At 60.0% G+C, this 461,373-nt stretch carries 387 protein-coding genes and 54 pseudogenes (1 of these 441 only partly in view); 218 read left to right on the top strand and 223 right to left on the bottom strand.

The window, feature by feature from the left end:
- The first annotated feature begins 199 nt into the window (after positions 1-199).
- Positions 200-805, top strand: coding sequence for a type IV toxin-antitoxin system AbiEi family antitoxin domain-containing protein (locus BA011_RS26040; RefSeq protein ID WP_186806594.1), 606 nt, complete (start codon positions 200-202; stop codon positions 803-805).
- Positions 798-1,666: pseudogene (locus BA011_RS26045) on the top strand (nucleotidyl transferase AbiEii/AbiGii toxin family protein). Before BA011_RS26040 ends, BA011_RS26045 begins: the two are co-directional and overlap by 8 nt.
- 125 nt (positions 1,667-1,791) lie before the next feature.
- Here BA011_RS26045 and BA011_RS26050 read toward each other — a convergent pair.
- Positions 1,792-2,699, bottom strand: a pseudogene (locus BA011_RS26050) (nucleotidyltransferase and HEPN domain-containing protein).
- A 372-nt stretch (positions 2,700-3,071) separates the two neighbouring features.
- Here BA011_RS26050 and BA011_RS26055 point away from each other — a divergent pair.
- A complete protein-coding gene (locus tag BA011_RS26055) occupies positions 3,072-3,488 on the top strand; it encodes a UPF0158 family protein (protein WP_065282907.1) in 417 nt (138 codons plus the stop codon).
- Positions 3,489-3,842: 354 nt separating this feature from the next.
- On the opposite strand, the gene BA011_RS26060 is transcribed toward BA011_RS26055, so the two are convergent.
- Positions 3,843-5,021 (bottom strand): site-specific integrase, encoded by a 1,179-nt coding sequence (locus BA011_RS26060; protein ID WP_065282908.1) that lies wholly within the window; start codon positions 5,019-5,021, stop codon positions 3,843-3,845.
- Between the two features lie 124 nt (positions 5,022-5,145).
- Here BA011_RS26060 and BA011_RS26065 point away from each other — a divergent pair, with 124 nt between their 5' ends.
- Together BA011_RS26065 and scpB are read left to right on the top strand one after the other, a co-directional pair.
- On the top strand, positions 5,146-6,099 hold the full coding sequence (locus BA011_RS26065; RefSeq protein ID WP_065282909.1) for a DUF1403 family protein: 954 nt from the start codon (positions 5,146-5,148) through the stop codon (positions 6,097-6,099).
- Between the two features lie 2 nt (positions 6,100-6,101).
- Positions 6,102-6,797 carry an SMC-Scp complex subunit ScpB gene (gene scpB / locus BA011_RS26070; protein WP_065282910.1) on the top strand — a complete coding sequence of 232 codons (696 nt, stop codon included), beginning with the start codon at positions 6,102-6,104 and terminating at the stop codon, positions 6,795-6,797.
- Between the two features lie 4 nt (positions 6,798-6,801).
- Here the strand turns inward: scpB and BA011_RS26075 are convergent, their stop codons facing one another.
- From BA011_RS26075 to BA011_RS26085, 3 genes are read right to left on the bottom strand one after another with little or no spacing between them, the layout of a single operon-like run.
- Positions 6,802-7,857: a TniQ family protein gene (locus BA011_RS26075; protein WP_065282911.1), complete on the bottom strand. Its 1,056-nt coding sequence runs from the start codon at positions 7,855-7,857 to the stop codon at positions 6,802-6,804.
- A complete protein-coding gene (locus BA011_RS26080; RefSeq protein WP_065283526.1) occupies positions 7,854-8,732 on the bottom strand; it encodes a TniB family NTP-binding protein in 879 nt (292 codons plus the stop codon). Before BA011_RS26080 ends, BA011_RS26075 begins: the two co-directional genes overlap by 4 nt.
- Positions 8,733-8,737: 5 nt before the next feature.
- Positions 8,738-10,384 carry a Mu transposase C-terminal domain-containing protein gene (locus BA011_RS26085; RefSeq protein WP_065283527.1) on the bottom strand — a complete coding sequence of 549 codons (1,647 nt, stop codon included), beginning with the start codon at positions 10,382-10,384 and terminating at the stop codon, positions 8,738-8,740.
- A 121-nt stretch (positions 10,385-10,505) separates the two neighbouring features.
- Between BA011_RS26085 and BA011_RS26090 the strand changes: the two genes are divergently transcribed.
- The 4 genes from BA011_RS26090 to BA011_RS26105 all read left to right on the top strand — a co-directional run bounded on the left by BA011_RS26090 (position 10,506) and on the right by BA011_RS26105 (position 15,944).
- Entirely contained in the window at positions 10,506-11,609 is a 1,104-nt protein-coding gene (locus BA011_RS26090; RefSeq protein ID WP_065282912.1) for an RHE_PE00001 family protein, read from the top strand.
- Positions 11,610-11,719: 110 nt separating this feature from the next.
- Positions 11,720-13,159, top strand: coding sequence for a hypothetical protein (locus BA011_RS26095; protein WP_065282913.1), 1,440 nt, complete (start codon positions 11,720-11,722; stop codon positions 13,157-13,159).
- Between the two features lie 9 nt (positions 13,160-13,168).
- Positions 13,169-14,227, top strand: coding sequence for a caspase family protein (locus tag BA011_RS26100; protein ID WP_065282914.1), 1,059 nt, complete (start codon positions 13,169-13,171; stop codon positions 14,225-14,227).
- Positions 14,214-15,944, top strand: coding sequence for a hypothetical protein (locus BA011_RS26105; protein ID WP_065282915.1), 1,731 nt, complete (start codon positions 14,214-14,216; stop codon positions 15,942-15,944). Before BA011_RS26100 ends, BA011_RS26105 begins: the two co-directional genes overlap by 14 nt.
- A gap of 85 nt (positions 15,945-16,029) precedes the next feature.
- Here BA011_RS26105 and BA011_RS26110 read toward each other — a convergent pair whose 3' ends face one another.
- Complete coding sequence (locus tag BA011_RS26110) at positions 16,030-17,499, bottom strand: hypothetical protein (RefSeq protein WP_065282916.1); 1,470 nt, start codon at positions 17,497-17,499, stop codon at positions 16,030-16,032.
- 148 nt (positions 17,500-17,647) lie between these two features.
- Between BA011_RS26110 and BA011_RS26115 the strand changes: the two genes are divergently transcribed.
- From BA011_RS26115 to istA, 9 genes and pseudogenes are all read left to right on the top strand, one after another.
- Positions 17,648-18,673, top strand: a complete 1,026-nt coding sequence (locus BA011_RS26115; protein WP_065282917.1) for a ParB N-terminal domain-containing protein — start codon at positions 17,648-17,650, stop codon at positions 18,671-18,673.
- Between the two features lie 136 nt (positions 18,674-18,809).
- The gene (locus tag BA011_RS42170; RefSeq protein ID WP_151343568.1) at positions 18,810-19,064 is read left to right on the top strand and encodes a hypothetical protein; all 255 of its coding nucleotides are present in this window, start codon (positions 18,810-18,812) and stop codon (positions 19,062-19,064) included.
- Positions 19,054-20,544, top strand: a complete 1,491-nt coding sequence (locus tag BA011_RS26125; RefSeq protein WP_065282919.1) for a DEAD/DEAH box helicase — start codon at positions 19,054-19,056, stop codon at positions 20,542-20,544. Before BA011_RS42170 ends, BA011_RS26125 begins: the two co-directional genes overlap by 11 nt.
- 24 nt (positions 20,545-20,568) lie before the next feature.
- The gene (locus BA011_RS26130; protein ID WP_065282920.1) at positions 20,569-21,591 is read left to right on the top strand and encodes a ParB N-terminal domain-containing protein; all 1,023 of its coding nucleotides are present in this window, start codon (positions 20,569-20,571) and stop codon (positions 21,589-21,591) included.
- 178 nt (positions 21,592-21,769) lie between these two features.
- Complete coding sequence (locus tag BA011_RS26135; RefSeq protein ID WP_151343569.1) at positions 21,770-22,795, top strand: DGQHR domain-containing protein; 1,026 nt, start codon at positions 21,770-21,772, stop codon at positions 22,793-22,795.
- On the top strand, positions 22,788-24,419 hold the full coding sequence (locus BA011_RS26140) for a radical SAM protein (RefSeq protein WP_065282922.1): 1,632 nt from the start codon (positions 22,788-22,790) through the stop codon (positions 24,417-24,419). Before BA011_RS26135 ends, BA011_RS26140 begins: the two co-directional genes overlap by 8 nt.
- Entirely contained in the window at positions 24,416-25,999 is a 1,584-nt protein-coding gene (locus BA011_RS26145; protein ID WP_065282923.1) for an ATP-binding protein, read from the top strand. The genes BA011_RS26140 and BA011_RS26145 overlap by 4 nt, the downstream gene beginning before the upstream one ends.
- 134 nt (positions 26,000-26,133) lie before the next feature.
- Entirely contained in the window at positions 26,134-26,814 is a 681-nt protein-coding gene (locus tag BA011_RS26150; RefSeq protein WP_151343570.1) for a PIN-like domain-containing protein, read from the top strand.
- Between the two features lie 5 nt (positions 26,815-26,819).
- Positions 26,820-27,590 (top strand): annotated as a pseudogene (gene istA / locus BA011_RS26155) (IS21 family transposase); the annotation flags it as partial.
- On the opposite strand, the pseudogene BA011_RS26160 reads toward istA, so the two are convergent.
- Positions 27,586-28,142: pseudogene (locus BA011_RS26160) on the bottom strand (transposase); the annotation flags it as partial. The pseudogenes istA and BA011_RS26160 sit on opposite strands and share 5 nt — an antisense overlap.
- 367 nt (positions 28,143-28,509) lie before the next feature.
- On the opposite strand from BA011_RS26160, the gene BA011_RS42180 reads away from it, so the two are divergent.
- A complete protein-coding gene (locus BA011_RS42180; protein WP_237352733.1) occupies positions 28,510-28,701 on the top strand; it encodes a hypothetical protein in 192 nt (63 codons plus the stop codon).
- A gap of 12 nt (positions 28,702-28,713) precedes the next feature.
- On the opposite strand, the pseudogene BA011_RS26165 reads toward BA011_RS42180, so the two are convergent.
- Positions 28,714-28,990 (bottom strand): annotated as a pseudogene (locus BA011_RS26165) (transposase); the annotation flags it as partial.
- 170 nt (positions 28,991-29,160) lie between these two features.
- Here BA011_RS26165 and BA011_RS26170 point away from each other — a divergent pair.
- A complete protein-coding gene (locus BA011_RS26170; protein ID WP_065282926.1) occupies positions 29,161-30,258 on the top strand; it encodes an IS1595 family transposase in 1,098 nt (365 codons plus the stop codon).
- A gap of 216 nt (positions 30,259-30,474) precedes the next feature.
- On the opposite strand, the gene BA011_RS26175 is transcribed toward BA011_RS26170, so the two are convergent.
- The 4 genes from BA011_RS26175 to BA011_RS26190 all read right to left on the bottom strand — a co-directional run bounded on the left by BA011_RS26175 (position 30,475) and on the right by BA011_RS26190 (position 35,952).
- The gene (locus BA011_RS26175; RefSeq protein WP_065282927.1) at positions 30,475-32,202 is read right to left on the bottom strand and encodes a UvrD-helicase domain-containing protein; all 1,728 of its coding nucleotides are present in this window, start codon (positions 32,200-32,202) and stop codon (positions 30,475-30,477) included.
- Positions 32,199-33,449 (bottom strand): ATP-dependent nuclease, encoded by a 1,251-nt coding sequence (locus BA011_RS26180; protein ID WP_065282928.1) that lies wholly within the window; start codon positions 33,447-33,449, stop codon positions 32,199-32,201. The genes BA011_RS26175 and BA011_RS26180 overlap by 4 nt, the downstream gene beginning before the upstream one ends.
- 83 nt (positions 33,450-33,532) lie before the next feature.
- On the bottom strand, positions 33,533-35,356 hold the full coding sequence (ltrA, locus tag BA011_RS26185; protein WP_151343572.1) for a group II intron reverse transcriptase/maturase: 1,824 nt from the start codon (positions 35,354-35,356) through the stop codon (positions 33,533-33,535).
- On the bottom strand, positions 35,356-35,952 hold the full coding sequence (locus BA011_RS26190; RefSeq protein WP_065282929.1) for an AAA family ATPase: 597 nt from the start codon (positions 35,950-35,952) through the stop codon (positions 35,356-35,358). Before BA011_RS26190 ends, ltrA begins: the two co-directional genes overlap by 1 nt.
- Before the next feature lie 132 nt (positions 35,953-36,084).
- Between BA011_RS26190 and BA011_RS42185 the strand changes: the two are divergent.
- Positions 36,085-36,309, top strand: a pseudogene (locus BA011_RS42185) (transposase); the annotation flags it as partial.
- A gap of 264 nt (positions 36,310-36,573) precedes the next feature.
- Here the strand turns inward: BA011_RS42185 and BA011_RS26195 are convergent.
- From BA011_RS26195 to BA011_RS45255, 4 genes and pseudogenes are all read right to left on the bottom strand, one after another.
- The gene (locus BA011_RS26195; protein ID WP_065282930.1) at positions 36,574-36,870 is read right to left on the bottom strand and encodes a hypothetical protein; all 297 of its coding nucleotides are present in this window, start codon (positions 36,868-36,870) and stop codon (positions 36,574-36,576) included.
- A gap of 49 nt (positions 36,871-36,919) precedes the next feature.
- Positions 36,920-37,186, bottom strand: coding sequence for a hypothetical protein (locus BA011_RS26200; protein WP_065282931.1), 267 nt, complete (start codon positions 37,184-37,186; stop codon positions 36,920-36,922).
- A 405-nt stretch (positions 37,187-37,591) separates the two neighbouring features.
- Entirely contained in the window at positions 37,592-38,269 is a 678-nt protein-coding gene (locus tag BA011_RS26205) for a hypothetical protein (RefSeq protein ID WP_065282932.1), read from the bottom strand.
- 191 nt (positions 38,270-38,460) lie between these two features.
- Positions 38,461-38,657: pseudogene (locus BA011_RS45255) on the bottom strand (DAK2 domain-containing protein); the annotation flags it as partial.
- A gap of 369 nt (positions 38,658-39,026) precedes the next feature.
- On the opposite strand from BA011_RS45255, the gene BA011_RS26215 reads away from it, so the two are divergent.
- The 4 genes and pseudogenes from BA011_RS26215 (at position 39,027) to BA011_RS44450 (ending at position 41,152) form a co-directional block, all read left to right on the top strand.
- A complete protein-coding gene (locus tag BA011_RS26215; RefSeq protein ID WP_151343573.1) occupies positions 39,027-40,013 on the top strand; it encodes an IS5 family transposase in 987 nt (328 codons plus the stop codon).
- A 50-nt stretch (positions 40,014-40,063) separates the two neighbouring features.
- Positions 40,064-40,240: pseudogene (locus BA011_RS42195) on the top strand (IS6 family transposase); the annotation flags it as partial.
- A gap of 509 nt (positions 40,241-40,749) precedes the next feature.
- The gene (locus BA011_RS26220) at positions 40,750-40,947 is read left to right on the top strand and encodes a hypothetical protein (protein ID WP_065282934.1); all 198 of its coding nucleotides are present in this window, start codon (positions 40,750-40,752) and stop codon (positions 40,945-40,947) included.
- A gap of 13 nt (positions 40,948-40,960) precedes the next feature.
- Positions 40,961-41,152 (top strand): hypothetical protein, encoded by a 192-nt coding sequence (locus tag BA011_RS44450; protein ID WP_065282935.1) that lies wholly within the window; start codon positions 40,961-40,963, stop codon positions 41,150-41,152.
- 95 nt (positions 41,153-41,247) lie between these two features.
- Here the strand turns inward: BA011_RS44450 and BA011_RS26230 are convergent, their stop codons facing one another.
- Together BA011_RS26230 and BA011_RS26235 are read right to left on the bottom strand one after the other, a co-directional pair.
- Positions 41,248-42,234 (bottom strand): IS5 family transposase, encoded by a 987-nt coding sequence (locus BA011_RS26230; protein WP_151343573.1) that lies wholly within the window; start codon positions 42,232-42,234, stop codon positions 41,248-41,250.
- 74 nt (positions 42,235-42,308) lie between these two features.
- Positions 42,309-42,809, bottom strand: a pseudogene (locus BA011_RS26235) (IS6 family transposase); the annotation flags it as partial.
- A 158-nt stretch (positions 42,810-42,967) separates the two neighbouring features.
- On the opposite strand from BA011_RS26235, the pseudogene BA011_RS26240 reads away from it, so the two are divergent.
- Positions 42,968-43,429, top strand: a pseudogene (locus tag BA011_RS26240) (IS6 family transposase); the annotation flags it as partial.
- Between the two features lie 472 nt (positions 43,430-43,901).
- Here BA011_RS26240 and BA011_RS44455 read toward each other — a convergent pair.
- Positions 43,902-44,123, bottom strand: coding sequence for a hypothetical protein (locus BA011_RS44455; RefSeq protein ID WP_065282936.1), 222 nt, complete (start codon positions 44,121-44,123; stop codon positions 43,902-43,904).
- 2 nt (positions 44,124-44,125) lie between these two features.
- On the opposite strand from BA011_RS44455, the pseudogene BA011_RS45260 reads away from it, so the two are divergent.
- Positions 44,126-44,201: pseudogene (locus tag BA011_RS45260) on the top strand (CopG family transcriptional regulator); the annotation flags it as partial.
- 325 nt (positions 44,202-44,526) lie between these two features.
- Here BA011_RS45260 and BA011_RS26250 read toward each other — a convergent pair.
- Complete coding sequence (locus BA011_RS26250) at positions 44,527-45,237, bottom strand: NPP1 family protein (protein WP_065283530.1); 711 nt, start codon at positions 45,235-45,237, stop codon at positions 44,527-44,529.
- 177 nt (positions 45,238-45,414) lie between these two features.
- Positions 45,415-45,912: a hypothetical protein gene (locus tag BA011_RS26255; protein ID WP_065282937.1), complete on the bottom strand. Its 498-nt coding sequence runs from the start codon at positions 45,910-45,912 to the stop codon at positions 45,415-45,417.
- A 300-nt stretch (positions 45,913-46,212) separates the two neighbouring features.
- Here BA011_RS26255 and BA011_RS26260 point away from each other — a divergent pair.
- Both BA011_RS26260 and BA011_RS26265 read left to right on the top strand, forming a co-directional pair.
- Positions 46,213-47,013: pseudogene (locus BA011_RS26260) on the top strand (IS5 family transposase); the annotation flags it as partial.
- Position 47,014: 1 nt separating this feature from the next.
- A pseudogene (locus BA011_RS26265) lies at positions 47,015-47,685 on the top strand (IS630 family transposase); the annotation flags it as partial.
- 73 nt (positions 47,686-47,758) lie between these two features.
- On the opposite strand, the gene BA011_RS45265 reads toward BA011_RS26265, so the two are convergent.
- Positions 47,759-48,490 carry a S1 family peptidase gene (locus tag BA011_RS45265; RefSeq protein WP_237352752.1) on the bottom strand — a complete coding sequence of 244 codons (732 nt, stop codon included), beginning with the start codon at positions 48,488-48,490 and terminating at the stop codon, positions 47,759-47,761.
- 48 nt (positions 48,491-48,538) lie between these two features.
- Positions 48,539-49,299 (bottom strand): annotated as a pseudogene (locus BA011_RS42225) (IS630 family transposase); the annotation flags it as partial.
- Here BA011_RS42225 and BA011_RS26285 point away from each other — a divergent pair.
- Together BA011_RS26285 and BA011_RS26290 are read left to right on the top strand one after the other, a co-directional pair.
- Complete coding sequence (locus BA011_RS26285; protein WP_151343577.1) at positions 49,187-50,650, top strand: phospholipase D-like domain-containing protein; 1,464 nt, start codon at positions 49,187-49,189, stop codon at positions 50,648-50,650. The pseudogene BA011_RS42225 and the gene BA011_RS26285 sit on opposite strands and share 113 nt — an antisense overlap.
- Positions 50,634-51,152: a hypothetical protein gene (locus tag BA011_RS26290; RefSeq protein WP_065282941.1), complete on the top strand. Its 519-nt coding sequence runs from the start codon at positions 50,634-50,636 to the stop codon at positions 51,150-51,152. Before BA011_RS26285 ends, BA011_RS26290 begins: the two co-directional genes overlap by 17 nt.
- A gap of 649 nt (positions 51,153-51,801) precedes the next feature.
- Here the strand turns inward: BA011_RS26290 and BA011_RS26295 are convergent.
- From BA011_RS26295 to BA011_RS42235, 8 genes and pseudogenes are all read right to left on the bottom strand, one after another.
- On the bottom strand, positions 51,802-52,926 hold the full coding sequence (locus BA011_RS26295; RefSeq protein WP_065282942.1) for a glycosyltransferase family 2 protein: 1,125 nt from the start codon (positions 52,924-52,926) through the stop codon (positions 51,802-51,804).
- A 20-nt stretch (positions 52,927-52,946) separates the two neighbouring features.
- Entirely contained in the window at positions 52,947-53,438 is a 492-nt protein-coding gene (locus BA011_RS26300; RefSeq protein WP_065282943.1) for a GNAT family N-acetyltransferase, read from the bottom strand.
- Positions 53,431-56,571 (bottom strand): cyclophane-forming radical SAM/SPASM peptide maturase YhhB, encoded by a 3,141-nt coding sequence (gene yhhB / locus BA011_RS45270; RefSeq protein ID WP_335727687.1) that lies wholly within the window; start codon positions 56,569-56,571, stop codon positions 53,431-53,433. The genes BA011_RS26300 and yhhB overlap by 8 nt, the downstream gene beginning before the upstream one ends.
- Positions 56,572-56,586: 15 nt before the next feature.
- On the bottom strand, positions 56,587-56,766 hold the full coding sequence (gene yhhA / locus BA011_RS42230; protein ID WP_151343578.1) for a YhhA family cyclophane-containing RiPP: 180 nt from the start codon (positions 56,764-56,766) through the stop codon (positions 56,587-56,589).
- Positions 56,767-57,069: 303 nt separating this feature from the next.
- On the bottom strand, positions 57,070-58,497 hold the full coding sequence (locus tag BA011_RS26315) for an ISNCY family transposase (protein ID WP_065279332.1): 1,428 nt from the start codon (positions 58,495-58,497) through the stop codon (positions 57,070-57,072).
- Positions 58,498-58,865: 368 nt separating this feature from the next.
- A complete protein-coding gene (locus BA011_RS26320; RefSeq protein WP_065282944.1) occupies positions 58,866-59,915 on the bottom strand; it encodes a hypothetical protein in 1,050 nt (349 codons plus the stop codon).
- Positions 59,915-60,922, bottom strand: coding sequence for a hypothetical protein (locus tag BA011_RS26325; RefSeq protein ID WP_210191785.1), 1,008 nt, complete (start codon positions 60,920-60,922; stop codon positions 59,915-59,917). The genes BA011_RS26320 and BA011_RS26325 overlap by 1 nt, the downstream gene beginning before the upstream one ends.
- A gap of 296 nt (positions 60,923-61,218) precedes the next feature.
- Positions 61,219-61,398 (bottom strand): annotated as a pseudogene (locus BA011_RS42235) (IS3 family transposase); the annotation flags it as partial.
- A 342-nt stretch (positions 61,399-61,740) separates the two neighbouring features.
- Between BA011_RS42235 and BA011_RS26330 the strand changes: the two are divergent.
- Together BA011_RS26330 and BA011_RS26335 are read left to right on the top strand one after the other, a co-directional pair.
- Positions 61,741-61,938, top strand: coding sequence for a hypothetical protein (locus BA011_RS26330; RefSeq protein WP_065283532.1), 198 nt, complete (start codon positions 61,741-61,743; stop codon positions 61,936-61,938).
- Positions 61,928-63,993, top strand: a pseudogene (locus BA011_RS26335) (recombinase family protein). The gene BA011_RS26330 and the pseudogene BA011_RS26335 overlap by 11 nt, the downstream one beginning before the upstream one ends.
- Positions 63,994-64,016: 23 nt before the next feature.
- Here BA011_RS26335 and BA011_RS26340 read toward each other — a convergent pair.
- Positions 64,017-65,030, bottom strand: a pseudogene (locus BA011_RS26340) (IS3 family transposase); the annotation flags it as partial.
- 26 nt (positions 65,031-65,056) lie between these two features.
- Positions 65,057-65,784, bottom strand: a pseudogene (locus BA011_RS26350) (IS6 family transposase).
- 1 nt (position 65,785) lies between these two features.
- On the opposite strand from BA011_RS26350, the pseudogene BA011_RS42245 reads away from it, so the two are divergent.
- The 3 genes and pseudogenes from BA011_RS42245 to BA011_RS26365 all read left to right on the top strand — a co-directional run.
- A pseudogene (locus tag BA011_RS42245) lies at positions 65,786-66,269 on the top strand (transposase); the annotation flags it as partial.
- Between the two features lie 374 nt (positions 66,270-66,643).
- Positions 66,644-67,213 (top strand): hypothetical protein, encoded by a 570-nt coding sequence (locus BA011_RS26360; RefSeq protein ID WP_065282949.1) that lies wholly within the window; start codon positions 66,644-66,646, stop codon positions 67,211-67,213.
- A gap of 52 nt (positions 67,214-67,265) precedes the next feature.
- Positions 67,266-67,735: pseudogene (locus BA011_RS26365) on the top strand (helix-turn-helix domain-containing protein); the annotation flags it as partial.
- A 54-nt stretch (positions 67,736-67,789) separates the two neighbouring features.
- On the opposite strand, the pseudogene BA011_RS42250 reads toward BA011_RS26365, so the two are convergent.
- Positions 67,790-68,107, bottom strand: a pseudogene (locus BA011_RS42250) (transposase); the annotation flags it as partial.
- Positions 68,108-68,355: 248 nt separating this feature from the next.
- Between BA011_RS42250 and BA011_RS26375 the strand changes: the two are divergent.
- The 4 genes from BA011_RS26375 to BA011_RS26390 all read left to right on the top strand — a co-directional run bounded on the left by BA011_RS26375 (position 68,356) and on the right by BA011_RS26390 (position 73,082).
- On the top strand, positions 68,356-68,781 hold the full coding sequence (locus BA011_RS26375) for a hypothetical protein (RefSeq protein ID WP_065283533.1): 426 nt from the start codon (positions 68,356-68,358) through the stop codon (positions 68,779-68,781).
- A 654-nt stretch (positions 68,782-69,435) separates the two neighbouring features.
- Entirely contained in the window at positions 69,436-71,025 is a 1,590-nt protein-coding gene (locus BA011_RS26380) for a multicopper oxidase family protein (RefSeq protein WP_335727688.1), read from the top strand.
- Positions 71,026-71,064: 39 nt separating this feature from the next.
- Entirely contained in the window at positions 71,065-72,591 is a 1,527-nt protein-coding gene (locus BA011_RS26385; RefSeq protein WP_065282953.1) for a tyrosinase family protein, read from the top strand.
- 32 nt (positions 72,592-72,623) lie between these two features.
- Positions 72,624-73,082 carry a hypothetical protein gene (locus BA011_RS26390; protein WP_065282954.1) on the top strand — a complete coding sequence of 153 codons (459 nt, stop codon included), beginning with the start codon at positions 72,624-72,626 and terminating at the stop codon, positions 73,080-73,082.
- A gap of 171 nt (positions 73,083-73,253) precedes the next feature.
- Here BA011_RS26390 and BA011_RS45275 read toward each other — a convergent pair.
- The 3 genes and pseudogenes from BA011_RS45275 to BA011_RS26395 form a co-directional block, all read right to left on the bottom strand.
- A pseudogene (locus BA011_RS45275) lies at positions 73,254-73,403 on the bottom strand (IS630 family transposase); the annotation flags it as partial.
- A 21-nt stretch (positions 73,404-73,424) separates the two neighbouring features.
- Positions 73,425-73,532: pseudogene (locus tag BA011_RS42255) on the bottom strand (transposase domain-containing protein); the annotation flags it as partial.
- 50 nt (positions 73,533-73,582) lie between these two features.
- Positions 73,583-74,566 (bottom strand): IS5 family transposase, encoded by a 984-nt coding sequence (locus tag BA011_RS26395; protein ID WP_065282955.1) that lies wholly within the window; start codon positions 74,564-74,566, stop codon positions 73,583-73,585.
- 78 nt (positions 74,567-74,644) lie between these two features.
- Between BA011_RS26395 and BA011_RS26400 the strand changes: the two are divergent.
- Both BA011_RS26400 and traG read left to right on the top strand, forming a co-directional pair.
- A pseudogene (locus BA011_RS26400) lies at positions 74,645-75,192 on the top strand (nitrilase-related carbon-nitrogen hydrolase); the annotation flags it as partial.
- A 16-nt stretch (positions 75,193-75,208) separates the two neighbouring features.
- Complete coding sequence (gene traG, locus BA011_RS26405; protein WP_151343583.1) at positions 75,209-77,146, top strand: Ti-type conjugative transfer system protein TraG; 1,938 nt, start codon at positions 75,209-75,211, stop codon at positions 77,144-77,146.
- 175 nt (positions 77,147-77,321) lie between these two features.
- On the opposite strand, the gene BA011_RS26410 is transcribed toward traG, so the two are convergent.
- Positions 77,322-77,900 (bottom strand): SdpI family protein, encoded by a 579-nt coding sequence (locus BA011_RS26410; RefSeq protein WP_065282956.1) that lies wholly within the window; start codon positions 77,898-77,900, stop codon positions 77,322-77,324.
- 594 nt (positions 77,901-78,494) lie between these two features.
- Between BA011_RS26410 and BA011_RS26415 the strand changes: the two genes are divergently transcribed.
- The 9 genes from BA011_RS26415 to BA011_RS26460 all read left to right on the top strand — a co-directional run bounded on the left by BA011_RS26415 (position 78,495) and on the right by BA011_RS26460 (position 89,119).
- Positions 78,495-79,154 carry a DUF5969 family protein gene (locus BA011_RS26415; RefSeq protein WP_065282957.1) on the top strand — a complete coding sequence of 220 codons (660 nt, stop codon included), beginning with the start codon at positions 78,495-78,497 and terminating at the stop codon, positions 79,152-79,154.
- Between the two features lie 81 nt (positions 79,155-79,235).
- On the top strand, positions 79,236-80,894 hold the full coding sequence (locus BA011_RS26420) for a RiPP maturation radical SAM C-methyltransferase (RefSeq protein WP_065282958.1): 1,659 nt from the start codon (positions 79,236-79,238) through the stop codon (positions 80,892-80,894).
- Complete coding sequence (locus tag BA011_RS26425) at positions 80,816-81,766, top strand: IS481 family transposase (protein ID WP_072640442.1); 951 nt, start codon at positions 80,816-80,818, stop codon at positions 81,764-81,766. The genes BA011_RS26420 and BA011_RS26425 overlap by 79 nt, the downstream gene beginning before the upstream one ends.
- Positions 81,767-81,791: 25 nt before the next feature.
- Complete coding sequence (locus BA011_RS26430) at positions 81,792-82,160, top strand: hypothetical protein (RefSeq protein WP_065282959.1); 369 nt, start codon at positions 81,792-81,794, stop codon at positions 82,158-82,160.
- Between the two features lie 3 nt (positions 82,161-82,163).
- A complete protein-coding gene (locus BA011_RS26435; protein WP_065282960.1) occupies positions 82,164-83,240 on the top strand; it encodes a radical SAM protein in 1,077 nt (358 codons plus the stop codon).
- Positions 83,234-84,343 carry a methyltransferase gene (locus BA011_RS26440; protein WP_065282961.1) on the top strand — a complete coding sequence of 370 codons (1,110 nt, stop codon included), beginning with the start codon at positions 83,234-83,236 and terminating at the stop codon, positions 84,341-84,343. Before BA011_RS26435 ends, BA011_RS26440 begins: the two co-directional genes overlap by 7 nt.
- Positions 84,300-85,931 carry an alpha/beta hydrolase gene (locus BA011_RS26445; RefSeq protein ID WP_151343585.1) on the top strand — a complete coding sequence of 544 codons (1,632 nt, stop codon included), beginning with the start codon at positions 84,300-84,302 and terminating at the stop codon, positions 85,929-85,931. Before BA011_RS26440 ends, BA011_RS26445 begins: the two co-directional genes overlap by 44 nt.
- 839 nt (positions 85,932-86,770) lie before the next feature.
- Positions 86,771-87,960, top strand: a protein-coding gene (locus BA011_RS26455) for an IS3 family transposase (RefSeq protein WP_151343586.1) whose coding sequence is annotated in 2 segments (ribosomal slippage) — positions 86,771-87,023 and positions 87,023-87,960 — 1,191 coding nt in all. Because the reading frame shifts where the segments join, the coding sequence is not laid out codon by codon here.
- Between the two features lie 160 nt (positions 87,961-88,120).
- Positions 88,121-89,119, top strand: coding sequence for an IS5 family transposase (locus BA011_RS26460; protein WP_065282964.1), 999 nt, complete (start codon positions 88,121-88,123; stop codon positions 89,117-89,119).
- An 849-nt stretch (positions 89,120-89,968) separates the two neighbouring features.
- On the opposite strand, the gene BA011_RS26470 is transcribed toward BA011_RS26460, so the two are convergent.
- Positions 89,969-90,967: an AAA family ATPase gene (locus BA011_RS26470; protein WP_065282966.1), complete on the bottom strand. Its 999-nt coding sequence runs from the start codon at positions 90,965-90,967 to the stop codon at positions 89,969-89,971.
- Between the two features lie 422 nt (positions 90,968-91,389).
- On the opposite strand from BA011_RS26470, the gene BA011_RS26475 reads away from it, so the two are divergent.
- Entirely contained in the window at positions 91,390-91,644 is a 255-nt protein-coding gene (locus tag BA011_RS26475; RefSeq protein WP_065282967.1) for a hypothetical protein, read from the top strand.
- A gap of 266 nt (positions 91,645-91,910) precedes the next feature.
- On the opposite strand, the gene BA011_RS26480 is transcribed toward BA011_RS26475, so the two are convergent.
- Positions 91,911-92,375, bottom strand: a complete 465-nt coding sequence (locus tag BA011_RS26480) for a hypothetical protein (RefSeq protein ID WP_151343587.1) — start codon at positions 92,373-92,375, stop codon at positions 91,911-91,913.
- Between the two features lie 98 nt (positions 92,376-92,473).
- On the opposite strand from BA011_RS26480, the gene BA011_RS26485 reads away from it, so the two are divergent.
- Positions 92,474-93,997 (top strand): ISNCY family transposase, encoded by a 1,524-nt coding sequence (locus BA011_RS26485; protein WP_065279116.1) that lies wholly within the window; start codon positions 92,474-92,476, stop codon positions 93,995-93,997.
- A gap of 237 nt (positions 93,998-94,234) precedes the next feature.
- Here BA011_RS26485 and BA011_RS26490 read toward each other — a convergent pair whose 3' ends face one another.
- Positions 94,235-97,366 carry an AAA family ATPase gene (locus BA011_RS26490; protein WP_065282969.1) on the bottom strand — a complete coding sequence of 1,044 codons (3,132 nt, stop codon included), beginning with the start codon at positions 97,364-97,366 and terminating at the stop codon, positions 94,235-94,237.
- 401 nt (positions 97,367-97,767) lie between these two features.
- Between BA011_RS26490 and BA011_RS44460 the strand changes: the two genes are divergently transcribed.
- Together BA011_RS44460 and BA011_RS26500 are read left to right on the top strand one after the other, a co-directional pair.
- Positions 97,768-97,953: a hypothetical protein gene (locus BA011_RS44460; RefSeq protein WP_065282970.1), complete on the top strand. Its 186-nt coding sequence runs from the start codon at positions 97,768-97,770 to the stop codon at positions 97,951-97,953.
- A gap of 35 nt (positions 97,954-97,988) precedes the next feature.
- Positions 97,989-98,822 carry an IS5-like element ISRl2 family transposase gene (locus BA011_RS26500; protein WP_065280995.1) on the top strand — a complete coding sequence of 278 codons (834 nt, stop codon included), beginning with the start codon at positions 97,989-97,991 and terminating at the stop codon, positions 98,820-98,822.
- Between the two features lie 12 nt (positions 98,823-98,834).
- Here the strand turns inward: BA011_RS26500 and BA011_RS26505 are convergent, their stop codons facing one another.
- Positions 98,835-99,068, bottom strand: a complete 234-nt coding sequence (locus BA011_RS26505; protein ID WP_065282971.1) for a hypothetical protein — start codon at positions 99,066-99,068, stop codon at positions 98,835-98,837.
- 119 nt (positions 99,069-99,187) lie between these two features.
- Between BA011_RS26505 and BA011_RS26510 the strand changes: the two genes are divergently transcribed.
- From BA011_RS26510 to BA011_RS26540, 7 genes and pseudogenes are all read left to right on the top strand, one after another.
- Positions 99,188-100,573: an NADH:flavin oxidoreductase gene (locus BA011_RS26510; RefSeq protein WP_065282972.1), complete on the top strand. Its 1,386-nt coding sequence runs from the start codon at positions 99,188-99,190 to the stop codon at positions 100,571-100,573.
- 34 nt (positions 100,574-100,607) lie between these two features.
- The gene (locus BA011_RS26515; protein ID WP_065282973.1) at positions 100,608-102,128 is read left to right on the top strand and encodes a hypothetical protein; all 1,521 of its coding nucleotides are present in this window, start codon (positions 100,608-100,610) and stop codon (positions 102,126-102,128) included.
- Complete coding sequence (locus tag BA011_RS26520) at positions 102,125-102,556, top strand: hypothetical protein (protein WP_065282974.1); 432 nt, start codon at positions 102,125-102,127, stop codon at positions 102,554-102,556. The genes BA011_RS26515 and BA011_RS26520 overlap by 4 nt, the downstream gene beginning before the upstream one ends.
- Positions 102,553-104,027 (top strand): annotated as a pseudogene (locus tag BA011_RS26525) (cytochrome c). The gene BA011_RS26520 and the pseudogene BA011_RS26525 overlap by 4 nt, the downstream one beginning before the upstream one ends.
- A 16-nt stretch (positions 104,028-104,043) precedes the next feature.
- Complete coding sequence (locus BA011_RS26530; protein WP_065282975.1) at positions 104,044-106,833, top strand: hypothetical protein; 2,790 nt, start codon at positions 104,044-104,046, stop codon at positions 106,831-106,833.
- Between the two features lie 2 nt (positions 106,834-106,835).
- Complete coding sequence (locus BA011_RS26535; RefSeq protein WP_065282976.1) at positions 106,836-108,629, top strand: GMC family oxidoreductase; 1,794 nt, start codon at positions 106,836-106,838, stop codon at positions 108,627-108,629.
- A gap of 14 nt (positions 108,630-108,643) precedes the next feature.
- Positions 108,644-111,514 carry a patatin-like phospholipase family protein gene (locus BA011_RS26540; protein WP_065282977.1) on the top strand — a complete coding sequence of 957 codons (2,871 nt, stop codon included), beginning with the start codon at positions 108,644-108,646 and terminating at the stop codon, positions 111,512-111,514.
- Between the two features lie 563 nt (positions 111,515-112,077).
- Here BA011_RS26540 and BA011_RS26545 read toward each other — a convergent pair.
- Positions 112,078-112,290, bottom strand: a complete 213-nt coding sequence (locus tag BA011_RS26545; RefSeq protein WP_065282978.1) for a cold-shock protein — start codon at positions 112,288-112,290, stop codon at positions 112,078-112,080.
- Between the two features lie 42 nt (positions 112,291-112,332).
- Positions 112,333-113,085, bottom strand: a complete 753-nt coding sequence (locus BA011_RS26550) for an IS6-like element ISRle6 family transposase (protein ID WP_065282979.1) — start codon at positions 113,083-113,085, stop codon at positions 112,333-112,335.
- 903 nt (positions 113,086-113,988) lie between these two features.
- Here BA011_RS26550 and BA011_RS26555 point away from each other — a divergent pair.
- Both BA011_RS26555 and BA011_RS26560 read left to right on the top strand, forming a co-directional pair.
- A complete protein-coding gene (locus BA011_RS26555) occupies positions 113,989-114,618 on the top strand; it encodes a DUF433 domain-containing protein (RefSeq protein WP_063474878.1) in 630 nt (209 codons plus the stop codon).
- Entirely contained in the window at positions 114,615-114,989 is a 375-nt protein-coding gene (locus tag BA011_RS26560) for a DUF5615 family PIN-like protein (RefSeq protein ID WP_065282980.1), read from the top strand. Before BA011_RS26555 ends, BA011_RS26560 begins: the two co-directional genes overlap by 4 nt.
- Before the next feature lie 3 nt (positions 114,990-114,992).
- Here BA011_RS26560 and BA011_RS26565 read toward each other — a convergent pair.
- Positions 114,993-115,458: pseudogene (locus tag BA011_RS26565) on the bottom strand (conjugal transfer protein TraH); the annotation flags it as partial.
- Between the two features lie 29 nt (positions 115,459-115,487).
- Between BA011_RS26565 and BA011_RS26570 the strand changes: the two are divergent.
- From BA011_RS26570 to BA011_RS45285, 4 genes and pseudogenes are all read left to right on the top strand, one after another.
- A complete protein-coding gene (locus tag BA011_RS26570; RefSeq protein WP_065282981.1) occupies positions 115,488-115,823 on the top strand; it encodes a nitrilase-related carbon-nitrogen hydrolase in 336 nt (111 codons plus the stop codon).
- Positions 115,820-116,179, top strand: a pseudogene (locus BA011_RS26575) (IS6 family transposase); the annotation flags it as partial. The gene BA011_RS26570 and the pseudogene BA011_RS26575, both read left to right, overlap by 4 nt.
- Before the next feature lie 60 nt (positions 116,180-116,239).
- Positions 116,240-116,653, top strand: a complete 414-nt coding sequence (locus BA011_RS45280) for a transposase (protein WP_237352735.1) — start codon at positions 116,240-116,242, stop codon at positions 116,651-116,653.
- Positions 116,629-117,216, top strand: coding sequence for a transposase (locus BA011_RS45285; RefSeq protein ID WP_237352754.1), 588 nt, complete (start codon positions 116,629-116,631; stop codon positions 117,214-117,216). Before BA011_RS45280 ends, BA011_RS45285 begins: the two co-directional genes overlap by 25 nt.
- A 187-nt stretch (positions 117,217-117,403) precedes the next feature.
- Here BA011_RS45285 and BA011_RS26590 read toward each other — a convergent pair whose 3' ends face one another.
- The 3 genes and pseudogenes from BA011_RS26590 to BA011_RS42260 form a co-directional block, all read right to left on the bottom strand.
- Positions 117,404-118,852 (bottom strand): Fic family protein, encoded by a 1,449-nt coding sequence (locus BA011_RS26590; RefSeq protein ID WP_237352736.1) that lies wholly within the window; start codon positions 118,850-118,852, stop codon positions 117,404-117,406.
- Between the two features lie 417 nt (positions 118,853-119,269).
- Positions 119,270-119,887 carry a TraH family protein gene (locus BA011_RS26595; protein ID WP_065282983.1) on the bottom strand — a complete coding sequence of 206 codons (618 nt, stop codon included), beginning with the start codon at positions 119,885-119,887 and terminating at the stop codon, positions 119,270-119,272.
- A gap of 15 nt (positions 119,888-119,902) precedes the next feature.
- Positions 119,903-120,348: pseudogene (locus BA011_RS42260) on the bottom strand (nitrilase-related carbon-nitrogen hydrolase); the annotation flags it as partial.
- Between BA011_RS42260 and BA011_RS26600 the strand changes: the two are divergent.
- Positions 120,321-120,700 (top strand): annotated as a pseudogene (locus BA011_RS26600) (IS5/IS1182 family transposase); the annotation flags it as partial. The pseudogenes BA011_RS42260 and BA011_RS26600 sit on opposite strands and share 28 nt — an antisense overlap.
- Positions 120,701-120,834: 134 nt before the next feature.
- Here the strand turns inward: BA011_RS26600 and BA011_RS46570 are convergent.
- Positions 120,835-121,560 (bottom strand): annotated as a pseudogene (locus BA011_RS46570) (IS5 family transposase).
- Positions 121,553-121,870, bottom strand: coding sequence for a thioredoxin (gene trxA / locus BA011_RS26610; protein ID WP_065282984.1), 318 nt, complete (start codon positions 121,868-121,870; stop codon positions 121,553-121,555). The pseudogene BA011_RS46570 and the gene trxA overlap by 8 nt, the downstream one beginning before the upstream one ends.
- 328 nt (positions 121,871-122,198) lie before the next feature.
- Here trxA and BA011_RS26615 point away from each other — a divergent pair.
- The 5 genes and pseudogenes from BA011_RS26615 (at position 122,199) to BA011_RS26630 (ending at position 125,570) form a co-directional block, all read left to right on the top strand.
- Positions 122,199-122,903, top strand: a pseudogene (locus BA011_RS26615) (IS6 family transposase).
- A gap of 305 nt (positions 122,904-123,208) precedes the next feature.
- Entirely contained in the window at positions 123,209-123,469 is a 261-nt protein-coding gene (locus BA011_RS26620; protein WP_237352755.1) for a BON domain-containing protein, read from the top strand.
- 44 nt (positions 123,470-123,513) lie between these two features.
- Positions 123,514-123,960, top strand: a pseudogene (locus BA011_RS46575) (IS6 family transposase); the annotation flags it as partial.
- Positions 123,961-124,003: 43 nt separating this feature from the next.
- On the top strand, positions 124,004-124,267 hold the full coding sequence (locus tag BA011_RS46580; protein WP_420493446.1) for a DDE-type integrase/transposase/recombinase: 264 nt from the start codon (positions 124,004-124,006) through the stop codon (positions 124,265-124,267).
- Positions 124,268-124,436: 169 nt separating this feature from the next.
- Positions 124,437-125,570, top strand: a complete 1,134-nt coding sequence (locus BA011_RS26630; RefSeq protein WP_237352739.1) for an omptin family outer membrane protease — start codon at positions 124,437-124,439, stop codon at positions 125,568-125,570.
- A 57-nt stretch (positions 125,571-125,627) separates the two neighbouring features.
- Here the strand turns inward: BA011_RS26630 and BA011_RS42265 are convergent.
- Positions 125,628-125,729 (bottom strand): annotated as a pseudogene (locus BA011_RS42265) (DDE-type integrase/transposase/recombinase); the annotation flags it as partial.
- Between the two features lie 298 nt (positions 125,730-126,027).
- Between BA011_RS42265 and BA011_RS26635 the strand changes: the two are divergent.
- Together BA011_RS26635 and BA011_RS42270 are read left to right on the top strand one after the other, a co-directional pair.
- Positions 126,028-127,009: pseudogene (locus BA011_RS26635) on the top strand (IS110 family transposase); the annotation flags it as partial.
- A pseudogene (locus BA011_RS42270) lies at positions 126,989-127,259 on the top strand (DUF2794 domain-containing protein); the annotation flags it as partial. The pseudogenes BA011_RS26635 and BA011_RS42270, both read left to right, overlap by 21 nt.
- 17 nt (positions 127,260-127,276) lie before the next feature.
- Here BA011_RS42270 and BA011_RS26645 read toward each other — a convergent pair.
- Both BA011_RS26645 and BA011_RS26650 read right to left on the bottom strand, forming a co-directional pair.
- The gene (locus BA011_RS26645) at positions 127,277-128,851 is read right to left on the bottom strand and encodes a glycerophosphodiester phosphodiesterase family protein (protein ID WP_151343588.1); all 1,575 of its coding nucleotides are present in this window, start codon (positions 128,849-128,851) and stop codon (positions 127,277-127,279) included.
- Between the two features lie 147 nt (positions 128,852-128,998).
- Complete coding sequence (locus BA011_RS26650; RefSeq protein WP_065282990.1) at positions 128,999-129,292, bottom strand: hypothetical protein; 294 nt, start codon at positions 129,290-129,292, stop codon at positions 128,999-129,001.
- A 1,006-nt stretch (positions 129,293-130,298) separates the two neighbouring features.
- On the opposite strand from BA011_RS26650, the gene BA011_RS26660 reads away from it, so the two are divergent.
- Complete coding sequence (locus BA011_RS26660; protein ID WP_065282992.1) at positions 130,299-130,613, top strand: hypothetical protein; 315 nt, start codon at positions 130,299-130,301, stop codon at positions 130,611-130,613.
- A gap of 353 nt (positions 130,614-130,966) precedes the next feature.
- Here the strand turns inward: BA011_RS26660 and BA011_RS26670 are convergent, their stop codons facing one another.
- From BA011_RS26670 to BA011_RS26680, 3 genes are all read right to left on the bottom strand, one after another.
- Positions 130,967-131,512 (bottom strand): GNAT family N-acetyltransferase, encoded by a 546-nt coding sequence (locus tag BA011_RS26670; RefSeq protein ID WP_065282994.1) that lies wholly within the window; start codon positions 131,510-131,512, stop codon positions 130,967-130,969.
- Between the two features lie 4 nt (positions 131,513-131,516).
- Positions 131,517-132,581 (bottom strand): arginase family protein, encoded by a 1,065-nt coding sequence (locus tag BA011_RS26675; RefSeq protein ID WP_065282995.1) that lies wholly within the window; start codon positions 132,579-132,581, stop codon positions 131,517-131,519.
- Between the two features lie 127 nt (positions 132,582-132,708).
- Positions 132,709-133,898, bottom strand: a protein-coding gene (locus tag BA011_RS26680) for an IS3-like element ISRle4 family transposase (RefSeq protein WP_151343511.1) whose coding sequence is annotated in 2 segments (ribosomal slippage) — positions 132,709-133,649 and positions 133,649-133,898 — 1,191 coding nt in all. Because the reading frame shifts where the segments join, the coding sequence is not laid out codon by codon here.
- A gap of 291 nt (positions 133,899-134,189) precedes the next feature.
- On the opposite strand from BA011_RS26680, the pseudogene BA011_RS26690 reads away from it, so the two are divergent.
- The 8 genes and pseudogenes from BA011_RS26690 to repA (BA011_RS26720) all read left to right on the top strand — a co-directional run.
- Positions 134,190-134,731 (top strand): annotated as a pseudogene (locus tag BA011_RS26690) (thiamine pyrophosphate-binding protein); the annotation flags it as partial.
- A gap of 249 nt (positions 134,732-134,980) precedes the next feature.
- Positions 134,981-136,075, top strand: a pseudogene (locus BA011_RS26695) (thiamine pyrophosphate-dependent enzyme); the annotation flags it as partial.
- 133 nt (positions 136,076-136,208) lie between these two features.
- Complete coding sequence (locus BA011_RS26700; RefSeq protein ID WP_065282998.1) at positions 136,209-137,384, top strand: iron-containing alcohol dehydrogenase; 1,176 nt, start codon at positions 136,209-136,211, stop codon at positions 137,382-137,384.
- A gap of 35 nt (positions 137,385-137,419) precedes the next feature.
- The gene (locus tag BA011_RS26705; protein ID WP_237352740.1) at positions 137,420-138,082 is read left to right on the top strand and encodes a poly(R)-hydroxyalkanoic acid synthase subunit PhaE; all 663 of its coding nucleotides are present in this window, start codon (positions 137,420-137,422) and stop codon (positions 138,080-138,082) included.
- A gap of 3 nt (positions 138,083-138,085) precedes the next feature.
- The gene (locus tag BA011_RS26710) at positions 138,086-139,195 is read left to right on the top strand and encodes an alpha/beta fold hydrolase (protein WP_065283000.1); all 1,110 of its coding nucleotides are present in this window, start codon (positions 138,086-138,088) and stop codon (positions 139,193-139,195) included.
- Between the two features lie 163 nt (positions 139,196-139,358).
- A complete protein-coding gene (locus BA011_RS42290) occupies positions 139,359-139,607 on the top strand; it encodes a hypothetical protein (RefSeq protein WP_151343591.1) in 249 nt (82 codons plus the stop codon).
- 61 nt (positions 139,608-139,668) lie between these two features.
- On the top strand, positions 139,669-140,520 hold the full coding sequence (locus tag BA011_RS26715) for a hypothetical protein (protein WP_237352741.1): 852 nt from the start codon (positions 139,669-139,671) through the stop codon (positions 140,518-140,520).
- Between the two features lie 679 nt (positions 140,521-141,199).
- Positions 141,200-142,453 carry a plasmid partitioning protein RepA gene (gene repA, locus BA011_RS26720; protein ID WP_065283001.1) on the top strand — a complete coding sequence of 418 codons (1,254 nt, stop codon included), beginning with the start codon at positions 141,200-141,202 and terminating at the stop codon, positions 142,451-142,453.
- A 758-nt stretch (positions 142,454-143,211) separates the two neighbouring features.
- On the opposite strand, the pseudogene BA011_RS45305 reads toward repA (BA011_RS26720), so the two are convergent.
- Together BA011_RS45305 and BA011_RS26730 are read right to left on the bottom strand one after the other, a co-directional pair.
- Positions 143,212-144,150: pseudogene (locus BA011_RS45305) on the bottom strand (phosphoribosyltransferase family protein).
- Entirely contained in the window at positions 144,038-144,919 is an 882-nt protein-coding gene (locus tag BA011_RS26730; RefSeq protein WP_065283003.1) for an HAD family hydrolase, read from the bottom strand. The pseudogene BA011_RS45305 and the gene BA011_RS26730 overlap by 113 nt, the downstream one beginning before the upstream one ends.
- Before the next feature lie 114 nt (positions 144,920-145,033).
- Here BA011_RS26730 and BA011_RS45310 point away from each other — a divergent pair.
- The 5 genes and pseudogenes from BA011_RS45310 to BA011_RS26755 form a co-directional block, all read left to right on the top strand.
- Positions 145,034-145,562: pseudogene (locus BA011_RS45310) on the top strand (coproporphyrinogen III oxidase); the annotation flags it as partial.
- 365 nt (positions 145,563-145,927) lie between these two features.
- Positions 145,928-147,591 (top strand): annotated as a pseudogene (locus BA011_RS26740) (acetolactate synthase large subunit).
- A gap of 128 nt (positions 147,592-147,719) precedes the next feature.
- Positions 147,720-148,895, top strand: coding sequence for an iron-containing alcohol dehydrogenase (locus tag BA011_RS26745; RefSeq protein ID WP_065283005.1), 1,176 nt, complete (start codon positions 147,720-147,722; stop codon positions 148,893-148,895).
- 263 nt (positions 148,896-149,158) lie between these two features.
- Positions 149,159-150,799: pseudogene (locus BA011_RS26750) on the top strand (acyl CoA:acetate/3-ketoacid CoA transferase); the annotation flags it as partial.
- 68 nt (positions 150,800-150,867) lie between these two features.
- A complete protein-coding gene (locus BA011_RS26755) occupies positions 150,868-151,293 on the top strand; it encodes a hypothetical protein (protein WP_065283007.1) in 426 nt (141 codons plus the stop codon).
- Between the two features lie 118 nt (positions 151,294-151,411).
- Here the strand turns inward: BA011_RS26755 and BA011_RS26760 are convergent, their stop codons facing one another.
- Entirely contained in the window at positions 151,412-151,696 is a 285-nt protein-coding gene (locus tag BA011_RS26760; protein ID WP_420493416.1) for a LexA family protein, read from the bottom strand.
- A gap of 28 nt (positions 151,697-151,724) precedes the next feature.
- Here BA011_RS26760 and BA011_RS26765 point away from each other — a divergent pair.
- From BA011_RS26765 to BA011_RS26790, 6 genes are all read left to right on the top strand, one after another.
- Positions 151,725-152,839, top strand: a protein-coding gene (locus tag BA011_RS26765; RefSeq protein WP_420493420.1) for an IS630 family transposase whose coding sequence is annotated in 2 segments (ribosomal slippage) — positions 151,725-151,785 and positions 151,785-152,839 — 1,116 coding nt in all. Because the reading frame shifts where the segments join, the coding sequence is not laid out codon by codon here.
- Positions 152,840-152,873: 34 nt separating this feature from the next.
- The gene (gene acs, locus BA011_RS26770) at positions 152,874-154,841 is read left to right on the top strand and encodes an acetate--CoA ligase (RefSeq protein ID WP_065283008.1); all 1,968 of its coding nucleotides are present in this window, start codon (positions 152,874-152,876) and stop codon (positions 154,839-154,841) included.
- Between the two features lie 106 nt (positions 154,842-154,947).
- Positions 154,948-155,562 (top strand): adenylate kinase, encoded by a 615-nt coding sequence (locus BA011_RS26775; RefSeq protein ID WP_065283009.1) that lies wholly within the window; start codon positions 154,948-154,950, stop codon positions 155,560-155,562.
- A gap of 730 nt (positions 155,563-156,292) precedes the next feature.
- A complete protein-coding gene (locus BA011_RS42300; protein ID WP_186806596.1) occupies positions 156,293-156,916 on the top strand; it encodes a hypothetical protein in 624 nt (207 codons plus the stop codon).
- 467 nt (positions 156,917-157,383) lie between these two features.
- A complete protein-coding gene (locus BA011_RS26785) occupies positions 157,384-158,811 on the top strand; it encodes an ISNCY family transposase (RefSeq protein WP_065279332.1) in 1,428 nt (475 codons plus the stop codon).
- 252 nt (positions 158,812-159,063) lie between these two features.
- A complete protein-coding gene (locus tag BA011_RS26790) occupies positions 159,064-160,437 on the top strand; it encodes an ISNCY family transposase (RefSeq protein ID WP_065283011.1) in 1,374 nt (457 codons plus the stop codon).
- Between the two features lie 455 nt (positions 160,438-160,892).
- On the opposite strand, the gene BA011_RS26800 is transcribed toward BA011_RS26790, so the two are convergent.
- From BA011_RS26800 to BA011_RS26820, 5 genes are read right to left on the bottom strand one after another with little or no spacing between them, the layout of a single operon-like run.
- Positions 160,893-162,050 carry a glutathionylspermidine synthase family protein gene (locus BA011_RS26800; RefSeq protein WP_065283013.1) on the bottom strand — a complete coding sequence of 386 codons (1,158 nt, stop codon included), beginning with the start codon at positions 162,048-162,050 and terminating at the stop codon, positions 160,893-160,895.
- A 1-nt stretch (position 162,051) separates the two neighbouring features.
- The gene (locus BA011_RS26805) at positions 162,052-162,645 is read right to left on the bottom strand and encodes a DUF1190 domain-containing protein (protein ID WP_029871133.1); all 594 of its coding nucleotides are present in this window, start codon (positions 162,643-162,645) and stop codon (positions 162,052-162,054) included.
- A gap of 12 nt (positions 162,646-162,657) precedes the next feature.
- On the bottom strand, positions 162,658-163,014 hold the full coding sequence (locus BA011_RS26810) for a DUF350 domain-containing protein (RefSeq protein ID WP_065283014.1): 357 nt from the start codon (positions 163,012-163,014) through the stop codon (positions 162,658-162,660).
- A 35-nt stretch (positions 163,015-163,049) separates the two neighbouring features.
- Positions 163,050-163,706 (bottom strand): YjfK family protein, encoded by a 657-nt coding sequence (locus tag BA011_RS26815; protein ID WP_065283015.1) that lies wholly within the window; start codon positions 163,704-163,706, stop codon positions 163,050-163,052.
- Entirely contained in the window at positions 163,703-164,758 is a 1,056-nt protein-coding gene (locus BA011_RS26820; protein ID WP_065283016.1) for an ion channel, read from the bottom strand. The genes BA011_RS26815 and BA011_RS26820 overlap by 4 nt, the downstream gene beginning before the upstream one ends.
- A 103-nt stretch (positions 164,759-164,861) precedes the next feature.
- Here BA011_RS26820 and BA011_RS26825 point away from each other — a divergent pair, with 103 nt between their 5' ends.
- From BA011_RS26825 to BA011_RS26840, 4 genes are all read left to right on the top strand, one after another.
- Positions 164,862-165,308, top strand: a complete 447-nt coding sequence (locus BA011_RS26825; RefSeq protein WP_029871137.1) for a YjfI family protein — start codon at positions 164,862-164,864, stop codon at positions 165,306-165,308.
- The gene (locus BA011_RS26830; protein ID WP_065283017.1) at positions 165,305-166,039 is read left to right on the top strand and encodes a PspA/IM30 family protein; all 735 of its coding nucleotides are present in this window, start codon (positions 165,305-165,307) and stop codon (positions 166,037-166,039) included. Before BA011_RS26825 ends, BA011_RS26830 begins: the two co-directional genes overlap by 4 nt.
- A 276-nt stretch (positions 166,040-166,315) precedes the next feature.
- Positions 166,316-166,801, top strand: coding sequence for an antitoxin Xre/MbcA/ParS toxin-binding domain-containing protein (parS, locus tag BA011_RS26835; RefSeq protein WP_065283018.1), 486 nt, complete (start codon positions 166,316-166,318; stop codon positions 166,799-166,801).
- Entirely contained in the window at positions 166,798-167,304 is a 507-nt protein-coding gene (locus BA011_RS26840) for an RES family NAD+ phosphorylase (protein ID WP_065283019.1), read from the top strand. The genes parS and BA011_RS26840 overlap by 4 nt, the downstream gene beginning before the upstream one ends.
- 80 nt (positions 167,305-167,384) lie before the next feature.
- On the opposite strand, the gene BA011_RS26845 is transcribed toward BA011_RS26840, so the two are convergent.
- The 5 genes from BA011_RS26845 to BA011_RS26865 all read right to left on the bottom strand — a co-directional run bounded on the left by BA011_RS26845 (position 167,385) and on the right by BA011_RS26865 (position 171,036).
- Positions 167,385-168,110 (bottom strand): amino acid ABC transporter ATP-binding protein, encoded by a 726-nt coding sequence (locus BA011_RS26845; protein ID WP_012755581.1) that lies wholly within the window; start codon positions 168,108-168,110, stop codon positions 167,385-167,387.
- Complete coding sequence (locus BA011_RS26850; RefSeq protein ID WP_027664862.1) at positions 168,088-168,747, bottom strand: amino acid ABC transporter permease; 660 nt, start codon at positions 168,745-168,747, stop codon at positions 168,088-168,090. The genes BA011_RS26845 and BA011_RS26850 overlap by 23 nt, the downstream gene beginning before the upstream one ends.
- Positions 168,744-169,415 carry an amino acid ABC transporter permease gene (locus BA011_RS26855; protein WP_065283020.1) on the bottom strand — a complete coding sequence of 224 codons (672 nt, stop codon included), beginning with the start codon at positions 169,413-169,415 and terminating at the stop codon, positions 168,744-168,746. The genes BA011_RS26850 and BA011_RS26855 overlap by 4 nt, the downstream gene beginning before the upstream one ends.
- Before the next feature lie 80 nt (positions 169,416-169,495).
- Positions 169,496-170,281: a transporter substrate-binding domain-containing protein gene (locus BA011_RS26860; protein WP_027664860.1), complete on the bottom strand. Its 786-nt coding sequence runs from the start codon at positions 170,279-170,281 to the stop codon at positions 169,496-169,498.
- Positions 170,275-171,036, bottom strand: a complete 762-nt coding sequence (locus BA011_RS26865) for a GntR family transcriptional regulator (protein WP_065283021.1) — start codon at positions 171,034-171,036, stop codon at positions 170,275-170,277. Before BA011_RS26865 ends, BA011_RS26860 begins: the two co-directional genes overlap by 7 nt.
- A gap of 256 nt (positions 171,037-171,292) precedes the next feature.
- On the opposite strand from BA011_RS26865, the gene BA011_RS26870 reads away from it, so the two are divergent.
- Both BA011_RS26870 and BA011_RS26875 read left to right on the top strand, forming a co-directional pair.
- The gene (locus tag BA011_RS26870) at positions 171,293-171,559 is read left to right on the top strand and encodes a type II toxin-antitoxin system Phd/YefM family antitoxin (protein ID WP_065283022.1); all 267 of its coding nucleotides are present in this window, start codon (positions 171,293-171,295) and stop codon (positions 171,557-171,559) included.
- Complete coding sequence (locus BA011_RS26875; protein WP_065283023.1) at positions 171,556-171,984, top strand: type II toxin-antitoxin system VapC family toxin; 429 nt, start codon at positions 171,556-171,558, stop codon at positions 171,982-171,984. Before BA011_RS26870 ends, BA011_RS26875 begins: the two co-directional genes overlap by 4 nt.
- Positions 171,985-172,024: 40 nt before the next feature.
- Here the strand turns inward: BA011_RS26875 and BA011_RS26880 are convergent, their stop codons facing one another.
- From BA011_RS26880 to BA011_RS42315, 8 genes and pseudogenes are all read right to left on the bottom strand, one after another.
- Positions 172,025-172,795 (bottom strand): amino acid ABC transporter ATP-binding protein, encoded by a 771-nt coding sequence (locus BA011_RS26880; protein WP_065283024.1) that lies wholly within the window; start codon positions 172,793-172,795, stop codon positions 172,025-172,027.
- A 12-nt stretch (positions 172,796-172,807) separates the two neighbouring features.
- Entirely contained in the window at positions 172,808-173,467 is a 660-nt protein-coding gene (locus BA011_RS26885; RefSeq protein WP_065283025.1) for an amino acid ABC transporter permease, read from the bottom strand.
- Positions 173,468-173,471: 4 nt separating this feature from the next.
- Positions 173,472-174,134: an amino acid ABC transporter permease gene (locus BA011_RS26890; RefSeq protein ID WP_026264480.1), complete on the bottom strand. Its 663-nt coding sequence runs from the start codon at positions 174,132-174,134 to the stop codon at positions 173,472-173,474.
- A 119-nt stretch (positions 174,135-174,253) separates the two neighbouring features.
- On the bottom strand, positions 174,254-175,093 hold the full coding sequence (locus BA011_RS26895; RefSeq protein WP_027664853.1) for a transporter substrate-binding domain-containing protein: 840 nt from the start codon (positions 175,091-175,093) through the stop codon (positions 174,254-174,256).
- A 115-nt stretch (positions 175,094-175,208) separates the two neighbouring features.
- A pseudogene (locus BA011_RS42305) lies at positions 175,209-175,445 on the bottom strand (PAS domain S-box protein); the annotation flags it as partial.
- A gap of 13 nt (positions 175,446-175,458) precedes the next feature.
- Positions 175,459-175,812: pseudogene (locus BA011_RS26905) on the bottom strand (DUF1217 domain-containing protein); the annotation flags it as partial.
- 5 nt (positions 175,813-175,817) lie between these two features.
- On the bottom strand, positions 175,818-176,465 hold the full coding sequence (locus BA011_RS26910) for a TetR/AcrR family transcriptional regulator (protein WP_065283028.1): 648 nt from the start codon (positions 176,463-176,465) through the stop codon (positions 175,818-175,820).
- Positions 176,466-176,838: 373 nt separating this feature from the next.
- A pseudogene (locus tag BA011_RS42315) lies at positions 176,839-176,940 on the bottom strand (plasmid stabilization protein); the annotation flags it as partial.
- A 201-nt stretch (positions 176,941-177,141) separates the two neighbouring features.
- Here BA011_RS42315 and BA011_RS26915 point away from each other — a divergent pair.
- Complete coding sequence (locus BA011_RS26915; RefSeq protein ID WP_065283029.1) at positions 177,142-178,959, top strand: methyl-accepting chemotaxis protein; 1,818 nt, start codon at positions 177,142-177,144, stop codon at positions 178,957-178,959.
- A 48-nt stretch (positions 178,960-179,007) separates the two neighbouring features.
- Here the strand turns inward: BA011_RS26915 and doeB are convergent, their stop codons facing one another.
- The 10 genes from doeB to BA011_RS26965 form a co-directional block, all read right to left on the bottom strand.
- Positions 179,008-180,015 carry a N(2)-acetyl-L-2,4-diaminobutanoate deacetylase DoeB gene (doeB, locus tag BA011_RS26920; protein WP_065283030.1) on the bottom strand — a complete coding sequence of 336 codons (1,008 nt, stop codon included), beginning with the start codon at positions 180,013-180,015 and terminating at the stop codon, positions 179,008-179,010.
- Positions 180,016-180,022: 7 nt separating this feature from the next.
- Positions 180,023-181,204, bottom strand: coding sequence for an ectoine hydrolase DoeA (gene doeA, locus BA011_RS26925; RefSeq protein WP_065283031.1), 1,182 nt, complete (start codon positions 181,202-181,204; stop codon positions 180,023-180,025).
- Positions 181,205-181,236: 32 nt separating this feature from the next.
- Positions 181,237-182,229 carry an ectoine utilization protein EutC gene (eutC, locus tag BA011_RS26930; RefSeq protein ID WP_065283032.1) on the bottom strand — a complete coding sequence of 331 codons (993 nt, stop codon included), beginning with the start codon at positions 182,227-182,229 and terminating at the stop codon, positions 181,237-181,239.
- The gene (gene eutB / locus BA011_RS26935) at positions 182,217-183,227 is read right to left on the bottom strand and encodes a hydroxyectoine utilization dehydratase EutB (protein WP_065283033.1); all 1,011 of its coding nucleotides are present in this window, start codon (positions 183,225-183,227) and stop codon (positions 182,217-182,219) included. Before eutB ends, eutC begins: the two co-directional genes overlap by 13 nt.
- 4 nt (positions 183,228-183,231) lie before the next feature.
- Positions 183,232-184,011 (bottom strand): ectoine utilization protein EutA, encoded by a 780-nt coding sequence (eutA, locus tag BA011_RS26940; RefSeq protein ID WP_065283034.1) that lies wholly within the window; start codon positions 184,009-184,011, stop codon positions 183,232-183,234.
- Between the two features lie 2 nt (positions 184,012-184,013).
- Complete coding sequence (gene ehuD / locus BA011_RS26945) at positions 184,014-184,673, bottom strand: ectoine/hydroxyectoine ABC transporter permease subunit EhuD (RefSeq protein WP_003550192.1); 660 nt, start codon at positions 184,671-184,673, stop codon at positions 184,014-184,016.
- Positions 184,674-184,677: 4 nt separating this feature from the next.
- Positions 184,678-185,337: an ectoine/hydroxyectoine ABC transporter permease subunit EhuC gene (gene ehuC / locus BA011_RS26950; RefSeq protein ID WP_065283035.1), complete on the bottom strand. Its 660-nt coding sequence runs from the start codon at positions 185,335-185,337 to the stop codon at positions 184,678-184,680.
- 180 nt (positions 185,338-185,517) lie between these two features.
- Positions 185,518-186,366: an ectoine/hydroxyectoine ABC transporter substrate-binding protein EhuB gene (gene ehuB / locus BA011_RS26955; RefSeq protein WP_065283036.1), complete on the bottom strand. Its 849-nt coding sequence runs from the start codon at positions 186,364-186,366 to the stop codon at positions 185,518-185,520.
- Between the two features lie 56 nt (positions 186,367-186,422).
- Entirely contained in the window at positions 186,423-187,208 is a 786-nt protein-coding gene (ehuA, locus tag BA011_RS26960; protein WP_065283037.1) for an ectoine/hydroxyectoine ABC transporter ATP-binding protein EhuA, read from the bottom strand.
- A gap of 122 nt (positions 187,209-187,330) precedes the next feature.
- Entirely contained in the window at positions 187,331-188,716 is a 1,386-nt protein-coding gene (locus tag BA011_RS26965) for a PLP-dependent aminotransferase family protein (RefSeq protein WP_065283536.1), read from the bottom strand.
- 101 nt (positions 188,717-188,817) lie between these two features.
- Between BA011_RS26965 and BA011_RS26970 the strand changes: the two genes are divergently transcribed.
- The 5 genes from BA011_RS26970 to BA011_RS26990 all read left to right on the top strand — a co-directional run bounded on the left by BA011_RS26970 (position 188,818) and on the right by BA011_RS26990 (position 194,023).
- Positions 188,818-189,309: an Lrp/AsnC family transcriptional regulator gene (locus tag BA011_RS26970; RefSeq protein ID WP_065283038.1), complete on the top strand. Its 492-nt coding sequence runs from the start codon at positions 188,818-188,820 to the stop codon at positions 189,307-189,309.
- A 139-nt stretch (positions 189,310-189,448) separates the two neighbouring features.
- Positions 189,449-190,945, top strand: coding sequence for an NAD-dependent succinate-semialdehyde dehydrogenase (locus tag BA011_RS26975; RefSeq protein WP_065283039.1), 1,497 nt, complete (start codon positions 189,449-189,451; stop codon positions 190,943-190,945).
- Positions 190,946-190,989: 44 nt separating this feature from the next.
- Positions 190,990-192,369 (top strand): aspartate aminotransferase family protein, encoded by a 1,380-nt coding sequence (locus tag BA011_RS26980; protein ID WP_065283040.1) that lies wholly within the window; start codon positions 190,990-190,992, stop codon positions 192,367-192,369.
- A 14-nt stretch (positions 192,370-192,383) separates the two neighbouring features.
- Complete coding sequence (locus BA011_RS26985) at positions 192,384-193,457, top strand: alcohol dehydrogenase family protein (RefSeq protein ID WP_065283041.1); 1,074 nt, start codon at positions 192,384-192,386, stop codon at positions 193,455-193,457.
- A gap of 170 nt (positions 193,458-193,627) precedes the next feature.
- Complete coding sequence (locus tag BA011_RS26990) at positions 193,628-194,023, top strand: DUF4112 domain-containing protein (protein ID WP_011648837.1); 396 nt, start codon at positions 193,628-193,630, stop codon at positions 194,021-194,023.
- Between the two features lie 145 nt (positions 194,024-194,168).
- On the opposite strand, the gene BA011_RS26995 is transcribed toward BA011_RS26990, so the two are convergent.
- The 6 genes from BA011_RS26995 to BA011_RS27020 form a co-directional block, all read right to left on the bottom strand.
- On the bottom strand, positions 194,169-195,206 hold the full coding sequence (locus BA011_RS26995; protein WP_065283042.1) for a Gfo/Idh/MocA family protein: 1,038 nt from the start codon (positions 195,204-195,206) through the stop codon (positions 194,169-194,171).
- A 127-nt stretch (positions 195,207-195,333) separates the two neighbouring features.
- Positions 195,334-196,119: a ThuA domain-containing protein gene (locus BA011_RS27000; RefSeq protein ID WP_065283043.1), complete on the bottom strand. Its 786-nt coding sequence runs from the start codon at positions 196,117-196,119 to the stop codon at positions 195,334-195,336.
- A gap of 63 nt (positions 196,120-196,182) precedes the next feature.
- Positions 196,183-197,208, bottom strand: coding sequence for an ABC transporter ATP-binding protein (locus tag BA011_RS27005; RefSeq protein ID WP_065283044.1), 1,026 nt, complete (start codon positions 197,206-197,208; stop codon positions 196,183-196,185).
- Positions 197,209-197,219: 11 nt separating this feature from the next.
- Positions 197,220-198,050, bottom strand: coding sequence for a carbohydrate ABC transporter permease (locus BA011_RS27010; RefSeq protein ID WP_065283045.1), 831 nt, complete (start codon positions 198,048-198,050; stop codon positions 197,220-197,222).
- Positions 198,050-199,036 carry a carbohydrate ABC transporter permease gene (locus tag BA011_RS27015; RefSeq protein ID WP_065283046.1) on the bottom strand — a complete coding sequence of 329 codons (987 nt, stop codon included), beginning with the start codon at positions 199,034-199,036 and terminating at the stop codon, positions 198,050-198,052. Before BA011_RS27015 ends, BA011_RS27010 begins: the two co-directional genes overlap by 1 nt.
- Before the next feature lie 69 nt (positions 199,037-199,105).
- Positions 199,106-200,371, bottom strand: coding sequence for an ABC transporter substrate-binding protein (locus tag BA011_RS27020; protein ID WP_065283047.1), 1,266 nt, complete (start codon positions 200,369-200,371; stop codon positions 199,106-199,108).
- A 268-nt stretch (positions 200,372-200,639) separates the two neighbouring features.
- Here BA011_RS27020 and BA011_RS27025 point away from each other — a divergent pair, with 268 nt between their 5' ends.
- Positions 200,640-201,653 (top strand): substrate-binding domain-containing protein, encoded by a 1,014-nt coding sequence (locus BA011_RS27025; protein ID WP_065283048.1) that lies wholly within the window; start codon positions 200,640-200,642, stop codon positions 201,651-201,653.
- A 57-nt stretch (positions 201,654-201,710) separates the two neighbouring features.
- Here BA011_RS27025 and BA011_RS27030 read toward each other — a convergent pair whose 3' ends face one another.
- The 8 genes from BA011_RS27030 to BA011_RS27065 form a co-directional block, all read right to left on the bottom strand.
- Entirely contained in the window at positions 201,711-202,676 is a 966-nt protein-coding gene (locus tag BA011_RS27030) for an ROK family protein (protein ID WP_065283049.1), read from the bottom strand.
- A 14-nt stretch (positions 202,677-202,690) separates the two neighbouring features.
- Positions 202,691-203,392 (bottom strand): ribulose-phosphate 3-epimerase, encoded by a 702-nt coding sequence (locus tag BA011_RS27035; RefSeq protein ID WP_065283050.1) that lies wholly within the window; start codon positions 203,390-203,392, stop codon positions 202,691-202,693.
- A 4-nt stretch (positions 203,393-203,396) separates the two neighbouring features.
- Entirely contained in the window at positions 203,397-204,206 is an 810-nt protein-coding gene (locus BA011_RS27040) for an alpha/beta fold hydrolase (RefSeq protein WP_065283051.1), read from the bottom strand.
- A complete protein-coding gene (locus BA011_RS27045; protein WP_065283052.1) occupies positions 204,203-205,048 on the bottom strand; it encodes a sugar phosphate isomerase/epimerase family protein in 846 nt (281 codons plus the stop codon). The genes BA011_RS27040 and BA011_RS27045 overlap by 4 nt, the downstream gene beginning before the upstream one ends.
- Positions 205,048-206,124, bottom strand: a complete 1,077-nt coding sequence (locus tag BA011_RS27050) for a Gfo/Idh/MocA family protein (protein ID WP_065283053.1) — start codon at positions 206,122-206,124, stop codon at positions 205,048-205,050. The genes BA011_RS27045 and BA011_RS27050 overlap by 1 nt, the downstream gene beginning before the upstream one ends.
- A 133-nt stretch (positions 206,125-206,257) precedes the next feature.
- Complete coding sequence (locus tag BA011_RS27055) at positions 206,258-207,403, bottom strand: ABC transporter ATP-binding protein (RefSeq protein ID WP_065283054.1); 1,146 nt, start codon at positions 207,401-207,403, stop codon at positions 206,258-206,260.
- Positions 207,404-207,740: 337 nt separating this feature from the next.
- On the bottom strand, positions 207,741-208,682 hold the full coding sequence (locus BA011_RS27060) for a PfkB family carbohydrate kinase (protein ID WP_065283055.1): 942 nt from the start codon (positions 208,680-208,682) through the stop codon (positions 207,741-207,743).
- 3 nt (positions 208,683-208,685) lie between these two features.
- Positions 208,686-209,486 (bottom strand): class I fructose-bisphosphate aldolase, encoded by an 801-nt coding sequence (locus BA011_RS27065; RefSeq protein WP_003562561.1) that lies wholly within the window; start codon positions 209,484-209,486, stop codon positions 208,686-208,688.
- A 273-nt stretch (positions 209,487-209,759) separates the two neighbouring features.
- Between BA011_RS27065 and BA011_RS27070 the strand changes: the two genes are divergently transcribed.
- Positions 209,760-210,521: a DeoR/GlpR family DNA-binding transcription regulator gene (locus BA011_RS27070; protein ID WP_065283056.1), complete on the top strand. Its 762-nt coding sequence runs from the start codon at positions 209,760-209,762 to the stop codon at positions 210,519-210,521.
- A gap of 92 nt (positions 210,522-210,613) precedes the next feature.
- On the opposite strand, the gene BA011_RS27075 is transcribed toward BA011_RS27070, so the two are convergent.
- On the bottom strand, positions 210,614-211,432 hold the full coding sequence (locus tag BA011_RS27075) for a sugar phosphate isomerase/epimerase family protein (protein WP_065283057.1): 819 nt from the start codon (positions 211,430-211,432) through the stop codon (positions 210,614-210,616).
- 281 nt (positions 211,433-211,713) lie between these two features.
- Here BA011_RS27075 and BA011_RS27080 point away from each other — a divergent pair, with 281 nt between their 5' ends.
- A complete protein-coding gene (locus BA011_RS27080) occupies positions 211,714-212,862 on the top strand; it encodes a Gfo/Idh/MocA family protein (protein WP_065283058.1) in 1,149 nt (382 codons plus the stop codon).
- Entirely contained in the window at positions 212,859-213,794 is a 936-nt protein-coding gene (locus BA011_RS27085; RefSeq protein WP_065283059.1) for an alpha/beta hydrolase, read from the top strand. The genes BA011_RS27080 and BA011_RS27085 overlap by 4 nt, the downstream gene beginning before the upstream one ends.
- Before the next feature lie 20 nt (positions 213,795-213,814).
- Here the strand turns inward: BA011_RS27085 and BA011_RS27090 are convergent, their stop codons facing one another.
- Positions 213,815-214,849: a LacI family DNA-binding transcriptional regulator gene (locus BA011_RS27090; RefSeq protein ID WP_065283060.1), complete on the bottom strand. Its 1,035-nt coding sequence runs from the start codon at positions 214,847-214,849 to the stop codon at positions 213,815-213,817.
- 572 nt (positions 214,850-215,421) lie between these two features.
- Here BA011_RS27090 and BA011_RS27095 point away from each other — a divergent pair.
- From BA011_RS27095 to BA011_RS27105, 3 genes are all read left to right on the top strand, one after another.
- On the top strand, positions 215,422-216,669 hold the full coding sequence (locus BA011_RS27095; protein ID WP_065283061.1) for an ABC transporter substrate-binding protein: 1,248 nt from the start codon (positions 215,422-215,424) through the stop codon (positions 216,667-216,669).
- An 88-nt stretch (positions 216,670-216,757) separates the two neighbouring features.
- A complete protein-coding gene (locus BA011_RS27100) occupies positions 216,758-217,696 on the top strand; it encodes a carbohydrate ABC transporter permease (protein ID WP_065283062.1) in 939 nt (312 codons plus the stop codon).
- A 3-nt stretch (positions 217,697-217,699) separates the two neighbouring features.
- Positions 217,700-218,545 carry a carbohydrate ABC transporter permease gene (locus tag BA011_RS27105; RefSeq protein ID WP_065283063.1) on the top strand — a complete coding sequence of 282 codons (846 nt, stop codon included), beginning with the start codon at positions 217,700-217,702 and terminating at the stop codon, positions 218,543-218,545.
- 25 nt (positions 218,546-218,570) lie between these two features.
- Here BA011_RS27105 and BA011_RS27110 read toward each other — a convergent pair whose 3' ends face one another.
- The 11 genes from BA011_RS27110 to BA011_RS27160 form a co-directional block, all read right to left on the bottom strand.
- The gene (locus tag BA011_RS27110; protein WP_065283064.1) at positions 218,571-219,551 is read right to left on the bottom strand and encodes a sugar kinase; all 981 of its coding nucleotides are present in this window, start codon (positions 219,549-219,551) and stop codon (positions 218,571-218,573) included.
- Positions 219,552-219,569: 18 nt separating this feature from the next.
- Positions 219,570-220,385 (bottom strand): carbohydrate ABC transporter permease, encoded by an 816-nt coding sequence (locus BA011_RS27115; RefSeq protein ID WP_017956614.1) that lies wholly within the window; start codon positions 220,383-220,385, stop codon positions 219,570-219,572.
- Entirely contained in the window at positions 220,385-221,323 is a 939-nt protein-coding gene (locus BA011_RS27120) for a carbohydrate ABC transporter permease (protein ID WP_011648808.1), read from the bottom strand. Before BA011_RS27120 ends, BA011_RS27115 begins: the two co-directional genes overlap by 1 nt.
- The gene (locus tag BA011_RS27125) at positions 221,323-222,651 is read right to left on the bottom strand and encodes an ABC transporter substrate-binding protein (protein ID WP_065283065.1); all 1,329 of its coding nucleotides are present in this window, start codon (positions 222,649-222,651) and stop codon (positions 221,323-221,325) included. Before BA011_RS27125 ends, BA011_RS27120 begins: the two co-directional genes overlap by 1 nt.
- Positions 222,652-222,706: 55 nt before the next feature.
- A complete protein-coding gene (locus BA011_RS27130; protein WP_186806597.1) occupies positions 222,707-223,384 on the bottom strand; it encodes a GntR family transcriptional regulator in 678 nt (225 codons plus the stop codon).
- Positions 223,385-223,391: 7 nt separating this feature from the next.
- Positions 223,392-224,276 carry a dihydrodipicolinate synthase family protein gene (locus BA011_RS27135; RefSeq protein ID WP_065283067.1) on the bottom strand — a complete coding sequence of 295 codons (885 nt, stop codon included), beginning with the start codon at positions 224,274-224,276 and terminating at the stop codon, positions 223,392-223,394.
- A 113-nt stretch (positions 224,277-224,389) separates the two neighbouring features.
- Positions 224,390-225,694 carry a plasmid replication protein RepC gene (gene repC / locus BA011_RS27140; protein ID WP_065283068.1) on the bottom strand — a complete coding sequence of 435 codons (1,305 nt, stop codon included), beginning with the start codon at positions 225,692-225,694 and terminating at the stop codon, positions 224,390-224,392.
- A gap of 154 nt (positions 225,695-225,848) precedes the next feature.
- Complete coding sequence (repB, locus tag BA011_RS27145; RefSeq protein ID WP_065283069.1) at positions 225,849-226,850, bottom strand: plasmid partitioning protein RepB; 1,002 nt, start codon at positions 226,848-226,850, stop codon at positions 225,849-225,851.
- 4 nt (positions 226,851-226,854) lie between these two features.
- Positions 226,855-228,048, bottom strand: coding sequence for a plasmid partitioning protein RepA (repA, locus tag BA011_RS27150; protein WP_017991335.1), 1,194 nt, complete (start codon positions 228,046-228,048; stop codon positions 226,855-226,857).
- A 273-nt stretch (positions 228,049-228,321) separates the two neighbouring features.
- Complete coding sequence (locus BA011_RS27155; protein ID WP_065283070.1) at positions 228,322-229,635, bottom strand: hypothetical protein; 1,314 nt, start codon at positions 229,633-229,635, stop codon at positions 228,322-228,324.
- A 740-nt stretch (positions 229,636-230,375) separates the two neighbouring features.
- Positions 230,376-231,128: an SDR family oxidoreductase gene (locus BA011_RS27160; RefSeq protein WP_065283071.1), complete on the bottom strand. Its 753-nt coding sequence runs from the start codon at positions 231,126-231,128 to the stop codon at positions 230,376-230,378.
- A gap of 351 nt (positions 231,129-231,479) precedes the next feature.
- Here BA011_RS27160 and BA011_RS27165 point away from each other — a divergent pair, with 351 nt between their 5' ends.
- From BA011_RS27165 to BA011_RS42330, 7 genes and pseudogenes are all read left to right on the top strand, one after another.
- Complete coding sequence (locus BA011_RS27165; RefSeq protein WP_065283072.1) at positions 231,480-235,115, top strand: PAS domain-containing protein; 3,636 nt, start codon at positions 231,480-231,482, stop codon at positions 235,113-235,115.
- Complete coding sequence (locus BA011_RS27170; protein ID WP_065283073.1) at positions 235,112-235,753, top strand: response regulator transcription factor; 642 nt, start codon at positions 235,112-235,114, stop codon at positions 235,751-235,753. The genes BA011_RS27165 and BA011_RS27170 overlap by 4 nt, the downstream gene beginning before the upstream one ends.
- 2 nt (positions 235,754-235,755) lie before the next feature.
- Positions 235,756-236,133, top strand: coding sequence for a response regulator (locus BA011_RS27175; RefSeq protein ID WP_003550117.1), 378 nt, complete (start codon positions 235,756-235,758; stop codon positions 236,131-236,133).
- A 1-nt stretch (position 236,134) separates the two neighbouring features.
- Positions 236,135-236,827, top strand: a complete 693-nt coding sequence (locus tag BA011_RS27180) for a response regulator transcription factor (protein WP_065283074.1) — start codon at positions 236,135-236,137, stop codon at positions 236,825-236,827.
- A 202-nt stretch (positions 236,828-237,029) separates the two neighbouring features.
- Entirely contained in the window at positions 237,030-237,383 is a 354-nt protein-coding gene (locus tag BA011_RS27185; RefSeq protein ID WP_065283075.1) for an ArsR/SmtB family transcription factor, read from the top strand.
- Positions 237,384-237,771: 388 nt separating this feature from the next.
- A pseudogene (locus BA011_RS27190) lies at positions 237,772-238,424 on the top strand (nitroreductase).
- Positions 238,425-238,508: 84 nt separating this feature from the next.
- Positions 238,509-238,619, top strand: a pseudogene (locus BA011_RS42330) (ACP phosphodiesterase); the annotation flags it as partial.
- A 2-nt stretch (positions 238,620-238,621) separates the two neighbouring features.
- Here the strand turns inward: BA011_RS42330 and BA011_RS42335 are convergent.
- Together BA011_RS42335 and BA011_RS27200 are read right to left on the bottom strand one after the other, a co-directional pair.
- Positions 238,622-238,932: pseudogene (locus tag BA011_RS42335) on the bottom strand (Tn3 family transposase); the annotation flags it as partial.
- A gap of 16 nt (positions 238,933-238,948) precedes the next feature.
- On the bottom strand, positions 238,949-239,845 hold the full coding sequence (locus BA011_RS27200; protein ID WP_065283077.1) for a LysR substrate-binding domain-containing protein: 897 nt from the start codon (positions 239,843-239,845) through the stop codon (positions 238,949-238,951).
- Between the two features lie 134 nt (positions 239,846-239,979).
- Between BA011_RS27200 and BA011_RS27205 the strand changes: the two genes are divergently transcribed.
- Both BA011_RS27205 and BA011_RS27210 read left to right on the top strand, forming a co-directional pair.
- A complete protein-coding gene (locus BA011_RS27205; protein ID WP_065283078.1) occupies positions 239,980-241,119 on the top strand; it encodes a TauD/TfdA family dioxygenase in 1,140 nt (379 codons plus the stop codon).
- Entirely contained in the window at positions 241,116-241,877 is a 762-nt protein-coding gene (locus tag BA011_RS27210; protein ID WP_065283079.1) for a class II aldolase and adducin N-terminal domain-containing protein, read from the top strand. The genes BA011_RS27205 and BA011_RS27210 overlap by 4 nt, the downstream gene beginning before the upstream one ends.
- A gap of 192 nt (positions 241,878-242,069) precedes the next feature.
- Here the strand turns inward: BA011_RS27210 and BA011_RS27215 are convergent, their stop codons facing one another.
- A complete protein-coding gene (locus tag BA011_RS27215; protein ID WP_065283080.1) occupies positions 242,070-242,348 on the bottom strand; it encodes a hypothetical protein in 279 nt (92 codons plus the stop codon).
- A gap of 11 nt (positions 242,349-242,359) precedes the next feature.
- A pseudogene (locus tag BA011_RS27220) lies at positions 242,360-242,788 on the bottom strand (recombinase family protein); the annotation flags it as partial.
- 256 nt (positions 242,789-243,044) lie between these two features.
- On the opposite strand from BA011_RS27220, the pseudogene BA011_RS27225 reads away from it, so the two are divergent.
- A pseudogene (locus tag BA011_RS27225) lies at positions 243,045-244,176 on the top strand (IS5 family transposase).
- Positions 244,177-244,365: 189 nt separating this feature from the next.
- On the opposite strand, the gene BA011_RS27230 reads toward BA011_RS27225, so the two are convergent.
- The 6 genes from BA011_RS27230 to BA011_RS27255 all read right to left on the bottom strand — a co-directional run bounded on the left by BA011_RS27230 (position 244,366) and on the right by BA011_RS27255 (position 252,680).
- A complete protein-coding gene (locus BA011_RS27230; RefSeq protein WP_065283082.1) occupies positions 244,366-245,553 on the bottom strand; it encodes a galactarate dehydratase in 1,188 nt (395 codons plus the stop codon).
- 12 nt (positions 245,554-245,565) lie between these two features.
- Complete coding sequence (locus tag BA011_RS27235) at positions 245,566-246,777, bottom strand: mandelate racemase/muconate lactonizing enzyme family protein (RefSeq protein WP_065283083.1); 1,212 nt, start codon at positions 246,775-246,777, stop codon at positions 245,566-245,568.
- Positions 246,774-248,495 (bottom strand): ABC transporter ATP-binding protein, encoded by a 1,722-nt coding sequence (locus BA011_RS27240; RefSeq protein ID WP_065283084.1) that lies wholly within the window; start codon positions 248,493-248,495, stop codon positions 246,774-246,776. The genes BA011_RS27235 and BA011_RS27240 overlap by 4 nt, the downstream gene beginning before the upstream one ends.
- 7 nt (positions 248,496-248,502) lie before the next feature.
- On the bottom strand, positions 248,503-249,624 hold the full coding sequence (locus BA011_RS27245; protein WP_065283085.1) for an ABC transporter permease: 1,122 nt from the start codon (positions 249,622-249,624) through the stop codon (positions 248,503-248,505).
- Between the two features lie 9 nt (positions 249,625-249,633).
- Positions 249,634-250,620 carry an ABC transporter permease gene (locus tag BA011_RS27250; protein WP_065283086.1) on the bottom strand — a complete coding sequence of 329 codons (987 nt, stop codon included), beginning with the start codon at positions 250,618-250,620 and terminating at the stop codon, positions 249,634-249,636.
- 122 nt (positions 250,621-250,742) lie between these two features.
- Positions 250,743-252,680, bottom strand: a complete 1,938-nt coding sequence (locus BA011_RS27255; protein WP_065283087.1) for an ABC transporter substrate-binding protein — start codon at positions 252,678-252,680, stop codon at positions 250,743-250,745.
- A 315-nt stretch (positions 252,681-252,995) separates the two neighbouring features.
- On the opposite strand from BA011_RS27255, the gene BA011_RS27260 reads away from it, so the two are divergent.
- From BA011_RS27260 to BA011_RS27300, 9 genes and pseudogenes are all read left to right on the top strand, one after another.
- Positions 252,996-253,709 carry a FadR/GntR family transcriptional regulator gene (locus tag BA011_RS27260; protein WP_026160238.1) on the top strand — a complete coding sequence of 238 codons (714 nt, stop codon included), beginning with the start codon at positions 252,996-252,998 and terminating at the stop codon, positions 253,707-253,709.
- 20 nt (positions 253,710-253,729) lie between these two features.
- Positions 253,730-254,560: an NAD-dependent epimerase/dehydratase family protein gene (locus BA011_RS27265; protein ID WP_065283088.1), complete on the top strand. Its 831-nt coding sequence runs from the start codon at positions 253,730-253,732 to the stop codon at positions 254,558-254,560.
- Positions 254,557-255,462, top strand: coding sequence for an SMP-30/gluconolactonase/LRE family protein (locus BA011_RS27270; protein ID WP_065283089.1), 906 nt, complete (start codon positions 254,557-254,559; stop codon positions 255,460-255,462). The genes BA011_RS27265 and BA011_RS27270 overlap by 4 nt, the downstream gene beginning before the upstream one ends.
- Positions 255,463-255,482: 20 nt before the next feature.
- Complete coding sequence (locus BA011_RS27275; protein WP_065283090.1) at positions 255,483-256,433, top strand: dihydrodipicolinate synthase family protein; 951 nt, start codon at positions 255,483-255,485, stop codon at positions 256,431-256,433.
- 42 nt (positions 256,434-256,475) lie between these two features.
- A complete protein-coding gene (locus tag BA011_RS27280; RefSeq protein WP_065283091.1) occupies positions 256,476-258,062 on the top strand; it encodes an ABC transporter substrate-binding protein in 1,587 nt (528 codons plus the stop codon).
- A 6-nt stretch (positions 258,063-258,068) separates the two neighbouring features.
- Positions 258,069-259,165, top strand: a pseudogene (locus BA011_RS27285) (ABC transporter permease).
- Positions 259,166-259,169: 4 nt separating this feature from the next.
- Positions 259,170-260,105: an ABC transporter permease gene (locus BA011_RS27290; protein ID WP_020047134.1), complete on the top strand. Its 936-nt coding sequence runs from the start codon at positions 259,170-259,172 to the stop codon at positions 260,103-260,105.
- On the top strand, positions 260,102-260,956 hold the full coding sequence (locus tag BA011_RS27295) for an ABC transporter ATP-binding protein (RefSeq protein ID WP_065283093.1): 855 nt from the start codon (positions 260,102-260,104) through the stop codon (positions 260,954-260,956). The genes BA011_RS27290 and BA011_RS27295 overlap by 4 nt, the downstream gene beginning before the upstream one ends.
- Positions 260,953-261,696 (top strand): ABC transporter ATP-binding protein, encoded by a 744-nt coding sequence (locus BA011_RS27300; RefSeq protein WP_065283094.1) that lies wholly within the window; start codon positions 260,953-260,955, stop codon positions 261,694-261,696. Before BA011_RS27295 ends, BA011_RS27300 begins: the two co-directional genes overlap by 4 nt.
- A 199-nt stretch (positions 261,697-261,895) precedes the next feature.
- On the opposite strand, the gene BA011_RS27305 is transcribed toward BA011_RS27300, so the two are convergent.
- Positions 261,896-262,342 (bottom strand): GNAT family N-acetyltransferase, encoded by a 447-nt coding sequence (locus BA011_RS27305; RefSeq protein ID WP_065283095.1) that lies wholly within the window; start codon positions 262,340-262,342, stop codon positions 261,896-261,898.
- A gap of 322 nt (positions 262,343-262,664) precedes the next feature.
- Between BA011_RS27305 and BA011_RS27310 the strand changes: the two genes are divergently transcribed.
- Both BA011_RS27310 and BA011_RS27315 read left to right on the top strand, forming a co-directional pair.
- Positions 262,665-263,177: a hypothetical protein gene (locus BA011_RS27310; RefSeq protein ID WP_065283537.1), complete on the top strand. Its 513-nt coding sequence runs from the start codon at positions 262,665-262,667 to the stop codon at positions 263,175-263,177.
- A gap of 112 nt (positions 263,178-263,289) precedes the next feature.
- Positions 263,290-263,493, top strand: a complete 204-nt coding sequence (locus BA011_RS27315) for a cold-shock protein (protein ID WP_003550088.1) — start codon at positions 263,290-263,292, stop codon at positions 263,491-263,493.
- 336 nt (positions 263,494-263,829) lie between these two features.
- Here BA011_RS27315 and BA011_RS27320 read toward each other — a convergent pair whose 3' ends face one another.
- The 9 genes from BA011_RS27320 to BA011_RS27360 all read right to left on the bottom strand — a co-directional run bounded on the left by BA011_RS27320 (position 263,830) and on the right by BA011_RS27360 (position 275,241).
- Entirely contained in the window at positions 263,830-265,449 is a 1,620-nt protein-coding gene (locus BA011_RS27320) for a GMC family oxidoreductase (RefSeq protein ID WP_420493447.1), read from the bottom strand.
- 2 nt (positions 265,450-265,451) lie between these two features.
- Positions 265,452-266,981: an FGGY-family carbohydrate kinase gene (locus BA011_RS27325; RefSeq protein WP_065283096.1), complete on the bottom strand. Its 1,530-nt coding sequence runs from the start codon at positions 266,979-266,981 to the stop codon at positions 265,452-265,454.
- A 32-nt stretch (positions 266,982-267,013) separates the two neighbouring features.
- Positions 267,014-267,856 carry a class I fructose-bisphosphate aldolase gene (locus BA011_RS27330; protein WP_065283097.1) on the bottom strand — a complete coding sequence of 281 codons (843 nt, stop codon included), beginning with the start codon at positions 267,854-267,856 and terminating at the stop codon, positions 267,014-267,016.
- Positions 267,829-269,577 (bottom strand): glycerol-3-phosphate dehydrogenase/oxidase, encoded by a 1,749-nt coding sequence (locus tag BA011_RS27335; RefSeq protein ID WP_065283098.1) that lies wholly within the window; start codon positions 269,575-269,577, stop codon positions 267,829-267,831. The genes BA011_RS27330 and BA011_RS27335 overlap by 28 nt, the downstream gene beginning before the upstream one ends.
- Positions 269,578-269,589: 12 nt before the next feature.
- A complete protein-coding gene (locus tag BA011_RS27340; protein WP_065283099.1) occupies positions 269,590-270,585 on the bottom strand; it encodes an aldo/keto reductase in 996 nt (331 codons plus the stop codon).
- Positions 270,582-271,586: a sugar-binding transcriptional regulator gene (locus tag BA011_RS27345; protein ID WP_065283100.1), complete on the bottom strand. Its 1,005-nt coding sequence runs from the start codon at positions 271,584-271,586 to the stop codon at positions 270,582-270,584. The genes BA011_RS27340 and BA011_RS27345 overlap by 4 nt, the downstream gene beginning before the upstream one ends.
- Before the next feature lies 1 nt (position 271,587).
- Complete coding sequence (locus BA011_RS27350) at positions 271,588-272,580, bottom strand: ABC transporter permease (protein WP_151343596.1); 993 nt, start codon at positions 272,578-272,580, stop codon at positions 271,588-271,590.
- Positions 272,581-272,608: 28 nt separating this feature from the next.
- Positions 272,609-274,147, bottom strand: coding sequence for a sugar ABC transporter ATP-binding protein (locus BA011_RS27355; RefSeq protein ID WP_065283539.1), 1,539 nt, complete (start codon positions 274,145-274,147; stop codon positions 272,609-272,611).
- Between the two features lie 65 nt (positions 274,148-274,212).
- The gene (locus BA011_RS27360) at positions 274,213-275,241 is read right to left on the bottom strand and encodes a substrate-binding domain-containing protein (RefSeq protein WP_065283102.1); all 1,029 of its coding nucleotides are present in this window, start codon (positions 275,239-275,241) and stop codon (positions 274,213-274,215) included.
- Positions 275,242-275,620: 379 nt separating this feature from the next.
- Here BA011_RS27360 and BA011_RS27365 point away from each other — a divergent pair, with 379 nt between their 5' ends.
- Entirely contained in the window at positions 275,621-276,055 is a 435-nt protein-coding gene (locus tag BA011_RS27365) for a DUF2231 domain-containing protein (RefSeq protein WP_065283103.1), read from the top strand.
- Complete coding sequence (locus tag BA011_RS27370; RefSeq protein ID WP_065283104.1) at positions 276,055-277,632, top strand: PQQ-dependent sugar dehydrogenase; 1,578 nt, start codon at positions 276,055-276,057, stop codon at positions 277,630-277,632. The genes BA011_RS27365 and BA011_RS27370 overlap by 1 nt, the downstream gene beginning before the upstream one ends.
- 82 nt (positions 277,633-277,714) lie before the next feature.
- Here BA011_RS27370 and BA011_RS27375 read toward each other — a convergent pair whose 3' ends face one another.
- The 12 genes from BA011_RS27375 to BA011_RS27430 all read right to left on the bottom strand — a co-directional run bounded on the left by BA011_RS27375 (position 277,715) and on the right by BA011_RS27430 (position 289,561).
- Complete coding sequence (locus tag BA011_RS27375; protein ID WP_065283105.1) at positions 277,715-278,656, bottom strand: ABC transporter ATP-binding protein; 942 nt, start codon at positions 278,654-278,656, stop codon at positions 277,715-277,717.
- A 22-nt stretch (positions 278,657-278,678) separates the two neighbouring features.
- Positions 278,679-279,314, bottom strand: coding sequence for an ABC transporter permease (locus tag BA011_RS27380; protein WP_065283106.1), 636 nt, complete (start codon positions 279,312-279,314; stop codon positions 278,679-278,681).
- Positions 279,311-279,943, bottom strand: a complete 633-nt coding sequence (locus BA011_RS27385; RefSeq protein ID WP_065283107.1) for an ABC transporter permease — start codon at positions 279,941-279,943, stop codon at positions 279,311-279,313. The genes BA011_RS27380 and BA011_RS27385 overlap by 4 nt, the downstream gene beginning before the upstream one ends.
- Before the next feature lie 37 nt (positions 279,944-279,980).
- Complete coding sequence (locus BA011_RS27390) at positions 279,981-280,799, bottom strand: phosphate/phosphite/phosphonate ABC transporter substrate-binding protein (RefSeq protein ID WP_065283108.1); 819 nt, start codon at positions 280,797-280,799, stop codon at positions 279,981-279,983.
- Between the two features lie 6 nt (positions 280,800-280,805).
- Positions 280,806-281,810: an ornithine cyclodeaminase family protein gene (locus BA011_RS27395; RefSeq protein WP_065283109.1), complete on the bottom strand. Its 1,005-nt coding sequence runs from the start codon at positions 281,808-281,810 to the stop codon at positions 280,806-280,808.
- A gap of 118 nt (positions 281,811-281,928) precedes the next feature.
- Entirely contained in the window at positions 281,929-282,816 is an 888-nt protein-coding gene (locus BA011_RS27400) for a glycine betaine ABC transporter substrate-binding protein (protein ID WP_003550056.1), read from the bottom strand.
- 115 nt (positions 282,817-282,931) lie between these two features.
- Positions 282,932-284,437 carry an HAL/PAL/TAL family ammonia-lyase gene (locus tag BA011_RS27405; RefSeq protein WP_065283110.1) on the bottom strand — a complete coding sequence of 502 codons (1,506 nt, stop codon included), beginning with the start codon at positions 284,435-284,437 and terminating at the stop codon, positions 282,932-282,934.
- Positions 284,434-285,201 (bottom strand): histidine utilization repressor, encoded by a 768-nt coding sequence (hutC, locus tag BA011_RS27410; RefSeq protein WP_065283111.1) that lies wholly within the window; start codon positions 285,199-285,201, stop codon positions 284,434-284,436. The genes BA011_RS27405 and hutC overlap by 4 nt, the downstream gene beginning before the upstream one ends.
- Positions 285,198-286,049 (bottom strand): MaoC family dehydratase, encoded by an 852-nt coding sequence (locus BA011_RS27415; protein ID WP_065283112.1) that lies wholly within the window; start codon positions 286,047-286,049, stop codon positions 285,198-285,200. Before BA011_RS27415 ends, hutC begins: the two co-directional genes overlap by 4 nt.
- Positions 286,046-286,852, bottom strand: coding sequence for an SDR family NAD(P)-dependent oxidoreductase (locus tag BA011_RS27420; RefSeq protein WP_065283113.1), 807 nt, complete (start codon positions 286,850-286,852; stop codon positions 286,046-286,048). The genes BA011_RS27415 and BA011_RS27420 overlap by 4 nt, the downstream gene beginning before the upstream one ends.
- Positions 286,849-288,399: an acyl CoA:acetate/3-ketoacid CoA transferase gene (locus tag BA011_RS27425; protein WP_065283114.1), complete on the bottom strand. Its 1,551-nt coding sequence runs from the start codon at positions 288,397-288,399 to the stop codon at positions 286,849-286,851. The genes BA011_RS27420 and BA011_RS27425 overlap by 4 nt, the downstream gene beginning before the upstream one ends.
- A gap of 100 nt (positions 288,400-288,499) precedes the next feature.
- Positions 288,500-289,561: a YeiH family protein gene (locus BA011_RS27430; RefSeq protein WP_151343597.1), complete on the bottom strand. Its 1,062-nt coding sequence runs from the start codon at positions 289,559-289,561 to the stop codon at positions 288,500-288,502.
- Between the two features lie 65 nt (positions 289,562-289,626).
- On the opposite strand from BA011_RS27430, the gene BA011_RS27435 reads away from it, so the two are divergent.
- The gene (locus BA011_RS27435) at positions 289,627-290,550 is read left to right on the top strand and encodes a LysR family transcriptional regulator (protein ID WP_065283115.1); all 924 of its coding nucleotides are present in this window, start codon (positions 289,627-289,629) and stop codon (positions 290,548-290,550) included.
- 211 nt (positions 290,551-290,761) lie between these two features.
- Complete coding sequence (locus BA011_RS27440) at positions 290,762-291,679, top strand: DMT family transporter (RefSeq protein WP_065283116.1); 918 nt, start codon at positions 290,762-290,764, stop codon at positions 291,677-291,679.
- A gap of 3 nt (positions 291,680-291,682) precedes the next feature.
- Here BA011_RS27440 and BA011_RS27445 read toward each other — a convergent pair whose 3' ends face one another.
- Positions 291,683-292,933: a DUF763 domain-containing protein gene (locus tag BA011_RS27445; protein ID WP_065283117.1), complete on the bottom strand. Its 1,251-nt coding sequence runs from the start codon at positions 292,931-292,933 to the stop codon at positions 291,683-291,685.
- A 104-nt stretch (positions 292,934-293,037) separates the two neighbouring features.
- On the opposite strand from BA011_RS27445, the gene BA011_RS27450 reads away from it, so the two are divergent.
- The gene (locus tag BA011_RS27450; RefSeq protein ID WP_065283118.1) at positions 293,038-294,561 is read left to right on the top strand and encodes a phospholipase D-like domain-containing protein; all 1,524 of its coding nucleotides are present in this window, start codon (positions 293,038-293,040) and stop codon (positions 294,559-294,561) included.
- On the opposite strand, the gene BA011_RS27455 is transcribed toward BA011_RS27450, so the two are convergent.
- A complete protein-coding gene (locus tag BA011_RS27455) occupies positions 294,508-295,470 on the bottom strand; it encodes a lysylphosphatidylglycerol synthase domain-containing protein (RefSeq protein WP_065283119.1) in 963 nt (320 codons plus the stop codon). The genes BA011_RS27450 and BA011_RS27455 overlap by 54 nt on opposite strands.
- Positions 295,471-295,631: 161 nt before the next feature.
- Between BA011_RS27455 and BA011_RS27460 the strand changes: the two genes are divergently transcribed.
- Positions 295,632-296,360 (top strand): endonuclease/exonuclease/phosphatase family protein, encoded by a 729-nt coding sequence (locus BA011_RS27460; RefSeq protein ID WP_065283120.1) that lies wholly within the window; start codon positions 295,632-295,634, stop codon positions 296,358-296,360.
- A 16-nt stretch (positions 296,361-296,376) separates the two neighbouring features.
- Here the strand turns inward: BA011_RS27460 and BA011_RS27465 are convergent, their stop codons facing one another.
- From BA011_RS27465 to BA011_RS27480, 4 genes are all read right to left on the bottom strand, one after another.
- On the bottom strand, positions 296,377-296,883 hold the full coding sequence (locus BA011_RS27465) for a hypothetical protein (RefSeq protein WP_065283121.1): 507 nt from the start codon (positions 296,881-296,883) through the stop codon (positions 296,377-296,379).
- A gap of 74 nt (positions 296,884-296,957) precedes the next feature.
- Positions 296,958-298,094, bottom strand: a complete 1,137-nt coding sequence (locus BA011_RS27470; RefSeq protein ID WP_065283122.1) for an NAD(P)/FAD-dependent oxidoreductase — start codon at positions 298,092-298,094, stop codon at positions 296,958-296,960.
- 86 nt (positions 298,095-298,180) lie between these two features.
- Complete coding sequence (locus BA011_RS46265) at positions 298,181-299,716, bottom strand: amino acid ABC transporter permease/ATP-binding protein (RefSeq protein ID WP_065283123.1); 1,536 nt, start codon at positions 299,714-299,716, stop codon at positions 298,181-298,183.
- A gap of 162 nt (positions 299,717-299,878) precedes the next feature.
- Positions 299,879-300,706, bottom strand: coding sequence for an ABC transporter substrate-binding protein (locus BA011_RS27480; protein WP_065283124.1), 828 nt, complete (start codon positions 300,704-300,706; stop codon positions 299,879-299,881).
- A 201-nt stretch (positions 300,707-300,907) separates the two neighbouring features.
- Here BA011_RS27480 and BA011_RS27485 point away from each other — a divergent pair, with 201 nt between their 5' ends.
- The gene (locus BA011_RS27485) at positions 300,908-301,978 is read left to right on the top strand and encodes a LacI family DNA-binding transcriptional regulator (protein ID WP_065283125.1); all 1,071 of its coding nucleotides are present in this window, start codon (positions 300,908-300,910) and stop codon (positions 301,976-301,978) included.
- A 117-nt stretch (positions 301,979-302,095) separates the two neighbouring features.
- Here BA011_RS27485 and BA011_RS27490 read toward each other — a convergent pair whose 3' ends face one another.
- The 5 genes from BA011_RS27490 to BA011_RS27510 all read right to left on the bottom strand — a co-directional run bounded on the left by BA011_RS27490 (position 302,096) and on the right by BA011_RS27510 (position 303,961).
- Positions 302,096-302,356, bottom strand: a complete 261-nt coding sequence (locus BA011_RS27490) for a hypothetical protein (protein WP_065283126.1) — start codon at positions 302,354-302,356, stop codon at positions 302,096-302,098.
- 134 nt (positions 302,357-302,490) lie between these two features.
- Positions 302,491-302,721: a hypothetical protein gene (locus BA011_RS27495; RefSeq protein ID WP_065283127.1), complete on the bottom strand. Its 231-nt coding sequence runs from the start codon at positions 302,719-302,721 to the stop codon at positions 302,491-302,493.
- Positions 302,722-302,900: 179 nt separating this feature from the next.
- Entirely contained in the window at positions 302,901-303,149 is a 249-nt protein-coding gene (locus tag BA011_RS27500) for a hypothetical protein (RefSeq protein ID WP_065283128.1), read from the bottom strand.
- A gap of 63 nt (positions 303,150-303,212) precedes the next feature.
- Complete coding sequence (locus BA011_RS27505) at positions 303,213-303,629, bottom strand: hypothetical protein (RefSeq protein WP_065283541.1); 417 nt, start codon at positions 303,627-303,629, stop codon at positions 303,213-303,215.
- Positions 303,630-303,670: 41 nt separating this feature from the next.
- Positions 303,671-303,961 (bottom strand): hypothetical protein, encoded by a 291-nt coding sequence (locus tag BA011_RS27510; protein ID WP_065283129.1) that lies wholly within the window; start codon positions 303,959-303,961, stop codon positions 303,671-303,673.
- Positions 303,962-304,109: 148 nt separating this feature from the next.
- Between BA011_RS27510 and BA011_RS27515 the strand changes: the two are divergent.
- Positions 304,110-304,478 (top strand): annotated as a pseudogene (locus BA011_RS27515) (hypothetical protein); the annotation flags it as partial.
- Positions 304,479-304,642: 164 nt separating this feature from the next.
- Here BA011_RS27515 and BA011_RS44470 read toward each other — a convergent pair.
- The 7 genes from BA011_RS44470 to BA011_RS27550 form a co-directional block, all read right to left on the bottom strand.
- Complete coding sequence (locus BA011_RS44470; RefSeq protein WP_012755472.1) at positions 304,643-304,804, bottom strand: hypothetical protein; 162 nt, start codon at positions 304,802-304,804, stop codon at positions 304,643-304,645.
- Between the two features lie 195 nt (positions 304,805-304,999).
- On the bottom strand, positions 305,000-306,865 hold the full coding sequence (gene malQ, locus BA011_RS27525) for a 4-alpha-glucanotransferase (protein ID WP_065283131.1): 1,866 nt from the start codon (positions 306,863-306,865) through the stop codon (positions 305,000-305,002).
- Between the two features lie 29 nt (positions 306,866-306,894).
- Positions 306,895-308,664: a malto-oligosyltrehalose trehalohydrolase gene (treZ, locus tag BA011_RS27530; protein WP_065283542.1), complete on the bottom strand. Its 1,770-nt coding sequence runs from the start codon at positions 308,662-308,664 to the stop codon at positions 306,895-306,897.
- A gap of 134 nt (positions 308,665-308,798) precedes the next feature.
- On the bottom strand, positions 308,799-309,089 hold the full coding sequence (locus tag BA011_RS27535) for a type II toxin-antitoxin system RelE/ParE family toxin (protein ID WP_065283132.1): 291 nt from the start codon (positions 309,087-309,089) through the stop codon (positions 308,799-308,801).
- A complete protein-coding gene (locus BA011_RS27540; protein ID WP_003549968.1) occupies positions 309,082-309,339 on the bottom strand; it encodes a type II toxin-antitoxin system ParD family antitoxin in 258 nt (85 codons plus the stop codon). Before BA011_RS27540 ends, BA011_RS27535 begins: the two co-directional genes overlap by 8 nt.
- Positions 309,340-309,447: 108 nt before the next feature.
- A complete protein-coding gene (locus tag BA011_RS27545; RefSeq protein ID WP_065283133.1) occupies positions 309,448-311,124 on the bottom strand; it encodes a response regulator in 1,677 nt (558 codons plus the stop codon).
- A gap of 10 nt (positions 311,125-311,134) precedes the next feature.
- Positions 311,135-317,434: a HAMP domain-containing protein gene (locus BA011_RS27550; protein ID WP_065283134.1), complete on the bottom strand. Its 6,300-nt coding sequence runs from the start codon at positions 317,432-317,434 to the stop codon at positions 311,135-311,137.
- A 210-nt stretch (positions 317,435-317,644) separates the two neighbouring features.
- On the opposite strand from BA011_RS27550, the gene BA011_RS27555 reads away from it, so the two are divergent.
- The 6 genes from BA011_RS27555 (at position 317,645) to BA011_RS27580 (ending at position 322,259) form a co-directional block, all read left to right on the top strand.
- On the top strand, positions 317,645-318,109 hold the full coding sequence (locus BA011_RS27555; protein WP_186806599.1) for a hypothetical protein: 465 nt from the start codon (positions 317,645-317,647) through the stop codon (positions 318,107-318,109).
- A 27-nt stretch (positions 318,110-318,136) separates the two neighbouring features.
- Positions 318,137-318,418: a hypothetical protein gene (locus BA011_RS27560; protein WP_065283136.1), complete on the top strand. Its 282-nt coding sequence runs from the start codon at positions 318,137-318,139 to the stop codon at positions 318,416-318,418.
- Positions 318,419-318,420: 2 nt separating this feature from the next.
- Positions 318,421-319,284, top strand: a complete 864-nt coding sequence (locus BA011_RS27565) for an alpha/beta fold hydrolase (RefSeq protein WP_065283137.1) — start codon at positions 318,421-318,423, stop codon at positions 319,282-319,284.
- A gap of 154 nt (positions 319,285-319,438) precedes the next feature.
- The gene (locus BA011_RS27570) at positions 319,439-320,464 is read left to right on the top strand and encodes an ABC transporter substrate-binding protein (protein ID WP_065283138.1); all 1,026 of its coding nucleotides are present in this window, start codon (positions 319,439-319,441) and stop codon (positions 320,462-320,464) included.
- Positions 320,461-321,501 (top strand): FecCD family ABC transporter permease, encoded by a 1,041-nt coding sequence (locus BA011_RS27575; RefSeq protein WP_065283139.1) that lies wholly within the window; start codon positions 320,461-320,463, stop codon positions 321,499-321,501. The genes BA011_RS27570 and BA011_RS27575 overlap by 4 nt, the downstream gene beginning before the upstream one ends.
- Entirely contained in the window at positions 321,498-322,259 is a 762-nt protein-coding gene (locus BA011_RS27580) for an ABC transporter ATP-binding protein (RefSeq protein WP_065283140.1), read from the top strand. Before BA011_RS27575 ends, BA011_RS27580 begins: the two co-directional genes overlap by 4 nt.
- A 9-nt stretch (positions 322,260-322,268) precedes the next feature.
- On the opposite strand, the gene BA011_RS27585 is transcribed toward BA011_RS27580, so the two are convergent.
- Complete coding sequence (locus BA011_RS27585) at positions 322,269-322,736, bottom strand: Lrp/AsnC family transcriptional regulator (protein WP_065283141.1); 468 nt, start codon at positions 322,734-322,736, stop codon at positions 322,269-322,271.
- A gap of 153 nt (positions 322,737-322,889) precedes the next feature.
- On the opposite strand from BA011_RS27585, the gene BA011_RS27590 reads away from it, so the two are divergent.
- Both BA011_RS27590 and BA011_RS27595 read left to right on the top strand, forming a co-directional pair.
- Positions 322,890-324,080: an amino acid aminotransferase gene (locus tag BA011_RS27590; RefSeq protein ID WP_065283142.1), complete on the top strand. Its 1,191-nt coding sequence runs from the start codon at positions 322,890-322,892 to the stop codon at positions 324,078-324,080.
- A 27-nt stretch (positions 324,081-324,107) separates the two neighbouring features.
- A complete protein-coding gene (locus BA011_RS27595) occupies positions 324,108-325,736 on the top strand; it encodes a thiamine pyrophosphate-dependent enzyme (protein WP_065283143.1) in 1,629 nt (542 codons plus the stop codon).
- Between the two features lie 7 nt (positions 325,737-325,743).
- On the opposite strand, the gene glgB is transcribed toward BA011_RS27595, so the two are convergent.
- From glgB to BA011_RS27610, 3 genes are read right to left on the bottom strand one after another with little or no spacing between them, the layout of a single operon-like run.
- Positions 325,744-327,954, bottom strand: coding sequence for a 1,4-alpha-glucan branching protein GlgB (gene glgB / locus BA011_RS27600; RefSeq protein ID WP_065283144.1), 2,211 nt, complete (start codon positions 327,952-327,954; stop codon positions 325,744-325,746).
- On the bottom strand, positions 327,951-331,232 hold the full coding sequence (gene treS, locus BA011_RS27605; protein ID WP_065283145.1) for a maltose alpha-D-glucosyltransferase: 3,282 nt from the start codon (positions 331,230-331,232) through the stop codon (positions 327,951-327,953). The genes glgB and treS overlap by 4 nt, the downstream gene beginning before the upstream one ends.
- A complete protein-coding gene (locus tag BA011_RS27610; RefSeq protein ID WP_065283146.1) occupies positions 331,233-334,457 on the bottom strand; it encodes an alpha-1,4-glucan--maltose-1-phosphate maltosyltransferase in 3,225 nt (1,074 codons plus the stop codon).
- On the opposite strand from BA011_RS27610, the gene BA011_RS27615 reads away from it, so the two are divergent.
- The 3 genes from BA011_RS27615 (at position 334,451) to BA011_RS27625 (ending at position 336,465) form a co-directional block, all read left to right on the top strand.
- Positions 334,451-334,648 carry a hypothetical protein gene (locus BA011_RS27615; RefSeq protein ID WP_065283147.1) on the top strand — a complete coding sequence of 66 codons (198 nt, stop codon included), beginning with the start codon at positions 334,451-334,453 and terminating at the stop codon, positions 334,646-334,648. The two genes, BA011_RS27610 and BA011_RS27615, sit on opposite strands and share 7 nt — an antisense overlap.
- Before the next feature lie 144 nt (positions 334,649-334,792).
- A complete protein-coding gene (locus tag BA011_RS27620) occupies positions 334,793-335,698 on the top strand; it encodes an MBL fold metallo-hydrolase (RefSeq protein ID WP_065283148.1) in 906 nt (301 codons plus the stop codon).
- Positions 335,695-336,465 (top strand): aminoglycoside phosphotransferase family protein, encoded by a 771-nt coding sequence (locus tag BA011_RS27625; protein WP_065283149.1) that lies wholly within the window; start codon positions 335,695-335,697, stop codon positions 336,463-336,465. The genes BA011_RS27620 and BA011_RS27625 overlap by 4 nt, the downstream gene beginning before the upstream one ends.
- A gap of 48 nt (positions 336,466-336,513) precedes the next feature.
- On the opposite strand, the gene corA is transcribed toward BA011_RS27625, so the two are convergent.
- The 5 genes from corA to BA011_RS27650 form a co-directional block, all read right to left on the bottom strand.
- Entirely contained in the window at positions 336,514-337,557 is a 1,044-nt protein-coding gene (gene corA, locus BA011_RS27630; RefSeq protein WP_065283150.1) for a magnesium/cobalt transporter CorA, read from the bottom strand.
- A 415-nt stretch (positions 337,558-337,972) separates the two neighbouring features.
- Positions 337,973-339,058: an alpha/beta hydrolase gene (locus BA011_RS27635; RefSeq protein ID WP_237352758.1), complete on the bottom strand. Its 1,086-nt coding sequence runs from the start codon at positions 339,056-339,058 to the stop codon at positions 337,973-337,975.
- A gap of 263 nt (positions 339,059-339,321) precedes the next feature.
- Complete coding sequence (locus tag BA011_RS27640; RefSeq protein ID WP_065283152.1) at positions 339,322-342,396, bottom strand: efflux RND transporter permease subunit; 3,075 nt, start codon at positions 342,394-342,396, stop codon at positions 339,322-339,324.
- Positions 342,393-343,478 carry an efflux RND transporter periplasmic adaptor subunit gene (locus BA011_RS27645; RefSeq protein WP_065283153.1) on the bottom strand — a complete coding sequence of 362 codons (1,086 nt, stop codon included), beginning with the start codon at positions 343,476-343,478 and terminating at the stop codon, positions 342,393-342,395. The genes BA011_RS27640 and BA011_RS27645 overlap by 4 nt, the downstream gene beginning before the upstream one ends.
- The gene (locus BA011_RS27650) at positions 343,475-344,548 is read right to left on the bottom strand and encodes an efflux RND transporter periplasmic adaptor subunit (protein ID WP_065283154.1); all 1,074 of its coding nucleotides are present in this window, start codon (positions 344,546-344,548) and stop codon (positions 343,475-343,477) included. The genes BA011_RS27645 and BA011_RS27650 overlap by 4 nt, the downstream gene beginning before the upstream one ends.
- 110 nt (positions 344,549-344,658) lie before the next feature.
- On the opposite strand from BA011_RS27650, the gene BA011_RS27655 reads away from it, so the two are divergent.
- Both BA011_RS27655 and BA011_RS27660 read left to right on the top strand, forming a co-directional pair.
- The gene (locus BA011_RS27655; protein ID WP_065283155.1) at positions 344,659-345,291 is read left to right on the top strand and encodes a TetR/AcrR family transcriptional regulator; all 633 of its coding nucleotides are present in this window, start codon (positions 344,659-344,661) and stop codon (positions 345,289-345,291) included.
- A 75-nt stretch (positions 345,292-345,366) separates the two neighbouring features.
- Entirely contained in the window at positions 345,367-346,443 is a 1,077-nt protein-coding gene (locus BA011_RS27660; protein WP_186806565.1) for a LacI family DNA-binding transcriptional regulator, read from the top strand.
- A 252-nt stretch (positions 346,444-346,695) separates the two neighbouring features.
- On the opposite strand, the gene BA011_RS27665 is transcribed toward BA011_RS27660, so the two are convergent.
- The 6 genes from BA011_RS27665 to BA011_RS27690 are packed head-to-tail and all read right to left on the bottom strand — an operon-like array spanning position 346,696 to position 354,830.
- Entirely contained in the window at positions 346,696-347,742 is a 1,047-nt protein-coding gene (locus tag BA011_RS27665) for a carbohydrate ABC transporter permease (protein ID WP_020047217.1), read from the bottom strand.
- A gap of 1 nt (position 347,743) precedes the next feature.
- Entirely contained in the window at positions 347,744-348,739 is a 996-nt protein-coding gene (locus BA011_RS27670; RefSeq protein ID WP_065283156.1) for a carbohydrate ABC transporter permease, read from the bottom strand.
- A 2-nt stretch (positions 348,740-348,741) separates the two neighbouring features.
- Positions 348,742-349,848, bottom strand: a complete 1,107-nt coding sequence (locus tag BA011_RS27675; protein ID WP_065283157.1) for an ABC transporter ATP-binding protein — start codon at positions 349,846-349,848, stop codon at positions 348,742-348,744.
- On the bottom strand, positions 349,836-351,200 hold the full coding sequence (locus BA011_RS27680) for a glycoside hydrolase family 28 protein (RefSeq protein WP_065283158.1): 1,365 nt from the start codon (positions 351,198-351,200) through the stop codon (positions 349,836-349,838). Before BA011_RS27680 ends, BA011_RS27675 begins: the two co-directional genes overlap by 13 nt.
- Positions 351,197-352,291: a glycoside hydrolase family 88/105 protein gene (locus tag BA011_RS27685; RefSeq protein ID WP_065283159.1), complete on the bottom strand. Its 1,095-nt coding sequence runs from the start codon at positions 352,289-352,291 to the stop codon at positions 351,197-351,199. The genes BA011_RS27680 and BA011_RS27685 overlap by 4 nt, the downstream gene beginning before the upstream one ends.
- Positions 352,292-352,307: 16 nt before the next feature.
- A complete protein-coding gene (locus tag BA011_RS27690; protein WP_065283160.1) occupies positions 352,308-354,830 on the bottom strand; it encodes a hypothetical protein in 2,523 nt (840 codons plus the stop codon).
- Between the two features lie 190 nt (positions 354,831-355,020).
- Between BA011_RS27690 and BA011_RS27695 the strand changes: the two genes are divergently transcribed.
- Both BA011_RS27695 and BA011_RS27700 read left to right on the top strand, forming a co-directional pair.
- On the top strand, positions 355,021-356,307 hold the full coding sequence (locus tag BA011_RS27695; protein ID WP_065283161.1) for an ABC transporter substrate-binding protein: 1,287 nt from the start codon (positions 355,021-355,023) through the stop codon (positions 356,305-356,307).
- A gap of 358 nt (positions 356,308-356,665) precedes the next feature.
- On the top strand, positions 356,666-357,928 hold the full coding sequence (locus tag BA011_RS27700; protein ID WP_065283162.1) for a DUF3422 domain-containing protein: 1,263 nt from the start codon (positions 356,666-356,668) through the stop codon (positions 357,926-357,928).
- Between the two features lie 263 nt (positions 357,929-358,191).
- On the opposite strand, the gene BA011_RS27710 is transcribed toward BA011_RS27700, so the two are convergent.
- From BA011_RS27710 to BA011_RS27730, 6 genes are all read right to left on the bottom strand, one after another.
- Positions 358,192-359,070: an SDR family NAD(P)-dependent oxidoreductase gene (locus tag BA011_RS27710; protein ID WP_065283164.1), complete on the bottom strand. Its 879-nt coding sequence runs from the start codon at positions 359,068-359,070 to the stop codon at positions 358,192-358,194.
- A complete protein-coding gene (locus tag BA011_RS27715; protein WP_065283165.1) occupies positions 359,067-359,852 on the bottom strand; it encodes a hypothetical protein in 786 nt (261 codons plus the stop codon). Before BA011_RS27715 ends, BA011_RS27710 begins: the two co-directional genes overlap by 4 nt.
- 10 nt (positions 359,853-359,862) lie before the next feature.
- Complete coding sequence (locus tag BA011_RS27720) at positions 359,863-360,456, bottom strand: protein-S-isoprenylcysteine O-methyltransferase (RefSeq protein ID WP_237352708.1); 594 nt, start codon at positions 360,454-360,456, stop codon at positions 359,863-359,865.
- Between the two features lie 60 nt (positions 360,457-360,516).
- On the bottom strand, positions 360,517-361,101 hold the full coding sequence (locus tag BA011_RS27725; RefSeq protein WP_065283166.1) for a hypothetical protein: 585 nt from the start codon (positions 361,099-361,101) through the stop codon (positions 360,517-360,519).
- A 161-nt stretch (positions 361,102-361,262) separates the two neighbouring features.
- The gene (locus tag BA011_RS45325; RefSeq protein ID WP_018243378.1) at positions 361,263-361,382 is read right to left on the bottom strand and encodes a hypothetical protein; all 120 of its coding nucleotides are present in this window, start codon (positions 361,380-361,382) and stop codon (positions 361,263-361,265) included.
- Positions 361,383-361,549: 167 nt separating this feature from the next.
- Positions 361,550-362,137: a L,D-transpeptidase gene (locus BA011_RS27730; RefSeq protein WP_065283545.1), complete on the bottom strand. Its 588-nt coding sequence runs from the start codon at positions 362,135-362,137 to the stop codon at positions 361,550-361,552.
- Positions 362,138-362,348: 211 nt separating this feature from the next.
- On the opposite strand from BA011_RS27730, the gene BA011_RS27735 reads away from it, so the two are divergent.
- Positions 362,349-363,104 (top strand): SDR family NAD(P)-dependent oxidoreductase, encoded by a 756-nt coding sequence (locus BA011_RS27735; protein WP_065283167.1) that lies wholly within the window; start codon positions 362,349-362,351, stop codon positions 363,102-363,104.
- Positions 363,105-363,887: 783 nt separating this feature from the next.
- Here the strand turns inward: BA011_RS27735 and BA011_RS27745 are convergent.
- The 4 genes from BA011_RS27745 to BA011_RS27760 form a co-directional block, all read right to left on the bottom strand.
- Positions 363,888-364,772: a carbohydrate ABC transporter permease gene (locus BA011_RS27745; protein WP_027686551.1), complete on the bottom strand. Its 885-nt coding sequence runs from the start codon at positions 364,770-364,772 to the stop codon at positions 363,888-363,890.
- A complete protein-coding gene (locus tag BA011_RS27750; RefSeq protein ID WP_065283169.1) occupies positions 364,762-365,688 on the bottom strand; it encodes a carbohydrate ABC transporter permease in 927 nt (308 codons plus the stop codon). Before BA011_RS27750 ends, BA011_RS27745 begins: the two co-directional genes overlap by 11 nt.
- Positions 365,689-365,756: 68 nt before the next feature.
- On the bottom strand, positions 365,757-366,980 hold the full coding sequence (locus tag BA011_RS27755) for an ABC transporter substrate-binding protein (protein WP_065283170.1): 1,224 nt from the start codon (positions 366,978-366,980) through the stop codon (positions 365,757-365,759).
- A 50-nt stretch (positions 366,981-367,030) separates the two neighbouring features.
- Entirely contained in the window at positions 367,031-368,353 is a 1,323-nt protein-coding gene (locus BA011_RS27760) for an alpha-L-fucosidase (RefSeq protein WP_065283171.1), read from the bottom strand.
- 207 nt (positions 368,354-368,560) lie between these two features.
- Between BA011_RS27760 and BA011_RS27765 the strand changes: the two genes are divergently transcribed.
- On the top strand, positions 368,561-369,568 hold the full coding sequence (locus BA011_RS27765; protein WP_065283172.1) for a LacI family DNA-binding transcriptional regulator: 1,008 nt from the start codon (positions 368,561-368,563) through the stop codon (positions 369,566-369,568).
- An 18-nt stretch (positions 369,569-369,586) separates the two neighbouring features.
- Here BA011_RS27765 and BA011_RS44475 read toward each other — a convergent pair whose 3' ends face one another.
- Entirely contained in the window at positions 369,587-369,763 is a 177-nt protein-coding gene (locus BA011_RS44475) for a CopG family transcriptional regulator (protein ID WP_186806566.1), read from the bottom strand.
- A gap of 198 nt (positions 369,764-369,961) precedes the next feature.
- Here BA011_RS44475 and BA011_RS27770 point away from each other — a divergent pair, with 198 nt between their 5' ends.
- The 3 genes and pseudogenes from BA011_RS27770 to BA011_RS27780 all read left to right on the top strand — a co-directional run bounded on the left by BA011_RS27770 (position 369,962) and on the right by BA011_RS27780 (position 372,469).
- Positions 369,962-370,690, top strand: a complete 729-nt coding sequence (locus BA011_RS27770) for a FadR/GntR family transcriptional regulator (RefSeq protein WP_065283173.1) — start codon at positions 369,962-369,964, stop codon at positions 370,688-370,690.
- Positions 370,691-370,883: 193 nt separating this feature from the next.
- A complete protein-coding gene (locus BA011_RS27775) occupies positions 370,884-371,462 on the top strand; it encodes an isochorismatase family protein (RefSeq protein ID WP_186806567.1) in 579 nt (192 codons plus the stop codon).
- Positions 371,459-372,469 (top strand): annotated as a pseudogene (locus BA011_RS27780) (GlxA family transcriptional regulator). The gene BA011_RS27775 and the pseudogene BA011_RS27780 overlap by 4 nt, the downstream one beginning before the upstream one ends.
- On the opposite strand, the gene BA011_RS27785 reads toward BA011_RS27780, so the two are convergent.
- Together BA011_RS27785 and BA011_RS27790 are read right to left on the bottom strand one after the other, a co-directional pair.
- On the bottom strand, positions 372,464-373,291 hold the full coding sequence (locus BA011_RS27785; protein WP_065283175.1) for a carbohydrate-binding protein: 828 nt from the start codon (positions 373,289-373,291) through the stop codon (positions 372,464-372,466). The pseudogene BA011_RS27780 and the gene BA011_RS27785 sit on opposite strands and share 6 nt — an antisense overlap.
- Positions 373,292-373,389: 98 nt before the next feature.
- On the bottom strand, positions 373,390-375,186 hold the full coding sequence (locus BA011_RS27790) for a heparinase II/III domain-containing protein (RefSeq protein WP_065283176.1): 1,797 nt from the start codon (positions 375,184-375,186) through the stop codon (positions 373,390-373,392).
- Positions 375,187-375,318: 132 nt separating this feature from the next.
- On the opposite strand from BA011_RS27790, the gene BA011_RS27795 reads away from it, so the two are divergent.
- From BA011_RS27795 to BA011_RS27845, 11 genes are all read left to right on the top strand, one after another.
- Entirely contained in the window at positions 375,319-376,305 is a 987-nt protein-coding gene (locus tag BA011_RS27795) for a carbohydrate ABC transporter permease (RefSeq protein WP_186806568.1), read from the top strand.
- A complete protein-coding gene (locus tag BA011_RS27800) occupies positions 376,302-377,138 on the top strand; it encodes a carbohydrate ABC transporter permease (RefSeq protein WP_011649417.1) in 837 nt (278 codons plus the stop codon). Before BA011_RS27795 ends, BA011_RS27800 begins: the two co-directional genes overlap by 4 nt.
- Positions 377,139-377,142: 4 nt before the next feature.
- A complete protein-coding gene (locus tag BA011_RS27805; RefSeq protein ID WP_065283177.1) occupies positions 377,143-378,315 on the top strand; it encodes a glycoside hydrolase family 88 protein in 1,173 nt (390 codons plus the stop codon).
- 15 nt (positions 378,316-378,330) lie between these two features.
- Complete coding sequence (locus tag BA011_RS27810) at positions 378,331-379,440, top strand: ABC transporter ATP-binding protein (protein WP_065283178.1); 1,110 nt, start codon at positions 378,331-378,333, stop codon at positions 379,438-379,440.
- Between the two features lie 20 nt (positions 379,441-379,460).
- Positions 379,461-380,186, top strand: coding sequence for a YesL family protein (locus tag BA011_RS27815; protein WP_065283179.1), 726 nt, complete (start codon positions 379,461-379,463; stop codon positions 380,184-380,186).
- A gap of 40 nt (positions 380,187-380,226) precedes the next feature.
- A complete protein-coding gene (locus BA011_RS27820; protein WP_065283180.1) occupies positions 380,227-381,501 on the top strand; it encodes an ABC transporter substrate-binding protein in 1,275 nt (424 codons plus the stop codon).
- 76 nt (positions 381,502-381,577) lie between these two features.
- Entirely contained in the window at positions 381,578-383,428 is a 1,851-nt protein-coding gene (locus tag BA011_RS27825) for a DUF2264 domain-containing protein (RefSeq protein WP_065283181.1), read from the top strand.
- A 91-nt stretch (positions 383,429-383,519) separates the two neighbouring features.
- Positions 383,520-384,347, top strand: a complete 828-nt coding sequence (locus tag BA011_RS27830; RefSeq protein WP_065283182.1) for a hypothetical protein — start codon at positions 383,520-383,522, stop codon at positions 384,345-384,347.
- Positions 384,344-384,988 (top strand): RES family NAD+ phosphorylase, encoded by a 645-nt coding sequence (locus BA011_RS27835; RefSeq protein WP_065283183.1) that lies wholly within the window; start codon positions 384,344-384,346, stop codon positions 384,986-384,988. Before BA011_RS27830 ends, BA011_RS27835 begins: the two co-directional genes overlap by 4 nt.
- A 230-nt stretch (positions 384,989-385,218) precedes the next feature.
- Positions 385,219-385,482 (top strand): hypothetical protein, encoded by a 264-nt coding sequence (locus BA011_RS27840; protein ID WP_065283184.1) that lies wholly within the window; start codon positions 385,219-385,221, stop codon positions 385,480-385,482.
- A gap of 44 nt (positions 385,483-385,526) precedes the next feature.
- Entirely contained in the window at positions 385,527-385,796 is a 270-nt protein-coding gene (locus BA011_RS27845) for a cyclase (protein ID WP_065283185.1), read from the top strand.
- Between the two features lie 149 nt (positions 385,797-385,945).
- On the opposite strand, the gene BA011_RS27850 is transcribed toward BA011_RS27845, so the two are convergent.
- The 4 genes from BA011_RS27850 to BA011_RS27865 form a co-directional block, all read right to left on the bottom strand.
- A complete protein-coding gene (locus BA011_RS27850) occupies positions 385,946-386,365 on the bottom strand; it encodes an HD domain-containing protein (RefSeq protein ID WP_065283547.1) in 420 nt (139 codons plus the stop codon).
- A gap of 5 nt (positions 386,366-386,370) precedes the next feature.
- On the bottom strand, positions 386,371-386,697 hold the full coding sequence (locus tag BA011_RS27855) for a DUF2934 domain-containing protein (RefSeq protein WP_065283186.1): 327 nt from the start codon (positions 386,695-386,697) through the stop codon (positions 386,371-386,373).
- A gap of 56 nt (positions 386,698-386,753) precedes the next feature.
- Positions 386,754-387,110, bottom strand: coding sequence for a hypothetical protein (locus BA011_RS27860; protein ID WP_065283187.1), 357 nt, complete (start codon positions 387,108-387,110; stop codon positions 386,754-386,756).
- Between the two features lie 106 nt (positions 387,111-387,216).
- Positions 387,217-387,507 (bottom strand): hypothetical protein, encoded by a 291-nt coding sequence (locus BA011_RS27865; RefSeq protein WP_020047251.1) that lies wholly within the window; start codon positions 387,505-387,507, stop codon positions 387,217-387,219.
- Between the two features lie 437 nt (positions 387,508-387,944).
- On the opposite strand from BA011_RS27865, the gene BA011_RS27870 reads away from it, so the two are divergent.
- From BA011_RS27870 to BA011_RS27880, 3 genes are all read left to right on the top strand, one after another.
- Positions 387,945-388,259, top strand: a complete 315-nt coding sequence (locus BA011_RS27870) for a co-chaperone GroES (RefSeq protein WP_065283188.1) — start codon at positions 387,945-387,947, stop codon at positions 388,257-388,259.
- Between the two features lie 154 nt (positions 388,260-388,413).
- On the top strand, positions 388,414-390,042 hold the full coding sequence (gene groL, locus BA011_RS27875; RefSeq protein ID WP_065283189.1) for a chaperonin GroEL: 1,629 nt from the start codon (positions 388,414-388,416) through the stop codon (positions 390,040-390,042).
- Between the two features lie 50 nt (positions 390,043-390,092).
- The gene (locus tag BA011_RS27880; protein WP_065283548.1) at positions 390,093-390,329 is read left to right on the top strand and encodes a hypothetical protein; all 237 of its coding nucleotides are present in this window, start codon (positions 390,093-390,095) and stop codon (positions 390,327-390,329) included.
- Between the two features lie 56 nt (positions 390,330-390,385).
- Here BA011_RS27880 and BA011_RS27885 read toward each other — a convergent pair whose 3' ends face one another.
- The 3 genes from BA011_RS27885 to BA011_RS27895 are packed head-to-tail and all read right to left on the bottom strand — an operon-like array spanning position 390,386 to position 392,789.
- Positions 390,386-390,664, bottom strand: a complete 279-nt coding sequence (locus BA011_RS27885) for a DUF6522 family protein (RefSeq protein WP_065283190.1) — start codon at positions 390,662-390,664, stop codon at positions 390,386-390,388.
- A 35-nt stretch (positions 390,665-390,699) separates the two neighbouring features.
- Positions 390,700-391,830 carry an HPP family protein gene (locus BA011_RS27890; protein ID WP_065283191.1) on the bottom strand — a complete coding sequence of 377 codons (1,131 nt, stop codon included), beginning with the start codon at positions 391,828-391,830 and terminating at the stop codon, positions 390,700-390,702.
- Between the two features lie 53 nt (positions 391,831-391,883).
- On the bottom strand, positions 391,884-392,789 hold the full coding sequence (locus tag BA011_RS27895) for a LysR substrate-binding domain-containing protein (RefSeq protein WP_065283192.1): 906 nt from the start codon (positions 392,787-392,789) through the stop codon (positions 391,884-391,886).
- 267 nt (positions 392,790-393,056) lie between these two features.
- Here BA011_RS27895 and BA011_RS27900 point away from each other — a divergent pair, with 267 nt between their 5' ends.
- Both BA011_RS27900 and BA011_RS27905 read left to right on the top strand, forming a co-directional pair.
- Complete coding sequence (locus tag BA011_RS27900; protein ID WP_065283549.1) at positions 393,057-393,368, top strand: hypothetical protein; 312 nt, start codon at positions 393,057-393,059, stop codon at positions 393,366-393,368.
- Between the two features lie 240 nt (positions 393,369-393,608).
- Complete coding sequence (locus BA011_RS27905; protein ID WP_065283550.1) at positions 393,609-393,833, top strand: hypothetical protein; 225 nt, start codon at positions 393,609-393,611, stop codon at positions 393,831-393,833.
- Between the two features lie 30 nt (positions 393,834-393,863).
- On the opposite strand, the gene BA011_RS27910 is transcribed toward BA011_RS27905, so the two are convergent.
- Positions 393,864-394,784 carry a GNAT family N-acetyltransferase gene (locus BA011_RS27910; protein WP_065283193.1) on the bottom strand — a complete coding sequence of 307 codons (921 nt, stop codon included), beginning with the start codon at positions 394,782-394,784 and terminating at the stop codon, positions 393,864-393,866.
- A gap of 318 nt (positions 394,785-395,102) precedes the next feature.
- On the opposite strand from BA011_RS27910, the gene argE reads away from it, so the two are divergent.
- The 13 genes from argE (at position 395,103) to BA011_RS27970 (ending at position 409,924) form a co-directional block, all read left to right on the top strand.
- On the top strand, positions 395,103-396,224 hold the full coding sequence (gene argE / locus BA011_RS27915) for an acetylornithine deacetylase (RefSeq protein ID WP_065283194.1): 1,122 nt from the start codon (positions 395,103-395,105) through the stop codon (positions 396,222-396,224).
- Positions 396,225-396,250: 26 nt separating this feature from the next.
- Positions 396,251-397,174 (top strand): 2-hydroxyacid dehydrogenase, encoded by a 924-nt coding sequence (locus BA011_RS27920; RefSeq protein WP_065283551.1) that lies wholly within the window; start codon positions 396,251-396,253, stop codon positions 397,172-397,174.
- A gap of 25 nt (positions 397,175-397,199) precedes the next feature.
- Positions 397,200-397,553: a cupin domain-containing protein gene (locus BA011_RS27925; RefSeq protein ID WP_065283195.1), complete on the top strand. Its 354-nt coding sequence runs from the start codon at positions 397,200-397,202 to the stop codon at positions 397,551-397,553.
- Positions 397,554-397,683: 130 nt separating this feature from the next.
- Positions 397,684-399,147, top strand: coding sequence for an aldehyde dehydrogenase family protein (locus BA011_RS27930; protein WP_065283196.1), 1,464 nt, complete (start codon positions 397,684-397,686; stop codon positions 399,145-399,147).
- Positions 399,148-399,156: 9 nt separating this feature from the next.
- A complete protein-coding gene (locus tag BA011_RS27935) occupies positions 399,157-400,200 on the top strand; it encodes a tartrate dehydrogenase (protein WP_065283197.1) in 1,044 nt (347 codons plus the stop codon).
- Between the two features lie 15 nt (positions 400,201-400,215).
- Complete coding sequence (locus BA011_RS27940; protein ID WP_065283198.1) at positions 400,216-401,673, top strand: NAD-dependent succinate-semialdehyde dehydrogenase; 1,458 nt, start codon at positions 400,216-400,218, stop codon at positions 401,671-401,673.
- A 227-nt stretch (positions 401,674-401,900) separates the two neighbouring features.
- Positions 401,901-403,856 (top strand): SARP family transcriptional regulator, encoded by a 1,956-nt coding sequence (locus BA011_RS27945; RefSeq protein ID WP_065283199.1) that lies wholly within the window; start codon positions 401,901-401,903, stop codon positions 403,854-403,856.
- A gap of 41 nt (positions 403,857-403,897) precedes the next feature.
- The gene (locus BA011_RS27950; protein ID WP_065283200.1) at positions 403,898-404,926 is read left to right on the top strand and encodes a phosphatase PAP2 family protein; all 1,029 of its coding nucleotides are present in this window, start codon (positions 403,898-403,900) and stop codon (positions 404,924-404,926) included.
- 33 nt (positions 404,927-404,959) lie between these two features.
- Complete coding sequence (locus BA011_RS27955; RefSeq protein ID WP_065283201.1) at positions 404,960-406,654, top strand: S8 family serine peptidase; 1,695 nt, start codon at positions 404,960-404,962, stop codon at positions 406,652-406,654.
- A 238-nt stretch (positions 406,655-406,892) separates the two neighbouring features.
- Complete coding sequence (locus BA011_RS27960; protein ID WP_237352709.1) at positions 406,893-408,335, top strand: aKG-HExxH-type peptide beta-hydroxylase; 1,443 nt, start codon at positions 406,893-406,895, stop codon at positions 408,333-408,335.
- A complete protein-coding gene (locus BA011_RS27965) occupies positions 408,332-409,276 on the top strand; it encodes a ThiF family adenylyltransferase (RefSeq protein ID WP_065283203.1) in 945 nt (314 codons plus the stop codon). Before BA011_RS27960 ends, BA011_RS27965 begins: the two co-directional genes overlap by 4 nt.
- A gap of 9 nt (positions 409,277-409,285) precedes the next feature.
- Entirely contained in the window at positions 409,286-409,507 is a 222-nt protein-coding gene (locus BA011_RS46350) for a hypothetical protein (protein WP_003549783.1), read from the top strand.
- A gap of 111 nt (positions 409,508-409,618) precedes the next feature.
- A complete protein-coding gene (locus BA011_RS27970; RefSeq protein WP_003549782.1) occupies positions 409,619-409,924 on the top strand; it encodes a DUF982 domain-containing protein in 306 nt (101 codons plus the stop codon).
- A gap of 77 nt (positions 409,925-410,001) precedes the next feature.
- On the opposite strand, the gene BA011_RS27975 is transcribed toward BA011_RS27970, so the two are convergent.
- From BA011_RS27975 to BA011_RS27990, 4 genes are all read right to left on the bottom strand, one after another.
- Positions 410,002-411,276, bottom strand: coding sequence for an NAD(P)/FAD-dependent oxidoreductase (locus tag BA011_RS27975; protein ID WP_065283204.1), 1,275 nt, complete (start codon positions 411,274-411,276; stop codon positions 410,002-410,004).
- A gap of 13 nt (positions 411,277-411,289) precedes the next feature.
- Complete coding sequence (locus BA011_RS27980) at positions 411,290-411,958, bottom strand: haloacid dehalogenase type II (protein ID WP_003562909.1); 669 nt, start codon at positions 411,956-411,958, stop codon at positions 411,290-411,292.
- A 171-nt stretch (positions 411,959-412,129) separates the two neighbouring features.
- Complete coding sequence (locus tag BA011_RS27985; RefSeq protein ID WP_017956779.1) at positions 412,130-412,804, bottom strand: aldolase; 675 nt, start codon at positions 412,802-412,804, stop codon at positions 412,130-412,132.
- Positions 412,805-412,820: 16 nt separating this feature from the next.
- Positions 412,821-413,819 carry a LacI family DNA-binding transcriptional regulator gene (locus BA011_RS27990; RefSeq protein WP_065283205.1) on the bottom strand — a complete coding sequence of 333 codons (999 nt, stop codon included), beginning with the start codon at positions 413,817-413,819 and terminating at the stop codon, positions 412,821-412,823.
- 240 nt (positions 413,820-414,059) lie between these two features.
- Between BA011_RS27990 and BA011_RS27995 the strand changes: the two genes are divergently transcribed.
- From BA011_RS27995 to BA011_RS28045, 11 genes are all read left to right on the top strand, one after another.
- Positions 414,060-415,376 carry an MFS transporter gene (locus BA011_RS27995; RefSeq protein WP_065283206.1) on the top strand — a complete coding sequence of 439 codons (1,317 nt, stop codon included), beginning with the start codon at positions 414,060-414,062 and terminating at the stop codon, positions 415,374-415,376.
- A gap of 68 nt (positions 415,377-415,444) precedes the next feature.
- On the top strand, positions 415,445-416,389 hold the full coding sequence (ltnD, locus tag BA011_RS28000; protein WP_065283207.1) for an L-threonate dehydrogenase: 945 nt from the start codon (positions 415,445-415,447) through the stop codon (positions 416,387-416,389).
- Between the two features lie 14 nt (positions 416,390-416,403).
- Positions 416,404-417,180 carry a 2-oxo-tetronate isomerase gene (otnI, locus tag BA011_RS28005; protein WP_065283208.1) on the top strand — a complete coding sequence of 259 codons (777 nt, stop codon included), beginning with the start codon at positions 416,404-416,406 and terminating at the stop codon, positions 417,178-417,180.
- A gap of 3 nt (positions 417,181-417,183) precedes the next feature.
- On the top strand, positions 417,184-418,464 hold the full coding sequence (gene otnK / locus BA011_RS28010; protein ID WP_065283209.1) for a 3-oxo-tetronate kinase: 1,281 nt from the start codon (positions 417,184-417,186) through the stop codon (positions 418,462-418,464).
- A 155-nt stretch (positions 418,465-418,619) separates the two neighbouring features.
- Positions 418,620-419,456: a GNAT family N-acetyltransferase gene (locus tag BA011_RS28015; protein WP_065283552.1), complete on the top strand. Its 837-nt coding sequence runs from the start codon at positions 418,620-418,622 to the stop codon at positions 419,454-419,456.
- 13 nt (positions 419,457-419,469) lie between these two features.
- Positions 419,470-420,846 (top strand): aspartate aminotransferase family protein, encoded by a 1,377-nt coding sequence (locus BA011_RS28020; protein ID WP_065283210.1) that lies wholly within the window; start codon positions 419,470-419,472, stop codon positions 420,844-420,846.
- A gap of 223 nt (positions 420,847-421,069) precedes the next feature.
- Positions 421,070-421,783 (top strand): HAD-IA family hydrolase, encoded by a 714-nt coding sequence (locus tag BA011_RS28025; protein ID WP_065283211.1) that lies wholly within the window; start codon positions 421,070-421,072, stop codon positions 421,781-421,783.
- A 63-nt stretch (positions 421,784-421,846) separates the two neighbouring features.
- The gene (locus BA011_RS28030; RefSeq protein ID WP_065283212.1) at positions 421,847-423,457 is read left to right on the top strand and encodes an ABC transporter substrate-binding protein; all 1,611 of its coding nucleotides are present in this window, start codon (positions 421,847-421,849) and stop codon (positions 423,455-423,457) included.
- 87 nt (positions 423,458-423,544) lie between these two features.
- Positions 423,545-424,495 (top strand): ABC transporter permease, encoded by a 951-nt coding sequence (locus BA011_RS28035; RefSeq protein ID WP_065283213.1) that lies wholly within the window; start codon positions 423,545-423,547, stop codon positions 424,493-424,495.
- Positions 424,492-425,358, top strand: coding sequence for an ABC transporter permease (locus BA011_RS28040; protein ID WP_065283214.1), 867 nt, complete (start codon positions 424,492-424,494; stop codon positions 425,356-425,358). Before BA011_RS28035 ends, BA011_RS28040 begins: the two co-directional genes overlap by 4 nt.
- Positions 425,355-427,010, top strand: coding sequence for an ABC transporter ATP-binding protein (locus BA011_RS28045; protein ID WP_065283215.1), 1,656 nt, complete (start codon positions 425,355-425,357; stop codon positions 427,008-427,010). The genes BA011_RS28040 and BA011_RS28045 overlap by 4 nt, the downstream gene beginning before the upstream one ends.
- A gap of 303 nt (positions 427,011-427,313) precedes the next feature.
- Here the strand turns inward: BA011_RS28045 and BA011_RS28050 are convergent, their stop codons facing one another.
- Positions 427,314-427,790, bottom strand: coding sequence for an Lrp/AsnC family transcriptional regulator (locus BA011_RS28050; RefSeq protein WP_003549758.1), 477 nt, complete (start codon positions 427,788-427,790; stop codon positions 427,314-427,316).
- Positions 427,791-428,023: 233 nt separating this feature from the next.
- Here BA011_RS28050 and BA011_RS28055 point away from each other — a divergent pair, with 233 nt between their 5' ends.
- A complete protein-coding gene (locus BA011_RS28055) occupies positions 428,024-429,349 on the top strand; it encodes an NAD(P)/FAD-dependent oxidoreductase (RefSeq protein ID WP_065283216.1) in 1,326 nt (441 codons plus the stop codon).
- Positions 429,350-429,429: 80 nt separating this feature from the next.
- Here BA011_RS28055 and BA011_RS28060 read toward each other — a convergent pair whose 3' ends face one another.
- Genes BA011_RS28060 through BA011_RS28075 form a run of 4 tightly spaced genes read right to left on the bottom strand, consistent with a single transcriptional unit; the run spans position 429,430 to position 434,054 of the window.
- Positions 429,430-430,281, bottom strand: a complete 852-nt coding sequence (locus BA011_RS28060) for an alpha/beta hydrolase (RefSeq protein WP_065283217.1) — start codon at positions 430,279-430,281, stop codon at positions 429,430-429,432.
- Positions 430,282-430,292: 11 nt separating this feature from the next.
- Positions 430,293-431,780 carry an NAD-dependent succinate-semialdehyde dehydrogenase gene (locus BA011_RS28065; RefSeq protein ID WP_065283553.1) on the bottom strand — a complete coding sequence of 496 codons (1,488 nt, stop codon included), beginning with the start codon at positions 431,778-431,780 and terminating at the stop codon, positions 430,293-430,295.
- Positions 431,781-431,793: 13 nt separating this feature from the next.
- Positions 431,794-433,023, bottom strand: coding sequence for an iron-containing alcohol dehydrogenase (locus tag BA011_RS28070; protein WP_065283218.1), 1,230 nt, complete (start codon positions 433,021-433,023; stop codon positions 431,794-431,796).
- Positions 433,020-434,054 carry an Ldh family oxidoreductase gene (locus tag BA011_RS28075; protein ID WP_065283219.1) on the bottom strand — a complete coding sequence of 345 codons (1,035 nt, stop codon included), beginning with the start codon at positions 434,052-434,054 and terminating at the stop codon, positions 433,020-433,022. The genes BA011_RS28070 and BA011_RS28075 overlap by 4 nt, the downstream gene beginning before the upstream one ends.
- 96 nt (positions 434,055-434,150) lie before the next feature.
- Here BA011_RS28075 and BA011_RS28080 point away from each other — a divergent pair, with 96 nt between their 5' ends.
- Positions 434,151-434,849, top strand: coding sequence for a GntR family transcriptional regulator (locus BA011_RS28080; RefSeq protein WP_065283220.1), 699 nt, complete (start codon positions 434,151-434,153; stop codon positions 434,847-434,849).
- Positions 434,850-434,904: 55 nt separating this feature from the next.
- A complete protein-coding gene (locus BA011_RS28085; RefSeq protein ID WP_027664639.1) occupies positions 434,905-435,498 on the top strand; it encodes a DJ-1/PfpI family protein in 594 nt (197 codons plus the stop codon).
- A gap of 70 nt (positions 435,499-435,568) precedes the next feature.
- Here the strand turns inward: BA011_RS28085 and BA011_RS28090 are convergent, their stop codons facing one another.
- Genes BA011_RS28090 through BA011_RS28105 form a run of 4 tightly spaced genes read right to left on the bottom strand, consistent with a single transcriptional unit; the run spans position 435,569 to position 439,278 of the window.
- Entirely contained in the window at positions 435,569-436,759 is a 1,191-nt protein-coding gene (locus tag BA011_RS28090; RefSeq protein ID WP_065283221.1) for a M24 family metallopeptidase, read from the bottom strand.
- A 32-nt stretch (positions 436,760-436,791) separates the two neighbouring features.
- Positions 436,792-437,205 (bottom strand): cupin domain-containing protein, encoded by a 414-nt coding sequence (locus tag BA011_RS28095; protein WP_065283222.1) that lies wholly within the window; start codon positions 437,203-437,205, stop codon positions 436,792-436,794.
- 22 nt (positions 437,206-437,227) lie between these two features.
- Positions 437,228-438,070, bottom strand: a complete 843-nt coding sequence (locus BA011_RS28100) for a phosphoenolpyruvate hydrolase family protein (RefSeq protein ID WP_065283223.1) — start codon at positions 438,068-438,070, stop codon at positions 437,228-437,230.
- A gap of 11 nt (positions 438,071-438,081) precedes the next feature.
- The gene (locus tag BA011_RS28105; protein ID WP_065283224.1) at positions 438,082-439,278 is read right to left on the bottom strand and encodes a Tm-1-like ATP-binding domain-containing protein; all 1,197 of its coding nucleotides are present in this window, start codon (positions 439,276-439,278) and stop codon (positions 438,082-438,084) included.
- Between the two features lie 99 nt (positions 439,279-439,377).
- On the opposite strand from BA011_RS28105, the gene BA011_RS28110 reads away from it, so the two are divergent.
- From BA011_RS28110 to BA011_RS28140, 8 genes are all read left to right on the top strand, one after another.
- Positions 439,378-440,016: a TetR/AcrR family transcriptional regulator gene (locus BA011_RS28110; protein WP_065283225.1), complete on the top strand. Its 639-nt coding sequence runs from the start codon at positions 439,378-439,380 to the stop codon at positions 440,014-440,016.
- On the top strand, positions 440,013-440,177 hold the full coding sequence (locus tag BA011_RS44480) for a hypothetical protein (RefSeq protein WP_186806569.1): 165 nt from the start codon (positions 440,013-440,015) through the stop codon (positions 440,175-440,177). The genes BA011_RS28110 and BA011_RS44480 overlap by 4 nt, the downstream gene beginning before the upstream one ends.
- A 194-nt stretch (positions 440,178-440,371) precedes the next feature.
- Positions 440,372-441,682, top strand: coding sequence for an ABC transporter substrate-binding protein (locus tag BA011_RS28115; protein ID WP_065283226.1), 1,311 nt, complete (start codon positions 440,372-440,374; stop codon positions 441,680-441,682).
- Positions 441,683-441,839: 157 nt separating this feature from the next.
- Positions 441,840-442,745, top strand: coding sequence for a carbohydrate ABC transporter permease (locus tag BA011_RS28120; protein ID WP_065283227.1), 906 nt, complete (start codon positions 441,840-441,842; stop codon positions 442,743-442,745).
- 1 nt (position 442,746) lies between these two features.
- Complete coding sequence (locus BA011_RS28125) at positions 442,747-443,706, top strand: carbohydrate ABC transporter permease (RefSeq protein WP_065283228.1); 960 nt, start codon at positions 442,747-442,749, stop codon at positions 443,704-443,706.
- Positions 443,703-443,906, top strand: coding sequence for a hypothetical protein (locus BA011_RS28130; protein ID WP_065283229.1), 204 nt, complete (start codon positions 443,703-443,705; stop codon positions 443,904-443,906). The genes BA011_RS28125 and BA011_RS28130 overlap by 4 nt, the downstream gene beginning before the upstream one ends.
- The gene (locus BA011_RS28135) at positions 443,903-445,012 is read left to right on the top strand and encodes an ABC transporter ATP-binding protein (RefSeq protein WP_065283230.1); all 1,110 of its coding nucleotides are present in this window, start codon (positions 443,903-443,905) and stop codon (positions 445,010-445,012) included. Before BA011_RS28130 ends, BA011_RS28135 begins: the two co-directional genes overlap by 4 nt.
- The gene (locus tag BA011_RS28140; protein ID WP_062942813.1) at positions 445,012-446,088 is read left to right on the top strand and encodes an ABC transporter ATP-binding protein; all 1,077 of its coding nucleotides are present in this window, start codon (positions 445,012-445,014) and stop codon (positions 446,086-446,088) included. The genes BA011_RS28135 and BA011_RS28140 overlap by 1 nt, the downstream gene beginning before the upstream one ends.
- A gap of 79 nt (positions 446,089-446,167) precedes the next feature.
- Here BA011_RS28140 and BA011_RS28145 read toward each other — a convergent pair whose 3' ends face one another.
- The 4 genes from BA011_RS28145 to BA011_RS28160 are packed head-to-tail and all read right to left on the bottom strand — an operon-like array spanning position 446,168 to position 449,975.
- Complete coding sequence (locus tag BA011_RS28145) at positions 446,168-447,142, bottom strand: NAD(P)-dependent oxidoreductase (protein WP_065283231.1); 975 nt, start codon at positions 447,140-447,142, stop codon at positions 446,168-446,170.
- 21 nt (positions 447,143-447,163) lie between these two features.
- Positions 447,164-447,856 carry a FadR/GntR family transcriptional regulator gene (locus BA011_RS28150; RefSeq protein ID WP_151343601.1) on the bottom strand — a complete coding sequence of 231 codons (693 nt, stop codon included), beginning with the start codon at positions 447,854-447,856 and terminating at the stop codon, positions 447,164-447,166.
- A 2-nt stretch (positions 447,857-447,858) separates the two neighbouring features.
- Positions 447,859-449,028: a mandelate racemase/muconate lactonizing enzyme family protein gene (locus BA011_RS28155; RefSeq protein ID WP_065283555.1), complete on the bottom strand. Its 1,170-nt coding sequence runs from the start codon at positions 449,026-449,028 to the stop codon at positions 447,859-447,861.
- 59 nt (positions 449,029-449,087) lie between these two features.
- On the bottom strand, positions 449,088-449,975 hold the full coding sequence (locus tag BA011_RS28160; RefSeq protein ID WP_065283554.1) for a sugar phosphate isomerase/epimerase family protein: 888 nt from the start codon (positions 449,973-449,975) through the stop codon (positions 449,088-449,090).
- A gap of 344 nt (positions 449,976-450,319) precedes the next feature.
- Here BA011_RS28160 and BA011_RS28165 point away from each other — a divergent pair, with 344 nt between their 5' ends.
- From BA011_RS28165 to BA011_RS28175, 3 genes are all read left to right on the top strand, one after another.
- A complete protein-coding gene (locus tag BA011_RS28165) occupies positions 450,320-451,171 on the top strand; it encodes a sugar phosphate isomerase/epimerase family protein (protein WP_065283233.1) in 852 nt (283 codons plus the stop codon).
- A gap of 598 nt (positions 451,172-451,769) precedes the next feature.
- Positions 451,770-453,170, top strand: coding sequence for a selenium-binding protein SBP56-related protein (locus BA011_RS28170; protein WP_065283234.1), 1,401 nt, complete (start codon positions 451,770-451,772; stop codon positions 453,168-453,170).
- A gap of 24 nt (positions 453,171-453,194) precedes the next feature.
- A complete protein-coding gene (locus BA011_RS28175; protein ID WP_065283235.1) occupies positions 453,195-453,863 on the top strand; it encodes a hypothetical protein in 669 nt (222 codons plus the stop codon).
- Between the two features lie 772 nt (positions 453,864-454,635).
- On the opposite strand, the pseudogene BA011_RS28180 reads toward BA011_RS28175, so the two are convergent.
- The 6 genes and pseudogenes from BA011_RS28180 to BA011_RS28205 all read right to left on the bottom strand — a co-directional run.
- A pseudogene (locus BA011_RS28180) lies at positions 454,636-456,343 on the bottom strand (adenylate/guanylate cyclase domain-containing protein).
- Between the two features lie 314 nt (positions 456,344-456,657).
- Positions 456,658-456,789, bottom strand: a pseudogene (locus BA011_RS45330) (transcriptional regulator); the annotation flags it as partial.
- 145 nt (positions 456,790-456,934) lie between these two features.
- The gene (locus BA011_RS28190) at positions 456,935-457,981 is read right to left on the bottom strand and encodes an ABC transporter ATP-binding protein (protein WP_065283236.1); all 1,047 of its coding nucleotides are present in this window, start codon (positions 457,979-457,981) and stop codon (positions 456,935-456,937) included.
- 13 nt (positions 457,982-457,994) lie between these two features.
- Positions 457,995-459,695 carry a beta-fructofuranosidase gene (locus BA011_RS28195; protein ID WP_065283237.1) on the bottom strand — a complete coding sequence of 567 codons (1,701 nt, stop codon included), beginning with the start codon at positions 459,693-459,695 and terminating at the stop codon, positions 457,995-457,997.
- 2 nt (positions 459,696-459,697) lie between these two features.
- Positions 459,698-460,591 (bottom strand): carbohydrate ABC transporter permease, encoded by an 894-nt coding sequence (locus tag BA011_RS28200; RefSeq protein ID WP_065283238.1) that lies wholly within the window; start codon positions 460,589-460,591, stop codon positions 459,698-459,700.
- On the bottom strand, positions 460,584-461,373 hold the 3' portion of the coding sequence (locus BA011_RS28205) for a carbohydrate ABC transporter permease (RefSeq protein ID WP_065283239.1). 143 nt of this gene lie beyond the right edge of the window; 790 of the gene's 933 nt are visible here — the last part of the coding sequence; the start codon falls outside the window, past its right edge; its stop codon occupies positions 460,584-460,586. Before BA011_RS28205 ends, BA011_RS28200 begins: the two co-directional genes overlap by 8 nt.

A 461,373-nucleotide genomic window follows, 5' to 3' on the forward strand; every position in this document is an offset into this window, starting at 1 on the left:
AGACCTGTCCGCCATGGGGCTTCGGTCGACCACGCTGCCCACGCTGACATAACACGTGATCGATTCCTCTCTCCCTGCTTTGAGCCTCGACCAGGCGGCAGCCTATTCGATCGGACACCTTTCCTCGCCATACCAACAATGATACAAAACCTCGGATAATAGGTCCTGTGTTCCGAGTTTTCGTATCGTGCCACCATCCATGTCCCAACGCCAGATTGCCCATACCGTGCTGACCGCGCGCGGAATTTCGCGCCTGGCAGAGCTGCGCGAGGCGGGCGTAACAGCCGCAACCATCAGCCGCATGGAACGCGACGGCGAGGTGCTTCGGCTCGCGCGAGGACTTTATCAACTTTCCGATGCGCCCCTCGACGTTCACCACAGTCTCGCAGAGGCCGCCAAACGGGTTCCCAAAGGCGTTGTTTGCCTCGTTTCGGCCCTGGCTTTCCATGGTCTGACTGATCAGCTCCCGAGGCAGGTTTGGCTCGCCGTGGGTCAGAAGGACTGGTCCCCGAAACCAGAAGGCACGCCCATTCGGCTGGTTCGTTTCACCGATCGTCTGCTGACGGAGGGTGTTGAAACCCACGCTGTCGAGGGGGTGACTGTGAAGGTCTTCGGCGTCGCAAAGACGATCGCCGATTGCTTCCGATATCGGAACAAGATTGGCCTGTCCGTGGCGATAGAAGGCCTTCAGGAAGCGCTGCGCCAGCGCAAAACGACGCCGGGCGAGATTGCTAGGCAGGCTGAGCGAGGAACGGTCGCCACGGTCGTTCGGCCCTATCTCGAGGCACTGACCGCCAATGGCTAAGGAGATCAAGAACATCGGCGCCTCGGTTCGCGCCCGCCTGTTGCAGGTCTCCAAGACGAGCGGCCAGACCTTCGACCTTGTCCTGACCCGCTTCGCCATGGAGCGGCTCCTCTTCCGGCTCAGCCAGTCACCCCACGCCGACCGCTTCGTGCTGAAGGGCGCGATGCTGATGATGAGTTGGTTTGATGACCCCCACCGCGGCACGCGCGACCTTGATCTGCTAGGCTTCGGCGATCCGAGCGGGGAGCCGATGCTGGCGACGTTTCGGGAGATCCTGGCGCAGGGTGCTGCCGACGGCGTGGAGTTCGACGACGATGGGCTTCGTGTCGATCGAATCCGCGAGGAACTCGAGTATGGCGGCCTGCGACTGCGGACCACAGCATCGATCGGCGGCGCCCGGATCAGTCTGACGATCGACATCGGCTTTGGCGATGCGGTGGAGCCTGACGCCGAAGAGCTGGACTATCCTTCCATGCTGGATTTTCCGATGCCCCGGCTGCGGGGCTATGCCCGGGAGACCGTCATTGCCGAGAAATTCCAGGCGATGGTGGCACTGGGCGAGCCAACAGCCGGATGAAGGATTTCTACGACATCTGGATTCTCAGCCGGTCGCTCAGCTTCGACGGCGACAGGTTGCCCCGGGCGATTGCCGCCACCTTCGCGCGGCGTGGGACAATGATACCTCAGGACTTGCCCGATGCACTGACGCCGGCCTTTGCCGAGGATGCGCAAAAGCAGCGACAGTGGCGCGCGTTTGTCGGAGACGTTACCCATGATCCGGGTGATCTCGCGAATGTAATTGCAGATATAGCCGAATTCCTCATGCCGCGCGCCGCAGCAGCAGCGAGCTTGGGCCAATGAGTGGCTTGATTTCCACTGTGGCGTTGTGGAGGGTGTTTCTCGCTATGCCGGGGAAGGTTGAGTTGATGCTGTCTGGCGGGCAGGAGTGGTGGGTTAGAGTTGCGTGAGCCGTGCCGTCTGGCTCCCTAGTGGCTGTCGTGTTTGAGCCTTTCGAGATGCTCGGAGCAAACGGCCTTCACTAAGTCGACCAGCACGGTGGTCCGCTCTCCAAGCCACGTCAACGCTTCATCAGTGATCGCGTAATGCTCGGAATAGCGTGCCTTCACATAAGCCTCGTTCAGTGTGTTGAACCAAGCTCGCTCGCGATGCTGGTCCCGGGGAAAGGCATCGGCCAGCCGTCTGTCTTGCTCTTCCGCGAGAGAGCGCAGAAACTTGATGTTGTGGGATGGTGGGCCGTAGTTCGTAAGCGTCAGCAGTACGCACGCATATGCCTGTTCTACCGTCTGATGCAAATCAAACGCCGCGACGTCAAAGTTGCCTCTACTGATATGGAAGGCGGCACCTTCCGCAAACTGCATCAGCAGCTTCGTGCGATTATGAAAATGTGCTTGGGCAATTCGCAGCCGATCCTCCGACGAAAGCGGTTCGGGCTCGCCAATGGCTCATCGTCCAGTTCGTAGAGAACGATGCCTTCCTTGCGGATGTCGGAGAAGAAATATTGCCCTTCCTTGAGGTAGGTATTCACCTCACGTCTGGAATGGACGATGAAGCTCACTGGCGTTTCGATCGAGTGCTCGCGGATCAGCCGGTCAGCGGCCTTGTGCCAGTACTCGGCGAACTCGCAGAGCTTGCGGTTGTTGACGATGATCAGCAGATCGAAGTCGGAGCGATACCCCTTCATGGTGAAGGGCTCATCGACCCATCCGCCCTTGGCGTAGGAGCCGAACAGGATGATCTTCAGGATTCTGCCGCGCTTCTTGAAATCAGCCGTGCCTTCTTTCAGCGCGTCCTCGAATTCCTCGTGGAGGATTTCGAGCACCCGGCCGAGTTCTCGCTGCTTGCGAAGCGGCATATATTCAAGCGACGATTTCATAAGCAATCGATAGGCGAAAGACTTTGAATCGTCTACTCGCAGTTTTGAGAGGGAATCTGTAGGAATTAATCACATCTGAGTTCACGTTCTTTCGAGGGATCGCGTGGATCGAAGACGGCCGTGAATGCCGTCTCTCGGCAGGTCGACGCAAACACCCGTCACCCGAGGGGACCCTGGCGGACGGCGGCGTCGGCGTGGCTTTACCTCCCGGTTTCAATTTCGTCGCTCGTTTTCGATCTAACGGCTTCACGCGGGCAGGCGGAGCGCAAGCAGCCTCCCATTGCAAGTGCAGGAGACGCCCACATTTATTTGCGCCCGATTTGGGACCGAGTTATATCTTGCAACGACAGGCTGGTGAGCGGCAGGACCGGAATGACTGTGGACTTCAGCGAGCTTCTGGACGCGTTCGAATTCGTGAGCTCCGTCGGAATCGGCGAAAACACGGCTTTTCTGTGCAAGGAGACAGGCAAGATCTTCTGGCATTCGGACTGGGCGGACGATGTTGAAGAAATACCTGACATCGAGGACAGCGAAGAATACATCCGCATTCCGGAGAAGAAAGAACTCGATCTTGGCAAGCCGCTGGTGCTGAAGTTCGCTCGCCACCACCTGCCCGACGATAGCGATAAAGTTCTGGAGATCTTCAGTCGGGAGGGTGCCTATGCCCGCTTCAAAGACCTGTTGGAGCACAGGCACGCCATCGATCGGTGGTACGCATTCGAGAGAAAGGCCACGGAAGACGCTTTAAGGACTTGGTGCGACGATAACGACATCGAAGTCAGTGGTTGACGTTGGCTCAGGATCTGACTGGCCCCCAAGGGAATAGTAGCCTGAAAGAGCAAATACAAATTGCTGAATTTACCAGTATAACCATCGATAACCAGTACTTATCGATGGTTAGAACGCCAACCAGCAATCATACCATGTGAGGAACCGCAATATTGTAATAGAGTTCTTTTAGCAAATCATTTACCATAATTTCAATGACTTATGATCTCGCGAAAATCAGCATGACAGCCCTGATGCGACCGGCTTTCGACGCCAGCTGTGGCTTTTACTTCCCGATTTCAATTGAAGCGCTAAGCTAAAAATCCAGCCCACGATTTTGACCTAACGATTTCATCATCGGGGCAGGGGAGGGAGTCAAAGCCCGGACGCCTTGGTGAGGTTCACCCGAAACCGGTCCCGCCGCCGCTGATATTTTCGGGTCATCTCGGCGGACGCGTGCCCGAGCTGGTTCTGCACGTAGCGCTCATCGACCTCGGCCGAAGAGGCCAAGCCGGCGCGCAGTGAGTGGCCAGAAAACTTTTCCGCGCGCTCTGCCTCGGTGAGGTCGGGGCGCACGCCCGCAGCCAATGCCACCTTCTTGACGAGCCGTGCCACTTCCTGATCGAGCAACCGGTCCGATCCGACATCCTTGCCTTGACCGGTGACCCGCCGGAAGAGCGGGCCGTGCGCGATCCTTGCAAGGTTCAGCCAGGTCCGCAGCGCAACGACAGGGCAGGTCGCGTCCGACGAACCACGGCCGATTTCCACTTCGCGCCAACCTCGTTTTCCCCGGACCGTGACCACCATGCCCTTGTCGAGGATCTCGACCCAGCCGCGGCTGTCCTTCGTCTGGTCACGGCCGACGTCGAGCCCGACAATCTCGGAGCGCCGCAGCCCACCGGCAAAGCCGATCAGCAGCATGGCGCGGTCGCGAAGGCCTCGCAAGGTACCGCGGGGAAGCGTCTCCAGCATGGCGATCAGGTGTTCGGGCAGCACCGCTTCCTTCTGCCGGGGAGGGGCAGCATGGGTGTTGCGAATGCCGGCAAGAACCGTCGCGATATGGCGGTCCCTGCGGTCGAGCGGCGTGCCACGTTGGGCATAGTTCCAGGTGATGGCAGACAGCCGCCGTTCGATCGTCGTCACCGAATTCGGCTTGCGGCCGGCGATTGCCGCACCCGAGGCGGTGACCGCGTCACTGCCACCGGCGCAGGCGGTGATGTAGAGGCCGACGGTGTGCGGGTTGGGTGGCAGGATCTCCAGCCCTTGCCGGCGGCACCATCCGGAAAAATGCTTCCAGTCCGAGGCATAGGCCTTGCGGGTGTTGGCGGAACTGGAGGCCTCGACATAACCGCGCGCTCGATCGGCAAGCTGCTCCAGGTGGGCGGGCAAGGCAGTGCTTGCTTCCGGAAGAGGGGAGGGGAGGGTGGCGTTGTGCATCGGGATGCCGGCCGACGGCTGCGACGCGGAAATATCGTCCGGAACCGGCGTGCCGAGAGACGGAGCAGAGCTCGCCTCGCCATGATTTTCGCTGTTTTGCTCGATGATTTGGCTCATTTCCTTATAATGACAGAAATGAACGATAATGGAAGTTTATCGTTCGTTTTATATGATCGACGGCACGTGCGGTTTGATACAATGTTGCTGGCCAAAACTGCGCACTTGATTTATGCTCTCGTGCATGGATTCGCCCGCATCAGCCCCACCACCTGCCCCGATCTGGTCGCAGGCCCGGCCAACCTGGGCACTGCCGCGCGGCCACGAAACGAACGAGGCCGACGCGGCCTTTGCCGCCGGTATCGCTCTGAAATCCCTTGACGATCTGATCCGCGCCGACCCTCAGTGGCTCGGCTGCTGGCGTGATCGCCTCGCCCTGAAGTCCGCCGCGATCGCTGCCAGAATGCTTGGCCGCAACGAAGAAGAAGGCGCGCTCCGTGACGCGCTTTTGCTGACGGCACCCGGGGACGATCCGGGGCCGGCCGGAAAGCTGTTTCTGGCCACACGATCGCTGACCCGCCGATCCGGCACGCCGGGGTCGCCCTTCGTCAAGGAGCTCGCCGATTTAATGGACCTGCGTTGGGACGATGGTCTTGCCTCGATCCTGGATACGGTCGATTCTGCGATCCAGTCCGGGCGAGCAGCACCTTTCGCAGTGGCGGACCTGATAACGGCGATCTTTGCCGTTCGCCCGGATGCCGAGGTGCTTGCCCTGGGCCTGGCCGATGTCGTGCTCTCCCAAAAGCTGAAATGGCCAAGACCCGTGCCGCTGCTGCTGTCCGAGCGCTACGGCGCCGCCTTCCGTACGAACGGCGGACGCGGGCGTGTGCGACCAGGCGATCCGGCTTATCCGCGCGCGGTCTGCCTGGCGTTGGTCGAGGGTGTCGAGGCGGCGCTTCGCTCTGCTGCCGATATCGATCGGCGGGCCAGCCGGCTGCTGGCTGTCGCGCCGAAGCTGCGCACCAAGGGTGCCGGATCGGTGATCCGCAGGCTGTTGAACGAGGATGCAGTGCCAGCCTCGGCGCCCGGCAGCAACCTGTCGCGCTGGGCGGCCACGCGGCTGTTCGAGCGGCTCGAGAGTTTCGACGCGGTGCGCGAACAGTCCGGCCGGTCATCGTTCCGGATTTTTGGGTTGTGATGATGGGTGCAACGAGCGCAGCGAAAACCAGCGGCCGGCGTCAGGCGAAAGATCGACAGCAGGAGGTCTTGTTCGACCGCGAACTCGAAGACCTGCCGGCCGAACTGCGCTGGCGGGAATGGATGCTGCGCGTCGAGGCGGTGATCTTTGCTTCCGCCGAGCCGGTCAGCCGCGAGACGCTGGCGCGGGTGATCGGCAAGGATTGCAGTATTGACCTGCTGATCGACGATCTGAGCGAGGAACTCAGTTCCCGGCCCTATGAGCTCGTATCGGTCGCCGGCGGCTGGCAGCATCGAACGCGTTCGCGTTACGCGGACGCGATACGATCTTCGTCGGCGCCGACAAGGAGCGGGGCGGCGGCGCTGTCGGAGTTCGAGGCGATGGTGCTGATGGCGGTGGGATATTATCAGCCAGTCACCCGTGGCGAGCTTTCAAAGATCTTCGGCAAGGAAGTCAGTCGCGATACGATCGCCGCGCTCCGTAGTGCTGGCTTCCTCGCCTCTGGACCACGCAGTCCGACGCCCGGCGCACCCTATACCTACGTCACGACCCGACATTTTCTATCGGCCTTCGGCATGGAGACATTGCGCGACCTCCCGAACATCGAGGCGCTGGAGGATGCGGGGCTGCTCAGCCGGCAGGTATTGCAGCAAGCCGCGGCAACTGATCTTGAGAATGAGGCGTCGGAAGACGAGTGAGCTTTTAGCACTGGCAGCGACCGGCTGGAACTGAGCGTCTTGCGCGCTGGTCGGCCATAGTTGAGATATTACGCATCTGTTCATAGGCGCTGAGCACACCCGAAAGATCGATCATTGGTCGGTCAATGTCCGCCGCGGGAGGCCGACCTAACTTACAGGCGAGCGCTTCCGCAAACTGTCCGATCAGCACACCAGGGCCACCATCCGGCGGAAGCACGAATCGGGCCTCAGCACCGGCCAGGGCATCCTGCTCTTCGATACCCTCGTCGCCTGGGTGACCGACAAGGCGTTCGAAGCAGCGTGTGCGCGCTGATGCGGATAGGCCAGTCAGGATCGTCCGTGGATAAATTCCGGCAGGCCGAGGTATGTTCAGAAGACGCCGAATGAGCACGCCGCCTGCGGACGAACTGCTGGTCGATCCATAGCTGCAGAGTTCATCAATGCACCGGTCTAGTCTTCTCGCCACCGGGCATAGGTCGATGGCCGATGCGCGGCGCAAGTCGTAACCACACAGGGCACAATAATGTTGCGGCACGAGCTCGCTCTGGTCAAAGGCGGCAACGTGGCTGCGGCAGGAAGGGCATCGGTCACGCAATCTGCTGCCATGCGTGTCGCATGCAACACGGGTTGCCAACCGCCATCGCCGCCGAAAATACGGATGTGCGTCGTCGGCGAGGCATTGCGAGCAGAACTGAAGCCAGGTCGAACGATCCCGCCGCCGGCTGTTGCGAAGCGGTAGCAAGAGTTGATTCGGCAGAGTGTGTGACAGTGTCATTGTAGTCAGCTGATGGAGCGAAACACCGGCGTATGTTTGAAGCTGGTTCGCCACATCGATCGGGAGCCTGAGATCCAATGCGGCTGACCACATTCCCGAATTGAGCCCCAGCACCCGGGCGAAAGCGCGCGCGGGCACGCCATTGGAATAGGCAAGCCTGTGAAGCCAGCTCGACAGCAACTCGTCCGGCTGTGGTGTGGTGATTATCGGCCATCGCTCCGAAACGATATCTCGATATCGCTCGCGAATGCTGATGACCGGCGCCTGGCCGTCGATCGCCGTCATACAAGGCTTTCGCGTAGCGCGGCATTGCGCCGATGCGAGATCGGCATGTGACGCAGTTCTTCTATACCAGCCTTGGTGATGCGTTCCACGCCGGATCTGATTGCCAGGACGGCTGCCTTTGTGACGATGGTGACGACCTCGCCGATCAACCCTTCTGACAGACTGAATATCCGGCGCGCCAACGGTTCGTTCGACAGGTCGGAGGCTTTGGCTATGGGCAAGGCCGCTTCGAGACTGTCGAGAAGCATGAGATAGCTTTCGTCGTATTGCCACCGAGGGACCGCCATCAGGTCGAACCGGCTCGCCATCTCGCTGGTGGCGTTGACGAAATCGTAGATGGCCACCTCACCGATCAAAACTGGTGAGATGTCGTATTGCCGGCCGATCCGCCGCAAGAAAGCAAAGACCGCCTCTACATCGCGGGGGCGGCCCCGCAGCGCATTGTGAAATTCGTCGAAAATCAGCACCCTCGGTTTGAGGTTCGCCAGCAAATGATCCAACTGCTCGGCCTTCCGGCCGACGTCCCACATCTCGCCGCCAGGCGCGCGGAGGCCTTGGAGAATGCTGGCATAGAAGTGGCCGAGTCCGGCCCCTTCGCGTGTCTGGACTATCCATATCCTTTGCTCAGGCGATGTCCGAAGGTGTTCGACGGCAAACCGCTCTGCGATCATCGTCTTGCCATTTGCATAGGGGCCGACCAGCATCAGTCCCTGGGTTCGCAATGACGCAGGTCGTGACAGCAGCTCGGCCAGGCGCTGATGGCTGTCCTTTGCAACCTGGTGCCCAATCCACCGCGGCGCACGAACATAGGCGACCCGTTCCTCATTGCTACGATCGAGAAGAGGTCGGACATGGTCAAATAGATGATCCGACATGCCGGTCACCAGTCTTCCACGGGTAGCCGGTTCTTCTGTCGCATTGGATGTGCTTTGTGATCCGGTGCTTGCGCCTCGGTGGCAGCGTAAGGTTTCTGTGCTGCGGCAGCATGTGCTCTGCGCACCGCATCGCGCAGCTCGCGTTTAGAAGGCTTTGCAGCAGCGGCGATGGCTGCGATCTCACGACGAAACGCCACCTTGTCGACGCTCGAGCGCAGGTTGATCGCGCGTCGGCGCCCGCGCTCCGCATCATGTTCCCACAGGGTCAGCGGCACGAAGTGGCCGTCACGTCGCTCGACCGGGCGAAACAATCGGGTTTCCGGGTCACGGACGTAGACATGGCTGATGTCACGGGGATCGTATCGCACCTCCAACTTTCCAAGCCGATCTCGCTCTGGAACGAGGGAACCGAGCCATGGCGAATAATAGTGCAAGGCGAACATGCTGATCCCTTGGGCCGACAATTGCCGTTCGGTCCCGGGCAAAAACGACAACAGCACCTGCTGCGGCTCATCGTTGCAATCAGGCAGGGCCATATTGTCGCGCTGCCATTCGATAATCGGCACCTTCAGCGTCTTGGGATTTTCCTGGAGGTTGTGATCGATGATTGCCAGCGCTACGCAGCGCTCCAGATCGGCGAAACTCAGGCAAGCGCGTCGTTCTGACGGGTATTCGTCGCGATCGGCCACCGAGCGGCCTGAGGAGCCGGGATATGTGCCAAGAACTCCGTTGAGTTTGCCCAGCAGTCGCTCGACAACGCCCCCTTGATGGACCCGGCCACGATCGCGATAGCGGATACGGATGCCGTAATCGTCGCAGCCGCGTTGGAAGGCGTGTCCCTTGAACTCCTTGGCCGAGTCGGTAACGAGCAGCTTCGGCCGACCGAACATTGGCCAGGCATAGTTGAGATTGCGCGTGGCGAGCCACGTATCTTTCCGGCATATCGCCTGCGCGAGACAAAGCGCGACGGACAGGACTGACGGCTTTTCCAGGGTGAGACAGAAACCAAGAATGGCACGTGTCGCTACATCGGTGACGATTGTGAGGTACGGGCGGCCGACGAAAACTCCGGCCCCGTCGACAACCTCCACGAAATTTATGTCGGTCGGCGTATGGTCGATCTGGCAGACGTCGAGCGGGTTTGGTGCATGGATATAGCCCGGTCGCGGCTTGAGCCGCAGCACGTGCTTCGGGTTGGCCGAGCGCTTCTTCGCAATCTCTTCAACCGAGAACAACGACGGGATACGCCGTGCGACTGATACATAGGACGGCAATGGATGGCCGGCTTCCTCACATCGAGCGCGGATCTCGGCGACGACAGGTGCGAGAGGCGGCGCCTCGAGCGTAAGCCACTGCTCGCGCAGCGTCGCGCTGATGACTTCTTCGACCGCTTCCGGCAGTCGTTTGCGCCGATCGGAGCCAGTGCGAGGCAGCAGTGCAGTTACTTTCCGCTCTGCGCGATAACGGGCCAGGAGGTTATAGACTTGTCGCGATGTCAGCCGGAGTTCGGCTGCCGCTCGAGCTATAGCGTCCTTTCGCGATCCGCCCGCTTCCAAAATACGGTCCAGCTCGCGAGCGGTCCGGCGTGCAGTAAGCCATTGGACATCAGAAGAGTCATGGCCTGGTCCACGATCTTGAAATGGCTTTGGCATGCTCAGCCCCATCGAAATCGTTAGCGAAAACCTGCCCTATTTTTGCCGCCTAAGCTTAACAAGCGCATGACATTTGGCCGATTGAAATTGCAAACTAAAAGCCACACTCGCGAAAATCAGCATGACTGCCTTGCTGGAGCCGGCATTCCGCGCCGGTGTCCAACTGACGCGTCTCGACGAGCGCATCGCTCGCTCGTCGGTCGGCCAGGGATGGATCGAACGCGCCCATTTCGCCGATGCCTGCGCCTCGCTGTGGATCGACGGCGAACTCGTGCATCTCGAAGACCTAGTCCTTCATGATGCCACGCGGGATATTCGCACGCCAACCCATGAACTCACCATCGCCCGCGACGTCCTGCGCACGCGTCGGCGGATCGCCGGCCAGTCCCCGGATTGGGCGCTCTCTGCCGACGGCATTCGCTCGCTGCGGAAAACCTCGGAGATCGGGTTGGGCGGCGGGGACGAGGCGACGACGGCCGGAGTTGTTCGGCCTGCGGTCGCGAACGATCCGGAAGGGGAGGAGGAAGACGCCGACAATGTCGAAAATCTCCCCGGCGTCGACTATGCCGCCATCGATGCGGTGCTCGCCCGATCGGAGGCCGCGATCGAGAACGCAACACGTCGCGGTCGTGGCGGCGGCCAAGAGAAAGATCCGATGATCTACGATCTCGATTGGGACGAGGATTCCAGGTTCGACGAATGGCGCCGCGTGCTGCGGCAGACGGAAAATTTGCCCGCGGTGCTGCAGGGCATCGTCGCGCTCGATTCCTGGAATGAGCTTTCGGTCCTGCAGCACGCGCCCTGGCTCGGCCGACTGTTGTGCGCGTCGATCATGCGTCAGTCGGGCATCACCACCGGCGCCCATCTCGCCGCCATCAACCTCGGTCTCAAAACCATTCCGGTCGATCGACGCCGGAACCGCGATCGCGAGACCCGGCTGCTGACGATTGCCCACGGTCTTTTGGCGGCCGCCGAGATCGGGCTGAAGGAGCATGACCGGCTGGCGCTCGCCAAGACTATGATGGATAGAAAACTGGAGGGACGTCGGGCGTCGTCAAAGCTTCCAAAACTGGTCGAGCTGGTGATGGCGAAACCACTGGTCTCGGCTGGGATGGTGGCCAAGACGCTGGACGTGACGCCGCAGGCGGCGCGGCGGATTGTTTTGGAGCTGGGCTTGCGCGAGATGACGGGGAGGGGGAGGTTTCGGGCGTGGGGTGTCCTCTAGCTGCAAAGTTTGTAACACGGGGAGCGAACAATTTCAGGTAGTCGTATTCTTGTGAAACAATGCCGAAATACAGTATTCTCGCGACGGGCAGAAATCGTAGGGGATGGGGTATGGCGGGGCTAAGCGCATTAAATTTCGTGAATGTTGGACCAAAGGGAACGTTTCGGGAAAGCGGCGCTCTGAAAACCCGCCCCGGCGATATCGATGCCATATTTTTTCATCTGTCGACGTCCAGGACCAAAAAGCTGGTGATCCACTTTCACGGCGGTCTTGTTCCTGAGGCAGCAGGAGCCGCCACGGCCCTCAAGATGGCGAAGGTCTATTCCGAGGCAGGGGCGCATCCGGTCACTTTTATCTGGGAAACCGGATTGGTCGAGACGATTACGCGCAATGTGACCCACATAGGGGACACGCAACTTTTTCAGACCCTGTTGAAGTATTTGCTGAAGCAACTGGCCAAGCGCCTTGGCGTCGATCTTGGCGGCAGGGGCGCACCTGGGGAAATCAGCGATCAGGACATCGAACGTCGGTTGCGCAATGACGATCCCTTCGGCGAAGACGAGGCCACCGTTCGCACCAGATCCGAGGCGTTAAGCGAGGCAGAACTGCAGCATCTTCAAACGGACATGGAGTTTGATCTCCAGCTGGAACTCGAGGCTGACAATGTTTTGGCGGACACCGCAGCCGCGCCCGAAACTGAAAAGCAGGTGATGAAGCCTGAACTGCGCGACAACCTTGCCGAGGACGGCGGCAGGGGTTTCTCCATTGCAGCGATTGCAGCGCTCCTGGCAAAGGTTGCTGTACAGGTCATCCGGCGGTTCATGAAGGGGAGGGATCACGGTCTTTACACGACGGTCGTCGAGGAGATCCTGCGTGCGCTTTATCTGGCAGATTTCGGCGCCTGGACGTGGAGTGGCATGAAAAACGTGTCAGCCGCGATGTGGCTGCCGAACGCGGGACCTCTGGGAGACGACTCCTATCCCGGCAGCTATTTCATACAGAAGCTATCCGCCTATCAGCAGGCCAATCCCGATCTCGTCGTTGACGTTGTGGGCCATAGCGCCGGCTCAATCGCCATATGCAATCTGTTTGCCGCCCTTCATCGCCAGAAGATTGCATTGCGTATCCGCAATGTTGTTTTTCTGGCACCGGCCTGCCTGACGCGATTGATGCATTCTGAGATCGTCAGTCAGCCAACGCGCTTTGAAAACTTCCGTGTCTTCACAATGACAGATCCCAATGAGCAGGCCGATCAACTGGTTCCGAAGTTCTACAACAAGTCGCTCCTTTACTTCATCTCGGGTGTGCTTGAAGACGAGCCCGACGCACCCATTGCCGGCATGCAGCGTTTCTGGAGCGGGAAGACACCCTTCATCGATGACTATCTGCTGGACTCCACCACCTGGCTCTCGGAGAAGGCTGCCCGCCGGACGGTGCTTTCGATCAATGCGGAGGGAGATGACGGTTTTCTGAGTTCGGCCGTGCACCATGGAGATTTTGACGACGATCTCCTGACGCAAGCAAGCCTACGCGCCATCGTGGGTGCTTGAGGGGTCGAGATGGCAGTTCACGCCCAAGATTTCGCCCTGGTGGTCGGCCTCAATCACTACCCGTACTACAGCGACGGGAAGGACCTGAAAGGGGCTATTGACGATGCTTCGAAGTTCGCGGACTGGCTGAAGGATCAGCACAGCGGCGGCGGTCTTCCTCCAGCCAACTGCAAGCTCGTCGTCTCGACGAACAACCCGCTTACCCCCGACGTCGGGCAGATCGAACAGGCTCTCCTCGAAATCTGGCGCGACGCGACCGCGATTGGCGGTGGGCGACGTTTCTATCTGTTTTTTAGTGGCCATGGCCACTCGTTCGATCCTGCCGAAGAGCAACTGCCAGACGTTGCGCTTTGCCTACCACTCTGGTCGCGCGAGCTTCCCAACAAGTCGATCAGCGCAAACCATCTGCGCGGGTGGGTCCAGCGCTGCATGCCGTTCGGAGAAATTGTCATGTTTTTCGACTGCTGCCGTTCCCGGATGCTGAAATCGCGCGCTCAAAACACGGCGGGAGGATGTGCTGTAGCGCGGCCGGGTTTCGACAACATCAAGATACTCAGCATCTTCGCCGCGGAGCATGAGCAAAAAGCCTTCGAAAGCCCGCAAAGCGATGATGTGGACGCTCGCGGCTACTTCACCACCGCGCTTCTGGCCGGATTGAAAGGTGCGGCTGCGCCGACCGGTGGAGACATAACCCACCTAGCTCTTTGGGACTATCTGAAGGCCGAGGTCCCAAGGCTTGCGAAACAAGATGGGCGTCAGCAGGAACCAAGGCTTGGATTGCAGTTGCCAGCCGACGAACTGCTTTTCGGTACTCACCTCCCGTCAGTTCCGGTTGGCGGCGAAGTTGCCGCACCTGCAAATTTCGAAATCAGGTTCAATGAGTGGAGGGCCGGCACTGTTCGGTTGCTCGACACCGACGGCAATGTCGTTCGCCAGGACGTGGTATCAAGCGGGCCTTGGCCGGTGACAGTCAGGTACGAGCTTCATCTCCTCGAGGACATTCAAACCGGCGAAACGATGTCGTTCAATTTCCGGCCTGGAATGGAGGGAAAGCATGTCACCTTCTGAGCAGGCAGAATACCCGTTTGCCATAACGGCAATGCGGCCCGATGAGAGCCATTGGGATCTCGACTGCGAGATCACGATCTTCGACGGCCGCAACAGGATACAGGCGACTGGAAACGGGTACGTAGAGCGTGATCTGCCACGCGGCCTTTATGTTGTCCGGTTGGCGACAGCCGGCGCAATGACCGAAACGGTGATTTCCCATGACGGGCCCACGGAGCGAAAAATAGAGGGCCCAAAACGAAGTTCGGCACTGCCGGCCACGGACGCAAAGGATAATCACGAATATTATAGCGGTCCAGCGACGCATTTCAGCCTGGTATCGACGGCCCACGCACCACAATCGACGGCCGGTACCTGCCGAATGATGATCATGTTCCGCGCGCGTGAGGAAAGCGAGCGCATCGCTTTGGGGAGCATTCACCTCGGGTCTCTTCAGACAGCTGACGGAGAGACGATCACCAGTTTCGGCGATGCCGATTTGGCAAAAGATGAAGCCGCTGGCTGGGCGATCTTTTCAACCTGTCTCAAGCCCGGAGCCTATCTTCTCACCAACGAGGAGGAGAATGACCAGATCGTAATGCCCATTCATCTTTTCGAGGGTTGGGATAGCTTGGTTTTCCTTCCTGTCGACAAGCGCGTGCATTTGGCGCGGGCCAGTCTTGATATCGTGGCTCATGGTTCGGGATTTGATCCTGCCGATGGATTCAGTCAGAAAATTGATGCCGCCGTTAAGATGCTTGGCAAGCGGTTTGGTGACATCCCGCAGGAGGTAAGGGCTGCCGCAATCCACGGCAAATTCCAGCATCCGCTGGCGGGTATCATCGGCGCCTGTGCACATTTTCTCAGCAAAGATCGGGACGCGCACCTGGAGGCGACGATGATACGCAACCTGTGGGCACTCATGCCGGGATCGCCCGACGTTATAGCCCTGCTATTTCTTTCTTGGCGGGGAAGAGAGGTGGAGCAACCCAGGGACTTCAATGCATTGTTGAAAAAAGCCGAGACAGCGTTTGGACAAAGCATTGCAGGCTTTTTACCGCTCTCCACACCGCCGATATTGCGGCCGTCTTTGGATGCAATCATTGCCCAAAGCCAAGTCGTTCCCTATCTGATCGCCGCAAACTCCTGGCTTGAAACGGCTTCCATCAGCGACTATGCGGCAGGCCCGTGGGCGATATTCGACGGAAGCCCGATGGTCTCGCTGATCATGTCGATGCAACCGGGAACGCGTAACCCGCTCAGTCACCAAAAGCTCTATCCGATTGTCAAAGGCGTGTTCTCCCAGACACTGGAGCTTGCCCGTCGAGCGGACTGGGAAATCAGCAAGAACGCCACCATCAAGTCAATTGCGAACACCCCGCTAGCACGCGAACTCGGCCGCACCGAATTGGGGGCAAAGTTGCAAGAATTGCAGATCCAGTTCTTCCCGGATCTCATAGCTGCCGACGATACGGTCGCGGACGTCGTCTCCAAGATCAGAGACCAGAGCGAAACGATAATGCGCATTGGCGTAAGCTCGAGCGTTCCCCGATGGCTGCTGGATATGGCGAGGGATATTCTCAGCGAAGATGATATCGACACAATGGCGCGAGATCTTGCAAGCCGCGCTCAAGTTCCGCTGCGCGTCGCAGCTGCGGCCCTGCAACTTGCTCAGGCGTCTGATAAACGCGCGCCGAACACGGATCCGCCGACGTTGCCACGCCTACCTGTGCCGTGACCAAGCCCGTTTGCCTTTCTTCGGTCCTCTACCGAGTCAGAAAGGTAAGCTGCCTGGCCTTCAATCGAAAGCGTGGCGGTCTCGTTCAGACCGGTTCGCCTGTGTCCTGGGGGAGGGGGTCCCCCGGCTTAAGCGTCCATACCATGTGCGTTTTGTCTCCAACCTCTGCCAACACCTTTTCTACATCGACTGGAGATAGGTGCTGGGTCACTGAGGAGGTGGGATGAAATTCCGGCGTAAAGCTCCTGACAAGTCGGGATTCCTCGAAGAAGTGATGGGCGGCACCCGGTAGCATCTCCATCGGCATTGGAATTTCGGCACTTGGATTGTGGTAGACGTTGAGCCCTTCGATCCAGGTTTCCTCATAACCGTCCGCATTCACAATGACCCGGAATATTTTTGGCAGGGTTGCGTTGGGGTTATGGTCGACCATACGGCCCTCTCGGATCGCAAGCACCTGTCCGGAACCGAATTTTCCCAGGATTCCGAGACGGTTAAATTTTGCGATCGTGCCCGCGTTGGTCGAGATGACCGCACTGACGTGCCGGGAGTCAGGCAGTCGAAAAAAGCCGGAGGGGACCGGAGTCTTGTCTCCCCACTGGTGTGTTTCGACCCGCACCGGCGAGATGATCAATTTGCCCTCGCTGTCGAGAGCGGCGGGGTATTCATAACCCCACAGATACCGTTCCAATGCAGATTGTGACCGCACCATCGACATGGAGGAGGAGAAATCGGCAATGGCAAGGACGAATGGCTTGCCGTTGACATGGGAGTGTTCCCAGTATTTCTTTTTAAGCTTCGAATACAACGCGCTGCCGAACTTGATCGGCATGTAGTCCTTCAAAAACCGGTTCAATTCTTCGGGCGTATCGGTGGGCGGTGGAGGTACGATGGTCCCATTCCTGGTGGTGGGACCAACCGTTACCGCTTCGACATACAGTTCACCGAACAAGCCGGCAGCGCAAAAATCGGGGACGTTCTTCTCGCGGCTTAGCACGAATCCCGCCTCGATCAGCATGGCATAGAGATAGAGCTCCCAGATGCGCTGGTCGAAACCCGTCGTCTGAAACTGTTCGATGAAATTGCCATCTGCATCCTCATACCAGCGCATCATCGGCTCGATAATATTCCGCGCGGGCGAGTATCCCTCGTTGGTTGAGAGCTGAACGAACGATGGATGCAGCCTTCCTTCGTCGTGGAGACGGCTGAAGAAATCGACTGGCTGACCTTTTTCATCGCCTTGATAGTGGTCTTCCGCCAGCGCCTGCGCGGCGCTGCGCATAGCGGCGAAAAGTTCTTCCCTCGCCGCTTCAGGGGTGGGAGAAAAATCCGTTACGTGGACCCCGCGGAAGCACAGTTTCCGGTCCCTCGCCATCACGATACCGCCGAAATCCTGATCCTCGAGGTCCTGGGTCGCGATGCCGATGACATTGCCGCCCTCTGCTTCGAAAAATTCCAGCTCCTCCAACATAAGCGGTGTCCGAGGGTGGCGGGCATAGCCTCCCAAGGCATTGAAGCGTGTGATGGAGATAGGTTTGATTTGCAGCTCGCTCATGATCTATCCTTGCACAGAATTCCTGACTGGGTCCGCGCAACCCCGAGCAGCGAAACCGCCAGCAAAATCAATCGGGACAGTAGAAAAATGAGGAATCTTTAAATTGCTGATGCTACTGCTGATGGCAACGGCAGCATAGGAGGTAGGCGTGGTCGGTGTGCAGCAACATTTGCCAATTTTTGATGTCGAACTCGACCGCAACAATCCTCGCATCCGTCGGTTTGTTGAGGGCTTCGAAGGCGAGCTGACCGACGACAATATTCAGCTGGCCCTCGATATCGGGGGAGACGACGGGGACAGTGGCAAAGGTGTCACGAGTGCCGACAAGCTGCGGAATTCAATTCTCGCGAATCGCGGGATAATGCAGCCGATCATCGTCTGTCGCAACGAAGCGGGCCGATATCTTTGTATCGAAGGAAATACGCGCCTGTTCATATATCGCCAGTTCCACGAAAATGGAGTTGCCGGGGACTGGTCGACTATACCCGCAATCGTTCACGAGACACTCGCCGGCGACGGCATTGATGCGATCAGGCTTCAGGCACATCTGGTAGGGCCACGCGCGTGGGACGCCTATTCGAAGGCCAAATATCAGTGGGAGCTTCACTTCAAGCACCTGATGCCCCTGGATCGGTTGGTCGACTTGTGTGGCGGGGACCGGCGCGATGTTCAGAAGTCGATCAACGCATATGCGGACATGGAAAATCACTTTCGCAAGCTTCACCAACCGGGCGAATTCTATAACACTCAACGATACTCCGGTTTTGTTGAACTTCAGAACACGAAGGTGAAAACGGCCATTTTTCGGGCGGGCTTTTCGCTCGACGACTTCGCCTCCTGGCTGAAGGAGAAGAAGATCGATGGTCTGATCGCCATTCGCCAGCTTCCGCTCGTCCTCGGAGACAAGAATGCCCGGGCGATATTCCTGAAGAAGGATATCAAGGCGGCTCTCGACGCCATCGAACGACCCGACATCGGTGCCGACCTACGCGCGGCCAGTCTTAGCCAGTTGGCACGAGCAATTACCGAGAAAGCAGAAAAGATCCCGTTCATCGAGATCCAGCGTCTGCGCCAGAATCCAGATGACGATGTCGTGCGGTACGTGCTGGATGCCCTGGACGCGCTGCAGAATCTGGCTGGAGAGTTCCAGCAGCGGAGGGATGATGTCGGGTGAGACGAGCGCGCATACGCTCCTCGTTGAGCGGCTAATATCCTACGTCCGCGCACGGCATTGCCCGCCGCGCGGCCTGCTTGTCCTCGCCGACCATCATACTTTCGGCAACAATCGTCCTCCGCAGATAGCGGGATACATGCCAGATCTGTTCGCCAGCGACTTGCCAGCGACTTTCGAAGTTATTGGCGAAGCGAAAACGATGGCCGACCTCGAGACCGGTCGCTCTCATCGCCAGATATCAGCGTTCCTCGACTATCTGTCGGTTCGCCAGGGCTCGAGCTTCTATCTGGTTGTTCCACCGTTTCAGCGACGCCGTTCAGCCGCGATTGTTGATGGATTGCGCACGCCCGCTCACAGCGGCATAGCCGTTGAGGTGATCGATGGTCTCTGAAATCTCCACGCGTCTGAAACGGAACCCGTCGCTGAACCTTGGTTTGCGTCACGCAGGCTTTCTATACCAGCTTGAGGCGGTTGAAGCCGTGAAGGACCTACCTTATGCCGCGCTTTTTCACGAGCAGGGTCTCGGCAAGACAAAGATTGCCATCGACCTTGCGCTTGAGTGGCTGAAAACGGATGCTGTCGACACGGTCGTGTTCGTCACCAAACGTGGGCTTATTCAAAACTGGCAAGACGAGATCAAGGCCCATTCGTATCTCTATCCGACGATCCTCGACCAAAATCATGCCGGAAATTTCTTTGCCCTGAACTCCCCGAGCCCGGTTTTCCTTGTTCACTACGAGGTTTTTCGCACCGAACAGCGTCGTCTGGGGCTTTTCGCAAAAACTCGGCGCATCGGCATTATCCTCGACGAAGCACAGAAAATCAAAAATCCGGAATCGGACCTCGCCCGGGCTTTTCATGCGATTGCTCCGGTCATGAAGCGCCGCATCATCATGACCGGTACGCCTGTGGCGAACAGGCCCTACGACATCTGGTCACTCATCTACTTCCTCGATCAGGGTGAATCTCTCGGCACGGATTTCGAAGCTTTCAAGAGTGGCCTGGATCTCAGCAACGACCTTTGGGTGAACCAGACTCGACGGGACGCCTTTGAGGACGAGTTAGGTGACCTTTTTGATCGCATCCGCTCATTTACCGTTCGGGAAACGAAATTGACGGCTGGGATCCAGCTTCCGGAGAAGCGAATTCAAAATGTTCCGGTCGACATGAGCCCACGCCAGAAAGCTCTCTACGACGAGTACCGAACAGACCTTGGTGCATCGATTGTCGTCAATGAGCGACAGACGCTCGACGACGCTGAAGAAAGTCTCAAGCGGCTACTTCGACTGGTACAGGTCGCGTCCAATCCTAAACTCGTCGATGACTCTTATACCGAAACTCCCGGAAAATACGCCAAGCTGCATGAGCTTGTGACCACGGCGACCATTTCAGGTTCGAAAATCATCGTCTGGACCAGTTTCGTTAAAAATGCTGACTGGCTGCAATCTCGTCTCGCAGAGTTTGGAGCCGTTAAAGTGCACGGGGGCGTGGAGCTCGCCGATCGCAACGACGCAATTGCCAGGTTCAAAGCTGATCCATCCGTAAAGGTTCTCGTTGCAACGCCGGGTGCGGCGAAGGAGGGTCTCACGCTGACGATTGCCAACCATGCTGTCTTCTATGATCGTTCCTTCAGCCTTGACGATTATCTTCAAGCGCAAGACCGGATTCACAGGATTTCGCAAACCGACACCTGCTTCATTTGGAACCTGATCGCCATAGAATCGATCGACGAATGGGTGGATTCCCTGCTTGCTGCGAAAAGACTGTCTGCCCAGCTTGGGCAAGCCGACATCAGCAAAGAAGAATACCGCCGCCTGGCAAACTACGATTTCGGCAAGATGATAAAAGAAATTCTCGGTCTGGAGGTTTAATTGGGAAGTTCAGGAGAGAACGCGATGTTTAACAGGGTTAGCGAGCAGGGCTCGGTGATCCTACGCGGTGTGGAGATTGTCACGCGTACCCTTGACATCGATGTCAGGGCTTTGAAGTTCTATGTCGATAATCCTCGAATTTATTCCTTTATGCGCGCGGACGGCGTACAGCCGACACAGGCCGATATTCTGGCAAAGCTGCAGACCCTCGAGCACGTCAGGGAGCTGGTGCAGGACATCCGTGCCAACGGCGGTCTGATCGACCCTCTAATAGTGCGAGACGGTGATTTCGTTGTCCTCGAAGGCAATAGTCGGCTTGCAGCCTATCATCACCTTGTCGCTGAAAATCCTGTTTCGTGGGGTAAGGTAAGGTGCACCCTTTTGCCGGCCGACATCGACGAAAAATCGGTGTTTGCTTTGCTCGCGCAGTATCATGTCAAGGGCAAGAAGGATTGGGCCCCTTATGAGAAAGCTGGCTTTGTTTATCGGCGCTTCAAAAATCAGATGGTCGATATCCCGGCTATCGCCAAGGAAATCGGCCTCACCAAGGACGAAGCAAAGCACCTTGTCGCTGTCTACGAGTTCATGATCGAGCATGGCGACGGCGACCGCGAACGCTGGAGCTACTACGACGAGTTTCTGAAGTCACGGAAGATTAGGAAGGTCCGTGAAGAAGTGGCTGGTTTCGACGACTTCATCGTCAGCGAAATCCAATCCGGTCATTTTGGCAAGGCAATGGAGTTACGAGACAAGCTTCCGGTTATCTGTACAGCGAGCAGCAAGATCGTCCGACGTTACATGGATGGCACCTACGACTTCGCCGAAGCGCATGAGGCAGCCGTCACTGCGGGGGGCGAAAGCCATGTGCTCAACAAGCTGATCCGTTTCAAAAAATGGTTGGTCGAAACATCGACTGAGGATGATATCCTCGATGCGCCGAAGCAGGTTCGTGATCGCATTCAGTACGAGCTGAAGGAAATCGAGAAAAAATCTCGCAAATACAAAGAGCTCGTTGAAGCCAAAAAAAATGAGATTGATGTTCATTGATCGATCGGAACCCGGGGGCATGACTAAAAACGGCGCGATCGACCTCCTAGAAAGCGCTTTTGCACCCTCATATTAAAGCAGCAAAAGTGGTCTGAAACACTTCGAGAGTGCTTGACTTGCACGCCGATAACCGCAAAATTGCACTGAGGGAATGCAATATTGTGTTGCAGGTAATGCCATGTCTGACGCTTTTTCAATTTTTTGCTCAATCGGAAGCTCTGCTGGAAGGATGGTGCTCCTCGGTTTTGCGCCCGCTAAAGTGTTGCACGCTTTGAGTTTTCCCGACGTCTTGAATGAGGACACGGGTGCCGGCTATCAGCGGCGCTTCAATTCGCAGCACAGTCAGGATTTTCGGCGCTATATTCGCCAACCCGGCGCTTCGACCATCCCACTGACCCTCAACCTCCGGCCATCGGCTGGAGCATGGTCGGTTTGCGACAAAGGCAACGGACAAGCCGAACTCAAGATCAGTGCTGATGCCGGGAAAATCATGGCGCAGGTCGATTGCCAGCACCGGCTAGGCTTTCTGGGGGAGGTGGATCTGTCGCTTCCTTTCATGTGCTATATCGGCCTGAGCGTTGAGGAGGAGATGGAGGTATTCCGCACCATCAACAGCAAGGCGAAGGGTCTTAGTACCAGTCTGCTGGATTTTCATGATGCGCACTTGGCGGGCGATCTTGCCAACGACCGGCCCGAATTGTTCATTGCCTTGCATCTCAACAATGACCCCGAATCACCATGGTATCGACAGCTGGACCTCGGTGGTACCAGCACATCCGGCATGACGCGACGGGCCTCACTTCGGACAATGCAAAAGGCGATCAAGCGCTTTTTGACGGCTACAAAAATCTTGAAAACGAAGTCAACCGAGCGGGCCGCCCAAATCGTGCTTGCCTTCTGGAAAGCCGTCTCCGAGGTGCTCCCCGAAGAATGGGCAAACACCCGCAAGCATATTTTGAACAAGGGGTTGGGCGTCTACGCGATGATGGATATCGCCGCAGACCTCTACCGCGAAGCGCCCGATGACAGCGGCCTTGACCGAATATCGTTTGTGAACGCGCTTACGGACTTCGCTCACCAGGTCGATTGGACGACCAAGGGAAAACTGTACGGATTAGGCGGTGAGGGCGGCGTTCGCCCTGCCGTGGATTACATTCGCGACGTTCGCAAGCGCGCGCATTTGAAAGTCGTCAGCAATGGCTAACAAGAATATCCTGCTTATCGAGCCAGGCTACAAGAACAAGTATCCGCCATTGGGTCTGATGAAAATTGCCCAATATCATGGTCCTCGTGGCAAGCGTGACCGCGTCCGTTTCATCAAGGGCGAGGATCGCTCGGTGATGAATGAAGCGTGGGACCGGATTTATGTCACCACGCTGTTTTCCTTTGAATATCCGAAGATTTCGCAGTCGATCGATTTTGCACTGGAAGTGGCTAACGGCCAGGCAGACAAGGTTTTCGTCGGGGGGATTGCCGCTTCCCTCATGCATGAGCGGTTTCTCGATGAGCGTCGCTGGCATGGGATCCGGTTCATCAAAGGGCTTCTATCAGAGGCTCCCGCCGTCTCTCTGCAACTCGATGAGTTCGCCGAAGAGCTCTATTCCAGCGACACAGTGGGGAGACCGATTGAAGACCTTGTGCCCGACTATGATATTCTGACACAGATCGATTATCGGTATCCTGTGCGAGATGCCTATTTCGCCTACACGTCCCGTGGCTGCATTCGCAAATGCCATTTCTGCGGTGTGCCAAAACTGGAGGGGATGCAGCGCGACACCGAGTCATTGACCGACCTGGTTCGCGCCATCGATGAGCATTACGGTCCGAAGAAAGACCTGATCCTCATGGACAACAACGTCGTCGCGTCCGCCAGGTTCAAGGAAATCATCGCAGAAATTCGAGACCTTGGCTTTGTGCCTGGGGCAAAGCTCATGAGGCCCGGCGCTAAAGTCGCGGTTCAGCGGCGGGTCGACTTCAACCAGGGCGTTGACGCGCGGATCTTATGCAAGGATCCAATGTATCTGCGGGAATTGGCGACGATCTGCCTCAAACCACTGCGCATTGCATTTGATCATCTGGGTGTCAAAAAACCGTATGAACAGGCTGTGCGCTATGCGGCGGAATATGGGCTGACGGAATTATCGAATTACATGCTCTATAATTTCCATGACGGCCCAGAAGATCTTTTCGAGCGCATGCGCTTGAACGTGACCCTCAACGAGGAACTCGGCATCCGTATCTGGTCATTCCCGATGCGCTACCAGCCGACCAACCGCCCCAACCGCGGGCATATCGGTGAGAAGTGGTCCCGCTACCAACTGCGCTCGATGCAGATAGTGCTGCAGGCAACCCATGGCATCGTCAGTGGTGCGCCGGAGTTCTTCAAGCACGCATTCGGGGACACCTTCGAAGATTATGCGCGGATCTTGATGATGCCGCACGATTTCATATTCAATCGGACTTGGTACGAGCGATATGATCAGGATCAGAAACTATACGAATTTCAGACGGAGTTTGCCTCGTTGGATAACTACGAGCGGGCAGAGCTCATGGAGTTACTGTCGTCGCGGGATCCCCGTGAGTTCGTGATGCTGAGCGACTTTGCGGCCAACGATAAGGTCCGGCGCATTCTGCGGTTTTACATTCCGGTGTCCAAGGATGAACTGACCACGATCTGGGCGACGCAAAAAGAACTGGTCCGCCTGGAATCTATGTCTGACCTCGGGCTCGCGGAGGACGAGCGCGTTGAAGACGCTGGTTTGGACTATGACGAGGAGAGCATCGCCATCGCTGCAGAGCTCGCACCAAAGCAAAGGGCTGTTGCATGACGACCGAAGCCACTACACGGATGAATCGCTCCGCGCTTCTTGCTGCAAAAGCGGAAGGCCGGAGTGAGCCTCTCGAAGAGATCACGGTCGGCCGGGATGTCTTGGAACTGGTTTCCAGCGCGATGTACATCGATCCGATGACGATCTACCGCGAATATGTGCAAAATTCCGCTGATGCCATCGACGACGCGCGCAACAACGGCCTGATTTCTGCCGATGAAGCCGGGAAGGTTTTAATCACCATCGATCCCGCGGCGAGAAGCATACGGATCCGCGACAATGGAACCGGATTGTCGAATGCTGAGTTTTCTCGCAAGATGGCGGCGCTCGGCGCCAGCGGCAAACGTGGGACAAAGGCCCGAGGGTTTAGGGGCGTTGGTCGTCTCGCAGGACTCGGCTATGCGCAAGAATTGATCTTCCGCTCGCGTACAGCAGTTGATGCGACCGTGGCTGAATTAACATGGGATTGCCGGCGGCTGAAGTCGGCTTTGCGCGAAAGCGACGGCGACATCCAAAGCCTGATACGATCCGTTGCGACGTTGAGAAAGAAGCCGACCGAGGATTATCCAGAACGATTTTTCGAAGTCGAATTGCGCGGAGTTGTGCGACTGCGCAGTGACAAGTTGATGAGTCCGGCGGCCGTTGACGAGTACCTGGGTCAAGTCGCACCCGTTCCGTTCGCACCAGAATTTCGCTTTGCCGCCGAGATCCGTGACGCACTTGCGCCGGTTGTGGCGCTCGGAGATTTGGACATTCGCATTGAGGGGAACGAACGGCCGGTCTTCCGGCCGCACCGTGACATTCTCACGCCGATTGGCCACCCTGCAATTCGATTCAATCGACTTTCCGTCAGCGAAATCTCAGCAATCGACGGCGAACTTGCAGCGATTGTCTGGGTTCTTCACCATGACTACGAGGGCGCGCTGCCGAATGCTGCTGGCGTGAAGGGCTTGAGGCTCCGCTCTGGAAATGTTCAGATTGGTGAGCATAACCTCCTTGAGGAATTGTTCCCCGAAATACGGTTTAATGCGTGGGCTGTGGGTGAAATCCACGTTGTCGATCAAAAGATCGTTCCGAACGGGCGCCGTGATCACTTCGAGCAGAACGCTCATTATCACAATCTCACCAATCAGCTTGCTCCGCTTGCCCGAGATATCGCTCACCTGTGCAGGACGAGTTCGATTAAACGAAACTGGCTACGCGAAACCGAGCTTCAGCTGAGAGTAGCAAACGAGACGCTCGATATCCTTTCACAAGGGGTTCTCAGTGAGCCGGAGTATTTAAATTGGTGGGCCAAAGGCAACGATGCCTGCCAGAGGGCGAAGAAAGCACTTTCCCAGAAGGTGCTCCAGGATGAAGACCTTTCCGGGTACGCGAAGAAGGTTACACAGGTTGAAAATTCCCTTGAACTGTCAACGCGGCCACGATTAGCAGCAGTCAAGGGCGTCGCGGATAATGAAAGGGCGGCTTTTGCGCGCTTTTGCGAAGTGCTTTATCAGGTTTCATCCAGCCAGAGCGCTGCAAAGGCATTGGTCGATAAGGTCATGGCGAAGCTCGGCGATGGTGAGCCTATTCCGTGACGTTGTCCTTCCGAGCTGCAGCTTTCGATTGACGACAACTTCCGCCTGCATGAATATCGGCGCATAATAGAATCCTCGGGGCCACTATCCAGTTGAAAAACCGTTCATCTCCTGTTCGCGCTCGGGGTGCCAGCGTGACACGCGGCCAACCGCCTGCATATGAAAAATTAGCGCAGTTTTTCCTTCCGCTCACCGGGGTGCATGCCAATGACCTTGCAGCCGAAGGAGCCGACCTCCTGCAGGCGCCGCGGACGCTTGTCTACGTCGATACATCTTTCCTGATGTGGATGACCAGGATCGGAACCAAGTCGCGTAGCGAGCTTATCGCGTGGCTTACCGACTGGTGCGGCGCGCGCCTAGCAGTCCCGGCATGGTCTGCCCACGAATATTACCGTCATTTAAAAGACCGCACCATACTTGAGGAGCTTGCTACGCATCTGACAGGTATGCGGAACATCGCCGAGCACAGCTTTGACTTTCTCTACCCATTCCTCGATGAGCCACTCGGAGGTGCCTCAGACAACACGAGGCAGCTCGTTCGCACGCGCGAGGTGCTGAGTTCACTGGGCGGGCTTACCGAAATGTTGAGTGGTTGCAGTGAGCAATTTCACGCGAACGCGCGCGAAGTGACAATGTTTGCAAATGCTCACGCCCTCCGGGAAAGCGAACTCTTTGATTATTTTGATAACCTCGATGCGGTGGCATCTGCACGTTACGAAGGCAGGATACCCCCCGGTTACAAAGATCGAAAAAAGAAACCTCTCAAGGTCGAGGTCGAAGGGGAAATGGCCGAAGAGGGCCGGAACCGGGAGTGATCGACATGGCGTTATTGAGCGTGATCCGACGCTGGCATTTTAGAGAGCATTTATCGATCCGGGAGATTTGCCTCAGGACCGGCCTGTCCCGGAATACCATCCGCAAATATCTCCGTCTTGATGGCGTGGAGCCGAAGTTCAAGGTCCCGGACCGACCGAGCAAGCTTGACCCCTTTGCCGATAGACTATCGGCCTGGCTGAAGACGGAAGCGAACAAATCCCGCAAACAGAAGCGGACTCTCAAGCAGCTCCATGCCGACCTGCTGAGCTTGGGCTACGAGGGTTCCTATTGCCGTGTCGCCGCTTTTGCTCGGGATTGGAGAGCCGACCGGCAGAGAGAACTTCAGAGGTCGGGACGCGGAACATTCGTGCCTTTGGCATTCGAACCCGGTGAAGCGTTCCAGTTCGATTGGTCGGAAGATTGGGCCATTATCGGCAATGAGCGCACCAAGCTGCAGGTGGCCCATACGAAGCTGAGCTACTCCAGGGCCTTTATCGTCCGGGCCTATCTCCTGCAGACGCACGAGATGCTGTTCGACGCCCACAATCACGCATTTCGCGTCTTCGGTGGCATCCCCCGGCGCGGCATCTACGACAACATGAAGACGGCGATTGACAAGGTCGGCCGCGGCAAGGAGCGCGACGTCAACGGCCGCTTCCTGGCGATGGCCAGCCACTATCTGTTCGAACCGGAGTTCTGCAATCCGGCGTCCGGCTGGGAAAAGGGGCAGGTCGAGAAGAACGTCCAGGACGCTCGTCATCGCCTTTGGCAACCCGCCGATATCCGTAGGTCGGCATGTCGTCGATGATCGTCTTGATCTCATCCAGCAGTTCCTGATCGGCGAGCGGCGGCCGCCCTCGGGCTTTGGAAGGGCGTTGCTTCACACGTTCGGCGATGTTGGATCGGGCGACATCCAGGGTCTCGCACACCGCAGTCATCGCGAACCGTCCTTCGGCAACGAGAGCGAGCGCAACAGGTGTTTTTTTGACCCTGATGCTATCTCAAGCGCTTCCTTGAGGATTTCGCCTTCCATCGTCTTTTTGCCGAGGAGGCGCTGCAGCTCTTTCACCTGGTTCTGAAGTGCCCTGTATTCGGATGCCGGGACGACCTCTTCCTGTGATGCCGTCGCCGTCAGCGCACCCTGCGCCGCTAGTTTGCGCCAGGCGAACAGCTGGTTCGGCTGAATGCCATGCCGTCGGGCAACGATGCTGACCGTGACGTCAGGCTCGTAGGTCTCCTGGACTATCGCGAGCTTTTCCGCTGTCGACCAGCGACGGCGGCGCTCCGGGCCGGACAGCACTTCTATCTTAGGTATGTGACCGGTCATAATGGGCACATTACTCCTAACGCTTAACAAGTGGGAGATCGTGTCCGGGGATTTAGGGGGCCACTACACCACGTTGACGCAGGCTTTCATTATATGCCGGCCAATTCGTCACTTGATATTTCTGCTTGGCAATCTTGTCCCGCCGATCGGCATTGAACTTGTGCGGCATCGCCGAAATCCGGATCAAGAGACTGAAAACCACCGCTCAATATCGGTCGCCGGGTGATCCACGCAACAACGCCCTCGAAGGGCGCCCCAGTCCAAACCGGTACTACCTCCCATTGAAGGGAGGTCTTGATTGACCGCTCTTCCGACATCTAAGTTTTACAATCATACAGTAGACTCCTCTAATAAATCGGGGGCTACTATGGAAGAACTGACGATGTCTGAGGTCTTGACGGATCCGCTGATCCGCCAGATGCTTCGCGCCGACGGAGTTACCCTCGGATACTTCGCCAAACTGTTGGAAGAAGCGGCATCGAGGCGCAGCAGGAGCTTCTCCGTCGCCGGAGGGGACCCACCTCACGGAGACAAGGTTTCAGGCGGCATGCAGGGCTAGAGCAGATCCTGTTTAATCTGGGTCATATCCTGCGGCCTTGAAGTAGTTGGCGCATTCTGCCGGCGTGAAGCGGGGCATCAAGGCGCCCACCGCATCCCACAAAGCGTCGATCTTTCGCTCTGCCCGAGCCCGCAACATGGCTTTCAATTTCGAGAATGCGTTCTCAATGGGATTTGAAGTCAGGACTGTAGGGCGGCAGGAACATGAATTGGGCGCCCGCGCGCTCGATGGCATCGCGTACACCGGCTGTTTTGTGCGCAGGCAGATTATCCATCACGACGACGTCCCCGGTCTAGAGCACGTCCATTTTAATCGGGGTCATATCCGGCTGCTGCGAAGTAGGGGTCAGAACAAGAGCAGTTCGAAATCGTACGCGGCTTTTATCAACCAAAGACAGCAAACACCTTGTAATATAGGGTCTTGCATGCGATTCTTCGATCAGTCTCGAAGGAGATAAGTATGTCTGAAATGATGCTAGCAACGCTTTCCAATATTCGGACAGTTGAAGACATGGTTGCCGCGTTTAGGGATGAGGAGCATTGCCGTCGCTTGCTGGAAGGCATGGTATGGCCGAATGGCAGGGTCTGCCCCGCCTGTGGGTACAAACGCTCAATCGCGATAGCTGGCCGCGACGTGGGCAAGCGGCGTGCGCGGCCGGGTCTCTTTCAATGCTCCAGCGGTGATTGCCGGTTCCAGTTCACGGTGACAACACACACGCCCCTGCACGCCACGAAACTTCCCTTGAGCGTGTGGCTCAAGGCGATGTGGCTGTTGCTGCAGTCGGACAAGGGCTTGTCCTCGGTCCGTCTCGCCGAGACACTTGGGGTGAGCCAACCCACAGCCTGGCGGATCGGTCATGCGCTGCGTCTCATGGTCGCGCGCGAGAACATGCTCGACGGCACGGTAGAGATTGACCATTTCTATCTCGGTGGCGGGCCACGAAAGCATCCCGATGATCCATCGCTCGGAAGAGGCCGCAAGGGGCAAGCGAAAACGCTGAAGACGCCGGTCTTGGCGATTGTTCAGCGACCTGCAGACGTCTCCCCGGGTTCCGCTGCGGGCGACGCTCGCGCCGCCGTCGTTACCGGTCTTTCATTGCGTGCTGCCGTAGGTGCGATTGCGCCACAAGTTAAGCTTCAGGCACATTTGATGAGTGACGAAGCAAAGGCATTCATGGCTATTGGCGAGAGCTTTGCTGCACACGAGACGGTCAACCACACCAGCCGCGAATATGTCCGTGATACCGTCCACGTCAATTCGGTTGAAGGATTCAATGCTCGGGTCCGCCGAACCATCGCAGGCGTTTTTCATCACATCAGCCCGGCACTCGCCGACCTATATTTCCATGAAATGGGCTTCCGCTGGTCCCAGCGCATTGTCACCGGCCAAGCTGTGCGAAAAAGCCGAAATGGCAGGGAAAGCATGAAAACCCTTTGGAAGCGGGTGCCGCCGTCGCTGCAATTGCTGCAAGTGTTCCGCGCTGCTACCGGCCGTCAGATGCGCAGAAGCCCGCATGGCGGCATCATCATCAAATCGGCCGTAGCTGTCTTTGGTTGATAAAAGCCGCGTACGATTTCGCACTCCTCTTGTTCCGACCCCGAATCGTCTGACTTTATCGGCTGTTTCTTTTGCGATTATAGCATCGCCGATGAGTGTGCCCGATGCAGAACACCTCTATCGGTCGCAAACCAGTCGGTGAACAATTCCAGTCTCTGCGATTATTGTGATCATGTGGCCAATCGCCTGACTGAAGGGAACCGCCGGAAGATATCGTCAGATCGAGTGTGACTCTGCTTCTACGGAGGGCAGCAAAGCCCGCAGAGTGGCCTCGTCGTCGCGATGTATAGCGAGCACCGCCAACTTGCGCGCCCGCGTCAATCCGACATACAGAACCCGTAGCGCTTCTGACGTAGCGGATGAACGCAGCGCCCAGTCGGAAAGAACGCCGCTCTCGTTGTCGATCGCCAGACATACAGCGTCGTACGCCCGCCCTTTTGCCTCGTGAACTGTCGCAAAGGAAAGGGTTTCCTGGGCCTTTGGCATTTGCAGCTTTGCAGCCCAATCAGCCTTTGCGGGAAGCAGCTTTGTGCCCGACCCGCCTTTTATTATGCGAGATAAAGTCCCACGCGCGACCTCCAGCCACGTGTCCCACCCTGTCTCCCCGGCGGGCAGGGCTGCTGAGAGCGCATCGAGGGTCTCAACACTCCGCCGATATAGCGATCTTCTCAGGACTATATCGTTAGACAGCGGACGCAAGCTGGCGATATCGTCGGATGAAAAACCTTGAAACTCCATCAACAGCTGTATGCATGCGTTCACGGCCGCCTGTTGCTGCCTTGGTGCAGTTGACGTCGAATATTGGAATGCCGCATCGTAGAGCCGAAGAACCCTGCTTCCGCTGCGGAAGGCTTTGTCACTCAGATTGCCGGAAATGCGGAAGGCTAGGTTTCTCTTATGCGCTAGCACTATCGCATCATCGGGGTCAACGCCGTCTGCTGCGCGCACCAACGACATGAATGTCGACGAAACGGCTGTCTTCGAGCTTACCGAGTTATTGAAGGTGAGTATCTGAATTTTGTGCGGGCTCTCTCTGTGGGCCCCCACCACCAGGTCTACCGCGCTTCGTTGACGCATCGACGCCGCAGCCTCACATATGACGCGGGAGCTCCTGAAATTTCCTTCCAAAGCTAACTTGGGGAAATTCTCCGTAAACGCTCTAAAAGATTTGGCTGCCCCATTGCGGAATTCGTAAATCGCCTGGTCGGGGTCGCAGACGAGGACCAGCTGAGCGCCATGCGATCTAAGCCACTCGAGGATCCTAACATCGTCATCGTTGCAGTCTTGTGCTTCATCGACGATGATCTCAGAAAACCTCGCGGTTATGGCGGCGCCCAACGCGCTAGCCTTCACCTTATTCGCCAATAGGTCGAGAACGATCGTCCTTGCCACGGCGGACGCGATCATGCCTTTCCGACGAAGAGCGTCTGATATCCGACGGGCGTTGGCCTCGTAACGCGTCAGGTGTTCGCGTTGTTCGCTCGACAGCCGCTTCGTCCGGCTCGGGTAGGTCGTAAAATCGATGGGATGGAAGTCTTTCATCGACATCGGCGCCGCCCTCACACCCGCTTTCCCCAGACGCACCTCTAAATCCCAGGCGTCGACGATCGTCGGTCGATGACCGCACCCGGGGATCCCGAAGGGCTGCACAACAAATTGGTTGAGGAATGCGTCAAAGGTTCCGACGAAACTAGGGTAAGAAAGGGCGTTGACCCCGCTCTGCAACGCGTAGCGCTCAGTAAATTCATCGACGGCGCTATTGGTAAAGGACAAGACGGCAATGCCGTGCCTGGGCGCAAGCTCACTGAGGCGTTTCGAGACCCGACGAACGAGCGTCTGGGTCTTGCCGGCCCCAGGGCAGGCTTCGACGAAACATTCGCTGGAATGGCCGACCAAAAGGTCCTGGAGCTCTTGTGCTTTCTTCAGGTCATCGACGTGACTCATTGTACAATGTCATCGATGGCTTCGGCGAGATATGCTGGTACCTGGAATTCGGCAAGGCTGGCCTTGTAAGCTGAACGCGCGGCGTCCTCATCGTCAGCGTTTGCGGCCAAGAAGTCGTTCGGGACGAAGTTCGCGTCCTTTGGAGATAGCACGTACGACAGCGCCTGCGCGTAATCACCCTTACGAACCGGGTTTGTTTTATCTGAGAACAATCCCAGGAAAGCCGCCGGCCGCGCTTCCGGGCTAACGTCCTCAATCCTTGTCGCCCACTTTTTTACCGAGCTGGGATGGATGTCGAGGAAAGCCGACCTCAGCAAGGCAGCATTTGCCTCGCAATATAGTGATTCTTCAAGCGTAACCTCATTGACCCGGACACTGAGGCGATTTCCCGCGCCGTAGGATGCAGCCAGTGTCTTGAGGGCTTCGACCCTGTCACCGGGGGAGTTGGGATCACGGTCCGTGACGACAACGAGCCTATCCGCGATCCGCGCGTCATCAATGCCGGCCAACAGCAAAGAGGCGTAAGGCGTAAAGTCAACGCCATCGATTGAAACGAGTGACGCAGCTTGAAACTTTTTCCATTTGGTTCGATCGGGATGTTCAGCAACGCCTCGGTTCGGGAAACGACGTTCCGCGAACACCGGAAGTAGCAGTGCCTCGGCCATTCCTTCGATCAGCATAACCCGCCCGCCAAACAGCATTGCTGATCGAGTGACGTCGAGGTACCGACTGATTTTGGCGAGATCGCGCTTCTTTATGTTGAGATCGTCGATGGCCAGCGCGACTGAGTATGAGCGATGATCGTTCGTCTCCTGCGAACGCATGATCACAAGGTTTTCAGGTGCGACCCAAGCCGTCAGATTAGGCGAGTGTGTCGTGATGATGACCTGTATTTTGCCTTCGGGTTGTCCCTTTTCGATCGATGCACCAGCGCTCAGCCTGGCCTTCTCTTGGAGAAAGTCGAGAACCAGCATCTGGAGTTGTGGATGAAGGTGGGCTTCCGGCTCTTCGACCAAGAACAGGGTCAGGTCGGCCTCCTTGGACTTTTGAAGCTCAACCATAACCGTCGCCATGAAAAGGAGATTTGCGTAGCCGAGACCCGAGTGACGAAGCTCGTGTAGGTCTCCAACGCCACCGTCAGCCAGCTTGAAGCGAAGATCGCGGGCGATGTCGTAAAGGTCTTCGCTATCGGCAAACCCAAGCCCCGCCCGCTGAGTGCGGCTTCCCGTCGTTAGATCGGTAAGCAAGGTTCCGATTTCACCTTCGATTGATGGTCCCGGTAGGGACGATGGTTACCCATCGCCCCCCGGCCAGATCCGTACGTGCGGCACTACCGCATACGGCTCCTATCGGATGTTGTGACGGTGAACCGAGCATCTGGATGCGGGTGCAACAAGCGACATGGCGGCAGGTATTTGCGAAGCAGCCTTTGGAAACGATCCCAAGACAGCCGGTTTCGTTGGCTTCGACGCATCAAAGCGTGTCGCCAAGCTCGACCAACTTCCCAGCGGAACCCTCCCAATCGTCTTAGATTGTCTGGCACCGCATGGTAGTTCAAATACCCCTTTAACACTTGCCGTAGCCATCGACCTACTACTGCGATCGGTTCATGGCGTCTTCGCATTAGCGTTTCCCGAATGGCCATCAGCGTCGTGCGCATTCGCTTCTTGATTGTCAGACGGACAATCTTGAAGCCCCCATCATTGCGCCGCCTACCACAGCAGTGTGTGAATCCCAGAAAGTCGAAGGTCTCAGGCTTGCGGATCCCACGCTCCCGGCAGTTTCGCGCCGCATACCGCCCAAAGCGTATTAGCCGCGTCTTTTCCGGGTGTAGTTGCAAGCCAAACTGAGCGAGACGCTCCCGCAATGCTTGCAGGAAGCGCTGCGCCTCTCCTTCGTACTGGAACCCAATCACGCTGTCGTCGGCATAACGTACAATGATCACGTCGCCTTTAGCGTTTCGGATACGCCATTGCTGGACCCATAAATCCAATGCGTAATGCAGATAGATATTCGATAGCACGGGGCTAATTACAGAGCCTTGAGGAGTTCCTCGCGTCGATGCGACGCGGCGGCCATCCTCAATCGTGCCCGCTTTCAACCATTTGTAGATCAGACGTATCAGCCGGCGGTCACCCACTCGATGCGACAGGAAACGAACCATCCACCCGTGATCGATTTCATCGTAAAACGAGCGAATATCCGCGTCCAGTATCCAGTTGATCTTCCGCTTGTCGATCCCAACCCACAAGGCGTCCAGCGCGTCATGCTGTCCCCTTCCTTGTCGGAACCCGTATGAGAAGCCCAGGAAGTCTTGCTCATAGATCGCGTTCAGAACCGTGGACACGGCCGTCTGCACGACTTTTTCTTCCAGTGCTGCAATACCGAGAGGACGGAGTCTTCCGTCATTCTTCGGAATGTAGACCCGTCGGGACGGTTGTGCACGATACGCACCGGACTGAATCTCCCGATGTAATTCGTGCACGCGCCCTTCGAGGGTCTTCTCATAATCGTACCACGTCACGCCGTCCACTCCACTCGCCGCCTGCTTGCGAAGCGCATGGAAGCTCTTCACCAACAGCGTCGGAGTGATGTGGTGCATCAGCGCCGTGAAACGCATCTTCGGGTTCCGCTTGGCGGCTTCCCGTACACCTTCAATCCCCATCGAAGCGTGTCTTATCCGGCTCTGTGTCCGGCACGCTGGAGTTTCGAAGGCGTTCCCTCCGATTACACCCCTTCCCTCCATCGCCTCCGCAGGATCATCTCCCTTGTTCGGCAACTTCTGCAGTACTATGGGCGTATCCGACTTCTCATCAGCGTTGACGACTGGATTGTGATCAACGATCTTCCCAGTCCCGTCCAGTCCATTTGCACTGGACACTGATGAGATCTCGCTGCTTCCGTATGAAAGACTTCCCGGCATGCACAGGGTCTCCGACCGCGCGGGATCGGGGCATGGCTTGCGATTGACGCCATGCACCGTGTTGCCTTCCGCTTCGCTTAACAGCGTCGGCATCCCGAACTGATCATTTCGCGGCTCTATGGCCGGCCTGCCGGTTTCCCCTGTCAACGCTTCGACGCACACCTCGCGATGTGCCCCGCATGACTCGGGGTCAGAGTGATTCGCCACTTCTTCTCCGTATTGAACTTTCATCAACTATCTTTCATCGGCTTTGCAGCCGCACTAAGCGCCGATGACGATGGCTTCCGCTTCAAATCCTCCTTGAAAGCGGCCTCTCCGTCCTTGTCGAGAAAATATCGTAGAAGCTGAGCGATGCGCGTCGGGTTACCTGAAGCCAATGCGCGCTGAGCGTCCCGCAACGGCGGAAGGTAGACGTGCCGAACAAGCTCATTTGTGCCCGGCTCGGGCTGATTTTCGAATTTTCCCGCCCAGTATTTGGCTTTATACCGCTTGCCGTCGGTTATCGAAAAATCGAGTCCAAATATCGCTTCGTTTCTAACCGGATCGGGTACGGCTGAGATTAAAAGGCCTTTTTGTGCCGGGTTCAAATCCGCAATCTGGGCCTTGAGGCGAAAGGATCTATCTGACAGACCGCGGCGAATATCCGGTTCTTCGCAGTAAATGTCGCGACGCCCGTTTGTTGGTAGAAAGAGCAAGCGCAAAGCGTCGACGAGGTTCGACTTGCCTCCGTTATTTTCGCCCACGACTGCGGTGAGATGTGGTCTAAATTTGATCAGTCCGTTCTCAAAGGAACGGAAGCGTTCCAATCGAAGCTTTTCGAGGTGCAAGGTATGCTCCACAGGCTGAAGCTATTCGGCGGCCAATATACATTAATGATTCGATACTACCTCGAATAGAAGATTCCGTTCAAAATTCTAAGGCGTGGACCCTTGGCTTCGGCAAAAATTATCGGAAAGGCGCGGTCACTGAGCGCGGTGATCCAGGAAGCCTATATCCAGGGCGTCTCGACCAGCTCTGTCGATGATCTGGTCAAGGCGATGGGGATGAGTGGCATCTCCAAAAGCCAGGTCTCCAGGCTTTGCGCCCCTTTCGGCAAATGCGAACATTTGCCTGCCGGGCAATGAGAGATCGACGACAAGGTGAAGGTCTTTCTTTCCCGGCCCATCGAAGGCGACTGGCCGTATCCCATTCTTCCATAGACGGGGAAACGCACCCTTCCTCAGAGCCGGCAGGAAGTCCTTAACTCCAGCCAGGCGGGCGATGGCGCGGCTGGTTATCTCCGTGGCCGACGCGCAAACGTGGGGGAAAGCGAGATTTGCGAAGGTCGAGGAATACCCCCGGCAAGACCGCCGCGACGCGTCAGCATCTTCACCAACACCGTTCTTGCCCAGTGTTGAGGGAGCGATGCGGGTAGGCCAAGGAGCCATTGAGGCCCCTTGGCCAGCAGCTTACAGGTGGCTGAAGAAATTATGGACCGCATTGCCAATCTGTTTGGCAACGGACTTGTCGCTCTGACCGATGGGATATTTCAGGAAGTGGTCGAGTTCCTTGCCGCTGACGCTGCCGCCGACGGAGGCCGAATGGTCGTCATAGCAGACCTTGACGCCGTTGCGGTTCTGACCGGTGTCAGCGTCCTGCGTCGTGTCGACCGGGCAGGTCGGCGGCGAGGAGGGCTGCTCCTCGGCTCGCACGTTCCCGTCGAACATGGCGATGGCGGCGAGGGCAGAGATGATGGAAAGCTTCATTATCGTTTCTCCTATAAGATAGTGAGGGGAGGCTTGTAGGCCAGCAGGCCTACTGGCAACGAACGCCCGTGCAGGTAGTGTCACCGCACTGATAGGTGACCTGCACGCAACGCTGCTTCTCAGGGAGAGGCGGCAGCGGAGTCGGCAGAACGAGAGGCTTGCTCTCGGACCGGCGGGAGCTGTCATTTGTGCCCGAACCGTCGGTCGGGCGCATTTCCATGGGCTGCCCCGCGGATGCATGCACCGCCGAAAAGGCAGTGATGACGACGCTGGCGACCAGCAGCGACGTGCGGAGATCTTTGCGGAAAAGGATCATTGTCTTTCCTTCCAAGTCTGAATTCCCGGTCTTCTCGGCGGGACGTCTTGTTGACGTGGAAAGAGTTTCGATCTAACGAACCGTCTTTTGGAGATACGAAACGTGGGCTTTGTTTTGATACCCCAAGGGTCGAAAGGAACGCAAAACGCCGCCCTGTTTAGAGGCGGCGTTTGATAATGAAGTGTGGTTTTAAGACGCTTTCGGCTTCGCTTCGTTCATGGCTCTCTCCTAGCTGACGACGATTTGGCCAACTCCAGCGTGGGCTGCGGTCACCAAAGGAAGGAGCCACGCCGTTGCAAACATTATACGCGAGACCAGTTTCACCATCAATGTCCTCCATTAACCGTTGTTCATGGAGAAAGCCTATCTCGAAAGCAGGTGCGTGGGGAGCGCAGTTTTGATACCCTACTTCGGCGAAACCACGCTGTCCGGATCGAAGGTACCGGAACTCGGATCGAACGCGGCTTTGATTGGATGGAAGGCGTTTCTGTGGAACTCCTCAGCTAGGATTCCTATAGAGATTTGGTAACCCGCCTCAGTTGCCCGGCATTTCCACATGCCGAGCTGGGACATAGGGATGACGCGCCGATCTCTCAAGTAGGCCTTGTTGCTTACGTCGTATCTCTTCACAAGATCCGTCAGCTTGATTGACGTGCCTTTGTTTGATGCAACGTAACCCATCAACTCATGGTGCAGACCCATGGTTCTGTAGTCGACGGCAAATTTAATCTCTCTCTTGATGCCGCCGTCGACTCGAAGCACGTCCTTGCTTTTGAGCAGGTTGACCATATGCCGGATGCCGTTGTCGAAAAGGTGACACCTGAAGAAAAAGTCCCGGAGGTCCGTCAAAATCGGATCTTCCGTGTCACTGACCTTTTCCCACCAAGGTTCTGTCGAGAGAGATCCATCTGCTTGATAGAATTCTTTGTTAGTCTTCAGCCATGTCAATGTTGTTCGAGATGCCGATTGCACGTCCTTTCGTCGATCGGCCAATCGCCTGGCGGCCTCGGACGTTTTCTCTTTTATTTTCTCGAACTGCTCATTCTCGTCATCCAACTCGACTGGTGGCTCGTCTGGTGGCATGGGTCCTCCCTGTGGCGTAGCGTTGCGCGACCGATGTAATGAGGTCGCAACACCACGGCGAAATCAAGACCCAGCCAACGCATTCATTGCATCACGGTAGTCCCCGAAAAAGCGGCCGCCCCGAACGGGAACCGATCGCCTCCACCTTGGGAGGTTAACCGAGATGGCTTGACTGCAAATGCCATTTCCGACGACAGATCACGCAAAATCAGAGCGCATGAGGTTGCTCCAGCATTGAGGACGCTTTTTGAATGCTCGCCGAGCCGACGGGCGCGGCCGATTTTCGCAACCAGATCCAGTGTCGAGTCCCTTCCGGTTTCGGCAGCAGCTATCAGCGCGCTCGACCGTCGGTGACCGACTTGCCGTTAGCGACGCCGTCATCGAATGCTAGCTTCTAATAGAGCTCGCGAGGAAAGCTCTAAGCTCGACGACGGCGATCGCGCTCGGGAACGCTTTGTATCCACGTCGCTGTAGTGTGCACGCCGGTAACTCCATAAATTGGAAGTGGGTCGCGATCGAAATCGAATTCCGTTCTCGGTCAAGAGGCTCCCAAGGCGGTTCCAAAACGGCAATTTTCGTCCAGGGAATCTTGACAAATGCTCTATGTTCTTTATTTGTTCTTATGTGGCGATATCGATAGCGTGTCGACCGCGATGAAGGGGGGCGTGTTCTGAGCAGCTTGGCTTTGGTGCATGAATAGTTTCTGAACGGTTCGGCGATAGGCAAACAGGATCGCAATCAGCTTGATCCGAGTGCCATGCCGTACAAACACAACGCCGATTGTCGTCATCACATCGCAAAGATGAACTTCAGGGTGACGAATTGGCCGGAGTACGAGGCAGGCCTGCGTCGGCGTGGCAGTCTTACACTGTGGATGACGCCGGAAGCATTGGCCAGATGGCATGCACCACGGCGAAAAACGCGAGGTGGTCAACCCCGCTATTCCGATCTTGCCATCGAAACGGCCCTGACCCTGGGCTGTGTGTTCGGAATGCGGCTGCGCCAGACCGAAGGGCTCATGAATTCGGTGTTCGATCTTATGGGACTTGAGATACCCGTCCCCGATCATACGACGCTGAGCCGTCGGGCACAAACGTGGAAGCTGCCGGCCCAACGAAACCCGCCTCTGCCGGACGGCCCGCTGCATGTGCTGGTCGACAGCACGGGGTTAAAGGTGTACGGCGCCGGGCAATGGCTTGAGGAGAAACATGGCGCCAGATCACGCCGCAACTGGCGCAAATTCCATCTGGCAGTGGATGCCAATAGTGGCGAGATCATTGCCCATAGGCTGACCGATCAGGGCACGGATGATCCTTCCCAGGTGGAGCCGTTGCTCAGCCAGATCGACGGCGAGATTGACCAGTTCACAGCCGACGGAGCCTATGATGGCAAGCCAACCTATCAGACGGTCCTGCAGCACAGCGCAACCGCGAACGTCGTCATTCCACCGCGTTCGACGGCGGTGGAAAGCAATGGTGATACAGGGCCACCTGATCAAAGAGACAAGCACATAGCGGCGATCGCAAAAGACGGTCGGCTGCAATGGCAGGCGGCCACCGGCTACGGCAAGCGTGCACGGATCGAAACCGCCATCGGGCGATACAAGGGGCTGATCGGGCGACGTGTGCGGGCTCGTTCGTTCGCCACCCAGCAGACAGAGGTCGCCATCGGTTGCATCGTTCTCAACCGCATGCTGGCATGTGGACGCCCGGAGTCTGTCCGGCGTCAAGTCAGGCAGGCATAACCGACAACATCAAAGGCCGAAATGCGTTCGGTTTCATATCCGCGCACCAACGCCTCATGAAACGCTTCAAGTCGGCACGCCAGCTTCAGCGGTTCGTTTCCATCCATGATCCGATTGTCAACCTGTTCCACTTTCCCCGCAATACGCTGTCATCGGCTCAACATCGAGACCTGCGTAACGCCGCCATGCAAATCTGGAACAAAATCGCGTGTGTCGCCGCAGCCTGACAGCCGTCCCGGCTAGCTATCGCCGCATCAATCCGCTGATGACTTTGCAGTGCCGCGCAGCGTACCCGGCACGGGTTGGTCGGTGAGAACAGCTCCGACGGCGGCGGCAGCATGCGACTGAGGCAGGAAGCCCGATTCCGAAATCAACGTGAGATGGGAAATCTTCGCGTCCGCCAGCAGTCCCAGCGCCCTGTCGAATCTCCCGGCCAACCAAGACGCGCCCGCGCGGACCCGGGACTGACACTCAGGTCGCCGGGACGGAGGCTTTCGGCTGCGCGATGACGAAGACGCTGAGCGCAACCTTGCCGATCCCGTAGGAAGACGTCGACGCGGGATGCGGTCGCCCTGCGTGTATATTAGAATTATTTTCTCCAATTGCGGGGTTCATTTAGCATCGATCGGAATGGTCCTCCCCATCGCTCATAGATATAGTCTATTAAGTTGATAGACTATATCTATGCCCTGGCCGAGTGCGCTTCGCAAAAAGGCCGATTTGTCGGATGGTTGCAATGGTCAAACAGGTGATCGAATACGCCGGCGTTCCCGTCGGCATCGTCGTTCCGGACAAGGACTTGCTGAAGTTCATCGCCGTGAAGTTTCATGTTCACGATCTCGACGGCCAGCACTTTGCCTCGCCCTCTGACGTGCTGCGGGCAATCCATAAACTCATGTCGGCATCCCGCACCAACGTCCCTCGCGCGGCGTGATTGAAGAGACCTCATGGGCAGACTGCGCCAATTTTTCCGCCTCTCGGCGCTGCGCGATGATCTGGAAACGAGGTTGCTTGCTCAAGAGTATCGCTCCCTGCTCCTCGATGACCATTTCGAAGACGGCACGGACAAGGAACTTCAATCGAAATGCGCGGAGCTCACAATCGAAATCTCGTCGCACCACTACAGGCACCGCCATTGAAAGAGGACGCCGAGGTGGCGTCCGCAAGTCCTCCTGTCCGTGGCGTTGGTGCGCGGATATGAAACCGAACGCATTTCGGCCTTTGATGTTGTCGGTTATGCCTGCCTGACTTGACGCCGGACAGACTCCGGGCGTCCACATGCCAGCATGCGGTTGAGAACGATGCAACCGATGGCGACCTCTGTCTGCTGGGTGGCGAACGAACGAGCCCGCACACGTCGCCCGATCAGCCCCTTGTATCGCCCGATGGCGGTTTCGATCCGTGCACGCTTGCCGTAGCCGGTGGCCGCCTGCCATTGCAGCCGACCGTCTTTTGCGATCGCCGCTATGTGCTTGTCTCTTTGATCAGGTGGCCCTGTATCACCATTGCTTTCCACCGCCGTCGAACGCGGTGGAATGACGACGTTCGCGGTTGCGCTGTGCTGCAGGACCGTCTGATAGGTTGGCTTGCCATCATAGGCTCCGTCGGCTGTGAACTGGTCAATCTCGCCGTCGATCTGGCTGAGCAACGGCTCCACCTGGGAAGGATCATCCGTGCCCTGATCGGTCAGCCTATGGGCAATGATCTCGCCACTATTGGCATCCACTGCCAGATGGAATTTGCGCCAGTTGCGGCGTGATCTGGCGCCATGTTTCTCCTCAAGCCATTGCCCGGCGCCGTACACCTTTAACCCCGTGCTGTCGACCAGCACATGCAGCGGGCCGTCCGGCAGAGGCGGGTTTCGTTGGGCCGGCAGCTTCCACGTTTGTGCCCGACGGCTCAGCGTCGTATGATCGGGGACGGGTATCTCAAGTCCCATAAGATCGAACACCGAATTCATGAGCCCTTCGGTCTGGCGCAGCCGCATTCCGAACACACAGCCCAGGGTCAGGGCCGTTTCGATGGCAAGATCGGAATAGCGGGGTTGACCACCTCGCGTTTTTCGCCGTGGTGCATGCCATCTGGCCAATGCTTCCGGCGTCATCCACAGTGTAAGACTGCCACGCCGACGCAGGCCTGCCTCGTACTCCGGCCAATTCGTCACCCTGAAGTTCATCTTTGCGATGTGATGACGACAATCGGCGTTGTGTTTGTACGGCATGGCACTCGGATCAAGCTGATTGCGATCCTGTTTGCCTATCGCCGAACCGTTCAGAAACTATTCATGCACCAAAGCCGTTTCATGATCCTTTCGCGTCGTCGGGTCGGCTGGTGCGAATTTTCCGCTCGATTATTGAGGCCTTTGTGCGACCGGTGTTCGACACCGGGCATGCGGTCGCGCCTGGCGGCATCATAGGACCGGAGTTTGTCGGTGATCATGACCCGTGGTGTCTGCCCTTGAGCCTTCAGCAACTTACGCATCAGACGCTTTGCCGCCTTGGCATTTCGGCGGCTTTGCACCAGCACTTCGAGGACGAAGCCGTCCTGATCGACCGCACGCCAGAGCCACTGCTTCTTGCCATTGATGGCCACCACACATTCGTCGAGATGCCATTTGTCGCCCAGGTAGCCGGCTGACCGTCGCTTGATCTCCCGGGCAAAATGCCGTCCGAATTTCTCCGCCCAGCTTCGAATGGTCTGATGCGTGACGATGATGCCGCGGGCCGCCAGCATGTCCTCAACCATGCGCAGGCTGAGCGGAAAGCGAAAGTAGAACCATACCGCGTGCGCAATGATCTCAGCGGGATACGGGAAGCTGCAAGCACTCGCGGTGCTGTGAAGCTGCCGAAGAGCGTAGTGCGGGAAATCCGCACGCTACGTTCTGTGGGAACCGGAGGCGGGTGACTGCCTCCGGTGACCCGGTCGTGGGGGTGAAACTCCCCCGCGCCACTCGCCTGGTCGTGACGATCGGCGGACGCAAACACTGGCTCTGGCGCGCCGTCGATCAGGACGGCTACGTTCTCGACGAGATCGTCCAGACCCGCCGCAACACCAAGGCTGCCAAGCGTCTGCTAACGCGGTTGATGAAGAAGCAGGGATGTCTGCCGAAGCGGATCATCACCGACAAGCTTCGCTCTTATGGCGCAGCACGGCGGCATGTGATGCCCACCGTCGAGCATCGATCACACAAGGGGCTGAACAACCGCGCCGAAAACTCGCATCTTCCTCTGCGGAAACGGGAGCGGATCATGCAGTGATTTCGCTCGCCGGGTTCGCTGCAACGTTTCGTCAGTGTGTTCTCCGCAATCCGAAATCTCTTCGTCCCCGCACGCTCCAACCACTCTGCCACCGCTGTTCATCTGCATCGCCTCACGGCGATGGCACATTGGAAGGCGGTCACCGCGACAGCGGCCTGATCCAACCAGCATGCCGAAAGCTTACTTGATCGAGTTAACCTGACATCACCCTCTGATCGTCAGGCGCCTTCGTTAATCGTGGGTGATCGCCGAGGCTAGCCACCTTCCATCGGAAATGATGCGCGCTATCTTCGGCAGGCGCCGGGCGGGTCGCAGCCAGCCTCCACCATCACACAATCTATCGAAGTCCACAAAACGTGTTCTGCACACGGTCGACGCAACTGCCTCATCTGGCTAAAACGTCAGCATGAGCGATTCTACAGACCAGAAAAAAGAAGACGAATGGCCGGCGAAACCGCCGCTTCCAAAGGGCGAGAAATTTTTCGACCCATGGGAGGAGGAATTTCGCCGCGCTTACAGGCCGGAGACGTTCGAGTTCTAGAGTTGCAGGCGGCCCGAATGCGTCAGCTTGCTGGCGCGCATCAAGAAATGGCGCTCACTTGCGCCATGAAAGCCGCTGGTGATTCACGGATCACGCTATCAGATGTACGCCGAACGAGAGGGCAAATCGATGATCGAGATACCGCGTTTCGGCGCTCGCAAAGAGCCAGACCAGACATGGACAATATTCGACGGACGCACCGGCCAGGTAGCTGAGCGGTCCGGCCTCATCATGGCTCGCCTGAGCAGCAATGTTGTTCTGGGGCTGATCCAGATCCTCGAGCAGATTGAGGATGCGCCGAAGCGCATCCATTGATGACCACTCCCGACACAGCCACCCTACTTGAGGACGCCGCCGATCGGATCGCAGATATCTCTCGTGCTGCCCACTCCATCAGCTTCCGGGCTAGCTCGACCTTGTCACGGACTGCAGCTGAGCTTTCCCCAGGTGGTGCGGCCGCGAGGGCAGCGACCACTCGGTGGGTTGTCACGATCGATCCTCGCATTGCGCAACCAGTGAACGGTACGGAGGGTCGTCCCCGACGGGTAAGCGACCCCATCGTCTCAATTCCAGAGACAAGGGGTCTGGCACTCGATCACGAGCTCTCCGCCGTCCAATCGCAAGGTCGGTTGGAAGTGCAGGTCTTTCGCAGGTATTGGTCGTTCGGCTCTTTCTACGAAAGACAGAGACGGAGAAGCCGCTGCGTTCCGCCTACCTACAGCCGGGCCTTGGATAGATTGAAGAGGTAGTTATACTCGTTGAACGGCACCCCCTTACCAAAGTCATAGGTCTCAAGGGTGCTCCGCGCTTCGGGCGTCAGGTCGAGCCAGGAGATTGCAGGCTGCATCGCGCCTTTATATTTAGTATCCATCAACGACGGGTTGAGCGGGAAGGGCCGCTCATAGGCGACCAGGGGATGCGTTCCTTCCAGCTGCGGACTATTCTCCCGGTCGTAATACCCACGGTCCGAGTAGCTGACTGAGATGATCCGTGACTGGCTGTCACAAGCCTCGGTCCAGACGATGATATTCTGCCAACCATGCCGGTGCCCCAGGTTACCAGGTCCGTCGACGTTCTGCTCCTTAGGAAAGTACCAAGCGTACATATTTGCGCACTGGCCCCTGAACATTTGCGCTCTGCCGTAGACCTGTCCGGTGCTTTTTGAGCAATGGCCATCCATCGCACCCGAGGGTCTTAGACCGCCGCTTACGTTTCCGGCGGCATCAACGGCCGGGAAAGGGACACAGCCGGTAAAGACTTTGAGGAAGGGCTGGAAAGTCTTGAGCAAGCTGTCGGCGGAGCTGTCGGGAAACCCTTGCACCTTATCGTGATCAAGCACATCAGCCGCGGCCGCCTTCGACAGTTCGCAAAGGATGATTACCGTGGTTAGCAGCGTTCGCAGGCTGCGTGGGAAGTTGAACACTATTTGCTTCCTTCTAGTTGTCTTGTAAGCGCCAATTGGCGTCATACGGGAGCTGGAGATCAGCAGTGTGGTAATGACTACCTAATTCGCATCTATTCGTTCGAAGCCGCGATTGGGTACGCCTTTTGGAATCCCCCGCATCATATCGAGCAGCTCTTCCATCGCGCCGCACGCTGAGTCTCATTCTGATTGATCCTCATCCGGATTGAGCTTGCACTGCTGGATGTAGATATATGCGGTTCGCGCGTTGATTTTGTTAATGAAGAACGCGTCTTGGAAGCTGTCCTCGCACCCTATGATTTCAGGCTGCGCATTTAACCTGTCCACGTAATCTTTGATTTCAACGGTGCACACTGTTTCAGGCTGATCGGCGGCGATCTTAAGGTTGTAAGGCCATTCGCCGTCCAAGACCGAGTTTCCTTCACAGGTCGGCGTCCTCACCTCAATGTGCAATGGCGCGGCATCGTTGAAAGCTAAGGATACATCGGGAATGTCGGACAACTGGCAGACCATTTGTCTGTTGATGCCCAGATGTCTGCATAGCCCGCTCAGCGTGGCGTTTCCATAAAGGGTGAGAGCCTGGTGCGTTGCAACGTCAGCCAAAGTTTCACTGGCATAGCTGCAGGAGAAAGCGGAGAAGAGTAAAACAAATCCGCTGATCTTTTTCATGCGCGACATTAAAACTCCATCGTAAGAAGAGCCACTGCGGTCGCAGTGTGGATGCGGCGGCCGTTCCGCCGTCTCGCAATAGCTCTCAAGATTTGTGCCAAGCCGGTCGATTGGCTGTCGAACATTTATTTGCTGCTATTCCAATGGTGTAGGCGGAAAATGCGGACTTGGGGGAAGAAGAATGCGTGTCGCGGAACCGACAACGGTGACCACGATGTCGTAAGTTGATTGTCAGCGTTGGTGCATGGATCCTTTGTCAAAGGTTTGGCGATAGGCAGGCAGGATCGAAATCAGTTTGATCCGAGTGCCATGCCGTACAAACACAACGCCGATCGTCGTCATCACGTCGGAAAGATGAAATTCAGGGTGACGAATTGGCGTGACTACGAAGCAGGTCTGCGCCGGCGTGGTAGCCTGACCTTATGGGTAACGCCGGAGGCACTGGCAGGATGGCGCTCTCCGCGACGCAAGACCCGCGGCGGCCAAGCCCAGTATTCCGATCTCGCCATTGAGACTGCGCTGACGCTGGGTTGCGTCTTCGCAATGCGGCTGCGCCAGACCGAGGGATTGCTCCACTCGCTGCTGGATCTCATGGGGCTGAAAGTCCCAGTTCCAGATCATACGACGCTGAGCCGTCGGACACAGAAGTGGGAGCCATCAGCCCGACGAAACCCGCCGCTGCCGGACGGCCCGCTGCATGTGCTTGTCGATAGCACGGGATTGAAAGTCTACGGCGCCGGGCAGTGGCTGGAGCAAAAACATGGCGCCAGATCACGTCGCAACTGGCGCAAGCTGCATCTGGCAGTGGATGCCAAAAGTGGCGCGATCATTGCCCATGGGCTGACAGACCAGAAAACGGATGATCCTTCCCAGGTGGCACCGCTGCTCGATCAGATCGACGGCGAGATCGACCAGTTCACGGCCGACGGAGCCTATGACGGCAAACCAACCTATCGGTCTATCCTGCAGCACAGCGCAACCGCGAACATCGTCATTCCACCGCGTTCCACGGCGGTGGAAAGCGGTGATACCGGACCGCCTGGTCAAAGGGACAAGCACATTGCCGCAATCGCAAGCGACGGTCGGCTGAAATGGCAGGCAGCCGCCGGCTAAATCCGTATCGATCGGCCGTAGTGCTCTTGACGTGTGGCTCCGCAAGCGGGGCTGGACCTTTAAAAAAAGACCGCACATGCACTGGAGCAGGAGCGAGACGACCTTTTGAGCCGGCGTCAGGAATGGTTTGATGGCCAGCTCGATCTCGATCCCGCCAAACTGGTTTTTATCGATGAGACCGGTCTTTCCACGAAGATGGCTCGACTGCGCGGGCGATCCCTATGCGGACAACGCTGCCGGTCGGCCGTTCCCCACGGACACTGGAAAACCACGACCTTTACAGGCGCGCTCAGGCTTTCCGGCATGACGGCACCGATGGTTCTCGACGGCCCGATGAACGGTGCGGCATTCTTGGCCTACGTCGAACAGGTTCTCGTGCCGACGCTCAGTTCGGGTGATACTGTCATCATGGATAACCTGCCGGCTCACAAAGCCGATGGTATCCGCCAGGCCATCGAAGCTGCTGGCGGCAGGCTGCTCTATCTCCCGCCCTACAGTCCCGACTTTAACCCCATTGAAATGGCCTTTTCCAAACTTAAAGCGCTTCTGTGCGCAAGAGCCGAGCGCTCCGTTGACGCCTTGTGGGATACCGTCGGCAAAATCGTCACGCTCTTCAAACCGCAGGAATGTGCAAACTACTTCGCAGCAGCCGGATATGACCCCGATTAAAATGGACGTGCTCTAGGACCGGCCAAGCCTTGGTCGGAGGCAGGCGTACTGCTTGCTCACCAGCGTGAGAAACTCACGGATCCGGAAGAAGTTGGGACAAGAACGGCTCAGTTGCTGTTGTCCCCAACTCAGTCGTATCGTTAGTTTCGAAGGTGAAAATGCATGCTAATTTCTCGATCTCCCCAGCCCTCGTGGACCAGAAGTTTTGAACTTCTTGCCGTGACTTGAACACGTACGGCGAGGAATCCTGGTATAGAAAGGTGAGAGCCCCGATATCCGAGGGAGCCACTTTCATCGGACTCGACGCCTTGAAACTTATACCGATGGGTTCGAGCGTTGTGTCGCTCCTGTCAGACCCACGGCACCGCAGGGATGTACCGACAATAATCGGTGCAGCGGATCCGTTCTGAATGACGAGGTTGATCGAGAATGATGGTTGCGAATTATCCATTCCGAAGACCGGCATTGTTACTCGGCCATTCACTTCAGAGTCTTTCGAGCATCCGTCTACACTCGACTGATCAGTCTGATCAAGAAGCGGCTTCGCGCGCTGTATGGGAACGATGAAATAGAGATCACTTCCCGCGCCTGCTGTTGTCCGTTCTCCGCGAAAGATGCCGGTCAGTTTCCCGTTGGCGTCAAAGACTGGAGAGCCGCTATCTCCCACGGTGAAGTTCATATCACTGGTCTGAACCCGATTCGGCTGGACATCGCTTGCGGTGCCGGATCGAATGCTGATGTTCTCGCCGAAGGGGAATCCGAGACTGTAGATCCGGTCTCCGCCTTTTAGGGGTGCTTCGCGCACGCAGGTCGTGTCGGCGACCCGGACGGCATCTGACTTGAATGCGAGCAGTAGCAGATGCAGCCTGCCGCCAGCAGCTTCGATGGCCTGGCGGATACCATCGGCTTTGTGAGCCGGCAGGTTATCCATGATGACAGTATCACCCGAACTGAGCGTCGGCACGAGAACCTGTTCGACGTAGGCCAAGAATGCCGCACCGTTCATCGGGCCGTCGAGAACCATCGGTGCCGTCATGCCGGAAAGCCTGAGCGCGCCTGTAAAGGTCGTGGTTTTCCAGTGTCCGTGGGGAACGGCCGACCGGCAGCGTTGTCCGCATAGGGATCGCCCGCGCAGTCGAGCCATCTTCGTGGAAAGACCGGTCTCATCGATAAAAACCAGTTTGGCGGGATCGAGATCGAGCTGGCCATCAAACCATTCCTGACGCCGGCTCAAAAGGTCGTCTCGCTCCTGCTCCAGTGCATGTGCGGTCTTTTTTTAAAGGTCCAGCCCCGCTTGCGGAGCCACACGTCAAGAGCACTACGGCCGATCGATACGGATTTATCCGTGCTCAGGCGCAGGACCATCTCGTTGAGCGTGATGTCCTTCTCCACATCGATCAAGCCGATGATAAATGCCTCATGCGCATCCAGCCTGGAGCCAGAACGTCGGCCTTGTTTGCCTGCGGTCAATTGACCCTGTCGCGCATTGGCGATCCAGGCAATGGCCGTCGAAATCCCAATCCCAAACCGCGCCGCCGCCGAGCGTGCAGACATCCCGTCTGCAGAAGCCGCCAGAACACGGCTGCGAAGATCATCGCTTAATGCACGTGACATCCCTATCTCCCTGACTCGAAGGCAACGAATCACGGCAAACAGCGACTGTCATCTCAATTCCGATTCCGCGTTCAACGGACGCGCTCTAGCGGCAGCCGGCGATCTGGTTCACCTGAATTCCTTCACAGGCAACATCCCGAAATGCGGCGCTCTTTCGAGTGGGCGAATTGCCAACAACCTGCCGGACGATTTCCGTCAACAGCCTCCCGCTTCGATATTTTGCGACGAGGTTGACCTCCTGAGAAGACAGGGCCCTCTCGTCGATCTCCTCAAGGTGCACGAGCCGGTCGATCGCATCGACGGCATGTATTTTGCGCTCAGCGACTCCGATTTCATTCGAGCGCTTTGCGGGGTCGCGTCTGGAAGATTACATCACCTGCGTCTTCTCGGGGGAGGGGAGGAGGGCGCCGACTGGGTGGACCGTCTGAAGACGTGTATTGGCCGAAAACTCCCGGGAGTAAAAGTTGCGGCACAGACAACAGGCCAGATTCTCGGCATCAGTTCGTTTCATCCAAAATTCCTGCTGTTGAGCGGCGACGGCAATCCTCGTGCAGATCTCATCATCAGCAGTGGCAATCCGACCCGCCGATCACCAAACAACCTCGATGATTATCTGTCGCTATCGATATCAAAGCAGGGCCGTCTTTTCCTCTGGCACCAATGCGTTTCCGAAGCATTAACCGTGGAGGGTTCAAGAGCCGACGCGGCAACGATGGAGGACGCCTACCGCCGATGTTCGCTCGCCCATCTTTCCTCTGCGGACGAAGAAACGCTTCCATATCTTCTGCCGTTCGATCGCCAAGCCTTCCTCTCTCAATTTGCCTTTTGGGCTGGAAGGGCAGACCATATCGATGTCATCTCACAAGGCTATAATTCACTCGATCTAGCTAATATCCTGAAGACCGCGGCCGAGTCCGGCACCAAAGTTCGTATGGTCCGCGACGATGACCTTCTTATATCCGGCAGCCCGGCCGTCGAGGGTGAGGTCTTGAATTCAATCGAGGAGTACTATGCCTGGGATCGCCGCGTCTGTGGGCCTAACGTTTCCACCAAATTCCTGCTTACAAATAGTTCTGTGAACTATCTGCATTCGAAATTCGCCGTATTCTCGGCTCAATTCGGCAAGGTTGCTTTATTCGGATCGGCAAATTTAACCCACGCTGCGCTGCATTCAAATATCGAGAATGTCTATTTCAGCCGTAATCCGGAGGTGGCTTCGAAATTTCAAGAATATTACAACCATCTGTGGGACAACTTTGCGTTGACTGCTCCAGAAACAAATAGCATTCTCGGGAAGATTGGACCTTTCGTTTCTGCAAGGAGGATAGACTACGATGAGTGTAACAACTGATGTCCAGGCCTCGCTCGTCCGGCTCAATGACGATCTGTCGGAAAACCTCGCAAAAGCTTCTTCCGACGCAGAGTGTACGACAGCGCTTCTGTCAAACGCGGTCGGATTGCATGGGCTTTTCCTGAAAGTAAAGCCGTTTCAGCAGGAGCTGACGACGTCGGGCGCCTGGAAGGTCATCAGCGGTGGTGAGATTTTCGCTCAATCTGCCGTGCCGTCATTCCTAAAGCTGATCGCCGCGCAGGTGAAGGCGGACGCAATCGGCAGCTCGAATGCCTCCGTCCTCACGTCGTCGGGCGACGAAGGCCCATGGGCAAAAACTGAAGAATACCTGAAGGAGCTGGGGAAAAACCTCGAGGAAAATTGGGACAAAGCCGGCGCGATGATTGAGCAATATGAGAAAGATGCGAGAGATTGGTATAATAGCCAGCTGGATTGGCTGGAGAAAGAAATAAGGGACTTTGGAAAAGACGACCCAGGTAATCAGGGCGGTGGCAAACCGTAGGGCAATGGTCAGCTGTGGGAAGTCTGCGGGTATGCCAATAGCGCCAAAATTCCATCTAATTCCTCTGGCACGGCGCTTCAGCGCTTCCGTTTCAATTTGGAACTCTGTTGCAGCCGCTTTGCTTAACGACTTTATTCAAATACGACCCGCGCTTTAGACAAAGCAAATCAAGGAGCAGGGGACTGAATGAGTATCGAACCAGAAACGACCGTCGCGGTCGTTGGGTTTGTTGAAAAGATGGCTCCGGACAGCATGCGACAGGTCGATAGTTCGGCGTGATCTCCTGAGGAAGATCCGTCGTCTTCTCACGGCGCCTGTGCAATTCACCGCGGCCTACCAGGATCGCCTTAAGGCTTACATTGAAGGGCGATCCATAAGGTGCCGGAATCGCGACTGGTAAAGCCAGTCGACTCACTTGCTTCTCCAATAGCTGAAAAACTTCGTTTTTAGTCTGAAGGGATCCGATAACCGATCTCATCATCAACCTCCTGTCCCGGGCGCTTGATGGTCTGACGGACTCCATGAGCGCTGCGGGAGGCTTTCGCAACAACAGGGTCGCCGGTTCAAATCCTTTCAACTGCCCGACTGCGGAATAGCTGGCCGATGATTCTTTTCCCATTTAAGGGCGCCCTGCCAGACAGGCCGCGGGTCATGCTCTTTCAACCGCAGTGAAATAGAGACGATCCCTTTCCCGAGGTCCAAGTTCGGTCGGTGAAAAATATACATCCGTCGCCCATTCGTCGACTCTGTGCAGAACCTGGTCGACGAGGGCGCCGGGCTGGTTCAATGTCTCGTTGAAGATTGGACTGGCTGCATCAGAGGTGCCAGGACACCTTTTGAAATTACCTCCGCTAGGGGCGCACATCTGCTGTACAAGCAACGGCAGAAGCCAAAACAGTCCGACAACATGAGCCTGCCGCGTTCGCACAGCGGCTTTTAACGCGAGTTTTGAGTCCGATGCCTCGAATGTCGCGAGATCCCGGGCGCCAGGATTGCGGCTGTTCCACTCGCGCCACCAGGCGTTGTTGCGGGGGAAGCCGGCCGTTGCGAAATGTCTGACGGGGTTGCGCAGGATCTTTCGTCGAGACGGCGCTGCCGATGCGGTACCCACTCGAACATGTTGCGCGCCCGTGCGCTTGCCACGAAGAAAAAGCCGGGATGTTTCGGCAAAGATCTCGTGACCGTTGCGATCATAGTCCCGTTGGTGACCACCCCAATTCAAATAAGCGGAGTAGAAGAAACCCGAAACCTTATCGTCGATGACGACGTCTGCGCTGTCATCGACTATCCAATCCCTCAATGCGGCGTCCGTTTCATTGGCGAGGTCCACAAAGCCCGGATGCCCTTTGAGAAACCGATGCGGTGAGTGGGTGGTGCCCTCCAACATCACGTCATTCGATTGCGTCGAGGCGACGGCCTGCATGGCCACGACATAGCCCGGATCATAAAGAGTGTCTGCGTCAACTTGGAGGATCAAAAGCTTGTCGGCCGAGACGTCCTGCCGGCGCGCTATGTCCGCGGCAGCCACGATCCCGCGGGATCGTGCAGGCACATAGCCTCTCACTGGCTCTTCGGAGATGATGATTTCACCCGGTGCTGAGCGTTCCTTGATGGCACGCATCACCTCCAATGTACCATCGGTCGAGCCGTTGTCGACCAGAATGAAGACCGCGTTCCCGCTGCCTGACTCTCCAGAAGCCGATCTGAGCGAGTCTAGCGAGGCCTCAAGTGTTCCTCGCTCGTTGAGACAGGGCATGACCACTGCAGTTAGCATCAGCGCTCCTCCCAGACAGTTCAAGTTTCTTCCACCGGACCTCCCTGGCTGTCGGATCCCCGATGCCAGACCATCACTTTCTGGCGCTCCTCCGGCGGTGTCGTATCGACGAATCCTGCTTGCTCCGCGGCTCGGGCCGAAGCGATGTTCGCCTTTTGCATATGGGCGTAAATCGTGTCGTAGCGACTGGCGCGTGCAGCCTTGGCATAGGCAATCTGTCCTATGTGCCGGCCCTGACTCGCCAAATTAAGGTAGATCTGTATCGAGGCATGCAGTCCAAGCGGCGGCGCATTGATCAAATTGATGAACACGGTCCCGCAGCGTTTGCCGTTGACCTCGATGCGCCAAGCTTCCCCGTCATGTCCACCGCCTCGTCCTTTGGTTCCCGGCGTTCGTACGAGGACGACCTGATCAGAAGCGACCGGCTCTCGGTGAGCCGCCCGTGGTGAGGGGGAGCGCGGCTTGGCGCGCCGCTTGCCCGGCTTCTGTCGTTGGCCGATGGTCCTAACCATCACTCAGTCCCAGCCCATCGACAAGGCGTCGATCGGCCTCTTGCCAGAACTCGGCCGGGAAGAAGCCAGGTGAAAAGGCGATGACAACGTCGTCGATGCGCGCTGAAATATCGGACAGGCTCAACACGCTCACCAGCTCGTCGATTCGTGCCATGATGACGTCTCGTGGAGGATCAAGCGGCGACTCATGCTGCGACCAGTCGCTATCCCCATCATAACGGTTGTTGAAGTAGTCCAGGTCGATATGAAGAAGAAAGCGCCGATTCCACGTGCCCGCGAGCCAATCTTCGATGCTTGGGGTCAACAGATATGTCGACGGCCCGGTATGCGGCTCCAAAGCCCGGAGGGCCACGGACGGACGGGACGCCGACGGGTCAAGCAGGCTGTCGGAAACTAGGCCTGGCTCAATTCGGAAGATCCTGGTGGACCGAGCCTTCGGCGGCTGGCAGAGATGCCGAACCTCGCATCGGGGAAAGCGATGCAGGAAGGGCGTCATAAAGCTTCCCATGCCGATAGCGCCGCTGGCGATGGCGTTTATCACGGAAACGGGGTCCGACAGGGTAACCGCGCTGCCGCTGATCATATCGGACCAACCATTTGCTTCGACACGCAGGCGTGGGGATCCGAGGTCCCGATGATCGTCGACATGGAGGATGATCGGCTGCCTTTCGGGGTCGGACTGGCGCGTCATCCATTCGCTCCAACTCGCCAGTGTCCAGCTGTCATAGAGGCAACGTAGGAGCTTGCCGCTTCTGCGTTGAGCGGCGAACATGGTCTCATACCACACACCGCCACCCCACCACGCAAGTCCGGCGGCGAGAGCGGGATCGACATGACGCTCCGGATCGGCCGGCCACGCAAGGCTCAGCTCCCATGCGTCGCCGCAATTAATAGCGCTTGCATCAATATCGCAGAAGTAATCGCGAAGGGCGGTATGGCGCTCGCCAGGCTCGGAGGGAAGGGAGCCCAGCGCGATTCGCATGGTTAGGCAGCAACCCGGCGCCTGGTGGCTCGCCGCCTCCAGCACGTCAGTCAAGGCGACGCCCAGTTCCGTCAGCTCGCATTGACGCAACGTCGCGATTCCGAGCTCAAGGTTCCGCTCAGTATCGCGCAGCTGTTTTGCTGCGCGGTCCTTCATGCGGACAGGCCCGTGGAAGAGGATGTGCCGCCACAGGCGTTGCAACTCGACGAAGACAAAGACGGCGTGAAGTAATCCCGAGGGCGGTCGAAGATCTGCCCGCCATGGAGAGACTACCCGCGGCGCAAAGCGGCTAACGGTAGGGGCGAAGCGTTCGAGCAGATAGAGCTTCTGATGGCGATGCTCGTGGACTAGCGAGTCGGCGAGATCGAAAGGATCGATCAGCTTTCCGTCCTGTATGACCGAGACGAAGAGGGTTCCAGGCACGGAATCGTCGCTGAAGGAGACGATCTTCTCCGGATCCGCTGTCGGATCCCGGACAAACTGGACCGCCTGGCATGCCAGCAGCATTTCGTCGGCAAGAGCCGGACGCCAGCTGCGGACGATTTCGAAGGCTTCTTCGACCACTTTACGAGCAACCCCTGCAACATCTTCACGCTCGAAAATGATCTGGTCTCCAAACGGCAGCTGGAGCCAGGCATCGTTCTGTGCGACATCCCACTTGATGGCCGCGTCCGCGGATTGAGACCTCAACACATCGACGAGATAGGCGATATCGGCAAATATCGGCTTTCCGTCTACGTCGTGTATCTGGCGCCCGTGTGCCTGCGCCAGAAACGCGTGGGTCCAGGCGACCATTCCCGGTCGTCTCGCAAGGCGAGCAAAGGCGTCGACGTCAAGCCCGGCGAGCTCGCGAGCAATCTCCGTTGCCTCAGGTCCAGTCTTTTCCAGCTCAACCAACACCTCGCGCAGACGTTCAGAATAGGTGAGGTCGGCATCTGCCCGAAGGAGCGTCACGGCCGCGCCGGCGGTCTCCGCCCGCTCAAATTCACTGAGATTGAAGGTTTCAGGAAGGCGGTTCGACAGATCCTCTTCCTCGGCGGTTAGATCCTGTAAGAGGCGCGCTTTGACATGTGAGATCAGCGCAAAGAGTTCGCCGCAGTAAACCGAAGGGTTGTTGAATCCGTCGGCGCCGAAGCGGTGAGGTACCGATCCACCTCCGCAGATGTCGACGACCTGACAACTGAGACAGTTTTCGCTGAGGCCATCCTTGCTGAGGAGAGTTCGATGCCGCTCGATTACCGGGGAGGCGGCTGCTGCGCTAATTGCCATATCCCGAACAGTGCCATGCAGATCGGAAATGCGATCGCCGACGATCTTCAAAACGTCCAGATCATGATAGCCGCCGTCGGTTTCAATCGACAGCAGATTGACGTCACCGAAGCCAAATGCATCGGTCGCCGAGGGTAGTCCCACCGCAACATCAAGGAGAGCCTCGAAGGTTCGAAGTGAGATGTGAGGATAGCGGTCGAACCAGCAGTCAAACGCGCGGAGGAGCCAGTCTTTATAAATGTCGGGCTCCGCCTCACGACTAGGTGGCGGACGCATATGATGAGCATCCGGCAGCAGCAAATCGAGCTTCGGCGGGTTGATGTCGTTGAAAAACGCGAGGAGATCCTCAGGATCAGCCTTGGCATCGATCACCGCGATGACACCTGCAAAAATCTTCGGACGGGCCTGTAGTTGGCGATAGGCTTCCATTACCCTATCAAAGCTTGATCGCCCTTTGCGTGTGGTGCGATGCCGATCATTGTCAACCTTTGAGCCGTCGAGACTCAATGATACCGAAATGTCGGCTGCCTCGAGTGCTGTAAGAACCGCTTCGGTGACGAGCAGACCGTTCGTCTGCATTGCGAAATCCAGTTTTACATCTTGGCCAACGGCATGACGCAATTTTTCAGCAAAGTCGGTGATGCTTTCAACCCCGGCCAAGAGAGGTTCGCCTCCATGAAAAATGACGACGGCTCGTCGCAGCCCTTCACTTTTCACATACTCGGCCAGCCGTTCGGCAAAGGCCTGCTTTATATCAGGAGACATAATTTTGGGCATGGATCTCCAGCTCTGATCGGCATGGTGATACACGTAACAATAATCACAATCGAGATTGCAGCGTGAGGCTATCTTGACCAGGAACGACGTAATGCGCGCCGTCACGGCACAACCGTTTCGTTAAGAGCGATTATGCCGATGATGCATGCGGTCGTAGCTGGTAATTACTTCACTGGCCTCTGCATTGGCAAGGACGCGGCTACGCAGACGCTGAAGGGCTGGGTTTCCGGATTGACTGCGTAGAACCGAGGCCTTCACGGGCTCGTCAGCGACTTTTTCTTCCTGCAAAATATCAGACATTTTGAATCTCCAATTTGCACAAGATGCAACTTATACGGTTCGCGCAAAGTTGCAATACTTTCCAAGCACAATCGCGGTCTAAAATTGGTTGGCGCATTTCGCTGGAAGTCTTGCGAAAGCGCGGATCCGAAACTGGGGTGTCAAAGCTGATTAGATGCGCGACGCTGTCAGCCGGTTAGAAACGCGACACTTGCGCTTCGGATTAGCCGCCGATCCGACCGGCTGGACCGGGTTGCAAGGGAGGAGCGGGGGCGGGTGAGGAACACCCTTCGGCTTTAGCTTTGAGACTATGAGTGCAGGCGATCATTCCGCGGCCTCCATGCGCGCCAGCGCCTTCTGCCTTTTTGCGATGACCTCCGGATCATTCATGAAGTCCGTCCGCCGGCCAGGCTTGCGGCCACGCTTCTGATAACCATTGCCCTGGCTGCCATCGGGAATACCGAACATATGATCCGTCTGGCCGGTGCGGCGAGGGCCGCTCTTACTGCGCTGCTGTTCCCGCCCAGCCTGCAGCTCGGCGACGACGGAAAGCATGTCGTCGAGACGCTTGTTCTCGACAACCTCTGCCCGGTGGACCGACCGCAATGTATCGAAGGTTCTGTAGGGCAGGGTGAAGCTCTCGTGCATGATCTCGAGGCGGCCGTCCGGGTAGTCGCAGACAACGACCTTCTTTCCCGCCAGCCCTCTGGCCCGCTCCGTCGGATCGAGAATGAACAAGACCTTGTCGTAACGGAGCGTCAGGGACTGCGACAGTGTGCGGACTTCCTTGCGGCACATGGCGCCATCGAGATTCTCATGCGCGGCAAGCGGCCGGTGCATGTCCTTCGGATTGCGTGGCGGTTTGCCAAAACGGGAATTGAAATCCGCAATGAATTCTGATGCATAGCCGTTGGCCGCCTCGATCGTATCGATGCCGCGAAGCCGCATCTCCTTGACCAGCCGGTCCTGCAGCGTCTGGTTGGCGCGTTCCACACGGCCCTTTGCCTGCGGAGTATTGGCGCAGATGATGTCGATGTTCAGCTCATAAAGCGCACGACCAAACTGCGTCAGGCCGCTCGTGCGGTCTTTCTCCGACGCATGGGTCGAACGAAAGACACCATGCTTGTCGCTGTAGAAGGCCAGAGGTTTACCCCATTGCTGCAGATAAGCCTTTGTCGCATGCAGGTAGTCGAACGTGTTCTCTGACCCAGCGAACCGCAGATGCAGCAACTTGCCGGTGGCGTCATCGATATAGACAAGCAGGGCGCATTTGGGACCACGGTTCTCAAACCACCAGTGATGCGATCCATCGATCTGCACGAGTTCGCCGAAACAGTCGCGCCGGCCGCGCGGCTGGAAAACCCGCTGCTTACGCTCACGCCGCGAGATCCAGATGCCGGCCTCGGTCATCCATTGCCGCAGCGTCTCCTTGGCGACCGAGATCTGATGCAGTTCCATCAGCTTCTCGCGCGCCAGCGTCGGACCGAAATCCAGATAGCGCTCCCGGATCAGATCCAGCGCCGCATTGCGAAACTCCTCGCTGTGGCGCCGGTTGCTCGGCTGTGATCGCTTCTTGGAAACAAGGCCGGCTGGACCATTCCGGTCATAAGCCTGCAGCAGCCGATGGACCTGACTTCGACTGAGGTCGAGCAGTTCGGCGGCCTGGACGACGCTCAGGCGCTCGTCACGAATCTTCTGGATAACTTCGAGGCGATGCAATTCTTTCTGCGACATGGTGATCATAAAGGACATGACGACTCCGACCGCTCATGGTCTCGACCAGGCTGAAGATCGTCATCCTTGCTCCCGACGTTGGCATTGACCAGTGCGTAGAGAGGCGAGACTGTCGCATCTCTAACTGGCCCAACTGTCGCATTACTAAATAGCCGCTACATGGGGTATGAAAGTTCTTATTCAGATATTCTACACCGATCGTGAATTCAGACGTTGCACCGCTTCCATAGGCATAGTAGCCATCTTTACGATATTGCTGAGTTTTGCGCGGATCGCTTAGGGGTATTCAGTTCGATTCCTTTTCAAAGGTCCCGGCAGCGGTTGGAGACTTGGCAGGCAGTCCATCATTTGTTCTCCAAGAGACTGCCATTCTCTAAATCTGAAGCCTACTTCATCCTTATGGAAACGGCTCTTCGGGCGATATTATCTGCGATATCATGATCAAGAATGGAGTTGGGAAGCTCCTCAATCGGCTGTCGTAAAATTTTCAAATTGTTGAGCATTCGAACGATCTCGTTGCATATTGCGTCTTCGTGCGGGTCGTTGTAGCGCGGCAGGCCTCGTTCGGTTTCAGACGAGAAAATCCTATTTGCAATAGTCAGGTAAATTGCCTCTGATCCACTCAAACTCATATAGTTCTTCGTATTTCGAGCGTTCATCATCATGTGATAAAAGGTCACCGGGTAGTTCTGCCACTTCTTATTATGAAGCTCGATCTTCGAGAAATCGGAAGATTGTATCGCCGTTATTAGGCTGGATAGATAGTATCTAGAAAGATTTTTCCGTTTTGCGTTGGCCCGCAATGCTGCTTCAAGTAAGCAGTCCATAAAGGCGAGATTGACTTCACTATCGTCGATTGCGCTATCTGAATCTACGACGCCGCCAATTTCTACTTCAAGATACTTTATATCAAAATATTGAACCCATTTTCCTTTTTCGGGGCCAACGGGAAAAGAGCTCCTGCAGATAAAAGGTTCAATTTTTTCTGTTATAGAAGCTCGATCAACCGAGAATCCTATTCCCTTGAAGTTCTCCTGTGAGTAATAAACTGCCACAGCTGCCGGTCCAAATGATGCTCCAGAAATGTCGATGACGTGGGAGTCAGACGCAGTTTCCTCTCGGCTATTAGACACTTCCTCTAATCGTCCTTCACAAAGGGCAGATTTGAAGAATATTTCCGATGAGAAGAGAATCCATCGCAGACGTGTGGCGAATTTTAAAAGTTCAATTGCGTCATCGCATTCAATATAAACGCTGTCGGAAAAGTATCGAACCTTAGTGTTCGCCTTTATATGTTGCGCCTGCTCCTGAAGTGTCCGGCTGAATGTCCTGATCTTGTCTGGATATTCATTTTTTTTGATTTTGGCGCTGTCCTTCGTTCCGAGCAGATCAATGAAAGCAATCCAGGGGCGATCGGAGTTTGCTGTGCCTTGCATCATTTCTTCCCCACGTAAATTCGTGACAAATAGATTGCCTCGGCTCCAACTGCGTCCCGAATATTAGTGGGAATGGTGTCCCCCGACTTAAAACCAAAACGCTTCCTACCTTTTCCTCGAACGTCCAGCACAGTGAAAATAGGTAGTATCTTGTTGCGAAGTTTCGGATTTGTTCGGGCTTCTAGTGAGCGACGTTGGACAACTAGGTGATGAATTCCGGCAGGAAGGTTTGCTAGCGCTTCCTTTAAACGAAAAGGCGAGATCTGATTTTTAAATGTAGGATAGGACAACAATATTGTCAGTAATTTTTCGCGGGTGAAATCAATCTCATTGAGCAAATCAAGAAAAAACGCATCCCAGAGCCGACAGAAATCCGAGAGGTGAGTCGCGCTGCCGAATGCGCGGCCGTTTCGGGCGAGGGATGAAAAAGAGACATAAGGGATAGCAGCGTCCTGCACTAAGCCCATTTTAAACGCGAATTCAACTTTTCGCTGGAATAGCAACGGCATAGATCGAGTTTCAAGGAAAGAGGCCAGAATCTTACTTGGTAAGAATCCGGAGCAAAAACTGAAATCGAGCAAAAAATCGGCAACGTCGTCTGCAAGCTTTCTATTGCTTGAAAAAGTAAGCAGGTGGCTACTGTCAATAGGATGCGCGCTCGGTTGCTCCACGCTCTCCTGTAGCTGGATTGCTATCAACAACGGAGTTGTCGTCGAAAGCGAGGGAAGTCTATCCCAGTTGCTGTCCGAAACTACAAAGCGAAACTGCGATCCACAGGGTACGGCGAAGCCTCTATTTGCGGCGTATCTACTAAAATCTCTGTGCGTTGGCGATCCAACGACAGCAATTAGATGCAGTCCAAACAGCCGCACGCCGTGGTTGTTGGCCATATGTATTTTTGCTGGGAGAAGCTTTCTTTCCCAAATCTTATTCAATAGTGGGCTAGGAAATAGTGAAACATTTTCTGGTCCAATCGCAGCTAATAATACTCTTTCGCCAACTCCCACCCTAGTCCCCATTACTCTGAAACAAGAATTATAGGCTATTATTTATTTCGAGCCTTTGCAAGTATCGGTTGCTGTCAGTGTCGAGATTAAATTCCGGTGCGGCTGAAGCATTCTTCGCTGTTTAAAATGCTGGCGTCCTACCGCCGCAGGCGATGCCTGCATTATGTTTTCACCGTCAAGTTGACCGATGTCGACAACCACGCATCTGGCAGCCACCGGATCTGGGAAAGCCTTCAAAAACAGACAGTTGATCAGAGCGTAGCGAGGGTCGTGGGTTCTGACCTGCCACGGAAGTTTCATCCGGCTGCGATTAGAGCCTCGGCGGCTTTGAATACGCCAACTGGCGCGGTGGGAGCAACCGGCGGAAACGCGAAGCTTTCATCTTGCGCAGCGTTGGAGCCGGTTGCGGCGATGCTCCCGGCGTAGCCTGCCGGGGTCTGGTATCCGAGCGACGAGTGTGGCCGGAAATGGTTATACAACACGACGACAGAACACCCACGGGACCGAGGTTCGCGAGCTTATGTATCCGTGGCATCCCTGGTCCGGACGGCTCGTTCACGTGCATGATGCGGTGTCCAAAGGGACGCATATTTTCCGCTGCAGCCTTTCTGGTTCTTCTTCTGGTCGACTTCTTGAGGTCCCGTCGTGGATGTTCGACCGATCAGTGAGTGGTTGTTGGCGCAGCTTGGCGGTCCCGCACGTCGATCTCGCAAGCCTGCATACTTTGGCAAGATTGCTGAAGGACGCTGATGCGTCATCGCAATCTTCGGTAATGGGCGCAGCATTGGTCTCTCACGAAACGAGTCGGAGAGATGTTCATGCCTCGCCAGCCCATGACATGCCAGTTCGATCTGTTCTCGGCCCCGCAGCGGGGGAAGACGGCAGGGACGCCGCAATGGTCGGAGTTGCCGGAGGAGACTCGCCAAGCGTTGACGGTGCTCATCGTGCGGCTGTTCGTCGATCACGCAAAGTGCGGACATGCCTCCCAACAGAAGGAGGCCGGTCATGATGCATGAGAAGATCGGGCCGCATCATCTGGAGCGGAAGGCCATCCTCTATGTTCGGCAGTCCTCGGCTCACCAGGTTCTGCACAATCGAGAGAGCAGCGCCCTCCAGTACGCCATGCGCGACCGTCTGGCAGCGCTTGGATGGTCACAGATAGAGACGGTGGATGACGACCTTGGTCGTTCGGCCGCCGGCGGCGTGACCCGCGCTGGATTTGATCGGATGGTGGCGGAAGTCTGCCTTGGCAAGGTTGGCGCCGTGGCCGCGCGTGAGGTATCGCGCTTCGCCCGGAACAGCCGCGATTGGCAGCAACTCATCGAGATGTGCCGCGTTGTCGATACCGTCCTGGTCGACCAGGAAGCAGTTTATGCGCCCCGCCAGGGCAACGACCGCCTGCTCCTGGGTTTGAAGGGCAGCCTCAACGAGTGTGAACTCGATCTCTTGCGTCAGCGTTCCCTTTCCGCCCGCTATGAGAAGGCTCGCCGCGGTGAACTCGTCGTCACTGTTCCGGCCGGCTTCGTAAAGGCCGGTGATAGGATCGAGAAGGATCCAGACCGACGCATCCAGGAAGCCATCGCACTCGTCTTCAACAAGGTCACCGAACTCGGGAGTGCCCGGCAGGCCTTGCTATGGTTCCTTGAGCAGGGGTTGGACCTGCCCGTCAGGTGCGCCAACGGTGACGTCATCTGGCGCAGGCCAAATTATGCCACCATCCACCGGATGATTGCGAACCCGATCTACGGCGGCGCTTATGCTTATGGTAAGAGTCGTTCCGTACCGGGATACGATGGCCGATCTGGAATTCGCCGCAAGGCGCGTGATGAATGGGTTGCCCTGATCCCGGACGCGCACGAAGGTTACATCAGTTGGGAACGGGCGGAGGAGATCCGCAAGATGGTCAGCGACAATGTACCGTCCAGTCGCCATCATGGAGCGCCGAAGCATGGCGACGCTCTGCTTGCCGGCCTGTTCCGCTGCAAAAGGTGCGGCCGGAAGCTGACGGTTCGTTACACAGGAGCCAACCATAACATCCCGCGCTATTCCTGTTGGCGTGGTCTACTCGATAATGGCGAACCACGTTGCATCGCCTTCGGCGGTCTGCGGGTCGATGATGCGATCGAGGAGGCGCTGCTCTGCGTGGTCGAACCGGGAGCCATCGCGGCCGCCGTTGAGGCGGAACGCAATATGGCCAGCCAACGCGATCAGGTTCAGGATGCCCTGCTGCGCGACCTCGAGGCAGCACGCTATGTAGCCGACCGGGCATTCCGGCAATATGACGCGGCCGATCCGGAAAACAGACTTGTAACGTCGGAGCTGGAGGCGCGCTGGAACAAGGCGCACTGACTGGCGTCGGCGAGATCGAGGCCAAGATTGCCAAACATCGGACAGTTACGCCGCAGCCGTTCCCTATGTCCGCATCACAGGTAACCGCACTTGCGGGAAACCTTCGCACCGTCTGGACGGCGCCGACAACCGATGCAAGACTGAAGAAGCGCATCGTGCGCACGCTCATCAATGAAGTGGTCGCCGATCTCGATGATGGAACCTCTGAGATCGTCCTCGTCATTCATTGGGTTGGAGGCGTCCACACCGAGCTGCGCCTGCCGAAGCGACGCCGTGGCCAAAGAAACGCGACCCCTGACGACATTGTCGACGCTGTGAGACAGCTCATCTTGATCCCCAATGACGACGTGATTGCCGGTGTCCTCAATCGCAACGGATTGACGACCGGCAATGGCAATCGCTGGACACGGGAGCGGGTCACCGCGCTGAGGTCATATCGCAAGATTCCGGTCTTCCGTCCGCAGATCGACGGGGTCGAGCCATGGCTTAATCTGGGCGGTGCGGCGAAGTTACTCGGGATAACGCCAAAGACGCTGCGTCTGGCGGCCGAGGCTGGCGATATTGAGGGGGTTCATCCGCTACCCGATGGCCCATGGATCTTCAGCCGTTCCAAACTCGCGACCCCACAAGCACGTCAGATCCTCGATCGTGCCCGGAAGAACCCTCGCCACCCCGCGGGATCGCCTCGAGATCAGGAAAGCCTATTCCCTTCAATGACATAGAAAGATGGGTGTTATGAAACAGGATTGTAGTCGTCAGCCCATTCAGCAATGGCGCTGCGGGCATGATCGAGGCCGAAGAAGAGGCTCTCGTTGAGCAACTCGTCGCGCATCCGACCGTTGAAACTCTCGACATAGCCGTTCTGCATCGGCTTCCCCCGCGATGTAGTGCCACTCCACCTTGTGATCCCTCGACCAGGCGAGAATGGCATTCGACGTTAGTTCGGTGCCGTTGTCGGAGACAATCATTCCGGGCTTGCCGCGTCGTTCGATCAGCGTCGTCAGTTCTCGAGCAACACGTCGACCAGAGATAGACGTGTCCGGGATCGCTGCCAGGCATTCGCGCGTCACGTCATCAACGACATTCAAGACCCGGAATCGTCTGCCGCAGGCAAACTGGTCGTGGACGAAATCCAGCGACCAGCGGGCATTGGCTTTCGCCTCGACCAGGATCGGTGCACGCGTGCCGACAGCACGCCGCCGGGCCTTTCGCTTGCGAACGGAAAGCCCTTCCTCGCGATAAAGACGGTATATGCGATTGACGCCGGACGGCTCTCCATCTCGCCGAAGCAGGATGAACAGCCGACGATAGCCGAAACGCCGCCGCTCGTTGGCGAGGTCGCGCAGCTTCGCTCGCAGATCGACCTCCGGCGGTCGACTTGACCGATAACGGATCGTCTTGCGGTCGGCAGATATGATCTGGCAGGCCCGACGCTCCGAAAGACCCATGACGGCCTTCAGATGCGTGACGGCTTCACGCTTGGCGGCAGGCCCTACCATTTTTTTGCAAGAAGCTCGCGGAGTGCGGCTGCATCCAGCATCTGCTCGGCCAGCAACTTCTTTAGCCTGGCATTCTCGTCCTCGAGCGCCTTCAGACGCTTCGCCTCGGAGACGTCCATGCCGCCAAATTTGGCTTTCCAGTTATAAAACGTCGCTTCTGAAATCCCGTGCTTGCGGCAGAGGTCGGCTGCCTTCGCGCCAGCCTCCTGCTCCTTCAGCACCGCAATAATCTGCTCTTCCGTAAATCGCTGCTTCTTCATTCGTCCGTCCTTTAACAGGCCGGACTCTAATCCATTCTGGAGGAAATTCTCAGTGGCAGGTCAGTGGCTAGGGCTGAGTGTCTCTGGTGCGGCGCGACGAAAAGATTTCGGACTGCTGAAAAGACCGAGATGAAACGTTGCAAACCTCCGACGGATCGAAAGCCCTGCATCATCCGCTCTCGTTTTCGAAGCGGCACGTGAGAATTCTCTGCGCGATTGTTAAGGCCCTTGTGCGATCGATGTTCGACAGCGGGCATCACGTCCCGTTTTGCCGCGCCGTATGAGCGCAGTTTGTCGGTGATGATGCGCTTCGGTGACAGGCCCTGCTTCTTCAGCAGCCTGACCAGCAATCTCTTGGCAGCCTTGGTATCGCGGCGGGTCTGGACGATCTCATCGAGAACGTAGCCGTCCTGGTCAACGGCGCGCCAAAGCCAATGTTTTTGACCGCCGATGGAAATCACGACCTCGTCCAGATGCCAGATATCCTTCCGCGACGGCTTCTTTCTATGCAACTGCTTGGCGTAGGCCGCCCCGAATTTGCGGCACCACCGCCGTATCGTTTCGTAAGAAACGACGATGCCGCGCTCCAGCAACATTTCCTCGACCAGCCGCAGGCTCAACGGGAATCGGAAATACAGCCAGACCGCACGGGCGATGATCTGCGGTGGAAAGCGGTGGTTCTTGTAGCTGATGGTCGATGAGGTCATCTCAACCGTATTATCCGCCACCCGTTAAGTTGCCGACAACGTGACATCGCCCTTGATCTTGCTAGTGGTGAGATTGTTTGTCCGATCTGACCGTGGATGATGTTGGCGATCCGACCGCTTTGCCAGGTCTTCTGGATCAGATTGATGGCCCAGTTGCCAAGTTTATCGCTGATGGCGCCTATGACGGAGCGCCGACCCGTGATCTTCTGGAGACACGCTTCGGCGAGATCGTGGAGATCATTATCCCGCCTCCCAAGACAGCAGTTGAAAGTCCGCAATCGGCGTTCAATCCAACGGTACGGGACCGCCATATCGCCGAAATCGAAAACAAGGGCCGGATGGCTTGCAGAAATCCACCGGCAATAACCAGCGCAGCCGGGTGGAGACCCAGATGGGTAGATGGAAGACGGTCATTGGGCCAAAACTCAAAGCGAGGAACTTCGACAATCAGAAAACAGAAGCCAAGATCGGCATCCACGTTCTCAACCGGATGACTGAACTTGGCCGTCCAGAATTCCGGCGTGTTGTATGAAAAATCCCAAGGGTGGGGTTATCTCGTACAGAATCTGATCCCTGCAACACGTCCTCGGCGATCAGCCTCCCCCTCTACCAAATTTGAGGACAATGCGATCTCCGCTTAATTTCTTCCTGCACGGGTCGTAAGTCGCAGTTCCAGATGGCCCGATTAACCGAAATTCTCGACATCCAACTTACGTCATCGTCGTCACTATTGTCGGCTTCGCGACAAGCATTCTTCCTCGCTCAATCGCGTATTTTCCGCCCACGTAACTGAAATAGCAGCAAATAATTGTTTGTCAGCCCAATCGGGCGGCTTGGCACGAATCTTGAGAGCTATTGCAAGGCAGCGGAACGGCCTCCGCATCCGCACATGAAGGAACGCCAAGCATGCCCAACCTAAAGGTAGGTGACACAGCTCCCTCAATGGACTCCGCTGAACAATCCTTGATCGATCGCATCTGGACGGCGATAGAGGCGAAGGATTGGAAGACGGCACTTTCGTTACTTGAAGATGGCATCAGTGTTATGCCGGACAGCCTCTCCCTAGTCCAGTTATATATAGACACGCTGATTGACGAATGGGGAGACATGGAGGAAGGCTGCCTATTGCTACACAAATTTGTCCGCCTTGCAATTGAGAAGGACGCAAAAGACTGGCTTCTTGGAGCGATGTATCAACTCTTTAACTCATCGCATGACTACTCGCGATTTCCATTTGGTGAACGCTTATCGATGGGCAAGGCGCTCTCCAAGCACATCCTGACACTGTGCCAGTGGGAAAATGCCAGTTCAAGGGCGGATTACTATCAGGCCATGGCCTACTTCTTCCATGAGATCGACAACAACGACGTGGCAGTGGAGTTGTTCGAGATGGCTCTGAGTTTGGCAAAGGGGCTGCCCATCCAAGACGAAGTGAAGCAGCTAGAGCAGATCCTGCGATCGATGAATCGATTGTGAGGTGACGTGGCGCCGCGAAGTTGATTCAACATCCACAGCGAAGAGGTGGATGATGGCACGAGCACTGAGCGATGATCTTCGGTTACGCGTATTGAAAGCGTCTGCGGCGGGCATGTCTGCACGGCAGGCTGCCGCCCGGTTTGGGGTTGGGATTTCGACGGCAATCCGTTGGATCGCAAGGGCCAGCGATGGTGAACCGACATCACGGCCGCAAGGTTGGCGACGGTCCTCGAGCTTGGATGCCCACGAGGCGTTCGTTGTCGAGATGATCGACGATCGCAAGGACGTGACGCTCGACGAAATGGTCGAGCGTCTGTGCGTTGAGCGGCAGGTCGGCATCAGCCGGAGTGCGCTCGGTGCTTGGCTGCGACGCCGCGGGTGGACGTTTAAAAAAAGTCCGCACATGCATTGGAGCAGGATCGACTGGATGTCCTGAAGCGCCGGCGAGCCTGGTTTGATGACCAGCTCGATCTCGCTCCGGAAAAGCTGATCTTTATAGACGAGACCGGACTGTCGAGGCGTTGGTGCATGGGTCCGGACTTGTACGGATGTCGATCTTTGAAGCGGCAGACTATGCCGTGGCCGCCTTGCGGCGGGCGGATTTCGGGCGTGCGCAGGCAGCACCGATTCCAGCAAGCCTTCTGCCTGGCGCAGCCGCAGGCCAAACACAAGGCCCAGCGTCAAGGTGGTCTCGATCGCCAGATCAGAATAGCGGTGCTGGCCGCCACGTGTCTTGCGTCTTGGCGCTTGCCACCTGGACAGGGCTTCCGGCGTCACCCACAGGGTCAAACTGCCGCGATGACGAAGTCCTGCCTCATATTCTGGCCAGTTCGTCACCCTGAACTTCATCTTCTCAATATGATGGCGGCGGCTGGTATTGTGTTTGAAAGGCATGGCTACGCTACAAAGGCTATTGCGGTTACCGCTTGCCTAACCCACACCAATAAAAGATCCGTGCACCAACGCCCAACGCAACCACACATTATATTCGAATATTTGAATATGCTCTTGATGGTTTAATTGCTCTGAGATACATTCTCTAATTGTAATGGCACACGGTGTTCTTCTCGTTGCCGATTTTGAATCTGAACATCTCACGCCGCCGCATGGTTGCGGTTTGCAGTAGAATTGGGGGATTTTACATGTCATTTCAGTTGCAGGGACGCTGGACCTATAGAAGCTATCGAAACGACGCCGCGCTTGTTGCGGGTAATGAGCAGAAGGCACTCCAAGACATCTTTGGCGAGGGTATCTTCACGCTTGCCGTGTCGAACGGGAAAGTGACCGGAGCACTTGATATGGGGTCCGGCTACGTTCTCGACCTCAGCGGCCCGGTGGTGCCAGTCAGCGGCGGAGAGGTTCAAATTGCCTTCACGATAATCGGCACGGGCCGATCGGGAACGCCAACCGCTGGTTGGGAATACGATTACCATGGCACTGACGCCTTTACCTGGCCGAAGGGTATCGACCAGGTCCCGGCTATTGTTGGCTCGGTACTTCGCGCGAAGCCGCATAACGGCTCTCCAGCCGGGTATGTCGCTTCGTTCATCGCCATCAAGCGGGCGTGACCGCACGGACGCATTTCATCTCAGCGCAGATACCAGCCGCTTGTTCGTAAACAACGAGGCAGGCGAGCGCGAACAAGACACAATCGCGGCGGCCCTAATCCTTGAATTTCAGGCACTTTTAACCGCAAGGGGAGACAGATGATGTCGGTGAGCAAGATAGCGTTTGGGACTGTCTGGGGGTATGGTCTAGTAGTTTCAGTTATGCTCGGAGCGAGCATCCTGCCAGTGCCGGCTTCCGCCCAGCAGGCAGAGCCACGTTTCTCCAATCCTCCTGTCCTGGAGGAAACGCGGCCCGGTCAGGCACCGATGAGCCGATTCAGGAAGGCGCAGGCACCGGTCGCCTCGTCGGGCCGGCGGCAACTCGACCTAACCGTCAAATTCATCGAGAACGGCATCTACAATCCCGCGAGCGGCCGTGTCGACAAGGTCAGGCTTCGCGGTTACACGGGCGCCGGTGTCGATCCTAAGGCGCCCTATGTGGCACCCGTCATTGAGGCAGCGCCGGGAGAGAGGATCACGGTTGCGCTCCACAACGACCTTCCCGAGGACGCCAGCTGCGCCGGACACGGCGACATGAATCAGCCGCATTGCTTCAACGGGACGAACCTGCACTCGCATGGCCTTTGGGTCAGTCCGACGGGCAACAGCGACAATGTGCTGATCTCGATCAATCCCGGCAAGAGCTTCACCTATTTCTACGACTTGCCGGATGAGCATCCCGCGGGCACATTCTGGTATCATTCGCATCGGCATGGATCGACCGCGCTTCAGGTGTCCAGCGGCATGGCTGGTGCATTGGTCGTGCGTGGCAATCGGCCGCCGACGCAGACTGCCAATGGCGATCTCGATACTTTGCTGAAAGAGGCCGACGGCCAGCCGATGCAGGAGCAGCTGCTGGTGTTTCAGCAGATCCAGTATGCCTGCTTCGATACGGACGGGAAGATCAAGACGAGAGTCGTCGATGGGAAGGTCGTCGCCTGGATTTGCGATCCGGGTGACACAGGCGAGATTCGCAATTACGACCAGTTCGGTCCCCCGACATGGGGGCAGTCTGGGCGCTATACGACCATCAACGGGCTAGTTCAGCCTCGTTTTGAGTCAAAGGTGGGTCAAGTCGAGCGCTGGCGGATGATCCATGGCGGTGTGCGCGAGACGCTTACCGTCGCCTTTCGCCCACGCCGGACGGGCGCTCCAGTATATAAGGCGACCACGGCCGAAGCAGCAGCCGATTATATAAGGCAGAACTGCGTCGGAGAGCCAATCCCTTACCATCTTGTGGCGGCGGACGGGCTCACCACCGCCACGGCCCGGTCGACCGTCAATGCGACGCTGCAGCCGGGCTATCGTTTCGATGCGCTTGTGATGTTCCCGACGGCCGGTGACTACTGCGTCGTCAACGAGCCGCTTCCCGGCACAGCAAGCGTTACGCGCGCGGATCAAGAACGCCAACTGCTCGCCACCGTGTCGGTCGCGGCCGGGTCTCCGGTCAGCAATATTGACTCGGCTTTGACTGACGCACTCGTGGCGGCCGCGGAGCGGACGATGCCCACGGATGTCAGGGCCGCGGTCGTTGCCGATCTCAAAGACGGCCTCAAACTGACCCGGTTCGTACCTCATCCGGATGTTAGCGACGACGAAATCACCGGAACGCAGGAACTGGTCTTTTTCATCGATCTCAATGGTGACGTTGCGAAGTTCGAGGTGGGCAACAAATCGTTCGATCCGAAGAACTTCGATCCTACAACATTCAAGCCGCGCTCATACGACCCCAACTATGTCGACCGTGCTCTGCCACTGGGTGGTGTCGAAGAGTGGACCTTGCAATCGGCATTCGTCGGCCATCCGTTTCACATTCACGTCAACCCTTTCCAGATCGTGGAGATCCTCGATCCGAACGGCATCGACGTCAGCGCCCCGGGAGCCGTTGACAAAGGCGGCGGTATTATCGACCCGCAATATCCCGGCTTGAAGGGTGTCTGGAAGGACACCCTCTGGGTCAAGAGCCTCATCACCAATCCGGCTGACTTCCCGGCTAAGCTCGCCTCATCGACATACAAGATCAAGATTCGCACCAGATATGAGCGCTTCATCGGCCAATATGTCCTGCATTGCCATATCCTCGACCATGAAGATCAGGGGATGATGCAAAATATCTGTATCGAATTGCCTGATGGCGGCGGGGCGAATTGCGTACGGCTGCTGCGGCCGGCCGACGGTCAGCAATCAACGGCTACACATCACTGACTTTGAGTAGAAACGGTCTTTGAACCAAGGGAGAGCGATATGAGCATCACACGTAGATCTGTCATCGTCCAGGGCGGGGTTATCGGCGCTGGAGTGCTGGCCAGCGGATTGCCGGGAATAAAGGCGTTTGCGCAGATATCGCCACTCCCTTGGCGACGCTCCCTTCAAGGATTGGCCTGGAACGATCCGATTGTCGCAACCTATCGCGATGCGGTGCGTATCCTCAAGGCCATGCCCGCCAGCGAGAAATTCAACTGGGTCAAGCTCTCGGAAATTCATGGCAGCCCGAGCGGTTTCAAATATTGCCCACACGGCAACTGGTATTTCCTGCCATGGCATAGGGCGTTTACGGCGATGTACGAGCGCATCGTCCGGCAGGTGACCAAGAACAATGATTTCGCTATGCCCTTCTGGGATTGGACCGCAAATCCTTACTTGCCTGATATTTTCACGATGCAAAAAACACCTGATCACAAGGAGAACCCTCTTTATGTGGCAACCCGCACCTGGCGGCCCACCCAGCCGATGCCGAACAACATCGTAGGGCAAGGAGTACTCAACAGCATATTGGCGTCAACGCCATACGAAATCTTCGGCACCAGCCGTCCCCGCGGTCAGAATTCGCTCGATCCATCATGGATCACCGGCGGTGGCGGCACGCAAGGCATATTGGAGGCTACTCCGCACAATCAGGTGCACAACAATATCGGCGGGTATATGCCCACCGCGTCGTCTCCGCGCGATCCGATATTTTTCATGCATCACGCCAATATCGACCGCATCTGGGCGACGTGGAATCTCCGCAATTCCAACAGCGCCGACCCGCTCTGGACCAACATGCCGTTCAACGAGAACTTCTACAATGTCGACGGCAGTTTCTGGTCCCCCAAGGTCTCCGATCTCTATATTCCGGAAGAGCTCGGATACACCTATGGCTTCAGGAATTACTTCAAGGTTGCGACCGCGAGCGCCAAGACACTTGCTCTCGATAACAAGCTTTCATCCGTCATCGCAGAAACGACGTCTGATGCCGCTGTTGCGGGGTTGACGACTGCCTTTGTAGAAAACAGCAAGGCAGCAACGCGAAATGCACCGCTTTCCTTGCCGGTCAAGATCCCCGCCGGTGCATTGCAGGGCATCTTCAGTCAACCTCCCTTGCCCTCCGGCATGGAGACGATGGACTTTGGCGCCGCGCGGGAGCAGGCGGCTTCCGCTCCACGCGTCTTGGCGTTCCTGCGCGATGTCGAAATTACCGATCCCAAGACAACGAGCGTTCGTGTCTTCCTCGGCAAGCATGATCTCAAGGCGGATACACCCGTTACCGATCCCCACTATGTCGGCTCCTTCGCCGTCCTCGACCACAGTGGCGATCATCACGGCGCCCATGGTCATCGACCGCCGCCATCCTTCGTCCTTGATCTCACGGACGCGATCCAGCGGGTTTATGGCGGCGGGCATGCGGACGGCGAAGATATCAATCTGCAGTTGGTTCCGGTCGGAGCGGGAGCGGGCAAGCCAGGCTCTGCGAAACCAGCAAGGCTAGAAATAGCCATAGTATCCGCCTAGGATCTGGACCGGGCTGAGAGGTGGAGAGGTCGATGCGCTATCATCTTATGGTACTCATCGCGATCTGCGCGGCGGCAACAGTCTTAATGTTGCGTGTCATCAGCCCGGTCCACGCCAATGAGGGTGACATGCAGGCGACAGTCGGCGAGCCGGCAACGATAGCTATCTCCGGTGCAACAGAAGCTGCGCCGGCTGATGTCGGCACGCGGATCGTCGTCACCATCAACGGTTACGAACCTTCGAAAACGGGGCCTGTAACAACAGTCGTTTCGGTGCACTGCGGCGACAATACGCAGGAAATCGGCCGGTTCGGCATTTTCCCGGACGAGGCGTTTTCAGCATCAGCAGGAGCCCAACCCCAGCGGTTCAGCTTTCCCCTGCCCGACGATCCGGCCTGCCGCCAGCCGCGTGCCGTCACTATCCATCTTGAACCGCAAACGGGCAATGGCGCAGGTGCCAGCCTCAATATCGGTGATGTAAGCCGCGAATAACCTAGGCCGGATCGGCTTCTCCACTTGCAGGGTAACATCCGCGATGTCGTTCCCTGGCACCTTAATGTTTGGATGACACCAGTTTGGCAACGTGATTTTAGTCGCTGTCTGGGGACCGTGGGTCGGGTGCGGCCATGTCCCGACACAATGCGTCATACCAACGTGCATTGATCAAAACCGATGCGCCCACTCGCGCAGTCCAATGGACATTATCTTCCAGGGTTGGGCGACCAGTTTGTTCCAGGCTGCACAGCGGTGAGCGACGCTGTCCTCGTAGTCTGTGAAGATGCGGTTCGACAGCCAGTTGTCCCTCATAAACTGTAAGCGACAAGCCGGGGCCGTTCAGGCGGCGTAGTTCCATGGCATGAGCTCGTCGATTTCACTGCTGGGCCATCCATTCGCAAGGCGCTCAAGCGTCTGGGTCAACCAAGCTTGCGGATCGACTGGGCGTTGGTGCGCGGATATGAAATCGAGGGCATTTCGATCTTTGATGTAGTTGGTTATGCCTGCGTGACTTGACGCCGGATAGACTCCGGGCCTCCACATGCCAGCATGCGGTTGAGAACGATGCAACCGATGGCAACCTCGGTCTGTTGAGCCGGAAAGGAGCGGGCCCGCAGGCGCAATCCGATCAGCCTCTTGTATCGTCCGATGGCGGTTTCGATCAGCGCACGCTTGCCGTAGCCGGCGGCTGCCTGCCATTTCAGCCGACCGTCGCTTGCGATTGCGGCAATGTGCTTGTCCCTTTGACCAGGCGGTCCGGTATCACCGCTTTCCACCGCCGTGGAACGCGGTGGAATGACGATGTTCGCGGTTGCGCTGTGCTGCAGGATAGACCGATAGGTTGGTTTGCCGTCATAGGCTCCGTCGGCCGTGAACTGGTCGATCTCGCCGTCGATCTGATCGAGCAGCGGTGCCACCTGGGAAGGATCATCCGTTTTCTGGTCTGTCAGCCCATGGGCAATGATCGCGCCACTTTTGGCATCCACTGCCAGATGCAGCTTGCGCCAGGTGCGACGTGATCTGGCGCCATGTTTTTGCTCCAGCCACTGCCCGGCGCCGTAGACTTTCAATCCCGTGCTATCGACAAGCACATGCAGCGGGCCGTCCGGCAGCGGCGGGTTTCGTCGGGCTGATGGCTCCCACTTCTGTGTCCGACGGCTCAGCGTCGTATGATCTGGAACTGGGACTTTCAGCCCCATGAGATCCAGCAGCGAGTGGAGCAATCCCTCGGTCTGGCGCAGCCGCATTGCGAAGACGCAACCCAGCGTCAGCGCAGTCTCAATGGCGAGATCGGAATACTGGGCTTGGCCGCCGCGGGTCTTGCGTCGCGGAGAGCGCCATCCTGCCAGTGCCTCCGGCGTTACCCATAAGGTCAGGCTACCACGCCGGCGCAGACCTGCTTCGTAGTCACGCCAATTCGTCACCCTGAATTTCATCTTTCCGACGTGATGACGACGATCGGCGTTGTGTTTGTACGGCATGGCACTCGGATCAAACTGATTTCGATCCTGCCTGCCTATCGCCAAACCGTTGACAAAGGATCCATGCACCAACGCTGTCAGCGTGACCTGATCGCAACGGTGCGGAATGCAGCCCGCGATGGCGCCCGCTTTGTGGTGTTGCCGGAAACTGCGCTCGGTTTCTGGACACCGACCGTGGCGCGGCTTTGGACGAGTGCGTCCGCCGATACCGATGCCACGGTCATCGCCGGCGCCACAGTGCTCGATGCCACCGGCTACGACAATGTCCTTGTCGCGATCGACAGGAAGGGCGGAAGAGTATCCTCTATCGCGAACGCATGCCGGTTCCTGGCTCGATGTGGCAGCCGTGGCGATCCTGGTTTGGGGGGAGTGGCGGCGCCAGGGCGGATTTTTTTGCGAACCCGATCGTCGCTGTCGGGGGCAGCCGGGCGGCACCACTGATTTGCTATGAGCAACTGATCGTCTGGCCCGTCCTCCAATCGATGCTGCACGATCCTGACTTCATCATTGCCGTCGGAAACGGCTGGTGGACCGAAGGGACATCGATTGTCTCCATCCAACGCGCCACCACCACCGCATGGGCAAAGCTCTTCGCAAAACCGTTCGTTATTGCCTTCAACACTTGAGTGCCAACGAGACTCCATGCTCGACGCCGCCCTGATAAAAGAATGCGCAGACCCTTCCCTCAAGCCCGCAATCGTGGAGCAGTTCGTGATGGCAGCGGGCTCGGATGATCCCCTCGCCGTTACGGTCAAATCGGGCGGCCGATTGATACTCGTTCCGAAAGCCAGAACGGCGGACGAGGCAATGGCGATCGTGCGGCAATATGCTGGTCAGGCCGTCGTCCGCGTCGGCCTCACGCAGTTTCCCGCAGGCGTAGGAGTCAAGGAAGCGACCGATTTGAAGCCCGATCTGGTCGACCCCTGCCAGAACCTTCGCAGAGGCACGGCGATGTTCGCCAAGGTCCTCAGGATCGTTGCGAAATGGTATGGCAACCCCACGAGCAAAGACGTCTTCCCGCAGATTTTCGAGGATGCGATTTACGCATGGAAGACTGGTGAGTTCGAGGGCGTGAGCGTGTTTCAGGCGAAGGATCCGGGCGGGGCACCAGCCAACCAAAAGGAACCGCGCGCCGATAAATCGGAGGCGGAAGCGGCGAAGCTGTTTCCCGATGCTGGTGGCATCGTCATCGGCGAGCGCTATCGGGTCGACAAAGACAATGTCGGGAGCCAAGCGTTTCGCGCCGACAGCGCCGAGACCTGGGGCGCCGGTGGCAAGTCGCCGTTGCTGTGCTTCGATGGCTCGTTCGGCTCGTCGCACGGGATTGTCTTTGCCGGTTCCGGCGGCTTCAAGACGACGTCGGTGACGATCCCGACGGCACTCAAATGGGGCAGCACGCTGATCGTGCTCGATCCATCGAACGAGGTCGCACCCATGGTCTCCGCACATCGCGGCGGAGCGGGGAGAGACGTGTTCGTCCTCGATCCAAGGAAGCCGGAGCTCGGCTTCAACGTGCTCGACTGGATCGGACGTTTCGGCGGAACGAAGGAGGAGGATATCGCCTCGGTCGCATCATGGATCATGAGCGATAGCGGCGGCGAGCGCGGTGTCCGTGACGACTTCTTTCGAGCGTCAGCACTGCAGTTGCTGACGGCGCTCATTGCCGATGTCTGCTTATCCGGTCACACGGACGAGAAGGATCAAACGCTTCGGCAGGTCCGCATGAATCTTTCGGAGCCGGAGCCGACATTGCGCAAACGGCTGCAGGACATCTACGACAATTCGGGCTCGGATTTCGTCAAGGAGAACGTCGCTGCCTTCGTCAACATGACGCCGGAAACCTTCTCCGGCGTCTATGCCAATGCGGTCAAGGAAACGCACTGGCTTTCCTATCCGAATTATGCCGCCCTCGTGTCTGGAAAGAAATTCTCGACCAGCGAAATCGCCGCGGGAAACACCGACGTCTTCATCAACATCGACCTCAAGACACTGGAGACCCATGCGGGTCTTGCGCGCGTCATCATCGGCTCGTTTCTCAACGCGATCTACAATCGCGACGGACAGATCAAAGGACGCGCGCTGTTTCTACTCGATGAGGTCGCGCGCCTCGGCTACATGCGGATCATCGAGACCGCGCGCGACGCCGGCCGCAAATACGGCATCACGCTCACAATGATCTATCAGTCGATCGGCCAGATGCGCGAGACCTATGGCGGCCGCGACGCGGCAAGTAAGTGGTTCGAGAGTGCCAGCTGGATTTCGTTTGCCGCGATCAACGATCCCGAAACCGCGGCCTACATCTCCCGACGCTGCGGCATGACAACGGTCGAGATCGACCAAGTGAGCCGCAGCTTCCAATCAAAGGGATCGTCGCGAACACGCTCGAAGCAGCTTGCGGCTCGACCACTCATCCAGCCTCATGAAGTCCTGCGCATGCGCGCCGACGAACAGATCGTCTTCACGGCCGGCAACGCACCGCTCCGCTGCGGCCGCGCCATCTGGTTCAGGCGCGACGATATGAGAGCCTGCGCCGGAAAAAACCGATTCCATCAGACTGCGAGCCACGAGGCGGAAAGCTAGGCTTCAACTGATCGGGACAAGCCGATTGAAAGCAGAGCGGAAATACTATCAATGGCAGATGCAGGAGGAGAGTTTAGCCCCGAAGGCCAAGAACCAATTCCGAACGAGCCAGAAGTTGAGCAGCCATCTGCGTGAAGGAAATACTCGCCGCGCGCGATCAAGATTCCCACCACATCTACCGCTGCCGGCCCTTGCGCCAATCATCCACCAGGAACGCGATTCCGATCATCATCGCGACGCCCACCGCCAGCATCACACCCCAAGATCCGGTAAGCGCTGCAAGGAAGACCAGCAACGAAGCTAGGGCCAAACGACGCCCCCAGACGCTGTTTTCGGCTCGCCATATCTCGTCGCTTGCTAGCGTGCGGCGCGTGCGGAAGCCGATCACGCTATTGCGAGGCGCGACCATCGATGCGAGTCCACCAGCCAGCAACAGCAATCCGAGCTCGGCTGTGAGAACCCCGTAATTCCAGAATCGTAGAGTCGGGCCTATAAACAGGAGCATGCTGGCGGCGGTGGCGAGCAATGCCACAATCGAGAGCTGGAGCAGCCGACAACGCCACCCCAGCGCCTGAAAAACAGCTGTGCCAGTCGTGCTGTTCAGCCAACGCTCCATCAGGCCGAGAATGATGAGGGCAAGGACGGTCAAAATGATCGCCCCTTCCACGTCGGAGTGCTGAGCGAGCGCGTTGGGTACGAAGATTGCAGCAAGCAGCGGCGCTACAGCAAAAAGCGCGAGACCGATCATCACCATGGCCATTTCCTCCTCGCTGTACAGAGTTGAATGCCAGCATGCGCATTACCGAGCGTGACCGTTACATCGCTCTTTGTCGATCGGATACAATAAAATCCGACAACTACCTTGCGTCGCATGGAATACTCTGTTACACCCTATTGTACGCATCAAGTGGTGGCTAACATAACCTTTTATGGCGATAGGGGGTCAAGTATTTTCAAATACATGAGCTATTGCGCAAACCAAGGTCTCCCCGCAAACGCCTGATAGCGATCGAGGCAGATAGACCCGAAACTCATAGGGTGTTGGTTCTCTGCATATCACCCTTTCGAGCGCGGTGACCAATCTGTCGGGAGCCATCCTGGATGTTCCGGGAGCGCGTTCAGCGATCTTGGTCGCTGATATACGTGGAAGGTTCGCGGGCTGCATTTGTGTAGCCTAAGCATGACCGCCCTCGGGGCTTGAGCTTATGAGAGCGCGGCAGGAAAGCAATCGCGGAGCGAGCGTTCACATAGCGCCGACCTAGGCCAGACTAAGATCAGTTGTTGGCGGCCGCCAGATAGCGGATTTCTCTTGTTGTATTTTTCCCTTGACCAAGAAGGAGAATGCCACATGCCCGACGAAGAAAAACTATGGTCGTCGCTGAGCGTAATTACCGCGAAGCTTCATGACGATGCCGACTTCGAAGCCGCCTTCACAAAAGATCCGGTGGCGGCGATCACCGCGGCCGGTCTCGATGCAGAGGTGCCGGCGACGACGATCAGCGAGAAGGTAAAGCTGTCCTCATTGCTGGGAAATATGAGCGATATTGAACGGCGTGCTACTCTTGAGGCAGTGCTCGGTAGCCGCTTTGACTCTGGCCGCGTTGCGGCAGTTACCCCGATCGCGAACGTCAATGCCGGTGCGAATGCCAATGCCGGCGCGAATGCCAACGCGCTTGCAAACGCGAATGCTAACGCGAATGCCAACGCTAACACCAACGGTTTCGCAGCCGCTGGCTTGCGAGGCGACCTCATCCATGTTGAACTCGGGCAAAAATTCCGCACTTCGGATTTCGGAACGCAGCTGACGAAAATGAAGTTGAGCCCCGCGCGTCAGGGTGCATTAATCAAGTCAGTATTCAGCGACACCAACGCGATCACAAAGCGGGCTGCTTCCGGGAAGGGCGAACTTGTCACAGCCGTAGGTTCGTTCCGCGGCGTCGTCTTCGAAGTCGAAGCACTAGTTCAAGCCGGCGAGATCGCAGTGCAGGGGGCTAAGGTCGTTCAGTAGCCGGAAACTGCCGGTACAAATCTAACGCTATTGCTCGTTTGTCGCGGGCCTTAAACCGGTAGGCAGTTGGAGGCTCCAACCATGAAAGCTCAGCGCTGTGTGCCGGCAAGCTCACGGGTGCTACTCGTGCACATGCCGATGGCTGACCCGATTATGCCCAATCTCGGGATCGAAATCTTAGCCTCGCGGCTGCGGGCAGACGGACTTGCCTGCGACACGTTCTATGGCTCGTTGCTGTTGCCGCCGGTTTGCTCAAACGAGCTGCTGCACGGCATGGCCGGCTATATGATGTTCTCCCCCTTCTATTTCAATCTCGACATCGACCGCTTCGTGGGAGAAGGGGCCGCCATAATCGCCAGGACCGGTTCTGGCCCCTATCAGGCCACGTTGCAGAGTGTTGCCGAGGAACTCCATGCAGGGATTGCTGCGGCCGAGTTTTGTCTGGAGCGCTCCCTTGAGAAGATACCGGTAGGGACCTACGATGTCGTCGGGTTCTCTGTTATCTTCGACACACAAAAGATTCCCTCTCTCGCTCTCGCTCGGGCGCTCAAAGAGCGCGAGCCCAGCCTGAAGTTCATCTTCGGCGGAACGGGCTGCGATGGGGAGATGGCATCCGCCATACTAGAGCATTTTCCTGAACCTGACGCGGTCGTCCGCGGAGATGCTGAACACACAATAGTCGCGACGATCCGCGCCCTACGTGATGGCACGATGGACGTTCACAACTTCCCTGCCAATGTCGAGCTGCGCGACAATGGCAGGCGTGAGCCCAGGGCCGACGGGAAGGTCGCTTCGCTACGAGACCGCACCGTGCCCGAATACGAAAGCTTCATTGCGCAACGTTTCGCATCGCCTTATCGAGAGAGGCAGTTTACTCTTCTCTTCGAGGCGTCGCGCGGATGCTGGTGGGGCGACAAGCATCATTGCCGCTTCTGCGGCATTCGAACCGTCCGTGAAGGCTATCGGGAACGGGAACCCGATGCAGTGTTCGATGAAATTCTGGCGCTCCATCGGGCCCATCGCCCTCACTTGCTGTACGCGACTGACGCCATACTGAGCTACGAGCATATCCGCTCGCTGCTTCCGAAGCTTGCGCGCCATCGCCGGACGAGCGGTGAGGACATTAAGCTATTCTTCGAGATTAAGTCGACTGTCGGACGGCGCGAAGCCGCGCTCCTGGCGGCCGCCAATGTCGTCGCCGTCCAGCCAGGTATTGAATCATTTAGCACGGCGATGCTACGCAACGCTGACAAGGGGGCGACAGGCATCCGGCAGATCGCAGCGCTCAAATGGCTCTGTGCCTTTAGTATTGACACGATCTATGGCCTGCTCGTCGGCTCACCAGGCGAGACGTCGGATGACGTCCGGGCCATGATTGACGTAATCGGCGCGCTGCATCATCTGCAGCCTCCGTTGGGCGTCAATCCACTGGCGCTCCATCGCTTCAGTCCGTACTGGGACGCTCCAGGACGTTGGGGGATCAGCAACATTCGTCCCTACGACTTGCAGAGGTTGGCGTTCCAGGTACCCGATGCTGCACTTAGTCGGATCTGTTACGAGCTGAACTACGACTCCGAACAGCGCCTCGACCCTCTGCTCACTAACTGTTTAGTCCCGGCATTTGATGGTGCATTATTTTCCTTAGAATGGAGGGAGGCACTATGGGCCAGGTTCTACACGGGAGCGCCACAACGACAGAGGCAATCCGTCGAGCAATACAAAATAGTGAAGAGAGCCTGAGAGCGCTTTCAAAGCGGTATGGGGTCAATCAGAAGACAATAGCCAAATGGAAGAGACGGACATCATTGGCCGATCTTCCGACAGGCCCGAAGGACCCGCATTCGACAATCCTCTCCCTTGAAGAAGAAGCCGTCATCGTCGCCTTTCGCAGGCATACATTGCTGCCTCTTGATGACTGCCTCTATGCCCTTCAACCGACGATCCCGCATCTGACACGTTCGTCCCTGCACAGGTGTCTGCAGCGCCACGGCATTTCACGCCTGCCGGAAGTGAAAGGCGACAAAGAACCGAAGAAAAAGTTCAAAAGCTACCCGATCGGCTACTTCCACGTCGATATTGCCGAGGTGCAGACGGCTGAGGGCAAGCTCTATCTCTTCGTGGCGATTGATCGCACGTCCAAGTTCGCCTTCGCTGAGCTCTATGCCAAAGCTGGCAAGATGAATGCCGCCCAGTTCCTGCGCAACCTGATCGCGGCGGTGCCCTACACCATCCATACTATCCTGACCGATAATGGCATCCAGTTCACCAACCGGGCCTGTGACCAAAATGCCTTCCAGCACATCTTCGACCGAGTCTGTGAGGAATACGAGATCGAGCATCGCCTGACAAAGGTTAAGCACCCATGGACCAATGGGCAGGTCGAGCGGATGAACCGGACGATCAAGGAAGCGACTGTCAAGCGCTTCCACTACGACGATCACGCACAACTGAAAAAGCATCTCGCCGACTTCATCGACGCCTACAATTTTGGGCGCAGGCTCAAGACACTAAAGGGCCTCACCCCCTACGAGTTCATCTGCAAAAGGTGGACTTCCGAGCCAGATCGATTCATCATCGATCCTATCCATCAAATGCCGGGACTAAACAACTAACCTCTATGCCGAATTGCGCCGAGCAGTGGTCGAATGGCAGATCTCGTTCACTTCCGAGGCGCGGCTCATCTTCGTAGCCTCCGATGCCGTGCCCCTTATCGTGAAGCGGAGCGCTGACAAGATCAGGACGCGGCACCTCTCCCCAAAGGAGTACGCTATCTACCAAGCCATCGCGCATCCTATCCACGCGGGCCGGGTCGCGGAGAAATGCGGCATCGAGTTGGAGGAGGTGGAAGTGATCCTGCACACCTTTGCAACTGAGCGATTCGCGATCTTCATGGATGGTCTTTGGCTTGGGCTTGCGCAGGAGGCGGGCCTCAATCCATGGACCGATTCCGACCTCGCCACAGAGCAAACGCTAGAGCATGTCGTTTCCCTTGCGACGACGGAGTAGGCCATGACTGTTCTGCAACCGCGACAACTTACCGTCCTAACAACGAGCCAGTGCACCGCGTCCTGCGGCCACTGCTCGATGAATTCCTCGCCCGAGCGGCGTGACCGGCTCACTTTCGAAACCATCAGAACGACGATCGACGAACTACATGCGAAATCCCCGCTTGCGGTCGTGATCTTCGCAGGGGGAGAGCCGACGTTGATGGGCGAAACCCTTCTCAATGCAATCGCTCATGCCGACGACCTCGGGATCATTACTCGCATCGTCACCAATGCATCCTGGGCGATCAGCGACGCGAAAGCCGAGGCGAAGATTCGTGAGTTGCGGCAGGCGGGTCTCGGCGAACTGAACATCAGCGCCGACGATTTTCACCTCCCTTGGATACCATTCGAAAACGTTGCGCGCGCGTGGTGCGCCGCCAAGTCTCGGGGATTCTCGTCAGTCGTGATCGCGAATTGCTACGGACCAAACAGCATTGTGACACCGGAGTACATCATGGAGAGGCTGTGTGAGCGGTTGCCCACGCGGTTCGACGATCAAGGAAAGTCTGAAGCCTTACCCGACCCCGCTGCTGACGGGACGGTCTACATGCTGTCAAACTCATTCCTGCAGCGTCTGGGCCGCGCGCACACGACCATCTCCGATCCGGACATTATCTTCCCGGAACACGATGGCACTCTCGCCGGCGCTTGTCCGTGGGCAGTGCGTAGCGCTGCTTTGTCGCCGCAGGGAAGACTCGTAGCCTGCTGCGGGATGGAAGCAGAACACAATCGTGTGCTTGATTTTGGTGTCGTTAGGCCGGGCGAAGTCCAAGGGCTGATCGAGCAGGCGAATCGAAGCGTACTGGTCAATGCGATCGCCTTGCTTGGACCCTACTTCGTGCAGCAGTTCATAAGGGCGCGACGCGAAGACATACCGTTTCGTGCGCGCTACGCGACCGTATGCGAGATCTGTGAGGACCTTGTTTCACGCAAAGCCGCTACTGATGCAATCAATGAACATATCGCCGAACTCGCGGTGGCCGTCAGTCTGGCTCGCGTCAATCTCGAAACATCTAGAATGGAGGTCGTCATATGTTGAGAAGGCTTACATCCGCGTCTCTTGGCGATGCGCTACGTGAAGTCTGCGAGCTTCTCGAGTTCGCGGGCATACGTGACATTCTCGCATGTTTCGATCCGCTGCATCCGCGGCACGCCCATTGGGTGGCGGCGCGGGCTGCTGCGCCTCTGGAGTTCCAGCCGCTCATTGATCTGTTCCAACTCGGTGGCTCTGCCACTGATAGAGACCTCGCCGTGATTCCACAAAATACCCTCGAAACACTCCGGATGGAGGGCCTCCTGAAGCGGACCGGAGGCACAAACAGTTGGTGGCTCGGCGGGCTCGTGCTAATGCCAGTGCAAGGGCTTTGGCTGCTCTGCCACATGAATAAACCTAATCCAACACTATATTTCGGTGACGATTCTATCGGGCTTGCCCTCAGGCTGTCGGCAACGCCGGGGCAAACAGTCCTTGACTTGTGCGCAGGCCCCGGCATCCAATCGCTACGGTCAGCGCAGATGGGCGCGTGGGTGACCTCGGTTGAGGTCAATCCCGTGGCTGCAGCCCTGGCTCGCCTAAACGCCGCAGCGAACGGTCTTAGCGATCTCATCGAGGTACGCGTTGGCAATCTTTATGACGTGCTTTCGAACGAACGGTTCGACAGGATTGTCGCCAACCCGCCGCTGCTGCCCATCCCCGACGACCTTCCATATCCATTCGTAGGGCATGGCGGGCCGGACGGTCTTAGAATTACCCGCCGTATCATTGAGGGGTTGCCGGAGCGCCTGAACCCGCGCGGCAACGCGCGCCTCATTGGCACGACGCTGAGTGACGGCTACCTGCCCCTCTGTCTCGGCGACCTCGAACAGATGGCGCAGCGCCTGCATCTCAATGTCCAGATGTACATCACGGCACACCATGTTCTAAATGACGGCGCGGTCTACTTCGAGGGGCTGGCTGCGACGTGTGCCAGTACCGGCGATATCTCTGGTGAGGCAGCGCGCGCTACCTATCGCGCATTCCTAGATGAACGCGGCGCCACGCATTTGTGCGCGTATTTTCTCCATATAGTAATCGGGGAAGGTCGACTCGAACTGATCGATGTGGCAGAAGAACCTTCCAATGACCTCTGGTTCACGCTCTGATGATCGGCTGCTTTGGAACGACATCCCTATTGGCACGACTTGCGCCTACGAAACATGCATTGCCGGCCGGCCGGCAATCCGGTCATGGGCCCGACGTGAGGAAGATCCCGCACCAAGGCTGCGCCGCATCGTGGTCTGGCAAGAGGTCGATCTCGGCAAGCTGAACAGGCCAGGTGGGTTGGTGCGCGCGGTGACCACCATCGATGCGGAGCCGAATCTTTCGCCGCGGCGCATAGCGGTGATCAGCGCGGCTGGCGAAGCCGTCTTCCGGTTCACACCGGGCAGAGTCATAGTTCGATTTGTCGATGGCACGCGCAACGACACGCAAGTCCGCTCGATCGACTTCGCGCTGCTCGACAATGCCCCCGCGCTGATCGCGATCTACACCCGCGTTCTGAACATCTCTAATCGCTTGCCCGGCACGTTCGAGGTCTATCTGCCCGGTACGCTCACCACGATCCCCTATTCGCTTCAGCGAGAGGGGGATGGCTTGCTTTCGTCGCTTGGGGAACTCATGACCTTCAATAGCGCCGGATGGTTGTCCGGGGTCGCTGTTGGTGACTCGGTTGAAATCCGAGGAATGAGTGCAGTGGTACCCCGTTGGCACAGCTTCGCTAGGTCAACTCGCGCCCTGACAAAAAAGTCTGAGACCAAGCAGCCGCGGTTTGGGCAGGATATCGAAATCCGCCGAAACGGGCATCGCCTGTACGGGCGCCTCTCTCAGCCGAAGGATCCGCGCGCATTCGTCCTTATCATTGGCGGCTCCGGCTTGCATGATCGTTTCGGCCAAAGCGGCGCGGTTGATCTCGGTTATAGCGACCTGACCGCGCAGCTTGCGTCCCACGGTGTTGGAAGCGTTCTGTTCGACAAGCCAGGAGCTGGTAGAACAAAACTCACCTCCGACATGGTGCGTCCGAGTTTTGCCGCGGCAATTGACGTCGCGCAATCCTGGCTGGACGAACTGGTACGGCGCGCGCCGAAGGGCGTTCCGGTGATCGTTGCTGGACACAGCGAGGGTGGGCAGATCGCTGCGTTCCTGGCTGCCCACAATTCGGATGTTGCCGGACTATGCCTCCTTGCAACCGCCTGCAGTCCGATCGACAAAATCCTCGCAGAGCAAATAAGTCTCCAAGCTCAGGATCTATCGCTCAGTGAGAGCGCCCGTCAACAGCGTCTTTCGGAACTGCAGAGTTTGTTCGAGTGGTTGAGATCAGGCGACCGTAGTGCACCGCCCTCGGCCAGGCTCGCTCCGTTCGCGCACCTGTCCGAATGGTATGGAGGGCTTATCGACACGCAGCCAGCGACCACCCTGCCGCGTGTCCGGGTTCCAGTTGCGATACTCCATGGAGACCGGGACATTCAAGTGCCCTCGCAGGAGGCCCGCGCGTTGGCAGGACTTCTGCCACAAGACCTTGCGAGTGTAAAAATCTTTGAGGGACTCGACCATCTGTTCAAACGAAGTGGAGAGGCCAGTAATATCAGGCAATATGGTGATCGCCGACGAAAGATATCGCGCGACGTAGCAGACTGGATAGCTGACTGGATCGCGAAGGCCGTCCTACCTCAAGGCAGCGGACAATGTGACTAGGAGACCTGTGCGCAGAGGCTTATATCATTGATTTTATTTTATTCTCCTGATCCCCCGATGGGAATCCATCAGTTCCAACGTCGCCCACTCTGTTCTGTCACGCTCTTGTGCGAGCGTCAGTAGATTATACAGCCACTGCGATGATCTTCAAACGGTGCTTCATATTGTAGGCGAAGGGATGCGGCTGAAAGTGTGCGCAATGATCGGTCTGTCGGCGACATTGTGGTTGCCGAAAGGCTTGCGCGGTCATTGGATGGTGCACGCCGCAGCTGGTGTGATCGGTCCGATTGATCTCTTTCAAATACATCGCTCGCACTGGAGAGGAGATAGGGGTTCCTTACGCGGCTCGATGGCTGGCCTGTGCTTTCTTCCACCGACGCTTCACCAATACCTCGTGGACCCTGGCGCACGGCTCGGAGCCAATGTGGATCGCCAATCCTTCACTAAAATGGACTTTCACCATTCTATTCCTTGCCGGTTTTCCGGCGCTTGAGGAGGGAACCGTTCCCTTTCCCCATGGGAGGAAGTTTGAAGGAGGGGCGGAGCCCTTCCCTCATGGGTAAGGGTTGAGAGGGGCGGCAGAGCCCCTTCCTTAGCCGTTCCGGCCGGTCGATCCGGCTGGAGCGGCTCACCTGAAAAGGCAAAGACCAGAGGTGGCAAGTCGCCTCTGGTCTGAACCTCAATAGTCTTCGTCAGGTTCGAAGAACGGCTCTTTGTCCTCGAGGCCGATGTGCCATCGTTTGTCAGACCACCGCGACGGGAGGTAGATCTCATCACTGACCTGCCACTGAGAATTTCCTCCAGAATGGATTAGAGTCCGGACCATTGAGGACGGACATATGAAGAAGCAGAGATTTACGGAAGAGCAGATTATTGCGGTGCTGAAGGAACAGGAGGCGGGTGCGAAGGCAGCCGATCTCTGCCGCAAGCACGGGATTTCAGAAGCAACGTTTTATAATTGGAAAGCCAAATACGGCGGCATGGAAGTCTCCGAAGCGAAGCGTCTGAAGGCGCTTGAGGACGAGAATGCGAGGCTAAAGAAGTTGCTGGCCGAGCAGATGCTTGATGCAGCCGCGCTCCGCGAGCTTCTTGCAAAAAAATGGTAGGGCCTGCCGCCCAGCGTGACGCCGTCACGCATCTGAAGGCCGTCATGGGTCTTTCGGAGCGGCGGGCCTGCCAGATTATATCCGCCGACCGCAAGATGATCCGTTACCGGTCAAGCCGACCGCCGGAGGTTGAACTGCGGACGAAGCTGCGCGACCTCGCCAATGAGCGGCGTCGTTTCGGCTACCGTCGGCTGTTTGTCCTGCTTCGGCGGGACGGAGAGCCGTCCGGGGTCAATCGCATCTACCGGCTCTATCGCGAGGAAGGTCTTTCCGTTCGCAAGCGGAAAGCCAGGCGGCGTGCGGTCGGCACACGTGCGCCGATCCTGGTTGAAGCGAAGGCCAATGCCCGCTGGTCGCTGGACTTCGTGCATGACCAGTTCGCCTGCGGCAGACGCTTCCGCGTGCTCAACATTGTCGATGACGTGACGCGCGAATGCCTGGCAGCGGTCCCGGACACGTCGATCTCTGGTCGACGTGTCGCCCGAGAACTGACGACGCTGATCGAACGACGCGGCAAGCCCGGAATGATTGTCTCCGACAACGGCACCGAACTAACGTCGAATGCCATCCTCGCCTGGTCGAGGGATCACAAGGTCGAGTGGCACTATATCGCGCCGGGGAAGCCAATGCAGAACGGCTATGTCGAGAGTTTCAACGGCCGGATGCGCGACGAGTTGCTCAACGAGAGCCTCTTCTTCGGCCTCGATCATGCCCGCAGCGCCATTGCTGAATGGGCTGACGACTATAACCATTTCCGGCCACACTCGTCGCTCGGATACCAGACCCCGGCAGGCTACGCCGGGATCATCGCCGCAACCGGCTCCAACGCTGCGCAAGATGAAAGCTTCGCGTTTCCGCCGGTTGCTCCCACCGCGCCATTTGGCGTATTCAAACCCGCCGAGGCTCTAATCGCAGCCGGATGAAACTTCAGTGGCAGGTCATCACCGCCAAAATGCGTAATGATGATCTCGTTGGCCTCGTGGAACAATCCGAAATCGACCTTTTTGTGGAATTGGTGCAGGGATCAAATTTCAACATTTTTCATCTATGCGGCCGGATCGAAAATAGGTTGATTGATCCAGCATGCCGCACAAACATAACGCCGCCCGCCGCCATCACATCGGTAAAATGAAGTTCAAAGTGACGAACTGGGCGGAGTATGAGGCGGCGCTTCGCCGCCGTGGCAGTTTGACCGTTTGGATGACGCCGGAAGCTTTGATCGGTTGGGCTGCCCCACGTCGCAGGACGCGTGGTGGCCAGCCTCTCTATTCGGATCTGGCGATCGAAACTACTCTGATGCTGGGCATGGTGTTTGGGCTGCGTTTGCGCCAGAGCAAAGGGCTTTTGAGTTCGGTGCTTGACATGATGGGATTGGATCTGCCTGTGCCCGATCACACCACGTTGAGCCGGAGGGCCAGAACCTGGAAGCCATTGAGCAAAAGCAATGACCGCCAACCTGTGGCGGACGGGCCGGTTCACGTCTTGATCGATAGCACGGGATTGAAGGTCTATGGCGCGGGCCAATGGCTGGAAGAAAAACACGGCGTAAAGTCCCGGCGCAGCTGGCGAAAGCTGCATCTGGCTGTTGATGCCGACAGTGGCGAGATCATTGCTCATCGTCTGACAGATCAGGAAACCGGCGATGCCTCGCAGCTGGAGCCGTTGCTAGATCAGATCGACGATGAGATTGATCAGTTCACTGCCGATGGAGCCTATGATGGCGATCCATCCTACGACGCTGTCCTGCGTCACAGCCCAGGCGCAAGGGTCGTCATTCCACCGCGCTCGAACGCCGTTGAACGGCCCAACGCCCCGGCGTCCTGCCAGAGAGACGATCACATAGCATTCATGCAGATCGATGGTCGGCTGAAATGGCAGACGTCCACCGGCTATGGCAAACGGGCGCTGATCGAAACGGCGATGGGCAGATACAAGGGCATCATCGGGCCGCGTTTGCACGCTCGTTCATTCCGGTCGCAGCAGACAGAGGCTGCGATCGGGGTCACCATACTGAACCGAATGCTCGCCTGCGGACGCCCGAAATCCGTTCGTTGCGAGGCACCGACGGCAGCAACGAAATAAGTACACATCAAAGACCGAATGATGACCCGTCGCTGAGCGGTGCACCAACGCAGCTCAATGGTGCCTTCGGCTATGCGTACCTCCCATACGGCTCCTGGAACACGGGCGAGGAATCCCGCTAGAACTGCCACTGCTCCATGAACGAACAGGACCTCGGCGTCGGGAAATGAAAGCCGTTCATTGTGGACATCGAGGCCGGCGGCTCCAGCTGCTGCGATGAGCGCGTTCGTCCGAGCTCCTGGTTTCTGTTCGGCCGGTTCCCTCACCCAGAGTTCCCACCACCGGCTTTCCGGAGCATCAAAGTCAATGCTGCCAGAGAACAGGGTGCGTGCTCCCGCTGCGCGAATGACTTCAATAGGTTCGAACTTTGGAACATCGGGCCGTTTGCGATTGCCGATGTTCTCAGCGCCATACGCATTGATACGGGCAACGAGATAATCCCTGGCATCATCAGGAATGAAAAGAACTGACTTCTCGGTCCGATCCTCTAGGCGTTCCGATCTAAGGACCACAATGTCCTGTGTCGGGTAGTCCAAAGCGGGGGTTTTGGTCGCTCCCTGTCGGTTGGTTGTTGGCACCATCGTCTCAAGTTCGACGATCGAGCCACGTTTCTGATCTGCGATCGCGAGCCTAGTGTCGTTTCCGGCTGCGGGCAGGGCGCCGAGCGCCGCTGCCAGTTGCTGGGTGAGCGATTGCGCATGCGTATGATAGTCATCGCGGCGCGGCTTGCGGTCTTGTGGTCGATTGGGGAACTCGTATTGCGCCTCGACACGGAATGGATCGAACCGAATGTGCGCCAAATCGTGCGCTGAAAAGTCGTCACCGTCAGCCATCAACCCCCCAAAATCATCAGCGCTGAGCGTGCAATCGCCCTTTAAATGCCTGACGATCTTCGAGCGCCGCACGCAGGGCCATCGCCGACAGGGCTTTTGCGCCCTCTAAAATCGTGTCTTTGACCACGGTGTCTGCTGCACGAACGAGCTCGGCCTGGCTAAGGCCCTTTGTTGCCTCTTCCACATCCGCCCACGCTTTGGCAGTCAGTTTCAGTCGTCCAAGCCGGCGGGTTAATATCGCCCGAGCGGCGTCTCCGCTGGGGACGTCATATTCGACGATCTCGTCAAAACGGCGCGCAAGAGCACGATCAAGGATTTCAGGATGATTCGTCGCGGCAACAACGACGCTGTCGGTCGCGTTCGGTTCCTCCATGAACGTCAGGATTGAGTTCAGCACACGGCGGATTTCGCCAACGTCGTTGGTGTCACCGCGGTGCGAACCAACAGCGTCGAACTCGTCCAACAGATACACGCCGCGTGTCTTTGCGACCTGGTCGAACAGCAATCTGAGTTTGCTCGCCGTTTCGCCGAAGAACCGGCTGAAGAGCGAGTCTAAACGAACTGTAAAGAGTGGGAGATGAAGATCGCCGGCTAGAGCAGACGCCGTCATCGTCTTGCCGGTACCAGGCGGTCCAACGAGCAGAATATGCGTCGCGGGCACCTGCCCATGGTCACGCAGCGTTGCACGCTCGGACTGCTGCCGCACAACACGTTCCAGCCGCTTGCGGACCACGTCGGCCAACACCATGCTATCGAGGCCTATCTTTGGGTACGAACTCTGAACCAATTCCAGCAGCTCGCCGCGTGGGCGCGCCATTGGAATGACGGATTGAGCTTTTGGCGCGTCGTTGACGCGCTCCCTCAGCCGCTGAACAATACGCTTCAGCTTCTCCGCCTCGGCGGTGTTCCCAGACCGCGCCTCTTGCGCCGCGACCTGGAGCGCGATCGATAGAAATTGGTCTTCATCGCCGGCCACGTGAGAGTTGAGAAGCGCGATAAACTGCTTTGCCGACATTCTGCACCTCCCTCGATTGTTGCTTGACGAACCGCCCCGCAAATCAGTGCACGTTCTCGCTGTCAATGACTATACCCGAGATAAGCTTTCCAAGCCATTTTGCTTATAAGATCGAATCAGCATCTTGCGAGATGTCGATGCGCGCTGGATCGGTGAACCACGGCGCGGCAGTCGTCCTTCGGCTTATGTGACAGAGCACTGGAGCAACATTGCACGTACGAGCGATGAACTGACCGAAAATTACTTAACCGACCGCGAATACGGCGCCCGCGCCCTACGCCTTTCCTCCTCGGGCAGTACCTCGAGGAGGAACTCGATCGCCAATACGACAAGGGCATTATTTCCTTCGCGGTGAGAGCCACTTGTCCTCTGATGTGGAGCCACTATGGCGAGCAGCACAACGGCATCTGCTCGGGTACTCGATGCCCGCCAAGGTCGCCAGCGACATCAAGCGGGTCGAATATGACGGCAGCAGGCTCGTCGACGCCAGTGATGTCGCCAGGATGCTCGGTGGCGATGAGACCGCGCGCAAGAAGGTGGATAGCGCCTTATTGCTGAGAAAGGCCGGCGATTGGCGCTATGAGCGCGAATGGCGCCTGACCGGTCCGCGCGGGCTGCAAGATTCGCCGCTCGAGCTTGAAGAAGTCATTTTCGGCATGCGATGCAATCGCCGGTGATGTATGCGGTTGCAAGGGCCCTTGAGAACCGCGGTAGGGCAGTGAAGTTGTACGAAATCCGGGAAGTCGCCAACACTTTCAAGCTCAAAAAGGTCCCTCTCGATCTCGACGAGTTGGCGGAGTCCCTGCCAAGATGGTCGTGCGCGATCCATCATGCGTTTGATCAGGTGCTCTAAGGCCACAACTCGATTGGGAGCACGATCGATGGGCGCCACAATTTCCCGGAGGTCGTATGACTTCCGCCCGCATTGCCTCCACAACCGCGCTCAAGGTGCACCGTTCAAAATGATTGTTGCGAGGCGCTCGATCGCCAGCATATCGAGACCGGAGCCCTGAATCTCGCGCGTTGTGATCAGGATGCGGTCCGCATTTCCCCGATCTTCAATAGTTCGAACGCCGGCATCGAAATATGCTTGGCGCTTGATCTCCCATCGGCGGGCATAGTCTGGATCAACTAGAAGGCCCAGATGCTCCCAATAATAGGTGATGCCGGCATCGTCGTCTTCTATCGTGAAATCTGGATAGCGCGTCTTTTCACCAAGCTTGAAGGGCTGCTCATAGACGTAGGGAACACCCATAGCGTTCAGCTTCTCTGCAATGGCGAGTTCCGCCTTCGACCGCACGAGTTCATTGCGGCTGGTGCGATGGATTAGACCCTGCTCAAGGAACACCGGTCCGCGCTCAGAAACCACTTCAATCGGCTCTGGATCTGTAAAGATGCGTAGCGGCAAACAAGGTGAGATTCGTATTGCCTCGCCTGAACTGCTCCCTGAGAATGGGTTATTGCCTCATCTAAATTGCTCCCGACGAATCAACCTCGGGAGCTTTGATGAGGAAGGTAAGCATGGCGACACGTGTGGAATTGGTGGCGGCGATCAGTTGTCGCTATGTGTTAGGCGGGCGGGCCGAGAAGGCGAGGATGTTGGACGAGTTCGTGGCGCTCACGGGCTTTCATCGCAAGCATGCGATGCGACTGCTGCGAGGAGAACGCGAACCGGCGAAGGGTGGTCCTCGGCCAGGGCGCCGGGTTTACGGCGATGACGTGCGGGCGGCGCTCGTCGTTGTTTGGGAGGCGTCGGATCGAATTTGCGGCAAGCGACTACACCCCCTGTTGCCAACACTGATCGAAGCGATGGAACGTCATGGACATGGCGATATGAATAGCGAGACGCGCCGGCAACTCTTGACGATGAGCCCAGCGACGATTGATCGAGTCCTCAAGGAGATTAAAGCGAGCGCCACGGGTCCGCGGCGCCGGAAAGGATCAACGGCGATTCGGCGTAGTGTTCCCGTTCGAACGTTCTCGGATTGGGATGACCCCGCACCCGGCTTTGTCGAGGCTGATCTCGTTTCTCATTCCGGCCCGTACGCGAGAGGTGCCTTCTCGCAAACGCTGGTGTTGACCGATATAGCCACGGGCTGGACGGAATGCGCGCCGCTGCTGGTTCGCGAGCAAACGGTACTGATCACTGCGTTGACCGAACTGCGCAAGTTGCTGCCGTTCCCGCTGCTGGGCTTCGACACCGACAACGACAGTGTGTTCATGAACGAGAGCGTTCATGAGTATTGCTTGCGAGATAATATCGAACTCACCCGTTGCCGCCCCTACCGAAAGAACGACCAGGCATTTGTCGAGCAGAAGAATGGCGCGATCGTGCGCAAGATCGTTGGATACCGACGCTTCGAGGGGCTGCGAGCCACCCGGGAGCTGGCCAAGCTTTATTCCTCAATGCGGTTGTTCGTGAATTTCTTTCAGCCATCATTCAAGCTGAAAGAAAAGCACCGTGACGGAGCCAAGGTGATCAAGCGCTATCATCGTCCCGCCACGCCTTATCAGCGGCTGCTTGACGACGCACGCACGCCGGAGGATACATGCCTTCGGCTCAAGGCGATGTACCTGACGCTCGATCCGGTTCGGCTGCTCCGCGACATACGGCTGGCACAAGAGAGATTGGTCGAAATTGCTGACAAGCCTGATGGTCCGCCTGCCACCGACGGCGAGGCATTACCGCTCGAAGACTTTCTGTCTGGCTTACGGATTGCTTGGCGTGGTGGTGAAGTGAAACCGACTGCCCGCTCCAAGCCAGCGGCCAAGCGAGAGCGGCGGAGGCCCGATCCTCTACTCGCCGTCACTGCCGAACTCGAGGATTGGTTCGAGGCGGAGCCTTGGCGAACTTCGCGAGAGTTGCTTGAACGCTTGCAGGTCAAATACCCCGGCGTGTATCCCGACGGCCTCATTCGGACCGTGCAGCGTCGAATGAAGATCTGGCGCAGTACACAGGCCAATGCGCTGGTGTTCGGGCCATTCGCCGATGCCGCGCGGCAGACGCAAAACGTAGAGGTCGTGCAGTGAGGCTCTTACCGCCAGGTTGGCCTTCGACAACCCGCGGAAAACATGATGAACGCCCGCGAAGCCGCCCGCTCGCTACAGCGCTATTGAGGGCGCGCTCGCGAGCGGCTTCGCTACCTCCGTCACCTTGCACCAGGTGCGGGGACAAGATCGTAACAACCCGTGAGGCATTCGAGAACATCCGAGTGAGGCAACGGCATTATTCTCCGGGAACACTCTTGGGTGAGGCAATACGGCGTCTCATCCTGATCGTCGCGCTATAGTAAAGAGATCAGTCATGCGCCGGGCGATTTCGGACGTCGAGGGATGCGTGTAACGCTGGAGCGCGCCAATCTCGTCTTCATGCAGGAGCACGATATGATCTTGCTGCCGTGTGAGCGCCGTATAGAGCATTTCGCGTGATAGCGGGCGACAGTTGCGCGGCAAGACGAGCAAGGTTCGGCCGAACTGGCTGCCCTGCGTCTTGTGAACGGTGAGCGCATAGGCAAGTTCAAGCTCCGGAGATCCATCATCGCCGCGAAATTCCCAGGCTGCGTAGGTAAATTTTATTCCCGTTTGGCTTTGGAACTCGACATCGAGATCACGCGGCCGTCGCTTCATCGTCTTTGTTTTATAGCCTCCGACGATCACACCTATATCACCGTTGGCGACGTAGGCTTTGTCTTGAAGGGGATAGGTGCGTCGCCGGCCGTTGTTCCGGACATTGATGACCTTGTCTCCCCAAAGAAGTGCTTGTGGTCCGGCGGGTTTGGGAATCTTCGTCCACCAAAGGGTGGATTCAGCCATCGCTCGAACACGAGTCCGGAAGCGGTGTTGTATAGAGAGATTTAAGGCGTCGACGCCGGCGAGGCCCGCCCGCACCGGGGATAGAACCTGCCAGTCATGCGATTTCGAGGCGGCTCCATCCTTGCCGCGAACTTCGCGCGCCGACCAAAAATACATCTGGGGCGGCGTTCCAAACGGCGCTGCGCCGAGACTCGCTTCGAAGCCGGCTTCATCTGCGGCGTCGGCCAGAGCGAGTTCCGTCACGAGTTCAGCGTTGAGCGTGTCGCGAACGACGGCTGGACCGGACCAATGCACGGCCCGGACATGGTCAAGATGCCCTTCGCGCAGCCGGTCCCAGACTTCGTCAGCACCCGCGTCAAGCGGTTCGCCGCTGAACTGGCGAGCAAGGAGAACGTCCCCTCGGCCAGCGCCTCTCTGGCGGCCCATAATAGTGAGTTCGGCGTAGCCGCGCGCGAGACGGGGAAAGATCGCCGGGAGGGGTGGTGGCGCCAGGTGCCGACAGATATCAACGAATGGCCGGCCAGCTCCGATCGGAGGCAATTGCCGGGGATCGCCTACGAGGACGATCCGCTCGACCCCCTCGACGGCGTCAAAAAGCGCTGCAAGTTGGTCCTCGGTAAGCATTGAGCACTCATCAACGATGATCGTTCGATAGCTCTTCTCTCGCGGAGCTTCAGGATTCCAAAAGTATCGGCCGCTATCGCCGTCATAGCGTTTCAGGCGTTGAAGAAACTGCGCCAAGGTCTGCCCCTGGCCAAGGCGCTGGGTCGCTTCCTCCAGTCGAACTCTTGCTTTACCGGTCGGGGCGAGGAGCAACACGCTGGAACGGATTTCGGGGAGGTCGCAGAGAATATTGAGCAGCGTGGTCTTGCCCGATCCCGCTGGTCCGATGAGAACGGAAAACCGCGCGCACGCAATCTGCTCAAGCGCGGCGGTTTTCTCATGGCGCGCCAACACCTCGTCCTCTGTGAGGGTCTTGTCCTTGGGGCCGGATCGGTCAAATTCGGCATCCACCAGTTTGCGCCAGGGATGTGAGAGTTCATGCACTCGCCCCCCCACGCGCTTGCGAACCGCAGCTGCAATCATGGTTTTCGCGGTTGTATAGCGCTTGAGTTTGAAGGTCGGTTCGCCCGCGATTGTCTGACCTGGAGAGACAATGGCATCGATAAAGCCCTGTCCCATCGCCAAGACGTCATCGTCGGCCGCGCACTTGGGCTCCAGTGGCGCATCCAATGCCCGCCGGACGACCCAAGATCGTGGTAGCAGCGTATGTCCCTCGTGGGCGATAGCTTCCTCCAGCAACTCCACGACAAGTCCACGAACGCGGCGTCGGTCAATGGCGTCGGTCATCGCGATCGGCGGCGTCAATGGTGCGTTGGCGCGCACGGCGTCGATGGGAAAGACGCCACGATCGAGGACCGAAAATGGAATCCGATCTGCGGCTGCCTCATCCTTCTCGAACAACACGTAGGGGTTTGCCAGGATGTCCGCGTCGGCGACATCCAATCCCGCTGCCTTTCGGCTGCTGGGTTGATACGCGCGGTCGGCTTGGTCAGGTGTCAACTCACAGCGCGCGATCAGATCGAAAAGTGATCGCCGGTCGCTCGGCAGCTTACGCCATTTCTCCCGAAAGCTCGCACCGAAGCCGAAAGCCTCCGCTCGGGGAAAGCGCTTCGGGTCCACGGCAAAAGTATCGATGAAGGCAAGGGCGTTGAACACCTCGCCGTCCCGCGACCCCGCCCGCTCGATCTCGTGGGCGAGCAGAGCTCCGTGTTGGAGTCCGAAGGCGGTAAGCGCAGATCCTAGTCCTGGGTGGACACCCCGGGCCTTCCAGAGACGGCCAAGCTCTTGATCCAGCCAAGCAAGCTGCGCCTGCACTGGGATGCCCACATTTTCGGCCGTGACCTTGAGAGCTTTGACGCAGGCCAGGAGGGAAGCGATAGCGCCGTCATGGGTTAGGTGCTCCGAGGCATATGAAAATGATTCGAACTGATCGTCCGGCGCAAACGCGATGCAATCATCGAGTGGAAAGCTTGAGTTAGCCTCTGCTGCGGCCAAGACAGCGGTGTAAGGCATGAGGAAGCCATCGGACTGATCCGGGCGAATAGAGTGGCGGATGTTGCGTTCCCAGAGAACGCCTTTTAGGTCTCCATCGCGGTCGTAGAGATAGTCGGTCGGTTGGCCGATCCCTTTCAGCCGACCGACCCCAACGATTACGCGTCGAGAATTTTCCGATAGTGGTGTCCGCTTGGCGTAGAAGAAGCACAAGGATGATTCAGGTTTGAGAGCGCCGAAGAATGTGTCCAGCATGATGAGCTGGTTGTGTCGGTCCTGGATCCAGCTTGTGTCGAAGGAGAGCTCCGGTTCACGCGCAGGCTCGTAGCCCAGCTTGAGCGCTTGGGCCTTTCCGACTTCGCCCATGCGTTGATCGCCCTCGACCTGGCGGCGCAGCATCCAGCCGAATGGAATGCAAGCCGCGGCATAAGCCTCTAGCCGGAGAGGAGTTTGTCCGAAGTGTCCGTGTGTGTCGGGGCTCGAAAGCTTGTAAGGATGGCTCTTAAGGAGCGTCAGGTCATGGTCGTACATGAAGCCACCGCGCTCTTCGACGCAGGGCGGAAGGTCGGTGCGATCTAGGCTCTCGAAAGAGCGACCGGCAAATTCGTCGCGGTTCTCTCGAATGCCGCTGGCGATGCGCGCAAGTACGAGACATGACGTGTTCGACGATGGCGATTTACAGACATGCCCATTCCAAGCGGAGTCGTGCCAGGGTACCCTGATTGTGATGTGTCGTTGCGATAGCCGCCGTGAACCCTCGATCATCGTTCCCCCAATGCTGTGAAGTTCGTTTTTTTGCTGTCGCGAATCTAAAAAAAGCGGATCGATGTAAACTATAGCGCGTGTTGTTTGGTGCCATAAATCCCCCTCGATGGATTTATGATTAGGCCTCAGCGAACTGCTTTTTGTTATCAGTGACGATAACGCGCTCATTGCTCTCCGCGTTCGCGGTGATTGCCGCTCAGCTGTCATTCGCACTCTCAATGGGCGAAAATGCGGAGCCTGGCGTTGGCCCGCCCGCAAGCTGTGGTAAGGCTGTCGATATACATCAAAAGCTGACGCGTGCGATTGCTGAGAGCCTGACCGAAAAAGAGTTGAGTGAAATCAGCCAGTTGTGATTCTGTTTGTTTGCTTAGGACGAACGGAGACCACAATGGGCTGGACAGATTTCACCCGTCGGCAATATGCCCGACGCACAGTGCGGTATGCAAGCGATCTGACGGACCGGGAGTGGGGATTGATCTCGTCTTGCCTGCCTGGACCGAGGCGGTTGGGCAGGCCGCGCAGTACCGATCTTCGCGAGGTCGTGAATGCGTTGCTTTACATCGCCACGACGGGGTGCCAGTGGCGGATGATGCCCAGAGATTTTCCACCTTTTACAACTGTGCAGTCCTATTTCTATGAATGGCGAGCGACAGGGTTATGGGGTCGGATCAACCATCATCTTGTGATGGAGGCGCGTGACTTGGAAGGTCGGGAAGCCTCGCCGTCTGCGGGCGTGATCGACAGTCAAAGCGTGAAAACCACGGAAAGCGGCGGAATTTCGGGCTATGACGCGGGCAAGAAGATAAAGGGACGCAAGCGTCATATCGTCGTCGACACGCTCGGACTGATGGTCGGCCTCATGGTTCACAGCGCCGATATTCAGGATCGCGATGGTGCATCTGCCGTTCTCAAAACCATTCTCAAGCGCTGGCCGTGGCTGAGACATATCTTCGCCGATGGTGGTTATGCCGGACCGAAGCTGAAGGGCGCACTGCAAAAGATCGCTGCGTTCACTCTCCAGATCGTCAAGCGGACCGACAAGGCCAAGGGCTTCGAGGTTCTGCCGCGTCGCTGGGTAGTGGAGCGCACCTTCGCATGGCTTGGCAGATGCCGACGATTGGCGAAGGATTGGGAAAAGTCCGTCGCCTCAGCCGAGGCCTGGATCACTATCGCCCACATCCGGGTCCTGACACGACGCTTGGCAAGGTACGGATATCGTTGAAACCTTTTCGAGTCAGACTCTGAGATCTCCCTTCAGAGCTCGATCGCGCGCAACGTCGATATCGATCAAGCGACCAGCGACCAACCAGACCTCCTTGTTGATACGACGATCGCGAAGAGCGGCACGAACGTTGGCTGCGATACCATCGGCCGGAATGTTTTGTTGATTGCGAAAGATACGCAGGGGAGCAGTAACGGTGTCTGTCCGCATGGTGGGCATCAGCAGAGTCCCGCTCAAGAAATTCATTTGCAATCTACATTAAATTGCATTATCACCAGACACACCAGATAGTTATAACTCAGCATTGCATCTCGGCTTCTTCTTTCCTCTTCCGTTGCTTCGGCACGTCATCCGGATAGGCCTACATGCATCCGAACAGTCAATATATCCACGCCGATAATACGGCGCTCATTTTCGAAGAGTTGAAGTTTCGATCGCTGACGGTGAAGAACCGTCTTTTTCGATCCAATATATCCGGTCAGTTCGATGATTATAATGGTCACGGCGGCAACGCCCGGCTGAACTGGGAGGAAAAATTCGCACGCGGCGGCATTGGCTGCATCATTTCCTCCTTCACGCCGGTCTCAGTGCGCGGCCGGATCCTCGTGCGTTACGCGATGATCGACGATGACGACAAAATCCCCTTTTGGCGGGAAGTAGGCCGCCGCGTCCATGCCCACGACTGTCGGTTCATCATGCAGCTCAGCCATTCCGGCCGCCAGCAGGACATGGGTGGCGTCGAGAACCTGTTCAGCAAGGGCCTGAGTTCGACCAGCAAAAGCGATTACTTCCACGGGCTGCTCGCCCAGGCGATGACGAAACCCGAAATCACCGAAGTGGTGGAACAGTTCGCACAAGGGGCGCGGCGCGCGCGGGAGGCGGGGCTCGACGGTGTCGAGCTTCACGGCGCCAACGGCTATCTGCTGACACAGTTCCTGAGCTCCGGCATCAACGACCGGACCGACGAATATGGCGGCGGCTGGGAGGGCAGGGCGCGTTTCGTGCTCGAGATCGTCAGGGCGATCCGCCGCGAGGTCGGGCACGACTTTCACCTGCAGATGAAGATCAACGGCCTCGACCACAATGATTGGCTCTATCCCTGGCTCAGGAAAGGCAACACGCTCGACGAAACCGTCAAGATCTGCACGATGCTGCTCGATGGCGGCAAGGGTGTCGATTCCTTTCATGTTTCAAGCGGATCGACCTTTCCGCATCCACGCAATCCGGCCGGCGACCTTCCGCTGAACGACCTTCACCGCTGGTATGACGGCATGCTCTCGCAGGGTACGCGGGCGCCGATGAACTATGCGATCTTTTCCAATCCTTTGCTGGCGCGCGCCTTCCAGGCGCTCTGGCGCTGGCGCAGGGGCAAGGTCATCGAGGGCATCAATCTCGATTATGCACGCGCCGTTTCCGAAGCGATCGGCAAGATCGACCCCGATATCAAGGTGCTCTGTACCGGCGGCTTCCAGCATGCCGACAGGATCGCCGAGGCCATCCGTTCGAAAGCCTGCGATGGCGTCACCATGGCCCGCCCGCTGATCGCCAACAACGATCTGCCGGAGATCCTCGCCAAGGCAAACGGCCCGGAAAAGGAATGCACCTACTGCAACAAGTGTCTGCTCAACGATCTCGAAAACCCGCTCGGCTGTTATGACCTCAGCCGATTTGACGGAACGAGCTTCGAGGATCGCTACGACAAGATGATCAAGCAGGTCATGTCGGTTTTCGAGCCGCCGACCTTCCATTGAGACGCGCCATCGCCCGCGCATTCGGAGTGGACTCATGAGCAGCGACAACGACCGCAAAACGCCCGTCGAGATCGCAGTCGCCCGCCACCGCCGCTGGTGGCTGGCGATCGTCGTGCTGCTGTTGCTCGCAGTCGTCTACTATCTGGTTTTCGTCAACCAGTATGTCGTCGCTTTCAAAAGCCAGAACGAGCATTTCATGCACGGCTCTATCGGCAGCGAGACGGCGACGGGACCGCCCTACTGGGTCTTCAAGGCCTTGCCGGTCATGTATGCCGACAAGCTCGGGCCGGAAGGCTGGAGCCGTTTCGGCTTCCTCTACGAAAAGCCCGGCGACGACCTTCCGATCGGGGTGTCGCGCCGCGTGGTCTCAGGCGTCGAGCGGGTCTGGCTCAACTGTTCCGTCTGCCATGTCGGCACATATCATCTTCCCGGCGATCCGGTTCGCCATCTCATCCCCGGCGCACCTTCCAATAATCTGCGCCTGCAGGAATTCATTCGCTTCTTCATCGATGTCGGCCGCGATCCCGGCTTTACCGCGGATGCGCTGATTGCGACGATCGACAGCCCCAAGGTCGGCGGCGATCTCAATGTCTTCGAGCGGCTGGTCTACCGCTACGCGGTCTTTCCCAGGGTCAAGAACGCCTTCCTCGATCTCGGCACCCAACTCGATTTCGTCAAGCGGCAGGAGGAATGGGGGCCGGGCCGCGTGGACACGTTCAATCCCTATAAGGCGCTGCAATTCAACTTTCCGATGGACGAGGCGCATATCAGCGGCGCGGCGCTGAACGGCTCTTCCGACTATCCCGCCATCTGGCGCCAGCGCCCGCGCGAGGGCATGAACCTCCATTGGGACGGCAACAATGATTCCGTGGCCGAACGAAACCTGAGCGCCGCACTCGGCGCCGGCGTCACGCCCGTAACGGTCGACCGGGCATCGATCGCGCGTATCGAGGACTGGATGTGGGATCTGCCTTCGCCGCCGTTCCCCGTCGCCGCCAAGATCGATCAGGCGAAGGCGGCAGAGGGCAAGACGCTGTTCCTGCACTATTGCGCCGATTGCCACGGCTTCAAGGATGCGAACGGCTACAGCTACGACAGGCAGCGGTTCACGCGGCTCGGCAAGACGGTTCCACTCGCCGATATCGGCACTGATGCGGGACGCTGGACCTCTTATACGGAAAATTTCGCCGCCGAGCAGAACCTGCTCTATGCCGGCTATCCCTGGCGCTTCAGCCGCTTCCACAAGACCGACGGCTATGCCAATCACCCGCTCGACGGCATCTGGGCGCGCTCGCCCTATCTGCACAACGGCTCGGTGCCGACCCTGCGCGATCTGCTCGAGCCGAGCGCCAAGCGGCCGCCTGTCTGGTTCCGCGGCAGCGACGAGTTCGATCTCGCCAAGGTGGGCTATCGGCAGTCTGCCGGCGCCGATGCCTTTCGCTACGACACGGCGCGGCCCGGCAACGGCAATGCCGGCCACGAAGGATATCGCTACGGCACGGAGCTGCCGGACGCGGCAAAAGACGCCCTCGTCGAATATATGAAGACGCTATGACCCAGTCGCGATCGCTCAGCAAATGGAAGGCACGGCATGCAGTCCTCGTCTGGATCGGCATCCTTCTGAACTTCGCCTTCGTCCTGCCGCTCATCTTCTGTCCGGAATGGATCCTCGGCCTCTTCGGCATTAGCGTGAACCAGCTGATCTGGCCGAGATTTGCAGGCCTGCTGCTCGGGATCCTGTCGATCTTCTACATTCCGGCGACGCTCGATATCGACCGTTACCGCGTTTTCGCCTGGCTTGCGGTCTTCCCCTCCCGCACGCTCGGCACGGTTTTCTTCTTTCTCGCCGTCTTCGTCTTCGACCAGCCGCTCGGCTACCTCGCCGGTGTCTTCCTCGACGGGTCGGTCGGCATTGCGACGCTTTTCTGTCTCCTGCGCATCCTGCGGCTCGAACAGAATATCGCCGAAGGGAGACAGGCATGAGGCGCGTCTTCTGGAAATGGCTTTTGGCCGTTCTGGTCCTGCTCGTCGCCGGCGCTTTCGCGCTGTTCTTCCTGCTTTTCCGGCCGGTCGCCCAGCCGAAGACGAACGATCTGGCTGAAGTGTTCAACCACCGTTCGATCGGCAATGAAGAGGCGCAGGGAATTCCCTACTGGATCTGGCGGGTCCTGCCGCAGCTCTTTCCCGAACATCTGCCGGCAAACGCGGACGGCTACGGCGCCTTCGGCCTCTACTGGCGCGCCGGCGACGAGGTTCCTGTCGGCCTCTCGGTCAAGACGCTCGGCGTCATAGGGCGCGTCGCGCCGAACTGCGCCTTCTGCCACCAGGGCAGCTACCGGCTGCGTGCCGACGAGCCGGCGCGGCTGGTCGAAGCAGGCCCGGGAACGAGGGGCAATCCGCAGGCCTATATCCGTTTCCTCATCGATGTCGGCGCCGATCCGCGGTTTACCGCCGACCGGGTGATGGCGGAGATCGGCAAGGTCTACGACATGCCGGTCTGGGAATGGGCGCTCTATCGCTTCGTGCTGGTGCCGGCGACCCGGGCGGCCCTCCAGGAGCAGGGGGGCGCTTCGCCTGGATGAAGGACCGGCCGGATTGGGGCCCGGGCCGGATCGATCCCTTCAACCCGGTCAAGTTCCAGAACCTCCGTCTTGCCGACGACCACACGATCGGCAATTCCGACATGATGCCCCTGTGGTCGCTTGCCGGTCTCGCCACCACCAATACGCGCCGCTTCTCGCTCCACTGGGACGGATTGCAAACCGATCTCTACGAGACGGTGGTCTCGGGTGCGATCGGCGACGGGATGACCTACAAATCTTATGGGGGAAGCGAAGAGGGCCTTCGCCGCGTTATGGATTTCATCCGCCTGCAGGGGCCGCCGCCCTCGCCGTTTTCTCCTCTCAGGCCGGCAGGCGATCCCTATCATGTCGATGCGGCGGCGGTCGACGCCGGCCGTGGGATCTATATCGCGCAATGCGCCGTCTGCCATGACGCCAAAGGGCCCCGTTACCGGACGCCGATCTCGATCGTCGAGCTCGGCACCGACCGCCATCGCCTCGACATGTGGACGCCCGCGGCCCGCGACCGCTACGCCGCCTACGAGCCGAGTTACGCTTGGAGTTTTACCAACTTCCAGAAGACCGACGGCTATGTCGCGACAGGCCTCGGGGGCCTGTGGCTGCGCGGTCCTTACCTGCATAACGGCAGCGTCCCGACATTGCGGGCCTTGCTTCTTCCGCCAGCCGAGCGGCCGGGGCAGTTCTACCGCGGCTACGATCTCGTGGATGCCGAGAATGCAGGCTTCGTAAGCATGCCGGATACGCCGGGGGAACGGTACGGCACGCTTTACGACACAAGCCGGCCGGGCAACGGCAATGGCGGTCATCTCTGGGGCACGGATTTGCCGCCGGAGGCGAAGGAGCAGCTGCTTTCGTATCTCAAGACACTTTGACCATCAGGAGGGATCGATGGCAAACATCAGACAGCGCATCATGCGGTTTATCGCCTGGATCGTGGCGACCGTCGTCACCCTCGCCGTTATCGCCGTTGCTGCGGTTGCGCTCATCGTCTGGTGGCTGATCGAGCCGGATGCGGGCCAGTTCGGCCATGTCGAGGATGAGGCGAAGCAAGCCCATCGCAAGGTCGAGGAATTTCCCGGGGCGGGAGAGCCTTACTTCGCGGCAATGGACAAGGGCCTGCTGCTGCCGCCGACAGCCGGCGCCGATTATCCCGACGAGATCAAGGAGGTCGCAACCGCCACCGGGCTCGATCCGGAGGCCGTCCGCAAGGCGGCGATCCGCGGACAGAACACCTGGACCGTCTGGACTGGCGGCAACGACCGTTTCTGGGACTTCGCCGCCCGCGCGACAATCGGCTCCTTCGACCTCCTGAAGACCATCTCGTCCCATCCGACGATGGCCTATGGCCGCGACAACCGCTTCCGCTATCTCGGCCTCGTCAACGAACCCTGCTTCACAACCCCGAAGAGCGCCGATCCCGATCATTGGGGGTTGTGGATCGATCAGCGCAAGACGGAGTGCCCGGCCGACAGCTTCGGCGGCAATACCGAGGCGGACGCACGCTATCCCGGCGTGCGGATCGGCTCGCGCGGCACCACGGTCAAGGTAAGGGGCGAGGAGAAGAAAGTCCCGGTCGGCTCCTACTACGGCGAGCCAACGGGCGTAATGGGCCTGCGTCTCTTCCCCAATCCCGCCTTCGACAGCAAGGCCGCCGAACATTGGGATGCGGTGCGCTATTATACCGATCCTTCCTACTACAACGACAAGGATCTCGTGCGTCCCTATCGCGTCGGCATGTCCTGCGCCTTCTGCCATGTCGGCCCCAGTCCGATCAATCCGCCGAAGAACGTCGAGAGCCCGGAATTCCCTGAAATCTCCTCCAATCCCGGCGCCCAGTATTTCTGGGTCGACCGCATTTTCTTCTGGAACACCAAACCGCGCGCGACGCCCGTGGAACCGGCCCCTAACGAAGGGAACTTCCTTTTCCAGCTGTTCCATACGAACCCGCCCGGTTCGCTCGATACCTCGCTGGTTTCGAGCGATTACATGAATAACCCCCGTACGATGAACGCCGTCTACAACGTCCTGGAGCGGTTGCGCATCGGGGCAAAGACGGGCAAGGAAACCATCAAGGGAGACGAGAAAGACAACAAGCAGGCGCAGGACTATCCGCAGACCGCAGCCTTCGGTTCCCTCTACGACAAGGCGACCGGCACGGTCGCCTCGATGCGCGTCCTGAAGGACGGAGCCGATTCCGTCGGCACGCTCGGCGCGCTCAATCGCGTCTATCTCAATATCGGCCTGTTCAGCGAAGAATGGCTGCTTCATTTCCGCCCCTTCCTCGGCGGGCAGAAGATCTCGCCGATCCGCATCGCCGACGCCCAGAAGAACTCGATCTACTGGCAGGCCACCGAGACGATGACGCCCGACATGGCGATATTCTTCCTGGTCGCGGCCCGCGCCGATCATCTGAAGGATACGCCAGTCGGAGAGCAGGTGCTCCAAGCGCGCGATCCGGCCGAGGTCGAGCGCGGAAAGATCGTTTTTGCCGAAAACTGCGCCGCCTGTCATTCGAGCAAGCAGCCGGTGCCGGCGCCGGACCTCGGTGTCGATCAGGGCATCTGCGCAGGCGGCGGAGCCGGCCCGCATTATCGCGAATGCTGGGATCGCTATTGGGCCTGGGCCCAGTCGGATGCCTTCAAGCGCGGCATGGTCAAACTCGTCACCGAAAAGGATGAGGACGGAAAGGATTTCCTCGACAGCAATTACCTCTCCACGGAACGGCGCGTGCCGATGGATATCGTGCGCACCAATGCCTGCAGCGCGATCGCCACCAACGGGCTTTCGGGCGACGTCTGGGACAATTTCACCTCTTCCACCTACAAAGCGCTGCCGCCTCCGCATGAGGTGACGGTCAATCATCCGGTTTCGGGGGCGGCAACGCCACTGCAGGCGGCCGGCAACGGGCGCGGCTATCTGAGGCCGCCTTCACTCGTCAGCCTCTGGTCGACTGCGCCTTTCCTGCTCAACAATTCGGTCGGCCACGAGGAGAGCTATCACGGAACCGACTACTACAATCAGGACAATGCCGGCGGCTACGGCGCTGGGCGCGGCACCGCCTGCCCCGCGGCGGATGCCGGCGATCCCTATCTGCCCTGCGTCGAAAACAGGCTTACAGTCTTCGATCGGTCGATCCGCCAGATGCTCTCACCGCAGACGCGCCGCATGGATAAGATGACCGAGGCGCCGGTGCCGGGCTATATCTACCGGACGAGCGCGCCCTCCTGCCTCATCGTACCGCCGGGCTTCGTGCCCGACAAGGTGAAGCCCTTCACCGGCATGCTGAACAAGGTCGCCGGCTGGGCCTTCAAAAAGGACGGCTCGATCACCGTCGGCCCGTTCCCGGCCGGTTTCCCGATCAACGCGCTGACCAACACCGAGCTGCTGCCCGACAATGACGAGGAGAACAAGTTCGCCAATTACAAGCGCCTGATTGCCGCCGGCCCGGCGCTGATCGGAGCCTTTTCCGAGCTCGGCGGGCAATGTACGCCGGGGGAACTCGCAGATCCCGCCGTGCTCGCCAAAGCCGAGAAGGTAGTGCGCGACGCGAAACTCGTCGACCGCCTGGTGGGCTTGAGCAAATGCCCGGATTACGTGGTCAATGGCGGGCACACATTCGGCGCCGATCTCTCGCAATCGGACAAGAATGCCCTGATTTCCTATCTGAAGCAGTTCTGACGATGTCCGACGGGCCGACCCACGATTATATCGTCATCGGCAGCGGCGCCGGTGGCGCCGTCGTCGCCGCGCGGCTCGCCGAAGAGGGCCGGACGGTGCTCGTCATCGAAGCCGGCGGCGATCCGCTGGCCAAAGCCGACGACGGCACCGACATTCCGCTTGCCGATGCCTCTCGCGTACCGGCCTTTCACGCCTTTGCCTCGGAACATCCCGGCATGGCCGAGAACCATTGGGTGCGCCACTATGAAAATCAGGAGATGCAGGAGCGCGACTGGCGCTACAGCAAGGAAAAGGACGGCGTGCTGTATCCGCGCGTGCGCGGGCTCGGCGGCTGCACCGCTCATCATGCGATGATCGTCGTGAGGCCCAATCATTGCGACTGGAACCACATCTTTGCGGTCACCGGCGACGAAAGCTGGAAGGCCCCGCACATGCAGGGCTATTTCGAGCGCATCGAGCGCTGCCGCTACCGCTTCTTCTTGTGGCGCTGGCTTGCCGCCGCAACGGGCCTCAATCCGACGGGCCATGGATGGTGGGGGTGGATGACCACGGAGCGCGCCGTGCCGCTGCGGGCCTTGCGCGACTGGCCGCTGTGGCGGGCGCTGCTGCGCTGCGTCGGCGCGGCGGCCGACGCCTTCGGCAAGCGGGGCTCCGACTGGGAGACGACCGAGATCGACCCGAACGACCACCGCAACTGGAACGTCGGCGCCTGCGGCGTGCGCGTCACACCGCTTTCGACGCGCCGCCACACCAGGCACGGGCCGCGCGAGCGGCTGCTCGACGTGATCAAGCGGCACCCCGACCGCCTGACGCTTCGCCTCAACACCACCGTCACGCGGATCGAATTCGACGGCAAGCGGGCGGTGGCGGTTCGCTGCATCGACGGGGAGGGGCGCGAGGAGATCATTCGGGCCGGCCGCGAGATCATCCTTGCCGGCGGCGCCTTCGCCTCGCCGCAGCTTCTGATGCTCTCCGGCATCGGCGATCCCGGCCATCTCGACGAGCACGGGATTCCCGTCGTCGAGGCTCTTCCTGGTATCGGACGGAACCTGCAGGACCGCTACGAGGTCGGCGTCGTCAGCCGGATGAAAGAACCCTGGTCGGCCCTCAAGGGCGTGACCTATACGACCCGCGATGTCCATTACCGGCGGTGGCGCAGATTCCGCATCGGCAACTATACGAGCAACGGCGTCATGTTTTCCCTGACGCTCAAATCCCGCAACACGCTGCCGGAACCGGACCTGCATTGCTTTTCGCTGCTGGCCGATTTCCGCGGCTATTTTCCTCGTTATTCCGCGCGCATCCGCAAGCCGGATTACATGACATGGGCGATCCTCAAGGCCTATACCGAAAACCAGGGTGGAACGGTGCGGCTGAGAAGTGCCGATCCCGCGGCCCTGCCTGCCGTCGTGTTTCATTCCTTCTTCGAAGGAACCGGCGATTACGACCTCGATCTCGATGCCGTCGTCCATGCCATCCGCTTCGTCAGGAAGGTCAACGATGCGATGGACGATCTCATCGCAAGCGAAGAGGAGCCCGGCCGGCAGAACGAGAGCGACGAGGCGCTTCGCCGCTATGTCGCGGAAAACGCCTGGGGCCATCATGCCTGCGGCACCTGCGCCATCGGCCCCCGCGAGGATGGCGGCGTGCTCGACAGCCGCTTCAGGGTGCACGGCATCGAAGGCCTGCGCGTCGTCGATGCTTCCGTTTTCCCCCGCATTCCCGGCTACTTCCTTGCCACCGCCGTCTACATGATCGCGGAGAAGGCGGCAGACGTCATTCTCGCCGACAGCTGACTGGAAACACGCTGATGAACGAACACCCTACCCATCGGGAAGCCAGCATCTACAATTGGCTCGGCGAACACGTCCGGAGTTTCGTTCGATGGTGGCGGGAATTCGATGCCTGGCTGAACCAGCCGCTGCCGAAGGGGCGGCACATCGCCTGGCGATGGCTCGCCCCCGACGGTTACGCCTGGTTCGTGCCGGTGCTCGCGGCTATTCTGACCCTTGCCATGGCGCTCGGCCCGACCGTCGAGATGCGCTGGGGCAATCTCGGCTTGCTCGCGATCGGTTTTGCGCTTCTCTTCCTGCTGCATGCGGCCGCTGGCCGCCAGGCGCTCTTTAACCAGTATCTGCTGGGAGTACAGCTCGTCATCCTTGCGGCCCTTGCCCTGCTTCTCCTCGTCAATTCGCGCCCGGAAGCCTACGGCATGATGACGGCGCGGCCCCGCCTGCATGTCGGCGTCGCGATCGTCTGCGCACTTGTCCTTGCGCTCCCGGCGGCCTGGCTGCTCGCATCGAGCCTGTTCCGCTCCAATGCAGGCGGCGGACTTGCCGACAGCCTGCCGAAAGTAGAGCTCTTCCTGCCCAAGAACCGATACGATTTCATGGGTCGCGGACCGATCGCCGCGCTGGTGTCGGCCCTTGTCATCGCCCCGATCCGCTATCCGGTCGAGTTGCTTCTGCCCGGATCGCTGCTTACCCTGTTCGTGCCGGACCATTATCTCTGGTACGCATTCGGCGTGACCGCCCTTGTCGCATGGATTGTCCTTTTCCTCGGCATCCTGTTCGACCGGTTGATGGAAATCCTGAAGACGGTCGGGCGCCTCTTCTTCATCGGCCCGCAGCGGGTCATCAGCATTCTCGTCATCGTCGTTGCGGTGCTGCGCCTCGCCGACGTCCATTACATCACCTATCTCTTCAACGCCGGCTCTAGAGGCTACGGCAACACGACGATCATGCGCTATATCGTATTCGCCTATGCCGTCGCCTGGTACTACGGCTTCTGGTGCGATCACTTCGTCGCGCGCCGGCTGATGCGCCTCATCGACAAGCAGCACCTATCGATCACGCCGGTCGAAATCGCTTACGACTATGAAGGCAGCGAGACCTTGAGCACCGTCCGCAACCGGGGCCGGACGATCGCGCTGCATGGCGCGGGGCGTTTGAAGATCGAGGGCCGCTACGAGGATCAGTATCAGCGGCAGACCAAAGCCGCATCGAACAGGGCGATCCAGTTCATGACGCCGGCGGAAGTGCTCGCGCAGTTTCGTACGCAGCTGGAGCGCCTGCCCGCCGGACAGGCTCCAACGGGAGACCTGCTTGCAAGCCTGCGCAACTTCCAGCGTTCGACGCTCGTCTATCCCGCCCTCGTCGGCGCCCTGGCCTATGGCCTGATCGGCGGTCCCGCCGTCTTCAGCTTCCTGCGGGCGATCCAGCCGCCGGAACTTGCTATCCGCTCCGAGCGGCACGTGAACAAGCAGCCTTCAACGCTATTGTTCGAAAGCAACCAACCCAACGGCGGCTGCGGGCCGCTGCAGCCCACCACGCCGAGAATTGCCGTCGTCGCCTCCGGCGGCGGCACGCGTGCGGCGATCTATACCGCCTCGCTGCTGCGGGGGCTGGCCGAACACGACCAGATCTGCAACGTCGTCCTCGTCAGCGGTGTGTCAGGTGGCAGCGCCGCGCTCGGCTATTTTGCGCTTCACGAGAAAGAGCTTCGCCGGCCGCGCGACACTATGGACGTCAAGGCATGGGACGATTTCTCGCAAGCCATGGCGCTGCCCTTCATCGAACAGGTGATTGATGGAGCAAGCGACATGCGCTTCGCTTTCGGGCGCTGGCGCTGGGCGTCCTCAGCCTGCCATGAAGCTCAAAGGCCGGATGAAAACGTAACGGGCTGGATCCCCGCACGGTCGAGACTGGGCGCGATTCTCGCCGAATCCTTCGTCTGCCACATGGGCACCGGGACAATGGAAGCGCCGTCCTTCGGCCTCATGCTCAACACCGCGATCGTTGGGTCTTTTTCCAATAACGGTCAGCCCTGCCAAGCCATTCACAACCTTTCGCTACCCGAGAGGGCTACGCGCTGCCGCCAGTTCCTGGATGCCGGCCAGGCGGGCGGGCGGTTGGTGTTGACCAATCTTGCCGCGCCGGCGTCTCCACCGGACGACGGATCGCTGCATATGCAGCTCGTAACGCTCGACAACGCGGATATATCGATCGCGCGTGCTGCAGCATTGAGCGCAAATTTTCCGCCCGTCTTTCCCGATGCCGCAATCGACATCGAAGCATCAGGAGAAGCAAGGATGCGATACTGGGTGACTGATGGCGGAGCGGTCGAAAACCGTGGCGCCATGACGCTCTACTATTCCATCCGCGACGCGTTCCGATCGGCTCCGCAAGCACCGCAGGCCCTGCCGCCGCTGCACGTCGTCATCGCCGATGTTTCGGCTTCGGCCGGCCGCTATAGCGAGAGCTTCGGTTTCGGCTCAGTGCTCGGCGCCGGAGGCCAGCTAGGCCTGGGACTGGAGACGGAACTTCGCGCGGCAATTGAGAAGCTTTACTGCGATCATAGTTCCGAGTTCAGCATACACGAGATCGCCATGCCGCGCGTTTTCAGGGACGGCGGGATTGGCACACATTGGCTGCTTCCCAACTCGTTGTCGTTCGCAAATCCGGCAAAACCATCGGAGACCGAAATCCTCTCCGTCCATGACGTCGAAACGCTCGTTCTGGCATTGCATAACGATATATCGGAAACATACCACGATGAGGCCGCAGCCAAGAAAGTCAAGCTGTGGGCGCAAGATGACGCCGCCGCGAAGCATGACGCGAACTGGAATGAATTTTTGGCGAGCCTAACCGCAACTCAAAGCGAGCACGAGTGTCAGGGCTAGAGAGGAATTAAGGACCAATTGAAGGGGTAAGCCGGCTTCGAACAACTTGAACCCTGGCTGGGTCTCCCCGATTCCTGAGAACTGAAGGGTTCGCTGTGTCCTCGTAGCGGCCTGTCAACATTGACACGCGTTCCGCTGCACAAGTATGCATGACGCAACGGTAATGAATTTCTCGACCGTCCGTACAGCTCGGCAAATATATTGCGGGCGATAGCCAGCGCGTTGCATCCCGGCAATGTACCGATCAATGTGGTCTCGAAAAATCCACCCATTAAACCGCTGCCATAGCTGGCTGCTAAACAGATCAAAGGCGACTGTCATCTTGCGCTCCTCTGATTTGTTGCAAGAGTGCACAATACTATGCCGAGCGCGGACGGCCGTTTTTACCTGAAATTCCGTGGCTTAGGCAGCTTCATCGGCATAGTCTCCGGCTCGGGATAAACCCCCGACCTGCATATCGATACGCTCAAGGTGAAGAGCCGGAATTTTCACTGAGCTCGCAAATCTCGGACGCGACTAGCCTGCCCGAATTTCTTGGTCAGGCTGTCACGCGGCACCCGCGGTCAGAGCACGCTGACGTTCTCGGCCTTCGACTTCCCGGTCTTGCGGTCCTGGCCTACCTCGAAGCTGACCTTGTCACCTTCTCTGAGCGAGCCGCCTCGCTGCAAAGCAGACACGTGAACGAATACGTCCGCTCCTCCATTTTCTGGCGTGATGAAGCCAAACCCCTTATCATCGTTGAAAAATTTAATAGTACCGGTCGGGGCTTGTCGCAAACTTCCACAGAGGCCGCGGCTATCCCCTGAACGATGCTATTTTCATGTTTTGTTAACCTTTGTAAGTCCGAAGAGGCGCGCAACCAAATCGTTTTGATCGTTGATCGTCCAGGCGCCGGAAAAGCCGAAGCCTTTTCTCAACCACAGCATCGCCTCGAAACCGGCAATCGTTCGCCGCGCCGTGTTGAAGGATTGGAAGCCGCCGATCTTCGGCATGTTCTTTTTCACACGGAAATGATTGCTCTCAATGCCTTGTTGCAGGTGCTTGGTCACATAGTGCACGGGGTCGGGCTGTAGAAGCCCGTCTTCAACCGAAGCTTTGATCGCCGACGGGAAGGTATTGGCACCATCTGTGCAGATCTTGTTCGGCGACAGTAAGGGTTGATCTTTCAGCGTCTTGCGGAAGAACCGCTTGGCGGCTTCGAGATCTCGCTTTGCAGAAAGCAGGAAATCCACCGGGTTGCCATGCTTATCGATGGCTCGGTACAGATAGCGCCATTTGCCGCGGATCTTAACGTAGGTCTCGTCAATCCGAACCGATCCGCAATGAGGCCGGCGAAACTGGCGAAGACGCTTCTCGATCATCGGCGCATAGCTCAATACCCAGCGGTTGATCGTGCTATGATCGACCTCGAAACCGCGCTCTTCGAACATTTCTTCCAGATCTCGATAGCTCAGGGGATATCTCAAATACCAGGTGACCGCCTGTACGATCAGCCATGCCTCGAAATGCCTGCCTTTGAAATCATCCTTCGACTGCCGCTTCAGCTTTTCGGCAATAGCATTCAGAATCATCCGTACGCTCCACAACATTTGGAGCGAAATTTCTCCTCCGACGGTCAACATACCGTTAAGCGCAAAAATTTGCGACAGGCCCCGGCGGACAATCTCCATGCCTAATTTGCTCCACGGAAAAGCAATATTGAGAGCGACCGGTTTAGATCGGCCTTTCTCAGCTTCGGCGGCGCGCGGAAAGCTCGCGCTCTCGCGGCGCTGCTAGGCACTGAAAGTGCTGCGATGCAACATCAGGAATGTTGACATTGGTGCAATGCAACATTACCCTCCTGATATCGACGCGGTTCACCTCCTCCCGAGCCGCGACGATCAGACGGGCAGCGCTCCTCCTCCCAGCTGTCGGTCACAATCAAGAGCCCGGTGCACCTCCTCCCGCACCGGGTTTTTTCGTTTGAGTACGTCCGTCTCCCGTGCTCCAGGCGATGTAATCGACCTCCCGGCCTTCGCGGCGGCGCCTATTCGGATCTTCCAAAGGAGACACGAATTGTTAACTCCAATCGGCTGATAAGATCTGCGCGCGACTTGTAATGCGTTCGTGCGCCTTGATTCTCACTGTTCGGCCGGGAGAAGAACCCCGCGTTCGGCGTCGGGCCTAGCTTCACGACAGCCCACTGTGCGGATATCAGCTTCAGAATTACTATCTCCGATCGATGATGAGGCGACGCACCTCATAAAGATTGGAAGCGGCGCCAACACAAAGCTTAAGAATCTCTTCCGTGCGCACCGTAAAGTTAACCGACGGCTGATGAAGATGTGGGTACATGGGCCATGTCAGAAGTTGCTCGTGATCCGCTTTGTCCGCTGAGATCATTGCGCACGCGGTATGGCCAACCCCAAAATTGAGTGGTTGATCTTTACGGTGAGCGGCATTCACTATATATATTCTCCACAAGGAGAATGATTATGGCCACCGCAGCACGCGCCTACACGCCCGCCGAAGCCGCAGCTCTGAGTGAGATCGCTCTGAAGTCGGTACACAATGCAATCGACAAGCGGATCATCGAGGCACATTTCGGGCGTGAGGGTCGAGAACTTTTCGATGAAGATCTACTGCGTCTGAAGCTCTGGTACGGCGTAGGATCAATACTATCTGCCGAGCGTCGCAAACGTTTGTTCGACACAATCGACCAGAATCCCGACGCGGATACGGTGAGAGCAGATGACTATCTGATTGTGGACGTAGCGAGGGCTAGGGAGCAACTGGCAGCCCGCGCAGAGGCGCTTCGAGAAGCCGAGCAAAAGATCCAGGCGGTGAAGGGCGTCGCAGGCGGCGAGCCGGTCTTCAACGGAACTCGAGTTCCCGTGCGAATGATCGCTGCGATGAAACAGCAAGGCGCCAGCATCGAGGAAATCGTCGGGGGCTATCCTTCCGTCACAGCGCGCATGGTTGAACTCGCCGACATCTGGACGGCAGCTCATCCCGCCCGAGGACGGCCGAAAAGGCTGTCGGAACAGGGACTGAAGGTGAAGTCGGTGAAGCGGCTGCAGCTCACCACCGCCAGCTCCGGGAAACCCTCGGGCACGGCTTCGTGAAACTCCTCATCGATGAATGCCTGCACACATCGCTCGTGGCCGTGGCGCAAGATCACGGCTACGATTGTTTTCACGTCAATCGGCTGGGCCTCAGCGGCGAGACCGATTGGGATTTGATGCCCAGGATCGTCGCGGAGGATTTCACCTTCGTGACGAACAATGCCCGTGACTTCAGGAAGCTCTATGCAAAAGAGGAGCTGCACGCCGGTCTTGTTATCATCGTTTCCCAGGTTTCACCGGCACTGCAGCGCGAACTGTTCTCGGCTGTTCTGCTAGAACTCGCCGCCTCCCAAGGCATCGTGAATGAAGTGGTCGAGATTGCCATCGAAGACGGTGAAGCCATCCTGACCCGCTATGCCCTGCCGGAATGAATATCAATTTCCGCCGATGCGGGACAGATCAATGCGAATTCCCGCACGCTCAACATCGTCGTTCGCCTCCGTCTGTTTCTCGGTTGTCGTCACCGCGGCTTCATCTTCTTTGACCGAGTGCACTTCATATGGGTGCGGCAGTTCGATGGGGTCTCCTGGCTCCTCCGCCTGAAACACGCTCACGCCCTCGAACTCACCGGTCTTCCATGCCTAAACCCGATCCTCGAAAATCTGCGGGAAGACGTCTTTGCTCTTGGGGTTGCCATACCATTTTCGCAACAATCCTGAGGACCTTGGCGAACATCGCCGTGCCTCTGCGAAGGTTTTGGCAGGCATCGACAAGGTCGGGTTTCAGATCGGTCGGTTCCTTCACTCCCACGCCAGCGGGAAATTGGGTCAGGCCGACGCGAACGACCGCCTGACCAGCATATTGCCGCACGATCGCCATCGCCTCGTCCGCCGTTCTGGCGGCCTTTTAAAAAGTTTGCGACAAAACCCATGATCGCAACGGTGCGTGGCGCTGCCAGTGATGGCGCCGCGCTGCATATCCTCTATCGCGAACGCATGCCAGTTCCCGTTCGATGTGGCGACCGTGGCGATGGTTCGCGGAGAGCGGTGGCGCCCCCGGGGGACTTCTTTGCAAATCCGGTCGTTTCCAGCAGTACCAGCCGGGCAGCACCGCTGATCTGCTACGAGCAACTGATCGTTTGGCCTGTCCTGCAATCTATGCTGCACGACCCGGATTTCATCATTGCCATCGGAAACGGCTGGCGGACCGAAGGGGGTATTGCCAAATTGTTTGACCGCCGCTTTTCGGGTATCGAGAGGGGATGAAATTACCGAGCACTTTTCCCCGTCTGAAGGGGTTTCGTTTTCCGCGTGAGGTTATCGCCCATGCGGTTTTGGTCTATCACCGATTTGCGTTAAGCACGGCCGATGTTGAAGACCTCCTTGCTGAACGCGGTGTTTTCGTCAGCCGGGATACTGTTCGTCTCTGGATCAAGCGCTTTGGCCGCCATTTTGCCGACTGCATTCGAACGGACCGACCGAATCCAAACGACAAGTGGCACATCGATGAGGCTGTCATCACGATCGGCGGAAAGAAATTCTGGCTCTGGCGGGCAATTGACGCCGACGGCGATGTTCTCGACATTCCGGTTCAGACTCGCCGTAACACGGCGTTGTTGCGTGGATCACCCGGCGACTGATATTGAGCGGTGGTTTTCAGTCTCCTGATGCGGATTTCGACGATGCCGCACAAGTTCAATGCCGATCGGCGGGACAAGATTGCCAAGCAGAAATATCAGGTGACGAATTGGCCGGCATATAATGAAAGCCTGCGTCAACGTGGTGATTTGACCATCTGGGTGAAGGATGAGGCCCTGTCTTTATGGACGGCGCGGAGGCGGACATCGCGGGGTGGTCAGCCGAAATACTCGGATCTGGCGATTACGTTGTGCTTGACCCTGCGCGTCGTCTACGGGCTGGCGCTACGCCAGACCCAAGGCTTGATGCGCAGTGTCGCGGCGCTGATGGGGTTCGATATTGCCGTGCCTGACTTCTCCACCCTGTCTCGCCGGAGCAAAGGGCTGGCGTTGCCGTCGACAAAGTCCGAGCCACAACATCAGGTCCGGTCCATCTGGTTGTCGACAGCACCGGCTTGAAGGTCTTCGGCGAGGGCGAGTGGCTGGAAAACAAGCACAAAACCAAGACCAAACGCAAAGATGGCGCAAACTGCACCTTGGTCTCAATCTTGTCAGTGGTGAGATTGTTTGTCCGATCTGACGTGGATGATGTCGGCGATCCGACAGCGTTACCAGGACTTCTGGACCAGATCGGTGGCCCCGTCGAGAAGTTCATTGCCGACGGCGCCTATGATGGAACGCCAACCCGAGATCTTCTGGCGACACGCTTTGGTGAGATCGTGGAGGTCATTATCCCACCTCCCAAGACTGCCGTTGCCAGCCCTCAATCGGTGCTGGTTCCATCTGTCCGCGATCGCCATATTGCAGAAATCCAGACCAAAGGGCGGATGGCATGGCAGAAATCCGCCGGCTACAACAAGCGCAGTCGCGCTGAGACCCAGATGGGTCGATGGAAGGCTGTGATCGGGCCCAAACTCAAGGCCCGACATTTTGACAATCAGAAGACTGAAGCGAAGATTGGCGTCCGTGTTCTTAACCGGATGACAGAACTTGGCCGGCCCAAGTTCGAGCGCGTTGCATGAAAAATGCAGTGGATAAAGTTGCCTCGTCCAAAGTCTGATCCATGCAACAGTGCTATCCGCAAGCGCCAATTTTCAACCAGTGGCCAATCGGCATTCAGCAATTCGCCGCACTCGCTGCATAACTGTGTCCAGCGATGGCCGCTTCTGCGGCCTTTTAAAAAGTTTGCGACAAAACCGTGCAATCGTCCTACGACGCTTTTCGTGCAATCTTCGCCTCTCTCTCCGGAGGGGGCGCATTGACGAGCTCGGATACGAACGTCGTCAGCGGTACGATGTTTTCGAGTTGGCTCGCCTGTTCCAGGGCGTCCATGTACTCGTCCCGGCGCGCGACCGGTATGACGGTCCAGGGGACTCTGCACTCTGCCAGCAGAGCATTCATGATGAAGCGTGCCGTTCGGCCGTTTCCGTCGGGGAAAGGATGGATGTAGGTGAACAGGAACGGAGCGACGACGGCTTTCGCGCGCGGATCGGGTTCCTCTTCGATGGATTCGAACAACGCGTCCATTGCATCGGCAATGGCATGCGGTGGCAGGGGGACATGCGAAGAGCCGCGCAGGTAGACGTTGTGCGAACGATAGCCGGCGAGTTGATGCGCCTTGATGATACCCGCGGTGACCGAAGGACTGAACATCGCGCGAAACCAGTCTTGATGCCTTTCTTCAAGCAGTTTGCCGGTCGGCGCGCCATCAAGGATTTTCTTGATATCGTCGCGCACTTCCTCGAAAGCCAGTCGATAACCCTTGGCGGCCAATGCGTTTTTGGTCTCGTAGTCCTGTGCGTCCTCGTCCGGCTTCCACGCTCCGTCCTGGACCCTCTGAATGAGATCTTCGGACACTTCATATCCCTCGATCGAAAGCGAGTTCAGCGCGTCCGCCACATAGCGCTCGTCGATCTGGGCGATGTATCCGTCGCGGTCATTGATGCGCAGTTGCTCGAATCCAATGTTGTCGAGCGCATCTTTCCTCATCCTCGCCCAGAGGTTCTTGATGCGCGTGGCGGAGGGAGCCTGAGCACGCCGCACATCGAGTTTGACCAGCTCGGTCGCAGGATCGAAGGGGTTCTCTTCGTGGGGATTGTAACCGGCCGCGTCCAGGGCTTTCATGATCGTGTCGGCGTCGCGCTCCCTGCCTAGATGGCGCAGAGCTCCCGCGACACGGCCACCCACATGGCTGCGTCCGCCATCAAGAAGATATTGCAGCAGCGAGCTGGTTCCACGGATCGAGCCGATAACGGCAATGACGTCGGTTGCTGATGTTTTCCAGGACTCCGGCGACAGGTTGCAGACCGCCTCTTCCATCGGCATCAATCGCAACCGCTCTTTCGTCTCCGCCGGTTCATTGTCTTTCGAACGCAGCAAATAGAGCGATGTGTCGCTTGGCAGTTTCACGAGCTGGTTGTTCGCCTTTGGGCTTCTGACGATGGCCTGCGACGGAATGGAGTGATTTTCTGACCAGAGAGCAACCGATGCTTCCGCGGAGAGGCGCCATTCATTGGGGAAGCGGTCATCCAGATATCGGGTTACAAATTCCCAGTACACGGTACTCCACGCGGCATCGATTCTATTCTTGGCGGAAGGCCTCGAATTGACTGCCAGCCAGCCTTTCATGATCTCTTCGAGAAAGCCGTTGTCCTGCAAGCGCTCTCTATGGACGCGGCTGAGCTCGTCCGACTTCACGACCGACCTGGTGCCATTCTGGGTGACACCCCTCAGCTCCGAGAGCGATGTTGCGAGCAGTTCGTTGGGTTTCGCCATGCCATCCTCCTGTGATCGCTCCACCTTTATGCACATCGGTAGCACAAAACCTGTCGATGGCTGCTGGATGGCGATGCACTAATTTACCGCATAAGGATTACACTACTTTTCTGCGTATTACTCACACTAATTTTGTGTATTTGAATCGCACTAGTTTTCGGTATGTCATTCACACTAATTTCCCACATCCGAATCACACTAAAATTGCGTATCTGGTTCGCACTAGTTTTTGTATATTGGTGGGTCGGGGCCGATACCGTGCGGCGCTCACAAGCCAGTTCACCGCGGGGGAAACCGCTCTCACTTTTGCCCACCAATGCGTGAGAGGTCGAACCTGATACCAGTTGACTGGGCATCACGGCTTTCCTCGGCATCTGGCGATACGGCAGGCTCGTCTCGAGCCTCATTGGCCACGGGTGTTCTCTCAACGGGCGCAACTCTATCCATTTTCATCGCGCCGTCCGGATCAGGCGCCAGAAAAACCTGTACGCCCTCAAATTCGCCGGTCTTCCACGAATAGACAGCATCCTCGAATATTTGCGGCAGAACATCCTTTGCTGTCGGATTGCCGTACCACTTCGCGACGATACGCATGACCTTGGCGAACAGCTTCGTTCCCATGCGCAGGTTCTCGCAAGCGTCAACGAGATCAGGCTTCAGTTCCGAAGCGTCCTTCACGCCGATGCCGACCGGGATCTGTGTCAGCCCGGCGCGAACGACCGCCTGGCCGACATTCTGGCGGATGATCTCCATCGCCTCGTCCGCGGTCGTCGGCTTCGGCACCAGGATCAGCCGGCCGCCCGACTTGACAGAAATTGCTAGCGGATCCGGGGAACCGGCCGCTTCCACAAACTGCTCGGCGATAGCCGAGGTGAGGGAAGGATCAGTACATTTCGAAATGAGGGCGGCGTCGAGCATCTTGAGGCTCCGAACTTACGTATTAAAGGAAAGGATAAACGGTTTGGAAAACAGCCGAGCCCAGGCGCTGGCGCTGGATCGCGACGATCTTGGTGTCGGCCGTCCACCAGCCGTTGCCAACGGCAACGATCATCTCGGGGTACGGAGAGCATGGATTGCAGGACCGGCCAGACGATGAGCTGCTCGTAGCAGATCAACGGGGTAAGTCTGACCGGTCCGATCCCGACAACGGGATTGGCGAAGAAATAGGCACTGGCGCCGCCGCTCTGCCCGAGCCAGGACCGCCACGGCTGCCACATCGAGCCAGGCATACGCTCACGGTAGAGGATATGGCCGCCGTCCCGGTCGATCGCGATGAGGACATTGTCATATCCGTCACCGCCGATAACTGTCGCGCCGGCGACAACCGCCACTTCACTTTCAAAGAGGTTTTGCCTCCAAAGTTGCTCGACGGTCGGCGTTCGATGTCTCTCAAGTTGCGCCACTCCTCGACCAGATTGGCGGTCCGATCGGACAGTTCACAGCCGACGGTGCCTATGATGGAAAACCTACATACGACGCAGTCATCGATCATAGCGCGGCGGCGGCTATCGTCATTCCGCCTCGCGCCAACGCGGTCGAGCCAAGCGACGATAGGCCTCCCGGCCAACGGAACCGGCATATCGCCGCAATCAACAGTGACGGCCCGATGAAATGCGGGCCAGGTCGCTGCCTGGTCAGCAGACCGAAGTCGCCATCGGCTGCGCCGTCCTCAACCGCATGCTTGCTTGCGCACGCCCGAAAGCTGTCCGCCGCAAGGCAGCCACGCCATAGTCAGCCGTTTCAAAGATCCACATCCGTTCAGTTCCACATCCGTGCACCAACGCCCAACAGTGCGCGCTTGGCATCGAACATATCCCATGCACCTGACGTTAACCCGACCTGGGTCAACCTGAAGTCGCATCGCCTCAGCACCGTTGGGTCTCACCGCGACTGCGCTTGTTGTAGCCGGTGGATTTCTGCCATGCCATCCGCCCTTTGGTCTGGATTTCTGCAATATGGCGATCGCGGACAGATGGAACCAGCACCGATTGAGGGCTGGCAACGGCAGTCTTGGGAGGTGGGATAATGACCTCCACGATCTCACCAAAGCGTGTCGCCAGAAGATCTCGGGTTGGCGTTCCATCATAGGCGCCGTCGGCAATGAACTTCTCGACGGGGCCACCAATCTGGTCCAGAAGTCCTGGTAACGCTGTCGGATCGCCGACATCATCCACGGTCAGATCGGACAAACAATCTCACCACTGACAAGATTGAGACCAAGGTGCAGTTTGCGCCATCTTTGCGTTTGGCCTTGGTTTTGTGCTTGTTTTCCAGCCACTCGCCCTCGCCGAAGACCTTCAAGCCGGTGCTGTCGACAACCAGATGGACCGGACCTGATGTTGTGGCTCGGACTTTGTCGACGGCAACGCCAGCCCTTTGCTCCGGCGAGACAGGGTGGAGAAGTCAGGCACGGCAATATCGAACCCCATCAGCGCCGCGACACTGCGCATCAAGCCTTGGGTCTGGCGTAGCGCCAGCCCGTAGACGACGCGCAGGGTCAAGCACAACGTAATCGCCAGATCCGAGTATTTCGGCTGACCACCCCGCGATGTCCGCCTCCGCGCCGTCCATAAAGACAGGGCCTCAGGCAGCGTTCGAAATCCAGTTCGAAAGAACCGTCTTCGGCTTTGCGCCGAAGGAGATATCGGCGACTTCGCCGCCCTTGAAGATCGCAAGCGTCGGAATGGAGAGCACACCGAACTGTGCGGCGAGTTCCGGATTCTCATCGATATTCAGCTTGACCTTGACCTTGCCTTCCATCTCGACGGCGATTTCTTCGAGGCTCGGCGCAATCATCTTGCACGGGCCGCACCATTCAGCCCAGAAATCGACGACGACGGGTTGTGCGGATTCCAGAACTTCCGACTGGAAATTATTAATATCGACTTTCACGGTAGCCATGGGCTGCTCCTTTAACGGAATTGGGTGTTGAACCAGATGTGATGGTGCGGTGCGGGATTTTCAGTTACCGACCCGACGCTATTTTGGACATAGGGGGCGTTGCCCCTGTGATGCCGGAGTTTGCCGAGACAAGGCGGTCGGACCCCTTGACCATGCGCGGATTCTCAAAATGTGCTATAATTGCCTCCTGACGGTTTTGTACATGCCAGACGTATTGCGTCCGTCACGTCGTATATAATCGTTATTCACGACAGTCAACAGTCAATAAGCTGCCGCGCTGGTACTGTCACATTGATTGCGGTAAGGAAATTGAGGTAGCAGCGCGCCCATGACCGTGAGTGCACCGACCTACAAGAACCACCGCTATCCGATCGAAATCGTAGCCCGTGCTGTCTGGCTCTACTTTCGCTTTAATCTGAGCCTGCGCGATGTCGAGGAAATGCTGCTCGATTTCGGGATCGTCGTTTCCTGCGAGACCATCCGCCGATGGTGCCGAAAACATGGCCTTGATTATGCGCGCCGCATACGCCGCAAGGCGCCGACGAAAGGCGATGTCTGGCACCTCGATGAAGTCGTGGTGCGCATCAACGGTCAGAAATGCTGGTTGTGGAGAGCGGATGATCAGGACGAATATGTGCTCGACGAGATCGTCCAGACGCGCCGTAACACCAAGGCGGCCAAGCGCCTGCTGACGCGACTTCTGAAGAAGCAGGGCATGCCGCCAAAGCGTAATGATCACCGACAAATTGCGCTCCTACGGGGCGGCCAAACGCCAGGTCATGCCGAACGTGGAACACCGCTCGCATAAAGGCTTGAACAACCGGGCCGAGAATTCTCACCTGCCGTTGAGAAAACGGAGCGAACGCGACAGGGTTTCCGGTCGGTTGGCTCATTGCAACATTTCGTGTCGATCTTCTCCGCCGTGCGAAACCTCTTCGTCCCATCCCAGACCAACCGCTCCGCAGCACAAATTCGAACCCATCGACGCCAGGCAATGGCCGCGTGGGAAGCCGTGAGTGCACGGCCTGCCTGAAAAGCGCAGGCTCGGCCTCACCTGGCCACATTCAAACAACGTGACAACGCCGTCCGCACGGGCCTTGACTCGCCTGCCATTCAAACAACGTGACAGCGCCGGCACCGCACCTCGCCCGCCGCTCAATCACCTTCGACCGTGGGACCGTCGCGGAGATTGGCTTGCGGCGTGGCCGCCAGTTGATCTGCATCAACGCCGCAAAGGCAAATCAGACATAGGATCTCGCCGTCGCAACGGAGGAAGAGTCTATGCCCGCAAACACCGTCATTCCTATCGGCGACGACGCCCTTTCCACTGCAATTAGAATGCGCTTGGAACTGGAACTCGGACTGACGTACGATGTCGTGAAGGTGACGGTTCTCAATGGTGAGGTGACCTTGCGCGGAAGGATGGCGTGTCCGTCGAAAAGGGAAGCAGCGAAGGTCACCGCGGAGAGCGTGCGCAGAGTGCGCAGAGTGATCAGCGACATTTCGACGGCATATTACATGGCCGGGAGCCCAGCCGATCGTTGGCATGAAGGCTGCGCATGGGCCTGTCGCAAATTTTGGCGCTTAACGGTATGTTGACCATGGGAAGAGAGATGCCGCTCCGAAAGTTGTGGAGCGAGCCTATGATTCTAAATGCTATTGCCGAAAAGCTGAAGCGGCAATCGAAAGATGATTTCAATGGCCGGCATTTCGAAGCATGGCCGATCGTGCAGGCGGTTGCCTGGTATTTGGGTTATCCACTCAGCTATCGGGATCTTGAGGAGATGTTCCGGGAATGTGGCTTCGAGGTCGATCATAGCACCGTCAACCGTTGGGTTCTGGCCTACGCGCCGATGGTCGAAACGCGGCTTCGCCAGTTCCGGCGGCCGCATTTCGGCTCTGTCCGGATTGACGAGACCTACGTCAAGATCCGCGGCAACTGGCGATATTTGTATCGGGCCGTCGACAAACACGGAAATCCGGTAGATTGCCTGCTGACAGTGAAGCGGGATCTCGATGCCGCCAAGCGGTTCTTCCGCAAGATGCTGAAAGATGAGCCCTTGCTGGCACCGACAAAGATCGGCACTGACGGTGCCGATGCCTTCCCATCGACGATCAAAACGTCGGTTGACGATGGGCTTCTCCATCCGGACCCGGGTGCATTATGTCACCAAGCATCTTCCAGCAGGGCATCGAGAGCGACCATTTCCGGGGAAAAAGAACATGCCCAAAATCGGTGGCTTCCAATCCTTCGAAACCGCGCGGCGAACCATCGCTGGTTTCGAGGCGATGCTGTGGTTGAGGAAAGGCTTCGGTTTTACCGGTGGCTGGACTGTCAACCACCAGAACGATCTACTTGCGCGCCTCTTCGAACTCCAAAAGGTTAACAAAGCGTGAAATCCACGTCGTTCGGGGATAATTGCGACTTGCAAATATCTTTGCGACAAGCCCCCGGTCAGGTTCTAAACTCGCCCGGCAGTTTCCAGACCAAATGGCAGATCGTTAGGCTTATCCGCGCCGCGCTCCGGGCCAGTCGGCAAATTGACTCTTCAGCAAAGGACAACGAATGTTCTGCGATTACTTCCATTCCCTGAAGGGGTCGACGCAGCCAGCCTCGCAACGGCACGGCGACACCGGTCCATCAACACCAGTGGCTTGCGCAGCGGACAACTCTGACGCAACAAAAAGGCGATATGAGGCGAAAAAGGTCAGGCCCAAGACGGAGGCGCTAGACGAAACACGCGGTCAGTTGATGAAGCGCGTCATTACCGGATCCGCAGTCACTTCCTGTTTACTGGTGGCCACCCCATCACTGGCCGCCGCAAACAACGCTCTGTTTTCCTCCGACGACGGCAATATCGTCGTTTTCGGCGGACTCGGCCTCGCCAACATCAAGGCCCAGGAATTTGGCTATGAAGGCGACCGCAAGCTCAGCCAGCTGAACTGGGAAAGCAAGGGGATGACCCTTTTCACTGTTGGTGTGGACGCGCACATTGACAACGACTGGAGCTTGAAGGGCAACGTCGAAATCGGCACCGGCGGCAACGGTCACATGGTTGACTACGACTGGGACAGTGGCGAGCATGATGACTGGAGCGACCGCTCAATCCATCCCCTTACCGAACTCGATCACTATGTCGCCGGAGCGATCCAGTTGAACCGGATCATCTACGGAAACGAGACCAGCAGTATCGCGGTCGGCGCCGGTGTCCAATATACCGACGTCAAGTGGACCGCCTATGGCGGGTCCGGCATCTATTCGTCCAAGGGTGGCTTCCGAAACGACCCCTGGAAGGATCCAGACTGGGAAAGAGGCATCAGCTATCAGCAACGGATTCCGATTGGCTTCCTCAGCCTGAGCGGCGAATACAACTTTGGCGATCTTACCATCAGCGGCGGCCTTCAGACCGGCTTGAGCTTCGGCATCAAGGACATCGACGACCATTGGCTGAGGGATCTCCGGTTTCATGATGACATTGACCCTGCGCCGACAATCGGCGCAACTGTTGCCCTTGACTACGCGATGACGCCAGCTGCTTCGCTCTATCTGTCCGGTTCGTTCGAGCAGGTGTTTAACAGCCGCGGGGAAACGCAAGAAGAGGACACCGAGGAGGGCACACGCTCCGCCTGGCAAAAGGCCGCGGCCGGGGCAAACTTTCAGTCGATGTCAATCTCGTTCGGGCTAAAAGCCACGTTTTAAGTGGTAGCATCAGAAGACCTTCGCCGCGCGCCAGTCTGACTGTCCCGGGACAAATAGCCGCTTGGCGGCTTTGGCGTTGCGGCGACTCTGATTCAGAATATCGAGCACGATCCCGTGCTGGTCCACCGCCCGCCACAGCCAGTGCTTCTGGCCGGCTATGCACGTAAAGCTTTAGCCAATTCGGCTTTTGTAAGATGGCTGCGCGGTTCAGCCGCGAAAACGATTGTTTGCTTCAGTTTCAGCAGCCCAGATCGGCCTATGCGCTGGAGGAATTGGATGGTTACGGAGTCTGGAGATGACCCCGCTGCGGGACAGGAATGGCCGGCGCACCTGGAGCGGCGGCGCTGGTGCCCTTGCGATTTTCGACGCATGACCTGATGTGGTGGACGGCCTCTGCTCCCGGCATCGCAATGTGCCAAAGTGTGGCTGTCGAAAGTCACATAAGGGAGAGCCGTCCATGGAGAAGATTCCCACAATTGGTCTGGATATCGCCAAGCATGTATTTCAAGTTCACGGAGTCAATGATGCTGGCGCGATCGTGTGCCGCCGCAGGCTTCGCCGCGACGATGTCGTTGGATTCTCTAGGGCATTGCCGCCGTGCCTGATCGGAATCGAGGTTTGCGCTACCGGACACCACTGGGCTCGGGTTCTCATGGCACTGGGTCACAAGGCTCGGTTGATACCGGCGTCTTACGTCAAGCCTTACGTGAAGCGGCAGAAGAACGATGCGACCGACGCCGAGGCCATCTGCGAGGCGGTGACGCGGCCGACGATGCGCTTCGTTCCGGTGAAGAGCGAAGAGCAACAGAGTGTGCTGATGCTGCATCGGGTCCGCGAGCTTTTGATCCGGCAGCGGACAATGCTGGTGAACGCCTTGCGCGGCCACTTGGCGGAGTTCGGCATCGTGACGCAACAGGGGATTGCCGGCGTCGGAATGCTGATCGCGTTGATCGAAGACGGGGATCATGATCTCATCCCGTCGCTTGCGCGGTCCGCGCTTCTGTTGCTGATCGGGCAGTTACGGGAGGTGCACGAGAAAGTCAGCGAGATGGATCGCCAGATCCATGCCTGGCATCGCTCGAACGAACTGAGCCGTCGGCTTGAGACGATCCCTGGATTTGGCCCGATCACTGCCAGCGCAATTGCCGCGACAGTGACAGACGCCTCGCTCTTCAAATCCGGGCCGACAATTGGCCGCGTGGATAGGCCTCGTACCGCGGCAGAACTCATCGGGTGGCAAAGACCGTCTCGGAAGGATCAGCAAACAAGGCGATCCCTATCTCCGCCGGCTTCTCGTCGTTGGGGCGCATGCGGTACTTCGTTTCAGCCGCAAGGCTAAAACTGCACCGACGCGTTGGGCCGCCGAGCTTCTGGTGAAGAAGTCGTACAATGTCGTCGCTGTTGCTTTGGCGAACAAGATGGCGCGGATCGTCTGGGCATCGGCAATATTGATCCCGCTGCACGAGGCAAGACGCAAAGGCCTCGACCGGCCTGTCCGCTTCAACCGGCGCGATATGCTATCGGCCATCTTGCCGATCGCGCGCTGCCTTTTCCTTCTTCCGCCGCGCCAGCGAAGTGCCGCTGTTCCATATCGTCAAGAATCCGAAGCTGGTGCATAGGCAAGGCGCCTTCGCTGTCATCGCCGCTGGCCGTCGCATCCCAAGGCGCGGCCAGGAACTCGGCCACATCCAGTTCAGTTGGTGTGGTTATCGACCAGACGCCGGCGTGGACTTTCTCATCCAGCTTGGCTTGCCAATGATAACCTTCGGTGCGTCGATTATGGATGCCGGGTTGTAGTGGGCATCGATCGGAAAAGAGTAGTCCGCATGATTGCCTTCGGTGATAAAGCCAGCGGCATAGAGCGTCTCCAGATAAGGATTGTCGGCCACCAGCACGTCGGCGTAGGGCTCAAGCGCGCCGAAAGTGGCACGGAAATCCATGTCGGGACGTCCGGGCAGGGTGATCGGCACGCCCTGATGGCTGTAGTAAAACTTCTGACCGTTCACGGAGAAGGCTTCGGAGATATAGGACATCGTGAGAGGCGTGTTGGCGAATGTTTCACCCGTTGCCTGGAATGTCTTGGTCACCTGGTTCATCTCGTCGAAGGTAGCGGTTCCCTTGAGGCGGGAGATTTGCACCATGGTCAGGTCGCCCAGCTTGTCGAAGGAGGTCAGCCAATCGGCAGCCTGGGTCACTGAATCGTCTTCGATGTGAGAAGACTGGACCTCTTCGGCCGTGACGAGGACCGGGATCAGGTTGAGCTTGTTGTCCGGCTGGACGGCGACATTGGCCTGCTTCAGCGCATCAAGTACATTGGTGGTCTTCTTGTCCCATTTGGCAATGACGCGATCGGTAGTGGGCACATAGGTCGAATAGATCTTGATGCCGAGGCGGCTCCGTACGTCAGCATTCTCAGGCGCCGAGAGCATCTTGATTACTGCGATCGTCGATCCCTCGTCCTTGGGGTCAATGAGGACGTTGAACTCGTCGCCGTTTCTTTTTTTCTCACGAATGTAATCGATGATGCTCTGCAGGTCCTCCGTTTTTTGCGGATTGCCGTTGCGGTCAAGTGCCAGCGTGCGGTTACTAGTGATGGGATTCCATATCGAGAGGTTCATGTTCTTGATTTCCTCGGTAGAGATATCCGAAATCAGGCAATTGTTCGGATCGCCGGTAACCCGCCCGAGTGTCGTGTCGTGGATCATCCAGGCATGGCCGTTCTTATCAGCGCGAAGATCGAGTTCGACACCATGGAAACCGTACTTGAGCGCGTTGGCGGCGGCTGAAATGGTGTTTTCGAGAATGCCCTCGGAATTATCGAACATGCCGCGGTGGGGTAGTATTTGCTTTCGATGTGGATCGATGCCGCGGGTCTTGGTCTCGATTCCGGTCAGGAAGAGATCCTTCCCGTAGCCGGCGCTTTCAATTTCGTCTTCTGCGTCGCCGAGAGCGGGGCCGTCCAGACCGAAGTCGGATTTCCAATCGGCCTTGTTGCCGGCCGCCAACCACTCGGTGATGGTCTGGTTGACGGTGCCGTCGACTGGATCATCCGGATCATTGGAGCTAAATTTTGCCGTCGTCTCGCAGCGGGTGGAAATCGATAATGCGACGGGTTCGTCACCCGGCTGCACCGGGCCGTTTTGGGTTTGCAGGCCAGCCTTCGCCCCGTCCCATGCGATGGCATTGGTGGCACTGTCGACAATGATTGAACTCTCGCTATGCGCGCCAACCAACGTTGAGGCGAGAACTATGCTCATAATGGACGCTATTAGATCTGTCATGTTGTCTGCTTTCCTTCATTTCATCCGTTGCGTTTCGTGCCACAGGAAGCCGGAGGTGCTGTCGGGGAAATCCCTGCACCTTATCGTGATCAGTGACATCAGCCGCGCGCGCCGGCCCCGATAGTGCGCAAAGGGAGATTAACGCGGTTAGAAGCGTTCGCCGATTGTGTGGAAGGGTGAGTGCCATCTTGTGTCCTTCGCTGTTTGAACGATTCGGTCCGCAACATGAATGCCGGGCGCTAAATCGTGCGAGGTTATTGCTAGGTCGCAGGGGTGAGCTCCTGTCTGATGGACGCCGTTCTTTTTATGCTTAGGCTTTTTGGGCTTCCGCTTGCCGATATCCTCGATGGCGACCTCCCTCTTGCCGTAATCCGCCTTGGCGAACCCCTTCTTGCCATCCCTGACCCGCTTGACAAAGAACGCCCTCTCCCGCTTTGTCATCTTGATTCCTCATCGATTGAACCGTTTCGACCTCGTGGGCATTCTTCGGAAGCGATATCTTCCGGAAGCTCCAGAAGCACTGGCCCCGGTCTTTCCTCCTGGGCGATGCGGAATGCCTCCCTGACCGCCGTCGGGGTCATCTGCATTGCTGCTGTGAATTCCTTGGTCGTCGCGCATGCCATAGCTTGTATTCCTTCACGTGTTCGGTGCGGTTATGCCGCACAGTGGATGGCGCCGGTCGCTCCCGCTGCCTCGCAATAGCTCTCAAGATTCGTGCCAAGCCGGCCGATTGAGCTGACGACAATTATTTGCTGCTATTTCAGCGACGTGGGCGGAAAATACGGGATTGGGGGAGGAAGAATTCGTGTCGCGAAGCCGAAAAAGGTGACGACGATGTCGTAAGTTGATTGTCATCAACAACTGACCCCACCCGAAACACTGGTAGGCCAGTGCTATCCCGCTAAACCATTCCTTGGGATAGGATCCCACTTGTCCACACGCTGTCTCCGGTGAGATCATCGACGGCGATCAAGCGCCGCGGCGAGCGATCCTATTCAGCAGGACGAGGTAACCTCGTGCCGCATCTGGTGCGCTGCATAACGCTGCCGTCCTGCTCCGCCGTCGGCTAAAAAATGTTTGGGCGGCCTCACCCATGCAAAGGACCGCGGCGTCGCAAATGCGCTTGCCGTTTCATAAATGTATCCGGCCCTGCGCGCGTGGAGTGCTGTTGCAGCAGGTCATGATGACAGATCCGCACACGCCGTTCCCAATAGATAGTTCGGGCACGAAGCCGTTTTTTCACAGGACTTACGGCATGTTGAGCCATTTTACGCCGCGCCGCTACGTGGGGTCGCCTGCGCGCTTACCTTCGAACGGGAGAAGGATGCCGTGGTTCTCTTCCTCGAACTGCTTCGTCAAAAGCGGTGTCGCGGATACGGCACCGTCTTGCAAAACAAACGGCTGAATGGGTAAGCCCACAACCACGATTCGAGATCGAGGACGCATATTGATCGAGACCTACGACAAGGCCCATGGCGAAAAGCTGCGCCTCTGGTTCCCATTCGCCGTCTCAGCTACCATCACCATCACGACGATTATCGCCAGGCCATACACGGCTGCCGCTGCCGAGCGCATAAAGCTTCCGACCGCCATCGAAAAATGTGAAGATGCCAACCGAACCACCTGTGTCGTCGATGGCGATACGCAGCACATTTTGCTGCCGAGAACCAGCCCGCCGTTCCAATGCCCCCGAGAGCTGAGGAAGGGCTTGCAGCGGAAGAGGTTATCGACGGAAACAGTTATGTCGTTGCCAAGACATTAGGTTTGCCGGGTGCCACGAGGGGCACCAACAATCTGACCTCCGTTATATCGGAATGGCAAGGTGAAGCGACTGAACGTGAAGCCATAAGGATAGCGGCGCGATTAAAGCCTACTGCAGAACACTTGCGCGACACGATTGATGCAAAGCTATCGCCCGCCGAAAGCGCGTCTGCGCGAAGCAGGATGAGTATCGCAGAGATCTTGAAGCAGACAGTCCAGGATCCGACCAAGGTGGGCTTAGTATAAGGGTTGCACAAGCAGTGTCGAGTTCCGCATAACTCGGAAATGGCACCTTGAACCAGAGTTTACTGCACTTTTTCAGCCCACAAACACACACGATCAGTTGATGAGCAGTCAGAACAAATATCCCAACATATCGATTTGACCGATGTTCCAATTTTCGCCTCGCATCGGTTTGACAAGGAAGCACTGCGAAAGGTCGCGCTCGATGACAGCCACACTCTCGACGTCCTCGACGGCGAGCCATTTCGTCATCGCCGGATCAACGTGCCGAAAACCGTTCGCGATGTAGAGCGAGTCAACGTCTCCCATCAAGACTAGGAAATCGACATTGGATGCAGCCGCCAGACGTTCGACATGCTTTAATAGGTTTCCCGCGACACCGGCGCCGCGATGTGCCGGCGTAACGCAAAGATCAATGACTCCGAAGATCCTGACGATCTTTCCACCCGCCCTAATGACACGGTGATCGACACCTACTTGGCCAATGACGGTCTCGCCTTCAAACACCAGATAGCGAAAGTGCGGCAGTTGCTTGAAATAAGTCCTGCCCTCGAAGGTGTCGGGAAAACTCTCGTCCAGGAGAGCCGTAACCTGCGCCGTCGTTTGCGCGTCCATCTCGTATTCCGGCACAAATTTCACACCATAATCGTTTGCCATTAGCCTACCCGCTCAAAGCTCCAAGAATGTCATTCGCTATCGCAGCCGAGGATGCACTCGTCCCTGGTTCAACAAGCGAGACACTGTCGATAGTCTCGCTTATCAGGATTTCCCTGATTGTTGTCATTAAGGTATCAACCGACCATCCCCCCGCAAGAGGACTGGATACGTCGGGAACTGCAGAAGGATCTAGAATGTCGAGGTCTACCGACAGATGGGTGTAACCTTTCGCTCTTGCGCCTTTTTCAACCGACGAATAGTCGCCAACCGAAGCCACGCGGAACCCTCGTCCCACTGCCTGCTTGACGGGCGCCGGGTTATCTCGGCATCCTATCAAAATCGCCTCATCAATAGTGCCGCCGGCGAGAAGCCTCAGCAGAAAGTTTGAATGAGCGACATCGTCGGATAAAGCGTGGTCAATCGAACCATACAGGTCATGGTGTGCGTCGATATGAATATACCTTACTTGCAGGCCGGTCGGTGTCGAGCGCCGCACAGCTTTCAAAAGTGCCCACGCGACCCGGTGATCGCCCCCCAGTATTCCCAAGCGCTTGCCCGCATCGAACGAAAGTGTGTGAACTCGATGTAGATATTGAAGGCACTTTTCGGTGGGATTCATAAACGGGAGAACCCCAAGAACTGGAACGCCGGTTCCGGTCAATCCATCCAGCACGCGCGCAAGCCCGATCGCTGTCGAATGACGCATATTCGTCAAATGGCAGAGGGGAAGTCCGATCCAAACGGTGTCGATCGGCAATGGCCGGTCCAGCCAATCTAGCAAGGGGAACGCTGCAGCGTGGACCGGAAACTGCGCCTCATAAAACGTCCTGGCTACTAGCGGGAAAGATTCTCGCCCAAGTCCGAACGAAAGCACTCCCGCTCTGATCAACGCTTCGATTTTGTCCGGGGTTATGCCTGCCTCCCGCAGATCTCCGGTCGAGCACCATTCGCGCGAGAGACAGGCGAGCGGTTTCAATGCGTCCGGAAGTGGCTTTGACGGGACTCCCACGAGTTTAATTCTCTCAGTGGTCAGCCGTTCGACACGATCGTCCAATCGCAACTTGAACATGCGGTTACGCTCCTTGCGAGGAGATGATTGAACGATACAGGCTGGACTCCGCTTCCAGAACCGAATGGCTTCCGCGCTCAGCGATGACGCCATCTGACAGGAGAAACACTGACCTTGCCCCCAAGTTTTATCCAGTTTTGAGTTCGCTCCAGCGGTTTTTGGTTGCTGTTGTTGGTTCGGTAGCGGCGGGTTGCGGTGCGGAGCCATTTCGGCTGCGCAGCACCGCATCACGTCGCGGGTTGAGTGTCTGAGCGAATTCGGCCGGTGTCAGCCAGCCAAGGCCTGAATGCGGGCGTTTATCGTTGTAATCGCTACGCCAGTTTGAAAGCGCAGACCGGGCGTGAGCAAGCGACGAGAACAGAGTTTCATTCAAGAACTCGTCTCGCAGCCGCCCGTTGAAGCTTTCGATAAAAGCGTTCTGGATCGGCTTGCCAGGTGCAATGTAATGCCAGTCAACCTTGGTCCGGTCCGCCCATTGCAGGATCGCGTTGCTGGTGAACTCGCTGCCGTTGTCGCTGACGATCATCCTCGGCTTGCCGCGCTCCTCGATAATCCGGTCAAGCTCCCGTGCGACGCGAAGACCGGAAAGCGATGTATCGGCGACGAGCGCCAGGCACTCCCTCGTGCAATCATCGACGACGGTCAGAATCCGCAACCTGCGCCCATCGGTGAACTGATCCGACACGAAGTCTAGCGACCAGCGATCATTGGCCACCATCGGCACCAGCATCGGCGCTCGCGTGCCTATCGCTCGCTTGCGACCGCCGCGCTTGCGCACCGTCAGTTTCTCCTCCCGATAGAGCCGGAAGAGCCTCTTGTGGTTCACGAGGTGACCCTCCCGCCGGAGCAGCACATGAATGCGTCGATATCCGAAGCGGCGACGTTCATGCGCCAACGCCTTCATTCGCTCGCGAAGCTCATGATCATCGTCGCGCCTGGTCTCGTAACGGACCGTCATTCGGCAAAAACCAATGGCTTTACACGCCCGCCGTTCGCTCATCTCATGATGGCTCATCAGATGCGCAACAGCTTTCCGCTTGGCCGCGGGCGTCACCACTTCTTTCCCAAAAGGTCTTTCAAGGCAGCATTGTCGAGCATCGCATCCGCCAGAAGCCGCTTCAGCTTCGTGTTCTCGTCCTCAAGCGTCTTCAGCCGCTTGGCCTCGGACACCTCCATGCCGCCGTACTTGGCCTTCCATTTATAGATGCTGGCATCGCTGACGCCATGCTTGCGGCAAAGCTCCGAGACCGGCGTGCCTGCCTCGTGCTCCTTCAATATGCCGATGATCTGTTCGTCTGTGAAACGATTGCGCTTCATCCTCTGGTCCTCTCAATGGGCCAGAGCTTACTTCAAAATGGATTATTTCAACGGGGCAAGGTCAATGACAATCAACTTACGACATCGTCGTCACCTTTGTCGGCTTCACGACACGCATTCGTCTTCGCCTCTTCCGCCCGCGTCGCTGAAATCGCAACAAATAAATTGTTCCTCAGCGCAATCGGCCGGATTGGCACGAATCTTGAGAGCTATTGCGAGGCAGCGGAACGGCCGCGGCATCCGCGTTGCGGGATAACCGCATTGGACCGAACGCGTGAAGGAGTACAGGCTATGGCAGCACTACGTCGGAAGCGCAAGGGGTCCGACCTCCTTGTCCGGGGGCTTGAGGAGCACGGGGTCAAAGATATCTTCAGCATCCCCGGCGAGGAAACCCTCGACCTCCTCGAGTCGCTGCGCAACTCGAGGATCAAGTTCGTGACGACCCGCACCGAGTGGGGCGGGTCCCTCATGGCTGCGAACTATGGCCGCCTGACTGGCAGGCCCGGCGTCTCCTTGGCGACGGTGGGTCCAGGCGTACTCAACTTCAGCAACGGCGCTGGCTATGCCCTTGTCTGCGGGATGCCGCTGCTGATGATCGCCGGCCAGAAGGCGATCAAGAGCCGCGGCCAGGCGGGTTTTCAAAGGGTCGATGCCGTCGCGATGATGAAGCCCCTGACCAAGCTCGCAATACAAATCACAGCGACGGAGATGATCGTGCCGACGCTCAGGGAGGCAATCCGCGTCACCCAGGAGGGAAAGCCTGGGCCAGTCTTTCTTGAGCTTCCGGAAGATATCGCGGCCGAAAAATGCGAGGAGGAGGTCTGATGATTGCGCCGCACCGGTTCGCACTACCGACAGCAAGCGATGCGGCCCTTGATCACGCCGCCGCCCTCATCACCGCAGCCAAACGTCCGCTTCTGACATTCGGGGCAGCCGCCTCGCGTCCCCGCCCTACAACGAATATCGCGCGGTTTGCAGTTCGCAGCAGCAGCAATTGAAAGGTGACTGACATGGCAAAAATGCCGCGAAAGAACACACACAACCCTGAGGGAGAAAAGCGAATGGTCAAGTGGTCCGACCTCCCGCACCAGTTGGAACTGCCGATAGCAATCGATGCGGCCCTCGATCGCGCCGCCGGCCTCATCATCGCAGCCAAACGTCCGCTTGTGATGTTCGGGGCCGCCGCCTCGCGGGCAGCCGCCTCGCATCCCGGCTTGACAACGGATATGGAGCAGTTTGTGAACCGCACCGGCATTCCGTTCTTTACCACTCAAATGGGCAAGGGCACCGTACCCGAGAGCTCCCACCTCTATATGGGCACGGCGGCGGTTTCCGAAGGCGACAATGTGCACGATGCCGTCGACAAGGCCGACCTGATCATCGCGATCGGTCACGACACGTGCGAAAAGCCACCGTTCATCATGTCTGAGGACGGCCCGAAGGTCATTCACATCGGAGATCAGTCGCCACCAGTCGAGGAGGTCTACTTCCCGCAATTCGAGCTCATCGGCGAGATCGGCCATTCGCTGAAGGCGCTGGCCGATCGCCTCGAGGGCAAGCTGCCAAATGCAGGCGCATTGCTGCCGCTCCGCAAGAATACCCTCACCCGGATTTCCGACGGCGCCGATGAAAAATGCTCGTCGTTCACGCTGGAACAGGTAGTCCAAGTCGTGCGCATGGTCATGCCGAAAGACGGCATCGTTGCGCTCGACAACGGCTTCTACAAGCTCTCGTTCGCCCGCTACTACCGGACCTATGCCCCCAATACGCTGCTGCTCGACAACATGCTGGCGACCATGGGCGCGGGCCTGCCGTCGGCGATTGTTGCCTCGATGCTCTATCCCGGGCGCCGCGTCATGGCGGTCTGCGGCGACGGCGGCTTTCAGATGACCGGCCAGGAACTGATGACGGCCGTCGAACAAAAGCTCAACCTCGTCGTCCTCATCTTGGACAACGGCGGCTGGGGCATGATCGAAGCGAAGCAAACCGCCAGAGGTTTCCCGAAATTCGGCGTCGACTTCCGCAATCCGGATTTCGTGAAATGGGCCGAAGCCTGTGGCGCCAACGGCACGCGGGTCGAAACGCTGGACGATCTGGCGCGGGCGCTGGAAGCCGCTTTCGAAGGCGGCGGCGTCCATGTTGTCGAAGTGCGGATCGATTATGCGGAGAACAAGTGAGTGTTCATCGACGAGCTGCGCTCGCGCAAGGCGTAACCGGGATAAACCGCCCAGGAGGTCGACAGCAATGAGTCAACTTTTCGGAGCGTGCGGCAAACCCTGCCGTCCGAAAACGCCAACAGAGGATCAGAACATGAAGTCCTTTACTTTCCAGACTCCGTCCAACATCATTATCGAGGCAGGCGCGTCCAGCAAGATCGGCGGGCTCCTCAAGGGCTACAAGGCCACCCATGTGCTGCTCGTCACCGACGAGGGCGTACGGGCGGCCGGGCTGACGCGCAATGCGGAAGCGGCGATTGCCGAAGCCGGCATCGCGCTCACCGTGTTCGACGGCGTGGTCGTCGACGCGCCGTCGGATGTCATCGAAGCGGCAGCAGAAATCTGCCGCGAGTGCGGCGTCGACGCTGTCGTGGCGATCGGCGGCGGCAGCGCGCTGGATACGGCAAAGCTCGTCGCCTATCTCGCCAAAACCCCGGACAAGCTTGATGCTATCTATGGTGTCGACCTTGCCACCGGCGACCGACTGCCGCTGCTGCTGGTGCCGACCACGGCGGGCACCGGATCGGAAGTGACGCCGATCTCCATCGTTAAGACGCCGAACAACGAGAAGAAGGCGGTTATCTCGCCGCGCCTCCTCCCGGACTGGGCGATCCTCGATCCCGAACTGACGCTCGGTCTGCCGCCGCACCTCACCGCTCAGACGGGCATCGACGCCATGGCGCACGCGATCGAGGCCTATACCGGCAAGATCAAGAAGAACCCGATCTCCGACCAGTTCGCGCTGAAGGCGCTGGCGCTGCTGTCGGCTAATCTCAGGAAAGTGTGCGCGGACGGCTCTGACCTCGAAGCGCGCTCGGAAATGCTGCTCGGCTCCATGCTGGCCGGCATGGCGTTTGCCAACTCGCCGGTTGCCGCGGTGCATGCGCTCGCCTATCCGATCGGCGAGATCTTCGATGTCGGGCACGGCCACTCCGTTGCGCTGGTCCTGCCCTACGTGTTGGAATTCAACCGCCCGGCAGCCGAAGCGCTCTATGCCGAGCTCTCCAACGTTATCCAGCCCGGCTATCGCCACCAGTCCGATGCGGTGGACGCTGCGGCCTTCATCGCCGAGATCGAGGCGATCTGCCGAGACTGCGGGGTGCCCGGCTCGCTTTCGGCGGTTGGAATCGGCGAAGGCGATCTTTCCAAGCTGGCGGAGGGTGCGATGAAGCACGAGGAGCGCCTACTGGTCAACAATCCGCGCGAGCTCGACTACGACCAGGTTCGGGAGATCTATGCCAAAGCGCTTGCGGGAGTGAGCAGGCTATGACCCCGAGCTCGGACGACCAACCGGTATTCTCGCAGATGCTGCTGCGCATGTCGGAAATGTGGCGGAGCAACATGGAGCAGTCAGGGGAGGTTGGAAAATTGTGGTTCAACTCGATGATGCCCTTTTTCACCATGCGCGCGGCTGACAGCAGCCTGTTTGCCGCCGCACAGGGCGGCGAGATCTTGAAAACTATCAAGCGCATGGTGGAAGGCCCGCACCTTGCCGACATGTGCAACCTCGACCGGCAGGTCTACGCGCTGATGGCTGCCTGGATGGACGTGGGCCAGCGCATGGCGGCCTATCACGCCATAGCCTCCGTGCCGTGGAGCAAGGCCTATGAACGCTACAGCGCAACGCTCGCCGGCACGAAGGAAGGAGACGCCAAGGATTTCGGCTGGCGCAAGGCTTTCGACAAGTGGAGGGACATTGCGAACAAGGAACTGATCAGCAACCTGCGCTCTAAGGATTTCCTCGCCGCGCAGCGCGAATTGCTGCTCGCCGCGCTGGACCTGCGCACCTGCCAGCAGCAAATGACCGACAGCGTCGCGAAGCTGTTAGGCGTTCCGAGCCAACACGACTTCGACGAGCTGACGCGGCAGTTCACGGAACTCAGGCGGGAGGTGCGCGCCAGCATAAGGGCACAGCGCGATGAAGTCGAAGGTGCACGCGGTGTCGCCACACAACCAGGAAAGGGATAAGCGATGACCGAACCCCGCAAAACCGCCTTCAACAGCATCCTGAAGGATTTCGCCGAGAATGTCGGCAAGTTTTACAAGGGCGCGGACGTGCTCGCCGGCATCCGCGACGAGGATGTCGATGTCGGAACAACCCCGAAGACGCTCGTCATGCGCCGCGACAAGGTGAAGCTGTTTCGCTACGAGCCGACGGTCAAGCGCACCGTTGAGACGCCGGTCCTCATCGTCTATAGCCTGGTCGGCCGCTACACTATCGCGGACCTCCAGCCCGACCGCTCGCTGGTGCGTAGCCTGCTCGCCGAGGGCGTCAACCTTTGGCTGATCGAATGGGGCAAGCTCGGCCGCGCCGAGCGCTGGCTGACTATGGACGACTATGTCGACGACTATATCCACGAGGCGGTGCACCGGATCTGCCGCGAGACGGGCCATGACAAGGTGACGCTGCTCGGCATCTGCGAGGGTGGTGTCTTCACCACCTGCTATGCGGCGCTCCACCCGGAGAAGGTCAAGAACCTGGTCCTGACCATGACGCCGATCGACTTCCACGCCGATATCGACGACCCGGAGCCCAGTCACGGCCTCCTCAACATCTGGACGCGCGCGCTTGCGCCCGAGGATATCGACCGCATGGTCGATGCGCTGGGCGTCATCCCCGGCGAACTTATGAGCTTGATCTTCTCGCTCATGACGCCAATGCAAGCGCTGACTAAGTACAATGTCGAACTCTTCGACATCGCCGGTGACAAGGACCGGCTGATGAACTTCCTGCGCATGGAGAAATGGCTGGCCGATCGACAGGAACACCCAGGCGCAGCCGGCCGGCAATGGCTGAAGGAGCTCTATCACGAGAACCGCCTGGTCGAGGGCAGGTTCGAGCTGTTGGGCCGCATCGTCGACCTCCGCGCGATCGACGTGCCCGTGCTCAACATCTTCGGCCTGGACGACCATATCATTCCGGCGACCTGTTCCAAGGCGCTCGGCGGTCAGATCGGCGGCACAGACTATACGGAGGTTCCGTTCCAGGGCATGGGGCATGTCGGCGTGCTCGTTTCGAGCAAGTCGCAGGGCAAGCTCGCCAAAAGCATAGTTGAATGGCTCCAGCCACGGGACGGGTAGGGGATAGCGATAGCAAACAAGATTTGCTCCCCGCCGAAGCCGTCACGATCATCCGTTCGGGCGATACAGTCGCCTTTTCCGCTTCGAGGCGGGATGTCTCCAATAGAACACAAAATCTCCTCCGAATAAGCTCGGAGACTGATGAAACTGCTTGGAGGACAAGATGCACTGGATTTCCAGATTATTTGCAACGGGTGCCGCTTTTACGTTGGCGTCCATAGCCCTCGACGGCTTCGCCCAGTCGGTCGATGCCAACCTGGCAAATCAACAGGCCGGACGAGGCGTCTTGGCGTTTCCTCGCTTATGTCGCTGGTCCGGTTGCGGCGACGCCTGGCAAGGTTTTGTTCGAAACATGGGCTTCGAACGAAGATACATTCACCCCGCACCCGGTTTTTCCGGGCGCCAAAGGTGACCCGTCCTGTGGACAGTCGGGTGCAGCGGCGGAAATCGCCACTCCCCTGGCCAGCCCAAAAATGCTGAGTCTTCCAGCCCTCCAGCAGTTGGCTCCGATGGGCCTCCCGCATGGGTCGCCCGACGGGAGCGAAGAAGTTCGCCGCAACCAGGCGACTTTCGATTACATCGTTTGCAACCAGCTCTTTACCAAGGCCGGTCTGCGATCCTTCTATAATGCCGGCCGGCCGATCTCAGCTCCTGTCGGCGCCATGGAAGTCAAGGCAAATTGGGTACCCGCCGATGAGGTCGATAGCGCCGATTATTATGTCAGCGAGGCACCTGACGGGAAGAAATACGCGCTAGTCGCCATGCATATCATCAGTAAGGTGCTGCCCAACTGGACCTGGGCAACGTTCGAGCACCAGAACAATCCAGGCCGTTGCGATTATACCGGATGCCATGATGCCTATGGTGCGGTTGTCGCCGACGTGGACGCGAATGAGGTCCTTGATCGGCCCTACAGCGCCTGTGCAAAGAACGACGCACTGAAAGCGGTGCTGGGCTCTGCAGGCCTTTCACCCGTGTGGGAACATTACTGCCTGAAGGGCAGCCAGACCGACTTCGTCTCGGCGACCGGCGTGCCTACGCAACTTGGCAATTCGGTAACGGAGGCCGGATTCGCGGACACTTCGTCCTGCATCACCTGCCATGCGCGTGCCGCCGTCAACGCGAAGGGAATAAAGACGACGCCAGCAGGATTCGTCGACCCGCCGATCCCGGCGCTCTGCCCCAATCCATCCGGTTCCTGCAGCCCGAATGGCGCGCCGGATCCGAATTGGTTCTGGACCAACCCCGGCAAGCTCGACCAGGCAGCCGTTGCTATGCCGACGGATTTCATCTGGTCAATTGCCCGCCATGCAATTGGGCACTAACACCGGCCCTGCCATGACGCTGCCCAAGAAAGCGACCGACGAAAGCTGGCCGGCGATGAAGATCTGGGCATGACCGCTATGTTCGCCATCGGCGCCCGGTCCGGCATCGTCCCGGCAGCGGCACGGACCTAGCCGCGCCGGTTTCGCGGAGGACGAGACCTGGATCTTGCGCGCGAGCGGCGCAATGTGCTGTCCCAGCCCTTTTCCGGATTCAGGCGGCTGGCGCGGATGTCGAAGGCACGGGTTGTGCGCTTCGAGATCGTCCGCCGCACTGCAACGATCGTCATGTTGTGACAAGAATCTGGATCGTTTCAATTCGCGAGTCCACGTCTTAGGCTAATTAGGGACAAGCGGGGCCGCACGATCCGTGGCCAGAAGGGCCATACGGGGTACATCGAAGGTCGTGGCACGCTGGGTCGAGTGGTCCCTGTGCGGAGGCCCCGCCGGCATGGAGGATTGTTCGTCCCGCCGAACACGAGCCCAAGCCGGACCCCGGAGCAGATCGCCCAAAAAAATCTTGTTCCGCCCTAAGAGGAATTGAGAACAAGAATTCCCTGACGAAAGTATGCAGCCGTAAGTTTCCTGGCGCGGCAAAGTGCTTGTTGACGGCACAGGACATATGCTAAATCGTGACAGCCTAAACACATCGTATACGAGAGAAACCTCCACCGGGAAACTTATGCCGCATTCTGAGAATCCAACCTTTCAGACGGAGAAAGCGTCGGAGCGCATTTCGCGCCATGCCAATGAAATTGCGGCTCGCCTAACCAAGCGGGGGGCAGTTCCTAATTTCGGAGAACCCGACGACAGGACCCTTCGCTCGTTCTCCTTGGGCGAGGTTGCCGAGATTCTCGGCGTGTCGGGCAGTTATTTGCGCCAGTTGTCAATTGATGGGCTGGGGCCAACACCGGAACTAGGGACCGCAGGACGGCGCTCCTATACGCTTCGACAGATCAACGAACTCCGTGCCTATCTCGCTTCGGCCCGTCAGAAAGAGGCTTTGAAGTTTTGCCCGCGCAGGCGCGAGGGTGAGAAACTCCAGATCATCTCAGTAGCCGGCTCCGCAAGCACCACCACATCGCTCTATCTGGCTCAGGGCCTTGCACTTCAAGGATACCGCGTTCTCGCCATAGACCTCGATCCGAATGGCTCATTGTCGAAAATGTTCGGTTATTATTTTCCGGATATCGGTTTTCCCGACCACTACGTGAGCATGTATGGCGCTTTAAGCTATGATGACGATCGGTCCAGTATGAGCTCTGTAATCCGACCCACCCATTTTGATGGTCTTGATCTTGTGCCGGGTACTTGCGAGCTCGAAATATTCGAACGGGAAAGTACGAAGCGCTTCCATAGTGAGGACTTGAGAATCGCAGACGTTAGCACCAAAATGGTGTCTGCGCTCAAAGAAGTCGAGGCGAATTACGACGTCGTCGTTATCCGCTGTGGAGGTGGAAGCTTTCTGACCGCAGGTGCGTATGAAGCAGCGACCGGCGTGCTGTTGACGGTCCGCCCTGAATGGCCTGAGATCACGTCAATGACCATGTCCCTCAGCGTTTTATCGCATTTCGTCTCCTTGATCGAAGAGGCTGGAAGGTCGGTAAATCATGATTTCACCAAATTCTTGGTGACAAGGCACAGCCCGCGTGACGTCTCGCAGCAGGAGGCAGTCGCACTACTGCGGGACTCCCTGGGGCATGATCTGTTGACTGCGACCGTCTGGGAATCGGACGCGATCCGAGACGCGGGGGTCAAAAAGCGATCGTTGTATGAGTTGGTAGCCGGGGCGGTAGGCCGATCGGCGTACGAGCAAGCGATGGAAACACTGAATTCCACGAATGCGGAGGTAATGGACATCATATCCGAGGTTTGGGGCCGTCCCCCGATGTATGTGATGAGGGCTTCGCGCACTGCAGGTAAGGCGAGTTCCTAATCGAGAGGACTTAATGGTTGTATCATCAATGCCGGCCACGCCGCGTGCGTCTGGTGATTGCCGCCTGTCTCGAAGGAAATCGAGATCCCTGGTCGCAGAATCCACCGACCAGAATGGCGCCAGGCGTCCCATCGTCGAAAACAGCCTTCGTGAGCCGCTCGGCCCGGCTATGATCGATATGATTGGGATTAGGATAATCAGGGGCGTGCAACGAGCTCAAAGCTCGTAAATTCGATCTAGACCTAATCCGCGTAACGTCATACAGGCCCGCAGTGCATATGATGCCGCAACGATGGGGCCTGACACATGACCGCGCCCGTTCACATGCTCAAGAAAGCTCGACGCCTACTTGCATGGCCCTGAGCATTTATAGGAAGGCCGCCCCAAACACCCCTACCGCCGAACCAATGTTGTTTCCGACATACCCGATCGCGTGGATCGGGTCGACTGTGCCTAACCCGACCGCTCCCGTGACAATCTCAACTCCGCCGGCCTGATATTTGTTCTGCAGCTGTAAGGTCGGGCACCGCCGATGGTCCGCCACAGGTGGCTCAAAATTCGGCGGTGCACACTTCGTCCGGCTGGAAATTCGCGGGGCACGCCACGCTACTGGTTCTGCACTTCAATTACAGGAAGCCTCTCCAAAATAATCTATCATGCAGATACCGTCCAAAAACGCATCGAGCAGTCGCCGCCGCCCAAGCACGTATTGTGGGCAGCTAGCGAGCGCGATGGAATAAAGCCAGGCCGCCTAACTCTTAGCACTTAGGGATTTGCTGTTCCGCTAATTTAACAACATTGCGAATGAGATCTATATTTGCCTGATATTTTTGTATTTTGTAATACCCTTCATTTAAGCAATTGAAATAAAGAGCCTTAAGGTACCGGTGGCTTCTGAACCTTAGAAAATGGTTATAGAGGTCATCTGGATCTGCCGAGAGGATGTATTTTATTGTCCGAGCGGTCATGTGATGACTAGGCTCCACCACGATCCGGTTTAGATCCTTGATTGACTTAACGGCGGCAAAATTTAGCTCGGATTCTATGTTAGGACGATCGCCCGTGTATCGAGCAAAATACAGGAAAAATGTTTATTCTCTAACTGCTGCTCGTGCATGAGGCTCGACCAACTTGTTTTGGTGAGTGCCAGTGATCTTCACGTCGTCGATAAACAGAAGACAACGACCTTCGAAATGTTGCGAGTTGAAGTAGAACCTATCACCAGCAATCAATGATTTGCGATCCTCTCCTGAAAGAAATCCATAATCGTCCATGTAACTGATCTTTCGCGGGACAGTCGCATATTCCACATGGTTGCCTTTCGCATCAACGATGTGGTTGTTGAGGCGATCTAGCAAATGCATAGTCATTACATTTGCTGCATTCGGAACGCAATTGAATGGCGACGGAATCATCAGGCAGCGACCGTTCAGTATTGTGGATGCGTTTTTTTCGAAGAACGCGTCTGCCATCTGGTGGCCCATCTCGCGAGCGGCCTCGTCGCAACCGAACTTCAGACGCGAATATTGTTCCGGTCGAAAGGGTGCATCTTCGATTGACTGAAATTCATAAAGCGCAAACTCCTCAAACTGCGTCATAAACAGCCTCTTGAATGTCCTCAGATCTTCCCACCAGGGCACCGCGCATTCCAGCGCTGCGCGCACCTTGCAGATCGCAGATGGCGTCATCGCCCACATGCAGGATGTTGTCGGCCGCAACGCCGCACGACTTGATGATTTTGTTGAAAAATGCCTCGTTTGGCTTTGCATATCCAAGCAGGTCGGAATAGATTCCGAACCGAAATACGCATCCAAAGGTGCTCTCAAGAAAGTTGTGCATCGTAGTGCCGCTAATAAAACTCGAGTTGCTACCAATTGATAGCGTAAACCCGTCGTCTGCCAACGAATGGATTAACCTCACCGTGGTGTCCAAAACAACTGGTTTGCAATTCTCAAAAACGTGCTCAAACGCCTTTGCGATCAAACCTGGATCTTTTTGAACATTACAACGCATCATAAGCAGACGAATATTTTCGGACAGGGATGGGGCGTACCCCGTTTCGATCGCGTGTTGGTTAACCCACTTCTTGACCTCCGCGTATGCATTCCTCACAGCTGCTTCTTCCTTATCAAAACAGGTGGCGAGAAACTTGGTCCTCCTCGTCGCATGACTTGGGTTCGCTGTTACGAGAGTATTCCAGACGTCAAAAGAAATGTGACTGATCAACGTGGCTCCACGGGATCTGCGATCCCTCAAGCGATGTGTAACTGTGATTGGTCGTCCCGCAGCCGTTTCGGCTGCGGCGTGTGGGCGGGTCCGAAACGGATCGTCGGGATGCGCCACTTCCAACTGGGCGGGCAGCCCAATCCGATCCGCCGTACAAGCCGTTCCCTGGATCGGCAACATTGCGACGAATGCACTCCGACGCCGACTTCCTTTCAGGGCGCGCTTTTTCATTTTCGGCATAAAATCTCCATGACGTAGTTTGGGCCAAATGACGCTTTAAATCCGTCGCGGAAACTCAAACCGGTCGCCTGGGTCAGTCAACAGTCTGCGTATAATGCCGCGGCAACAATTCAACTCGCTACTAGCGGCCGGGGTGAACCGAGCATCGGCGTACAGAGCTTCGAACCGGATGTTCAAGAAGAAACCAATCGAATCCAAGGCGAGGAGTTGACGGCGAGTGTGGCCAATCCACTGCGCCGCCACGAGGTAAACCGCATCAATTTTGACTTGATCAACGGCCTTCCAAATCAGACGGTGCAGTCCTGCGTCAACGCCGCGGGAGCTGCCGCCGCCATGCACCCCAGTCGATTTGCCGTGTTCGGCTACGCACATGTTCCAGCCTTAGAATAAACCAACGTCTGATCGAGGAGGAGGCGCTTCGCTGCCGGACCTGTCAGCTCGCGGCCGTGGCCAACGCGCTGATTGCGGAAAGGCTAACTCCCGATCGGCCTCGATCATTTCGCTTTACGGGACGATGAGCTTGCGTTGGCGCAGGAGGCCGGCCGGCTGCGGCGTAACTCTTTGCGGGTATTCGGCACACTCCTGCGCAACGGTGATCGGCTGCGGCGCGTCAGCTATTCATGGTGTAGGCGACGGCTATGTCGTCGATCTCTCCGGTCAAGGCCGGGAGCAGGTTAACTTGCGGCAGGCAAGTTGATGGGGCTGTCACAGATTCCGTCAGCCGCAGTTTGAGTCGTTTCATTGCTAACCTTTTGCAGTCCGAAAGGCGTCCCGGTCGGAGGCTAGTCCACGCCTGCCCGCAGAGCCGAGGAAGTTTGCTTCGATGCGCCCCACTGAGATGAGCAACAAAAAACTCGATGCGGCTGGCGAAAGGCCTGCTCGATGGACCGGTGGGTCTGTCGGCGCGAAAAACGGCGTTTGGCCATTGACCAACAAAGCCGCCTTGGCTATAGACGCTTTTATAACGTCAGGTGGTATTAATTCCGTCAGAGAGGCTCCATCTTGTCCATTAGTAATTCATCTTACGCGAAGAGCGAACAGCGCAAGGTCAAGGGTTCCGACCGAGTTGTCGCGGTCCTTGAGAAAGTGGGCGTCGAGCGCATTTACGGCGTCCCCGGCGAGGAAATCCTCGACATCATGGAGTCGCTGCGCAAGTCGAAGAAGATCAAGTTCGTGCCGACCCGTACCGAGTGGGGTGCGGCCCTCATGGCCGCCACCGAGGGCCGGCTCACCGGCCGCGCAGGCGTCAGCCTCGCCACCTGCGGCCCGGGCGCACTTAACTTCCCCAACGGCGCTGAGTATGCGCATCTCGGCGGATTTCCGCTGGTGATGATCGCCGGCCAGAAGCCGATCAACAGCAGCCTCCATGGGCACTTTCAGGTCAGCCCCCTCGTCTCCGTGATGGAGGGGCTCACCAAGTCCGCAGTGCAGCTCGGGTCGGTGCAAATGATCCGGCCAGTCCTCACTGAGGCGTTCCGCATCGCTCAAGAGGAAAAGCAAGGCCCAGTGTCTGTTGTAATACCGGAAGACATTGCGGCCGAAGATGGTGAGGAGGATGCACTATGACTACGAAGACCCTCGATCGCGCGGTTGAAATGATCCTTGCGGCCCAGTGTCCGCTGATCATGGTGGGCGGGGCGGCAAGCCGCCTCGACCAGCACTCGATCGCCCAAATCCGCGACTTCGTGCAACGCACCCGCATTCCCTTCTTCGACACGCAAATGGGCAAGGGCGTCGTGGCGGAGGACTCCGACCTCTATATGGGCACGGCGGCGCTTTCTAAAGGCGACCATGTCCACGCGGTCATCGAGGAGGCCGACCTGATCATTCCGATCGGCCACGACACGTGCGAAAAGCCTCCGTTCATCATGTCTGAGGGCGGCCCGAAGGTCATTCACATCGCACATCAGACTGCGACCTTCACGCAGGCCTATTGGCCGCAGCTCGAGGTCATCGGCGAGATCGGCGCTTCAGTCGCGGCGCTGGCGGATCGCCTCGACGGCAAGCTGCCCAATGCCGGCGGATTGCTGCCGCTGCGCGAGAGGAGCCTCGCCCTGATTGGCGAGGGTGCCGATGATAAAAGTTGGCCGGTCACGCTGGATCGCATAGTGCACGTTGTTCGCAAGGTCATGCCTGAAGGCAGCATTGTTACGCTCGACAATGGCCTTTACAAGATCCCGTTCGCCCGGAATTATCGGACCAATCACCCCAATACGCTACTGCTCGACAACACGCTCGCGACCATGGGCGCCGGCGTGCCCTCAGCGATCGTGGCGGCGATGCTGAATCCCGGGCTCTGTGTGATGGCGGTCTGCGGCGACGGCGGCTTTCAGATGACCGGCCAGGAACTGATGACGGCCGTCGAACAAAAGCTCAACCTCGTCGTCCTGATCTTGGACAACGGCGGCTGGGGCATGATCGAAGCGAAGCAAACCGCCAAAGGTTTCCCGAAATTCGGCGTCGACTTCCGCAATCCGGATTTCGTGAAACTGGCCGAAGCCTGTGGCGCCAAGGGCACACGGGTTGAAACGCTGGACGATCTGATGCCTGCGCTTGAAGCCGCTCTCAAAGGCGGCGGGGTGCGTGTGGTCGCAGTGCCGGTCGATGATTCAAAGTACAAGCGACTGCTCGGCGGACTTCGCTCGCCCAAGGCGAAACCGCCGAGCGCCTGAGCAGGCCCGGAATGAACCGCCTCGGGGAGTGCCGGGGCGGTCGACAGCAAGGATCGGCTTTTCAGAGGGGGCGGGCAGGCGGCAGGCCGCCCTGCCTCCCGAGAGAGCCAAACAAAGGGACCAACCACATGAAAGCCTTTACTTTCCAGACCCCGTCAAACATCTTTTTCGGGGCAGGCGCGTCCAGCAAGATCGGCGAGCTCCTCAAGGGCTACAAGGCCGCCCATGTGCTGCTCGTCACCGACGAGAAGGTGCGGGCGGCCGGGCTGACGCGCAATGCGGAAGCGGCGATTGCCGAAGCCGGCATCGCGCTCACCGTGTTCGACGGCGTGGTCGTCGACGCACCGTCGCATGTCATCGAAGCGGCGGCAGAAATCTGCCGCGAGTGCGGCGTCGACGCTGTCGCGGCGATCGGCGGCGGCAGCGTACTGGATACGGCAAAGCTCGTCGCCTATCTCGCCAAAACCCCAGACAAGCTTGATGTTATCTATGGCGTCGGCCGTGCCACCGGCGACCGCCTGCCGCTGCTGCTGGTGCCGACCACGGCGGGCACCGGATCGGAAGTGACGTTGACCTCCATCGTTAAGACGCCGAACAACGAGAAGAAGGCGGTGATCTCGCCGCGCCTCCTCCCGGACTGGGCGATCCTCGATCCCCAACTGACGCTCGGCCTGCCGCCGCACCTCACCGCCCAGACGGGCATTGACGCCATGGCGCACGCGATCGAGGCCTATACCGGTAAGATCAAGAAGAACCCGATCTCCGACCAGTTCGCGCTGAAGGCGCTGGCGCTGCTGTCGGCCAATCTCAGGAAAGTGTACACGGACGGCTCGGACCTCGAAGCGCGCTCGGACATGCTGTTCGGCTCCATGCTGGCCGGCATGGCGTTTGCCAACTCGCCGGTTGCCGCGGTGCATGCGCTCGCCTATCCGATCGGCGAGATCTTCGATGTCGGGCACGGCCACTCCGTTGCGCTGGTCCTGCCCTACGTGTTGGAATTCAACCGCCCGGCAGCCGAAGCGCTCTATGCCGAGCTCTCCAACGTTATCCAGCCCGGCTATCGCCACCAGTCCGATGCGGTGGACGCTGCGGCCTTCATCGCCGAGATCGAGGCGATCTGCCGAGACTGCGGGGTGCCCGGCTCGCTTTCGGCGGTTGGAATCGGCGAAGGCGATCTTTCCAAGCTGGCGGAGGGTGCGATGAAGCACGAGGAGCGCCTACTGGTCAACAATCCGCGCGAGCTCGACTACGACCAGGTTCGGGAGATCTATGCCAAAGCGCTTGCGGGAGTGAGCCGGCCATGACCCCAAGCTCGGACGACCAACTGGAATCTCCACATTCAACTTACGACATCGTCGTGACCTTTGTCGGCTTCGCGACACCCATTCCTCTTCGCCTAATCCCGTATTTCCGCCCACGTAGCAGAAATAGCAGCAAATAATTGTTCGTCAGCTCAATCCGCCGGCCTGGCACGAATCTTGAGAGCTATTGGGAGGCAGCGGAACGGCCGCCGCATCCACATTGCGGGTTAACCGCATTGCTTCGAACACATGAAGGAACGCCAAGCATGGTAGCACCGCGTCAGATCGCATCCTATGGAAAGGGTCGAATTGACAAATCCACCAAGATTGTCTCCGCCGCCGAAGCCGTCGCGACCATCTGTCCGGGCGATACAGTTGCTTTTTCCGGCTTCGTCGGCATCGGCACGCCGGAGGCGGTGATCTGCGCCCTTGAGAAGCGTTTCCTGGAAACGGGCGAGTCGAGCAATCTCACTCTCGTCTTTGCCGCCGCCCCGGGCAACGGCAAAGACAAGGGCCTCAACCGACTGGCGCATGACGGGCTCGTGAAACGCCTCATCGGCGGGCATTTCAAGCTGGTGCCGAAGCTGGCGCAACTGGCGGTTAGCGGCAAGTGCGAGGCCTACAATCTGCCGCTCGGGATCATTTCCCATCTCTTCCGCGAGATCGCCGGGGGAAAGCCCGGGCTGATCTCGAAAGTCGGACTTCGGACCTTCATCGACCCGCGCATCGACGGCGGCAAGATCAATTCCAAAACGATAGAAAACCTCGTCAAGCTCACGGAAATCAACGGCAAGGAGTGGCTCTTCTACAAGACCTTCCCCATCCACGTCGCCATCCTGCGCGGCACGACGGCCGATCCATCCGGCAATGTCACGATGGAGAAGGAGGCGCTGACGCTCGACAACCTGACGATCGCCACCGCCGCCAAGAACAGCGGGGGTATTGTCATCGCGCAGGTCGAGCGGATCGCCGCCGCCGGCTCGCTGAACCCTCGCGACATTAAAATCCCCGGCCACCTGGTCGACTGGGTCGTCGTCGCCGAGCCGGAACATCACATGCAGACCTATGCGACCCCATACAACGGCGCCTTCTCCGGCGAATTCCGTGCGCCACCGGACAGCGCCGCCTCCATGGAACTGAACGAACGCAAGATCATCGCGCGGCGCGGCGCCTTAGAACTGCGGATGGGCGATGTCGTCAATCTCGGCATCGGCGTGCCGGAAGGGGTTGCGGCGGTCGCGACGGAAGAGGGGATCATCGACAAGATCACGCTCACTACCGAATCCGGCACCATCGGCGGCACCCCACAGAGCGGGCTGGACTTCGGCGCGGCCAAAAACCCCGAATCGATCATCGACCAGAACCAGATGTTCGATCTCATCGATGGCGGCGGGCTGGACATCGCCGTTCTCGGCTTCGCGCAGGTCGATGCGCAAGCCAATGTCAATGTCAGTCGGTTCGGTGATGTCCTCGCCGGGGCCGGCGGCTTCATCAACATTTCGCAGAACACCCGCCGGCTCGTCTTCTGCGGCACGTTTACCAAGGACCTGCGCACCGAGATCCGGGACGGCAAGCTCGTCATCCTGCAGGAAGGGCAGGCGAAGTTTATCGAAAAGGTCGAGCAGATCACCTTCTCGGGCGAATATGCCCGCGAGACCCACCAGACCGTGCTCATCGTCACCGAGCGCTGCGTCTTTTCGCTAACCCCCGACGGGCTGGAACTGATCGAAGTCGCGCCGGGTATCGATATCGAGCGCGACATCGTCGCCCATATGAACTTCTCGCCGATCATCCGCGAACCGCGCGAGATGGCGGCGGAGATCTTCACCGACGGTCCGATGAATCTCGACCAGCTGCTGCTCGAACGCCTGCTTTCAGAGCGCTTAGAATTCGATGCAGAGCGCAGCACGAGGCCGCCAGCTATGGGCTAGACGCCCGCAACCTTGTAACCCCATCGTTTGAGGAGAAGCCCACCATGCCTACATCGCAGACCCCGGATATCCAAACGTTGACCAACCAGATCAACGAGATGCTCGCCAAGTTCAACATGCCGGGCGTCGATCCGGCAGCACTTGTTAGGGAGCAGGCCAGGAATATCGAGGCCGTCGCGCAGGCCACGCAGGTTGCCAACAAAGGCGCCTACGGCGTCGTCGAAAAGCAGCTGGAATTGTTCCGCACGGCTTCCTCACAGCTCCTGATGATGTTTGAGGATGCGGCCCTTGCCCCCAAGGAGCGCGGCGAACTGGCGAAACAGGCTTACGAGGTGGCGCTGAACGGCTCGCGCGAGATCACCAGCATGGCGGTCAAGGCCAGCGAGAACGCTTTCGCCATCACCCGCAAGCGGATGACCGAGATTTTCGAGCAGTTCCGCAAGGCCGCGACAATCGGAAAGGATACGTGAGGCCGGACCTGCCGAACGGAAAGCATAATTCGTGCATGACAATCCTCCACCCGTCGACGTGATGGGGAGCTGCGAAGAGCGTCCTAGTACCACGCCACAGAGATTATGACGGTTTGTCTTATCGTAGAATTGGCAGGGCTTCTGGTGGGATGAGAAGTTGGATGCTGCGTGCGGCGCCTGGCACGCGAGATATAAAACCCGCCTTCTCGAGGGTCAGCACCATCTGGTGAACAGACGGAGCCGTAACGCCGAAGTGGCGACGCATGTCGGCTTCGGCCGGAGGCTGTTTGAAGATGCGGCTGTAGGCGTAGATGAAGGCCAGGTACTGGCCTTGGATCTGCGTAAGGCCCCGTCTTGCCGTTGCGGCTTGCGGGTCAAGTGAGGGACTCATTTTGGGATTCATCTGCGTCTCCACGCTGAAGGAGGTGTCGATGAATATAAAGTTTCACATAGAGCTTAGCCAATCGGAACGTGACCAACTGGCCGCTTTGTTGAGCGGGGGTGCCACAGGTCGCGCAAGATCAAGCGCGCCCAGATCCTGGTCGCAGCGAACGAAGGCTTCAGCGACGAGGTGATCGCGGCAACCTTGAACGTCAGCGGATCGACGATTTACCGGACCAAACGCCGGTTTGTGGAAGCCAATCTGGAAGGGGCGCTCAGCGAAGAACCGCGCCCGGGTGTTGAGCGCAAGCTATCGAGCAAGGAGGAGGCGCTGTTGGTAGCGACCGCCTGCTCAAAGCCGCCGCCCGGGCGAGCCCGCTGGACCCTGGAGCTTCTGGCAGATGAGATGGTCCGGCTCACCGATCATGACCAGTTGTCCTCGGAGACCGTGCGTCGCCGGCTGGCTGAGAACCATCTCAAGCCTTGGCGCAAAGACATGTGGTGCATCCCAAAGATCGATGGGGAATACGTCGCGCGCATGGAGGATGTTCTCGACCTCTACGCAGAAACGCCTGATCCACAAAGGCCCGTGGTCTGCTTCGACGAGAGCCCGACCCAACTCATCGGCGAAGTGCGCGAGCCCATTGCGGCCAAGCCTGGCCAGCTTGAACGCTACGATTGCGAGTATCGCCGAAACGGCACGGTCAATCTGTTTGTCTTCATGGACGCCCACCGGCCCTGGCGCAGGGTGAAGGTCACCGATCGGCGAACCAACCAAGACTTCGCCGAGTGCATGCGCGAACTGGTCGACGTCGATTATCCCGACGCGCCGATCATCCGCGTGGTGATGGACAACCTCTCCACTCATTCCGCCGGGGCGCTTTACGACGCATTTCCCGCCCCGCAAGCTCGAAGGGTGCTGAAGCGACTGGAGTTCCACCACACGCCCAAGCACGCCAGTTGGCTCAACATGGTCGAGATCGAGATCGGTGTCCTGCGTAGCCAATGCCTCGACCGTCGTATCGACAACAAAGACACCATAATCGCCGAAGTCGCAGCCTGGGAGCAGCAACGCAACGCCCACGGCGCAAAGATCCAATGGATGTTCACAACCGAAAATGCCCGCAAAAAGCTCCGTAAAGCTTACCCCGTCAAAGAGTCATAATCTCTGTGGCGTGGTACTAGGAGGGACAACGACAATGAACGAAAACAAGCAGGCGGCGGGCGTCTATTCAGTTCCGAAGGAATGGGCCGAGCGCGCTTTCATCGACTCGGAGCGCTACGCGGCGATGTATGCGGCTTCGATCGCCGACCCCAAGGGGTTCTGGGGCGAGCATGGCAAGCGCATCCACTGGTTCAAGCCTTACGGCACCGTCAAGAACACCTCGTTCGAGCCGGGCAAGGTTTCGATTAAATGGTTCGAAGACGGCACCACCAATGTCTCCCATAATTGCGTCGACCGGCATCTGCCCGAGCGGGGCGATCAGATCGCCATCATCGGGGTGCGGGACGACCCGAAAGATGACGCCGTCCGGATCACCTATCGCGAACTACACGCCCATGTTATGAAATGGGCGAACGTCCTGCAGTCGCAAGGCGTCCGCAAGGGCGACAACGTCACCCTCTACCTTCCGACGATCCCTGAGGCGGCCTATGCCATGCTCGCCTGCGCGCGCATCGGCGCCGTCCATTCGGCGGTCTCCACCGGCCTCTCGCCGGACAAACTGGGAAGCCGCATCGCCGACGCCGCGAGCACCGTCGTGGTGACCGCAGACCAAGGCCCACGCGGCGGGCGCAATAATCCGATGAAGGCCAATGTCGACGCGGCGCTGGATAAGCTTCCCGGGGTGGTGACAAGCGTCATCGTTGTCAAGCGGACCGGCGCACCGGTCGAGATGCTGCAAGGCCGCGACCACTATTACGACGAGCTGGCCATGACCGTTCCCGACGAATGCCCACCCGTGGAAATGAACGCTGAGGACCCGTTGTTCCTCCTCTACACGTCGGGTTCCACCGGCAAGCCCAAGGGCGTGGTGCACACCACCGGCGGCTATCTCGTCTATGCCGCCATGACGCATCAATATGTCTTCGACTATCACGTCGGCGACATCCACTGGTGCACTGCCGAACTCGGCTGGATCACCGGCCACAGCTACATTGTCTACGGGCCGCTCGCCAACGGTGCGACGACCCTCATCTTCGAGGGCACCCCAACCTATCCGAGCATGTCGCGCTACTGGGACGTCATCGACAAGCACAAGGTCAGCCTGTTCTATACCGCCCCCACCGCGATCCGCTCCTTGATGGGATCGGGCGAGGACGCGGTGAAATCGAATTCGCTCGCCTCGCTCCGCCTCCTCGGTTCAGTCGGCGAGCCGATCGACCCGAAAACCTGGGAATGGTATCACCGCGTCGTCGGCGGCGGTCGCTGCCCGATCGTCGACACCTGGTTTCAGACCGAGACCGGCGGCATCCTGATTACGCCGCTTCCCGGCGCCACCAAGCTGAAGCCAGGCTCCGTCGGCACCCCTTTCTTCGGCGTCAGGCCTGAGCTGGTCGATGAGGCGGGCGACGTGCTCGATGGCGTTGAAAACGGAAACCTGGTTATCGCTGACAGCTGGCCGGGCCAGATGCGCACGCTTTACCGCGACCACGAGCGCTTCGAGCAGGAATATTTCTCCCTCTATCCAGGCAAATATTTTACCGGCGACGGCGCCCGGCGGGATGCAGACGGCTATTACTCGATCACGGGTCGCGTCGACGACGTCATCAACGTCTCTGGCCACCGCATCGGCACGGCGGAAGTCGAATCCGCCCTGGTCGCCCACGCTAGCGTTTCGGAAGCCGCGGTGGTCGGCTATCCGCACGAGATCAAGGGGCAGGGCATCTACGCTTACGTAACCCTTATCGACGGCGAGGCTGCCGCTGACGAGCTGCGCAAGGAACTCGTTTCCTGGGTGCGCAAGGAGATAGGCCCGATCTTCACGATCGACAAGGTCCAGTTCGCGCTGGGCCTGCCGAAAACAACCTCGGGGAAAATCATCCGCCGCATCCTGCGCAAGATCGCGGAGGACAAATGCACCGAGTTCGGTGACTCCTCGACGCTCTCTAACCCCACCGTGGTCGATCACCTGATAGACAACCGGCTGAACCGGAAGGCTGCCTGACGACACGACAAGATGAAGACGTGGGTTCCGGCGCGTTACCGCACCGGAGCCGACGGGACGATCAAGGGAAGGACAATTTGTGGCCAGACGTACGAGGGAGGGAACGATGAGATTGATCATCCTTGGACCGCCGGGGGCGGGCAAGGGAACACAGGCAGCGCGCCTCGCCGAGCGGCTGGGCGTGCCACAACTGTCGACGGGAGATATGCTGCGCGCCGCGGTCACCAAGGGCTCGCCGGTTGGCCTTGCTGCGCGCGACCTCATAGCGCGGGGCGAATTGGTTGGCGACGACATCGTCGTCAATTGCGTCCTCGGACGCATCGCCGAGCCGGGCGCTGCATCCGGCTTCATCCTCGACGGCTTTCCCCGCACGCTGGGACAGGCGCGGGCCTTCGACCAAGCGCTCGAAAAGGCACACCTCGGTCTGGATGCGGTGCTCGAACTGAAGGTTGTGGAATCCGTGCTGCTCGACCGCATCATCTATCGGGCGCGCGAGGCCAAGGCCGCAGGCCTGCCGGTGCGCGCAGACGACAATCCGGAAGCGCTGAAAGTCAGGCTCGAGGCCTACCGGACGCAGACGCAGCCGCTTGCGGACTACTACCGCACCGCCGGGCTCCTACGCACCGTCAATGGGCTGAGACCCGTCGATGAGGTTACGTCCAGCCTTTTTGCGGAATTGCGGCTCCAACCGAGAACGGCCGACCTGGGTTCTCTTGGGTGACTTTCGATGAGCGACGCAATTCGTCTTGAGAAACCTACGGCTGGCGTTTTAGCCTCCCTGCATTTCTTGTCAGAAGCCTGGGCCAAGCAAAGTTGTCTGTTATTGATAACACCCGCCAGAATAACACCGCCAGGAAATCCAGCAGGCGACATTGAACTGGTACCCGGGCTAGCTGTCCAATACCCAGAAACTGAAAGGCACCTCGGGCGGCACGACGGACAGCGTAGCGCCAGGCCAGGGCTCCGGCGCACCTGGGATTGCCCGGCCGACGGCATGAGAGCGTTGTCGCGCCCGCGGCGCCATCTAAGCGCACGCCGCCCCAGCAGGAAGTTGCTTGGATGGTCCAGGATGAGCCGATCCGGCAGGGAGTTGATCTGCGCGCTCATCGCTCCCAACGTTCTCTTTCTCTATGTGGAGTGTCGAATTGGTTCTCTTTCCCTTTGGCCACAACGCCTCAGGAGTAAATTGACAGAGCGGCACCCGCCAAGAGCCGCCCGCTTTCCTCAGTCCGCAATGTACAGCTAACCTGTTGTTTAGGAGGTTAAATTCGAGGTGTGCACCTATGCGGCCGTCTTTCGATTTCATCCTTAGCAATGTCGGGAGTAAGCGATGCAGATAGTCTAACTACCATGGCGAGTACCGCCCCTCATCAGACGTAGAACACGGACGAGACGCCTCCGACTGCATCGGTGGGCGCACTCATGCGACACCTGAACGGGAAGCGGAGCCGATGCTCAGAAGACTCGTTGCAGCATGCCGGATTGTTTCTCTTTGCGTCGCCGTGGCGTTTGCCGCCAAAAGCGGCGTCGGCAACCTCGATCGCGGGGACACCAGACTTCTAATTTCGGAATGCAAGTTGCACGCATTACTACGCCCCCAATGCGCCTACGTGTTGGCTACAGCATTTCATGAGACTGGAGGCCTTATGATGCCGGTGCGGGAGACTTTCGCGACATCTGACAATCAGGCGATTGCCGTTCTTGACAGCGCATGGGCAAAGGGCAAACTGCCTTGGGTCTCCTCCCCATATTGGCGTCAAGGCTGGTTTGGAAGAGGATATTCCCAACTCACGCACGAGAACAACTACCGCACGGTCAGCATCAAGCTCGGCATCGATCTCGTGTCCTTTCCAGCAAAAGCACTGATACCGGAAATTGCGGCGAAGGTGCTTGTCATGGGCTTGAAGGAAGGCTGGTTTACCGGCAAGAAACTCTCTGATTACATTAACCTTGGCACAACCAACTTCATCGGCGCTCGCCAAGTTATCAATGGAACGGATCATGCGGGTAAGATCGCGAAATATGCCGTCGCGTACGATGCGACACTTGAGCAAGGCGGCTATAGTGTGATGTAAACTACAGCAAAGGTTGCCGCGCCATAGCAGGAACTAACTACGGAAAGGAAATCGCTGGTCCCGTTCCAGCGTAGTTGGGGCCAGGGCAATGACCTCGTTGATATGATCAGCTTCAGGCGGCAATGATGAAGAACAAAGAATGACCAGTATTTAGCCCCGCGCTCCTAAGCCCGCGCGAATGTCTCAACGCAGCCTTGATAGAGCAGCCGTCGAAACCGCGGCTTACCGAAGTGGTTCACAATTTCGTATGCGGCGGTTGGGAGCATTAGTCGACAAGACCAAAACCGTTCAGGTGTTCCATAAGGTATCTTACGCCACAATGTCTTGTAGCGGCTATTTAGTAATGCGACAGTTGGGCCAGTTAGAGATGCGACAGTCTCGCCTCTCTACGCACTGGTCAATGCCAACGTCGGGAGCAAGGATGACGATCTTCAGCCTGGTCGAGACCATGAGCGGTCGGAGTCGTCATGTCCTTTATGATCACCATGTCGCAGAAAGAATTGCATCGCCTCGAAGTTATCCAGAAGATTCGTGACGAGCGCCTGAGCGTCGTCCAGGCCGCCGAACTGCTCGACCTCAGTCGAAGTCAGGTCCATCGGCTGCTGCAGGCTTATGACCGGAATGGTCCAGCCGGCCTTGTTTCCAAGAAGCGATCACAGCCGAGCAACCGGCGCCACAGCGAGGAGTTTCGCAATGCGGCGCTGGATCTGATCCGGGAGCGCTATCTGGATTTCGGTCCGACGCTGGCGCGCGAGAAGCTGATGGAACTGCATCAGATCTCGGTCGCCAAGGAGACGCTGCGGCAATGGATGACCGAGGCCGGCATCTGGATCTCGCGGCGTGAGCGTAAGCAGCGGGTTTTCCAGCCGCGCGGCCGGCGCGACTGTTTCGGCGAACTCGTGCAGATCGATGGATCGCATCACTGGTGGTTTGAGAACCGTGGTCCCAAATGCGCCCTGCTTGTCTATATCGATGACGCCACCGGCAAGTTGCTGCATCTGCGGTTCGCTGGGTCAGAGAACACGTTCGACTACCTGCATGCGACAAAGGCTTATCTGCAGCAATGGGGTAAACCTCTGGCCTTCTACAGCGACAAGCATGGTGTCTTTCGTTCGACCCATGCGTCGGAGAAAGACCGCACGAGCGGCCTGACGCAGTTTGGTCGTGCGCTTTATGAGCTGAACATCGACATCATCTGCGCCAATACTCCGCAGGCAAAGGGCCGTGTGGAACGCGCCAACCAGACGCTGCAGGACCGGCTGGTCAAGGAGATGCGGCTTCGCGGCATCGATACGATCGAGGCGGCCAACGGCTATGCATCAGAATTCATTGCGGATTTCAATTCCCGTTTTGGCAAACCGCCACGCAATCCGAAGGACATGCACCGGCCGCTTGCCGCGCATGAGAATCTCGATGGCGCCATGTGCCGCAAGGAAGTCCGCACACTGTCGCAGTCCCTGACGCTCCGTTACGACAAGGTCTTGTTCATTCTCGATCCGACGGAGCGGGCCAGAGGGCTGGCGGGAAAGAAGGTCGTTGTCTGCGACTACCCGGACGGCCGCCTCGAGATCATGCACGAGAGCTTCACCCTGCCCTACAGAACCTTCGATACATTGCGGTCGGTCCACCGGGCAGAGGTTGTCGAGAACAAGCGTCTCGACGACATGCTTTCCGTCGTCGCCGAGCTGCAGGCTGGGCGGGAACAGCAGCGCAGTAAGAGCGGCCCTCGCCGCACCGGCCAGACGGATCATATGTTCGGTATTCCCGATGGCAGCCAGGGCAATGGTTATCAGAAGCGTGGCCGCAAGCCTGGCCGGCGGACGGACTTCATGAATGATCCGGAGGTCATCGCAAAAAGGCAGAAGGCGCTGGCGCGCATGGAGGCCGCGGAATGATCGCCTGCACTCATAGTCTCAAAGCTAAAGCCGAAGGGTGTTCCTCACCCGCCCCCGCTCCTCCCTTGCAACCCGGTCCAGCCGGTCGGATCGGCGGCTAATCCGAAGCGCAAGTGTCGCGTTTCTAACCGGCTGACAGCGTCGCGCATCTAATCAGCTTTGACAGTGGGTGTAGCCGCAAAGTTGAAGTGTCCTGTTTCTGCAAAGTTGGAATGTCACACTCCCCGGGTTTGATGACGGTGGAGATTGCGGATGGGACTGATAGCGATGAGCGAGCGCGACCTGCAACGGATCGAGATTCTATCGAAAGTGATCGCCGGCCGGATGACGATGGTGTCGGCGGCGCATGTGCTTGATCTGAGTACACGCCAAGTGCGAAGGCTGTCGGATCGGATCAGAACGGCCGGTGCGGCGTCGATCCGGCACAAGGCGATCGGCCGACCGTCGAACAACCGGATCAGCGATGGCGTTCGAGATTACGCCGTGACGCTGGTTGGCGAACGCTATGCAGACTTCGGACCAACCTTGGCGGCCGAGAAGCTTGCCGAGCTCGATGGCTTGCGGGTGTCGCGCGAGACGTTGCGCAGCTGGATGGTGGATGCGGGCCTGTGGCTGTCGCGCAAGCAGCGGCGGACGTTTCATCAGCCACGATTGCGGCGCGAGGCCTATGGCGAGCTGGTGCAGATCGACGGATCGGAACATCGCTGGTTCGAGGATCGCGGCGATCCGTGTTCGCTGCTGGTGTTCGTCGACGATGCGACGGGCAAGCTGATGCAGTTGCGCTTCGTGCGCTCGGAAAGCGCGTTCAGCTACTTCGAGGCTTTGGCGCTTTATTTGAAGGATCACGGTGCTCCCGTTGCCTTCTATTCCGACAAGCATTCGGTGTTCCGGGTGGCGAAGAAGGAGGCCAAGGGTGGCCAGGGCATGACCCAGTTCGGGCGTGCACTCTCGGAACTAAACATCGAGATTCTTTGCGCAAATTCGAGCCAGGCGAAGGGCCGCGTCGAGCGGATGAACCGGACATTGCAGGACCGTCTGATCAAGGAACTGCGGTTAGCGGGCATCGGCAGCATGGACGATGGCAATGCTTTTCTGCCGCGGTTCATGGCGCGGTATAACCAGCGGTTTGCCATCGCCCCTACCCGTCCTGACAATCTGCATCGGCCGATCAACATGCCATCGGATCGGCTGCAGGAGATCCTGTGCAAGCGTGAGCAGCGTTATGTCGGGGCGCAGTTGACGTTTTCATTCGAGCGCCAGCGGATCATGCTGGAGGAGACCGAGGTGACGCGTGGGCTGGTGGGCCGTTATGTCGAGACCTATGCCTTCGCCGATGGTCGGCTGGACGTGCGCTGGAAGGGGCATTCCCTGCCCTACAGGACGTTCGACAAGGACCAGCGGGTGACGCATGCGGCGATCACCGAGAACAAGCGGCTTTCCGATGTGCTGGCCTATATCAAGGAGCGGCAGGATCAGCGACCAACGCCGAAGGTGAAGACCAACAGCGAGAAGAACGGCTATACGCCGCGGAGCCGCAAGCCCGGTCGGAACAGGGATTTCATGAACGATCCTGCCGTCATTGCCCGACGGCGACAAGCACTCTCTGACCTCGATGCGGCGGAATGACTGGCTGCTGCAACTGTCAAAGCTAAAGCCGAAGGGAGCATCTCACCCGCCCCCTCCCTTCCCTTGCAACCCGGTCCAGCCGGTCTGGTCGGGGGCTTGCCTTAGCGCAAGTGGACATGCCGAGTGTCGCATTTCTAAATGGCTGAAGACACACCCAAAGTGACACTTCTACTTTGCACACAAACGGACATTCCAACCCTGCCGCCACATTGCTTGTAGCCGCAAAGTTGAAGTGTCCTGTTTCTGCAAAGTTGGAATGTCACACTCCCCGGGTTTGATGACGGTGGAGATTGCGGATGGGACTGATAGCGATGAGCGAGCGTGATCTGCAGCGGATCGAGGTTTTGTCGAAGGTCGTTGGCGGCTGGATGAACGCCGCAAGATCGCCTGCTGGCGGATGGCCGGCTTCGCTCGACATAGACGAAGATCGCTGGCCTGAAGCGATATACCTCCTCTTATCCGACGATGACGTGCGGTACGAAACGCGATAAATTGGCGGTTATGCGCGAGCGGTCCTCGCGGACCGCAAGACCGCAGGCGCGATCACCGACGATCCAGCTGCCGAGCACGGCGAAGCCGCCATCGCTTTCGAAAAGCGGGGCATAGGCCTGGACGATAAAGCCTTCGTCGCCATAACCGCCGGGGGCTGAAATCAATTCCCGGCCATCTCGGAATATCGTGACGTTCTCGCCTTCTCTCGACAGCAGCGGTTTGCGCACATAGTCCGTCAAGGTCGAGGCCGCCGGGTCGTCGGTGAAATAGCTGGGCAGCAGGTTGGGATGATTGGGGTGGCGCTGCCAAAGCAGAGGCAGAAGCCCTTTGTTGGACAGCACGGCCTTCCAGGCGGGCTCGACGAAAACATCACCCGAGCGCACGAGGTCGCGGGCGAACGGCTCGCGCAGCATGAATTCCCACGGATACAGCTTGAAGCAACGGTCGATCACCCGATCCTGGAGGTCGGTGTAACGGCCCTGCGCATCGATGCCGATCTCGCGGATGTCCAGAAGCTCGACGCGATGGCCGGCCTGCACTGCACAGTCCATCAGATAGACAGTCGTGCCGCGATCCTCCTCATTGTCGGTCATCGCCGCGAAGTGGAAGATCGGTTCCTTGGAAAATTGCTCGAACGCCTCGACGAGGCTTTCCTGCAAGGAATTATACTGGTCCGCGTCCTTGGGCAGGGTACCCAAAGCCACTTGGTCGGTCAGCCAGTTGAACTGGAAATAGGCCGTCTCGAACACCGAAGTGGGAGTATCGGCGTTGTATTCGAGCAACTTGACCGGGCCAGTGCCGTCGTAAGCAAGATCGAATCGGCCATAGAGATGCCGGTCGCGGCGTTGCCAGGAGCGTTGCACTACATCGCGCAGGTCCTCCGGAATGGCTAGCCTGTCGAGCGTCTCTTCGCTTCCGACGATATCGCCGACCATATCCATGCACATGTCGTGCAGTTCCTGGCTCGGCCCTTCGATCTGCATCTCGATCTCATCGAGCGTGAACGTATAGGCGGCATTGTCGAGCCAATAGGGCTCGCCATACATGACGTGAAACCCGAAGCCGACGGCGCGCGCCTTGTCAAGCCAATCAGGACGCGCCGGAAGGGTGATGCGTTTCATATCAGCCGCCGAAACTGAAGGACGAACGGCCCCCGAAGCCTTGACGGGCAACGGTGCGGGTGTTGACGTTGACCGGCTTAACAGTCTGACGCGAGGGCGCGATCGCGGTGTCGTTGCCGCCCGAGCGAACAGTCGTTGTCACCGTTTGTCCCGAGCGATTGCGATAAATCGGTGTCGAGCCGTAGGAGCCACTCTCCTCCTGGCGCCGGCGATAATTGTAATAGTCGCCGATGTTGTTCAGTGCGGAAGACAGCACGTAGCCTGTCAGGAACGGCACGAAAAAGCTGCCGCCTCCGCCGGTATTGTTGGGGACGGCACTGGCCGACTGTTCCGTGCACTGGCCCGAGCCGTATTCGGCTTCGCAGGCGGCCATGCCGTTGAAACGCGGCGCGGCGGCGAGATGGGCGCGCATCGCATCCTGATAGCCGGCCTGGCAGACCTGCCGGTCCATGCCGGAAGTCACGCATTGGTCGACGGAGGTGAACATCGTCTCCGAGGGAGTCTGATCGCCGCAACCGGACAGCGCCAGGGTCGAGGCGGCGATGGTGCCGAGGGCCAGGAAAGGTCGTTTGTGCCCGCTCTTACGTCTGCGCATCGTTCCCTCCCCTCAATAGGTCAGAATGCCGTGACGGCGTTGCCTACCGATGACCAGTATCCATATGCCCGTCGATATCAGCAGTGATCCTTTCAAATTCCGCAATATAAATTCGCAATATAGAAACCACCGCGCATATATGTAGTCCCACGATGATGAGTCGACGCTGCTGACGCGAGAGGCTGCGGCCGAAGCCAGCGCGCCTGAAAAATGCCGTGCCGTGACGGCGGCAAGATTGCCTGCGCGAATAAGTTGGACTTCCTTCTGCGGCGTCAGGAATGTGTAGATCACCGCGAAAACGCCGTAGGCGGCAAGACCGACGGCGAAATAGCCGAGGAAGGCAGGCAGACCCGCCACATAATCGAGCATTGAAAAAGTCCTCCGTTGAAATTGATAGGATCCCCTCAGACGCGGCGAACATCGGCCGGAGCGAGTCCGTAGCCGATCAGAAATTCCACCGAACTGCCCGCCTGGCTCTGTCCGAGATCGAGGTCGCGCTCGACATTGATCAAAAGCATTTCGCGCGTCGAGCCAAGCGGGCGATAATACAGCATGCAGGTCTGGTGAATGGAGCGCTGCGCCTGACCGTCGTCGACCTTCTCGACAAACTCCGCCAATGGGGTGCGTTCCGGACCTTCGCCCCAGAAGCGGCTATAGAGGATGCCATCGGCATCGTAGGTTGGCTGGCCGATCAGGCCGTCCGGCCCGGTCCAGCGGTTCCATTCGCCCTGCCCGGCAGGCACGACGCTGTCCCAGGGCTGATAAAAGCTGATGTCGTCGACATCACCCGGCTGGCCCGACGTCGACATCACCTGCACCATCCGATGATCCTCATCGTAGTAGCGCGACAGAACCGTCGCGGCATCGAGCGAAACCTCGCCGTAGGCGGCAATGATGAATGGGCCACTCCGTGGCAGCGGCATGGCCGGCTGGCCGGCCAAAGCCTCGGCTTCGAGGGAGAGGAAATCGATCTCCAACGCCCCGCCGATGGCGGCGCTCAACGGGCCATGTTCTTTGGGTAAAGGCCTTTCGTTCTTGTCTCTGCCGAACCAGCCGATCATGATACGTCTCCCATTCGAGCCCAAGCGATGGCAGCGGGATCTAGCCGCATTCCGCTGATGTAGTAAAGGGTCTCGCCGCCCCGCATCAGCGTCTCGTCCTGGCAATTGAGGTCGGTCATGCCCTGGCTCAGCATGCCCACCAGCGTCACATTATGCTGACGCTTGAGCCTTAAAAACACGTCCCCATACAGTAGCGGCGTTTGCAAAGGCGGCACCGGCAGGGAAAAGGCCGTGTCGGTGGAAGCGGCCGACAGCAGCCGTGCGGCGATTTCCGAAGAGCCCGGATCACGGGCGGAACGCGACAGCAGTTCCTCGGCGAGCGAGCCCACCGCCTCGACGCGCGGCCGGCGTTGTTTGACCATCTGTGCCGTGCGGTCGTCGGCGAAATAGGCCACGATATGGGCATTGGGGGCGTGGTCTTCGGCAATCAGCACGGCGGCGAGCGTCTCGTCGTCATTTGCGCCGCGCGCGATGATCGCACGCGCCTTCGCCACTCCGGCCCGCACCAGAGCGTCGGCATCGGCAAGCCGCTCAGTTCTGATATAGTCGGCGTAGTTGCTGGCCGGATTTTCCGGCAGGTCCTTGGCAACCAGAACACTCATCGGTTCATTGGCCTGTCGTTCGGCATACAGCAGCCGCAGCGTCTGATATGTCTGCCCCTCTTGCCAGCCCAGGACGATGATATGGCCGGCGCGTTCGCTGTAATCACCCAATCCACGCATGCGGTTCCTCCAGATCGTACCGATAGTTGTCAACAACTTGCCAAGAACAGCGGTGAAGATGGCAATGCCGCCGGGAAGAACGAACAGGACGGCAATTAATCGGCCGAGCCCCGATTTTGGAGAAAGATCGCCATAGCCGACAGTCGTTGCCGTCACCATATAGTAGTAAAGAAAGTCGATCGGATTGCCGACCAGATCGCCTTCGCCGGCCAGCATGAAGAGCAGGTAAGAAGCGACCAGGTGGATCACGAGGATAACAAAAAGGGCTGACCAGGCCAATTCGCTGAGCGAGAGATATACACGCCGCATCAATGAAGCGATAAATGGCAAGCGATTCGCCCCCGTTCCCAACGCGTACCCTAGCGAAATTTATTTAGCGCACCAGATCTTTAAGTTGCAAACCGATTACCCAAATATTTTGACGTTCCAACCGATGGAGGACTTTTTGGAGACCTGGAACCTCACCACTTTAACGCGCCTGTTCGCCGCCGATCCCGACGCACTGGGCGATGTGGATGTAGCCGTACCCGAACAGGGCGACGTCATATGCGTGACTCTTAAGGAAAAAGGCGATCTCGACGTCTTCGTCGCGGTAAGCGGGGAGCGCGACATCCTTGTCAGCGCTGTTCTGGTGCCGTGCAAGGACGTGTCCAATCGAGAAGCCTTCGAACGTATGGTGCTGAAGACCCACAAGTTCGTGCCGCTCTCCAGCTTCGGCATCACCACGATCGACGGTGAGGAATGGTATGAATTGTTCGGCTCGCTGTCAGCACGCTCGCCGGCTGAGACGGTGGTCGAGGAAGTGGCGATTCTGGCTGCCAATGCCGTCGATGCGGCTCACATGATTGAAGAATGGAAAAGCGGGGAGATCGCAGCGTGAGCACCTGGGGAAAGATTTTCACCGCCATTCGCGGCGGCATCAACGAGGCAGCGGAAGCGGCCGCCGACAGCCAGTCCATGCGCATTCTTGACCAGGAAATCCGCGACGCTGAACAGTCGCTGCGCAGTGCGCGATCCGATCTGGCCGGCATCATGGCGTCCAACAAAAGCGTCATGCGCCGACTTGAAGAAAACCGCGCAAAGGAGACCAAGGATACCGACAGCGCTCGTGCCGCGATCTCCGCGGGCCGCACGGATCTGGCGCAGGGTCTCGCTCAGCGCATTGCCGGTACTCGTACCGAAGTGCAGCGCGACCAGGAAGAGCTCGATCGGCTGCTGCCCCGCCAGCAGCAGATGCTGCGCACGATCCAGGAGACCGAAGCGCGCATTGCTCAGATGAAGCGTGAGGTGGAGAATGTCAAAGCCAATGAGTCGCTGCTGCGCGCTCAGTCGGCGATTGCCCATAGCCAGTCGGGCATCAATACCCGTCTCGGTAGCGCCGTCGAAAGTCTCGAACGCATCAAGAAACGCCAGGAAATCACTTCCGGCCGCATCGAAGCCGGTGCTGAACTGGCCGCGCTCGAAAACGGCAGCGACCTCGATCGTCAACTGCGCGAAGCCGGCATCGGCGGTTCGAGCCACTCGGCCGATGACGTTCTTGCACAGCTGATGGCACCGAAACATTCGGTCGAGCCCATATTGCTGCCAGCGCCGACCAGCAAAAAAGACTGACAATCCCAGGAGCGGCAGCCCTGCCTGCCATTCCCACGCGCTTACGGAATTGGAGCGCCGCGACCCAGCCTCTTAAAGCAGTGGGGATCGCGGCATTTTAATCCGCTGCAAGCTGCCCTTGGCAGGCGGTGCCATCACCGCCTGCCCGCTTGTTTGGCGCCGGCAGTCAGAAAGGCACGGTTCCGTGGCCGATGCGCCGGATACCGTCCTTCAGATCTTGAAATTTGTCGCGACACATGACATATAAAAAGCGACAGATGACGCAGGAGAGAAATCATGGCCGTCGCAGCAAAAGCACCTTCTTCAGCGGCAGGCGGCGGTGAACTGCAAAAAATCGAAGCATTACTCGGCGGCTCGCGCATTCTGTCGCGCAGTCTGACCAATGCGCTCGACGCCCATGAGCTGCTCCTGCACGGGCTGCCGGCCTCGGCACTGGATCATCTTGTCGGCACCCTCGTCGTCATCGGCAAGAACGAGTCCCTCGAAAAGGCGGTGGGCATGAGCTTGCGCACCTGGCAGCGGCGGAAGGACATGCCTTCCAAGCCGCTCAGCCAGGAACAGAGCGGCCGCGCGTGGAAATTCGCCGAGATCCTCGCAAAGACAACGGATATCTTCGGATCGCAGGCAGAAGCCGAACAATGGCTGGAGCGTCCGGCGGTCGGGCTTGACCAACGCCGTCCAATCGATCTTCTTGCGACGCCCGCCGGCGTCGAGCTTGTCGAAGATCATCTCGATCGCATGGAATACGGCGTCTATGCATGACCCTTTTGCCGAAAGCGCTCGGCGGGGCCGAGCTGGTCGCGTGGCGGCTCGATCAGGCCGTCCATGCGCCGACTTGGGATAGCGGAGAAGGCGCCTATCGGGTTGGCGGCCGCTGGAACAGCAAGGGGGTTCGCGCGGTCTACTGCTCGCTCGATCCCGCGACGGCGATCCTTGAAGTCGCGGTCCACAAGGGGTTCCGGGCGCTCGACACCGTGGCGCACAGGATGACGGCAGCTGTCATTGCCGATGCTGGCGATATCCATGTTGTCGATCCGGGAAACGTGCCCAATCCCAACTGGCTGCGCCCGGGCATTCCCAGCGCCGGACAGCAAACCTTCGGAGACGATTTGCTTCGACAGCATCGTTTTGTGGCGATCCCGAGCGCGGTCTCGCGGCATAGCTGGAACCTGATTTTTCTGGCAGGCGGCGCAACGGGCGCCTATGCACTGAAGTTCCAGGAGGCTTTTGCCCTCGATACACGGTTGCATCCACCCACGTCATGAACGAGCCCTGATTGCATCGCCCATCCTATGGCCCGATCTCGTTACCATCGGTCCGCCAGGTCGGCTATTCTCACTGCGTCTTAATTGACACCGAGAAATTGCTTCAACTCCGCAGTCTGCGGATTGGCAAAGACTTCCTCCGGCGGGCCTGCTTCGTGGACTCGGCCCTGGTGCATGAAGACGACGCGGTTGCAGACGTCGCGGGCGAACTTCATCTCGTGCGTCACCATCAGGAGTGTCATTCCCTCGGCGGCGAGTTCGCGCACGACGGCCAGAACTTCGGCGACCAGTTCCGGATCGAGCGCCGAGGTGATTTCGTCGCAAAGAAGTGCTGTCGGCTGCATGGCCAGTGCACGGGCGATGGCGACACGCTGCTGCTGGCCGCCCGAGAGCTCGTCCGGATAGGCGTCGAACCTGTGGCCCAGCCCTACCCGCTCCAGCATCTTGCGGGCGGTGGCCTCGGCTTCGGCCTTCGGGGTCTTCTTGACCACGGTCTGCGACAACATGACGTTACCGCCGACGGTCAGGTGCGGGAAGAGGTTGAACTGCTGAAAGATCATGCCGACCTTGAGGCGCAGTGCCTTCAGATGGACTTCGTCATCAAGGAGCTGCGCGCCGGCCACGGAGATGGAGCCGTCAGTGATGGTCTCCAGGCCGTTGATGCAGCGAAGCAGGGTCGATTTGCCCGAACCGCTCTTGCCGATGATGGCGATAACCTCGCCGGCCTCCACATCGAGATTGATGCCTTTCAGCACCTCGGTGGTGCCAAAGCTCTTGCGGACTTCAGTGATTTCGATGAGCGACATTGAGCTTCCTTTCCAGGATCTGGCTGCTTTTCGACAAAGGCCAGCAAAGGGCGAAGTAGATGAGGGCGACGAGCCCGTAGACGGTGAAGGGCTGGAAGGTGGCATTGGTGACCACGGTGCCGGCTTTCGACAATTCAACGAAACCGATGATCGAGGTCAGCGCCGTTCCCTTGACGATTTGAACGGAGAAGCCGACCGTCGGCGGTATGGCGACCCTCAGCGCCTGCGGGAGGATGACATAGCGCATCTGCTGCAACCGGCCCATCCCGAGGCTGGCGGAGGCTTCCCATTGACCCTTCGCGACCGCTTCGACGCAGCCTCGCCAGATTTCGGCGAGGAAGGCGGCACTCCACAAGGTGAGCGCCAATCCCGCGGCAAGCCAGGCCGGCACGTCTATCCCGAAGAGGCCGAGACCGAAAAATGCGATGAAGAGCTGCATCAGCAGCGGCGTGCCCTGGAAGAGCTCGATATAATATTTCGCGAGTGCCTTGAATGCCTTGCGCTTGCTGATGCGCAGGAACAGCAGCCCCAGTCCGACCGCGCCGCCGCCGATGAACGAAACGAGCGAAAGCAGGATCGTCCAGCGGGTGGCGAGCAGCAGGTTGCGCAGGATGTCCCAGAGTGTGAACTCGATCATCGTGCTGCTCTCCTCGGGAAAATGAACCCGCCGACCACCCCCAGCAGCTGCCGCAGCAGGATCGCCAGCACAAGGTAGATGGCTGTCGAAACGATGTAGGCCTCGAAGGCGCGGAAGGTTCGCGATTGTATGAAGTTCGCCGCAAAGGTCAGATCCTCGGCGGCGATCTGCGAGACGACCGATGAGCCAAGCATCACGATGACGATTTGCGACGACAGCGCCGGCCAGATGCGCTGGAGGGACGGCACGAGAACGACATGCCGGAAGGTTTCGAAGCGCGTCATGGCAAGGCTCTCGCCTGCCTCGAATTGGCCCTTCGGGGTTGCCTGGATGCCGGCGCGGATAATCTCGCAGCTATAGGCGCCAAGGTTGATGACCATCGCGAGGTTGGCGGCCGTCAGTTCGGAAAGCTGGAGGCCGAGCGACGGTAGACCGAAGAAAATGAAAAAGAGCTGGATCAGGAACGGCGTGTTGCGGATCAGCTCGACATAGGTCGCCACGACAGGCTTCAGCCAGGCCGGGCCGAGTGCACGTACCCAAGCACAGAAGATGCCGAGCGAAATGCCGAGCACGCCGCCGATCGCGATAAGCTCCAGCGTGATCAGTATGCCCTTGACGATCTCAGGATAATATTCAAGCAGCCAGCCGAATTCGAAGTGGTAACTCAAGGAATTGTCCCCTCTTGTGGCGACGGAGCGTCATGTCATCCCGCACGTGGAGCGGGATGACATCCGTGAGACCGGGTTCCTTACAGATCCGACGGGAGATCGGCGCCGAGCCACTTCTGCGATATGGCGTTCAGCGCGCCATCGGTTTTTGCGGCGGCGATAATGCCGTTCACCTTCTCCAGAAGAGCTGCCTGTTCCTTGTTGAGACCGATGTAGCAGGGCGAGTTCTTGATCAGGAACTTCATCTCAGGGCGCTTGGGAGGATTTTTGGCGAGGATCGCAGCGGCCACGACGTTGCCGGTGGCGATGGTGTCGACCTGGCCGGACAGGAAGGCCGAGATGGTGCCGTTGTTGTCCTCGTATCGCTTGATCGTCGCGTCGGCCGGCGCGATTTTTGTCAGCTCGAGATCCTCCACGGCGCCGCGCGTGACGCCGATGCTCTTACCCGCGAGATCTTCCACCTTGGCGATCGAAAGATCAGCCGGTGCGAACACGCCGTTGAAGAAGGGTGCGTAGGCCGCGGTGAAATCGATCACCTTTTCGCGCTCAGCATTCTTGCCGAGGCTTGATATGACCAGGTCGACCTTATTCGTCTGCAGATAAGGAACGCGATTGGCGCTGGTGACCGGCACGAGTTCGGTCTTGACGCCCAGTTTTTCGGCAATGAGATTGGCTACATCGATATCGTAGCCCATCGGCGCCATATCGGTACCGACGCTGCCGAAGGGCGGGAAATCCTGCGGGACCGCGACACGCAGCGTACCGCGCGCCGTGATGTCGGCGAGAGCATCGGCGTAAGACGCGGAGCCGAAGCCGAAGGTTGCAGCCAGGGTCGCGATTGCGAAGAAGACTCGTCTTGTCAGCATGGTTTAATTGCTCCTTTGAAGTTGTGGTTTTTTGGGTCTGACAGTTGGGAGACCGAGGGCACGGTCTTGGGAGGAAGTGACAAGGAACTGCGCAATTCCGAGAGCGGATCGGGGCGCGTGGTGAGGTCGAGACCCATTTCCACTTCGTCCAGATGTTCGATAGAGAGCTCGGCAGCTCTGGCGAAATCGCCCGCTTGCATGGCCTCGAAGATGCGGCAATGCCCGTCATGAGACTGTGCTGCGTGAAATTCAGACTGATAGAGCATCGAAATGAGGATCGTCCTCGCGGTGAGATCGCGGAGGATATCGACGATGATGGCGTTCCCGCTCAATTCTGCGATGCGGATGTGGAAATCGCCCATCAAATAGGTCAGGCGCTGGCGGTCACCCGCAGCCATTGCGCTTTTTTCCTCGTTCAAATGCGCGTCGAGCGCTTTGCGTCCCTCGTCCGTCAATACGCGCATGCTGCGCAGCAACCCGGCCTCGATGACGCGCCGCGCCTCATAAACCGCGATCGCCTCTTCAGCGGACGGCTCGACGACGAACCAGCCTCGTCTCGGACTGACATGCACGATGCCGCGTGTTTCTAGGCGCATCATGGCTTCGCGGACGCGTGTTCGGGACACACTGAAGAGCGTTGCCAGTTGGTTTTCGCTGAGTCGCGTACCGGGCCGAATCCTGGCTGAAAGAATCCCGGAGACGATGGTCTCCTCGATGGTTTTCTGCGCGGTCTCCGATGTCTGGCTATCTTGCATACAAGACAGGAAAGCAAAGCTCGTGCCAAAATCCTGCGTTCAGGATTTCCAAGATGTCTCGGATCCCTCCCTTGGAATTTGCACGCTGGGAATGCAAACTGAGCGTAAATTGAGCGAGTCCCCCGCAATTCCTTGCAAACTCCCCAGCGTCGGCCGCCCAAAGTCGGCAAAGCCCTTTCCCTGTCAAAAAGTTGCTTGCGGCTAGACCGCTTCGGCTTATATAGTCATGATAGTCACTATAGTCAGGATATAGCGAATGCAGCCTTCACGACCAGAGGATAAAAGTTGGACCGTCGCCAATGCGAAGGCCAAGCTGTCTGAGGTTATCGAACGCGCGCAAGCAACGCCGCAAACGATCATGCGCAACGGTAAACCAAGCGTCGTCGTCGTTTCGGCCGAGGAATGGCAGCGGAAGACCGCCCGCAAGGGCACCCTTGCAGAGTTTCTGATGCAATCGCCGCTGCGTGGCGCCGATCTGGACCTCGAACGGCAGCGCGACGAACCGCGTAATCTCCAGCTGTGAGACTTCTGCTGGACACCAATGTGCTTTCCGAGGTGACAAGGCCGCGTCCCGATGCATATGTCCTACAATGGCTGGACGGTCTCGACGAGGATCGCTCATTCATCAGCGTCGTATCGATCGCGGAGACCCGGCGTGGTGTTGCATTGATGGAAAGCGGTCGGAAGTGCGACGCGCTGGCTGAATGGCTTGCCCAGGACCTGCCGCAGCGCTTCGAGCAGCGTGTCATACCTGTGGACCAGCCGGTTGCGACAGCCTGGGGCGACTTGATGGGGCTCGCAAAGCGAAGCGGACGCGGCTTGTCGTCAATGGACGGCCTGATTGCTGCCACCGCGATTGCTCACGGCCTCACCCTCGCCACTCGCAATATAAAGGATTTCGAGGGTTTTGGGATCGAGCTGGTCGATCCTTGGACCGAGCGCCCGTGATGATCCGTAGAGCGGACCGTCACGGGATCTTTCTTTTCGTCTAGTTGAAACTTGAGGTTTTGAGGAATTCCGCCAACCGTTCGGTCTTCGGATGCACGAACATGTCCTTCGGATCGCCCTCTTCGCAGATGACGCCCTGGTTCATGAAGATGACGCGTGACGAAACGTCGTAGGCAAAACGCATCTCGTGGGTGACGAGAAGCATGGTCATGCCGTCGGCGGCGAGCCCCTTGATGACCTGGAGCACTTCCCCCACCAGTTCCGGGTCAAGCGCGGAAGTCACTTCGTCGAACAGCATCAGCCTCGGCGACATGGCGATGGCGCGGGCGATCGCGACGCGCTGCTGCTGGCCGCCGGAAAGCTGTCCCGGATAATGGTTCGAGCGGGCGGAAAGGCCGACACGATCGAGCCATTTTTCCGCGATGACGCGGGCATCCGGCTTCGCCATTTTCTTCACCTTGACGAGGCCGAGCATGACGTTTTCAGCGGCGCTCATATGCGGGAAGAGATTGAACTGCTGGAACGCCATGCCGGTCAGCGCGCGCTGGCGCGCAATCTCCTTCTCGCTCTTGCGGCGGCGCGTCGCGCCTTCGGTCCGGTAGCCGATCTCCTCGCCATCCAGGCTGATCGTGCCGCCCTGGAACTCCTCGAGCATGTTGATGCAACGTAGCAAGGTGGTCTTTCCGGAGCCGGACGAGCCGATGATGGAAATGACCTCGCCCTCCTCAACGGCGCAATCGACGCCCTTGAGGACTTCGTGGATACCGTAAGTCTTGCGCAGACCCTGGATGTCGAGAATGGTCTTGGCCATCGGGATATCTCCTCAGGACGGCAGGGCGGTTTTGCGCTCGACATATTTGCCGAAGTGCTCAATGCCGTAGTTGATGATGAAATAGAGACCACCGGCCAGGAAATAGAACTGGAGGCTCATGAAATTGCGGGAGATGATCTCCTGCGTGCGCAGGAGAAGCTCCGCGACGCCGATGACGGAGAGCAGCGTCGAGGCCTTCACCATCTCGGCCGCCGTATTCACCCAGGCCGGCAAGCACTGGCGCATGGCCTGCGGCCACAGCACCGAGGTGAAGGTCTGGGTAAAGGTCAAGCCGATCGCCTTGGCAGCTTCCGTCTGACCTTTCGGGATCGCCTGAAGCGCCCCGCGCACGATTTCGCCGACATGGGAGGAGCAGAAGACGGCAAGAGCGAGCACGCCGGCAGAGAACGGCCCGAGATCGAGGCCGACAGCGGCGGAGACATAGTAGCTCGCCAGCACGAGCACGAGCACCGGCGTGCCGCGGATGATGTCCGTATAGGCGCGCACGGTCAGACGCAAAACAACGCCGCCATAGACGAGCGCCAAACCGACGAACACGCCGAGTATGGAACCCGCGAGGATGGCCAGCAGGGAGATCGACACGGTCACGCCGATGCCGTTCATGACGACGTATCGGGCGATCCAGAGTTGTTCGAGAAAGGTGTGGGACATCGGCTTATCTCGGCAGGGCCAGACGGCGCTCGACGAAGCGCATCACGGCGGCGATGAGGAAACAGGTCGCGACATAGAGCGCGGATGTGACCATCCAGGTTTCTATGACACGGAAGCTCTCGACATTGATTTTGCGGGCGGCAAACGTCAGTTCAGGCACGGCGATGGCGGCGGCAAGCGAGGTGTCCTTGAAGAGCGAGATGATCGTCGAGGACAGCGATGGCAGCACGTTGCGCAGCATCAGCGGAGCGATGATGGAGCTGCGGATCTGCATCCCCGTCAGGCCGATGGCAAGCCCCGCTTCCGTCAACCCTCTCGGAATGGACAGCAGCCCGGCACGGAACACCTCGGCCAGATAGGCGCCGGAATAAAGCGACAGAACCAGGACGAAGCTTTTTATCTTGTCGAGGCGCACGCCCATCTGCGGCAGCGCGAAAAAGACGAAAAGCACCAGGACGAGAATCGGCAGGTTGCGAATGACCGTGACATAGACCCGTGCCGGCACGACTGCAAAACGGCTCTTGGAGGTCAGCGCAAAGGCCACGACAAGGCCGATCGCGGCCCCGATCAGGATCGAGATCACCGCCAGGCCGAGGCTGAGCGCGAGCCCGCTCAACAGAAAATCGAAATTGCGCCAGACGGCAGCGAAGTTCAGCGTGTAACCCATACGGGCCGCCCTTTCAGACCAGAGCATGATGCCGAAAAGTATGAGCAGCTTTCGGACGCCATCATGCTCTCACTCTTTAACGGAGCGGAGCGGGAGAAAAGTCCCGCTCCGCGTAGCTATTACTTGAACTCGACCGGAAAGCCGATCTGCGGCGGCGTCAGATCTTTGCCGAACCAGGTCTTGAAGGACTTGGCGTAAAAGTCGAATTCAACGCCGGTCATGGCTTCGTGCAGGGCGGTGTTGACGAAGTTCAGCCAATCCTGATCGCCGCGCTTGACGGCACAGGCATAGGTCTGCGGGTTCCAGCCGTAGCCGGCATCTTTGTAACGGCCCGGGTTCTGCGTCATGTACCAGGCGAGCGACGACTGGTCCGTGGCAACTGCATCGGCGCGTCCCGATTCCAGCGCCTGATAGATCAGGTCGACGGAATCGTATTGGTCGACGGTCGCCTCCGGCAAGGCCGCATGCACCATTGCCTCGGCATAAACATTTTGAAGAACCGAAATGGTGACGGAGGAGCCGGCCGCCTTGAGGGTCGCGTAGTCGGCATATTTGCCATCCGCCTTGAGCATCAGGCCGACACCCTCGCGATAATAAGGAATGGTGAAGGCAACCTGCTGCGCGCGTTCGCCGGTAACGGTCATGAACTGGCAGGTGATGTCGACTTTGTCGGTGGTGATGTTCGGGATGCGGGCGTCGGAGGACTGGTTCACATATTCGATCTTCTCAGGATCGCCGAAGAGCGCCTTGGCGATGATGTGGCCCATGTCGACGTCGAATCCCTGAAGCTTGTCGTCGGCGCTCTTGAAGTGCCAAGGCGCATTGGTGCTGCCCGTGCCGAGCACGAGATGGCCGCGAGCCAGCACTTCATCGAGCTTGCTGCCTTCGGCCAGCGCAGGCGTGGACAACAGAGCGGCGACGGCCAGCGATATCACGCCGGTGCGAAAGGAAATGGTCATGGCGTTCCCCTTATGGATGATTCCTAGTGTTCCAGTATAATGGACGTATGTCTGTTTTACTGGAACAATGTTATGAAGTGCCATCAAGGATGAATTGTCAATGGGTCATGCTGAAAAAACGCGCAGCGGAGCGCGTGGTGATTTTTTCGGCAGTGCAGGATGTATAGGCAGGTTCGACAAACATCCTGTGATGTTTTCCGACGATCTCCCTCAACTCGTAACCAAGCGCCCTGCAGAAGCTTTCGTTTGCGGTGAGGATATCGCCCGATAAATCAAACTCGATCATGGCTTGCGAATTCGACAGAGCCGCAAGAACCGCGACAGCATCTGCACCACGATCAAGAATACTCACGCGCGACGCGCGCGTCCGACGTGACATCGTTGGGATCGAGCCCCTTCGCCTCGAGCACGAAGGAACCAGACGATCGTCGGCCAGGAATTCGCTGGCCGTGGTCGTCGCCATCCAGTCGCGAAAATAGGCAAATTTCTTCGTCCGCCGCGTCGGTCGCTTCCGTCAACTCGTCGCCTTCGAGATATCGGATCTTGTCCTGCTTGCAGTAGGTTGCATAGTCGTCGACGACGGACTCCGACATGGCCTGCAGCGAAACGGTCACGTCACCATTGCTGTCGAAGTTGATGGCTTCGGCGACTAACCGGTCATCATCGAGGCTGTTGAAATAGCTTCGAGTCCGAGCATCGCTTTCCAGGATTTTTCGAATGCGCTTTAGGCGGCGCCGACGCCTGCGGCAAAGATGGCAATGCAGCGGCGAAGATGGGCAAACAGTTGAGCCCGATCGGGCCTGGCCCGCGCGCGCCCTTCCGGCGGACCCATGCCGCCGAGGATCATATCCATCAGCATCCGGGCTCCGCTCGCCGTATCGTCCAGCGTCAATCTGCCTTCCGACCGGCGTTGGCTCAGCCATTCGGCGAGATGCTGGCGGCTGGCAAGCATGCCTTCGCGCTGCAGGATATCGACAAGTTCCGGAAATTGCGCCGCTTCGCGAAAGACGAGCTGCAGGAAGCCGGTGCGATCGGCATCCTTGTCCTCATCCATATCGATCATGAAGATACGTTCGAGGCTCGCGGCGATCGAGATATCTTCGGCAGGCCTGGGCAGATCGAGCATCAGGCGTCGATGCGCGCCGACCACGGCAGCAAACAACTCTTCCTTGCTCTGAAACAGCTTGTAGAGCGTCTGCTTCGAAACGCCCGCCTCGGAGGCGACGATCGCGGTCGTGCTTCCCGCATAACCGTATTTCACGAAAACGCGGCCGGCGACTTCGACGATATGCGCCCGCTTGTCCTCGTCGCTGGAAACTTTCGGCCGGCCCCGCTTGCGCGGCTCAGCCGCAGGCTCGTCGACAATATCCATGATGGTCTAGACCACTCTGCCGAAACGCGTAGCGACGACCTGAGAACGTAGACTACAATTTCTGAGGGATAGTGTTCTCGTTTGTGGCATTAGTGATTTCTGTTTGGAGAACTATTCAGTTCTGTAACTCTTTGCATCCCCACCTCTCTAGCGATGGAGCGCTTGTGACGACCATTTCCGCTGCAACATCAGTCTCTTCCTATTCCTATAGCAAGCGCCCGACATCCGCGTCCCAGGACATCCTATCCTCCACGGTTTAGTCGGCAAAAGCAACCATAAGCGGAGCTCGACGAACGCGTCGATCAGCGCCGACGAACTCCTATCCCAGCTGATGACGCTGTCATGAACCGCTTCTCCGACCAGTCGGGCTACCGCGAGGAGCAATGTCAGCTAATGAGCGATTTTCGCGTCTGGCAAGCCGATGTGCAAGATCGCGTGCCTTCGCACTGCGCACGGAAAGTTGGGGTTCAGCCATGCAGATCTCCCTTCATCTATGCATAGCATCAGCGCATTAGCCATCAAGATGACAACTGATGGCGGATATCATAAGTATTCAGGTTCGTGTTTTCTTCCGTCGCCAAAATATTAACCATATTTCAGTATTCTCTCGAAATAATGCTACGCGTCGATCTGGCGCCTCGAAGCAGAGAAGCCGAAAGTTTATTTGGAGACAGTCTTGGCACTTACTATTGCTCGTAGTCTGGTGGCGTTTGGTGTCGCCGTTTCAGCCGGCCTTTTCATGTCGATCGGATTGCAGCAGTCGGCGCTCGAACGGCTGAAGGTCAACGGGCCGGTTTATGAGCAGGTCGTCTACGGCAAGGATTTGATCGCCGATATTCTGCCGCCGCCGCTGTTTGTGGTCGAATCCTACATGCTGTCCTTCGAGGCGAGCAAATTTCCTGAACTCACCGAAACCAATCTTGCCAAAATCGCAAATCTCAAGGCCGCTTACGACGACCGCCGCGCCTATTGGAAATCCACCCGGCTGCCGCAGGCTTTGAAGGACGAGCTTGAAAACGATGTCATCGCCAAGGGCGATCAATTCTGGGGGGTGATGAACCGTGAGATCATCCCTGCCTTGAATGCCAGGGATGAAGACAAGGCGCATGGTGCGATCGAGCAGCTGCGCGTCGCCTTCCATTCGCACCAGGATGCAGTCGAGAAACTCGTTGCCAATTCCGACGCCTTCCTGAAGGGCGAGGAGCGCAATGCTGCCTCGGAGATAGTCACCTGGACGATCTATGCGGGTGCTGCGGGCCTCGGTTCGTTCGGGCTATTGCTGGTGGGGCTCTATCTCTTACGTCGCCGCGCAATCGTGCCGCTCGATGGCATGAAGGCCTATATGGGCAACCTTGCCGAAGGCGACTTTTCGACCGAAGTTCCCTACGCCAACCGGTCCGACGAGATCGGAGCCATGTCCAAGGCCGTGGCGGTATTCCGCCGCAACGCGCTTGAGCGGCAGGACGCGCAGAAGCGCGAGACCACACTGCGCGATGCGGAATTCGAGCGCGAACGCAGCCAGCTGGCCGAAAGGGCCGCAGAGGAGCAGATCCGCGAAACGGTGATCGATCGGTTGACATACGGCCTGGAACAGTTGTCGACCGGCAATCTCGATTGCCGGATCACGACGCCGTTCGCCGCCGCCTATGAGACTTTGCGCGCGAAGTTCAACGACAGTATGGACGCGCTTTGCGCTTCGATGGCGGAGATCGCCCAGACCTCCAAGCAAGTGGGCAGCTCCTCGGCCGGCATCACAGAGGCAGCCGACAGTCTTGCGTCGCGCACGGAACAGCAGGCCGCAATGCTCGAAGAAGCAACAGCCGCGCTCGATGAGATGAATGCCAAGGCGAAAGACGCCTCCGCTCATGCCGGCAAGGCAACCGGCATGATGGCCGAGACCCGCACCAGCGCCGAACATTCGGCAGCCGTCGTTCGCGAAGCCATCGCCGCCATGGAAAGGATCGAAGGTTCGTCCTCCCAGATCGGCGACATCGTCAATGTCATCGATGAAATCGCCTTCCAGACCAATCTTCTGGCGCTCAATGCCGGGGTTGAAGCCGCCCGTGCAGGCGAAGCAGGCAAGGGTTTCGCCGTCGTGGCGCAGGAAGTGCGCGAACTCGCCTTGCGCTCGGCCAACGCCGCCAAGGAGATCAGAACTCTGATTTCCACCTCCTCGTCTCAGGTCTCCACCGGGGTGCAGCTCGTCAATCGCACCGGCAAGGCGCTGCTGGAAATCGAAGGACAGGTCGAGCAGGTTGCCGGCCTGATCGCCCGCATCGTTTCGGTGTCATCCGAGCAGGCGGTGGCGATCGGCGAGATCAACGCCTCCGTCAACGCGCTCGATCAGGTAACGCAACGCAACGCAGCCATGGCGGTCGAAACCGCCTCGGCCTGCCGGGCGCTCGGCAGCCAGACGCAGACGTTGGAAGGGGTGGTAAACCGCTTTCAGATCGACGCGGCCGCCAGCGGCGCAAGACCGCAAAAAGCGGCTTGAGGTGTGATCAGCAATCGAAACTGACCCCGCCTCGCCTGTCCGATCACCTCATTCCGTAACGATCGCCACGACGGCAACGCAGTCACCAGCCTTGACCAACCCCGGGAAATGCCGGGCACAGAGAATGCCGTTCATGCCGGCGCGGATCTCGCGGGGGCCTACCCCGGTCCGCCCGGTCGGATAGATGCGAGCGATCACCGCATCGCCAGTGACGGCTTCACCGAGATCAATGACAGGTTCGATCAGCCCGCCCTCTTCCGCGAAGGAGAAGCAGCGGCCGTCCGGCATGTCGAGCCAAGTCGTCGGACCGGGATCGACGGCGCCCGCGACGATCCCTGCGTGCCGCAGCACGTTCATGGTGCCGCGCTTGGCAATCGCCGCACTTTTGGCCGTGGCGGTGCCGCCGCCGCCGAGTTCCGTCGTGATGAAGACTTTGCCCATCTCCTCGGCCGCGGTGTCGTACATGCCGACCGCATCGATCTCCAGCATCTTCATCGAATAGGGAGCGGCAAAGGCCGTCACGAATTCGAAAGCTTTTTCCTGCTGTTGCTTGTTCGGCAGGATGTGGGCTGCGCAGAACGGCAGAAAATCGAGCGTCTTGCCGCCGGAATGGAAGTCGAGGACGAGATCCGCCATCGGCAGAAGCACACGGCTGAAATAGTCGGCGATCTTCTCCGTCACCGTGCCGTCCGGCCGGCCCGGGAAGCTGCGGTTCATGTTGCCCCTGTCGATCGGCGAAGTTCTGGTTCCCGCTTGGAATGCCGGATAATTCATGGCCGGCACGATGATGACAGTGCCGTTCACGTCTTCGGCCTTCAGCGAGTTGGCAAGATCGAAGAGCGCGATCGGTCCCTCGTATTCGTCGCCGTGATTGCCGCCGGTCAGCAGCGCCGTCGGCCCCTTGCCGTTCCGGACGACCGTTATCGGCACCATCACCGATCCCCAGGCGGAATCGTCGCGGCTGTATGGCAGGCGCAGGAAGCCGTGCTGGACGCCCTCGGCAGCAAAATTGACCGTCGCGCTGATCGGCGACGGCCGCAAGCCAATCTCTGTCATGACAGCCTCAATCCTTGACCATCAGTCTGCGCGGCACGTTGGCGAAGCACTCGACACCGCTGTCGGTGATGAGGATGCTCTCGGTCGTCTCGAAACCCATGTCCTCGAGCCAGAGACCGGTCATGAAATGGAAGGTCATTCCGGGCCTCAGCTCCGTCCGATCGCCCGGCCGCAGGCTCATGGTGCGCTCGCCCCAGTCCGGCGGATAGGAAAGGCCGATCGGGTAACCCGTGCGGTTGTCCTTGACGATGCCGTACTTCTTCAGCACCGCGAAGAAGGCGTTGGCGATATCCTCGCAGGTGTTTCCGGGTCTGGCGACTGCAAGACCGGCTTCCATACCCTCCAGTGTCGCCTTTTCGGCATCGAGAAAGGCCTGTGTCGGCTTACCGAGGAAGACGGTGCGCGACAGCGGCAGATGATAGCGGTTGTAGCAGCCGGCGATCTCGAAGAAGGTGCCCTCGCCCTTCTTCAGCGGCCGGTCGTCCCAGGTCAGGTGCGGTGCGGATGCTTCGACGCCGGACGGCAGCAGCGGCACGATCGCCGGATAATCACCCCCGATCCCGTCGACGCCGCGGGTGCCGGCATCATAGATTTCCGCGACCAGATCGCACTTGCGCATGCCGACCTCGATCTTGTCGAAGATGCGGGCGTGCATCGCCTCGACGATACGGGCGGCATTGCGCATGTAGCCGATCTCGGTCTCGCTCTTGACGGCTCGCTGCCAGTTGACGAGGGCGGTCGCGTCGACGAAACGCGCATTCGGCAAGTGTTTCTGCAGCGCCGCAAAGGCCGCCGCCGAAAACCAGTAATTGTCCATTTCGACGCCGATCGTCAGCTTGCCGAAGCCGCGCTCGGTCAGGATGCCCGAGAGGTAGTCCATCGGATGGCGTTCGGTCGACTGCACGTAGTGATCGGGATAACCGACGATGTTGTCGTGCTTCAGATAGGCGGTGAACTTAGCGCCATTGGCATCCTGGCCGCGGCCGAACCAGATCGGTTCGCCCTGCGGCGGCACGATCACCGCCTGATGCACATAGAAGGACCAGCCGTCATAGCCGGTCAGCCAGGCCATGTTCGACGGGTCGCTGACGATCAGCAGGTCTACGCCCTTCGTCTCCATGGCACGCCGTGTCTTTTCCAGCCGCGCGGCATATTCGCCGAGCGAGAATTTGAGTTTGGGCTGGGTCATGTTTCTTCCCTTCTTTTCCGGCGCCGCGCCGGTCAGCTTTCGAGCGTGGTCCCGGCATTCGCCGCGCCGGCGCGGGCAAAGGCGAGCGTGGCGATGGCGGTGTCCTGGATGCCGGTCCCGGTCAGGTCCGCAATGGTGATCTGGTCGCTGCGCATCCGCCCCGGCGTCCGGCCGGCGACGATCTGGCCGAGCTCGGCAAAGACCGCATCGGCCGCGACCAGGCCGGCATCGATGGCGTGATGCAACTCACCGAGACGCCGCGTCTGCTTCAAGCTGTCGGCGACGTAGAGGTCGGCATCCGCAATGGCGGCCGGATCGATCTCGTTCTTGTGCTCCGCATCCGAGCCCATGGCCGTCAGATGCTGTCCGGGTTCCAGCCACCCGGCCTCGATGATCGGCGTTTCCGACGGCGTGGTAGTGACGATGAGATCAGCGCCGGTCACCGCATGTCTGGCGTCCAGTGTGGCGGTGACGGGAAAGCCGAGCTTTGCGGCCAATTCCGCTGCCACGCTCTGCGCCTTGGCAGCATCGCGCGCCCAAATTCTCGCTTCGCGGATCGGCCGGACCAGCGTCAATGCTTCGAGCTGCAGCCGCGCCTGCATGCCCGCACCGAAGATCGCGGCCACGGACGCATTTTCCCGCGACAGATGTTTTGCCGCGACGGCGCCGGCTGCTGCGGTGCGCACGTCGGTGAGATAGCCATTGTCCAGCAGCAGCGCCTGCACCAGTCCGGTTCGGCTCGACAGCAGCACCATCATGCCGTTGGTGCTCGGCAGACCAATCTTGGGATTGTCGAAGAAACCGGGGCTGATCTTGATTGCGAAGCCCTCGATGCCGGGCACATAGGCCGTCTTCACATCGACTTCGCCCCGATATTCCGGAATGTCGAGCCGCAGGATCGGCGGCATCGCGACGGCCTTGGTCGCAAGGGCTGCGAAAGCGGCCTCGACGCAATCAACCGCATCGCGATCAAGCGCGATGACTTTCCTCAGTTCCGCTTCCGTCAGAATGATCATCCGGCGCATGGTCCCTCCTCACCGTAGAGCGGCTGCGTCCCGTTGATCACCTGCCGGTGCTGATCCATGTCGACATTCGCCCCGGACAAGATCGCGACGATGGGACCGCCGCCCCTGATTTTTCCCGCAAGCAGCGCTGCGATGCCGACCGCGCCCGCGCCTTCGACGATCTGGCGTTCGCAGGCATAGGCATGACGCATGCCGGCGGCGATTTCCGCTTCCGTCAGCAGGATGACCTCGTCGAGAAGCTCGCGGCACATGGCAAAGGTCACGCGATTGTCGAGGCCGATGCCGCCGCCGAGCGAGTCGGCAAGGCTCGGCACTTCCTCCACCTGCACCGGGCGGCCGGTATCGAGGCTTGCCTTCATCGCCGCACCCTTCTCCATCGTCAGGCCAATCACCTTGGCTTTCGAACTGATGCCCTTGACCGCTGCGGCAACACCGGCCGCAAGGCCGCCGCCCGAGAGCGGCACCAGCACGATTGCCGCCTCCGGCAAGGTGTCGATGATTTCAAGCCCCAGCGTCCCCTGCCCGGCCACGACATCAGGATCATCGAAGGGCGGGACCATCACCAGCCCCTCCTCGCGCACCAGCCGGTCGACCTCCTGCTGCGCCTCGTCCTGCGATACGCCGACGATGCGGATTTCGGCACCGAGGCGGCGGATCTCCGAAACCTTGTTCTCCGGCACCAGCCGCGACATGCAGATGGTGGCGACGGCACCTTCCGCCTTTGCCGCATAGGCAAGTGCCCGGCCGTGATTTCCGGTTGAGGCGGCGACGACACCGCGCGAGCGCTCCGCCAGCGACAAGGAAAGCACTGCATTGGTCGCGCCGCGCAGCTTGAAACTGCCGGTCGTCTGGTGATGCTCGAGCTTGAGATGGACAGGCGCGCCGGCCAATTCGCCGAGTGAAGCGGACTGCACCATCGGTGTGCCAAGCACGCGGCCGGCAATCCGGCGCGCCGCCGCACGGATATCCTCCAGCGAAACAGGCAAGGTGCTCACCATGATCTCAGCCTTCCCGGTAGGGCTTGGTCATCAATTGACCGAGTTCGGGCCGCGCCCGATCGTCGCCGCAAAGCCGCAGGCAGGCCCAGGCCGTTGCTAGATTGCTAGTGACCACCGGCTTGCCGGTCTCCGCTTCAATGCGGGCCGCGACCTGGGCGGCGCGCACTGCCGTACAGGAGATAAACAGCGCGTCCGACTGCGGCGCCAGCGCCTGGCGCGCGAAGGCAAGGATCTCCTCCGGTGCGATCCGCGCCATCTCGCGATCATCGGTCACGCCAAGACAGGTGAAGCGGTCGATCGCAAAGCCGAGCTCCGCGAAATAATCCGCCATCGGCCGGCTGGTTTCGATCGTATAGGGCGTCAGCACCGAAATCCGTCTGGCGCCCAGCGCTTTCAGGCCTTTCACGGCGGCCGCCGTCGGCGTCACGACGGGAACGCCGGGCTTGGCCGCATGGATCGCCGCCTCGATGTTCCGGTCGCCGATCACCACCGAGGCGGAGGTGCAGGAATAGACGATGGCATCGAGCGCCTCGTCCGGCAGGATCAGTGCCGCGCCTTCGGTCAGCGACGGCTGCATCCTCAAGAGATTTTCCGGCGTGACCGGATTGGCATAATGGATGCGGCTGACATAGACGCCGAGGCGATCGCTGGCGACCATGCGCTGAAAGTCGACTTCCGTCGTATGGTCGGTCGCGAGGATGACCAGGCCGATGCGCTTTTCCAGCGGCCGATCCTCCAGCCGCGGCGGCCGGCCGGCAGCGATGATCTCGATCTCTACGGTCATGGTCAGTCATCCATCCTGGCGTAGCGTTCCTCGAGCCAGCGTAATCCCACCACCGAAATCAGGCTGATGACGAGGAAGAAGACGCCGACCAGCGTCATCGGCTCGATGTAGCGGTAGTTGCTGTTGGCGATGCTCTTTGCCTGGTTCATCAGTTCGAGCACGGTGATCGCCGAAAGCAGCGGCGTCTCCTTGAACATGGCGATGAAATAATTGGCGAGCGCCGGGATCATCGGCGGGATCGCCTGCGGCAGGATCACGTGGATCCAAGCCTGGCGCGTCGACAGATTGGTGGCCTTGGCCGCCTCCCATTGTCCGCGCGGCACGTTCTCGATGCCGGCGCGATAGACCTCGGCGGTATAGGTCGCATAGTGAATGCCCATGCCGATGACGCCGGCGACCAGCGGCGCCAGCCGGATGCCGATATCCGGCAGCACGTAGAAGATGAAGTAGAGCTGCACCAGCAATGGCGTGCCGCGGATGAATTCCGAGACGAAAGCGACCGTCCTGGAAATGCCGGCGACCGGTGAGCGCCGCGCAATGGCGAGCCCCAGGCCGACGATCATGGCGACGGCAGCGCCGAGGATGGTCGCGAGAAGAGTGATTTTGAACCCTTCGAGAAGGGTCGGCATGATCTGCCAGACAAAGTCCCAATCCCATTCCATCTGATCAGGTCCTTATGCCGTCGAGGCTGCGCGCCATCCGCCGCTCCAGCCAGCGCATCGTCGCGGAGATCGCCGAGGCCATGAGAAAATAGAGGATGAGGATCGTCGCGAAGGGGACCAGCGTATTGCCGGTCTGCGCCCGCACCACCTGCGCCTGGAACGTCATATCCGTCAGCGAGATCAGCGAGACGACAGCCGTGCCCTTCAGGAGTTCGATCGCATTATTGCAGAAGGTCGGCAGCATCAGCGGCAGTGCCTGCGGCAGGATGACGTGGCGCATGCGCTGATATCGCGAAAGGTTGAGCGCGATGCAGGCTTCCGATTGTTCGCGCCCGACGGCCTTGACGGCGCCGCGCACCACCTCCGCCCCATAGGCGCCGACATTCAGCCCGAGCGCCAGCACGCCCGCCTGCAGCGGCGTCAGGGTCAAGCCCGCAAAAGGCAGTACAAAATAGACCCAGAAGAGCTGGACGAAGATCGAGGTGCCGCGGAAGAACTCGATATAGGCCGTCGCCAGCGCGCGCACGGCGAAGAAGCGCGACAGGCGGCCAAGGCCCGCCAGGAAGGCCATTACCAGCGCCAGCGCAGATCCCATGATCGTCAGTTCGAGCGTCACCAGGGCGCCCTCAAGGATCAGTGTCAGATAGCCGGACCATACCGACATCGGCAACTCACTTCCTAGAGCATGTCGCGCAAAAGGGTGCAGCAGTTTTGCGATAACGACATGCGTAAAAACAAGGACCTAAAGCGCGAGGAGCGAATCTGAAAGATCGCGACGCGCTTTGGGAGATCGTTCGAGGGCAATCCGGCCATGCCTGGGGCATGGCCGGCTGCTTACCCTTTGTTACTTCGCCGCGGCGCAGAGCTTTTCGCGGCTCGTCGACATCGCCGCCTTGGCCGAGAAACCGTAGGGTTCGATGATCTTGGCGAATTCGCCGGATTCCTTCAGCTTCTTCAGCTCGACATCGAAGGCGTCGCGCAGCGCAACATCCTGCTTGCGGAAGGCAGCGCCATCGCAATAGACCGGAGCATTGACGACGGGAGCGACGGTTTCGAGGTTCGGATCGTTTGCCTTGGCCATCAGGTCATGGATCGACAGGACCGGCAGCGAGTAGACGTCGATGCGGCCGTCCTGCAGCATCTTGATGCCGCTCTGGCCATCCGGAACGACGATGACGCGGTCACGCGGCACGCCGGCCTCGAGCGCCAGTTTTTCCTCGGTGCCGCCGCCCGGCGCGCCGATCTTGGCGTCCGGATTGTCGGCGATGTCCTTGTAGCTCGTCAGCTTCAGCGGGTTGCCCTTCTTGAGAGCGAAAGCTTCGGCGTCGCAAAGGATCGGTTCGGAATAGGCGACGGCGTTGCAGCGCTCGGGCTTCATGAAGAGGCCTGCGGTGATCGCGTCGTGGCGGCCGGCCTGCAGGCCGGGGATCATTGCGCCATATTCCGAGATCGAGGCGACCACTTCCTTGACGCCCAGCTTTTCGAAGATTGCGCGCGCCACATCGGGTGCGGCGCCGGACACCTTGCCGTCGGCGCCGACGGCGGTGAACGGCGGCTCGTTGGCGATGGCGATACGCGCATAGCCCTGCTCCTTCAGCTGCTCGAGCTTGTCATCGGCGGCGGAGGCCGGGCCGGCCGCCGTGATCAGAAGCACCGACAGGCTGGCGGCGCTCAAAAGATATCCTGTTTTCATCGTTCCCAACTCCTCTGATTTTCCTTGAGTTTTGTTCTTGCGGGCAATGTCTGAGGTCAGATGCGGTGCCCCGCCGCAATGATCTTGCGCAGGAAGGTCTGCGTCCTCTCCTGCGTCGGATTGCGAAAGATGTCGCCCGGCTTGCCTTCCTCGACGATCTTGCCGCGATCGAAGAACAGCACACGGTCGGCGAAATCATTGGCAAAACCCATTTCATGGGTGACGAGAAGCATGGTCATGTCCGTCTCGGAGGCGAGCCGCCGCATGACGTTCAGCACCTCCTCGACCAGTTCCGGATCGAGCGCCGACGTCACCTCGTCGAACAGCATGATCTTCGGCGACAGCGCCAGCGCCCTGGCAATGGCGACGCGCTGCTTCTGCCCGCCGGAAAGCTGCGCCGGGACACTTTTAGCCTTGTCGGCCAGGCCGACCATATCGAGAAGCTCCATCGCCCGCTTTTCGGCCACGGGCCGCTTGATGCCCTTCGTCAGCATCGGCGCCAGCGTCACGTTGTCGAGCACGCATTTATGCGGAAACAGATTGAAATGCTGGAAGACCATGCCGATCTTTTCGCGCATCCGATGCAGATGCCGTTCGTCGGCCGGCACCAGCCCACTCCTACCAGGCATATGGTAGAGCTGTTCGCCGTCGACCTCGATATGGCCGCCGCTGATCGTCTCCAACGTCATCAGAATGCGCAGGATCGTCGTCTTACCGGAACCGGATGGTCCGATCAGCGCCAGCTTCTCGCCCGGCATGACATTCATCGACAGACCGTCGAGCACGGTCAGCGGGCCGTATTTCTTGACGATATTGTCGATGCGGATGATGGGCGGAAGCATTCATGTCTCTCCCTGTTGAGACAAGCAATGTCCTAACGATGACGGTCCATCAAAATCATGTCAATTCGTAAAATAATATCATGACAATTATTCTGCGCATGCTCAAACGCAAGGCATCTGCATCAGATCGCAAGCAACAGCTCTTCCGGATTTCCTAGCGCCAACGAGGCGACGATGCCGAGCCCCGTCCGCAGCTCGCTTTCGGTCGTCGAACCAAGCGAGATGCGCACGGCTGGCGTCCAGCCCTGATCGCCGGTGTGGAACGATTTGCCGGGCGCGATCGCCACGCCGCGCAGCCTTGCCTGCGATACGAAGCCGTCTTCCGTATGATTGCCGGAGAGCGGCAGCCAGACGTGCAGGCTTTGCGGATGCGCCCGGTGCGGTAGGCCGGCCAGCATCTCCGCCGCGATCGCGTGCCGGCTCAAAAGGGCACGGCGCTGCCAGTTGACCAGCTCCATCGCCGTGCCGTCGCTGACCCAGCGGGTGGCGATCTCGGCCATGGCAGGCGTCGCCATCCAGTTGGAGACGAGATGCCGGTTGGCGACGGCGGCGACATAGCGGTCGGGCGCGGTGAGATAACCGATCCGCAGGCCGGGAACAGTAATTTTCGTGAAGCTCGTAACGTAGAGCGTCCGCTCCGGCGCAAACGCGGCCATCGGCGGCGCACGACCCTCGACCATCGGGCCGAGAATATCGTTTTCGATGATCGCGATATCATGTTTCGCAGCGACGGTGGCAAGCGCCTGCCTGCGCTCCGCGCTCATCAGCGCCGCCATCGGATTGATCACCGAGGGCTGCAGGAAAATGGCCCGGATCGGTCCCTTTCGGCAGGCTTCGTCCAACGCTTCGGGGATCATGCCCTCCTCGTCGATCGCCAGCCCTTCGAGGTGCAGACCGAGATAGCTGGAGAGCGGAACCAGCGTATGATGGCTGATCGCTTCGGTCGCAACCGTCGAGCCGGGCGGGGCGACGCTCATCAGCGCCACCGTCATGCCCGATGTCGCACCGTTCGTCACGCTGACGTTCAGCGGCGATACCTCCAGCCCGCAGCGCGCCAGCCATTCCGTGGCGACCGCGCGATGGCGCGGAAATACCATGTTCGGCCTGAACGAAAGCGCCGAGCTGGAAGGCAGGTTTTCCGAAAGCCAGCCGAAGGCCTGCCGCAGCCTTTCCAAATGGATCTGCTCGCAGACCGGTTTCAGGATCGAAAGATCGATTACCTCGCCCAGCCGTTCCGGCAGATAGGGCGGTTCCGGCTCGCGCGGCCTGGTCTGGACGAAGCTGCCGCGTCCGATCTCGCCGGAGATCAGCCCCCGGCGGATCAACTCGTCATAGGCGCGGCTGACCGTCTGCACGGAAAGATGCAGATCATCCGCCATCTTGCGGTGCGGCGGCAATTGTGTGCCGTCGGAGAGCTTGCCGTCCGTGATCGCGCTTGCGATCTGTTCCGCAAGCGAGAGATAGGCCGGCCGGCGAAGTTGCGAGGGATCGGGGCGCCACTTTGTCATGATTTCAACACTGCTGAAAATCAGTTCAATTGACAATGCCAAAATGCGCTCCCATTGTCTTTTCGCTGCGTTTGAAATGATTTCTTTCTAAAGAAAGCACCATGAAGCTCGACGCCATCGACCTGCGCATTCTCGACGCCGTCCAGCGCGACGGCCGCATCACCAAACTGGCGCTGGCCGAAAAGGCCGGGCTGTCGCCGACGCCGTGCTGGATGCGGCTGCGCAAGCTCGAAAAGGCGGGCGTCATCACCGGCTATCACGCGCGCATCGCGCCGCGGCGGATCGCACCGGTCGCCAGCGTGATGATGGAAGTGACGCTCGCCAACCATCGCCAGGCGGATTTCGAACGCTTCGAGCGGGCCATCAGCGCAATCCCGGAGATCGTCGCCTGCTGGTCGGTCGGCGGCGGCGTCGATTACATCCTGAAAATCATCGCGCCCGATATCGATGCCTATCAGCGGCTGGTCGACGGGCTTCTCGATCGCGAACTCGGCATCGACCGCTACTTCACCTACATCGTCACCAAGACGGTGAAGGAGGACACCGTCCTTCCGGTCTCTTCCTTCACTGCCGCCGGTGAAGAACAGACCTGAAGACCAGACCACATCGTAGACAATCTCTCTGCCAGGCCGCCGCCCTTTAGACCATCTCTCTCTTTTCGCATCCGCCAACAGACAATCTCTCGCCCGCTCCCGTGGAAGACTTGCGTCAACCGCCACGAGGAGACTGGACATGACCGCCGTTTTTGCCCGCCCCGCCTATCATGACGCGCTGTCGCGGCTCGCCGACCGTCATCTCCTGCGCGATCTGGCCTATGTCGGCGGCCGGTGGATTGCCGGCAAAACAGGGAAAAGTTTCGAGGTCACCGATCCCGCTTCTTCGGCGACGCTGGCCTGGGTTGCAAGCCTTGGCGCCGATGAGACGGCAGTGGCGATCGATGCTGCGTCGGAGGCTTTCGCCGGCTGGCGCGCAATGCTGCCGCAGGGCCGTGCGGCGATCCTGCGCAAATGGTTTGAGCTGATGCTTGCGGCCAAGGAGGATCTGGCGCTGATCATGACGCTCGAACAGGGTAAGCCGATCGCGGAATCGCGTGGCGAGATCGATTACGCCGCCTCGTTCGTCGAATGGTATGCCGAGGAAGGCAAGCGGCTGAACGCCGAAAGCGTGACCAGCCATCTGCCCGGCGCGGAAATGATCGTCAGGCGCGAGGCGCTCGGCGTCGCCGGCATCGTCACGCCCTGGAATTTCCCCTCTGCCATGCTCACCCGAAAGGCTGCCGCAGCGCTGGCCGCCGGCTGCACGGTCGTCGCCCACCCCTCCTCCGAGACGCCGCTTTCGGCACTGGCCCTTGCCGAGCTCGGCGAGCGTGCCGGCATTCCCGCCGGCGTCTTCAACGTTGTCACCGGCAATGCCGCAACGATCGTCGGACGGATGTGCTCCGACTCTCACGTGCGCGCCATGAGCTTTACCGGCTCCACCGGGATCGGACGGCTGATCGCCGCCCAATGCGCGCCGACCCTGAAGCGGCTGGTGATGGAACTCGGCGGCCACGCTCCGCTGATCATCTTCGACGACGCCGATATCGAAAAGGCGGTCGAGATCGCCGTCAACGCCAAATTTGCAACCTCCGGCCAGGACTGCCTTGCCACCAACCGGATCTTCGTCCAGCGGCGGATCGCCGATGGCTTTGCCAAGGCCTTCGCAGACCGCATTGCCGAACTGAAAGTTGGTCCGGGGCTCGAGGATGGCGCCGAGATCGGACCGCTGATGCATGAACGCGCCGTCGCCAAGGTCGAGGGACAGGTCGCCGACGCGCTGGCGCATGGCGCACGGCTCGTCACCGGCGGCAGGCGCCACAAGGCCGGCCGGCTTTTCTATGAGCCGACGTTGCTGACCGATGTGCCGGCGGATGCGCTGATCATGCGCGAGGAGACTTTCGGGCCAGTGGCGGCGGTTACCACCTTCGACACGGAAGAAGAGGTCGTCGCCCGCGCCAACGATACCGAATATGGTCTTGTCGCCTATATCGTCACGGAGAACGGCGCCCGCCAGATGCGGCTCGGCCGCGCGCTGGAATACGGCATGGTCGCCGTCAACCGCGTAAAAATCACCGGCGCTCCCATTCCCTTCGGCGGTTGGAAGCAGTCCGGCCTCGGCCGCGAGGGTTCACGCCATGGGCTCGAGGCCTTCACCGAACTCAAATATCTCTGCATCGACACGGCCGCCTGACCCCATTTCAAGTGAGCCCCCATTTTCAAGAAAGAGGCTACGACATGCTCGATAGAAGTAACGAACTCACCGCCTGGGACCGCGATCACTTCTTCCATCCCTCGACCCATATGGGTGGGCATGCCCGCGGCGAGACGCCGACCCGTGTCGTCGCCGGCGGCGAAGGCGTCTACATCACCGACACGACAGGCCGCAAAAGCCTCGACGCCTTTGCCGGCCTCTATTGCGTCAATGTCGGCTACGGTCGCCAGAAGATCGCCGACGCGATCGCCGCACAGGCAAAGAACCTCGCCTATTACCATGCCTATGTCGGACACGGCACGGAAGCCTCGATTACGCTTTCGAAGATGATCATCGACCGCGCCCCCGCCGGCATGAGCCGCGTCTATTTCGGTCTCTCCGGCTCGGACGCCAACGAGACCAACATCAAACTCATCTGGTACTACAACAACATCCTCGGCCGTCCGGAAAAGAAGAAGATCATCTCACGCTGGCGCGGTTATCACGGCTCCGGCGTCATGACCGGCAGCCTCACCGGCCTGGCGCTCTTTCACAACGCTTTCGATCTGCCGCGGGCGCCGGTGCTGCACACCGAAGCACCCTATTATTTCCGCCGCCCCGACCGGTCGATGAGTGAGGAGCAGTTCTCGCAACATTGCGCCGACAAGCTCGAGGAAATGATCATCGCCGAAGGCCCGGAAACGATCGCCGCCTTCATCGGCGAACCCATTCTCGGCACCGGCGGCATCGTGCCGCCGCCGAAAAGCTACTGGCAGAAGATCCAGGCCGTGCTCGACAAATATGACATCCTGCTCATCGCCGATGAAGTCGTCACCGGTTTCGGCCGCCTCGGCACGATGTTCGGCTCGGATCATTACGGCATGAAGCCGGACCTGATCACCATCGCCAAGGGCCTGACCTCGGCCTATGCTCCCCTTTCCGGCACAATCGTTTCGAACAAGATGTGGCAAGTCCTGGTGCAGGGTTCCGATCAGTTGGGAGCGATCGGTCACGGCTGGACCTATTCCGCTCACCCGATCTGTGCTGCCGCAGGCATCGCCAATCTCGAACTGATCGATGAACTCGGCATTGTCGAGAATGCCGGCACGACCGGCGCCTATTTCCGCTCGGAACTCGCAAAGGCCGTCGGCGGCCACCGCAACGTCGGCGAAGTCCGCGGCGACGGACTGATGGCGGCCGTCGAATTCGTCGAGGACAAGGACGACCGCACGTTCTTCGATGCCGGCCGCAAGATCGGTCCGCAGGTTGCTTCCGCCCTCCTCGAACGCGGCGTCATCGGCCGCGCCATGCCGCAGGGCGACATCCTCGGCTTCGCCCCGCCGCTCTGCCTGACACGCGAGGAGGCCGATATCGTGGTCAAGGCCGCGGCGGATGCGATCGAAACCGTCTTCAAGAACATCTGAGGGAGAAGAGCGGTATGACGATCCCGGAAACGATGGCGGCCGTATTGCTCACCGGCCATGGCGGTCTGGACAAGCTCGTCTATGACAGGCACGTGCCCGTCCCGAGACCCGCGGACGGCGAGGTTCTGATCCGCGTCACGGCCTGCGGCATGAACAATACCGACGTCTGGGTACGCCAGGGCGCCTACGGCACCGAGGATGATCCGTCCGCCGTCTCCACATGGCGCAGGCAAGGCAATACGCTGACATTCCCGCGCATTCAGGGCACCGATACGGTCGGCCATATCGTCGGCGTCGGCGCTGGCGTTAATCCGGCGCGCATCGGCGAACGCGTCATGGTCGACTTCTCGATGTATAACCGCGACGACGACAGCCTCGCCGACATCGATTATATGGGCCATGGCCGCGACGGCGGTTATGCCGAATACATGGCACTGCCGGCCGAGAACGCCCATGTCGTCGCAACCGATCTGACCGACGTCGAACTCGCCACCTTCTGCTGCGCCTATCTGACCGGCGAGCGCATGCTGGAACGGGCAAGGCTTGTTGCCGGCGAACGCGTTCTGGTGACCGGCGCCTCGGGCGGCGTCGGCTCGGCGATCATTCAGCTCGCGCGGGCCCGCGGCGCCATCCCGATCGCGGTCGCAGGTCCCGGCAAGGAAGCGGCGATGCTCGATATCGGCGCCGAGGCGGTGGTGACCCGCGGCAAGGGCGATCTCGTCGAAGCCGTCCATGCCGCCAGCCGTGGCCAGCCGATCGATGTCGTCGCCGATCTCGTCGGCGGGCCGCTGTTCAACGACCTCCTGAAGATCCTGCGCCCCGAAGGCCGCTACACGACAGCCGGCGCCATCGCCGGCCCGGTCGTCCAGCTCGATTTGCGGACCATGTATCTGAAGCAGCTCGAGCTGCACGGCTCGAGCCAGGGAAGCCGCGCCGACTTCCGCCGGATCGTCGGCTACATCGAAAGCCGGAAGATCCGGCCTCTCGTCGGCGGCGTCTATCCGCTATCGGAATTCCACCGCGCGCAGACCGATTTCATGGCGAAGAACTTCGTCGGCAAATTGGTCGTGGTTCCCGACGACAGATGATCCTTGCTTTGCGAGCGAACCTTATCGGGTTTGCAGCGTTTCACGGCCATGGAAACTCATGATGGCACCGGGCTTTCGCTGCGTCCGACTATTTCGCAGCAATGCGACGACATCCTTCCCGCGCCCTCACTCGAGGAGGCGGAACGGTCGTTCGCGCCAAAAGGTCGCTGATGCCAGCCTCCGCCAGCACGAAACACCTGACGTCCATTGAACTCGGCAGAATTCGGCGCGCCGTCGGCATAGCGCGTCTGATGGATACCGCGGTCAGATTGCCTGTCATCGGCGTGCGGATCGGTGCAGACTCGATTCTCGGCCTTATCCCGGCCGTCGGCGACATTGCCGCATCCCTCATCGGTCTTTTCATCATCGATGAGGCAAGACGCCTCGGCATTCCCACCCACAAGCTCGCACGCATGGCCGTCAATCTCGGGATCGACGCCGCCGGCGGAACCGTTCCGCTGCTTGGCGATATCTTCGACGTCTATTTCAAATCTCATCGCCGAAACGTCGGCATCATTCTCGACCACTTTGGGATCAGCGAAGATGAGTTGAACCGGCGCATCTGACCAAGCCGACGTCCCTTTGCAACTCCCCTGTCGAGGAATTTGTATGAGGCCGTCGGCACCGGTTCCAACGAGGCCGCGTAACCGGTGCCCTCGCCTTAAAACGACGAGCACCTGCAGAGGTGGCACTGAACCGGAGCGCCTGCGCTTAAAGTTCAGTCAGAGCACCGGCCGTCTTCACTGCGTGGTCAAGAACGAATTGCAGCTTGGCCGCGTGGCCGAAACCAGGCTCATCCAGCTGCCCCTTTTGCACGGCATTTGCAAATCGCTGGAAATTGGTGATAACCGGTTCGACCTCGATCTTACGCCAGATTGCCTTGTCGGCATCGGGACCTTCGCAGGCCCTGAGCGTCGAACCTTCAGGTGTATGCACCACCTCCAGCGCGCCCTTGTCTCCATGCAGGCGCAGGCGCAATTCGTTCAGATGGCCAGTCGCCCAGCGCGTTGCGTGGATGACGCCAGCGGCACCATTTTCGAGTTCAGCCATCATCAAGAAACTGTCATTTGCATCGAGATCATACTCGCCGATCCGATTTCCGGGGCTCTTGTCGAACACCTTAAGATGCGATGCGGCCGCCTTGACGTCACTTCCGGCGGCAAAAACCGCGAAGTCGAGAATATGGATACCGACATCGCCCAGCACGCCATTGGAGCCGTGCTTTGTCGACAGCCGCCAAAGCCATTGCGATTCCTTGGTCCAGTCGCCCCACGCCTTTGAGACCAGCCAGCTCTGGAGATAGGACGCTTCGAAGTGGCGGATCGCGCCGAGGCGTCCGTCCAGCACCATCTTACGCGCTGCTTGCAGCGGCGCTACATTACGATAGGTAAGGTTTACCATCGTGACCCTGCCGGACGCAGCGGCAGCGTCGGCCATCTCTTTGGCTTCGCGGTAGTTAACCGCAAGCGGCTTCTCGCAGAGGACATGCTTGTCGGCGCCGAGTATCTTCATTGTCGTGGAATAATGCGCGCGATCCGGCGTGACATTGGTCACGGCGTCAAACTCTCCCCAGGCAAGAGCGTCATCAAGCGACGTGAAGGTAAGTGGGATACCATGCCTGAGCGCGAAGGCCCGCAGCCGGACCTCGTCCGTATCGACAGCAGCAACAATTTTTACGTCGGCGATTTCGGAAAAATTCATGGCATGGGTGTTTGCCCATCCTCCGGTTCCGAGAATGATCAAGCGCATTTTTGTCCTCATGGTCGTTTATCGAACTGTTAGCAGCAAAAATCGATCGTCTTTCACAAGCGCCAGACACCCTTGCCGATAGCCCGTCTGTCATGGTCTCCACGCCCAAGGAAGATGTTTCAATTCCTCAGCGGTAACCGGCTTCGCCGGCCTGGTGCAGTCTCGGGCCACGTTCGACGATCGGCTCCAGTGCCTTTTCTACCCGCACATTTGGAGCGTCGGTGATACCAGTCAACGATCCCTCAGGCTTATAGGCCCACTTCACGCCGTTGATCAGCACCTTCTGGACATTGACGTCGTGATAGGTCGGATAGGTCTCGTGGCCGGGGCGGAAATAGAAGATGTTGCCGGCGCCGCGGCGCCAGGTCAGGCCCGAGCGGAACACTTCGCCGCCTTGGAACCAGGAGATGAACACCGTTTCGAGCGGTTCCGGCACCGAAAACTGCTCGCCGTACATTTCCTCGTTCTCAAGCTCGAAATGCTCGCCGATGCCGGCAGCGATCGGATGGCGCTGGTTGATCGTCCACAGACGCTCGCGCTCACCCGCCTCGCGCCATTTCAGCGCGCAGGGCGTGCCCATCAGCCGCTTGAAGATCTTGGAGAAATGGCCGGAATGCAGCACCAGCAGGCCCATGCCTTCCCAGACGCGCTTGGCGACACGCTCGACGACGGCATCGGAGACCGCGCCGTGATCCTTGTGGCCCCACCAGGTCAAGACGTCGGTCTCAGTAAGGCGGGCTTCGCTGAGGCCGTGTTCCGGCTCCTGCAGCGTCGCTGTCGTCGCCGAGATACTTGGATCGGTGTTCAGCGCATTGGCGATCGTCGTGTGCATGCCCTCGGGATAGATCCCCCGGACGATCTCATTGGTATTCTCGTGGATGTTCTCACCCCACACAACGGTGCGAATGGTCACGTCGTTCTCTCCTTTTAGTTAAAAATGGATCGAGCCTTGGGAGAAACATCGACCCTGGGAAAATCAGGCAGCCCGCATGGATGCTCGCTCAAGCGCCCGGCCCGACCGGTCGAAACGGTGAACGTGGCCGGCAAGCGGCACAAGGCCAAGTGTTTGGCCGGGCGCGTGGCGGGAGACACCGGCTTCCCGCACGACGAACGGCTCATCCGCTCCGATATCCAGATAGACGAAGCTATCGGCGCCGAGGATTTCTGAATGGATGACCGTGCCGCTCCAAACGGGCGACTCGGGCATGATGCGAACATGTTCTGCGCGCACGCCAATCGTATGGCTATCATAGGGTTGCGCCAGCCCGCCCGAGAGGAAATTCATTTTCGGCGAACCGATGAAGCCGGCAACGAAGACCGAATTGGGGCTTTCGTAAAGTTCCAGCGGCGTGCCGATCTGCTCGACGACGCCGTCCCTCAACACGCAGATCCGATCGGCGAGTGTCATGGCCTCGACCTGGTCATGGGTCACATAGATCATCGTCGTGTTGTGCATGCTGCGATGAAGCTTCGCGATTTCCAGCCTCGTCGCGACGCGAAGCGCCGCATCGAGGTTGGACAGCGGCTCGTCGAAGAGAAAGACCTTGGGATCGCGTACGATCGCCCGGCCGATTGCGACGCGCTGACGCTGGCCGCCGGAAAGCTGTCGCGGTAAGCGGTCTAAGTAGGGTGAGAGCTGCAGCATACCGGCGGCCTGTTCAACGCGCCGGCGGCATTCGTCTCTGGTGCTCCCGGAAAGTTTCATGCCGAAAGCCATGTTGTCGAAGACCGTCATATGCGGGTAGAGCGCGTAGGACTGGAACACCATGGCGATCCCTCTCTTCGACGGCGCGTGCTGGTGCACCGTCTTGTTGTCGAAGGAGAGGGTTCCCGACGTGATGTCCTCGAGCCCGGAGATAAGCCGCAGCAGCGTGGACTTGCCGCATCCCGACGGCCCCACGAACACCATGAACTCGCCCCGGCGGATGTCCATCGTCACGCCTTTGATCACCTCGAAAGCGCCGAAGCTCTTGCGGATATTCTCCAGTCGGATTTCTGCCATGTCCTACTCCCTCAACCCTTGACGCCGCCGGCGGTCAGTCCCGAAATGATCCGGCGCTGAAATATCAAAACAAGCACGACGACCGGTACGGTGACGATTACTGAAGCCGCCATGATGTTGCCCCACGGGATCTCAAATGCGCTGTTGCCCGAAAGCAGGGCGATCGCAACCGGGACGGTTCGCTGCGTATCCGACGATGTGAATGTCAGCGCGAAAAGAAACTCGTTCCAGGCGGTGATAAAGGCGAGCAGTCCGGTTGTTACCAGCGCCGGCCACATCAACGGCATGAACACCTGGGTGATGATGACCCATGGTGAGGCGCCGTCGACGATTGCCGCCTCCTCGATCTCGATCGGCAATTCCCGCATGAAGGTCGTCAGCACCCAGACGGTGAAGGGGAGCGTGAAGATCATGTAGGAAAAGATCAGCGCGAACGGCGTGTTGAAGATGCCGATCCAGCGGATGAGTTCGAAGAGGCCCGCAAGAACGGCAATCTGCGGAAACATCGACACCGAGAGGATGGTCAACATCAACAGTGCCCGCCCGCGGAAGTGCACCCGGGCTAAAGCGAAGGAAGCGGTGATCGAAAGTAGCAGCGATGCTGAAACCACGACGCAGGCGATCATAGCGGAATTCGCCAGACTGCGGACGAAACCGCCCTGGCCCATCACGGAAGTGTAGTTGCCGAAGGAGATCGAGGTCGGCCAATAATCGACTTTGAAAAGGGCCGTGCCGGTCTTCAGGCTCGTGAGGATTGCATAGTAGAACGGAAATACCGCAATGATGACGATGATTGTGACGAGCAGGTAGAAGAGCGTATTCTTGGCGATCGAAATCAGCATCAACGTTCCTCCCCGCCGAGCTTGACGCAACCGAGCCAGATATAAAGGACGGTTACGGAGGCAATGATGAGAAAAAGCACCGTTGACGCGGTGGCGCCGTAGGCGAACTTGTCGAAGTCGAACAGGTTCTCGCGCGCCATGACCGACATGGTCTTCGTCTGCGCATTGTTGGGCGTCAGTACATAGATCAGGTCGAAGATGCGCATCGCATCCAGCATCCGGAAGATCACGGCAACCATGATAGCCGGTCGGATCAGCGGCAGCGTCAGACGCCAGAAAACCTTGACCGGATTGACGCCATCGATCTTGGCAGCCTCATAGATGTCTCCCGGAACCATCTGTAGTCCCGCAAGAATCAGAAGCGCCATGAAGGGCGTCGTCTTCCAGACATCGACGATCAGCACGGCGATCATCGCCGTTTCCAGATTAGCGGTCCAGGCAATCTTCTCGCTGATAAGACCGAAGCCGAGCAGAATATCGTTTAGAATGCCGAACTGATCATTGAGCATCCAGGCCCACATCTTTGCTGAGACGATTGTTGGGATCGCCCAAGGAATGAGGATTGCGGCCCGTACGATCCCACGCCCGACGAACCGTGCGTTCAGCACCAAGGCGACGATCAGCCCGAGTACGGTCTCGATTACCACCGAAAGGACGGTAAACTTGGCGGTGTTCCAGACGGCATTCCACCAGACCGGATCGGCAAGCAGCCCGCGATAGACGGTCCTTCCGCTCTTCAGCGTCATCCAAGACAAATAATTGTCAAAGCCGACGAACTGCGCATTGCCAAGGTCGTTCAGCGACGCATTCGTAAAACTGAAATAGATCGTTCTGAACAGCGGCCAGCCAGCGACGATTGCCAAGATCAACAGCGTCGGCGCCAGAAACATCCATGCCGATCGAATACGCTCGGACCGCAACTCCGTGGTGGCTCTGAAATGGGAAACCCTGGGCTTGACTGCTTGTGGAACTACGATTTCGCTCATGAAACGTCTATCCCTCGTTAGCGCGTCCGAAAACCGGACCGGCGGCCTGACAGCCGCCGGTCGGAATATTCACCAAGCGTCGCCTTTGAGGGTCGTTAGGTCGGCTTCGAGAAGCTCGAGGTTCTCGGCAGCTGAACCGCTGCCTGACAGGGTATTGTGCACTGCAGTCCAGAACTTCGAGGACACCTCGTTGTACTTTACCTTGGCCGTCGCCGAAGGGCGTGGCACCGCGTCCTGGAAAATGGGCTTCCAGTTCGGCATGAAGGGCTGCGCGGCAGCAACATCCTTGTCGTCATAAATATCCGTCAGCGTCGGCAAATTGGAGAGTTCGATGGCACGTGCCTTTTGAACGTCCTTCGACGCCAGGAATTTTACGAGCGCGATGGCTGCGTCCTGCTTTTCGGAATGTTTCGAAACTGCCAGGTTCCAGCCGCCAAGTGTCGAAGACGGCTTATCGCCGACGGCTGCAACCGGTAGCGTCATCACGTCGAACTTGCCCTTCACCGAGCTGTCGGCACCGTTTCCGAGAGAATAGGCGTAAGGCCAGTTGCGCATGAAGACGGCGTTGCCGGTCTGCCAGACGCCGCGCGATTCTTCTTCCTGATATGCGAGCACCCCTGGCGGTGAGATCGTGCCGATCCAGCCCTTGGCCCGTTCAAGCGCGGCTGCCGCCTTCTCGTTGTTGATCGAGATCGTCCCGTCCGGCTCGACGATCTGGCCGCCGCCCGACGATTTCACCCATTCCAGTCCGTTGCAGGTAAGCCCTTCGTAGGAATTGCCCTGGAAGACGTAGCCCCAGAGGTCCTTCTGTCCGGCCTGGCGTTCCTTATCCTGAATCTCTTTGGCGGTTGCTGCCATCTCGTCCCAGGTCTTCGGCGGCTGTTTTCCATATTTCTCCAGCAGGTCCTTTCGGTAAAACAGCGCCGGAGCATCGGTGAACAACGGCAGCGCCACAAGCCGGCCATTGACAGTCTGAGACGCGATGATCGACGGGAAGAACTGGCCGACCACGTCCTTGGCCGCCTCTTTCAGATCGACGAACTGGTCGGCAAGCTGCGGTGCCCAGATGACATCGGTCTGATAGACATCGACGTCCTTGTTTCCAGCAGCAAGCCACAGGCGATATTGAGAAAACTGCTCGCTGCTCGATGACGGCATGGTCACGAGCTTGACCTGATTGCCGGTATCTTTCTCGAAAATAGCCAGCTGCTTGTTCAAGAATTCGACGTTTTTTCCCGTGGTGTTGGCGGCAAAGGAAATTTCGGCAGCGCGGATCGGGCCGGCAGCCGCGATGGCGATTCCGAGCGCGGACAAGCCCAAAGCAAATTTTTTCATGATCTCCTCCCAGAAATTGAAATCGATTTGGCCAAGAGAACATTGCAGAAGGCTTTAACGGCGTCAAGTCGCCAAATGAACGCTATTAAGTTGCGTCTATCGGCATATACCATACAGTTTACAATTTTTGAGGGAATTCTGACTTATCCGCGAGGCATCCTGAGTCGACGAAATTGAAATCGATTTCAACCCGGCCGAATTAGGCAACTTGCCCGTTGCGCATCGCCAACGCATCGTCCATTGATTGCCGGGACAAAGAAGACATCCGATGAAACTTCGCGAATTTGCAAAGCAGCTAGGACTTTCTCCGACGACGGTCAGCCGTGCGCTCAGCGGCTACCCAGAGGTGAGCGAAGCCACGCGTGCCCGGGTTGCAAGCGAAGCAATGCGCCTTGGCTACCGCCCCGATATCAATGCCGTGCGGCTAAAGACGGGGAGAGCCGGAGCGATAGGCGTCATGATGGCGCGGTCGGGAGAAATCCATTTTGCCGAATTCATGTCGGGGATGGCACAGCGCCTGGAAACGGCCGATACCGATATTCTGATCACGCCTATTACCGCACACAATGATGAGGACGAGATGCAGGCCTACCGACGCTTGGTCGAAAGCCGCCGGGTGGATGCGGTGATCATTCATTCGCCTCGCCCGAGGGATCCGCGGATCGGAGTGCTGAACAGCTTAGGCCTGCCTTTCCTGGTTCACGGCCGGTCGGAGTCCGAGCACGTTCACGCGTGGCTCGATATCGACAATGAAAATGCCGTGCGTCGGTCCACCGAACATCTGCTCGATCTCGGGCATCGGCGCATTGCCATGATCAATGGTCTGCGGGGCAAGACGTATTCGATCCATCGCGAGCAGGGTTTTCGGGTCGCGCACCAGGAACGTGGGCTCGTCGCCGATCCCAACCTGATGGTCTGCGATAAATTCTCCGACGAGAGCGGCTTTCGACATGCCCGCTCTTTTCTGGAGAGGGCGAATGCGCCGACCGCCATCGTTGCCGGTTCCACGATGACAGCGCTTGGTGTTTACCGTGCCGTCCGTTCGCTTGGGATGACGGTAGGGCAGGATGTTTCCGTCATCGCCCATGACGACGTCTTCCCATATCTAACGGCCGAAAGCATGGTGCCGTCGCTCTCGACAACACGATCGTCCATGCGTGCCGCGGGCACGCGATGCGCTGAGCTAACGCTACAGCTTATCGCTGGACGTGCCGTGGATGAGGTCCACGAATTGTGGCCAGTCGAACTGATCCTGAGGGAAAGTACCGCCCCGCCGCCCTGACGGAGAGCAACCTCTCGATGGTGCGTTTACCGACGCACGCAGGATCGGCCTGCTTTTCTAAAGCTGATCGATCGCAGGAACCTTGCCGCTCAGAAACGCCAGAGCCGCTGCGCCGACCAGGCCCGAGTTCTGATCCAACGCCGCCAGCATTACCCTGACATCCTTGAATGCCGGCATTGCCCATTGCGTGATGTAGGCTTGAATGCCGGGTTGCAGCCGGTCGAACTCGTGGGAAAGCCCGCCTCCCATAACGATGATATCGGGACTGAAGATATGGATCAGGCTGGTGAAGCCGCGACCGAGAATTTCCGCTTCTTCGTCAATCAGTTGATTTGCGAGACGATCGCCATCTCTTGCGGCTGCGAAAACGCTGCGGCTGTCGATGGTGCCGCCGTCGCTGCCGATCGTCGTCCCGCTGGATTCCATCACCCGCATTTGGGCGCGGCGCGCAAAAGCCGTTCCGGATCCGTAGGCCTCGAAACAACCCCTGTTGCCGCAGGGGCAAAGCTCTCCATTCGGCACGACCGACATGTGCCCGACATGGGCTGCCATGCCCTTGCGGCCGCGCACGACGCGACCATCCGACACAACGCCACCGCCAATGCCAGTGCTCACCGTGACATAGACCAGATTGTCGAGCCCTTTGCCGGCTCCGAACTGCCACTCGCCGATGGCAGCGGCAATCGCATCATTCTCGAGGTCGACCGGAAACGGAAACCGCTTCTGCAACTCCGCCTTCAGTGGAAAATCGACAAAGCCTGAGAGCGTCGGGATATTCGAGGCGACGCCCGCGACCGTATCGAGCGGGCCCGGAGCGGATACGCCGACGCCCACCACCGAGGCGGGGTTCGATGCTGCAAGCAGTCCATCGGTCAGGCCGCAAATTTGGGCGAGCACGCGGTCGGGGCCCGCCAGCGCATCGGTCGGTTCGGCTGCACGCGCCAGGATCCTGCCGTGCTCGTCGACGAGGGCAGCGCGCACCTGCGTCCCACCGAGGTCGATTCCAATGGCAATCTGCTGCATGTGAAGACCATAAGTTAGAGTGCGCGCACCCATGCCATCCGCTCGTCGAGCGATGACGCATTGAAAGCCAGGGAACCGAGGACGACCGTTTCCGCACCCGACTGGCGCAGAAGAGGCACGGTGTGCTCGCGAATACCGCCGTCGGCCGCCAGCACGATCCTGTGCGCCGCACCGCAGCCGCCGATGATTTGCTTTGCCTGCTGAAGCCGCGCGCCGGCCTTCCCGTCGAGACCCTGGCCCTTCACGCCGATCGCCGTGCCGAGCAGCGTCACAAAGCGCAGCCGGGAAGCGTATTTCTCGATCCGCTCGACTGGGGTATCGACCTTGAGCACCATGCCGGCGGCCACACCGCGGCGATCGAGAAGATCGAGAGCCTGGTCGGCGACGCTTTCGTTTTCGACATGAAGACTGATCAGGTCGCTGCCCGCATCGGCGAACTGCTCGATCTGCGACAGGAGGATGCTGTCGGCGACCATCAGGTGAACATGGATCGGGCGCGCGGACACTTTGCGCACACCGGCAACAAGATCAGGGAAAAACAACATTGCCGGTGCGAAGTGGCCATCGGCGACATCGATGTGGAGGACGTCGACGTGAGGATCGACGCGTGCCAGATCGTCCGCCAGACGCACGAGATCGGCCGACCAGACGGAGAATTCGGCAATCAGGCGATCCTTCGGAAGATCCGCGATCCAGGTCTTGGAGGGGGGTGTCATTGTTTCAGAGCTCCTTCAGAAAATTGCCCATGGCAAGCCGGAAGTCGGCGACGTATTGCGGACGGCTCTCGGTCTTCGATGTGATCTGTACGAAACGCGCGCCGGCAATCTGCTCGGCAAGAGCATGCGCGTAGGCGAAAGGATGAATGCTGTCGCGATCATGGCCGATAACCAGCGTCGGCACGGTGAGATTGCCGACCTCCTCGTCGGTCACATCGGGACCATCATTGGAAATCCTGGTGAGCAGTTCGGCGGTCACATCCAAAGGAGAGCGGGAGAAAAAGCCGGCGAGCGAGGCCAGATTGTCCGGCGCCTCGGCGGCGAGCCGCACGCCAACCGGCCCGGCAAGGAAGGCGGTCTTTGCCTCATCCGGCGGCAGAGTTTTCAAAAGATGCCCGACTTCGGCGTTGGGTGCCATATTCTCCGGCGCGGATGCCGTCAGCCAAGCCGGCTTTGCGATGATCAGAGCCTTGACAAGATCTGGTCGCTTGACCGCGAGACGTAAAGCGATCGCCGCGCCCATCGAGATGCCGCCGATCACGATCGGCGGCATAAGGTTTTTTTCGATATAGGCGGCGATATCATCGCAGAAGGTCGCGATCGACAGCTGCTCCAGTTTGCCGGCTTGAGAATGGCCGTGCCCGCGCGCTTCGATCGTGACCCGGCGAAAACCTGCGTCGAGCGGAAAGACCTCATCGGTCTGCGCCGCGTCGCCGCATAGGCCGTGCTGGAAGATTATGGACGCGCCCTCGCCCGCCACATCCACATTGAGAATGGCCCCGTCGCTGGTTTCGAACGGTTGCGCCCGTCTCATCTGCCAGCCCCCGCAGAATTACCGTCGAGGCTATTCTTCAGGAAGGTTGCCACACCGGGCGCCTCCGAAGCCGAAAGGCCATGCGTGACGAGACTGCCCTTGAAGCCGATCGCCTCGAGACGGCCGAGATAATGCGCGTAGTCGAGGACGCCCTTGCCGGCGGTCGCGAAACTGCCGTCCGGATTGCGATCTTTCGCATGCGCCATGACGATCCGATCGGCCAGAAGCTCGATGGCGTAAGAGACAATGCTCCGCTGCTCATCCAACGTCGCGACCTCGAAGAGATTGGCCGGATCAAGCACGATCTTGAGGCGGGGGCTCTTCAGTGCCGCGATCAGCCGATAGGCTTTCTCGGCAGAGTTGACGACATTGGCAAGCTCGGGCTCGATGCCGAGATCAACCTCGTAGCGTTCGGCGATCTCAATGGCCGCGCCCATGGCGTCGAGGAGATCCCGCCAGGCCTCCGGCGTGTCGTTGTCGGCATGCGCCTTCCACTGATCGATGGGGTCGCGTGTGCCGGTGCAGAGCGTGATCAGAGCCGTCGACATGCCGGCGCAGCGCTCGGCCAGCGTTGCCAGTCTGCGAAGGCCGGCCTCGCGCACGGCGGGGTCCGGATGGATCATGTTGAAGGTGCCGGAAACGGCAACGATCTCGACGCCGCTCTCGCGCGCCGCTTCGGCAACTGAGCGGGCCTGGGCTTCGGTAATCGTCTCCGGCATCGGCGGAAGGCCTGAGCAAGCCATATTGTATTGTGCGCAGGTGAACCCGGCTGCGGCGGCCGCATTGAGAACGGTCAAGGGTTCCGTTCCCTCGAAGGTCTTTGCAAAGATGCCGAGCTTCATCACACGCCACCCGTGACGTCGGCCAGCGCAACCGCCTTGCCGCTTTCGACGGAGCGCGCAACCGCGACCATGGCCTGGACGGATGCCAGGCCATCATCGATGTCGGCGCCTTCCATCACTGCGCCATCCAGAATAGTGCGGGCGAAGCCTTCGACCTGACGGCGGTAGAAATGGCCGTCAGCACCGAGAACGCGATGGGTGGCTCCATCCGCTTCCCGGAAAATGTCCACCTCGCTGGTCTTGTAGTACCATGGGTTATAGGTCTTGCCCAAAATGCTGCCGTTCTTGCCGTAGATCTGAAAGCCTTCGTGCCAGTCCATGCGCACCTGGACGGTGAGATCGAGATGGCCGAGCGTGCCTGAGGCAAATTCCACGTCCACGAACCAGCACCAGATACCGGCTCGCTCTGACAGACGAGCGTTGACGGAAACGATGTCGCCGGCGAAATACCGTGCCGTGTCGATCAGATGGCAACCGTGCGCAAGCATATAGTAGCGCCGCAGGTCGGCCTTCGGATTGGTGGAGGGTTTCTTCGCATTGGCGCTGGCGACGATCAGAGGCTGGACCGCATCGGTCATCGGATAGCGGTGCGTGCTGTCGCAATACCATGCTTTGAGAGCGACCATCTCGCCCATTTCATCGCGGATGAAGGATTTGGCAGCTTGGAGCCCTGCGTCGAAACGCTTCATGTGCCCGACCTGAAACACCTTTCCAGACTTGTCGACTGCGGCCTTCAGTTCAAGGCATTCCTCGATGGTGACGCCGACCGGTTTTTCGCAAAGGACATGTTTGCCCGCCTGAAGGGCGCGAAGAGAAGCCGGGACATGAAAGGCATCGGCCGTCGCGATGACCACGGCATCGAGGTCGGGATCGGCCAGCATCTTATCGTAGTCGCCATAGGTTTTTTCCGCCCCGTGGGTGATGGCCATACGTTCGCGGAGATCCTCGGCAACGTCGCAAATTGCATAGAGGTCGGCATTGACTGCCTTGGTGCAGCTCTCGAAATGCGCGGCCTGGGCAATCTGGCCCGCTCCCAATACGCCGATGCGGAGACGTCGTTCCTGTTTTGCTGGCATCGATAAGCCCTTTGGATCGGATATTGAAGATGAATGCTGGTTTCGGCGTCGGATGGAATGCTTTCAAGACATCGAACGTCGCCGACCTCTTCTGGCCGGACCGCCACCGGCGTGTCGGCTCTCCCTCGTCACTTCACAGCGCCATATGTGTTTGAGGATTGAAAAAGTGGAGTTTCGCCGGGTCGATGGCTAGATCGATCGATTGGCCTGTCTCGACCGCGCTGACCGCTTCGAACCGCGCGACGGCGTTGGCGGCCCCGCTCAGGTCCTCGACGGCATCGGGATCGCCCGAGTCGATCCGGACCGCGTCGATCTTCAAATGCACGATCAACTCGGAGCCGAGCTCCTCGATCGACTTCACGACAACCGGGATCGTCGGATGGGAGGCTCCGGACGGCAACCGGCTGTCGTAGAGGTCCTCCGGCCTGACCCCAAAGATCACGTCCTTACCCTCGAAAGCGGATAGACCGGGAGCACGCTCGAAGGCGCCGTCGGACAAGGGAATGGAGAAGCCCGACAGATGGATGCGCCCGCTCGCCATACGCCCTTCGAAAAGGTTCATCGACGGCGAACCGATAAAGCCCGCGACAAACGCATTGACCGGGCGGTGATACAGAGCCTTGGGCGTATCCACCTGCTGAAGCACGCCGCCCTTCAGCACCGCGACTCGATCGCCCATGGTCAGCGCTTCGGTCTGGTCGTGCGTCACATAGATCGTCGTTACGCCCAGCTGTCTCTGCAGGCTTGCGATCTCTGCCCGCATCTGAACACGCAGCTTCGCATCGAGGTTCGAGAGCGGTTCGTCCATGAGGAACGCCGCGGGCTCGCGGACCATGGCGCGGCCCATCGCAACACGCTGGCGCTGGCCGCCGGAGAGCTGCGCGGGCTTGTTGCCCAGCAAGGGCTCCAGCTGCAGGATCTTGGCGATCTCATGGACACGTTTGGTGCGTTCGGCCTTGTTCTTTCCGGCCAGCTTCATCGAAAAAGCGATGTTGTCGAAAACGGTCATGTGCGGATAAAGCGCGTAGCTTTGAAAGACCATGGCAATGTCCCGGTCCTTGGGCGCGAGATCCACGACGTCCTGACCGCCGATGCTCAAGGTTCCGCTGCTGATTTCCTCGAGCCCGGCAATCATGCGCAGAGCGGTCGATTTTCCGCATCCGGACGGCCCGACCAGAATCAGAAACTCGCCATCATGGATCGTCAGGCTCAGATCCTTGATCGCATGGTAGCTGTTTCCATAGGTCTTGCAGATTTTGTCGAGTACAACCACAGCCACGTCTCGTCCTCCCGTACCAGTCCGGATCACATCTTCCAACGGCGCTCCCCGCCGTCTCCGATCCTTTCGACAAGAAAGCTCAGGCCTGAGCTTCAAAGTCAACTAAAGAATCCACGACAATCCGCTGAGGATCACAAGACATTCTTTATATCCTTTTGAAAAACATAGGTCTTTTAAAGGGAACTGATATTATATTGCGGGATTATATTTTTTACCGCGCGTAACTTTTGTGACCCGGCATTACAGCTGTCGAGAGATCGCTCAATGCGATAAATGACACGTCACCCACGAGGCTTTGCTCAGTCGGCCGACCGGCGCCGACATCCGTCGCCGTGCCTCATTTTTGGTATCCCGACATCGGGAGCGGCGCAGGCGCATTCTCCGCCGCCATCCATGCCATGCACGTCTGGTGATCCGGCAGGCCTCTGCGCCCTCCCCGAGCGGTCACGGAAATGGCGGCCGCCGCCGTGGCATAGGCAGTGCACTCAAGCGGGCTCTTACCCCTAGCGAGGGCAAGAGCATAAGCACCGTGAAAACAATCCCCGGCGCCGGTCGTGTCGACCGCCTGAACCTGATAGGCCGGCAAGTGCCACCGGGTGATATCGCCCCTCTGGCGCAGGTGAGTCCCTCTTTCGCCGTCAGTCAGGACAACCGCGGATCGATCCCCGGACCAGAGCTTGTCCAGGATCATCGTTGGATCATCCTCGCCGGTGTACTCCTGCGCAAAGGCGAGCGGCAGCACCAGATGATCGGCAAAAGCGAGGATGCGGTCGGTCGCGGCACCGACCGTCCATTCGATATCGGCTATCACGGCAAGGCCCAAAGCGCGTGCGCGCGCCACGGCACTTTCGGAGTGCGTGGCATAGCCATCGATCAGCAGTACCGGCGCCTGCATCAAAACGTCGTCGGGCAGCGCCTCCGACGTGCCGTGCAGCACATCGTCGTCGTAAGCGATGAACCGGTCGCCGTCGGGACCGACCGTAATCACAGAGCGGATCGGCGCTGCATCCGCGTGGCGGGGAGCCAGCGATATGTCGACACCGTCCCGCTCGAGCTCGCTGCCCGCCACGTCGGCCGCCCGCTCATCGCCGAGCCAGCCGATGAAGCCGGCCCGCCCGCCGAGCCGGGCGACGGCAACAAGGGCCGTCGCCACGTTGCCGCCATGGTCCGTGGCGCGCTTCGTCACCTTCCCCTTGCCGGCCGTCAGCCCCCGATCGACATAGATAATGTCATCGATTGCCAGGGCGCCGAAGCCCAGAACCTGGAAAGGGCGCGACACGTCTCAAGCACCGGCCGCCGCCAGCGCATCCTCCGGCGTCATCCCCTTATGAATGACGAACTTGAAGGCGCGTGCGGCCATGGTCGTATCGCCGTGACCCCAGAGGTTGCGACCGACGACCGCGCCTTTGGCCCCAGCGCGCAGTGCTTCCGACGTCTGGACGAGCGCGCCGAGCAGCGTATCGGTCTTCGGGCCGCCGGCGATCACGACCGGAATCGGGCAAGTCGCAACGGTCTCGCGGAAGGACTCGAAATCGCCGGTGTAGCCGACCTTGATAACGTCGACGCCGGCCTCGAAGCCGATGCGCACGGCGTAAGCGATTTCATCCGGGGTGAACACGATCTTGCCGCCGTCGGAGAAATCGCGGGGATAGACGTGGGCAACGACCGGCATCTCGAAGCGGGCAGCGGCGTTGACCGTATCGGTGAGCCAGCGGATATACTCTCCTTCGGTGGCGCCGCGCACGGGAATGGCGACAGCCAGAGCGTCCGCACCATAACGCACCGCGTCCTCCGGGGTCGCAATGAGCTGGCGAATACGGTCGTCGGCGGTGAAGCAACCGCCCTGAATGACCAGCGCTGCCTTTCCGGCATATTCCGACCAGAGGTGGCGCGCCGCGCCAGGCTGGATGCTGATGTAGTCTGGGCCTCCAGCCATGACGCGTCTCAGCGCACCCGGCAGGTCGGCAAGCCCGCCCTCACGCACATTGCCATAACCGACAAAATGATCGACGGCGCCTCCGAACAGATGACCCGAGGGGTTCGAGAACAGGCGTGCGAGGCGGATTTTAGTTCCGAGACCCATGGCGATACTTCCTTTGTGATTGCCGGCTTTGTGATTGCAGGCTTTGTGATTGCAGGCTTGCGATTGCCGGCACCGATGCTGGAAAAACCCTAACTCGAAAACAAACAAACATTCAATATTTCGATTTCTTTCGTTTTTACATGAATGATGAATTTTTGACGTGCATTCTTGTCCTCGAACGGCTATTTCTGCAGCAAGAGCTGTGGAATGAGATGGCGAACTTTCGTTTTTCACAAGTCGCATTGTTGCAAATAACGGCGGTCGGGATCACATATGCTTGCAGAGCAGAGGCGGCAGCAGATCATGCTGGAACTTCAACGGGTCGGCCAGGCACGCACCCGCCAGCTTGCGGAATTCTTCGACGTCTCGGAAGTGACGATCCGCTCCGACCTTGAAATCATGGACGCCAAGAAGCAGCTGATCAAAACACATGGCGGGGCAATCGCCCTGCCGTCCGACTCGCCGGCAGCGGCCTTCGAGGAACGCATGCAGCGCAATTTCGATGCGAAGCGACGCATCGCCCAGATGGCTGCGCGACAGATCATCGATAACCAGTCGATTGTCTTCGACAGCGGTTCGACGCTGCTGCAGGTGGCCATGCAGATGCCACCGGTCAGCAACGTCGTGGTTGCGACAACGGCGATGAACATCGCCCAGCATCTGATGTACCGTCCAGGGCTCGACGTGCACATGATCGGCGGCCGCGTATTTCCCAGCACCGTGAGCACGATCGTACAGGATTCCGACAAGGCGGTCGGCGGCCTCGTCGCCCACCAGGCTTTTGTCGGCGCCCACGCGATCGATCAGGCCTTCGATGTCGTCGATGTCTCCGAGGACGTAGCGCGGACCAAGCGTAACCTGGTTCGCATGGCCCGGCGTGTCGTCCTCGTGGCGGATTCGAGCAAATTTGACATCGGCGCCTCCTCCAAAGCCTTCTCGCTGTCGCGCGTGGACCTGATCATAACGGACAGCAACATGCCGCACGGCATCCGCCACCGATTAGACAAGCTGGGCGTCGAGGTTCGCTACGCGTGACCCGCAGTCCACCTCTCCAATTTACAAGAGAGACACGAGAGGCTTTGGTGTCGACGGATAGCTTTGGCCGACGCCACGGAATACGAGATGGGCTAAAACCCGAGATGTCGAAGCGTCTCGCGGTTCGCGCGAACGGCGGCTGCAGGATCGGTTCCGGCATGGTCCGATTCTTCTTCCACGATGATCCAGCCGATAAACTTCGGCGCATCCCGAACGGCCAAAATCACGGCAGGCACGTCGCAGACACCTTCGCCGAGCATCGCCCAGGTGCCACCGGCGTCAACATCCTTCAGATGCACGTAGCGGATCCGGTCCCGGTGGGCCGCCAGCGTATCGCCGATCTGCTGGCCCCCACGCAGGATATGGCCGGTATCCGGCACCCAACCCACTTGCGGATCCAAGAGAGCAAACAGCTGATCATAGTCGTCCCGCGTGAAGAGCAGCGTATTGTGGTGCGAAGAAGGATGGACAGCTACCGTGACGCCAGTCGACTGTCCGATCTCGGTCGCACGATTGTAGCACTCGGCCGCGATGGAGAATTTCTCATCGCGCGGACCATCCGAGACGACCGTCGCCGACCCCATCGAGACCATCGCACCGGGAAAGTTCGCCGCGAAATCGACCCACCGACGCGCCGTGTCGAGATCGGAGGCAATCTTTTCCGCCACCGTGAAGCCGCTGGCGGAGCCGAAGGCAAAAGAAACCAGCGCCAAACCGGCATCCGTCAGGGTGCGGGCAAAGTCGGCAGGCTTGAGCGCGTAGTGACCGATCATCGTGTCGGTGATTTCGATGCCGGCATATCCACCGTCGGCGACGGCGCGCACCAGATCGTCCGGACCGCCGCCCCAACCGGTACCCAGCATCTCCCAGGTGAATGTCTGGCAGCCGATCTGCAGCTCAGCATTTTTCATATCGCGGTCCTGACCTATTCGTTGATGACAGCCGATACCGGAGCTGGCGGCTTCCCCGCGCGCGCAATCCTCAGGGGCTTCGCCGGCCTTGCCAAACCTCTTCCGCCTGGAGAGGCGGCCGAAGGCGGAACGGCGGCTTCTTCAGCGGGGATTGCGACACCAGCGTCTTGCCATTACGTAAGGTCAAATGTTACCGTGCGTCAATATATTTTATTCCTTGCGATTAAAATGTAACGCCCCCTCAACCCTTCGCACCCGCAACGGCAAATTCAGGTTCTTAGATGACACAGACCAATGGTATGAAACTCAGGATCGGCGTTGTGGGATGCGGCAACATTTCGCTCGCCTATATGCGCAACGCGCCGCTGTTTCGCGGCGTCGAAATCATCGCCTGTGCAGACCTCAACGCAGACGCCGCCAAGCGCCGCGCAGCGGAGTTCGATCTGCGTGCGGCCGACGTCGACAGCCTCATCGACGACAGGAACATCGACCTCATCCTCAACCTGACGATCCCGGCTGCGCATTTTGACGTTTCGATGCGGGCACTGTCGGCGGGCAAGCATGTCTTCACGGAGAAGCCGCTCGGCGTCACGGCCGCCGAAGGACGCCGGTTGGTGGATGCCGCCGCCGTAAAGGGCTTCATGCTCGGCTCGGCGCCAGACACGTTCCTCGGCGCGGCCGGACGCCATGCCCGGCGGCAGATGGAAGCCGACGCCATCGGCAAGCCGGTGACCGGGACAGCCTTCATGATGGGGCGCGGCATGGAGCACTGGCATCCGGATCCCAGCTTCTATTACCAGGCCGGCGCAGGCCCGCTGATGGATATGGGCCCCTATTATCTGACGATGATGGTCAATCTGATGGGGCCGATCCGCCGTGTGCAGGCCGTCGCCACAAGCGGGCAGGAAGAGCGGCTCATCACGGCGGAGGGACCGAAGCAGGGCACCACGTTCAAGGTCGGCACGCCGACCAGCGTGCTGTCGCTGCTGGAATTCGGGTGCGGTGCGACAGTCACCTTCGGCACCTCCTGGGACGTCTTCCGCCACTCCAACCATCCCATCGAGCTCCACGGAACCGAAGGCTCGCTGCGCCTGCCCGACCCCGACAATTTCGGCGGCTCCGTCGCGCTCTCCGGCCGCGGCGCGCCCTGGCGGGAAACGGATACATCAGGCGAGCTCTTCGGTGCCGTCAACTGGCCGATCACAGCGCCGGATCGTGCCAACTATCGCATGCTTGGTCTTGCGGATCTCGCACGCGCAATCATCGAAGGCCGTAAGCCGCGCGCTTCGGGCGATCTGGCACTGCATGTGCTCGAAGTCATGGAAGCGATCCTGCGTGCCGGCGAAACCGGTGCCCCGCAGACCATTTCGGGTACCGTCGCGCAGCCGAGGGAATTGCGGGAAGACGAAGCGAGGAGTTTGCTGGCATGACACAATTGGATGAATCCGCCAAACGCGCGCTTGCATGGCCGGGCGATCCGGAAACGCCGGTCGAGAGTTGCACGCCGGCGCTGGCGCGGCAGCAATATCTGGATAGTTTCGCAGCCATTCAACGGCCGCTCGAAGACGTGGTGGAGATCCTGGAAAGGCATGCAGGCGCAATCAGGTTGAAGATATGGCGCGGCCGCGCTGCACCGCGCCAGGGCGCGCCGGCCTTGCTTTATCTCCATGGCGGCGGCTTTGTGATCGGCGCGCCGGAAACCCATGAGGATATCTGCCGGACGCTTGCCAATATGGCAGGCGCCGTCGTGGTTTCGCCCGACTATCGCCTGGCCCCGGAGCATCCCTTTCCTGCTCCCATCAACGACTGCGCCGCAACACTCGTCTGGATGACGGAGCAGGCTGATGCGCTCGGCATCGATCCCTTGCGGGTCGTCGTCGCCGGCGATAGCGCCGGCGGCAATCTGGCCGCCGTCGTCGCCCTGCTGGCGCGGGACGGACAGGTGCCGCCTGTCATCGGACAGGTGCTGATCTATCCGGTGACCAACCAGTTGCAGACAACCGACAGCTACTCACGTTACGAAGAGGGTTTCGGCCTGACGGCAGCCGCGATGAAATGGTTCCGAGACCACTACCTGCCGGACGCCGCGAGCCGGTCGGACTGGCGAGCCTCGCCACTTAACGTAGCGTCGCTGGCGGGCGTGGCGCCGGCCTTGGTGATCCTTGCCGGATACGACGTGTTGTTCGACGAAGGGGCCGCTTATGCCGAGCGGCTCAGCGCCGAGGCGAAGGCAACGACCCGGATCTGGCCCGGACAGATCCATGGCTTCGTATCGAAGAGACGGGCCATTCCGGAGGGGCAAGAGGCCCTCGAAGCCATCGCAACGGGATGGCGCGCTATGGACACCGCGCTTGCCCGTTAACGCGGAAACCCGTGCCGGCCTCAAGCCGACTCGCGCATAACCAGCGTTGCCTCGAGGATCACCTTGTTCGTCGCAGGGGTGGTTCCATCATCCTCGCTCTCGATATGCGCCAGCAAAAGCTCCACGGACTTCGCGGCGATCTCCGGCGCGTTCTGGGCCATCGTCGTCAGCGACGGACAGGTATATCGGCTCAGCGGGTGGTCGTCGTGTCCGGCGATGCGCACGTCGCAAGCGTCGTTCCGGCCGATTTTCAGTCCCGACGCGAATGCGGCTGCCATCGCGCCGAAAGCAAAGCGGTCGTTGGCGCATATCAGCGTTTTGCCCGGAAGACCGCCATTGGCAAGAATTCTCTGCATCTGCTCGTATCCGAGACGCTCGAATTCCCAGGAAGGCGGCGCGTCGCAATCGATGACCAGCGGAGTATGTCCTTCCCTCGCCATGGTCGCGCGGTAGCCCGCCTGCCGTTCGCCGGCATTTTCGGTCAAATGCGGAATCTCCAGGAATATCGGGGGCTCACCGGACCGGCAGAGATATTGCACAATGGCTGCCATGCTTTGCGCGTTATCGTTTCCGACATAGGGAAGGTCAGCGCCGGCAGGGTTGTCGAAGCAGACGACGGGGATTGCGCCGCTTAGTCTTTCCAGCGCGGAACGGCGTGAACCGGCTCCGAGCGGCGCCACGATCGCGCCTGCAACCTTCAGCGACAGCAAGGTCCGCACGGCCTCCGCCTCCAGCTCCGGCCGCGTATGCGAAGAGATCTGGACGGGCCAGAATCCCTTTTCGCGCAACTCCAGCTCGATCAGCGACACGACCTGCACATAAAAGGGATCCGACATGGTCGGGACCAGAATCCCGATATTCCTGGTCCGCTTGCGATTGAGATGTCGGGCGAAAAGGTTCGGCTCGAAATGAGACTTCTTGAGAGCCGCCTCGATACGCTTGCGGGTCACCTCCTTGATCTGCGAGGGGTCATCGAAATATTTCGACAAGGTCGGACGCGATACGCCGGCGGCAGTCGCGAAGTCGTCCATCGATTTATAATTCTTCTTGGCCATTCAATTCCTTACTGGCGGGACGACGACAACTGATCGGGAACGATTTCACTCAACGGCCGATCCTCTGATGCGCCAAATCATGCATTCGGCAGTTTGTACAGGATGCCCCTCGTATCCTGAATCGTCGAAGTCACCGCGTAAGCCGGCGTGATCCGTCATTTTTGGTGGGGGCCCTGCCCTCCCTTTCGAAAATCGAAATAATCCCTTCACTGCGACTTGCGCCGTCTGCGCCGCGTGGTTGCAAAGGTGCTTGTTTCAGCGCCCCAAATTCGAAAATTTGCAGTGAAGAAGCCGGGTGCCACGCTTTTCATTTTGTTGGGTAAACTTTCATTTGTTTACGAAAGTAAAGAAAAAATGCATCACAAGCAATACAAATGCTGCAGAAAAACATTGATGATGTCAATCGATTTTATGATTTTTTATCAATGATTTACCGCACCACGCACCGTGAATGCTGGCCTCCCATCTTTTCCTGATCGCAGTTCTTCATTGACAGATAGGGGCTTCAGGGAACCTACTTTGCCTACGATCTTGAGGAGGATCGATTAACTGACAATCTTTGGGAGGCACAAATGAATATCAGAAAATTCGGCGTGACGATGCGGGCTGCCGTGGCGGTATGGGCGCTCTGCGCCACATCGGCGTTTGCCGACACCACCATCGAGTTCATTCAATGGTGGGAACCCGAAATGCCGTCGGGCGCTCTGCGCGGCATCATGAACGATTTCGAAGCCAAAAACCCAGGCATCAAGGTGACGCTGGTCAGCGGTCCCTATGCCACAACGCGTGACCAGATCGTCGTCGGCGCAGCCTCCGGAACGCTGAGCGACGTCGTGGGCCTGGATGGTGCGTGGGTAAACGGGCTCTCCAAGCAGGGCGCAATCGCCTCCATGGACGAACTGATGGACAAGGCGAAATACGACAAGAGCCAGATCACCGACATCGTCAAGATCGATGGCAAGAGCGTGATGTTTCCGCTGGCATCCTTCGTCTACCCCGTCTTCGTCAACCTGGATATCGCCAAGGCCGCCGGCGTCGACAAGCTGCCGGCCACGCGCACGGAATTTGCCGAAGCCGCGAAGAAAATGACCGACGCCTCGAAGAACCAGTACGGCTGGGTCCTGCCGCTATCGCTGCAGTCTCCGAGCGGAATCCAGAACGACGTCATGTCCTGGGTCTGGGCCTCCGGCGCCTCGATGCTGAAGGACGGCAAGCCTGACCTCGAAAATGAAGCCGTGGTCGGCACGCTCGACTATATCGCTTCCCTCAACAAGGAAGGCGTTATTTCTCCCGGCATTTTTGCCAAGAAGGAACAGGACAAGGTCGAGGAATTCGTCAATGGCCGCGTCGGCATGATGGTGGATTCCCTCGCCCATGTGAACCTCATCCGCGAACGCAATCCGAAGCTCAATTTCGGCATCTCCGCCTTGCCGGCCATTGACGGCTACACCGGCAAGCGCGGCATGCCCTACGCATCCTGGGGTATCGGCATCAGCGAGGGCAGCCAGCACAAGGAAGAAGCCTGGAAGCTCGTCGAATACCTGATGAGCCCTGACGTCAATGGCCGTCTCGTCTCGATTGCCAATGCCTTCCCCGGCAACGTCCATGCCAAGCCGGACTTCGTGGCCTCGGACCCGATCTTCGCGGAAGCCTTCAAAATCTTCCAGAGCGGTTATCCTGCGAACGAGTTCGTCGGCCTTCCGGTTGCCGAAGAGCTGATGCGCGACATGAACGTCGAAGTTCAGAAGATGTTCGACGGCGGGCAGTCAGCCAAGGAGGCAGCTGCCAATACCGAGAAGGCTTGGCTGGCGAAGTTCTAAGCACGTCGCTTTCACGGATCACCGGCAGCGCAACCAGGCGCTGCCGGTGCAAGTCGTCAAATTTCGACAGAATAGAAAGTCACAGCTCATGAATCATTCGGCTACGGCTCTGGTCGCTGCGCAAGCCAAAGCGCGAAGAAAAAGATGGCTTCGTTATAGCACCTTGAGGAAGCTGGTGCCGTATTTCTACGTTTCGCCGGCGACCCTGCTGCTTGTCCTGCTGATGCTGTTTCCCATGGTGATGGTCTTCAAATATTCACTGATGGACGGCGCCATCATGAAAAAGGACGCTGCCTTCGCGGGCCTCCAGAATTATATGACCATCTTCGAGAATCCGGTCTTCTGGCAGTCGGTCGTGCAGACGCTTTATTTCACGATCATGAGCGTCATCTTCCACTTCATCATCGGCCTGGCCTTCGCGCTGCTGTTGAACACCAACCGCGTCGATCCGCTCATTCGCAGCATCCTGCGCGTGCTCTTCATCCTGCCCTGGCTGTTCACGGCCGTCATCATCGCCATCATCTGGCGCCTGCTGCTCGACCCGAACGGCGTCGTCAACAGCGTGCTGATGGCGCTCCATATCATCAACTTCAAGGTCGAGTGGTTCTCCTCGACGCGCACGGCCATCCACGCTTTGACCTTCGCAAACATCTGGGCAGGCTATCCGCTCTACATGGTCAGCCTGCTCGCCGGCCTCCAGGGCATTTCGAAGGAGCTTTACGAGGCAGCCGGCATCGATGGCGCGAACGAAATCCAAAAGTTCTGGTACATCACCATTCCGCAGCTGATGCCGATCATCATCAGCATCGCGCTCCTCGATTTCATCTGGACGATGCAGGTTTTTCCACTCGTATGGATGACGACGGGCGGCGGCCCGATCTATTCGACGGAAGTGCTCTCCACCTTCACCTACAAGCTCGCCTTCTCCCAGTACGAATTCTCGCTGGCTTCGGCGAGCGCGATGATCATTCTCATCATCTCGATGAGCGTCACCTACTTCTACATCAAACACCAGCAGCGCAGGTGATCCATGGCAAAGCGTTCCTTCAAGAGCTCGGTATTGCCGACCATCCTGACCTATCTCGGCCTGGCGATCGGCCTGGTCTTTTCGGCCTTTCCGATCGTGTGGATGTTTTTCAGTTCGCTGAAATCGAATACCGAAATCTTCGCCCTTCCGCCACGGCTGCTGCCGGATGATTTTACGGTGGCCGCCTATCTGACGATCTTCAACGATCCAGTGAAAGTGCGGTTCTTCATCAACAGTTATTTCGTCGCCGGCGTCGTCACCGCCCTGACCCTGGTTGTCGCGATCGTGACCGCCTACGGCTTCAGCCGCTATTCATTCCGGTTCAAGAACACCTTGAACATCTTCATCATCAGCACCCAGACCGTTCCGCCAATCACCCTTCTCATCCCCTATTTCGGAATGGTGGTCGCCTTCAGGATCTTCGATACCTATCTGGCGCTGATCCTCACCTACATGGTCTTCACTCTGCCTTACGCCGTCCTGCTGATGACAGGCTATCTCAACACCTTGCCGAAAGAGTTGGATGAGGCCGTCCTTGTCGACGGCGGCTCAAGCTGGACGGCGCTCTGGCGCGTCATCGTTCCCGTTTCGATCCCCGGGATCGTCGCCACCGCGGTCTACACCTTCCTGCTGGCCTGGAACGAATTCCTCTTCGCGCTGACGCTGACAAAATCGATGGACCTCAGAACCGTGCCGATCGGCATCCAGCTTCTGATGGGCCAGCACGCTTTCGAATGGAACGAAATGATGGCGATGAGCGTGCTCGGTTCCCTTCCCCTTCTGGTCCTTTACCTGGTTGCTCAGCGCTACTTCCTGGCAGGCATGACCGCCGGCTCGGTCAAAAGCTGATGGAGCGCTGATCGCGTTTCGAAACTCATAGCGAGAGCAGAGTGCTGCGGCAAACGCCGACGTCCCAATCCCGCAGGGCACCGCCGACCTCGGCCCTGGTTGGCGCGCCGGTACGACCGCCGAACACCTTGCATTTGAGCGCCGCTGCGATGGATGACACGCGCATCGTCTCGTCGATCGGCAAGCCTTCTGCGACGGCCAGCGCGAAAGCGCCATGAAAAATATCGCCGGCTGCGAGCGTATCGATCGCCCTCACCTTCGGAGCGGCAAGATGGACGATTTCGCCGGTTCGGTCATCGAACCAGAAAGAGCCGTTTTCGCCAGCCGTGACGCTGATGAAGGCATGCTCGAACTTTCGTTTCAGAAGGCCGACGACGTTCAGCAGCTCGGCCGTTCCGGCAAGCCGCTCGGCCGCCGGCTGCGAGAAGACGATGTGGCTCGCCGCCGGTGCAAGCATCTCGATTACGCCCTCGCCTGCGACGTCGCCATCGAGAATGGCCGGCCTGTCCGCCTCTCGGGCCGCCAACAGCGTCCGCAATGCGAGCTTCGGCCACCGGACGTCGACCAGCACCGCATCGAAAGAAGAAACGTCCTCTCTTGTGACCGGCTTGAGCGTCTCGTACAGGCCCGCATCGTAGAAAGGCACAATCAGGCGCTCGCCCTGATCATCGACGAGAATGGTCGAGACGGCCGAGCGGGCGCCGTCCACGCGCAGCATGCCGCTCGTGTCTATGCCGCTCTCGCTGAGGTCGGCAATGATGCGTTCGCCGGTGGCATCGTTACCGACAGCGCCCCAGAGGCTGGCGTTGCCGCCCAGCCGGACGACCGCAAAGGCGGCGCTCGACGCCATGCCCTCGGCGATCTGCAGCATGTCGTAGGGCAGTATTTTGCCCTGGCCGGTGGGCAGCGAGCGCACCCGAAACAGGGTATCCATAACCGCCGCGCCGACACACAAAACGCGGCGCGCCGGATCGGGAGGCGGTTCGAAGGCAGAAGAAGTCGTCAAAACCGTTGTCTCACCCGCTCACTTGACGGCTCCGGCCGTCAGGCCCGCCACGATCTGCCGTTGCGCAAACACCGTCAAGATCAGCACGGGCAAGGTGACGATCAATGCGGCTGCGGCGAGCGGACCCCAACTGACCTGTTCGAAAGACAGCATGTTATAGACCGCGACAGGAAGCGTGCGCGTCTCGCGGCTGGCGAGCACGATGCCGAAGACGAAGTTATTCCACGAGAAGATGACTGACAGGATGAAGGCGACGACGATGCCCGGCCTGGCGATCGGCAAGGCGACCAGGCGGAAAACCTGCCACGGTGTTGCGCCGTCGATGCTTGCAGCCTCTTCCAGCTCCATCGGCGTCGTCTCGAAATAACCGATCATGATCCACACGACGATCGGCACGGTGACGACGAGATGGATGATGATCTGCGGCAGGAGCGTGCCGAGCAGGTTCAGCCACTGGAATAGCAGGAAGAGCGGTATCAGGAAGGAAAGGCCGGGCGTCATGCGCGCGATCATGATAACCATGGCAGACTTCTCGGCCTTCAGGCGCGCGATGCCATATCCGGCCGGCACGCCGATCAACAGCGCCAGAAGCGTGGCCGCACCCGTCACCAGCACCGAATTCCAGAGATAAAGAAAGAAATTGTTCTCCTGGAAGACCTTCAGATAGTTCGACCAGGCGAAGCGTTCCGGAATGAAGATCGGCGGATAGGCGCCGTTGTCGATCTCATATTTCAGCGACAGCGAGATCATCCAGAGGAAGAACAGGACGACCGGCGAGATCATCACCAGGGCAACAAACAGCAGTCCGATGCGATCGAGCGTCTTGCGCTTCATCAGCGTGCCTCCCCGTCGGACCAGTTCACACGCTGCCGGAGCATCATAAGGACGAAGGAGAGCAGGACGATGAGGATGAAGAAGACAACCGCCATCGCCGAGCCATAGCCGATATCGTAGTAAGCGAAAGCGGTGTTGTAGAGATAGATGTTTATTGTCTCCGACGCCGTGCCGGGACCGCCTTGGGTCATGGCATAGATGATGTCGAAACTCTTCACCGCATCGATGCTGCGGATGATCACGGCAATCATCAGGAACGGCGCGATCATTGGCAGCGTCAGATAGCGGAATTTCTGCCAGACATTGGCGCCGTCGATTTCAGCACTTTCATAGGGCTCACGCGGAACCGCCGCCAGACCGCCGAGCACGATCAGCATGATAAGCGGCGTCCACTGCCAGGTCTCGACCAGCACCAGCGACGGGATGACGCTGCTCTGATTATAGATCCACTCCTGCGGGCCGATGCCGATGAAGGAAAGGAGATAGTTGAGGACGCCGAGCTGCGGATGGTACATCATCGTCCAGACCAGTGCGATGGCGACGGGTGTGGCCATCATCGGCATCACGAATATGCCGCGGATAAGACCGCGTAACGGAAATTGAGCATCGAAGATCAGCGCGGCGAGCGTCCCTAGGAAAAGGGGGACCACGACGGAGAGCGTCGTATAGAGCACCGTATGCCACAGCGAATCCCAGAAGCGCATGTCCACGACCAGGCGCGCATAGTTGTCCAGTCCCGCAAAGACCTGAGACTGGCCAAGCGTCCAGCTGTTGACGCTCATCCAAAGGGTAAACACCCATGGAAAAACGATGACGGCCGCAATGACGATGAGCGCCGGGATAACGAAAGGCCAGTAGTTGGGAGCAAACCGATCCGGTTTGCTCCTTCCTTTCGACGTCTTGGCCACTGCGGCCGTTTCGATGCTTGTCGAGGCCATTATCCTTCGCTTTTCGCCAGGACGGGCTCGAACTGTGCCGTCGCTGCCTTCAGCTCGGTTTCGGGATCGGCGCCGCCGATCATGTTGGTGAGACCGACACCATAGACATCGCGGAACTCGGTGACCGGAATGATGACCGGCAGCGCGAGCTGCGAGATCTTGCCGGAACCGACCACGGCATCAAGCCAGGCGCCTGGCATCTTGACGCCTTCGCGGACCTTCGCATCCTCGAGGACGGACTGCCGGAAAGGAACGCCAGCGCCGGCCTGCAGCAGACGTGCGCCCATTTCATGCGAAATTGCCCATTGGCAGAAGAGGTACCCGGCTTCCTTCTTCTGGCTTGCCGCGACGACGCCAAGGCCGTCGCCAAAGGTGCCTGCGGCTTGTACCTTCGGACCTTTCGGCATGATGCCGTAACCGACCTGACCGACGACGCGCGACTTTTCCGGATTCTCGATCGGCGGTGCAAAACCGACGCCGTCCAGCCACATGCCGATCTTTCCCTGCAGGAAGGCCGACTGCGCCTCGGCCCAGTTGAAGCCGGAGACGCCGGGAGGGGCGGTCTTGGTCATCAGTCTTTGATAGAGCTTGGCTGCATCGATCGCTTCTTGCGATGTCGTGCGCAGCTTGCCATCCGGACCGAGCGGGCTCGAACCATACCCAAGCAGCAGCGACGTCCAGACCGGCGTATTGGCGTTCTTCAGGCCGCGGGCGACGAAGCCGTAGGTGTTGGTGGAAGGATCGGTGAGCGCCTCCGCAGCGCTGGCGAGTTCTTCGAACGTCGTCGGGTAGGAGAGCCCCTTCTTCTCGAACAGCGTCTTGTTCCAGTAGATGATCCAGTAATCGACCGAGAATGGAAGCGAACGCAGAATGCCATCCGGGTCTCTGGCAAAAGTCAGGCCGGCTTCGGCGAAATCGCTTTCAACCAAAGACGGATCGGTCAGAGAGGGGTCCTTGAGAAAACCGCCGATATCGGCAAGCCAGCCGCCCTTTTCGAACTGCCGCTTCTGGACATGGTAGCTCATGTGCACGACATCGAAGCTCGGCTTGCCGGAGCTCAGCTCGATGGTCGTCTTCTGACGCTGCTGTTGTTCGGGCGTCGCTTCGGCATTGACCTTAATGCCGGTGAGCTCCTCGAATTCGGACAAGTACTTCAGAAGTATTTCGCTGCGCGGGCTCTTCACCAGGTTGACTTCCAGCGTCGTACCGGAAAAGCGCTTCCAATCAACGGCAGCCGATGCCAACCGCACGCCGAGCATGCTGCTGGCGCCAAAAGCGGCCGTACCTGCCAGAAAGCCGCGCCTCGTCGGGTTCAAAAACGATGACATGTGATTCCTCCTCCTTTTGCCGGCGATCTCCTCACCCCCGGCTATTTATTTCCGATTATATCCTGAGCGCACGATCTCTTGCATGATTGATATGTGCGACAAGGCTGTTGACGGCGTCCTCCGCCGATCGTCGTTCGATCGCCTCGAGCACCTTCAGGTGCTCAACCATGACAGGTCCGACGTGACCATCGATGCGAAAACGGTCCTGACTGATCAGGCGCATCTTGATCGAGTTCACCCGGTAAGCGTTCGAGATGATGGTATTTCCCAAAGCATCGATAAAGGCATCGTGCATGCCCCAATCGACAGCCTGCGCGTGCACTTCCAATTCGTGCGATCCATCGCCATTTCGAATGGCGTCGGCGATATCCCGATGCTGCTTCAAAAGCTTGGCGACCGTCTCGTCAGACGCAGAGCAGGTGAAAAGCGCGACCGCTTCCTTCTCCAGGAAGACGCGCAGCTGGAACGCCTCACGAATGAGGTTCAGGTCGATATGAGCGATCTGCAAACCCCGCTGGGGCACCGTCTTGATCAGCCCTTCGGCTTCGAGCCTCGGGATGAGTTCGCGGATAGCGCCAAGCGTCAGCCCCGTCAACTCGACGAGGCGACGCTGCGAAACGAACTGGCCGGGGCGCACGTCACGCGCAAGAAGATGGCGTGTGAAGCTTTCATACGCCTTTTCCCGCAGTGTCGGCTGCTCATCGGTTCCGCCCATCGCCTCTCCCAGAAACATCTCCGGCCTATGCCGCTTTCGAGCGGAAAAGAGTGTCGAAGGCAAGAAAGAGTTGCGCCTGCCCTTCTGCCGATATTGAGACGAGTGGCGGACGAACCGCAAGCCAGATTTTATCCGACGTCAGGTGAGCGACCATCGCTTTCACGGCGGCAGTCACCGGAAATTTCAGCAGTTCGGCCACAAAATCCTCGATGCGAGGATCGTCCTTGCCTTCCTCCGCCATCAGCTTGACTTCGCGGGGTACGAAATTCGCCATGCCGGAGATCGCACCCTGGCCGCCAAGCCGCACGCCCTTCGCCAGGTGACGCTCGTCGCCCACCAGGATGACGAGATCGCCATGCGCCTTCAGCAGCGTTTCGGTAAAAGGCCAGTCGCCGGAGGAGTCCTTGACGCCTGTAACCACCTTGGGAAAGGCGGTCCGCAGCCGGCCGATCAGCGAAACAGTCAGCGGAACCATGGTGACCGAGGGGATGTTGTAGACGATAATGTCTCGCGCCTTGTCGCCCAGGATGGCGAAGACAGCAGAAAACCACTGGAAGACGCCGTCATCACTGACGTTCTTGAAGTAGGAAGGAGGAGCAAGAAGGATATTGCGGGCTCCCTTGGAAAGCGCATGGCCGGCCTGCATCGCCGCATCCTCGGCCGCGTCGACCAGCACACCGACGATGATCTGCTTTGCGGCTATCCCACTATCGAGCAAGGAAGCGAGAACACGCTCACGTTCCCGAGTGCCGATGGAAGAGCCTTCACCCGTCGTCCCGAACAGGGTCACACTCGAGCACCCCGCAGCGAGGCTTCTGCGTGCCTGTTCGGCCATCGCCTCAATCGCGATATCGCCGTTGCTGTCGAACGGTGTGGCGAGAGCGACCGAGAGCCCGAATTTTTGTGTCAAATATGCTTCCTCCCAAAGAATGGATCAGATGTAGCAAACTAACATGTTAGATGTAAAGAGGTGATTGCGCACTGCCTCGCTGAACGAATATCGAGGCAGTCGCTTTCTCACGATCAACTGGCATGCCTCGCTGTCGGCCCGTTCGTTCGCACGAGCGCCATCAGCATCGGGCCGATCGCAAATTCGCCCCTCTCGGTCCTTCGGGTCAGATCTCTGAGATAACCGCCGGGCGAGTTGATGTGCCCTCCCCTTTCCAGGATGCAAGCGATCACGGTTGCGGCGTTTTCCGGCCCCATGCCCGAGCAGGCTTCCTCATAGGCCGAGGGACTGACGCCGAGCATCGAGCGCACGACGACGGCGGCCGACATCAGGTCTCGCCAATTGCCGATGTTTCCGCCAGGCCCGTAATCGAGAATACTGGGGCAAGCCTGGAGGACGAGGCCGAGCGGGAAGGATTTCAGGCCTGGTCCGGCGCCCGGATCGGCCGCGCCCCCCGCCCTGTTGCTCATCCCGCCGGAAGGCTTTTGCTGTTTCAATCTTCGTTCGTCCGACGGCCCGGCGTTCGGGTCGTTATCGGCCGCTGCCTTTTCGCCCTGCTTCGTTTCGAAGCTTGGTTCAAGTTCATAAAGGGAGTTGGGTTTTGAATTCTGTTTGTGATGCTCAAGTTGAGACTCATTGGCGTCTATTTTTTTTGCTTTTATCCGTCTTTCCAGCATGTTGACGATCTCAGCACGCAGCAGCCCCATCTCGTCGAGCAACGGTGCGAGGTCTTCGGCGGTCGCCACACGTGGAATTCGAGCAAGAAGCGCTCGAAACATCGCCGAAATGCCTTCCCAATTACCGGAAACCCCTTCTTCGAGCGCCGCCGCGATCAGTTTGGAAATGTCGCGCCGGCACACCGTCAGTCGTTCCCTTGTCACCCGTAACAGCTCCCGGTCGGCAACCGCCTGGGCGGCCAGGCTTTCGATTTCGACAGCACGGGCCAGAAGCGGTGCGACGCTGAAGCCGAAGGCCTCGCCGATGGCACCTGCCCTGTCGCGGCGCGCATAGCGCTTTCCATTCGGGCTGTCCTTGCGCAGGATCAGGCCGGCCTCGACCAGAACGGCAAGATGCCGCCTGAGGGTGGCTGGGGTCATGCCGCGAGCGCGCAACGAAAGCTGCGCATTCGACGGGAAGACGATCAGTCCCTTTTCCTCGGAGATTTCGTCGTCAGGGTAGAAGGTCAAAAGCGCGTCGAGCACCGTCAGCGCCCGATCGGTGACGCCAAGCGCCGGCCGTGCTTCGCAGATCGCCCTGAACAGCTTCCATTTGCTGCGTTTCATCCCCGGCTCGATGGTCTCGGCCAGTTGCTGGCTTGCCAGCATGCCAAGCGACATCGGCCGCCGCCCGAAGGGCGTCGTCACATATCCACTCTCCATTTGCCTTCACCTTCGTTCAGGCAAAAGAAAACCATCCACCAATTTGGTGCCTAAGACGCTTGACTGTGATTCGTGGAAATGCGATTCTCGATGTGCTTAAGATCTGAGAAGGGCTTCCACGACGGCGTCGTTGGGGGCCTTTTTCTTTTGCGCGCTACGCTCCTCTGTCCTTGTTGAACTCCTGGAATAGGCCCTTCAGCCTTTCCTGGACGAATTGATCGAAACCGGGCGCGGTCTTGCCGTCGAAGACGAAGGTCGCACCGGATGCTGTCTTCTTGATCATGACAGGCACGCCACTAACCTGGGTTTTGGCCACCGCCGGCTTCGGCGCGGCCGTCTTCTTCGTTGCCAGAACGAGTGCCCGGTGAAACCGCTCGTCGCTCGAAATTTTGCGCGCGTCGTCCGCGGACAACTCCGCGATGATCTTCTCAACATCGGCTTTCTCAAGCCGCTCGCCCAGTTCCAACCATCGCCGGCGGCCGATATCAGGTGCCGCACCTATGGCGTTGACGAGATCAAGGGGGACCTGTCGTATGACGATCAGCATTCTCGACAGCGCCGCCTTGTCCACACCGAGGGCCGCCATGATGACATCGCGGCCAAAGCTGCGTTCCTCGAGCCGCGATGCGAAGAGCGCGCGCTCGATGTAAGAGAGATTGGTTCGAGCGCTGTTTTCCTGTCCCTGGCTGACGACCAGCTGACCGTCGGTGAGATCGCGAACGACAGCACGCACCCGGATGCCGATTTCTCGGGTGGCCGCCAGGCGTCGATGGCCGTAAGCGACCTGATAGCGTCCCCTGGTTTCGGGATGCGGGCGGACAAGGATCGGAACCTGTTGCCCGTGCTCGCGGATCTGCTCGACAAGCTGCGCGAGTTCGGTCGCATCGATCGCCAATCGATCGCTGACGAAGGAAGCGTCGATCAGTCCGGGATCGAGTTCGACGATAGTCTGGCCGGTGGCCAACTGCCGTTCCAGCTCACTTGCCCGCTCCATTTTCTCGGTAATGTTGCCAAGCGTCTTGGTAATGCCGCCGACCGGCGCGGCACTGCGCTCCTGCGGCACGAATCCGGCGATGGGGCGATTGTCGCGCGGTGCGACGGCTTCCGCCCTTGCCGGGTTCGGAGCGGAGATTTCGATGAGGTTCTTGCGCGCCATCTATCTATTTCCTCCCCCAGGTCGAGCGAATATGCGCCTCGATCTCGCCGTTCACGAGGTTGAGGGACTCCAGAGCCCGATCGTAGGTTCCGCGTGTGAACTGCGACCGCTCGACCTCGTAGAGTGTCTGCTTGGTGACGCCGGCGTCGGCGACCGCCGTCGACTTCACCATGGCGTTGTGGAGCATTCGATTGCCGAAGATCGCCCGCATGAAGCCGGTCATCTGGCTTTGCGGTCCGTCGTTCGGCTCGAACCGGGTCACGAGATAGCGCATCCAGTCATAGCTGGTACGCCCGCCGGCCTTTTCCACGACCGACATCAGCTCACTCGTCATCGTCAGAAACTGCGACATCGACATCACATCAAGCATCTGCGGGTGGACCGTGATCAAGACCGAGGTGGCCGCGCAGAGCGCCGACATCGTCAGGAACCCCAGCTGCGGCGGGCAGTCGATAACCACGACATCGTAAAGGCTTTCGATCTCCGTCAGGACCTCGCCGATGCGGGCAAAGAACATCGTCTCCGCCGTACCCGACGCCATCGCCTTCGGCGTCTCGTGCTCGAATTCCATCAGCTCGAGATTGCCCGGAATGAGATGCAGATTGGGCGTGTAGGTGGCGCGCACGATGTCGGCGATGGGGCGCGGCTCCTCATATCGGATCGCACCGTAGATCGTTTCGCCCTCTCCGACGTCGAACTCCGGCTGGTGGCCGAACAAGGCGGACAAGGAGGCCTGCGGATCGAGGTCGACGGCGAGCACGCGGTAGCCCCTGAGCGCCATGAACTGCGCCAGATGGGCCGCGGTGGTGGTCTTGCCCGAGCCACCCTTGAAATTCATGACCGAGACGATCTGGAGCTTTTCGCCCGGCCTGCGGGCCGGTACATATTTCGGCGTTCCGTTTCGCTCGTCGAGGACCCGGCGAATCCGGTCCATGTCCGTTGCACTGTAAAGCCGCCGTCCGTTTGCAAGCGGATCGGGCCCATGGCCGTCGGCGGCCACCTGGCGGAGATAACCTTCGCCGATACCGATGAAGGCCGCAGCTTCCGCCGGCGAAAATGTTCTGATGGTCTTTTGCGAGAGCGGGGGAAAGATTTTTGCCTGATGCTGCTGAAGTTGATAGGATAACTCCTTCGCATCTGTTGCCAGAAGCGACGGGAGATGCTCTTGATCGTCCTGAAGAGCAAGGCTCGGCTGCATGATCTTTTTCCCAGGTAACTGCGCAATTTTGAACGAAAGCGCTTCAGTTGCGCAGTTACTATATGCCTCGATTCGTTACCAATTTACAAATGCTTAACCAAACCGCCCTTTTCAGCCCGCCGAGACGGCTGGCGACATGAGCCAGATTTCAAGTGATTCGCGCATTGCCGATGACTCGAAGTGACTGATAACTACGGTGACTTTCCAGCCGACCGGGAGGTCAATCACGCCGCCTTATAAGCAATATTTATCAATAGCTTAGGCTCTGCATCTCTATTTCTCATTGTCCTTCAGGTAGTTGTTGCCGTTGATCACCAGAAGCCCGTCGGAACCTTTGTCGGGTTCGAATATGCTCATGGTCTCGGTCCTACCGCTGGCGTCGGTCAGATCGAGGCGATAGCCGGAAAGCTTGTAGCGTCCGCTTGCGCCCGGCCGGTTGCTTGACGTGGTGACGCCCGATTGCGATCCGCCGATTTCGTTCGTCATCGAGGCGCCGGACCAGCCCGTGCGTTCGAAGGTACCGTTTCGATGAAGCGTCAGCGTATGGCTGGACGCCACCGATCCCGATGAGGTCGCGGTCATGCCGCTCGAGGCGAAGGTGGATACCCATTCGCCGTCGAGCGTCGTGCCCTCATCAAACGGCGGCACGGCGCGGTGGTCCGCGTCGGCAATCACCAGGTCTTCGCCCTTTTTCGAGAACGGTTTCGTCTCGATCTCGATCGTGCCGTAGGCAGAGGTGACGCTGCGCATTTCGATCGACCCGGCGGATGAGAAGAAACCGCCGCCGGCAAGTTTGTAGAGGCCGCAATCGGTCGGGATGTCCCTGCAATGTTCGGCAATGCTCCGGCCGCCCTTCGGCAGCTCCGTGCTGAACAGGCCCTTCGGATCGAACATGGTGATCGTGCTGTCCGAATAGAAATCCATGCCGCCGAAGACGTTCGGCCGGAGTCCGGTATCGAGATGGGTGAAGACTCCGTCCAGCCCGCCGTCGTCGCTCGCCGGCACGAGATCGAAATCCTTGTCGGAAGGATCAAGCTTCACCGAGCGCACGAGGGTTGCGAAATCGGCCTCCGCGCTACTGCTTCTGTCACCGTTCACATTCAGCAGCACGAACTGCAGATAAGCCTGCCGCTTGTCGCCGGCGATGCCGACGACGATCTGGCTGATACTGACGTTCTTCTGATGAACGCAGCAGCGTTCTTCCACGCGGATATCGTAGCCGTTCACCGTGACCCCGTAATGCTTGATCAGGATATCTTCCTTCGCCATGTCGGGCAATGTCGCGACGAAGGTCTTCATGCCGGCCTGCAGGGAATTGCGCGTTGCCGGGAGCGGCTTGGTGATCTGAATCAGAGCACTGCCGCGCTTGTCGTCCTCCGTTTCCGGAAAATCCTTCTGCAGCATGAAGAGATTGCCCTTGCCGGCCTTCCTCCAGCCGGACGCGGCATCGGGCAGGGTCACCGTCAGACCGCCGATATCGGCGGGTGCGGCGAAGGATTGAGGGCTGGACAGTAGGGAAACGAGGACGAGAATGAAACCCAAGCCTGATCTCACCCGACCGACCCGATCGATCTGTGCGTTGCCCATGTACGCCTCCCCTCCTTTTCGATTGCTGCCGCCGGGATTTGGAGCGGGGTGCAACTAGTTCAACCCTGAGCTTCATAAAGGTTTCTTGAATGCTTCGAGGTGACGAACCCCGGCGACTTAGGTGAAAACATCCGAACCTCCGGCGTCGCGCCCCTCGACCTTCCGACGGACGCCGTCCTCAGCATCGGGCGGCAGAGTGCGCCTCAGGATCACGGGTCTACACCGGCCCAACGTTGACTTACCCGGCAAATGAATGTTTGCCATCCCTTGTTTTGCAGTGCACAATATTTGCTGTTAACAGGGATGTGAGCCGGTGAGAATTTGCATCTACAAATCAGATGAAGCTCCTGAAGTAACGCTGTTCTTGCGAGAAGGCGTACCGGTGCCCGCACATCCGAAGAGCCAAAAGTGGCGGCACATAAAGGCGGTTGTTGGCGAAGAGGTAAGGGCCGACCTTCTGACCCAGATAGAGATCGGCAATGGATGTCTTTTTGTCAACCTTGGGGCATCCCCGAAGCACTGATCTAGGCGGCTGGGTTAAACGCTGCTCAACCGACACGGAATATGCTCGCTCATTATCGTACCCGCCGCCAATCTTTCAGGAGGCAAGCCTCGAAACCCCCGTTCATCTCGATTTAAAGATTGTGGTGAGCCTTTGAGGGTTCTAGTCGCAGCCGGATGAAAGTTCTGTGGCGGGTCGATTTTAAGTCTCCTACCGGCCGGAAGAAAAGCCGCACGGCCTACTCCCCCATCGATTGGTAGAGCCAGTCGGAAAGCGTCTGGTGCGCCACGCGCGCACCAGCGCCGGGAATCAGGGCGTCGTCGGTCAGTTCGACACCGAAATATGACGTGGATCGATCGGTTATCACCTGGCGTTCGTCTTCGTTTGCGGCGAGATAGATCCGGGCGATTTCATCGATGCCGAACTGCTCCGGGCCGCCGATTTCGACGACATCGCCCGCGGGAGCGCCGGCTGCCAGTTCCGCCAGGAATGCGGCGACATCCCCGGCTGCGACCGGCCTCATGAAGGCCGATGGCAACCGAAAGACATTGCCTTCAGCCCCGATGTCGATCAACCCGTTTATGAACTCGTAAAATTGCGTGGAGCGGAGGATCGTGTAGGGTCGACCTGAAGCCCGGATGAGATTTTCCTGGACCATTTTCGCGCGTAAATAGTCGCTCTCCACGAGGCGCGGCGTGCCAACGACCGAGAGTGCGAGATAGTGCCGGACGCCGGCTTCCGCCGCAGCCGCGAGCAAGTTCTTCGTCGACGCCTTGAAGAAATCGAACGCCGAACTGTCACCGAACGATGCGGCATTGGTTACGTCAACGACGATTTCGGTTCCCGCCATCGCCACGTCCAGACCCTTGCCGGTCACCGTATCGACGCCCAGCGACAATGATGCGGCCGTGACGTCATGGCCCGAGCGGCGCAGCTTCTCGCTGAGCCGCGCTCCGATGAGACCGCTTGCTCCCACCACCGTGACTTTCATATCGGGATCCTCTGTTGCATCTCGTTTGCAAAGCCTCACGCGGATCGACAATGACCGGAAAGCCCCGCGCCTTCCATCGTGCCTGAGGTCTGACGCCCCAGCCGTAGGACATAGCGGAACCAGCCTGAAGTCTAGGATGCGCCATCGGGAAAACAGAACAGTCTTCCGATCCGTCGTTCGCCCGAAAATTCCGGCTACATTTCCGCGCAATGCATGGGTTTCCATGAGTTGCGGTTGTGGTGCGGCGGGATTACGCTTCGCAACATGAGCTCGCCAGCCCCAAAATCGAGAACAACTGCTGGAAGAAATGCTGACGATCCCCCGGTTCTCTCTGTCCGGCAGGAGCAGTTGATGCTGAGCGTCTGGTCGCACCGTCCCCGATTCCTGCATCTGGGGCTTTTCTTCCTCGCCTATGTGCTCGCCTGCGGCTTCGCACAGTCGCTGGCAATAGTGCCGGGAACGGGTATTTCCATCTGGCCTCCGGGCGGGCTTTTCGTCGCGACCCTCATCCTCGCCTCCAGGCGCAGCTGGCCATGGTGGATCCTGGCGGGCTGCCTGGCAGAAATGTTCAGCAATTTCCTGTGGTTCTACAGCCCCGTGCCCGCGGCCTTCCTGATCTATGTCGGCAACGCTCTAGGAGCAATGGTCGCGGCATGGCTGGTAAACCGGACCTTGAAGCACCCGGTTCAGTTGGAAACTCTGCAGGAAGTTCTCACATTCGTCATCCTGGCTGCCGGAATTGCACCGATCGTGAGCGCGACCGTGGGAAGTGCCACGCTTGCCTGGTTCGCGATTCAATCGCAATCCTTCGCGACGGCCTGGCCGCTATGGTGGATCGGAGACGCAACCGGTGTCCTCATCGTGACACCGCTGGCCTTGGTGCTCTTTCACAGCTGGCGCAGCAAGACGCAGTTCTCGACCGCGCAATGGGTGGAAGCCTGCGTCCTGGGGCTGATCTTTCTCGGTGTCGCAGCTCTGTCGCTGAGCGGCTACCTTCCCTTCGCCTATATCATCATGCCGCCTCTTCTTTGGGCCGCGGTCCGCTTCGAGTTCAAGGGTGCTGCCGTATCGCTCGCCCTGCTTGCTCTAATCACGGCGGTATTCACGATAACAGGCGCCAGCCAATTTGCCGGTGATCCCGAATCCCAGAAACACAAGCAGATCATGCTGCAGCTGTTTCTGGCCATTTCGGCATTTTCGGCGCTCATCGTTGCCGCCATATCCCGGCAGCACCAGCTGGCAGTGCTCACACTGCGCCAAAGCGTGGAGACGTTACGCGACCGGGAGCGGGAACTCTCGCAGCTCGTGGACATGGTGCCGAGTCACGTCTGGCGTCTGACGCCCGACGGCGAGCCGACCTTCTTCAATAGGCGGATGGTCGATTTCCTCGGTCTTGACGTTGCGGACTCGGACAGGCCGGGCATGAGCCGGCTGGAGGCGGTCCTGCAGGCCACCGTTCATCCCGATGACGCAACCGGGTTCAGGGACACCCTTCGCCATTGCCTCGCCACCGGCGAGAGCTTCGTCATGCGGTATCGGCTGCGGCGCGCCGACGGTCTCTATCGCTGGATGTCGAGCCGCGCCGAGCCGATGCGCGATCACGCCGGAAACATCGTCCAGTGGTACGGCCTTTGTCACGATATCGACGATCAGATGCGTGCCGAAGAGGCCATTCGGCGAAGCGAACGGCAGCTTCAGCAGATGATCGATGCCGTGCCGGTTCGCATATGGAGCGTGGAACCGACAGGCGGATCGATCTACTTCAACAAACGCTACCAGGATCATTTCCGTGCCGTCATCGCCAATTTTGACGCGCGGGCCGAACCGCGCATCGACGAACTGCTGCAGCAGTTGGTCCATCCTGAGGATGCGTCCGGCGTGCAGCGCACGCTGCGCAATTGTTTCGAAGCCGGCAGCGGCTCCACCATGCGGTTTCGCTGGCTTGAAAAGGATGGCGTCTACCGCTGGGCCGAATGCAGGGTGGAGCCGCGCCGCGATGACGACGGAGCGGTCGTGCAATGGTACGGCGTCTCGCTCGATATTGACGAGGAGGTGCGCGCGCTGGAGGCGCTGCGCGACCGCGAACGCGAGCTGTCGCAGCTCGTGGACATGGTCCCGGCCCAGATCAGGCGCCTGACGCCAGAAGGCGAACCGGTCTTCTTCAACAAGCGCCTCATCGACTTTTTCGGTCTCGATGTTGGCGATATGGACAAGCCCGGCATGAGCCGCCTCTCCTCGGTCATCCACACCCTCGTCCATCCCGATGATGCATCGAGGTTGCTCGAGACGGTTCATCATTCCCTCGCCAGCGGCGATCCCTTCTCGATAAAATATCGCATGCGCCGTTTCGACGGAGCCTATCGCTGGGTCGATGGCCGAGCCGAGCCGCTACGCGATCAAAGCGGCGCGATCGTGCAATGGTATGTCATATCCGTCGACATCGACGATGAGATGCGCGCGCAGGAAGCGCTGCGCGACCGGGAGCGGGAGCTTTCCCAACTCGTGGACATGGTTCCGAGCCTGCTCTGGCGGCTCAATCCAGAAGGCGCTCCGACCTTCTTCAACCAGCGCCTGATCGATTTTCTCGGTCTCGATATCGCCGATATGGAAAAGCCGGGCGTCAGCCGGCTGGCGGCGCTCATCGAGGCCGCAGTCCATCCCGACGATGCCGCCGGCCTGGAGCAAGCGCTCAACCATTCTCTCGCCACCGGGGAGCGCTTCTCCAGCCAATATCGCCTGCGGCGCGCCGACGGTGTCTATCGCTGGGTGAAAGGCAGCGCGGAGCCGCTGCGGGATGATAATGGACGGATCGTTCAGTGGTACGGCCTCTCGCATGACATCGACGATCAATTGCGCGTCGAGGAGGCACTGCGGGAGAGAGAACGATCGCTCTGGCAGCTCGTTGAAACGCTGCCGGCAATGATCGATTGCGCAGCACCTGATGGAGAACCGATCTATCGCAGCCAGCAACTGCGCGACTTCCTCGGCTATAATCTCGAAGAGTTGGATGGAACGGGCAAAACCCGGCTGGACGGCACACTTGACGCCGGTGTTCATCCCGACGATGTGGCAGGGGTCAAAGAAAACTATGCCCATTCCTTATCCACTGGCGAGCCCTATGCGCGTAGGCACCGTCTGCGGCGCCATGATGGTGAATATCGCTGGGTCGAGACGCGTGCGGCACCGATGCGCAATGCTGAAGGCGTCATCGTCCAGTGGAATGTCATCTGCCTTGATATCGACGGTGAGGTTCACGCGGAAGAAGATCTGCGTCGGGCGCGAGAGGGTCTTGCACGGGCGAGCCAAGTGGCGAGCCTGGCCGAGCTTTCAGCCTCCATCGCGCACGAGGTGAACCAGCCGCTCGCGGCCGTCGTGGCCAACTCACACGCCTGCCAGCGCTGGCTCATGGCCGAGCCGCCGAATATGGAGCGGGCACAGAGGACGGTCGAGCGCATCATCCGGGATGCCAACTCGGCAGCGGATGTCGTCAGCCGCATTCGCGCTCTGTTCAAGCAATCCGTAGACAGGAGGACCCCATCGACGCTCTCCGGCATCGTCAACGAAGCGCGCAACCTCATGGCCGACGAGGCCTGGCGACGTCACGTTCGGATGGAAGTGGAGGTCGACGCCACCCTTCCGCTCATCGCAATCGACCGCGTCCAGATCCAGCAGGTGCTAATCAATCTCATCCGCAACGGCATCGAGGCAATGGACGCCACGACAGGCGACAGGGTCATCGAAATCCGCGTGCGCCAGATCGGGAATATCCTCCAGACCGAGATCAGCGATCGCGGCCAGGGCATCGATTCTCCCGAAAAGATGTTCGAGCCGTTCTTCACGACGAAGGAAAACGGCATGGGCATGGGGCTGGCCATCTGCCGCTCGATCGTCGAACTGCACGGCGGACGATTGTGGGCCGAGAAGAACAATCCGTGCGGAGCGACGTTGATCTTCACATTGCCTCTTGAAACGAAAGCGGCGCTATGACGGCCGACGACCATATCGTCTTCATCGTCGACGACGATGAACGTATCCGGGAAGCGCTCGTCGAGCTGCTGGACTCGCACGGCATGCACGCCGTCGCCTTCGAATCGGCCTGCGACTACGTGAGAGCGGACAAGCCGCACGTGCCCGCCTGCCTCGTGCTGGATATCGAGCTGCCTGACATCAACGGTCTCGATCTGCAGAGACAGATCGCCGACAGGGATCATCCGCCGATCGTCTTCATTACCGGACACGGCGACATTCCCTCCTCGGTGCGTGCGATCAAGCATGGCGCGGTGGACTTCCTGACCAAGCCGTTCAGCGATGCGGATCTGATGGCGGCAATCCACGCGGCGATTGCTCAGGATCGGGAAAAGAGAGCCGAGCGCGCCGAGATCGACATGCTCAGACAACACTATCTCGACCTGACGCCGCGCGAGCGCGAGGTGCTGCCGCTCGTCGTCAGCGGCCTTCTCAACAAGCAGGCCGCAGCCGAACTGGGGATCAGCGAAGTCACGCTGCAGATCCACAGAAGAAACGTGATGCAGAAAATGGCCGCGGCATCACTCGCCGATCTGGTGCGGATCGCGGAGAGATTGGAAATACCGATAACCCACTCGCGCAGAGTGGGAGGGAATTGAAGATGAACAAGACAAGACATGTCGTGGCAATTGTAGATGACGATCCAAGGTTGCTTGAATCGATGGGCGACCTTCTGGAATCGGCGGGCTATGTGGCCCGCAGCTTCTCATCGGCGGGCTCGCTGCTCGTCAACGGGCTGTCGGACCTCGACCTGCTCATCACCGATATCGGAATGCCTGGCATCGACGGCTTCGAACTTCGTGACCTCGTGAGGAAGTCGCGTCCGGAGCTGCCGGTATTCATGATCACGGGCCGCCACGAGATAGCGGATCAGGGACGCGCTCAAGGCGCGAGCGGATTTTTCCGCAAGCCCTTCGATGCCCAGGCCCTGCTGGCGGCCATTGCCAACGCTTTGCATAAATCGACAGATGGAGGGTGACATGAGAGTTGACCAGCCGTTGCTGCGGAGATCGGCGCCGTTATCATTGCAGTACAGTTATGAAGAGAACCAGCCGCTCGTCATTATCGTCGATGACGACGCCTCCGTTCGCGAGGCGCTATCGGAGCTGATCCTGTCGGCGGGTTTCCAATCGACCAGTTTTGCTTCGACCCGAGAACTGCTTGACGCCGATATATTGGATAGCCCCGGCTGCCTGATCCTCGACGTGCGTATGCCAGGCGCAAGCGGTCTTCACCTGCAGAGCCATCTGGCCGAAAACGGCATTTCCAAGCCGATCATCTTCCTGACCGGGCATGGCGACATCCCGATGACCGTCCAGGCGATGAAGGCCGGCGCCGTGGATTTCCTCACCAAACCGGTGAGAGACCAGACCCTGCTCGACGCCGTGACTGCCGGCATTGCGATGGATGCCGAGCGACGAGCCGAAGCGGCGATCACCAAGCGCAATATCAAACGCCTGGAGACACTGACGCAGCGCGAGCGTGAAGTCCTGCATGAAGTGGCGCGCGGCCGCCTCAACAAGCAGATCGCCTTCGACCTCGGCATCAGCGAGGTGACGGTCAAGCTGCATCGCAGCAATGTCATGCACAAGATGGAGGCGGCCTCCATCGGCGAACTGATCCGGGCCTGGGAAACACTGCCCCCACAAATGCGCCAGGTCGGTCCGCGCTAGCTTATAGGCGAAGGATGCCGGCCTGCCTCGAACATGATCTGCCGCCGCTGTCCATTTGATGCGCGCCGTATCCGATTCGCGCCGGAAAAGACGATGCGGCGCCGATAATGGGTTTCGGCACCGCACCCATGCGTTATCTCTAAATTAAAGCTCGGGGATATGACCAGGTACCCGGCTTTGGTTCCCCAAAGGAGATCTCGCTTTGAACAATCAATCGTCAGCCGCGCCTTCCCCTGAAACCAACGCCTTCGACAACGAAGCAAACTTCCTGTCGGCCATGGGGAATGCCAAACGGCTTCACATTCTGCATCTGTTGGCCGAAGGAGAAATGTCCGTGAGCGTCCTGGCCGACGAGGTGGGATTGAGCCAATCTTCGACTTCCCAGCATTTGGCAATTCTTCGAGAGCAGGACCTCGTGCAAACGCGAAGGGCTGCCCAGACGATCTACTATTCACTTCAATCCGCCGCAGCCACGGCGATGCTCGATACGCTCGCCGACATCTTCGGATGGCACCCTCGCTCCCCAGTGGAACGCGTCCAAGCCGTAGGCACCTGACGAAACGACGAAGCGTTGCTCTTGCGACTCATGATTGGAGCATGATCTTGTGGGCAACTCGGGATCGGCGCCGCGGCAACGAAGAGCAGCGCAATGGCGAAGACGGCGAAAAAGATGACTGCGGCTTGAGCGTAAGCGCCAAGCTGAGGCCGTTCCGGGGCGTCATTCCAGGCCGGGATGCCCGTGGCGCGGGAGTCCCGCGATGCTTCGCCCACATGCCCCCGAACGCATCGATCCCTGATGTACGTTTGATGTACGCCCCCTAGACCACGGTGTGATTACGCCTCCATTGCGAATGGAGATAATGAACCACATCAGGAACGGAACAGTCAGGAGGAAGCGGCCATGAGTATGGACGTAACCAACGGCCAGCGCCATGGAGGCGATCATGGACGTATATGAGGCAGTCAAAAGCCGACGGTCGGTGCGCGGAGCCTGTGGAGAGGGAGGTGCTTGAGCGTGTGCTGTCCGCCGCAGCTTGGTCGCCGTCAGGATCGAACATCCAGCCTTGGAACACCTACGTGATGACCGGCGCACCGCTGGCAGAGCTCAAGACGTCCGCCGTCGAGCGCGTGGCCCATGGCGACGCCTGGGACAAGCGGCAGTACGAGATGTACCCGGCCGGGCTGAAGCCCCCCTACGGCGAGCGCCGGTCCGCCTTCGGCAAGGAGCGCTACAGCGCGCTCGGCATTGCGCGCGAGGACTGGGAAGCGCGCCAGCGGGCAGCAATCGCCAACTGGAACTGTTTCGGCGCGCCCGCCGCCCTGTTCTGCTACATCGACCGTGACCTGGGCCTACCCCAATGGGCCGACGTCGGCATGTATCTGCAGACAATCATGCTGCTGCTCCGCGCCGAAGGTCTGCACAGTTGCCCGCAGATGGCGTGGTCGCAGGTTCGCGAGACCGTCGCAGAGGTACTATCCCCCGGACGGGCTCATCCTCTTCTGCGGCATGTCGATCGGCTACGAGGATCCCACGGTCAGTTACGCCCGTACAGGCCGCGCCCCGCTCGGCGAGACGGTCACCTTCCTCGGCGATTAGTGACCTGCGATAAAGGACAAGACACCCCTTCTATGATTCTTGCGTATGATACGTCCCTTATCATGCGAGATATTGGAGAACGCCATGACCACGCATAAAGTAGGCTATCTCATCGGCAGCCTCGCCAAGGGCTCGATCAACCGCAAGCTCGCCAAGGCGTTGGTGGGGTCGGTTTCGGCTCGGGGCGAAATGACACTCTAAGCGCTTACGACGTTGTGCCAGAGATATTCGCCGGTTAGTAATATATCTGCCCAACCCAGCGGAGCGATATGCGCCAGAAGTTCGGGCGGCACATCAAGTCCTTCATTCCGGCGCTCTGCTATCACATGGCAGAGATGGATGGTGATCAAGTAGATGATTGCGGTGAGCGGATTGAGTCCGGCGATGGGTTAATGCTGGCCTTCGATGGTTCGGTCACGGATTTCACTCTGGCGACTGATCCGCAGCGCATTTTAAGAGCGTGATGGGCCTTGCCCTTGTTGAGGCCGATTTGGGCACGCCGCTGCATACCCTTTCACCGTTGTCTAAAGATTGGCCTCGACGAGCACTCGGTCTTTGATCCAGTCAGTAAATAAGGTCGAGGCATGCGACTGCGCACTCGCCGCTCTCAACAGGTAGAAGGCTTCTTTGGGAAACACCTCAGCGTCAGCTAGCGCCAGGAGCCTGCCTTCTCGAACAAGATCTCCGGTGTTGGATTCCCATCCAAGCATCACCCCTTGTCCCGAAAGCGCGGCCTGTGTGGCTTGCACGTAGTTCGAGAAAACGCGCCCTTGCGAGAGGTTTTGCGGCAGGCCGGTCATTTGGAAGTAGTCACGCCACGTGAGCCAGGTCGCGTCCGAGCTGACAACGTGCAGAAGGGTGGCGGCCTGCAGGGTGTCTTTTGACGTAATGCGTTGCGCCAATGCCGGGCTGAATACGGGAACGACCTTCTCGTCGAATAGCTTGATTCCGGCGCCATCGTTCCAGTTGCCTATGCCATACCTGATCAAAAGGTCGACACCCGGAATAAAGTCCGGGCTGCCAACCGTGGTGAGGACATTGACTGCGATTTCCGGAAACTCCTGATAAAATTCCGCGACACGCGGCATCAGCCAATAGGTGGCGGTGCCAACCGTGCATGCAACCGTCACGGCATTGTCGCTGGAGCTGTGAAGGGATCGCCCACGCTCAATAGCGCTGGAAATGCGGTCGAACCCTTCAACGACGCCTGACCTCAGGATCTCGCCAGCGGGCGTCAGGCTGATTGGTCGGGTAGATCGGTCGAAGAGCCGGAAGCCGACATAATCCTCCAAGGCCTTCACCGCCTGGCTTATTGCAGGCTGGGTGACATTCAGGTCGCTTGCCGCTCGCTGCGTGCTGCCTAAACGTGTTACCGCGTCGAAGACGGCTAACAGCCGCAGCGGAGGCAGGAAAGGGCGCATTTTCTATAATACCCTACTTATACAAATCATAGTTTTTTCGAGATTTTCAATATCGATCTTTTCGATTAACGTCCAGTTCGAAGCGCATTCAGCTTGAATGCAGGCAATAAAGTATAAGCTCGGAAAGGTCGGTTATGAACGTTCACGCTTCCCCGTCGCAAGGCTTGCTGCTCAAGGAAAACGGGCTTGAAGTGCCCCTGGCATCCGGTCGATCCGCATATTTCAACTACTACTGGCTAAGGGATAACTGTCCGACGTCGTTCGACAGCGTCACCCGCGAACGGCAGTACGACATTTTCCATCGAGAAACCCCTCCGAAACCGGAAGCGGCCTCGGTTGAAGGGGAATCCCTTGAGATCACATGGGCAGAGGAAAACCATAGCTCCCGCTACCCGCTGGCGATGCTTTCGGCGTATGCAGACGGCACGCGCAGACCCGACCCGGCCGACATTCCACGCAAAGCATGGTTCAGTGATCACTATCCGGGTGTCTCAAGGTTCTCCCAGCCGGAGTTGCTGAAGGACAGTAAGCTGGTCGCCGAATGGATCAGGGCAATGATCGTCGAAGGGTTGACGATTGTCACGGACATGCCAAATAGCGACGAAGGGCTAACCGAAACCGTGCGCCTGATGGGCCATGTCCGCCCGACGTTTTTCGGCGAATACTTCGACGTCAAGACGCACATCAATCCGACGAACACGGCGTATACGGCCAAAGCCCTTGAACTGCACACCGATACGCCGGCCGAGGAATTTGCACCTGGCATCCAGTTCCTGCATTGCCGCGCCAACACGGTCGAGGGCGGCCTGAGCATCTATTCTGACGGCGTCGCTGTCGCCAACGACTTCCGAAAGTCAGACCCTGAAGGCTTCCGCCTTCTATCGGAGATCGATATCCCGTTCTTCTGTGAACACGATACCTATGACATGCGCTCGCGCCAGCGGGTGATCGAACTCGATCAGCACGGCGAGGTGTCCGGACTGACGATCAGCCAGCATATGGCCGATATCTTCGACCTGCCGCAGACGGTGCTCGATGGCTATTATCCGGCGTTCTGCCGCTTCGGTCGGATGCTTCAGGACGACAAGTACATGATGCGGTTCCTGATGAAGGCCGGCGAGTGCATGGTTTTCGACAACCACCGCATCGTTCATGGCCGAATGGCCTATTCGGCCAGCAGCGGCGATCGCTATCTGCGCGGCTGCTATAGCGATCGGGCCGAAATGCGTTCAACGTACCGGGCACTGGTCAGCGAGGGACGGTTCAAGGCATGAACGCAATTTCGATTAAGAACGATTACGACCCTGCCGTACTGACAGCGCTCCGGCAGGATCTGGCCGCAGCGTTTCGCATATGCCACCGCTTTGGGTGGAGTGAATCAGTCGGAAACCATTTTAGCGCGGCCGTTTCTCCAAGCGGCCGCCAATTCCTGCTCAATCCTCGTTGGCAGCATTTCGCGACGATCAAGGCAAGCGATCTCCTCCTGCTGGAGGCGGACGATGCCGACGTCATGAACGGCCCCAATGCGCCTGATCCATCGGCCTGGACGGTGCACGGAACCTTACATCGCATGCTGCCGGAAGCCCGCGTCATCTTGCACTGCCATTCACCCTATGCCGTCGCGCTTGCTTGCCTGAAGGACCCGACAATGCCGCCGTTGGATAACAACACGGCGCGGTTTTTCGGCCGCATAGGGTACGATCTCGACTTCGGCGGTATTGCCGACGCCGAGGAAGAGGGCGTCCGCCTGGCGCAGATGATCAAGGGTAAATCGGTTCTGGTTATGGGCAATCATGGCGTTTCCATCGCCGGGCCTACGGTAGCCGATGCGTTTGAAGACCTCTATTTTTTCGAGAAAGCCGCCCAGACCGTGATCCTCACGCTCTCTACGGGCAAGCCGCTTGCGGTGCTTTCGGATGAGGTGGCGGCGGCGACGGCCGCGGGATGGATACCCTACCAGGGGATGGCAGCGAGGCATTTTGACTATCTGAAGTCAGAACTCGATAAAACGGATCCGTCGTATAAGGATTAAGCCATGTGCTACGATGTCAATTTAAACGGACTGAGCAACGATGTGCCGAGTGGGTTGCAGCAGAGGAAATGCCATGAATGTCGGTCCGGGGAGTGCCTTGATTGGCTTGCCCTAACGTCTGTAGAGGGGTCTCAACACTCCTTTGGTCGAGTGCATGATCTGGAAATAGCACGATACCGACATCTTTCATCGTCAACGCCTGACTCGCAGGCCTAGTAAAGCGAGTGGCATTGCACCCATCCGCATGAACACTGCGTTGTGCAATTCATCAAACACTGTGGCCATCAGCCTCGCACCTCCGTAGTAGGCGAGTACGTCTACTCGTTGCTGTGCCTGATCGCCGCCAAGCTCGTAACCTCGCTTGTGCTGCTCACATACAAGGCTCTGGTAGATCATCTCGATGGGATCGCCACGACCATAGCCGTGCCGATTGGGCGACGGCACGGCAGGACCGTCTTCATCAACTCGCATTTTGCGCTCCTCTATAGCGTGGTCGATCCGGCTGGCGGTGCGGCTAAATCATCCGTATTCTCACGCTTTACGATGTCAGCGACCGTGTTTTTGCTGATGCCGAGATCGCGTGCGATCCAGCGATAACTGCGGCCTTCAGCTGTCAGGGCCATGACCTTCGGCGCAAGCCTGTCCGATTTGGGACGTTCTCCTGTCTGACGGCCGAGCTTCTTGCCGCGTGCCTTTGCAGCGGCGAGACCGGATTTGACCCGTTCACTGATGAGATCACGCTCGAACTCGGCAATGCCCGAGAGAAAGGTCGCCAGCATCCGGCCGTGTGGGGACGACAAATCGAATGCCATCCCGTTCATGGCGATGACGGAAACTCTCCATGTTTCCAGTTCGCGCAGCGTGTTGAGGAGGTCGATCGTTGAGCGACCCCATCGAGAAAGCTCGGTCACTTACATGCGGGACTTCCATGTCTTCATCGCAAGGGTTCGCTCAGTGCTGCCGAAAGATGCCTAGAACAGGATTCAGATTTTAGGCCGGTCGGCCTAAAATCTGAATCCTGTTCTACATTATATAGTTAGAGCATGATGTCACCCGAAAACCGCTCACACTTTTCGGCATCATGCTCTAGCAGGCTGCTGCAAAACCCTCTGGCTTTTGGGTTGAAGCCATGATTCCCTGTGGTTGCAACAGCGGGGATTGATTTGCATGCGTGGCGGGGATGAGCGGACGGGATCGCTGTTTTCGTATGTTGACCTTGAGGCACGGGTTCCGGCGGGGGCATCCGCTTCGTGCGATGCTCCGGTTGGTGAACGCATCGCTTGCGGCGCTGGATGGGTCGTTCGATGGGCTCTATGCCAAGACGGGTCGGCCGTCGATCGCGCCGGAACGGCTGTTGCGGGCGGTGCTGCTGCAGATGCTGTATTCGATCCGCTCCGAGCGGCAATTGATGGAACGGCTTGAGTTCGACCTGTTGTTCCGCTGGTTCGTGGGTCTTGGGATCGATGATGCGGTGTGGCATCCGACGGTGTTCACGCATAATCGCGACCGGGTTCTGACGACGGAAGTGGCGCAAGGCTTCCTGTCGGCGCTGCTTGCGCAGGCGGCGGTGAAGAAGCTTTTGAGCGCGGAGCACTTCTCGGTCGACGGGACGATGCTGAAGGCATTCGCCTCGATGAAGAGCTTTCGCGCCAAGGATGGCTCAGGTGACGACCATGGCGAGCCACCGGAGGGCGGGCGCAATGGCGAGCGTGACTTCCGCAAGGAGAAGCGCTCGAACGAGACGCACGCCTCGACCACCGACCCGGATGCCCGGCTCTATCGTAAGAGCAAGGGCCAGGAGAGCCGGCTGGCCTGTCTGGGGCATGCGCTGATGGAGAACCGCAATGGACTTGTGGTCGACGGTACGGTGACGCATGCCACCGGCACGGCCGAGCGGGAGGCGGCCACCAAACTGAGCGAGGGTCTCGGCGAAGGGGTGACGTTGGGTGCCGACAAGGCCTACGACGTGGAAGCCTTTGTCGAAGAGTTGAAGGCGCGCAAGATCGTGCCGCATGTGGCGATCAACGGGACGGTGAGCAAGACGGGCAAGGTGCGCAAGACGGCGGTGCCGCCGCAGGTGGCGCAAAGCGCCGGCTATGCGATCAGCCTGCGTTGCCGCAAGCGGATCGAGGAAGTCTTTGGCTGGGTCAAGACGACCGGCGGTCTCTCACAGCTCAAGGTGCGCGGACTGGACAAGGTCGAGGCGGTCTTCACTTTCGCCCTTGCCGCCTACAACATCATTCGTCTTCCGAAATTGATCGGATCGACGGGCGAAGTGTGTCTTGCGAGAGGTGAATAGGCCAATATGACCAGGGTATTGCCTGCGGTCAGCCCAAATCCGGCCGATATCCGTCAAAAAATCGAACCCAGAGCTCTCGATTGCGGCAACGTAGCGCCAATTTCAGCAGCCTGCTAGAAGCGTCGCCCTGCGGGAGCTGGCCGCGCCATCCGGGTGGCCAGCTCCTGTTTTTTAAAGCGGGCAATGCCCTCAGGCGAAGGCGTAGGAGCCGTCGGGCCGTTTCGGCACGCGCCGCTGCCAGTGGATGTAGCCTTCCTCTTCCATCGCCTTCTCGTCCATTTCGACGCCCCAGCCCGGCCGGTCGGGACGCAGCTCCAGATAGCCGTCCTTCGGTAGATAGGGATCGACGACGTAGCGGGTTTCCCCCTCCCGCTTCTCGATATCGAGGCCGCCATAGACATAGGTCTGTCCCTTCGGCAGCCGGTATTCGAGGATGCGGAAATTCTGTGCCGCCGCCGAAAAATGAACGTTGACCGCCGTGGCAAGCGGGCCCATCGGGTTGTGCGGCGCCACCCCGACGAAGAAGGCTTCGGCGAGTGTGGCGATGCGGCGCATTTCGCTGATGCCGCCGACGACGCAGATGTCGGGCTGGATGAGGTCGGCGCCCTTGACCTGCAGCAGCCGCAGGAACTCGTTTCTGTTATAGAGCGACTCGCCGGTCGCAAGCGTGCAGTTGAGCCCCTGTTTCAGGTCGCCCCAGGCCTCGATATTTTCAGGACGCAGGGGCTCCTCGAAAAACAGCGGATCATAAGGCGCCAGCGCATTGCCGAGCTGGCGAGCGGCGATCGGCTCGAAAATCTTCGCATGGGCATCGAAGGCGATTTCGTATTCGTCATTGACCGTTTCGCGTAGCGAACGGAAATAATCCGCCGAGGCTTTGACGACATTACCCCAACGATTAGAGTGCATGTCGATCCGCCAGGGGCTGAGCTTGAAGGCGGTGAACCCCCACCCCTCCTTGAGACGATCGAACTCGTCGCGCGCCGCCGGCGCATCCGGCGCGGTATAGACACCGGCATAGACCTTGATGCGGTCGCGCACCTCGCCACCCAGCAGCTTGTAGACCGGGACATTCACCGCCTTGGCCGCAAGGTCCCACAGGCAGTGATCGAGCGCCGAGATCGCGGCAAGGCCGAGCGCGCCCGGCGGAAACCGGCTCTGCTGGATCAGCAGATTGACGAGATACTCCACGCGTGTGGGGTCCTGGCCGGAGAGAAATTCGTAGAGATAATCCAAGAGCGGCGGAAGCGCTTTGTCGGGGCCGTGATTGTAGCATTCGCCCCAACCCGTCAGCCCGTCATCGGTGTCGAGCGCGACGATCACGCGGGGACGGTCCTTGTCGCGGGTCATGAATACCCGCATGCGGTCGATCTTCATCTTTCTGTCCTTCTAGCGATTGAAATAGGTGCGGCGCGACAGGCGCGTCTGGACGTAGACATGCTCATTGTCGGTTCCGGGATTGTAGGCGCCGGCGCTTTGCGGCACCGAGACATTGCCGTCGCAGGGGAAGCGCGCCACGAAGGCCTCGTCGATATCGCAGCCAAGTCCCGGGCCATCGGGAACGGCGATCAAACCGTCGACCTGTTGCGGATGCGGCACGATCGTCTGGCGGCGGCCGTCCCAGTCGTCGTCGAGGCGCTCGAGGATGAGGGCGTTGGGGATCGCTGCAAGCAGATGCAAAGCTGCATATTCCGCCACCGGCCCGAGCGAGCCCGAATGCGGCGCCATCTGGATATGATGGGCTTCCGCCATGGCGGCGATCTTCTTCATCTGGGTGATGCCGCCAGCCCGCCCGGTATCCGGCTGGATCACGTCGACCAGTTCCTTCTCGATGAGCTCACGCTCGCCAAAGATGGTCGCCGAGCGTTCGCCGGCGGCAAGCGGCACATGCGATGCGTCGCGGATGCGCCGGTAGCCGTCGACATTCTCCGGCGCGATCGGATCTTCCACCCACATCAATTCATAGGGTTCGAGCGCCCGAACCAGCCGGCAGGCATCCGCAGGCGTCAGCCACGGCGGCCCATGCAGATCGATGGCGATGTCCATGTCGTCGCCGACGGCCTCACGCAGGGCGGCGACCTTGCTGACCGGATCGGCGACGCCGCCGCACTTGATCGCCTTTATGCCGCGCTCCTTGAGGGCAAGCGCGCGCTCGGGTGTATTCGCATGCGAATAGATTGGGATCCGGTCGCGCACCTTGCCGCCGAGCAGCATCCAGACGGGCACGCCGAGCGCCTTGCCCTTGATGTCCCATAGCGCCATGTCGATCCCGGTCATCGCACCGCCTCCGACCGTTCCGAGCATGCCATGGCCCATCATCGCGATATGCATCTTCTGCCATAGCCGCTCGGTATGGGCCGGATCTTCGCCGATGAGAAGTGGGGCGATATCATGGATCGCCGTCTCGACGACGCGCGGCCAGCCTGAGCATTCACCGATGCCGGTGATGCCCTCGTCGGTATCGATCTTCAGAAAGAGCCAATTTCTGGTGCCGCCGAACTGTTTCGAGGCGCCACCACCGGAACGTTGGTCGGAAGCCCAGTTCGCGGGATCGGGCTGACCGACATGCATGAGAAAAGTGCGGATCCCGGTGATTTTCATCTCTGAAAACTCCCATTCTTCAAAATGTCCGGCGCGACATAGCGGAAACGCCGCGATTGATCGCGATCACGCGGATCGGGGCGCGGAATCGCTGATATGAGCGCCTGCGTATAGGCGTGCTCGGGTGTGCGGCAGACCTTCTCGGCGTCGCCGATTTCAACGAGCTGGCCTTTGTACATGACGCCGACACGGTCACACATGTAGCGGATAACGCCGATGTCATGACTGATGAAGATATAGGCGAGCCCGAGTTCGTCCTGCAGGCGCATCAACAGATCGAGCACTTGCGAGCGCACCGAGACGTCGAGCGCCGAAGTTGCCTCATCGGCAACGATGACGCGCGGATTGAGGGTGATGGCACGGGCGATGCCGATGCGCTGGCGCTGGCCGCCGGAGAATGCGTGCGGGTAGCGCTCGCGTGCCCTCGGGTCGAGGCCAACCTGCTCCATCAGGTGGCAAACCCGCTCTTCCAGCGCCCGCCCCTTTGCGACACCATTGACGAGCAGCGGCTCGCCGATGATCTGGGAGACGGTCATGCGCGGGTTGAGGGAGCCGAAAGGATCCTGAAAAACCATCCGCAATTCCCGCCGCGCGGCGGCAAGCGTCTGCCCTTTTGCCGTTGCCAGATCAATGATGTCGCCGTCGGCGCGGCGATAGAGGATTTCGCCGGCTGTGGGATCGATCAATCGCATGATCGAGCGGCCCATTGTCGTCTTGCCGGATCCGCTTTCGCCGACGATGCCGAGCGTCTCGCCCGGCAGAAGCGAAATGGAAACATCGTCCAGCGCTTTCACCTCGCCGAAATCCATCGAGACATTGCGCAGTTCGAGGATCGGTGGCGCCGTCGTGTCGAGCGGCGGGCGCGCCAGCCGGATTTCGGCCTTCGCTTCCAGCTTCAGCACCGAGCCGATCAACATGCGGGTATAGTCGTCTTTCGGCGCATGGAAGATCTGCTCGACCGGCGCATATTCCTTAGCGACGCCGTTGTGCATGACGAGCACATCGTCGGCGATCTGCGCCACGACACCCATGTCATGCGTGATGAAGAGAACGGCCATGCCCTTGGCCTTCTGCAGCCGGGCGATCAGGTCGAGAATTTCGGCCTGGGTCGTCACGTCGAGGGCGGTTGTCGGCTCGTCGGCGATCAGCAGCTGCGGTTTGCAGGCGAGCGCCATGGCAATCATCGCGCGCTGGCGCATCCCGCCGGAATATTGAAAGGCATATCGGTCCAGCGCTTTTTCCGGCGAGGGAATCTCGACCTGGCTGAGCAGCGATATGGCTTCAGCGCGCGCCTCTGCCTTGCTCATCCGGGTGTGAAGGCGAAGCGCCTCGACGATCTGGTTGCCGACCGTGTGGATCGGCGACAGCGACGACATCGGCTCCTGGAAGATCATGGCGATGTCGCGGCCGCGGATCGCTCGGATCTGACGCCCGCGCGGATTGAGGCTGGTCAGATCGATCGAGCCGCCGTTCTGATCGTTCAGCATGATCGATCCGCCGGATATGCGGCCAGGCGCATCGACGATCTGCAGGATCGAACGCGCCGTCACCGACTTGCCGGATCCGCTTTCGCCGACGACACAGAGCGTCTTGCCCGGCTCGATCGAGAAAGACAGATCGCTGACGGCGCGAAAGACGCCGGTGCGCAGAGGGAACTCGACGGTCAGATTTTTCACCTGGAGCAGCGGCCTGCCGCCAATGGGAAGGATATCGGTCATGCCGGCCTCATTTGTTGTAGGGGTCGGCCGCATCGCGCAGGCCGTCGCCGAGAAGGTTGAGTGCCATCACGGCGACCACGACGGCACAGCCCGGCATGAAGAGCCATGGCGCGGTGGCGATCGAGCGAATGTTCTGGGCCTCGCGCAGAAGCACGCCCCAGGAGATGGTCGGCGGCTGCAGACCGAGCCCCAGGAAGGAGAGAGAGGTTTCGGCAAGGATCATTGCCGGCACCGCCGGCGTGATCGACGCGATGATATGGCTGGCAAAGCTCGGCAGCATGTGGCGAAAGATGATGCGCCTTTCGCGAACGCCGTCGAGCCTCGCGGCGGCGACGAATTCCTCGGTGCGCAAGGACAGGAAGCGGCCGCGAACGACGCGGGCGAGCTGCGCCCAGCCGGTCAGCGAGAGGATGATCGTGATCATCATATATTGCAGCGTCGCAGGCCAGTCCTGCGGCAGGGCCGCGGCCATTGCGAGCCAGATCGGGATCGTCGGCAGCGACAGCACGAAATCGATCACCCGCTGCAGGAAGAAATCGATGCGGCCGCCGTAATACCCCGAGATGCCGCCGAGCACGATGCCGAGCATCAGCGAGAAAAAGACGCCGACGAGGCCGATCGACAACGAGATCTGCGAGCCCTGCACCGTTCGGCTGAAAACATCGCGCCCAAGCCTGTCGGCGCCGAACAGAAGCAGCGGCGTCGTTTTGTCGGGCGAGGCGATCAGATGGATGTTGGTTCTGAACAGGCCGAACACGGAATATTCATAACCGCGCCCAAAGAACTGGATATCGACACGCTTCGTCGTGTCTTCCTTGTAGATGGCGGCCAGCGTTTCCGGATCGCGGGTCAGCTTCATCGGATAATAATGCGGGCCGAAGGAGAATCCGTTCTCAGTATCGATCAGATGCAATTTCTGCGGCGGGTGAAAGGTCGCCCGCGCATTTTGCAGGTACGGATCGTTGATGGCGAAGAAGCCGGGAATGAGGGCGACGATATACATCAGCACAGTGACGACAAGCGCCACCATGGCCAGCCGGTGCCGGCGGAAAGCCCACCAGATGAGCTGCCACTGGGATGCAACGGCAGCGCGATCCGGCGGAATGTTCGTAACGGTGATGTCGGCCATGTGAGGCTCCTATTCCAACCGGATGCGGGGATCGACCAGCGCAAGCAGGATGTCGCTGATCAGAGAGCCTATCAGCGTCAGCGCGCAGATCAGCAGGACGAAGGCGCCTGCGAGATACATGTCCTGGGCCATCAGCGCCTGCAGCAGCAAGGGTGCCGCCGTCGGCAGATTGAGAACGATGGCAACGACGACCGAGCCGGAAATGAGGTTGGGCAGCAGCCAGGCGATCGTCGAGATGAACGGATTGAGCGCGATCATCAGAGGATATTTCATCAGCAGCCGGAACTCCGAGAGACCCTTTGCCCGTGCTGTGGTCACGTAAGGCTTCGGCAGTTCATCAAGCATGTTGGCGCGCATGACGCGGATGAGGCTCGCCGTCGAGGAGACCGCAAGGATGATGACGGGAAGCCAGAGATGCGAGAAGAGGTCGACCATCTTGGCGAAGCTCCAGGACGCGTTCTCGTATTCCGGTGAAAAGAGCCCGCCAACATCCTGTCCGAATTCGACCGCCGCGACATACATCAGCACCAGCGCCAACAGGAAGGACGGAACGGCCAGACCGAAGAAAGTGAAGGCGGTGAAGAAATAGTCGCCGATCGAATATTTGCGCACGGCGGAATAGACCCCGATCGGCAGCGCGATTGCCCAGGTGGCCATCAATGTCGACAGAGCCAGAACGAGCGTCAGCGCCATGCGCTCCCAGATCAGGTCAGAGACCGGCTGCTGCCATTCGAAGGAGATGCCGAAATCGCCACGCGTGAGAATGCCCCATATCCATTTGAAATATTGGACGAGCATCGGGTCGCCGAGGCCGAAGCGCTCGCGCAATTGCGCCGCCGTGTTCTGATCGACGATCTCGTTGGAGGCTGCCAGCGTCGCAATATAAGTCGTGACATAATCGCCCGGCGGCAGCTGGATCAGCACGAAAGCCAGGAAGCTGACGGCAAACAGTGATGGAATCATCCATAGGAAGCGTTTGGCGATAAAGACCAGCATGGGGCGCCTCTTGCATTGAACGCCGCCTTCCGGGCCTTGTCAGCCGTCAGGGCCGGCAAGGCATCGCGGAGGGCGGACTGAAAGAAAGCGCCGTACCTGATGGTACGGCGCTTAAGACGAAATCAGCTCGTGAAGGTGAATTGCTGCGGCATTGCAGGGCCGGGATTTGGCCAGGACCAGCTATCCGGCTCCTTCTCGGGAACATTGCGCAGATTGTTGCGGATGATGCCGAAGCCGCCGACGGCAAGGCAAAGGCCGACGGTCTCGAATTCCTCGGCCGCGATGTCGAAGATCTGCTTCATGATCGCGCCGCGCTTGTCGAGATCGGCCGTCGAACGCGCTTCGTCGAAAAGCTTCATGCGCTTCTTCTGGCTCTCCGGCGGTTCTTCGCCGCGCGCACCGTTGGAGGTGTACCAAAGCGTCCACGGAATGGCGTAACGCGAACCCTGCGGATGGAAGGCAAAGAAATCGCGCGGATCGAGCATCGGATCGAGACCGCCAGGACCCGGCCACACCGCCGCATCATGGGCGTTATCGTCGCCGCGGGTGTAATAGAGCGCCCGCTCGATCGTGTTGACCTTCATGTCGACACCGATCTGAGCCCAATGCGCCTTGACCAGTTCCAGGGCATCGACGAGGTCGGGATAGAGGGTCGGAATGACGTCGATCGAGAAGAACACCTTCTGGCCGTCGGGCCGCAGCCGGAAACCGTCGCCGCCTTTCTTATAGCCGGCCTCATCGAGCATCGCGCCTGCCTTGTCGGCGTCAAATTCGGTGAATTGGCGCGCGTATGTCTCGTTATACCAGGGATGGGTCGGACGCGGCCCGGCCTGGTAGGGCTCGCTCTGTCCGAAATAGACGATGTCGATGAGCTCCTGGCGATTGATGCCGATCGAGAGCGCTTGCCGGAACGACTTGTCGGCAAACATCTTGCGCATGGCAGGATCTTTGTGGGTGATGTTGAAGTAGATCTGGCACTGTTGCGAGGCCGAAGGCACGAGCGTCAGCAGCCGATAATCGCCCTTTTCCATGTTCTTGGACAGCGTCGGCTTGTTGGCGAGAACGCTGATGTGACGTTCCTGGATGTCGATCTTTCCAGAGATGACGTTCAGCATCAGCGATTCGACGTCCTGCGAGATGCCGAAGTTGATTTCATCGATGTAGGGGAGCTGGTTGCCTTCGGTATCGACCTGCCAGAAATAAGGGTTGCGGGTCATGACGACGCGCGTAGCACCCCCGGCATAGGGCTCCTTGACCACCCATGGATCGAGCGTCGGCTTGTCGACATTGCCCCATCGCGACGGGATCTCGATGTCGCCGCAACGGCTGCGGAACAACTCCGTCCAACTGGTAACGCCGGCCTTCTTCGCATCGGCCTCGATATTGGGATTATATTTCGGCAGGAACTGGCTGCAGTAATGCTTCGGAAACAGCGTCGGATGCTGACCAAGCGGTGTGGCGAGGTTTTCGAGGTAAAGTGCGTTGGCCGCAGCAAAGGTGAACTTCACCGTGTAATCGTCGATCTTCTCGACCGTGACCGGTTTGCCGGCGACAGCAAGCTGCGCCGGTGTCGAGCTGTAGAGCTCGGTGTTCTTGACGCAGTCTTCGATCGCGAAAACGACGTCATCGGCCGTAAAGGGATGACCGTCGGACCAGCGCACGCCTTCGATCAGATGGAAGGTGAATTGTGTTGCGTCGTCGCTGACCTCCCAGCGCTCGGCAAGGTTCGGCTGCACGGCGGTAAAATCGAGGTTCCAGCGCACAAGGCTCTGGTTGCCGACCATACGCAGGATGCCATTATGGTCGGATGAACCGCGAAGGCCGCGGCGCAGCGAGCCGCCATAGGTGCCGACCTTCTCGAACGGCGTCACGACCATCGGCTTTTTCGGCAGGCGCTCGGCGAGCGGTGGCAGCTTTCCATCCTTGGCGAGCTGCGCAAGGGCCGGCGCTTCGCCGCCTGCGGCAGACACGCGACCGGCGATAGACAGCGCCGCGACACCAGCCATACCACCAAGCACGGCGCGGCGGGTGACGCCACGCGACAGTATTTCTTTGGCCATCGAATTCCTCCCTTTTGTGCCGGCGCAGCCTTTGCACCGGCTGATGCGGCGGGCTCCCGACCCGACGCTGACGCCCTCCTCGGCGCCACGACCGAAACCATAGACACGTTCTCAAATGATTACAAAAGTTGACAGATAATTACAAATTTTGTAGCCATGCTGCATTGAAATGCGACGTTGTGCCGCCGAAATACGGCCAGCAGGACGAAAAACGTTGAATCTGTCAGATGCTGTCGCCGCCCTGAAATCATGGCCGGCGACAGCCAGGTGCGGCCGCTGACCCGGCGCACGCGGCGTTGAGAGAAAAGGACCATGATGACATTCGCCGTCGATGCCGTTTCGAACAGGGGCGCAACGCGCTTCAGCGACATCATCTACGAGAAGATCGTGGGGATGATCGCCGACGGCAACTTTCCGGTGAACGAACGGCTGCCGCCGGAGACGAAGCTCGCCGCTGATTTCGGCGCATCGAGACCCGTCGTGCGCGAAGCGCTCGAACGCTTGAGAGCCGATGGCCTGGTCGTTTCGCGCAAGGGTTCCGGTTCCTATGTCAGGCAAAGGCCGGATTCGTCGATGCTGAAAATGGTGCCGGTCGGCTCCTTGGCCGATGTCCAGCGCTTCTTCGAATTTCGCGCCGGTCTCGAAGCCGAGGCGGCGGAGCTTGCGGCGCGAAACTGGCAACCGGTCGACAAGGAACGGATAACGGCAGCGCTTCTGTCGATCGAGCAATGTTTGCGCAACGGCGAGCTTGGCGCCGAGGAGGACCAGGCTCTGCATGATGCAATTGCCATGGCGACCGGTAACCAGTTCCACATCACCTTACGCGAGTGGTTCAAGCCGCATTTCGCCATCGGGCATTCCGTTACGCGAAGCTTGAGCTTGAAGCGGACGCCGGAACAGATCCGCAGCGTCCAGGATGAGCATGCGGTGATCGTCGAGGCGATCTTCGCGCACCGGGAAACCGAAGCGCACGATGCGATGAAAAGACACATACTGAATGCGCGCGCCCGCATGTTCCAGGGCGTTTGAGCGATATGGGAGGAGAGACGATGAAACGGGTCGCTATGACGGGTGCTGCCGGACGTGTAGGGACGCTGCTGCGTCCGCTTCTTCGGTCGCATGTCGAGCACCTCAGCCTGATCGATCTCCAGGAACCTGACGGGCTTGGCGAAAACGAGAATTTCGTCAGGGCCGACCTTACAAAGCTCCACGAGGCGACGGCTGCGCTGAAGGATATCGATGGCGTCGTCCATCTGGCGGGTATCGCAAGCGGCACGGACATGAACGCCATTCTGCACGCGAACGTGCTTGGAACATATAATCTCTACGAAGCGGCGCGGATCAACAAGGTCCAGCGGGTCGTCTATGCATCGAGCAATCATGCCACCGGCTTTTATCCGCGCGGCCAGCTCGTATCGCCGCTCGACCCGATGCGCCCCGACAGCCCATATGGACTTTCCAAATGCTGGGGCGAACTTGTGGCGGGGCTTTACTACGACACGTCGGGCATTCGCTCTCTTTCCATTCGCATCGGCAATGCGGGCACCTATCCCAACAGCGAACGATCGGTTGCGATCTGGATCAGCGCGCGAGATCTGGCGCAATTGGTCAGGATCGGCCTTTCGCACCCGCTGATCGCAGCAACAGTGGTCTACGGCGTTTCCGACACCGAGGAGATGTGGTGGGAGAACGATCTGGCGGCACGATTGGGTTACCAGCCGCAGGACCGGCCGCGCGACCACGCCCTGATCGAAGAGGGATCAGAAGGGCCGGTCGCGCTGGCGTTCCAGGGCGGCGGGTTCTGTGAGATCAATCACGACGGCACCATCCGCATGCGCGATGCCGAAGGCCTGGCCAAGAGCCTGGAGACAGTTGAATGACGGCGCCTCGGATCATCCGCCCTGACATCCGTCCGGTGTTCCAGCAGCCGCTGACGGTTGGTGAATCGCCGGTATGGGACGAAGAGACCGGCACTCTGTGGTTCGTCGATATTCTGGCGCCGGCGCTCGTCCGGCTCTCTGCTTCTGGAAAGATCGACCGCTTCGACATGCCGGCTGCAATCGGCGCCCTCGGGCTTTGTCGCGATCACAGGATCGTCGTGGCGCTTCAGACGGGCGTCCATCTCTTCGATCCTGTCTCGGGAGATTTCGAGCTTGTGTCGGATCCAGTCGGGCGCCACATCAACTGCCGCCTCAACGATGGAAAGGTCGGCCCCGACGGGCACTTCTGGATCGGCTCGTTCAGCGAAGCCAAGCCGCAGACCAATGAGGCCGCACTTTACCGCGTGGGCGCCGATGGCCGCACGCGGACCGTGGCCACGAAACTGACGAGTTCCAACGGCCTTGCCTGGTCGCCGGATGGCCGGCGGATGTATCATTCCGACAGCCGGCAATGTTTCCTGCAGGCATTCGACTTCGATCCTGATACGGGCGACCTCGGCGATGGGCGCCGGCTCCGCAGCTTCACGGAAGACGAGGGTCGGCCGGACGGAGCGACAACCGATCGTGACGGGTTCTACTGGAGTGCCGGCGTTTCCGCCGGTCGCCTCAACCGAATATCGCCCGAAGGCGAAATCGTCGAAATCTACATTTTGCCGGTCCCCGCACCGACGATGCCGTGTTTCGGAGGGCCGGATCTGCGCACCCTCTTCGTCACGAGCCTGTCGACGGATCGCAGCGGGCGTTCCGAGGCGGGGACGGTGATCGCCTTCGACGTGGATGCAGAGGGCCTGCCGGCCTTCCGCTTCGGGGATCATCCCGTCGGAATGACGGCGAATAGATGAAAAGATAACGGGGAAGAAAGATGAGCATCGCAACCATGCGCAAGGCGCTTACAGGCGTATCGGGTGTTCCGGTCACCGCCTATGACGGCAAGGGTGAAGTCGAACCCCGGATCACGGCGAAGGTCTATGAGCGGGTGGCGGCAGCGGGTATTCACAACATCGTCGCTGCCGGCAATACCGGGGAATTCTATGCTCTGACGCCGCAGGAAATCAGGATCGTCCACGAGGCGGCGGTTTCAGGCGTTGCCGGCAAGGCGCCGGTGACGGCGGCGATCGGCCGGTCGCTGCGCGAGGCGATCGGCATGGCGAAGGATGCGGCCGCGATCGGCGCATCCGCCGTCATGTCGCATCAGCCCGTCGATCCTTTCGCAGCACCTGCGGCCCAGATCGACTATTTCTGCAATCTTGCGGATGCTTCCGCCCTGCCGCTCATCGCCTATGTCAGGGCGGATGGTTTCGCCGTCGCCGATATCGTCCGCCTTGCAAATCACGGCAACATTGCCGGCATCAAATTCGCCACGACCGATCTGATGTTGTTGTCGAGAGCGATCCCGGCGGCGAGCCCCGGCGGCGCGCTGTTCGTCTGCGGCCTGGCGGAGAGCTGGGCGCCGACATTTACCGCAGCCGGCGCCCGCGGCTTCACGTCCGGCCTCGTCAATGTCGCGCCGAAGCTCTCGCTTGCGGTCCACGCTGCTCTTGAAAAAGGCGATTTTGCCGCCGCCAGGGCGATCGTCAACAAGCTCGAGCCATTCGAGCGGATGCGAACCAAATTCCGCAATGGCACGAACGTGACCGTCGTCAAGGAAGCCGTCACCTATTCCGGTCTCGATGTCGGTCCCGTGCGTGTGCCGGGATTGCCGCAGCTCGACCAGCATGACCGCGAGGAGCTTCATCGACTGCTTCAAGGCTGGGAGGCCGAAGGCGACATTCAAACTCATTCAGACCAGCCGGCCGTAAAGGCGGCCGGCTGATTTCGACACTATCCACAAACAACAGAATTGGGAGGTCTTGAGATGCTGAGACAAGTACTGACAACGATCGCAATTGCCGGCGCCCTGACGACGGCGCAGCCCAGCTTCGCGGCGTCGCCGCCCAACATGCTGGTGATCGGCACCAATCTCACCGGCATAAGGACGCTCGATCCAGCGCAGAACAATGCCCGCACGGTTTCCGAACTGATCTCGAACCTCTACGACAACCTCGTGCAGCTGTCGCCGGACGACCTCAAAACACTGAAGCCGATGCTCGCGACGCAATGGAGCGTCTCGGCGGATGGCAAGATCATCACGCTGACATTACGCGACGACGCGGTCTTCCAGAGCGGCAACAAGGTGACCGCCGAAGATGCGGCCTGGTCGATCCAGCGCGTCATCAAGATGGGCCAGGTCGGCTCCACCGACGTCGCGCTCTGGGGCTTCACGCCTGAAAACGTCGAAAAGCTCGTTCGCGCAAAAGACGAACACACGCTCGAGATCGAGCTGCCGCAGTCGGTCAATACCGATCTGGTGCTCTATTCGCTGGCGGGCTCGTCGATCGGCATCGTGGACAAGAAGACGGTGCTGTCGCACGAGGCGAACGGCGACTTCGGCGGCGCCTGGCTTTCCGCCAATTCCGCCGGCAGCGGCCCATTCAGCCTGGCGCAGTGGCGGCCGAACGATGTCGCGATCTTCAATGCGCAGCCGAAATATTGGGGCGGCAAGCCGGCCATGGCGCGCGTCGTCGCTCGTCATATCCCGGAATCCGGCAATCTCCGGCTTCAGCTCGAAGCCGGCGACGTCGATGTCGGCCAGTATGTGGCAAGCGGCGACCTCGATGCGCTCGCCACTAAGAAGGACATGGTCATCGAGAATGTCCCGGGTCTCGGCTTCTACTATATCGCCCTCAATCAGAAAGATCCGGATCTGCAGAAGCCGAAGGTTCGCGAGGCCTTCCAGCATGCCTTCGACTGGAAAGCGATCTCCGGCAACATCATGCGCCATACGGGATTTCCCTGGCAGTCGATGATCCCGCGCGGCATGATCGGCGCTCCCGGCGAGGCGGAGGTCCGCTACGATTACGATCCCGCCAAGGCCAAGCAACTGCTGGCGGAGGCCGGATATCCCAATGGCCTGAAGAAGGTGCTCAATCCGTCGGGAGCCCCGACCCTGCCCTTCGCCGAAGCGCTGCAGGCGAGTGCCCGCGCCGCCGGCATCGATCTCGATCTCGTGCCCGGCGAGTTCACGCCCGCCTTCCGCGAGCGCAAATTCGAAGTGCTGCTCGGCAATTCCGGCGCCCGCCTGCCCGATCCCTTCGCGGTCGCCACGCAATATGCCTTCAACCCCGACAATAGCGACGAAGCACGCCTCGGCAGCTACTACCTCTGGCGCACGGGCATGAAGGTGGACGAACTCAACACGCTCATCGACCAATCGATGAAGGAGCGCGACACGGAAAAGCGCACCGACATCTTCAAGAAGATGGATGGCATCTATGCCGGCATGGCTTCGCCGCTGGTCATCTTCTTCCAGCGAACCGACCCCTATGTCATGCGCGCCAACGTGAAGGGCTATCACGGGCATACGACATGGTCGACGCGCTGGCATGACGTGACCAAGGAGTAGAACGCCGTGGCAAGCGCCGATATGACATCGAAGGGGGGAGCGGCCGGCACTCCCCGGCGGGCGGGTTCGCAGAGGCGGCCCCGCACCCGGCACTGAGCCTGCTGCGGCGCCTGGCGGGACGTATTGTGGCCGTCGTGACGACGCTGCTCGGCCTGCTCGTCCTGACCTTCTCGATGGGCCGCCTGCTGCCCGCCGACCCCGTGCTCGCCATAACCGGGGCGGAAGTCAGCAAGGAGGTTTACGATCGCGTCTATAACGAGCTGGGTCTTGGGCAGCCGATCTGGATGCAGTTCCTGTCCTACGTCGGCAAGATCGCCACAGGCGATCTCGGCATGTCGGCGACGACGGGCCAGCCGATCCTCACCGATCTGATGACGATCTTTCCCGCGACGATCGAACTTGCGATCATCGCCATGATCATCGGGGCGATCGTCGGCATTCCCTTAGGGATCACCGCTGCGGTCAGGCGCGGAACCGTTATCGACCACATTGCGCGGATCGTCGCCCTTGCCGGCCACTCCATCCCGATCTTCTGGACCGGGCTGATGGCGCTCTTCGTCTTTTATGCGAAGCTGAAGCTCGTCGGCGCCTCGGGCCGGATCGATGTCTTCTATGAAGGCCTCGTCACGCCGATGACGGGCTTCCTCCTGATCGACGCGGCGATTCAGGGCCAATGGGACGTGTTTTACAACGCCCTTGGCCACATCATCCTGCCGGCGGCAATCCTCGGCTACTATTCCGTCGCCTATATCAGCCGCATGTCGCGGAGCTTCATGCTGGAGCAGTTGAGCCAGGAATACATCATCACCGCCCGGGCCAAGGGGCTCGGCACCCGAAAGGTGGTCTGGCGCCATGCATTCAAGAACATCCGCGTACAGCTCCTGACGATCATGGCGCTGACCTTCGGCGGTCTGCTCGAAGGCGCGGTGCTGATCGAGACCGTCTTCGGCTGGCCGGGGCTCGGCCAGTACCTGACCCGGGGGCTGCAGATGAACGACATGAACGTGGTCATGGGTTCGGTCCTGACGATCGGCGCCGTCTTCCTGACGATCAACATCCTGTCGGACTTCCTTTATCGCATTCTTGATCCGAGGACACGGTGACGCCATGACGATCTCCTCTGAGCACGCAGACAGCGTCAACACCGGCGGTCTTCGCAACTGGCTGCTCGCACCGGAGCCTCGAGGCTGGTTCCAGTCATCGGCGCAGCAAATTCACCAGGGCTGGCGGAAATTCAGCCTGCACCCGCTTGGCCTGGCCGGATTGGCCATCATCCTGCTGCTGATCGTCGTGGCGCTGGCCGCCCCCCTGCTGACGAGCTACGATCCGATCGTTCAGGACATGGCCGGGCGGCTTGCCGCGCCATCGGCGAGCCATTGGCTCGGCACTGACAATTTCGGCCGCGACGTCTTTTCCCGGGTGATCTATGGCGCCCGCACGACGCTCTACATCATCATGCTCGTCACGGTCATTGTCGCCCCGCTCGGCCTGCTGATCGGCACCGTCTCGGGTTATTTCGGCGGCATCGTCGATGAAATCCTGATGCGCGTCACCGATATTTTTCTCTCCTTCCCCGGCCTCGTGCTGGCGCTGGGTTTTGCCGCAGCGCTCGGTCCAGGCATCACCAATGCGATCATCGCGATTTCACTGACGGCCTGGCCGCCGATCGCGCGCCTTGCGCGCGCCGAGACGCTCAGCCTCCGCAAGGCGGATTACATCGCCGCCGTGCGCCTGCAGGGCGCGACGTCAATTGCGATCATCACCCGCCACATCCTGCCGATGTGCATTCCCTCGGTGATCGTCCGCGTCACCCTCAACATGGCGGGCATCATCATCACCGCCGCCGGCCTCGGCTTCCTCGGCCTCGGCGCGCAGCCGCCATGGCCGGAATGGGGTTCGATGGCCGCCAGCGGACGTGAATTCATGCTCGATAGCCCCTGGGTCATCGCCGCACCCGGCATTGCCATTGCGCTCGTCAGCCTCGCCTTCAACCTCGTCGGCGATGCGCTTCGCGATGTTCTCGATCCCCGAGGTTCGGAATGACTGACCTGATCGATATTCGGAATCTCGAAATCGCCTTCGGCGGCGGACAGGTGCGGGCCGTGCGCGGCGTGAGCTTTTCGCTTGGACAAGAAAAGCTCGGGATCGTCGGTGAATCCGGATCGGGAAAGTCGACCGTTGGCCGCGCCATCATGAAGCTGCTGCCGCCGACCGCGATCGTCAATGCCGAGCGGATGCGCTTTCGCGACATCGATCTGCTCAAGGCGAACGAAAAAACGATGATGACGATCAGGGGGCGGCGGATCGGCCTGATCCTGCAGGATCCGAAATATTCGCTCAATCCCGTCATGCGGATCGGCGAACAGATCGCCGAGACCTACCGCTTCCATCATCCGAGGGCGAGCAAGAGCAAGACCTACAGCCAAGCGCTCGACATGCTCGAAGCCGTCCAGATCCGTGATCCCGAGCGCGTGGCCCGCCTTTATCCGCACGAAATCTCGGGCGGCATGGGTCAGCGGGCAATGATCGCCATGATGTTGATTGCCGAACCCGAAGTGCTGATCGCAGACGAGCCGACGTCAGCGCTCGACGTGACGGTGAGGCTCGAGATCCTGGCTCTGCTCGACGAGCTCGTCTTGCGACGCAATCTCGGGCTGATCTTCATCAGTCACGATCTCAATCTCATCAGGAATTTCTGCGATCGCGTCCTCATCATGTATGCGGGGCGGGTCTTGGAAGTGCTCGAGGCGCGCGATCTCGACAAGGCCAGACATCCTTATACGAAAGGATTGCTGGCATCGCTGCCGACGATCGAAGATCCCCCCGCCCGGCTGCCGATCCTGAAACGAGATCCGGCCTGGCTTGAAGAATTCGCATTGGAGCCGCCGCGGTGATTAAAATCGACAATCTCACGGTCCGTTTCGGGCCTGGGCAGCGGCCTGTCGTTCGAGACGTAAGCTTCGCCATCGAAAAGGGAACTGCTTTCGGCCTGGTCGGCGAGTCCGGCTGCGGGAAGTCCACTGTCCTCAGGGCGCTTTCCGGCCTCAACGCCAATTATGACGGCCGGATCGAGCTCCAAGGCGAGCCGTTGAATCAACGGCGCAGTCGGCCATTCTTCCGCCAAGTGCAGATGGTGTTCCAGGACCCCTACGGATCCCTCCATCCCCGCAAGACCATCCGCTCGCAACTCAAAGAACCGCTGCGCAACCAGGGCCTGGATACGAATTCCGTCGACGTCAACAACGTCCTGAGATCGGTCGGCCTCGATCCGGCGCTGAGCTACAGATTTCCGCACCAGCTGTCCGGCGGCCAGCGCCAGCGCGTGGCGATCGCCCGCGCGCTGATGCTGAATCCGGACGTTCTGCTTCTCGACGAACCGACATCGGCGCTCGACGTGTCGGTTCAGGCCGAGATCCTCAATCTCCTCCAGGATTTGCGCACCAATCGCGGTCTGACCTATCTGCTCGTCAGCCACGACCTCGCCGTCGTCTCGCACATGTGCAGCCGCGTCGCCATCATGGAAGCGGGCGAGATCGTCGAACAGGTCGATGTCGGCGCCTTGCGAAGGGGTGCTGTCGAACACCCGTATTCGCAACGCCTGCTGCGCGCGAGCAGGATGTACGGAAGGGCGTAATTCGCGATCGATACACGGCTGCTTGCTGACGTCGTCGCAGGCTCGCCATCCACATCAAGCCGATCCGGCTGCCTAAACCAAAGGCAGTATCGATCGCCGATGATGTTGCGCAACCTTTGAAAGACACTCGGCCACTCACACGTTCACCCGGGCATGCTCAGGATTTTCGCTGGCGGATCGGAGATTCCCCAATCTGGCGTTATCCGCTTGATCTGGAGTACAGGCCAAGGTCGCTTATCACGGCAAATTCGCAACGCTGATAGAACTCCGACAGCGCCCCTCCTCGTTGTGAGATCAGCCACACGCTGCTACATCCTTCAACTGTGGCTGTTTCGAACATTGCAGAAAGTAGAGCGGTCCCTATTCCCTTACCTTGTGCGTCGGGCTGCACTGAAAGCTCGTCCACATAAATGACGGGGCCGGTATGGCGCCGCTGTCGTATCCCGAGCGCAATGCCGAGCACCTTGTCTCCTTCAACTGCCGCAAGCGCAATTGACCTGGGAGTTTCAAGCACATAGGTCACATTTTCTGCAGCCGCCTCAAGCGACCAGCTCTCATTCCACGGCGGCAGGGCGTAGGCATTTACCAATACGACGGCCGCGCCGCTAATGTGTTTTTCAACCAGACGCTCGATCCGAAATGACATAAACTCGCCTCACGCCACGTGAGGCGACATTCGCCGAAGGCTATTGGTTTCGCAATGGCGTGTTGGATGCATCCGCAGGTTTTTCGCCGAGCTTGTCCCTAAAATGGTAAAGATCGCGGCTGCGCCAGGCAGGTCCGGGTCAGTCCGCTGGCAGCGCGCGTGGGCAGCATTGGTAGTTTGATCGTGTTGAAAACGTGTGCTCCGCGGCGAGCGAATAGGTCCCGTACGGAACCAATTCACCGCCGAGTGGTTATATGACACCCTCCTCCTCGAAGAGCCGAGCGTCATGATGCGGATGTTAAGCGGCCCGAAAGTTACTCAGATGATCAATGTCCTTGCCTGTGCCATCGCCGCTGCGACGGCGTCAATGCTCATGGCCGGCTCCGCCAATGCCGACGAGTCTGCTTTCCTCAAGACATTGGCAGGAAATTGGAGCGGTAAGGGTACGGTGAAAGTGCGGACAAATGCACCCACCTTGAAAGTCACTTGCCGTTTCAAGTCGGATGCGAATGCAAGTTCCCTTGCACTCAATGGGCGCTGCACCAGTCTCGCCATTTTTTCCCGTGTCATCAGCGCTAACCTCAAGGCCAGCGGTGAAACCTACACCGGCTCCTACGTGGGCGCCGGCACCGGCACCGCGGGCCTCGGCGGAAAACGCGCTGGTAATGCCATAAACCTGGCGATCAAATGGGCGAAAGAAGTGAATGGTGACCGACGTGCGCAGATGACGATCGAAAAAACCGGGGCGTCGGGCATGCGTCTCACAACCATCGATACCGACCCCGGGACGGGTCGATCGGTTGTGACGAGCCGCATTGAGCTTCGTCGGAGCTGATATCTTTTTACATTCAAAGAGCCGTAGGCGTGCTAAAGGGTTGATAGAGAAGCCCCGAAGCTATAGTTTCGCCTTCGCAAATCGTCGAACGATACAAGGAAATAGTTATCTCATGCCGACAGGTACCGTTAAATTCTTCAATGACGACAAGGGCTTCGGCTTCATCACCCCCGAGGGTGGCGGCCAGGACGTTTTTGTTCACGTGTCTGCGCTGCAGAGCGGCGGGTCGCTCCGCGAAGGCGACAAGGTCAGCTTCGAAGTTGGACAGGATCGCAAGACCGGAAAATCGAAGGCTGAGAACGTCTCGACGCTCTGATCGAAATCGAAGATGGCCCAGCCTGCGTTGAGCGGGTTGGGCTCATCGTCACGAGTCGGGGGCGCGAATGCCTTCGTACTCTAAAGCGCGTGGTGATCTTCGCGCTTTAGGGCTTTGTGTTACGCATGTCGTTGTCGCAAGCCGCTGCACCGTTTTGTGCTTTGAGCCGAAACGCCGACGATTGAGCCTGGCCGTGTCGTTTGATGTCCGCGCCTTTGAAGCCTGAATGACGGGTGAGGACGCTCATGCCAGCGCAGTGGCGGCAATCAGAGGATTTTCTCTCTGACAAAGGATGTTCCGTGCATTCGCTTTAGACGATGCGATGAGCTGATTAGATCACGCCCCTGATAGAATGCTATTCGCGGCCTTCTCGGCAATCATGATCACCGGCGAGTTGGTGTTGCCCGACACGATCGTCGGCATGATCGAGGCATCGACCACCCGCAGTTTCGCCAGCCCATGCACCCGCAATTGCGGATCGACAACCGCCATCATGTCGCTGCCCATCTTGCAGGTACCGACAGGATGGAAGATCGTTGTGGCGATATCGCCGACGCGACGGATCAGTTCCTCGTCAGTCCGGTACTCCGTGCCCGGCAGCATCTCCTGCGGCCGGTACTTGGCGATCGCACCAGCCTCCATGAGCCGGCGGGCGTGCCGGATCGATTTCGTCGCAACCATCCGGTCGCCGACGGTCGAAAGATAATTCGGGCGGATTTCCGGCGCCACCGAAAAGTCCGGGCCGCCAACATGCACGGTCCCCCGGCTCTCCGGCCGCAAATTGCAGACGGAGACGGTGACGGCGGGAAATTTGTGCAGCGGCTCGCCGAGCCGGTCGGTGCTCAAGGGCTGCACGTGATATTCGAGATCGGCGGTCGCAACGGCCGGATCGCTCTTGGCGAAGATACCGAGCTGGCTCGGCGCCATCGACAGCGACCCGGACCGGCGCAGCATATATTCAAACCCCATGCCCGCCCGGGTGAATAGATTGTGATAGAGCTGGTTCAGCGTCTTTGCGCCCTCGATGCGGAAGACCGTCCGGATTTGCAGATGGTCCTGCAGGTTTTCGCCGACACCCGGAAGTTCATGGGCGACGCCCAGTCCGGCAGCGAACAGCACATCCGGTCGACCGACCCCGGAAAGCTCCAGGATTTTCGGCGAATTGATCGCACCGGCAGACAGGATGACCTCGCGACCGACTCGAGCCAGATGACTGTTCCCGTTCAGCCGGAACCGTACGCCGGTCACCATTCTGCCGTCGAATTCCAGCCGCTCGGTTTCGGCGCCGGTCAGCACGCGCAGATTGGGCCGCTTCAAAGCCGGGCGTAGAAACGCCTTCGTCGTGTTCCAGCGCAGCCCACCGCGCTGGTTGACCTCGAAATAACCCGAGCCTTCATTGTCGCCATCGTTGAAATCGTCGGTCTTCGGGATGCCGAGTTCTTCGGCCGCATCGCGAAAGGCATCGAGGATCGGCCAGGACAGCCGCTGCTTTTCCACCCGCCATTCACCGCCTGCCCCATGCATGCGCGACTGGCCCCGATAGTTGTCCTCGGATTTCAGGAAATAGGGCAGCACGTCGTCCCAGCCCCAGCCGAAATTGCCCGCCTGCCGCCAGCCGTCGTAATCCGCCGCCTGGCCGCGCATATAGATCATGCCGTTTATCGACGAGCAGCCGCCCAGCACTTTTCCACGCGGATAGGGCAGTGACCGACCGTTCAATCCGGCCTCCGCCGCCGTCCTCATCATCCAATCGGTGCGTGGATTGCCCATGCAGTAGAGATAACCGATCGGCACATGCACCCAATGATACCGGTCGCTGCCGCCGGCCTCGAGCAGAAGAACGCGGCTTTTCGGATCGGCCGACAGTCGGTTGGCCAGAACGCATCCGGCCGATCCCGCGCCGACGATGATGAAGTCGTAGCTTCCCGCATCAATGGCTGCATCATCCACACGCATATTCACGCCGCCGCTCCCGCTTCCGCCGGCGGGACCGCCGTCAGACGCCGCCAGAGCGGCGCCATCGCCTCGGCGATATCCTGATAGAGCGCGGAGCGCCGCGCATAATGCGCCTCGAGCGAGACATCCGGGCGATAATGCCGCTCGGTCCGGACCATCGCCGCAGCACCAGCGCCGAAATCCGCGAAGAGGCCGACGCCGGTTCCGGCCGCGATCGCCGCGCCCAGTGCACCGGTTTCGCGCGAGCGGGCGACAGTGACGGGTACGCCGAGCACATCGGCAAAGATCTGTGGCCAGATCAGGCTGCGCGAGCCGCCACCGGAGAGCACGGCCTCGTTGAAGACCGCCCCGGCCTTTCGGATCGTCTCGATGTGCTGGCGATGACCGAAGGCGACACCTTCAAGAAGCGCGCGAACGAGATGTCCCTTGCTGTGCCAGCCGGCAATGCCGTAGAAGCCGGCGCGGGCGTGGCCGTCCTGCTGGGCGCCATAGAGATATGGATGGTAGAGCGGGTCGTCGGCCGCGGGCTCGATTGCCCCGGCCAGCGCGCAGCAGGCATCGAAGGGCGAAACGCCTGCCGCGTGCTCGCCTTCGAAGAACTCCCGCACCAGCCATTCGAGATTGGCAGCCGAGGTGGCGCTGTTCTCCATCGCCATGTAGCGGGTGCGATCGAAGGTCGAGGACATGAAGACCGGCCCATCGAGGTCGGGACCGTCTATGATGACCTGGTTGATGCTCCAGGTGCCGGCAATGATCGAGGCGCTGCCGGTGCGCGAAACGCCCGAGCCGAGCGCCGAGGCGACGACGTCGAACAGCCCGCCGACCACAGGCGTACCGGCGGCGAGCCCGGTTTGCGTCGCCACCTCTTCCGTTACCGTACCGGCAATGTCGGCGCTTTCGATAAGCGGCGGCAAGAGGTCCATGCAATCGTCCAGTCCATAGGCCTCCATCAGTGCCTTGTCGTAGCGGCGCGCGGCAAGATCGAGCAGACCGGCCCCCGACATGTCGGATACTTCGCTGACGCGGCGACCGGTCAGGCGGTTGACGACGAAATCCTTGGAGAAGAACACGGTACCGATGCGGTTGAACAGTTCCGGCCGGTGACGCTTCAGCCAGGCAAGCAATGTCGGCGTCTGGGATGGCCACGGGCGCTGGCGGGCAATCGGATAGGTCCGGTCACCAACGCCGGCTTCTCGCCATTCATCGACCAGCCCGGCCGCCCGCGTGTCGAGCGACTGGATGCCGATGAGCGGAGCGCCGTCGCGATCAAGCGCATAGAGACCGTTGCCATGCCCGGCGCAACCGATCGCGGCGATTTCCTCTGGCTGGATCCTTGCATTTTCAACGCAGGCACGGATGACCTGCCGGGCATTCGCCCATAATTCGTCCAGACCCCGCTCGACATGCCCCGGGCTCGGCATGCGGCTGTGTCCCTCTTCCGACGCAGCCGCGATCTCGTTGCCCTCCCGGTCGAAAATCACCGCCTTGATGACGGTGTTTCCGGCGTCGAGCCCTAAAAGATAGTTTCCCATGCAGAACCCCTCCCAAGATTCGAAATCGCTGCTCAGCCCTGCTGGTAGAGCGCAAAGGCCTGTTCACCGCTCGCATCCTCATGCACGATCGCCATCAGCCCGCGCACCACGGCACTCGGATTGGCGTGCTGATAGATGTTGCGCCCATAGACCATGCCCATTGCGCCCTGTCGCATCAATGCTGCGGATTTGTCGAAGACGGCACGAAGATCTTCCTTGCCGCCGCCGCGGACGAGAACCGGGCAACGGGCTGCTTCCACCACTCTGTGGAAATCCTCGGCATTGGTGGTCGGATCCGCCTTGACGATATCCGCCCCCATCTCGCGGGCGAGCCGCGTCAAGGTAACGATCTTGTCGGCATCGCCATCGACCATGTAACCGCCCTTTTCGGTGATCGGCTGCATTACCAGCGGCTCGATCATCAGCGGCATGCCATACTTGTCGCAATCGGCCCGCACCCGGGAAATGTTCTGCACGCATTGGCGGAACAGGTCCGACTCGTCCGGCAGCATGAACAGGTTGACGACGACGCAGGCCGCATCCATTTCGATCGCGCCGATCAACGGCTCGGCCTCGTTCTGCAGCACCGCCCACATGTCGCGGTGGCGGATCCGGTTATAGGGATTGCCCATGTCGATGCGCATGACCAGCGCCGGCTTGTCCTTGCCGGGCACGTCCTGCAGCAAGTCCGCCTGACCGTAATTCATCTGGATCGCATCCGGCCCGGCAGAAACCAGCGCCTTGACGACGGCCTGAATGTCCTCCAGCCCGTTGAGGAAGGACGGTTCGTTGCAGACGCCGTGATCGATCGCCACGTCGAGGCAGCGGCCGCCGCCGAACAGCCGGTTCATCCGGACTTTGCTGTTGTGTCGCATTCTATGCTCCTTGGTTCGTTCCTTGCCGAAAGCATGTCTTCGTCGACGCCGTGGCGTTCGGTGAGAAGGGTGAGAAAACGGTCGCGCTCACGGGTGCGATGCGCGAGCGTCCAATGCTTTTCCTGCGCCAGCAGGTCGAGTACGGCATCCATCATCTCGAGCGAAAGCTCGCCCGAAACGGCCAGCGTCGTGCGCCGCAAAAGCAGGTCGTCCAGATGTTCCACCGCTTCGCAGCGGATCAGGAACTGCAACTCGCGCACCGAGTAGCCGGCGTGCGGCAACACTGCATCGGGGCCAGCGGCGATGAAGCCGGCAACCGCCTCGGCATCCGTGCCGTATCGAGCAAACAGCTCAGCCATGCGCCGGATGGAAAGGCCTTTGCTGGCCGCCACCTGCGTTAGCCAGGCGGGTGCGTTGGCGGGAAACGCCCGACCGCCGCCGATCGGCCGATCGGTTGTCTGAACGCGGCGCCGCCTGCCTAGCCGTTCCAGAGCCATGTCAGCCGCCAGTTCCCCGAAGGATCGGAATGTCGTCCACTTGCCGCCGATCATGCATAGAACCGGTGGGCTGCCATCCTTCGGCTCTACGACCGTGCAGAAATGATCGCGCGGAATGCGCCCGGTAAAACTGTCGGTGCTGGCCGGCAGCGGCCGCACGCCGGAAAACTGGAAAACGATCTGTTCCGGCCGGATGGCGATATCAGGCAGCACGAAGGCGAGCGATTGCAGGATATAATCCCGCTCGTCCGCCTCGCAGCGGACCGTTTCCGGATCGTCGACGCGGATATCGGTCGAACCGACGAGAACCTTGCCGAGATAGGGAAACAGGATACAGATCCGCCCGTCCTCGTTCTCATAGTAGATCATGTGATCGGCGAGCGCGTCGCGCAGGTCCGCATTGTCGACGATCAGATGCGAGCCCTTGGTGCCGCCCATCAGCGGAGCCGGCCGCCCTTCTGGCGAAAACAGGGTCTGATTGGCGATGTCTATCCAGCCGCCGGTGGCGTTGATGATCAGCGTCGGTTCGACGGCAATGGACGCGCCGCCGACCTGGTCTTCGACGCGGTACTGACCATCCTCTGTCCGCTGCAGTTCCGCATAGTTCAGCGCCATCGCTCCGAACTTTGTCGAAAGACCATCCTGCAGAAGCTCGATGCCCAGCCGCTCCGGATGGCTGACCCAGGCGTCGAAATAGGTGGCCGAACTCTTGATGTCGGGATTGAGCGCCGGCCATTTGGCAAGCGTTCTGCGCCGGCCGCGGAACTGGTGGCGCGGCATCAGCGCCCGTTTGCGGGTCAGGAAATCATAGATGCTCAGGCCCGCCTTGATGGCGATAGCGCCACGCCGGCTCGGGCGGCGGCTGAGACCCAGGAAGCGGACGATGCCATTGCCGAGGCCGGAAAAGATATCGAACACCGGCACCGTCGTCGGCAGCGGCGCGACGTAATGCGGCGCATTGCGCAGCAGCCGGTCCCGCTCGACCAGCGATTCCTGCACCAGCTTGAATTCGCCGTTTTCAAGATAGCGAAGCCCGCCATGCACCATGCGCGACAGCGCCGAACTGGCCCCGGAGCAATAGTCGTGTTTCTCGACGAGCAGCACATTCAGCCCCTGCAGCGACAGCTCCCGAAAGACGCTGATGCCGTTGATGCCGCCGCCGATGATACAGACGTCCACCTTCGGGCTCTGGCGGAGCCCGTCCAATATCTCTTGCCGTTTCATGATGGCGATCCGCTACCTGTCCATGTCAGTCAGTTTCGCCGCTATGGCCGTATCGATGGCCGCAAGATCGGCCGCATCCAGCCGGATCGTCCCGGCCCGCGCATTGTCGAGCGCTTGTGCCGGATTGCGCGCCCCGCAAAGTGCAAAGGTGACGCCCGGCTGCGCCAACGTCCACGCAATCACGATCTGGGCGATGCTGGCGCCGTGTTTTTCGGCGACGGGCCGGATGGCGTCGGCCAGCAACGTTGCCTTCTGGCGGTTGCCGACCGAAAAGCGCGGATTGCCCTTGCGCTGGTCGTCGCCTGAGAACACACGGTCAGGACCAATGGTGCCGGACAGCAACCCCAGCGCCAGCGACGAGTAGCTCAGCGTCGCAATGCTGTTGGCCCTGGCCAGCGGCAGAAGCTCCGCCTCGATCTCCCGGTCGATCATGCTGAACCGCTCCTGGATCGCATCCAGACCACCGGCAGCGATATAGGCATTGAGGTCGTCGGGGCTGACATTGCTTGCGCCGATCGCCCGGATCTTGCCCGATCTGCGCAGGTCTTCCAGCGCCCGCATCGTTTCCTCGATCGAGGTCGTCGGATCCTGCCAATGAGTGATATAGAGGTCGATATAGTCGGTTCCGAGCCGCCTCAGACTTTCCTCGACCTCATGCAGGATCGCGTCGCGGCCGAGATAACGGTGCACCGGCTTGCCGTCCTGATCGAAGAAATGACGGCCCTTTTGCGTATGCCAGACAAGACCGCATTTGGTGGCGATGACAGCCTTGTCGCGGCGCCCGGTCAGCGCCTTGCCGACGATCTCCTCGGAACGTCCAAGCCCATAGGCCGGCGCCGTGTCGATCAGCGTCACGCCGGCATCGAGCGATGCCTGGATGGCGGCGATGGATTCGGCCTCATCGGTCCCGCCCCACATCCAGCCGCCGATCGCCCAGGTACCCAGTCCGACCGCCGAGGCAGAAACGCCCGATTTGCCGATCTCACGTGTCAGTTGCTGTTCGCTCATGCCCATTTTCCTTCGCCATTCGCCAGCGCCAGTACCCGCGCACCCGTCGCCTCATCGGTCACCAGCGTATCGAGATGATTGCCGCGTAGAACGCTGAGGATCGGGCCGGCCTTGTTCGGCCCGCTCGCCACACCGATCTTGGTGGGGATCGAGGCGAATTCCGGCAGCGTCAGCGACACCAGCGAACGGTTGAGGCTGTAGTCGCAGACCTGGCCATGATCATCGAGCAGATGCGCCAGCAATTCGCAGGAGGCGCCGGACCGTTCGATCGCAGCGCGGTCGGTGCTCGAGGACGGATGCAGATCGTAATAGCTCGAATCGTCCGAGAGGATCGAGCCGATGCCGACCACCGCCACCTTCGCTTCGCGCCCCCGTTTGAACACGTCTGCGACGGAACGCATATTGATCAGCATCGCCCGCTGCTCGGCATCGTCGGCAAAGAGGGGCGCGTGGATCTGGTAGGAACGTCCCCCAAGCCGATCGGCCATCAAGGTCGAGACATGATTGACGTCGGTATAGTGTTTACCCTGGACGCAGCCGGTTGCTGGAATGACCTCGACATTGAACCGACGCGGCGGCTGCAGACCGGCAACGACGGCGCTCACCCCTTTGCCGCCGGTGATGCAGATCGTATCGCCATCGGTGATCTCTTCCAGCAGCAACCGCGCTGCCGCTTCACCGACGGCTTGGAGCGCCGTCTGCGGATTGTCGGACACTGTCGGCACCACCACGGCGCGGCCGATGCCGCCAAGCGCTTGTAGCCGTTCTTCCATATCGACCAGCGGCTCGACTGGAGACTTGATCTTGATCTCGACCAGACCGAGCTGGCGGCCGCGCTTGATCAGCCGGTTGACGGTGGCGTGCGAGATCCCGAGCTGATCGGCAATCTGCGCCTGTGTCAGTCCCTCGAGGAAATGCAGGACCAGAGCCTGGTGCATCTGCCGGGCGATGACGATTTCCTCGCGGGGCGCATTTGCGGGTTTGAGTTTGGCTATCGGCATATCAGGCAGCCTTCCGCTTGTGCAGGAAATGGTCGATCGAGACGGCAGCAAGCAGAATGCAGCCTTTGATCATGTCTTGCCAATAGACAGACACGTCGAGCAAGATCAACGAGCTTGTTACGACCGACAGCAGGGCGATGCCGAGAATTGCCCCGAGGATCGTGCCGGAACCGCCATTCAGCGACGCACCGCCGATCACCGCGGCTGCGATGATGTTGAGTTCCATGCCAACGCCAAAGGTCGGGGTCGCGGCACCGAAGCGGGACATGTAGATCACCCCGGCAACACCGGACAGCGTGGCGCAGAGCACCGTCACCCAGAACTTCACCTGGTTGGTCTTGATGCCGGAATAGAGCGCCGCCTTCTCGTTGCTGCCGGTGTAGAACACCTTGCGGAAGGCGGTTGCCCGGCGCAGCAGGAAATCGAACAGCACGACGACCGCTACAAAAATCAGGATCACATAGGGGACGCCGTAGAATGTGCCCTGCCCGACCGCCTTGAACGAGGGCGGCAAGGTGAAAAGCGACAGCGGCGTGCCCTTGGTGATGATCAGGCAGATACCGCGCACGATCACCATGGCCGCAAGCGAGGTAATGAAGTGGTTGAGCCCGACGATTGTGACGAAGAAGCCCATGACACAGCCGATCAGGCCGCTGGCAACAATGCCGATCAGGGATGCGCTCCACGGATCGAGCCCCATCAGGAACAGTGAACCCGACAGCACCATCGAGAAGCAGACGACCGAGCCGACCGACAGGTCGATGCCGCCGACGATCAACAGAATGGTCATGCCGACGACGACGATCCCTTCGACCGAAAACGACATCAGCATCGCCCGGAAATTGCCGAGCGTCAGAAAATGCGGCGAGGCGAAGCTCATAGCGATGCAGAGCGTCAGGATGATCGCGATCAGTCCCGCCTCGCGCATCGTCCCCAGCCGTTTCCAGCCGGGCGCGCGTGCCTGATGTGCCGTTGCCAATGTAGCGTCCGCCATGACCCTGTCTCCTGCCCCTGCTTTTTCCCTATGCGGCATGCTCTGATGCCTTTGAATTGTTATAGCCGCCGATCCCCGAGGCGAGCCGCATGATCGCTTCCTCCGTGATCGCCTCGCCCTCGACCTCGCCTGCAACCGTGCCTTCGTGAATGACCAGCACCCGGTCGCACAGACCGAGAAGCTCCGGCAGTTCCGACGAGATGACGACGATGCCGATGCCGGAGCGCGCGAGATCGCGCAGCAGCCGGTGGATTTCCGATTTTGCGCCGACATCGATGCCGCGGGTCGGCTCATCCATCAGGATGACCTTGGGATTGACCGCCAGCTGCTTCGCAATCGCCACCTTCTGCTGGTTTCCGCCGGACAGCGATGAGACCGGCATGTCGATGCCACCCATCCGCACGCCGAGCCGCCGGACCAGGTTGTGGGCACGATCCGCCTCTGCTTTGGAATTCAACAGTCCCAGCGGTCCGGTCAGCGATTTCAAATCGAGAACGGCAATGTTCTGGGCGATGGAAAGATCGAGGAAAATGCCGGAGCCTTTCCGGTCTTCCGACAGGTAGACGACGCCCGCTTGCGCCGCCTGCGCATAAGAGCGCGCCCGAAGCCGCTGTCCATGCAATTGCACCTCGCCGCCGGTTACCGGCCGCAATCCGCAAATACCTTCGGCTATCTCGGTGCGGCCCGAGCCGATCAGCCCGCCGACGCCGAGAATTTCACCCTTGCGCAGGTCGAAGCTGACATCCGTGAAGCGGCTGCCGTCGCCGAGATCGCGAACGCTCAGGATGATCTCATCGGTCCGCTCCGCCGGCGCCTGCTTTTCCGGATAGAGCTGGGTGATCTCGCGCCCGACCATGCGGCGCACCACATCATCCGGCGTCAAATCCGCCACCTTCTCCGTCGAGACATAACGGCCATCGCGAAACACGGTGACCCGGTCGCACAGGCTGAAGATTTCGGCCATGCGGTGGCTGATATAGATGATCGAAATACCCTGCGCCTTGAGGTCGCGGATGATTGCGAACAGGATCTGCGCCTCCGATTCCGTCAATGCCGCCGTCGGTTCGTCGAAGATCAGCACCCGGCAATCGAGCGTCAGCGCCTTGGCGATCTCGACAAGCTGCTGGCTGGAAATCGACAAGTCGCCGACTTTGCGGCGCACGTCGATCGGCGCCAGACGGTTCATCACGACCTGCGCATCCCGCTCCAGCCGGCCATAGTTCATGAAAGGCGAGCGGCGGCGGTTGGTAGCGGCCATAAACATGTTTTCGGCCACCGTCGCATCGGGGCAGAGCGCGATTTCCTGATGCACCAGACCAAGCCCGAGCGATTGCGCCACGGCCGGCGACGTCACCTTTACCGGCGCGCCATCGACGAGAACGTCCCCCTCGGTCGGCTGCAGCACGCCGGCAATGATGTTCATCAGCGTCGACTTGCCCGCGCCGTTTTCGCCGCAAAGCGCATGAACCTCGCCCTTCTCCAGGTTGAAGCTCACATCCGTCAACGCCTTCACCGCCCCGAAGTGCTTGCTGACATTGCGGATTTCCAGAACCGGCACCAACGCCATCATGTCCCCTCCTCACTCGCGGTGGCTGTCCGGAGCTTCACGCTCCGGACAGCCGGCACAAAGGTCTACTCCTCGATGCCTTTGGTGCCCCGCCGCTTCAGATACTTGTCCCAGTAGAAGTCGTCGGCATTGGCAGCCGTGACGATCGACAGGCCGTTGTCGACGAAGGGAATGCCCATCGGGTTGAAGCCGACGCGCTTGGCGTCGTTCATCGGGTCAATGAGTTCCGGATGCTTGGCAAGCCACAGGAGCATGAAGCCCATGTAACCCTGCATGCCCTGGTTCGGGTTGATCGAGCCGAACACTTCGCCCGCTTTGATCATGTCGAGAATGTTGGCGTTGACGTCGGCGCACATCACGAGGATCTTGCCGCCGCTTTCCTTGTTGGCCTGCGAAGCGCCGATGGCCGAGTTCGCTTCCGGCATGAAGACGGCGCCAATGTTCGGATGTGCCTGCACCAAGCTCATCAAGCCCTGATAGGCCTTGTTCGGGTCCTGGTTGGACGCAGCGCGGCCGACCAGCTTCATGTCAGGATATTTTTCCTCCATACGGGCGATGAAGGCGGCGATACGCTTGTCGTGGTTGTCCTGGCCCGGATTTTCGAGAACGGCATATTCACCCTTGCCACCCATCTTTTCGGCAATTGCGTCGGCCGCATAGGTGCCTTCGCGGGTATTGTCCGACGTGACGAACGAGATGCGCTTGGAGAGCGGCGCATCAGCCGCGAAGGTCACCACCGCCGTGCCCTGGTCGATCGCCCGGTTGATCGGCTCGATGAACGGGTCGGAGTTCATCGGGTGAACGAGAATACCGGCCGGGTTCTGGGCCAGCGCCTGGTCGAAGGTGGCGATCTGTTTGTTGACGTCATATTCCGGCGTGCCGGTATAGGCGGTCTCGCAACCGAGCTGCTGACCGGCCTGCTTGAACATTTCATAGACCGGGAACCAATATTCGACGCCCGATACCATGACGTTCATGACGTATTTTTCACCGGGCTTGCAGCGGAACGGATTTTCCGAGTCCGCGCTGGCCAAGCCGGCGAAAAGCGTCGACGCAAGGACCGCCAATGCGGTCGTGCTTAGAAATTTGCGCAAGTTTCCTCCTCGAGGCCGAAGCCCCTCCCAAATATCCGGCGGCGCCTCAGCGGCTGCCGATGATCCATTGAAGACCGGAGTTCCTCCTCGAAGTCCGGTATGGGCAGATAATCGCAACGGCAGAGCGCTGTCAATATACTTCATACTGTGAAATATATTTCACCAAAGACTGTGTGGCGGAAGGTCGATAGCGCCTTAGGCGTTTGGGAAGGCGTACTGTTTGATTCTCGCGCTTGGATTATTGCCGCTGATAGGGACAGAGCAGGTGAGCAGTTATTTGCGACGAAGGTTGCTCGTTCGAAGGTGCGGCAGCGGAACCATCTGCTCTCGCCGCGGGTTGGATAGGCATCCTCAAGCTCTCAGCCCCACGGAGCATGCCATGGCTATATCCGCCAGCAATCGAGACTCGGCCGCCTATCCGATGCAGTCGCTGTTTGTCCCGTTCCCCTTCGTCTGCTTCACGCTCGCGCTAGCGACCGATATCGCTTTCTGGCAGACCGGCAATCTGATGTGGCAGAATTTCTCTGCATGGTTGCTGTTCGCCGGGCTTATGTTGGGCTCGCTTGCGATTCTGGCCGGATTGATGGATCTGATGCGTCCCCGCACCCGCCCTTTGCGGCCGCCGCTCCTGTCCGCCCTCCTCTATCTGATCATACTGAGCCTCGCCTTTGCCAACAACCTTATCCATGCCGGCGATGGATGGACGGCCGTAGTCCCATATGGACTGATGCTTTCGGCCCTCACCTTTGTCTTGTGCCTGGTGGCCGCAGCAGTTTCCGCTCAAAAATATGCCAGGCTGGCCTGGAGGATATGATGAAAAAGTTCCAGATTCTCGGCGCCTCGGTTCTGTCGATTTCCGTCGGCGTCGGTCTTTCGGCTTATGCCCAGAACGGAGGTTTTGATATCTCTCAGCAGATCGGACCGAACCCCGTCCTTCCGGAACCAACCGCCTCACTGCTGCCTGATCTGAAGGTAGCGGAGGTCATTGGCTGGAAGGATGGTGAGACACCGGCCGCCTCGAACGGTTTGACGGTCACTGCTTATGCCAAGGACCTCGCCAATCCGAGGACAGTCCACACCTTGCCGAACGGCGACGTACTGGTGATTCAGTCGCGCGGCCCGTCCGGCAAACCGACCTCACGGCCGAAGGATTTGATCCGGGGCTGGATCATGTCGATCGCTCGTGGTGGCGGCGGCGAGCAGAAGGAAAGCAACGTCATCACACTGCTGCGTGACGCGAACCGCGACGGCAAAGTGGATGAGAGGCACGATCTTCTGAAGAAACTCGATTCGCCGTTCGGTGTCGCCTGGGTCGACAACACGCTCTATGTCGCCTCGACGTCCGCCATTCTCGCCTACCCCTATGAACTTGGTCAGAATGGAATCACCGCCCAACCGAAAACTCTGACGCCCTTGCCCGGTGGTCCGATCAATCATCACTGGACCAAGGACCTGGCGCTGAGCCCCGATGGGCAGATGCTTTACGCCTCGGTCGGCTCGAATTCCAACGTCGCCGAGAACGGGCTTGAGGCGGAAAAGGGCCGTGCAGCGATCTGGCAGGTCGACCGGCACACCGGCGCGGCGCGCGTCTTCGCCTCAGGTCTGCGCAATCCGAACGGCCTTACCTTCAACCCTGAGACAGGGGTGCTCTGGACGGTCGTCAACGAGCGCGATGAACTCGGACCGGACCTCGTTCCCGATTACATGACCTCGGTCATGGAAGGTGGTTTCTATGGCTGGCCATGGAGTTATTATGGCAAGCATGTCGATGCGCGCGTGCATCCGCCGCGTCCCGACATGGTCGAAAGGGCGATCCCACCGGATTATGCGCTGTCGAGCCATGTCGCCGCGCTCGGACTGACCTTTTCTATGAATTCCGCGCTGCCGGCCGCCTACGCCAACGGCGCCTTCATCGGCGAGCACGGCAGTTGGAATCGGGACAGCTTCAACGGCTACAAAGTCGTGTACGTACCATTCGAAAACGGCAAGCCATCCGGCAAGGCGCAGGACGTCATCACGGGCTTTATCCAGGGCGACCAGGCGAAGGGGCGGCCGGTCGGCGTCGAAATCGACGGAACGGGAGCGCTGCTCGTCGCCGATGACGCCGGCAATACCGTCTGGCGCATATCTTCGTCCGACGGCAAAATCACGCCGCAGCCAATCGGCACGGACCAAGTAAAATTGCAAGCGTCGACGAATGCGGCGCGAGATCAGACTCCCGATGGAGATCCAAACATCGGAACGGAGATGACGGGGTCGGCTGCTCAATCCCAAACACCACCGGCATCGCCCGATAAGCGCCCGACCGGCCTGGCACCACCACCTTCCGGCCAACAACAGGATGAGCGCCGGCCTGCGCAGATGGAGATTGCCCCTGCAACCGGTCCTTAAATTCGGAGGTGCCGAAATCCGAGGCTCCGAATGGAGCCTACGGCCATTTCGACCACAATTCCGGACGCAGGACCGAATTGCTCTACAGCCGATTGGCGCGCAATAAGGTGTCACGAGACAAATACCCGACAAGTGTCCCATCTGCGGCTTTGACCTGCAGGCCCGGCATCTCACCGGAGAGGATGAGCGCCAAGGCGTCGTGAACCGTGGCATCAGCGGCAATCTCGGCATCGCCGTTCGACGGTTCCGGCGCAGTCATGATCATCGATACGGCAATCAAGCTTAGCCTTTTTATAGCCCGGTCGGGACCGAGGAAACTCTCGACGAATTCATTAACGGGACGCGCGAGGATTTCCTGCGGGGTATCATATTGAAGGAGGCGACCATCCCGCATGATGGCGATGCGATCACCCATCTTGATTGCCTCATCGAGGTCATGGGTGACGATGACGACGGTCTTCTTCACCTTCCTGAGAATATCCCTGAATTCGTCCTGAAGCCGAACGCGAGTGATCGGATCGATCGCACCGAACGGTTCGTCCATCAGCATGATTGCAGGGTCGGCGGCGAGCGCACGCGCGAAACCGACGCGCTGACGCTGCCCGCCCGACAATTCGTGTGGCAGGCGCTGCCGCATGATGGCCGGATCAAGACCCACGAGATCCAGCAGCTCGTCGACCCGGCGATCGCTGCGCGCCTTTTCCCAACCGAGAAGCCGCGGCACGGTCGCGACATTGCGCGCGATCGACATATGCGGAAACAGACCGACTTGCTGGATGACATAACCGATGCTGCGGCGCAGCTCTTTCTGATCGACCCGGGCGATATCTCTGCCATCGACCAGCACACGCCCCGCCGTGGGCGTCTCCAACTGATTGATCATCCGCATGGTCGTGGTCTTGCCGCAGCCCGAAGGACCGATCAGTGCAACCGTCGAACCGGTCTCGATCAGGAGATCGAGATTGTCGACCGCATGCGAGCCGCTTCCGTCGTAATTCTTCGTAACATGGTCGAGATGAATCATCCTGATATCCGCTTTCGGCCGCTTAGCGCCGTTGAGTGAAGACGCGCTCCAGGGCGCCGAACGCCAATTCCGCAAAGATCGCGAGCAGGGCGATCGGAACCGCTCCGACGAGAAGGCGCGGCATGTTCATGATCGCAATGCCGGCATTGATGAAATCGCCAAGCCCACCGCCGCCGATGAAGGAGGCAAGCGCCGCCCCGCCGATGACCTGGATGGCACTCGTCCTGACGCCTGACAGAATCGACGGAACGGCCAGCGGAAGTTCGATCTCCCACAGCATCTGCCCGGCGCTCATACCCATTCCGTCGGCCGCATCGATCACCGAGGCGTCGATCTCCCGGATGCCGATGATCGTGCTCAACAGCAGCGGCGGCACGGCAAGGACGATGAGGGCGACCACCGACGGCAACAATCCGATGCCGAGAAACGGCATCGCCGCCGACAGGATCGCAAGGCTCGGTATGGAGCGCAAGGCGCCGGCAATATTGACCACTGCAAAGGCGGCGCGGGGTGCCCGTGCTACGGCAAATCCGAGTGGCACGGCAATGACGAAAGCGATGCCGAGCGATAGGACGCACATCAGAAGATGGCGATTGAAAGCGTTGAAGAAGGCGCCGGAGTTGCTGAAGATCCAGCTGAATGCATCGATAACGATCATGCTGCTTTACCTCCACTGCGCCGGCGCAGCAGCTTTTCGAAGGATGCAAAACAGTAGTCGGCAAAGAGCGCCAGAAATGACGTCAGCAGCCCGCCCGCGATGATCTTTTCGGGAAACCGCTGGTCGATGCCTTCGAAAATGATGACGCCGAGCCCGCCGGCATTGATATAGGCGGCAACGGTCGCGATGCCGATGACCGTCACCATGGCAATGCGGATACCGCCGACGATATAGGGCATCGCCAGTGGCAGCTCGACCTCCCAGATCCGGCGCGCAGTGCCGTAGCCCATGCCATCGGCAGCTTCGAGTATGTCACGCGGAATTGCCTGAAACCCCATGCCGATATTGCGGATCAGGATCATCAGCGAGTAGGCGGCAAGACCGGTAATGGCGGGTGCCGCCCCAATCCCCATGACAGGAATAAGAAGTGCAAACAGCGCCAGGCTCGGCACGGCGAACAGGATACCGGTGAAGATGATGATAACCGCGAAGCTCCGCGGCCGCCTTGCCGCCCATATCCCGACGATCAGCGAGATCACCAGGGCAATGCCGACCGAGGAAAAAACGAGATACAGGTGCTCCAACAGCGCTTCGAATAGCCGATCGAGGTGTTTAGGGACCCATTTCATCGTCGAGACCTCCGCGTCCGGGCGCTCGTTCGCCTGTCTACCATGAGATCCCCAATCTGCGATCGGTGTCGTCGGCTCTCTGCGGCAGAACATCGTAGGCCGACGGAACGACCGCCGAAAATCGTCTGAGGCCGAGCCGTTTCAAAGCAGCCGCTCCCTCAGGCGTTTCATGCAACGTCACGAGGCTCCGCTGTAACGCTGTGGCGATGTCCGCGGGTAATGTTTGCGCGGCAACCAACAGCGGCGCAGGACGCGGATCGGTCGTCGCTAGAATGCGAAGACCATCGATTTCGTCGCGTTCGTGCATCGACAACAATTGGAAGGCATAAGCGTCGATCGCGCCCGCATCGATCCTGCCGTCCTTGAGAGCGGCGATAATGCCTGAAGGGTTGAGCAGCGGTCCGACCGTCATGCTCGGCTTCATTTTCCCGGCAAACTGGCCGGCAAGGAAGGAACGCGCCGCGTGGTAGCCCGATTGGGAATCGCGCACGGTCCAGCCCCAGCGTGCCGCAGCGAGATCCGCCACCGCCTTCACCGGCCCGGTGGAGGCGACGAGGATGTGGCTGGCATAGAACGGCTGGTCCAAAGACCATGCTTCGTTCGAGACGGGTGCCGCAAGGGCCGCCGGTCTTAAGCCCTCCGGCATGCGCGAAAACGGATAGCCGCACATGAACACCGCTCCCATGTCCGGCCTCGCCCATAACGCCGACAAGGGCGCTGGTGCTGGATGGGCGATGATCTCCAGCTCGACGCCGGAACGTAGGCTGACCAACGCAAACAGCGCGTCCCACAGGCCGCGAATGCGCGGGCTGAGATTATACATTCTCGAACAGGCGATTGGCTTGGACATGACCATGGCTATTTATGCGAACCGCAGGCGCTGGCCGATATTCATCTCCCTGGCCTTCTCCACCATGGCGGCGCCGAGCGCCACGTCGGTCGTGCTGAGGCCGCGATGCCAGAACAGGATCGTCTCCTCATCGCTCTCTCGGCCGGGTTTCATGCCGCAGACGATCTGGCCGATTTCGGCATGCAGGTTCTCGGCCGTCACCTTGCCCTCGTCGACGTGACGGCGAAGCGCTCCGAACGGCTTGCCGGGGCCGCATTGTCCCCAATCGTCGACGACGACCTTGTCCATGATATCGGTGAGATCGAATTCAAGCGCGCTCATCGTGCCATAGGGCACGACGAAGGCTCCCTTCTTCACCCATTCCGTCTTGAACAGCGGCGACGGTTCCGGCAGGCGGCTGGCCTCGACCATGATATCGGCGCCCTTGAGGCAATCCTCCCAATTGTCGGTGACGACGATCTTCTTGCCGAGATCCGCCTCAAGACGCCTGGCGAAGGCATCGCGACTTTCCGGGCGGCGCGAATGCACGCGGATTTCATCGAAGTCGAAGAGATGATCGAGAAGGCGGACATTCCAGTAGGAGGTTCCGCGGGCACCGATATGGCCGAGAATCCTGCTGTCCTTGCGGGCCAGATATTTTGCGCCAAGGGCGGTCACGGCGCCGGTGCGCATGTCGGTGATAGCAGTTGCGTCGATGATGGCCTTCGGCACGCCGGTGTTCGGATCGAACAGGTTGAGGACCGCAAGCTCCGAGGGCAGATCGACCTTATAGTTGTCGACGAAATCGCCGACGACTTTGACGCCGGCATAGTTCAGCGCTTTGACATAGCCGCGAAGCACGTTGAAATGGCCTTTGTCGGAGCTCTCCGGCACAAGATGAACACGCGGCTCGATGACGGTTTCGCCCCTGCCCTGCGCATCCAGCGCTTTCGACACCGCATCGAGAATCTCGTCATTCGTCAGCGCCAGCGCCTTGGCATCGAGGGCATTGAGATAATCGATCCAGATTTCCTGCATTTCCCGCTTCTCCACATTCCTGTCCGGCTGCTGAACGGACGGATTTTCGAACAAACACCCTAAAGGGATCGCCACGCCAGATCGCGGCCGGATCGACACCCGGCCGCGGCTGTGACAATCATTTCGGCAGCAGGCCGTTTTCCTTGAGGAATTCGACCGCCACGTCCTTGGCTTCCTCGTGATCGGTCTCGACCTTGGCATTGAGGACCCGCATTTTCTCGTTATCGAGATGGGTGCCGACCGCCTCCAGCAGTTCGGCAACTTTCGGATTGGCCTTCAGCACGTCCTGGCGGACAACGGGGGCCACATAGTAGGGCGGAAACAAACCCTTGTCGTCTGCCAGCGGCACGAGGTTCTTCGAGCCGATCTGCCAGTCGGTCGCGGCGCCATTGGCAACGTCAATGTCCTTTTGTTCCAGCGCGTCATAACGAAGGCCAAGCTTGGCAAACTGCTTGAACTCCTTGAACTCGGCGTCATAGACACGCTTAAGGCCGGGCAGGCCATCGGCGCGGTCCGGAAATTCAGCGCCGCCGCCGAAGACCAGGGTCTTCGAAACCTTGGCGAGATCCGACAGGCTCTTCAGATTGTTGGCCTGCGCCGTTTCCTGTCGGACGACGATGACATAGCCATTGTTGATGCCGCTCGGCTTCAGCCAGGTGAGGTTGAACTGCTTGGCGTAGAAATCCTTGACCTGCGTGTAGACCTTCTCGGCATCGGTCGACATCTCACCCTTGACGACAGAAGCCAGCGCCGTGCCGGTATATTCCGGATAAAGATCGATCTCGCCGGCCACCAATGCCTGGTGAGCAATCAGCGTACCACCGAGATTGATCTTGCGCTCGACGGTGATGCCGGCATTTTCCAAAACGGCGGCGTACATTTCGGCGAGGATAAACTGCTCGGTGAAATTCTTGCTGCCGACCTTGATGGTCTCTGCGGATGCAGACTGGAACATGGCGGCTGCCATGATGCCGGCTGCAAAGATGCCTTTTGTCCAATTTTTCATAGTCATTCCCTCTTGTTGACTTTTCAATGAACGAACCGACGGCATTCCCCGGAATAACCGTCGGCATGACCGGTCGGCGCCCTGCCCTTCTTGCCGGGGCAGTGGCGGACTCGGCTTATTGCGGGCCACGCCCGATCAATGCGGCAATCGTTGCAAAATCCGGCCCTTGCGCGCGATCCTCTTCAAGCGGCGGGACGTGGTTGCGGACAAAGGCATAGGCTTGCGCCGATCCCTTGCCCAATTCGCCTGAGACGCCTCTGAGCTCGACGGCCTGTACCGAAGCAATCAGTTCGATGGCGGTGAGATAGCGCAGGCGCTCGACGATCGCCTGCGCCTTTGCCAAAACGCTCGGAGCCATCGATGCCTGGTCTTCGACGCCATCGGCGACAGGAATGGGCGAAAGCGAAACCGGCATGGCCAGATGGCGGATTTCGGCTTCCATGGCCGAGACGGTCTTTTGCACGGTCGCAAAACCGGTACGGCTCTGGCCCATCGGAGTCAGGAAGCGTGGCAGGTCGGACATGCCAGGCGACATGATCTTCATGATCCGATAGGCGGTGCCTGCCGCACAATGCGCCATCGCCTGCCCCAGCCTTTCCCAGGCGAGCACAAAAGCGGTCATGTCAAAATTGCCGTGTGAAAGAATGACGCCCTCGGATGCGATCACGACAGGATTGTCACTGGAACTGACGAGCTCTATGTCAGTCGCCTGCCTCGCCTCATCGATCGCATGCCTCAACGCACCCCAGACCTGCGGCGTGCAGCGGTAGCTCAATGGATCCTGCAGACGCCTTGCTGCGTCGGCGGCAAGCAAGGAGCTGCCCGAAAGAAGCTCCATCAGCTGAGCGGCGACGTGGCGCTGCCCAAAGGCCGGTCTCGCCGCCAGAGCGCGGTCGTCGAAGGCACTGACATTGGCCCGGAACGCTTCGAAATTAACGGCAATCGCCTTGAGGGACCAATCGAAGAGCCGCTCGATATCCACAAGCGTCAAGCAGGCAAGGCCGATGGAGAGGCTGTTGGCCACAACAAGCGCATGCCCGTCCTTCGGCGCGAATTCGAGAGGCTTCAGGCCGGCCCTTTCAAGGGCGATGGCGGCCGGCAGCACTTCGCCGCCAAGCTCGATCTCACCGAAGCCCAGAAGGCCCCGGCTCATATGGGCAAGCGGCGCCAAATCCGCCGCACCGATCGAGCCCAATGAGGGGACGACAGGATGCACACCTGCATTGATGGCGGCAATCAGACCGTGGAAGACTTTCAGCGAAACGCCGGAACCGCCCGCCCCCATGCCGGCGGCCCTGACGGCCATCATCGCCCGCACGGATTCCTGCGCAAGCGGCTCTCCGACGCCGACCGCGCGGGCTTGCGGCACACGCATCTGGAACGCCACCAGATCTTCCGTTGCAAGTCGGGTGTCGACCCCCGCTCCAAGTCCCGTCGTCAGGCCATAGACCGGCAGATCGCTTTCCGTGTAGCGGTCGACGACGGCGCGCGCGGCCACAATCCGGGCCTCGACCTCGGCGGATATTTCGATCCTTGCGTGACGACGGGCAATTGCTGCGATATCCTCGATCGTCGGCGGCGCCGCGCTGAAGATGATCGATGGAGAATTGGTGGCGCTCACTGTTTCTCTCCGAGAATGGCGACAGGCCTGGACGGCCCCTTGGTGGACCGTGCTTCCAGCCGATATTGCGCGCCGGGATAGTATAAAAGCGCACAGGTCACGACGGCCTCGCCTGACCAGGTTCTTCGAAAGACGCGCAGGCAAGGGTGGTCATTCTTGAGGCCAAGATATTTGCGTATCGTCGTATCCGGCTTGACGGCCTGGACGATATGTTCGAACGCCGTTATCGGAGCCACCTTCGTCAGATATTCGTGCGGCGTCATGCTGCGGAAGTCGGTCGAGAGATAGTCGGGCGCGACCAGGGGATTGACGTAGCGCTCCTCGACCTGAATCGGCCGATCGTTTTCCATATGCACGATCAGCGAATGCATCACTTCAGCGCCGAGGGTCAGTTCGAGCGCATCGGCAACGTTGGCGTCCGCCTTCATCAAGCCGGCCTTAACGACCGCCGCCTGATGCTTGTGGCCCCGTTCCAGTATTTCGTCGGCTATGTTGCGGATCTGAAGCAGATCGACGTCGAGGTGCTTTGGCGAAACGAAGGTTCCGATCCCGGCGGATCGCTTGAGAACACCCTCGAACATCAACTCCCGCAGCGCTCGGTTCGCCGTCATGCGGCTGACGCCGAATGCCGCCACCAATTCGCTCTCAGAGGATACCCGGTCTCCCGGCTGCAGCTTGCCCTCGGCGATCTCGGCCAGGATCTGCTCCTTGATCCTGATATAATGGCGCGCCTCGCCGGCGGCCGGCTTGAGCGCTTTCGTCATGACAACCTCGCCATGCCATTGTCGAGGATGGTCGCGCCGCGAGAAGCAACGAGGCCTCGGAAGCGAATCTCGGCATCGTTCCGCCATATCTGCACGGTGATCGTTTCGCCGGGAAAGATCGGCGCGCTGAAACGCGCCGCGATGGCGCTCAAGCCGCTCGCCATGCCTGGATCGATGGCAGCGATAATGGCGTAGCCAGCATAACCGAAGCTGCAGAGCCCATGTAGGATCGGCCGGTCAAAGCCGCTCCTGCCGGCGGCCTGCGGATCGACATGCAGCGGATTGAGATCGCCGTTCAGGCGATAAAGCAGAGCGGCGTTTTCAGGGATGTCGACATTGAATTCAAGGTCTGCCTCTCTGTCGGGGACTTTCGACAAGGGTTCGGGCGCAGATCCCACTGAGCCGCATCCACCGTCGCCGCGGCACGCATTGGTCTGGACGATGGTTGCGATTGGCTCGTCACCGTCCACGGTTGCAATCAGGCGCTCGAAGCTGACGAACATTCCTTTCTCAACGCCGCGATCGACCACCGACAAGACGCGCGACCGAGAGATCAGCGGCACATCGAGCGGGACCGGCCGGTGGATCGTCAGGCGATGTTCGGAATGCACCAGACGCGCCCAGTCGACGCCCGTCTGCTGCATCCATGGGCCTGGATGCGCCACGATATTGGCAAGGGTCGGCGCGGTCACGAGATCGCGTTCATAGACGTATTTCAATGCCGTTTCGTCAGGCCCGTCGGTGCCGTAGCCGACCGACAAGGCGTAAAGGATGGCATCCTTTGCGGTAACTACATGTGTCGCCTGCGGCACTGGAAAGTCGAGGATGGATTGGGCCGACAGCGTCACGATGCAGCTCCCCCGGATGCCACGGGTTTGCGAACGCCACCGGACAGGCGGATGCCGCCGTCAACGGAAAGCAATTCGCCAGTGACGAAGTCTGCCCCTTGAACAAGCCAGACAATGGCGCCGGCAACGTCTTCCGGTGTCGCAACCCGGCCGAGCGGCGCGGTTTCCGAAAATCGCTTGGCAATGGCTCCATAGGCATCCGGCCCGAGCGTGTCGCGCATCCAGCGCGTATCGATGATGCCGGGACAAACGGCGTTCACGCGGATATCGGGACCGCAGGTGCGCGCCAAGGCCAAAGTCAACGCATTGAGCGCGCCCTTGGACGCCGTATAGGCAAGCGAGCTGCCGCCGCCGGTAAAGGCAACGTTGGATGAGACGTTGACGATGGCGCCACCGCCGCTGTCACGCATCGCAGGTACCGCCGCCCGGCACATCTGATAAGCGCCGATGACGTTAACGCTGAAAACGTTCTGAAAATCGTCGGCCGACAATGTCTCCAGATCGAAAGGATCTGATTTGACCGTCATTGCGGCATTGTTCACCAAGGCGTCGAGCCGCCCCCATCGATTGACGGCAACCGAGACCATCCGGCGGCAAGCCGCATCGTCGGCAACGTCGGCCTGGACGATTTCGACCTCCGCGCCCAGACTGCGGCAGATATCGCCGGTCTCATCGGCCTCTTTTTTGCTGCGGCTATAGTTGACGACCACCCGGGCGCCGCCCTCGGCGAATTGCTTCACGCATGCAGCCCCGACACCTGTTGCCGAGCCCGTGACGATGATGGCGGCTCCATCGATTTTCATGGGGCAAAGTCCTTCATGGCATGGGTCGAAAACAGGCGCGCATCCATCTGCTTCAGCTGGTCCGACACCGCGATGCCCTTCGGCAGGCGGTCCAGAACATGGGCGGCAAGATCGATACCGGGGGCGAACTCCGTCAGCGTCAAGCATCCGCCGATCGCCCGAAAAACGGCCCGCTCGGTGACGACGAGCTGTGACTGTCCCTCTGGCGCAAAGGCTGGGCTTGAACTGATCTGGTCGACAGCCTCGACGATCTTGCAAACTCTGCCGTCCCTGACGATGTCGAGCCTGCCCTCGGCAACCACAATTTGCGCGCCGCCGGCTGAAAATGCGCCGAGATAGACAACATGCTTGGCTGTCTGCGAGATATTGGTGAATCCGCCGACCCCGACGATGGAATTGTTGAAGCGACTGACATTGACCGCCCCATGCCGATCCACCTCGGCCATGCCGAGGAAGGCGATATCGAGGCCGCCGCCGTCGTAAAAGTCGAACTGCGATGCCTGTGGGACGATGGCGGTCGGATTGACCGCGGCGCCAAAGGACAATTCCTCAGCCGGCACGCCGCCGATGACGCCGGATTCGATCGTCACCGTATAATCGTCGAATCCCTCTTCGCTGGCGATACGGCCAATCCCGGCGGCAATGCCGATGCCGAGATTGATCGTCGGGCGGTTCAGCGGCGCCAGTTCCAGGAAGGCACGTCGCTGAATAATCTTATCGACCGACAGCGGCGCCGGCTGCAGGCGGCTCGCCGCCATCCGGACGCGCCCCGTATAGGCGATATTGTCGGTCTCGGCGAAACTGATGCCGTGCTGGGCCGGATCATCGCAGACGACCACATAATCGACCAACGCCGCCGGGATACGAACATCGTTGGGCTGCAGCGAGCCGCGCTCGGCAATCCGCTTGACCTGCACGACGACGAAACCACCGGAGTTTCGGCCCGCCTGTGCCATGGCGAGCACGTCGAGCGGGAAGGCCTCGTCCTCGAGGGTGATGTTCCCGTCTTCATCGGCCGTCGTTCCGCGCAAGAGCACGCAGTCGAGCGGCATCGACGGATAGAGCAGCCATTCCTTGCCGCGCAACGACACACGCTCGACAAGCGAACGCGGTGTCGTCGCATTCATGCGGCCGCCGCCATGAAGCGGATCCATGAAAGAGCCGAGCCCGATATGGGTGACCACTCCAGGCTGACCGGCGGCAATCGCCCGATAGAGCTGTGCGATGACGCCCTGCGGCCAGCAATGCGCTTCGATCTTTTCCTCAATCGCAAGCTTTCCAAGGCGCGGCGTTCCGCGCCATCCCCCGGCAATCACGCAGGCGACCAGGCCTTCATACCCGAAGTGCCCCATGCCGCGCGTCTGCCGATCGCCCGTACTGGCAGCAAACAGAAGCGTCAGGTTGCGGGGTTTTCCGGAGGCGAGGAAACGCTCCTCGACAGCGGCCGTGATCGCCTCGGGATGGCAGCATCCTCCAAAACCGGAAGCAGCGACAGTCATCCCGTCTTCGAGAAGATCCGCAGCTTGCTGTGAAGAGATGACCCGCATGACGATCTATGCTTCCGCCTGACCTGTATATACAGGCTAGCCGCTGATCGTTTGGAAGGCAACCGGAATCTTTGCAAGTATTTTGGGCATATCAGCTCGATCAGACGATATTCAGCAGCCCGATCAGGCAAAGCCCGAGAGCCCCCAGCGCCAACAACGACAGCGCCGCCGCTGCGAGGACACGGCCGCCGGTATGAGCGACGGATCTGACATCAACGGAAAGCCCCAAAGCGGCCATGGCGGTGACGGTGAACGCGCCAGATACAGCCGATATACCTGGCAGCAGCGGCGCCGGGATCGCATCGAAGGAACGAAGCGCCGCCATCGCTGCAAAGCCGAGGATGAACCATGGGAGAACATGGCGGAGATTGACCGCCGAACCGCCAGGACGGCGGCCGTGCACTGCGCCGAGGACGAAGATGACGGGTCCGAGCATCATCACGCGGATCAGTTTGACGAGCGTCCCCACCTGGGTGCTGACGGCTCCGGCAGAGGCCGTGGCCGCCAAGACCTGCGGGACGGCATAGGCTGTCACTCCTGCGAAAACGCCATATTGTACTGCGCTGAGACCAAAGAGCAGGTGTAGAAGCGGCAGCGTCAGCACTGCACCGATGCCGAGCAGTGCAGTAAAGGCGATCGAGGCCGCGATATCGTCCGGTTTGGCGCCGATCACGGGCGCTGCGGCGGCAATCGCCGAATTGCCGCAGATCGAGTTGCCGCAAGCAACCAACGTCGCCAGGCTGGCCGACAGACCGAAGAGCCGCCCGATAACAAAGCTGCCGACCAAAGACAGAGCAACCAGAACGGCAATTCCGCCGACAAGCGGCAGTCCGGCCTGCCTGATGGCAGCCGTGCTGAGCGAGGCGCCGAGCAACACGACCGCAATCTCGAGCAGAGTCTTGGCGGCGAATTGGATGCCGGGAATGAAGGTCTGCGGCAAGCAGACCGAGGAGCGCACCGCAATGCCGATCAGAATGGCGAGCACGAGGCTCTCGATCCAATGCGAGCCAAAAATCATCATCTGCAGTTGCTCAACGAGATAGGCAGATAGCGTGACTGCCGCACATAGGACGAGTCCCGGCAGGACGGCAGGAAGCGACGGGGAACGTGAGGCGGAAACGATCATCGGCAGGACCTTGCGGAGGACTGCACTGTCCCACACTCAATTGTCGACTTCCATTGAATAGTATAGCATGGTTCATTCGCTAAAATCGAACCATTGAATCAATGACGTTTGAACAGCTTTCCATTTTCGTCGCGGTTGCGGAACGCGAGCATCTGACCAAGGCCGCCTTTGCGATCGGGTTGACGCCATCAGCCGTCAGCTCGGCTATCCGCAATCTCGAGACCGCCTATGGTGTGGAGCTTTTCCATCGCGTCGGACGCCGTATAGAGCTGACATATGAAGGACGGGTGTTTCTGGGGGAGGCTAGAGCGACGCTGGCGCGCGCAAAGGCCGCAGCGCTCGTCCTGTCCGATCTCGGCGGCTTGCAAAAGGGTGAACTGGTCGTTTTTGCAAGTCAGACGATCGCCAGCTACTGGCTACCGGCGATGCTGATGCGCTTCAAGATCCGCTACCCGGGCATCGAGCTGAAGCTGATGATTGGCAACACGACCACGGCGGCAAAAGCGGTTCTCGATGGATTGGCCGAAGTCGGGTTCGTCGAAGGCAGTGTTGATGAGCCGGCGCTCAATGTTCAGCCGCTTGCCGAGGACGAACTCCTTGTCGTCGTCGGTCCGCGCCATCCCTGGGCGCGTGGCAAACCAATTGCACCGGCAGAGCTGGTTTCGGGCACAAAATGGGTCATGCGGGAAAAGGGGTCCGGAACCCGATCGGCTTTCGAGGCGGCGATTTCCAATCTCGGCATAGACCCCGCAGATCTGGCTGTCGCGCTTGAGCTGCCGTCGAACGAGGCGGTCATATCGGCAGCAAGAGAGGGCCTCTGCGCGACGATCGTCTCAGGTGCCGTGGCCGCGCCGCTCTTGACGCAAGGTCTGCTGGTAAAGGCCCGCTTCCCTCTCCCGTCCCGCCAATTTGCGATCCTGCGGCATAAACAAAGGCACTCCAGTCGTGCCTCGCTGGCACTGGAAACCATTTGCCGCGAGGATAAAGCGGCCGAAGTCCAGAATTGGGACGATTGGGCGCTCTAGATCAGGATGATTTTAGGCCCGATCGGCCCAAAATCTGAATCCTGATCTAAATCAAAGAAATAGAGCATGATGTCGTCCGAAAACCGCGCACACTTTTCGGCATCATGCTCTAGGCGTCTGATCCTCCGCGCCGGCGGCTTGACATCGGCAGGGTTAAGGCAGAAGCCGCACTCGGCCGCGCATGCGCGGCTGCTTTGCGAGGATGCGAGAGATGACGACCAAGACTGGCGTAGCCAATGCCGGAAACCTGATCATGACTGGCGTTGTGCTGATGCTGCTCGGCGATCTGCTCTTTGCGCTGAACGATGCTATGGGCAAGTGGCTGGTTGCGAGCTTTGCCGTCGGCCAGGTGCTGGTGATCCGCTCTGTCGGCGCTTTCATCGTGCTCGGACCAATGATCCTCCGGCAAGGGCCGATGGCCTTGTTCCGCGTCGAGCAAAAGGGCCTGCAGTTCATCCGTGTTTTCATGGCGACTGTCGATGTCGCCCTATTCTACGCTGCCGTCGCCTATCTGCCGCTCGCAGACGTCATGACCTTCTATATGGCCGGACCGATCTATATTGCGGCGCTTTCGCATTTCTTTCTCGGAGAGAAGATCGGCTGGCGCCGTTGGCTCGCCGTTCTGATCGGCTTTGCCGGCGTCGTCATCGCGCTGCGTCCGTCCACGGCGATGCTGTCGCTTCCATCGCTCTTCGGTCTTGCCGGCAGCCTTGCCTTTGCGCTGTCGCTGGTGATGAGCCGCTATCTGCGCTCGACCAGCGACACGACGCTGGTGACATGGCAGACGATCGCCGCGCTCGTCACCGGCATCGTCTTGAGCATCGGTCACTGGCAGCCGGCAACGCTCATCGACTGGTCCGGCATGCTGCTGCTCGGCATCGTTGCCACCTGCGCGCATCTGCTTATCACCCGCTCGCTGAAGCTCGCGCCGGCATCGCTGCTCGCGCCGCTGCAATATACGCTGCTGCTCTGGGCGATCGTCCTCGGCTACCTCTTCTTCGACGATATTCCCGATGCACAGATCATCATCGGCGCCGCAATCATCGTCGTTGCGGGGCTCTTCATCTTCCACCGGAAGAATTTGAAAGAGACGATTCCAGCTGAAGCCGTCCCGCCCGACGGCCATTGAAAGTTAACTCTCAAGGGTCTCCGGCGGCTCCCAGCCGAAGACGCTCCGGCCGCCGAAATCGGCGGATTGGCGGAATTCACCGGCGATGATTTCCTTGAGGTCGGGACCTGTCACATAGCGTTCCATCAGCCTGGATTGGTCGTCCAGGCGCTTGAGCGCCTGCAACTCCTCCTCGCGTCCGAGCCTGCCCTTCTGCACCGCCGATTTCATCACGGCAATCGTCTCGTCATAAACCTTGAGCGGGACCGGAAAAGGATGGCGGTCCTTGCCGCCATGGGCGATCGAGAAGCGCGCCGGATCGGAAAAGCGGCAGGGCGCGCCGTGGACGACCTCCGCCACCATCGCCAACGCCTTCACCGTGCGGGCGCCGACGCCTGGAACGAGCAGCAGCTCTTCGAAATCCGCCGGCCCGCGGTCGGCCGCGGCAGCCAGATTTCCATGCAGGCGCCGCATGTTGACGTCGCTCTCGTGGACATCGTGATGGGCTGGCATGATCAGGTGCGGCAGCATCGGCTGTTCGGCAGGTTCCGGCGCCGGCTCTTCGGCACGCAGCAGGACGGCGGCTTCGCGGATGATCCGGTCGGGACCGAGGGTCGCCAGCAGGTCGAGCTGACCGCGCCGCGAGCGTTCGGCTCGCCGGTCGGCAAGATTGACGATCTCGCCCTGGCTCCGTCCCTCGATTGCCGCATGCGGCGAGTCGACGAAACTCTCCAGCCCTTCGGACAGCCAGTGATAGCGCCGGGCCTGCCGCTTGTCGCCGTTCATGCCTTGCTGCACGACCACCCAATGGCCGTCATCGGCGACGATGAACCCGTGCAGATAAAGATCAAATCCATCCTGAAGGGCGGCGCTGTCAACCTTGGCGATGAGACGGCTCTTGGTCGCGAGTCCCTCGCCGTCGAGACCGACACGCTCGCCGATCGACATCAGCTCCTGCGGGGTCTTGCGCGAATGCGCGCCGCGGCCGCCGCAGACATGCAGGCCGAGCTCCCCGGCACGCGGTTTCAGGCCGCGCTTCAGCGCGCCGAGAACGCTGGTGGTGATGCCGGAGGAATGCCAGTCCATGCCCATGACCGCGCCGAAGGACTGAAACCAGAAGGGATGCGCGAGCCTGCGCAGGAATTCGTCGCGGCCATAGTGATGGACGACCGCCTCGGTGATCAACGTCCCGAGCCGCGTCATTCGGTCGCCCAGCCAATGCGGCACGCGTCCCCCGTGAAGGGGAAGATCGGCACTACCTGCTCGTTGTGACATCTCGTTTCCTTGCATTCTGCATCGCAGGCGCCCGCCGTCCGACGCCATCGGGGAACCCAGGCAAATTCCGGGCGTTTGTGCTCCAGTTAGAGGCCGAGGCAATCATGACGACATTCGAAACCATCTTCAATAACCCGAGCTTGTCGCAGACAAAATCAAAACGGCCGGGCGACCGCCAAAAACAGGAGGGCAGCGCCTTGTGCCTGGAAGGGAGCGCTGCCAAGGCGGCCTTCCTGATCAATGGCAACAGCTATTTCGCCGAGCTGGCGCGTGCGTTGCGGCAGGCGAGGCGCACCATCTGGATCATCGGGTGGGATTTCAATCCAAACATCGGGTTGGAACCCGATAAGTCCGATGAAACGCTGGCCGACCTGTTGCATGCCCTGGCAGCGGCAAATCCGGAGCTCGAAATACGCATCCTCATCTGGGCGCTAGGCCCCGTTTATTCTGGCAAGTCCCTGCAGATGCTGCGGAAGAAAAGCTTTCCCAGAAATACCCGGATCGATCTACGCTTCGAGCTTCAGCCGACATTGCGCGGCTGCCACCACCAGAAACTCGTCTGCATCGACGACGCCGTCGCCTTCATCGGCGGCATAGACCTGACGTCGCGCCGGTGGGACACCTGGCTCCACCGCGCCAAAGATAAATTGCGACGTGACCCCAAGGGTGTTTCCTATGATCCGCTGCACGACGTTCAGGCAATGGTCACCGGCGACGCTGCCAGGTTGATCGGCGATATCGCCAGGCGGCGCTGGCAAAACACCACCGGTGAAAACCACCGGCCGCTGGCCGAAAACGTCCCCTTTGCCTGGCCGGACGATCTCGCCGTTTCCATGAGGGAGACCGCGGTCAGCTTCGCGCTGACGGAGCCCTCGACCGCACTTCGCCCCGGCATCAGCGACGGCATCGTCATGACATTGGACGTCATCGCCCGGGCACGGCGGCAGCTTTACATCGAGGCGCAATACCTCGCCTCCTTCCGCGTCGCCGACGCCATAGCCGCGCGGCTGCAGGAGGAAGACGGCCCCGAAGTCGTTATCATCTGCACGCGCAGTTCTCATGGGCTGATCGAAAAGCTTGTCATGGGCGGCAATCGCGACCGCGTCATCCGCCGCCTGAAACGCGCCGATCGTGCGGACCGCCTGCGCGTCTATTATGCCGTCGTGCCCGGGCCAATCGTGCCCGGGCCAGTCACGGTGAAAGAGAGCGAGGTGGAGGTGCTCGTCCATTCCAAACTGATCATCGCCGATGACGAACTGGTCCGCATCGGCTCCTCCAACCTAAACAATCGCTCGGAAGGGATGGATGGCGAATGCGACATGCTCGTCGAGGCAGGTAACGCCGCGCACCGCCGCGCGATCGTGGATCTGCGCAATCGCCTGCTTTCGGAATATCTCGGAACCACCCCGGAAAGCTTTGCCGCAGCCTTTATGCAAAGCGGCTCGTTGATCGAGGCGGTCGAGGCGCTCAATGACGGGCCTCGGGGTTTACGGGAATTCACCGTCGAGCTGTCAGGCAGCATTTCACCGATTTTTGGCACGGCGATCTTCGACCCGGTTCGACCGTTCACAGTTTTAAACCGACTGGGCCTCGGCGCGCTCGTCCGCCGCCTCATTCGCCCCGCGTGATGTCCGTCGGAAAACGATCTCGCTGATGACGAGAAGCGTCGTGCCGAGCGCCAGCGGAATTAAGAAATAGGCGCAGCGGAATGCAATCAGCGCGCCGATCGAGGCCTCCTTCGGCACGACATAGGAGACGGTCGCCTCGAGCACGCCGAGACCGCCCGGAACATGCGTTGCGAGGATCGCCGAATTGGCAAGCACGTAAGCCGTCACCGACCTGAAGAAGGCAACGTCGCCGAAGGCCGAAAGCATCTGGTGCAGGCAGGCGGCGACGAGCATGAAATTGATCGTCCCGACCGCAACCTGTGCGACCGCGATCGAAAATCGCGGTAGCTGAAACGACCAGCGCCACAGCCGCAACGTGCCGCGGATGAAGAACGCCAGGCCCGCATAGACCGCCGGCACGACCAGCGCCAGCGAACCGAAGACACGCACACTTGCCGGGTCGATGCGCAGCAGGCGCCCGGCATCGCCGGGATTGACGATCATGGCGATGCCGCCAAGCGTGATCAGCCCGAGCCCCACCGTAACGCCGCAAAACAGGATGATCTTCGCCACGTCCTCCGCCGTCAGCCCCCAGCGCGAATAGAAACGATAGCGAAAGGCGCCGCTGCTGAGGCCCGCAAAGCCGATATTGTGCCCCAGCGAAAGACTGATGAAAGACGCCAGCGCAATCCTGGAATAGGGCAAGGATTTGCCGAGCGAACGGATCGCCAGGAGATCGAAGCAGCTCAGGCACAGATAGGACCCCGCCGCAAAGAGAAGTGCCGCGCAAAAGGTTGATAAAGGGATGCTGCGAACCGATTGGACGATCTGATCGAGGCTGTATTGTTGGAAGATCCGATAGAGGAGAAAGACCGCAAGACAAAGGGCAGCAACGAGCAGTCCTTTCCAGATCATGCTTTTCAAGCTCATCGATTGTCCTCAGGAGTGCGAGCGCCATGGTTCGATAATCGGGAACGATCAAACGAGTTTTGTGTTCCCTGGAGAGCAAGTTCTATGTTCTCCGGGGGAACTTCTATGTTCTCCGGGGGAACTTCTATGTTCTCCCCGGGGGAACGAGTTCAGCAGGGCCCATGCCGGAACAATCAATCAAACTCCTGACCTATAACGTGCACAGCTGCATCGGCGGCGACCGGAAGCTCGATCCCGGCCGCATCGCTTCTGTCATCGCCGAGGCTGAGGCTGATATCGTCGCCCTTCAGGAGGTCGACGTCCTCCGGCGCAGGACCGGCGGCGTCGACCAGGCCCATGCGATCGCCTCGCTTTTGAAGATGCAGGCTCATTTCCATCCGGCACTGTCGATAGCCGAGGAGCAGTATGGCGATGCGATCATCACTTCGCTGCCGACAGGCGCGGTCAAGGCCGGACCATTGCCATCCATCGGCGAACAGCGCGGCGCCATTTCCGTCGAAATACTGGTCGGCGACAGAAAACTGCTGGTCGTCAACACTCATCTCGGCCTTCGTGGCCGCGAGCGCATCCGGCAGATGACGACATTGCTGAACCCCGGCTGGCTGCACGGCATGGCGGATGAACCTCTTCCAACCATCCTCTGCGGCGATTTCAACGCTATTCCGTCATCGGCGACTTACCGACTTGCCGCGCGGTCATTGAAAGACGCCCAGGTCGCAGGCGGCGCCGCGCCGAGAGCGACCTTTCCCTCGCGCTACCCGCTGATGCGCCTCGACCACATCTTCGTCACTGACGATCTCATCGTTAAAAAAGTGGCGGTCCTGGAAACTCGCCTGACAAGGGTTGCCTCGGACCACCTGCCTCTGCTCGCGGAGATCGGCTTCGCCTGAACAGTCATCGAAGCTTTCACCGGGCGAACTTCCGATTCATCGCCGCCGCCACCAACGGTAGCGCCGTCGTCGCCACGGCTCCCAGAGGCAACCGCCTGATGCCCCTCGTGACGACGAAGGTCGCCGCCATTGCACCTGCCAGCTTGAGCCAAGGCTGATTGCCGAGCTGCGCATGAGCGCTGGCATCTGCCCATCGGACGTTTTCCGTCACGACGGTCGCAGCCTGATGTTGGATCACATGAAGGCGAGCGCGGAGGTTTTCGAGTTCTTCTCGCAGTTCTTGCAGACGGCCTTCCAGGACATGACCTTCGTAGATCGGGAGGGGCTCCTCGACGGTGTCTCCAACGGAAGCATGACCACCGAGCGTCGCAATATATGCCCGATATTCGGCCTCGCTGGCGAAACCCTCACGTCTGATAAGATCAGGGTTGATGCTCGCCTCTTCGAAGGAGGCCGGCGCGGTTTCCACACCATCGCGCATATCCTTGTTTGTGCCGGTGTCCCCAAGTTCGTCCTTGAACATGATGTGTCTCCAGTTGTTCCTGGCGATAGAACGCTCGACGGCTCAGAAGGATGCATCGGTCTCTGCTGCCGCCTTCATCTTCGCGACGCGCTGAAACGCTCCGGCCGAAAGTCCGCCAGCAGCGGATGGCGGCGTCCGGTGGCAATCTCGTCCGCCAGCAGTTCGCCGGCAATCAGGCCGAGGGTGGCGCCGCTATGGCTGAAGACGACGAAATAACCCGGGATGGACGGCAGTTCGCCAAAGACGGGCTCGCCGTCACCCGGGATAGGCTTCGGGCCGACCCCATAATCTTCGACCTCCAGCACCGGATTGCCTTCGAGAACCTTGGAGGCCTCGCGCAGCAATCCTTCCAGCGTCGATTGCCTGACATCATAGCTGCCGTCGGGCTTCACGCTCACCTCTTCCTCGGACCAGGCGGCGTCGAGCGCGAAGCCGCCGTTGGGTGTCGGCCGGATGGCGACGCGAGGGGTGTTGAGCACAGCCTTCAGCGGATGGCGGATCGGCTTGGTCCGGACCAGAAGGGCGACAGGCGTTGCATCGCCAATTTGCTGGCCGGCCTCGGCCACGATTGCGGGGACGTCGCCGCCGGCAGCAAGTAGCACGGCATCCGCATCCCGGCGCATGCCGCCTGCTGTGATCACGCCACGGGCACGCCCGCTTTCGACATCGACCGTCGCGCGACCCGCGTCCGTGATAATCTCGCCGCCCAGCGTGCGGAATTCCTGCGCGAGCACGTCGATCAAGGACGGAAGATCGACCCAGCCCTCCCCGGGATTGAAGATCGCGCCTTGGCGCGTCACAGTACTGGCGTCCACACCCGGCGTTACCCCAGCAACTCTATCCGGGGTGAGCCATTGCGCGTGATAGCCGAGGTCGCGCTCATAGTCGAAGATTTCGGCGATCTCGTTGCCGGCATCGTCCGCATCCCAGGTCAGCCCGCCGTCGAAGCGCAGCCACGGCGCATCGGGATACCGGACGGCCAGCGTGCGGTAGCGATCTATGCCGGCCAACCGCAGCCGGTGATAGGCATCGGTGCGTTTGCGCGCCGAATTGAGCCAGGCGAGCGAACGGCCGGAGGCGCCGTTGGCAAGCGGGCCGTCATTGATGAGCACGGTACGGACCCCGAGCCGTGCCAGATGGACAGCGGTTGAGACGCCAAAGATGCCGCCGCCGATGACGACGACCTTCGAAGGTTTGGTGGAAGCATTCATGTGATAACCTTGTTTCCTGCTCTTATTACATCGAACGAAATCCGGCGCGAGGACGGGCCGGAGGCACCATTTGTTGCGTCAGGCGCTCAGAGGACTTCCGCAAGGAAGCGCTTCAACCGCTCGCTTTTGGGATTGTCGAAAATCTCCAGCGGACAGCCCGCCTCGACGATGCGGCCCTCATCCATGAAGACGACCTGATCGGCCACCCTGCGCGCAAATCCCATCTCGTGCGTCACCACAGCCATCGTCATGCCCTGGCGGCCGAGGGCGGCCATCAGGTCGAGCACGCCCTTCACCAGTTCGGGATCGAGTGCACTCGTCACTTCGTCGAAGAGCATGACCTCGGGATCCATGGCCAGCGCGCGGGCGATGGCGACGCGCTGCTGCTGCCCACCTGACAGACCTGCGGGCCGATGATCCCTACGCTCTGCGAGACCGACCTCGGCCAGACGCGCCTCGGCGATGCGCCTCGCCTCCTGCCTCGGCATCTTCTTGATCTTGGTCAGCGAAAGCATGACGTTTTCGAGTGCCGTGTGGTCGGGGAACAGATTGAAGTGCTGGAACACCATGCCCACACGCCGGCGCAGCCTCTCCGGCTTCATCGCCAGGATGCTCTCGCCGTCGAGCAGGATGTCGCCGCCCTTCGGCTCGACAAGCCTGTTCATGCAGCGCAGCAGCGTCGACTTGCCCGAGCCGGAAGGGCCGATAATGCAGGTGACGGTACCAGCGGCGATGTCGAGATCGACACCCTTCAACACGTCGAGATCGCCATAGGCCATGGTGAGGTCCCGGATATTCAGGGCGCCGCCTTTGAAGCGCGGCGTAGTCGCCTCGGCCGTGCCCGTGGGATGGGGGCCGGCAGCGGCCCGCAATTCGCTTACCTCGACCAATCCGCTCGCAGCACCCGAGCCGCGGCCTTGTTTTCCGAGCCGCAGTCTCGCATCGATATAATTGACGAAGTGGGTCAGCGGCACGGTGATGACGAGATAGAAGACGCCCGCCAACAGCAGCGGTGACAGATTGCCGGTGACGACGGCCTGATCCTGGCCGACCCGGAAGATCTCCCGCTCGGAAGCGAGCAATCCGAGGAAGTAGACAAGGCTGGAATCCTTGACGTTTCCGATGAATTGATTGACCAGCGCCGGCAGAACACGCCGGATGCCTTGTGGGATGACGATCAGGCGCATGCCTTGCCCATGGCTCATGCTGAGCGCCCGGCAGGCTTCCATCTGGCCGCGCTCGACGCTTTGGATGCCCGACCGGAAGATTTCGCCGATATAGGCTCCCGCAATCAGGCTGAGCGCCAGGATGCCGAGCGGAAATGGAGACGGACCGAAGATCTCACGCCCGATCCGGGCAAAACCCTGGCCGATGATCAGGATCGTGACGATCGCCGGCAGCCCGCGGAAAACATCGGTATAGATGCGCGCCGGCAGCCGCAGCCAGCGGGATTGCGAGATGCCCATCACGGCAAGCGCCATCCCAATGATGACGCCGAGCACGGTCGAGGCGGCGGCCAGGATCAGCGTGTTCTTCAGGCCGACGCTGATCATGCTCGGCAGAACTTCCGCCATGGCGTCCCAGTCCAGGAAGCTGCGGCGTAGATTTTCAAGCCAGTTCATTCAGATCCCCATGAATTCTTGCCCGGCGCGGACGCCGCCTAAAGCGCATCGCGATCTCTCAGATTCGCTTGTCGCGCTTTAGGTCTTTGTTTTTACGCATGTCGGTATCGCAAAACCGCGGCACACTTTTGCGCGACATGCTTAGCAATGCCTTGGTAAGCGTCACTTCTTGGGAAGATACTGTTCCGGCATCGGTGAGCCGGGGAACCACTTTTCGTAAAGGGTCTTCCAGGTGCCGTCCTGCATCGCATCGTGAAGTGCGCCGTTGAGCGCCGTGCGAAATGCATCATTTCCTTTTCGGACCACGAAGCCAGCAGGCGCATCGAAGGACGGGATATTCACGGCAACCTTCAGCGCGGGATAACGCTCGCCATATTGCTTGGCGGCCTCGTAGTCGAGAAAATGCGCGTCGACCGTTCCGTTGTTGAGGGCGGCCACGGCGGAATTGTTGTCGGGAAATTTTACCAGATCGGTTCCCCCGAAATTCTTGGCTGCATAGACTTCCTGCAAGGTCCCCTGCACGACGCCGAGACGCTTGCCCTTGAGGCCATCGGCATCCTTGATACCGGCATCCGGGGTCAGGACGGAGAGATAACCGGCAAGATAGCCGTCGGAAAAGTCGATGGTCTTCTTGCGGGCTTCAGTGGTTCCGATCGCAGCAACGGCAACGTCGAACCGTTCGTTTGCGACCGACGGCAGCAGTGCTGAAAATTCCTGGCCCGTGAACGTCACCTTGTCTTTTTGAAAGCCGAGGCGGGAGACGACGTTAAGAAACAACTCGATATCGAAACCGGTGAACTGGCCGTCCGCCGTCGCAAACGTATAGGGCTTGGAATCGCCCATCGTGCCGACGCTGATCACCCCGGGCTCGATGAGGTTATAGGGATTGTCGGCGGCGGCCGTAGAGCCTGCCCCCATCGCAAGAAAGCATGTCAAAAGGCCAGCCCGCAATGGGGCGAGGGTGGCCACGAATGATTCAAAAGGCTTCATGTTCGTTCTCCGCTCTGAAAGGAATGCTCTTGTCGGCATCGTCGGGTCGCCCTGCCCCACCGCGCATTGCGGCAGAGATTTGGACAAGATACCGGTCTCCCTTGCAAAGAGACCGGTCTCCCTTGCAAAGAGACCGGTCTCACAACATATTTGATATCCGTCAATTGACCGATCGTCAACAACTCTTGTAGTCCTCGGCTTATGGAAGATTCCGCTCATTCGAAACGTGCAGTCACGGTCGCCGACGTCGCGAAGGCCGCAAAGGTCTCGAAGGCGACGGCAGCCCGCGTTCTCGGCGGCTACGGCGTGGTCAGCGCCAAAATCACAGATCAGGTCATGGCGGCGGCGGCCGCCCTCGAATATCGCCCGAACGAACTCGCCCGGAGCATGAGCACCGGAAGGTCCGGCATCATCGGGGTCGTGGTCGGCGATATCGAGAACGCTTTCTTCAGCCTGGCGGTGCGCGGCATCAGCGATGCGGCCCGCCTTGCGGGATTCAACGTCATCATCGCGAATTCGGGCGAAGAGCTCGATGCGGAAAAATCGGCCGTCGACCTCCTGATCGGCAAACGCGTCGATGGCCTGATCGTGACGCCGGCCCGTTGCGACAGTATCGATCATCTCCAGCACGTCCGCCGAGCCGGCGTGCCGCTCGTCCTATTCGACCGGGCCATCCCCGAACTCGATGTCGACGCCGTGACCGGCGACGACCGGGATGCGGCCATCGCGGCGACCCGGCATTTGATCGGGCAAGGACATCGCCGCCTCGCCTACGTCTCTGCCATGGACGCCGAGGGCGGTGGGCTCACCAATATCGGGCGGATCTCGAATTCCGCCGTGCGCGAACGCGTGGAGGGTTTTGTCAGTGTCCTGACCGAGGCGGGTTTGCCGAACCCTCTTCATTATGTCAGGCTCGGCGCCACGGACCAGCATCAGACGGACGGCGTAATCAAACACCTGCTCGCAGACAGTGCCGCGCCGACGGCGCTGTTGGCATCGGACAGTCTCGTCGGCTTGCGCATCTTCAAGTCGCTGCAATCGCTCGGCCTGTCCATCCCCAAGGACGTATCGATGATTTCGTTTCTCGATGCCGACTGGACCAGCGTCACCGTTCCGCCGATCACCATAGTCGACCAGCGCGTCTACGAGATGGGCAAGCTCGCCGGCGAACGGCTCATCGCCCGTATCGAACGCACCCCTCTTGCCGTCGAACGTCTGCGCGTCAGCACGAGCCTCGTCCTGCGCGGCTCCGTCGCCACGATTGGCCGGTGAGATCCCCTTTAGAACAGGATGATTTTAGGCCAGGTCGGCCTGAAATCATCCTGTTCTAAATTAAAGAGTTGGAGCATGATGTGGTCCGAAAACGATCACACTTTACGGCATCATGCTCTAATCGTAGAGCTCTCCATGACCAATCTGCTCCCAGGCGGGTGCATCGCTGATTGAGGGGTCGTCGGCCGGATCGGGATCTCTCTTGTTGGCATCGCTCAGAAACTGCGCGGCCTTCAGGAGCGCCGCGGTTATCTCCTCGGAGCCCCATCCGGCTTCATTGGCGGCTGCAATCAGCCTTTCCAAAGCATCGCGCGCGGCTGCGGTCGCCTCTTCGAAGCGCTGCGCGGGAAATTCGGTCTTCGGTGGTGGAAAGGTCATCGGCGTTCCCTCCATGTGTCTGGCTGTTGGGGGATGAACGCAGGCCGCGGGAAATGGATGCACGGCAATGGTGATTTAACCCGCGGAAGCCAGTTCGGATCCGACCGAAAAGGGTCGACGATGTCTTTCCCGCGTCAGATGACGGTTTGCAATAGAAACGGAGAGCGCTCCACTGGACGCTGGGCAAGAATCCTCAGCATTGCGGGGCCTTGTATGCCAGCCGTCGTGCGCGAACGACCGTCGTGATAGACCACGGTCATGACCTGATTGAGAAAATCGTACCTGATCTGTGCGATCGTTCGGGTGTGAACCGGAAAAACGAATTCGTCGGGGCCAATTTCCAGCCCGGTGGCTTTCAAGGTCATCGCGATGCCTCAGCAACAATAGAAATTTCGGCCCGACCGATGGCCTGAGCCCAACGGCGCCTATCAAGCACATATTGCTGCGACGGTCGCGTGACATCGGCGTGACACGCAGAATCGAGATAATCAAATACAGGCCACGGGTCTCGTAAGCCGTCGGTCCGAAGCCTGGCGATTAGCCGTCAGTGCAACGTTCTGCAGATTGCGTGCACGTGGGCACCTTTTAGTGAATATCCGACCGAGCGTACCAGCGAGCGGACGGCCTCGTCCACGTTGAAAACAACGTCTCCGAGTCGCTCAATCTCATAGTCGAGCTCGTACACTTCTACCTCGTCAAACTCTTCACTCTGCAGCATCCGCCGCATCGCCTCGATCAGACGCTCCGTCTGCCCAACGATATCAAGTGCACTTCTCACGATTATATCGAACATGTAATCCCTCGCTGATGATGAAGCGTCGGGCATATTGATGATTCTCGCAATCCTGAAATCTTGTCAGACCCGATCGCGGACCGAGTCATAGAGATCCCGCAATTCGTCCAGTGCCGACCGATAGCGATAGCGCCGCGGCGGCTCTGCACGACGTCCGGCGAAGATAAGCGCAAACGCGCCACATACAGCCGCCACCACGACCAATGTCGAGACTGGATGACGCTTCACCGCCGCCTGCGTCTGGCGCATTGCGTCGTCGGCATTCTCCTTGGCCGATCGGGCGGCAGTGGCCACCCGCTGCTGGAGCGCGTCGATTTGTTTTCGCAGCGCGCTCAGGTCTTCGTGCAGATCAGACTCTGCCTGCCGTGGAATGCCGACGGAGGCGGTATTTGTATCAATGATGGCCTTCGGCACGGGTTCCCCAATTTTGGCTCCCTTGGTGTCGAGTGTTTTCGTTTCTGTGCTCTTGCGGGGCGGCATGATCATTCTCCTTCCTAGTCTCTCAAGCGGAAACTGCTCGTTTAGTCGTCGTCGAGCGAGAAAACCGGGCGGTAATGGCGCTGCGCGATAAGCAGGCTCCGGTCGGGTCGGATGACGTAGATCTCCTCGACCTGGCGTCCCCACTGATCTGTGAAGGTGTGAGGGAAGGAAGAACCCGCGGGCGATTTCGTCAACTTCGTGCGAGGCTGGCCATTATACGTGATGCTGCCGGGAATGGGCGCCAGTCCTGCCGACGAATAACTGCCTGCGCTGGTCGTGCAGCCTGTCAGCACAAGCGCAAAAACCAGCCAAAATCCTATGCTCCGCTTCATCGATCCCTCCAACTGCCTCGTCTTCGCGCGGCACTCGCTTTTATCGTCAATGTAACAGGGGACGACAGACATAGTTCCAGAATTTGGTCGGAGACATCAGTGCAGGCGAGACTTCGGCCCGAAACCGGAACGACCGCGCCATCGCGTCGCCGCCGGCCTTGCGATGCTGGGGCTGATGCAGCAGCTGACGATCAACAGCGCCTCGATCCGCTTCGACGATGCCTCGATCACCAAGAAGGCGCTCGATTATGCCGGCTCGCAGCAGGGCGTGACGGGCGACCAACTGGCGCAATCGCTGAAAGGTCTCGTCCCGATGATGATGGCGCAGCTCAACATGCCCGAGCTGCAAAACCAGGTGGCTGCTGCCGTCAACACTTATCTCGACGGACTGAAAAGCCTGACGATCAGCGCCGCGCCGGAAAAGCCGGTTCCCGTCCCGATGATCATCGGCGCGGCCATGGGGGCACCGAACACCATTCCTTCAGTACTTGGCGTCATGGTCACGGCGAACGACTGACTATTCGCAGAGGCGTTTCACGAATGCCGGCTGCCGGAGGCGGGTTTCGCCAACCTCTGCATCCCTTTTCTGGGAAATCAGGGTGACATCCAAGCCGACGAAAGGTGTCCACCACCTCTAGCCATTCCAGGAGAAGTGCGAAGCGGGTTTTCCCGCGAAAGGCTCTAAAACTCGTCGCTGCGACGCTTCACGGCGTGCTTCAACGCCACCATATGCCTTCGCCGCTCCAGCATATAATCGGCATATCCGACGCAGATGAACAGCAGTGTCGGGCCGGCGTAGATGATGATCAGAGCCAATGCGATAAGGATGAATGCGCTCGTCATGGTCTTGTTTTCCATCAATATTGGTCGCCGCATCTGAAGCGGCGAAAGCGGACGGGTCCTCATCTCGGCAATGCCTGTCCCCATTCCTTCAAAATTCGCCGGCTTCCTATTCGTTCCCTGCGCGAAGCGATTTCCATATGCGCGGCAGGCCCTATCGAACGACAATGATGAAGCGGGCGGCTCGCCCTGCCTTTATCACTCCCGCGGACGTTCCTCCCGCATTGCCGCCGTCACGCTTTTGAGCAGCGGGCTCGACAACAGATCCGCGAGCAAAACCGATAGTTTCGGCTTCCAGTTCGGATAGCTGTCGCTGGTGCCTGGCACATTGGTTGGCCTTTTTTCGTCGGTGAGATCGGCGAGACGGACCGCGGAGAGAAGCGAGGGCGTCCTGGCGATGAAGCGATAGGCGCTGACGGTCAATTCCCTCAGCGTCTCCTCGCTTGCCCGCGTTTGGGAAAGCCTGGCCGGCAGGTCGAGGCCGGCAGACTTCAGCGCCGCCTTCAGGTTCCTCCGCTCGCGCTTGCGGTCTTCGAGATGTTTTTCGGTGAGATCGGGCGGCACGATGCCATGGTCGCACCGGGCCTGAATGTCGGCGCCGCGCCACCAGCCGGCAAGGGTCTGGTGGTCGTGCGTCGAAATGCAGGCCAAAGCCAGGACGGGATAGACGTCCGCCGGCTTGAAGCCCTTTTCGTCCTGTTCATAGGAAAGGATGCGGTAGGAGAGAATGTGGGCCGCCGCCAGATCGTCCTGCAATCCCTTGGGGATCAGTCCCAGGTCTTCTCCGATGACGAGGCACCGATGCTCGGCGGACACTTCTGCGAGGATCTGCAGAAGCCGATCCGCGGGATAACGGACATAGGCGCCGCCGTCCGGCCTGCTGCCCAATGGCACCAGGAAGAGGCGGCGAAGCGCTGCGGCGTGGTCGATGCGGATCGCGCCCGCATATCGCATGGCAGCGCTGACCATGCGCCGGAAAGGCGACATTTCTCCTGCCGCGATCGCGGAAGGCAGATATCCGGCAAGGTGCCAGTCCTGCCCGTCGACGGCGAATGGATCGGGTGGGCTGCCGATGGTGGCCTTCGAGACATAGGTATCCGGCTCGCTCCATGTCGCCGAGCCGTCGACCGCCTCCCCGACGGCAAGATCGAGATAGAGCCCGATCCGCAGGCCGGCCTTCCGCGCCCGGTCCGCCGCCTGCATCAGCTGCCGATGGGCGAGCCATTGCAGCCACATGTGGAAACAAACATCGTCCGCGTGTCCGCGCTCGAATTCGGCGACGGCGGCGCTGTCGAAGCGCTGCAAATCGGCTGGCCACCCCTGCCAGCCGGCGCCCGCCCCGCGCTCGACCATGGAAAACGAGAGGCATTCGAAAAGCGCATGCAGCCGCAGGCTGTTACCGCCTAGCGTGATGAAGGCGTCGAAATCGGCCGGATCATAGGCGTCGTCGATCACGCTGCGCCGTCGCCAGGCCGGCCAGAGATCGCGCAGGGCCCTCAGCTTGATCTGTGCGACGCCGGCGTAGTCGACGAGATCGGTTTGGCGAAGGCTTGCCAATTGTCGTTCGAGTTCGGGACTGCAGGCAAAACCCGGCAGCCGGTCGACCGCGATATAGAGCGGGTTGAGATGCTGGCGGCTCGCGGGCTCATAGGGGCTGCAACGGTCTGGATCGGCGAGAAACGGCGCGTGAAGCGGGGTGAGGCCGATGAAATCGGCGCCCAGCGATCCCGCGAGATCCGCCATATCGGACAGATCCTCGAAGTCTCCTATGCCCCAGTTGCGCGCCGAACGAAGCTCGTAAAGCTGCAGGCTCACGCCCCAGACGCGCGTGCCGGAAAGGAAATCGGGCAGAAATGACCTGGCGATCTTCTTAGCCGCCGGCTTGGACTCCCGCCGCGGCGCGCCGTTCTCGGGATCGGCCGTTCTCAGCAAGTCGATCTTTAGTGCCGAGAGGATCTTGCGCTTGGTCTCGCCTGATATCGCCACCTCCCGATTGTCGGGACTGGGCCTCGTCAGGCTGATGCCGTGCCGGCGGGCGAGCTTGTCGAGCTCAGCAGATTTCATCGTTCGATCGCCTTCCTGTCAGCACGCCGTCACGCCTCGCCGATGCTCCAGATCACCGTCCAGGGCGCAAGATCGCCACCATCGCCGCCGCCGAGATGAAAGATCGTCTCGCCGTCGCTTCGCTGCGAGACGAGCGGTGCCGCTTCCGCGCCGAGGTTGGCGTGCAGATGAAGATGCCGGTTTTGCGCCAGGGTCCAATCCACCGCGAGCGCGCTTCCCGCCGAGCGATAGACCGCGTTCCCGGCGCCAGCGCCTTTCAGCAAAGGCACGATCCTGCGGTGCCGGAGGTCGAGAAGCGCCCTGTAAAAATCAAGGACCTCGGAAGAGGCGAGTTTCGACCAGTCCAGCTTGGCGGCGGCGAAGGTCGATGGCGCCGTCGGGTCGAGAAGGTCGTCGGCGTCGAAGCCCGGGAGACGGGAAAGCTCCTCGCGACGGCCTTTCCTGACCTTCTCGTTCAGATCCTCGTCGAAATCGCAGAAGAAGGGGAAAGGCTCTTTGGCACCCCATTCCTCCCCCATGAACAGCATCGGGATCTCGGGCGCCAGCAGGTAGATGGCGGCGACAGCCTTGACAACATCAGCCGGGCTCGAAACCAGAACCCGATCCCCCAGCGCCCTGTTGCCGATCTGGTCATGGTTCTGGATGAAGGAAATGAAAGCGGTGGGCGGGAGATGGCCGCTCGGCCTGCCGCGGCTTGCGCCGCGGTAGGGCATGTGTTCCCCCTGAAAGACGAAGCCTTCCGCCAGCGCCCGGCCGAGCTTGCCGGCGTCACCGGCGTAATCGGCATAATAGCCGAAGGTTTCGCCGGTGGCGGTGATATGCAGCACATGGTGTACGTCGTCGTTCCACTGGGCGGTGAACAGCTTGACTTCCCCGTTTTCGTCACGCGTCAACAGGTCGCTGTCGTTCTCCTCGTTTTCGACGATCAGGTGAACATGCCGGTCGCCGGCCGCGTCCCTGACGCGGCGGGCAAGCGCGTGAAGCAGATGCTCGGCGCTGTCGTCCTTGATGGCGTGGACGGCATCGAAGCGGAAACCGTCGAGTCTGAACTCGGTGATCCAGTAAATGGCGTTCTCGATGATGAATTCGCGGATCACCTCCGATCCGTCGCCGTCGTAATTGATGCCGTTGCCCCAGGGCGTCTTGTGATGGTCGGTAAAGAGCGGCGCATAGGAGGGGATATAGTTCCCGTCAGGCCCGAAGTGATTGTAGACCACGTCCAGGAAAACCGAGATGCCGCGCTGATGCGCTGCGTCCACCAGCGCCATGAAATCTTCCGGCCGGCCATAGCTGCTGTCCGGAGCATAGGGAAGCACGCCATCATAACCCCAGCTGTAACGCCCGGGAAATTCACTAAGCGGCATGATCTGCAGTGCCGTAACACCCAGCGCCTGCAGATGGTCGAGCCGCTCGATCGCTGCCTTGAACGTACCCTCCGGCGTGAAGCAGCCGATATGCATCTCGTAGATCACCATCTCTTCCCAAGGCCGTCCCGTCCAGTCGCTCGTCTTCCAGCGATAGAGGGAAAGGTCGACCACTTCGCTCGGCCCGTGCACATCCTGCGGCTGAAACCGCGAGGCGGGATCGGGAATTTCAAGACCGTCCGGCAGGACGAAGCGGTAACGCGTGCCGGGACGAGCGTCGGCGACCGTATAATGATGCCAGCCGCCTTCGACCGCCTGCATCGGCCGCGGATCAGCGCCTTCGAGATCCAGCGACACGCTTTCATGCAAGGGAGCCCAGAGGCGAAACAGAATGCCCTTTTCGGTGAATGCGGGGCCGAACGTCATTTTGGTCAAGGGAAAGCCTTCGATGAAATTGGGATGGGATTTGGGTAACTTTTGCGGGAGCAAAAAGTTTCGTCCGCCAGCGGACACGCGAAAGCGGCCGCCGGCATCAGGTGACGATATTCACCGGAACATAGAAGGTTAGGTCAATCGAGCCAGGTCGTGGGCTCGCGCATCCCGTGGACAACGACGACAATTTCGGCGCCGTAATTGGTGGGTTCATAGATGGCGATATAACGCCCCTCCATAATCAGGCGGGCGACGGGGCTGATTTCCGGGCGCGCAGGCCCCATTTCGGGATGAGCAGCGACCAGTTCGAACTTGTCGAAAAGCTTTTGCAGGAGCCTGTCGGCAGCCGGTTCATTGTGAACGGCGATATTGCGCCAGATATCGCGCATCTGGCGCTGGGCACGCGGAGTCAACTTATATTTAGCCACGAGCTGCGCGTTCTGCTTTCAGCTCTTGCAGGAAGGCCGTAGGATCAATCTCTTCGGGTTCGCCGCTGGCTTTGCCCTCGGCATATTCCCGCTTGAGTTTTTCCAGTTCAAGCGCACGAATTTCCTCCCGCTGTTCCAGCAAGCGGAGGCTATCGCGCATGACTTCGCTGGCGCTGGCATAGCGCCCGCTTTCAACAAGCTCACGGACAAAGCCTTCATAGCGAGGCCCGATATTATAGCTGGACGGCATGGCAATACCTTTCATCGAGGCAATATTATCAGTTTTTGATAACCCGGACAAATAAAACAGACGGCACCACCTTGACTGCGACCAGAAATTGCCGCGGCACTTCGACCCTCAAGCCGCCGCGACTTTGCCCGAGAGCGCCTGATCCATGGCCGTCTGAAGCTGTTCCTGCGTGAATGGCTTTTTCATCCGCAGCATCCGGCCGAGGCCATGGTCTTCGGAAAACTCGGCATAGCCCGAGGCCAAGATGATGGGCAGGCCTGGAAAGGATGCGCGAAGGTGACGCGCAAGCTCGGCGCCCGTCATGCCCGGCATGGCATGATCGGTGATGACCAGATCGCAACCCTGTCCGTCGGCAAAGAATTCCAAAGCCTGGGAAGCGGAAGACGCCTCTTGCGGCAGATGCCCGAGATCTTCCAGCATCGCCACGGTTCCCGTTCTGACAAGGGCGTCGTCGTCGACAACGAGAATGGCAAGCGGCCGAGACGCCGGTTTCAAAGGCTCCGCCGCCGGAGGCTCGACAGCCGGCTGCGCCTTGACGAAGGTTTCGGCAACAGGCAGCCAAAGCGAAACCGTCGTGCCCTTGCCCCTGACGCTCGATATCTGGATAGAGCCGCCGGATTGCGCCGCCAGGCCATGCACCATCGACAGGCCGAGACCGGTGCCCTTGCCGACCCCCTTGGTGGTGAAAAACGGTTCGGCGGCACGCGAGACCGTTGCCTCGTCCATCCCCTCGCCATCGTCCGACACCGATATCCTGATGTAATTTCCGCCCGCGAGCCCGGCCGGGCGGTCGTCTTCGGCTGCCGCCGCGGCAACCGTCACGGCTCCGCCGCTTTCGAGCGCATCCCGCGCATTGACGAACAGGTTAAGCAGCGCCAGTTCCAGCTGGTTGCTGTCGACCAGGAGGGGCGCCAGATCCGCCGGGATGCTTTTGCGGATTTCGATGCGCGGCCCCACCGCCTTGGCGAGAAGATCCTCGACGTTTTCGAACAGCCTGAAGAAGTCGACCGCCTGCGGCTTGAGTTCCTGGCGGCGTGCGAAAGCAAGCAGGCGCTGGGTCAGCGCGGTGCCGCGTTCGGCAGCCTGGATCGCGTTCGTTACCAGCCGTTCGCTGCGTTCATCGGCCGGAAGCCGCTTCTTCAGAAGGTTGAGGCTGCCGAGAACTGCCATGAGGAGGTTATTGAAGTCGTGGGCGACGCCACCCGTGAGATGGCCGATCGTGTCGAGCTTCTGCGCCTCGAACAGCTGTGCGAGCGCCTCTTCGCGCTCCCGCGTCCGTTGATCGATCCGGTGCTCGAGTTCCTCGTTGAGCTCACGCAACTGCGCTGCAGAAGCCTCGAGCTCGGCGGTGCGCTGGTGAACGCGGGCCTCCAGCTCGGCGTTCAGGCGTTCGAGTTCCCTCGTCTTCCTGTAGAGATCGGCAAAGACCCGCACCTTGGCTCTCAGCACCTCGGGGACGATCGGGACGGAAACGTAGTCCACCGCGCCCACCGCATAGCCGCGCAGCCGGTCGGGTTCCGCCAGCATGACGGCGGAGACGAAGATGATCGGCGTGTTCTGATAGCGCGGATGCTGCCGGATCATGCTGACGAGTTCGAACCCGTCCTGTTCGGGCATGCAGACATCGACGAGGATCACCGCGATTTCGGTGCGCAACAGATGTTCGAAAGCTTCGCGAGCGGATTGCGCCTTGATGAGATTTTCATCGAGCTCTTCGAGAATGACCTCGTAACTCAGGAGCTTTGCCGGTTGGTCGTCGACGAGGAGGATGTTGACGGGGTTCATGGCCAGATCCTCAGCGATGCAGCCACATGCGAAGAGCCGACAGAAGCTGTTCGGTATTGACCGGCTTCGCCAGATAGTCGGACGCGCCCGCTTCCAGGCATTTCTCGCGGTCGCCCTTCATCGCCTTGGCCGTCAGCGCCACGATCGGCAACCGCCGGAACCGGGGCTCCGAACGGATGACCTGCATCGTCTCGTAGCCGTCCATTCCAGGCATCATGATGTCCATCAGCACGATCGCGACAGAGGGTTCGTTGTTGATGACGTCGATGGCTTCGCTGCCGGTCGTCGCGGTCAGGACTTTCATTCCTCGGCGTTCGAGGACGCTGCTCAGCGCGAAGATGTTGCGGGCGTCGTCGTCGACAAGCAGCACGGTCTCGCCGACCAGATCCTCGTCCGAGCTGTGCAGTTCCTGCAGCGTTGCCTGTTTAGCGGCCGGCAGGTCGGCGACCACCCGGTGCAGGAACAGGGCCGTCTCATCCAGGAGACGTTCGGGCGACTCGACCCCCTTGACCACGACGCTGCGGGCCATGCTGTGCAGCGCCGCGTCTTCCTCGGCGGAAAGCTCCCGGCCGGTGAATACGACCACCGGCACCTCGCCGATCTCGGTGTCGTCGCGCATCTGCTCCAGCACGTCGAAGCCGGACATGTCGGGAAGGGAAAGGTCGAGCACCACGCAGTCGGCGGAATTCTGCCGAAGCGCCGCGAGAGCTTCCGATCCGGAGCCGACGCTGGTGATATCGATGTCGTCATGTCCGAGAAGGGCGGTGACGCTCAGACGCTCGGCCTCGTTGTCTTCCACGAGCAGCAGATGCTTGCGGCGCGGCTGCGCATAGGCCTTCAATCGCGACAGTGCTTTTCCCAGGCCTTCCGGCGTCGTCGGCTTGCTCATGAAAGCGAAGGCGCCGCGGGTCAGCCCATGCTGGCGATCCTCGTCGAGGCTGATGATCTGCACCGGAATATGCCGCGTCTGCGGATTCTGCTTGAGCTGGCTCAGCACCGTCCAGCCGAGCATGTCGGGCAGGAAGATGTCGAGCGAGATCGCAGCCGGCCTGTAATCCTGCGCGAGTGCGAGCGCATCGCTGCCGCGCATCGCCACCAGAACCTTGAATCCATTGTCGCGGGCAAGATCCACCAGGACGCGGGCGTAATGCGCATCGTCCTCGACGACGAGCAGCACCGAGTCGCCGGCCGCTATCTGATGGCGATCGTCTTCGACATGTTCGGTCGGCTTTTCGGCGCGGCGGTTTGCTGCCGCCTCGGCGAATTCCACGACGTTCGCCGACGGAACGGACTTCGGCGCAACTGCGCCGGCGCCGACATAGGTGAGCGGCAGGTAGAGGACGAAAGTGCTGCCGACACCGGGGGTGCTGCGCAGCTGGATCTCGCCGCCGAGCAGGTTCGCCAGTTCGCGGCTGATCGCCAGGCCGAGGCCGGTGCCGCCGTATTTGCGACTTGTCGAGGCATCCGCCTGCTGGAACGCCTCAAAGATGATGCGTTGTTTTTCAGGCGGTATGCCGATGCCGGTATCGACCACTTCGAAGGCGATGACCGAAGGCGCGTGCCTGAGCGAGGGATGATCGGACGACCAACCGCTCGTTGCCGACGCGACGCGAAGCGTCACGCCGCCCTGCGCGGTGAATTTGAAGGCGTTCGACAGCAGGTTCTTGAGGATCTGCTGCAGCCGCTTCGAATCGGTGATGATGCTCCTCGTGATATCGTCGCCGATCTCGACCGAGAACGACAGGCCTCGGTTCTCGGCTTCATGCCGAAACGGCCGCGCCATTACCTCGAGCAGGTTGCTGACGGGGATCTCCTCGGCGTCGACCGACACGGTTCCGGACTCGATCTTCGACAGGTCGAGGATGTCGCTGATGAGGTTCAGCAGATCGGTGCCTGCCCCGTGGATCGTCTTTGCGAACTCGACCTGCTTGCCTGAGAGGTTGCCATCCGGGTTTTCTCCCAGCTGCTGGCCGAGAATGAGGATCGAATTCAAAGGCGTGCGCAGCTCGTGCGACATGTTGGCGAGGAATTCGGATTTGTATTTCGAGGTCAGCGCCAGCTCGGTTGCCTTTTCCTCCAGCGCGCGCCGGGCCTGCTCGATCTCCTGGTTCTTCGCCTCGACTTCGACGTTGCGCTCTTCCAGCTGCTGCGCCTTCTGGCCGAGCTGCTCGTTGGTCTGCTGCAGCTCGCGCTGCTGCGTCTGAAGCTCCGCGGCAAGCTGCTGGGACTGCTTGAGCAGGCCTTCGGTCTGCATCGTCGCTTCGATCGAGTTGAGGACGATGCCAATCGATGTCGTCAATTGGTCGAGGAAAGACAATTGCAGTTCGGTGAATTCGCCTACCGAAGCAAGCTCGATCACCGCCTTCACCTGCCCCTCGAAATGCACCGGCAGCACGATGGCGCTTCTCGGCAGGGTCGTGAACACGCCGGAGCTTATCGGAACAACGTTGTCGGGAAGGTCGGTGACCAGGATACGGCGGGCGTCGCTGGCGCACTGCCCGACAAGGCCCTGGCCGAATTCGAGCCGGGCCGGATGCGCCGCCTCGCCGCCTTTCGCGTAGACAGAGAGCAGCGACAGGGCCGGCTGCCGCTCGTCGGCATCCACCTGGTAGATGACCCCCTGATGGGCGCCGACCAAAGGCGCCAGCTCCGACAGCAGCATCTTGCCGACCAGCGTCAGGTCGCGCTGCCCCTGCAGCATGTTGGTAAAGCGCGCCAGGTTGGTCTTCAGCCAGTCCTGCTCGGTGTTGCGCTCGGTGGTCAGCCGGAGGTTGTCGATCATCGTGTTGATGTTGTCCTTGAGCTCGGCCACTTCGCCGCGCGCGTCGACCTTGATCGAGCGCGTCAGGTCACCCTTGGTGACGGCGGTCGCCACCTCGGCGATGGCGCGCACCTGCGTCGTCAGATTGGCGGCAAGCAGGTTGACGTTGCCGGTCAGGTCCTTCCAGGTGCCGGCGGTGCCCGGCACGTTCGCCTGACCGCCGAGGCGGCCTTCGACGCCGACTTCGCGCGCCACCGTGGTCACCTGATCGGCAAAGGTCGCGAGCGTGTTGGTCATGTTGTTGATGGTTTCGGCAAGGGCCGCCACCTCGCCCTTCGATGCGACGGTGAGATTTTGCTTGAGGTCGCCGTTCGCCACCGCCGTCACCACCTTGACGATGCCGCGGACCTGCTCGGTCAGGTTGGCGGCCATGACGTTGACGGTGTCGGTCAGGTCCTTCCATGTGCCGGCGACACCAGGCACCTGGGCCTGGCCGCCGAGCTTGCCTTCGGTGCCGACTTCGCGGGCGACGCGCGTCACTTCGCCGGCAAAGGCATTGAGCTGGTCCACCATCGTGTTGATGGTGTTCTTCAGTTCGAGGATTTCCCCTTTCACGTCGACTGTGATCTTGCGCGACAGGTCGCCGCGCGCCACGGCGGTCGTGACTTCGGCGATGTTTCGAACCTGGGTCGTCAGATTGGCGGCGAGCAGGTTGACGTTATCGGTCAGGTCCTTCCAGGTGCCGGCGACACCGGGAACGACGGCCTGGCCGCCGAGCCTGCCATCGGTGCCGACTTCGCGTGCGACACGCGTCACTTCGCCGGCAAAGGAGCGAAGCTGATCGACCATGGTATTCAACGTATCCTTCAAGAGCAGGATTTCGCCGCGCACGTCGACCGTGATCTTGCGAGACAGGTCGCCGTTGGCGATGGCGGTGGCCACCTCGGCGATGTTGCGGACCTGCGCCGTCAGATTGCCGGCCATGGAATTGACGCTGTCGGTCAAATCCTTCCAGGTACCGGCGACACCAGGCACCTGCGCCTGGCCGCCGAGCTTGCCTTCGGTGCCGACTTCGCGGGCGACGCGCGTCACTTCGCCGGCAAAGGCATTGAGCTGGTCCACCATCGTATTGATGGTGTTCTTCAGTTCGAGGATTTCCCCCTTCACGTCGACGGTGATCTTGCGAGACAGGTCGCCGCGCGCCACGGCCGTCGTCACTTCGGCGATATTGCGGACCTGGCCGGTGAGGTTGGAGGCCATGGAGTTGACGTTTTCGGTGAGGTCCTTCCAAGTGCCTGCAACACCCGGCACCTGCGCCTGGCCGCCGAGCTTGCCCTCGGTGCCGACTTCGCGCGCCACACGCGTGACTTCGGAAGCGAAGCGGTTCAGCTGATCGACCATGGTGTTCAGCGTTTCCTTGAGCTCGAGGATTTCGCCCGAGACCGACACCGTGATCTTCTTCGACAGGTCGCCATTGGCGATCGCGGTCGAGACTTCGGCGATGTTGCGCACCTGCGCCGTCAGGTTGCCCGCCATGGAATTGACGCTGTCGGTCAGGTCCTTCCAGGTGCCGGCGACGCCGAGCACGTTCGCCTGGCCGCCGAGCCGGCCTTCGGTGCCGACCTCGCGCGCCACACGCGTCACCTCGCCGGCAAAGCCGTTCAACTGATCGACCATCGTGTTGATGGTTTCCTTCAGTTCGAGGATTTCCCCGGACACGGTGACGGTGATCTTCTTGGAAAGGTCTCCTTGCGCGACGGCGGTCGCAACTTCGGCGATGTTGCGCACCTGCCCGGTCAGGTTGGAGGCCATGGAGTTGACGCTGTCGGTCAGGTCCTTCCAGGTGCCGGCGACGCCGCGCACATTGGCCTGGCCGCCGAGCCGGCCCTCCGTGCCCACTTCGCGGGCGACGCGCGTCACTTCCGAGGCGAAGGCGTTCAACTGGTCCACCATCGTGTTGATGGTTTCTTTCAGTTCGAGGATTTCGCCCTTCACGTCTACAGTGATCTTCTTCGACAGATCGCCATTGGCAATGGCGGTCGAGACGTCCGCGATATTGCGGACCTGCGCCGTCAGGTTGCCGGCCATGGAGTTAACGTTTTCGGTCAGATCCTTCCAGGTGCCGGCGACACCGCGCACATTGGCCTGGCCGCCAAGCCGGCCTTCCGTGCCAACTTCACGGGCCACGCGGGTCACTTCCGAAGCAAAGGCGTTGAGCTGATCGACCATCGTGTTGATCGTCTCTTTCAGCTCGAGGATTTCCCCCGACACTGTCACCGTGATCTTCTTCGACAGGTCGCCATTGGCGATCGCAGTCGAGACCTCGGCAATGTTGCGCACCTGCGCGGTCAGGTTCGAGGCCATGGAATTGACGTTGTCGGTGAGGTCCTTCCAGGTGCCGGCGACGCCTGGCACCTGCGCCTGGCCGCCGAGCCGGCCCTCCGTGCCGACTTCACGCGCCACGCGCGTCACTTCGCCGGCAAAGCCGTTCAGCTGATCGACCATCGTGTTGATGGTTTCCTTGAGCTCCAGGATTTCGCCCGAGACGTCGACGGTGATCTTGCGCGACAGGTCGCCGCGCGCCACCGCCGTGGTCACCTGGGCAATGTTGCGGACCTGGGCCGTCAGGTTGCCGCACATGGCGTTGACGCTGTCGGTCAGGTCCTTCCAGGTGCCGGCAACGCCAGGCACCAGCGCCTGTCCGCCGAGCTTGCCTTCAGTGCCGACCTCGCGGGCGACGCGCGTCACTTCGGAGGCGAAGGACCTGAGCTGGTCGACCATGGTGTTGATCGCCTCCTTGAGCTGTAGGATCTCGCCGCGCACGTCGACGGTGATCTTCTTGGAAAGGTCGCCGTTCGCAACGGCGATCGTGACGTCAGCGATGTTGCGCACCTGCGCCGTCAGGTTCGACGCCATCGAGTTCACGCTTTCGGTGAGATCCTTCCAGACGCCCGTCACCTCCGGCACCTGTGCCTGGCCGCCGAGTTTTCCGTCCGTGCCGACCTCGCGGGCGACGCGCGTCACTTCCGATGTGAAGACGCTCAGCTGCTTGATCATAGTGTTGACGATATCGGCCGAGCGCAGGAATTCGCCTTTGAGCGGCCGCCCGTCGACATCCAGCGGCACGGTCTGCAAGAGATCTCCCTTGGCAACCGCGGTGATTGTGCGCGTGACGGCGGTCGTCGGCCATAGGAGATCGTCGATCAAACCGTTGATCGATCCTTCCATTTCGGACCAGGAGCCGTCCGACAGGCCGAAGCGTACGCGCGTGCTCGTTCGCCCGTCCCGGCCGACCACCTGCCCGACATGCTCGAGTTGCTGGGCCATGCGCTGATTGGCGGCGATGATGTCGTTGAGGGCATCGGCGACCTTGCCGGTGAGACCGGTCAGGTCGGACCGCATCCGTACGGAAAAGTCGCCGCGCCTGACCGCGACAAGGACTTCCAGAAGCGCACTGGCATCGTCGAACGCCATCGTTTTTGGGTCGTGCCCATTGAGGCTGTCTACCGCAACGCTGTCGCGCGCGAATTCGCTGGTTTGGTTGCTCACGAAAATCCCCCTCTTCGACGATCGGTAATTTAGCGCTCAACTCAGAAAATGGTATGGGCCGTCCCGCGTCCATCCTAACATGATTCACCGCCCAAAATGAGCCTGATAGTTGCAGATATCGGAAATGCTCGCCGGAAACCGTCTCGGCGGAATTTGCGGTTTTTCTTGCGCGGGAACACTTTGCTGCCGGCTGTCGTTTCCGTCCTGACAATGGAGAGCGACATGTCGAACGTCTCAAGGACAGGCAAGGAAGAGATCAACAACGCGACCAGCCCGACTACCTTCGGAAAGTCGGTCGAGAGCCGGGCGCAAATCGAGGACGCGGCTGCGCAAGCTTCGCTCGACGCCGGCGGCGAGATGCTCAACATCTATCGGCTGGAACCCATCGCCCAACCCGACGATCCGAGATGGGACAATGCTCCCAACCACGGCGTCATCGTCGTTGCCGCCAGGACGTCCGGCGATGCCAGGATCGTCGCCGCGGCGCGCGAACTCGATTTCATGGAAGTCGACGCGGCGCCCGCCGAGGACGTGACGACAGCCAATGCCAGCGCCTTCCGCGACGACAAGCTTTACACCGTGATCGAAATCGATCGGAACAGACGCGATATAAAGCGCGGCATCCTCGACGGTACGGTCTCGGTCGACACGATCCGGCCGGTCGAACCGGACTAAAAATCCTTTCTTCACCTGGGAGTTCTCATGAATACCGCCAATCTGCAGCTCAAGGGCCTGATCATGGCGATGGCCTCGATATGTGATGCGATCGCCGATAAGCAACTGCTCACGCGCGGGGAGATCGACGCTGCGCTCTCGAAGGCTCAAAAGGCGATCGAGGAAGATGACGACCACGAGCTGTCAGGCGCCAACCGGGCGGCGATCCTGTTTCCGATCCGCGTGCTGCAGCTTGCCGGAGAAGCCGGTCGGAAGGGCGAAGGGGCCACATTTTCAGACTATGCCAAACGTGTGGGGAAGCTCAGCTGAGCATGTTCGAAGGCTTTTCTCTCGATACCGTCGAGGTCGGACCGGGGTCGCTTCGCGTCCGTCACGGCGGAACGGGACCGGCCGTTCTGCTTCTCCACGGCCATCCCAGGACACATATGACCTGGGGCAAGGTGGCCGATCTGCTGTCGCCCTATTTTACGATCGTCTGCCCCGACCTTCCCGGTTTCGGCCGCTCCTTCCAGCCGCTCGATGCTCCCGACAGCCGCAACTCTTCGAAGCGCGCAAAGGCGGAAGCTCTGGTTGAACTGATGTTGACGCTGGGGCACGAGAACTTCGCGGTGGCCGGCCACGACCGCGGAAGCTTGACTGCCTTCCGCATGGCGATGGATCATCCCGACTGTGTGCAGAGACTCATCATCGCCGACGGCATTCCCGTGATCGAGCATCTCGAACGCGCCGACTGGAAATTTGCGAGAGACTGGTACCACTGGTTCTTCTTCGCTCAACCGGAAAAGCCGGAACGGGCGATCTTGGCCGATCCCCTCGCGTGGTATGACAAACTCTCGTCAGCGCTGATGGGAAGGCAAGCCTATGACGACCTCGTCGACGTCGTCCGCGATCCAGCCGTGATCCACGGGATGATCGAGGACTACCGCGCCGGCCTCCGCATCGACCATCTCCACGACCGCGAGGATCGCGACGCCGGCCGGAAAGTGACCTGCCCCATGCTCTGCCTCTGGTCGCTACGCGACGACATGGAGCAGATCTATGGCGATCCCGTCGCCATCTGGCGGAAGTGGGCGGATCACGTGCACGGCTTCGGCATAGACAGCGGCCATCACGTGGCCGAGGAGAATCCTGAAGCGCTCTCGCAGGCGATCCGGGAGTTTCTCGAACGCCGATAGAACTTGAAATCGAGACACGCTTCGGTAGTGCGCCATCCGGGGAGAAAGTTCAGCGCTGCCGGTTTCTGTTATAAGTTGATCCATTCGGTCTTGTTTCTCGGCGGCTCCTGTGGCTATACCCCGGCCGTACACACTCACGCACCGGGATCTATACGTGACCAGCCTCAAATCACTTCTGGCCGCCTGCGGCCTCTCCGCCCTGATCGGCCTTGCCGCAACGCCGTCATTGGCCGGTTCGACGACCTACCCGCTGACACTGGAAAACTGCGGCGCGCAGGTGACTTTCCAGAAGGCGCCCGAACGGGCGATCGGCCTCGGCCAGAACAGCGCTGAAATCCTGCTGCTGCTCGGCCTGCAGGACAAGATGGCCGGCACAGCCTTCTGGCCGAGCAAGGTCCTGCCGCAGCTCGCAGAAGCCAATGCCAAGGTTAAGCTTCTGACCGTCGAGATGCCGACCTTCGAATCGATGCTCGCCGAAAATCCCGACTTCGTGGCGGTGGCTTTGCCGAGCCTGGTCGGGCCGAACAGCAAGATCGCCAAGCGCGAAGATTTCGACAAGGTGGGCGTCGCCACCTATCTCTCGCCCAGCACCTGCCTCAGCACCAAGGACGTCAAGGACCAGTACGGCAGCCGCGCGGTGCTGTGGAACATGGATCTTCTCTACAAGGAGATCGATGAACTCTCGCAGATCTTCGATGTCGCCGATCGCGGCCAGGCGCTGATCGCCGACTTCAAGGCGCGCGAAACCAAGCTTCGCTCCAGCGTGTCAAAGGACGGCAAGAACCTTTCCTACGTCTTCTGGTTCTCCAGCCCCAGCCCGTCGGCCGACGCCTATCTCGGCGGCAAGAACAGTGCGTCCGGCTTCATCGCCGACCTGCTGGGCGGACACAACGCGATATCGGCGGAAGCGGAATGGCCGACGCTCGGCTGGGAAGGCATCATCGCCTCCAATCCCGACGTCATCGTCGTCGCCAGTCTCGACCGCAACCGCTGGGAGCTCGATAAACCGGAGGCCAAGATCAATTTCCTGAACACCGATCCGGCCGTCAGTCAGATCCCCGCCGTCAAAAACAAGGCGATCGTGATCATGGACGGCCAGGCCATGAACCCGACCGTCCGCACGGTCTACGGCGCTGAGCAGGTGGCCGGCCAGCTGAAGGCTCTCGGTCTGTTGCAGTGACGGAAGCGGGCCGTATCTTCCGGCAGCTGGGAGCCGTCCTCGCACTGCTCCTCGCCTCTTTCTGCCTCATCGCTATCGCCATTGGCGTCAGCGTCGGGATCGGTGACCTGCCGATCCCGCTTGCAACCACGTTTTCGGCCGTCACCAACCGGTTAGGATGGACCGCGGTCGAACTGAACCGCATCCACGAGACCGTCATCTGGGATTATCGTCTCAGCCGGGCGCTCGTTGCCGCCTTCTGCGGCGCGGGCCTTGCGCTGTCGGGCGCGATCATGCAATCGCTGCTTCGCAACCCGCTTGCCGAGCCCTATGTTCTCGGCATCTCCGCCGGCGCCTCTACCGGCGCCGTCGCGATCGTCATCTTAGGGATCGGCGCCGGTGCAGTCTCGCTCTCCGCCGGCGCCTTTGCCGGCGCCTTTGCAGCCTTCTTCTTCGTCGCCCTCTTGTCGAACGGCACGCGTGGCGGAGCCGATCGCACCATCCTTGCCGGCGTCGCCGCTTCGCAGCTTTTCAACGCCACCACGTCCTATATCGTCACCACCTCGGCCAATGCGCAGCAGGCCCGCGACGTCATGTTCTGGCTGCTCGGCAGCTTCGGCGGCGTGCGCTGGCCGGAATTCGCGCTGGTCTCGATCGTCGTCGGCATCGGCCTCGTCGGCTGCCTGTTTTACGCCCGCGTGCTCGACGCCTTCGCCTTCGGAGACGAGGCGGCATCCTCGCTCGGCGTCAATGTCGCCCGTGCGCGGATGGTGCTCTTCGCGCTGACGGCGATGATGACGGCAACGATCGTCAGCATGGTGGGGTCGATCGGCTTCGTCGGCCTCGTCGTGCCGCATGTCGCCCGCTTCGTCGTCGGGCCGCTGCATGTCCGCCTCCTGCCGGCTTGCGCCATAACAGGGGCGATCTTCATGGTACTCGCCGACATCGCCGCGCGCGCCCTCATTCCGAACCAGATCCTGCCGATCGGCGTCGTCACCGCCTTGGTCGGCGTTCCCTTCTTCTCGATCATCCTCTATCGGTTCCAGCGCGCATCATGAGCATCAAGGCCGACAACCTCATATGGAAGATTGGCAGGAAGACCATTCTGGACGGCGTTTCCCTGGACGCGCCGCCAGGCAAGATGCTCGGCCTGCTCGGGCCGAACGGCTCTGGCAAGACCTCGCTGCTGCGGCTTCTGGCCGGCCTGAAGCGGCCGCATTCCGGCCGTGTCCTGCTCGACCGGAGCGACATCGGCACGATCAGCCGCCGCTCGATCGCCCGGCGGATCGCCTTCGTCGAGCAGCACGCCACGACAAATGCCAATCTCAGGGTCGTCGACGTCGTCAAGCTCGGCCGGTTCCCACATCGGTCGATGTTTTCAGGCTGGACAAGGGCCGACGAAGAGGCGGTCGAAGAGGCGCTGGCGCGCGCCGGCTTAGCGGAGAAACGTGAAGATCGCTGGCAAAGCCTGTCGGGCGGCGAAAAGCAGCGCACCCACATCGCACGGGCGCTTGCCCAGTCGCCCCAGGAACTGATCCTCGACGAGCCCACAAATCATCTCGATATCCAGCACCAGATCGGGCTGATGCGGCTCGTCTCCGGCCTGCCGATCACCAGCATCGTCGCCCTGCACGATCTCAACCATGCCGCCATGTTCTGCGACCAGCTGATCATCATGCAGCATGGAAAGATTGTCGCCTCCGGCGCGCCGCAGGATGTGTTGAGCGAGGATCTTCTAAGGAATGTCTTCTCCGTAGAGGCCCTTATCGAAACGTCGCCCTATCATTCGCGTCCGCATATCCATTATCTCAGGTGAGAGCCGCTCTCACTTCACGATCTGCAACGGCAAAGCGGTCGTCTTTTTCAGTGTCTTGAGGACGATGCTTGACTTCACCGATGCCAGATTGTCGGTGACCCGGATCATTCTTTCGAGAAACTGGCTGAGATGTTCGAGGTCGCGCGTCATGACCTTCATCAGAAAGTCGGCGTCACCGGTCTGCGAATAACACTCCAGGATTTCCGGCGCGGTCTCGATGAAACGATGAAGCTGCTCGTTTCCACCTTCCGTATGCGCTCTGAGGCTGACGAGCGTATGAGCGACGACAGTGAAACCCAGTTTCACGGGATTGAGGATGGCGACGACACTCTGGATATATTGCTCGTTACGCAGCCTTTCCAAACGGCGTGCGCACTGGGTCGCGGAGAGATTGACCTTCAAAGAGAGTTCGCTCTGCGTCACCTCGCTGTTTTGCTGGAGAGCGGCGAGCAATTTGATATCGAATGGGTCAAGCATGGCCACCCTCCTCGGACGGTGAATTTCTGCACATTATAGCCATATCGCGCTGATTGTCTGCATAGATGCGCCGTCACAGGGAGATAATCGCAGAAATTCGTCGCGAAAGTTCAGCTAGTCTGCGAGCCAGAATTACGGAAACGAGGTGGACTTGTGTTTGACGAACTGAACAGCCGGCCAGCCGACAGCCTGCTTGCTCTCATCAAGGCCTTCCAGGCCGACGATCGCCCCGGAAAGATCGACCTCGGCGTCGGCGTCTATCGTGACGCCATGGGACGCACGCCAGTGATGCGAGCCGTCAAAGCGGCGGAGCAGTTTCTCCTGGAGATCCAGGACAGCAAGAAATATCTAGGTCCGGAAGGCGACTTGCAATTCGTGCGCCTCTTGCAGCCCCTCATCTTCGGAAAATCGCCGACGTTTGCTCAACGCCTCGTCGGCATTCAGACACCGGGTGGAAGCGGCGCCCTGCGCCTCGGTGCCGAGCTCATCCAAGCGGCGAATCCATCGGCCAAGCTTCTGCTCGGGACGCCAAGCTGGCCAAATCATGCACCGATCTTCAGCTCGGCGCGCTTGCCGGTAAAGGAGTACGCTTTCGTTGACTTGATGTCGCAGCAGGTGAAATTCGAAAGCGTGGTCGCCTGCTTGTCTTCCGCTCGGGAAGGCGACGTCGCGCTGCTTCACGGTTGCTGCCACAACCCGACCGGCATCGATTTCACCATGGAACAGTGGCGGCAGATTACCGAGATTCTCGTTGCGCATCGGCTGGTGCCGTTCATCGATCTCGCCTATCAGGGCCTCGGCGACGGCCTCGAACAGGACGCCGCACCAACACGCATGATCCTCGAGCCGGTCGACGAGGCGCTGATCGCCTATTCCTGTGACAAGAATTTCGGTCTTTATCGCGAGCGTGTCGGCGCGCTCTATGTCATGGCCCGCAATGAGGATGCCCTCAGGAAGGCCGAAAGTAACATGGCGGCACTTGCTCGAGTCAACTGGTCCATGCCGCCCGATCATGGAGCCGCAGTCGTCAGGACCATTCTTGAAAGCGAAGAGATGTCGGCCATGTGGCGCGCTGAGCTCGAAGAGATGTGCCTGCGCGTCAACGGCAATCGTGCAGCGCTGGCCGACGCCGCTCTCGATCTGACCTTCATCCGCCGGCAACGCGGCCTGTTTTCCAATCTTTCCATGTCCAAAGAAACGGCTGCGGCCCTCCGGGCCAGGCACGGCATCTACATGGCGGATTCCGGGCGTATGAATCTCGCGGGCATGCAACCGGCAGACGCCGACGCCATCGTCGCGGCGCTCAGAGCCGAAGGCTGCCTGAAATCGTCGACGCTCGCCTGACCGAATTCAAGCCATTGGAGCCCCCGGATGAGCAGGAAAGAAACGACCGGTCAGGCGATGACCCGTTCACTCGTCGCCCATGGGATTGACACCGTATTCGGCATCCCCGGCGCCCACATGTATGATTTTAACGATGCCCTCTACGGGGCCGGTGACAAAATTCGGTTCATTCACACCAGACACGAGCAGGGCGCCGGTTACATGGCCTATGGCTATGCCAAGTCCACCGGCCAGATCGGCGCTTATACCGTCGTTCCAGGCCCAGGCGTCCTCAATTCCGGCGCGGCGCTCTGCACCGCTTACGGCGCCAATGCCCCGGTGCTGTGCATCACCGGCAACATCATGTCCCACCTGATCGGTCAAGGCAGAGGGCAGTTGCACGAACTGCCGGATCAGCTCGCGACGATGCGCGGGATTACGAAAACGGCGGAGCGGATCAATCACCAGTCCGAAACCGGTCCTGTCACGGCCGAGGTCGTCGCCAAAATGCTCTCCGGCCGCCAGGGTCCAGGAGCGGTCGAAGCGCCATGGGACGTGTTCGGGCAATTCGGCCCAGAATCCGATCTGCCGGTCGGCACGAGAGCACCTCATCCGGCCTTCAACCCTGATCAGGTCGCTGCCGCGGCGGCACTGATATCAGGTGCCAGCAACCCGATGATCATGGTTGGTGGCGGCGCGGTGGATGCTGGAGCGGAAATCGCTGCTCTTGCGGAATTGCTGAAGGCCCCCGTCACCGCCCATCGCTCCGGCAAGGGCATAGTCGCTGACGACCATCCGAACTATCTGAATTTCGTCGCCGCCTACGAATACTGGAAGAAGGTAGACGTCCTGATCGGGATCGGCAGCCGGCTTGAATTACAGTTCATGCGATGGAAGTGGCTACCCAAAGGTCTCAAGGTCATCCGCATCGATATCGATCCGACCGAAATGGTCCGCCTCAAGCCCGATGTCGGCATCGTCTCGGATGCCAAGGAGGGAACGCAGGCTCTGCTCGATGCGCTGGCAGGTTCCAGCCGCAAGGATCGCACGCGCGAATTTGCCGAGCTCAACGAAGAGGCAAGGTCTCGCTTCTCGGCAGTGCAGCCGCAGCTCGTCTATCTCGATGCCATTCGCGAAGCCCTGCCAAGGGACGGCTTCTTCGTCGAGGAAATCTGCCAGATTGGCTTTACCGCCCGATTTGCATTCCCGGTCTATGCCCCTCGTCAGTACGTCACATGCGGCTATCAGGACAATCTTGGTTTCGGCTTCAACACGGCCTTGGGCGTGAAAGTCGCCAATCCCGACAAGGCCGTTATTTCTGTTTCCGGCGATGGTGGCTTCATGTTCGGGGTTCAGGAACTCGCTACCGCCGTCCAGCATAAGATCAATGTCATCGCCATCGTCTTCAACAATTCGGCCTATGGCAACGTACTGCGTGACCAGAAGCAGGCGTATAAAGGCCGCTATCTTGGCTCGGAGCTGACCAATCCAGACTTTGTCGCGCTTGGCGAGAGCTTCGGCATTCGAGCATTCAAGGTGACGAGCCCTGGCGAATTGAAAGACGCGATCGAGAAAGCCCTATCTCTCGACGAACCTGTTCTCATCGAGGTTCCCATCGAGAAGGGATCCGAGGCGAGCCCTTGGCCTTTCATTCATCCGGCTCCGCACACCGAATGAAACCCGATCAAAATGACGGTCTCTGCAGAAAAATCGTCGATAGCGGCGGCAGCGTCAGTGACAGGGAGACGGGCCTGCCGTGGGCGGGCACAGGTTCCGTCGACACAGCGCCGTTGACGAGGCCCGAGCCGCCATATTCCCGCGCATCCGTCGTCATCCGCTCGATCCATACCCCGTCCTGCGGCACGCCGATCCTGTAGCCGTAACGCGGCACGGGCGTGAAGTTCGACATGACCAGCACCGATGAAGCGCGATCGGGCGCATAACGGAGCATGCCGAGGACGGAATTGACGGCGTCGTCGGCTGCCGCCCATTCGAAACCCTCGGGATGAAAGTCGCCGAATTGCAATGCCGGCTCGTCCCCGTAAAGGCCGTTCAGATCCTTCACCAGCCGCTGAATTCCCACATGCTGAGGCCGGTCCAGCACATCCCAGGTCACCGACCCGTCATGGTTCCACTCGCCGGGCTGGGCGATTTCGCTGCCCATGAACAGGAGCTTCTTGCCGGGATGGCCCCACATGAAGGCGAGATAGCTGCGCAGATTGGCGAATTTCTGCCATTCGTCGCCCGGCATCTTCGTCAGCAGCGAGCCCTTTCCGTAGACGACTTCGTCGTGTGAAATCGGCAGAATGAAATGTTCGGAGTAGGCATAGATCATTCCGAAGGTCATCGTGCCATGGGCATAGCTCCGGTAAATCGGATCCTTCTCGATGTAGCTCAGGCTGTCATGCATCCAGCCCATGTTCCATTTGATGTCGAAGCCCAGCCCCCCTTGCTCCGGCGGCTTCGTCACCCCGGGCCAAGCCGTCGATTCCTCGGCGATCGTCACCGCGTGCGGGCAGCGCTCGTGAATGATGCTGTTCAGGTGCTTGAAGAATTCGACAGCTTCCAGATTCTCGCGACCGCCATATTGGTTGGGAATCCATTCGCCCTCGTTGCGGCTGTAGTCGCGGTAAAGCATCGAAGCAACGGCGTCGACCCGCAAACCGTCGATATGGTAGCGCTCGAGCCATTCCAGCGCGCTGGCGATCAGGAACCCTTTCACCTCGTTGCGGCCGAGATTGTAGATCAGCGTGTTCCAGTCGCGGTGAAAGCCTTCACGCGGATCTTCGTGCTCGTAGAGCGCGCTGCCGTCAAAGCGGGCAAGCCCCCAGACGTCAGTGGGAAAATGGGCGGGCACCCAGTCGAGAATGACGCCGAGCCCGGCGCCATGGCACCGGTCGACGAAATAGGCGAAATCTTCAGGCGTCCCATATCGGCCGGTCGGAGCGAACAGGCCGAGCGGCTGATAGCCCCAGGAGCCACCGAACGGATGCTCCATGATCGGAAGCAGCTCGATATGGGTAAAGCCCATGTCGCTGACATAGGGAACCAGCCGTTGGCTGAGTTCGACCCAGTCGAGCGACCTGTTGCCGTCCTTTTGATCGCGAAGCCAGGAGCCTACGTGCACCTCATAGACGGAGAACGCGCCCTCCAGCCTGTCTTGCCGGGACCGGCCCTTCATCCAGCCGTCATCGGTCCATCGAAACGGCGTCGACGATGCGACGATGGAGGCGGTGGACGGAGCAGCCTCGCTTGCCCTCGCCACCGGGTCGGCCTTCTGCGGCAGACAGGTCCCCTCAGCATCGACGATCTCGAACTTATACCTTTCGCCGGGGGCCAGCCGGGGGACGAACAGCTCCCAGACGCCCGCCGACGGTCTCAGCCGCATCGGGTTTCGCCGCCCGTCCCAGGCGTTGAAGTCGCCGACAACCGAGACGCGGCGCGCATTCGGAGCCCAGACGGCGAAACGAACGCCTGATATACCGTCGATCGACATTGCCACCGCGCCGAGCGTCCGGCTCAGACTATAATGGGTGCCCTCCGATATCAGATGAAGGTCGAGCTCTCCGAGCAGCAGGCCGAAACTGTAGGGATCCTCGATGATCTGAACTGCATCCGGCCATGTGATCCGCAGCCGGTATCCCGTCCTCGAGGCGGCCGCCGCGGCAAACAGGCCGGACGGGTGGGCGATGCTGAAAGGCGCCACCACCCGGCCGCTCGTCGCATCGATGAGATCGACCGCTTCCGCACCGGGCAGATACACCCGCACGATCGTCATGCCGCCGCTTTGGTGGGGGCCGAGGATCGAAAAGGGATCGCCATGGCGCCCCTCGATCAAGGCCCATAGCGCATCCTGTCCGATGCCCGCCAGAAGTTCCGAGCGCTCAACATTCATGCCGTGACTCCCGCCAGACGCGATACGATTTCGGTAAGGCCGGATAGCGGGATCGGAAGCCATTTCGGCCTGTTGCGAGCTTCGTAGGCGATCTCGTAGGCGGCCTTTTCGAGAAGAAAGGCATCGAGAACCCTGCGTCTTTGATCGGGCGGCATGTCAAGCTCCTTCGATACGGAGACCGCCTGCGAATAGGCATCCAGAAAGGCCTCCTCAGCATGGCGCCCGAAGCGGGCGATCGCCTCGCGGCGGACCTCGTTCTCGTGTTCGATGACCGCGTCGTTATCGAGCTGGGCGGTGGCCACGAGGTAGCTCAGCGACCTCAAAAGCCCGGCGACATCACGCAACGGGTTCGTCTTGGCGCGGCGCTCGGTCAGGTTTTTCGCAGGCTCGCCCTCGAAGTCGATGATGACGGCATCACCCTCGCTGACAAGAATCTGGCCAAGATGGAAGTCGCCATGCGTGCGTGTCATCAGCGTATGGCGGGAGCTCTCCGCCAGCACCCCGGCGAGCTCTGCGAGTTCGGAACGACGCTCGAGAAGCGGTGCTGCGAGCAAGTCGATTGCGGGGTCGGCATTCTCGTCGCGTTCATCGAGCTTCGACATGGCATATGCGAGCTCCCCGGCAACGGCCTTCCTCATCGCCTCGACCTCGCTGTCGCCGGCAACCACCGGGCTAAAGGCCTCGTCCCCGGTCTTCGCAGCGAGCACAACATGCAATTCGCCGAGCCTGAGGCCCACCATCGCGACGAAACTGATCAGCGACCGGAAGACGTCGTCGTCTGGTTGAACCGCCGGATCGTTCAGCACCAGTTCGTCGGCCCCACGGCGCAGATTGTTCAACATCCAGTTCCAGGCGTCGCCCTGATTGCGGATCGCGCCTTGGACGATGATCAAGGTGGAACGGCGTCCGCTGGAATCGGTATGCGCGACCTCGCCGAGCAGAGGCGCCGTGTGGTCATAGCCGGCGCGGGTGAGATAGCGCGTCATCTCGACTTCCGGATGGATGCCCGGGAAGATGTGCCTGATCAGTTTGATCATCGCTACGTCGCCGACGAGCAGCGAGCTGTTCGACTGTTCAGCCGATAGCCAATGCACCGGCAGCTCGCCTGTAATATCGAGACTGTCGAGCTGTTCTGTCCCAATGAATTCGAGCGTGCCGGTCCGGCCGGTGGTGCGCGAGCGGTCGCGAAGTCCGTGCAGAATGCCGCGCGCCATTGCCTCCACGGCGAATCCATCTGTGAGGAAACCGACGCGTCGACCTTGGCGAATCCTCCCAAGCGCAAGCTGCTGGGCAAGCGCGGAAGGGTGCGCATCGTCCCAGGCGACCGCGAGCGGCAGTTGGTATGATTCGCTGTGGTTCGGCAGCACGACCTCCAACTCGCCGAGGACGACGCCGTCGGCGAATGGGATTGGTGTCACGGAGATCAGTCGGGCGGCCTGAAGCGCCTGGTCCTTTGCCCCGAACCATCGCCGCCTGGAGAGATAGGCGGGCAGGATTTCGCCGCTCAGGATGCGTGCATGACCCGGCTCATCCACGAGGTCGAGCAGGCTACGCCGGATGACCATCGTCAACAGATCAGGAAGCTGTTCCGGCGGTGCGGTGCGCCACGCCGGCGGGTCGGCATCAGCCGTCAGCTGGAACCAGAAGAAACCGTAGGGCGGCAAGGTCAGCAGATAGGTCAACTGGCCGATCGGCGGAAACGGCGACATGCCGGTCAGTTCAATGGGAACACGCCCCTCGAAGCTCGACAAGTCGAGTTCGACGGCCTGGGGCAGCCGCGAAAGACTGGCAACACAAAGTAAGACCTCGCCTTCATACTCCCTTAGATAGGCAAGGATCTTGCGATTTTCCGGTGAAAGGAAACGCAGCGTGCCACGCCCGAAGGCGGGATGCCTGCCGCGCAACGCCAACATTCTGCGCGTCCAGTTGAGCAGCGAATGCGCGTCCGTGCTCTGCGCCTCGACGTTGACGGCTTCAAAGCCATAAAGCGGGTCGGCGACGGGCGGCAGGACGAGACGCGCCGGATCTGCCCTGGAGAAACCGCCATTGCGGTCCGGAGACCATTGCATCGGCGTCCTCACCCCATCCCGGTCGCCGAGATAGATATTGTCGCCCATGCCGATCTCGTCACCGTAATAGATCACCGGCGTTCCCGGCATCGAGAGAAGAAGCGCGTTCATCAGCTCGATCCGCCGGCGGTCGCGCTCCATCAAGGGCGCAAGTCGCCGCCTTATGCCGAGATTGATGCGGGCACGCTTGTCGGATGCATAGGTCTCCCAGAGATAATCCCGCTCGGCGTCGGTCACCATTTCGAGAGTCAGCTCGTCGTGGTTGCGAAGAAAGATCGCCCATTGGCAGTTGTCGGGAATTTCCGGCGTCTGGCGCAGGATATCGGTGATCGGAAACCGGTCCTCCTTGGCGATCGCCATATACATGCGCGGCATCAGCGGGAAGTGGAAGGCCATGTGGCATTCGTCGCCCTCTCCGAAATATTCGCGCGTGTCCTCCGGCCATTGATTGGCCTCGGCAAGCAGCATCACGCCGGGATGGGTTGCATCGAGCGCGGCGCGTATGCGTTTGAGGATCACGTGGGTTTCCGGCAGGTTTTCGTTGATCGTCCCCTCGCGCTCGACGAGGTAGGGGATCGCGTCGAGACGAAAACCGTCGATGCCGGTTTCCAGCCAGAAGCGCATCACCCTCAGCAATTCCTCCATGACAAGAGGGCTGTCGAAATTCAGGTCGGGCTGATGGGAATAGAAGCGGTGCCAGTAATAGGCGCCGGCAACCGCGTCCCATGTCCAGTTGGACTTTTCCGTATCGATGAAAATAATGCGCGTTTCCGGAAATTTCTGATCGGTATCCGACCAGACGTAGAAGTCGCGCTCCGGCGATCCCGCCGGCGCCTGGCGCGCCCGCTGGAACCAGGGATGCTGATCGGAGGTGTGATTGATGACAAGTTCGATGATGACGCGGATATTGCGCTGGTGGGCGGCGTCGACGAAAGCCCGGAAGTCCTCCACCGTTCCGTAATCGGAGCTGACACTGCCATAGTCGGCGATGTCGTAGCCGTCGTCTCGGCGCGGAGAGGGAAAGAAAGGCAAAAGCCAGATGGCATTGACGCCAAGGGCTGCGATGTGATCGAGCTTCTGGTGCAGGCCGGCAAAGTCGCCAACCCCGTCGCCATTGGCGTCGTAGAACGACTTGATGTGCAGCTGGTAGATGATCGCATCCTTGTACCAGAGCGGCTGCGGCACGCTATCTGCATTCATCGTGTCCATTCATGCCTCCCTTGAGCGAATACGCCAGATCGCATAGGGCAGGACCTCAGGATTGAGACTGATGCTCTGCCATTTGCCGGTCCACTTGAAACGATGCCCGCCGATCAGATCTTCGGCATCCAGCGTGCCGCCGTCCCCGAGCGACCACTGCCAGAGCGGCAGCTCGACGTCGCTCTGCTGGAAATTGTGGGGGTCGAGGCTGATGGCGACGAGCAGGACATTGTCGCGGGCACGGCTCGCCTTCTCGAAAAACAGGATATTGTCATTTCGCGCATTCAGCAGCGTCAGCCCGAGATGCGAATGCAGCGCGGTGTTTTCGTTCCGGATGCGATTGAGCGTCCTGATTTCGGCGATGATATTGCCCGGCCGGTCGTAGTCCCAGGCGCGGATTTCGTATTTCTCGCTGTCGGCATATTCCTTGCGCTTGGCATCGGGACGCCCCTCGCAAAGTTCGAAACCGTTATAGACGCCCCACAATCCCGACAGGGTGGCGGCAAGTGCTGCGCGGATCAGGAAGGCCGGGCGCGGCGCGTTCTGCAGGAAATCCGGATTGATATCATGCGTGTTGACGAAGAAATGCGGGCGGAAGAATTCCTTCGGCGCCGTCTCCGTCAGCTCCCGCATATATTGCTCGAGCTCCCACTTGGCATTGCGCCAGGTGAAGTAGGTATAGGACTGGGAGAAGCCGATCTTTGCCAGCCGGTACATGACCTTCGGCTTGGTGAAGGCTTCCGAGAGGAAGACGACATCGGGATGGCGGGCCCTGATATCGCCGATCAGCCATTCCCAGAACGGAAAGGGCTTGGTGTGCGGATTGTCGACGCGAAACAGCTTGACGCCCTGGTCCACCCAAAGCTGAACGACATCCCTGAGCTCCACCCACAACGAAGGCAGCGCATCTCTGGTGTAGAAATCGACGTTGACGATGTCCTCGTATTTCTTCGGCGGGTTTTCGGCATATTTGATCGTACCGTCGGGACGCCAGTCGAACCAGCCGGGATGCTCCTTCAGCCAGGGGTGATCCGGCGACGCCTGGATTGCGAGGTCGAGAGCAATCTCCAAGCCGTGCCGGCCCGCCTCCTCCACCAGCCGGCGGAAATCCTCGAACTCGCCGAGCTCGGGGTGGATGGCATCATGGCCGCCCTCCTCCGAGCCGATGGCATAGGGGCTCCCGGGGTCATCTGGCCCGGCTTTCAGGCTGTTGTTGCGGCCTTTCCGGTTGGTCGAGCCGATCGGATGAATCGGCGGGAAATAGAGCACGTCGAAGCCCATGCCACGGATGGCGGGCAATCTCGGGATGACGTCGTCGAAGGTGCCGTGCCGGTCCGGATCGCCGCTCTGCGAGCGCGGAAAGATCTGGTACCAACTGGCAAAGGCGGCCTCCTTGCGTTCGGCATCGACGGCGCTTGCCGTCGAGCGAAGCCGAAACGGCCGCCTGTCCGCCTTGTTCATCAATTCCGATGTTCTCGCATCGAGCAGGATCGCCGTGCGCTCGGCATCCGAGGCGCTTTCGAGACTGCTGACGAGGGCCTTCAATTCGGCGCCGAGCGCGGCACCTGCATGCGTCTCAGCCGAGCGAACCAGGTTCAACCCCTCCTGGAGTTCGAGCTTCAGGTCCAGCCGGGCATCGTTCTTCTTCGTCAGTTCGTAGCGAAAGATCGCAAACGGGTTCTTCCATGCCTCGACGGCGAATTCATAGCGTCCGGTGCGTTCCAGCAGGAATTCGGCACGCCAGCGGTCGTTTTCGACCAGTTGCATCTCCGTCTCGTTCCAGTCCGCCGCATCGAGCGGCCGCCAGAGCAGGACCGCGGCGATCGGGTCGTGGCCATCGGCGAATATATCCGCCTCGACGGTGAGGATATCGCCGACCACCCGTTTGACGGGAAAGCGCCCGTCATCGACCCGCGGCATGATGTTTTCGATGGCGAGCCGCGGCGATGCCGTCGCCTGCTCGACGTCGAGGATCGGCTGGGATGTGATCGGCGCCGGCGCCTTGCATTCGACCACCAGGGTCTCCCCTGCCCGCAACCGCAGAGCCGTACCATCGGCTGCGACTGGAAGAAAACCGGAAGCCGCTTCGCGCAGTGCAGTTACCGGAGCGGGCGCACTTTTCCGAAGGTCCCTGTTGAGCAGGATGAACCGCACATTCTCGGCGCTGCGCAGGTCTTCCGCCGCCGATTGCAGCAGCGCCGAGACCGGTCCGTTGGCGTTGCGGATGAGCCGCAGTGATGAGGCTGGCGCATAACTGACTTTGCCGATTTCGGTGTTCGCAAGGCGAATTTCGGAGGAGATATCGAAAGCGAGATCATGGCGCAGCCCCCGCAAGCCCGTTCCATTCCCATGGGTCGGATCGAGCGGTGTGGCGGCGCCATATTCGAAGCCCATCGGAACCATCAGGCCGCCGCCCAGCGAGGCGGCAAGGCGCAGCGCCCTTATGGCCCGCCGTTCGAGGATTTCACGGCTCTCGGTTCCGTGCGCGATCCGCCTGGCGAATGGCGGCTCGGGAAAAGCGACCTGCCAGCCAAGCTGCTTCTGGACGCGGTGTTCTTCGATGAACCATCTCTCGTCAAAATCCCACCAGGCCATCGATGAAAAACATCCATCGAAGCCTGTATTCTTGACCGCCTCCCTCACCCCGAAATCAGTGCTGGGCGTCCAGGCGAGGAATTGCGCGTCCGCCTTCTCGCGCACCGCGGAAATCAGCGATTTGAAAGCCGCCGGCGCAATGCGATCGATCCCGAGCACCCGATAGCCAGAGAGGCCTAGACCGGCCAATTGTTGAAGCCGTTCGGTCCATTCTTCCAACAGCCGGGATTGAGACTCCGCCTCCATCGCAGTCATCGGTTCCACCGGATCCAATGGTGAGCGTCTCGGGTCGACCGGGCGAAAGCCTGCCTTGGGATCCCGGGCCTTGCCGTCGAGCATCAGGTCCATCATCAGGGCGACGCCGCTCTTGCGGGCGGCCTCTGCCAGGCGTGCCACCCCATCCTCGACTGCGCTTCCGAGCGACAGTTGAGGATCGAGACGATTCAGATCTTGGAAGGCAAAGATGCTGCGCGCCCCGCCCCGATCGAAGAGCGGTGCGGTCAGCACACGGTCGAAACCGGTATCCGCAGCATGGTCGAAAACCTCGCGCCACGCATCGATACCCTGAAGAAGGAGTGGATTGACATAATAGATCCGGGGTGGGGTGCTCAACACACCCTGGCTTGGAGAGAATGACATCGGCCGCCGCTCGAGTTTGGTTTGAAGGCAAACTTCTGTTGCCGGACGTTGTTCCACCGAAAGTTTCAATTCAGGTTGCGCCAGACATCGCCGGCCGCACCGGCGAGGACCGATGGAACGCGCTCGATTCGCGCATCAAAAGCCTTGAACTGCGCAGACGGACCTTGAAGGTTCGCGACATAATTGAATAGTCTTGCGCTTTCTGGGACGATGACCCATTTGGCTGCCGACGGAGGCCCCGCCGCCGCCCCGCAGCGTTCTGAAAGAGCAGGCGCCTGAACGAGACTTGATGTATCCGAATGAAATCACTGCGATGGCAATAGAGGCGAGCAGAGGTGAATCCATCGGTGGAATTGTGTTCATATCCCGAACTCGATGATCGAATCGTGATCGTCAGGGCGGGGGACGAAGTTGATGCTGTGTTCGTCCGGACCGAGAGGTTCAATGTGCTGATCGATACGCTCGGAACGCCCGAACTCTGCACGGCGGCGCTGGGCCTGCTCGGGGAACAGACGAACACTCGTCCGCTGATCGTCATCAATTCGCACATGGATTGGGATCATTTCTGGGGAAATGCCGCCATTGCGGGGCGCGCGTCCATTATCGCGCATGCCGCCGCGCTCGACCGCTTACGCGACCCTTCCGCACAGGAGGCCCTGAGGGACAAGGCGAGCCAGGAGCCGAGGTTTCGGAACGTCAACCTCATCGGTCCCGATATTACGTTCTCCGGCTCGATGACCCTCAACGGCGGCGATCTGACCCTGGAACTCATTCATACGCCGGGGCACACGCCCGACCATATCGCCGTATGGATTCCCGAACTTCGCATCTGCCTGGCCGTCGACGCGGTAGAATACCCCATCCCCGAAGTCTGGAGCAAAAATGCCGGCGACCTGCGCTTGATCCGTTCCTCGCTCGAGCGGATACGTGACCTCAATGCAAGACTGGTCATCCCGGCGCATGGCCGGACGCACTCTCCTTCGGCGGTGGATGACAACCTCGCCTATTTCCAAGCCCTGGCCGATCGTGTCGGCAGTTTGAGCGAGAGTCAGCTGGCCGATCCGCTACTCGGCAGTTCAAGCGGCCTGCGGCTTGAAGACTTCGTCCCCATCCCCGACGGAATGCCTTCCGACGTCGTGGCGTTCTACCGGAACTGCCATGAGACAAACCTTGGCGCCACGGTTCAGGCCCATATCGAAAAACTGAATTCGCATAAAGAACGTCTGGAGGCCGGAACGTGAAACTGTTGGAGGGCGGACGAACCGGGCAGATCTGGCAGGACGGCAATACCGTCATACGGCCTTCCGGCGCATGGACGCCGACGGTGCACCGGTTTTTGCGCCATCTCAGGAGCAGAGGCTTTCTAGGAGCGCCGGATCCCATTGAAATTGGCGGAAACCAGGAAGTCATCAGTTATGTCACCGGGCGCGTCTGCGAAGACCTGAGCGACCAATTTGTTGGATCGGAGCGCATGCTGCTTTCCGCAGCCAGGCTCCTGCGCGAATTTCATTCGGCATCTCAAGGGTTTCTCGAATCGGATCGCGAGGTCCAGATATGGATGTTGTCGCCGCGGGAACCGTGCGAGATCATATGCCACGGCGATTATGCGCCCTATAATGTCGCTACGGTAGACCATGAGGCTGTCGGGATCATCGATTTCGATACCGCCCATCCCGCACCGCGCCTATGGGATCTGGCCTATTCGGTCTACCGCTGGGCGCCGCTTTCCGATCCCACTAATCCGGACGTGACCTTCGGCCTCGACGAACAGTTGCATCGCGCGGAAATCTTTTGCACGGCATATGGGGCGACGATGGAAGACCGGCTCCAGCTCCCTGAGATGATCTGCAGTCGGCTGCAGGCGCTCGTCGATTTCATGCTGGCAAGTGCGGCCGCCGGAGATGAGACGTTCATGGAGGACGTGGTTGCCCGAGACGCCCGGCTGTATCTCAGCGATATGGACTACGTTCGCAGCAATCGGGACCGGCTGCTGAAGGCCTTGTGCTGACACACCTTCGCCAACCTCAGATATCCCGCCTGCCCCTACATCACATATCTAGAGCCACTTCTTCCGACGGAAGAAGGTGAAAAGGCCCAGGCACAAGGTGACGATGACGCCGAGCACGACGAAATAGCCATACTGGAATTTCAGTTCCGGCATTTCGTTGAAATTCATCCCGTAGATACCGGCGATTGCGGTGGGAACGGCGAGGATCGCCGCCCAGGCGGCGAGCTTGCGGGCGATCGCCGTCTGCTCCGTCTGGCCAATCATCACGCTGGCCTCGAAGGCGAAGGCAAGGACCTCGCGCAACGCATCGATATCTTCCTGAACCCGGCGCACGTGATCGGTCACATCGCGAAACAGCGATTGGAGCGTCGGATCCATGCCGGGAAGATCGATGTGTTCGTACCGCCGACAGACGTCTACGAGCGGCACCACGGCGTTGCGCAGCCGCAGCAGCTTGCGCCGCAACAGGTAAAGCCGCTCGATGTCGGACTTTTCCAGCTGTTCGCGCAGCACCAGATCCTCGAGCTTCTCGACCTCTTCCTGCACGACCTCGATGACAGGCATGTAGTTGTCGACGATGAAATCGAGGATGGAATAGAGAATATAATTCTCGCCGTGGGCAAGTGCTGCCGGCGTGGCCTCGCATCGCTGACGCACCGCCAGATAGGAGGACGAGTCGCCGTGGCGGACGGAAACGACATAACCGCGACCGACGAACAGGTGCGTTTCGCCGAAGACGATTTCGTCATCCTTCATATGGGCGGTCCGGGCAACGATGAACATCGCGTCGCCGTAAATTTCCAGTTTCGGGCGCTGGTGGGGTTGCGCCGCATCCTCGATCGCCAAGGCATGGAGATTGAACTCGGCCTGGACCTGATGCAGCAGCACTTCATCCGGCTCGTGCAGGCCGATCCAGACGACGGCATTCTCCCGGCTTCGCCATTCGCCGGCCTCCTCTATCCTGATGTCGCGAATGCGTTGCCCATGCTGATAAACGGCGGCGGCCACGACGCCGGGCCGTTCATGCGGAGGCGATGTGGAACCCCTGTCTGCCAGCGCGGAAATACCGTTCAGATCCTTCAGCCGTTCCAAATCCAGCTATCCTCTCCCCATGGCCGCACGGGATCATATATCCGCGGGGCCAATCCATTCGCCGGTCAGGCGCTCAGCCGATCATAATGCTATTTCGTAAAACATGCATCACTGCGTCTGTGCGGGGTCTGACCAGCCGCCTTCATCGTGGCCAGCCGCCGGGCAGCGTCATGTGTCCGTGGAAATATCGTCCATGCGGTTGCCGCTCGCCGCTGAAACGGGCGGCGACCGGAAACCTCAAGATAAAAAGGCGCCCGGCGATTGCCGGGCGCTTTTCATTCATATCCTCGAGGTCAATTTGACCACAGGTGGAAGTCTGCTTTCCATTTGTGCATGTGACCATTTAATAGTCACATTATGCACATCTCTTGGTGATGCCTGAGGATTAGCCATCACCGCCCTGACCTCCGTCTGGTCATTGCGAGCCGACGACACGCCCGGCTAGACGAAACGGACTTGCGACCGCGGCGCCGGCGGCGTCGAAGACATAGGCGCCAACGTCGCCGGCGGTCGACCGCCTCCCGCTTTCGAATGAGGCAAGTTGCGCTCCGAACTTGGCGAGCGATGCATAGCGGTCATGCCCCAGCCCGTCGGATGCCTGGATCGACGTGATGTCGATGACCCGAAGCCTTTCCTTCAAGGCTGCCTCCCTGATGACGGGATCATCGATATCGAGGCGTCCGACTCGCGCCCGCTCTCCCGCTATGAAGCTCGAGGCCACCAGCGCCCGGTCGTCCTTCGAAACAAGAAGAGATATGGGGATCGGCATCCGACCGATATCCTTCAGCTGGGACCGGAAAACATCGACGTCGATGTCAGGGGCGGCGAGGATCACCGCCAGTTTGCCGATGACCTCGTCGCGATGCTGTAGTTTCAGCTGGCGCACCGTTTCCATGACCAGGAATCCGCCCATGCTATGTCCGAAAAGGATGATGCGTTTCACCTTTGCTGAAGCCGAGAGCGACGTGACAAGCGCGTCGAGGTCACTGCGCGAGGAGAGGGCCGCATCGCGGTCGGCGACATAGCCGGCGACGGCAGCGGCCGAAGGCCACGAAAACAGAACCGGAGAACCCGGAATGTTGGCGTCCGCGGCAATCTGCGCGGTGCGAAACAGCGCCTCCTGATAGCTATAGTTATAGCCATGCACGAAGATGCCGACAGTGCCGTCGGACTGCGTAGAGCGGAGCGCCTCCTCTACGAAGGCGTCCTTTGCAAGCTGCTTGCGCCTGATGACAGCAAATTGGCGTTCGGGATCCGGTCTCGATGTCGGATATGTGATCGCGGTGTCCTTCCGGCCGGGAGGGACCGAAAACGCATATTGCTCGTAGGTAAGATTGTCAGCCCAGGCGCTCCCGAACCCGCCCCGTATGCTATCGGGGGTTCTGTTGGTCGCTACGAGCACCTTCACGCTGACCGGGGTCTTTTCGGCATGAGTCGGTTGACTCAGATGAACTGGCTTCAATACGTCCGGCGATGGTCTCGTCGCACAGCCTGCGAGCATCGCCAGGCCGATCGCGGCAATGATGGCCGGCCCGGTCTTCAGGAGCTCTCGGTGATCTGCCTTCGAGGGCTCCGGAGAATATCGTTCCGTCATCGATAAATTTCCCGTGGGATCAAGGCTCTCGGGCGCCAATCTCGTCATGCGCCATGTCGTTCTCGTTCACGCGTGGGATGGCATCGCCTGCGCCACCCCACACATTTTATCGCGGCCCGTGTTGCAGCGGCCGCCGCGGCGGCCGTGGGCGATGGCCGTCGAAGACTGCGTCATACCTCTGCCGCCGCGGCTTCGGCCCGAACGCCTTCGTCCCTCGGAATCCTGAACCACGCGACGTAGAGCGCAGGCAGGAACAGCAGGGTGAGTGCGGTTCCGACGACGATGCCGCCCATCATGGCGTAGGCCATCGGCCCCCAGAAGATCTCGCGCGAGATCGGGATCAGCGCCAGCGTGGCGGCCGCGGCCGTCAGCATGATTGGCCGCATGCGGTGTTCGGTGGCCTCGATGACCGCTTGCCAGGCCGCCATTCCTTCACTGCGGAGATGCTCGATCTGGACGACCAGGATGACGGAGTTGCGGATCAGGATACCGATCAGCGCCAGCACGCCGAGGATCGCAACGAAGCCCATGGGAGCATTGCTCAGCAGCAGCGCCGCGACCACGCCGATCAGGGCCGTCGGCGCGACGGCGAACACCAGGAACAGCCGGCTGAAGCTTTGCAGCTGGATCATCAGGATCGTCGCCATCGCAAACAGCATCAGCGGAGCGACCGCTGCGATCGGCCCCTGGGCCTCGGCGCTGGATTCGACCGCGCCGCCCACTTCCACCTTGTATCCCACGGGAAGGCTTTTCTGGAATTCTTCGACCTTCGGCTTGAGCTGTTCGACGACCGTGGCCGGTTGCGTCGGACCGACGACGGCCGCCTTGACCGTTATGGTGGGTTGCCTGTCGCGACGCCAGATGGTCGGCTGCTCGAGCTCGTAGCGGAAATTCGCCACGGCAGAGAGCGGCACGACCTTGCCGTTGGAGGTGGAAAGCTGAAGATTCTGCAGCGTCTGGATGGAATCGCGCTCGGATGCCCCGGCGCGCCCGATGACGTTGACCAGGTAGATGTCGTCTCGAACCTGGGTGGCCGTCGAGCCTTCGACTATGCCGTTGAGGGCGGTGGCGATGTCTTCGGAGGATACGCCGAGCTGGCGCGCCTTGTCCTGCAGCACATCGACCTTCACCACACGAGACGGCTCGTTCCAGTCCAGGACCATGTTCGCCAGAAGCGGATGCGATCCGATGACGCCGGCAAATTTCTGGGAGAGATCGCGGACCTTTTGAATATCAGGGCCGCTGACCCGGTACTGGACCGGCTTGCCGACGGGCGGACCGATGTCGAGAAGTTTCACGAAGGCGTCGGTGCCGGGGAAGGTTTTCGTCAGATAGTCCTGCAGCTCTGTTCGCACCTTGTCGCGCACGTCGAGCCCCTTGGTGACGATGATCGTCTGTCCAAACGACACGTTGGGCGTCTGCACGTCGAAGGATAGGATGAAGCGCGGGGCGCCCTGGCCGACATAGGTCGTCCAATGATCGATATCCTTGTTGTCGGCCAGCATCTCCTTTTCGAACCTGGCCATCTGCCTGTTGGTTTCGGCGATCGAACTGTTGTGGGGGAGGTTCCAGTCGATGATGAGCTCAGTCCTGTCCGAGCTGGGAAAGAACTGCTGCTGCACGAGCCCCATGCCGCCAATCGAAAGCCCGAAAACGCCGACCGTCAGAATGATGGTGACCCAGCGCCAGCGCATCGCCAGGCCCAGGAGCCAGGAGAAGACCGAGGCGACGCGGCCCTTCTTCTCGTGATGCGATTTCATCGTCTTCGGCAGGATCGTGACGCCGAGAAGCGGCGTGAACAGCACCGCCACCACCCAGGATACGATCAGCGAAACCGCGATGACGACGAAAAGCGTGAAGGTGAATTCGCCCGCCGCGCTGTTGTTGAGACCAACCGGAATGAAGCCCGCTACGGTGACGAGCGTTCCCGTCAGCATCGGAAAGGCGGTCGACGTATAAACGTGGGTGGCGGCCTTCCTGAGATCGTCGCCCGCCTCCAGGCGGGCCACCATCATCTCGACAGCGATCATGGCGTCGTCGACAAGCAGCCCGAGTGCGATGATCAACGCTCCGAGCGAGATGCGCTGAAGCGAAATGCCGGAATACTCCATCACCACGAAGGTGATCGCCAGGACGAGCGGAATGGAGATCGCCACCACCATGCCGGCGCGAAGACCGAGGCTGATGAAGCTGATGACCAGAACTATGGCAATCGCTTCGAAGAGCGCCCGGGTAAACCCGGACACCGCTTCGTCGACGACGGCCGGCTGATCGGAAACACGGTGAACGTCCACGCCGATCGGGAGATCGGCGACGACGCGTTTCATCTGCGCGTCGAGCCCCTCGCCGAATTCCAGAAGATTAGCGCCTTGCTTCATGCCGATTGCAAGCCCGATCGCAGGCTGGCCGTTGAACCGGAACAGCGCCGACGGCGGATCCACGTAGCCGCGTGTGATCGTGGCGACGTCGGTCAGCGGAAAGAAGCGGTCGTTGATCCGAAGATTGATTGATCTCAGACTTTCCTCGGACGTGAATTGTCCACTCACCCGCAAGGCGATGCGCTCCGGCCCGGCGTCGACGAAGCCGGATTGCGTGACGGCATTCTGCGCCTGCAGGGTCTGGATGACCGACTGCTGGTCGATCCCGAGCGCTGCGATCTGCCGCGTGGAGAATTCGAGATAGATCGCCTCGTCCTGGGCGCCGACCACATCGACCTTGCCGACGTTGGGCACGGTCAGGACCTCGGAGCGGGCGTTTTCCACGAGATCGCGAAGCTGCCGCTGGGTAAGGCCGTCGCTCGTGAAGGCGTAGATGTTTCCGAACACGTCGCCGAAGCGATCGTTGAAGAAGGGACCGACGACGCCGGTCGGGAAATCGCTCTTGATGTCGGCGATCATGTTGCGGATGCGCAGCCAGGTGGGAGCGACATCCTTTGCCTTGGTCGTCGGCAGCAGCTCGACGAAGACGGTCGTCTGGCCGGCAACGGTCTCGCTTTTGGTGTAATCAAGCGATTCCAGTTCCTGGAGCTTCTTCTCGATCCTGTCGGTCACCTGCCGCGTCACCTCTTCGGCGGAGGCGCCGGGCCACTGGGCGGTGATCACCATCGTCTTGATCGTGAAGTTCGGGTCTTCCTCGCGGCCGAGCTTCACATAGGAGAAAGCGCCTGCGAGAATGAAGACGATCATGAAGTACCAGACGAGCGAACGGTGTTCGAGCGCCCAGTCGGAAAGATTGAAGGACTTCACTGGCTGATCTCCTGGTCGATCCTGATGGCCTGGCCATCTTCAAGTTTATGCACGCCTGCCACGACGACCCTTTCTCCGGGGGCGAGTCCCTCGGTGACGCGGACGCTGCCGCCGTCTTCGACGTCGCCGTCGATCTTCACGCGGCGAAGCGATACCTTCCCGGCAGGCGCATCGACGATCCAGACGCTCGGGCCGTCGCTACCGACGAGGATTGCAGAGGAAGGCAGGACGATCTGCGGATCGGCGGCAATGGTTGCCGAGGCTGTGATGACCGAGCCGAGCCTGAAGGCTTCGGGCGGATTGGTGAGCGCGATCTTGGTCCTGCTCGTGCGGGTGGAGGTCTCTGCCTCCGGTGCTATTTCGCGTACGATCCCCGACGTGCGGATGGTCGGATCGAGCTGCAGCGTCACCTCGAAGGGTGCGCCGATCTTCAGTTTCTGGGCGGCGGCCTGCGGCACGTCGACCACGGCGTCGCGCTTGTCCGGCCGGGCGATGGTCACGACCGTCTGGCCGGCCGACACGACCTGCCCGACCTCGGCCGAGGTCGCCGTCACCACCCCGTCGAACTCCGCCCGAAGCTGCGCGTAACCGAGTTGCTCTTTGGCCTTGTCGAGGTTGGCCTGCGCCTTGGCGACGGCGGCGGCCGCCGTCCGCCTTGCCTGTTCCGCCTCTTCGAGCGAGGCTTCGGTGCCGGATCGCGACTCCAGCAGCGCGCGCTGGCGCTGCTCCGTGGTCACCGCGTTCCTGAGCTGGGCGTCGCTGTTCTCGACGTCCGACTGCGCGTTGCGCACGGCAAGCTCCAGCGCCAGCGGATCGATGGCGGCAACGACGTCATCCTTCTTGACGAGATCGCCGACATTGACGTTGCGGGCGATCATCCGCCCGAGAATCCGGAAGCCGAGTTCGGTCTCGATCGTCGGCTCGATCGTGCCGGTCAGGCTCAAGCTCGAGGCCGACGTCGGCTTGACTGTCATCGACAGCACGGGACGGGGCGCTTCCCCTTGCTCCTCATCCTGCGGCGCGCAGGAAGAGATCAGGGCCGTACCCATCATCAGTGCGACTATGTTGAGACGAATACTCACTTGGAAGCTTCCTTGACATAAGACACGATTTCACCCGGCCTGAGGAACTTGGTCCCATCGGCCACCACGACCTCTCCTTCCGACACACCCGCCTTGACGATAAAGCTGCCGGTCTCGTAGCCGGCGACGTCGACCGCTCGGACCGAAACCGCGGACGATGCGGGATCGACGATCCAGACGGCCGGCTTGCCGTCCTTGGATGTCATGGCGGACCAGGGAAGCTGGATGACGTCCTGCGAGACGTAATTGAACCTTCCGACGACGGGAGCACCGAGAGGGATCGGAGCGCCGCTCGATATCGCGACCTTGACCTTGATGGTTCCGGTGGAGGAATCGATCGTTGGCGAAATCTCGCGAACCTTCACCGCGATCTTCTGCGTCGGGTCGGACAGAAGGGTCACGGTGCCGTCGCCGTCGATCGGGCGCAGGAACGCACTTTCGACCACCTCAAAGACGGCATCCCGGTCGCCGTCATGGGCAAGCGTGAAGACGACCTGGGCGGCCTGCGCCACCTGCCCGACCTCGGCATTGCGGGCGGTGATCATCCCATCGGCGTCCGCCTTCAGCTCCGTGTAAGACAAGGTGTCCTGAGCGGTTTCCAACAGCGCCTGCGCCGACTTCGTCGATGCCTGCGCGGTCAGAAGCGCCTCCTGCGCCTGGTCGAGTGCGGCACGCGTCATCACCTGCGTTCGAAACAGGCTCTGCTGGCGGTCATATGCGAGCTGCGCCTGGGTCTGCTGCGCCTCAGCCGACTGAAGATTGGCTGCCGCCACATCCAGGTCTGCCTTCTGCTCTTCCGGATCGATGCGGGCGAGGAGCTGCCCTGCCTTCACGGACTGTCCGACTTCCACCAGCCGCTCGATGATCTTGCCGCTGACGCGGAAGGAGAGATCGGTCTGGACACGGGCGCGGACTTCTCCAGTGATCGCGCCACCTTGGACCAGTGGCTCAGGCTTGGCGACGACGACGCCGACCTGCCGTGGGGTTGGCTCAGTCGGCCCGCGCTCATCGCTGCATGATCCGAGACCGATGGCGCATACGATCGCTGTGGCGACCAGAATGGTTCTCATAGTTGACCTCTTGCTCTCAACGGCAGCTGCTATATAATTGACTGACGCATTAGTCAATGAAACTTTGTGCCGTAGGAACGAGGGCGTACACAACAAGGGAGGCGAGGCAAATGGCAGCTCAGAAGAAGATAACACGCGCGGAACAGAAAGCGCTGCGGCCCATCCAGATCCTGGATGCCGCCTTCGAGGAATTCGTGAGATGCGGTTTCACAGGCACGAGGGTCGAAGACATCGCCGACAGGGTCGGCGTCACCAAGGGTACCGTCTACGTCTACTTCGAGACGAAGGAAAAGCTTTTCGAAGCCATGATCAACCATTTCTCCGTGCCGTTTCAGGAACTGCTGGGGATCACCGCGAGCCTCAGCGGCAGCGCCACCGACCGGCTGATCTCCATTCTCGGCCTGCTCTACGAACAAATCGCCGAGGATCGCACGACCCGCGAGTTGACGCGGCTCGTCATTGCGGAAGGACACCGGTTCCCCGACCTGATCGACCGCCACCACGATCAGTTCATTGAGCCGATCATCACCAAGGTCGACTCTCTCATTCTGGAGGGTGTGGCGTCAGGGGAGTTTCGCGAAGTTCCGGTGGAATTCTCCGATATCGTGGTCGCACCTATCCTGACGACGACAGTTCTGCGGCTGATATTCGACGACCGCCGCGTGCCCACTCCCAATAAGGAGGCCTTCCTGCGGGCCTATTTCGACCTGCTGCTCAATGGCCTGCTTGCCAAACCTCACTGATCGCCGAATGACGAAAAATACCGCGCCAGGCACGTAGCTTTTCTCAACTTTTTATGTGAAAACATCGAGTTAGCGATGCCTTCGAAGGCACGACCTCAATTCGCGACGGAAACAGTGGAACGCAAAGTCAATCTCAAGGATGTCGCGCGCGACGCGGACGTGTCGCTGAGCACGGCCTCGCACGCGCTCAACGGGACCGCGCCGCTGACGATCGAGGTGCGCGAAAGGGTTCTGGATTCAGCCAAACGCCTGGGTTACCTCGACCGCCGGAGGAAGAAGGCGACGATTGCGGCCTTGCGCGTCCTGCTTCTTGCGATTCCCGACGATGCCGCACCGGAGAGCGATCTCAATCTGGTGAGCTGGACGATCCTCAACGGTCTTCGCAGGGAGTGCGAACGCCGCGGCATCAGGATCGTACCCTTCGTCAGCACCGGCCGGCGCATTGACGGCGCTCAGGTCAGGCAGATCGCGCTCTCGGAACGTGCCGACGGCATCGTGGTCCTGAACGATGATCAGCCGGAACTGATCCGAAGCCTCGCCTCCCCTGATATGCCTGTTGTCATCGTCAACGGCGAAGACCCCGCCATGCTGGTCGATACGGTCACCCCCGAAAACCGCTTCGGAGCGCGGCTCGGCATCGAGCACCTGCTGGCGCTCGGGCATCGCCGTATCCTGCACCTGACCTGGAAGGGCCGTACGACGATCCAGCGCCGATATGACGGCTTCTCCGATGCTTATTTCGCCGCGCAGCTTCCGGTGCCGGATGGCATGATCGTCGAGGCCGAGGGATATGAGCCGAGGCACGGCGAGGCAGCCATCAACGCGCTGCTCGACCGCGATCCCACGATCAAAGGCGCGACCGCCGTCTTCTGCGCGGCCGACAATCTGGCGCTCGGCTGCCTGAAGGCATTGGCCGATCGCGACATAAGCGTGCCGGAAGCGATATCAGTGCTGGGGTTCGACGACATCGTCCCCGGCGAATTCAGCCGCCCGCCGCTTTCGACGGTCAGCGTTCCCACAGACAGGCTCGGCGCCGCCGCGCTCGCGCTTATCGAACAGCGGCTGATCGCCAACGATCCGCAGCGGCCGGCCCATCGCCTGGAACTCGGATGCCATCTCGTCCTGCGCGGCAGTATCGCACCGCCGCGTTAGATGTCCCGGGCGTGATGCTGTATTCCGGCATTTCGTAGATGGAATTGGAGAGGTCCAGGCGATCAGTTTAGGAGCCTTGGTGCCGGTCAGGATGCTTGTCACAAGATGGCCGACGAATGAGGGCTTTGGACAAAGACAAAAACCGAAACGCGCCGCATGAACCAGGTTCAATGCGACGCGCCTCAGCCGGGAGGAAGACGTGGTATGGGTTCTTCAGCGATTGCGGGGAGGCCTATCTCCGCGCCTCGCCATTCATTTCATGCCTGTTCCGGCGATGCCCGTGGTGATGTATTTCTGCAGGAACAGGAAGACGACGGTGACAGGCAGCAGGCTGAGGAACGTCATCGCCAGGATATAGTGCCACTGGACCGAGAACTCTCCCTGGAATGCATTCAGGCCGACCTGCAGGGTGAAATTCTCGCGGCTGTTGAGGACGATGAGCGGCCAGAGGAAATCGTTCCAGCGCCAAAGCACGGAAAAGATCGCCAGCACCGCGAGAGCCGGCGCCGTCAGCGGCAGGATGATGCGCCAGAAGATGCAGAATTCGCTCGCCGCATCGACGCGCGCCGCCTCGATCAGCTCATCGGGTATGGTCAGCATATATTGCCGCAGCAGGAAGACGGCGGTCGGAGAGGCGACCGTCGGCAGGATGACGCCCCAGAGGTTATCGGCAAGCCCAACCCCGACGATGACGAGATAGGCCGGCACCATGACGACCGCGAGCGGGATCATCAGCGTCGAAATGATGATGACGAAGACCGTCGTATCCCCTGCAAATTTGTATTTCGACAGGGCGAAGGCCGCCATGGCGTTGACGATGAGCGTCAGAAGCGTTGCAACGAAGGTGACGAACACTGAATTCTTGAGGAAGGTCAGGAAGTTGAAGCGCGTCAGCGGATCGGTGTAATTCTGCGTGGCGACCGTCAGCTTCTGCACCGGCGTCATCCCCTTGACGTCGACGCTGACGGGTGGTCCTGGATTTGCGGGATCGACCATCTGGGCCTTGAGGCCGATGCGGCGGACCATGGCCATTTCACGCATCTGACCGTCGACGGTGACCTGCCAGAGGCTGAGCGGCTTGTCGAAGCCGGGCACGGTCTGCTCGACGGCGGCCCGAGGAAGCAGCGTCGGCGGAAACCGGGTGATCTCGGCGGCCGGCTTCAGCGAGGAGAGGCCCGCCCAGAGGACCGGAAGCAACACCACGAAGGTTCCGCCGATCAGCCAGACCCATGACAATATGTCGGTTATATCGATGCGTCCGGCCCGGCGTGTGCGCGTGAAAAAGCTGATCGGGTTCATCTCAGGACTCCATTCGCTTGCCGATGCGCAGCTGTATGAGGGTGAGAACCAGAAGCACCAGCCCCATGAGAACCGATGCCGCGGATGCGAGACCGAAGAGGCGAAGATCGCTGCCGAATGCCATCTGGTAGATATATTGGACGATGAAGCTGTTGGCCGTGCCGGGGCCGCCGCCATTGGTCAAAACCCAGGCTTCGTCGAAGATCTGGACGGACTTGATCATCAAAAGGATGAACACGACCAGCAGGTTGGGGGCCAGCAGGGGAAGCGTGATCCTGAACAGCGTGCGGCGTGGTGAGGCGGCATCAATGGAGGCAGCCTCGTAGAGCTCCTTGGGGATCGCCTGTAGGCCGGCGAGCAGGATGAGCGTGTAAAAGCCCATGTGGAACCAGACCGACACCACGACGACGAAGAAGCGCGACCAGCCAACGTCGAGCAGAAAGATCTCCGGGGGGACGCCGAGCATCTGAAAGAAGGCGTTCAGGAGCCCGTTGCGATCGAGGAACCACTTCCAGATCAGGCCGATGACGACCGGCGACAGCAAAACGGGATAGAAGAACATCGCCCGGAAGAAGCCGCGCGCAAAGATCGCCCGGTTGAGAATCAGCGCCGTGATCAGCGCCACCAGCAATGTAGCGACGACATTGAAGGCCACGAACCAGAGCGTGTTCCACACAGCCGTCCAGAACAGCGATTCCTGGCAGGTTCCGGGCTGCAGATAATTGCCGCAGGAAAGCAGCGTGCGGAAATTATCCAGGCCGACGAAGGGTCGTTCCGAGACGAAAAGATTGGTTCCGCCGGTGAAGGCGTAACCGACCGCGATCGCGATCGGAAGGAACGTGAAGATGGCGAACAGAATGAGGTTCGGCGCCAGGAACAGCCATGGCATACGCTTGCGGCCGAAGATGCGCTCGATCACATTTATCGGGGCTTCGACCACTCTCATCGCCGTTTCCCCCGTCTGGGACAGCAATGCACCTGCCTTGAACGCCGCCATGTTCAGCGTCTCCCCTGTCCGGGCCGCCGGTCAAAAGCGAGGCCGTTTTCGGGATCGAACAGATGAACCCGCCCAGGGGCAGCGTCGATCAGGATGTGATCACCAGGCGCGGGTGCGAAATGACCGGCCTCATGAATGATGATCTGCTCGTCCTGACCTGCAAGGTTGCCATAGACATACGTCTCGGTGCCGAGGCCCTCGTGATACTGGACGATGAACGGCAGGCCCTGCTCGCTGGAGCGTGAAAAATGCGCGGGCCGGATACCGGCGAGAACGGCCTGGCCGACCGCAATGCCGGCGAGATCGACATCGCTGACAATGCTGCCACCGTTGCCGACATCGATGACGACGCCACTTTCGCCGACGCCGGATACCTTGCCCTTGATGATGTTCATGCGCGGCGAGCCGAGGAAGCCCGCGACGAAGAGATTGCGCGGGCTGTCGAACAGGTCCAGCGGTGCTCCGACCTGCTCGACCCGGCCGGCGCGCAGCACGACGATCTTGTCGGCCATCGTCATCGCCTCGACCTGGTCATGCGTGACATAGATCATCGTCGTCTTGATCTCGCGGTGGAGCTTGGTGATCTCGGCCCGGGTCTGGACGCGTAGCGCAGCGTCGAGATTGGACAGCGGCTCATCGAAGAGAAAAATGTCCGGTTCGCGCACGATGGCCCGGCCGATCGCCACGCGCTGGCGCTGGCCGCCCGAAAGCTGCTTCGGGCGTCGGTCCAGATAGGGTTCGATCGCCAGCATCCTGGCGGCTTCGGAAATCCGCGCTTCGATCTCGGCACGCTTGAACTTCAGGTTCTCCAGGCCGAAAGCGAGGTTCTTGCGAACGCTCATATGCGGATAGAGCGCGTAGGACTGGAAGACCATTGCGATCTTGCGCTCCGCCGGCGAGAGCGCGCTGACGTCGCGGCCCCCAATCGCGATTGCGCCCTCCGTGACCTCTTCGAGGCCGGCGATGACACGCAGCAGGGTCGACTTGCCGCATCCCGACGGACCGACGAAGACGACGAATTCGCCGTCCTTGATGTCGAGTTCGACGTCATGCAGGACTTTGACCGAGCCATACGACTTGTTGACGTTGGAAAGTTTCAGTTCTGCCATGCCCCACTCCCATCAGGTGCCGCCGTTTCGAAGACGGCGTCGTTTTTGTTCCAGCCTTGCGGCAGCGGTGTCGGCCTTTTGATCCGCACCTCGTTCATCAAGATCCCGGTGACCCCCGCCACGTAGACGGCCGGCATTCCTCCCGGATAGTGCTCAAGACCGATCACCCGGCCGTCCGACCCGCGGGTCCAGGCATTGGCACGGCCGCCGCCATCGGCTTTCGGGGAAAGGTCGGCGTTCGTCGGACGCAGGTCGTAGGACCGCGCCGTGCCGAGTTGCCCGGGCTGCTGGTCTATGGCGATGCGAGCCAGCGATGCGTTCCTGATGCCGGCCGACGAGGTAGATATGACGGTGATCGCCCCCTCCATCCGGCCGGTTATGTCCTCGACGATGAGATTTTCGATGGCGCCCGCCGTGCGCTCCGCAATGCGGTCGACGACATTGACGGTCAGCGCCTCCCCCGAGCCCCAGAAGCCATCGGGGGTCTCGCGGCACTCTACCGCAATTCTCGAAAACCTTACGTTCGATATCCGGCCGCCGTCGCGGGAAAAGACGCCCAGCGCCCTGTTGGAGGATGAGACGCTGCAATCCTCGAACACGACATTGGTGACGTCGCCATGGGTTTCCGTACCGATCTTCAGCGCGCAGCTGAGGCTCTGAACGGCGCAGCGGCGGACGAGAATGTTTTCGCATCGCCCGATGGCGACACGATCAGGACCGATGCTCGTCTTCAGGCATATGCCGTCGTCGGCCGTCGATATGCGGCAGTCCTCGATGACGGCGCCGCAGCAGGCATCCAACACGATGCCGTCGGTGTTGGGAAGGCGGCGGTCGTTGTCGATGGTCACGTTCCTGACCGCGACATCGATGCAGTTGACGAAGTGCAGCGTCCACATCGGCGAGCGGCTGATATGGATGGAGCTGATCTCGACCTCGTCGCAGCCCTCGAAGACGACGACGCGGGGACGAAATTCGGCCGGGATGAAGGTTCCCACCGTCTCGTCGTCTCCCACAATGAAGCTCTCACAACCGGCTTCGATGCGCCCCGCCCCCGTCAGGCTGATCCGCCGCGCATCCTTGGCGACGATCATCCCGCGATCCGACTTTTCGGCGATCACCGAAACACTCGTCTGCGCATAGGCCGCGCAATCCGGAACGGGACGCAGGATCGCACCGGCGGCCAGATGAAGGTCGATGCCGGATTTGAGCTGGAGCCCGCGGCAGACATGAATGCCAGCCATGAGCTCCACGCGTCCGCCACCCGAAGCCGACAGGCCGTCGATGGCCGCCTGCAGGCGGACCGTATCGTCGCCCTGCGCCGGCTCGATCGCGACGAGAGACACAGGGCTCATTGGCGCTCGCCGTTCTCGAGAAAGACTTCCGTCAGGAGCAGCATGGTCAGCGCCTGGCCATAAGGCGTCGGCACGTTCGGAATGCGCCTGTAGAAATCGAGGTCATGGCCCATCGGCGTACCGTCCGAGACGCCGTGGACGACACCTTCTTCGTCGATCTGCGCCAGCACCGCCGCAAGCGCGCGCTCGGCATGGGCCCTGTCGTCCTTGTCGAGAATGCCGGCATCGATGGCGCGCAATATGCCGTAGGCAATGCCTGCCGTGGCCGAGGTTTCCAGCGGCGAGGACGGATCGTCCAGAAGGGTGGTGAACATGCCGTCCGGCCGCTGATATGCTTTCAAGGAGCGCACCTGGCTGACGAGGACATTCGACAGAAAACGCCGGTCCTTCTCGCCGAGCGTCGGAACGAGGTCGAAGAGCTCAGGGATGGCGACGGTGATCCAGGCATTGCCGCGCGCCCAGAAGGCATTGGCGAAATTGTGCCGACCGTTGAAAGTCCAGCCGTGATACCAGAGCCCGCTGACGGGGTCGGAGAGATAGCGGGTGTGGATCACGAACTGATAGACGGCCTCGTCGATCCATTCGCTGCGCTCGCAAAGCACGCCGGCCCGGGCGAGAAACAGGCAGGCCATGAACAGCGTATCGTCCCACAATTCACCATCGTTGAGGCGTTCCTTGACGACGTGCTGAAAGCCACCGTCTTCGGTTTTTGGCAGTTCCTTGACGAGCCATTCGGCCCAGTCCTCGACGAGGGCACGAAAATCGGGACGGTCGACATACTGGACGAGGATCGCAAGCGGCAACATCGGCGCCGTGCTGTTGATCTGGCGCGGCGGCAGGCCGCGTTCAATCTGGCCGGCATACCAGGCGACGAGTTCCTGCAGCGCTTTCTGATCATTGGTGGAAATGGCGCGACGCAGGAAGCCGTAAAGACCGACGCCGACTTCCCAGTCCCATTCGTCGAACTGGATTCCGGAGGCGGAATTTCCCGTCACGAGACCTTCCTTGATGCCTCTGAGCCGGCTGAAAGCCGTTGCCACGCGATCGATCGTCGTCAGGAGGGCGGCGTTATCGACAGATGTTGTGTTCATGCGGAGACCTATGTTTTTAGGAGTAGAACGGCCCGTCAGTGCCGGCGCCGGAGGCTGCACTGTCGTGGGTGAGGATCGGGTGCGGCTGATCGTGGGTGAAGGGCCTTGCCTCGCCGCCGATCGAAAGACCATCAGCATAGGACAGGCAGATCGCCGGGCCGCCGGGCGACGTCAGGGAGAGACGCCGAAGCCCGGGATCGAAGGAAATCGTCGTCCGGCACAGGCGTTCGATGAACGCCTTGAAGGCGTCGTCGTTGCCGCATCCGACGATGGCCGCCCAGCCGCAGAGCGGCCCGGGGGAGCGCGCCTCACGGCCGGCGGTCGGGCCGTCGGTGATCAACTCCAGGCCGTTCGACGCCCAAAGGGCGGAAAATCCCCTGCCCGATCGCGCGATGAGCCACTTGTCTTCGATGATGAGATCGTCCAGCCCGTCGCGGCCGATATAGGCATGCGTCCATGCATGGCGTGCGTCGCTTGTGTCCTCGATCAGCAGGGCAACATCGCGATGCTGGGCAACGCGCGGCAGGATGCCGTTGCCGGCCCAATAGGACGGCCTTTGATTGCCCCAGGGATCATCTTCACCGGGATGGTTGACCCACAGCCTCGCCATCGGGTGGCCGGCCAGCCTGATGTCGAAGACATGCTGCTGGTGCCCCTTCTGCCCGGTCTTGTGATCGACGACCGTCGAAAGCTGCGCCGCCTCATTCTTGAACAGCACGAGTTTTCCGCTCTCGAGGCCCTGGCTATAACGCGCCTCGACGCTTCTTCCCCGGTTGAGCGTCGCAAGTTCGGCCAGCTCGGCGGGCGGCTCGTAAGCGCCGGCGCAGAACATGGTCAATGCCGCCACACCATTGTTCAGCCAGCCGGTTCCGAAGGCGACCTGGGCGAAGGGCGCAAGCTCGGTCAGCGGGCCGGCGCGCAACTCCTTGTCGTAAGCGCGGCCCTGCGATCCGGCCGGAACGCCCGCGAGCGTATGAAGGGCGATCATCCGGAAGATGAGATCGATCTGGGCGCGGGCGCGCTGGGCAATCGCCGTCTCGGCCCAGCGCTCCAGCGCCAGCAGGCCGATGAAGTCGATCGGGTAATAGGCCGCCGAATTCCACTCCGCCAACCCATGGGCTTCGACGCTGTCGAACCAGCGCCCGAGCCGCTCAGCGGCGATTTCCGCCTGCTGCCGCCCCGTCCTGCCCGAGGCTGAAAACACCTCGTCGGGCAGGAGAAGTCCCGCCAGCAACTGGCTCGTATGAAAGCAGAGCACATGGTTCTCGCTCCAGAACCACATCGCATCGTTGCCCGGCTCGTCGACCCAGTAACGGTAGGAGCGAACGGAATGCCGGATGCGATCGACTATGGCATAGGGCATCCGGTCGGCATAGGCGCCGAGCAGCCACAAGAGCGGCACCATGATGAAATCCGAGCAATCCTCCCGCGCATCGATGGAGGCGAGCGTCGCGTCGATGATGCGGTCGAAGCTTTCCTGGTCGTGGTGACCGGTTTCCATCATGGCGATCAGGCGCCCGACGCGGTTGGCGCCGAAGCGGGCGCTGTATTCCAGCGCCTGCCGCTTGCGGGCGGCAAGCGACGCCGCTGATGGCAACGGCAAAATGCTGCTCATGAAGCCGGCATCGATGACGCGGGTGACCGAACCCGGGCCGCTGCCGATCGTCATATGCACGCCGTGATAACCGTCCGCAATGCCGCAGACATCGTCGGCCGTGAGGCTGCTCTGATGGGCGCGCAGCGTCAGTCTGGAGTGCGCAAGAACGGGCCGTTCGTGACCATGGCCGACGACCTTGAGCTCCACCGGCAGGTCGCGTTCGGGTGCGGTATCGAAGATGATCTCCAGCGGCTGATTGACGAAGACGTCGCGAGCCGGGCGGACGCCGCGCGCAAGGGCTTCCAGCTCGCGGACCTCATCCTGATCCAGCGATACGGGCAGCAGCACGCAAAGCGGCTCCTCGTCCAGCATCTCGATCTCGAAGAACCACGTCGTGTCGCGCTCGGCCAGGTCTTCGGTGTGGACGAGAATCTGGTTGTCGCCGGCGTCCAGCGCCAGCTTTATGTCGGTTTCGCTCTCGGTGTTGCGTTTGAAGGGTTCGAAGCGCACCGCCTCCTGTCCGTTGACCCATATGCGAACGCCGCCGCAGGTCTTCAGTCTGAGATTGAGCTTTCGCGCAGTCTCCGTCCTGAACGTGCCCTTCAGCCATCGCCTGAGATGCGTCGGCACATGCCAGAAGCCGGTGAACTCGACACGGCGGTTCGAGCCGGGAAGATTGAGGCTTTCGGTCGGCCAGGCGGTGTCGGGTAGTAGCGGCCGCCCCACCATGGTCGACCAGAAGGCCTTGCGGCAGGGCAGGTCGCCGACATCGACGAAACCGTTGATGAAACGATAGTTCACGCGGTCTTCGGCCGGCGCGGGCTCGCCGGGAAAATAGCTGGCGATAAGGCCGGAAACGGCCCATGCCGTGATCGTCTGCCCCTCGGCCACGCTGTATGCTGGCGCCATCTCGTCCGGCTGGTTGATGTATTCCGTTTTCACAGACCGCCTCCTCCGCAATCCTATGAAAATATTTTCATCAGGTTGTTTGAGTGCGTTATTTTTGAAATTTGCTCAAAAACATCGCTATTGCTCAGGAAATAGCTTGACGGAACGAATGTCAAGTATATGAAATTCACATATCGATGGCTGATGCCGCGATTGATGAAAATATTTTCATGGGAGGATGAAAATGAAAACCTATCTATCAGGGGCTTTCGCACTGGCGCTGGCCACCGCTTCTTTCGCCTGGTCGAGTGTCGCCATGGCGGAAACCCAGACGATTACCTTTCTCTTCACCGACGACGACCAGGCTTATGTCGAGCGGATGGAAGCGCTCAGCAAGGAATTCGAGACCGCGCATCCCGACATCAAGGTGAATTTCGTCTCGTCGGGTTATGACGCAGTCGCCAAGCAGCTGCCGGTACAGCTTGCCATCGGCGAAGGTCCTGACATCGCCAAGATCACCGACTGGCAGCTGGCGCCCTACTATCTCGACATGCGCCCCTTGATGAAAGACCCGGATGGCTTCGCCAAGCTGCATGGCGAGAGCCTGAACACGCTTCGCTTCCCGGGCGTCAACGATCCGAACTCGATCAACGGCTATGTCGCGTCGCAGACCTTCAACCTGCCCTTCGTCAACAAGACGCTCTTCGAACAGGCGAATGAACCGCTTCCGAAGCCGACAGCCACGCTGAAGGATATCGTCGAAGCCTCGGCGCGCGTCGCCAAGGCGACCGGCGCCCAGATCCCCTTCACGATGGACCGCTCGGGCCATCGCTTCTCCGGCGCGGCCTTCTCCTACGGCTCGAATTACGTCAAGGACGGCAAGTTCTCGTTCCCCGACGATGCCGCCAAGCGCTACATCACCGATCTCTACAACTGGACGAAGGACGGCTCTTTTCCCAAGGAAATGTGGGGTGCGGCCGGCGGAACCCAGTACAAGAACATGGGCGACGAATTCGTCAACGGCAATGTCGTGACGTATGTCGCCGGCAACTGGATGGTCAATCCGTTCCAGAAGAAGATCGGCGACGCCTTCGACTGGACGGCGATCAGCGCTCCCTGCGGCGATGCCGGTTGCTATGCGATGCCCGGCGGCACCGCGATCGTCGGCTTCAAGCGCACCAAGCATCCGGAGGCCGTGGCCGCGTTCATCGAGTTCCTCGGCTCTGAAAAGGTCCAGCGTGAAATCGCTGAAAATTACGTCATCCTGACGGGCGCCGACATCAAGGACCCGCAATACAAGCTCGAGAGCAAGAATGCCAAGGAGGCGATGGCCGTCTTCCTTGCAAGCCGCAACAGCGCACCGAAGGCAGCCCGGGACCTGGAACGCCTCAAGGGCTCCTCCGCCATCTATCAGCTCATCGTCCAGCGGATGAGCCAGCTGATCGTCGGCGAGCTTTCCCTCGACGACACCTTCAAGGCGATGAGCGCGGACGTCGACAAGGTCAACGTGGCGCTCGCCGCCAACAAGTAACCGGCCGCGCCTGTCTCCCACAGATTGCGCGCTGCGTCAGCCACGGCCTCGCAACGGGCCGTGGCTGATCGTTTTTCGCCCCTGCCTGGCGTCCTCTCCGACACTTTGATCGGTTTCCAATTGTCGACGATCTGAACCACACTACAACTGCCGCAAGGAAAGGTAGCGTCGCCAGTTCCGCGGCGCGATGCTGGGAACGGCGGCGACTGGCGAAGGTATGGTGACACGCGGTTCGAGAGAGGTTATAGGCGTTGTCAGCCTTCGCCGGCTCGCAGGCGCGATGGTCAAACCACATATGCCGGCGAGCCGGTTACATCCGGCGATCCAGCGCTGTCCACCCGTATAGAGGTGCATTTCCATGCCGATGGGCTCCGAGCATCCGCTGCGAAGGGAACTTCACAACGAGCTCCACGCGCGGCCGTCACTTTACTTCGATGGCGACACGGATGTGTGGCACGTCGCTATCGTCGGCGAGAATGCCCCTCCTCAGATACCAAACTCCCTGCCGGGACTGGAGGACGTCTCCACGACCCGCGAGGGCAACCACGGCATCGGCCGCATCGGCGACGGCCGGCTGAAGTGGGAGGCGCATACTGAGTTCTTGACCCTTACTTTCGTCGTTCCTGCATCGGCCGAACCTGGCAGCAATCCCCCTGAAGCGTTTCAGGCATGCTGCCGTCAGATCGACGGGAAGGTCATTGCAGCCGTCCGCGTGCTGGTGCGGGACGAGAAGGACGGACAGCGTCCGGAAAAACCGAAGCTCGACTATGTCGCTTCACAAGTCGGCGGCGGCGATGCGGAAGTGCATTCGAACTTCCGGCTGACCGACAGTGGCTTCGTCGAATTCCTGTTCTTCAACCGCAACCTCAATGCCTATCGCACCGGCCGCATGGTCAGACGTTTCCTGGAGATCGAGACATACCGGATGATGGCGCTTCTGGCGTTGCCGATGGCGCGCGAGACGGTGTCGAAGCTTTCCGTCTTCGACCGGCGCCTCGACCTGCTGATCTCGCATATGCAGAGTGCGATCAAGGTCGACAAGGCCCTGCTTTCCGAGGTGACCAGGCTCTCGTCGGATGTGCTCAATTTCTCGGCTCTCGCCCGTCACCGCTTCGGCGCGACGAAAGCCTATGCCGAGATCGTCGCAAGCAGATCGTCGGAGTTGCGCGAGGAGCGCGTCGAGCAGCGCCAGCGGATCGGCACCTTCATCGACCGGCGCTTTCAGCCGGCCGTCCGCGCGGTTCACGCCGCCGAACGCCGCCTCGATGAACTGGCCGAACGCGTGAGCCTGGCCGGAGACCTGCTCAGAACCACCGTGCAGGTGCAGCTCGAAGATCAGAACGCCTCACTGCTGACATCAATGGAAGAGCGGGCGCGTATCCAGGTGCATATCCAGCAGGCGGTCGAAGGCTTCTCCGTCATCGCCATCACCTATTACACTGTCGGCCTCGCAAAGATCTGCCTCGAAAGCATTTCCGAACTGGGCGTCGACCCGCATGTGGCGAAGCTCGCCATTCTCGGCGCCATCCCGCTCGTGCTCTTCGCCGTCTGGACGGCAGTTCGTCATGTTCGAAAGAGCATTGCCGGCCACTCTCATGGTCCCGCATCAGAGAGCCACTGAGGCGACGCTGGCCGATGATCGCTCACCGCCGCCCTATCGAGGCGGCAGCGTTTTCTTGCCTGCATCGACAGAACGTCAGGATGCCATCGCGTAATGGCGATGTTCCGATGCCCGGCCGCTGCCCGTTCTGAACCGCCGCAGCAATTCGGCAAGGCTTTCGGTTTCATGGGTCAGGCTCTGCGCGGCGGCCGTCGTCTCTTCGACCAACTGAACGCAATCATCCCGCTTTCCGGATATCGTTTCGACAAACTCGTCGACATGCACTATTTCTGCAGCTTGCTCAGTGCCAGGGACCGACTACCGCAACATTCCTTGAGGTTCCTCCCTGAACCGCAAGGACATGAATCGTTGCTCCTGCGCTGCAGGCGACCGATCAGGGGGAGAATAGCTACAGTCGGCAATAATGTGACGACAAGAGTGATCAACTTGGCTGAAATGCCAGGGACAACGCGGCGACGGCGCGACTTGAAACCCCTCCAGGCACGCTCAGCGACATATTCTGCGTCCAGCTTGGGCAATATCTTGAAGAGAGCTGCCCGGTTCGCGCCGGACCTTTCAAGAAACTCGGTGGATACCGGTCCCGGCGCGACACATGTCACGGTAACGCCAAAGCGGTAGACTTCCTGATGGAGCGCGTCCGAAAAAGAGTGCACGAAACCCTTGCTTGCGTAATACAAAGCCATGTGCGGCCCGGGAACCAAACCCGCTATGGAGCCGAGATTGATCACGCCGCCACGTCCGCGCGCCAGCATTCCAGGCAGGAAGCGAAGGGTCATGTCGGTCAGGGCGCGTATATTGAGATCGATGATCCCAAGCTGATCTTTTACGGGGAGTAACGTTGCTGCGCCTCGCAGACCATACCCGGCACTGTTGACCAGGACGCCGCAGACCAAATCGTTGGCAGTCAGAAAAGCCTCGAGACGCGCCGACGCATCGGCTGCGAAGAGATCCAGCTCCAGCGTGAACGCCTCGCCGCCGGCCTGCCGTACGTCGGCCGCCGCAGCGGCGAGGCCTTCAGGCGAACGCGCGACGAGCACGACGACATTGCCTTCACGTGCCGCAATCTTTGCAATTGCTCGTCCAATGCCGCGGGAAGCCCCAACCACGACGACAGCCAAACGAAACTCATCCTGCACGGTCATTTCGACGTCCCTACCGCCGACATGATGGTAGGGGTTCCGCTCTGGGCGAGGCTTTTTACTTCGTCGGCGATCTCGCCGTTCAAGATTCTTTCGAACCGTTCTAACGCCCGAGCGACATTCGCTCCATCCATGACCCTGTGGTCGTAGTGGATGCGGACAGCAACCGATCCATCCTCGCCGATTGGACCGTAGTTGAGAAGTGTGGTCAGTGGGGTGATCGGGTTGAGGGACTCCGCTCCCAGGCCCGAATAGACAGACAATTGGAACGTGCCGAAATAACGCGCACGCTTCCGCCCGATATTGAGCCCGAGCCACATGAGCAGCCACCTCACAGGGGCAGGTGCGCGAGCGAGCTTCAGAGAGCGCCGAAACTCCTTGATCTCCAGAACCGGAAGTGACCTTGCTGCGCGGATCAGCGTCTCCAGCTGGGAAATGGAGCGTTGCTCGGGACCTTTGATGATGCTCAGCAGAACGACCCGCTCTCCGTCATGCTCGCGCTCATGGGCAATGGAGGCCACACTGGCCGGATATTCATAGAGCTGCGGCCTTGGAAACTTGACATAAGCGCGCCGCAATTCGGGAATTTCTTGAGAGAGCAGGGCGTATCCCTTCAAGAAAAGCACAGTCCAGGACGGCCGGGCATCCGGTCCGTCTCTGGCATCGAGGAGCGGCCGAAGGTTCATTTGCCGCTGGACCGTCACGCGTGGCACCCCGATCGAGAATCTCATCAGATCTCCGACAAGTCGTCGCGATGCCGAGAGCTTGATCGTTCGGCCTCTCATCTAGCCACCTCTAGTAAAGATAAGGGATGATGCGCTTGGTCTTCGCCATATACGCGTGGTATTGCGGGCCGAAAACTTCCAACATCATACGTTCTTCCTTGTCCACCCTTAGGAAGAATAGAACCGCGAAGCCGATCAGGCCCGCCATGCCTGCCACCCAGTTCGACAGCAGAAACGCTTGTGAAAGCCCCATCAGAAGGAACGACGTGTACATGGGGTGGCGGACAAGGGAGTACGGGCCAGCGCATATCAATTCGTGCCGCTGCCGGATCTCCAGCGTAATCGACCAGTTTCGTCCTAATTGCTTGTGGGTTCTTCGAAAGACCCACATTGCGGCACAGAAGAGTATTGTCCCGATCACGACGGCCCACAAATGGGCGGTATAGTCGGCCACCTCAGGGATGCCAGTCGCGACGTAAAATCCCGGCACGATCGCAAGCCCGACGAGAGCTGCAGCAAGCCCGACCGCCTCCGAACCGGTACGGCGGTTGCTGACGACCGGCACTCGCTTCGCGCGACGCTCAAATGGGTATCGAATGATGCACCATGCCACAATTCCAAGAACCCAGACCATCTCGCCGACGACGGCTACTGATAAATTCAAATCAAGTCACCAGAACCTTTCTATGATCGGCCTTCCGCGATCGCCAACGCCCGCACGCAATCAACCTGTATTCATCTCCCGCAGGGTTGCAATGAATTGTTGCGGCCTTAGCCAAATGCCGGGCGCCTTATAACCCATGTGCCGTGCGATATCCGCCACGAAGGCGTTGCAATTATAAACCGTTGCCTCCCAGAGATGAGAGGTTGCCTGCAGTTTGCGTATATACGCAACTGTGTCGCTATATTCATCATCAGTCAGCATCACACGCCAGCTTGCCGACCTGTACTGCTCTTCCAGGTCACCATCCGTTGCTCCGGTCGAGGCCGGAACGGGTATGAAATGGCCTAATACATAGGGCGCGGCATTGTCAGAAGCTGGCGCAAGTCCGGCGACTTCGGGATTGATCATATTTCCGTTCTTATCCGCCCGCCCAAAAACGACGTAGGTGTGGCCGTAGGTCAGCGCATAGCGTGAGCGGAATTCGATGAAATACCGATTTGATTTGTTTTCAGCCGCATTGGTTGGAGCTACACCTCTGCCATTCGACGTATAATGCGGTAGAGGCCTTTTGTCCTCTGTCTGGCATGAAGATGCCATGACCGCCAACATAACAACTAGCGACACACCGCCTCTTCCAAGCGCCATCACTAAGCTCCATATGCAGGCCCCGACGAATGGGAGCCCGAAGTCAGCATGTAAAATGCCACTCGTGCGCTGTGAGTCGCGAAGGAGCGCAAGCCTGGCGGTTTATGGTGCAAGAAGAGGAAGGGTCTATGTGACCCTTCCTAAGAATCAAACGCGATATGCTACTTGTAGACTGCTTCTGCCGGCGGTGGGGCCTTCCCCTTGCCTTTGCCAATCGATCCGCAAGCACTCAGATTGGCCACCGCAAACATTGCAACGATTACGATTAGAATTCTGCTCATCATGAAGTCCTCTCCTCATCATGGGATAGCTTTTTGAGGGCTACACCTTAAAGTTTAGCGACAATCAGCACCCTGGATAGGGCGGTTATGATGCAACATGCAACGAATCTACATTAGCAGATACATATTGCCATAGCCAACCCTGCGATTTCAAATGGTAAACGCCATCAGATGACAACCACGCGTGTACCTATGCGTGCACGAGAGTAAAGGTCGACGATGTTTGCGTTCGTCAAGCGAATACACCCATTCGAAACTGCACGACCTATCGACCAGGGGGCATTCGTTCCGTGCAACCGGAACAGGGTATCTTGTCCACCTTGGTAGAGGTAGAGGGCCGCTGCACCGAGAGGGTTGAGCGGTCCTCCCGGTATCCCATCGGCATATTGGGCTAGCCGGGGTTTGCGCTGAATCATGTCATTGGTGGGCTTCCACGAAGGCCACTCTGCCTTATGGCCGATGGTGGCCTCGCCCTTGAAACTCAGTCCTTCTTCTCCGACGCCAACGCCATAGCGAGTCGCTTGTCCGTCAGCCTCCACGAAGTAAAGGTAGCGGCTCGCCGTATCGACGACGATAGTTCCGGGCGGTTCACTCCCCGCATACGCGACCTCCCGTCGTCGATAGCGGGGATCGACATCCGGATCCATCGCAAATCGGTAGCGCAGCGGCGGCCCATCGCCCGAAGTACATCCAGAAAGCATTAGAGCCAGGCTCCCCAACACGAGCCTCCGGCGTGCAATATGGTGTTTGTCCATTTCCACCTGCCAAGTAATTCCGTCGATCCCGTTCATTCCAAATTAGATTGCGACATCTTTTGACAAAGACACTCAACGCTGTGGAGGATGAGTTCGCAACACTGGCAACATCCGAAGCTGCGGAATACCATGCGCTTCTATTTATCCGGGAAACCCCTTGCATCAATAATCGCGCCGATCGAATATTAGCACATCAACAAGGACAGAGACGATGAAGCTTTGCCTGGAAGGAAAAATCGCAATCGTAACGGGCGCAGGTTCCGGAATTGGTGCCGCCGTTTCCCGACAACTCGCTGAGGAGGGTGCCGAGGTTGTTGTCGCCGATATCAATGCTGACGCAGCACACGCGATTGCCGCCGCAATCAGATCAGAGGGAGGCCGCGCCTGTGAATTTGCCGTCGATGTCAGTGACAGTGGAAGTGTGCAGAGACTTGTCGATTTTACCGTCGAGACATGTGGCGGCTTGGATCTGGCGGTCAATAACGCGGGAATCGATGGGGTGCGCGCAGCGGTCGCAGACTATCCGCTCGATAATTGGCACAAGGTGATGAACGTCAATCTCAACGGCGTTTTCTATTGTATGAAGTCCGAAATTGGCGCGATGCTTAAGCTGGGTGGCGGCGCAATCGTGAATTTGTCTTCCACTCTCGGGTCCGTTGGATTACCCACCGCGGCGGCATACACCGCAGCCAAGCACGGGGTTGTTGGGCTGACGAAAGTCGCTGCGATGGAGTATGCGAGATTGGGTATCCGCATAAATGCCGTCGGTCCCGGCTGGATCGAAACGCCACTTTTGTCAGAGCACCTTGAGGCGGCGAGTACGCGACGCATGGCATCGCTTCAACCAATGGGCAGGCGTGGAAAACCGGAAGAGGTCGCGACGCTTGTGTGTTTCCTCTTGTCCGAGCAGGCCAGTTTCATCACCGGGGGGCACTATTTGGTAGACGGGGCCTATACCGCTCATTGAAGAAAGGGTTTGAGAAGAAGAGGCGATTCCAGACTGTGTCCATTTTGCCTGATGGCGTGCTGCGGACCTGGGGGCCGGTCAGTGTTCTGCCCCTCAGTTTCTCCTCTGATCTGTGATCGGCTATCTATGGATGAGCGAAATAAGTTCCTCCATGGAGCCTACTTTGGGGGTTCTCCCGAACAGCAAGGCCGGACATGACGGGCGGGCATCGCCACTGGCGGGACTAGATCAAGGCGCGGATTGTGTTGGAGAGTTTGTGGCCGGGCTTGACGATAAATGGTTGTGGAGCGCTATGGACTGACGCCGAACCACCTGTCTTTCTGGCGAACGATGGCGCGGTGTGGCAAGCGCATGTGCGGGCCTCCAAATACGCCGGTCATCTTCCACGCTATCGCCTGGCACGAGCCGCTAGTGGCAGCTTCCATTCGAATCTAATCTCGTTGGTGCTGAAGAGCGAGTGGTCGCATGGTGCGAAGTGGTCGGCGGAAATAATTACGCGCGCTCCGCCGGCGCCGATCGTCTGGGCATGGGCAGCAGAGATCGATATCGCCAAGGCGATGGATGCAAGCGTAGCCGTTTTCATGAATTCCCCTGCACAATTCGGATATGAAAGGGTTATTTCAAATTTTGGTTAAATTTTACTTTTCTTGCCGAAGCAAAAGTTAAGCGCGAGGGTATGATCTTGCGGCGGCAGGAGCGCCTTCTTCGGTGGCGATCGACCGGACTTGAAGCGCATCACAGCAAACTTGATGCGATGCGCTTAAATCTTTGTTCTTATGAAGATTAACGCCCACCAAAGCCGGAGCTGACGGTGATACCCTTGTAGATCACCCTCTGCAGCACGATGGCCAGGATGACACCCGGCACCATGGAGATCGTCGCGCCGGCCATGATGTAGTTCCACGCGGTGCCCTGCTGCGTCTGGAACAGGGTGAGCCCAAGCGGCAGCGTGGCCATTTCGACGCCGCTGGTGGCGATCAGCGGCCAGAGGAAACTCTTCCATTGTGCGATGAAGGTGAAAAGCGCCAGCAGGCCGATGGCCGGCATGGCAAGCGGAATGATGACCGTGACCAAGATGCGCAGGCGCGAAGCCCCGTCCATCATCGCCGCCTCGTCGAGATCCTTGGGAATGCCGAGGATGAACTGCCGCAGCAGAAAGGTGCCGAAAGAGCTGAAGGCGACCGGCAGGATCATGCCGTGATAGGTGTTGATCCAGCCGAACTTGCTGACGATGAGGAAGAGCGGGATGACCAGCATCACCTGCGGGATCATCAGCGTAGTGAGATAGGTGAGCAGCAGCCCCTCCCGGCCGGGAAATTTCAGCCGAGCAAAAGCGTAGGCAGACAGACAGGAGACCGCAATCACGATCGCCGTAACGCCGCAGGCGACCACGAAGGAATTCAACAGGAAGGTTCCGAACGGCAGGGAAACCACGGCTTCTACGAATGTTCCCCAATGATATTCCTCGGGGAAGATGCGGACCGGCACGGCCATCACCTCGGCATTGGAGCGCACCGCGTTCGACACCATCCAGAAGAACGGGAAGAGGAAAAGCAGCGCGATCAGCGAAAGCCCCGTGTAACTGGCGAAAGAGCCGATGCGCCGCAATAGGCGGTGACGATGCTGGGACACGGAATGCGGATGCCGTGAGGTCGGATCAGTCGTCATAATGCACCCATTTGCGCTGCATGTGGAACTGCAGGATGGTGAGGGCCATGATCATGACGAACATCACCCAGGCGAGAGCCGAGGCATAGCCCATCTGGAAGTTGGTGAATCCCTTCTGGTAGATGGCAAAGCCAAGCGTGGCCGTCGCCGAGCCCGGCCCGCCGCGCGTCATCGCAAAGACCTCGTCGAAGATCTGCAGCGAGGTGATGGCCGTCATCACGGTGCCGAAGAAGATGGTCGGCGATATGAGCGGCAGGCGGATGCGCCAGAAGCGCTGCCAGGCATTGGCGCCGTCGATCGTCGCCGCCTCGAGATAGTGCTTCGGCACAAGGTCGAGCGCGGCGTTGAACATCACGACGTTGTAGCCGACATTCGCCCACAGGGTGACGAGCACGATCGCCTGCATGGCCCAGCTCGAGCTCAGCAGGAAATTCGGCAAGCCGAGGCCGAGCGCGCGGATGATGGTGTCGGCCAGCCCGTCCGGTGTGAAGATGAGCAGCCACACCACCGACGCCGCGATGGTGGGCGTGAAGGTCGGCAGGAAGAAGATTACCCGGAAGATCGCCTTGCCGCGCTTCAGGCTCGATATCCAGACCGCCAGCGTCAACGAGATGACGAGGTTCAGCGCCAGATACTCGACGGCAAAGAACAGCGTGTTGCGCAATATGGTGTAGAAGGCCGGATCAACGGTGAAGAGCCTGATATAATTCTGAAAGCCGACGAAGGACGGCGTCGAGATCAGCTGCCAATTGGTGAAGCTGAGCGCCAGCGACGCCAGGATCGGCAAGGCCATGAAGACCATGAAGCCGAGGAAGCTCGGCAGCAGGAACAGCATGGCTGTCTGCGTCTCCGGCTTCAGGAAGCGCCGGGGCCGACCGGGCTGCAAGGAAACTTCGGCAACAGCGCTTTGCGACATGTCTTCCTCCATGCGCGGCAGGTCCTGCCGCGGGCGGGCGCTAGCGCGTCCTGTCGGACGCGCTCGCTTTATTGCTGCGCGAGGCTCTGGATGGACTCCATCGTCTGCTTGGCATCGGCGCTGCCGGCGAAAGCCAGCGGGAAATACTGGTTGAAGAGGTTTTCCACCGCTGCCCAGTTGTTGGTGATCACGTAGGGCACGGAGTGCGCCAGGGAATAGTCGATGGCCTCGCCGCCATTGGTGATGTCCTTGGCCGCCACCTTGTACCAGGCGGATTGCGCCGCCGTGCGCGCCGGCAAGGCACGACCCTGCTCGGCGAGATAGGATAAGGCTTCCGGGCTGGTCAGCACCTGGATCGCCTTCCAGGCCGCATCCTTGTTCTTGCTTGACGTGGAAATACCGAAGCCGGAGCCTGCTGTGACGGCCGAGAGTTCGCCTTCGTCGCGCGGCAGGGTGGTGAGGCCGATCTTGAACTTCGCCCGGTCCTTCATGCCGATAATCGACCAGGGGCCGTCGATATACATGGCGACATTGCCCGAATTGAACCGGCCCTGGACGACATCACCGGGATCCGCGCCACCCGACGGGACCAGCGGCGCGATCTTATCCTTGGCGGCAAAGCCGATCACCCTGTCGGCGGCGGCAACTGCGCTCGCACTGGTCAAGTCAAGCTCGCCGGCATCGTTGACGTATTTATCGCCCCAGGCCGCGGCCAGGACCGAATAGTTGGTCGGAGTGATGCCGAAGCCATACTTGCCGTCCTTCGTCAGCTTCTTGGCGGCATCGGTGAACTCGGCAAGCGTCCAGCCCGGCTTCGGCAGCGGAACGCCGGCGGCTTCGAGCGCGTCCTGGTTATAATAGATGACCCACGGACCAACGTCGTAAGGCAGACCGTAGAGCTGCTTGTCGACGGACATGCCGCCGATGATCGAGGGTGTGAAGGCGGCGACGTCGAACTTATCGGCCTCGATCCGGTCATTCAGGGGCTCGAGCAGCGAATAGAAGTTCGGCATGCGCAGCGACTGCATGGAAACGATGTCGGCGAGCTGTCCCGATGCCGCCAGCACCGGCAGCCGCGTCCAGTAGTCGACCCAGCCCGTCGTCGTCAGCGTCACCTTGATATCGGGATACTTGGCGGTCACCATCTCTGCCAGGTGCTGCCAACTCTTGGTGTCGGTTTCGGAGCCGGTCCACATCTGCCAGGTCAGGTTGACTTGTTCGGCCGATGAGGCTGTGGCAAAAAGACTGCTGCCGATAGCGGCAAGCAAAAGCGTTTTCTTCAGAACCTTCATGGGTTTCTCCTCCCTCCATGAACGCAAAGGACACGCGAGTGCGATCGAGCTCACGCCTTCAGGACTATCTCGATCACCGGCACGGTAACGTCCGGGCGCCGGACCGGCAGTTCGAGCGTGATCATGCCTTCCGGCACCGTCACGCCGATATTGGAATCCACATCTTTGGCATGGCTCAGCCAGTGCACCTCGCTGGCGTCATGCAGGAATTGCGCATAGGCGATCCTGTCGGCGAGACCTTCGATGTGGATGTGGCGGTAAGGCCAATTGTAGACGTGCAGATAAAGGCGGTTGCCGCGCTGGGTATAACGGCAGCCAGCCGGCACCGGATAGCGGGATGGCCCTGCCCCATAGATGGAACGTGCGTTGACGGCCATCCAGTTCTGATAGACCTCGAGCGCGCTGATGGCGCGCGCATCGAGCGTGCCCCGGCCGGTCGGCCCGACATTCATCAGCAGGTTGCCGCCGAGCGCGACGGAATCGATCAGCAGCTGGATGATCTGTTCCGGGCTTTTCCAAGTATCTTCGTCGCGGTGATAACCCCAGGAGCCGCTGAAGGTATGGCAGGCTTCCCAGAGCACCCCCTGGCTGGCGACGGCGGGGGCCACGCGCGGCGTATATTGCTCCGGCGTCGTCACGTCGGGCAGGCTGCCGGGCGGCAGATCGAGGCGGTTGTTGACGATGATGCCGGGCTGCAACTCGCGCACCAGCTCGACCAGCCGCTCGCTCTCCCAATCGGCGCGCCCCTTGCCGGGCAGGCCGCGATATTCGCGCCCGGGATAGCTGAAATCGAACCAGATGATGTCGATGCGGCCGAAGCCGGTCAGAAGCTCGCGCACCTGTTCGCGCATATAAGCCGCGTAGTTGGCGAGGTTACGGCCGGCATTCAGGGCCTTGGCGTCGGGATGGTTGCGCAGCGGATGGTGAACGTCGATCGGGAAATCGGGATGGTGCCAGTCAAGCAGCGAATAGTAGAAGCCGATCTTGAGCCCTTCGGCGCGGAAGGCTTCGACCAGCGGCGTGAGCAGATCTCTGCCGCAGGGCGCGTTCGGCGCCTTGTAGTCCGACACCTTGCTGTCCCAGAGGCAGAATCCCTCATGATGCTTGGTCGTCACCACGACATATTTCATACCGGCAAGACGCGCCCGGCGAGCCCATTCCTTGGGATCGTAGAGATCGGGATCGAAATTGTCGAAATAGCGCTGGTAATGCTCGTCGGTCAGTTCCTCGCGGTTTTTCAACCACTCGTGCCGGGCGCCCAGCGCATAGAGGCCCCAATGAATGAACATGCCCAGGCGATCCTGGCTGAACCAGGCGCGTTTCTCCGCCCCTCCCGATGCCGGATTTTCCGGCTGGCGTTCCGAACTCGTCACAGGTTTCTCCTCCCTGTTTTCCGGCTCAACATCATATCGAACCGGTTCGGTAAATGATCATCTCGCCTGATCCGATGTCTGTCAAGTCGAAATTCGGGATCACAAGATCACCAAGGCAAACCCTGTGAAACGCCTGATTTGAAGCATGAATGTTGCGCCAACCAATAAAATCGGACATAACAAGGCATTAGAACCGGTTCGACAGATATGACCACAATACGAGACGTAGCGCGCCTTGCGGGGGTTTCCATCTCGACCGTCTCGCTCGCGCTCAACAGCCCGAAGCGGGTCGGCGTCGAGACGCTTGACCGCATCCAGCAGGCGATAAAGTCGACCGGTTACCGCATCGATCCGGTGGCCCAGACGCTGGCGCGCGGACGCAGCTCGCTGATCGGTTTCGTTTCGGCCAATCTCGGCAACATGTTCTTCGGCGACATCCGTCGAGAGATCGAGCACCAGGCGCTCGACCACGGTTATTTCGTCCTGATCGCCGACTCCTCCGGCAGGGCCGATCTCGAACGGGCGCTGCTGGAGCGGCTGGAAGCGCAGAAGATCGCCGGAATTGCGCTGGCGGCAAACGGGCACGGCGAGGAGTACGCGACGTTCCTGCGCGACTTCAAAACCCCGATCGTGATGTTCGACCAGAAGGTGGAAGGGGCGGAACGCGATTTTGTCGGTTCCGACAACCCGCTTACCACCACCATCCTGACCGAACATCTGCTGCAGCTCGGCCACAGGCGCATCGGTTTCATCTCCGGGCCGAGCGGCCTGCACACTGCCGACGAGCGCCTGAAGGGTTTCATGAACACGATGGCCGGCGCCGGTGTGGACATCGACCCTTCGCTGGTGGTCGAAGGCGGCTACACCCGGACTGGCGGCCATGCACAGGCGATGCGCCTCTTGACCCGCCGCGACCGGCCGACCGCCATCATCGGCGCCAACAACATGACCGGCCTAGCAGCACTTCAGGTCATGCAGGAGATGGGCGTCCGCTGCCCTGACGACGTATCGCTGGCGATGGTCGACGACGTGCCCTGGAGCAATGTCATCACGCCTCGCATCACCATGGTGGTGCAGGATGCGCAGAAGCTCGGGGAATTGGCGGCACAACGCCTCCTGGCAAGAATAGCAAGCCCCGAGGGCGCCGCCGCGGCGCCTGAGGATTTCATCCTGACGCCGAGATTCGTGCGCGGGGAGTCGACCAGGCGGCTCTGAGTGCTAGTCTGAATTCCATCACCGAGGCAACGAAACCGGCCTGTCGCCGTCGAGGCTATCGGCCCAGGCCTGGACCGACCGGTGATCGACGGCATTGCCCTCATCCACGTCGGCCAGCGCCTCCAGCGTCAAACGCCGGCGCTTATCTTGCGCAAGCGGCAGTGGAACTTGTGCGGTCGGCACATCGGTCTTCATCGAAGCTTACTCGTCAATCGTCGCCCGATCATAGCTACCGACACTCGTCATATGCAAACCAAGCAAGAAACAAGTGGCCGCGTGTCCATCCATTGAAAGATGTTTAGATTTGTCATACATGTGTGATGAATCGTGAATTCTGAATGCTGAGGGTTTGGGCAGCATTCGATCAAAGCCGATGCGGGGGTTGGCGTGGCTATGCAGATGAAGGATCGCAGCAAAGGCTCCGGGTCGCTGGTCTCACAGGTCGGCGAAAGTCTTCGGCAAGCCATATTGAGCGGCCAATATTCTGCCGGTGACAAGCTTCCGAGTGAACACGAGTTGACCGAAACACATGGCGTCAGCCGCACGGTCGTGCGCGAGGCCGTGGCCGCACTTCGCTCCGACGGGATTGTCGAGGTGCGCCAGGGAGCGGGGATCTTCGTGCTCGGCGCCGATCCGGCTCTCTCCGCGCGGAAAGTCGACAAAGCCCGCGTCGCCTCCGATCTTGAAGTACTCGAGATCAGAACGCCTGTCGAAATCGAAGCGGCGGGCCTCGCGGCCCTACGCCGCTCGCCGGCGCAGGAGGAGGCGATATTCGAATGTCACCGGAAAATCCTCCAATGCATCGAGAGTGATCAATCCATTCGCGATGCGGATCTGGAACTCCATGCCGCAATCGCCGAAGCCACGAACAATCCACTGTTCAGGCAGTTCCTGGAGTCCCAGGGGTCGGCGATCATCCCGCAGTCGAGGCTCGTACCGGAATCGAGAACAGCCGAACAGACCGCCTACCGAAAGCTGATCCACAGGGAGCACGAGGCAATCGTCGTCGCCATCTCGGACAGGGATGATCAGGCCGCCCGCAATGCCATGCGCGACCATCTGGTCGGCAGCCAGGCTAGGTACCGCAACCTGCTAAGAGATTTGCGAAGCTTTACGAGCTGACATCTGATCCGGAATTGCGTGGAAGTCGGACCGATTATGTGAGCACGGCTGGCAGGCGACGGATGTGGCCCGAGGCTCTTGGCGCAAGGCCGCCGCTCAGGGTGACTATTGGCGCGAATTGTCCGTTATTTGTCCGGCGCGCGCATTTTCCCCTGTCTTCAAATCGCCGAATATGACTTCATGATCAACCTGCATGGAGCAAAAAATGTCCGGCCATGATACTGTCCTTTTCGTTATCGACGCCCAGGAGTCCTTCAGACACCGCGATTACTGGGATGAAAACCTCGCTTCCGCCTATATCGATCGTCAGCAAGCTTTGATCGACGGTGCGGAAGCCGATGGAATACCCATCATCCAGATCTTCCATGTCGATGAAAACGGGCCGTTTTCGGAAGCATCCGGGTTCGTCAGCACACTCGCCCCGCTCAGGATCGCGCCCAAGGCGACATTCAGGAAGAACCGTCATAGCGCCTTGGTCGGTTCGGGTCTGGACGTGTGGCTGACCGAGAACGGCGTCCGTCGTATCCTCGTCTCCGGAATCCGCACCGAACAGTGCTGCGAGACCACGACCCGCCATGCCTCGGATCTCGGCTATCAAGTCGACTATGTCGGCGAAGCGACCCTAACCTTCCCGATGACCGACGCCGCAGGACGCGCCTGGAGCGCCAAGGAAATCCGGGATCGAACCGAGCTGGTCCTGTCGGGCCGTTTCGCTCGAATCGCGACCGTCGAACAGGCTTTGGGGGGGCGTGGAAAGTCACTCGCCGCATGACCGACGCCGCGCAGCCCTTCGATATTCCGGTCTTCGTCGTCGTGCCGCCGCGCGTGCTGCTGCTCGACGTGGCCGGCCCGATCGAAGTGCTGCGCAAGGCGAACCTCGAACAGCGCACGGTCCGCTTTTCCGTCACCTATATCGGCCCATCGCCGACGGTCGGCAGCTCGATCGGCCTTGCCGTTACGGGCGTCGCCGCGCTACCCGAGCGCTTGCCCGATGCCGCGCTTGTCGTCATTGCCGGCAGCGCCGATGCCCCGATGTAAAATAACCGCCCGTGGGACGAACAGGAGCGCGCCGACCAGGCTGCCATCGTCGCATGGCTGAAGCGCGCCATTCGCCCGGGAATTCGTCTGGTCTCGATCTGCTCGGGCGCATTGCTCGCTGCCGAGGCAGGCATGCTCGACGGCCGCGATTGCACCACCCACCACGCCTGCATAGAGGATCTGGCAAGGCTCGCCCCAACCGCGCGCGTCCGGGACAACAGGCTCTATGTCGAGGATGGAGATCGCCTCACGAGCGCCGGCATCACCGCCGGCATAGACCTCATGCTGCATATCGTTGCCGAAGCAGCAGGGCACGCGTGTGCACTTGCGGTGGCGCGATATCTAGTCTTCTATCTCAGGCGCGGCGGCTCGGATCCGCAGCTTTCGCCCTGGCTTGAAGGTCGCAACCATATCCACCCGGTCATTCACCGTGCACAGGATGCCGTGGCCGCCAACCCGTCTTAGGACTGGTCGGTGGCGTCGCTCGCCCGCCTCAGCGGCGCCAGCTCGCGCAACCTTTCACGGCTGTTCAACGAGCAGACGGGCATGAGCGTGACGGATTTCGTCAACCTTATGCGCGTGGCTCTTGCCCGCGAGATGCTCGCCGGTTCACGGCTGGACATGGAGGCCGTCGCGATGCGCGCCGGCTTCGGCTCGGCACGGCAGCTCCGCCGCGCCTGGAACCGTCTGAACGACGGCCCGCCGAGGTCGGCACGCCCGAGGCTGCTTACAGGCTCATAGCGCAATCGGAAGGGCGGACGGATTGAGCCCGGTCTTCGGCACCTCGGTTCCCCAGATTTCGATCTGGGTCAGCGCCGGATAGGGCGAGGCGTCCTCGGCCTTGATCAGGCCGTGCAGTTCCACCCATTCGATGATGCAGGGCTCTATGGGAAAGGCCTGGGCGGTGCCTGTTTTCACCAGCGGAAAGCAGGAGGTCTTGCCGTTCGAGAAAGTGACGCTGGCCTCCTCCCACCAGGAATCGTGCGGGAAGTCGGCCCGGAGATAGAAAACGATCTCGTCGATCCTGACCGGCCTGCCGAATTCCACCGTCAGTGCTGCTTGCGGATCGCGATTGATGCCCCAGCTCGTATAGGGCCAGAAGCCGTGATCGTCATTGGCCTTTTCGCCGTCGATCGCGTTGCGCGCGGCAAACACCGCTTCGCCGCGGGTCTCGACATTGGCGCGCGCATGCGGAAACAGAGCCCGATTGGCGTGATCGTCCCAGGGGTTCAGGGCGAGATTGCGCCGGTGAATGATCTCGTCCGGCCGCGTGCTTCGCGCTGAGAGCCGGTGGATATCGCCCCTGAAGGCATTCGGCGAATAGGGCTTGCGCTTGTCGCCGAAGGGCACGGCGAGTAAATAGGCGCATTCCTTCATATAGACCAGGCCGGGCTGGATCGCGCCATCAAGGGAGAGGAAGACATGCCCGGGCTCGGAGACCTCCACGATCACGCGATCGCCTTCGCGATAGCTATGGCGATAGACCAGGAACGTCTCGTCCCGGCCTGTGGAACGCACCAGCACCGCCCCATCGGCATCCACGATCTTCAGCGTCAATTCCATGTTCGCCCTCCCCAGAGCATCGGCGACCTCATGCTCTAACTCTTTAATTTAGAACAGGATTCAGACTTTAGGCCGACCCGGCTTAAAATCATCCTGTTCTACACGATCCGCAATCTCAGGAGCCTGTCGGCAAACCTCACGCGCAGCCGGTAGATTTTCTCGGGCCAGGCCGATCTCAGCCGGGCGTCCTCCACGACGATCTCGTCGATTTCGATCTCGCCGGCGCCATCGACGAAAATGCTGCCGAGATCTGCCAGATCGATCCTGTCCGGACTGACGGCCGGCGCCAGGCATGTCATCAGCGACAGGACCGCCGGCTTGCCGCCGTCAAAGGTATCGACGATCTCGACATGGCGGCCGCGAAGCAGGGAAACGACGCGGCGGTAGCTGTGCAACTGCGCTTCGGGGGGGTAGGCGCCCGAAATATCGAGCGATATGTGCGCGCTCCCTTCGTCAAACCCGATCTCGACGTCGCGCGCGCCAAAGGCTTCGCCGGCGGACTGCATGACACCGGCGAATGTCGGCAGGTTGTGGAACGCCGACTGCATCATCCATATCTCGTAGCGTCGCGCCGAAAAGGTCTTTGCGGTATAGGTCTCGACCCCGACATCGATCAGGAACGGACGTCCGTTCTTGTAAAGCGTGACACTTCCGACATCGTTGTGATTGTGGCCCTCACCATTGTTGCCGCCCTTGACGGCAAGCGAAAACTGCTCGTCGCGGGCGATGAACAGGCCGATGCCGGGATAGAAGATATCGCGCTGGGATGCAGGACGCGGCTCGGCGGCAGCGGGAAGCGTCGGGCCGACCAGCAGCTCCTGCACGCGATACCAAAGGTTCCATTCCCCAGGCAGGTGCGGATTGTCGGACGCGGCTCTGTCGGATGCAGCGAACTCAGCCAGCATCTCAGAGCCGACCGCCTGTCCGAACAGGTATTCCCGCGCGCTGCAGGGTTCGACCGCCGCGGAAGAATCCGCGAAATTGAAATAGTGGCGGCCGGCCACATGCATGTGAGCGATATATTCGGCCATATTGCGGATCTTCGGCAGTTGCCAAAATCGGCCGAACAGGCCCGGCGCCACCCTATCCAGGATGGTCAAAGCACCATGCAGGCAGAGTGCGGCGTGGCGGTAATAGAGCACGCCCTCCTCGCAGGCGCCGTCCTCGGCGTAGTCCTTCAAGAAGGCGTCGAGGCTGCCGAGCGCCTTTTTGACGACGGCGTGACGCGCGGGCTGATCGGTTTTCAGGGAGAAGACCGTCAACAGGACGTTCTGGCTGATCCATGCCGTCCAGTTGTTCATCCGCTCTTCGCCGCGGCCCATCCACCAGAAATGGCGGCCGAGATAGGGCGAGAGGATGCGGATCTCGATCTCGCGCTCTACGCGTGCCGTGATCTCGGGGCTGATGCCATCGAGCTCGTCGCGAAGCAATGCGACGACGGTGGCAAGCAGAGCGGCCGTCTCGGCGGCGAAGAGATCGACGACCGGCTGCGAATTGTCGGGAAGCGGCAAGCGCGCGCCGCTTCGTTCATAGGCGTTATGCGCCGGCAGCTGCCAACCGCTCTCCTCCACGATCAGGAAGATGCCGTCGACGATCTTCGGCAGGAACCGCGCCTCGCCTTCGATGAGTTCGCCGAGCACCAGATCGTTGAGCATCCGGCGCCGCGTGAAATATAGCTCCTCGAAGCGCGCGCGATTGCCGGTTTCGGTGAACTCCCGGTAATCCGACGCCGTGATCAGCGGAAAGGTGCGCGCAAGCGTCTCTTCGGCCTCGCCAATGACCAGCTCCCGTACCACCTGCGGCACGGAGTTCCATCTAGGGCGATCGGAGCCCACCGCCCCGGGCGTGAAATCGCCCAGCACATCCGGCAGCTCCTTTGAAATCTCGCTGAACATGTCCCTCCCCGCATTGGAAAAGCATCGATGAGCGCTTGGTCTTTCATGCTCACCTATCATATGTGTTTTGTGCTTTCCATGAAATTCGTATGACCTATTCAGAACTTGTTTGACCAATACCGGATATGTGCTATGTGGTTGCGGGAGGAAGAGGAGGCATCGGTGTCCATATCGAATTCGGTCATCGCGACGGATGGCGCTCCGGCAATCTCAAGCCGAAAAGTCGCGGTCTTGTCCAAGCGCCAGCGCAAGATACGCAGCGCGCTCGTCGCCTATTCCTTCATTGCCCCGAATTTCATCGGCTTTGCCGTCTTCACGCTCGGCCCGATCCTGTTCGCCTTCGCGCTCGCCTTCATGCATTGGGACGGCTCGAATGCGATCACATTCGCCGGGCTGGACAATTTCTGGCGGCTCTTCGAGGACAGGGCCTTTATCGCGGCGTTCTGGAACACGGTCATCTATACGGTCGCCTCCGTGCCTGCGACGCTCATCTGCGCGCTCGGCCTCGCCGTTCTCCTCAATCAGAAGATCGCCGGGCGCGATTTCTTCCGCACGGCGATGTTCTTCCCCTATGTCGCTTCGCTGGTGGCCGTCGCAGTCGTCTGGAACATGATCTTCAATCCCGAGATGGGACCGGTGAACATGATCCTCTACACGCTCGGCCTCGACCCGAAGAACATGCCGGGATGGGCGGCCGATCGCCACTGGGCGATGGTGACGGTGATCCTCTTCGGCATCTGGAAGAATATGGGCTATTACATGGTCATCTACCTGGCCGGCCTGCAGGGCATTAATTCGGAGCTCTATGAGGCCGCCGATCTCGATGGCGCCAATTCCTGGCAGAAGTTCATCCATGTCACCGTGCCGCAGCTCGGGCCGACGACCTTCTTCGTCACTGTGATGCTGACGATCCAGTCCTTCAAGGTGTTCGACCAGATCTACATGATCACCCAGGGCGGGCCTGGCACCTCGACGCTCGTTCTCGTCTACCACATCTACAACGAGGCCTTCATTTCCTGGGATCTCGGCTATTCGAGCATGGTTTCGCTCGTGCTATTCTTCCTCGTGCTTGCCGTCACCGTCTTCCAGTTCCGGCGCCAGAGGGAGGACGAGGCATGAGGATCGCAGGACGCAAGGTGACCGTCAGATCGGTCGCGATCTACGCCATCGTCATCGCCGTCACGCTCATCATGCTGATGCCCTTTGCCTGGATGCTTTCGGCATCGCTGAAGCTCAGCCGCGACGTCTTCGCCTTCCCGATCGAGTGGATACCGTCCGAGCCGCAATGGCAGAACTACGTGGATATCTGGACGAAGATCCCGCTTGCGCTGTTCATCTACAACACGTCGAAGCTGACGATCATCGTCACGCTGCTGCAGCTTTTGACCTCCAGCTTTGCTGCCTACGCCTTCGCCAAGCTGAATTTCCCCTACAAGAACACCCTGTTCCTCGGCTACATCGCCACCATCGCCATGCCCTGGCAGGTCTATATGGTGCCGCAATTCCTGCTGATGCGCGAATTCGGCCTCAACAACACCCATCTGGCGCTGATCTGCCTGCAGGCCTTCACCGCCTTCGGCGTCTTCCTAATGCGGCAGTTCTACATGTCGATCCCGACCGAGCTCTGCGAGGCGGCCCGCATCGACGGTATGAACGAGTACCAGATCTGGGCGCGCATCATGCTGCCGCTGTCCAAACCGGCGCTCTCGACGCTGACGATCTTCACCTTCGTCACCACCTGGAACGATTTTCTCGGGCCGATGATCTACCTGACCAAGACCGAGCTGAAGACCGTCCAGATCGGCCTGCGCATGTTCATCTCGCAATATTCGGCCGAATACGGGCTCATCATGGCGGCTTCCGTCGTCGCCCTCATTCCGGTTCTCGTCGTCTTCCTCTCTCTCCAGCGTTTCTTCGTCGAGGGCATCGCCTCGACGGGACTGAAGGGTTAAAACCATGAACGCCGTCTCGTCCGTCGCCCCGCAGCCGATCACCGATCCGGAGGTCAAAGCTGCGCTCGATCTTGCCGTCGAGCAGATCAGGCGCAACCTGCCCCAGTTCACCCATGCCTCGCAGAACCATTCGAGCGTCGGAAATTTCTATCCCGCGGTGGAGAACGACCAATGGACCGCAGGTTTCTGGCCCGGTGAGCTGTGGCTCGCTTTCGAGCACAGCGGCGAGGCGGTTTTCCGGGATGCCGCGCAGGTCCAGGTCCAGTCGTTCCTGCATCGGATCGTGAACCGCATCGAGACGGATCATCACGACATGGGCTTTCTCTATTCGCCCTCCTGCATCGCCGCCTGGAAGCTCGTTGGAGACGAGGATGGCCGCAAGGCCGCCATCCTTGCCGCCGACCAATTGATCGAAAGATTCCAGCCCGTCGGCCAGTTCATCCAGGCCTGGGGCCGCAAGGGGGTGGCGGAAGAATACCGCTACATCATCGATTGCCTGTTGAACCTGCCGCTTCTCTACTGGGCGAGCCGCGAGACCGGCGATCCGAAATACCGCGAGATCGCGCTCATTCACGCCCGCACCACGCTCGCCAATTCGGTGCGGCCGGACGATTCCACCTATCACACCTTCTACATGGACCCGGTCACGGGCGCGCCGGTGCGCGGCGCGACCAAACAGGGCTATCGGGACGACAGCGCCTGGGCGCGCGGGCAGGCCTGGGGCATCGCGGGAATGGCGCTCTCCTACCGCTACGAGCGGATGGAGGAATACCGCCAGACCTTCGACCGGCTGCTCGCCTTCTATCTCAACCGGCTGCCGGCCGACATGGTGCCCTATTGGGACCTCGTCTTTTCGGATGGCGACGGCGAGCCGCGCGACAGTTCGTCGGCATCCATCACCGCCTGCGGCCTTCTGGAAATGGCAGATCTCGTCGAGCCGGAACCGGCAGCACGCTATCGCACCCTGGCGCGCCGCATGATGAAGAGCCTAGCGGATCATTATGCGGTCAAGGATCCCACCGTCTCCAACGGTCTGGTGCTGCACGCCACCTATTCGAAGAAATCGCCGTTCAACACCTGCCGCGGCGAGGGTGTCGATGAATGCGTCTCCTGGGGAGATTATTATTACATGGAAGCTTTGACGCGCCTTTCGCGCAGCTGGTCTTCCTATTGGTGAATTCAGGGGAACCCGATGGCCAGCATTTCGCTTAAAGAGCTGAACAAGAGCTACGGTGCGCTCACCGTCGTCCACGACATCGACCTCGAGATCGCAGACAAGGAATTCATCATTCTGGTCGGCCCGTCGGGCTGCGGCAAATCGACGACGCTACGGATGATCGCCGGCCTCGAGGAAATATCGGGAGGAGAGCTCAGGATCGGCGGCGACGTCATGAACGACGTCCCGTCCAAGGATCGGGATATCGCCATGGTCTTCCAGAACTATGCGCTCTATCCGCATATGACCGTCTACAAGAACATGGCTTTCGGCCTGCAGCTCAGGAAGGTATCGCGCGACTTCATCGATGCGCAGGTGCAGGATGCCGCAAGGATCCTCGACATCTCTCATCTGCTGAACCGCAAGCCGAAGGCGCTTTCGGGCGGGCAGCGGCAGCGCGTCGCGCTCGGCCGCGCCATGGTGCGCAATCCGGCCGTCTTCCTTCTCGACGAGCCGCTTTCCAATCTCGACGCCAAGCTGCGCGGCACGATGCGCTCCGAAATCACCAAGCTGCACAAGCGTCTCAATGCCACCTTCATCTATGTCACCCACGACCAGGTCGAGGCCATGACCATGGCGGACCGGATCGTCGTCATGAAGGACGGGCATATCCAGCAGGTCGATACGCCGCAGAACCTTTATGACCGCCCCGTCAATATGTTCGTTGCCGGTTTCATCGGCGCACCGCAGATGAACATGCTGCCCTCGACCATTCTGCGACGGGGCGATGACTACATCGCCGTCTTCGACGGCCGGGAACTGCCGCTGCCTGCCCATTTCGACAAGGCCAGGATCTCCCCCTACGAGGGCCGCGAACTGGTGCTCGGCATCCGTCCGGAGAATTTTCACGAATTGCCGCCGGCCGACATCGCACCGGAGAACCTGGCGCCCCTCAAGGCGGTCGTGGAACTTGCCGAACCGATGGGCTCGGAAGTGCACCTGAACATGGTGGCGGGCGGGCGCAATCTGATCGCCCGCGTCTCGCCGCGCTACCGGCCCGATATCGGCGATGAGGCGACGCTGGTCGCCGATATGACCAATGCGCAGCTGTTCGACAAGGAAACGGAACGCTCGATTCTATACTGAGGCGCCTGCGGGAGACGGCTATGCAGTGGTTGCGGGACATGTGGACGAGGGAGGGGCCGGGCATTCCGAAGGATGCGCCGAAGAAGAACGGTCTTGCCCTGTTCGCCGAGATCCTCGTCCGCGAATGGTGGGAGATGGTCAAGCTGAACATCCTCTTCATCCTGGCTGGCCTCTTCGTCGTGACGCTGCCGGCAGCGCTCGCCGCCATGGCCCGGGTCTCGGTGGCCTTGGTGGAAGATCGCAACACCTATCTGCTGCGGGACTTCACGGAAGCCTTTCTGCGCTACTTCTGGCGCGCCACCGCCTGGGGTCTGGCGTTGTGCGGCGCGCTCGCAATCGGCCTCTATGCGATCGTCACCTATGCCGCAGGCGCACGCGACAACCTGTTGCTGAGCGCACTGCTGACGATCGCGCTCGTCGCCACCGCTTTCATTGCGGTTCTCGCCTGCCATCTCTTCGTTTTGATGGTAATGCGCGATCTGCCGGCTCTGAGATTGCTGCGCCTCGCCGCGCTCGCCTCCGTCATCCGTCCGCTCCCGGCGCTTGCCGCGCTCGCCTTCGCCGCCGGTCTCTGGCTGGCGCATATCCTCTTCTATCCGGTTTCGGTGTTCATGCCGGCAACCTTCAATTTTTCACTCGGAATGTTCGCCGTCGCATTCGGCGTCCATCGGGCGGCGGTGATGGTTCTAGACCTGCCAACCGCAACGCAGCCGCACCGCGAACCGCATAGACGAGACGCTTTATAAAACAACTGATCCAGAGATGATCCAGGGAAGGAGAACGGGAATGTATTTGGATAAATTTGGGAGGACGATGAAACTTGCCTTGGCGGGTTTCACCTTGGCCGCGACGACGGCCGGCGCAGCGCTTGCTCAGGACGCCGTGACGCTCAAATGGGCTTTGTGGGACTGGGACAAGACCGCCTATTACAAGCCGCTGATCGAGGCCTATCAGGCCAAGCACCCCAACGTGAAGTTCGAGCCGATGGATCTCGGCTCGCAGGACTATCAGCAGATGATCTCGACCCAGCTGACCGGCGGCTCCAAGGACATCGACATCGTCACCGTCAAGGACGTGCCGGGCTACACCAACCTGGTGCGCGCCGGCAACATCGCCGATCTCAGCGGCTTCGTGAAGGATCAGAAGATCGACCCGGCTCCCTATGGCGGCCTGATCGAGGAGCTGACCATCGATGGCAAGATCTACTCCCTGCCGTTCCGCTCCGACTTCTGGGTCGTCTATTACAACAAGGATATATTCGACAAGGCAGGCGTCCCCTACCCCACCAATGACATGACCTGGGCGCAGTTCGACGAGACCGCCGAGAAGCTTTCGGGCGGCATGGGCACCAACAAGACCTACGGCGCGCTTCTGCACACCTGGCGGTCAACCGTTCAGCTGCCCGCCATCCTCGACGGAAAACACACGCTTGTTGACGGCGACTACGGCTTCCTGAAGCCCTGGTACGAGAGAGCGCTGACCCTGCAGAAGGATGGCGCGATTCCTTCTTATGCTTTCCTGAAGACGTCGAACACACATTATTCGGCGCTCTTCTTCAATGGCACGATCGGCATGCTGCCGATGGGAACCTGGTTCGTCGGCACCCAGATCACCAAGGTGAAATCGGGTGAATCGAAGAGCAAGAACTGGGGCATCGTCAAGTTCCCGCATCCCGACGGTGTGGCAACCGGTACGACCGCTGCGCAGATCTCGGGCCTGGCGGTCAACGCCAACTCCGTTCACAAGGATGCCGCGCTCGATTTCATCAAGTTCGTCACCGGTCCTGAGGGCGCGGCAGTCATCGCGACGACGGGCACCTTCCCTGCGCTCAAGACGGATGACGTCAACGCCAAGATCGCTGCAACACCCGGTTTTCCCGAGGATGCGGCCAGCAAGGAGGCACTGAAGCCGTCGAAAACCTATCTGGAGATGGCAGTCAACCCGAACGCCGCCAAGATCGAGGTCGTGCTCAACCGTGCGCATGACGCGATCATGACCGACAGCACCTCCGTCGATGACGGGCTGAAGGAGATGACCGAAGGCGTGAAGGCCATCAAGTAAGCCTCAAGAAATGTCGACGGCCGCGGGCAATATCTGCTCGCGGCCGACCCTGTTTTCATGAATTTCGAGCCTGATAATGATATATGATCCCGCCCGGGCCAATCCGCTTTTCGGCAATCCCCTGAAGACGCGCGACGACCTTGCCAAGGCAGTCACCGATCTCTTCGAGCCACTGCTGCCGTATTTTTCCGAAGGCGGCGCCCGTGTGCGCCTCGGCGCGGCCTGTGCGATCTTCGATCGGGCGGCGGCGGATCTGGAGGGATTTGCGCGGCCGCTCTGGGGGATCGTTCCGCTCGTTGCCGGCGGCGGCGCATTTTCACATTGGGATCTCTATCGGCGCGGGCTGGCGAACGGGACCAATCCTGCTCATCCCGAATATTGGGGCGATCTTGCCGACCGCAATCAGCGGCTGGTCGAGCTCGCCGCCGTCGGCTTCGCCCTGGCGCTCGTGCCCGAGCACATCTGGGAACCGCTTGACGACAGCGAGAAGAAGACGGTCGCTGCCTATCTTCTCAGAGCGCGCGAGCTGGAATTCATCGACAACAACTGGAAATTCTTCCGCGTGCACATCGACCTCGGGCTGGAACGCGTGAGCGTGGCGTTCGATCACCGGAAAACCGTCGCCTATCTCGACGAATTGGAGGCCTTCGACCTCGGCGACGGTTGGTATCGCGACGGGCCGGTGCGGCGGGTCGATCATTACATTCCCTTCGCCATGCATTTCTACGGCCTGATCTATGCGGTGCTGGCCAAGGGCGACGAGGCGCGCAAGGATCGCTTCCGTGATCGCGCGCGGACATTCGCGGGGGATATTCGCCACTGGTTCGGCCCGGATGGGGCAGCCCTTGCCTTCGGCCGCAGCCAGACCTACCGCTTCGCGGCAGGTGGCTTTTGGGGCGCGCTTGCCTTTGCCGGTGTCGAGGCGCTGCCCTGGGCGGAGATTAAGGGCTATTACATGCGCCATATCCGCTGGTGGTCCGCCATGCCGATTGCCGATCGCGACGGCGTTCTTTCGGTCGGCTACGGCTATCCGAACCTCTTCATCAGCGAGAGCTACAACTCGCCCGGTTCACCCTATTGGGCGCTGAAATTCTTCCTGCCGCTCGCCCTTCCGGGGGATCATCCGTTCTGGGCGGCCGAGGAGGCACCGCAGCCGGAATTTCCGAAGCCGGTTGCGTTGAAGCCGGCGGGAATGGTCGCCATGCACACGCCGGGAAACGTGGTCGTACTCTCCTCAGGGCAGCAGCACGACAAGATGCTCGGCGCAAACGAGAAATATTCGAAATTCGTCTATTCCACGCGCTACGCCTTCAACATCGAAGCCGACGACCGGAATTTCTCCGCCGCAAGCTTCGACGGCATGCTCGGCCTCTCCGACGACGGCGTCCATTTCCGCATGCGAGAAACTCTCGAAGAGGCGTTGATCGCTGGCGACCTGCTCTATTCGCGCTGGCGCCCCTGGAGCGATGTCACGGTCGAAACCTGGTTGCTTCCCGAAAGCCCATGGCACATCCGCATTCACCGCATCGCCACACCACGCGCCCTGACGACCATCGAGGGCGGTTTTGCGATCGAACGCGCGGATTTCAATGCCGATCGCTCCAATGTAGGCGATGGCCGGGCTGTCTGGTACGGGCAGACCGATGTCAGCGCGATCGTCGATCTATCGCCCAATCGAAGGGCCGGCCATGCGATGAGCCCGATACCAAACACCAATCTCATCCACGCCAAGACCCTGCTACCGCAGCTGCGCAGCGACATCGGTCCCGGAACCACCGTGCTCGTAACTGCGGCAATGGCCCTTCCCAGTCGCGAGAATTGGGCAAAAGCGCTCGATAACCCGCCGGCCTACCCCCGCCTCGACGAGGTAGAGCGACTCTTTCGCGAGAAAGGCGCGCGGGTGCCAGCATTCGCCCTCCAGCCGTAGCTGTATGGCCATCCTGACGCTCCCCATTGCAATCGACTTTGCATGACTTAAGTGATATTGAGATGTTCATCATCAATCTCACGTGGCCGAAATGACCGAAGCTCTCTTTTCCGAATTTCTCATGATTGATCGGTCGTCCGCCAACGACGGACGAACCGTGCCATTGGCTGGCCGCCGGCGCAAAGGCGTTGCTCCAGAACGGACCTCGGATGAAAACGCTCTGCGTGATGCGTTCGCGGATGCCTTCCTGCAGACCTTGACGAAGTTCGCCGTCGATCGATCTGCTTTTCCTGAGAACGCGGACCCCGAACTCGCGAAGCTCGCCAGGGCGATGGCAAATGTTGCGGTCGGGGATTCCGTGGTAATCCGCTTGAAACCCGATCTCCCGGAAGGACATCGCAGATCCGTCAAGACCTTCTTCCAGACGATGGTCCGTGTCAGCGGCTCGCTGGAAGAAAGCCGGCTGGAAGACGCGATCAACAAGCTCGCGGATGTTATCCTGCCTGATGAGCTTGGCGAGGCGCGCGGCGCGCTCGCAGCGGACAATCTGGAGCTCAGGGATCGCTTCATCGCTGAGGTGCCGCAGCTCACCAGCGCGGAGATCGGAAACCGCGCCGGCTCAAGCGCGAGAAACCTGTACGCGACTGCGGCGCGCTGGAAGAAAGCCGGCGACATTTTCTCAGTACATCATCGCGGTACCGAATATTTTCCGGCGTTTCAGCTCCGGGACGGACGGCCGCATCCTGCGATCAAGAGGGCGCTTGTGGCGCTTCCAGAAAACCTGTCTCCATGGCAGCGCGCATTCTGGTTCGTTTCAACGAACGGCTGGCTGGACGACAAGGCGCCCATGGATGCGCTTGACGATATCGACGCGGTGGCTGCCGCCGCGGCCCGTGAATGGCAAGAGGTCATTGGGTGAGCCACCCTCCTCTGCCAAGCCCGCCGTCGCCCTTTCCAACGATCAACATCCGGACGATCAAGGCAGGTACGGCGCTCCATCGAAGCCATCTGTCTTCGTTCCGGGCAGGGCAATTCAATCCCTGCAACGGACAGCCGACGCGCTTTGCACCGTTCAACGACGCGCACGGCAATTGTGTCGCGACGCTCTATGCGGCAACGAGCAGAGAGGCGGCCGCCTTCGAGTCGATCTTTCACGACATCGAACCGGCCGCCGCTTTCAAGACCGTCCTGCTTGCCGTTGTCGAAGCGCGGACGGTGAGCGTCATCGCGCCAAAGCGTGATCTACGGCTGGCAAGCCTTTTCGCACCCGATTTGAAAGCTTGGAAACTCAATCGAACGGATCTCATCGAAACGCCGAAGTCGACATATGGCGAGACCGTCCTGTGGGCCGAAGCCATTCATCGGGCGCGCGTAGACATTGACGGGTTGATCTGGACGTCCCGCCAGTGCGACCCCGAACAATGCATCATCCTGTTCGAGGATCGCATGGCAGAGGACCGGCTCGATGTCGTTCAATCCATTGACGCCGGTGCAGATGCTGGTCTCCTTCTCGAACTGCGGGACTATGGGCGCCGTGCGGGCATCACGATCATATCTTAGCGCCAATGACGCTCGCTGACTCCGGAACCGTCACCAAAGCTATTCTCAAAAAACCAATGCGCGCTAACGCCGCCGTCGCATAATATTTTCGAATTACCCAATAGTTATATTTACATCTTCAACTAATGAATAAGAAAAACCCACTCTTCGCAACATTGCTGTAATGAAATCCGGCAAAGCGCAGCAGCATACTCAGCTTTCAGTTTCCGAGATCTTGAGAGGAGGACGCAATGCCTACCATAATGATCTGCCACGACGTCAAAGACACGAAACACTGGCTCGCCTCACCCATCCGCAAGCAGGTATTGGAACCCGTCGGCGTCACGAACATTCGCACGTTTACAGACCCTCAAATGTCCAATCGCGTCGGCTTGGTCATGGACGTTGCAGACATGGAAAAGTTGATGGCCTTCATGCAGACCAAGGCAGCGGCCGATGCGATGGCGAGTGACGGCGTCTTGCCGGAGACCATGACGTTCCTCGTTCAATCGTAACACACATATCGACGAGACTTGGAAATGCAACGCGGGAGGATGATATGACGACATTATTCGTAAGGCACGAGGTCTCCGATTATGCCACCTGGCGCAAGATATATGATGGCTTTTCGCCGGTGCAGAAGGCCAATGGGGTAACGGCGCAAGCCGTTTATCGAGCCATCGACAATCCGAACGATATTACCGTCACCCACGAGTTTGCCACGCTTGAAGCGGCGCAGGCATTCAGCAAGCTGGACGAGCTGAAGACGGCGATGCGCACGGGAGGCGTGCTCGGCGCGCCGACGGTGTGGTTTGCCAACAAAGCATGAAATGCGGCCAAACGGCCTCCGCCGCTGCAAGCGGAGGCCAGGTTGCGGTCGCGGTCGGCACAGGACATGGACGCCGAGGAGTGCGCCCTTGCGCCGATTGCCGACCTTGGTGGCAGTTGCAGGCGAACTGCGCAAATTTGTCCGCGTTCCTATTGTCCGTTCCTGATGTCGCGCAGTTGATCCAGGCCGCGCTGGTATTTTTCCGTTTTCTTGCCAGCTTGTTCGGCCTGCCGGAGATTGTCTTCGAGGTCGGCCCGTTTGACGGGCAAGGCCAGCGCGTTTGATGCCGCACGTCTGACGAAGTCGTCATCCGGTTCGTCCGGCCTCCGTGTCAGAGCATTCACCGCGGAGATGATCGCCGGCGGAAAGCCTTCTTCCCTCAGCCTGTCGAGCGTCCAGCCGCTTCCCTTCTCGACGACGTCATGAAGGTAGGCGACCGTTCGTGTCTCGTCGCCGGAAACGAGAAGCGCTACCCGCTGGCAGTGCTCGAAGAACGGCCGGCCGGTCTTGTCCGCCTGGCCTTCGTGGGCCGTAAGAGCGATCTGGATGGCATGGTCGAGATGCTGCATGGCGATCAAGGCCCTTCGGTCTTCCCGATCTTCCGCCGGGAAGGCTTTTCGCCCGTCGTCATCTCGATGTCAGGGACGGGAGCCGCGGCGGCCTGGACAGGTCTCGCCCGTGGCCGATCGAGATCGCCACTCTCGCCGGCGCCTTGAAGCAGCGCCGCGTCATCCCTGTCGTCTTCATCGAGCAGGTTCTGCAGCGTCTCATTCTCATCCTCGCCGGCAAGTTCGTCGCAGGCTTGAAGCCAATGGCGCTGGTCAGCGCCATCCGGGCGGCCCTCGGCCTCCCAGATTTCGTAGGCACGGCGACGGATCTGCTCGTGCTTGTCTATAGCCATGATCGCCTCCAAGCGCATTGGAACGAGCCGCCCGAAGAGCGGCTCGGCCGCCCTTTTCAGGGCGTGTTGATGGTTGGAAGAAAATCCTCCACCTGCTTGCGTTGATCCTTTGGAAGCGTCTCCACCCGTTCCTTCCAGAACCGTTCGGCCTCCGGCGGATCCTTGTCCCAGTGGCGAACATCGGAGATATTGTCATCGATCATCGACCGGCGGTGGCCGCCGAGACTGAGATATTCTTTCGCAAGCTTCAGGCTTGGGGTTTCGGTGCCGCTATCGCGATCTAATGCCGAACTCACGTTGCGCCGGACGGTCTCCAATGCCCTTTTGCGATCGGTTTCGGCCCGTTCGGTATCGGCGGACCGCGCATCGTCGGTGCCGCTCTCTGGCGGCACGTTGGATCTGGAAGTCATCATGGATCACCTTTCGATGTTGTGATCCAATAACCTTCGCAAGCAGTGAGAGTTCCGCGTGGGTGGCGATTGATTTGAGCGGGCGACCGAGGCGGGCCCGCGGCGGCGATCAATGGACGGCCATGCTCACCATCCGATAGGGGTGCACGGCTTCGAATTGCGAGATCATCGCCGTTGCCTGCTGCAATACGAGCTCGGCATTTTCCGGATCATCACGGGCGAGCTCATCGGCGTTGACGCGGATCGCTTCAGCCATGTTGTTGGAGATTGCCGCAAATTGCGTATTGCCTTCGACAAAGGCCTCACGCGCCGTGTCCTCCAGCGTACGAGCGATATCGACGAGGATTTCCTCGCGTTCCTCGATACTGAGGTCTTTGATTAGTTTGGTGTTCTCTTCCATGTCACTCACTCCTAAAGACGTGGGACGGTGACCGAGCTCATCAAGCCTCGGCCACCAAAGAACTAGGAATGCCGAAATACGGATTCAAGCCTCAATGCCGTTCGCCCTTTTATTCGAACGCAGGAGCCGATTGTCTGTTCCGTGTTGGGCGTTAGCAGTCTCCGGCGGAGAGTGCCAATTTTTCTTTCGTCGCCTCTTGAAATTGCTGAACCCTCGAACCAGATCATTCGCGCAAGGCGCGCGCGCGAACCTGCACCCGCCCGGATTGGTTATCCGGTCCGGCCAGAACAGGATGATTTTAGGCCTGCTCGGACCTAAAATCTGAATCCTGTTCTAATTTAAGAGTTAGAGCATGATGTCGTCCGAAAACCGCGCACACTTTTCGGCATCATGCTCCAAGGGAACAACGCCATCACTGTTCATCGATGGAGGAAGACATGTCGTTTCGACCGCTTCATGACCGTATTCTCGTCCGCCGGGTCGATTCAGAGGAAAAGACCAAGGGCGGCATCATCATTCCCGACACCGCCAAGGAGAAGCCGCAGGAAGGCGAGGTTATCGCCGTCGGCCCCGGCGCACGCAACGAGGCCGGACAGATTCAGGCTCTCGACGTCAAGCCCGGCGATCACATCCTGTTCGGCAAATGGTCCGGCACCGAGATCAAGATCAACGGCGAAGATCTGCTGATCATGAAGGAAAGCGATGTCATGGGGATTATCGAAACCCGGGGCGAAAAGAAGCAGGCCGCCTGAGATTCCTGCGGACATCCGTCGATGCAGGAGCGCATCGGCTTTTCATGGAAACGCAGAACCGCTCCAACCTTTTATTTCCGACGCAATTCCAAACGGAAAACCACGTCGCACTTTTCCAGGAATTGCTCTGGCTGCCTATGAAGGAGTGAGGACAATGGCTGCTAAAGAAATCAAATTCAGCACCGAAGCCCGTGAGAAGATGCTGCGTGGCGTCGACATCCTGGCCAACGCCGTGAAGGCGACCCTCGGCCCGAAAGGCCGCAACGTCGTGATCGAAAGGTCTTTCGGCGCACCGCGCATGACCAAGGATGGGGTTTCGGTCGCCAAGGAAATCGAACTCGAAGACAAGTTCGAAAACATGGGCGCCCAGATGGTCCGCGAAGTCGCCTCGAAGACCAGCGACGTCGCCGGCGACGGCACCACGACTGCGACCGTGCTCGCCCAGGCAATCGTCAAGGAGGGCGCCAAGGCCGTTACTTCGGGCATGAACCCGATGGACCTGAAACGCGGCATCGATCTTGCGGTCGGCGCCATCGTCGCGGAACTGAAGGCCAACGCCCGCAAGATCTCCAACAATTCCGAGATCGCCCAGGTCGGCACGATCTCCGCCAATGGCGATGCCGAAATCGGCCGCTTTTTGGCGGAAGCCATGGAAAGGGTCGGCAATGATGGCGTCATCACGGTCGAAGAAGCCAAGACCGCCGAAACCGAACTCGAAGTCGTCGAAGGCATGCAGTTCGATCGCGGCTATCTCAGCCCCTATTTCGTGACCAATGCCGACAAGATGCGGGTCGAGTTTGAAGACCCCTATATTCTCATCCACGAGAAGAAGCTGTCGAACCTGCAGTCGATGCTCCCGGTTCTCGAAGCCGTCGTCCAATCCAGCAAGCCGCTGCTGATCATCGCTGAAGACGTCGAAGGCGAGGCGCTTGCGACCCTCGTCGTCAACAAGCTGCGCGGCGGCCTGAAGATCGCTGCCGTCAAGGCGCCTGGCTTCGGCGACCGCCGCAAGGCCATGCTGGAAGACATCGCCATCCTGACCGCCGGCACCGTCATCTCCGAAGATCTCGGCATCAAGCTCGAATCCGTCACGCTCGACATGCTCGGCCGTGCCAAGAAGGTGTCGATCGAGAAGGAAAACACCACGATCGTCGATGGGGCAGGCGCCAAGTCCGACATCGAAGGCCGTGTTGCCCAGATCCGCGCCCAGATCGAAGAAACCACGTCCGACTACGACCGCGAGAAGCTGCAGGAGCGCCTTGCCAAGCTCGCCGGCGGCGTTGCCGTCATCCGCGTCGGCGGCTCGACGGAAGTCGAAGTGAAGGAGAAAAAGGATCGCGTCGACGACGCGCTTCATGCAACCCGCGCGGCTGTCGAGGAAGGCATTCTGCCTGGCGGCGGCGTGGCGCTGCTGCGCGCCGTCAAGGCGCTCGACAATGTCAAGACCGCCAATGGCGACCAGCGCGTCGGTGTCGATATCGTCCGGCGCGCGGTCGAGGCGCCGGCTCGCCAGATCGCCGAAAACGCCGGAGCGGAAGGCTCGGTCATCGTCGGCAAGCTGCGCGAGAAAAGCGAATTCTCCTACGGCTGGAACGCTCAGACGGGCGAGTATGGCGACCTCTATGCACAGGGCGTCATCGATCCGGCCAAGGTGGTTCGCACCGCGCTGCAGGATGCGGCTTCCATTGCCGGTCTTCTCGTCACGACGGAGGCCATGATCGCCGAGAAACCCAAGAAGGACGCGCCGCCGCCAATGCCCGCCGGCCCCGGCATGGACTTCTAAAGCTTTTACCGGCCCGCCACACCGGGCGGGCCTTATCGGAGGGAATGGAGATGGTTCAAACGATCAAAACCCGATCGCAGGTACCGCTGGACTCCCGCGATCTTGAAACCTGCCAGCGCGTCTTCGACAAGCTCAGCGCCGATTACGGGATAGAAAGGGACAGCGACGAAGCCGAACGAATGGCGAGCATCGTCATCGAGCTCTACCGACAGGGCGTACGCGACCCCAATCACCTGCAGTCGATGGTCGAAGCGGCCCGCGGCCTCTTCGAAACGAACGAGCGGTAGGGAATGCCGTGCCTGCGCGTAATAAGCACCGCGCGGGACAACATATAATGATGGTGTCAGCGCGGATGCCCTCCGGAGGATTTACCCCGAAGAACGGTCATCTGCTCCTGCTGCACTTCATTTTCATCGTTCAAAATGGCTCGCCAAAGCCTGTTGCCGAGCCGAAGCGACACCCGTTTCGTCCCCTCATGTTCAGCCGTGCCGATTTCCACGGAGCTGACGACGGAGCCATGGCGCATGTGGCGGCGAAGATCGGCGAGCGACAGCCCGAACCGCTCCGCCAGTTCCGATGATTCCAGGATGAAATCGCCATTTGAATCGCGCTCGATCAGCACCGACTTTTTCTCCAGCTACGTCCCACGCCGACCGCTCAGGCCACCGCCGGGATCGCATTGTCTTCCTTCGGCAGCAGTCGCGCTACTGCGCTCAGCAGATCCGTCTGCGATATCAGGCCAAGGATGCGGTAATCGTCATCGACAATGATGACGGCATGCGTGCGCCCGTCCGTCAGAACCGGCAATAGCGACAGAGCAGGATCCGAAGTCCTCGCTACCGCCGGCCTCGAGATCGCATGCGTGATAGTCTCGGTGCTCATGGACAATTCCCGCAAGCCGACGGTGCCGACGAGGCCGCCCTCCGGGTCCTTCACCGGCAGCGTACGGATATTATGCTTCAAGAGAAGATGCCGTGCGGCATCCGGCTCCGAAGCTTCGCCAATGGCGATCACGTCGCGCGACATGATATCGGCACAGCTGATCTTGCCGTTTGAGCGGATGGCCGCTTGCAGCTCGACATGCTGCAACAGCCGGCTAAGGTCTGCCCGGTCGATATCGAAGGTTTCGTCAATCGCTTCGAGGGCCGCATCGACATCCTCCTCGCGAAAACCCACCCGCACCATGGATGGCAGGTCGATCGTCTGATGGGTGTTCTCTGCCGTTTTCGGAACGACATGCGGATAATTCCGTTTGGACAGCTTGTGGAACAGCAGGCCAAGGCCGACGAGAATGCAGGAGTTCAAAGCGACGGGCACGAAGGGAAAGAGGAATCCCCAGCCGGTAACGACAGGGCCACCGAGCACGGCGGTCAGTGCGGCGGCTCCTCCCGGCGGATGAAGGCAGCGCGTGAAGGACATCGCGCCGATGGCAAGCGAAACGCCGACGCCGGTCGCGATGATCGGATCACGAATGAAATAGGCGGCAATGATTCCCATCAGAGCGGAAATGGTATTGCCGCCGATGATCGACCATGGCTGCGCCAGCGGGCTTGCCGGCACCGCGAAAAGAAGCACCGCGGACGCCCCCATCGGCGCGACGATCAAGGGAAGATGCGGCCCCTGCCCGAACAGATAGCCGCTAATGACGCCGGTGAAACCAATGGCCAGCAAAGAGCCGAGACATGCAATCAATCGCTCTCGTAAGGTCGCTCCCGCCAATATGGGTGAGAACAAGCGGAAGCGGCGGAAGCGGCTCGGTCCCACCTTCGGGGAAACGGGATACTGCATGACAAGACCAATTAAGCGAGGATTATCTGGAGGACGAACGGGAAATGTGAGAGCTAGTTTGTTGCCAGCCTGACATCTCTGCCCTTTGTCGCGCTGAGAACTTCGTGGAATGCGTTGAACGCGCTGGGGCGATCACTCTTGCGATAGACGAGCAGCGTCTCGACAGGGCCCAGCTGATGGGTCTGGACAGGCGTCGGCCAGTGCATGAGATCAAGGACGGATCGCGGCATGACACCCGCCGTATTCCCGGTCGCAACACTCGCCAGGATCGCGTGGTAGGAGCCGAGTTCGCTCGTCGGCAGCGCGCTCGATTTGCGCGCCCAGTTTTCGGCGATCCTGCGATAGGTGCAGCCGGGCTCTAGAGCGGCGAGCGATCCGACACGCAGGTCGGCGGCGGATTTGATGGAGGGATGCCCGGACGGCAACACGATCAACAGGTCCTCGACGAAGACCGGCTCCATCTCCAGCGCCTTGAGTTCGGCATCGAAACCGGAGACTTCCTCCCGCATCGTCTTCGGCGGGCGGGCAATCAGCGCGCAATCCAGCGCATCGGAGAGAACGTCGCGGGTCAGATCGCGGGACGCTCCCATCGTCAGATGAAGCGAAACACCGGGCCACATCTGATTGAATTGCGTCAGCGCCGCCGGCAGCCTGCTTGCCGCCGTGCTCTCCATGGTGCCGACCCGCAATGTCCCCGATGGAGCGAGAGGCCGCACGGCCTGGCGCGCTTCGAGCGCAAGCGCCATAAGCCGGTTGGCATAGCCGAGAAACGTCTCACCCTCCCGTGTCAACGTCATCTTCTTGCCGTCACGGCTGAAGAGGGAAACGCCGAGGTCCTCCTCCAACTGCTGGATGCGCGTCGTCACATTCGACGGCACCCGCCCGACGGCCTTGGCAGCCTTCGTCACGCTGCGGTCGCTGGCAACGGCGAGGAATATCTCGATCGATGAAAGGTCCAATGAAAAGATCTCGTTTCCGGAATTAAGGCGATAGATAATTCTCTATATAAAAATCATTGCATCAGCTCAAGCCGGTTTCGGCATCGGACGAAAAAACGCCATCCGCGGACCGGACAGGCAAGCGATTGCCGAAAAAAGGATCGCGACGCCGAGGAAATAGCCATGCAAACCGCGGCATTGCCTCTGCAGGACGAGGATCTTAGATTTGAGACTGGCATGCGGTTTGCATCCGCAAGGCCATCTGCAGATCGATCGGCGACGACCTTAATGTTGCAACTTGTCTTGACCTGTCTTCTTCTGAGCGTCGCTTCAGGCTTGAGCATGCGGCGTTTTCTTCTGCCGTATTTTTCAAGCGGCGATCTCGCCGAGAAATCTGCCCCCGTGACAATCGTCGCAAGCGCCGTCTTTCTGGCGGCAATCGCTTTCACAGTCTCCGATCAGAATCTCTGGGCAAAATCCGTCATCCTGCTGCTCGGCCTTTCGCTGGCGGCGATGTTCGACGATGCGAGACCCCGGCTGACGATCGCCCTCTCCGCCGTCAGTTTGGCGGCCTATCTCGGGCTGCGTTCGATTAGCTGAGCCATCCAACCATCACGCAAACAGATCAGTGGTGATTGAACACCGCAGCTCATTGCCCGGTGCCGAAGCCCAATCGATGCGTTGCATCCACCGACGAAGTCACTCGTCAACAGAGCCACATCTTACAACCTGAAACATCCCCCGACCGCGGACGAGGAAGACTTCGCGCAATACGGGAAAATGATCTCCATTGAAGAATATTCTCTCGCTGTTATTCTCCATCATAGAACATTTGTGTCGATGATGGGGAGGAGAGCGGAGATCATGGACAGCGACCCGGCAGGAAAAATCTGGTCGGAATGGTACGCGTGGCATCCTGTCTCGCCGATCGATGACTCAGTGTTCTGGCTCGAGACCGTATACCGCAAGGAAAGCCCGGAGGGTTTCTGGCAATATCGTTCGTTCCGGCCCGAATTCGAACGTCAGCAGGCTCTGACCTGCATACCCATCTGTCCCGGCGCCTAAAACCCGACAACGATCGTCAGTAGGCTTGCGTCAACCGAGTGCCTGGCTGACGAGCGCATAGGTTTTCGGCTCGGGCGCCACCGCGCGTCCGGCAACCGGAAGCCAAGGGCCACCGAGCGACATGGTCGTCACGATATCGTAAACGGGAAGACCGCAGCGGGAAAGGAAATCGGAAAAAGCTCCGCCCTGCTCGCGTGTGTCGAGGCGCAGGAACGCTCCTGCGTGCTCGGCTGCATGCGGGCGGACGACGGCGATCGCGTCGGCGTCACTGCGCGCCACAACAGGACCGATGACATGGCCGCGCCCGAACCGCCGGCAAAGCGAGAAGGCCTCGATCCGGCCGGCGCGGCTCAACACGATGCCCTTGGAATTCGCCAGGAGCCGGGCCAGCAGCAGTTTACGATCCGTACCGAAGGCCACACAATCCAATTCGGCGATCGCTTCCAGATCCCCAGCCTCCACGGCCCGTATCACGGCGCCGGACGGCGGATCCACATCCGGCGGCGATATCGCTTCGCCGTGGCATTGAAAGACCAGCGCCTCCCGAACAAAATTCAAGGATCGATAGAGACGGCGCGCTGCGCGCGTCGCATTCAACCCGAGGTTCCGCCCGGCGACCTGATTCAGCGCGTGCCCCATCAACCATTGCCCGGCGCCATTGGTTTGAAGACGCGGCGAGGTGATGACCATACCGACCGTGGCAAATTGCGCGTCATAGGGAAACCACATGGCAGAGCCCAGGATACGGCCGATGTCATCGATCGCCACGATGCCCTGGCCGAACTCCCGCAGGAACTGCCAGTCTTCGCCGCGATGCGGCCATGCGACGGTCATCGAAAGCGCGTGCAACTGGTCAAGGGCAACGCTGTCGATCCCGGCGATATGCGTCTCGAAACTATCGACGAACCTGGATTCGGATGTCAGTTCACTCACTCCCGCCCCCTGCTGCATTTTTTTGGCCAAGTCTGCGCCCGGAAACTTCTCCGCCCAGACTAGAACAGATCGTTCGATACAATTCACTGGTGAAGCCTGCGCAAACACAACAATCGACCAAATCCCGATGCGCTTTCGGCAAGTAACGCCTGCGCCTCCCTCTAGACTCATTGACAGATCCAGCGGCCGGAGTCGCTGTTCACTGTGAGAGCCCGGAAATGTCACCTCCCTCAGCCCTGTTGCAAACACCTCTAACATCTCGCTGGGCCGAATTGTCGTTTCCGTCGGCGGCATGGCCGCCGTCTCGGCAGGCAGGGCCTGCTTGTGAGGTCGCTCATGCCGGCCATTGAAACTCTCGAAAGGCTCGTTGGCTTCCCCTCCGTCGTTGGCACCCCGAACGGCGAGATCGTGGCATGGATCCGGCATTATCTGCAAAGCCACGGCGCCGTCGTCACGGAGCTTCCCGGCCCGGAGGGCGATCGCTCGAACCTCTTCGCCACAATCGGCCCAAAGGGGGAGCCGGGCTATATCCTCTCAGGCCATATGGACGTGGTCCCCGCCGCCGAAAGCGGTTGGACCAGCGACCCGTTTCGCCTGCGCGCCGAAGCGGACCGCCTCTACGGTCGCGGCGCCACGGATATGAAGGGCTTCCTGGCCGCGGTTCTCGCGGCCGTCCCCGCGCTGGCGGCCACACCGCTTCGCCGCCCCGTCCACCTTGCCTTTTCTTATGACGAGGAGGCCGGCTGCCGCGGCGTGCCGCACATGATCGCCCGCCTGCCGGAGCTCTGTGCAACTCCGCTTGGCGCAATCATCGGCGAGCCGAGCGGCATGCGGGCGATCCGCGCCCACAAGGGCAAGGCCGCCGCCCGGCTGACGGTCAGGGGCCGGTCCGGCCACTCTTCGCGCCCGGACCAGGGACTGAACGCAATCCATGCCATCACCGACGTCCTGGCTTGCGCTACAGCCGAAGCCGAACGGCTCGTCTCCGGTCCGTTCGAGCCTGTCTTCGAACCGCCCTACTCCTCGCTTCAGGTCGGCACGCTGAAGGGCGGCCAGGCGGTCAACATCATTCCCGACAGTTGCGAGGCCGAGTTCGAAGCGCGGGCTATTTCCGGCGTCGATCCGATCACGCTGCTGGCCCCACTGCGAGCGGCGGCCGAAGCGCTATCGCGGCGAGGCTTTCAGATGGAATGGCGCGAACTCAGCGCCTATCCGGCGCTTTCGCTTGCCGCCGATGCGCCGCTTGCGGCGCTGCTCCGCGAACTGACCGGCAGCGAGCCGCTCGCTGCCGTCAGCTACGGCACGGAGGCCGGCCTTTTCCAGCGCGCCGGCATCGATGCGATCATCTGCGGACCGGGCGACATCGGCCGCGCCCACAAGCCGGACGAATTCATCCTCGCCAGCGAACTGCTCGCCTGCCAGGCGATGGTCGAGGCGCTTGGCCGCCGCTGCACCTGATGACATCGGATCAAGGAGCCGACGCCATGACCTTTCTCTTCAATTCCGATGCGAAGCGCGGCGCCATCTTCGCCGAAGCCTTCGCGCGCGAAATGCCCGACATTGCTTTCTCCATGGATCCCAAATCGGTCGAACCGGACGCCGTGCGCTACCTGATCACCTGGACCGTGCCGGATGATCTCGCACGCTATCGCAATCTCGAAATCCTGTTTTCGATCGGCGCCGGCATCGACCAGTTCCATATCGATGCGGTTCCGGCGTCGGTGAAGGTGGTGCGCATGGTCGAGGACGGCATTGTCAGGATGATGCAGGAATATGTGACGCTGGCAGTCCTTGCGCTGCATCGCGACCTGCCGGCCTATCTCGACCAGCAGCGGCGCCGGACCTGGCAGACGATCGCTTCTAGGCAGGCCTCGGAACGCCGCATCGCCGTGCTCGGCCTCGGCATGCTTGGCAGCGCCGTGCTCGAACGGTTGCAGCCCTTCGGCTTTCCGCTTTCGGGCTGGAGCCGCAACCCGCGCGAAATCAACGACATCCGATGCCTGAGCGGCCGGGACGGCCTCGACATTCTGCTTGCAACCACCGACATTCTCGTCTGCCTGCTGCCACTGACGGACGAAACGCGCGGCTTCCTGAATGCCGAGCTTTTCGCCGGACTGCCGGCCGGCGCAGCACTCGTCCATGTCGGCCGCGGCCCTCAGCTCGACCATCAGGCGCTCGTCGACGCGCTCGACGCCGGGCATCTCTCCGGCGCCGTCGTCGACGTCACCGATCCGGAGCCGCTGCCTGCGGACCACGCCTTCTGGAACCATCCAAAGATACTGTTGACGCCGCATATTGCGAGCGTCACCCAGCCTGAAACCGCCGCGGCGGCCGTAATCGCCAACATCAAGCGGCACCAGGCGGGCCTCGATCCCATCGGTTTGGTCGATCGCAACCGCGGCTACTGAGTTCTCAACCTAGGAAAGCAAAATCATGTCCCTCCTCAAGACGATCGACACCAACCCATCCTTCGCGCCGCGCGAATCCGGCCCCCTGCCCGAACGGCTGATCTCGGGCAATCCTGCCTTCAAGACCTGGGCGCAGGACGTTGCTCGCGGCGAGACGGTTCATAGTGGCGTCTGGGAAGCGACACCCGGCGCGACGCGCTCGATTAAGGGTGAGACGTTCGAATTCTGCCATATCCTGTCCGGCCTGGTCGAACTCACGCCGGAAGGTGGTGAACCGGTAGTCTACAAGGCCGGCGACAGCTTCGTCATGAAGCCGGGCTTCGTTGGCGTCTGGAAGACGATCGAGACAGTGCGCAAGATCTACGTCACCGTATCGTGATGCCGACGCCGTAGATTTGACTGCGGCGGCGGCGAAAACGCAATTTTTCGCCGCTGCGGCATCGCCGGTCGATGCATGCTGCTCGCCTTCCCCGGTTAGGCTTGCCTCAGCCCCATCCCGAGGACATGCGATGACACTTAGCTTCGATCCGAACACGATTTCCCTGCCCGTCGGACATTTCATCGGCGGCCGGCTGGTTCCGGCAGAAGCCGTCATCGACATGCATCGCCCATCCGACGGCAAGGCCTATGCCGGCTGCCCGCTGGCCGACGAGGCGCTTGTCGACCACGCCGTCGAAACCGCCAGAGAAGCGTTGAAGACGAGCAATTGGGGTGGTGTACGGCCGCGCGAGCGCACCGTGGTGCTGCAGCGCTGGGCGGACCTGATCGAAGCCGAGGCGGAGACCCTCGCCAGGCTGGAAGCACTTTCCTCGACACGGCCCGTCGGTCATCTCGTCGCCGGCGATATCGCCGTCACCGCTGAGCAAATCCGCTTCTTTGCCGAATTCGCCGACAAGGAAGGCGGCGACCTGGTCCCGACTGACGATGCGAATTTCGGCATGATCATGACGGAACCCTATGGCGTCGTCGGCGCCATCACGCCCTGGAATTTTCCCTTGTCCATGGCCGGCTGGAAGCTCGGCCCGGCGTTGGCGGCAGGTAATGCGGTGGTGTTGAAGCCATCGGAAATGACGCCGTTTTCGACGCTCTATCTCGCCGAACTTTCGGTGCGAGCCGGCCTGCCGGCCGGTCTCGTCAACATCGTGCTCGGCGACGGCCCGACCACCGGAAATGCGATCACCGGACATCCCGGCATCTCCAAGGTCAGCTTCACCGGCTCGACTGCGGCCGGCGCGGCAATCATGACCAACATCGCCCGCACCGGCATAAAGCCGATGACGCTCGAACTCGGCGGCAAGAGCCCGCAGCTGGTCTTCGCCGATGCCGATCTCGAGCTTGCGGCAGGCGCAATCGCCGGCAGCATTCTCTACAACGCCGGTCAGGCCTGCGTTTGCGGATCCCGCCTGATCGTCGAGGCGAAGGTGGCGGACGCGCTCGCAGCCGCACTCGTCGAGAGGCTGGCGGCCATCCGCCCCGGCCCCACCTGGGACGAGGCGACCGATTATTCGCCCGTCATCTCCGAACGACAGATCGCCCGCATGGACGGCATCATCCGTGCCGCCATCGACGGTGGCGCCGAGTGCCTCACCGGTGGCCGCCGGCTCGCCCGCGAAGGTTATTTCTACGCACCGACCCTGATTTCGGGGGTGACGGCAACGTCGCCGGCGGTTCTGGAGGAAATCTTTGGACCGGTGCTGACCATTCAGACTTTCGAGGACGAGGAGGAAGCGCTGGGGCTCGCCGACCATCCGGCCTACGGGCTTGCCGCCGGCCTCTTCACCCGCGATCTCTCGCGTGCCATCCGCGTGACCCGCCGCCTGCAGGCCGGCACCGTCTGGGTCAACCGCTACGGCCGCTCACGCGACCATATCCTGCCGACCGGCGGCTACAAGCAGTCCGGCATCGGCAAGGATCTCGGCCGCGACGCCTATCTCGCCAACCGCAAGAGCAAGAGTGTGCTCATCAGCCTGTGAGGATCTGCGATGAAAACCTACAAAATCGCCCTTCTGCCCGGAGACGGCATCGGCCGCGACGTGACGGCAGCGGCCTGGGCCGTGCTTGAAAAGGCAGCTCGCCTGAACGGATTTTCTCTTGATGCAACCAGCTATCCCTGGTCCTGCGACTACTATCTGGAGAATGGCAGCATGATGCCCGCCGATGGCATCGAAACGCTCAGATCCTTCGATGCCATCCTGCTCGGCGCCGTCGGCTGGCCTCGCAAAGTACCGGATTCGGTATCGCTGCACGGACTTCTGCTGCCGATCCGCAAGGCCTTCGTGCAATACGCCAATATCCGCCCGCACCGGTTGCTGCCGGGTGTGCAGGGGCCGTTGCGGTCCGCTGGCTTCGACATCCTCTGCATTCGTGAAAATACCGAGGGCGAATATTCCGGCGCCGGTGGCCGGGTCCACCAGGGCGCCGATAATGAGGTGGCGGTCGAGACCTCGATTTTCACCCGTATGGGGGTCGAGCGCATCCTGCGCTTCGGCTTTGAGCAAGCACGGGCGCGACGCGGCAAGCTTGCCTCGGTGACGAAGTCCAACGCCCAGAAATATTCGATGGTCTTCTGGGACGAGATCACCCAGAGGCTTTCCGCGGAATATCCCGATGTCGAGGTGACCAGCTACCATATCGACGCCATGGCCGCCCGCATGGTCATGGCGCCTGATAGTCTCGACGTCGTGGTCGCCTCCAACCTGTTCGGCGATATCCTGACCGACCTCGGCGCCGCTATCCAGGGCGGGCTCGGTTTTGCCGCCTCCGCCAACATCAATCCCGATCGCTCAGCGCCATCGATGTTCGAACCGGTCCACGGCTCGGCGCCCGATATCGCCGATCTCGGCATCGCCAATCCGATCGCCGCCATCTGGTCGGGCGCAATGATGCTGGAGTATCTCGGAGAAGAGGCCGCCGCCGCAAGGGTGATGGCATCAATCGAGGCGACAACAGCACGCGGCATCGGCGCAATTCCCGGCAAGGACAAGACCGACGCGATCACAGCATCGGTACTTTCGGCACTTGGCTGATCAATGGAGAACAGAATGAACGGATTAAGGGATAGCAGCCTGCTTCGCCAGCAGGGACTGATTGACGGAGAATGGCGCGGAGCTGAAACCGGGCGCACGATCGAGGTGATCGACCCCGCAACGCAGCATGTACTGGGCACGGTGCCCGACATGGACGAAGCCGATACGAGGGCGGCAATCGCGGCGGCGGAAAAGGCCTTTGCTCCATGGCGCGCAAAGACCAATGCCGAACGCGGTGCGTTGCTGGAAGCCTGGCACGATCTGATGCTCGAAAATATCGAGGACTTGGCGCTGATCCTCACCCGTGAGCAGGGCAAGCCGCTGACGGAAGCGCGCGGTGAAATCCGCTACGGCGCCTCGTTCATCAAATGGTTTTCCGAGGAGGCGCGCCGCATCGGCGGAACGACCATTCCCTCGCCGACGGCGGATCGGCGGATCGTCGTTCTGAAGGAGCCCGTCGGCGTGTCGGCGATCATCACGCCGTGGAATTTTCCGAATGCGATGATCACCCGCAAGGTCGGGCCGGCCCTCGCCGCAGGCTGCACGGTCGTCGTCAAGCCATCGGACCTCACCCCTTATTCGGCGTTGGCGCTCGGCGTATTGGCGGAGCGCGCCGGCATCCCCAAGGGGGTGATCAATATCGTCACCGGCATGCCGGCCGGCATCGGCGACGAACTAATGGCGAACCAGACGGTCCGCAAGATCTCTTTCACCGGCTCGACCCGCGTCGGCTCACTGCTGATGCGCGGCGCGGCCGACAGCATCAAGCGGCTCAGCCTCGAACTCGGCGGCAACGCACCCTTCATCGTCTTCGACGACGCCGATCTCGATCTTGCCGTGGAAGGCGCGATCGCATCGAAATTCCGCAATGGCGGGCAGACCTGCGTCTGCGCCAACCGGCTTCTCGTCCAGTCCAGCGTCTATGAGGCCTTTGCCGCCAAACTTTCCGCGCGCGTATCGGCCATGAAGGTCGGGGCCGGCACGGATGCCGGCACCGATATAGGGCCGATGATCAACAAGGCAGCGATCGAGAAGATCAAGCGTCATGTCGACGATGCTGTGGAAAAGGGAGCGAGGATCCTCGCCACAGCGGGTTCCGTGCCTGAAGGCGATCAATATGCGGTGCCGATGGTGCTCGGCGGTGCGACGACCGAGATGCAGCTTGCCAGCGAAGAGACCTTCGGACCCGTTGCCCCGCTTTTCCGTTTCGACAACGAGGACGAGGCGATCCGCATCGCCAACGCCACGCCCTTCGGCCTTGCGGCCTATTTCTACACCGGAAGCCTGAAACGCTCCTGGCGTGTCGCCGAAGCACTGGAATTCGGGATGATTGGCCTGAACACAGGGGCGATCTCGACCGAGGTCGCTCCCTTCGGCGGCGTCAAACAATCCGGTCTTGGCCGCGAGGGCGCGCAGTGCGGCATCGAGGAATATCTCGAAATGAAGAGCTTCCACATCGGCGGGCTCGCCTGACTAAAGGAAAATAAAAGAGCGCCGGGACATCATCCCGGCGCCGGATGATCGGAGCGACTTTCGATGCTCCTGCTGGAGCAACTCCGACACGTCGTTTTTAAGTACTCCGCAGCCTTTGGCGGATGCCTGCAAAATTACGGTGCCCAAACAACATTTCATTGACGCTGCTTTGACGGCAGGATGCTACGGCCGGTTTGCGAAGTTACGCAGAGGGATTTCAACCGGTTATGCTTCAGTTCGATCATCGTCATAGCATAGATTTACATTTCGCAATCCCGGTTTCCCTTTCCGGTTGCTTGCCAGGAGCCGAAGTTGTGGCAGACTGGCCCCTGGATGCTAGGTCTTCCGGCCGCCAAACGAGCGTATCGGAGGCAGCGGGGGCGGGGCCGGTGGATCGCATAAACAAGGAGCACTATCCGTTTCGGATGTTCCTGCTCGGGCCTTTTGCCCTTGTGGACGCCGGGGGGCGGTCGGTTGCTCCGAAATCCAAAAAGGCACAGGCTCTTCTGGCAATGCTTGCATTGTCCACCCGAGGCTCGCGCTCGAGAATCTGGCTTAGGGACAAGTTATGGAGCGATCGCTCCGACGACCAGGCGGCAGCCAGTCTACGCCAGGCGCTTTTGGACATTCATAAGAGTCTGGGGTCGGCACGTGATCTCCTGATTGCGGATAAGAATACCGTTTGGCTGGATACGGACCGACTCGTGCTCGATACCGACCTGGTGGTTCGGACGGAGCGGTCTCCGGATCAAGTCACCGACGAATTGCTCGAAGGTATCGACATCCGCGATCCCGAATTCGAGGACTGGTTGGCGCTGGAACGGCAAAACTGGTATCGCCGCCTCGATGAAGGACAAGTCCACGACGTCTTCGAGCCGCGACAGCAGCCGAGCCGCGATATCGCCAAACAATCCGCCCTGCTGCCTTTAACGGGCGCCCCAGATACATCCAGAACAGGCAAACCCGTGGACATCGCCAGCAGCGGCCCATATGGGCGGCGGGGAGGCGGTGGCTGGCAATGGATGATGGCTCTTCTGTCCCCCATCGTGGTGGGTGCCGGAGAGGGCGGACAAATTGCTGCGACACGATTCCAGAACCTCATTGCAAAAGCCATCATCGATGGGCTGGGCTTTGGCGTCACCGACCTCTCCTTTACCTTGCCGCATACTGAAGAGAGCGAACAGCAGATCAGCCTTCCCGTATGCCTACAGCTTCGCCTGACGTTTGATGGTGACATGGTGCTGATCGAACTGGTGATGAAGCACCTGATCAACAACCGTATTCATTGGCTGGGCAGTCAGGCAATCAACCGCACGCAGTTCGAGCGGGGCGAGTTCGGCATCGCCGCTGCGCTGATCAGCCAGGCCGTCGATCAGCTGGCCTATTTCCAGGAGATCCAGGCTACCGACAGCCGATTGTCGCAAGACGGTCTCCTGATCGACGCCGTCAATGCGATCTTTCGGCTGTCGCGCGACGACCTCGATAACGCGGAGCGGCGCCTGGAAGAACAGATCCAGTATCAGCCGCGATCATCGACTTTTGCCTGGCTGTCATTCATTCGAACTTTCCAGGTCGGCCAACGTTTCAACGCGCTGGACGCGCATCTGATCGAGGAAGCCCAGGCCTATGCACGCAAGGCGTTGGAACTCGATCCGCAGAATTCCGTGTCGCTCGCGCTCGTCGGCCACGTCCATTCGTTCCTGTTCGGCGAATACGACTATGCGGCCAACCTGTTCGAAAAATCGATCCGCCTGAATCCGGCCCTGCCGCTCGGTTGGGACCTCTACGCGATGCTGCACTGCTATGCAGGCCAGCCCGACAAGGCGGTGGCGATGGCGCGTTGGGTACAAGAGCTCGGCGTCTACAGCCCGCATAAATATTACTTCGATACGACCAAATGCATTGCGGCAGCGCTTGCAGGCGATCATGCCGCAGCCATAGCTGCGGGCGAAGAAGCCCTGCGGGCACGGCCGAACTTCAACAGCCTGCTGCGCTATCTTGCCTCCAGTCATGCCCATTCCAACGATCTCGGCGGCGCGCGACATTACCTGCAGCGTCTTGAGACGGTCGAGGGCGACTTCTCCATCAACGCCTTCCGCGGCAGCGGCTATCCGCTGCTCGACACAGGCGGCGGCCAGATCTTGATCGACGGCCTGCTCAAGGCCGGCGCCAAGCTGCGCTGAACCCCGGACAATTCTTCACATCATCGCGCAAGGAGGCTGCAATGGAAGCGGACACTGCCCACGAATCGCAATCAAAATTAGTTTTATTTCTGAACAGTTATAAATTCAGGATTGAGCCGGATACGGTCCTTCCATGCGAACCGAGGGACGATGCCGGTGCTGATCCTCTCGCCGGTGCGTTGCCGGCTGCACCCGATGCAGCCTCCGAACCTGCATTTTTTCCCGGCACGGGCGAAGATGAATCGCTTCTAGCAGGGCCTATGATGGCGACGATGGCCGTAGCCTCGGTCCTCAACAAGAGCGTGGCGAACAAGTCGGTGCTCAACAAGGCGTCGCTGAACAAAAACAAGAACAAAAATAAGAATAAGAACAAGAACAAGTCGACGATGGATGGCGGTAGCCTCGGCGCATCGCAGCTTGTCCCCTCCTTCGAGCTGCGCAGGCTTCACCAGCAGCCGTCACGCAACGCCTATACCGCGGCGCGGCGCTTCACCTGGGAAATGCTGGATATACTTCCACCGCCCGGCCCGGATTATACCCGCCTCGAAACGACGGTGCTGCTGTCTATGCAACGCCGCGACCGCGAACGCGTGCGGCGCCTGCCCGACATCCAAATCGAGTCGACGATCTCCGTGGGGGAATTCACCCGGGCATTGCATATCGAGGATATCGGCGGTTTCGAGCAGACGGAAGGGCTTTTCCAGGCGATCCTGACGGCATGCGAATATGTCGGACTGATCTACAAGAGCCAGTTCAACCGGCTGCGGCCAAACCAGTTTGAGCCCATGCTACGGCCGTTGCTGGCCGTGCCGGTCCACGAGTCCTATCCCAGCAACCATTCGTTCCAGTGCTTTTCGATCGCCTTCGCGTTCTCGACGATCCTGCCGGAACATCCGGCCACCGACGAGCTTGCCCGCATTGCCCAGAACGTCGCCGAAAATCGCGAATGGGCCGGCCTGCACTATCCGAGCGACACGCAGGCAGGGCGAGATCTCGCCCGACGCTTCGCTCCCTACCTCCACGACGCGTTCGGTCCTCTGTTCCAGGCCGTACACGACGAATGGGTCTGAATTCGCCAGCTGCTGCTCAACAGGGTTACAATCATGACGGATCAAATACAAATGCCTAAGCCCGCGCCGATCAACTACTACTATCTCTGGCACCTGACTGCTCTTGGCGTCGTCGACGCGGAATACGGATCGGCTCCGCCGGCGCCTCCAGCGCTCGATGCGAGCGCCGCACGCGCACTCCCCGATCCACTCATCACCGGCACGGTCTGGGATGCCATCCCTTCCGCCGACCCGCTGCGACCCGCACGAGTCGCGCTGATCGATGTCGGTGTGTCTCCCGATCATCCAAATCTGGCGACCCGGCTTGACCGGGAGGCATCAATCGATTTGACAACCCATCGTTACGGCGCCCGCGTGCTCGAAATTCTCGATTCGACCACGTCCTTTGACCGCGAGGAAAGACATGCCTTCTTTGCCGGGCTCGACATCGCTCCGCTCGGCAATATCGGCCTTTCCAACGACGACCGGGACTATCTCGGTGATCTGGTTGCCGAATACGCCGCGTCGGAGGGTGTTCTCCGGCGGCTCTACAATCCGGAATCGCTGTTGGCGTCGCATGGCACCTGCTGCGCAGGGCTGATCGTCGGCGAACCCGCCGTTATTGCGGAAGAAGGCACGCCAGGCCTTCCGCCGGAAGGAGCCTTCTACGGGAATGGCGACGAGCTGCGTACGAGCGGCAATCGCAATGTCATCCCCTATTTCGGCGTTGATCCTTTCTCAAGGCTCATCTCGATCAGAACGTCCTTCGAAGACGATGTCAGGCAGTTCATTGCGGCCTTCCTTTATGCCTATATTCAGAAAGCGGACGTAATCGTCTTGCCGCGCGGTCTGCCTGACCCGAAACGCAGCATCGTTGATCCGAAGAACGAGCTGAAGGCCGACCTGGAATTATGGAAAAACCAGGATGCCGCCAATCTGTTCACGCGCATTGCGCTTGCTGATCAGGGTGAGCCCGAACTGGAGCCGAAGGCTGCGCAGAAAGGCTCCAATCCGGATCGCCCGTGGCATGTCCTCAAACAACTCATCCTCGCCATCAGCCGGCACATCCCGATTGTCTGCGCCGCAGGAAACAGCGGCGAGAGCCAGCTGATCTATCCGGCAAGTCTTGCCGCCGACGACAACGGCATCATTGCCGTTGGAGCCGTTACCGTCGAAGGTTTCCGTTCGGGTTACAGCAATTACGGCGAAGGATTGACGGTTGTCTCCCCCTCCGACGATGGGGAGGTCTTCAACAGGCACCAGCTGCGCCTCGACCGGCTTTCTCCATTTGCCGCGCAGCACGACTACAGCGCCTTTCGAACGCGGGAATACTACTATTCACACTTCTCGCTGCTGACGACGGACCTATCGGGGATTTTCGGCTATGATCATGGCTCCGACCCGTGGTCGGCCATCGTGCCGTTCGGAACCAATCTCGGCATCGGGGGCGGATACTATACCACATTCGGGGGCACATCAGGCGCGTCGGCGCAGGTGGGCGGGCTATGTGCCCTTATACAGCGGGCCTATAAAAGCCGCCACAATCCCGGCGACCGTCTCTCGGGGCCTCAAGTGAAATCAATTCTGAAGACCGCATCCCGCCTGGACGCCATTGTCGCGCCCGGAACGAGGAAGTTGACGGCGGATTGCATGAACGCCGAAAGCGAAGACGCCGTCGAGATGGCCTATTTCTTTGGATCGGGCCTGCCAAATGCGCGGGCGGCAGTACAGGCAGCTCTGGCCATCTGAAGCCCGCGGATGCTTTTCCGAGATCCCAAGCCTCCTCTATCGAGGGGGCTTTTTCTTTGTTTACGCCCTTTTTACGGATTTTTAACGCGGTACTGGCGGGCGAATGACGCCCCTGAGCAATAGTGCCTCTCAACGGACGGCGCACACCGTTCCGCTGCCAGACGAAGCCGGCCCGAACCGGGGCATTCGCCCGACATGCAACCTTGATCCACCAGAAGACCAACCCACGGAGGCTTCGATGTCCGCGTCTCGCATTCAACAATTGGCAGATGAGGCGCGCCGCCTGCTTAAGGGCAATCCCCTGATGGCAAGCACTGCCTCCCTGCAGCGCGTCGCAACTCGCAACCTTTTAAAGCGACGCTTCCAGTATGGCTGCACGCTCGCAACTGCTTCGAAGCTTACCGATTGTTCGGCCGGGGTAGAGGCGCTGTCAGCCTATTTCCCCGACCTTGCAAATGGCGGATACACTCGCCTGCTGGAACTTCCCCCCGCGGTTGCCGGACCGGTCACCGCCGACCCTTACCGTTCATCCGTGCTTGCAGCCTGGATGAGCGGGCTCGCGCGGAGCCTGGAATGGCAGGCGAGAGGCCCCGATGCGCAGATCGTCAGCGGCTATCTGCAGTCGGATCTCATCGCATCGGATCTTGAACTCGAACGTCAGCCGGCGCGCCGGCTCTCTTGCGGCATCGGCCTCGTCCGCATCGAAAGCCTGGCGCGGAGCCGCGTCATGCAAGCCCTCCTCCGCCAATGCATGCCGAATTATCACGGTTCCAACTATCCCATCACTGACGACGCCGAATTGGATCACATCGCCGATCATCTGGAGAGAGCCTTCGCGCTAATCGTGGAATTGGACATGTACGGCTATCAGCGCCTGATCGCTGGCCTGCACACGCTTCACGTTGGCGTGCGCGAACCGCCGTGTTCGTTCTCGAGTTCGAGCGAATTGCCGGGCAGCGCGATCATCGTGCTTTCCAGAGAAAGATTACGCGACGGCGATCATGCCGCGACCGCGGCCCAACTGCTTCACCAAGCGGGGCATGTCCTGCTCGAGCTTTATACGACCTCGGCGGCGGCATCCCTGCCTGGCGAGTTCCAATATGTTTCCCCATACAAGGAGGATCTACAAACGTTCGAGAGCATCCTGCACGTGGTGTACACCATTCCCTGGGAGTGCGCCTTCGGCATGGCATGCCTATCCAACGAGACGAATCCTGAGCGCCGCGCCTGGAAGACGGCATTCATAATTACCTATGCCGCGCGGCAGGTTCCGCTCATCGATATCGCTCGGAAAGGAATCGAACGTCTCGGCGGCGATGTCCTCCTCGACCTCCCAGACATCGCCGCCATTCCTTGCTGGAGTAGCCGGATCTTGTTCCTCGTGGGTCAGTTGCTTGCCGAAGAGCCCATTGCGCACCGTCAGGCGCACTTTGCCGAGCGCCAGCGAGTTCTCGATCGCCAAGCCTGGGATATCGGACAGATGCTGCTACGCGGCAAAGAGCCGGTCGATCCTCGGATGGGCCGGCGAGAGATCGATGACAGCGGCGACAATGTCAGCCTCTGGTACGACGGCAAATTCCACGTGATTGTGAAGACCCCCGACCATGCGATGGGCGAGGATTACGGTCACTACGCCGCGACGATCCGCGCAGTTGCGCCCAGCGAGATGGAGGCGATGTGATGGTCAATGATCGGTCCAAACGATTGTCAGCGGCCGCCACCGCGTCCGTCGACTTCCCAAACCTCGTCACCCACAGCCTTGGGCGGGGCGGCCGGGGGGCTCTGTTCACCGGCAATAGTGCCGATTCTGTCGAGGAACAGAGCCCCCATGTTACCCGGTCTGCATTCGTCGTCTCGTTGAAGGCTTCCGATATGCCGGCGGAGGACGAATATGACTCGGCCGCAATCGATCACCACGACGCCATCCTGACGCCTCTCCATCGGCAACGCGACATCACGCGCTTTGGCGATATCGACTTCGTCATCATCGGATGCGGCGGCTTGGGCTCACAGATCGCCATCCAGCTCGGGGCCTTCGGCGCGCGCCATTTCCTTCTCGTGGATGCGGATCGTATCGATGAGAACGATTTGAACCGTCTCCCATGGGCAAGCGAGGCTGATCTCGGCTGGCTGAAGACGGACAGGCTGGCGACCCATCTGGCCGCGGGTTTCTCGGCCAATGTCTTCGTGCTGCCCGAATTTGCGGAAGGCGCCTCGGCGCTGCGGTTAATCGCAGACTACGCTAATAACCCGTTCTTCATCCTCGCCGGCGACGATTCTCGTCCAGCCCAAGATTTCCTGTCGGCCTGCCGAGCATTGAAAGCCGGCCTGCCGCCGCATCTGCATGTCGGCCGCTCTGCAAACTATTGCATGGCAGGTCCTTTGGTCTTGGTGCATGAGGACGCATGTTCCGTCTGCCATTGCGCCACCCAAGTCGCAACCGACGACAGCTTTCGCACCCCGCCGGCCACCGTCGACAACCCATTGGTCGCCGGCCTTGCCGTGTCGCAGATCGCCCAAAACTGCCTTTCGAGACACTCGGTCGCCCGGGGACGCCAATGGATATTGGACCTCAAAGGCGATCAAGCCGAGCTGCGCTGTCTTAAAACACCCCGAATGTAAGGTATGTCCATGATCGCGCTATTTTCCTCGGAATATTGTTGCCCCGTTGGCGCAACTGCCGGAAAGAACGATGAGCTGACGATAACCGAAGCTCTTCGTGATCCACTAATCGCTATCGTCATGCGCGCGGATGGCGTGACCTCCGAAGAATTCAAGCGACTCCTTGAGGCGGCAGCCCGCGAGCTAAAAGCCAATCTAGCGAACTCCTCCTTCCCACCAACCGGAGGATAGGCACGTGATTGTCGAGATGACGCGGAAGATGGTTGACGAGCATGTGCGGCCAATCTCGGTCCGAACCATGGCCCGGCATTGGCACTGGCCGTCCCGCGGAGTTCAGGGGCAATGAGATTCGATATGGTGAGAAAGTTCCCAACGATAATTCTTGTTTTTGCCGAAGGGAAAGATCGCAAGGTGATCCGTACCGCTCACGAGGCTGCCCAACTGTTGCTGAAGGAATGGCCCACCGACGATGGTGAGGAATTTCTCACGGCGGTGAGAATCTGTTTGGAGGTCCTTACCGGAGAGAGCGAACCCGAGCAATTGCATGAGGCAATCGTCCGCGCCGCATATGAAGCGGGTATTGCAGCGATCACGACTGATAACCGCCTTGGGATTCTCAGGATCTATCCAGTCAGCGAGGCCAGATAGTTGAACTCCGCGCAGGTGCTCATCTCAATCCTGCCCCCATCGAGCCGTTTCGGCTGCAATCGGACTGATCCGGTCCGTTACTGGAAGCGATCGAGGGTCTTGTAATAGAGCCCGACGAGCGGCAGGAACCACGGCTTTCCGAAATGGCCGGGAACGGCCGGCCATTCGAGCCCCTTGATCGGATTACGGTCGGCCTTGCCGAGGATGGCGTCGGCCATGATCATGCCGAGATGGGTGGAGAGCTGGGCGCCGTGGCCGGAGTAACCCATGGCATACCAGACACCATCGACATAGCCGGCACGCGGATAGCGGTCCTTCGTCATGTCGACGAGCCCGCCCCAGCAATAGTCGATCTCGACGCCGGCAAGCTGCGGGAAGATTTCAGCCAGGCTGGCGCGGAGAATGTCGCCGCTCCTTGCGTCCGAGCGCTGATCCGATGTGGCGGAAAACCGGGCGCGACCGCCGAAAATCAGCCGCTTGTCGGGCGACAGCCGGAAATAGTTGCCGATGTTCATCGACGTGACACAGGTGCGGTTGCCCGGCATCGTAGCGGCGATTTCGGCGTCGGTCAGCGGACGGGTCGCGATCAGAAAGCTGCCGACGGAAATGATCCGGCGGCGGAAATAATTAAAGAGCGGCGGCGTATAGGCGCCTGTCGCGACCAGGACGTGGTCTGCGGTGACGGTGCCGCGTGCGGTCTCAAGGCTGTGGCGACCGTTGCCCTGCCGGTGCGCGGTCACCGCCGCGCTTTCAAAGATGACGGCGCCACGACGGGCGGCCGCTGTAGCGAGCCCGGCGACATAACGGCCCATATGCATCATTGCACTCCTCTTCGAGAGCATGGCGCCATGAAAAGGCGAGCCGACCTCGCTTTTCAGGTCACTCGCCGTCAGAAGCGCCGTGTCCGGATCGACCTCTCTGTGAACAGCCTCGAAATTGCGGGCAAGGGCATCGAAATGCTGCGGCTTGGAGGCAAGCTTTAGCTTTCCGGCGCGGCGGAAATTGCAGTCGATCCCCTCTTCGGCGATAATCGCCTCGATCGTGTCGATGGAATCGTCGAACGCCTTGTAGAGGGCGACGGCCCGCTCCACGCCGAGTGCTGATTTGGCGGACAGGAAACTGTGGGCGAGCCCGTTGTTGAGGTGGCCGCCATTGCGCCCCGATGCCCCCCAGCCGACCCTTTCGGCTTCCAGCACGACGACCTTGACGCCCGTTTTCGCAAGCTGGCGCGCAGCGGCAAGCCCGGTGAAGCCGGCGCCGATGACGGCGACGTCATAATGTCCTTCGACGGGGCCCTGAGCGCCGCCGGCAAAGGCTGGTGCCGTGTTGTGCCAGTAGGATTCGAATTGCATCCGCGCGTCTCCGTCAGAGCCCGACGACGCCAGGCAGGCCCGAGATGTCAGGAATTTCGACATAGCCGTAATAGGGGTTGGCCGGCTCGTGGCCACGATTGACCCAAACCTTGTTCTTGATGCCGAGATCGTGGGCCGACATCAGGTCGTAGCGGAAGGAGGACGAGCAATGCAGCACGTCTTCCGGTCCGCAACCCAGCATATCGAGCATATATTCAAAGCCCTTGAAGCGTGGCTTATAGGACTGCGCCTGCTCGGCGGTATAGACCGCATGGAAGGGCGCGCCCAGTTTTTCGACGTTCGACATGATCTGCGAATTCATGGCGTTGGAGAGGATGACCAAGGGGATTTCCTTGGCGACCTTGGCGAGACCGGCCGGGACATCTGAATGCGGCCCCCAGGTCGGAACCCGCTCATAGACCATCCGGGCGGCTTCGTCGCGAAATGTCACGCCGTTGCGTTTGCACGTGCGCTCGAGTGAATTGTGCACCACCTCGGCATAGGGTTTCCAGTCACCCATGATCTCGTCGAGCCGATAGGCGGCGAAATTCTTGATGAACTCCGCCATGCGTGGCTCGTCGAGCTCTTCGCCGTAGAGATCGCGTGCCGCCTCCGCCATCTGAAAGTTGGTCAGCGTGCCGTAGCAGTCGAAGGTGATGTATTTCGGACGGAACGTCGTCATTTGAGTATCCTTGAGCGATCGGAACTGGGGACGTGTCACAATCATAGGCACCGCTTCACCCACAGCTCGCCTGAATTGCCGCCATCGGAAGCAGAATCTATCGTATCGAAAGCAGGGTTTGGCAGAAGGTTGCGCGCCTGCCCGCGGTCAACGGGCGGCGGAGTGACTCATTCAATCGCCGTCGTGATCATGATCGTGATGCGACGGGAGGTCGAGGCCGAAGGTGTTGACGAGATCGGCCACCTGCGCCGGGCTGAGGAAACGGGGATTGAGGTTGCGCAACAGCAGATAGAGCTTCGCCGTTTCCTCCAGTTCCTCGGTCGCAAAGACCGCCGCCTCCAGGCTGTCGCCGGCAACAACAGGTCCGTGATTGGCCAGAAGCACTGACGAATATTTGCCCGCCAGTCCGCGGATCGCGTCGGCCACCGCCGGATCGCCGGGACGATAATAGGGCACCAGCGCGGTTTCGCCGGCGCGCATCAGATAATATGGCGTCATCGGCGGCAGGGCGGCGCGCGGATCGATCTCCGGCAGCATGGTCAGTGCCACCGCGTGGGTGGAATGAAGATGGACGATGGCGCGGGCGCTGCCGCGCGTATCATAGAGGGCAGTGTGCAGCGGGATCTCCTTGGTCGGCTTGTCGCCGGACAGGAGCCGGCCTTCGGCATCGAGCCTGGAGATCCGTGCCGGGTCGAGGAAACCGAGCGAGGCGTTGGTCGGCGTGACCAGCCAGCCGCCGTCCTCCAGCCGCAGCGATATGTTGCCCGACGAACCGGGCGTCAGCCCGCGTTCGAACAGCGAGCGGCCGTATCGGCAGATTTCCTCACGCAGGCGCGCGTCGGACATGACAGTTCCTCCAATATTACGCGGTTGCCCCTTCGATCAATTCAAAGCCGAGATCGACGGCCTGCGGCGGCGCATTAGTGACGACCAACTGCGCGGCTATCTGCCCCGTCGCCACACGCGGCGTTCGGATGGTCGACAGCGGTTGCGGGGTTGCCCGGCCGATATCGAGGCCGTTATAGCCAAAAATGGCGAGCTTCGAGGGAATCGCTATCCCCTCGGCCAGACAATGAAAATAGCCGCCCAGCGCCATGTCGTCGTTGGAAAAATAAACCGCATCGAGATCGCTCGTCCGGGCAAGCAGCCGCTCCAGCCCCAGCCTGCCATTTTCCACGGACGAAGCGCCTGGGAGAATTTCGCGGGCGACGAGCGGGGCGTCATGCGCAGCGAGCGTTTCGCAAAAGCTGGAAAACCGCTTGCCGGCACGGGTATCGCGGTTCAGGTCGTGGCCGACATAGCCGATCCGGCGATACCCCCGCTTCAGCAGGAAGGCAGCGCTCTCCCGCCCGGCCGCGCGGTTCGAGAAACCGACCGCGATATCGAGAGCATCGCCGTCCAGATCGAGCAGTTCGACGACCCGGCACCCGCTGGCGCGCAGCATCTTCACCGTGCCCTCGGTATGCTCGCATCCCGCCAGCATGACCGCCGCCGGCCGCCAGGCAAGCATCGCGGCTGCGAGCGCTTCCTCCTTGCCCGGATCATAATCGGTCACCGAGAATACCGCCTGATACCGGTTTTCTTCCAGAACGGCACTGGCACCGCGCAGCACATCGGGAAAGACGATGTTGGACAGCGAGGGAATGACGAAGGCGACAAGACGCGAACCGGTGGAGGCGAGCGTTCCCGCGATCCGGTTCGGCACATAGCCCAGCCGCTCGACGGCGACCATTACCCGCTCGCGCGTCTTGCCGGAAAACGAACCGTGGTTGCGCAGTACGCGCGACACCGTGCTCTCGCCAACACCGGCCGCTTCCGCGACCTCGGCAAGCGTCACCGTCGCCTGATGTTTGAATTCCATCGTTACGTTTGAACCCGACTGTTGAGGTGGTTGCCCGGCCTGCCCGCCCGATGACCACCGCTCTGCCCCCATTTTTCACCGCTCCCGCCAAGAAGCAAGGTTTTTTTGGCAGCGCTACCAATTTGCCGTTGGCAGCGCTGCCAAAATGGATTAATGAGAATGGCAGCGCTGCCAGAAAACGGCATGGCGTGCCGCGGCAGGATCTCAAGGAGACCGCGGCAACAATCGGAGGAGAAAATCATGACGCTGCAGACGCAAGCGCCAGTTGTTGGCGCACATCCCGCCCAGACGCTCGAAGACCGTGCTTATGGCAAGGTATTCTGGCGCATCGTACCCTTTTTGATGCTGTGCTACGTGGTCGCCTATCTCGACCGCGTCAATGTCGGCTTCGCCAAGCTGCAGATGTCGAGCGAACTCGGCCTCTCGGAAGCCGCCTATGGCATCGGCGCAGGCATTTTCTTCATCGGCTATTTTCTGTTTGAAGTGCCGAGCAACATCATCATGAACAAGGTTGGCGCGCGGGTGTGGATCGCCCGCATCATGGTCACCTGGGGCATCATTTCCGCCGCCTTCATGTTCACCTCGTCGGAAACCGTCTTCTATGTCCTGCGTTTCCTGCTGGGCGTTGCCGAAGCCGGATTTTTTCCCGGCATCATTCTTTATCTGACCGCTTGGTATCCAGCCCATCGCCGCGCCAGGATCATCACCACCTTCATGTCGGCGATCCCGATATCCGCCATTTTCGGCAATCCGCTTTCGGGTCTCCTGATGGACAGTTTCCACGGCACGCACGGACTTTCCGGCTGGCAGTGGATGTTCCTGATCGAAGCCATTCCGGCTATTCTTTTCGGCGTTGCGACGTTCTTCTACCTTGATGATACGATCCAGGGCGCGAAATGGCTGAGCGATGAGGAAAAACGCGTGCTGACGGCCAATATCGAGGCGGAGAACCGGGCCAAGACAGCAAGCCCGCACAGCATCGGCGCAACGCTGACCGACCGCCGCGTCTGGCTGATGTGCCTGATCTATTTCTGCTTCGTGCTCGGGCAATATGGCCTGAATTTCTGGATGCCGACCATCGTCAAGGCCTCGGGCGTCAACGGAAATCTCAATATCGGCCTGATTTCCGCGATCCCCTATATCTGCACATTCGTCGTCATGCTGGCGCTCGGACGTTCCGCCGACAGGCTGCGCGAACGCCGCTGGCACCTCGTCGTCCCGGCCTTCATCGCCGCCGGTGGTTTCGTCGCGGCGACCATGGCGACGAGCACGACGGTCTCGATTGTCTGCCTCTCGCTGGCTGCCGCCGGCGCCATCAGCTGCGCGCCGCTGTTCTGGTCGCTTCCGACGGCTTTTCTCGCCGGCACGGGCGCTGCGGCCGGCATTGCCTGGATCAACTCGGTCGGTAATCTCGCCGGGTTTCTCGGGCCGTTTCTGGTAGGCTATCTCAAAGACTTCACCGGCACCAACAGCGCCGGCATGTATCTGCTGGCGGCTGCGTTAATCATTGGTTCGCTGGCCGTGTTGACGGTTCCGGCGAAAAGCGTCAATCGCTGAGCTACAGCCCCTCCGGGATGATACCCGGAGGGGCGCAGACCTCTCTCACAAGACTGGAGAAGCTCCTTATGTCACCCCTTGCTGAAAACTCAGGTCCCGACATTATCGCAGCCGTCATCGGTCTTGGTTCGATGGGGCTTGGGATGGCCCGGTCGATGAAGCGCGCCGGTCTCGACGTCGTTGGATATGACATCACGCCGGCGGCGGTGGACCGCTTCGTCGCCGAGGGCGGACGTGGCGCGGCGACCCCCGCCGCTGCGGCAAAGGATGCCGACATCGTCGTCTCCGTGGTCGTCAACGGCGCGCAGACCGAGGCCGTGCTGTTCGGGCCTCAAGGCGTCGCGAGCACGATGAAGCCCGGCGCCGTCTTCATCTCGTCGGCCACCATGGATCCCGCCGTCGCGCGCGATCTGGCCGGGCGGGTGGAGGCTCTCGGCCTGCATTACCTCGACGCGCCGATTTCGGGCGGCGCGGCCAAGGCGGCACGTGGCGAACTGACGATCATGGCATCCGGCTCCGGACAGGCCTTCGATACGGCGCGCCCGGGTCTCGACGCCATGGCCGCCAAGGTCTACGAGCTTGGCGACGAGGCCGGAAAAGGCGCGGCCTTCAAGATGATCAACCAGCTTCTCGCCGGTGTGCACATCGCGGCCGCCTGTGAGGCCATAACCTTTGCCGCCAAGCAGGGCCTCGACCTCGACAAGGTCTATGAGGTGATCACGGCATCGGCCGGCAATTCCTGGATGTTCGAAAACCGCGTGCCGCATGTGCTGGCCGGAGACTATACTCCGCTCAGCAGCATCGAGATTTTCGTCAAGGATCTCGGTATCGTCCAAGACATGGCCCGCTCCGAGCGTTATCCCGTACCGCTCGCGGCAGCCGCCTTGCAGATGTATCTGGCCGCCTCCGGAGCGGGCATGGGCCGTGACGACGATTCCTCGCTCGCGCGGCTCTATGCCAGGCTTTCCGGCGCTGAATTGCCCAGCTCCACCAAAGAGCCGCAGAGCCTGTAGAAGGAACGCTAGACATGCCGGTTTTCGCCGCCAACCTGACGATGATGTTCAACGAATGGGCGTTCCTCGACCGCTTCGACGCCGCAGCCGATGCCGGCTTTGCCGCCGTCGAATACCTCTTTCCCTACGAAGCCACACCCGAGGCGATCGCCGAACGGCTTGCCCGCAACAATCTGCAGCAGGCCTTGTTCAACCTGCCGCCGGGCGACTGGGCAGCAGGCGAACGTGGCATCGCCGCTCTTCCCGGACGGTTCGATGCGCTGAAAGCGAATGTCGAGCAGGCACTGGACTATGCGGCGGCATCGGGCGTCAGACGGTTGCACCTGATGGCAGGCATCGCCGACCGTCATGACGAAGACGCCTCCTCCGCTTATCGGCGCTCCGTCACCTATGCTGCCGGGCGGCTTGCGGAAAAGGGCATCGATCTGCTGCTCGAGCCGATCAACGGCCGAAACATGCCTGGATATTTCCTCAACGACTTCGCCGCCGCCGAGCGGCTGATCGCCGAATGCGGTCTGCCGAACCTGAAGCTCCAGTTCGACATCTATCACCGCCAGATCATCCACGGCGACGTCACTATCGCGTTGCGACACCTGCTGCCGATTGCCGGCCACATCCAGATCGCCAGCGTGCCGTCCCGCAACGAGCCGGATGGGGAGGAATTGAACTATCCCTACCTGTTCGGCGAAATCGATCGCCTAGGTTACGACGGTTTCATCGGCTGCGAATACATCCCGCGCGGCCACACACTGGACGGTCTTGGCTGGTTCAAACCTTTTGCACGGAGCTAGACGATGGCTATTTTGCTCGGATCAATCGCTGACGACTATACGGGCGCCTCCGACCTCGCCAACACGCTGACGAAGAACGGTCTGCGCACGGTGCAGACGGTCGGCATCCCTGATCCGTCGCTCGCGCTGCCGGAAGTCGACGCCGTGGTCGTTTCCCTGAAGATCCGCTCCGTCCCGGCCTCGGACGCCGTCGCGGCGGCGGCGAGCGCTGAGCGATGGCTGCGCCAGCGCGGTGCCGGCCATGTGCTTTACAAGATCTGCTCGACCTTCGATTCCACCGATGCCGGCAATATCGGTCCGGTCACCGAGGCCTTGAGCGATGTTGCCGGCGGCGGCATCGTACTGGTAACGCCCGCCTTTCCGGAAACGGGACGCACCGTCTATCTTGGCCATCTCTTCGTCGGCGGACAGCCTTTGAACGAAAGCCCGCTCAAGGACCACCCCCTCAATCCGATGCATGACGCCAATCTCGTGCGGGTTCTGACCCGCCAGTTGTGCAATGCTGTCGGATTGATCGATCTGACGACCATCGCCGCCGGACCCGGCGCCGTCAAAATGAGGCTCGATTCCTTTCGCACCGCAGGCGTCACTGCTGTTATCGCCGACGCGATTTTCGAACGTGATCTTGAAACGCTCGGCGAGGTCGCGTTGGAAACGCCGGTGTCCACCGGTGCGTCCGGCCTCGGCCTCGGCCTTGCCCGCGCGCTCGTCCGCTCCGGTCGGATATCCTCCGGCGGTGCAACGACGGCGGACGCCATTCGCCCGGTGGGCGGACTTTCCGCGATCGTTGCCGGCAGTTGCTCCAAGGCGACGCTCCGTCAGCTCGACGTCGCCGAACGGTCGATACCCGTCCTGCGGCTCGACCCGGAGCGGCTGCTTGCTGGTCCCGATGAGATCGCCGCGGCGATCTCCTGGGCCGGAGACCGCATCTTCGCCGGCCCCGTCGTGGTCGCCGCGAGTGCTGCGCCTGAAACCGTGTCCCGGCTGCAATCACTATACGGACGAGAGGCGTCCGGCCATGCGATCGAGACCGCGACGTCGATCATCGCCGCCGAACTGGTGGAGAGAGGCGTGCGCCGCCTTGTGGTCGCAGGCGGCGAAACCTCGGGCGCGGCGGTCGACAGGCTCGCCATTCCGGCATTTCTGATCGGCCCGGAGATTGCGCCCGGCGTGCCGGTGCTGCGCACGGTCGGCAATGCCCAGGGCGATATGCTTCTGGCGTTGAAATCAGGAAACTTCGGAGGCGAAGATTTCTTTACGGCAGCGCTGGCGATGATGCACTGACAGGGCATGGATCCGATGGATATCGATCGGTTCTAGCATAAGATGCGGTGGCCGATGACAGCAAAGCCATAAGATACTGCCTGAACCATGGCCTTCAGACGATCTGCCCGCCGGCGCTCCGCCAGACTGGCGGGCACGATATGAAGGACGCCCCCATGCAAGCAAGTCAGATCGAAATCGTCCCGTTCGGCCCCAACCATCTGGAAGCCGCCGTCGCGCTCTCAAGACAGGCCGGCTGGCCGCATCGGACGGAAGACTGGCAGCTGGCGCTCGCCTTGAGCGAAGGGATGGTTGCGGTCGAGGACGGCAGGGTCGTCGGCACCGTCCTCGTCACGCCTTACAAGGGAGATTGTGCGACCATCAACATGGTCATCGTCGACGAGACGATGCGCGGCAGGGGTCTCGGCCGCAAGCTAATGGACGCCGCATTGCTGGCCGCCGGAGACCGGCCGCTGAGGCTGGTGGCGACGACGGCAGGCCTGCCGCTCTACCAGAAGCTTGGCTTCCACGAGACGGGAACCGTGGCACAACATCAGGGCCTTGCCGGAGACATCGCCGCGTCGGCGGAAACGCAAGCGGCTACAGACGCCGACCTCCCGGCTATCGCGGCACTCGATCGCCGTGCCTTCGGCGCCGATCGCGAAGGGCTGCTCTCTTATTTGGCCGGGATCGGCGCATTCGCCGTCCTTCGCCGAGACGGCCACGTTTCGGGCTTCGCTTGCCTGCGCCCCTTCGGCCGCGGCGAAGTGATCGGACCCGTGGTGGCCGCCGACGTCGGCGAGGCCAGGAAACTCATCGAACATTTCATCGCCAGACGGCCCGGACGGTTCCTCAGGGTCGACACCACGGCCGAGACCGGGCTTTCCCCGTGGCTCGCCGAACACGGGCTCGCCCATGTCGGCGGCGGACTCACCATGAAAAAGCCCTTCGTCCACCACGCCGCCGACCCGGCCGTCACCACCTTTGCCCTCGCCAGCCAGGCACTCGGCTGATCCGGAGATCTCCATGTACAGCAATTCTCTCATCGAACTCGATCGCGCCCACCTCATTCATCCTGTCGCCTCCTATCGAGGCCATGAAAAGCTTGGCGTGCGCGTGCTGGCCTCGGCCAAGGGCGCGACGGTCACCGACGCCTCCGGCAAGCAGCTGATCGACGGCTTCGCCGGACTCTGGTGCGTCAATGCCGGTTACGGCCACGAGAGCATCGTCGAAGCGGCGGCCCGGCAGATGCGCGAGCTTCCCTATGCGACGGCCTATTTCGGCCTCGGCTCAGAGCCCGCGATCCGGCTTGCCGGCGAACTCGTCGACCGCGCACCGGGCGATCTCAACCACGTCTATTTCACGCTCGGCGGCTCCGATGCGGTGGACAGCACGATCCGCTTCATCCGCTACTATTGGCATGCCCGTGGACAGCCTCAACGCGATCAGTTCATCTCCGTCGAACAGGGCTATCATGGTTCCTCGACGGTCGGCGCGGGTCTGACCGCGCTACCTGCCTTCCATGCCGGCTTCGGCGTTCCATTCGATTGGCAGCATAAGATTCCGTCTCACTACGCCTATCGCAACCCGGTGGGCGACAATCCGCAGGCGATCATCGACGCCTCGCTTGCGGCGCTGAAAAGCAAGGTCGAGGCGATCGGGCCGGAACGCGTTGCCGCTTTCTACGTCGAGCCGATCCAGGGCTCGGGCGGCGTTCTGGTGCCGCCGAAAGGCTGGATGAAAGCCATGCGCGAATTCTGCCGCGCGCACGACATCCTATTCGTCGCGGACGAAGTGATCACAGGCTTTGGCCGCACCGGCCCGCTTTTTGCCTGCAGCGAGGATGACGTTGTTCCCGATTTCATGACCACCGCCAAGGGCCTCACCTCCGGCTACGTCCCCATGGGCGCCGTCTTGATGGCCGATCACGTCTATCAAACGATTGCCGAGGGCGCGGGCGCTGCCGCCGTCGGCCATGGCTATACCTATTCGGCCCATCCCGTCAGCGCCGCGGTCGGCCTCGAAGTCCTGAAGCTCTACGAAAACGGCCTTCTCGAAAACGGCGTCAGGGCCGGCGCGCGGCTGATGCAGGGCCTGGAGTCGCTGAGGGATCATCCGCTCGTCGGCGATGTCCGTGGCCGCGGCATGCTGGCCGCCATCGAGCTGGTAGTCGACAAGGCGAACAAAACGCCGTTGCCGGCATATGCCGAACCCGCCCGCCGCATCTTCGATCGCGCATGGGAAAACGGCCTCGTCATCCGCGCCTTCGGCAATGGTGTGCTCGGCTATGCGCCGCCGCTCTGCTGCACCGAAACGGAGATAGACGCGATCATCGAGCGCACCCGCACTACGCTGGACGAGACGCTGGAGGACCCGGATGTGCGTCGGGCGCTGCAGGCCTGAGAATATCGGGAAACCGTCAGATTCGGTATTTTGTGCCGCCTCATGGTGTCTATTCGGCGAATCCGGCGCAGTGCAGGTGACAAACTGAAGTCAACGAAAGGCCTGGATCCCTGCAGATGCGGGCCTTCCCATACAAGAGCGGGACAATGACCCCGCCAGCGGAACAGAATTTTCTTCTTCGAGAAGCCGAGCTCCCATCGGAGCCGAACACTGGGGAATTCACGTGAGCAAGAGCCTTTCGGAATTCAAATACATGACCTTCGACGTCGTCGGCACGCTTATCGACTTCGAGGGCGGCCTCAAGACCTGCCTCGCCGAGATCGCGGCCGAGGCAGGGACTGAAATCGACGGCGAGCAGGCGCTCGGCCTCTATCGGGCAGCTCGCTATTCCGAGCATGCCGACCTCTTTCCCGACGACCTCGTGCGCGTCTACCTGGCGATCGCGCCGAAGCTCGGCCTGCCCACTGAGCAAAAATATGGCGAACGGCTGCGGGATTCGGCGAAGAGCTGGAAGGGTTTTGCAGACAGCGCCGCAGCGCTGGCAAGTCTTGCGAAGGATTACCGCCTTGTTGCAATGACCAATGCCCGCCGCTGGGCATTCGATTTCTTCGAGAAAGAGCTCGGCAATCCATTTTATGCCGCCTTCACCGCGGATGATACCGGGACCGAGAAACCCGATCCCGCCTTCTTCGAGAAGGTATTCGACTACGTCGCCTCGGAAGGACATTCGAAGGACGACATCCTGCATGTCGCCCAGAGCCAGTACCACGACATCGGGATTTCCAGGAAACTCGGGCTGGCCAATTGCTGGATCGAGCGGCGACATGCCGAGAAGGGTTACGGCGGCACGATCGAACCGGCCGAGTTCACCAAACCCGATTACCATTTCACCTCCATGGCCGGCCTTGCCGATGCCGTGGCCGCCGCGCGCGCCTGACTTTGAAAGCAGATCGGGCCTGCCCGCAACGGGCAGCCCGCCACAGAAGAAAAGGGGAATGAGATGAACGACAAGATCACCAATTGGACCAGCTCCGACGACGCCATGGTCGAAAGCGCCATCCGTCGTGGCGCTACCCGCCGCGAATTGCTGCATATGATGCTTGCGGGCGGCGTGGCCCTGTCTGCCGGCGGGCTCGTGCTTGGCCGCGCCGGCAAGGCGCTCGCCGCCACGCCCGTTTCCGGCGGCTCACTTAAGGCGGCCGGCTGGTCGTCCTCGACGGCCGATACGCTCGACCCAGCCAAGGCGTCGCTATCCACCGACTATGTCCGGTGCTGCTCCTTCTATAACCGCCTCACCTTCCTCGACAAATCAGGCACGCCGCAGATGGAGCTCGCCGAAGCGATCGAGTCCAAGGATGCGAAGACCTGGACGGTCAAGTTGAAGAACGGCGTTACCTTCCATGACGGCAAGCCGCTGACCGCCGACGACGTGGTTTTCTCGCTGAAGCGCCACCTCGACCCATCCGTCGGCTCGAAGGTCGCCAAGATCGCCGCCCAGATGGCCGGCTTCAAGGCCGTCGACAAACAAACCGTCGAGATCACGCTCGCCAGCCCGAATGCCGACCTGCCGACCATCCTGTCGATGCATCATTTCATGATCGTCGCCGACGGCACGACCGATTTCACCAAGGCCAACGGCACCGGCGCTTTCGTCAAGGAAGTCTTCGAGCCGGGCGTTCGCTCGGTGGGGATCAAGAACAAGAACTACTGGAAATCCGGCCCGAACGTCGATTCCTTCGAATATTTCGCGATCAGCGACGACAATGCCCGTGTAAACGCACTGCTTGCGGGCGACATCCATCTCGCAGCCACGATCAATCCGCGCTCTATGCGCCTCGTCGAGGCCCAGGGCGACGGCTTCACCTTGTCGAAGACGACGTCCGGCAACTATACCAATCTCAACATGCGACTGGATATGGAGCCCGGCAACAAGCGCGACTTCATCGAGGGCATGAAGTATCTCGTCAATCGCGAACAGATCGTCAAATCGGCGCTGCGCGGTCTCGGTGAAGTCGGCAACGATCAGCCCGTTTCACCGGCGAACTTCTATCACGACGCAGAGCTGAAAGCGCGGACCTTCGATCCTGAGAAGGCGAAGTTCCACTTCGAAAAGGCCGGCGTGCTTGGCCAATCCATCCCGATCATCGCTTCCGATGCGGCGAGTTCGTCGATCGACATGGCCATGATCATCCAGGCGGCCGGCGCCGAAATCGGCATGAAGCTCGATGTCCAGCGAGTGCCATCTGATGGCTATTGGGACAATTACTGGCTCAAGTCGCCGATCCACTTCGGCAATATCAACCCGCGGCCGACCCCCGATATCCTCTTCTCGCTGCTCTACACCTCGGACGCTCCGTGGAACGAAAGCCACTACAAGTCGGAGAAGTTCGACAAGATGCTGATCGAGGCGCGCGGCTCTCTCGATCAAGACAAGCGCAAGACGATCTATAACGAGATGCAGGGCATGGTCGCCCAGGAAGCCGGTACTATCATTCCGGCCTATATCTCGAACGTCGATGCCACGACTGCCAAGCTCAAGGGCCTGGAAGCCAACCCGCTAGGCGGCCAGATGGGATACGCTTTTGCGGAGTATGTCTGGCTTGAAGCCTGATTAGGCAGGAGACTGGGGCTGCAGCCGCGCCCCAGTTCCTCCATCTGCATTGATGGAACTTAACTCGAACGCAAAGGGAAGACGCCCGTGAACCGCCAGGTCTTATCCCTTGTACTGAGCAGATTGTTCGTCGCCGTGATCACCCTGGTGATCGTCTCCTTCGCCGTCTTCTTTGCGACAACGCTGTTGCCTGGAGATACGGCGACGATCCTGCTCGGCCAAGCCGCCACGCCGGAAGCCGTCGAAGGCCTGCGCAAGGCCATGCATCTCGACGAACCGGCGCTCTTTCGTTTCCTGCGCTGGTTAGTCGGACTACTGCAAGGCGACCTCGGCACGTCCTATGCCAACGAAATGCCGATCGCCGCTCTCATCGCCGGCCGCTTCGTCAACACGCTGAAACTTGCCGGTGTCACCGCGCTTTTCTCCGTACCGATCGCACTGACGCTCGGGATCACTGCGGCAATGCTGCGCGGCACGCTTTACGACCGGATCGTCACCGTGATCACCATCGGCGTCATCTCCGTGCCGGAGTTCATGGTCGCGACCTCCGCGGCGCTCATCTTCGCCGTCTATCTGAAATGGCTGCCGGCGCTGTCCTTCGCCAATGAAGTCCACAGTCTGGCCGACCTGTTGCGTGTCTATGCCATGCCGGTGATCACCCTCACCTTCGTCGTCTCGGCCCAGATGATCCGTATGACGCGCGCGGCTGTCATCGAGACGCTCAACACACCTTATGTTGAAATGGCATTGCTCAAGGGCGCCTCCCGGCCGCGCATCGTCTTTCGCCATGCGCTGCCCAATGCGCTGGGTCCGATCGTCAATGCCGTCGCGCTTTCGTTGTCCTATCTGCTCGGAGGCGTCATCATCGTCGAGACCATTTTCAACTATCCCGGTATCGCCAAGCTGATGCTGGATGCCGTCGCCACCCGCGATCTGCCGCTAATCCAGAGCTGCGCGATGATCTTCTGCCTGGGCTACCTGCTGTTGATCACCATCGCGGATATCATCGCCATCCTTTCCAATCCGAGGCTCCGATGACCATGACCAGTTCCGAAACCACCTCCGGCCGGCTGTCCGGAACCCGGTTTGGCTATCGCTTCAACATTGTCGGCGCGATCGGCTTCACCGTCATCTTCTTATGGGCGCTCGTCGCGATCTTCGCGCCATGGATTATTCCCTACCCCGTCGGCGAGATTATCGATCTCGACTATTTCGGCCCGATGAGCCGGGAACTCTGGCTCGGCTCCGATTATCTCGGCCGCGACATGCTCTCGCGGATTCTGATGGGCGCGCGATACACGGTCGGTATCTCGCTGGCGGCGGTAACGATCGCATGCTTCAGCGGCGTCGTGCTCGGCATGATCGCAGCGGTGGCCGGCGGCTGGCTGGACACGATCCTCAGCCGCTTCCTCGACGCCCTCAACTCCATCCCGAGCAAACTGTTCGGCCTGGTGGTCGTCGCTGCCGTCGGCTCCTCGGTCCCGGTGCTGATCATGACGCTGTCGGTGATCTACATCCCCGGCGCTTACCGTTTCGCCCGGGCGCTCGCTGTCAACATCAATGCGATGGATTTCATCACGGTCGCGCGCATCCGCGGGGAAAGCACCCTCTATCTTATTCGCTCGGAAATCCTGCCCAACATCGTCGGACCGGTGCTTGCCGATCTCGGCATCCGCTTCGTCTTCATCGTTCTGCTCCTCTCCGGGCTTTCCTTCCTCGGCCTTGGCGTCCAGCCGCCCTATGCCGATTGGGGTGCGCTCGTGCGTGAGAATATCGGCGGCCTGCCATTCGGTGCGCCGGCGGTGATGTTTCCCTCGTTTGCCATCGCCAGCCTGACGATCAGCGTCAACCTGCTGATCGACAACCTGCCGCAGAAAATCCGCGACCGGAGTGTGTCATGAGCAATTTCATCGAAATCCGTGACCTGAAGGTCGATGCCACCACCGACTCCGGCCGTCGTGTCGAAATCATCAAGGGTGTCAGCCTCGATGTTGCCGAGGGCGAGATCGTCGCGCTGATCGGCGAGAGCGGCTCGGGCAAGACTACCATCGCCCTGACCCTGATGGGCCACACCCGTGCGGGCTGTCGTATCTCCGGCGGCAGCGTTTCGGTCGGCGGCAAGGACATGGTCACGCTCAGCGAGAAGCAGCGCGCCAAGGTGCGCGGCACCGAAGTCGCCTATGTCCCGCAATCGGCGGCTGCCGCCTTCAACCCGGCCACATCGATCATGGATCAGGTGATCGAAGTCACGCGTATCCATCAGCTGATGTCGCCGGACGATGCGCGTGCTCGGGCAGTCGAGCTCTTCCGGGCGCTGTCGCTGCCGAACCCCGAGACGATCGGCAGCCGTTATCCGCACCAGGTTTCCGGCGGCCAGCTGCAGCGTCTGGCGGCCGCGATGGCGCTGATCGGCGACCCGACCCTCGTCATCTTCGACGAGCCGACGACGGCGCTCGACGTCACAACCCAGATCGAAGTGCTGCGTGCTTTCAAATCGGTCATGAAGAAGGGCGGCATAGCAGGTGTGTATGTCTCGCACGACCTTGCCGTCGTCGCGCAGATCGCCGACCGTATCGTGGTCTTGAAAGGCGGAGAAACCCAGGAAACCGGCACCACCGACGAAATCCTCAACAATGCCAAGCACCCCTATACCAGGGAGCTGCTTGCAGCCTTCGAGCCGAAACTGCGCGCAGCAGCAGCCCCTGTCGAGAAAGCGGCGGCTCCGCTTCTGAAGATCGAAGATCTCGTCGCTGGCTATGGACAGCGCCAGGCTGACGGGCTGCCGCTCGTTCGCGCGGTCGAGCATGTGAGCCTGAAGGTGGAAAAAGGCCGCAATCTCGGCATCATCGGCGAATCCGGTTGCGGCAAGTCGACGCTCGCCCGCACCATCGCCGGCATCCTGCCGGCCGCGATCGGCAAGATCACCTTCGACGGCACGGAACTGCATCGCAACGCGCGCAAGCGTTCGCGTGATGAGTTGCGCGAGATGCAGATCGTCTTCCAATATGCCGATACCGCACTCAACCCGGCAAAATCGGTCGAGGACATCCTCGACAGACCTTTGGTCTTTTACCACGGCATGGATCGAAAGGCGCGGAACGCCCGGATCGATCAGCTGCTCGACATGGTGCGCCTGCCCCGCAATCTGCGCCACCGCCGGCCGGGCGAACTCTCGGGCGGGCAGAAGCAACGCGTCAACTTCGCCAGGGCGCTCGCCGCCGATCCGAAGCTGATCCTCTGCGACGAGATTACCTCGGCGCTCGACACGGTTGTCGCCGCAGCGGTCATCGACCTGCTCAAGGAATTGCAACGCGAACTCGGCCTCTCCTACATCTTCATCAGCCACGACCTCTCGGTGGTGGAGGCGATCTGCGATGAGATCGTCGTGATGTATGGAGGCCGGAAGGTCGAGGAGATCACCTCATCGACGGTGAAGGCGCCGCAACATCCCTATTCGCAGCTGCTCTTCTCATCGGTGCCGACCCTCGATCCGGCCTGGCTCGACGGGCTCCAGCAGGATCCGGAACTGGTGCGGACCTATTGCCGCCACTGAGTGCCGATCTCCTGCACGCTTGCCAGACACGGCGCGCGCCCGGTCAGGTCGTGTTGAAAAGCCTGGGCTACACGGCACGAGATCTGCAAGTGGCAGCGAACAAGGCTTTGGAAAGCAAGCCCGAAATTCTGTCGCAAGTCCTTCCAACCAGTATGGAACTTATAGTTATAGGGAGAACAACCTGCGACAGAGAATCGGCATCTGCTTAGGACCGATGGGATCGGGGAAGGCAACGGCTGAGGTCGGTCTGGAACCCCGAAATCTTGCGTTTGAGCGGGGCTCCGTCTGCGGTCCTCTCGCCGACTAATGCGGAAACAAGGTGGTTAGCGGCATGTGGGCTTTGATGATTGGCGATTTCAGCACGACGAAGCTGAAATACTTGTCGATGCCGACGTCCATATCGGTGAGGCGCTCCATGATCGTCTGGTATTCGTCGATCCCGGCGGTGACGAATTTCAGCAGATAATCGTAGCCCCCCGAAACCAGATGGCATTCGATCACTTGGTCGACTTTTTCGATCGCCGCCAGGAAGCGGGCGAAGTCGATCTGCCGATGGTTCTTCAGGGTGATCTCGGTGAATACAGTCAGCGTCTGCCCCAGTTTGCTGACGTTGATCTGGGCCGAATAACCTTCGATATAGCCCTCCGACTGCAGCTTCTTCACCCGCATCAGGCAGGGGCTCGGCGACAGATTGACCAGTTCGGCGAGTTCCACATTCGTGACGCGGCCATTCTTCTGCAGTTCGTAAAGGATTTTTACGTCGATCCGGTCGAGTTTCATCTCACACGCCCTCACTTGCTGGAGATCGCCAATGACGCAGCAGATTATGCTGCTTGTTCCCGACACCAACCTTAGCACATGGCGTTGGCCTGTCGATCGCGTTGCGAGACAGGCCGAAGCACAAACGGCTGCTGGGATCCTTCCAACACGGAATCTTCTGCTGCCACCAACCGATCTCCGGCAAAGCCGTGGCGTCAGATTCGCTACACTACGGTTAAAACGGAGACTCTCCCATGCCCGCACCGCTCAATCGCGTCGACACCACGCCGGAACTGCCTTCCACCGCTGATGTCGTGGTCATCGGCGGCGGCATCGTCGGCGTTTTCGCGGCCTATTATCTCACCCGGCGCGGATTGAAGGTCGCCCTCGTCGAGAAGGGCCTGATCGGCGCCGAGCAATCGAGCCGCAACTGGGGCTGGTGCCGACAGCAGAACCGCGACGCCCGTGAATTGCCGATGTCGACGAAGAGCCTCGATCTGTGGGAGCGCTTCGCCACTGAGACCGGTGAGGACACCGGCTTCCGTCGTTGCGGCCTCTTCTATCTCAGCAATAGCGACCAGGAACTGTCCGGTTGGGCCCGTTGGCGCGATTTCGCCCGCTCGGTCGGCGTCACGACGCATATGCTGAGCACCGCAGAAGCAACCGAACGCGGGCGTGCCACCGGCACCTCGTGGAAAGGCGGGGTGTTTTCGCCGACCGACGGCACCGCCGATCCGGCAAGCGCTGCGCCGGCCGTCGCGCGTGCGATCCTGAAGCTCGGCGGCACGGTGCATCAATCCTGTGCGGCCCGCGGCCTTGACGTCGAAGGCGGAAGGCTCTCCGGCGTCGTCACCGAGCATGGCACGATCCGCACGAAAATCGCCATCCTCGCCGGCGGCGCCTGGGCCTCCTCCTTCTGCCGCCAACTCGGCATTCGATTTCCGCAAGCCTCGATCCGCTCGTCAATCCTCTCCGTATCGGCAGGTGCCGAGGGCCTGCCGGATGCATTGCATACATCCGCCGTGTCGGTGACGCGACGTCGCGATGGCGGCTACACGCTGGCGATCAGCGGCCGCGGCCGCGTGGATCCGACCCCCCAGCAATTCCGCTTCGCGCCACAGTTCCTGCCGATGTTCGCCCGGCGCTGGCGCAGTCTCGCACCCGGCGGGCTGGAAGGCTTTCGCTCAGGGCATGAATCTCTGGCACGCTGGCGGCTCGACAGGCCGACACCGATGGAGCGCATGCGCATCCTCGACCCGGCGGTAAACGAGGCCACCATTGCCCTCACGCATTCGCGGGCGCTCGAACTTCTTCCCGCGTTGAAGAAAACCGATATCAGCGCGGCCTGGGCAGGGTACATCGACAGCACACCTGACGGCGTGCCCGGGATCGGCGAAATCCCTACCCTCCCGGGTTTCATCGTCGCTGCCGGCTTCAGCGGCCACGGCTTCGGCATCGGGCCGGGCGCCGGCCATTTGATCGCCGATATCGTCACGGGCGATGAGCCGATCGTCGATCCCAGGCCCTACCACCCCGAGCGCTTCGGGACATCCGCCTGGGGCAAAGTCGCCGATTTTTAGGGCACGGTCGGCCTTTGCGCGACCAGCCACAGGAGCTGATGCATCACGTTTCGATTGCCACGATCACGACAAATCGGCGATCAGAGGAAGAGTGATCGCTTCGGTTCTTCACCGGCATCATTGGCAATCAAGGCGTGCAATGCTGCCGCCACAGGTGTGCCGAGGACGGCGAGATCGCGTACCGTGCTCATGTGATTGCCCTCTGCGACCTGCGATGCCCGCACGTCAAGCCCTTGGGCGGCAAGAATGTCCCTGAAAGCACTCGCCTGGATTTTGAATGGACCGGTTTCCCGTTCGCCGGTCATGATATCGACACGCGTTGCAGGATCGTGCTCGTGACGCAAGGGTGTAAATCGTCGCACCTCCTCGTCGCTCAAGGCAATCTCGTCCCGCAGGAAAGACCTCTGCAGGGGTTCGAGATCGTATAGCCCGCCAAGCAGGAAAGCAGCGACGACGCCCGAAGGCGCCGGCGAGCGATGGAAGAGAAAGGTTGCAAGATGTGCACCGGCGGAGTGGCCGCTGACGGAAAACCGCTTTGACGTGGCGCCAAAACGATCGGCATGCGCCAGCAGAAAAGCCTTGGCTTTCAGGACCTGACCAACAAGGACGTCCATTCTCGCCATGGGCATCAAGGAATAATCGACGATGGCTGCGACCGCGCCAGCGCCGGTGATCGTTTCAGCGACGCAGGAATAGTCATCCTTGGAAAACATCCGCCAATAGCCGCCATGGATGAACATGTGGATCGGCATGTCCGAGCCGGCACTATTTGGCAGGAAGATATCGAGCGTCTCGCCAGGCCTATCCCCGTAGGCGATGTTGGCCTCCATGGCGACAGTGCGCCGCGTTGCAAGGCTGCGAGCTCGGATATCGCCAACGATCGCGTCGAAATCTGCGACATGGTCACGAATGCGGAACGGATCGGCAGCCACAGGTTCCTCCCTCAGAAACTTGTCGCAATGTACTTGGCTTCCATGAACTCGGCGATACCGTGATGCTGCCCTCCTTCACGTCCAAGGCCGCTTTGTTTCACACCGCCAAAGGGGGCAGCGGGATCGGAGACCAGTCCACGATTTAGCGCAATCATGCCCGCCTCGACCTTGGAGGCGACCTGCATGCCGCGGCCAAATTCGCGGGTATAAATGTAGGCGGCGAGGCCATATTCCGTATCGTTGGCCGCAGCGATGACCTCGGCCTCGGTCTCGAAACGATAGAGCGGCGCGACGGGACCGAAAATCTCCTCGCAGCCCATGTCGGAGGTCGGGGGAACATCGACAAGCACCGTCGGTGGATAAAAAAAGCCGCGTCCTGCCGATGTTCGTCCGCCGCAGAGGGCGCGCGCGCCGCGCGAAATGGCGTCCGCGACCAGGCGCTCGATCTTCTCCACCGCCTTGCGCGTGATCATCGGACCGCACTCGGTATCCGGATCCACACCCGGGCCGACCCTAAGGGCGGCCATGCGTTGGGTAAATTTTTCGGCGAAGGCATCATGGATACCGGACTGGACGTAAATGCGGTTTGCAGCCGTGCAGGCCTCACCCGCATTGCGCATTTTCGCGACCATCAGGCCTTCGATCGCCGCGTCAATGTCCGCATCGTCGAAAACGATGAATGGCGCGTTGCCGCCGAGTTCCATGGAACAGGAGATGACATTTTTCGCCGCTTCCGCCAGAAGCGTGCGGCCGACGCCCGTCGAGCCGGTGAAGGAAAGTTTTCGCACGCGCGGGTCGCTCAGCATGGCGGCGATGACGGGGCCCGGCGTCGATGTTGTCATCACGTTCACGACGCCCGGCGGCACGCCAGCCTCCTCGTAGAGAGCCGCAAGCGCATAGGCCGTCAGCGGCGTCTCGCTCGCCGGCTTCAGGATGACGGTGCAGCCTGCGGCAAGGGCAGGCGCGATCTTGCGGGTCGCCATCGCAGCCGGGAAATTCCACGGTGTGATGAGAACGCAGATGCCGATAGGCTGGTAATCGACGACGATGCGGTTTCCACCGGCCGGGGCAATGCCGAACTCGCCAGAGATGCGCACCGCCTCCTCGGCATTCCACCGAAAGAACTCTGCCGCATAGGCGACCTCGCCGCGCGCGTCGCGCAACGCCTTGCCGTTCTCGAGCGAAATGAGCCCGGCGAGCGTTTCGGAACGCTCCACCATAAGTTCAAAGCAGCGGCGCAGGATCTCGGAACGCTTTCTCGGCGGCATCTCGCGCCAGCCTTCCGCCGCACTTGCCGCAGCCTTCACGGCCGCCGCCGCATCCGCGACCGTGGCATCGGGCACAGAGGCAATGACCGCCTCGGTCGAAGGGTCGATCACCTCGATTCGGCCCTCGCCCGCCGCAGGCCGCCAGGCGCCGCCAATATAGAGGCCGTCGGAGAAAGCGCTGAGCCCGAAGGGATCTTGGTCTGGATGCGACGAATGCTGGTTGACGTTCATGATGTTTTCCAAGTCAGAGGGCGGAAGCAGCCAGGTCGCCGTCATAGGCCGCCCGCACCAGGCCGCGCATGGCAACGGCATCGAAGGAGCGGGGATTATTCTTGATCAGCCGGCCGATGCCGAGCGCCTGCTCTGCGGCCCAGTCGATCCGGTCTTCCGGCAGGCCGAGGCTGGCGAGCGTCGGAGCGATGCCAATCGCGGCAAAGAGGCGGCTCACCTCTGCGATCGCGGCATCGGCAACCGTCTCGTCGTCCTCTACTCCGGTGGGATCGAGGCCGAGCGCCCTACCGACAATGGCGATGTCCGCTGTAGCGACGCGGCGATTATAAGTCATCACATAGGGCAGCATGGTCGCAACCCCGAGGCCGTGCGGCGTATGGGTCAAGGCACCGACCGGATATTGCACGGCATGGGCCGCAGCGGTGCCCGCCGTTCCGAAGGCGCAGCCGGCTGCGAGCGCGCCCATCATCACATCGGCGCGCGCATCGATGTCGGCGCCGTCGACGAAGGCCTTCTCCAGGCTCCGGCTGAGGAGCCGGATGGCATGCAGCGCGAACTGGTCGGAGAGATCGCTCTTTCCGATGAAGACATGCTGCTGCGCGAGTTCAGGATCGCCGGGGCGGCGCATGGCCGTGAAGGCTTCGATGGCATGCGTCAACGCATCCGCACCGGCAATCGCCGTGAGCCCAGGCGGGCAGGATAAGGTCAGTTCCGGGTCGCAGATCGCCGCTGCGGCGATGAGATATGGGCTGGAAATGCCAACCTTTAGGGTACGATCAGAATCGGAAACAACCGCAACCGGCGTCACCTCGGAGCCGGTCCCTGCCGTCGTCGGCACGGCGATGACCGGCAGGACGGGCGCCGGCACCTTGAACTCACCGTAATAATCGGCGAGTGCGCCTCCGTGAGCGAGCAGGAGCGAAGCGCATTTGGCCATGTCGAGACAGCTGCCTCCACCGATGGCGATCACCATATCGGGCTCAAAGCCGCGCGAGGCTTCAACGCAAACCGCGACCGTATCTTGCGGCACGTCCGGCAGCGTGCGGTCATGCACCAGGACGACAATGCCGGCTGTTTCAAGCGCGGCGATCATTTCCGCGAAGACGGGTGTTGCGGCAAAACGCGCATCCGTGCAGACGAGTGCGCGCCGGCCGGTCCTGCTGGCGACGCTCGCGAGCGCGTGGCGCTGGCCGACGCCGAACAGGATTTCCCGCGGCAACCTCAAGGCGGCAAACAGGCTCATGATCTTTGTCCCTCGAAGGCCAGAATGCGCGGGCGCGAAAGCGCGTTGAGGTCTTCCCAGAGGCGCTGGTCGATCTCGAACCCATTGCGGCTTGCCGCCGCTCGCCGCCCGCGGGCGCGATCGCCCGGGACGAGAACCGGTTCGCCGGCGCTGGCGGGTGGTGAAGCGCGCACGGCATCGAGATAGGTCGACAGCCGCTCCGGCAGTCCCGGCGCCAGACTGGGCTCGATCAAGATGAAGACGTCGCCCTTGTTGCACGGCGACTGGCTGTCGAGCGTACCGCGCGCATCCGGCGCGAGCGCCGAGCCGGCAAGAGCTGCCACCAGCAGCTCAAAAGCAATGCCGAGGCCGTAGCCTTTCGCGTCGCCAAAGGGCGCAATCGCGCCGGCCTTCGCACGCCCCGGATCGGTCGTCGGCTTGCCGGCCGCATCGCGCGCCCATCCCTCGGGAATGGGCCTGCCGGTCGCCGCGTGATGATGGATCCTGCTCATCGGCACGAGGCTGGTGGCCAGGTCGAGCACGAGCGGTTCCTCGGCCGTTGGCACGGCGATGGCGATGGGGTTGGTGCCGAGCATGGCCCGGGTGCCGCCGAAGGGATGGACCAGCGCCTCGCTTGACGAGAGCGCGATGCCGACGAAACCCATTGCGGCGATGGCCTCCACATAGTGCGCGAGCATGCCGAGATGGTTGGCATTGCGCACGGCGACAAGGCCGATGCCAAGATCCGGAATGTGAGGCGCCAGCCGCTCGATCGCGGCCATGGCGACGACGGGCCCAAATCCCGACGAACCCTCCACCTCCAGCACCGCATCCGCGCGCCAGCGCTGCGTGCCCTTCGTCTGCGGGTCAATGACACCGCGATCGATCCGTTCGACCAGCCGCGGAAGCCGGTACAGGCCATGCGAGGGGTGCCCCTTCATCTCCGCCGTTACCAGGACACGAGCCTGCAGGGCCGCATGGTCACGCGGTGCGCCATGCTCTTCCAGCAGCCGGGTGGCAAGCGCGAGCGCTGCCGCTTCGGATATGCGCATAATTTTTCCTCCCTATATTAAATCGTATAGGATATAGGATTGTCTTGGGCGCAGCATCGTGCTAGCGATTGAACCTGTCAAGAGGCAAGGCAGCAGATGATTTCGACGAGACCGAAGGAACCCTTAACGGGCACAACCCAGATACCGCGCGCCAACAGCCTGGCGGGCGACGTCTACGAGGCAATCTTCAACCAGCTCATGTCGTTGAAGATCGCGCCGGGGGCTCGGATTACGGTCGACAACCTGGTCAGGGAATTCAACGTCTCACACACCCCTATCCGCGAAGCCCTCGGCCGGCTTGAAGGCGAAGGCCTCGTCGTCAAGCAGCATCTGGTCGGCTATCGTGCCGCGCCGCAAATCACGCGCCACCGCTTCGACGAACTCTATGAACTGCGCCTGCTGCTGGAACCTGCCGGCGCTGCGAAGGCGGCCGAGGCAATGAACGACGAAAAGCTGGCCATTCTCACCGAGGCCGCAGGCGTGATGACACGCAGCGACAACAGGGACGAACGAGCGAACTATTCGGCCTTCGCGCGCCAGGACGCCATCTTTCACGACCGGATCATGGAATTTGCCGGCAACGAGTTGATCCGCGAGATGCTGACATTCCAGCACACGCATTTCCATATCTTCCGCCTGATGTTTCATCGCCGTGTCACCGAGGAGGCACTCGGCGAGCATCAGAGGCTGCTTGATGCCTTCGCGGCGCGCGACCCCGGCGCGGCTGCGAACGCAATGCGCATCCATATCGAACATTCGCGCGACCGGCTGTTACCGGCCTTCGACGAAATCTGAGCAACCCGGCAGGCAAGGTCGTGCCTGCCCGATCTGACAATGAGGAGGAGAACCCATGCCCGGCAAGAAAATCCTGATGCTCACCGGCGATTTCACCGAGGAGTACGAAATCTTCGTCTTTCAGCAGGCGATGGAGGCGGTCGGCCACACGGTGCATATCGTGTGCCCGGATAAGAAGGCCGGCGACATCCTCAGGACGTCGCTGCACGATTTCGAGGGAGACCAGACCTACACCGAAAAACTCGGGCACAACGTCACCATCAACAAGACGTTTTCCGAGGCCGAGAACCAGCTCGATCAGTATCACGCCGTCTACTGCGCCGGCGGGCGGGGACCGGAATATATCCGCACCGACAAGCGGGTGCAGGCGATGGTGCGTCATTTCCACGAACAGAAGAAGCCGATCTTCACCATCTGCCACGGGGTCCAGATTCTGATCGCGGTCGACGGTGTCGTTCGCGGCAAGAAGGTTGGTGCACTTGGGGCATGCGAACCGGAGGTCACCCTGGCGGGCGGAACCTATATCGACCTCTCGCCAACCGAAGCCTATGTCGATGGCACGATGGTTTCGGCCAAGGGCTGGACGGCGCTCGCTGCCTTTATGCGCGAATGCCTGAAGGTGCTGGGAACAGAGATCCACCACAGCTGAGACGACGGCACCAAGCAACGAAAGGCCCGGCAGGTGATATCTGCCGGGCCTTTTTGCAATGGGCCTGCAATCACGCTCCGCCGCGGTTCCAGCCGCGGCCACGGTCGCCGAACATTTCATAGCCGCCATCGGTGACGGCAAGCGTATCCTCCAGCTTGATGAATCCGCGCTTCGGGTGAAGCATCGTCGTCTCGACCGAGATCACGCTCCCGGCTTCCAGCGGTTTGTCGGCATCGATGCCATCATAGGTGACGGGGTGGTTCGTCATGAGGAATGGCGCTTCGTGGGCGATGAGGCCCATGCCATGGCAGAAAAAGTCGGTGAAGGCCGCCGACGGCGAGGCCTTGAGCTCGGCTTCTGCTGCCTCAATCATTTCACTGCCCGGAGCGCCTGCCCTGACCTTGGCGAAGGCCGCTTGCTGGATGCATTCGACTTCGGCCAGAAGGTCCTCCAGCTCTGCATCCGGCTCGCCGAGCACACCCATGCGGCAGAGGTCACCGATATATCCGTGATAGTTGCCGCCGGAATCGATCGACAGGATCTCGCCCTCGGCCCAGGCCTGCGGCGAGCCCGCGCGATTGTGGCTGGAGCCGAGCGTCAGCAGGCAATATTCGAAGTGCAGGCCGCGGTTCGTTTCCTCCCGGCGCAGTTGCTCGATGATCTCCATCTTCGTCGAGCCGGCGCGGGCCGCCGCGATCGTCGCCAGCATAGAGTCGGTGATCAGTTCGGAAGCGCGTCTCAGCTTTGCCAGTTCATCCGTCGTCTTGACCGCCCTTAGCCGCTCCAACACACGCGTGGCATCGACAAATCGAGCGCCGTCCAGCCGAGAGGCAAGCAGGTCGCGGGCGTCGGAGGGCAGGAAGGCTGGCTCGATGCCGACGCGCCCACCGGCCTTGCCGATCTTCTTCAGGTGCTCGACGGCGAGCCCGGCGGCATCCTGTGTGCCCCAGCTCGCCGTATGCACGGCGGGCGTCCAGAATGGGTTGTTCTGGTGCTCGGCGCCCTCCATGCGGTTCCCCACATAGGCGGAGTGACCAGGCGCGCCTTTCTCATAAATCACCATCGGCAGGTACCGGCTATGCCCGATCGCATCCATGGCGGCGAAGAAGATGAACTTATAGCCGCCCATGAGATATTGGGTGTTGTGTTTGGAAGTGGCGACGATGACGTCGATACCGGCTTCCTCCATGAGACGGTCGAGCTTGGCCGTATCGAACGGCGTCACGGCGGCCTGCCTTGTTTGCCCTGCATTGTCGTTCATCGTCTTTCCTCCCAGAAAATGGATGCGCCGCCTCAGAAGCCCGGCGGCAGCAGGCGGAAGTCCGGCAAATCGCGAAGCGCAAGCTCCGGCCCGGCCGGTGAGTAGACCACGAAAAGGAGCATCTTCGCGCCGCCAGTGTTCTTCGTAGAATGAAAGCGACTTTCCGGAATATAGATCGTGCAGCCGCTGGCGACCTTCTGCGTGATCGGATTACCATTCTCGTCCTCGACCATCTGCTCACCCTCGCCGGAAATCACAAAAATGATTTCCTCCGCGCCAGGGTGATTGTGGCGGGAATGGCCCTCGCCGCTTGGCAGCTCGACGACGCCGCCGGAAAAGCGGCTGGCGCCGTTGACCTCGGGAGCCACAGTCAGCGACAGCTTGCCCCAGTCGAAACCGAAGGCGCTCACATCCTCAGGATAGATGAAGTACTTGTCCTTTACCATGAAACCTCCTCCATGCCCTTCCTCAGACGACCGCACCGATGGCGAGCGCCTTGAAATCTTCCGTCTGCTTGCGGATTGCCGCCTCTGCCGGCAGGCGCTCCATCGAGCTTGCGCCATAAAAGCCGTGGCAGCCAGGGCAACGCTCGAGAATGTAGCGCGCATCCTCCGGCATGGAGATCGGGCCGCCGTGGCAGAGCACGATGACGTCGTCGCGCACGGAATGTGCCGCCTTGGCGATCGCGGCGATCTCCTCGACGCAGTCATCGAGGGACTTGCCGGATGTGGCGCCGATCGTGCCGCCGGTCGTCACCCCCATATGCGCCACGACGATGTCGGCGCCAGCGGTCGTCATGGCGATAGCCTCGCTTTCGTTGAACACATAGGGCGTCGTCAGCAGGTCGAGCCCGTGGGCGGTGGCGATCATCTCGACCTCCAGATTGTAGCTCATGCCCGTTTCCTCGAAACTCTGCCGCATCCGCCCATCGAAGAGGCCTATTGTGGGGAAGTTCTGTACGCCGGAAAAGCCCATTGCCTTGAGGTCGGCGAGGAAGCGCGGCATCAGTACGAAGGGGTCCGTGCCATTGACGCCGGCAAGAACCGGCGTCTTTTTCACGACCGGCAACACTTCAAGCGCCATGTCCTTGACGATCTCGTTGGCATTGCCATAGGCGAGCAGTCCGGCCGCCGAACCGCGGCCCGCCATGCGGTATCGCCCGGAATTGTAGATAATGATGAGGTCGATGCCGCCCGCCTCCTCGGCCTTGGCGGAGATGCCGGTGCCGGCACCGCCCCCGACGATCGGCACGCCGGCTGCGATCATGCCGTGAAATTTTTCGAGGATGGTGTTGCGCGGTATGACTGGCATCGATTTGTCTCTCAGGGGTTGGCGATGTCACGATAGGCCGCGACGGCGGCCTCGGCGAAATCCGGGTCGTTGATATGGAGTGGCAGGCGGATGATACGCCGTGACGCCGTCGGCTTCACCGTCGCCTCGAGCGCGGCGAAAAGCGCGGCGTCGGCTTGTGGGTCGAAGAACGGACCGTCTTCGATGTCGAGGGCCGAAACGCCCTTTTCGGGAATGAGGAAACGTACGGGGCCGTGGCAGAGATTGAGCTTGTCGCCGATCCAGCGGCCGATCTGCGCGCATTCGGCCGACGTCGTGCGCATCAAGGTGACGTTCGGGTTGTGCCGGTAAAACAGCCGGCCGGCATAACGCTCCGGGACGGTCTCCGGCGCCCAGAAGTTCACCATATCGAGCGCACCGACCGAGCCGACATAGGGCAGGCCTTTGCGAGCAATGGCGCCGAAACGGTCCGAGGTGGCGGGCAAGACGCCGCCGAACAGCAGGTCGCAGACCTCGGTCGTCGTGATGTCGAGCACGCCAGAGATGAGCTCGCTGTCGGCAAGCTTCTCCATCGCACGCCCGCCCGTGCCTGTCGCGTGGAAGACCAGGCAGTCATAGTCCGCTCGGAGGCGCTCGACCATGGCGGATACGGCAGGTGTCGTAACGCCGAACATGGTAAGCCCGAGGGCTGGTTTGGATGCAGTCACCTCAGCCGGCCGGCGGGCCATGGCGGTGATCGCCTGGGCGGCGTTGTGAAGGATGACGCGGCTCAGCCGGTTCAGGCCCGCCATGTCCGTGACTGAGGGCATCATCACGATGTCTGAAACATCGACAAAGGGAGCCACATCGCCGGATGCGAGCGTCGAGACCATGATCTTTGGCAGACCGAGCGGCAATTGGCGCATGCCTGCGGTAATGATCGAAGTGCCCCCGCCTCCACCGATTCCGATGACGCCAGCGATGTCCTGGCGCTCGACGAGGAAGCGCGCGAAGGCAATGCCCATCGCCTCGACCGCCGTTCCGCGGTCGCCGCTGGCAAGAACGGCTCCAGCCCCGTCCGGATGGCACGCCGCCACTGCGTCGGCCCGCACATCGACGGAGGTTTGAGGCTCGCGGATGCCGACGTCGACACGAACGACAGCCCCGCCCGCCGCTTCGATGCAAGCGGCCAGATAAGCAAGCTCCTCGCCCTTCGTGTCGGCCGTGCCGACCACGTAGATCTGCTTCATTTCCCCTCCGATACCGGTTGGGTTTCCTCCCAGTATACCCCACGTCCGGGCAAAGCGATGGGCCCTTGCAAATTTGTGAGACGTGCGTATCATAAAGATATGGATGTCTCACGTCAACAGAACGAAACAGCCAGGACCGAGCGAGGCCCGCGTGCCCGCACGCGAAAACTGATGCTTGAAACGGCAACGCGGCTCATGCAGTCCGGCATCACTCCATCGGTAAGTGAAGTCGCCGAGGCTGCCGAAGTCTCGCGCGCGACGGCCTACCGTTACTTTCCAAGCCAGGCCGCGCTCGTGCATGCCGTAGTGGATGAGGCTCTGGGGCCGATACTCAGTTGGTCGTCGGACAGTCCGGATGCACGCACCCGCGTTGCCGACCTCTTGGCGACCGCAATGCCGCGCATCGACGAGTTCGAAGCCACCTTCAAGGCGGCGCTGAAACTTTCGCTGGACCAGTGGGCGCAGCGTCAGGCCGGCACGCTCGGCAACGAGCCGCTATTCACGCGCGGCCACCGGGTCGACTTGCTCAAGTGCGTGACGGCTCCCCTGCAGGGCACCGTGCCGGCCGAATCCCGGGAACGCCTTGCGCAGGCGCTTTCGCTTGTCTTCGGCGTCGAGGTGCTGATCGTGTTGAAGGATATCTGGGGCCTGACCTCCGAAAGCGCGCAGTCTGTTGCCGAGTGGGCCGCCAAGGCGCTTGTTGATACGGCGTTACGGCAGGCGGAGAGCAAAGCATGACGTGGGGAACCTTCAAATCAATCCAACAATTGGTTGGACCAGATGAAGCAAATGCGGTCGAGAACGGCGAGGAGGAACGTAAGGTCGCCGAACAAGACTACATGAGCGGAGCCGCAATTGTGGGAAGAGATCCAGAAGTGTGCAAGACGAACCTTTGCTAAATGCTCTCCGAGGCTCACTCTTGACGATATTGGCGTTTGGTACTACCAGATTAGGGAATAACATTCAGGCTTGAGATCTGAAACGCGCCAGGGTCGGGGAGGACCCCAGCACGAAAATCACCCAGGAGGATCGGGAAGCCGGATCGGGAGGCCCGCGATGACGCGGGAAGCGTGCATAAATGGGAGGAAACGTTATGCGCAAAACTATGGCCGGTCTCTTTGCCGGTGTCGGATTGATGTGGGCCTGCGGAACATCCGCACAGGCCCAGGAACTGACGATTTTCTGGGCCGAGTGGGACCCGGCAAATTACCTTCAGGAACTCGCCAACGAATACGAGGCTGAAACCGGCGTCAAGGTCACGGTCGAGACCACGCCGTGGGCCGACTTCCAGACCAAGGCATTCACCGAGTTCAACGCCAAGGGTTCAGCCTATGACATGGTCGTCGGCGACAGTCAGTGGATCGGAGCGGCGTCAGAAGCCGGCCATTACGTCGATCTGACCGACTTCTTCACCAAGCACAATCTGACCCAGGTGATGGCTCCGGCAACTGTAAAATACTACGCCGAATATCCGGCGAACTCGAAAAAGTATTGGTCAGTTCCGGCCGAAGGCGACGCCGTCGGCTGGTCTTACCGCAAGGACTGGTTCGAAGATCCCAAAGAGATGGAGGCGTTCAAGGCCAAATACGGCTACGACCTCGCCCCGCCGAAGACATGGGCCGAGATGCGCGACATCGCCGAGTTCTTCCACCGTCCCGACCAGAAGCGCTACGGAATCGCCATCTACACCGACAACTCTTATGACGGTCTCGTCATGGGTGTCGAGAACGCGATCTTCTCGTTTGGAGGCGAACTCGGCGACTACCAGAGCTACAAGGTCGACGGCATCATCAATTCCGAGAAGAACGTCAAGGCGCTTGAGCTTTATCGCGAGCTCTACGGCTTTACGCCTCCGGGCTGGGCCAAGTCCTTCTTCGTCGAGAACAACCAGGCGATCACCGAGAACCTGGCAGCGATGAGCATGAACTACTTCGCCTTCTTCCCGGCCCTGGTGAACGAGGCGTCCAACCCGAACGCCAAGGTTACCGGCTTCTTTGCCAATCCGGCAGGCCCAAACGGCGAGCAATTCGCAGCGCTCGGCGGCCAGGGCATATCGGTCATCTCCTACTCAAAGAACCAGGAAGAGGCGATGAAATTCCTCGAATGGTTCATCAAGGACGAGACCCAGAAGCGCTGGGCCGAACTCGGCGGCTACACGGCAAGCGCCAAGGTGCTTGAATCGCCGGAGTTTCAGAACGCGACACCCTATAACAAGGCCTTCTACGAGACGATGTTCAAGGTGAAGGACTTCTGGGCAACGCCTGAATATGCTGAACTGCTGATCCAGATGAACCAGCGCATCTACCCCTTCGTCACCGCCGGGCAAGGCACGGCGAAGGAAGTGCTCGACTCTCTGGCAGCGGACTGGAACGCGACGTTCAAGAAATACGGACGCAATAAATAGCAAACGCGATCAGCGGAGGGGCTCCGTCGCCCCTCCGTTTGCATTCTGCATCTCGCGCCCAAAGGCGCGGTTCGAGAGGGCGCGGCGCCCGGAATTCACTTCGCGCATCGTGATGCCGTTCCGGCATCCGGCGCCGAACTCTCGGAGGAGGAGAGGATTGGCCACCGCAGTCATGACATCGCTGGACACGAAATCGAGTGCCGCATCTCGCGGCATGAGCGACATCCGGATTCGCAATCTCTTCATCATCCCGACGATCCTGTTCCTGATCGTCTTCAACATCTTTCCGCTGATCTATTCGCTCGGCTATTCCTTCACCGACTTTCGCGCTTCGTCGAACGCGCCGGCCAACTTCGTCGGCCTGCAGAACTACCGCGAATTGCTAAACGATCCTTTCATCTGGTCGAATTTCGCCATCACCGCGAAATATGTGATCGTCTCTGTGACGGGGCAGGTGATCGTAGGCTTCGGCACCGCGATGCTGCTCAACCGCGATATCCCGCTAAAGGGTCTTCTGACGACGCTGCTGCTGCTGCCGATGATGCTCTCGATGGCCGTGGTCGGCCTCTTCTGGAAGCTGCTCTACGATCCGTCCTTCGGCATCATCAACTACGCACTCGGCCTCGGCTCCTTCGAATGGCTGTCGAATCCGGACATGGCGCTCTATGCGGTCGCAATCACCGACATCTGGATGTGGTCGCCCTTCGTGATGCTGCTGTCGCTTGCCGGCCTTTCGGCCGTGCCGAAGCATCTCTACGAGGCAGCGGCGATCGACCGGGCGGGGCCGTTCTATACCTTCTTCCGCATCACGCTGCCGCTGGTGGCGCCGATCCTGATGATTGCAATCATCTTCCGTACGATGGAGGCCTTCAAGACCTTCGACCTCGCCTACATCCTGACCAGCCAACCGACAACCGAGGTGATCTCCATCCGGCTCTACAAGATGGCCTTCCAGGAATGGCAGACGGGGCGCTCCTGCGCACTCGCCTACATCGTGCTCGTCATGGTTCTCGCCATCACCAACATCTACGTGAAGTACCTCAACAAAGTGAAGGAGCGCTGAAATGGCTGCCGTCCAAACCCGCTCCGAACGCGCGCTGAACCGGGTGGCGATCGCCGCCGTACTGGTCATCACGCTGATCTTCCTGGCGCCGATCTACTGGATCACCTCGACGGCCTTCAAGCCGCGCAACCTCGCCACCACCATTCCGCCGACGGTGCTCTTCGAGCCGGAACTCTCGCCCTTCGTGAAGCTCTTCACCAAGCGCTCGCAATTGCGCGGGGCGCCGACTCCTGAAGAATATGCCGCCGCCCCCTGGTGGGAGCGGATGGTGTTCGACGGCGGCGAGAAGATCGTTCGCTCCGGCCGCGGCGAGGTGCAGCCCTCCGGCTATCCGAACCGCTTCATGAACTCGCTGATCGTTGCCATCACGTCCACGGTGCTGGCTGTCGGTATGGGGACCTTCACGGCCTACGGCTTCTCGCGCTTCAAAGTGAAGGGGGAGGCAGACCTTCTCTTCTTCATCCTGTCGACGCGCATGCTGCCGCCCGTCGTCGTGGCGATCCCGATGTTCCTCATGTACCGTGTCGTCGGCCTCAACGACACGCATTGGGGCCTCATCATCCTCTACACTGCCTTCAACCTTTCCTTCTCCGTTTGGCTGATGAAGGGCTTCATCGACGAGATCCCGAAGGAATACGAGGAGGCCGCGCTCGTCGACGGCTACACGCGGATGGAGGCCTTTTTCAAGATCGTCATTCCGGAAGCGGCGACCGGCATCGTCGCGACCGCGGTTTTCTGCTTCATTACGGCCTGGAACGAATATGCATTTGCGCTGATCATGACGAACCGGCGCGCGCAAACCGCTCCCCCCTTCATTCCGAGCCAGGTCGGCTCAGGCCTGCCGGATTGGACGGTCATTGCCGCCGGCACGTTCCTGTTCCTGCTACCGGTCGCCATCTTCACCTTCCTGCTCAGGAACCATCTCCTGCGCGGCATGAGCTTCGGAGCGATCCGCAAATGACCTTCCGCGCCTTGAACCACAAATATCTCGAACCCGCTTCGCAGTATCTGATGATCCTCGGCATCATCGCGCTCTGCCAGCCCTGGAACCTGTTTTTGCATCGCTACGGCATGACGATGACGCTCGTCGGACTGATTGCCTTCATGGTGACGACTAAAATCCCGCGGGACGCGCAACCAGACGAAGGCAGCCATTCATGACGCAGATCGAACTTCGCGGGATCCAGAAATATTTCGGTGCCGTCCAGGTCATCAAAGACCTTAATCTCGCTATCGCCGACAATGAATTCATCGTGCTGCTTGGACAATCGGGCTGCGGAAAGACGACGACATTGCGCGCCGTCGCGGGGCTGGAGACGATCGACGAAGGCGACATTCTGATCGACGGTCAGCCGGTGCAGCATATCAAGGCATCCGGCAGGGACATCGCCATGGTGTTCCAATCCTTCTCGCTCTATCCGCACATGACGGTCTACGAGAACATCGCCTTCCCGCTCCGCGCTACCCGGATGAGCCGTGCCGATGTCGATGCGTCGGTCCGCGAGATCGCCGGTGTGCTGCGCATCACCGGTCTGCTGACCCGCAAGCCTTCGGCGCTGTCAGGCGGCGACATGCAGCGGGTCGCAATCGGCCGCGCGCTGGTGCGACGGCCAAAGGCCATGCTGATGGACGAGCCGATCGGTGCGCTCGACGCGAAGCTGCGCGAGGAGATGCGGGCGGAAATCAAGCGCCTGCATATCAAGCAGGGTTCAACCACCATCTACGTGACGCATGACCAGGTGGAGGCCATGTCGCTCGCCGACCGCATCGTCATCATGCACGAGGGCATCCTTCAGCAAGTCGGCACGCCGGAAGAGGTTTACGCGCAACCCGCCAACACGTTCGTCGCCCAGTTCGTCGGAAGCCCGGTCATGAACATGGCGCCGGCGACTATCAGCGAAACGGGCAGCCATACCAGCGTGCAGGTCGGCGACGGGACGACGGGCTTCGAATTCCCCGCCGTGCTGGCTAATCGCCTCGCCGACGCAAGAGCCGAGAACGGCAAGTTGACACTCGGGGTCCGGCCTGAGGGCGTGCTTGTTTCACGGGAGGCCCGGGAGGGCTTCATGCCGGTCGAGGCGCATATTATCGAGCCTCTCGGCTCGCACGACATCGTGGACCTGAAGGTCGGTCACCAGATGATCAGGGCACGGACCAAGAGCGGTTTCGTGCCTGGTCCCGGCGAAGCCGTGTGGGCACGCATCGACCCCGCCCAGGCACATTTCTTCAACACCGCGACCGGCTCGTCGCTGGGGATCAGACTCTGATGGCGCATATCGAACTCAAGGGCATCACCAAGACCTTCGGCAGCCACACGGCGCTGAAAAACCTGAACATCGACATTGCTGACGGCGAGTTCTTCGTGCTGCTCGGGCAGACCGGCGCGGGCAAGACGACGACGCTGCGCCTGATCGCCGGTCTCGAGAAGCCGACCGCAGGCCAGATCTTCATCGACGGACAGGACGTCGCCGACTGGGGTGCCGCCGAGCGCGACGTGGCCCTGGTGCTCCAGCAATACTCGCTTTACCCGCGCTATACGGTGCGGGAGAACCTGGAATTTCCATTGAAATCCCGTATCCGTCGCGTTGAACCCGGAGAAATCAAGGAGCGCGTCGACCGCGTTGCGAAGACTCTGCGCATCGAACATCTGCTCGACCGCAAGACGGACCGGCTGTCGGGAGGCGAGATGCAGCGCGTATCGATCGGCCGGGCCATCGTGCGCAAACCGCGGGTCTTCTTGATGGACGAACCGCTTTCGGCGCTCGACGCGAAACTTCGCGAAGCACTTCGCACCGAGTTGAAAAACCTGCAGATGAACCTCGGCGCGACCTTCCTCTTCGTCACTCACGACCAGATAGAGGCCATGTCGATGGGTGACAAGATCGGCGTCCTGAACAATGGTCAACTGGTGCAGACGGGTACGCCGCAGGAGATCTACGGAAACCCGGTCAACACCTTCGTCGCGCGCGCGGTCGGCTCGCCGCCGATGAATCTGATCGCCGGCACGCTTGCCGGCGGCGAGGCAGTGGCCAGCGAGGGCTATCGGCTGCCGCTCGGCAACGGACACGGGATCGCGACAGACGGTCGCCCGCTCACCTTCGGCATCCGTCCCGAGGACATTTTCCTCGACAGTGGCGCGCCCGGCGAAGCACGGGTCCACGACGTGGAAAACCATGGCGTCGAAAAGATCGTGACGCTGCGCACCGGCGAGAAGTTCATCCACGCGACCGTGCCGACACAGACGGCGCTTCGGATCGAGGATGAGGTTCGCTTTTCATGGAATCCGGAAAAGGTCGTGCTGTTTGACGCCGGAAGCGGTGTAAGCCTGCGGCACGCGGGCTGACCTGATCGGTCGGAAGGATGCCAGCGGTCTCGGCGGCACGGCAGCGGCAGCGAGCGTTTCGAATTGTCGCGACGAGGCGCTATGCGGGAAAGCGCCTGCGATAATGTTCCACCACTTCGGGATTGCGCAAATTAACGGGCAAGTCGCCCTTGATGACGCGCAGGGCTTCGCTCGCCGCGCCTGTTCCCATGCGCATCATGCTCTCTTCCGTCAGACCAGCGAGATGCGGCGTGACGATGACGTTGTCAAAGCCGAAATAGGGATGGTCGAGCGGCAGCGGCTGTGTTGCGAAGACGTCGAGCGCGGCTCCGCCGATGCGGCCATCGCGCAGCGCCTCGATCAACGCCGCGTCATCGATCACCGGGCCGCGCGAGACGTTGACCAGAATGGCCGCGGGCTTCATGCGCCCGATGCGACCGGCATTGAGCAAGCCGGTCGTCTCCGGCGTCAGCGGGCAGCAGAGCACGACGATATCGGCCGTCGCAACAAGCTCATCGATCGCCAGGAAGCGCGCGCCGTCCGGCACGCTTTCCGCCGACCGGCTCGTGGCGACCACCTCCAGGCCGAAACCGAACTTCGCCATCTTGAAAATCGCCTTGCCGACATTGCCCGTACCGACAATGCCCATGGTGCGGCCGGCGAGGTCGACGGCCGCGTCCGATTGGGCGCGGCCCGCCACCCAGCCGTTCTGACGCAGTTCACGGTCCATAAGGCGGAAGCGCCGAAGCAGGGCCAGTGTCACGAGGAAGACGTGCTCGGCGACAGTCGAAGCATTGGCGCCCGGGACGTTGGCGACAAGCACGCCGGCACGGGTCGCCGCATCCATCGGCACCATGTCGAGCCCTGCACCATGGCGGATCGCCGCGCGAAGCGCCGGCGCATCCTCGAAGAAGGCCGGCGGGATCGGCGCGCGTACGACGACGATGCCCGCACCGCGGCCTTCTCGCAGCAACGTTTCGGGATCGGGCGCGGAAGCCACGCGCAGATCACCCGCAGCCTCAAGCATGGCCCTGGCCGCAGGGTGCAGGGGATGTGTGGAAAAGATGAAGCTCATCGGCCCTCCCGCCGGTTGCGCCTATTCGGCTGCCGTCGCTGGACCGCCGATGAGACCCTTCCAATAGCTTTCCGCACCTTGAAGATGCGCGCTCATCAGCGCCTGGGCCAGATTGCCGTCTCGGGCAAGCAGCGCCTCGTAGATGCGGATATGTTCCTCATGCGAGCGCCGGCTGCGGGCGGGGTCGGCAAAATAGATCGGCAGGCGGTGCTCGCCCATGACGTAGTAGACGCTGCACACCCGATGGAAGACGCTATTCTTGGTGGCGCGGACGATCTCCAAATGAAAATCCCGATCCTCGCGCGCCAGGCCCTCGCCGGCGGCAAGCTTCGCCTCCGACGCCGCGAGGATATCGCGCAAGTGCTGGTAATTCTCCTCCGTCGCCCGATCGCAGGCGAGCTCCGCGGCCTTGATCTCATGGATCTTGCGAAGCTCCACGGTCTCGTAGATCAGGATGGGATCAAGCGGCACGCCGGCGCGGGCAAAAAGCGCCATTGCCTCCACGCTCGCCTCCGTGGTCGTCAGATAGATGCCCGACTTGGCCCGGCGCTCGACGATACGCATTGCCTCCAGAATGGCCAGCGCCTCTCGAACCTGGCCCCGGCTGACGCCGAAATGCTCCGCAAGCTCTCGCTCCGAAGGCGTGCGGCCGTTGCCGCTCGAGTTCGAGAAAAGATGGGCCGCGAGCTCGGAGAGGAGGGAATTTTCTTTCATCGTCATTGTCTTTGCGCGTGAGTCTCCAGGACCCGCTGATTGATCGTGAAGCCCAGGCCAGGCCGGTCCGGGATCTCTATCATACCGTCCTTCACCGACACAGTGTCCTCGACAAGATCATGGATCATCGGATTGGCGCCGAGCGAATATTCGATGATGAAGCTTACCGGGGAAGCCGCGCACAAGTGCAGGCCGGAAAAGAAGCAGGGCGCACCGGCCCAAAGATGCGGTGCGAAACGGAGATTGAAGGCGCTGGCGAGCGAACTGATGCGCATCGCCTCCGTAATGCCGCCGCAGAAGGCAGGGTCCGGCTGGAATATGTCGGCGGCCCGAAGCATGGCAAGATCTCGGAAGGCAAAACGCGTCGCCTCGCTCTCGCCGGCAGCGATCGGCACGTTCCCAGCCGCGCGCACCTCCGCCATGCCAGGCTTGTCATCGGCTATCACCGGCTCCTCGAACCAGGCGAGGTCGCAATCGGCAACCATCTGGATGAAGCGCTTGGCATCGGCAACAGTATACGTCCCGTGCGCATCGACCATCAGGTCGACGTTGGGCCCGACCGCTTTGCGAGCCGCCCGCACGCGCGATGCCGAGACATGCGGCGCACGATCCATCGCGCCGACGCGCATCTTGACTGACTTGAAACCGCCGGCCGCGATATAGGACCGGAGTTGATCACCGATCCGCTCCGCACTCTCCCAACCGCCCGAGGCATAGGCGGGCAACCTGTCGGCCTTGCGGCCACCCAGCAGCTTCCAGACGGGAACGCCGAGCGACTTGCCGAGAATGTCCCAGAGCGCTATGTCGACCGCGCTGATCGCCGCGACGGAAAGGCCGCGCCGCGCGATCTCGGGCATGGCGTGACCCGAACGCGCCGCCGTCTCGTGGCGTACGCCGTTGTAAAGCATCTCCCATATGGTGGAGATATCGGCAGGATCGCGGCCGATGAGCTTCGGCCCCACCTCGTGGTTGATCATGTGGACCAGCGTGCCGTAGGTGCCAGCACTGCCCGCGGCATTCTTACCCTCTCCCCAGCCCACGATGCCGTCGTCCGTTTCGATCCGCAGGATCGCGCTATCGAAGGTCGTCAGTCGGCCGAAGTCGCTGCGGTGCTGACGGCTGGCCTCGATGGGAATTTTAATCCACCAGGCCTCTACGGTCTTGATGCGCATGTCTCGGATCCCCTGCCCCGCACGGCCCGCGAGCCGCATGGCATATGTCTTTCCGTTCGTTACTTGATCAGCGGCAGGATCGTCTCGGCAGTGATCCGCATCTGATCATCGTAGAACTTCTCAGTGAGAAGGCTCGAGCCGTGGTCCTGGATGAATTTCAGTTGCTCCGGGGGTATGTCGACAGGGTTTCGCTCGACCATGTCCGGATATTTGGCGGCGGGCGTCCGGTCGACCGGAGCGACGAATTCGTTGGTGACGGCGCCATCGTAACCAATCTCCTTCAGCGTGCCGACGATCTTCGGCCAGTCGAGATGGCCGAGGCCGGCGGCAAAACGATTGTTATCGGCGACGTGGAAATCGAACAGGCGCTTTCCAGCGAGCCGAATCGCTTCATACATGTCCTCCTCCTCGATGTTCAGGTGGAAGGCATCCAGGCACACCCCGCATTCAGGGCTGACGGCATCGGCGAGCGCCAGCGCTTGGGCGGCACGGTTGAAGAAATAGGTCTCGAAACGGTTGAGCGGCTCGACGGCAATGCGCACACCCCTCTTCTGCGCATGGGCAAAACACTCCCTGGTAGCGTCCACCACCCATGTCCACTCTTCCTCCTCGGTGCCATCCGGCACGACCTTGCCGACGGTCGCCGGCACGAGGGTGACGATCTCGCCATCGAGTTCGCTGACCATGGTGATGACGCTCTTGACATAGTCCACTGACCTGGCGCGCTGACCTTCATCCCTGGCGGCAAGATTACGCTCGCCGAGCGTCAGCGTAACGGCGCCCCAGCAGTGGATGCCATACTCTTTCAGCAGCGCACGGGTCTCCTTGACGTCGTACTGGGCCGGCTCGCCGGATATCTCGATGCTTTCGTAGCCATATTTCTTGATGCGCTTCAGCGTGACGGCGAGCGGTTCGGCCCGCATCCAGTTATGTGTCGAAAGATGCATGAGGTCCTCCCAGACAGTTGCAGCACGTTCGACCGCCAATCGGGCGGCAAAGGTCATGTTATGGTTGGCCACTCTCGCCACCTTCGGCAATCTGGTTAGGCCAATTCTCGTTATTTGAAAGCTCTAGCTCAATTCTTAACCCTCTGCAAGACGGGCCAAAAGGGCGATATTTCTTCTGCCGATCGATACTTAATACAGCATTTCCCGCTTTGGCGCGAATCCGGCATCCCAAGCGCGCAATAAACTGGCTTGACCAGATTCGAAGATTTGGTATGACCAGATTTGGAAAAGTGATAGGGCGTTGAAATCGTCGCGCAGTGGCCGCAGGGCCAAGTGGAGGGGAGATGAAGATAGGCATGTGCATGTTCCTCTGGACGACAAGTGTCGGCCGGAAACACGAGGCACTGTTACGCGATATCAAGGACACGGGGTTTGACGGTGTCGAGATCCCGATCTTTTCGGGCACACCCGACGACTACCATCGGCTGGCAGACATGCTGGACCGGATCGGCCTGGAACGGACCGCCGTTTCCGCCATGGGCGACCCCCAGATGAACCTGATCGCCGCCGACGCCGCGACCCGCAGGCGCGGCATCGACTACATGAAATGGGCCATCGACTGCAGCGATGCGCTGGGCGCGACGATGCTGAGCGGCCCGCTACATTCGACGCTCGGCAAATTTTCGGGAAGCGGGCCGAGCGCGGCGGAACTCAAGCGCTCGGTTTCCTCACAACGCGCGATCGGCGATCATGCAGCAAAGCACGGCGTAACGATCGGGCTTGAGGCGCTCAACCGCTTCGAATGTTACCTCTTCAACACGATGGACGACCTTGCGGCCCATATTGACGCGATCGGACATCCGCATATCCGCGCCATGTACGACACCTTCCACAGCAATATCGAAGAGGCCGATCCCATCGGCGCCTTCACGCGAAACAGTGACCGCATCGTCCATGTCCACATTTCGGAGAACGATCGCGGCGTACCGGGGCGTGGCAACATTCCCTGGGCCGAGACGTTCACAGCATTACGCGCGAGCGGCTACGACGGGTGGCTGACAATCGAGGCCTTTGGTCGGGCGCTCAAGGAGCTCGCCGCCGCGACAAAGGTCTGGCGCGACTTTTCCGAGACACCTGAAGCGGTCTATCGCGAAGGCTACCGCCATATCCGCGATGGATGGCACGCGGCGGCATGAATACCAACCGATTCTCGCCGCCGTCGATAGGGGAACCGTCGGCCTGAACGCTGCACTGGCAGGCCACGCCTTACGCTTGAGCAATCACCCTCTGCCGCTCTCATTGAGCACCAGGTTCCCTTGCATATCGGAGGGATTCCGAAGGCGTCCGCTCAGGAGACATCCCCTCAGGAAACCAGGGACATCGGCGGGCGAAGCGCTGCCGCCACATACCTCTGAGCGTCATTGACCAACAGGACCTAGCGGCCAGTCACCTCGATGATCTCGCCACCCTTGTGTGCGCATGTTGGCAATGCTGAATTCGCCGGCCGCTCAATGTGGGGATAACAGTATCACTCGTAACGATGGCTTCGCACGGCCGCCGGGCATCGATTTTTTGAAGCCAACCAAGCTCCTCGTAGAATCTGTAGTCCATGTCATTGATTCCTCTTCCGGTGCAAATCGAGATTGTAGTTCTCTAGAATCCGTGAGATTCTTCAAAGTCGGATGAAAATAGCGTGCGAACAACAAAGCGTCTCGACGTTTTCGGCGGGCGTCCAAACGCAGGTCGTGCCCTGATTGTCTGACGGGCTGCTTAACCCGCCAAGGGAGGACGACGATGACTGTACGGCCAGACCGGACTTTCCACGCGACTGCCAAGCTCGCAATGCAGGCGCCAGTCGAAAATTTTGCGTACACTTTGATGTTGAGTCCCGACTTCTCTCGGCCTGATGGATTAGCAATAGTTGACGTAGACCCGAAGTCAAAGGACTACGGCAAGGTCGTCCATAGCGTGATAATGCCAAACAAGGGCGACGAGTTCCACCACTTCGGCTGGAACGCGTGCTCTTCGGCCCTTTCGCCGCTGAACGGTCACCCGTTTCTCGAGCGCCGGTTTCTGATCATTCCCGGTATTCGATCTTCGCGCATCTACGTAATAGACACCAAGGGCGGACCGACCAAAGCCAAAATCCACAAGGTCATCGAGCCAGAAGAAGTGTTTGCCAAGACGGGCTATTCTAGGCCTCATACGATTCACTGCGGTCCGGAAGGTATTTATATCTCGACGCTTGGGGGCGGTGGCCCTGAGGGCACCGACGGACCTCCCGGCATCTTTGTCATGGATTGCGAGACGTTCGATGTCATCGGGCGCTATGAGATCGATCGTGGGCCACAGGACAAGCAGTATGATTTCTGGTGGAACCTGCCACGCGACTACATGGTATCGAGCGAGTGGGCACTTCCGCCGCAGTTCGAGAAGGGCATCGTCCCGGAAGATCTCCTGTCGAACAAATACGGACACCGGGTGCATTTCTGGGATTTGCGCGAACGCAGGAACGTGCAGACCATTGATCTGGGAGTCAATCACCAGATGGCACTGGAAGTCCGCCCCGCCCATGATCCGGTAAAGGAATACGGTTTCCTTGGAGTGGTCGTTGACACGACAAACCTTGAGGGATCGATCTGGACATGGTGGCGCGAGGACGGCAAATTCCATTGCGAAAAGACGGCGACTATCCCGCCCGAGGCAGCCGCGAAAGATGACCTTCCCCCGCTTTTGCAGGGCTTCGAGGCGGTCCCGCCGCTGGTAACCGACATAGACCTATCGCTCGATGACCGCTTCCTCTACGTATCCTGCTGGGGGACCGGTGAGATGCGCCAGTATGACGTCACCGATCCTATGAAGCCTAAGCTTGCAGGGTCCGTCCATATTGGCGGCATCACGCGCAAGACCAAGCATCCCGGCGGCGGCGACTACAGGGGCGGACCGCAGATGGTCGAGATCAGCCGCGACGGCAAACGCGTTTACTGGACCAACTCCCTGTATTCGACCTGGGATGACCAATTCTATCCCGATGGTATCCCGGCAGCCATGGTCAAGGCCAGTGTCGGCGAGAACGGTGGGATCACCCTGGACAAGGACTTTTATGTCAAGTTCCCCGAGGGGTATCGCTCGCACCAGATTCGTTTGGAAGGCGGCGATTGCTCAACGGATTCATTTTGCTATCCATCGGTGTAACGGACTGCTCGGATCAATGAAGCGATGAGCGAGTGGACGACTGCCGGGTCTCTCTGGTTGGCCGTCATCGCCAGCGGCATTTATCATGGCGTCAACCCCGGCATGGGCTGGCCGTTGGCCGTCTCGGCCGGACTATTGGACAGACGTGCCAACGAATTGTTCCGGGCGCTCGGCCTTTTGGCAATGGGCCACTTTGTGGCGATGATTGGCATCCTGCTGCCCTTCGGCGCGATGCTGACGCTGATTGTCTGGGAACGACAGATCCGCATCGCAGCCGGGTTGATCGTGATCGCAGCCGGAATCTATCTCTTGATCAACCGGCGCCACCCGCGTGTTCTTGCTCGAATCCCGCCGGCGCAACTGGCGTTGTGGTCCTTCGCGGCTGCCACCGCGCATGGCGCCGGGCTGATGCTGGTGCCGATTTATCTAGGCCTGTGCTTGGCCGCGGAACCGGATGTCGGACACCGAGCGGCTGCCACGCTCATGACTGGTAATCTGATCACCGCCACCGCCGTCTCCGTGGTCCACGCGGCCGCTATGATTGTAAGTGGCGGCGTTATCGCCATTGCCGTCTATCGATGGCTCGGACCCAAGTTCATCTCACAAAGCTGGTTCAATCTCGATATCGTGTGGGCCGCGAGCCTGATCCTGGTAGGGGGAATTGGGATCGCGAGTCTCGGATTCGCTCAGTAGGCCTGAGGCCCTCGATGGTAACGACAAGCGCATTGCACATGATGTTATGAGTGCAACTTCTCTCTTAGCTAATCCTTTCCCGTGACGGACTTGATGATTTGACTGCGCTACAAGCCGCGCTTGCCCAGCACCGTGAACCCCTTAGGCAGGTCACTCCGGACCACTTAAAATTCGGGGCACCGGCTGAACTGGAAACACGGCAGCGATGTGCGCCACGAAGACATTCTGCATCGAGCGGCAATCCTGCCGCTTGTACTTTGTCTGACTGCCCCACTAGCAGCCACTCAAGCGCGATGCGATCATCGATGTCGAGCGCTCCGCTTTTGATCGCGGTGGTCCTCGCCTTAAAAGGCGCTGATGCCAGCCCTCGTTTTCTTGGCGGCAGCTGCAGGATTAATCGTCTCGCCAGACTTGTGGGGGGCCGACCTTCGTTGCGGTCGCGCTCCGTATGCTGATCAATCTAGGCGAGGTGGTCTTTTCAAATGGCCATTTGAAGATCACGATGATCACGGCAAAACGCAAAGCGTATGTTCAGCGGCTCCTGGACAAGAGGGCGGAGCAAACGTTTCACTGTTCGAGTTCTTTAGGCTCAGGACCTAATGATTAGCGGATGCAAGCGGTCCAGCGGAAAAGTCATGCGAGACTCGGGCTGGTTGACGCGTTTTGTGGAGCGTCTGACGAAGCTTGGCACTGCGATCCAGACCGCCGTTCTCGCGCAGCGCATATCCGTTGATAAAGTCCTCGAACGCGTCGCGATTGTCCCCACCCGCTGTCACATCTCCGGCAGGCCGGCCTTTCGAAAGCCGTCGACAAAGTGGTCTCGTACAGATGCATCGCGCAGCGGCTGGGAGCTGAGCCAATGGCCGATCGTGAAATGAGGGTGGGCGATCAGGAACAATTCTGCTTCTCGCCGCGCCTCCTCAAGGTGGCCCAACTGCGCAAGCGTAGCAGCCAAGAATTTGCGTGAGTTGGTACGATACGTGTCTTCCCTGCGGAGGGTCGCGGCTGCCGCCTCATAGTCACGCGCGGCGTACTGCGCCTGCCCAAGATGACAAAGATACCAGCAGGTTGGATGGGGATTGAGCCGCAGAGCTTTTTCGATTTGCGCTAGTCCGTCGGCAACCCTGCCGTCCAGCACGGACATGTCCGACATGGCGGCCCAGGTGTCGGCGTGGTTGGGGTCCAGCTCCAGGGCCTTGGCGAAGGCGGCCTCCGATTCCTCCCATCGCCGCTCATAAGCCAAAATGGTCCCCAGAACGTAACGGCAGCCGGCATCGTTGGGATCTAGGTCGACCGCCTTCTGCGCGAACGTCACCGCCATCCGACGGTTAGGATCTTCGGGCTCGCCGAAATGAGTCCAGGCAAGCCAACGGTTATAGGCGAGCAGACCGAGCGCCTCGGCATATGATGGCTCGAGCTTAACCGCGCGTTGGAGCAGCATATAGGCCTCACGCTCAGTTTGCGGCGACTCTTCCGTCAGGAGGCGGGCGCGCACACACAGATCGTACGCCTCAAGGTTCTTCGGCCGATTGCGCTGCTTCGGGATGGTCAGCCGGCCGACGAGGGCTTCAACAATCTTGGCGTTAACTTCATCCTGTAATTCGAAAACATCTTCCACCGTCCTGTCAAACCGGTCGGCCCACAAGTGCTGGCCGCCAAGCGCGTCGATCAATTGGGCATTGATGCGGACACGGCCCATTGCGCGTCTGGCGCTCCCCTCCAGGACGTAGCGGACGCCGAGTTCCTGGGCGACCAGCCGCACGTCGACCGGCTTGCCCTTGTAGCAATACACGGAATTGCGCGCGATGACGAACAGGCCAGCCGTACCGGAAAGGTCGGTGATCAGGTCTTCGGTCAAGCCGTCGACGAAAGGCGCGTCCGCTTCATCCCCACTCATATTCGTGAACGGCAATACAGCGATCGAGGGACATTCGGGCAGCGGCAATGTGCTCTGCAGCGCATCCCGGCCAATGCCACACGCGCACCGGGCGAGTGAGGTTCTTTAGGTAGCGTTCGCCTGCATCAAAGAACCGGTCGCCGATCTTGCCGACGATCTCGCTGTGAACTTTGGCTGAAATGCATATACCGCCCGGTGCGGCCTGCGTCTCGAGTCGCGCCGCGACATTGACGCCGTCGCCGAGGATGTCTGAACCGTCGTCAATGACATCTCCCAAATTAACGCCTATACGCAAAAGCAGGCGCCGGTCTCCGGGAGCCTCAACAGCAGTGGTGGCCCGTTGCATTTCCAATGCTGCTGCGACCGCGTCGACCGCGCTACCGAATTCGATTAGGAATCCGTCGCCCACGACCTTGAAGATGCGACCCTTGTGGCGCATCACAGCCGGCTCGATAACGCCAGAACGGAGTTCCCTGAGGTTCGCCAGCGTTGCGACTTCATCAGCCTCCATCAAGCGTGTATATCCCACCACATCGGCAACGACGATGGCGGCAAGGCGACGCTGAATAGATTGGTCCGTCATGTGAGGACAAGCCTAACGACCAAATTAGCAAGTTATTGTTCAACCGCGGGTGAGTCAACAAATCGTAAGAGGTAATGTCCAGGCGATCTCCACCTCCATCGAGCCGTAATCCTTCTTTGTGACCGACGGCGTCGAGGTGGACGACACGGAAATGAGTATCCACGAAAAGCGGACGGTTCTTGAACGTCTGGTGATGGGCGGCGAGCGGGGGCCTCGGCAGAAGTGCCCAGTTCTGTCCGGGGGAGACCCGAAGTGCAACTGCGCTAAGTGAGGTTCAGTCGCTTTCGCAGATCGGCATTTTCAGCACGGAGCTTTTACGCCAGCAGCTTGCGCAGTCTTTGGTTTTCCTCTTCCAGCTGCAGAAGATCCGCAAACTCATCAACTGCCGCCACCGACGGTGCGGTCGCTGCTGCCTGCACCGCCCTCGGAGCACGTTTGGCAGGCGCGTGGCAACAGATCGCCGTGCAATTGGCTAATTCGATCAACTGAAGGGCCGAACACCCAAAACTAAGATGTCGCAAGGCTGGATGGCACCGGCACCGAACCACGCCCGTCAAATGACGGACGCGGCTCAGCGGGAGGCGCCGAGGATCAGCCTAGCCGATTGCCTTCGGCGGAGAAGAGGTGGATTTTCTCGGATTTGGGCGCGAGGTGGATTTGCTGGTCAGGTTTTAAATCCACCCGCCGGTGCAGCACGATGGTTGCCGTCTGCGTGCCAACACGCACCGAAAGATGGGTCTCCGCACCGGTCGGCTCGACAGTCAGCACGGTGGCCGGAATGCCCGTCTCCGCAATATCGAGGTCCTCAGGGCGGATGCCGTAGGTGCGTGCCGCGCCGTGGCTCAATTGCGGCGGAAGCGGCAGGGAAACACTGCCTTCGATACGGAAGCCGCCGTCGCTGACGCCCCCCTCGAAAAGGTTCATCGACGGCGAGCCGATGAAGGCGGCGACGAAGGTGTTATCCGGGCGGTCGTAGAGATCGAGCGGCTTGCCGATCTGCTCGATGCGGCCGGCGCGCATGACGACGATCTTGTCGGCCATGGTCATCGCCTCGATCTGGTCATGGGTGACGTAAACGATGGTCGTGCCGAGGCGCTGATGCAGCTCCTTGATCTCGCTGCGCATGGTCACCCGCAGCTTGGCGTCGAGGTTGGACAGCGGTTCGTCAAAGAGGAACACTTTCGGATGGCGTACGATGGCGCGGCCCATGGCGACGCGCTGGCGCTGCCCGCCGGAAAGCTGTTTCGGCAGGCGCTCCAGCAGGGGTTCAAGTGCGAGAATGCCGGCGGCTTCGCTCACCAGCTTGTTGATTGTCGCCTTATCGCGCCCCTGCAGCTTCAGGGCAAAGCCCATATTTTCGCGCACCGTCATGTGCGGATAGAGCGCGTAGGACTGGAACACCATGGCGATATCGCGCTCCTTCGGCGCGACGTCGTTGACGACGCGCCCGTCGATGCGGATTTCACCGCCGCTGATATCCTCTAGCCCCGCCAGCATGCGCAGAAGCGTGGACTTGCCGCAGCCGGACGGCCCGACGAGCGTGACGAACTCACCGTCCTCGATATCCGCGGAAACCCCGTGGATAACGGAGGCCGCGCCGTATTGCTTCAGAACCCGGTCGATTGCTACCGATGCCATTGTCTGTCCTCCCTCACAGTTTCAATTGCCAGACGCCCGCCTCGGCGACGGCGCCGGTGAGCGTTGCCGAACGTGCGGCGGCAAAGCTCGGAATGCGTTTGGACCCCGTCCAGCGGCCGTTGTCAGCGAATACCTCGATGGAGCCGGCATCGAGGAAGATGCGCAGGCTTGACGGTTTCGCGCCGGTGGCGACGTAACGTGGCGGCGTCATACCGATGCGAGCGTCGAAGATAATCGCCAGACCATCGGCATCGAGTTTCACGGCTAGATCGACATCCGGATGATCGAAGCTGAGATCGAAGGCGGCGCCCGGCTCGGTGAGATCAAGTACGATCTCGACGGCGCCGGTGCCGAGCGGCACGGTCTTGCCGGCGGCAAGCGCGGTGTCGTCCAGCAACTGATGGCGTAGGCTTTCGACGGCTGCGACCGGCGGGGTCAGCACGGTGTCGCCGTCGAGAAGTACGCGGCGCGGCAGGGTCATGGCCGTCGGGAAATCGTCCTTCTTGGAAAAATCCGTCCAGTTGGCGAGCCAGGCGATGCCGACCGGCTCGTCGCCATCAACGAAGGCCTGGAAGGCATAGGCATCCGAACCGAAATCCAACTCCTGCTCGAACTCCGCAGTGAAGGTGCGGCCATCGAAACCGCCGACGGTGACGGAGGTGAGGTTGCGGCGGCCGGTGGCCGGGTCGCGGCTGGTGAGCAGACCGAAGATCAGCGTCCAGCGGGTTTCTGCGTTTTTACCGGAAAGCGGCACCATGCAGGGGCATTCCGCCGCCGTCATGCCGAAACTGTCCTCGCGATGGATGATGCCGAGGAAGGTCCAGCCATCGGCGCCTTGCGGGTCTGCGGTTTCATAGAGCAGTACAACGCCGCCCTGCCTGTCGCGGCTGCCGAGCAGCATCTTCCAGCGGCCGTCCGGGCCTTTGAAGACATAGGGGTCGCGGAAATCGGTGGTGAGGTTCAAGCCTTCCGGGCGCAGCGGCATCACGATCTCCGACGGGCCGGCGACGATGCCGTCGCGGCTGACGGTGGAAAGCTGGATTTGCTCTTCCGGTTGCCGGTCACGCACATGCTCGGTGTAAAAGACGCGGATTTCCTCGCCTTCTGGGCCGGTGCCGGGGATCGCCGAGCCGGAGAAGGCGCCGCCGCGGCCATCGTCCTTTTCCGATAGATGCGCCGCCGGGAAGAGGAACATGGGCAGATGTGTCCAGCGGATGAAATCCTTCGAGACGGCATGGCCCCAGTGCATAGTGTTCCAGCGCGGTTCATGAGGATAATGCTGGTAGAAGAGGTGAGCATTTCCGCCGAACCGTCCAAAACCGTTCGGATCGTTCATCCAGCCGAAGGGCGGGCGGAAATGATAGCTGTCGGGCACGTCGGGGGCGGCGGTGCGGGCATCGCTGTGCAAGACGCAGATCCCCTCCTTCATCACGGTTTCCGGCCGAAAGGCATAAGCGACGGAAAGCGCTGTGGTTGTCGCATCATAGGACAGCGTGGCACGGCCGCCCTTCGCGAGCGTCACAGCGAAGAACTCAAATTCCCCCGTGCGGCGGGTCGAGGGCTCGCCGATGTCGTTGCCATCAACGGCGACGAAGAGCTTCCCCTCGCCGCCGGCATGGCGCGCCTTCAACCAGAGATGCAGCACCGTGCCTTCGGGCAGCTCCGCTTCGATGGTTTCAGGTGCTGACGTTTCGGATTTTGCCTGTAGAGACATGATCAACCTTTCACGGCGGAGCCGACGAATGAACTGACGAACCAGCGCTGGAAAGCCAGATAGAGAATGAGGACGGGGATCATCATCAGCACCGAGGCGGCCATGGCGCGGTCCCAGTAGATGCTGTCCTGTCCGAAGAAGGTGGCGATGGCGACGGCAATCGGCCGGGCATAGTCGGTCTGGGTGACCAGCGTCGGCCAGAGATACTGGTTCCAGCTTTCGATGCCCATGAGGATCGAGACCGTGGCGAGCGCTGGCAGGCTGAGCGGCATGTAGATCGACCGGTAGATGCGGAAGACCGATGCGCCATCCATTTCCGCCGCTTCATAGAGTTCCTTCGGCAACTGCGCGAAGAACTGGTAGAAGAGGAAGACATAGAGCGGGCTTGCCACCCAGGGCAGGATCTGCACCGCGAAGGTATCCGTCAGCCCCGCCCGCGACATCATGACGACAAGCGGCATGATGATGCTTTCCTGCGGGATGACATAGAGCGCGACGACCAGCGCCAAGAGCGCCGCCTTGCCGCGCAGCGAGCCCCAGGCGAGAACGAAGCCCGCCATGGAATTGACGATCAGACCCGAGACGACTGTGGCGGCGAGGATCACCAGCGAATTGAAGAGATATCGGCCATAGGCCAGCTCGCCGGAGAAATGGGCGATCTCCTTGTAGTTCGACAGCGTCGGGTCGCTGACCCAGAAGGCGCGGAAGCTGCCCATGTCGGCGAGGATGCGGAAGCGGTCGTCCTTCAGGCTGGCGATTAGCAGCATGAACAGCGGCGAGATCATCACCAGCGCGATGACCAGGATGCAGAGGCTCTGCACGATGCGCAGGCTTCTCTTGCCGTTGCCCCTTGCGATTGCCAGCGAGACGGGCCGGCTCAAAGCGATATCAGACATCGAAGCGCCTCAGGAGTTTGCGTTGCAGGAGCGCGATCAGAAGAACGATGACGAAGAGGATGACGGAAACGGCCGATGCGTAGCCGAGTTTCTGCTCCTCGAAGCCGGCGCGCACCATGTAGTGGACAACGGTTTCGGTGCTTTCGTTCGGGCCGCCCTGGGTGAGGATCGCCACCTGCGTATAGAGCTTGAAGGCCTGGATGGTCGTGATGACCAGCACGAAGACATGGGTCGGGCGAAGGCCGGGCATGGTGACGTGCCAGAAGCGGCGCAGCGCGCTTGCCCCGTCTATGCGGGCGGCATCGTATAGTTCTTCGGGAATGCCCTGCAGGCCGGCGAGATAGATGATCATCTGAAAGCCATAGGCCTGCCAGGCTGAAAGCAACACGATAGAAAACATCGCCCAGTTGGGGTCGCCGAGCCAGTCGATCGGCTGAATCGTGCCGCCGGAAAGGAAACCGACGATCTGGTTGAGCGGGCCGCTCGGATACTGGAACAGCGTGCCCCAGATGACGCAGACCACCACCATGGAGGTGATCGCCGGCAGGAAGAACAGGCCGCGCAGCAGGTTTTGCATCGGCAGCTTCTGATGCAAGAGTAGCGCGGTCAGGAAGGCGAGGCCGCACTGCAGCGGCAGCACCCAGACGGTGAAGCGCGTGACGTTCCACAGCGAGGTCCAGAACAGCGGATCGGTGAAGACGCGCTCGAAATTCAGGAGGCCGACGAAGCGCACCGGCGTCGGGCGCGGCACGAGCGGCTGGTTGGTCATCGCCGTCCAGAAA

The organism is Rhizobium leguminosarum, from assembly GCF_001679785.1.
GTDB lineage: Bacteria > Pseudomonadota > Alphaproteobacteria > Rhizobiales > Rhizobiaceae > Rhizobium > Rhizobium leguminosarum_R.

What these genes read in the sequence shown, in the direction of transcription:
- BA011_RS26040 (WP_186806594.1), top strand. Translation starts at nt 200, where the DNA reads ATGTCCCAACGCCAGATTGCCCATACCGTGCTGACCGCGCGCGGAATT.
- BA011_RS26055 (WP_065282907.1), top strand. Translation starts at nt 3,072, where the DNA reads ATGACTGTGGACTTCAGCGAGCTTCTGGACGCGTTCGAATTCGTGAGC.
- BA011_RS26060 (WP_065282908.1), bottom strand. Translation starts at nt 5,021, where the DNA reads ATGAGCCAAATCATCGAGCAAAACAGCGAAAATCATGGCGAGGCGAGC.
- BA011_RS26065 (WP_065282909.1), top strand. Translation starts at nt 5,146, where the DNA reads ATGGATTCGCCCGCATCAGCCCCACCACCTGCCCCGATCTGGTCGCAG.
- scpB (WP_065282910.1), top strand. Translation starts at nt 6,102, where the DNA reads ATGGGTGCAACGAGCGCAGCGAAAACCAGCGGCCGGCGTCAGGCGAAA.
- BA011_RS26075 (WP_065282911.1), bottom strand. Translation starts at nt 7,857, where the DNA reads ATGACGGCGATCGACGGCCAGGCGCCGGTCATCAGCATTCGCGAGCGA.
- BA011_RS26080 (WP_065283526.1), bottom strand. Translation starts at nt 8,732, where the DNA reads ATGTCGGATCATCTATTTGACCATGTCCGACCTCTTCTCGATCGTAGC.
- BA011_RS26085 (WP_065283527.1), bottom strand. Translation starts at nt 10,384, where the DNA reads ATGCCAAAGCCATTTCAAGATCGTGGACCAGGCCATGACTCTTCTGAT.
- BA011_RS26090 (WP_065282912.1), top strand. Translation starts at nt 10,506, where the DNA reads ATGACTGCCTTGCTGGAGCCGGCATTCCGCGCCGGTGTCCAACTGACG.
- BA011_RS26095 (WP_065282913.1), top strand. Translation starts at nt 11,720, where the DNA reads ATGGCGGGGCTAAGCGCATTAAATTTCGTGAATGTTGGACCAAAGGGA.
- BA011_RS26100 (WP_065282914.1), top strand. Translation starts at nt 13,169, where the DNA reads ATGGCAGTTCACGCCCAAGATTTCGCCCTGGTGGTCGGCCTCAATCAC.
- BA011_RS26105 (WP_065282915.1), top strand. Translation starts at nt 14,214, where the DNA reads ATGTCACCTTCTGAGCAGGCAGAATACCCGTTTGCCATAACGGCAATG.
- BA011_RS26110 (WP_065282916.1), bottom strand. Translation starts at nt 17,499, where the DNA reads ATGAGCGAGCTGCAAATCAAACCTATCTCCATCACACGCTTCAATGCC.
- BA011_RS42170 (WP_151343568.1), top strand. Translation starts at nt 18,810, where the DNA reads ATGCCAGATCTGTTCGCCAGCGACTTGCCAGCGACTTTCGAAGTTATT.
- BA011_RS26125 (WP_065282919.1), top strand. Translation starts at nt 19,054, where the DNA reads ATGGTCTCTGAAATCTCCACGCGTCTGAAACGGAACCCGTCGCTGAAC.
- BA011_RS26130 (WP_065282920.1), top strand. Translation starts at nt 20,569, where the DNA reads ATGTTTAACAGGGTTAGCGAGCAGGGCTCGGTGATCCTACGCGGTGTG.
- BA011_RS26135 (WP_151343569.1), top strand. Translation starts at nt 21,770, where the DNA reads ATGTCTGACGCTTTTTCAATTTTTTGCTCAATCGGAAGCTCTGCTGGA.
- BA011_RS26140 (WP_065282922.1), top strand. Translation starts at nt 22,788, where the DNA reads ATGGCTAACAAGAATATCCTGCTTATCGAGCCAGGCTACAAGAACAAG.
- BA011_RS26145 (WP_065282923.1), top strand. Translation starts at nt 24,416, where the DNA reads ATGACGACCGAAGCCACTACACGGATGAATCGCTCCGCGCTTCTTGCT.
- BA011_RS42180 (WP_237352733.1), top strand. Translation starts at nt 28,510, where the DNA reads ATGGAAGAACTGACGATGTCTGAGGTCTTGACGGATCCGCTGATCCGC.
- BA011_RS26170 (WP_065282926.1), top strand. Translation starts at nt 29,161, where the DNA reads ATGTCTGAAATGATGCTAGCAACGCTTTCCAATATTCGGACAGTTGAA.
- BA011_RS26175 (WP_065282927.1), bottom strand. Translation starts at nt 32,202, where the DNA reads ATGAGTCACGTCGATGACCTGAAGAAAGCACAAGAGCTCCAGGACCTT.
- ltrA (WP_151343572.1), bottom strand. Translation starts at nt 35,356, where the DNA reads ATGAAAGTTCAATACGGAGAAGAAGTGGCGAATCACTCTGACCCCGAG.
- BA011_RS26195 (WP_065282930.1), bottom strand. Translation starts at nt 36,870, where the DNA reads ATGAAGCTTTCCATCATCTCTGCCCTCGCCGCCATCGCCATGTTCGAC.
- BA011_RS26200 (WP_065282931.1), bottom strand. Translation starts at nt 37,186, where the DNA reads ATGATCCTTTTCCGCAAAGATCTCCGCACGTCGCTGCTGGTCGCCAGC.
- BA011_RS26205 (WP_065282932.1), bottom strand. Translation starts at nt 38,269, where the DNA reads ATGCCACCAGACGAGCCACCAGTCGAGTTGGATGACGAGAATGAGCAG.
- BA011_RS26215 (WP_151343573.1), top strand. Translation starts at nt 39,027, where the DNA reads ATGCCGTACAAACACAACGCCGATTGTCGTCATCACATCGCAAAGATG.
- BA011_RS26220 (WP_065282934.1), top strand. Translation starts at nt 40,750, where the DNA reads ATGGTCAAACAGGTGATCGAATACGCCGGCGTTCCCGTCGGCATCGTC.
- BA011_RS44450 (WP_065282935.1), top strand. Translation starts at nt 40,961, where the DNA reads ATGGGCAGACTGCGCCAATTTTTCCGCCTCTCGGCGCTGCGCGATGAT.
- BA011_RS26230 (WP_151343573.1), bottom strand. Translation starts at nt 42,234, where the DNA reads ATGCCGTACAAACACAACGCCGATTGTCGTCATCACATCGCAAAGATG.
- BA011_RS44455 (WP_065282936.1), bottom strand. Translation starts at nt 44,123, where the DNA reads ATGGATGCGCTTCGGCGCATCCTCAATCTGCTCGAGGATCTGGATCAG.
- BA011_RS26255 (WP_065282937.1), bottom strand. Translation starts at nt 45,912, where the DNA reads ATGTCGCGCATGAAAAAGATCAGCGGATTTGTTTTACTCTTCTCCGCT.
- BA011_RS26285 (WP_151343577.1), top strand. Translation starts at nt 49,187, where the DNA reads ATGGCCGTCGAAATCCCAATCCCAAACCGCGCCGCCGCCGAGCGTGCA.
- BA011_RS26290 (WP_065282941.1), top strand. Translation starts at nt 50,634, where the DNA reads ATGAGTGTAACAACTGATGTCCAGGCCTCGCTCGTCCGGCTCAATGAC.
- BA011_RS26295 (WP_065282942.1), bottom strand. Translation starts at nt 52,926, where the DNA reads ATGCTAACTGCAGTGGTCATGCCCTGTCTCAACGAGCGAGGAACACTT.
- BA011_RS26300 (WP_065282943.1), bottom strand. Translation starts at nt 53,438, where the DNA reads ATGGTTAGGACCATCGGCCAACGACAGAAGCCGGGCAAGCGGCGCGCC.
- yhhA (WP_151343578.1), bottom strand. Translation starts at nt 56,766, where the DNA reads ATGTCTGATATTTTGCAGGAAGAAAAAGTCGCTGACGAGCCCGTGAAG.
- BA011_RS26315 (WP_065279332.1), bottom strand. Translation starts at nt 58,497, where the DNA reads ATGTCCTTTATGATCACCATGTCGCAGAAAGAATTGCATCGCCTCGAA.
- BA011_RS26320 (WP_065282944.1), bottom strand. Translation starts at nt 59,915, where the DNA reads ATGCAAGGCACAGCAAACTCCGATCGCCCCTGGATTGCTTTCATTGAT.
- BA011_RS26330 (WP_065283532.1), top strand. Translation starts at nt 61,741, where the DNA reads ATGCCTCGCCAGCCCATGACATGCCAGTTCGATCTGTTCTCGGCCCCG.
- BA011_RS26360 (WP_065282949.1), top strand. Translation starts at nt 66,644, where the DNA reads ATGCCCAACCTAAAGGTAGGTGACACAGCTCCCTCAATGGACTCCGCT.
- BA011_RS26375 (WP_065283533.1), top strand. Translation starts at nt 68,356, where the DNA reads ATGTCATTTCAGTTGCAGGGACGCTGGACCTATAGAAGCTATCGAAAC.
- BA011_RS26385 (WP_065282953.1), top strand. Translation starts at nt 71,065, where the DNA reads ATGAGCATCACACGTAGATCTGTCATCGTCCAGGGCGGGGTTATCGGC.
- BA011_RS26390 (WP_065282954.1), top strand. Translation starts at nt 72,624, where the DNA reads ATGCGCTATCATCTTATGGTACTCATCGCGATCTGCGCGGCGGCAACA.
- BA011_RS26395 (WP_065282955.1), bottom strand. Translation starts at nt 74,566, where the DNA reads ATGCCGTACAAACACAACGCCGATCGTCGTCATCACGTCGGAAAGATG.
- traG (WP_151343583.1), top strand. Translation starts at nt 75,209, where the DNA reads ATGCTCGACGCCGCCCTGATAAAAGAATGCGCAGACCCTTCCCTCAAG.
- BA011_RS26410 (WP_065282956.1), bottom strand. Translation starts at nt 77,900, where the DNA reads ATGGTGATGATCGGTCTCGCGCTTTTTGCTGTAGCGCCGCTGCTTGCT.
- BA011_RS26415 (WP_065282957.1), top strand. Translation starts at nt 78,495, where the DNA reads ATGCCCGACGAAGAAAAACTATGGTCGTCGCTGAGCGTAATTACCGCG.
- BA011_RS26420 (WP_065282958.1), top strand. Translation starts at nt 79,236, where the DNA reads ATGAAAGCTCAGCGCTGTGTGCCGGCAAGCTCACGGGTGCTACTCGTG.
- BA011_RS26425 (WP_072640442.1), top strand. Translation starts at nt 80,816, where the DNA reads ATGGGCCAGGTTCTACACGGGAGCGCCACAACGACAGAGGCAATCCGT.
- BA011_RS26435 (WP_065282960.1), top strand. Translation starts at nt 82,164, where the DNA reads ATGACTGTTCTGCAACCGCGACAACTTACCGTCCTAACAACGAGCCAG.
- BA011_RS26440 (WP_065282961.1), top strand. Translation starts at nt 83,234, where the DNA reads ATGTTGAGAAGGCTTACATCCGCGTCTCTTGGCGATGCGCTACGTGAA.
- BA011_RS26445 (WP_151343585.1), top strand. Translation starts at nt 84,300, where the DNA reads ATGTGGCAGAAGAACCTTCCAATGACCTCTGGTTCACGCTCTGATGAT.
- BA011_RS26460 (WP_065282964.1), top strand. Translation starts at nt 88,121, where the DNA reads ATGCCGCACAAACATAACGCCGCCCGCCGCCATCACATCGGTAAAATG.
- BA011_RS26470 (WP_065282966.1), bottom strand. Translation starts at nt 90,967, where the DNA reads ATGTCGGCAAAGCAGTTTATCGCGCTTCTCAACTCTCACGTGGCCGGC.
- BA011_RS26475 (WP_065282967.1), top strand. Translation starts at nt 91,390, where the DNA reads ATGCCCGCCAAGGTCGCCAGCGACATCAAGCGGGTCGAATATGACGGC.
- BA011_RS26485 (WP_065279116.1), top strand. Translation starts at nt 92,474, where the DNA reads ATGAGGAAGGTAAGCATGGCGACACGTGTGGAATTGGTGGCGGCGATC.
- BA011_RS26490 (WP_065282969.1), bottom strand. Translation starts at nt 97,366, where the DNA reads ATGTACGACCATGACCTGACGCTCCTTAAGAGCCATCCTTACAAGCTT.
- BA011_RS26500 (WP_065280995.1), top strand. Translation starts at nt 97,989, where the DNA reads ATGGGCTGGACAGATTTCACCCGTCGGCAATATGCCCGACGCACAGTG.
- BA011_RS26505 (WP_065282971.1), bottom strand. Translation starts at nt 99,068, where the DNA reads ATGAATTTCTTGAGCGGGACTCTGCTGATGCCCACCATGCGGACAGAC.
- BA011_RS26510 (WP_065282972.1), top strand. Translation starts at nt 99,188, where the DNA reads ATGCATCCGAACAGTCAATATATCCACGCCGATAATACGGCGCTCATT.
- BA011_RS26515 (WP_065282973.1), top strand. Translation starts at nt 100,608, where the DNA reads ATGAGCAGCGACAACGACCGCAAAACGCCCGTCGAGATCGCAGTCGCC.
- BA011_RS26520 (WP_065282974.1), top strand. Translation starts at nt 102,125, where the DNA reads ATGACCCAGTCGCGATCGCTCAGCAAATGGAAGGCACGGCATGCAGTC.
- BA011_RS26530 (WP_065282975.1), top strand. Translation starts at nt 104,044, where the DNA reads ATGGCAAACATCAGACAGCGCATCATGCGGTTTATCGCCTGGATCGTG.
- BA011_RS26535 (WP_065282976.1), top strand. Translation starts at nt 106,836, where the DNA reads ATGTCCGACGGGCCGACCCACGATTATATCGTCATCGGCAGCGGCGCC.
- BA011_RS26540 (WP_065282977.1), top strand. Translation starts at nt 108,644, where the DNA reads ATGAACGAACACCCTACCCATCGGGAAGCCAGCATCTACAATTGGCTC.
- BA011_RS26550 (WP_065282979.1), bottom strand. Translation starts at nt 113,085, where the DNA reads ATGATTCTGAATGCTATTGCCGAAAAGCTGAAGCGGCAGTCGAAGGAT.
- BA011_RS26555 (WP_063474878.1), top strand. Translation starts at nt 113,989, where the DNA reads ATGGCCACCGCAGCACGCGCCTACACGCCCGCCGAAGCCGCAGCTCTG.
- BA011_RS26570 (WP_065282981.1), top strand. Translation starts at nt 115,488, where the DNA reads ATGATCGCAACGGTGCGTGGCGCTGCCAGTGATGGCGCCGCGCTGCAT.
- BA011_RS45280 (WP_237352735.1), top strand. Translation starts at nt 116,240, where the DNA reads ATGCCGCACAAGTTCAATGCCGATCGGCGGGACAAGATTGCCAAGCAG.
- BA011_RS26595 (WP_065282983.1), bottom strand. Translation starts at nt 119,887, where the DNA reads ATGCTCGACGCCGCCCTCATTTCGAAATGTACTGATCCTTCCCTCACC.
- trxA (WP_065282984.1), bottom strand. Translation starts at nt 121,870, where the DNA reads ATGGCTACCGTGAAAGTCGATATTAATAATTTCCAGTCGGAAGTTCTG.
- BA011_RS26620 (WP_237352755.1), top strand. Translation starts at nt 123,209, where the DNA reads ATGCGCTTGGAACTGGAACTCGGACTGACGTACGATGTCGTGAAGGTG.
- BA011_RS46580 (WP_420493446.1), top strand. Translation starts at nt 124,004, where the DNA reads ATGGGCTTCTCCATCCGGACCCGGGTGCATTATGTCACCAAGCATCTT.
- BA011_RS26630 (WP_237352739.1), top strand. Translation starts at nt 124,437, where the DNA reads ATGTTCTGCGATTACTTCCATTCCCTGAAGGGGTCGACGCAGCCAGCC.
- BA011_RS26645 (WP_151343588.1), bottom strand. Translation starts at nt 128,851, where the DNA reads ATGACAGATCTAATAGCGTCCATTATGAGCATAGTTCTCGCCTCAACG.
- BA011_RS26650 (WP_065282990.1), bottom strand. Translation starts at nt 129,292, where the DNA reads ATGACAAAGCGGGAGAGGGCGTTCTTTGTCAAGCGGGTCAGGGATGGC.
- BA011_RS26670 (WP_065282994.1), bottom strand. Translation starts at nt 131,512, where the DNA reads ATGGCAAACGATTATGGTGTGAAATTTGTGCCGGAATACGAGATGGAC.
- BA011_RS26675 (WP_065282995.1), bottom strand. Translation starts at nt 132,581, where the DNA reads ATGTTCAAGTTGCGATTGGACGATCGTGTCGAACGGCTGACCACTGAG.
- BA011_RS26700 (WP_065282998.1), top strand. Translation starts at nt 136,209, where the DNA reads ATGAAGTCCTTTACTTTCCAGACTCCGTCCAACATCATTATCGAGGCA.
- BA011_RS26705 (WP_237352740.1), top strand. Translation starts at nt 137,420, where the DNA reads ATGCTGCTGCGCATGTCGGAAATGTGGCGGAGCAACATGGAGCAGTCA.
- BA011_RS26710 (WP_065283000.1), top strand. Translation starts at nt 138,086, where the DNA reads ATGACCGAACCCCGCAAAACCGCCTTCAACAGCATCCTGAAGGATTTC.
- BA011_RS42290 (WP_151343591.1), top strand. Translation starts at nt 139,359, where the DNA reads ATGCACTGGATTTCCAGATTATTTGCAACGGGTGCCGCTTTTACGTTG.
- BA011_RS26715 (WP_237352741.1), top strand. Translation starts at nt 139,669, where the DNA reads ATGCTGAGTCTTCCAGCCCTCCAGCAGTTGGCTCCGATGGGCCTCCCG.
- repA (WP_065283001.1), top strand. Translation starts at nt 141,200, where the DNA reads ATGCCGCATTCTGAGAATCCAACCTTTCAGACGGAGAAAGCGTCGGAG.
- BA011_RS26730 (WP_065283003.1), bottom strand. Translation starts at nt 144,919, where the DNA reads ATGCCGAAAATGAAAAAGCGCGCCCTGAAAGGAAGTCGGCGTCGGAGT.
- BA011_RS26745 (WP_065283005.1), top strand. Translation starts at nt 147,720, where the DNA reads ATGAAAGCCTTTACTTTCCAGACCCCGTCAAACATCTTTTTCGGGGCA.
- BA011_RS26755 (WP_065283007.1), top strand. Translation starts at nt 150,868, where the DNA reads ATGCCTACATCGCAGACCCCGGATATCCAAACGTTGACCAACCAGATC.
- BA011_RS26760 (WP_420493416.1), bottom strand. Translation starts at nt 151,696, where the DNA reads ATGAATCCCAAAATGAGTCCCTCACTTGACCCGCAAGCCGCAACGGCA.
- acs (WP_065283008.1), top strand. Translation starts at nt 152,874, where the DNA reads ATGAACGAAAACAAGCAGGCGGCGGGCGTCTATTCAGTTCCGAAGGAA.
- BA011_RS26775 (WP_065283009.1), top strand. Translation starts at nt 154,948, where the DNA reads ATGAGATTGATCATCCTTGGACCGCCGGGGGCGGGCAAGGGAACACAG.
- BA011_RS42300 (WP_186806596.1), top strand. Translation starts at nt 156,293, where the DNA reads ATGCTCAGAAGACTCGTTGCAGCATGCCGGATTGTTTCTCTTTGCGTC.
- BA011_RS26785 (WP_065279332.1), top strand. Translation starts at nt 157,384, where the DNA reads ATGTCCTTTATGATCACCATGTCGCAGAAAGAATTGCATCGCCTCGAA.
- BA011_RS26790 (WP_065283011.1), top strand. Translation starts at nt 159,064, where the DNA reads ATGGGACTGATAGCGATGAGCGAGCGCGACCTGCAACGGATCGAGATT.
- BA011_RS26800 (WP_065283013.1), bottom strand. Translation starts at nt 162,050, where the DNA reads ATGAAACGCATCACCCTTCCGGCGCGTCCTGATTGGCTTGACAAGGCG.
- BA011_RS26805 (WP_029871133.1), bottom strand. Translation starts at nt 162,645, where the DNA reads ATGCGCAGACGTAAGAGCGGGCACAAACGACCTTTCCTGGCCCTCGGC.
- BA011_RS26810 (WP_065283014.1), bottom strand. Translation starts at nt 163,014, where the DNA reads ATGCTCGATTATGTGGCGGGTCTGCCTGCCTTCCTCGGCTATTTCGCC.
- BA011_RS26815 (WP_065283015.1), bottom strand. Translation starts at nt 163,706, where the DNA reads ATGATCGGCTGGTTCGGCAGAGACAAGAACGAAAGGCCTTTACCCAAA.
- BA011_RS26825 (WP_029871137.1), top strand. Translation starts at nt 164,862, where the DNA reads ATGGAGGACTTTTTGGAGACCTGGAACCTCACCACTTTAACGCGCCTG.
- parS (WP_065283018.1), top strand. Translation starts at nt 166,316, where the DNA reads ATGGCCGTCGCAGCAAAAGCACCTTCTTCAGCGGCAGGCGGCGGTGAA.
- BA011_RS26840 (WP_065283019.1), top strand. Translation starts at nt 166,798, where the DNA reads ATGACCCTTTTGCCGAAAGCGCTCGGCGGGGCCGAGCTGGTCGCGTGG.
- BA011_RS26845 (WP_012755581.1), bottom strand. Translation starts at nt 168,110, where the DNA reads ATGTCGCTCATCGAAATCACTGAAGTCCGCAAGAGCTTTGGCACCACC.
- BA011_RS26850 (WP_027664862.1), bottom strand. Translation starts at nt 168,747, where the DNA reads ATGATCGAGTTCACACTCTGGGACATCCTGCGCAACCTGCTGCTCGCC.
- BA011_RS26860 (WP_027664860.1), bottom strand. Translation starts at nt 170,281, where the DNA reads ATGCTGACAAGACGAGTCTTCTTCGCAATCGCGACCCTGGCTGCAACC.
- BA011_RS26865 (WP_065283021.1), bottom strand. Translation starts at nt 171,036, where the DNA reads ATGCAAGATAGCCAGACATCGGAGACCGCGCAGAAAACCATCGAGGAG.
- BA011_RS26870 (WP_065283022.1), top strand. Translation starts at nt 171,293, where the DNA reads ATGCAGCCTTCACGACCAGAGGATAAAAGTTGGACCGTCGCCAATGCG.
- BA011_RS26880 (WP_065283024.1), bottom strand. Translation starts at nt 172,795, where the DNA reads ATGGCCAAGACCATTCTCGACATCCAGGGTCTGCGCAAGACTTACGGT.
- BA011_RS26885 (WP_065283025.1), bottom strand. Translation starts at nt 173,467, where the DNA reads ATGTCCCACACCTTTCTCGAACAACTCTGGATCGCCCGATACGTCGTC.
- BA011_RS26890 (WP_026264480.1), bottom strand. Translation starts at nt 174,134, where the DNA reads ATGGGTTACACGCTGAACTTCGCTGCCGTCTGGCGCAATTTCGATTTT.
- BA011_RS26895 (WP_027664853.1), bottom strand. Translation starts at nt 175,093, where the DNA reads ATGACCATTTCCTTTCGCACCGGCGTGATATCGCTGGCCGTCGCCGCT.
- BA011_RS26910 (WP_065283028.1), bottom strand. Translation starts at nt 176,465, where the DNA reads ATGGATATTGTCGACGAGCCTGCGGCTGAGCCGCGCAAGCGGGGCCGG.
- doeB (WP_065283030.1), bottom strand. Translation starts at nt 180,015, where the DNA reads ATGACAGAGATTGGCTTGCGGCCGTCGCCGATCAGCGCGACGGTCAAT.
- doeA (WP_065283031.1), bottom strand. Translation starts at nt 181,204, where the DNA reads ATGACCCAGCCCAAACTCAAATTCTCGCTCGGCGAATATGCCGCGCGG.
- eutC (WP_065283032.1), bottom strand. Translation starts at nt 182,229, where the DNA reads ATGCGCCGGATGATCATTCTGACGGAAGCGGAACTGAGGAAAGTCATC.
- eutB (WP_065283033.1), bottom strand. Translation starts at nt 183,227, where the DNA reads ATGGTGAGCACCTTGCCTGTTTCGCTGGAGGATATCCGTGCGGCGGCG.
- eutA (WP_065283034.1), bottom strand. Translation starts at nt 184,011, where the DNA reads ATGACCGTAGAGATCGAGATCATCGCTGCCGGCCGGCCGCCGCGGCTG.
- ehuD (WP_003550192.1), bottom strand. Translation starts at nt 184,673, where the DNA reads ATGGAATGGGATTGGGACTTTGTCTGGCAGATCATGCCGACCCTTCTC.
- ehuC (WP_065283035.1), bottom strand. Translation starts at nt 185,337, where the DNA reads ATGTCGGTATGGTCCGGCTATCTGACACTGATCCTTGAGGGCGCCCTG.
- ehuB (WP_065283036.1), bottom strand. Translation starts at nt 186,366, where the DNA reads ATGAAAACAGGATATCTTTTGAGCGCCGCCAGCCTGTCGGTGCTTCTG.
- ehuA (WP_065283037.1), bottom strand. Translation starts at nt 187,208, where the DNA reads ATGCTTCCGCCCATCATCCGCATCGACAATATCGTCAAGAAATACGGC.
- BA011_RS26965 (WP_065283536.1), bottom strand. Translation starts at nt 188,716, where the DNA reads ATGACAAAGTGGCGCCCCGATCCCTCGCAACTTCGCCGGCCGGCCTAT.
- BA011_RS26970 (WP_065283038.1), top strand. Translation starts at nt 188,818, where the DNA reads ATGAAGCTCGACGCCATCGACCTGCGCATTCTCGACGCCGTCCAGCGC.
- BA011_RS26975 (WP_065283039.1), top strand. Translation starts at nt 189,449, where the DNA reads ATGACCGCCGTTTTTGCCCGCCCCGCCTATCATGACGCGCTGTCGCGG.
- BA011_RS26980 (WP_065283040.1), top strand. Translation starts at nt 190,990, where the DNA reads ATGCTCGATAGAAGTAACGAACTCACCGCCTGGGACCGCGATCACTTC.
- BA011_RS26985 (WP_065283041.1), top strand. Translation starts at nt 192,384, where the DNA reads ATGACGATCCCGGAAACGATGGCGGCCGTATTGCTCACCGGCCATGGC.
- BA011_RS26990 (WP_011648837.1), top strand. Translation starts at nt 193,628, where the DNA reads ATGCCAGCCTCCGCCAGCACGAAACACCTGACGTCCATTGAACTCGGC.
- BA011_RS26995 (WP_065283042.1), bottom strand. Translation starts at nt 195,206, where the DNA reads ATGCGCTTGATCATTCTCGGAACCGGAGGATGGGCAAACACCCATGCC.
- BA011_RS27005 (WP_065283044.1), bottom strand. Translation starts at nt 197,208, where the DNA reads ATGGCAGAAATCCGACTGGAGAATATCCGCAAGAGCTTCGGCGCTTTC.
- BA011_RS27010 (WP_065283045.1), bottom strand. Translation starts at nt 198,050, where the DNA reads ATGCTGATTTCGATCGCCAAGAATACGCTCTTCTACCTGCTCGTCACA.
- BA011_RS27015 (WP_065283046.1), bottom strand. Translation starts at nt 199,036, where the DNA reads ATGAGCGAAATCGTAGTTCCACAAGCAGTCAAGCCCAGGGTTTCCCAT.
- BA011_RS27020 (WP_065283047.1), bottom strand. Translation starts at nt 200,371, where the DNA reads ATGAAAAAATTTGCTTTGGGCTTGTCCGCGCTCGGAATCGCCATCGCG.
- BA011_RS27025 (WP_065283048.1), top strand. Translation starts at nt 200,640, where the DNA reads ATGAAACTTCGCGAATTTGCAAAGCAGCTAGGACTTTCTCCGACGACG.
- BA011_RS27030 (WP_065283049.1), bottom strand. Translation starts at nt 202,676, where the DNA reads ATGCAGCAGATTGCCATTGGAATCGACCTCGGTGGGACGCAGGTGCGC.
- BA011_RS27035 (WP_065283050.1), bottom strand. Translation starts at nt 203,392, where the DNA reads ATGACACCCCCCTCCAAGACCTGGATCGCGGATCTTCCGAAGGATCGC.
- BA011_RS27040 (WP_065283051.1), bottom strand. Translation starts at nt 204,206, where the DNA reads ATGAGACGGGCGCAACCGTTCGAAACCAGCGACGGGGCCATTCTCAAT.
- BA011_RS27045 (WP_065283052.1), bottom strand. Translation starts at nt 205,048, where the DNA reads ATGAAGCTCGGCATCTTTGCAAAGACCTTCGAGGGAACGGAACCCTTG.
- BA011_RS27050 (WP_065283053.1), bottom strand. Translation starts at nt 206,124, where the DNA reads ATGCCAGCAAAACAGGAACGACGTCTCCGCATCGGCGTATTGGGAGCG.
- BA011_RS27065 (WP_003562561.1), bottom strand. Translation starts at nt 209,486, where the DNA reads ATGGGTCTCGGAACTAAAATCCGCCTCGCACGCCTGTTCTCGAACCCC.
- BA011_RS27070 (WP_065283056.1), top strand. Translation starts at nt 209,760, where the DNA reads ATGCTTGCAGAGCAGAGGCGGCAGCAGATCATGCTGGAACTTCAACGG.
- BA011_RS27075 (WP_065283057.1), bottom strand. Translation starts at nt 211,432, where the DNA reads ATGAAAAATGCTGAGCTGCAGATCGGCTGCCAGACATTCACCTGGGAG.
- BA011_RS27080 (WP_065283058.1), top strand. Translation starts at nt 211,714, where the DNA reads ATGACACAGACCAATGGTATGAAACTCAGGATCGGCGTTGTGGGATGC.
- BA011_RS27085 (WP_065283059.1), top strand. Translation starts at nt 212,859, where the DNA reads ATGACACAATTGGATGAATCCGCCAAACGCGCGCTTGCATGGCCGGGC.
- BA011_RS27090 (WP_065283060.1), bottom strand. Translation starts at nt 214,849, where the DNA reads ATGGCCAAGAAGAATTATAAATCGATGGACGACTTCGCGACTGCCGCC.
- BA011_RS27095 (WP_065283061.1), top strand. Translation starts at nt 215,422, where the DNA reads ATGAATATCAGAAAATTCGGCGTGACGATGCGGGCTGCCGTGGCGGTA.
- BA011_RS27100 (WP_065283062.1), top strand. Translation starts at nt 216,758, where the DNA reads ATGAATCATTCGGCTACGGCTCTGGTCGCTGCGCAAGCCAAAGCGCGA.
- BA011_RS27105 (WP_065283063.1), top strand. Translation starts at nt 217,700, where the DNA reads ATGGCAAAGCGTTCCTTCAAGAGCTCGGTATTGCCGACCATCCTGACC.
- BA011_RS27115 (WP_017956614.1), bottom strand. Translation starts at nt 220,385, where the DNA reads ATGAAGCGCAAGACGCTCGATCGCATCGGACTGCTGTTTGTTGCCCTG.
- BA011_RS27120 (WP_011648808.1), bottom strand. Translation starts at nt 221,323, where the DNA reads ATGGCCTCGACAAGCATCGAAACGGCCGCAGTGGCCAAGACGTCGAAA.
- BA011_RS27125 (WP_065283065.1), bottom strand. Translation starts at nt 222,651, where the DNA reads ATGTCATCGTTTTTGAACCCGACGAGGCGCGGCTTTCTGGCAGGTACG.
- BA011_RS27130 (WP_186806597.1), bottom strand. Translation starts at nt 223,384, where the DNA reads ATGTTTCTGGGAGAGGCGATGGGCGGAACCGATGAGCAGCCGACACTG.
- repC (WP_065283068.1), bottom strand. Translation starts at nt 225,694, where the DNA reads ATGGAGAGTGGATATGTGACGACGCCCTTCGGGCGGCGGCCGATGTCG.
- repB (WP_065283069.1), bottom strand. Translation starts at nt 226,850, where the DNA reads ATGGCGCGCAAGAACCTCATCGAAATCTCCGCTCCGAACCCGGCAAGG.
- repA (WP_017991335.1), bottom strand. Translation starts at nt 228,048, where the DNA reads ATGCAGCCGAGCCTTGCTCTTCAGGACGATCAAGAGCATCTCCCGTCG.
- BA011_RS27155 (WP_065283070.1), bottom strand. Translation starts at nt 229,635, where the DNA reads ATGGGCAACGCACAGATCGATCGGGTCGGTCGGGTGAGATCAGGCTTG.
- BA011_RS27160 (WP_065283071.1), bottom strand. Translation starts at nt 231,128, where the DNA reads ATGAAAGTCACGGTGGTGGGAGCAAGCGGTCTCATCGGAGCGCGGCTC.
- BA011_RS27165 (WP_065283072.1), top strand. Translation starts at nt 231,480, where the DNA reads ATGCTGAGCGTCTGGTCGCACCGTCCCCGATTCCTGCATCTGGGGCTT.
- BA011_RS27170 (WP_065283073.1), top strand. Translation starts at nt 235,112, where the DNA reads ATGACGGCCGACGACCATATCGTCTTCATCGTCGACGACGATGAACGT.
- BA011_RS27175 (WP_003550117.1), top strand. Translation starts at nt 235,756, where the DNA reads ATGAACAAGACAAGACATGTCGTGGCAATTGTAGATGACGATCCAAGG.
- BA011_RS27180 (WP_065283074.1), top strand. Translation starts at nt 236,135, where the DNA reads ATGAGAGTTGACCAGCCGTTGCTGCGGAGATCGGCGCCGTTATCATTG.
- BA011_RS27200 (WP_065283077.1), bottom strand. Translation starts at nt 239,845, where the DNA reads ATGCGCCCTTTCCTGCCTCCGCTGCGGCTGTTAGCCGTCTTCGACGCG.
- BA011_RS27205 (WP_065283078.1), top strand. Translation starts at nt 239,980, where the DNA reads ATGAACGTTCACGCTTCCCCGTCGCAAGGCTTGCTGCTCAAGGAAAAC.
- BA011_RS27210 (WP_065283079.1), top strand. Translation starts at nt 241,116, where the DNA reads ATGAACGCAATTTCGATTAAGAACGATTACGACCCTGCCGTACTGACA.
- BA011_RS27215 (WP_065283080.1), bottom strand. Translation starts at nt 242,348, where the DNA reads ATGCGAGTTGATGAAGACGGTCCTGCCGTGCCGTCGCCCAATCGGCAC.
- BA011_RS27230 (WP_065283082.1), bottom strand. Translation starts at nt 245,553, where the DNA reads ATGAAGATCGACCGCATGCGGGTATTCATGACCCGCGACAAGGACCGT.
- BA011_RS27235 (WP_065283083.1), bottom strand. Translation starts at nt 246,777, where the DNA reads ATGAAAATCACCGGGATCCGCACTTTTCTCATGCATGTCGGTCAGCCC.
- BA011_RS27240 (WP_065283084.1), bottom strand. Translation starts at nt 248,495, where the DNA reads ATGACCGATATCCTTCCCATTGGCGGCAGGCCGCTGCTCCAGGTGAAA.
- BA011_RS27245 (WP_065283085.1), bottom strand. Translation starts at nt 249,624, where the DNA reads ATGGCCGACATCACCGTTACGAACATTCCGCCGGATCGCGCTGCCGTT.
- BA011_RS27250 (WP_065283086.1), bottom strand. Translation starts at nt 250,620, where the DNA reads ATGCTGGTCTTTATCGCCAAACGCTTCCTATGGATGATTCCATCACTG.
- BA011_RS27255 (WP_065283087.1), bottom strand. Translation starts at nt 252,680, where the DNA reads ATGGCCAAAGAAATACTGTCGCGTGGCGTCACCCGCCGCGCCGTGCTT.
- BA011_RS27260 (WP_026160238.1), top strand. Translation starts at nt 252,996, where the DNA reads ATGACATTCGCCGTCGATGCCGTTTCGAACAGGGGCGCAACGCGCTTC.
- BA011_RS27265 (WP_065283088.1), top strand. Translation starts at nt 253,730, where the DNA reads ATGAAACGGGTCGCTATGACGGGTGCTGCCGGACGTGTAGGGACGCTG.
- BA011_RS27270 (WP_065283089.1), top strand. Translation starts at nt 254,557, where the DNA reads ATGACGGCGCCTCGGATCATCCGCCCTGACATCCGTCCGGTGTTCCAG.
- BA011_RS27275 (WP_065283090.1), top strand. Translation starts at nt 255,483, where the DNA reads ATGAGCATCGCAACCATGCGCAAGGCGCTTACAGGCGTATCGGGTGTT.
- BA011_RS27280 (WP_065283091.1), top strand. Translation starts at nt 256,476, where the DNA reads ATGCTGAGACAAGTACTGACAACGATCGCAATTGCCGGCGCCCTGACG.
- BA011_RS27290 (WP_020047134.1), top strand. Translation starts at nt 259,170, where the DNA reads ATGACGATCTCCTCTGAGCACGCAGACAGCGTCAACACCGGCGGTCTT.
- BA011_RS27295 (WP_065283093.1), top strand. Translation starts at nt 260,102, where the DNA reads ATGACTGACCTGATCGATATTCGGAATCTCGAAATCGCCTTCGGCGGC.
- BA011_RS27305 (WP_065283095.1), bottom strand. Translation starts at nt 262,342, where the DNA reads ATGTCATTTCGGATCGAGCGTCTGGTTGAAAAACACATTAGCGGCGCG.
- BA011_RS27310 (WP_065283537.1), top strand. Translation starts at nt 262,665, where the DNA reads ATGATCAATGTCCTTGCCTGTGCCATCGCCGCTGCGACGGCGTCAATG.
- BA011_RS27315 (WP_003550088.1), top strand. Translation starts at nt 263,290, where the DNA reads ATGCCGACAGGTACCGTTAAATTCTTCAATGACGACAAGGGCTTCGGC.
- BA011_RS27320 (WP_420493447.1), bottom strand. Translation starts at nt 265,449, where the DNA reads ATGCGTGTGGATGATGCAGCCATTGATGCGGGAAGCTACGACTTCATC.
- BA011_RS27325 (WP_065283096.1), bottom strand. Translation starts at nt 266,981, where the DNA reads ATGGGAAACTATCTTTTAGGGCTCGACGCCGGAAACACCGTCATCAAG.
- BA011_RS27330 (WP_065283097.1), bottom strand. Translation starts at nt 267,856, where the DNA reads ATGCGACACAACAGCAAAGTCCGGATGAACCGGCTGTTCGGCGGCGGC.
- BA011_RS27335 (WP_065283098.1), bottom strand. Translation starts at nt 269,577, where the DNA reads ATGAAACGGCAAGAGATATTGGACGGGCTCCGCCAGAGCCCGAAGGTG.
- BA011_RS27340 (WP_065283099.1), bottom strand. Translation starts at nt 270,585, where the DNA reads ATGAGCGAACAGCAACTGACACGTGAGATCGGCAAATCGGGCGTTTCT.
- BA011_RS27345 (WP_065283100.1), bottom strand. Translation starts at nt 271,586, where the DNA reads ATGCCGATAGCCAAACTCAAACCCGCAAATGCGCCCCGCGAGGAAATC.
- BA011_RS27350 (WP_151343596.1), bottom strand. Translation starts at nt 272,580, where the DNA reads ATGGCGGACGCTACATTGGCAACGGCACATCAGGCACGCGCGCCCGGC.
- BA011_RS27355 (WP_065283539.1), bottom strand. Translation starts at nt 274,147, where the DNA reads ATGGCGTTGGTGCCGGTTCTGGAAATCCGCAATGTCAGCAAGCACTTC.
- BA011_RS27365 (WP_065283103.1), top strand. Translation starts at nt 275,621, where the DNA reads ATGGCTATATCCGCCAGCAATCGAGACTCGGCCGCCTATCCGATGCAG.
- BA011_RS27370 (WP_065283104.1), top strand. Translation starts at nt 276,055, where the DNA reads ATGAAAAAGTTCCAGATTCTCGGCGCCTCGGTTCTGTCGATTTCCGTC.
- BA011_RS27375 (WP_065283105.1), bottom strand. Translation starts at nt 278,656, where the DNA reads ATGATTCATCTCGACCATGTTACGAAGAATTACGACGGAAGCGGCTCG.
- BA011_RS27380 (WP_065283106.1), bottom strand. Translation starts at nt 279,314, where the DNA reads ATGATCGTTATCGATGCATTCAGCTGGATCTTCAGCAACTCCGGCGCC.
- BA011_RS27385 (WP_065283107.1), bottom strand. Translation starts at nt 279,943, where the DNA reads ATGAAATGGGTCCCTAAACACCTCGATCGGCTATTCGAAGCGCTGTTG.
- BA011_RS27390 (WP_065283108.1), bottom strand. Translation starts at nt 280,799, where the DNA reads ATGGTCATGTCCAAGCCAATCGCCTGTTCGAGAATGTATAATCTCAGC.
- BA011_RS27395 (WP_065283109.1), bottom strand. Translation starts at nt 281,810, where the DNA reads ATGCAGGAAATCTGGATCGATTATCTCAATGCCCTCGATGCCAAGGCG.
- BA011_RS27400 (WP_003550056.1), bottom strand. Translation starts at nt 282,816, where the DNA reads ATGAAAAATTGGACAAAAGGCATCTTTGCAGCCGGCATCATGGCAGCC.
- hutC (WP_065283111.1), bottom strand. Translation starts at nt 285,201, where the DNA reads ATGACGAAAGCGCTCAAGCCGGCCGCCGGCGAGGCGCGCCATTATATC.
- BA011_RS27420 (WP_065283113.1), bottom strand. Translation starts at nt 286,852, where the DNA reads ATGAAAATCGATGGAGCCGCCATCATCGTCACGGGCTCGGCAACAGGT.
- BA011_RS27425 (WP_065283114.1), bottom strand. Translation starts at nt 288,399, where the DNA reads ATGCGGGTCATCTCTTCACAGCAAGCTGCGGATCTTCTCGAAGACGGG.
- BA011_RS27435 (WP_065283115.1), top strand. Translation starts at nt 289,627, where the DNA reads ATGACGTTTGAACAGCTTTCCATTTTCGTCGCGGTTGCGGAACGCGAG.
- BA011_RS27440 (WP_065283116.1), top strand. Translation starts at nt 290,762, where the DNA reads ATGACGACCAAGACTGGCGTAGCCAATGCCGGAAACCTGATCATGACT.
- BA011_RS27445 (WP_065283117.1), bottom strand. Translation starts at nt 292,933, where the DNA reads ATGTCACAACGAGCAGGTAGTGCCGATCTTCCCCTTCACGGGGGACGC.
- BA011_RS27450 (WP_065283118.1), top strand. Translation starts at nt 293,038, where the DNA reads ATGACGACATTCGAAACCATCTTCAATAACCCGAGCTTGTCGCAGACA.
- BA011_RS27455 (WP_065283119.1), bottom strand. Translation starts at nt 295,470, where the DNA reads ATGAGCTTGAAAAGCATGATCTGGAAAGGACTGCTCGTTGCTGCCCTT.
- BA011_RS27460 (WP_065283120.1), top strand. Translation starts at nt 295,632, where the DNA reads ATGCCGGAACAATCAATCAAACTCCTGACCTATAACGTGCACAGCTGC.
- BA011_RS27465 (WP_065283121.1), bottom strand. Translation starts at nt 296,883, where the DNA reads ATGTTCAAGGACGAACTTGGGGACACCGGCACAAACAAGGATATGCGC.
- BA011_RS27470 (WP_065283122.1), bottom strand. Translation starts at nt 298,094, where the DNA reads ATGAATGCTTCCACCAAACCTTCGAAGGTCGTCGTCATCGGCGGCGGC.
- BA011_RS46265 (WP_065283123.1), bottom strand. Translation starts at nt 299,716, where the DNA reads ATGAACTGGCTTGAAAATCTACGCCGCAGCTTCCTGGACTGGGACGCC.
- BA011_RS27480 (WP_065283124.1), bottom strand. Translation starts at nt 300,706, where the DNA reads ATGAAGCCTTTTGAATCATTCGTGGCCACCCTCGCCCCATTGCGGGCT.
- BA011_RS27485 (WP_065283125.1), top strand. Translation starts at nt 300,908, where the DNA reads ATGGAAGATTCCGCTCATTCGAAACGTGCAGTCACGGTCGCCGACGTC.
- BA011_RS27490 (WP_065283126.1), bottom strand. Translation starts at nt 302,356, where the DNA reads ATGACCTTTCCACCACCGAAGACCGAATTTCCCGCGCAGCGCTTCGAA.
- BA011_RS27495 (WP_065283127.1), bottom strand. Translation starts at nt 302,721, where the DNA reads ATGACCTTGAAAGCCACCGGGCTGGAAATTGGCCCCGACGAATTCGTT.
- BA011_RS27500 (WP_065283128.1), bottom strand. Translation starts at nt 303,149, where the DNA reads ATGTTCGATATAATCGTGAGAAGTGCACTTGATATCGTTGGGCAGACG.
- BA011_RS27505 (WP_065283541.1), bottom strand. Translation starts at nt 303,629, where the DNA reads ATGCCGCCCCGCAAGAGCACAGAAACGAAAACACTCGACACCAAGGGA.
- BA011_RS27510 (WP_065283129.1), bottom strand. Translation starts at nt 303,961, where the DNA reads ATGAAGCGGAGCATAGGATTTTGGCTGGTTTTTGCGCTTGTGCTGACA.
- BA011_RS44470 (WP_012755472.1), bottom strand. Translation starts at nt 304,804, where the DNA reads ATGACGAGCGCATTCATCCTTATCGCATTGGCTCTGATCATCATCTAC.
- malQ (WP_065283131.1), bottom strand. Translation starts at nt 306,865, where the DNA reads ATGAAATCTGCTGAGCTCGACAAGCTCGCCCGCCGGCACGGCATCAGC.
- BA011_RS27540 (WP_003549968.1), bottom strand. Translation starts at nt 309,339, where the DNA reads ATGCCGTCCAGCTATAATATCGGGCCTCGCTATGAAGGCTTTGTCCGT.
- BA011_RS27545 (WP_065283133.1), bottom strand. Translation starts at nt 311,124, where the DNA reads ATGAACCCCGTCAACATCCTCCTCGTCGACGACCAACCGGCAAAGCTC.
- BA011_RS27555 (WP_186806599.1), top strand. Translation starts at nt 317,645, where the DNA reads ATGGAGAGCGACATGTCGAACGTCTCAAGGACAGGCAAGGAAGAGATC.
- BA011_RS27560 (WP_065283136.1), top strand. Translation starts at nt 318,137, where the DNA reads ATGAATACCGCCAATCTGCAGCTCAAGGGCCTGATCATGGCGATGGCC.
- BA011_RS27565 (WP_065283137.1), top strand. Translation starts at nt 318,421, where the DNA reads ATGTTCGAAGGCTTTTCTCTCGATACCGTCGAGGTCGGACCGGGGTCG.
- BA011_RS27580 (WP_065283140.1), top strand. Translation starts at nt 321,498, where the DNA reads ATGAGCATCAAGGCCGACAACCTCATATGGAAGATTGGCAGGAAGACC.
- BA011_RS27585 (WP_065283141.1), bottom strand. Translation starts at nt 322,736, where the DNA reads ATGCTTGACCCATTCGATATCAAATTGCTCGCCGCTCTCCAGCAAAAC.
- BA011_RS27595 (WP_065283143.1), top strand. Translation starts at nt 324,108, where the DNA reads ATGAGCAGGAAAGAAACGACCGGTCAGGCGATGACCCGTTCACTCGTC.
- glgB (WP_065283144.1), bottom strand. Translation starts at nt 327,954, where the DNA reads ATGAATGTTGAGCGCTCGGAACTTCTGGCGGGCATCGGACAGGATGCG.
- treS (WP_065283145.1), bottom strand. Translation starts at nt 331,232, where the DNA reads ATGGACACGATGAATGCAGATAGCGTGCCGCAGCCGCTCTGGTACAAG.
- BA011_RS27615 (WP_065283147.1), top strand. Translation starts at nt 334,451, where the DNA reads ATGACATCGGCCGCCGCTCGAGTTTGGTTTGAAGGCAAACTTCTGTTG.
- BA011_RS27610 (WP_065283146.1), bottom strand. Translation starts at nt 334,457, where the DNA reads ATGTCATTCTCTCCAAGCCAGGGTGTGTTGAGCACCCCACCCCGGATC.
- BA011_RS27635 (WP_237352758.1), bottom strand. Translation starts at nt 339,058, where the DNA reads ATGCTCGCAGGCTGTGCGACGAGACCATCGCCGGACGTATTGAAGCCA.
- BA011_RS27650 (WP_065283154.1), bottom strand. Translation starts at nt 344,548, where the DNA reads ATGAGAACCATTCTGGTCGCCACAGCGATCGTATGCGCCATCGGTCTC.
- BA011_RS27655 (WP_065283155.1), top strand. Translation starts at nt 344,659, where the DNA reads ATGGCAGCTCAGAAGAAGATAACACGCGCGGAACAGAAAGCGCTGCGG.
- BA011_RS27660 (WP_186806565.1), top strand. Translation starts at nt 345,367, where the DNA reads ATGCCTTCGAAGGCACGACCTCAATTCGCGACGGAAACAGTGGAACGC.
- BA011_RS27665 (WP_020047217.1), bottom strand. Translation starts at nt 347,742, where the DNA reads ATGAACCCGATCAGCTTTTTCACGCGCACACGCCGGGCCGGACGCATC.
- BA011_RS27670 (WP_065283156.1), bottom strand. Translation starts at nt 348,739, where the DNA reads ATGGCGGCGTTCAAGGCAGGTGCATTGCTGTCCCAGACGGGGGAAACG.
- BA011_RS27675 (WP_065283157.1), bottom strand. Translation starts at nt 349,848, where the DNA reads ATGGCAGAACTGAAACTTTCCAACGTCAACAAGTCGTATGGCTCGGTC.
- BA011_RS27680 (WP_065283158.1), bottom strand. Translation starts at nt 351,200, where the DNA reads ATGAGCCCTGTGTCTCTCGTCGCGATCGAGCCGGCGCAGGGCGACGAT.
- BA011_RS27685 (WP_065283159.1), bottom strand. Translation starts at nt 352,291, where the DNA reads ATGAACACAACATCTGTCGATAACGCCGCCCTCCTGACGACGATCGAT.
- BA011_RS27695 (WP_065283161.1), top strand. Translation starts at nt 355,021, where the DNA reads ATGAAAACCTATCTATCAGGGGCTTTCGCACTGGCGCTGGCCACCGCT.
- BA011_RS27700 (WP_065283162.1), top strand. Translation starts at nt 356,666, where the DNA reads ATGCCGATGGGCTCCGAGCATCCGCTGCGAAGGGAACTTCACAACGAG.
- BA011_RS27710 (WP_065283164.1), bottom strand. Translation starts at nt 359,070, where the DNA reads ATGACCGTGCAGGATGAGTTTCGTTTGGCTGTCGTCGTGGTTGGGGCT.
- BA011_RS27715 (WP_065283165.1), bottom strand. Translation starts at nt 359,852, where the DNA reads ATGAGAGGCCGAACGATCAAGCTCTCGGCATCGCGACGACTTGTCGGA.
- BA011_RS27725 (WP_065283166.1), bottom strand. Translation starts at nt 361,101, where the DNA reads ATGGCGCTTGGAAGAGGCGGTGTGTCGCTAGTTGTTATGTTGGCGGTC.
- BA011_RS45325 (WP_018243378.1), bottom strand. Translation starts at nt 361,382, where the DNA reads ATGAGCAGAATTCTAATCGTAATCGTTGCAATGTTTGCGGTGGCCAAT.
- BA011_RS27730 (WP_065283545.1), bottom strand. Translation starts at nt 362,137, where the DNA reads ATGGACAAACACCATATTGCACGCCGGAGGCTCGTGTTGGGGAGCCTG.
- BA011_RS27735 (WP_065283167.1), top strand. Translation starts at nt 362,349, where the DNA reads ATGAAGCTTTGCCTGGAAGGAAAAATCGCAATCGTAACGGGCGCAGGT.
- BA011_RS27745 (WP_027686551.1), bottom strand. Translation starts at nt 364,772, where the DNA reads ATGACGACTGATCCGACCTCACGGCATCCGCATTCCGTGTCCCAGCAT.
- BA011_RS27750 (WP_065283169.1), bottom strand. Translation starts at nt 365,688, where the DNA reads ATGTCGCAAAGCGCTGTTGCCGAAGTTTCCTTGCAGCCCGGTCGGCCC.
- BA011_RS27755 (WP_065283170.1), bottom strand. Translation starts at nt 366,980, where the DNA reads ATGAAGGTTCTGAAGAAAACGCTTTTGCTTGCCGCTATCGGCAGCAGT.
- BA011_RS27765 (WP_065283172.1), top strand. Translation starts at nt 368,561, where the DNA reads ATGACCACAATACGAGACGTAGCGCGCCTTGCGGGGGTTTCCATCTCG.
- BA011_RS44475 (WP_186806566.1), bottom strand. Translation starts at nt 369,763, where the DNA reads ATGAAGACCGATGTGCCGACCGCACAAGTTCCACTGCCGCTTGCGCAA.
- BA011_RS27770 (WP_065283173.1), top strand. Translation starts at nt 369,962, where the DNA reads ATGCAGATGAAGGATCGCAGCAAAGGCTCCGGGTCGCTGGTCTCACAG.
- BA011_RS27775 (WP_186806567.1), top strand. Translation starts at nt 370,884, where the DNA reads ATGGAGCAAAAAATGTCCGGCCATGATACTGTCCTTTTCGTTATCGAC.
- BA011_RS27785 (WP_065283175.1), bottom strand. Translation starts at nt 373,291, where the DNA reads ATGGAATTGACGCTGAAGATCGTGGATGCCGATGGGGCGGTGCTGGTG.
- BA011_RS27790 (WP_065283176.1), bottom strand. Translation starts at nt 375,186, where the DNA reads ATGTTCAGCGAGATTTCAAAGGAGCTGCCGGATGTGCTGGGCGATTTC.
- BA011_RS27795 (WP_186806568.1), top strand. Translation starts at nt 375,319, where the DNA reads ATGTGGTTGCGGGAGGAAGAGGAGGCATCGGTGTCCATATCGAATTCG.
- BA011_RS27800 (WP_011649417.1), top strand. Translation starts at nt 376,302, where the DNA reads ATGAGGATCGCAGGACGCAAGGTGACCGTCAGATCGGTCGCGATCTAC.
- BA011_RS27805 (WP_065283177.1), top strand. Translation starts at nt 377,143, where the DNA reads ATGAACGCCGTCTCGTCCGTCGCCCCGCAGCCGATCACCGATCCGGAG.
- BA011_RS27810 (WP_065283178.1), top strand. Translation starts at nt 378,331, where the DNA reads ATGGCCAGCATTTCGCTTAAAGAGCTGAACAAGAGCTACGGTGCGCTC.
- BA011_RS27815 (WP_065283179.1), top strand. Translation starts at nt 379,461, where the DNA reads ATGCAGTGGTTGCGGGACATGTGGACGAGGGAGGGGCCGGGCATTCCG.
- BA011_RS27820 (WP_065283180.1), top strand. Translation starts at nt 380,227, where the DNA reads ATGTATTTGGATAAATTTGGGAGGACGATGAAACTTGCCTTGGCGGGT.
- BA011_RS27825 (WP_065283181.1), top strand. Translation starts at nt 381,578, where the DNA reads ATGATATATGATCCCGCCCGGGCCAATCCGCTTTTCGGCAATCCCCTG.
- BA011_RS27830 (WP_065283182.1), top strand. Translation starts at nt 383,520, where the DNA reads ATGACCGAAGCTCTCTTTTCCGAATTTCTCATGATTGATCGGTCGTCC.
- BA011_RS27840 (WP_065283184.1), top strand. Translation starts at nt 385,219, where the DNA reads ATGCCTACCATAATGATCTGCCACGACGTCAAAGACACGAAACACTGG.
- BA011_RS27845 (WP_065283185.1), top strand. Translation starts at nt 385,527, where the DNA reads ATGACGACATTATTCGTAAGGCACGAGGTCTCCGATTATGCCACCTGG.
- BA011_RS27850 (WP_065283547.1), bottom strand. Translation starts at nt 386,365, where the DNA reads ATGCAGCATCTCGACCATGCCATCCAGATCGCTCTTACGGCCCACGAA.
- BA011_RS27855 (WP_065283186.1), bottom strand. Translation starts at nt 386,697, where the DNA reads ATGGCTATAGACAAGCACGAGCAGATCCGTCGCCGTGCCTACGAAATC.
- BA011_RS27860 (WP_065283187.1), bottom strand. Translation starts at nt 387,110, where the DNA reads ATGATGACTTCCAGATCCAACGTGCCGCCAGAGAGCGGCACCGACGAT.
- BA011_RS27865 (WP_020047251.1), bottom strand. Translation starts at nt 387,507, where the DNA reads ATGGAAGAGAACACCAAACTAATCAAAGACCTCAGTATCGAGGAACGC.
- BA011_RS27870 (WP_065283188.1), top strand. Translation starts at nt 387,945, where the DNA reads ATGTCGTTTCGACCGCTTCATGACCGTATTCTCGTCCGCCGGGTCGAT.
- groL (WP_065283189.1), top strand. Translation starts at nt 388,414, where the DNA reads ATGGCTGCTAAAGAAATCAAATTCAGCACCGAAGCCCGTGAGAAGATG.
- BA011_RS27880 (WP_065283548.1), top strand. Translation starts at nt 390,093, where the DNA reads ATGGTTCAAACGATCAAAACCCGATCGCAGGTACCGCTGGACTCCCGC.
- BA011_RS27890 (WP_065283191.1), bottom strand. Translation starts at nt 391,830, where the DNA reads ATGCAGTATCCCGTTTCCCCGAAGGTGGGACCGAGCCGCTTCCGCCGC.
- BA011_RS27900 (WP_065283549.1), top strand. Translation starts at nt 393,057, where the DNA reads ATGTTGCAACTTGTCTTGACCTGTCTTCTTCTGAGCGTCGCTTCAGGC.
- BA011_RS27905 (WP_065283550.1), top strand. Translation starts at nt 393,609, where the DNA reads ATGATGGGGAGGAGAGCGGAGATCATGGACAGCGACCCGGCAGGAAAA.
- BA011_RS27910 (WP_065283193.1), bottom strand. Translation starts at nt 394,784, where the DNA reads ATGCAGCAGGGGGCGGGAGTGAGTGAACTGACATCCGAATCCAGGTTC.
- argE (WP_065283194.1), top strand. Translation starts at nt 395,103, where the DNA reads ATGCCGGCCATTGAAACTCTCGAAAGGCTCGTTGGCTTCCCCTCCGTC.
- BA011_RS27920 (WP_065283551.1), top strand. Translation starts at nt 396,251, where the DNA reads ATGACCTTTCTCTTCAATTCCGATGCGAAGCGCGGCGCCATCTTCGCC.
- BA011_RS27925 (WP_065283195.1), top strand. Translation starts at nt 397,200, where the DNA reads ATGTCCCTCCTCAAGACGATCGACACCAACCCATCCTTCGCGCCGCGC.
- BA011_RS27930 (WP_065283196.1), top strand. Translation starts at nt 397,684, where the DNA reads ATGACACTTAGCTTCGATCCGAACACGATTTCCCTGCCCGTCGGACAT.
- BA011_RS27935 (WP_065283197.1), top strand. Translation starts at nt 399,157, where the DNA reads ATGAAAACCTACAAAATCGCCCTTCTGCCCGGAGACGGCATCGGCCGC.
- BA011_RS27940 (WP_065283198.1), top strand. Translation starts at nt 400,216, where the DNA reads ATGAACGGATTAAGGGATAGCAGCCTGCTTCGCCAGCAGGGACTGATT.
- BA011_RS27945 (WP_065283199.1), top strand. Translation starts at nt 401,901, where the DNA reads ATGCTTCAGTTCGATCATCGTCATAGCATAGATTTACATTTCGCAATC.
- BA011_RS27950 (WP_065283200.1), top strand. Translation starts at nt 403,898, where the DNA reads ATGGAAGCGGACACTGCCCACGAATCGCAATCAAAATTAGTTTTATTT.
- BA011_RS27955 (WP_065283201.1), top strand. Translation starts at nt 404,960, where the DNA reads ATGACGGATCAAATACAAATGCCTAAGCCCGCGCCGATCAACTACTAC.
- BA011_RS27960 (WP_237352709.1), top strand. Translation starts at nt 406,893, where the DNA reads ATGTCCGCGTCTCGCATTCAACAATTGGCAGATGAGGCGCGCCGCCTG.
- BA011_RS46350 (WP_003549783.1), top strand. Translation starts at nt 409,286, where the DNA reads ATGATCGCGCTATTTTCCTCGGAATATTGTTGCCCCGTTGGCGCAACT.
- BA011_RS27970 (WP_003549782.1), top strand. Translation starts at nt 409,619, where the DNA reads ATGAGATTCGATATGGTGAGAAAGTTCCCAACGATAATTCTTGTTTTT.
- BA011_RS27975 (WP_065283204.1), bottom strand. Translation starts at nt 411,276, where the DNA reads ATGCAATTCGAATCCTACTGGCACAACACGGCACCAGCCTTTGCCGGC.
- BA011_RS27980 (WP_003562909.1), bottom strand. Translation starts at nt 411,958, where the DNA reads ATGACGACGTTCCGTCCGAAATACATCACCTTCGACTGCTACGGCACG.
- BA011_RS27985 (WP_017956779.1), bottom strand. Translation starts at nt 412,804, where the DNA reads ATGTCCGACGCGCGCCTGCGTGAGGAAATCTGCCGATACGGCCGCTCG.
- BA011_RS27990 (WP_065283205.1), bottom strand. Translation starts at nt 413,819, where the DNA reads ATGGAATTCAAACATCAGGCGACGGTGACGCTTGCCGAGGTCGCGGAA.
- BA011_RS27995 (WP_065283206.1), top strand. Translation starts at nt 414,060, where the DNA reads ATGACGCTGCAGACGCAAGCGCCAGTTGTTGGCGCACATCCCGCCCAG.
- ltnD (WP_065283207.1), top strand. Translation starts at nt 415,445, where the DNA reads ATGTCACCCCTTGCTGAAAACTCAGGTCCCGACATTATCGCAGCCGTC.
- otnI (WP_065283208.1), top strand. Translation starts at nt 416,404, where the DNA reads ATGCCGGTTTTCGCCGCCAACCTGACGATGATGTTCAACGAATGGGCG.
- otnK (WP_065283209.1), top strand. Translation starts at nt 417,184, where the DNA reads ATGGCTATTTTGCTCGGATCAATCGCTGACGACTATACGGGCGCCTCC.
- BA011_RS28015 (WP_065283552.1), top strand. Translation starts at nt 418,620, where the DNA reads ATGCAAGCAAGTCAGATCGAAATCGTCCCGTTCGGCCCCAACCATCTG.
- BA011_RS28020 (WP_065283210.1), top strand. Translation starts at nt 419,470, where the DNA reads ATGTACAGCAATTCTCTCATCGAACTCGATCGCGCCCACCTCATTCAT.
- BA011_RS28030 (WP_065283212.1), top strand. Translation starts at nt 421,847, where the DNA reads ATGAACGACAAGATCACCAATTGGACCAGCTCCGACGACGCCATGGTC.
- BA011_RS28040 (WP_065283214.1), top strand. Translation starts at nt 424,492, where the DNA reads ATGACCATGACCAGTTCCGAAACCACCTCCGGCCGGCTGTCCGGAACC.
- BA011_RS28045 (WP_065283215.1), top strand. Translation starts at nt 425,355, where the DNA reads ATGAGCAATTTCATCGAAATCCGTGACCTGAAGGTCGATGCCACCACC.
- BA011_RS28050 (WP_003549758.1), bottom strand. Translation starts at nt 427,790, where the DNA reads ATGAAACTCGACCGGATCGACGTAAAAATCCTTTACGAACTGCAGAAG.
- BA011_RS28055 (WP_065283216.1), top strand. Translation starts at nt 428,024, where the DNA reads ATGCCCGCACCGCTCAATCGCGTCGACACCACGCCGGAACTGCCTTCC.
- BA011_RS28065 (WP_065283553.1), bottom strand. Translation starts at nt 431,780, where the DNA reads ATGAACGTCAACCAGCATTCGTCGCATCCAGACCAAGATCCCTTCGGG.
- BA011_RS28070 (WP_065283218.1), bottom strand. Translation starts at nt 433,023, where the DNA reads ATGAGCCTGTTTGCCGCCTTGAGGTTGCCGCGGGAAATCCTGTTCGGC.
- BA011_RS28075 (WP_065283219.1), bottom strand. Translation starts at nt 434,054, where the DNA reads ATGCGCATATCCGAAGCGGCAGCGCTCGCGCTTGCCACCCGGCTGCTG.
- BA011_RS28080 (WP_065283220.1), top strand. Translation starts at nt 434,151, where the DNA reads ATGATTTCGACGAGACCGAAGGAACCCTTAACGGGCACAACCCAGATA.
- BA011_RS28085 (WP_027664639.1), top strand. Translation starts at nt 434,905, where the DNA reads ATGCCCGGCAAGAAAATCCTGATGCTCACCGGCGATTTCACCGAGGAG.
- BA011_RS28090 (WP_065283221.1), bottom strand. Translation starts at nt 436,759, where the DNA reads ATGAACGACAATGCAGGGCAAACAAGGCAGGCCGCCGTGACGCCGTTC.
- BA011_RS28095 (WP_065283222.1), bottom strand. Translation starts at nt 437,205, where the DNA reads ATGGTAAAGGACAAGTACTTCATCTATCCTGAGGATGTGAGCGCCTTC.
- BA011_RS28100 (WP_065283223.1), bottom strand. Translation starts at nt 438,070, where the DNA reads ATGCCAGTCATACCGCGCAACACCATCCTCGAAAAATTTCACGGCATG.
- BA011_RS28105 (WP_065283224.1), bottom strand. Translation starts at nt 439,278, where the DNA reads ATGAAGCAGATCTACGTGGTCGGCACGGCCGACACGAAGGGCGAGGAG.
- BA011_RS28110 (WP_065283225.1), top strand. Translation starts at nt 439,378, where the DNA reads ATGGATGTCTCACGTCAACAGAACGAAACAGCCAGGACCGAGCGAGGC.
- BA011_RS44480 (WP_186806569.1), top strand. Translation starts at nt 440,013, where the DNA reads ATGACGTGGGGAACCTTCAAATCAATCCAACAATTGGTTGGACCAGAT.
- BA011_RS28115 (WP_065283226.1), top strand. Translation starts at nt 440,372, where the DNA reads ATGCGCAAAACTATGGCCGGTCTCTTTGCCGGTGTCGGATTGATGTGG.
- BA011_RS28125 (WP_065283228.1), top strand. Translation starts at nt 442,747, where the DNA reads ATGGCTGCCGTCCAAACCCGCTCCGAACGCGCGCTGAACCGGGTGGCG.
- BA011_RS28130 (WP_065283229.1), top strand. Translation starts at nt 443,703, where the DNA reads ATGACCTTCCGCGCCTTGAACCACAAATATCTCGAACCCGCTTCGCAG.
- BA011_RS28135 (WP_065283230.1), top strand. Translation starts at nt 443,903, where the DNA reads ATGACGCAGATCGAACTTCGCGGGATCCAGAAATATTTCGGTGCCGTC.
- BA011_RS28140 (WP_062942813.1), top strand. Translation starts at nt 445,012, where the DNA reads ATGGCGCATATCGAACTCAAGGGCATCACCAAGACCTTCGGCAGCCAC.
- BA011_RS28145 (WP_065283231.1), bottom strand. Translation starts at nt 447,142, where the DNA reads ATGAGCTTCATCTTTTCCACACATCCCCTGCACCCTGCGGCCAGGGCC.
- BA011_RS28150 (WP_151343601.1), bottom strand. Translation starts at nt 447,856, where the DNA reads ATGAAAGAAAATTCCCTCCTCTCCGAGCTCGCGGCCCATCTTTTCTCG.
- BA011_RS28155 (WP_065283555.1), bottom strand. Translation starts at nt 449,028, where the DNA reads ATGCGCATCAAGACCGTAGAGGCCTGGTGGATTAAAATTCCCATCGAG.
- BA011_RS28160 (WP_065283554.1), bottom strand. Translation starts at nt 449,975, where the DNA reads ATGCATCTTTCGACACATAACTGGATGCGGGCCGAACCGCTCGCCGTC.
- BA011_RS28165 (WP_065283233.1), top strand. Translation starts at nt 450,320, where the DNA reads ATGAAGATAGGCATGTGCATGTTCCTCTGGACGACAAGTGTCGGCCGG.
- BA011_RS28170 (WP_065283234.1), top strand. Translation starts at nt 451,770, where the DNA reads ATGACTGTACGGCCAGACCGGACTTTCCACGCGACTGCCAAGCTCGCA.
- BA011_RS28175 (WP_065283235.1), top strand. Translation starts at nt 453,195, where the DNA reads ATGAGCGAGTGGACGACTGCCGGGTCTCTCTGGTTGGCCGTCATCGCC.
- BA011_RS28190 (WP_065283236.1), bottom strand. Translation starts at nt 457,981, where the DNA reads ATGGCATCGGTAGCAATCGACCGGGTTCTGAAGCAATACGGCGCGGCC.
- BA011_RS28195 (WP_065283237.1), bottom strand. Translation starts at nt 459,695, where the DNA reads ATGTCTCTACAGGCAAAATCCGAAACGTCAGCACCTGAAACCATCGAA.
- BA011_RS28200 (WP_065283238.1), bottom strand. Translation starts at nt 460,591, where the DNA reads ATGTCTGATATCGCTTTGAGCCGGCCCGTCTCGCTGGCAATCGCAAGG.